Raw genomic sequence first — 461,373 nt, forward strand, 5'->3', positions numbered from 1 at the left:
GTTTTCACTCGATCAATCGAATGTACCCAATCAAAGTGCTCAGCAACTAGGCGCGTTTTATTTGATTGAATTGGGCCAATAAAATGCCATACAAGCAAGTTTTTAGCACTATGGGTTGAAAAGTGATTTACCTTATCAACACCTTCCTGTACATAGTTTTCGCCAAATGCATACTGGCCTGCGGCGATGGCTTCTTCGATCGCCTCGACTGGCTTGGTTTTACTTACCGCCAATAATTGCACGGAATCTGCAGCCCTGCCGCATTTTTCAGTTGCTAAGGTGATCTGATGGATGACCTCTGCAATATTTTGTTTGATACTAGTCATAATTGATTCTTGGGGAAAATTTATGGATATCACCGAACTACTGGATTTTAGTGTAAAGCATAACGCATCGGATCTACATCTTTCTGCAGGTGTTCCTCCCATGATCCGTGTCGATGGCGATGTGAGAAAATTAAGCATGCCAGCGTTAGATCATAGTGAAGTGCATCGCTTAGTGTTTGACATTATGAACGATGCCCAACGTCGTGAGTATGAAGAAAACTTAGAAGTCGATTTTTCATTTGAAATTCCCGACATTGGTCGCTTCAGGGTTAATGCTTTCCACCAATCTCGTGGTTGCTCTGCTGTATTACGTACGATCCCAATCCATATTCCGACATTGGAATCGTTAAATGTGCCTGACGTGTTCTACGACATTGCTCAACTTAAGCGTGGCTTAGTGCTGGTAACGGGGGCAACAGGTTCAGGTAAATCGACCACAATTGCTGCCTTGGTTGATTATATCAATAGCAACTATAACCGTCATATTTTGACTATCGAAGATCCGATCGAATTTGTGCACCAAAGCAAGCGTTGTTTGATCAACCAGCGTGAAGTGCACCGTGATACGTTAGGTTTCCAGAATGCATTACGCTCGGCACTGCGTGAAGATCCAGACGTTATTTTGGTTGGTGAATTACGTGATCAAGAAACCATTAGCTTAGCGCTCACCGCAGCAGAAACTGGTCACTTAGTATTGGGTACGCTACACACCAGCTCGGCGGCGAAAACAGTCGACCGTATTATTGACGTATTCCCAGGTGCAGATAAATCGATGGTGCGCTCAATGTTGTCTGAATCACTGCGTGCGGTAATTTCTCAAAGCCTATTAAAGCGTGTCGAAGGTGGTCGTGTTGCATCTCATGAAATCATGATGGCAACCCCTGCGATCCGAAATTTGATCCGTGAAGATAAGATCGCGCAAATGTACTCGATGATCCAAACCGGTTCAGCAATGGGCATGCAGACGATGGAGCAAAGCGTCAAGATGCTGGTGGCGCAAGGTTTAGTGGAAGCCGAAGAAGGGCGTCGTATTGTTGATAGTAGTCAGCGAGGCTTCTAATTGCGTTAGACAGCTGCAATAGGTAGGAAAAATAATGAATTTAGATTACATCTTAGCGCAGATGGTTGAGCGTAAAGCATCGGATTTATATATCACGGTCGGCTCGCCTTGTTTGCTTAAAGTCGATGGTAACTTACACAACTTAGGTGAGTTATTAGATCGTGAAGCTGTCGATGCCTTGTTTGATGAAGCGATGGATGATGAGCAGCGCAAGGTATTTGTCACCAGTCGTGAGGCAAATTTTGCGATCGTGCGTAACGGTTGTCGTTTTCGTTTAAGTGCATTTTGGCAACGTGAATTACCGGGTGTGGTGATCCGTCGAATTGAAACCAAGATCCCGAATATTCATGATCTTCACCTACCTATTGATATGGAGCGTTTAGCGCTATCTAAACGTGGTTTAGTGCTGGTGGTGGGGGCTACGGGCTCAGGTAAATCGACGTCGATGGCTGCAATGACGGGCTATCGAAACCAAAACCGTAGTCGCTATATTCTAACGGTAGAAGATCCGATTGAATTTATTCACGAACATAACAAATGCATCATTACTCAACGTGAAGTGGGACTTGATACTGAAAGTTATGAAGTCGCACTGAAAAACTCACTGCGCCAAGCACCAGACATGATTTTGATCGGTGAGATCCGTACCCGTGAAACCATGGAATACGCAATGACCTTTGCTGAAACAGGTCACTTGTGTATGGCAACGCTACACGCCAACAATGCTAACCAAGCCCTTGAGCGTATTTTGCATTTAGTACCTAAAGAGCGTCGAGATCAGTTCTTATTTGATCTGTCATTGAATCTCAAATGTATCTTAGCGCAGCAATTGATCCCTGATGCGAATGGTATTGGTCGTCATGGTGTGTATGAGCTATTACTCAATACACCACGTGTTGCTGATTTGATCCGTCGTGGTGAGCTACATGAAATTAAAGATGTCATGGCGAAATCAAACCAAGCGGGCATGGTGACATTTGACCAATCACTTTATGCCTTGTTCCGTGACGGTAAGATCACAGAGCAAGATGCACTGCACCATGCTGACTCACCAAATGATCTGCGTTTGATGATTAAAATGGGCGATCCAAACAATAAAACGGCGAGCTCGTTATCCGGCGTTAAATTAGATTTGTAATAAGCCTATAATGATCACTTTGCTTTAGTCATATGATAGGTCAATAGCTGTATTAAAAACGATCAAGTGTTAACTACTTGAATCATAGCTATTAATACTTTGAATGATGAAAAGTGATCAGCTTGTGGAGCTTTTGAGTTCAAATGGTTCAAAAGCTGTACAAGCTGTACAGGCGAGAAACAATAAGGGATAGCGCGATGATCGAATGCTCTGTAGATGATCTTGCTAACCTTTATGATGATCAATCTAGAAAAAGCTGTACAAGGATTAAACGCATTATCTAAAAAGCGGTAATAAAAAAGACAAGCGCAATGCTTGTCTTTTTCGTTAATAGAAGGGGATATTGCGATTAACCGTATTGGCGCTCAAACCAGCTTTCTAAAATCACAACGGCAGATTGTGAATCAATATTGCCTTTACTGAGTGAGCGATAACCGCCACGCTCAAACAGTTCTGCCCGTGCTTCTACGGTGCTTAAGCGTTCATCGTGTAATTCAACTTGGCAACCAAACCTACCATGCACGCGGTTAGCAAATTTCTTCGCTCGTGGTGTGATGGTTTCTAGCTCTTTACCTTCCAAATCTAAAGGTAAGCCTACAACCACTAAATCCGGTTGCCACTCTTTTAAAAGCTTTTCAATGTTATCCCAGTTGGGTACACCATCATTGGCTTTAATCGCAGCAAGTGGGGTTGCTGTACCTGTAAGTTCTTGTCCGATCGCCACACCAATACTTTTGGTGCCGTAATCAAAGCCTAAAACTGTGCGTGATTGACTCATGCGTGACCTATATCTAAAGAAAGATTTGCTAAGTTAAAGCCTAATTTTTCAATGGCTTTATGCCAGCGTTCACCCACTGGTGTGGAAAAAATAATGTTGTCATCAGCTTCAATAGTAAGCCAATTATTATCAACTAACTCTTGCTCTAATTGACCCGCATCCCAGCCAGCATAACCTAGCGCAACAATAAATTGTTCTGGTGCCAGTGTCGTACCTAGCTCAGATAAAATATCGAGTGAAGTCGTGACGGCCAGTTCACTGTTTACAGGTAGGCTTGAGCTGTATTGCCCTTTGGTGGTGTGGAGTACAAAACCACGATCTTCAGATACTGGGCCGCCATTAAGTACTGGAGACTCTAGGCTGACAGGATCGGCGATCGGGAGTGTTCTATCGACTTCAATTTGCTCCAGCATATTAGCGATGGAGATATCGATAGGGTGATTGATAATGATCCCCATAGCACCTTCATCATTATGCTCACAAAGATAAATAACACTTTGCTTAAATTGAGGATCTTGCATAGTGGGCATGGACACTAAAAAGTGGTTGGTTAGATTCATGTACAACACCAGAATTTAGTACAAACCAGCAAGGGATAATACGTTGCTGATAAGCAAAAAAGCAGCGACATGGCCGCTGCATTCTTGTTTTGAGTATGGCTGATGATTGTCGGTAAAGCGATATTACTTCGCGTTTACTCGGCGCTCGATCGCATCCATTAATTTGCCTGTAATTGAAATATCAAACGCAGCTTCAATTTCACGAATACAGGTAGGGCTGGTTACGTTGATTTCAGTAAGCTTATCGCCAATGACATCAAGGCCAACGAAAATCAGACCTTTTTCTTTTAGTACGGGTGCAACTGTTTCTGCGATCTTACGATCTGTTTCGCTAATAGGGCGAGCTTCACCACGACCACTAGCAGCTAGGTTACCGCGAGTTTCACCTTTGGCAGGAATACGTGCTAAGCAGTAAGGCATTGGTTCGCCATCTACCACTAAAATTCGTTTATCACCATTACTAATATCAGGCACGAAGGTTTGTGCCATACAGTAGTTTTGACCCATGTTAGTTAGGGTTTCGATGATCACTGAAACGTTAGGATCGCCTTTCATTACGCGGAAAATTGAAGAGCCGCCCATGCCATCTAGTGGCTTTAAGATCACATCACCGTGCTCTTGGTGGAACGCTTTTAGTTTCTCTGCGCGACGCGTCACGATAGTGGTTGGCGTTAGCTCTGGGAACCATGCAGTGAATAGTTTTTCATTACAGTCACGTAAGCTTTGTGGCTTATTAACGATCAGCGCACCGTTATCTTCTGCACGCTCAAGGATGTAAGTCGCGTAGATGTACTCAGTATCAAACGGAGGATCTTTACGCATTAGCACAGCATCAAGATCTGATAATTCAATCTCTTGTTCGCTGTGGAAATCAAACCAGTGTTCAGGATCTTGTTGTACTGTTACCACACGAGTACGAGCAATTGCTTTGCCTTGCTCTAACGAAAGATCATTCATTTCCATGTAATGAATTTCCCAACCACGATGTTGAGCTTCTAACATCATGGCAAAGCTTGAATCTTTCTTGATATTGATAGACTCGATAGGGTCCATCACGATACCCAGTTTGATCATTGTGTTCTCCTAATCTAATTAGCCTAAATCACCAAAACGTACTTGTAGTGCGGTGATGGCTGTCATTGCTGTGGTTTCAGTACGAAGTACACGAGGGCCCAGCAAAATTTCATCAAATTTATATTTTTCCGTCATGCCGATTTCTTCAGCTGATAAACCGCCTTCAGGACCAATCAGTAAACGTACATTAGTCACAGGTGTAGGCAGGGTATTAATGGAATATTTAGCGCGAGGATGTAAGTTAAGCTTTAATCCATCATATTCCTCAGCACACCATTGTTCCAGTTTCATCACTGGGCGAATGGTTGGCACAACGTTACGACCACATTGCTCACAGGCAGCAATGGCGATCTTTTGCCATTGGTCGAGTTTCTTTTCAAAACGCTCTGCATTTAATTTAACGCCACAACGTTCAGAAATCAGTGGGGTAATGGTGCTTACACCTAATTCCACTGATTTTTGAATGGTGAATTCCATTTTATCACCACGTGAAATCACCTGACCTAAATGGATATTCAGTGGTGACTCAACGCTATGCTCCACACGAGATTGAATTTCAACTTCAACGCTTTTTTTGCTGGCGTTAGTGATCACAGCAGGAAACTCTGCATCACTGCCATCGAACATCAGAAGTTCTTGACCTGCTTGCATACGCATAACGCGGCCAACGTGGTTAGCAGCATCGTCACTGAGCATTACCTTGCCTTGAGAAGGTAAAGATTCTGGATGATAAATACGTGGAATTCTCATAATGCGGTCATCTATGCAATAAAAAAAGAGTAATGACGAATCTTAACATGGATGCTCTGTTCGCCAATTATTCGAGGTGAAATAAAACGCGTTATTTACACATAACGCGTTTTTGAACGTTAAAGTGCGCTTAAGTAAAAGATGTTGTTATGAACAACGGCTCGCAAGAATAGGGTTAACGTTACCTTGGATTTTTTCAATCTTAGCAGCACGTTGACATTCCCATTTGGTCACTGGGTATTGCTTATCCCAAGCATCCATTAATCGGCGTTGTTGTTTACTCATCTTGTATTTAGGGTAGACCGCTTCAAAGTACATATAAGTACGGGCAATCACACCGCGCGCGCGCTCTGGTGGTTGAGCATCATGATCTTTTTTATCGATGATCATGTCGCAGCTACCGAAAGAACGGTAATTTTTACTGCTGGTACTCGGTAGCATAACGAAGTTGTAGTTCTGACGCGCCGCGTTTACAGCACCGACTGCTGGATATAAGTTGTAAAGATCGGATTGCATAAAGCGATATTCTTTATTCGCTTTTTCGGCACATTTACGACCTTTAAATGCTTTCCCTTTGCTATCGACACAAACGGCTGCACCTTCACGCCATTCACTAAATGCGCGACCAAAGTTTTCCGCAGGCACGACGTGCTCCGCTTCCCAACGTTTAACACGCTTTTTATAGACTTCAGTGCTAAACCCTGAAGGTAACGTTACATATTTTTGATTGTTAAAATCAGCACCACAATAAATGGTCTTCATATCTTGGGGCGCAATATAGATCTCTTTCTGCATAATTTTTTTTGCTTTGCTGAAAGAGTCGTTGCTGTTGTTGCCTAAAGGATTGGCATGATAAGGGGTTGCCTGCGCGACAGCAGGAAATAACAGCGCAATGGCTAAACTGGTAAATACACGCTTCATCAGAGTGCTCAATAGAAAAGTATCGTATCACTAGCTTACTGATATTTTTCTCTTTGAGAAGTGTGTCGCAAATATTTGTAACTATCTTATTATTATTTAGCAGAAGGTTTAGAAATAAATAGCTGCTTTATTGAGGCGAATAAACTAAGACTTCACGACATCGACGACAGTGATAGGTGGCTTGACCACGCAAAATACGGTTATGGCGACGGATGGTTAATGGGTATTCGCTACAGCTACACTTATAAAGATAAGTATCACCAGTAACAGAGCTGACATCAAAGCTATGAGTGGTTCTAGGTGCAACTTGAAACACTTCTCGCATGATCAATTGCCATTCTCTGCCGTGCGGTTTTACTCGTCCAAACAGTTTAAACACAATTAAATGTGCCACTTCATGTGGAACTACCTCATTGAGAAAAGCATCGGTGTTTTCTTTTAATAAAATAGGATTAAAGCGTACTTCCCAGCTTTGTAGTCGTGCACTACCAGCAATTTTTCCACGTTGGGTGAAAGTGACGGTTGGCATTTTTAACCGTTTATTAAGGCGCTGATTCGCGGTTTTAATAGCATGCTCGACACGCTCGATAACTTGTTGTTGCAGTGAATTCATTGTTATTCGTTCTTTACTATATTGAGCTGCACTATACACCGAACAAAAAGGACTGGCGAGAGTCGAAAATTCTGGCGTTTTACCTTAAGAGCGTCAGAACACAGGCAATAAAAAAGGACGCTTGAGCGTCCTTTTTTGTGCAGTATTAAGTGTATTACTTAATGTTTGCGAAATCGCGAAGTGCAGCCACTTTGTCTGTTTTTTCCCAAGGGAATTCTTCACGACCAAAGTGACCGTAAGCTGCTGTCTTCTTATAGATAGGCTGTAGAAGATCTAGCATTTCTTGTAGGCCGTATGGACGTAGGTCGAAGTGCTGACGTACTGCTTCAATGATGATCTCATGTGCTACTTTTTCAGTACCAAATGTTTCCACCATGATAGATGTTGGATCGGCAACACCGATAGCGTAAGAAAGTTGGATTTCACAACGATCAGCCATGCCTGCTGCAACGATGTTTTTCGCTACATAGCGTGCTGCGTATGCTGCAGAGCGGTCAACTTTTGATGGATCTTTACCAGAGAAAGCACCACCACCGTGACGTGCTGCACCGCCGTAGGTATCAACGATGATCTTACGACCTGTTAGACCACAGTCACCCATTGGACCACCGATAACGAAACGACCGGTTGGGTTAATGAAGAATTTTGTCTCTTTGTTTAACCACTCAGCAGGAAGTACCAGCTTGATGATCTCTTCCATTACCGCTTCACGTAGATCTGGCGTTGAGATTGAATCGCTGTGCTGAGTTGAAAGTACAACTGCATCAATACCCACGATCTTACCTTGATCATAAGCGAACGTTACCTGAGATTTTGCATCAGGGCGTAACCAAGGTAGTGTGCCGTTCTTACGAACTTCCGCTTGGCGTTGAACTAAACGGTGAGAGTAAGTGATTGGCGCAGGCATGAATACTTCAGTTTCGTTAGTTGCGTAACCGAACATAATACCTTGGTCACCAGCACCTTGCTCTTTAGGATCTGTTTTATCAACACCTTGGTTGATATCTGGAGACTGTTTACCGATGGTATTCATTACTGCACAAGAGTTAGCATCAAAGCCCATATCTGAATGAACGTAGCCAATTTCACGCACTGTTTCACGCGTTAGCTCTTCAATGTCTACCCAAGCTGACGTTGTGATCTCACCACCAACCATTACCATGCAGGTCTTTACGTAAGTTTCACAAGCTACGCGCGCTTTAGGATCTTGTTCAATAATTGCATCCAATACTGCATCTGAAATCTGATCTGCAATTTTATCTGGATGACCTTCTGATACCGACTCAGAAGTGAATAAATGTTTTGCCATCGGTAGTCTCACTTATCTTTGAATTTAGTCGCACGGTCGCGTTTATAACGCAGTTATATAGCTGTATGTACGTTTACATGTATAGAGCTACTTCCGTCTAGACGTCTATAATACATTTCATACAGATTAAATCAACAATACGGATACTAAGGTTTTCTTTTATCCAAGGTATTTCAAAAAATAGATATAAACTTTGTGTTTTCTTTTTTATTTAACTCATTGAAAAATAATGGTTATAAATAACATTGCCATTTTTAAATGATTAGATTTATATATTGGTGATTCAATAATTGTGACTATATATACCCAAGCGACTTCAATATGCCTGATTCAGAGCGAAGTCACTGAGTTGAATTCAAGGAAGACAACGAAGCGGAATAGCGAGCTCTTTCCAAGTTGTTTGACGCAAGAAGTCGGCTCAGTGACACGCTCCCAAAGGGCGAGCGTCCTTAGCTCTCAGACTTTGTTAACGATTCTCAATGTAGAACCACTATATCTTCGAATCGTTGCCGCGCCTGAGAACTAATGTCGTCTCGCTGAACACGGCATCTTGAGGTTGCTTGGGTATAAAGTTTTTTATAAGAAAATAACGGTAAACAGACACTATATATCTTATGACAAGCAATATGACGATACGAACACTTGTAATACAAAGGCCGTCAAAGCCTTTGTATTACTTAAGGTTATCTTTTCTCTAATAAATTAATGAGATCAACTGTACCTGCTTGAGCACGTGAAACGTAATTTGCCATGATCAAAGAGTGGTTGGGTAATAAGCCAAATCCCATGCCATTTAAAATCATTGGGCTCCATACCGTTTCTTGAGTTGCTTCTAGCTCACGAATGATTTGATTAATCATGACCGTCGCTTTTTCCTCTTCTAGCAATGGCTCAAAGTCATGCTTCATTGCTTTCATTAGCAGTAATATCGCCCAAGTAGAACCTCGTGACTCATAAAAAACATTATCAATCTTAAGCCAGCTCGTTTTCGGTGTGTCGAGTGAAACTTCACCGTTATCTTTATTTGTGTCCATGAGCAATTGTGGTTCACCTACAGATGAGCCTAGATCTTGTGAAATTGTACCTAAACGTTTTTGTACCACTTCTAGCCAAGCTACTAAGTTGTCATCGCGAGCATAGAACTGAGCAGGGTGTTTCGACGACGATAAACGATCTCTATACCGAGTCAGTGACTCTATTGCATTTTGGTACTCAGACTCAGCACTCGGGAAATTCCAGCTGTGACTGTTGATGTTCAATGCTGGTTGCGCTTGTTGTAAATCAGAATCGACATGGCTTTCGTTTTGTGGACGGCTGAGATTGTCTTTTAAAGTGAGAGCCATATCTCTCACTTGATTTAACACACCCATTTCCCAAGCAGGCATGTTATCCATCAGCAAACTTGGCGGCAGTTTGTCATTAGTTAAAAATCCACCTTGCTTATTAATAAGTAATTCAGAAATGTGGATCAGGGTAGTCGTTGTTTCGTAACCTGTGGTCAACGGTTGTTGGCTTTCTTTTGCTTGTTCTGCTGCGTAACTGTCAGGATTAAACGTGTCAGGTTCAAAAGACCAATAGACGGACAGTAAATAGAATGCCGTGACGAGGGCGCATCCACCGACAATGACTTTTACTTTAGACATAGGCACCTCTTATTTATCGTGATTTATATTTCATTTACTCATTAGAAACAGGCGAAGAACTAGGAGCGGATGAATATAAATTGTACAGGTGACCCGTGGTTTGAAATTTATAGAAAAAGACGAGTGATCAGTAAATAGCGACTTTTTCCTTCAAAAAATTGCGTCGAATAGTGTGATAAAAGTAATGTTTTGGGGGACGTAATAGGCTGTAATTGGCGGTTTTTTTGAGTTTATCTAGTTGATTATATTGATTTTAAATGGTGCTTGGTGAGAGAAGTCACAATTATGGTGATTCTCTATCTAGCTTGGTATACACTAATACCGCTTAGTATTTTTGTAGCACGGATATGACACTAAAAGTCGCAATAAATGGATTCGGTCGCATTGGTCGCAGTGTGCTTCGCGCATTGTACGAAAGCGACAAATATCATCACATTAACGTCGTGGCAGTTAACGAGTTAGCTGAGCCAGAAGCAATGGCGCACTTACTTCAGTTCGATTCTAGCCATGGACGTTTCCGCAATCCTGTCAGTCATGACCAGGAGCACCTTTTTATTGCTCACGAAAATGGGCATCAAGATCAAATCCGTATTCTCCATCAACCCGATCTAAAATTACTGCCTTGGCACGACCTTGACGTTGATATTGTTTTAGATTGTACCGGTAAATATGGTTCTCGTGATGACGGTTTGGCGCATATCGCGTCAGGCGCTAAAAAAGTGTTATTTTCCCATCCTGCTAGCAAAGATATCGACTGCACTGTTATTTATGGTGTCAATCACCAGCAATTAACATCCCAACACCGCATTGTCTCCAACGGCTCTTGTACAACTAACTGTATCGTTCCTATTATCAAAGTGCTTGATGACAACTTTGGTATTGAATCTGGAACCATCACGACGATTCATTCCGCGATGAATGATCAACAAGTGATTGACGCCTATCACTCCGATTTACGCCGAACTCGCGCTGCAAGCCAGTCTATTATTCCTGTAGATACCAAACTACATCTTGGAATCGGTCGTATATTTCCGAAGTTTTCTGACAAATTTGAGGCCATTTCTGTGAGGGTGCCCACAATTAATGTCACTGCTATGGATTTGAGTGTCACAGTTAAAACAAATGTGAAAGTTAATGACATAAATCAATCATTAAAAAATGCGTCTCGTTGTACATTAAGTGGTATTGTGGATTACACAGAAGCACCTTTAGTATCAATCGACTTCAATCATGACCCCCATAGTGCGATTGTCGATGGTAGCCAAACAAGGGTAAGCAACCAGCATTTAATTAAGTTGTTGGTGTGGTGTGATAATGAATGGGGCTTTGCTAATCGCATGTTGGATACAGCGTTAGCAATGCATGCAACCGAAAACACGGATGCTGAAAAGTAAAATAGTAAGAATTACTGGGTTTGGCGTTGAACATTGACAACGCCGGGCTGTCAATTTTATGAACTTTTATTTTTAATAATGTTGAGAGGACAAAACATGTCTGTAATCAAGATGACTGATCTGGACCTAGCTGGTAAGCGTGTATTTATTCGTGCTGACCTAAACGTGCCAGTAAAAGATGGTAAAGTAACTTCTGATGCACGTATCATTGCATCTCTTCCTACAATTAAGCGTTGCCTAGAAGCTGGCGCTAAAGTAATGGTTACTTCTCACCTAGGTCGTCCAACGGAAGGCGAATACGCAGAAGAATTCTCTCTACAGCCTGTAGTTAACTACTTAAACGACGCACTAGACTGCGACGTTAAACTAGCGAAAGATTACCTAGACGGTCTTGAGCTAAACGCTGGTGAGCTTGTTGTTCTTGAAAACGTACGTTTCAACAAGGGCGAGAAGAAAAACGAAGACGAACTATCTAAGAAATACGCTGCACTTTGTGACGTATTCGTAATGGATGCATTCGGTACGGCTCACCGTGCACAAGCATCGACTTACGGTGTAGGTATGTTTGCACCAGTAGCATGTGCTGGTCCTCTACTTGCTGGTGAGCTTGAAGCACTAGGCAAAGCAATGGACAACCCAGCTCGCCCAATGGTTGCTATCGTTGGTGGTTCTAAAGTATCTACTAAGCTAACTGTTCTTGAGTCACTATCTAAGATTGCTGACCAAATCGTTGTTGGTGGTGGTATTGCTAACACATTCATCGCTGCTGAAGGTAACGATGTAGGTAAGTCTCTATACGAAGCAGACCTAATCCCAACAGCTAAAGAGCTAATGGCAGGCACTAACATTCCAGTAGCAACTGATGTTGTATGTGCGAAAGAGTTCTCTGAGTCAGCTGAAGCAACAATCAAATCTGCATCAGACATCGCTGCAGACGACATGGTACTAGATATCGGTCCTGATTCAGCTCAAGCACTTGCTGACATCATCATGAACGCAAAAACAATCCTTTGGAACGGCCCTGTAGGCGTTTTCGAAATCGAGCAATTCGGTAAAGGTACTGAAGTTGTTGCGAACGCAATCGCAGAATCTGCAGGCTTCTCTGTAGCTGGTGGTGGTGACACACTAGCGGCTATCGACAAGTACGGCATTAAAGATAAAGTATCTTACATCTCTACTGGCGGCGGTGCGTTCCTTGAGTTCGTTGAAGGCAAGAAACTTCCTGCAGTTGAAATGCTAGAGACGCGCGCTAAAGCATAATTTATTTCGCGTGGAAGTCTGATTTATTCTGAAATATAGCCATTCTTCCACGTTTAAATGTTTGTGATAGCACGATTGTTTAAGTAAAATACGTAGCTATCGCAAACGTTTGCATAAGAATTTTTTTCACAGACAACAAAGTAAATAATAGGACTATTGTTATGTCTAAGATCTTTGATTTTGTAAAACCTGGTGTTATTTCTGGCGACGACGTACAGAAAGTTTTTGCTGTAGCTAAAGAAAACAACTTCGCTCTACCTGCAGTTAACTGTATCGGTACAGACTCTGTTAACGCAGTACTTGAAGCAGCTGCTAAAGTTAAGTCTCCAGTAATCGTTCAGTTCTCTAACGGCGGTGCTGCATTCTTCGCTGGTAAAGGTCTTAAACTAGAAGGTCAAGGTCCACAAATCCTTGGCGCTATCGCTGGTGCTAAATACGTTCACGCTGTAGCTGAGTCTTACGGTGTGCCTGTAATTCTTCACACTGACCACGCTGCTAAGAAGCTACTTCCTTGGATCGACGGTCTACTAGACGCAGGTGAAGAGTTCTTCGCTCAAACTGGTAAGCCTCTATTCTCTTCTCACATGATCGACCTTTCTGAAGAGTCACTAGAAGAGAACATCGAAATCTCAGCTAAGTACCTAGAGCGTATGGCTAAGATGAACATGACACTAGAAATCGAACTAGGTTGTACTGGTGGTGAAGAAGACGGCGTTGATAACTCTCACATGGACGCATCTGAGCTTTACACTTCTCCAGAAGACGTTGCATACGCATACGAGAAACTAAACGCTGTTAGCCCACGTTTCACTATCGCTGCATCTTTCGGTAACGTACACGGTGTTTACAAGCCAGGTAACGTTGTTCTAACTCCAACTATCCTACGTGATTCTCAAGCGTACGTTTCTGAGAAGTTTGGCCTACCAGCTAACTCTCTAAACTTCGTATTCCACGGTGGTTCAGGTTCTACTGAAGCTGAAATCCAAGAGTCAATCGGCTACGGTGTTATCAAAATGAACATCGATACTGATACTCAGTGGGCATGTTGGGATGGTATCCGTCAGTTCGAAGCTGAGAACCACGACTACCTACAAGGTCAAATCGGTAACCCAACTGGTCCTGACGCACCAAACAAGAAATACTACGATCCACGCGTATGGCTACGTGCTGGTCAAGTATCTATGGTTACTCGTCTTGAGAAAGCATTTGCTGACCTTAACGCTATCGACGTTCTTTAATAGAACCGCTTAGCAAAGCAAAAATGTGAAAAAGTCCGCCTCGGCGGGCTTTTTTTTTGTATTTTGTAATTGCTTGTACTTAAATGGTTCTTTAGTGATATTTAAGTTAATTTATGTAAATATCCTCTTTTTTTAGTAGCTATTTAATACCAAAAGCAGGAATAATTAGCATTCAGAATTCTGATACGCGTAAGACAGCCGTTTTACGTGTTTTATAGGAAGTTGATTCAATGGTGTAAGTCGTAGTGCACAGACCTACGACTTGCTCTATGAATGTATATTTTAAGTAAATCATAAGAGAGAGCACTTCAATGACTGAGAGCGTTACTGACAAGGTTGTCGACAAAATTTCAGATAACTCGTTAACTGACAGCGTACTTCACGCTGGTAACTGGTTAAGTGATAATCAAGACCTACTGATCCAATACGCAGTGAATCTTGTATCAGCACTGCTAATCTTATTTATCGGTAATATGATCGTTAAAGCTGTTGCTGGCGCAGTGGCTAAAGTATTACGTAAGAAAGATATGGATAACGCGGTTGTTGAATTTATTCACGGCCTAGTTCGTTACCTACTATTTGTTATCGTATTAATTGCTGCACTAAGCCGTATCGGTGTACAAACTGCATCTGTAGTTGCTGTGATCGGTGCCGCGGGTCTTGCTGTTGGTCTTGCTCTTCAAGGTTCTCTATCTAACTTTGCTGCTGGCGTATTGATCGTTGCTTTCCGTCCATTCAAATCTGGCGATTTCGTAGAAGTGGCGGGCGTATCTGGTGCTGTAGAATCTATCCAGATTTTCTCTACTGAACTACGTACTCCTGACAACAAAACAGTAGTAGTACCAAACTCATCTATCATTGGTAACCCAATTACAAACTACTCTCGTAATGCGACACGTCGTATTGACCTTGTTATTGGTGTTTCTTACAGCGCTGATCTTCAAAAAACAAAAGAAGTACTTAAGCGTGTTGTAAATGCTGATGAGCGTGTTCTTAAAGATCCAGAGCCAACAATTGGTGTTGTTGCGCTAGCTGATTCTTCTGTGAACTTCGTGGTACGTCCATGGGTTAACACGCCTGATTACTGGGCTGTATACTTCGATCTTAACCAAGCAATTAAAGAAGAGCTTGATAAAGAAGGTATCGAAATCCCATTCCCACAAATGGATGTTCACCTAAACAAAGTTGATGCTTAATTTTAGAGCATAACCTGTTTATGAAAATGGAGCCTCAGGGCTCCATTTTTTTATATTTAACGTAAGTGAATATGTGAAAAAATAGCAAAGGAACATTGTTCAAAATTAATTGTCTTTAGAGGGATAGTTTTTAATATTTCACTGTCAAAGAATCATAAGTGATTTGTCTTAGCGCTAAGATAAATAGATGAATATTGTTGTCAGAGAGGATTTCCAATGAAGAAGCACCTATTAGCTATTTTATTAAGTACCAGTGCATTAATCTCGACAGGCGCTGTTGCCGCTGATCTATCATTTCCTCATTTAGAAACAACAGGGCGCGGTGAAGTAGTAGTGAAGCCTGATATGGCAGTATTCTCTGTTGATGTTGTCGCAACCAAGCCAACAGCCTCAGAAGCAAAACAAGCAGCAGATCAGGCGGTGACTAAGTTTATTGAGCGTTTAACCAAAGCGGGTGTTGAGCGTAAGAATATTAACAGTGCGAACATTTCTCTATCTGCACAGTATCGTTATCCTAAAGATCAAGCGCCAGAATTTACTGGCTTTAAAGCAACCCGTAATGTGGTTGTAACGGTATATAAATTAGAGAATCTTAATACTTACCTTGATGGTGCATTAGGTGATGGTATTAATCAGATCAACAACATTACGTTGAAAGTAAAAGATCAGAAGAAATATCAAGAAGAAGCACGTCAAGCTGCGATTGCCAATGCCAAAGAAGTGGCTGCATCTTTAGCGAAAGGCTTTGGTGATAAAGTTGAAGGTGTATGGCAGATTGATTACAACACGGCTTCTCGTCCAATGCCGTATCGAATGGCTAATTATGTTGGCAGTGCGATGCAAGACTCTGCTGCGATTAACCAAAGCTACAGTGAGAACAACATTGTTATCTCTGATAGTGTGAACGTGATTTTCAAGCTAGCTAAGTAATCGCAATTGCTTTTAGTTGGTGGCATAAAAAAGGAGAGCTGATGCTCTCCTTTTTACTATTTATTCACGCTGTAATTAGTGAAGAATACGCGCACGAATGGTGCCTTCGATAGATTTCAGTTTCGCTAATGCTTCTTTCGAACGCTCTGTCTCGACATCAATCACTACATAACCAATTTCAGCACCTGTTTGTAGGAACTGAGCGGCAATGTTAATGCCTTCAGATGCAAAGATAGTGGTGATTTGGTTTAAGATCCCTGGGCGGTTTTCATGAATATGCAGTAGACGAGAACAACCACGGTGCTCAGGTAGAGATACTTCAGGGAAACCCACTGCTGATAAGGTTGAACCGTTATCTGAGTATTTCACCAGTTTACCAGCAACTTCAACACCGATATTTTCTTGGGCTTCTTGAGTTGAACCGCCGATGTGTGGTGTGAGCAATACATTGTCGAAACGCAGTAATGGTGACTCGAATGGGTCGTTATTGGTCTTTGGTTCTACAGGGAATACATCAATTGCAGCACCTGCAATGTGCTTGCTTTCAAGGGCACTACATAGCGCATCAATATCTACCACTGTGCCACGAGCTGCGTTAATGAAAATAGCACCAGGCTTCATACGAGCAAATTCTTCTGCGCCCATCATGTTTTGCGTATCTGGTGTTTCTGGTACGTGAAGTGAAATAACATCCGATTTATTTAATAGCTCACTTAACGATGCGACTTGAGTTGCATTACCCAGTGTGAGTTTATTTTCGATATCGTAGAAACAAACGCGCATACCTAGGTTTTCAGCCAAAATACCTAGCTGAGTACCAATGTGACCATAGCCAATAATACCCAGTGTTTTACCGCGAGCTTCAAACGAGTTATCTGCTGATTTAAACCATTCACCACGGTGCGCTTTGGCGTTCTTTTCTGGAATGCCACGAAGCAGTAACAGTAGTTCACCAAGAACTAATTCAGCCACACTACGCGTATTTGAAAATGGTGCGTTGAAAACGGGGATACCGCGACGCATGGCTTCTTCTAGATCAACTTGGTTGGTACCAATACAGAAACAACCTACCGCAGTCAGTTTTTTCGCAGCTGCAAATACTTCTGGTGTTAATTGAGTGCGTGAACGAATACCAATAAAGTGTGCGTCTTTCACGGCTTCAAGTAACTCTTCGCCAGCGAGTGAGCCCTTGTGGTATTCAATATTGGTGTAACCTGCTTGTTCTAGTACTTCTACTGATGAAGGGTGAAGACCTTCTAACAATAGAATTTTGATCTTATCTTTATTCAGTGAAACTTTTACCATGGTTCTCATCCTTAAAAACGCTGCTAACTGAATGTAAATGAAAGAAATGTCAGGGAGTGAGATATCTTTATTACAGTAACCGTAGCGATATGGTTAAACGTTTGCTAATAGCTGATTAATAAAGTATCAAAAAATAGCCAGTATGGGTAAGAATATTACAAAAAAGATAATAAAAAACGGCATAAGCTAGAATAAGAACCACTAAGCCATGCCGTTTTGAAAGGAAATAACATTTATAACGAGATTAATAGCGTTTTATCATCCCATTAAGTCGCTACCGACTTACATTATTTCTCGAATTTTTTCACGCCATCAGGTGCACCAACAAGCAGTACATCTGCACCACGGTGAGCAAATAGGCCAACGGTAACTACACCTGGTAGTGCGTTGATCTTATCTTCCATCTCTTTCGGGTTAGTGATTTGCATGTTGTAAACATCAAGAATGATATTACCGTTATCGGTGACGACACCTTGACGGTAAACCGGATCACCGCCTAATTTAACTAGCTCACGACCAATGTATGAACGTGCCATAGGGATCACTTCCACAGGTAGTGGGAACTGACCAAGAACATCGACTTGCTTGGTATCATCAACAATACAAACGAACGTTTTTGCAATAGCAGCGACAATCTTTTCACGAGTTAATGCTGCACCGCCACCTTTGATCATGTCGTAATCTGCGTTGATTTCATCAGCACCATCAACATAGATATCAAGAGAAGACACTTCGTTAGCATCAAAGACTTTAATGCCAAGTTGCTCAAGGCGCTCAGTAGAAGCGATAGAGCTTGAAACCGCTCCTTTGATCTCTTCTTTACGAGTCTCTAATGCATCGATGAAGTGATTAACCGTAGAGCCAGTACCCACACCAACAATGGTTCCTTTTTTGACGTACTCTAGCGCTGCCCAACCAGCTGCTTTTTTCATTTCATCTTGTGTCATGTCATTCTCCTCATTATGACTACTACGCCCATTAAGCGTTGGCGCTAATTATAACGAATTGGAAATAGTTCGTCAGTGCGAACATGAGTAAACCTAATGCAAAATAAGAAATAAAAACAGAAGGTTATTAATAACAATTAGTTATGTTGTTTGCTTTTTCTTAAACTTAAGTAAACGTTTGCTTAATTGCTCGTCTTTTGGGTTATTTCAGGTTAGATCACCAATAATGAGTTTTTGATGGGGTAATAATTTGGGGTAGTGGCACGTCCCAATGCTCACTGGGTAGTTGCTCGATCAACTGACAATCATGGGCTAAACCAAGAGGGTAAGGACCTTGCTGATGATGGTGCCATTGGCTAAGGGTACGATCGTAATAACCACCGCCCATACCTAATCGTTGACCAGTGCGATCAAAGGCGACTAATGGCGTACAAATAACATCTAGCTCTCGAACTGGTTTCACAGCGCGAACATCAAGAATGGGTTCTGATATTTGATAGCGATTTTTGCCCATTCGGGTATTGGGTGTGTAGTGAAGAAACAGTAAGTGACCTTTACTGAAAGGATGTAAAACAGGTAGGTAAACAGATTTACCCATTTGCCATAACCAATTGATGATTGGCTGAGTGCTAATTTCACCATCATTGGTTAGGTATAACGCGATATGTTGTGCTTGGAGGATTTTACTGCATTGCTGCACTTGTTGTAGCAATTGCTGGCTGGCTTGTTGCTGTTGTTCTGCGGTGAGTTGTTGCCGACGTTCACGGATGTGTTGGCGAATCGCTTGTCGTGGTGATAATGCTACAGTCATGGCTCAATCCTTGAGTATAGGGATTTAGCTTGATTGTAAGAGGATGATATTCAGAATGAAAGAGATATAAGGAGGAGGTGCCCCAAGGTGCCGTTGTAAATGGTGGCCCTTGAACCAGACGTTCAAGGTGGATCGGCAACATTAACCGTAGGCTTCTCAGTCGGGCTGAGCATGCTCAGTAGCTAATAAAAGCAGATCCTGGGTATTTGCTTATCGGCTCGGGGACGTTCATTCACTGACGCACACCCCAGGGTAAATTCATTATCAACGCTTTGGATAATTTTGCAATGCTTTATCTAGTTTTTCTTCTAGTGCATTGATCTTATTGGACAAATCTCCAGCGTTTCCGTTATGTTCTAGTCGCTCTGCATGTAACTCGTTGCAGATGTTTAGCCCTGTAAATATTAACAGTTGCTCTACATTGGATACTTTAGTGCGCTCTGACATATCTTTCAAGCGTTGGTCGAAATCAGCTGCGGCAGCACGAAGCGCATCTTCTTGACCAGTTGGGCAGTTAACTTTTAAATGTCTGCCAAACACTTGAATTTCTACAGCCTGAGTACTCATAAATCTTCGGTTTGCTCCATGCCTTAATGGGTATTCATTCCGCCTTTGCTTATCGCCAAATCATAGGAAAACAGGTTACAACATGCAAGCGGCTATACTTCACTTTGTGTTCAATAGGCTCTAAGTAAACAGATATTAATCACACCAAATTGGTTGTTGGTTAACTATTGAACGTTATGCTCGGTGTTATCATTTGCCGAACAGAGCTTAAGTGTTAGCATAACACAGGCGGTTACTGACCCATTGTTATTTCTGCTTAAGAATTTGAGTAAAAATGTAATTATTGATGTTCACTTGATTTTTCATATCTATAGCAGTGGAAATCACAATGTGAAAGTAACAATAGCATCCATGTTTATTGTTTGAATGAATATATAGGTAAATAAACCATGAGTGAAATAACCCTACCAACTTACCAAGCGGTGGAATCAGCATTAAAAGAACAGGGACTGGCAAGTGCACCTGCTGAATTACATGGTTTATTAAGTGGCATGATTTGCGGTGGTTTATCGGTTGATGATGATAGCTGGGTAGGTCCTGTTTGTGACTATGCCAATGAAGGCGAGCCATTAACGGATGGCGCAAAAGTCATGGTTCGTACTCTATTTTCAACGACTGCTAATGAACTATTTAGCGGTGGTTTTGAGTTTTCACTATTAATGCCTGATGACGATGAGCCGCTAACGGTACGTGCAGATGCATTAACTGAGTGGGTAAACAGTTTTATTTCAGGTCTTGGCTTAATGGATCTGCAAAAGAACCAATTATCAGAAGCGGTAACAGAAGCACTGGCGGATCTTCAAGATATTGCGCAATTAGGTATTGATGAAGATGACGATATGGAAGAGCAAGCAGCACTTTTTGAACAAGTAGTAGAACACGTTCGTATGTGTGTATTGAGCTGCCACTCGGAATTAGGTCAGCGTCCTGCTGTTGAAGAGCCAGAAGAGAAGCTAACGCTACACTAAGCGTTGTTGAGTGAAGGGATCAAAAGTGAAGCACTATGATGTTGTTATTGCTAGTGGTGCAATGGCAGGAGCGAGCCTTGCTATTGCGTTAGATGTGTTAAGCGGTCAGGCATTGCGTATTGCGGTCGTAGAAGCGGTGATGCCTGAATTTGGCACCCATCCTGGTTACGATTCGAGAAGTATTGCTCTGTCTTATGGTACAACGCGTTTGCTTGATAACATTGGTATGTGGTCAGCATTGAAACAAGTATCGACGTCGATTGAAGATATTCATGTTTCTGATCGTGGACACGCTGGCATGGTGCGTATTTCAGCACAAGAGCAAGCTGTCGATGCTTTAGGCTATGTGATTGAGCTGGCTGATGCGGGAGAGATCTTCCATAAAAAGATCCAGCAAATCGATAATATAGAGATGTATTGTCCTGCTAGTGTTCAGCAAGTTGAGCGTAGCCAAGAAAAAGCAACGATCACGCTTGATAATGGTGAATCACTTTCTACCTCGTTATTGGTCGCCGCTGATGGTGCTATTTCTCACTGCTGTCAATTGGTCAATATTGGTCGCTCTGAATATGATTTTGAGCAAACGGCCATCATTGCCAATATCACGACTGCTGAGCCTCATCAAAACCAAGCTTTTGAGCGTTTCACAGAGCATGGTCCTGTGGCTTTATTACCTATGTCACAAGGGCGTAGTTCACTGGTTTGGTGTGTACCGCCAGAGCAACAACAAGCGATCATGGCGCTGTCTGATAACGAGTTTCTTGCGAAATTACAGCAAGCGTTTGGTTGGCGTTTAGGTGAGTTAACACAAGCTGGTCAACGAGCGTGTTATCCGTTGTTATTACGCCAGTCAAATGCATTAGTGTCACATCGTGTGGCAGTAGTTGGTAATGCAGCCCAAACGTTACATCCGATTGCAGGACAAGGTTTTAACCTAGGTATTCGTGATGTGATGACGTTAGCGGAAGAAATTGTTGCAGGCGCTTTGCAAGGTAAAGATATTGGTTTGCCTGAAGTATTGGGTCGCTATCGTGAACGTCGCACCCCTGATCGTCAAAATACGATCATGATGACAGCAGGGTTAGTAAGTATCTTTGCGAATGATAATTTCTTGTTTACTGCAGGGCGCAATGTCGGTTTAACAGCCATGAGTCTTTCAAAAACATTAAAAGCACCGCTATTGCGTCGTGCTATGGGACAGGTAGAACGATAGTTATGATGCAAAGTGTTGATATCGCCATTATTGGCGGTGGCATGGTGGGGTTAACGTTAGCTGCAGCATTAGCTGATACAGAATTACGTATTGCTGTGATTGAAGGTCATTTACCTGATCCTGAATTACAACCACTGCCTGATGTACGTGTATCTGCGTTAAGCCGTGCTAGTGAACGTATTTTCCGTCGCCTTGGGGTATGGGAAGGCATTGCTAGTCGTCGTATTAGCCCATATTCAAAAATGACGGTGTGGGAGCAAGACAGCTTTGCCAAAATCGACTTTGATGCTGAACGTTTATCACAACCGGATCTCGGCCATATTGTTGAAAACCGTGTTATTCAATTAGCCCTATTAGATCGTGTTAAGCAACAAAGTAATGTCAAGCTATTAGCACCTGAGCGTTGTGAAAATATTGCCTTTGGTGAGTCAGAAGCATGGCTAACATTAGCGTCAGGTAAGCACCTTACGGCGAAGTTAGTGGTAGGTGCTGATGGTGCTAATTCATGGGTACGTCAGCAATTAGATATTCCATTAACTCATTGGGATTATGGTCATAGTGCGATTGTTGCCAATATACGTTGCCAAGAATCTCATGAGCAAACCGCACGTCAAATTTTCCGCCCACAAGGCCCGTTAGCTTTCTTGCCATTATCTGAGCCTAATTTGTGCTCGATTGTGTGGTCAGTACCGCCAGAAGATGCTGAGCAATTATGCGCAATGTCTAATGAAGCGTTTGATCAACATTTAACAACCGCATTTGATAACCAGTTGGGTTTATGCCGTGTTGAAGGCGATCGCCAAGCTTTCCCACTAAAGATGCGTTATGCTCGTGACTTTGTTCGTGAACGTGTCGCTTTAGTGGGCGATGCTGCCCATACTATTCACCCCTTAGCTGGACAGGGTGTTAACCTTGGCTTGCTAGATGCTGCGGCGTTAGCACAAGAGCTAAAATCGTTATGGCTGGCGGATAAAGACATTGGTAAGCAAGCAAACTTACGTCAATACGAGCGTTGGCGTAAAACAGAAGCAGCAAAAATGATCACTGCGATGCAAGGCTTTAAAGAGTTGTTCTCAGGCTCTAATCCAGCGAAAAAATTGCTGCGTGATATCGGCATGCTGGTGGCAGATAAAACGCCAGGGGTAAAAGATGAATTTATGCGTAAAGCATTAGGGTTAAGTGGCGAATTGCCAGAGTTGGCTCGACATTCATCGTAAGCAGCTCATTACTTATTGTTAAAAAGTCATCTTCGGATGACTTTTTTGTTTTTCACGACTAACAAAATGGATTTTTTCACCTACAGTAAATATCAGAAGTAAAAAGACACCGTAGCAATAGTTTGTATTGAATTAACAGATAGTGAAAGTCATTGTGATGGCTGTTTTGATAAGGATATGAAAATGAGTTACGTCCCCTCTGAATTACAATATACCCATAGCCACGAATGGATTCGCTCGGAAGGTAACGGCGTGTATACCGTGGGTATTAGCGATCATGCTCAATCGTTATTAGGCGATATGGTCTATGTTGATCTTCCTGAACTTGATTCAGCAACCGATGTTGGGGAAGAGTGTGCAGTGGCGGAATCTGTCAAAGCCACCTCAGATATTTATGCACCGTTATCTGGGGTAGTGATTGCAGTTAATGAGGAATTGGAATCATCACCAGAGTTGGTAAATAGTGATCCCTATGGTGACGGTTGGTTATTTCAGCTCAGGGTTAATGATGATAATGAGCTTAACGATTTATTAATGGCTGATGATTATCTGACAATTATTGTGGAAGATGATGAATAAAGCGATCAAAAAAGCCCATCGAATAATGGGCTTTAACGGTACCAAGGGCGATTAAGCTTCGTAGGACTCGCGTAAACGCTTCACCTCTAAATTCACCTCATTCACAGTATCGTAATGACGCTTCTGAGCTTTGACAGGAACCAGCAGTAAACCATTTTCAAAATGGTATCCACCGCGTCCGTCAATGTAGAGGCGACCGCTAAATAAGCGACTGATATGCTTGGCGATTAATTTTGGTAAGTAGCGTTTGAACATCCGCATAATACTGCTAACTCCAACCTTCCTGGTTATTGACGGCGGCAAGTATAACAGTTTGTGTATGACACTTCTGTGACATAATTAGCAGCTTCTGTTTCTTAAATGTAACTATCTAATTTATTAATTAACAAAGAACTTAAAAGTTAGATGATTATTCTAATTTTAGTATTTTTTCTCTTTTCGCATAAAATAAATGACCATGTTGTTTAGGTGGTTTTTGTTCGTTTTTAACCGATGTTAGCGGCTTGTTTCTTTCTTATATCTGCATGTTCTTGAATTAATGTTTTTTAGCTAATGGAGCTGATTAGCTTTCTATTTTGATGATTTATAAATTTCACGTTAATCCGTTTTTGATCACTAAATCACGATTATCAGAATCTAGATCAAAGCGTTGTTTTTGGCATATGCCAATAATAAGCGCAGATGAAAGAGAGAAAGGTGAATCATGGCGAGGCCAAAGATTGAACGCCAGATCGGATGTCGACCTGCGTACAGTTGCTTTAAACCTAATGGAGTACCGATGAAACAACTGCCTTCATTGGTATTAGAAAGTGATGAGTTAGAAGCATTACGCCTAGTTGATATGCTTGGTATGCAGCAAATAGAAGCGGCAAAACAGCTTGGGGTTTCTCGTCAAACCTTAGGCAATATAGTGGCATCTGGACGTAATAAAGTGGCACAAGCTTTAGTTCAAGGGTGGGCACTAGAGCTCGATGGCTACCATCATAGATCGTAAATTTTCCATTTTATCTCCGTTATATATCGGGTAATCATTTAATGGTGATTGCTTGTTTCAGTTAGTGAGGAATAGTTATGCCAATGGCAATTGCATTAACGCCACGTGATCAAGTTGCAGGACACTTTGGTAAAGCGGCGGCTTTCGCTGTTTATGATCAGCACGGTCAGTTTGTGATCAAAATTGAGAATGCGGGCAGTCGTGAGCTCGGATGTAAACATAAGAAAGTGATCCAACGTCAGCTGGCTGAATACGGTGTATCTGAAATTGTATTAGGTAACATTGGTCAACGTTCACTGGCTCGATTATTAAATGCGGGCTTTAAGGTTAGCCGTGTTGCACCTCGGACAGCATTGAATGATGTTCTTACAGGCTCGGTAGATAAAGAAGCGTTAACGTCTGCGGAGCAAGGTCGTGATTGTAAGCGTGAAAAAGGCGCGTGTGGCTGCGGGTGTGGCAGTAAGAAAAAAGCACCTGTTGCTAAAGTAGGTATGTCATCACTCGCCCCAATGAGTGGCTTAGCGAAAATTGGGGGCTTTAAACTATGACCACATTTTTATTAACACTAGGGATCTTCTTTATTGTGATCCTAGCAATGGCGATCGGTTGGTTTTTAAAACAACGTACTATCAGTGGTAGCTGTGGTGGTTTAGCCAATGTCGGCGTAGATAAAGAGTGTAATTGCGACGAGCCGTGTGATGAACACAAGCTATACCAAATTCAAGAGCCAAGCGCCGGACATAAATAATCCAATAAGCAGAGTGTTGTCATACTCTGCTTTTTTATTACCACTCACTTTTGTTTTAGCTTCTTAGCTTGCCCTATCACCGTCTTTGCCACTAGTTGGCGTAACCATTCATTACGTGGGTGAGTTGCATTGCGGTGCAGCCATAGCAAGCGAATATCAAAATCAGCAATATCGACCAGGTGCTGGGCATTGAGTTAAATCATCGTGAAACAAATCTAATTGCGCCATTAGCCGAGATACCACACAGAGTAAATCTCTGCCTTTTAACAAGTGACGGATGGTGAGAAAGTTACGTGATCCTACCGCCACTTGGCGCTCCAGCGCATGATGTTTGAGTTGGTTATCTACCTGAGTGATCAACTGTCCATCCGGTGAGACTAAAGCATGCGGGTGCTGGCTATATTGCGCTAATGTGATTGGTGCTTGAAGCCCTGTGGCTTTGCTATCAAATAAGCAAACATGATCTTCGGTATACAGATATTGGCTGCTGATCTCTTTTCCCATATTGGTCATAGAGCCAATCACGACATCTAATTGTTGCTCATTAAAGACGGCTTGATAGTTATGGCGATCGACATTAAAAAAGCTGAGATGACTGTTAGGTGCAAGGCCATGAATAGCATCGAAAATGGTAGGTGCAAACAGTAATTCTGCATAATCCGTTAAGCCGATCTTAAAGGTGCCATTAAAGCATTCAGGTTCAAAACTACTTGGCTGTAATAGCTCGTTGGTAACAAGGTTTAGGATATTCTCGACGGTAACAGAGAGCTCTAATGCCTTTTGAGTCGGGATCATATGATGCCCCTGGCGCTCAAATAAAGGATCGTTTAGCAATTGGCGTAAGCGAGATAAATTATGGCTCATTGCCGATTGACCAATAGCAAGCTTATTGGCAGCTTTTGTTACACTTTGGGTTTCCATTAAGGCAGAAAAGGCAATCAGCAGGTTGAGATCCACGCCGCGCCAGTTGATGTCTTTCTTATGTGAAGATGATGAAGCCATAATGAGGAATACCTAAAATAAAAACGCTGCCCATGGTATGAGAGAAAGCCTTAAAGCAGTGCATCTGTAGCACAAGGAGTGTTGGTTACAACGACTAAATATGAAATCAATTGCAATTGATAAAAAACAGCTTGTGAATCCGCTTTGTTTTATATCGATAATCTGTTTTTTTATCAAGCTGGTGCTACTTTAATCTGTAGAGTGATACACCGACTCAATCAGAAAAAGGGACCATGATGGCTAGAACACGTACGAAGAAAAAACCAAAGGTTTGTCTTGTACTGCAAGGTGGCGGCGCACTCGGTGCATACCATATTGGGGCATATCAAGCATTAGAAGAAGCTGGATATGTACCAGATTGGTTTGCAGGTATTTCTATTGGTGCATTGAACAGCGCCATTCTTGCGGGAAATAAACAAGAAGATCGCTTAGAGAAGCTAACCGAATTTTGGCAACGCATTTCAAGACCAGAAACGGATGTCGATCTACCGTTAGAAATGGCACCGATGTTCAATATGTTTAGTGCATCACAAGCACTAATGATCGGACAGCCTGACTTTTTCACTCCTCGATTGATTAACCCTTGGTTAGCACTGCCTGGTGAAGCCGCGACCAGTTTCTATGACACAAGTCCACTCTTTACAACCCTTAATGAATTGGCTGATTTTTCACTGATCAATCAGCAAAAAGCCCGTCTAACAGTGGGTGCGACGTGTGTTACAGATGGTAATTTAGTGTTCTTTGATAGCCAACGCCAACCACTACAGGCTGCACATGCTGTGGCAAGTGGCTCATTACCTCCGGGTTTTCCCGCGACGAAAATTGGGGAAGATTATTATTGGGATGGCGGTTGTGTCTCGAACTCGCCAATAAATGGCATTTTAGATTTGGCTGAAGAAGATGAAGATTTATTGATCTTCATGGTGGATCTTTGGAATGCCAAAGGTAAGTTACCACAAACCATGAGTGAAGTGTTGTGGCGCGAAAAAGAGATCCAATATGCAAGTCGCTCATGCGAGCATATGGAAGCATTAGTAGCGAAACGTAATCTTGATCATATTATGGGTAAGTCACCAGAAGTGGTCGATAGTGAACAAGTACCGGATGTGACTTCGCTAAAAGTGGGTAAGAAGATCGATATCGTGCATATTACCTTTAATCCGTTGAAAGGGCATATCCCATTGAGTGATGCAGAGTTTTCTCGTCGTTCAATTCGCCTTCGTCGAGAAGCTGGGTATGAAGATATGGTACAGGCGCTCCAAGAGTCACCTTGGACACAACGCAGTGCTCAATTGCCAGCACACTTTCATCGTCGTCACAGTCACGGCAGTTGGATTGAAGAGCAAAAAATCGAGAAAGCAAGTTAAGCTGATAGCTTGCAAATAGATAAACAAAAGCCCCTGTCGATAGGGGCTTTATGATTGAAAGAGAATATGAGCTCAATGGCTCAGTCTCGGCTGATATCACCAAACATAGGATCACATAAGATCACTAAATCATCGGTAGCTAACTCTAGCCCAGCCATACGATCACCGCTGCTAATATTGACCTTAGTATGTTGCTCAATTTGATGATCGAAAATAACAGGCAATGGGCGTTTTAACCCTAATGGCGCCACGGTGCCGATCACTAATCCAGTGATCTTTTCAACATCAGAAGCATCGGCACAGGTCATACGGCGACAGCCAAATAATTCACGTACTTTTTTCGGATCAACTGCATTGGGCCCTGGAACACAAGCCAATACATGAAAGCCAGCCATGTCTTTAAGCAAAATAGACTTCACCATTTGCTTGGGATCAACCCCACGCTCTTGTGCTGCTTCTTCAATGGTTTTTGCCGGTTTGCTATGAGGAAGAAGGCGGTAATCAACCCCTTCCGTATCCAAAAAGCGGGTAACCGCAGTATCGATAGAATTATGCGTCATCATCTAAAGTATAAGGCAGTGATTGTTTTTCCCAAATCGCTTCTGGTTGTGCTTCAAAGCGAAATTGAGTGTCTTCGTCGAGATCATTTGGTAAGACAACTAGCGCCATTGCTTGATTGTCAGTAAATTGGAAGCCTGTGATCACGCTACCGCCTTTACGCCAGTTTTCACCGACGCTACGTTCCAGCGCATCACCAGCTTGCGGGCATTGTGCCGCTTCACCTGTCACGATGTACATTGCACGTTTATTAATGCCACGGTATTTAGCACGTGCGACAGTCTCTTGGCCTGTGTAACAACCTTTTTTGAAGCTAATACCATTGACGGCTTGTAGGTTCATTGCTTGAGGGATGAATTCAAGCTCTGTTGCGCTATCAACACGCGGTAGGGCTGCGTTAATATCGTAGAGATCCCAAAGCGTTGAATCAGAAAGTGTCGCTTCAGCAGCAAAGTGCTGTGCAATGGTTTCTGCGTGCTCTGGCGATGAGATAATAAACCAACGTTGAGCATCTACTTTTACCGCTGTAGCGATGTCATTGTGGCGTACATCGTCACCTTCGGTGAAGTATGCATCAATGGCAGCTTGCGCCTGTTCACCACTTAAACCTAACACGATGTTATCAGATGGCGTGATGTCTGTTTTCGAGAAGACCGCGTACTTTTTCAACTCAGGAATTTGGGTTGCCATTACGCTTTGACGTTGCAGGTAGCCATAGCCATTTTCGATGTGAAAAAGGCGCATAACTGTGCGCATTTTACCTTTAGCATCACAATGGGCTGCCAGTGTTGACTTGCCTGCTTCTAGTGATACAACGTCGCAGGTTAACTGACCTTGTAAATACGCTTTACTGTCAGGGCCAATTAAAGTGACCATACCCCAGTCATCAAGCTTACTTAATGCTAAGGCTGGAAGAGGATCTTGCGATGATAGCGCAAGAGGCGCAAAAGTGAGGTTAGTTGACCAAGTACTCATATCTCTGTCCACAGAATGTTGTCATTATTACGACATGGTATACCAAGTGAATAAAATAATTAACCATCGCACGATTGTGGTGATGTGGGCTACTCTCGATAAAGTAATATTTACTGATCATATGTCTCATCTTTGACGATTGCTTGTTTAAGCTCATGGTCGGTGGGGTATGGCACTGCTACTATAAATAACTGTTTATCTTTGTTTTAAAACTACAGCAGCCTGTAGTTATGGTTATTGAGGTTAAGTATGTTAAGCGCAGAAGATAAAGCACGAGTTAAATGGGCATGTCGTCGTGGAATGCTAGAGCTTGATGTGATTATTATGCCGTTTTTTGAAGAGCGCTTTGATGGTTTATCAGAGCAGCAGCAGCAAGACTTTATTAATCTGCTAACGTGTGACGATCCTGATCTGTTTACGTGGATGATGCAGCATGGTCGCAGTGATAATGAAGCGTATGCAAATATGGTGGATATGATTGTTGCTCACAACAACAGTAAACTACGCTGATTTTTATTTAACACCCTCCAAATTACATATAGCTACACTCTTTTTAGGTTATCTGAGTGTGGCTACTTTCCTTTTTATTATTACGCCTTTTTTCTGGCTTCCTATCGCCTTATTACTGTGTGAATTTCTGTTCGATGAATTGTTACAAAGCGCCGCTTATGCTTATCAATTGCAAGGTTCTGTTAGGATCTCCTCACAAGGTGATGTGTATTATCGTCATCAACACGGCAAGCTTGTTTATCTACGTCCATTAACGCGCTGGTTGATCGTTTTACGGGTACAGGGCTTAGATCACCAATGGTTGTTAGTGTGGCGAGACAGTTGCACCGATGCTAGTTATCGAACGTTAAAAATGTTTACTTATTTACACTTTTCACCACGTTAGCTTTTTTCATGAGTTAATCGCCTCAAAAGTCGATTGTGAGCTGAATTCCGATTTTTTATTCTGCATTGAATTTTTTTTTATTTTTTCATTCCATTTGCCGATACAAATAACTATTGATGAAAATAATAATAATTCTTATGCGAGAACAAGGAATACAGGATGAAAATAAAACATAAGCTAATGGGACTTAGTACAATTTCTGTGATCGCGTTGGTTTCAGTACTGTCGATGAGCAAACTAGCCAATAACCATATGGAGATGATGAGCCATGCGGTACAAGACATCGGTCAGCTTGAAGTCACGTTATTAAATTTAAGGCGTAATGAAAAAGATTTCTTAATGCGTCAAGATTTAAAATATCGTGAAAAATTTCAGCAAAATATCGCACTATTTGATGAGCAGCTAGCACATTTAAATCAAGAGCTTTCAGAACTAGATATGGCATTGCCTGAGCTAGAGCAATTGCCTGTAGCAATGAAGAATTATCAGCAAGAGATGATGGCGTTAATCAATGCTTATGAGGCACTTGGATTAGATATTTCACAAGGGCAATATCATACATTCCTGACGGCTTCAGAGCAGATGACGCAGTTAGTGATTGAAAAAAACGTTAATGCCGCAGCATCGTCTCACCTTATTCAGACAGCCAAATTGTTTGTGCTCACAGGCGATCCTGAATATGCCTCTTTGTATCAACAATCTTTGACGAAAATGGATCCGCAGCTTGCAGCGGATTATGGCACTGAGTTTACAGCGTTTAAACAAGCCACTGATGCAGTATTAACGCAACGAACCATTATTGGTTTGCGTTATAATGAAGGGTTGCAAGGTCAGATCCGTACTCAGTCTCGTCAAGTTGAGCAAGAATTCATTACGATGAGTGAGCAACTTAAACAAAAGATCAGCGAAGAAAAGCAGCAAGTTGTGACTGTAACCAGCGTAGTTGTTATTGCCATTATTGCGCTGTTACTAGGACTGTCTTGGTATATCAGTGCCTCTATTCAGCGTCGTTTAAATGGTTTGAGTTCACTGATGGCTAATATTGCTAAAAGTCATGATTTAAGTTTAAAAGCCGATCAAACGGGTAATGATGAATTTGCTCATATGGCAGAGAACTTTAATTATTTATTAGCCCATCTACGTCAGCTAATTTGCAATGTTAAAGTAGCGGTTGAGCAATTAAGTGATGCGTCAGGCTCACTACAGCAGCGTAGTGTTGAGACTGAAAATGCGATGCAGCAGCAACAGGAAGAAACCAATTCAGTGGCAACGGCAGTGACTGAAATGGGAATGACTATCCGTGAAATTGCGATGAATACAGAAACCGCAGCGTCTAATGCAGAGAGTAGTCATCATATTGCCCAGCAAGGGATCGATGAAGTGAGTGCAACCAAAGAGCGTATTCGTACTCTCGCATCGGGGTTAGAGCACACCAGTAATGAGGTTGCTAACTTATCGAGCTTGTCGGAGAACATTGGCTCGGTGCTAGATGTGATCATAGCAATTGCTGAACAAACAAATTTACTGGCTTTAAATGCGGCGATTGAGGCGGCACGAGCAGGGGAGCAAGGGCGAGGCTTTGCGGTGGTTGCCGATGAAGTGCGCTCTCTTGCATTGCGTACCCGACAATCGACAGAAGAGATCACAACCATTATTAGCTCACTGCAACAGCAAACCGATCAAGTGGTGAACCACATCAGTGATTGTCGTGAGCAAGGTGAAGCGAGTGTCGAGCAGGTCAATAGTGCAGAATTGAAAATCACTGCAATCATGGAAGAAATGCAGCAAATCATGGACATGAGTACTCAAATCGCCACTGCGGTGGAGCAGCAAAGTTTAGTCTCAGATGAGATCACTGTTAATGTCACTTCTATTCGAGATATTACCGCTAGCAATTCAGACGTAGCTGGGCAAAATGCACTGGCTGCGAATGTGGTTGCTGAGCAAGCTGAAGAGTTAGATAAAGCAATAACAGGTTATCGCGTTTAGTGATACTCATCGACTTACTTCTTGAAATAAAAATCCCGACAGCGTGTCGGGATTTTTTATGATCGGGATTGCGAGGTATTAATGATTGTCAGGCGTTAATACTGTTGGCTTCGCATTATTGTCGAGCTCAGGGTAATCCAAGGTGTAATGTAAACCTCGGCTTTCTTTACGCTCAATGGCACAACGGATGATTAACTCGGCAACTAATACAAGGTTTCGTAATTCTAATAAGTTATTGGATACGCGGAAGTTACTGTAATACTCGTTGATTTCATTTTTGAGTAATTCGATACGGTTCATAGCTCGCTCTAAACGTTTCGTTGAGCGCACAATACCGACGTAATCCCACATAAAGAGGCGCAATTCGTGCCAGTTATGCTGGATCACCACCTCTTCATCAGAGTTGCTAACCTTGCTTTCATCCCACGTAGGTAAGGCTGGTGGAATGGCAACACTGTTGATCTTACTTTGAATATCTTTCGCTGCAGACCATGCATAAACCACACACTCTAATAGTGAGTTAGAGGCCATGCGGTTAGCGCCATGTAAGCCTGTATAACTGACTTCACCTATGGCGTATAAACCATCGATATCGGTTTTACCGTTTTTATCGACCATCACACCACCACAGGTATAGTGGGCGGCAGGTACAATAGGGATCGGCTCTTTAGTGATATCAATACCATAGCTTTGCAGTTTTTCATCAATCATTGGAAAATGTTTTTTGACAAAATCTGCTGGTTGATGGCTGATATCAAGGTACATGCAATCAGCACCTAAACGTTTCATTTCATAGTCTATGGCACGAGCAACAATATCACGTGGTGCAAGTTCGGCACGCTCATCAAAGTCTGGCATAAAACGTGTGCCATCAGGGCGACGTAAGTAAGCGCCTTCACCGCGAAGTGCTTCAGTTAATAAGAAGGTTTGGGCTTCAGGGTGGAACAAGCAGGTGGGATGAAATTGGTTAAATTCAAGATTAGCCACACGACAACCAGCACGCCACGCCATGGCAATACCATCACCGGAGGAGACATCAGGGTTAGATGTGTATTGGTAGACTTTGGATGCGCCGCCCGTGGCGAGAATAACGAATTTCGCGGATAGGGTTTCTACTATCTCTTTGTCACGGTTCCAAACATAAGCGCCTAAAACACGATTTGAATCCGCATCAGGATTAAGCTTTTTCTCGGTGATCAGGTCAAGGGCGTTGTGACGCTCTAAAATCGTAATGTTTGGGTGGTTACGTGCTTGCTCTTGTAGCGAGGTCTGCATTGCCATACCCGTTGCATCAGCGGCATGCAAAATTCGACGATGACTATGGCCGCCTTCACGGGTTAAGTGAAAACGTGGATTTTCATCGTTATCGGATTCTTCGCGATCAAAAGGCACACCACCATCAATGAGCCATTGAACACATTCCTTGGCGTTTTCTGCAATAAAACGCACCACATCTTGTTCACATAAGTGTGCGCCAGCAATCAGCGTATCTTCGACATGAGAGTCAATGCTATCGGCTTCATCAAAGACAGCTGCGATACCGCCTTGTGCGTAATAGGTAGCCCCTTCACAAAGTGGACCTTTACATAATACGGTGACATTGGCGGAAGAGGAAAGATGGAGTGCTAATGATAGTCCAGCAGCGCCGCTGCCAATAACCAGTACATCGCAATTATGTTGATGAGTCTGATCCATATATGATCTCATATCCTTTTGTTATCTGCCTGTATCCTATCAAAAAAATGTCGTATTCGCACATTTATTGTATGACAAATAATCGAGTGGTTTGTTAATTGGGTTAATATACCTTATGCACTTTCTTTCCATCTATGACTCTTATCACTGAGTATGGCTAACGTAGAGAGTGAGGGTAAAAAAGTTATATCAAGCAATAATCCCTAAACTTGTCATTAATTTTGCTTTTTTCGTAGCGAAAAGCCCGTTAGTATCATGAATTAGGGTAAGATGCATCTAATGTGGTGTTTTGTACATCAGTCACAGTGATAGAAAAAAGTTAATAATAAGCTGAATTTATTTTGTGGGCGTAGGAACTTTGCCATTATCCTCCGGTCATAAATAGTGCTCATGCTCATAAATATTTCATAACTCAATGATTTATTTAAGGTGACACTTGGCTTATTAGGGCTACCACACCGAATAAATCATGATATAGCATTTTTAGTAGAGCACTTTACACAAGTATTGGTGGCTCTATTTTGCTAATGCAATATTGAGTAAAGACAGATATAGGAGTACACGCTCGAATGAGCGAGCAGCAAACTGATCAGGTATTAATTGAGCGAGTACAGCGGGGAGATAAGCAAGCTTTCAACCTTCTGGTTATTAAATACCAGAATAAAGTTTGTAACCTTGTATCGCGTTATGTCAGCAATTCTGGTGATGTGCCAGATGTGGCGCAGGAAGCGTTTATTAAAGCGTACCGTGCGTTGCCAACATTCCGTGGTGAAAGTGCCTTCTATACTTGGCTCTACCGTATTGCAGTAAATACGGCAAAAAACTATTTAGTCGCTCAGGGACGCCGACCGCCAGCATCTGACGTAGATGCAGAAGAAGCGGAATACTATGAAAGTGGTAGTGCGATGAAAGAAATTTCGAACCCTGAGAACCAAATGTTGTCAGATGAATTGAAGCGAGTTGTTTTTAGCACGATTGAAGCGCTACCTGACGATCTCAAAACCGCAATCTCATTACGTGAACTGGATGGTCTAAGTTATGAGGAAATTGCTGAAGTGATGGGATGTCCTGTAGGGACAGTTCGTTCTCGTATATTCCGTGCACGTGAGGCGGTTGAAAAACGTATCCGTCCTCTCATGCAGCAATAATGTTGCACCCAACGGTGGAAAAAATGGCTGATAAAGAAAAGATCTCCGCACTATTTGATGGCGAAGAGCTAGATCAGAGCATTATTAATGCGCTGACTGTTGACAAAGAAGATGAGCTGACATGGCGCGATTACTCCTTAATTGGTGACGTCATGCGTGGTGATGCTCCGCAATGCAAGGAATGGAATATTGCAGCGAATGTCGCGTTAGCGCTAGACGATGAACCTGCCCATTCTGTTGGTGCAACTGAAACACCTGTTGAAGTGGTTTCTGTATCAACACAGCAAACAATTGAAGAGCAACCGACACCATTTAAAGCCAAGCGCACTTTACCTGCATGGCTGACCCAATTTGATCAAGTGGCCGTTGCGGCTTGCGTCTCTTTAGCTGTTATTGTTGGCGTTCAACAATATGGCGGTGATGATAATGCATCAAGCTCAACGGGTAATGATGTGCCGGTATTACAGACCATTCCGTTTACAGGTAAAGCGGAACCGGTAAGTTTAAATACCAGCATGGTTGCTGATACGAATCGCGCACCAACTGAATCTCAGTTAATGGAGCAGCGTCGTCGTATTAACTCTATGCTGCAAGATTACGAACTGCAATTACGCTTTAATGCACATGATGGCAGTTTGGATCACTCTTTACTTCAACAAAATCATTCTGTGGCGGATTAATGAAAAAAATTCTGGTCGGTGCCGTTGCATTGGTCAGCCTGCTATTGCCACTCCAAGCCTCTGCTGAAGCTGAAAAGCCTTCGGCAGAGGCTTTGTTGCTTCAAATGGAGCAGGCAAGCCAAGCGCTGAGTTACGAAATCTCTTACATCAGAGTAAAAAAGAACAGTATTGATACCTTGCGTTATCGTCATGCATTAGAAGATGGACAAGGGTATAGCCATTTATTGTATTTAAGTGGCCCTCCTCAAGAGGTTATTCAGCGTGGTAACGAAGTGAGTTACTTCGAGCCAGGGCTTGATCCATTTACAGTGATCAGCGGCAAAATGGTCGCGCCTGTTATGCCATTAATGAAAGTCGACATTAAAGACTTAGCTCATTACTACGATTTTATTTCCATGGGACGTGCTCGTGAAGCGGGTGTGACTTGCGATGTAGTACGCATTGCGCCGAAAGATGGTGCTCGTTACTCTTATTTAGTGTGGGTAGACCAATTAAGTCACCTAGTGATGCGCGCTGATTTGTTAGATCGCAATGGTGACTTATTAGAGCAGTTTCGTGCTGTCTCTTATGCGGTGAATCCTAAAGTTGCTGAAATGCTAAGTAAGCTGAAAGCGGTGAAATTACCAGAAGTGGTGAAGTTACCCATTCAGAAAAAAGCTAACCTTGATTGGAAAGTGTCATGGTTACCGGACGGCTTCCAGTTGATTTCAGGGGATCGCCATCGTTTATTAATGACTGAGCGTCCAGTTGAAAGTCGTATGTACAGCGATGGTTTGTTTAGCTTCTCAGTGTATGTATCAGATATTGATAGTTACGCAATAAGTGGGCAGTTAGTTCGTCAAGGTCGTCGTACATTAAGCAATATTGTTAAAGACAATAAAGAAATTACTGTGGTGGGGGATATTCCACCGTCTACTGCACGACAAATTGCAGAAAGTGTGACTTTCGATAACACTAAAGGTACACAAGCAAAGACTGGAGCAGGTAATCAGTAATGATGCGCACGTTAGCAACAGTGACAGCAGTGGACAAAGGGGCGGTAACGGTCAGTTGCCAGCAACAAACCAGCTGCGGTCATTGTGCATCACGGGAGAGTTGCGGTACGGGTATTGTGAGTAAAGCGATACCCGGTCGTGTTCATGATATAAAAATTATGACCAAATCCCCGTTAACTATTGGGCAAGTGGTAGAAATCGGTTTATCCGAGCGAAGTATGTTAAGCTCCGCGCTATTAGTTTATATGCTACCACTGCTATTTTTAGTCTTGGGTAGTGCTCTAGGGCAATGGGTATTTATTGATTTAGCAGGAAGTAATGAGCTAGGTGTTATTGGCTCTGCAGCGATTGCTACCACTGTTGGATTACTTATTGCACGATACTACGCCAAACGTTTAGAGGGTAATTCTGCGTATAAGCCAACCCTTATTCGAGTTCTCGGCGCACCGATTTCATCAGATAAGCTGATAAATGCCGCATCGAAAGATAGCGAGTAGCGTTTAAATTCGGTAGAATCCGACAACTTGATCGTAAGATCCCATTCATTTTAATCACGAGCTAGTCACGCCAATTCATGAAGCACATTCGTAACTTTTCGATTATCGCACATATCGACCATGGTAAGTCGACCTTATCCGACCGTCTAATTCAAGTTTGTGGCGGCCTTTCTGATCGAGAAATGGCTGCGCAGGTTTTGGATTCCATGGATCTTGAACGCGAACGCGGTATTACTATCAAAGCCCAGAGCGTGACGCTCGATTACACGGCTAAAGATGGTGAGACTTATCAATTAAACTTTATCGACACACCAGGACACGTTGACTTCTCATACGAAGTATCACGTTCACTTGCGGCTTGTGAAGGCGCATTGCTGGTGGTTGATGCTGGTCAAGGTGTAGAAGCCCAGACGCTAGCTAACTGTTACACAGCTATCGAAATGGACCTAGAAGTAGTGCCAATCTTAAACAAGATTGACTTACCTGCTGCAGAGCCAGAGCGTGTATCAGAAGAAATTGAAGAAATTGTTGGTATCGATGCTATTGATGCGGTTCGCTGTTCAGCGAAAGCCTACCTAGGCGTTGATGACGTACTGGAAAAAATTGTAGAAGCAATTCCTGCACCTGAAGGTGATCCTGAAGCGCCACTACAAGCACTGATTATTGACTCATGGTTCGATAACTACTTAGGTGTTGTTTCTTTGGTTCGTATCAAGAACGGTAAACTGAAGAAGAATGACAAGATCAAAGTAATGACCACAGGTCAAGTTTGGGGTGTTGACCGTTTAGGTATCTTCACGCCAAAACAAGTGGATAAAACCGAATTAAACACAGGTGAAGTGGGCTGGGTTGTTTGTGGTATTAAAGACATCCTAGGTGCACCTGTAGGTGATACATTAACACTAGCAAAGAATGGCTGTGAAACACCACTACCTGGTTTCCAAAAAGTGAAGCCACAGGTTTACGCTGGTCTATTCCCTGTATCGTCTGACGATTACGAAAACTTCCGTGATGCACTAGGTAAATTGAGCCTAAACGATGCGTCATTGTTCTATGAGCCAGAAAGCTCATCAGCACTGGGTTTTGGTTTCCGTTGTGGTTTCTTGGGTATGCTTCACATGGAGATCATCCAAGAACGTCTAGAGCGTGAATACAACCTAGATCTGATCACCACAGCACCAACTGTAGTGTATGAAGTGAAGAAAACTGACGGTACAACACTGTACGTTGATAGCCCAGCTAAACTGCCAGCAGTTAATGATATTGAAGTGATCGGTGAGCCGATTGCACGTTGTAATATCCTAGTACCAAGTGATTACCTAGGTAACGTGATCACACTGTGTGTGGAAAAACGTGGCTCGCAGGTAGACATGGTTTACCACGGTAACCAAGTTGCACTGACTTACGACATTCCAATGTCAGAAGTGGTACTGGATTTCTTCGACCGTCTAAAGTCGACTTCTCGTGGTTATGCATCACTGGATTACAACTTCCAGCGTTACGAAGAGTCAGACATGGTTCGTGTTGATATTCTATTAAACGGCGATCGTGTTGATGCCCTAGCGATTATCACGCACAAAGATAACTCTCAAGGTCGTGGTCGTGACTTGGTTGAGAAGATGAAAGAATTCATTCCTCGCCAAATGTTCGATATCGCGATTCAGGCAGCTATCGGTAACCACATCATTGCACGTTCAACAGTGAAGCAGTTACGTAAGAACGTAATCGCGAAATGTTACGGTGGTGACGTGAGTCGTAAGAAGAAACTGTTGCAGAAACAGAAAGAAGGTAAGAAACGTATGAAGCAGATCGGTAACGTTGAACTGCCTCAAGAAGCGTTCCTTGCAATTCTTCATGTGGGTAAAGATAAGTAATCATCTTTAGCTAGCAAGAGTTCGAAACGATAAGAAAGTGCTTATTTATTAATTAAATGGCACTTTCTTTTACTCTGATGCTCTAAATGGGGCAGAGCAGGTCAACAAATGCGTTGTTGATCGAAATAACATAAGGAATAACATGGCAAATACATTTTCGTTGATCCTCGTACTAGCCACGCTAGTGACGGGTATCATTTGGGCACTCGACAAGTTTGTATGGGCACCAAAGCGCAAATTAAAAATCGCAGCAGCTGCTGAGCAATCTGGTGGTCAAGTTGATGCAAAAACGCTAGAAAGTGTTGCGCCACAACCTGCATGGGTTGAATCTGCAAGTTCAATGTTCCCTGTGATTGCATTGATCATGGTATTCCGCTCTTTCATTTATGAACCTTTTCAAATTCCATCAGAATCAATGCTTCCAACGCTATACGTAGGTGATTTTATTCTGGTAGAAAAATTTGCTTATGGTCTACGTGATCCTGTTTTCCACGATAAAATCGTAAGTACGGGCGAGCCTAAGCGTGGTGACGTGGTGGTATTTAAATTCCCGCCACAACCAAAGATTGACTACATTAAGCGTGTTGTAGGTCTACCTGGCGATACAGTTCGTTACAGTGAAGACAAGCAATTGTGTATCCAGCCTAAAGGCACATCTGTATGTAAGCCAGTAAAACTGACTGATATGACAGATAGCGAATTTACTCAAGGCATGGCGCGTTTAGTGCAATTTAACGAACAATTAGGTGATGTGAATCATCACATTCTGATCAACCCATTACGTCGTGATCGTCGTATGGCTTATGAGCCTCGTCCAGGCGTAGGTGAGTGGGTTGTGCCAGAAGGAAACTATTTTGTTATGGGTGATAACCGTGACAATAGTGCTGACAGTCGTTACTGGGGCTTTGTGCCAGAAGCGAACTTAGTTGGCAAGGCGGTGGCTATTTGGATCAGTTTTGAATTTGATCGTAAAGCAGATAGTGTACTTCCATCTTGGATCCCTACCGGCGTACGTTTCAATCGTATCGGTAGCATTAAATAATCGAGAGAAAATGACAACTCCAGCGAATAGGCTTCAGCGTAAGCTGGGCTACCAATTTAATAATAGTGAGTTGATGACATTAGCACTGACACATCGCAGTGCTAATGGCAATCACAATGAGCGTTTAGAATTTCTTGGCGATTCTATTTTAAGCTTTGTTGTTGCTGATGACTTATATCACCGTTTTCCTTCAGTGGATGAAGGTGATATGAGCCGAATGCGTGCAACATTGGTTCGTGGCAAAACATTGGCAGAGCTAGGTCGTGAATTCGAACTAGGTGATCACCTGCTACTTGGCCCAGGCGAATTAAAGAGTGGCGGTTTCCGTCGCGATTCAATTCTAGCGGACTGTGTTGAAGCAATCATTGGCGCGATTTACCTAGATAGCGATATCGAAAAAGTACGTGAAATTGTACTGACTTGGTATAAAACACGTCTTGAAACGATTGAGCCTGGTATCAATCAAAAAGACCCTAAGACTCGCTTGCAAGAGTGCTTACAAGGTCGCCGTTTACCGCTACCTGCGTATACTGTAATTAAGGTACAAGGTGAAGCTCATAACCAAGAGTTCACGGTACAATGTGACGTAACAGGTTTGGATAAGCCTGTGATCGGCAAAGGCGGCAGTCGGCGCAAGGCAGAGCAGGCAGCAGCAGAACTTGCACTAAATCAGTTGGAATCATGACAGATAAACAACATTGTGGCTTTATTGCCATTGTTGGTCGACCGAATGTCGGTAAATCAACCTTGTTAAACCGCTTAGTGGGACAGAAGTTATCTATTACTTCTCGTAAACCACAAACTACGCGCCACCGCATTATGGGTGTCGATACTCGTGACGGCTACCAAGCTGTGTACGTTGATACCCCAGGATTACACATCGAAGAAAAACGCACTATCAACCGTTTAATGAACCGTGCTGCAAGCAGCTCATTAACTGATGTTGAATTAGTATTATTCCTTGTCGATGGCACCATGTGGACTGATGACGATGAGATGGTATTAAACAAGCTGGCGAAAAGTCAGTTACCAACAGTGTTATTGGTTAACAAGGTTGATAATGTTAAAGATAAGCATGAGCTATTCCCACACTTGCAAGAGCTTGCAAGCAAGATGGAATTTGTTGATGTGGTTCCTGTGTCAGCAAAGCATGGCACTAACATTGATGCGGTAGAGAAGATCGTACGTGAGCACTTACCTGAATGTGAGTACTACTTCCCTGAAGAATACGTAACCGATCGTTCTCAGCGTTTTATGGCGTCTGAAATTATTCGTGAAAAGCTAATGCGTTTTACGGGTGATGAATTGCCATATTCGGTAACGGTTGAAATCGAGCGATTCGACTACAACCCAGAAACTGATGGTTTTGATATCAACGGTTTGATTCTGGTTGAGCGTAAAGGCCAGAAGAAAATGGTGATTGGTAAAGGCGGCGATAAGATCAAAGTGATCGGTCGTGAAGCTCGTTTAGACATGGAAGACTTGTTTGAACGTAAGGTTTACCTTGAGCTATGGGTTAAAGTGAAATCAGGTTGGGCAGATGACGAACGTGCACTGCGTAGCCTTGGTTACATTGACGACTTATAAGGGTAGTAATGGAAGGGCTACAGCGTTGTTTTGTCCTTCATTCTCGTCCCTATAGTGAGACGAGCCTGATCCTTGATGTATTCAGTGAGGATCATGGCCGTCTTACTCTTCTCTCTAAAGGCGCTCGTCGTAAGCGTTCTAATCTCAAAGGCACACTGCAACCTTTTACTCCCTTGTTTATGAAGTGGAGTGGCAAAGGCGCGATGCCTGTTCTTACTCATGCTGAACCCATTAGTATTGGTTTACCGATGCGTAGCTATATTTTATATTCGGCTATGTACGTGAACGAAATCCTAGTGCGAGTCTTAGGCAATCACACCCCGTATCCTCAGTTGTTTCTGGACTATTTGAATGCGCTGCGGGAATTGGCACAAGCGGATAACCCAGAGCCTGCTTTGCGTCGCTTTGAGCTTTCACTGCTTCATCACCTTGGCTATGGCATTGATTTTCTTCATTGTGCTGGTAGTGGATTAGGTGTTGAAGACGATATGACCTATAACTATCGTGAACAGCAAGGGTTTATTGCTTCGATGAAAATTGGGCAAATGACCTTTAAAGGCAATGAACTTAAAGCCATTGCTGCAAGATGCTTTGAAACTCCAGAGCAATTGCGTGCAGCAAAACGATTTACAAGGATGGCATTAAAACCGTATCTTGGTTCTAAGCCATTAAAAAGCCGGGAATTGTTTATCCCGCGAGGAAGGAGAATCGGAACATGAACAACATACTACTCGGCGTGAATATCGATCATATTGCCACTCTACGTAATGCTCGTGGCACGCGTTACCCTGATCCTGTTCATGCAGCAGAAGTGGCTGAGCGAGCAGGCGCAGATGGTATTACCATTCATTTACGTGAAGATCGTCGACACATTAATGATCGTGACGTTCGCATTCTACGTGAGACGATTCAAACGCGTATGAACCTTGAAATGGCAGTCACGGATGAGATGATTGCTATCGCCTTGGAAGTGAAACCTGAATATGTTTGCTTGGTGCCGGAAAAGCGTGAAGAGCTCACCACTGAAGGTGGCTTGGATGTGGCAGGTCAGCTTGAGAAAGTAAAAGCGGCAACAGAAAAACTAACTACAGCTGGGATCAAAGTGTCTCTGTTTATCGATGCTGATCGCGCGCAAATTGATGCAGCTCACGCATGTGGTGCGCCATTTATTGAGCTTCATACAGGCCAATATGCAGAAGCGACGACTGAAGAAGCACAATTAGATGAGCTGAAGAAAATTTCAGCTGGCGCAAGCTATGCTCATGATTTAGGTATTAAAGTCAATGCTGGTCACGGTTTGACTTATCACAACGTGAAACCGATTGCGGCATTACCTGAGCTTTACGAGCTAAACATTGGTCCACTCTATTATGGGACGTGCAATGTTTGATGGTTTAGAAAAAGCCGTTACTGATATGCGTGACTTAATGCAGGAAGCGCGTCGTTAATGGCTATTTTAGGTTTAGGGACAGACATTGCTGAAATTGAACGGGTAGAGAAAGTCTTAGCACGTTCAGGCGAGGCGTTTGCGCATAAAATTTTGTCTGGCTCTGAGCTTGAACGTTATCAAGAGCTTAAGCTGAAAGGCCGTTTTCTCGCAAAACGTTTTGCAGTTAAAGAAGCAGCATCGAAAGCACTAGGTACTGGTATCGCTTGTGGTGTGTCTTTTCAAGATTTTACTGTCACCAATGATGAGCGTGGTAAACCCTTGCTTACATTATCAGGTAAGGCGCAAGAGCTAGCGCAAATGATGGGTGTGAATCATGTCCATCTAACGATAGCTGATGAACGTCGTTATGCGGTGGCAACGGTGATTCTAGAAAGCTAGTGTTCATGCTCTGATAGGTCATAGCGAGATATAATAAAAGGCGGTAGTTTTGGCTACCGCTTTTTTGATCTTAAAATGAGCACTTGTTAGTGTCGATAATCTTTCGATGCTTTAACGATATTATCCATTTCATCAATCAACTCGAGTAACTCTGGCTCAACATCATCAATGGTCGCATCGGCTTTTAGTGCGGTTTCGATCTCTGAACAGAGGTTCTTCAAGCGAGGAACACCACTGTAAGCACAGCTACCGTGGAGTTTGTGGATCGGTAGTCATAGATCCACATCTTTACCGTCTAATGCTTCATTAACCAGCATTTCCACTTCTGGCATAAAGTCGAGCAGCATTTGTAGCATGTCATGGGCTAAATCTGGCTTACCTGCGGCTTGTTTAAGCGCTAAATCCCAGTCAAAACTGATACTGTTATTAGCTACCACGGGTATTGCTGGTACGTTTTCTATTTGCTCTTCAAGCGTGACAGGTACTCGACTGTTTAAAGCTGTATTAGCTTGTGAGGCTGTTGGTGCAATCCATTTAGCTAAGATCTGTTGCAAAATATGCTCTTCCAGAGGCTTAGTCAGATAATCATCCATACCTGCATTAATTAAACGCTCGCGCTCGCCAGCCATAGCATGAGCTGTCACCGCAATTACTGGGGTATTTTTATTCAGCGCTGTTTCATGGATTTTCTGACATGCTGTAACGCCGTCCATTTCCGGCATTTGAATGTCCATAAAGATCAAATCAAAAGCTTTATTCTGGGCGTACTCAACAGCCTTTTTACCACCAGTTGCGGTAATAACTGTTTCTACTCGCTCACCGAGCAGGGCGGAGATCAGTTTCAAGTTCGCAGGGTTATCATCAACAGCCATCACCGTTAGTGGTTGCAGCGTTTCTGCAGTGGTTGGTAATAATGGAACTTCCAACTCACTGATGAGCTCATCATCATTATCACATAAGGCTTCAAACAATTTACGCTGTGCCAGTGGTTTACCAAGACAAGCATAAACACCGGTTTGGGTTAGTTTTTCTGAGAGTGCAAGCTCTGTTGTCGGTAAGCAAACCAAGACTTTTTCAGCGGTTTGTTCGGCTTTAAATACATCATTGAGTATGACTGGTAGTGGTGGTTGCTCACCTGGTGATAAACACAATAGAGCAAAGTCATGGCGATCCAGATCATCTGGCATCGAAGCGCGGTAAGTGACATGCACACCAGCTAACATGAGACGTTGCTGGATCACGGAGGCCGCTTGCATGTTAGCTTCAACCAGAAGTAATGACTTACCTTCAAGCGAAGTGGTATCAATCGGTTGGGATACAGGCAGATCTGTTTTGTTCATCTTGATAGTGAACCAGAAGGTCGAACCTTGGTGTAAGCGACTGGTTAAGCTCACTTCACCGCCCATTTGACTCACCAGTTTCTGGGTGATCACTAAACCTAGCCCCGTACCGCCGTATCGACGAGAAATACTCGCATCAGCTTGACTAAAGGCTTGGAATAACTGCGCTTGTTGACGTTCAGAAATACCGATACCAGTATCGCGCACCATAAATTGCAGCTCGATGTTGTTATCGATCTCTGATTTCAGTTCAACTGACACATCAATGTTACCGTGTTCAGTAAATTTCACCGCATTACCAATTAAGTTAGTCACCACTTGTTGAATACGCAGTGGATCACCAATCAAACCTGGTGGAATGCGATTATCGATTTTCAGTGTTAGCTCAAGGCCTTTTTCGTGGGCACTTGGCGCTAGTAAGCGCATTACTTCATCGAGGGAGTCTGTAAAGTCGAATGGAATGTTTTCCAGTAACAGCTTACCTGCTTCCAGTTTCGAGAAATCAAGAATGTCATTGATGATGGTCAGCAGGTTATTGGCTGAATTCTCAATAGTTAATAAATAATCTTTCTGGCTGGTGTTGAGTTTGGTTTTTAGCATTTGGCGAGTAAAGCCAATCACACCATTAAGTGGCGTACGTAGTTCGTGGGACATATTGGCTAAAAACTCAGATTTCACACGTGCAGCTTCCTGTGCACGTTTTTTTGCGATATCTAGTTCAACGTTTTGAATCTCAAGCTGCTCAAGAGTTTCACGTAAATCTGATGTGGCTTGGTCGATACTTTGTTGCATTTCAATGTGGTATTCCGACAATGAAATTGCCATGGCGTTAATACCATTTTTCAGCGTATCGAGCTCACCTAATAGACGACCTTCAATTCGGATATCTAAGTGACCACGACGAATTCTATCTACCACACTGATCATATGAGAGATAGGTTGAGTTACGTCTTGCATCAAGCGATATGCAAAGAGCGATGATAAGGTTAAACCAAGCAGTAGTACCATCAGGGCAGTAAATACTTCTTGATATTGTTGCAAACGGAGTGAGCTTAGATCGAGTTCTATTGCAATATAACCCAAGGCTTTACCACGGACATCACTGCCTACATTCGAGCCAAATTGCCCTTCCGTTAGAATAGGCGCACGGAGTATTAAGGTATTGTCGGTCAGTTGCGTATCGAGTAGCCGAGGGATGGGTTTTCCTTCTGGATACATGAAGGATTCAAAATTACGGTGAAAGTTAGACGTCGCGAAAATGTGGTTGTGATTATCAAAAACGGCGATGCTACGAATAATGTCAGAATGTTTTCTATGGGTGTAACCAATGAGCCGACGAATCGCTTCTCGGTTCTTTTCTGTCATGCCGTATTCAGCGGAAATAGCGAGAGGTTCAATGATACTTGCACCTGTCGAAATAAGCTGATGTTCCAGATCCTGATAACGGCTCATGGTAAAAAATGCGCTTAATAATAAGCCGATAATAAGTGTAGGTGCTAATGTCAGAGTGAAGACTCTGGCACGAAGTCCATATCTGGTCATGGTTCTCTTAATTACAAGCAGACAAATCTATGGGAGAATTAGCCCCCATCTGTGGCACTAGGTTAAAGAATCTAGCGCTCTTCGACAAACACTCAATGTCTGAACAGTGAGCAAAATTTTATGGCACGCTTTTTTAAGCCTCAAAAACGTAAAACCGATACCAAGCATAAAGAAATAACAATTAGCCGTTTAGATCACCTCGGCGCTGGCATCGGCCATTTGAACAATAAACCAGTATTTATCGACGGTGCATTACCGGACGAAACTGTAGTCGTTCAATTGACGGAAGACAAAAAGAATTATGCCCGTGCTCGCGTGATCAAACGTTTAAAAGACAGCTCTGCGCGTATTAAACCTCATTGTCCGATCTATGACCAGTGCGGCGGTTGTAACTTGCAGCATTTATCCCACCAAGGTCAAGTTATCGCCAAACAGCAGGCATTAACTGAACTGATGGAAAAGTTTGCCATCACAGAAGAAGGGACGACGCAAGTTGCTCCTATTGTTGGGCAAAGTGAGCATTACCGTCGTTGTGCGCGTTTTAGTGTGCGTATGTTACCTAATGGTCAGATGGTCTTCGGTTTTCGTAAAAAGCAGAGCAAAGACATTGTGGATGTGACCTCATGTCCAGTACTTGCCACTGAGCTAGATAGTTTATTGCCAGCGTTACGCGAACTTTTATCTGGTTTAAAAGGTCGCAAACATTTAGGCCATGTTGAATTAGTGAATGCAGACAATGGTTGCGTATTGCTAATTCGCCATTTGCAGCCTTTTAATGATAAAGATCTTGCAGCAATTAAAGCCTTTGCGACTGAGCATCAGCTAATGCTGTTTTTAGCCCCATCGTCAGATGAGTTAGAGCAAGTGGCGGGTGAACAACCTTATTACGATATTGAAGATGTTCGCTTAACCTTCTCACCAAAAGACTTTATTCAAGTTAACCGTGCTGTGAACCAGAAAATGGTTGAGCAAGCGATAAATTGGCTTGATGTTCAGCCACAAGATAGGGTGTTAGATCTATTCTGTGGTTTAGGTAACTTCAGTTTACCTTTAGCACGTCGCGCTAAAGCGGTGGTGGGTGTTGAAGGTGTAGATGAAATGGTGGCACGCGCAACGGCAAATGCTGTCGCAAATCGTCTAGATAATGCTACATTTTATCAGGCAAATTTAGACGAAGATGTAACGAAATTAGTGTGGGCACAGGAGCAATTTGATAAAATTTTGTTAGACCCTGCACGCGCAGGTGCTGCTGGCGTAATGCAGCATATTGTGAATTTAGCGCCAAGCAAAGTGGTATACGTATCATGTAACCCAGCAACATTAGCGCGTGATAGCCAAATTTTGTTACAACAAGGTTATAAGTTGGCACGTCTCGGTATGATGGATATGTTCCCTCATACAGGGCATTTAGAATCAATGGCGTTGTTTGTTAAGTGTTAATCACAATAAAGAAAAATAGCAATGTGATGTAAGACATTCATCGGTATTCAGAGAGAAAACAGGATAGAAACATGGTCGCAGTACGCGGTGCGCATTTAAAGGAAAATACTACATTTGAGCTTGCCTCGTGGGTAGAAAGCTTACGTCAAGATGCGAAAGTATCGAGCCGTATTGAGGGAACATATCAGCGCTGTATTGAGTTAGCGACTGATCAAGAGAACGGTGCGTTATTATTATGGCGCGGCCGTGAAATGGTTGAAATTCTTGTTACCTTAAGTATGGATGCCGATACGCTGATCGCCGCTATGTTATATCCTCTGGTTGAAGCGGGCTGTTACAGTCACGAGCAAGTTAAAGAAGAATATAACGGTACGATCCTTCACTTAGTTCAAGGTGTTGAACAAATGTGTGCGATCAGCCAGTTAAAATCAACGGCAGAAGAAGCGGCACAAACGGCGCAAGTGGATAACATTCGTCGCATGCTACTTTCCATGGTGGATGATTTCCGCTGCGTCGTTATCAAACTTGCTGAACGTATTTGTAATCTGCGTGAAGTGAAAAATGAGCCAGATGAAGTGCGTCGTGCAGCAGCTCAAGAGTGTGCCAATATCTATGCACCATTAGCAAACCGTCTTGGTATTGGTCAGCTTAAGTGGGAAATTGAAGATTACGCCTTCCGTTATCAGCATCCTGATACTTACAAACAAATCGCAAAGCAGTTATCTGAGCGTCGTATCGACCGTGAAGGCTATATCACTCACTTTGTTGATGATTTATCAGAAGCAATGAAAGCATCAAATATTAAAGCAGAAGTGCAAGGTCGTCCTAAGCACATCTACAGTATTTGGCGCAAAATGCAGAAGAAAAATCTCGCGTTTGATGAATTATTTGATGTGCGTGCAGTACGTATTGTGGCAGATCAACTGCAAGACTGTTACGCCGCATTAGGTGTAGTGCACACCAAATACCGTCACTTACCAAAAGAGTTTGATGACTACGTTGCTAACCCAAAACCTAATGGTTACCAGTCTATCCACACAGTGGTATTGGGCCCTGAAGGTAAAACCATTGAAATTCAGATCCGTACCAAGCAAATGCATGAAGAGTCTGAATTAGGTGTTGCGGCACACTGGAAGTACAAAGAAGGTACCGCATCAGGCGGTGCACAGTCGGCTTATGATGAGAAAATCAATTGGCTACGTAAATTACTGGCATGGCAAGAAGAGATGTCGGATTCTGGCGAAATGCTGGATGAGTTACGTAGTCAGGTATTTGATGATCGTGTTTATGCCTTTACACCAAAAGGTGATGTGGTTGATTTACCATCAAATGCAACACCACTAGATTTTGCTTACCATATTCACTCTGAAGTGGGCCATCGTTGTATTGGCGCTAAAGTAGAAGGGCGTATTGTTCCGTTTACTTACCATCTTCAAATGGGTGATCAAGTTGAAATCATCACGCAAAAAGAGCCAAACCCATCACGTGATTGGTTAAACCCGAACTTGGGCTTTGTAACATCTAGTCGTGCACGTGCCAAGGTGCATGCTTGGTTCCGCAAGCAAGATCGCGATAAGAACATCATCGCAGGTAAAGAGATCTTAGAAGCTGAGTTGGTGAAAATTCATGCGACATTAAAAGATGCGCAAACCTATGCGGCGAAACGTTTTAATGTAAATACACCTGAAGAGTTATACGCAGGGATCGGTAGCGGCGATTTACGTATTAATCAGGTGATTAATCACATTAATGCGTTAGTGAATAAGCCAACTGCGGAAGAAGAAGATCAGCAACTATTAGAGAAACTGGCGGAAGCAAGCAACAAGCAAGCGGCAACGCATAAGAAACCACAACGTGATGCTGTAGTGGTAGAAGGGGTTGATAACCTAATGACCCATCTTGCTCGTTGTTGTCAGCCAATTCCGGGTGATGATATTCAAGGCTTTGTGACTCAAGGTCGTGGTATTTCGGTACACCGCATGGATTGTGAGCAGTTAGATGAACTGCGTCACCATGCACCTGAACGTATCATTGATACGGTTTGGGGCGGTGGTTTTGTTGGTAATTACACTATCACTGTGCGAGTAACCGCATCAGAGCGTAATGGCTTACTAAAAGAGTTAACCAATACACTGATGAATGAAAAAGTGAAAGTGGCGGGGATGAAGAGTCGTGTCGATTATAAAAAACAAATGTCGATCATGGACTTCGAACTTGAGCTTACGGACTTAGAAGTATTAGGCCGTGTCCTGAATCGTATAGAGCAAGTCAAAGACGTTGCTGAAGCGAAACGCTTATATGGCTAATTAAAAATAAAGTATATAAAGGGTGGCAATAAGCTGCCCTTTTTTATTTATACAACATAATGAGTAGTGGCAAATAATGAATATCAATATATGGTTTTATTTTTAATCATTAATGTCATTATTAAATGATCTTAAACAAGTCTAGATGTTGACTCATATATATAAGCTCGATAGTATTTACTTCTCTTAAAAATAAAGACTCAGTATGTACTTTTCAAATTTACATAAAATATTATATGCATTATTTATCGCAATATTACTATTAGGTAGTAGTGTGAATGCTGCATATATGAGTCAAAATACTTCAACTGCTCAGTCAGTAGTATCGTCTTTTAATATAAAAGACGTCTTGCAAAACCAGTACTCAGCCATTCAACAATCAGAACACTGTTGCTTGCAGTGTGATAATGGTTGTAGCGACTGTTCACATTGTCCGTGTTGTCGAGTCTTACCTCGCACTAGCAGCAATGTCTTCAACTTACTTTCATTTCCTCCGTTAGTTATTGCGCGTATCAGTGATCTCTTGCCGATTGAATATCTCCAGGAGTCAGTGGTCGTTGCGGTAATAAAATCTATATATCGACCTCCGATAATAAAATAGTTCACTTATCTCTGAATATTATTCATGTTCGGATTAAGTATTAATTAAGAAATGTTATTCACCCAACTAATATCGGTGAGTGATAGTTGTAAAGAATTAATGATGTGGCTTTATTTATAACGCTGCAGGAGAACTATTATGAAAAAATTACTATTTAAATTATTAACTAAAAATAGCGTTATCAGTATTTTATTACTTGTGGCGATACTTATTATTCCTGATAACAACTTCATGAATATACCGAGTCATGAAATAAAACAGCTACTACTATTTATTCTTTGTGTGCAGGGAATGAAAACGGGGTCAAATACCTTTATGACGGAGCAGGCAAAATAATGGATATGAAAGGATATGTGATGAAATTAAAATTATTAAATCTTATGGCTGACAAGCGACTTGCAAGTACGTTGTTATTGTTTATCTCACTGCTAATGCCACATGCTGTATTAGCACAACCGTCAAACGATGATAACTATGCGTGCTCTCATCATTCTGACTGTCGACATCAAGAGTCACACCATCATCAGGGATGCAGGCATCATCATTCACATCATAGTCGATGCGAACATCACCATGATTGTAATGATAATCACCATGAAAATTGTGATCATCGAAAAGAACATCACAACGATGAACATCACTATTGCCAACATAATGATGACTGATCATTGCTATGAATTGCTAGATTAGTTTTCTAGTATTAACTATCGATGTTAAGGCGCTTGAAGTGAAAGCGACAAGCGCCATTTTTAGAGTGTGAATGGTATGGACAATAAAAAATCATCTCAGATAGAACAATTATTAACGATTATGTCTCAGCTGCGAGACCCAAACCGTGGTTGTCCATGGGATTTGAAACAAAACTTTGATTCAATCGTTCCCTACACCCTTGAAGAAGCCTACGAAGTGGCAGATGCCATTGAGCAGAAAAACTGGAGTGATGTAAAAGAAGAACTGGGTGATTTACTGTTCCAAGTTATCTTTTATAGTCAAATGGCAAAAGAGCAAGGGCTGTTTGAGTTTGATGATGTCGTAGCTGGGATCAATGAAAAGCTGGTTCGTCGCCATCCCCATGTATTTAGTGATGCTGATTTTGCAGATGAAGCCGCAGTTAAACAAAATTGGGAAGCGGAAAAAGCCAAAGAGCGTGCGGAGAAAGAGCAAGATTCAAGTTTGCTGGCGAATATTCCCAATGCGTTACCTGCTTTGATGCGAGCAGATAAAATCCAAAAGCGCTGCGCAAATGTTGGCTTTGATTGGGATGAATTAGCGCCAGTGGTTGATAAAGTAAAAGAAGAACTTGATGAAGTCATGGATGAAGTGATTCAAGCGGTGCCGGAACAACAGAGAATTGAAGAAGAGTTAGGGGATTTGCTTTTTTCGGTGGTGAATTTAAGTCGTCATCTCAATGTAAAACCAGAGCTTGCGTTACAGAAAGCCAATAAAAAGTTTGAAAAGCGTTTTCGCCAAGTTGAAAAAAATGTGCTAGAACAAGGAAAGCTGATCAGTCAGTGTTCATTATCTGAACTTGATGCAGAATGGAATCGGGTAAAAGAGAAACCAGAAGATAAATAAAAATCCCTTTATAGAATATATTTGAGCTTATTTATCGCTATGGATAGTAGGTTGAACGTAAAAAATGATGTTTTTCAAAGCCATACCGCTAACTTGATTTGAGACAAAAAAAATCAAAGTGCAGTGTGATAGTTTTCACGTTGTGGCGATAAATGGTGTCTGGTATACTAATTTCCCGTCCAGATACTTTTTATCCTCTACACCAATCTTCCAGGTTAAACATGACAACGAATTACATTTTTGTTACGGGCGGAGTTGTTTCCTCTCTTGGTAAAGGCATTGCTGCTGCATCACTTGCAGCTATTCTAGAAGCACGTGGTCTAAACGTGACTATGATGAAGCTAGACCCTTACATTAACGTTGATCCAGGCACGATGAGCCCAATTCAACACGGCGAAGTATTCGTTACGGAAGACGGTGCAGAGACTGACCTAGACCTTGGTCACTACGAGCGTTTCATTCGTACCAAAATGACAAAGCGTAATAACTTTACTGCTGGTCGTGTGTACGCAGACGTATTACGCAAAGAGCGTCGTGGTGATTACTTAGGCGCAACGATTCAGGTAATTCCTCACATCACCAATGAAATCAAATCTCGCGTATTAGCGGGTGCTGAAGGTCATGATGTAGCAATTGTTGAAGTAGGCGGTACTGTAGGTGATATCGAATCACTGCCATTTATGGAAGCTATTCGTCAATTAGCAGTAGAGCAAGGTCGTGAAAACACCATGTTCATGCACTTGACTCTTGTTCCTTACCTAGCAGCTGCTGGCGAAGTAAAAACTAAGCCAACTCAGCACTCAGTTAAAGAATTACTATCAATTGGTATTCAGCCAGACGTACTGATCTGTCGTTCAGATCGTATGATCCCTGCGAACGAGCGTGCGAAGATTGCACTGTTCTGTAACGTACAGGAAAAAGCTGTAATCTCAATGAAAGACGTAGATTCAATCTACAAGATCCCACAATTAATTAAGTCTCAAGGTCTTGATGAACTAGTGTGTAAGCGCTTTGGTATCACAGCACCTGAAGCTGATCTTTCTGAGTGGGAACAAGTAATCTACGAAGAAGCAAACCCAACAGCTGAAGTTACTATCGGTATGGTTGGTAAATACATTGAACTGCCAGACGCATATAAATCAGTGAACGAAGCGCTTAAGCACGCGGGTCTGAAAAACCGTCTATCAGTTAAGATCAAATACATCGATTCTCAGGACGTTGAATCTAAAGGTACAGAAGTACTTGCAGGTCTTGACGCTATCCTAGTTCCTGGTGGCTTTGGTAACCGTGGTGTTGAAGGTAAGATCCTTACTGCTCAATATGCACGTGAAAACAAAATTCCTTACCTAGGTATTTGTCTAGGTATGCAGGTTGCACTTATCGAGTTCGCTCGTAATGTAGCCAAAATGGCGGATGCGCATTCAACTGAATTTAATGCTGAAACTAAACACCCAGTTGTTGGTCTTATCACTGAGTGGGTAGATAGCGAAGGTAATGTTGAAGAGCGTACAGAGAAATCTGATCTAGGCGGCACAATGCGTCTTGGTTCTCAGCTATGTCATCTACAAGATGGCTCAAAAGCACGTGCACTATACGCACAACCAACGATTCATGAGCGTCACCGTCACCGTTACGAAGTAAACAACATGCTACTACCTAAGCTTGAAAAAGCAGGTCTTAAAGTATCTGGTTTGTCTGCTGATAAGAAACTTGTTGAAATTATTGAGGTTCCGAATCATCCTTGGTTCGTAGCTGCACAGTTCCACCCTGAGTTCACATCAACACCTCGTGATGGTCATCCATTGTTTGAAGGTTTTGTTAAAGCGGCGGGCGAGTTCCACCGTGGTGAGCTTAACCAGTAAGGATTACTGATAGCTGTAGTGGTTATAGCTACAGCTATTTTTTTAGCTTTTAATTTGAAGATAAAGCAAGAGGAAACACAATGTCTAAGATCGTTAAAGTTCTAGCTCGTGAAATCATCGACTCACGTGGTAACCCAACAATTGAAGCAGAAGTTCACCTAGAAGGTGGTTTCGTAGGTATGGCTGCTGCGCCATCTGGTGCTTCAACTGGTTCTCGTGAAGCTCTTGAGCTTCGTGATGGTGACAAGTCACGTTTCCTAGGTAAAGGCGTTCTTAAAGCTGTTGCTGCAGCAAATGGTCCAATCGCTGAAGCGCTAATCGGCAAAGATGCAAAAGATCAAGCTGAAATCGACCAAATCATGATCGACCTAGACGGTACTGAAAACAAATCAAACTTCGGTGCTAACGCAATCCTAGCTGTATCTCTAGCAAACGCAAAAGCAGCAGCTGCTGCGAAAGGCATGCCTCTATACGAGCACATCGCTGAGCTAAACGGCACTGCTGGTCAATTCTCTATGCCTCTACCAATGATGAACATCATCAACGGTGGTGAGCACGCAGACAACAACGTTGATATCCAAGAATTCATGATTCAACCTGTTGGCGCTAAGACTCTTAAAGAAGCACTACGTATCGGTGCTGAAGTATTCCACAACCTAGCTAAAGTTCTTAAGTCTAAAGGCTACAACACAGCTGTTGGTGACGAAGGTGGTTTCGCTCCAAACCTTAAGTCTAACGCTGAAGCACTAGAAGTAATCGCAGAAGCTGTTGCTGCTGCTGGCTACGAGCTAGGTAAAGACGTAACACTAGCTATGGACTGTGCTGCATCTGAGTTCTACGACGCAGAGAAGAAAGAGTACAACCTAAAAGGCGAAGGTCGTATCTTCACTTCTGAAGAGTTCAACCACTTCCTAGCTGAGCTAGTTGACCAATACCCAATCGTTTCTATCGAAGACGGTCTAGACGAGTCAGATTGGGATGGCTTCAAGCACCAAACTGAACTACTAGGTAACAAGATCCAGCTAGTAGGTGACGATCTATTCGTTACTAACACTAAGATCCTAGCTGAAGGTATTGAGAAAGGTATCACTAACTCAATCCTAATCAAGTTCAACCAAATCGGTTCTCTAACTGAAACTCTAGCTGCTATTAAGATGGCTAAAGACGCTGGTTACACTGCAGTTATCTCTCACCGTTCAGGTGAAACTGAAGATGCAACTATTGCAGATCTAGCTGTTGGTACTGCTGCAGGTCAAATCAAGACTGGTTCTATGAGCCGTTCTGACCGTGTTGCTAAGTACAACCAACTAATCCGTATCGAAGAAGCACTAGGTGAGCGTGCTCCTTTCAACGGTCTTAAAGAAGTTAAAGGCCAAGCTTAATTTTTAATTAAGCATGATTGAGGTAACTCAATTAGGTTAAAAGAAACCGCCTTGCAAGAGGCGGTTTTTTTAGCTTTAAAGAAAATATACTCTCAGAATTAATCGATAAATATTATTAATATAAGCTGGGTTAATCATTATTTTCGATGAATTGAAGCGGCCATGATTGTGTTTATTTTCAACAAAATTAGCTGTTAAGTAATAACCCTGTGAACTCTCACTGCATAATTGTGGTCACAGTTACCCGATTATGGGATTATTACTGCTTGGCAAAATGTATTCCAATTGTGCGGATTTATTCAAAATCTTCGACAATTGGAATGCAGCTTGCTGTTACCAATTATTTCGCAGGGAGAATTATGCGCCTGTTTATTATTGTTTTATTAGGGCTTTTAGCTTGGTTACAATACGACTTCTGGTATGGCAAAAATGGTATGAATGAATATACTGCCGTTGAAGAAAGTGTAGCTCTACAAGAAAAAGCGAATGCAGAGCTTCACCAGCGTAACCAGCAGATGTATGCCGAGATCAAAGATCTGCATGGTGGTAAAGAAGCAGTTGAAGAACGTGCTCGTACCGATCTTGGTTTAGTGAAACCAGGAGAAACATTTGTTCGTGTGGTTGGTGATAATAACTAATTACACTATCTAATTAAGTAATGAGATAACCATCCATGATCGATAAATGTATTGCTGTTGTTCCTGCGGCTGGTGTTGGTAGTCGTATGGCAGCAGATCGCCCTAAACAATATTTGACGATTGCGGGAAAAACGATCCTTGAGCACTCAGTGGAGCGTTTATTAAGTTTGCCTGAAATTCAACACGTGGTTATTGTGGTTAGTAAAACAGATCCGTATTTTCCAACCTTGCCGCTGGCTAATGATCCTCGTATTACCGTGGTTGATGGTGGCGCAGAGCGAGTAGATTCTGTGTTTTCAGGTTTAGCGGCTATCAATGATGATAATGCATGGGTGATGGTGCATGATGCGGCAAGACCTTGCGTACGATTAGACGACCTTCGTCAGTTAATGGTTGCAGCTCAGCAAAGCGAGTGTGGTGCGATTTTAGCAACACCTGTTCGCGATACCATGAAACGTGCAAAAGTGAATGAACAAGACAACGTGATTGATCACACTGTTGATCGTGAACAATTGTGGCATGCACTTACCCCACAAATGTTTCGAGCAGGACAACTGCGTGAAGCATTAACAACCGCATTGGCACAAGATGCTGTGATCACCGATGAGGCATCAGCACTTGAGTTTTGTGGTTATTCTCCAGTGTTAGTTAAAGGTCGCGCTGATAATTTAAAAGTCACGCAGCCAGAAGATTTAGCGTTAGCAGAGTTCTACTTACAACAACTATTAAAGGAATGTTCATAATGCGTATTGGTCATGGTTTTGATGTTCATAAATTTGGTGGTGAAGGTCCGGTTATTATTGGTGGCGTTGCTATCCCTTATGAACAAGGTTTAATTGCTCACTCTGATGGTGATGTAGCACTTCATGCGGTATGTGATGCGCTATTAGGTGCGATTGGTGCTGGTGATATTGGTCGCCATTTCCCTGATACCGATGCCGAGTGGGCAGGGGCTGATAGCCGATTTTTATTACGTGATGTCTACAGTAAAGTTAAGGCGCAAGGCTATAGCTTAGGTAATGTAGACGTTACTATCATGGCACAAGCACCCAAAATGGCACCTCATATTGATGCCATGTGTCAGGCAATAGCGGAAGATTTAGAAACAGATGTCGCTAATGTTAATGTTAAAGCAACGACAACTGAACGTTTGGGTTTTACTGGACGTAAAGAAGGCATTGCTTGTGAAGCCGTTGTTTTAATTAAAAAGGTATCTTGAGCTTATGTCTCACTCTCACACTGCGGAAAATATCATGGATTGTTTTAACTGGTTTCATGCAAAACCAGTTTGTCACGGACGCATTAAAGCTAACCCTGAAGACTTCATCGTAAATGAAGAGCTCGGTTTTGAGTTTAGCGGTACAGGCGAACACCTAATGGTGAAAATTCGCAAGGTCGGTGAAAACACCAAGTATGTAGTGAACGAGTTAGCAAAAGCATGTGGCGTGAAATCACGTGACGTGAGCTGGGCAGGACTTAAAGATCGTCATGCGGTGACTGAGCAGTGGTTAAGTGTTCACTTGCCGGGCAAAGTCGATCCTGATCTTAGTCAGTTTGAAGCTGAACATCCTGGTGTCGAAATTCTTGAAGTGACACGCCACGATAAAAAATTACGCCCAGGTGATTTAGCGGGTAACTGGTTCCAATTACGTCTTACTGATCTAGATAACCTTGATGCATTAACTGAGCGTCTAGAAATAGTCAAAGCACAAGGTGTTGCCAACTATTTTGGTGAGCAGCGTTTTGGTCATGGTGGTAATAACGTGATTAAAGCACGTGCTTGGGGCAACGATGAGTTCCGTGTACGTGATAAGAGCAAGCGTAGTTTTTATCTTTCAGCAGCACGTTCTTGGATGTTTAACCAAGTATTGTCACAGCGTATTGAGCAAGGTTTAGCGGCAACGATTATCGCTGGTGATTGCTTACAAGCTGCAGGTGATGAGCGTACCTTTGTCGCGGATGTGGTTACGGATGCATTACAGCAGCAAGTTGCATCCGGTGAGCTTGCTATTACAGGTCCATTACTCGGTGATAATGCACTACCAACGCAAGGTGATGCACGAGCGTTTGAACTAGCGATTGTAGAACAAGAGCCTGCGCTAGTTAAACTTGTGCGTGATAACCGCATGCGCCACGATCGTCGTCCATTGTTACTTATGCCTAAAAAGATGCAATGGCATTTCGAAGAGAAGGATTTGATTGTTTCATTTGCTCTACCCGCAGGTAGTTTTGCCACCTCGGTAGTGCGTGAGTTGATCATGCCACTTCAAGATGAGGTAGTGAATGATGAGAATTCTGATCAGTAATGACGATGGTATTTTTGCCGAAGGTATTAATACACTCACAAAAGCATTAAGTGAATTAGCGGAAGTAATAGTTGTTGCCCCTGATCGAAATCGATCAGGGGCATCAAATTCGCTAACTCTGGATTACCCGTTACGTATTCGAGAAGAAGGTAAAAATCGTATCTCGGTTCAAGGAACACCAACGGATTGTGTGCACTTTGCTCTAAATGAATGGCTAGATGCACGTCCCGATATTGTGGTTGCTGGCATTAATCACGGTGCCAATTTAGGTGATGATGTGCTGTATTCAGGCACAGTTGCCGCAGCCACTGAAGGTCACTTCCTTGGTGTGCCAGCGATTGCGGTTTCTTTAGTTGGTGATCAGCATTTTGAAACAGCAGCGAAAGTGATTCAACAAGTTGTTAAGCAGCTATCGCAACAGCCATTACCGAGCAACAATATCTTAAATATTAATGTTCCAGATGTGCCTTTTGAACAGTTGAGGCCATGGCAAGTGACACGTCTAGGTGCACGTCATCGGGCTGAAAATATGATCAAAGAGTTAGATCCTCGTGGTAAAACGCTCTACTGGCTAGGCCCTCCTGGTCAATGCCAAGATGCAGGCCCAGGCACTGACTTTTATGCCATAGAACAAGGTGCGGTTTCGATAACCCCACTGCAAGTTGATTTGACCGCGCATGATGCCATGGTTGGGGTTGAAGGCTGGATGCAAAATGTGGAGATCCAGTAACCATGCGGTATCAAAGTCAGCTTGATAGTTTAATCGTATTTTTAAGTAATAAAGGGATCAGCGATCAGCGTGTACTCAATGCGATAGCGACTGTTCCCCGTGAACGCTTCGTTGATGAAGCTTTCTCTTTTCAAGCATACGAGAATAATGCGCTACCGATTGGTAGTGGGCAGACAATTTCTCAACCCTACATTGTTGCAAAAATGACCGAGTTATTGGGCTTAACTTACCAATCTTCAGTGTTAGAAATTGGCACAGGCTCAGGTTATCAAACAGCAGTGTTAGCTCAACTTGTTGAGCATGTTTATTCAGTTGAGCGTATCAAAGCCTTGCAATGGCAAGCGAAAAGACGCTTTAAACAATTAGAGTTACATAACATATCAACAAAGCATGGTGATGGTTGGCAAGGGTGGGCAAATAAAGGGCCTTTCGATGCCATTATCGTGACGGCAGCACCAAGTGAAGTTCCCCAGAGCTTACTTGAGCAACTTGTTGATGGTGGACGATTAATTTTGCCTGTGGGTTGCCAACAGCAAGAATTGAAATTGATTGTCCGAAATGGCGAAGCATTTTGCGAAACCGTGATTGAACCCGTAAGATTTGTGCCTTTAGTGGCTGGAGATTTGGCTTAAACCATGAGTACAGAGTGTATGATGAAAAAAATTATTCAACCTTCTTTGTTAGCAGTAACCAGTATGATTCTGCTATCAGCTTGTAGTAGCCATACACCAGCTCCGGTTGCCAATCTTAACAAAGACTATTCTCAATTAGAGCGTGGTAGCTTTAGAGGGGATTCATACACGGTACGTAAAGGGGATACGCTATATTTTATCTCCTATGTAACAGGTCAAAATGTCAAAGATATTGTTAGCCTAAACAATTTAGCGCCACCATACATTATTTACCCAGGCCAACGATTAGCTATTCCAAGCGGTAGTCGTTCATCATCTTCTTCAGTGAGTACTCCAGCGGTTAAACCGACCCCAGTGAGTAAACCTAAACCTGTTTCAAAACCTGTTGAACAAAAAACAGACAATAAAACGGTTGCACAGGCAAAACCAAAAGAGTACTCTGAAAACTCAAATGTTAACAAACCTGTAACAACTAAGCCGGGCACAACCCCATCAACATCGAAATGGGCTTGGCCTGTAAAAGGTAAAATTATTGCTAGATTCTCAAATTCAGAAAATGGCAATAGAGGTATCGATATTGCAGGTACGCGAGGAGAAGCGATTAAAGCAACCGCAGCAGGTGTTGTTGTATATGCGGGTGATGCGTTACCGGGTTACGGTAATTTAGTCATTATCAAGCATGGTGAAGATTATCTAAGTGCTTATGCACATAACGATAAGATTTTGGTAAAAGAGCAACAAACAGTAAAAGCTGGGCAAAAGATAGCTTCCATGGGAAGCACTGGGGCTAGCAGTGTAAGGCTACATTTTGAAATTCGCTATAAGGGTAAATCAGTGGATCCAATGCGCTACTTACCTAAATAAGAAACGAAAAATCAATGATGCAGCAATTAGAGATGACATGATGAAGTTGTAATGTCTTGCTAACTCGCCATCTGGGAGGCGCTATGAGTAGAAGCAGCACAGCCACAAACCTTGATTCATTCACTTTAGACGAAGACGTGGAAATGAACGTTCCAATGCCGTCTGCTGATGATAGTTCTGATACTGAAGCAATATCGGTTAACGATGATGACGCCGATATTGCTAAATATGAAGCAACTCAAAAAGCATTAGATGCTACCCAACTCTATCTCGGTGAGATAGGCTACTCGCCTCTTCTCACCGCAGAAGAAGAAGTCTTGTATGCACGTCGTGCATTGCGCGGTGATGAGGTCGCACGTAAACGAATGATTGAGAGTAATCTTCGTTTAGTGGTGAAAATCTCACGCCGTTATAGTAACCGAGGGCTTGCACTGCTCGATTTGGTGGAAGAAGGTAATTTAGGCCTGATCCGCGCCGTTGAGAAGTTTGATCCTGAGCGTGGCTTCCGTTTCTCTACCTATGCGACATGGTGGATCCGTCAAACCATTGAGCGGGCGATCATGAACCAAACCCGTACCATCCGATTACCTATTCATGTGGTCAAAGAGCTCAATGTCTATTTACGTACGGCACGTGAATTGGCACAAAAGCTGGATCATGAGCCAACAGCGGAAGATATTGCGCAACAGTTAGAAAAACCTGTTGATGATGTGAATCGTATGCTGCGTTTAAATGAGCGAGTGAGCTCGGTAGATAATCCGATCGGTGGCGATTCAGAAAAAGCGCTGCTTGATATTATTCCTGATGAAAAAGGTGGAAGTCCTGAGTCATCAACCCAAGATGATGATATCAAAAACTCAATTGTTCATTGGTTACAAGAACTTAATCCTAAGCAGCGTGAAGTGTTAGCGCGTCGATTTGGTTTGCTGGGCTATGAAGCATCAACCCTTGAAGATGTTGGTCGTGAGATCGGTTTAACCCGTGAGCGTGTTCGCCAAATTCAAGTTGAAGGCTTGCGCCGCTTACGTGACATGCTAACGCACCAAGGACTTAATATTGAGTCGCTCTTTAATCAAGAGCTTTAATTTACTCGATTCAGTGTAACTTTTTTACCACCTTCTAAATACATTGAAATAGTAACAAGAAAAAAGGACGCAGAAGCGTCCTTTTTTGTGTCTACTGAACGAGTTAAAGATTAAAGCAGTGCTTTTAATCGATATAACTCATCTAATGCTTGGCGTGGGGTTAAATCATCAGGATTCACATTCGCTAATGCTTCTTCCACTTCACTAGGCTCTGGGATCAAACTTAATTGATGCTCTTCTTTTGGTGCTTGTGAAGCTAAAGCGTCAGGTTGTAGCGCTTGCTGATGACCTGATGCTTCTAGTTGTTGCAACTTGATCTTAGCTCGCTTAATTACAGATTTCGGAACACCAGCTAAACTCGCTACCGCCAGGCCGTAAGACTTACTCGCTGCACCTTCTTGGACTGCGTGCATGAAGGCGATTTCATCACCGTGTTCAACAGCATCGAGGTGAACGTTCGCTAATCCGGTTAATAGTGATGGCAGCTCTGTTAGTTCGAAGTAGTGAGTGGCGAATAATGTCATGGCTGAGATCTTATCTGCCAGCCATTCAGCACTTGCCCATGCCAGAGATAGACCATCGTAAGTACTGGTACCACGACCAATTTCATCCATTAACACCAAACTTTGCTGGGTGGCGTTATGAAGAATATTCGCCGTTTCTGTCATTTCAACCATGAAGGTTGAGCGACCAGAGGCTAAGTCATCAGAGGCACCAATACGCGTAAAGATACGATCTAGTGGACCAATTTTTACTGCTTCTGCTGGAACAAAAGAGCCCACATGTGCCATTAATGCAATCAATGCGGTTTGACGCATGTAAGTTGACTTACCACCCATGTTAGGACCAGTAATGATCAACATGCGGCGATCTTGATGCAGCGAAATAGGGTTAGCGATAAACGGCTCACTTAACACATGTTCAACCACAGGGTGACGACCTGCGGTGATCTCAATCCCTGTTTGCTCCATTAATTCAGGACGACAGTAATTGAGGCTATCAGCACGCTCAGCAAGGTTCGTTAGCACATCAAGTTCAGAAAGTGCACTTGCCGCATTTTGTAGTTGCTCAAGATGTGGTAACAGTTGATCAAATAGCTCTTCCCATAGCTTTTTCTCTAAGGCGAGTGCTTTAGATTTTGAGTTAAGCACTTTATCTTCATGCTCTTTAAGCTCAGGGATGATATAACGCTCGGCATTCTTTAGCGTTTGGCGACGCACGTAGTGGCTTGGTACTAAGTGGCTTTGACCACGGCTGACTTGAATGAAGAAACCGTGTACCTGGTTAAAGCCAACTTTTAAGCTATCAATATCATGACGCTCACGTTCGCTAGCTTCTAATTCTTCTAAGAATTTGGTTGCGCCATCAGCGAGATCACGCCATTCATCAAGCTCTGAATTATAGCCCGGTGCTAATACGCCACCATCACGGATGATCACGGGTGGGTTTTCAATGATCGCACGTTCAAGCAGTTCACATAGCTCATCCATTGGAGCTGCATACGTCGCTAAATCACTAATGCGAGCTTGTGGCACTTCAGCTAATAAATCTGCTAATTCTGGCAGATATTGCATAGCGGTACGCATACGAGCTAAGTCACGAGGACGTGCAGAGCGTAGTGCTAAACGTGCCAAAATACGCTCTAAGTCACCCATGTGACGTAGTACACCAGCGACATCAACAAACATACCGCTGCCTTTAAATGCTTCAATAGCATCTAAGCGACCGTTAAGCTGTTTTTGATCTCGAATAGGCTGGTGGAGCCAACGTTTTAGCAGTCGACTACCCATCGGGGTTGCAGTTTGATCGAGTACCGATGCCAGTGTGTTGTCATAGCCGCCAGCTAAGTTTTGCGTAAGCTCTAGGTTACGACGCGTGGCGGCATCTAAGATCACTGCATGATCTTTGGTATCTAAGGTGATCGCACGAATATGTGGTAGCGCAGTACGTTGGGTATCTTTAACGTATTGCATCAAACAGCCTGCCGCACATAAGCCAAGTTCTGCATTTTCAACGCCGAAACCGACCAAGTCACGAGTACCAAATTGCAGGGTTAATTGCTGACGTGCAGTGTCTAATTCAAATTCCCAAATAGGGCGACGACGCTTACCTTTAAACGGTTCAACTAAATGCAGGTAAGTGAAATCTTCTGGATAAAGCAGTTCAGCAGGGCTAGTGCGCTGAAGCTCAGCTTGCATTTCTTCTTCACTAGCAGGCTCTGTGAGCATGAAGCGGCCAGATGTGATATCTAAGGTTGCGTAGCCAAATTTGTTATTTTCGGTGTAAATTGCAGCAATTAAGTTATCACGACGTTCATTAAGTAAGGCTTCATCACTGACAGTACCTGGCGTGACAATACGAACTACTTTACGTTCTACTGGACCTTTGCTTGTTGCAGGATCGCCGATCTGTTCACAAATAGCGACAGAAACGCCTTGCTGTACTAGCTTGGCTAGGTAACCTTCTACTGCGTGGTAAGGCACACCCGCCATAGGGATAGGCTCGCCATTGGTTGAGCCACGCTTTGTTAATGAGATATCAAGCAGTTGAGAGGCGCGTTTTGCATCATCAAAAAACATCTCGTAGAAGTCACCCATTCGATAGAACAGTAAAACGTCAGGGTTCTCAGCTTTGATTTTCAAAAACTGCTGCATCATAGGTGTATGTTTTTCTAAGCCTTTTATCGTCACGATATTGCCTACTCTTGCTTGAACTATGTCATGCTAAATTGACAGCACGACCAATGAATTTTGACCGCTAAGGATACGTGAATCCGCTAATAGGGCAAAGCGGGATAGCGAGTTTTTTTAAGATATTTGCAATGGTAGTTGTTAGGCGTAAAGTCACAAAATTAATTGTATTGAGTATGATGAAGTCATGCTTTTATGCACCATCATTAATCGTATTAGCAAGGAGCAACAAATGAATATTGAACAGCTGGTCACTGATTTAGGACTAGCCTTAAAAGATAAAGGTTGGATTGCGACAACCGCAGAATCATGTACCGGTGGTGGGGTCGCTTATGCCATCACTGAAATTCCTGGTAGCTCAGCATGGTTCAACCGTTCATTTGTCACCTATAGTAATGAAGCAAAGCAAGAGATGCTGAGTGTTTCAGGTGCAACACTGGCAGAGTTTGGTGCAGTCAGTGAAGGCGTTGTATTTGAAATGGCTTGTGGTGCATTGGCGGCATCTCGTGCTGATATTAGTGTAGCGATCAGTGGTATTGCTGGTCCTGACGGAGGCACTGCTGAAAAGCCTGTTGGTACGGTGTGGTTTTGTTGGGCTGATAGTACAGAATGGCGATACACCACTTGTTGTCATTTTGAAGGCGATCGAAAAACAGTCAGATTACAAGCGATTGCTAAAGCCTTGTCTGTCATGCTAGAGCGAGTAAAAAGCGTGAATGAGTAAAAGTGGGCTGACGCATATTTAACAAAAAAAATGTAGTCACCTATAGACACTGTATGAATAGACAGTATACTAGTCTGCATTCAAACAGTTCAGAAATTTCATTTTAGCATCCGTTGGAGAGTCGAATGGACGACAACAAACAAAAGGCTCTTGCCGCAGCGTTAGGCCAGATTGAGAAGCAGTTCGGTAAAGGTTCAATCATGAAGTTGGGCGATAACCGTACTATGGATATCGAAACAATTTCAACAGGTTCCCTATCTTTAGATATTGCACTGGGTGCTGGTGGCTTACCAATGGGTCGTATCGTAGAAATCTACGGTCCTGAATCTTCAGGTAAAACAACTTTAACACTTGAAACGATTGCAGCAGCTCAGCGTAAAGGAAAAACCTGTGCTTTCATCGATGCTGAACACGCACTGGATCCTATTTACGCACAAAAGTTGGGTGTAGATATCGATCAGCTTTTAGTTTCTCAGCCTGATACAGGTGAGCAAGCTCTAGAAATTTGTGATGCATTAGCACGTTCTGGTGCCGTTGATCTTATCGTTGTTGACTCCGTTGCCGCACTAACACCTAAAGCTGAAATTGAAGGTGAAATGGGTGACTCACACATGGGTCTACAAGCACGTATGCTTTCTCAAGCAATGCGTAAGCTAACAGGTAACCTAAAGCAGTCTAACTGTATGTGTATCTTCATCAACCAGATCCGTATGAAGATCGGTGTGATGTTTGGTAACCCAGAAACGACTACTGGTGGTAACGCACTGAAGTTCTACGCATCTGTTCGTCTTGATATCCGTCGTACTGGCGCTATCAAAGAAGGTGACGAAGTTGTTGGTAACGAAACGCGCATTAAAGTAGTTAAGAACAAGATTGCCGCACCATTTAAGCAAGCTGATACACAGATCCTTTACGGTCAAGGCTTTAACCGTAACGGTGAGCTAGTTGATCTAGGTGTTAAGCACAAGCTAGTAGAAAAAGCAGGTGCTTGGTACAGCTACAAGGGCGATAAGATCGGCCAAGGTAAAGCAAATGCGTGTAAGTTCTTAACTGAGAATCCAGAGACAGCAGCAGAGATCGAAGCGAAGTTACGTGAGCTATTACTTAGCCCTGTAACGGAAGGCGAAACATCTGAAGCACAAGACAACATGGATATCGAAGAAGACGAAGCATTCTAAGACGTCTTTAATCGTGAAAACCCAGCCAACAGGTTGGGTTTTTTTATATCTTTTGTTTTTGAAAATAGACATTTAAATCCCTGTCATTAGCTGGTTTTTGATCTAATATACCTGAACATCATTTTTTATTTACTAAACTGTGAATGTAAGTCGTTGATAATACTTTGTAGGTGTGTGTTAGGTGAAAGAAGGTTTTTCATTACTGCGTTGGATTGGACGTACTCTACGCCGTTTTGCGTTGTGGCTTTATAGCATTAGACATATTTTTGTCGCGCTATTTGTCCTTGCCAATAGTGGCCTTATATTCCACACCATTTATGGTTTGCAGGTTGATGTTATTGCTATTTTTAACGTTAAAAATTACGAGCAAATCAACCATACGTTTTTAACTAATGCCCCATATTTTATGTTGGGTGTCTTTATTGCGCTAAGCTCGATAGGATTATTTTTTCGAGCTAGGATCTCATGGATGATCAGCTTTACCTTGATGATCATCGATACTCTCTATACGGCACATATCCACCCAGATCAAATCTATAATATTCATTATGGTTTGATTTCATTGGTTATTTTATTCTTAGTTCGACGTCATTTTTCAAGAAGCAGTGTTGCGGCGGGTAGTATTTTTGCTTTGATCAGTGTGATCACCTTAATGCTCACGTCAACCTATGGTGCGTTGTACTTTGGTGATGGTTTTGAACCTAAGATCACTTCACTGTTGACGGCGTTTTATTATGCGATAGAAACCATGTCGACAGTAGGATACGGTGATATTGTTCCGGTCTCTGAGCCTGCGCGATTATTTACCATTTCTGTGATTGTTTCCGGTATTACCGTATTTGCAACATCGGCAACATCCGTATTAGGCCCGGTTGTTCATAGTGGTTTTGAACGACTCGTTAAAGGTAATAGCAAAAAGATGAATAGAACCAATCATTTTATTATTTGTGGCTTATCAAGCCTTGCAGTGAATACCATTAAACAATTGTCATCACGGAAACAGCCAATCACCGTGATTGTCTCTCCGCGTACTCAGCAAGCAGCGAAAGACTTACTAGAAGATCTTGATGTAGTGGTTGGCGATTACAGCGATGGTGAGATTTTAACGCAAGCTGGCGTGATGAATGCCAAAGCTATCTTGGCATTGAGTGATGATGATGCCGATAACGCGTTTATTGTGCTATCAGCAATAGAGCTTGATAGTAATGCGCGGACTGTTGCGTTGGTTAACGACAGTAAAAATATCAATAAAGTAAAAAGCGTTAATCCTGATATCGTGATTTCACCACAGCAGTTTGCGAGCGATATTTTGGCACGCGTACTTAATGGTGAAAGTATTGATAGCGATTCTATCGTTTCATCATTGCTCAATTCTGTGCAGGGATTATCTGAAAAAGAAATTTCGAAATAGCGACTAACTTGCCACTATCTGCTTTATTCGTTGTAAATCTCATTCAATCGTGAGAATTACACAGACAAATGCATTAAACATTTCGATTATTTAATGCATTTGTCCACATAACATTTCCTGTTATTGCCACCGTTGTTTTACAATAGACCCCAAAAAATTTATCTTAGTTCGATTACTCAACTCAGCCTTTTATCAAAAGTGTGTATTACGCACCAATAAAGGGTGAGTCAGAAGATCACCTAAGTATGATTTTCTGTCTTTCAATAAAAGCATTAATTCAGGATTTGCCAATGTACATGAGCACTGATGAGATCCGCCGTGCGTATCTTGCGTTTTTCGAGAGCAAAGGCCACCAAATCGTGGAAAGCTCCTCTCTTGTACCTGCGAACGACCCAACATTGTTGTTCACAAACGCGGGTATGAACCAATTTAAAGATGTTTTCTTAGGTTTAGAAAAGCGCAGCTACACGCGAGCGACAACGGCACAGCGTTGTGTACGTGCAGGCGGTAAGCATAACGACCTTGAAAATGTAGGCTTTACAGCGCGTCACCACACATTCTTCGAAATGTTAGGTAACTTTAGCTTTGGTGATTACTTCAAGCATGACGCTATCGCATACGCTTGGGAATTCTTAACATCAGTACTTAAGCTTCCTGCGGATCGCCTTGTTGTTACCGTTTATGAAACGGATGATGAAGCATTTGATATCTGGAACAAAGAAGTAGGTATTCCAGCTGATCGTATCGTGCGTATCGGTGATAAGAAAGGCGGTAAGCCTTTTGAATCTGACAACTTCTGGCAGATGGGTGACACAGGTCCTTGTGGTCCATGTACAGAAATTTTCTACGATCACGGTGATCACATTTGGGGTGGCCGTCCAGGCACACCAGAAGAAGATGGCGACCGTTTCATCGAGATCTGGAACAACGTATTTATGCAGTTCAACCGTCAAGCTGACGGCACAATGGAACCGCTACCTAAGCCTTCTGTTGATACAGGCATGGGTATTGAGCGTATTGCTGCAATCATGCAAGGCGTACACTCAAACTACGAAATCGACATTTTCCAAACGCTAATCAAAGAAGCGGCGAAAGTGATCGGTTTTGACGATCTATCTAACCAATCACTACGCGTTGTTGCTGACCACATCCGTTCATGTGCTTACCTGATCTCTGACGGTGTTATGCCATCAAACGAAGGTCGTGGTTATGTACTTCGCCGTATTATCCGTCGCGCAGTACGTCACGGTAACAAGTTAGGTGCACAAGGTGCGTTCTTCTACAAGCTTGTAGGTCCTCTTGCTGAGATCATGGGTACTGCTGGTGAAGAGCTAAAAGCACAGCAAGAGCTAGTAGAAAAAGTTCTTAAGATTGAAGAAGACAACTTTGGTCGTACTCTTGACCGTGGTTTGACAATTCTTAACGAAGCACTAGATAACTTAGACGGTAAAGTGCTTGATGGTGAAACAGTATTTAAACTATACGATACGTACGGTTTCCCTGCTGATTTAACCAACGATGTTGCTCGTGAGCGTGGCTTCTCTATCGATGAAGAAGGTTTTGAAGCGGCAATGGAAGAACAACGTCAACGTGCTCGTGATGCGGGTAACTTTGGTGTTGATTACAACGATGCAATCAAAGTTGATGCTGAAACAGAATTCTGTGGTTACAGCGCAACAGACGGTGAAGGTGAAATTGTTGCCCTATACCGTGATGGCGTTGCTGTTGACAGCGTAAATGCAGGTGAAGATGCGTTAGTTGTACTAACGAACACACCATTCTACGCAGAGTCAGGCGGTCAATGTGGTGATAGCGGTATTCTTACTGCTGAAGGTGTACTGTTCAACGTTGCTGACACGCAAAAGTTCGGTGCAGCTATTGGTCATAAAGGTCAAGTAGCTGAAGGTACGCTAACTGTTGGTCAAAAACTAACAGCGTCTGTAGATTCAGCGCGCCGTGCAGCAATTAGCCTAAACCACTCAGCAACACACCTAATGCACGCAGCACTGCGTAACATTTTAGGTGAGCATGTCGCTCAGAAAGGTTCATTAGTAAAAGCTGATGGTCTACGTTTCGACTTCTCTAACCTAGAAGCAGTTAAACCAGAACAACTACGTGCTGTAGAAATTATGGTTAACGACCAAATCCGTGCTAACCATGCGATTGAAACCAATATCATGGACATCGAAGCGGCGAAAGCGAAAGGTGCAATGGCACTGTTTGGCGAGAAGTACGACGATGAAGTACGTGTACTAAGCATGGGTGAGTTCTCAACTGAGCTTTGTGGTGGTATTCACGCGAATCGTACAGGCGACATTGGTCTGTTTAAGATCCTATCTGAGAGCGGTATCGCTGCAGGTATTCGTCGTATCGAAGCGGTAACAGGTGCTGTTGCAATCGAAGCGATGCACACTGAAGATGCAATGCTTGCTAAGACAGCTCGTCTAGTTAAATCGGATTCAGCATCAGTTGTTAGCAAAGTGGAAGCATTAGTTTCACACAGCAAGCAACTAGAAAAAGAAATTCAACAATTAAAAGATAAGCTAGCGGCTCAAGAAGGCGCAAACCTTATCAACCAAGCGCAAGAGATCAACGGCGTTAAAGTTTTAATCGCAAAACTTAACGGTGCTGATAACAAAGCCCTACGTGGCATGGTTGATGAATTAAAGAATCAGCTAGGTAGTGGTGTAGTTCTACTAGGTAATGTAAGCGACGATAAAGTTGGCTTGATTGCTGGTGTAACAAAAGATCTTGTTGGCAAAGTTAAAGCGGGTGAACTAGTTAACCTAGTTGCTCAACAAGTTGGCGGTAAGGGCGGCGGTCGTCCTGATATGGCGCAAGCAGGCGGTACAGACGCAGCAGCATTACCTGCAGCACTAGAAACCGTTGCACCATGGCTAGCTGACAAACTGTAATCACTGGAGAGGTAATGTGGCACTATTAGTGCAGAAATTTGGTGGAACATCGGTTGGCTCGATTGAGCGAATTGAAGCGGTGGCTGAGCGTGTCATTAAAGCACGCCAGTCTGGCCATCAAGTTGTCGTTGTTCTTTCTGCTATGGCAGGGGAGACCAATCGTTTATTAGGTCTAGCCAAGCAAATTGACGAAGTACCAACACCGCGCGAGCTGGATGTATTGCTTGCTGCGGGCGAGCAGGTGTCAATTGCCTTGTTAGCCATGGCACTGAATAAACGTGGCTACAGTGCGGTATCGTTGACAGCTGATCAAGTTGTTATTCGAACTGATAATGCATTTAATAATGCCACCATTCGTGAAGTAGAAACGCAACGAATGACAGCATTACTTGGCAACGATAACATTGTTATCGTTGCTGGTTTCCAAGGTCGTGATGTTGAAGGTAACATCACTACCTTGGGCCGTGGTGGCTCTGATACCACTGCGGTTGCTATTGCCAGTGCGTTAGATGCCGACGAATGTCAGATCTTTACCGATGTCGATGGTGTTTACTCCACTGATCCAAGAATCGTTCCTACAGCAACACGACTAGATGTGATCCACTTCGACCATATGACGTCAATGGCACGTTTAGGGGCGAAAGTGCTACAATTGCAATCTGTAGAGTACGCCTGTCAGCATCGCGTTCCACTTCGAGTGCTTTCTTCTTTTGATGAAGGCGAAGGAACGCTAGTAAATTTTGATAGTATGGTTTCATCAACTATCATAGGTGTCGCGCTACAAAAGCAGCATGTATTGCTAGAAATAGCGCTACCAAAAGCAGAGCTTAGCAAGCAAATTACATTATTTGGATTAACGCCGTGGATTCTTGATCACGCTAGTGATGAGAATAAATCACAAATAGTTGCTGCAAATGATGATATTGCGCGTTTGAAGCTAGTTTTTGATAGTAAAATGCGCCATATTGGAATGGTCTCAATTTTGTCTCTGGTTGGAGATGGAACGCAACATTGTTTGGATGCCGTCCAAAAAGTGTTAAAAGAGGCTAGCATTAAAGTGCATACTTATCAGGGTGACGCTAAGTGTTTATCTTTGTTGATTGATGATGAAGATCATGTCGCTGCTGTAGATTTAATCCATAAAAAGTTTGTGGTTGATGTCCAAAGTCTGGATAATCAATCATATCTCGCTGTTTCTTGAGCAGTGGCTATTTACGAAAACGTAAATAATATTGGATAATAAACGTTAAATTCTTATAAGATTGAGATGACTCAAGGAGCACATAAATGCTAATTTTGACACGTCGCGTAGGTGAAACTCTAATGATCGGTGACGAAGTTACCGTTACAGTTTTAGGTGTTAAAGGTAACCAAGTACGTATTGGTGTTAATGCACCTAAAGAAGTATCTGTTCACCGCGAAGAGATCTACATGCGAATTCAAGCGGAAAAAGAAACTGACTCTCAGGGTTCTGGCAACTACTAATTTTAAAAAGGTCAGGTATAAAAGCCTGGACTTTTTTGTATCTGCTATATGCGGTTATTTAAAATATTTATTTAATTAGCAAAGGGAATAGCAGCAAATAAGTTAAAAATGAGTGAATATTTTAACGCTTACGTTGTATAAATTATCTCATTGGCTATTAAGTACGCATGCAGTCAGAGATTGTCGTTTTTTATCAATAAAGTGTTTGACTTATTTTTGGCTGACAGTAATATGAGCCCCCGAAAGACGGTGAGGTGGCCGAGAGGCTGAAGGCGCTCCCCTGCTAAGGGAGTATACGGTTTATCCCGTATCGAGGGTTCGAATCCCTCCTTCACCGCCATTTTTCTTGTTTAATATCTTAAATAAGAATGTCTTAAATGACACTCAGTGCGCGCGTAGCTCAGCTGGATAGAGTACCTGGCTACGAACCAGGCGGTCGGAGGTTCGAATCCTCCCGCGCGCACCATTATTTAGAGTGATGAGTTTTAAACTTATTATTCGCACCGATTTGAGTGGTGAGGTGGCCGAGAGGCTGAAGGCGCTCCCCTGCTAAGGGAGTATACGGTTTATCCCGTATCGAGGGTTCGAATCCCTCCTTCACCGCCATTTATTCTTGTTTAATCTTCTTAAATAAGAACGTCTAAAAAGACACTCAGTGCGCGCGTAGCTCAGCTGGATAGAGTACCTGGCTACGAACCAGGCGGTCGGAGGTTCGAATCCTCCCGCGCGCACCATTATTTAGAGTGATAAGTTGTAAACTTATTATTCACACCGATTTGTGTGGTGAGGTGGCCGAGAGGCTGAAGGCGCTCCCCTGCTAAGGGAGTATACGGTTTATCCCGTATCGAGGGTTCGAATCCCTCCTTCACCGCCATTCTTTTGCTGTTGTCAATAATTACCGCGAGGTAAGGTTTGACGACTGCGTTATTCCTTTTTATAGCTAAAAGGAATATCTTTCCTAGAAGAAAGACAGTGCGCGCGTAGCTCAGCTGGATAGAGTACCTGGCTACGAACCAGGCGGTCGGAGGTTCGAATCCTCCCGCGCGCACCATTATTTAAAGTGATGAGCCTCAATGCTTGTTACTGCAACACCGATTTAGTGCGCGCGTAGCTCAGCTGGATAGAGTACCTGGCTACGAACCAGGCGGTCGGAGGTTCGAATCCTCCCGCGCGCACCATTATTTAAAGTGATGAGCCTCAATGCTTGTTACTGCAACACCGATTTAGTGCGCGCGTAGCTCAGCTGGATAGAGTACCTGGCTACGAACCAGGCGGTCGGAGGTTCGAATCCTCCCGCGCGCACCATTATTTAAAGTGATGAGCCTTAATGCTTGTTACTGCAACACCGATTTAGTGCGCGCGTAGCTCAGCTGGATAGAGTACCTGGCTACGAACCAGGCGGTCGGAGGTTCGAATCCTCCCGCGCGCACCATTATTTAAAGTGATGAGCCTCAATGCTTATTACTGCAACACCGATTTAGTGCGCGCGTAGCTCAGCTGGATAGAGTACCTGGCTACGAACCAGGCGGTCGGAGGTTCGAATCCTCCCGCGCGCACCATTATTTAAAGTGATGAGCCTCAATGCTTGTTACTGCAACACCGATTTAGTGCGCGCGTAGCTCAGCTGGATAGAGTACCTGGCTACGAACCAGGCGGTCGGAGGTTCGAATCCTCCCGCGCGCACCATTATTTAAAGTGATGAGCCTTAATGCTTGTTACTGCAACACCGATTTAGTGCGCGCGTAGCTCAGCTGGATAGAGTACCTGGCTACGAACCAGGCGGTCGGAGGTTCGAATCCTCCCGCGCGCACCATTATTTAAAGTGATGAGCCTTAATGCTTGTTACTGCAACACCGATTTAGTGCGCGCGTAGCTCAGCTGGATAGAGTACCTGGCTACGAACCAGGCGGTCGGAGGTTCGAATCCTCCCGCGCGCACCATTGTTTAAAAGCTCAGCCTTTGGCTGGGCTTTTTTCATATCTGTTGCTTTTTCATTTCCATTCATTGTTTGTTTTATTAAAGCTCTATTCTTTGTGAGAATAATAGAACTTGGCTTTTATTTACTTAGAATCAATAAGGGTATCTAACCCATTATTTATCATGGTAATTTCTGTGTTTTAAGCTTATATCTCGCGTTTAAAAATTTATTCTTATTCTCTTCTTTTTATTAAATATCAGTATCTTAAAATCTTATCCTTTAGATATGTGTATCACCATTAATACTGTGGCTGCATGTAAAGAAATTCTGCAATAAAGACTGATAATTATGTTTAATTTGAGCAAAAATCAGACTAATGTTGCAAAATTAATCAATTTTTGTAAATCGGTTTGACTTGTTTTTAATTGTCATGATAATCGTTAACACTACGGTCACAACTAGAAGGGATTTATGATGACTGATCTGGGAGATACGCTGTGGCAAGCAGCGGTAATTATGGCAACAGGAATGGTTGTTGTATTTGTCTTTCTATCAATCCTTATTTTTTTGGTGAAACTGTTGGCAAAACTTGCGCCAGCAGAGCCAATTGAAGCGCCTCAAACTGTCAAATCGGCAGTGACCCCAAATCAAAACGGTATTAAACCTGATGTGATTGCAGCGATCTCAGCCGCTGTGCATCAGTATCGCCAAGCGAAAAGCTCGAGCTGATATTTTCAACTAATAAACAGTTTTGATTTTAGGACACTTATTCTTACAAGGAGTTTTGAACATGTCCAAGCCTCTAGCTATCACCGATGTGGTATTGCGTGATGCACACCAATCTTTATTTGCTACCCGTCTTCGCCTTGAAGATATGTTGCCAATTGCCGCTCAACTTGATGATGTGGGTTATTGGTCGTTAGAAACATGGGGCGGCGCTACTTTTGATTCGTGCATTCGTTATCTTGGTGAAGATCCTTGGGAGCGTCTGCGCGCATTAAAACAAGTGATGCCAAAAACACCTATGCAGATGTTACTTCGTGGACAAAATCTACTTGGCTATCGTCATTATGGTGATGATGTTGTAGAGAAGTTTGTTGAGCGCGCACACGCGAATGGTATGGATGTTTTCCGTATTTTTGATGCCATGAACGATGTACGTAACCTTGAAAAAGCAACTAAATCTGTTGTTGATGTTGGTGCTCATGCGCAAGGTACCATTTCTTACACAACTAGCCCTGTACATACATTAGATACATGGACTGATTTGGCTAAGCGTTTGGAAGATCTAGGCTGTCACTCGATTTGTATTAAAGATATGGCGGGGTTACTCAAGCCTTATGAAGCCGAAGAGCTGATCAAACGTATTAAAGCATCGTGTGATATTCCATTAGCCTTGCACTGTCATGCAACAACAGGACTTTCAACAGCAACTGCCATGAAAGCAGTAGAAGCTGGACTCGATATTCTTGATACGTCTATTTCTTCAATGAGCCAAACTTACGGCCACACACCAACAGAAACGGTAGTCGCAATGCTACAGGGTACTGGTCGTGATACGAACTTAGATCTTGAAAAGTTCGCACCTATTGCCAGCTATTTCCGTGATGTACGCAAAAAATATGCGAAATTTGAAGGCAGCTTAAAAGGTGTTGATGCACGTATTCTACTAGCACAAGTACCTGGTGGCATGCTGACTAACATGGAAAGTCAGTTAAAAGAGCAAGGTGCAGCCGATCGTTTTGATGAAGTATTAGAAGAGATCCCACGTGTACGTGAAGATCTTGGTTTTATTCCATTAGTTACGCCAACATCACAAATTGTCGGTACTCAGGCTGTATTGAATGTACTGACAGGTGAGCGTTATAAGAGCATCAGTAAAGAAACAGCCGGTATTTTAAAAGGCGAATACGGTGCTGCGCCTGCGCCAGTAAATAGCGAGCTTCAAGCAAAAGTGCTTGATGGTGCTGAGCCAATCACTTGTCGTCCTGCTGATTTGATTGCTGATGAACTATCAACGTTAACAGATGAATTAGTGGCGAAAGCGAAAGCTGACGGTATTACACTTGCTGAGCAGCAAGTTGATGATGTATTAACTTACGCATTATTCCCACAAGTTGGGCTTAACTTCCTTAAAAATCGTAACAACCCTGATGCTTTCGAGCCAGCACCTACGGGTGAAGAGCTTGCTGTTGCCGCATCTGCTGTGAAAGCTGCTGCTGAGGTTGAAAGCTATAGCGTACGTGTAAATGGTCAGGTTTATAACGTTGAAGTTGCAGAAGGTGGTGAGCTTTCTTCTGTGGAAGTGGCGCAACAGCCAGCATCAGCGCCTGTCGCTGCGCCTACGCCAAGTGCTGCTGCAGAGGCGGTAGGAGCACCGCTAGCGGGTAATATCTTTAAGATCAACGTTCAGCCAGGTCACCAAGTAACTGAAGGTGATGTGTTAGTGATCTTAGAAGCGATGAAGATGGAAACAGAAGTACGTGCAGCACGTAGTGGTGTCGTTGACCAACTACATGTTAAAGAAGGTGACTCTGTGACTGTTGGCTCGCCAATCATTAGCTTGGCATAAGAGGTAACCATGGAAGGTTTATTAAAACTCTGGGCCGAAACAGGGATTGCGAACTTCGAGTTTGGTCAGATCGTGATGATCATCGTCGGGTGTGGTCTACTGTTTTTGGCTATTCGTAAGGGCTTTGAGCCGTTATTGCTATTGCCGATGGGATTCGGTGCCATTCTTGCCAATATCCCTAATGCTGGGTTCACAGATCCAGGTGGTCTACTGTACTACATCTATTATGTGGGGATTGAAACGGGAATTTTCCCACTGCTGATCTTCATGGGGGTTGGTGCCATGACCGACTTTGGTGCCTTGATTGCTAACCCTAAAACCTTGTTATTAGGTGCGGCAGCGCAGTTTGGTATTTTCTTTACCTTATTCGGTGCAATTGTATTGAATGTTATACCGGGTATGGAATTTACGCTCGCTGATGCGTCATCAATCGCTATCATTGGTGGTGCGGATGGTCCTACAGCTATCTTCCTTGCAAGTCGCTTATCACCGGATCTTTTAGGTGCAATTGCGGTTGCGGCATATAGCTATATGGCGCTGGTGCCGATTATCCAGCCACCGATCATGAAGGCGTTAACAACACCTGAAGAGCGTCAAATTCAGATGCAACAGCTTCGTCACGTAACGAAGATGGAAAAAGTATTGTTCCCATTAGCGGTATTGCTAATGACAATCTTGTTCCTACCATCAGCAACCCCACTGGTTGGTATGTTCTGTTTAGGTAACTTAATGCGTGAATCTGGTGTGGTTGATCGTCTGTCAAATACAGTACAGAACGAGCTTATTAACATTGTGACTATCATGCTTGGTTTAGGTGTAGGTTCAAAACTTGAAGCTGCAACATTCCTTCAGATCGAAACACTGGGTATCTTGGTGCTAGGTGCGGTGGCATTCAGTGTCGGTACTGGCGGCGGTGTGTTAATGGCAAAAGCGTTAAACCGCTTTAGTAAAGAGCCAATTAACCCACTGATCGGTGCGGCGGGGGTATCTGCGGTACCGATGGCGGCACGTGTGGTTAATAAAGTAGGTTTAGATGCAAACCCACAAAACTTCTTATTAATGCACGCAATGGGACCAAACGTGGCAGGGGTATTAGGCTCAGCAGTAGCTGCAGGTATTTTGTTAGCACTGGTTGGTGGCTAATACTTCCATAATTCGTTATTAAAGATAAAGGCAGCATATCGCCTGTCTCTTGATCACAAGTTATTGTGTTCAAGAGACTTAGCTAGCTCATATCCTTCAAGGATGGTTTGTAACCTAAACCATCCTTGCCATAATGTCTTTACAGAAGCGCGACCAGTCCGCTTGGTATCTTTCCAGCCTCCTAATCGTGCAATGCCTCTGTAAGCCCATGATATATTCGGCGCTTCTTTCGGCAACGCTTTCTTCTCCAATTTTAACCACATGAGCTTCCACGACTTACCTTTTAACACCAATTCACAACTGTTATTGGATAACGCTTCAGATTCGTTCATAAACCTTAACTGGAGTAAACGAGTGGCAATAAAAGCCAAAATAACACTGAGCCTTTCTAAGTTATCTTTACTTTGCATTCTCAATTGTTCAACTTGCGTGCCTTCACTTTTCCAAACCTTGTGAAAATCTTCTATCAGCCACCGACGCTCATAATAACTGACGATTTTAAGTGCTTCTTCTTTATTTGTTACTGGCTCTGATGTCAGTAAATGCCATGCGAGTTTATCGTCACTTTTACCTTGCTCTATACATCCGACATAGTAGAGATGAATATTATCGAACTCTTTTTTATTGGCGGGAGACTTAAGTGTCACAGGGGCATATTTGATGTCTAGATGAGCCGTGCGGGATTTACGACCGCCTTTTTGCGGTATTTTTAGCTCTTTGCTTCCTGCTGATAACAACTTGGAAGCGTAGTCATAAAGACGATTATCATGCTCCTCGATACAGCGACTTTGCATTGAGCGAACGATAAATCGTTGTTGTTGCTCGTGCTTGTAAGTGAGGTACTCGAATAAATCGGCTTCTCTATCACATACAGAAATAACCTCTGACATTTTCTCGCCTAGTCGCTCTGCAACATGGCGAGATGCTTGCTCCCATTTATAACTTTCTTTTTCTTTGTACGGTCGAGTTGCGTGCTGGTGCCTCTGCCCTCGCTTTTTAATATCTCGAGTCCAACGTTGTTGTTCAATTAAACCAACAACTGTTTGAGTTTCGGGAGCAAAAAGCAAGGTTGAGTGAACGAACATCGCTCGGTGTCGATTACCTTGATTAGAGTGCCCGAGATCATCTCGTATGCTGCGATGTGAATAACTTAGAGAAGTAGTATCTTCTAATGCAAGAAGTGTTTGTTGCTCTAAAGCTTCTTGTGCTGTGACATAAAATCCGGTTTCTGCAATATCTTCTGCTTTGATTTGCTCATTACGAACAAAACGATAAGCCCCTTCCATATCTGCAGGGGAGATGATGAGTTTTGAGACAGGTATACCAGGTTGCTCAGCCAGTGAGGCGGCTAGAGTGACGAGTCTTTGAGTTCGTCTTGGGTCATTAAGGTCGGCTTGACCGAATTGTTTTTGTGCCCAAAGAGTTGGTTCTATATAGGTCATGATAATCATCCTTGTCATTGCTTTGATGATCAGATCATGAAACGTAAAATTAGTTCAAAAAAATCCCCAAGCTGCAGCTTAGGGATTTGTGTATAAGAGACAGGCATATCGCTGCCTTTTTTTGTTTTTAAGCATAATAAAAACGGTTTAAACGTTTATCGTCCAGTGGCACACTGCGTCATCAATATATTAAGGCGTTAATCAATGACTGAGTTTTTTTCCGGTGATACGGGATTATGGGTGTTATTTGCAACCGGTTTTTTAAGTGCAACTTTGTTACCTGGTGGATCTGAGGCTAACCTTATTGCGGCAGTTAAGCTAGGTGATAACCCGATTTGGCAAATTGTTGCTGTTGTCGCAATAGGTAATACTTTAGGTGGTCTCACTAATTATTGGTTAGGGCTTTTACTTCCCGATAAAACTTCCGAGCAAAAACAGAGTCATAAAGCTTTATTGTGGTTAAAAAAATACGGTTACTGGAGCTTGTTGCTAAGCTGGATGCCTATTATTGGTGATCCCTTATGTTTAGCGGCAGGCTGGCTACGCATGCGTTTTTGGTGGTGTGCTGTAGTTATATTTATTGGAAAAACATTACGTTATATCGCATTAGCCGCAATTGTACTGGGACTTTTCCCATCATTACCGTTTTAAGGAATTCGAGAGTGCAAAAATGGATCCTGAGTGCAGCTGTGCTGTCACTAACGGGCTGTAGTCAATTTGTAGAGCAGTCATCAACGCAAGCGTTACCGAAAGGGGTGACGTTTGTCGAGCAAGTCAAAGCGGTGAAGGGAGAAGCTGTGATCCCTTATAGTAAATACCGTTTAGCCAATGGACTTACTGTTATTTTATCGCCTGATCATTCTGATCCGTTAGTGAATGTGGATGTGACTTACCATGTTGGCTCAGCGCGCGAGCAACAAGGTAAATCAGGATTTGCTCACTTCTTTGAGCATATGATGTTCCAAGGCTCGAAACATGTCGGCGATCAGCAGCATTTCAAATTGATCACTGAAGCTGGCGGTAATTTAAACGGCAGTACTAACCGAGATCGCACTAATTATTTTGAAACGGTACCAGCCAACCAATTAGAAAAAGTCTTGTGGCTTGAGTCCGATCGTATGGGCTTTTTGCTTGATGCGGTATCTCAGCGTAAGTTCGAAATTCAGCGTGATACGGTGAAAAACGAGCGTGCGCAAAATTTTGAAAACCGTCCGTATGGTTTGATTTATGAAAAAATGGCGGAAGCTTTATATCCACGTAGCCATCCATATTCATGGCAAACCATTGGCTATGTAGAAGATTTAGATCGTGTTGATGTTAACGATCTTAAAGCTTTCTTCCTGCGTTGGTACGGGCCAAACAATGCTACCTTAACCATTGGTGGTGATATCAATAAAGCGCAGACATTGGAATGGGTGAATAAATACTTTGGCTCTATTCCACGAGGTCCAGAAGTAAAAAATGCACCGAAGCAGCCTGTGACATTGCCGTCTGATCGTTACATTACACTGCAAGATAATATTAAGCAGCCAATGTTAATGATGGGGTGGCCGACAGCGTATTTAGGCGCAGCAGAACAACCATCATTGGATATGTTAGGCCAAGTGATTGGTAGCGGTACCAATAGCTTGCTCTATCAAAAACTGGTGAAAACAGGTAAAGCAGTTGATGCAGGCGCATTTCAAGATTGTGCAGAGCTCGCTTGTACCATGTATGTGTATGCGATGGCACCAAGTGGCGACAAAGGTCACCTAGATACATTACGTAAAGAAGTGATGTCAGTCGTTAACGGTATTGAGCTACAAGGGATCAAGAAAGCCCAACTGGATGAAATTAAAGGTTCGGTTGAAGCGAGTGCGATTTATGGCTTACAAAGTGTCAGCGGTAAGGTCTCACAACTAGCGGCTTATCAGACATTCTTTGGTAACCCTAACTATATATCAACGGATCTAGCGAACATTGATAAAGTGAATACGCAAAGCGTTATGCGAGCGTACAACCAGTACATTTATCAGCACCCTAGTGTCACGCTAAGTGTTGTTCCACATGGTGAATTACAGCTTCAGGCGGCAAAACCTAACTATACGCCAGCTCCGCGCGTGTTACCGAAAAATACCAAGATTGAAGATAAAGATCTGGCGTATCGCACCGTCAAAGACAACTTTGATCGCTCAGTAATGCCGAAGGCTTCAAAACCTGTTAAAGCGGTAATGCCAACCTTGTACGAGTTTAGCTTAGCGAATGGGATCAAAGTGATTGGTACTCAGTATCAAGAAACCCCAACCATCAGCTTACAGTTAACAGTACCGAGCAGGGCGTCGTTTAGATCCGGCGAGTAAAGAGGGCTTAGCTGAGCTAACCGCAGCCATGATGAATGAAGGCTCAGAGAAGTTTACTGCTGAAGAAATAGCTTCTAAGTTAGATACGCTAGGCAGTAGTATTTCTGTTCATGCAGGGCTTTATGACACAACAATATCGCTAAGCACATTAACCAAAAACTTACCTGAAACCATGGCGCTATTGGAACAACGTTTATTCCATCCTGCGTTTACAGAAAGTGATTTTAACCGCCTTAAAAAGCAGATGATTGAAGGTATTGTTTATGAGCACCAAAGTGTTGATTGGTTAGCAAGCCAAGCAACCCGAGAAGTATTATTTAAAGGGACGGTATTTAGTCGTCCATCTGATGGTACGAAACAAACGTTGAGTCGTATTACGCTGCAAGATGTGAAAGATTTCTATAAGCGTTATTACACGCCAAACAGTGCTGATGCGGTTGTGGTAGGGGATATCACCCAATCTCAATTAACGAAAGCATTAGCGCCTATTGGTCAATGGCAAGGGGCACCAGCACCAAGTATTACGCCACAAGTTCTACCTGTATTAAAGCAGCAAGCAATTTGGTTAGTGAATAAGCCTAATGCTCCACAAACGGTGATCCGTTTAGCGCGTCAAGGGATGCCATTTGATGCAACGGGGGAGCTATTTAAAACCCAGTTAGCTAACTTTAACTTAGCTGGTAACTTTAATAGCCGTATCAACATGAATTTACGTGAAGATAAAGGTTATACCTATGGCGCTGGCGGTTACTTCAGTGGTGGTAAAGAGGTAGGACTCGGCGTGTATTACGCTCAAGTTCGCGCGAATACTACTGTTGCTTCGATTAAAGAATTCTTAGCTGAACTTAAGAAAATGAGTACATCAGGGTTAACCGATAAAGAAGTTAACTTTATGCGCTTAGCGGTAGGTCAGCAAGATGCCCTTAGTTATGAAACACCAAGCCAAAAAGCAGCCTTATTAGGTAATATCTTGGCTTATCATCTACCTAAAGATTTTGTCGCGCAACGTAATCATATTGTCGATAGCATCAGCAAATCCACGATGGATAAACTTGCCGAAAAATGGTTTAACCCTAAAGACTATCAAATCATTGTGGTTGGTGATGCGAAAAGCTTAGAACCACAATTGAAGACATTAGGGCTACCTGTTCATCTTCTCTCCCTAACGAAATAATTGTGCTTTCGGTAACAACCAGTACAGGGTGCTGGTTGTTACCATTCAGTAAAAGTCTTTCGCAAGTTTTGCTGATATAAATGATGGTAATCACACGCAATAATGATTACTCTGTTTTCCTTAAATTAGATTAAAACGAGAATAGCCTTGATGGATTTTTCACAGAGGTTACAGCAGCTTTCTACTCATGCTGATGCATTAACCCAGTTTGGGCGTGGACTTGAACGAGAGTCACTTCGAATTACTGCTGACAGGCATTTATCCCAACAACCTCATCCCGTGGCATTAGGTTCTGCACTAACCAATAAGTGGGTCACAACTGATTTTGCCGAATCATTGTTGGAATTTATTACACCAGTATCAACCGATGTTGATCAGCTGTTATGGCAACTTGAAGATATCCATAAATTTGCTTTAAGCAAAATGGATGGTGAGCGTTTATAGTCAATGTCGATGCCATGTTTTGTTGGCTCGCAAGATGATATTACTTTAGCGCAATACGGTTCATCGAATACTGGACGTATGAAAACGCTTTACCGCGAAGGCTTGAAGCATCGCTATGGTAGCGTGATGCAGATCATCTCTGGTGTTCACTTTAACTTCTCATTCTCTGATAGTTTTTGGGATGGTCTATTTGGTGAGCAAACGCCAGAGCAACGCCAAGAATCAGTATCGGATGCATACTTTGGTTTGATCCGTAATTACTACCGTTTTGGTTGGTTAATTCCTTATTTATTTGGGGCGTCTCCTGCACTTTGTGGCTCTTTTATTAAAGACGACAAAGTGAAGGAATCATTTAGCAAAGTGGGTACAGGTACCTATTACTTAGAGAATGCAACAGCATTACGTTTAAGTGATTTGGGTTACACCAATAATGCGCAAAGCTCGTTGAAAATTGGCTTTAATAGCTTAGATCAGTACCTAGAAGGCTTAAATAAAGCGATTCATACTCCGTCAAAAGAGTTTGCTGACATTGGTGTGATTGTTGATGGTGAACGTCGTCAGCTAAACAGTAATGTGCTACAGATTGAAAATGAGCTTTATGCGCCAATTCGCGCAAAACGTGTTACCAAAAGTGGTGAAAAACCATCAGAAGCACTAAAGCGTGGCGGTGTTGAGTACATCGAAGTACGTTCGTTAGATGTAAACCCATTTAGCCCGATTGGTATCAGTGAAGATCAAGTTCGTTTCCTTGATTTATTCCTAACGTGGGCGGTATTAACACCATCTGCGGATATGGATGACAGCGAGTTAGCTTGCTGGCGTGATAACTGGAACCGTGTTGTGGTTGACGGTCGTAATCCTGAGCTAATGCTTAAGATTGGCTGTGCTGGTGAGCGTTTAAGCTTAAAAGATTGGGGTTCGCGTGTCTTTGCTGAATTGGAGCAAGTAGCGAAAACCATTGATGAGCTAAACGGTAACACTCTTTACCAACAAACATGTGAGCGTTTATTAGGTTGGATTCATCATCCTGAACGTACGCTCTCAGCGCAATTGCTTGAGCAAATTAAAGCGGAGCAAGGCATTGGTAATTTAGGTTACAAGTTAGCGGCACAACATTTAGGTTACCTAAATGAGCAAGGTTTCCGCTTTTATGATGCAAAAACGTTTGAACAAGAAGTACATCACTCAATAGAGAAGCAACAGCAAATCGAACGTGATGACACTGTCTCTTTTGACGAATACCTTGATAACTATTTTGCCGACATTAATATCGGATTATAAATAGCAGCACAGAGAACGTGATAAGCTTCTCGTGTGAATTAAAGCTGGTATCAGGACGGTACCAGCTTATTATTTTTTATATTTTGTGATGCGCACAGATATAACATGGATGATCATACCTTTCTTTCAGTTTCCATTCGCTTTCATCTTGCTATCCTGTCGTACTCAATCCATGCCTTATTTTTAACGTGCGAGTATATATGCAGCTTTCTCTTCGTTTCTTTTTGTTACTCGGTATCACTTTCATTGTGACAGGGTGTGCCAGTGCGCCGCCACGGGATCAGTCGAATATTTGTAATATCTTCCGTCAGTACCCAAGTTGGTATGACGATGCTGTTGATATGCAAAAAGAGTGGGGTACACCGATCAATGTGGCGATGGCAATTATTAAGCAAGAAAGTAGCTTTCGCCATGATGCTCAACCACCAAAAGATTACGTACTAGGTTTTATTCCTTGGGGACGTGTGAGCAGTGCTTATGGTTACGCACAAGCGCAAGATCCAGCATGGGAAGATTTTCAAAAACACACCGGGCATGGTGGATCTCGTACCGACTTTGGTGATTCACTACAGTTTGTTGGCTGGTATACCCATGAAACGCAGCGTCAGCTTGGGATCTCTAAATGGGATGCGTATCGTCAATACCTTGCTTACCATGAAGGGCGAGGTGGCTATAAACGTGGAACGTATTGGAAAAAGCCATGGTTGACCAAGGTTGCGCGTAAAGTAGAGCAGCAATCGAAGAATTATGGTTGGCAGCTAAAACAGTGCCGCAAAGAATTAGAAAGTAATAGAAGCTGGTGGTTTTAATTCATAAGTTGCTAACTTAGGAAAAACACCAATAATTGAATAAGTCAGGATTTACGTGCAAGGAGAAGCAAACAATGCCATTACTCGATAGTTTTACCGTTGATCATACTAAGATGAATGCACCTGCGGTTCGTGTGGCAAAGACCATGCAGACTCCAAAAGGTGACACTATTACTGTGTTTGATCTGCGTTTTTGTCGCCCTAATGTCGATATTTTAAGTGAGCGTGGTATTCATACTTTAGAACACCTTTATGCTGGTTTTATGCGTGCGCATTTAAACTCGCAAGATGTCGAAATTATTGATATTTCCCCAATGGGATGTCGTACAGGTTTTTACATGAGCTTAATTGGTACGCCAACAGAAGCTGTCGTTGCTGCTAGCTGGAAAGCGGCGATGGAAGATGTACTAAAGGTTGAGTCACAAAATCAGATCCCTGAGCTTAATGAATATCAGTGCGGTACTTATGACATGCACTCATTAGATGAAGCGAAGCAAATTGCTCAAACGATCCTAGCGCAAGGGATCTCTGTTAACTTAAATAATGAGTTGGCACTCCCAGATGCGATGTTACAAGAGCTAAAAGTAAAATAAGCTGGTGGTAAAACAACAGATAATAAAAAAGCCGACATCATGTCGGCTTTTTTTGTTCATTATGGGTTGTCTGGTAACACTTTGATTAACTTAATCATATTGTCGGACACTTCCACAATCTCCATCTTATGATCAGCAATCATAATACTGACCTGATTTTCTGGAATGTATTCTAAGTGCTCTAAGATCAAACCATTTAAGGTTCGAGGACCATCAGTTGGCAGTTTCCAATTTAGGCTCTTGTTCAAATCTCGAATGTTGGCACTGCCTTCAATCATTAAACTACCATCACTTTGAGCAGTAATTTCTTCAGCTAACGTTGGTGCAATAGAGGTAGTAAATTCACCGACGATCTCTTCTAAGATATCTTCTACAGTGATCAAGCCTTGAATGTCGCCGTATTCATCAACAATCAAACCAATACGCTCTTTATTGCGTTGGAACTTCAACAGCTGGATATTCAGTGGTGTGCCTTCTGGAATGAAATACACTTCATCGGCAGCACGCAGTAGGTTTTCTTTACTGAAATCGTTTTTGTCCATCATAAGGCGATACGCTTCACGTACACGTAGCATACCCACCACTTCATCAATATTGTCACGGTACAGCACGATACGACCATGAGCAGAATGGCTTAACTGACGAACAATTGATTTCCAATCATCATTTACGTTAATCGCTGCAATTTCACTGCGCGGCACCATCAAATCTTCAACGGTTACATTTTCTAAATCCAGAATTGAAAGCAGCATGTCTTGGTGACGACGTGGGATCAAGCCGCCAGCTTCATTGACGACTGTTCGTAGCTCTTCAGAGCTCAATTTTGAAGAACTGTTGTTGCTACTTTTCAGACCAAGCAAGAATAAGAAAGCACTGGTGATCCCATTAACAAACCATACCAATGGGTAAAGCACTTTCATTAAGATATTTAAAACAATACTGCTGGCGTAAGAAATACGTTCAGGATAAAGCGCAGCAACAGTTTTTGGCGTCACTTCGGCAAAAACGAGAATTAAAATGGTTAGTGCACCAGTTGCAATAGCCACCCCAGCATCACCGTATAAACGCATACCTAAAATAGTAGCGATGGCAGAAGCGAGGATATTTACAAGGTTATTACCGATCAGGATCAAGCCAATTAAGCGGTCAGTACGAGAAAGCAACTTCTCAACACGTTTTGCCCCTTTGTGACCTTGGTTGGCCATGTGACGCAGTTTGTAGCGGTTTAGTGCCATCATGCCTGTTTCTGAACTGGAGAAGTAGGCTGATAGGATGATCATTAAAATGAGTAGAGAGAACAGTACACCCGTGGAGATATCGTCCAAAAGTTGTAATCCTTAATTTTTTATACAAGCTGAAAGCCCAATAGGGCAAAGTTATCAATGTTTTAATTATAGTGAGATTCTATATGAATCAAGATTAGGCTATGTTAATTACATACCAATGATAATTTCTTTTACGAAGCGGCTCCCAAAGTAAGCCAGTGTGAGTAGAAAGGCGCCAATTAAGCTAAACCAAATCACACGACGCCCACGCCAACCTTGTCGGTAGTGACCCCACAATAAGACGCTGTAAACACACCAAGCTAATAATGATAGTATCGCTTTATGGGTTTTACCTTGGGCTATGATATCGTGAATAAACAGATATCCGGTGAATAAAGTGACCGTTAATAACGCATATCCCACCACGATGATCTTGAAAAGTTGACGTTCAACCATCATTAACGGTGGAATGTTAGGATTCGGCGCTAAGCTCTTTTTGTGTTTTAGCTTATGATCAAGCCAAGCCAGTTGAATTGCATATAAAGTAGCAATCATCAGGGTTGAATATGAGAACAACGCAAGAGAAATATGCAGTAATACTTGCGGATGCGCCTCTAAATGGGTAATAAAAGCCCCCGGCAATAATGCTGATGCTGCTAAGTTGATTGCAGCAAAGCTGTAAATAACAGGCAGCAAAAACCAAATCCGCATTTTTAACATTGCAGCCGTGGTCAAGCTTGCCACAATCAAGCTGATCAACGATGCAACGTTAAGGATACTGAGGTTTTGTCCTGAGCAAGCAAAGATAAGATCTTTAAGCAATAGGATATGTAGCACAATCGCAATGCTTGCGGCTGCGAAAACAGGCTGGGCTTTAATGCCGTTATTATTTGCAAGTCCTGGGATCACCAGCAAAAGTGCAATGATGTAAAAGCCAACGGCTGGAATAGCAAGTAACATATCCATAATAAATGAGATAGCTCCGTATTAACTAATGGCTATTTTATAAGGTTTTAGAGTGGCAATTATACCTTGCTCAAACCTTCGCCGCCAACGTAATACCTAAAAGTGACAGCGGATTACATGAAAGCGAGGGGCTTTTTGCGGTATACTTGTGCCAATTTTAGTGATTTTGCAATTTTGATTGAGTTGCGTAACGAGCGAGTAGCACTACATGTTCGAAAATTTAACCGAGCGTTTATCGCGAACGCTTAAAAATGTCAGCGGCCGTGGTCGCCTTACGGATGACAACATCAAGGATACCCTACGTGAAGTACGTATGGCCTTACTCGAAGCCGATGTTGCGCTGCCCGTTGTTCGTGAGTTCGTTAAGCGTGTAAAAGAGCGCGCTGTTGGTACTGAAGTATCAAAAAGCCTGACCCCAGGTCAAGAGTTCATCAAGATCGTTCAAGCTGAACTTGAATTGGTGATGGGCGAAGAAAACGAAGGTCTAGATTTAAGCTGTCAGCCATCGGCTGTGATTTTAATGGCAGGTTTACAAGGTGCAGGTAAAACAACCAGCGTCGGTAAACTAGGTAAGCTATTAAAAGAGCGTGATAGCAAAAAAGTATTAGTGGTTTCTGCCGACGTTTACCGTCCTGCGGCGATCAAACAGCTAGAAACATTAGCAGGTGATATCGGTATCGATTTCTTCCCATCTAATGTTGAGCAAAAACCAGTAGAAATTGCCAAGGCTGCATTAGAGCACGGTAAGCTAAAGTTCTACGACGTGGTTATCGTCGATACTGCTGGTCGTCTTCACGTTGATGAAGAGATGATGGATGAAATTAAAGACGTTCATCAAACCCTAAACCCAGTTGAGACATTGTTCGTGGTTGATGCCATGACAGGTCAAGATGCTGCAAACACGGCAAAAGCCTTTAATGATGCACTACCGCTAACAGGTGTGATCCTGACTAAAGTTGATGGTGATGCGCGTGGCGGTGCGGCATTATCTGTTCGTCATGTTACAGGTAAGCCAATTAAATTCTTGGGTGTGGGTGAAAAGACCGACGCACTAGAGCCGTTCCACCCGAACCGTGTGGCTTCACGTATCTTAGGTATGGGTGACGTTCTTTCTTTAATTGAAGATCTAGAACGTAACGTTGATAAGAAAGAAGCAGAAAAACTGGCGAAGAAATTCAAAGATAAAAAAGGCTTTGATTTAGAAGACTTCCGTAGCCAGTTACAACAGATGAAAAACATGGGCGGTATGATGGGAATGCTTGATAAGCTTCCTGGTATGTCACAACTGCCGTCTGATGTGAAAGATAAAGTGGACGATAAGATTTTCGTTCAAATGGAAGCGATCATTAACTCGATGACCAAAGCTGAGCGTGCACGACCAGAACTTATCAAAGGTTCTCGTAAAAAACGTATTGCAGCGGGTTCTGGTACTCAGGTTCAGGACGTAAACCGTCTATTGAAACAGTTCACTCAAATGCAGAAGATGATGAAAAAGATGCAGAAGGGTGGAATGAAGAACATGATGCGCCAAATGAAAGGCATGATGCCTGGCGGTGGCATGTTCCCTGGTCGCTAATTATATAATTTTAAAAGATTTTAAAGTCGATCGGTTATTTTACTGGCGAAAAAGTAACTAAAGAAGTTGCATTCGTCGTTCTAAAGAGTAAAATTCCGAGGCTTTATTTTGGCACGGGCCCCGTTTTTTAAGCGGGGCCAATTTAATTTACAGTAATGCAAAGAGGACGATATGGTAACCATTCGTTTGGCACGTCACGGCGCTAAGAAGCGTCCATTCTATCAAATCGTTGTTGCTGACTCACGTTGTGCACGTGACGGTCGTAACATCGAGCAAATCGGTTTCTTCAACCCACTAGCTAAGGGTCAAGAAGAGCGTCTACGTCTAGACCTAGACCGCGTAAACCACTGGGTAGGTCAAGGCGCTTCTGTGACTGACCGCGCAGCAAAACTAATCAAAGATGCAGCTAAAGCAGCTTAATTTGATTTTTAAGGTAGAAGAGAAACGATGAGCAATAAAAACCAAGACCACATTATTGTCGGTAAACTGGGTGCCACCTACGGTATCAAGGGTTGGCTCAAAGTTTTTTCCTACACCGAACAATCTGAAAGCATTTTCTCTTACACCCCTTGGCTAATTAAAGTAAAGGGCGAGTGGAAAGAGTTCCATGTTGAATCATGGAAACGCCATGGCCAAGGCCTAGTGGCTAAGCTAGAAGGCATGGACATCCGCGAGGAAGCCCAAGTTTTCACTAACGCTGAAGTCGCTGTATTGGCTGAGCAACTACCCGCATTGTCAGATGAAGAATTCTACTGGCGTGAGTTGTTTGGTATGTCTGTAGTAACAACTGAAGGTTACGACCTAGGTAAAGTTACAGACATCCTGGAAACAGGTTCAAACGACGTGTTAGTTGTTAAGGCGAACTTAAAAGATGCTTTTGGGCAGAAGGAACGCTTAATTCCGTTCCTCGATGAGCAGGTCATCAAGTTGATTGATCGCACTGCTCAGCGGATCGAAGTTGACTGGGATCCTGAGTTTTAACCTCCGGTAATAAGGTGAGTAACATGTGGGTTGGTGTAATCAGCCTTTTTCCTGAAATGTTCTCTTCCATTACCAATTTTGGGGTAACAGGCCAGGCGGTAAAAAAAGGCCTTTTGACTGTCGAAACGTGGAATCCTCGTGATTTTACGCACGACAAACATCGTACGGTGGATGATCGCCCTTACGGTGGTGGACCAGGTATGTTAATGATGGTGCAGCCATTGCGCGATGCCATTCACACTGCTAAACAGTCTGCAAAAGGTAAGGCTAAAGTAATCTACCTTTCCCCTCAGGGCCGTAAGCTGGATCAGGCTGGTGTTGAGGAGTTAGCAACCAATGAGAATCTGATTCTTATTTGTGGTCGCTATGAAGGGGTTGATGAGCGCATTATCCAACAAGAGGTAGACGAAGAATGGTCTATCGGTGATTTTGTGTTAACGGGTGGTGAACTACCAGCCATGACGTTAGTAGACGCTGTTGTTCGGTTTGTACCGGGCGTATTAGGTGACTTTGCGTCAGCAGAAGAAGATTCTTTTGCAAATGGCTTGTTAGATTGTCCTCATTACACAAGACCAGAAGTGTTGGACGGACAGGAAGTACCTTCGGTATTAATGTCTGGCAATCACAAAGATATTAGTCGCTGGCGATTAAAACAATCGTTGGGCCGTACATGGCTGAGAAGACCAGAGCTCCTGGAAAACCTAGCTCTGACTGACGATCAGGAATTCTTGCTAGCGGAATTTATCCGCGAACATAAAGCAAGCATTTAATTAATTTAGTATCAGTTTATTCTAGGGTATATACCAAATGAGTAACATCATCAAAGCTCTTGAGCAAGAGCAAATGAAACAAGACCTACCTGCATTCGCACCAGGTGACACTGTTGTTGTTCAGGTTAAGGTTAAAGAAGGTGACCGTGAGCGTCTACAGGCTTTCGAAGGCGTTGTAATCGCAATCCGTAACCGTGGTCTACATTCTGCATTCACAGTTCGTAAGATTTCGAACGGTGAAGGTGTTGAGCGTGCGTTCCAAACTCACTCTCCAGTAGTTGACAGCATTACTGTTAAACGTCGTGGTGCAGTACGTCGTGCCAAGTTGTACTACCTACGTGAGCGTTCTGGTAAATCAGCGCGTATCCGTGAGAAGCTATCTAAGTAATAGCTTTAAACGCTTGACGTTTAGACGTTTAATTAAAAAGCCCACCGAAAGGTGGGCTTTTTTTGTATTGCATGACATGTATTGAAATCATGCACTATGAAAGCCTATCAACGAGATAGGCTATCGGATTTGTAACGTCGTTTATTTTAAATGAATATTGGCAACGTATTCTTCTTCTGACCAGTAAATACGCTCTGCAACTTGTGCTTCGGGGTTTAATGTTACCCCACGTAATACACGCTCTTTGAATTTGTGGTAGCCAGCTCGGTCAATTAAGTGCCCCATATGAAGGTAAACGGGTGTGCCCTCAAGCATCTCTTTTTCAAATTCAAGTAAGTTACTGATCACTTGATGAATTACATCTTCAGTTACCCAATTTAAAAATGTTTTACCTACACGCGGCGTTTTCTTTGATGTCCGTCCACCAAGCTTAACCATATAAAGCTGTTTTGGATCGCGCTGCCATGCCAATGTTGGGCAAGCTAATACACATTCACCACAGCCAATACATTTACTCTCTTCTTTCACCGCTTTACCATTTTTCAATGATAAACAGTTAACAGCATGGTGCTGACAAGCACGTACACAAGCGCCACAACCAATACAGCGTTCTGGTGTAAAGTTAATTTTAGCGATACCTAAAATACCAAAGTCAGCCATATTCGCTTTTGCACAGTCGTTAGGACAACCAGCTGCGACAATCTTTAAGTGATAAGGCTGTGGATAGATGTGATGCTCTAAGCGTTGAGCAAGCCCTGTAGTATCGGTGTTAGCTTTTTGACAAATACGGCTACCTTGGCAAGCGACAATGTTACGTCCGGCAATGCTTTGGTAACCCGCTTTGGTATCTTCAACTTCAATACCACACATTTCGACAGTAATATCTTGAATAAAGGGCTCAAGCTCTGCATTTACTTTATCAATGTCGCGGTAATGAATACCTGGCATAGCCAGCTTTTGTCGTGTTGTTAGGTGGATGATCCCATTGCCGTATTTCTCTGCGATATGCTGCGCTGTTGATAATAAATAAGCAGGCATAATACCGCCGGGAATACGTACACTGATCATGCACTCACCACGTACTTTCGATAGGCGATAATCACCTTTAGCACGGGTTTTAATAATATCGATATCTAATCCCATAATTTCCTCCTAATCGACCAAATGCTCAGCTTCATCAAAACGAAATACAGGACCATCAATACACACGTATTTTTCCCCCATACGGCAATGCCCACATTTACCAACAGCACAGGCCATACGACGTTCGTAATCCACCCAAATTTGTTGTTTGGTGAGTCCTTCTTTTAACAGTGCTTGTACTGCAAATTTGATCATAATAGGTGGGCCAACCACAATCGCTTGGGTATTGGCAAGATCAGACAGATCCAGTTTGTCGATATGTGCGGTCACTAAACCAAGATGAAATTCTTTATCTTCTTCACCTTCATCTAAGGTGGTGATGAGGTTTTGACGTTCACGCCATAACGGCATTTCATCAAGGTATAAAACGGCCTCTTTATTTTTAAAACCGAGGATCATGTCCATACCGTTCACTTTTTCAGGGTGTTCAGAGAAGTGGCGCATTAGCCCTTTAACTGGAGCAACCCCCGTACCGCCAGCGATAATGACAAGATGGCGATGATGATAGTGCTCTATTGGATAACCATTGCCATGAACGCCACGCATCCAAACATTGTCTCCAACATTGAGCTCAAAGAGACGATTGGTTACTTTACCGACATTTCGGATCAATAAATCAACGTAATCATCACCGCAATCAGAGACTGAAATTGGCGCTTCACCGACCATTGGTAGAGAGACTTCAACAAATTGCCCTAGTTTGGCATCAAAATCTTTAGCAACACGGAAGTTCCACTCAAGCTCTGTGTGTTTAGTGATTGCCAAAATAGGGTAAGCTTTTGGTAATAGGATATTTTTATGATCACCGCAACTACATTGGTGAGCGGTTGATTGACTAGACATCAGCTTTCTCCTTTTGACGATCAATGAGGTGTTGTTCGACAATATCGGTCATACGATTAACGATGGTGGTAAAAGAAATGTACTGTGGGCAGCGATCATCACAACGACCACAACCAACACACATATGGTTAGTACCTTCACGTGCCTTGTAGTCATTGACTTTATGCAATGCACGGTACCGTAAACGCTCACCGGTTTTTTCACGGAATTTATGACCGCCAGCCATGTTGGTAAAGTCACCTGTCATACAACTGGCTTGTTGACGGCGGCGCTCACCTTGAGTTGGATTTTCATCATAAGCGACATCAAATACGCTGTGACAACTGCATGTCGGACAAGAGGTAGTACAACGACCACAACCAATGCAACGGCTATCGTATTGTGCCCAGCTTGGATCGTTTTGCAGGATCTGTCTGATGAGGTTCGGATCATCACACACTTGGTCAGGCGTACGTACTGTTGTTGGGTTAGACTGAACAAACTGTGGTTGATAGTCTGTTTCTGTACCAACGGTTTCAAATAGCGGTTTCAAGCTATTATCGTTGATTTGAATATGAAGGCCGTCATCACTAAATCGAACTGCGGCATCGTAATTATCGGTTTGGTTAGTCCCCATTGAGACACAGAAACAGTTCTCAAAACTTGAGCTACATTCGAGCAGAATGAGTTTGAGTTTTTTACGTTTCATTTCGTAGTAGTAATCCGCATTACCACCATTTTTCAAATACATATGATCAAGACGTTCCAACGCATGAATATCGCAGCTACGAAGGAAAAGTAGGGTCGGTCTTGGATCGATGCGGGACTCTCTTAACTCATCACCATTAAAGTAAAACAGGGTTTCAGTGATAGGCAATACCACTTCTTTAGGTGAAAAATGAGATTTTTTCTTCCACACGATTTGTTCTGCTGATTTCACTTCTTGGTAAAGCAGGTTATCGGTGTGAGCAAAACGGCCGCCAAAGTGTTCATAGGCGGGCGCCATAATTTTGTATTGTGAGCCGAGCTGACGAAAGACGTCATTCAACTCATCCATACTGAGATATTTTTCCATGATCAGTAGCCTTTATAAGTAATATTCGATATCACGAAGCAAGGTGTTGTGGATTTGATGATGATAGGTAACCACATCGCCAACCACGATAAGTGCAGGGCTTGGTAGAGCATGCTTCGCAAGTTGTTCGGGTAGCTGAGCTAAAGAGGTGATGAGCTGACTTTGGTTTGGTGTTGTGCCTTGGCTAATAATGGCGATAGGAGTCGATGCCGCCATACCATGACGCATTAATTGTGCTGCAATTTGCTCGGCTCGATTGAGCCCCATATAAAAAACCAAGCTATGTTGTAATTCGACCAATGCTTGCCAATTAATTTGATGTGTATCTTTTTGACTATGTGCAGTGATAACTGTAAATCCGCGTGATACTTGGCGATGGGTTAATGGAATACCGCTATAACTACAGCATCCCATTGCAGCAGTAATACCAGGGATGATGGCGCACTGAATGTTATGTTGCTCTAGAAAGAGTGCTTCTTCTCCGCCACGCCCAAAAATAAAAGGATCTCCACCTTTTAGCCTGCAAACTTTTTTGCCTAGTTGGGCGTACTGCAATAAAAGTTCATTAATCGTTTGCTGTGAGGTTGATTGCCCATTACAGCGTTTGCCAACAGCAATAGCGTGACTTTGCTTAGGAAATAGAGCAACGATCTCTGGTGAAACAAGAAAGTCATACAAAATAACGTCAGCATCGAGAATACTATTTAAAGCTTTAACGGTGAGTAGCTCAGGATCACCAGGTCCGGCACCGACTAAAGTCACAGAACCGTGCAAATAGTGAGGTAATGTTGATGTTGGCTGTATCGTTACTGAATCCATATAAATTACTCACTAATTTTTGAAGATAGTAATAGGTTAAATAATCCTCATGTTGTATAAAATTCATAATTGTTGAAGTGCATGTTTTGTAATTCTTAACTTATTGGTTTGTTTATGCTTATTTTGATTAACATCAAATGAAGGGTGAATAATCTGAAAAGAAATGCTTTTAAGTTGAATAGAAAAGACGATTTTTACGAAAAATAAGAGGAAAAAAAGATGAAGCTAATCTCTACGCTAGGTGTGATTTCTGTTGTTTTTCTATCTGGCTGTGTCACACAGTCCTCTTTGATCAGCAAAGGAAATTTTGAAAAGCTCGGTTTTTATGACGGTGCTGGTGGTCGAGTTGCGCTAACGACAGAAAAACTAGATAAAATTTCAGATAAATATGACGCGACGGAAACGCCTAATCATCAAGAATATATGCAAGGCTATAATAAAGGTCGTGATAACTACTGCTCGATTGAGCATGTATTGCAGTTAGGTGAGCAAGGGGATTCAAATTGGGGAATCTGTGAATATCGTAGTGAAGTCCCATTATTTAAAGCAAAATGGCAACAAGGTTTTGAGCGTTATATGTCACGCGAGCCAATATTATAATTATACGAAAAAGAATGATGAAATAAGGGCGGGCACAGTCAGTTTGTTCGCTCTTATTTTTTGCATTGAATTAGCGGTGTAAATTTTTTTTTACAAGTGGTATTTTTTATTTACAGTGCTATTGCATTAAACCATCAAGGCTTGTTATGTTTGTTAGCATGATGTTACTAATGGATATAGTGATAACGGAACAAGGATTGTGTTTCGCGCTAACAAATCAACGACAGGGATGCCACTATGCAAAAAGACCAACTCAATAATGTTCATATCGAAGATGAATCTGTTCTTATTACGCCTGCAAAGCTAAAACAAAACCTACCTGTTTCAGAACAAGCATTGTCTTTTGTTGAGCAATCCCGTGAAACTATCGCAGATATTATTCACAAGCGAGATCATCGTTTACTGGTTGTATGTGGACCGTGCTCCATTCATGATGTAGAGCAAGCCAAAGCTTATGGACAGAAGTTAAAGCAGTTAGCAGAAGAGCTTAGTGATCAACTTTACATTGTGATGCGCGTATATTTTGAAAAGCCGCGTACCACAGTCGGTTGGAAAGGATTGATTAACGACCCACATATTGATGGCTCTTTTGCCGTCGAAGAAGGTTTGCATATTGGTCGTCAATTATTAGTCGACTTAGTAGAAGAAGGTATTCCTTTAGCAACTGAAGCCCTGGATCCAATTAGTCCGCAGTACCTAGGTGATTTATTTAGCTGGGCAGCTATTGGCGCACGTACTACCGAATCACAAACACACCGTGAAATGGCAAGCGGTTTATCCATGCCAGTTGGCTTTAAAAATGGTACAGATGGTAGCTTGGCAACTGCGATTAATGCGATGCAGGCGGCAGCATCAGGTCATAAGTTTATGGGTATTAATCCCGAGGGGCAGGTTGCATTACTCAATACCCAAGGTAACCCTGATGGTCACGTTATCTTACGTGGTGGTAAGCAAACCAACTATGATTCTGTTTCAGTAAGAGAATGTGAAAACGAGATGGTTGCATCAGGTCTTTCTCCTGCCTTAATGGTAGACTGTAGCCATGCCAATTCTCGTAAAGACTATCGTCGCCAGCCTCTAGTTGCTGAAGATGTTATTCATCAGATCCGTGAAGGAAATAAGTCTATTATTGGATTGATGATTGAAAGTCATCTGAATGAAGGAAATCAAAGTGCTGATCTTCCTCGTGATGAGATGAAATACGGTGTATCGATAACTGATGCATGTATTAGTTGGGAAACGACAGAACAACTATTGCGTCAGGCACATAAGGAATTAGTGCCGTTTTTACAAGATCGAATTAAATAATTACGGATAGAAAGAAATCATGGTTGCTGAGTTAAGCAAATTAAGAGATCAAATTGACGATGTCGATCGTCAAATGGTTGAGCTATTAGCTCAACGTCTTGCATTAGTCGAGCAAGTGGGCGTGGTAAAAAGCCAGCATGGTTTACCTATTTATGCGCCAGATCGTGAAGCGGCCATGTTGGCTTCTCGTCGTGAAGAAGCAGAACGTAAAGGTGTGCAAGCGGATTTGATTGAAGATGTACTTCGCCGAACGATGCGAGAGTCATATTCCAGTGAAAATGATTCAGGCTTTAAGTGTTTAAACCCTGAATTACGACCTATTGTGATCGTTGGTGGTAATGGGCAATTAGGTAAATTATTTAATCGCTTACTGACGTTATCAGGCTATCAAGTAAAAGTATTAGGCAGCCAAGACTGGGATCGTGCAGATGAGATCTTGCATGATGCGGGTATGGTGATTGTCTCTGTACCTATCCACTTAACAGAGTCTGTGATCGCAAAGCTAGGTAACTTACCAGAAGATTGCTTACTTGCTGATTTAACATCGGTGAAAAGTGGTCCATTACAGGCAATGCTGGAAGTACACAAAGGCCCTGTGGTTGGTCTGCACCCAATGTTTGGTCCTGATATTCCAAGTCTGGCAAAACAGGTGATTGTGTACTGTGATGGTCGTAACCCTGAAAGTTACCAGTGGTTACTGGAGCAATTTCAGATTTGGGGCGCAACGCTAAATCGTATCAGTGCGATTGAACATGATCAGGGCATGACCTTGATCCAGGCGCTACGTCACTTTACGTCTTTTGTTTACGGTGTTCACCTTGCTGAAGAAGATCCTAAGCTAGAACAGTTAATGTCGTTAAGCTCACCTATTTATCGCTTAGAGCTGGCGATGGTAGGGCGTCTGTTTGCTCAGGACGCACAATTGTACGGTGACATTATCATGTCGGCACCACAGAATATTGCGATGATCAAACGTTTCCATCAGCGCTTTGGTGAAGCGATTGAAATGCTAGATGCTCAAGACAAAGAGGCGTTTAAACAAGCCTTTGGTCAGGTATCAGGATGGTTTGGCGATTACGCTGAACATTTTTTAGCAGAGAGCCAGGGACTGCTTAGGCAGGCGAACGATTCAACTCATCGTAAAGCATAGTTAGTGCATGATTAAAAAAGCCCGTAATGATCTGATGATCATTACGGGCTTTTTATTATCTATTGGAAAATATTACTCGATAATATCAACATCCGTTGGTGCAACATTTTCACTTGGATAACAGCCTAATACCTTGATAAAGCGTGTTAGGCGAGTAAGTTCTTCTAATGCTTGCTGCATAGTGGCAGATTTCAAATTCACTTCTACATCTACATAGAACATTTCTTCCCATGGATTACCAATCACAGGGCGAGATTCAAGCTTGCTCATATTGATATTAAGATTACGAAGTACCAGTAAGCACTCAACTAGTGATCCTGCTTTTTGTGCCGTTGACATAATCAATGTGGTTTTTGCAGGGATCAAGGATGTCACATCAACCGCTTTTCGTGCCACTACAATAAAGCGGGTAAAGTTTTCTTGTTGGTTCGCAATGTTAGATTGGATTGCGGTTAAACCATAAAGCTCACCACTGGATGCATTACCAATTGCCGCTACGTTAGGTTGTTTCAGCGCAGCAACTTGCTCCATTGCATCAGCTGTGCTTGAGCAATACTCTTGTTTGATATTGCCCATACTGTGGAGATATTCACTGCACTGCTGGTGGGGTTGTGGGTGAGAATATAAGGTATCAATCTTCTCTATACTGGTTTCTACCGCCGTCAGCAAGCAGTGTTCAATCGGTTGAGTGATCTCTCCAACAATAGAAAGGCTAGTGTGCTGCAATAAGTCGTAAACTTCATTAATTGAGCCAGAGCTGGTGTTTTCAATCGGCAATACACCGTAGTCAGCATTGCTGGTTTCAACGATATTGAAAATATCACGGAATGTTGAGCAGCTGATCTCGACTAAATCCGTTTGCTTACGGCTAAAGTAATTGCGACTAGCGAGATGCGAATACGAGCCTTTTGAGCCAAGGAATGCGACACGTGCTGATGGGTTTGCACTGTCAGGGTTCGCTAGCTTTTGTAAGTAGGCTTGTTGAAATAAAACCGAATCTTCAATAATGGTGTGGAAGATCTGTGTTACGTACTGTGGATCTAACTGATGTTGTTTACCTGTTTCGATAAGCTTTAATAATAGCTCTTGCTCTCTAGTTTGGTCACGAACAGGTTTGGCTGTACTAATTTTACTTTTTGCCACCTCTAAACTAAGCGTACGTCGCTCTGCCAGTAGTTCAAGTAAAGCGTTATCGATACGACTAACATTTTTACGAATGTCGTCGAGAGAGTAGCGAGTATCGGTCATTGGCGTCCCTATCAGATTTCCGAATGTAGCTTATCTAAATAAACACAGTGATACCTATTGGTGTAGGTGCTTTAAGTGTGTTTATTACAAGCTGAGTGGTCACTTTTTATCTTTAGTCACATTATGCAGCGGGGTATTTAATGTCAAGCAGATTAGCGGGAATGACTAAGGATGGAAAAAGAGTGGTGATAAAACATTGAAGTGTTAATGAACGTTAATACGATAAAGCAAATAGCCCCGCAGAGCGGGGCTATTTTAAATCCTTATAATGTAGCGATGATTATGCGTCGTCTAGTTCTACTTCTTCTTCAACTAGTCCAGGTTTTTCACTGTGGCTAGCACGACGTGCATTAGGTTTGTGAGCTTGCTTTTTAAGCTGACGGTCAAGCTTTTGGTAAAGCTCTGTAATTGCACCAAACAGGTCATCATGCTCTGCAGAAGCAACCAACTCTCCTCCTGCGATATTAACTGCAGCTTCAACTTTGAATTGCTTGTTTGGCTCTTTGCTAATCACAACATGCTTTTTGATTAGCGGTACCTGAAGCTTCTCTAACTTATTGAACTTAAATTCAAAACGCTCACGGATAGCCGGGGTGATATCGATGTTTTTGCCAGTGATTTCTAATGTCATAATTATCTTCCTCGTTTGCTACCCTTCGTTGGGTTGAGTTCAGATTACTAAATTTAGAACTTAATAATGTGATTTATATCACATTTCATCTTTTAATAATTCTCAGCAAAAAAATCTGTGATCATCATGGGTTTGTAGCAAAAAAGTTTATAAAAAGTACTTGAGATGCGATCAATATTTAAGGCAGTATGAACAAAGGTGAAACGCTGGTGGCCTGTGCTAACTAGGGATTTTATATAACCATTTTAATTATTTGTGTGTTTTTTGTTCGTGCGGTTAAGTGCTTAATTGTTAAAAAATTAACGCAGAAGGCACAAAATTATTGTGGTAAATAACAACAGATAAAAAAACGGCAGCTAAAAAAGCTGCCGTTTGTTTTTTCATAAAACTAAATTGAGCGAATAATTATTTTGCTGGATTTAATTTCATCATCTTTTCGGTACGTTCCACTTCTTTTTGTAAGTTAAGTTTCTCATACGCAGTTTTTTCTAACTTCAATGACTCACGTGCAGCTTCTGTATCTGGGTACAGACGTTGTACTTGCTGGCAACGGTTAATTGCTGCAATCCATGCTTCACGGCGAACATAGAAGTCAGCCGTTGCTAAATCGTAATTGGCTAAACGGTTTTTCAAAAAGATCATACGTGCTTTAGCATCTGCGCCATATTCACTTTCAGGGTAACGTTCTAACAGGTATTTAAAATCAGTAAATGCTTGGCGTGATGGCGTTGGATCACGGTCAAAACGATTGATATTAAACATGTCATGCATAAAGCTACGGTCTTGTGCCATATGCGTTAAGCCACGCATATACACAACCCAGTCAGCTTGTGGATGATCGGGATTTAAACGTAAGAAACGTTCAATGGTTGCTTCACCTAGCGCAAGATCATCACTTTTGTAGTAAGCGTAAATGAGATCTAGCTGTACTTGATCGGAATAAGCACCAAATGGGTAACGTGAATCAAGCGCTTCTAATTGTTCGATAGCCGATGTCCAGTTACCACTTTGTAGCGCAGTTTGTGCTGTCGCATACAGGTTTGATGGTGGAACATCTGGTATTACTTCTTCTTTACTCGAACAGCCTGAAAGAAGGGCTACGGCAAGAAGAGTCGTGATTGTCAGGCGTTTCATTGCGGCGTTAGTTTCCTTGATAAAAATTTTATTTTGCTCGATCCATTACGGTCTGAGCCGTTAACAGATACAATGACACTATATTAGGTTACATCAAGCATAGTTTTAAGCTTGGTATATTTTACGCAGCGTATGGCAATTAGTCCCACGCTTTTTAAAAAAGTTCGCTATGGCACAGCAAATAGAATTAACAAACACAGTTGGTGAAAGCCAATTAGGCATGCGCCTGGATCAGGTTGTTGCTGAATTATATCCAGATTATTCGCGTTCGCGTATTAAAGACTGGATTTTAAATGGTATGGTTTCAGTGAATGGCAAAGTCGTCAAGAAACCTCGTGAAAAAATGATGGGTGGCGAAGAGTTATTCATCCAAGCTGAAATTGAAGATGAAGTACGTTGGGTTGCGCAAGACATCCCATTAGATATCGTTTATGAAGATGACGATATTCTTGTGATCAACAAACCGCGTGACTTTGTTGTTCACCCAGGTGCGGGCACGCCAGACGGTACAGTATTGAATGCATTATTGCATCATTGTCCGTCATTAGCAGAAGTACCACGTGCTGGTATCGTGCACCGTCTTGATAAAGACACAACGGGCTTGATGGTAGTTGCGAAAACAATTCAAGCGCAAACTCGTTTAGTTCGTGCGTTGCAAAAACGTAAGATCACTCGTGAATATGAAGCATTAGCGATTGGTCAAATGACGGGCGGCGGTACGGTTGAAAAGCCAATTGGTCGTCACTCAACAAAACGTACTTGCATGGCTGTACATGAAATGGGTAAAGATGCGATCACCCATTACCGTGTTGCTGAGCGTTTCCGTGAACATACCCGTATTGTATTACGCCTAGAAACGGGTCGTACACACCAGATCCGTGTTCACATGTCATACCTAAGCCATCCTTTGATTGGTGATGTGACATACGGTGGTCGTCCTCGTCCACCTCGTAATGCGTCTCCTGAATTTATTCAGGCACTACGTGCATTTGATCGCCAAGCTCTTCACGCGCGTATGTTGCGTTTAGATCACCCAATCACTGGTGAGAAGATGGAGTGGCATGCACCATTGCCAAATGACATGGTGGCTATGATTGATATCTTGCGTAAAGACACACTAGAAAACAGCGAAGACGATTATTAATGAAAGCGATTATTCCTAACTGGCCAGCTCCTAAATCGGTAAAAGCAATTAGCACTACGCGCTCTGGTGGCGTAAGTGCTTCGCCTTATCATGAATTAAATTTAGGGTTACATGTTGGGGATAACGAAAGCGATGTTAAGCAAAATCGTGAACGCTTAAAGCAATACTGTGAGTTAGTTGAATCACCTGCGTGGTTAAACCAAATCCATAGTGCTGACGTTATCGAGCTTGATGTTGCACTTTCATCAGTACCAGATGCCGATGGTAGCTTTACTCGCACTCCGGGATTAGCCTGTGCCATCATGACGGCAGATTGTTTACCTGTTTTGTTTTGTAATAAGCAAGGTACTGAAGTTGCTGCCGTACATGCCGGATGGCGAGGGCTTGCTAGTGGTGTTATTGAAAATGCGGTTGATAAATTCGATTGTACACCTGATAACATCATGGCGTGGTTAGGTCCTGCTATTGGTCCTGATGCTTTTGAAGTTGGTGGTGAAGTGCGCGAACAGTTTATGGCGGTTGATGCCAATGCTGAACTTGCATTTAAACCTCATGGTGATAAGTGGCTGGCAGATTTGTATCTACTGGCTAAACAACGTTTGCAGCGTTTAGGTATTACAGAGGTATATGGGGGAGAATATTGCACGTTCAGTGATGAACAGCAGTTTTACTCCTACCGTCGTCAGTCAGTCACAGGGCGTCAGGCATCATTAGTCTGGTTAACTGAAGAGTAAACTTTATACTTTTCTATTTTAAAGCTGAATCTATTATTAAGCGGGTGATCTTCAATAAGATCACCCGCTTTTTTTGCAGCATTATATTGCGATTTGCAGAGTTGAAAAATACACCCTGAGTATCCATATATATAGCATTAGTTTATTAAGAATTTTATTGGGAGAACTTATGCGTCTTGACCGATTCACCAGCAAATTTCAATCGGCAATATCTGATGCGCAATCGCTGGCTCTGGGGCGAGACCATCAGTATATCGAGCCTGCACACCTAATGGTGGCATTGCTTAATCAAGATGGTAGTACCGTACGTCCGTTGCTCACCCTTTTGAACATCGATATTACCCAGTTACGTTCACGTCTTGCTGAACTGTTAGACCGAATGCCAAAAGTAACCGGCATTGGCGGTGAAGTTCAGCTTTCACATGGCATGGGCGTGCTGCTTAATATGTGCGATAAGTTGGCACAAAAGCGAAAAGATAAATTCATTTCATCAGAGCTATTCATTTTAGCGGCTGCTGAAGATAAAGGCCCATTGGGTGAGCTATTTAAAGAGCTCGGTTTAACGGCGAAAAATATTGAGCAAGCGATCGATCAAATTCGCGGTGGTCAAAAAGTCGATGATCCTAATGCAGAAGAAAATCGTCAGGCATTGGAAAAATACACTATCGATTTAACCGAGCGTGCAGAGCAGGGTAAATTAGATCCTGTGATTGGTCGTGACGATGAAATTCGTCGCACCATTCAAGTGCTTCAACGCCGTACTAAAAATAACCCAGTGATCATCGGTGAGCCGGGTGTAGGTAAAACAGCGATTGTTGAAGGTTTAGCACAACGTATTGTTAACGGTGAAGTGCCTGAAGGCTTGCGTGATAAACGTGTGCTTTCTCTTGATATGGGTTCATTGATCGCAGGTGCAAAATTCCGTGGTGAATTTGAAGAGCGACTAAAAGCGGTATTGAATGAATTATCGCAAGAAGATGGTCGTGTGATCTTATTCATTGATGAAATTCATACCATGGTTGGCGCTGGTAAAGGCGAAGGCTCAATGGATGCGGGTAACATGCTAAAACCTGCATTGGCTCGTGGTGAACTTCATTGTGTAGGTGCTACAACATTAGATGAATACCGTCAGTACATTGAAAAAGATGCGGCGCTTGAGCGTCGTTTCCAAAAAGTGCTGGTGGATGAGCCAAGTGTCGAAGATACCATTGCGATTCTTCGTGGTTTGAAAGAGCGTTACGAGCTTCATCACCATGTTGAAATTACCGATCCTGCGATTGTAGCGGCAGCGACATTGTCACACCGTTATATCTCAGATCGTCAGCTACCAGATAAAGCGATTGATCTTATCGATGAGGCGGCATCAAGCATTCGTATGCAGATTGATTCAAAACCTGAGTCTTTGGATCGTTTAGAGCGTCGTATCATTCAGCTTAAGATTGAACAGCAAGCATTAGAGAAAGAAGACGATGATGCAAGTCATAAGCGTTTGAGTGATTTGCTAGAAGAGCTTGACCTTAAAGAGCGCGAATATGCTGAACTAGAAGAAGTGTGGAATGCAGAAAAAGCTGCACTATCTGGCACTCAACATATTAAAACTGAACTTGAGCAAGCACGTACTGATGTAGAAATTGCTCGTCGTGCAGGCGATTTAAACCGCATGTCTGAGTTGCAATACGGTCGTATTCCTGAGCTAGAAAAACAGTTAGATCTAGCCGCGCAAGCTGAAATGCAAGAAATGACCTTGTTGAAAAACAAAGTCACGGATACTGAAATTGCCGATGTGCTATCAAAAGCAACCAGTATTCCAGTATCAAAAATGCTAGAAGGTGAGCGTGATAAATTACTTCGTATGGAAGATGAATTACACCATCGTGTGATTGGTCAAGATGAAGCCGTAGAAGCGGTAGCTAATGCAATCCGTCGTAGCCGTGCAGGTCTTGCCGATCCACAACGTCCAATTGGTTCATTCTTATTCTTAGGTCCAACGGGAGTTGGTAAAACTGAGCTATGTAAATCACTGGCTAACTTTATGTTTGACAGTGAAGAGGCAATGGTTCGTATCGACATGTCTGAGTTTATGGAGAAACACTCTGTGGCTCGTCTAGTGGGTGCGCCTCCAGGTTACGTTGGTTATGAAGAAGGTGGCTACTTAACAGAAGCTGTTCGTCGTCGTCCATATTCAGTGGTATTACTGGATGAAGTAGAAAAAGCACACCCTGATGTGTTCAATATTTTACTTCAAGTGTTAGATGATGGTCGTTTGACTGATGGTCAAGGTCGTACAGTGGACTTCCGCAATACAGTAATCATCATGACGTCGAACTTAGGTTCTGATCGTATTCAAGAGCATTTCGGTAATCTTGATTATGACGGTATCAAAGCATTAGTAATGGAAGTGGTGGGTCAGCATTTCCGTCCTGAGTTCATTAATCGTGTTGATGAAACAGTCGTGTTCCATCCGCTTGGTAAAGAGAACATCAAAAATATTGCTAGCATTCAGATTGAGCGTTTGAAAAAACGTTTGGCTGAAAAAGATTACCGTCTTGATATTGATGATAGTGCGTTAGATTTAATTGCAGAAGCCGGATTTGATCCTGTGTATGGTGCGCGTCCATTGAAACGTGCTATCCAGCAATATATCGAAAACCCGTTAGCGCAAGATTTACTATCAGGTAAATTTGTACCGGGTAAAGTGATAACACTATCTGTAAAAGATGATGAAATTGTTGCTCAGCAAATCTAATTTTCTGATTTGATGACTATGAATGAACGCCCTGCATTTAAGTAGGGCGTTTTTGTATATATTAATAATTCGAGTTCTGGTGTGATTATTGATCATTAATGAGTGATTTGTTTAATACTTGTGCGAACAAAAATAATTGAGCAGAAAAGGGTTGTCAGCGAGAAATCTCTCCCTATAATTCGACCTCACTGACACGGGGCGAGCCACTGGCTAGCGACGGAATCAGTATTGTTCTTTAACAATTTGACCATGCAATCTGTGTGGGCACTCGTTGAATGATTAGTCAAAAAGATTTATCAATGATACTAGTGACCAATACGATAACTTTTATTTATAAGAGAAATCGGCACAGTCAATTCATTCATCATTTATGATGAATTAACAGTATTCATTGAGTAGGTCGAAAGACCAACAAAACTTTAATTGAAGAGTTTGATCATGGCTCAGATTGAACGCTGGCGGCAGGCCTAACACATGCAAGTCGAGCGGCAGCGACTTAACTGAACCTTCGGGGAACGTTAAGGGCGGCGAGCGGCGGACGGGTGAGTAATGCCTGGGAATATGCCCTGATGTGGGGGATAACTATTGGAAACGATAGCTAATACCGCATAATCTCTTCGGAGCAAAGAGGGGGACCTTCGGGCCTCTCGCGTCAGGATTAGCCTAGGTGGGATTAGCTTGTTGGTGAGGTAATGGCTCACCAAGGCAACGATCCCTAGCTGGTCTGAGAGGATGATCAGCCACACTGGAACTGAGACACGGTCCAGACTCCTACGGGAGGCAGCAGTGGGGAATATTGCACAATGGGGAAACCCTGATGCAGCCATGCCGCGTGTATGAAGAAGGCCTTCGGGTTGTAAAGTACTTTCAGTAGGGAGGAAGGCAGTGTCGTTAATAGCGGCATTGTTTGACGTTACCTACAGAAGAAGCACTAGCTAACTCCGTGCCAGCAGCCGCGGTAATACGGAGGGTGCGAGCGTTAATCGGAATTACTGGGCGTAAAGCGCATGCAGGCGGTCTGTTAAGCAAGATGTGAAAGCCCGGGGCTCAACCTCGGAACAGCATTTTGAACTGGCAGACTAGAGTCTTGTAGAGGGGGTAGAATTTCAGGTGTAGCGGTGAAATGCGTAGAGATCTGAAGGAATACCGGTGGCGAAGGCGGCCCCCTGGACAAAGACTGACGCTCAGATGCGAAAGCGTGGGGAGCAAACAGGATTAGATACCCTGGTAGTCCACGCCGTAAACGATGTCTACTTGGAGGTTGTGGCCTTGAGCCGTGGCTTTCGGAGCTAACGCGTTAAGTAGACCGCCTGGGGAGTACGGTCGCAAGATTAAAACTCAAATGAATTGACGGGGGCCCGCACAAGCGGTGGAGCATGTGGTTTAATTCGATGCAACGCGAAGAACCTTACCTACTCTTGACATCCAGAGAACTTAGCAGAGATGCTTTGGTGCCTTCGGGAGCTCTGAGACAGGTGCTGCATGGCTGTCGTCAGCTCGTGTTGTGAAATGTTGGGTTAAGTCCCGCAACGAGCGCAACCCTTATCCTTGTTTGCCAGCACTTCGGGTGGGAACTCCAGGGAGACTGCTGGTGATAAACCGGAGGAAGGTGGGGACGACGTCAAGTCATCATGGCCCTTACGAGTAGGGCTACACACGTGCTACAATGGCGTATACAGAGGGCTGCCAACTCGCGAGAGTGAGCGAATCCCAGAAAGTACGTCGTAGTCCGGATTGAGTCTGCAACTCGACTCCATGAAGTCGGAATCGCTAGTAATCGTGAATCAGAATGTCACGGTGAATACGTTCCCGGGCCTTGTACACACCGCCCGTCACACCATGGGAGTGGGCTGCACCAGAAGTAGATAGCTTAACCTTCGGGAGGGCGTTTACCACGGTGTGGTTCATGACTGGGGTGAAGTCGTAACAAGGTAGCCCTAGGGGAACCTGGGGCTGGATCACCTCCTTACCTAAAGACTTACTGTTAAATGCAGTGTCCACACAGATTGCTTGGTGAAATGGTTTTAGAAAAATAGCGAAAGTGCTAATGAATAACATTTGTTATTGATTAACGCTTTTGCGTTATGCTCTTTAACAATCTGGAAAGCTGACTAGTAAATTCAATCGATAGATTGATTTATAGTTTTCATCGAAAGATGAAAACGAGTTCTCAAAACAATACACATTCAAGTGTCTTGTATCGAGTCCGGCGAAAAACCAACGTCTCGCTTGATCGGAGAGACATAAACCTTGGTTGTTTGAACATACGAAACCTCTTGGGGTTGTATGGTTAAGTGACTAAGCGTACACGGTGGATGCCTTGGCAGTCAGAGGCGATGAAGGACGTATTAACTTGCGATAAGCCCAGAGAAGGTAGTAAAAGCCTGTGACTCTGGGATTTCCGAATGGGGAAACCCACGTGCATAAGCACGTATCGTGTTGTGAATACATAGCAGCACGAGGCGAACCGGGGGAACTGAAACATCTAAGTACCCCGAGGAAGAGAAATCAACCGAGATTCCGGTAGTAGCGGCGAGCGAAACCGGATTAGCCCTTAAGCTAGTTTTGCGTTAGGTGAAAGTTCTGGAAAGTTCTGCGATACAGGGTGATAGCCCCGTAACCGACAACGCATTATCAGTGAAAACGAGTAGGACGGGACACGTGTTATCTTGTCTGAATATGGGGGGACCATCCTCCAAGGCTAAATACTCCTGACTGACCGATAGTGAACCAGTACCGTGAGGGAAAGGCGAAAAGAACCCCTGTGAGGGGAGTGAAATAGAACCTGAAACCGTGTACGTACAAGCAGTAGGAGCATACTTGTTATGTGACTGCGTACCTTTGTATAATGGGTCAGCGACTTAATTTTAGTAGCAAGGTTAACCGTTTAGGGGAGCCGTAGGGAAACCGAGTCTTAACTGGGCGAATGAGTTGCTAGGATTAGACCCGAAACCGAGTGATCTAGCCATGGGCAGGTTGAAGGTGAGGTAACACTTACTGGAGGACCGAACCGACTAATGTTGAAAAATTAGCGGATGACTTGTGGCTAGGGGTGAAAGGCCAATCAAACTCGGAGATAGCTGGTTCTCCCCGAAAGCTATTTAGGTAGCGCCTCGGACGAATACTACTGGGGGTAGAGCACTGTTAAGGCTAGGGGGTCATCCCGACTTACCAACCCTTTGCAAACTCCGAATACCAGTAAGTACTATCCGGGAGACACACGGCGGGTGCTAACGTCCGTCGTGAAGAGGGAAACAACCCAGACCGCCAGCTAAGGTCCCAAAGTTATAGCTAAGTGGGAAACGATGTGGGAAGGCTCAGACAGCCAGGATGTTGGCTTAGAAGCAGCCATCATTTAAAGAAAGCGTAATAGCTCACTGGTCGAGTCGGCCTGCGCGGAAGATTTAACGGGGCTAAGCTATACACCGAAGCTGCGGCAATGAAGTTGCTTCATTGGGTAGGGGAGCGTTCTGTAAGCCGTTGAAGGTGTGCTGTAAGGCATGCTGGAGGTATCAGAAGTGCGAATGCTGACATGAGTAACGATAAAGGGAGTGAAAAACTCCCTCGCCGGAAGATCAAGGGTTCCTGTCCAACGTTAATCGGGGCAGGGTAAGTCGACCCTAAGGCGAGGCCGAAAGGCGTAGTCGATGGGAAACGGGTTAATATTCCCGTACTTCTTATAATTGCGATGGAGGGACGGAGAAGGCTAGGTGAGCCTGGCGACGGTTGTCCAGGTCCAAGTATGTAGGCTGATGGTTTAGGCAAATCCGGACCATCTTAAGGCTGAGATACGATGTCGAGTCACTACGGTGATGAAGTCATTGATGCCATGCTTCCGGGAAAAGCTTCTAAGCTTCAGATTATAAGGAATCGTACCCCAAACCGACACAGGTGATCAGGTAGAGAATACCAAGGCGCTTGAGAGAACTCGGGTGAAGGAACTAGGCAAAATGGTACCGTAACTTCGGGAGAAGGTACGCTCCTAGCGGTGATGAGACTTGCTCTCTAAGCTGCCGGGAGTCGCAGATACCAGGTGGCTGCAACTGTTTATTAAAAACACAGCACTGTGCAAAATCGAAAGATGACGTATACGGTGTGACGCCTGCCCGGTGCCGGAAGGTTAATTGATGGGGTTAGACTTCGGTCGAAGCTCTTGATCGAAGCCCCGGTAAACGGCGGCCGTAACTATAACGGTCCTAAGGTAGCGAAATTCCTTGTCGGGTAAGTTCCGACCTGCACGAATGGCGTAATGATGAGTACGCTGTCTCCACCCGAGACTCAGTGAAATTGAAATCGCAGTGAAGATGCTGCGTCCCCGCGGCTAGACGGAAAGACCCCGTGAACCTTTACTATAGCTTGGCACTGAACATTGACCCTACATGTGTAGGATAGGTGGGAGACTGTGAAATAATCGCGCCAGCGGTTATGGAGTCGTCCTTGAAATACCACCCTTGTATGCTTGATGTTCTAACGTTGGCCCCTTATCGGGGTTACGGACAGTGCCTGGTGGGTAGTTTGACTGGGGCGGTCTCCTCCCAAAGAGTAACGGAGGAGCACGAAGGTGGGCTAATCACGGTCGGACATCGTGAGGTTAGTGCAATGGCATAAGCCCGCTTGACTGCGAGAATGACAATTCGAGCAGGTGCGAAAAGCAGGTCATAGTGATCCGGTGGTTCTGAATGGAAGGGCCATCGCTCAACGGATAAAAGGTACTCCGGGGATAACAGGCTGATACCGCCCAAGAGTTCATATCGACGGCGGTGTTTGGCACCTCGATGTCGGCTCATCACATCCTGGGGCTGAAGTCGGTCCCAAGGGTATGGCTGTTCGCCATTTAAAGTGGTACGCGAGCTGGGTTTAGAACGTCGTGAGACAGTTCGGTCCCTATCTGCCGTGGGCGTTGGATGATTGAGAGGGGCTGCTCCTAGTACGAGAGGACCGGAGTGGACGAACCGCTGGTGTTCGGGTTGTGTCGCCAGACGCATTGCCCGGTAGCTAAGTTCGGAATCGATAACCGCTGAAAGCATCTAAGCGGGAAGCGAGCCTCAAGATGAGTCATCCCTAGACCTTTAAGGTCTCTAAAGGGTTGTTGAAGACTACAACGTTGATAGGTCGGGTGTGTAAGTGCTGTGAGGCATTGAGCTAACCGATACTAATTGCCCGTGAGGCTTAACCATACAACACCCAAGGGGTTTTATACGGACTCCAAGAACACTTGAACGTGTGTTTGAGAATCAGCTTTTCAAGATTACTTTTGCCTTCAGTTTTTTAAAAACTGAAAGTAAATAAAGAATTTGCTTGGCGACCATAGCATTATGGACCCACCTGATCCCATGCCGAACTCAGTAGTGAAACGTAATAGCGCCGATGGTAGTGTGGGGCCTCCCCATGTGAGAGTAGGACATCGCCAGGCTTTAAATTTCACTTTTAGCTTTATGCTGGAAGTTAGAAAATTAGATATCTATTTGAACTATGGATATCGCATGTGGTGTTATCGCTATTAGCCATCCATGGCTTCGCGATATTAGAACATCCATGTTCGTCGGAGCGGTAGTTCAGTTGGTTAGAATACCGGCCTGTCACGCCGGGGGTCGCGGGTTCGAGTCCCGTCCGCTCCGCCACTTCTTAAAGAAACCTCAGCAGAAATGCTGAGGTTTTTTGCTATGTGCGACCCTTAAAAGTGCTTCGAATCTTGGGTCCGGCACTGGCCGTGCGCGTTGAGTCCCATCCGCTCCGCCACTTATTTGAAAAAGCCCTAATCGAAAGATTAGGGCTTTTTTGCGTCTGGAAGAAATAGATTAAGTTTAGTTGGGTGAGCAGAATGTTCAGCTCATTCATTTCTGTTTCTTATACGCAAACAAAAGCCCCACTATGACTAGCAGGGCTTGGAATGCTCTTCGCGTTAGCTTAAAGATTAGATAACAACTTCACCATCTTTAACTGGTAGCGTCTTGCCAGTTGGCTTCTTGTCCATACGAACGGTATCTTCGTCATCACCTAACTTGTAAGTCACATCGTAACCAATGGTTTTTTCTACTTTCGTATTTTCAGTGTGACAACGTTTTTCCATTGTAGTGGTTGTGTTGTTTTCTTGCATTTTACCTTGAACTACATGACCAGCAGCACCGCCAGCTACCGCACCAGCTACGGTTGCTACTTTCTTACCGTTACCACCACCAACTTGATGACCAAGTACACCGCCTGCAACGGCACCGACAACAGTACCTAAGATTTTGTTTTCATCTTTAGGAGCGGCTTTATGGGTTACAGCAACTTGCTCACACACTTGATGCGGCTCTGTTACTGTTTTTGTTACTGCTTCAACAGATAAAATGTGTGCAACTGTTGGCTCACTGGCATGTGAATCTTCATTACAGCCAGTTAGTGATACGCTTGATAACGCAACAAGTGCAATTAACCCTAAAACCATGTTCTTTTTCATAATACTCTCCTAAATGTCTTGGGCTCTATTTTCCTTATAAGTTCCTTTTTTATGACAGAGGTTTGTAAGGTAAATGTAAGTTGATAGTAAAAATATGAATGTATCTGTGGTTATTAATTATCAAAATTAATGGTTTGAGTTGTTCTCTTTTCGTTAAAGCAAAAGAGAATATGAAAAACTTAAATTGATTAACTAAGCGTCAATTGTGTGAAGAGAGAGGCATAAAATAGCATGGCAATTTACACACTATTGGCGTGTTGTCATGAATACTTCAACGGAAACTCCCCTTACTGAGCAAGTAACAGGTGTTATTAAGCAGAACTGGAATATTTTCTTTTTAGCTATTTTAATTGTGAGCATGGGGCAACTCAGTTTAGGACTCATTTTTCCTTTGTTGCCTTGGATACAAAAAGACTTTTCAATTAATCAATCACTTGCTGAAAGCCTCATTGTTAGTTACTTGATTGGATACGGCCCTTCTCAACTATTTTATGGTCCGCTTTCTTATGTTTATGGTAGGCGGCGTGTATTATTAATCGGCTTATTCCTTTCTATTTTAGGTTTAGGCTTGCTGTTGTACTTTCACGATTGCTTTTATCTTTTAATACTCGCTCGCTTTATTCAAGGGATTGGTGGCGGCTGTGAATCTGTGATAGCTAGAGCGATGCTACATGATAGCTATAAGAATAAATTTTTCTTATCTGCTATGACGGGGTTGTCGATAGTCTCCGCTTTTACGCCAATTTTTTCTCCCATTGTTGGTGGTTTGGTTAATCACCATTTTGGCTGGTTAGCGGTTTTCATCGGTTTATTTGTTTATAGCGCTTTAGGGTATTTGGTTTTAGTGTTTTATTTACCGGAAACCTTATCTAAATTACGCGCTTCTATTCCTGTTATCCCGATATTTAATTATTACTATGCGTTATTAAAAGATCGGTATTTTCTTTCTTATACTGTTATCGGTTGGATTAATTGGGCATTGATTATTTTTTCAGGATCACTGGCTCCGTTTGTTTTAGAAGACCAATTACACCTTACTTCAGAAAACTATGCTTATTGGTCAATTGTGCCCGCAATAGCTTTTCTTTTAGCTAGTTGGTTATGTTTTGTTTTAAGGAAGTCTTACGGCACTCACCATATCGTATTTATCGCTCCCGTTATTCAATTAACGGTTGTGGTTATATTTCTATTATTTCCTCTTACGTTATTTACTGTGACATTAGGCTTTATTGGGATAGCCATTGCGCAAGCGTTGATTTACCCATGCTCTCAATCTTTGTTACTTGTTCCTTATAGTAATAAGTTTGGTACGGTGAGTGCGTTATCAGGCGCGGGGCAAATGGTATTTGCTGCGATCTTTATTTTTATTGCTTGGCGAGTGCATTTAGATAATGTGCATGCGTTAGCGATGATTGTTTTTATTACTGCAATATTAGGGTTAGCACTCGCCATTATTGGGAAAAAGAGCGTAGCAAGTGCCTCGCTTGAAAATGAATAGCGTTACTTTAAGAGTAAACAACGAGGGAAGGTGATCTTCTTAATTACAATGTACATGCGCAACGCGATAATAAAGCCAATACTGGTGAGTGTTGCTACGTCTGGATTGATGTGATGCTGGGTTTGTAGAATATATAAATAACAGCCAATAATGACTGGGCTGGCGTAGAATTCCGTATTGTTAAACATGGTTGGACGGTTAGTTAGAATGTCACGCAATACGCCACCAAATACCGCAGTGATCATCCCCATGGTGATCGCAACATAAGGTGCATAATGTTGAGCGGTCAGATCTTTGGTAACTAACACTGAGAACATGGAAATGCCAATGGCATCCAGGAATACAATAAGACGTTCAGCTTTGATCCGACGTAAGTGCGGGGCGAGAAAAAAACCAATAAATGAGCTAATTAATGCTGTCCAAAAATAAGAGGGATCTCGGATCCAAAATACTTGGTTAGTTGAGAGAATAACATCTCGAACGGTACCACCACCAAGTGCGGTTACCCAGCCGATCACCATGATACTGACGATATCTTTGCCTTTATTAGACTCACTGATCACAGCACTTAATGCAAAGGCAATAATGCAGATAATTTCGATAGTGTGAATAAACATAGTGAGCCTATACGATCAATGAGATGGGTATAAATCTAGCACGGAAAAAAGGATAGGCGAGGAGTAAAAATGGGCTTAGTGTTTGCAAAAATAAAAGGCCGGAATTAACCAGCCTTAGATGTTTTTAGGGCGTTAATTAACGACCACTGTGATCAAATGTCTTCACATCATTTTCTTCACATACCGCCTGTGGGTGAGCGTTAAGAAAGTCGATAGAACGTTTAAAGTCAGCGATGAGTAGATTAGCAAGGTCAATAGTTAAGCCTTGTTTAACTAAAATACGCTGCACCACTATCTCTTGTGCATTCGCAGGTAAGCTATAAGCAGGTACTAACCAACCACGGGTACGTAGACGATCAGCTAAGTCATATAAGCTAAATGGTACATCGGCATTTGCTTTTAAACGCCAAGAGATCGCAGGAATACCTTTTTCACGGTTACCATCAAAGATGAACTCGAAGAGATCAAATTTGTTGAGCTCTTTCACTAAGTATTCACAGACGTTGTAGCTGTTATCGTGAATACGTTTGTAGCCTTCATAACCTAAACGTAGGAAGTTGTAGTATTGTGCAATGATCTGTCCCGCTGGACGTGAGAAGTTCAAGGCGAAGGTTGGCATGTCACCACCTAAATAGTTGACATGGAATACTAAACCCTCTGGTAGATCTTCTTTGTTACGCCATACAACCCAACCACAACCCAGTGGTGCTAAACCAAACTTATGACCTGAAGTGCTGATTGATTTCACACGTGGTAAGCGGAAATCCCAAGGTTCAATTTCTGGAGCACAGAACGGTGCTAACATTGCACCACTTGCACCATCGACGTGGATATCAATTGAGTTACCAGTATCATGCTCGTAAGTATCTAGCGCATCAGATAATGGTTTTACTGTTTCGTATAAACCAGTGAAGGTTTGACCGAAGGTTGGAACTACCATGATGGTATTAGCGTCGACAAGCTCTAACATGTCCTCTGGCGTCATGTAGTAATGACCATCCGCCATTTTTGTTTCACGCATCTCAATATCCCAGTAGCGGGCAAATTTTTCCCAACATACTTGGACAGGACCACACACCATATTTGGCTTATCAGTTGGTTGACCGAGTGCACGACGCTTTTCACGCCAACGCCATAGTGCCGCCAAACCACCTAACATACAGGCTTCACTAGAGCCTGTAGTTGAAGTACCGACGGTGGTTGCTGATTCTGGTGAATTCCATAAATCCGCTAAAATATGAACACAACGACCTTCAATTTCAGCAGACTGAGGGTATTCATCTTTATCAATCATGTTTTTATCAATAGAAAGATCCATTAATTTATGCACTTCATCTTCTTCCCAAGTTTGGCAGAAGGTTGCAAGGTTCTGACGCGCATTACCATCAAGGTAAAGTTCATCACGGATCATTTGGTAGATCACGTTAGGTGCTTGTTCGTGCTGTGGTAGCTTAGTAGTTGCCGCAACGTTGTTGATGATATCTGAACCAAAGATTGGGTCATTTTCGTTTTGACGTTTTACTTCATGAAGAGCCATAATTTTCTTCCTACCTTAGTGTTGCTTGCTATTAAACAAGTTCCAACCCATTGTTTGAGCGACATGTTTAATCATTAATTGTCCACGTACGCTATTACCAAATTGGTCTAGACGTGGGGAGAATGCAGCGAGTGCACCCACATTAGGGATGATGGTCAGTAAGCCACCACCGACGCCACTTTTACCCGGCAAACCGACGTCATAAGCCCAGTCGCCAGAGGTGTCGTAAAGCCCTTCCATCATCATTTCCGCAAGAATATGCGCGGCATTTTCAGGGCTAACTAGTTGTTTACCAGAGACAGGGTTTTTGCCCCCGTTGGCAAAAGTTGCACCCACCGTTGCTAGCTCAACAGTATTAAATAGTGTTGAACATTGGCGGGTGTACACATCACACGCTTCAAGCGGATCTGAGTAAATACGGTTAGAGGATTCTAGTAGTAGTGCCATAGCACGGTTATGTGCATTAGTGGTTTGCTCTGATTGGTTAACATCCTCTGACAGCTCAATATCGGCAGCAGCAAGAGCTGATTGAAACGCCAGAATTTTTTGCCAGCGTTGCTCTTTATCCTCTGCTTCAATTAGGCTCACTGTTGCCATTGCTCCTGCATTGACGAGCGGGGTTAATGGTTTGTCGTCATGAAGCTCCAGTGCTATTACAGAGTTAAATGGTAAGCCTGTTGGATCGGCACCAATTTTACTGTGAACAGCATCAGCACCAGATTGTTCAAGCGCTAAGCCTAATGTCATTATTTTGGAAATCGACTCAATGGCATATTTGTAGTCAACATCTTGGATTTTGATAACTTCGCCTGTGACAGAGACGAAAGCCAGCCCACATAAATCTGATGGAACCGATGCTAGGAACGGGATGTAAGAAGCATTAGCGCCATCTTTGTTTCCTTTATGCATATCAAATGCTTGTTGCATAACGGCAGCGACATCTTTTTTACAACACGACATATTCATCTCCTTATTGATTCAATGTGTGAGTAACTTTGTCTGATGGGTTAATTACACCTGGATGCACGTTTTCAATTTCCCAAGTGAATGGCGCAAAGTCTGTAACCGCTGGATCTTTCCAGTGTGGTTTGCGGGCTTTGTAAATAAATAGCGGCACAGAGACAAAGATGATGGTTAGCACAACTAAGATACCTACGTATGCTTCTGGGCTACCAACAGAGATCTGACCCGGTGGAATGAATGAGAATAGGAATGCAGTTAAAGAGCCTACAAAACCTAGGCCACCAATGAACCACATACCACCGTTACCGCCAGGGATCTTAAATGCACGAGGGCGGTTAGGTTGGCTGTAACGTAAGTGAATCGCTGCTGCAAACATCAGTAGGTACATCACAAGATATAGGATCACGGTAAGCTGACTTAAGGTTTGATAAGCCGCTTGCACTGATGGTAGTACTACGAAGACAACAGATAGTGCAGTAACAAGTAGGCCTTGCATCAACATGATGTGTGATGCCATACCGTGTTTATTGGTGTATTGCCAAAAACGAGGTAAGTAACCGCCTTTCGCTACCACAAGTAGACCTGAAGAAGGACCTGCAACCCAGCCTACAACACCTGCTAGTACACCAAGCGCTAAACATGCTGCCATGATTGGTGCAGCCCAGCTAATGCCAGCCCATGCAAACATGTCATCGTAAGTCACAAGTAAGCTTTGGGTTAAGCTGATGTCTTTTTGAGGAATAACAAAGGCAATCGCAAGTGTACCGAGTACGAATACACACACTGTACCAATGGCTGCAATGGCAATCGCAATAGGGTAGTTACGTGGCGCGTCATCAACTTCTTTAACGTGAATAGCGTTCATCTCCATACCGGCATAGAACAAGAAGATGCTGGCAGCGAGAACAACATTATTAAAGTTAGAGAAGTCAGGAATTAACTTATCCCAGCCCAATTGGATTTGTGGAGTATTGCCTGCAAAGAAGTAAGCAAAGCCTAAGACAATTAAGACGATACCAGGGATCACTGTACCGATTAAGCCACCCCATTTAGCGACTTTAGAGAAGGCTTCTGTGCCGTGTAAGGCAATGAAAGTCGCTATCCAGTAAATAGCTAGTACAATCGCAAGCACGAAGAATTTATTTTCTGAAAGGGCTTGGTCAAATGAATGGTTTGGCCCCATAAAAGCAAGGGATACAGAACCGAATGTTAATGCGGTTGGGAACCACACCGTTACTTCAATCCACAGCATGAACATGGCAACTAATGCCAACTTTGGACCAAAAGCTTCACCTACCCAGCGGAAGATACCGCCTTTTTCAGACCAACCCGTTGCGAGCTCTGCTGCAACCAGTGAAACCGGAATAAGGAAAACAATCGCAGCAAAAATATAGTAGAAAATCGAACTTAAACCATATTCCGCTTCAGCGGGAAGACCACGTAAACTGACCACGGCAACAATGTTTAACATTGCCAAGGCGAATACGCCAATTCTCCCTTTTTTTATCGTGTCTGTACTAGCCATATTGACCTACTTATATCATTTCCATATTTAAGATTTTTATTAGGTCTTGATAGGTACATGACGAAATAAAACGCCATATAAACCGAATAAAACCTGATGGAAAAAAAGTAGCACCAAGGTTCTGCTTTTAATATTCCTAAAATGAATACTTGAAGTTGCAAATATTAATGTTGTTTTAATGAATAAATAGTGTAAATGTGAACGTTTTTTGTACTCATTTCTATGAAAAATGAGCAGGCATTGATATTTCTAAATACAAATCTACTTGATAGCGTTTATCGGGATATGAGATTCTAAATTAAGTGAATTAACAGGTGGATGAAACAGTGAAATTCTTTTTTCAACGACGCGAAACGGATAACGAGATTCAGATTGAATTAAAAACTGCGCCCTTTTATTTATTGCTGGCGATGATTGCTGGTTGGCTTGCAGTGAGTTTTATTTTGAAATCAAATGAGGCGGGATCGGTTTTTTTACCGATTTTAATTGGTTTTATTATGCTGCGATTCTTCGCGTTAATTAAAGCGCAAAAAGAAGTGTTAGGGGCGATGAAAGATAAGCGCTTAACAACCAAGGGGAGTAAATTCTCATTCAGTAATCCCTTTATTTATATTATTCAAAAGAAAGCTGAACATGCGGAAACAGAAAAATAAACTGCTATAGCTTATAAAAACTAGGTTTATTTACATAGCATAATAAAAAATCGGCGCACTGTATTGAGTGCGCCGCTTAATTATATGGTCCGCCTCATCCTAAGCCGTTAGGCTTAGGGTAGGCTTTCAAAGAGGTGAACCATATGTCTACTATCCACATCTTAGGTATCGATTTAGGTAAACACTGCTTTCATGCTGTGCACACAATTACGCAGGTAAAGAGGTGCTACGTAAGAAATATAATCGAAGCCAACTTCTAAAGTTTCTCGCAAATTTAGAAACCACCACTATCGCATTTGAAGCATGTGGTGGTGCACATTGGTTAGCCCGTAAATGTGCTGATTTTGGGCATCAAGTTCAACTCATTCCTCCTCAGTATGTAAAACCTTATGTGAAAGGCAATAAAAATGACTTCATTGATGCTGCAGCTATCGCTGAAGCAGCAAGTCGACCTTCCATGCGCTTTGTTGCTGTTAAATCAGAAGAAGCACAAGTCATTGCTGTCATTCATCGTATCCGTGATGGTTTTATTAAGGAGCGAACAGCCTGTATGTCTCGTATCGGAGCGATATTGTTAGAGTTTGGACTGAGCTTGCCTACAGGACATGCGAAAATGAAGATGCTTTTTCAGTGGATAGCAGACCAAAAATATCAAACTCTTCCACAAAGTCTTATGTACGAATTAAGCTTAATTCACGCACATTATTTGTATCTTAATGAGCAGATAAAAATACAAGATACGAAGTTGAAACAGCTAGCTGAGCAACATGAATTGGCTAAGTTATTAAAAACTGTGCCTGGCATCGGTGATTTAACAGCAACCCTGTGTGTGGCAGATGTTAGTGCCGCCAGTAACTTTTCAAATGGAAGGAATATGGCTGCTTGGTTAGGGTTAGTGCCTCGACAATACTCTACGGGAGGTAAAACAAAGTTACTTGGGGTGAGTAAACGAGGAAATAAACATCTCCGGACATTATTCATTCATGGCGCAAGAGCTGTATTATCAAGGTTAGAGACAACGGGTAAAGTCTTCGGACAATGGCTGGTAGATTTAAGAGCCAGTAAGCCATTCAATGTGGTTGTTGTCGCATTGGCTAACAAATTAGCAAGAATAGCTTGGGCGGTGTTATACCACCGCCAAGCGTTTAAGACTGCATCGCAGTCATAACCGAGTTTGCAACGACAATGCAAGTGATGACATTAACGGTAAATCGGCCAGATTAATAACCTGATAATAAAAACAGCAATAAATGCTTTTCGCTTTTTAAGGATAATCTGGCGCGGATATCATCGTGGAGCTAGGACATTAATATGCCTAATTTTGACTCCGAATACATTAGCGCAACTCCGTTATTACTAATATTGTAGTTGCAATAACGGGGCGGACCATACATTTTTATTATCTAGTTAGCAACGAAATTAGTTGTTGCTGTGTAGCTCGCTGTTTAGTTCAATCGCTGTTTTGTTAGTTAAACATTCGATTTGACCCGTCATTGAGTTACGACGGAACAGTAGATCTGGCTTACCAGCAAGATCGCGTGCTTTAACCACTTCTACAGGCTTACCGTTAGCATCAAGCATTTGTACTTTAGAGCCCGCTGTTACGTATAGACCTGATTCGATAGTACAACGATCGCCCATTGGGAAACCAAGACCAGCGTTCGCACCTAGTAGGCTGTTTTCACCGATAGAAACCACTACTTTACCGCCGCCTGAAAGTGTACCCATGATAGATGCACCACCACCGATATCTGAACCATCACCCACAACAACACCTGCAGAGATACGGCCTTCAACCATGCTCACACCCGTTGTACCTGCGTTGAAGTTGATAAAACCTTCGTGCATAACAGTTGTGCCTTCACCAACATGTGCGCCAAGACGAACGCGAGAAGTATCAGCAATACGAACACCTGTTGGTACCACGTAATCCACCATTTTAGGGAACTTGTCTACACAGTCGACAGTGATTGTTTCACCGTTTAGACGCGCATCCATTTGACGCTCAGCAAGCTCTGGAAGATCGATAGGACCTTGGTTAGTCCATGCGATGTTGTGTAGAAGACCGAAGATACCATCAAGAACAACGCCATGAGGCTTAACTAAACGGTGAGAGATAAGTTGTAGCTTTAGGAAACCTTCAGCAACAGACGCTGGTGCGATGTCAGTTTTTAACATCACCATTACAAGTGGCTGTGATGATAGTGTTGCTTTTGCTGCAAATTGTGCGCTGACTTCATCGTTAGCGTCTTCAAATGCAGAAGCGATAGCGGCACATTGCTCAGGTGTTACTTCAATCGCTTGGTTACCACCACGGTAATCAACGATAGCTGCGATGCTTTTTACTAGATCTTCTGATGGATGTAGCGTTGGGGTTGGGAAAAACGCTTCAATGATTTTTCCATCACGGTTTTTAGTGGCTGTACCTAGGGCAAGTGAAAAGCTAGACATGATTACCTGTTCTCCATTACAAAAAATGTGATGTTAAATACACCTTACATTGAGGTGGAACATCAAGATGAGCCCGACAGGTTATTACAAGCGCAATAACTCTCGGTTAATGAAACCATCATAAAGAGAGTTTTAAAGATATAGAAGAGTGGAACGAAGAATCAGAGCAAAATGATGGATTATTCACGGAAATATTGCCTGAATGGAATGATATAGTGCGAATACACGGAGCAATTTGCTGTGAGTAACTCAGTGATAAATAAAATAGAAAGAAATTAAGGTATAAAAAAACCTCCACAACGGAGGTTTTGACAGCGAACGGGATAATTAAAAAATTATGCTGCGTTTTCTTGCGCTTCGCCATCAGCGACTAGCTCAGGCTTCGCTACTTTTTTTTTCGCTGCAGGTTTTGCTTTTTTCGCGCCTAACGCGACTAATACTTCTTCACGCTTTTGCGCTAAGAACATAGATAGTTCTTCTTGTTTGGCTTCATCTTCGAAAAGCTCACTTTCGCTCAGTAAAGTAAACATTTCATCCGCCATATCTAGCATTTTGTCGTATGCGTCGGCTTCGGATTTAGAGGTGAAAGTCATCTTTTCTTCTCCGTTGCGCTCAACTACATATTTGACGATAACAGCCATGGTCATCCTCTCCCAAATTGATTTACTGGCTGTTTATACAGTAGCATAATAGCTTCGTCCAGTGCTAAGCGTGTTAATGTGATGACCAGAGAAAAATTTAACCAGATTTACACTCGTGCAGCAGAAAGAAAGGGCGGTGATATCGCACTAGAGCAGCGATTATCAACCCCATTAAGCTGCACAGAGTTACAACAAATTACCGACGATCGTTGGCTTGCATGTTTAACCCAGAAGATCTTTCAGTGTGGGATCCGTTGGCAAGTTGTACGCAATAAATGGGATGGCTTTGAAAAAGTTTTCTTTGGTTTTGATATCGAGAAAATGGGTTTAATGCCTGAGGAAATGTGGGAGCGTAAAGCCCAAGATCCTGAGATCATTCGTGACTTAAAGAAGGTAATGACAATCCCTGATAATGCCAACATGATCCACCGTGCCGCTATTGAATATGGCTCATTTGCTAATATGGTGGCCGAATGGCCTGAGCAAGATATCGTAGGCTTATGGCTGTATTTAAAGAAACAAGGCAAACGTCTTGGCGGAAAAACTGGTGCTTACAGTTTACGTGCAATGGGCAAAGACAGCTTTTTGTTTACTAAAGATGTAGAAAGTTATTTGCGCCATACGGGCATTGTGGATGGTGGGCGAGACACATTAAAATCATGGCGAAATGCGCAAAATGCATTTAATGATTGGCAACAAGAATCAGGCCGATCCCTTACTGAGATCAGCCAAATTATTGCTTATAGTGTAGGTGATAATCGTGTTTAACCAGCTTTTTAAGGCGTGTTATGGCGATTAATCAAATGTCCATTGTTGGCTAAATTGAATAAAGGATTCTAGCAATGGGCTTTGGTATTTTTCTTTATGGAAAATCAGCCAGTATTGGCGTCGCATATCTAATGGCATTGGTAGTAATACAATGCGTTTTTCTTCAACCGCATGTAATGCCGCACGTTGAGAAATACAGGTGATCCCAAGCCCAGCCGTAACACTATTGATGATTGCTTCTGTGGTATTAAGCTCAAAAGCTGGTGTCCAGTGTTCTAAACGTGGCGCTAAACGATTTAAGAAAAACTCACGTGTACCTGAGCCTGTTTCGCGAAGCACCCATTCGGAATCTTCCAGATCAGATAAACGTAATTCTTCAATTTGTGCCAGTGGATGCTCAGGGTGACAAGCCACTACCATATTATCTTCGAGCCATGGCTGCACAATAAGATCAGGGTGCTGTACTTTACCTTCAACAAAACCGACATCTAATTCAAATTCACTGAGTTTTTGGCAAACATGTGCGGTGTTTGAAATGAACAGTTTTTGGTGTTGGTGCTGGGTATGAGCTCGGAAGTCTCGGATCAAAAATGGGGTGAGTTGGTTGCCCACTGTATCGCTGGATCCAATCTTTAATTCGCCAGCAATAATATCTTCTTGATCAAACAGCTTTTCGATGGTGTTAGAACGCGCTAATAATTCGTCAGCTAACGGTAGGAGTTTCTTACCTTGTTCGTTGATCAGTAGACGGTTGTTGTTGCGATCAAACAGTTTATGATCAAGCTGCTTTTCTAGCTCAGACAATGCCATGCTTACTGCTGGCTTGGATAGGAATAACTTCTCGGCGGCTGCAGTTATAGTACGTTCTTGAGCAACGGTTACGAAAACTTTCAATTGTTTTAGCGCTATATTCATAACTATCCTTTGTTGAAAACTCATTGTGCAAGGTCGTTATTTATCATCAACGACGGTAAAATCTCGCCTCTAAAATTTTGGTTCAGTTTAACTTAACATGCAGTTAAATATATTCAGATATTATAAAACAATCAAGCTGGATATACTTGCTACATCAAAAAGACACAGACAATTCGCTAAGAGCTATCAGATAAAGGCGGAGAGAGAACATGATTAAGACGACGAAAAGAAAAGTAGCTGGTGCACCAACACCAATGGCAGGTTTAGCACTGGGTATTGGTAGTGTTTTATGGTGCTGGGAAAATGGTGCAACACTGCATGGCTACGCTCAAATGACAGGTGCGGTTATTGCGGCATTAATGTTACTTGTTCTAATTACAAAATTTATATTCCATCCAAAATTATTATGGGGTGATTTATCTCACCATGTAGTAGGTAGTGTTGTTCCTACCTTTGCGATGGCATTAATGGTGGTATCAAAAGCGATTGGTTTATATGTATCAGCGCAAGCAGGTGCTTACCTTTGGTTATTTGCGGTAATTTTACACGTTATTTTCTTAACACTATTTATTTACCACCGTGCATGTGACTTCCATCTTCACCATATGGTGCCAAGTTGGTTCGTACCGCCAATCGGTATTATTGTTGCTGATGTGTCGTTCCCTGGTATTGCAGAGTTACACCCATTAGCAAACGTATTGTTAATCTTTGGTATGTTGTCATATGCAGTTATGCTTCCAATGATGATTTACCGCTTTATGTTCCGTGATGAAGTGCCAGATGCTGCAAAACCAACTATTGCGATTATGGCAGCACCAGCAAGTCTATCATTAGCGGGTTACTTAACAGTGACTGCAAATCCATCACCAGTAGTGGTTGCATTACTAGCAGGTATTGCAGTGTTGATGACAGCGGTCATTTACTTAGCTTTCTTCCGTTTATTACGCTTAGAGTTCAGCCCAGGTTACGCAGCCTTTACGTTCCCAATGGCAATTGGTGCAACAGCACTATTTAAAACTGCAGCGTGGATGAAAAATTACGGCTTTGATGCTCACTATGTTGCGCAAGTACACGGTCTAGCAACCATCGAGCTTTATGTTGCAAGTATTATTATTGGCTATGTAGCAATTCGTTATTTAGCATTTTACCGTCCATTCGGTGGACTATTTAAAAGCAGTAAACACTGTCCACAAAATATCTGATAGCGATGGTAGGTAGGCAGGTAAGTTAAGGATATTTGCCTACTCTATTACCGATATTTTGTGTGTTGCCCGATCTAGGAGATCGGGCTTTTTTGTTTTAGGGCTAGGACGATATTTTAATATTTCCGCCTGTATGTATTTACAGTGTTCAATTCATGGTAGACAATTTAGTTATTCATCACCTGCTGTGAGATACCTAAGTGTTTACTGTCTACCATTCAAATCAACTCGACCTGCTAAAATCTTTGCTGGTGGAGCTTATTCGGCTGCAACCGTTAGCCAATCCATTTGAAAAAGAACAAATTCTGGTGCAAAGCCCAGGGATGTCGCAGTGGCTAAAAATGGAGCTGGCGAAATCATTAGGTGTCGCAGCCAATATTGATTTTCCACTGCCAGCGACCTTTATTTGGAAGATGTTTACCCAAGTGTTGGCAGATGTGCCAGAGCGTAGTGCATTTAACAAAGAAGCGATGACGTGGAAGTTAATGCAAGTGTTGCCAGCACAGTTTGACCAACCAGAGTTTGAAGCACTACAGCGCTATTTAGACGGTGATGACGACAACCTAAAGTGTTATCAATTAGCCGAAAAGATTGCCGATATTTTTGACCAATATTTAGTGTATCGCCCTGAGTGGATCCAACAGTGGGAAGCGGGAGAAACGGTTGCTGAATTAGAAGGTGAACACCCTTGGCAGCCTATTTTATGGCAAGCACTGTATGATCAGACTTTGGCATTAGGGCAATCGCCTTATCATCGTGCTAACTTGTACGAACACTTTATTGAAACGCTACAAAACTACAACGCATCACAAGGTAAAGAAGCATTAATTGCAGCAGGTTTACCGCAGCGTTTGTTTGTGTTTGGTATCTCATCATTACCCCCACGTTATTTGGATGCACTTGCCGCTATTGGTGAGCATATTGACGTGCATTTAATGTTTACCAACCCTTGTCGTTATTACTGGGGAGATATTCGCGATCATAAGCATCTTGCGCGATTAGCAGCAAAAAATCGAGTTAAGTTACGAGCTATCGAAAATAGTATTGATGAAGTATTGAGTGACTACAAAGATGATGATTTAACATCTTATGACGAGATGGTTGAAAAATTAAGTGGTAACAGTCTTCTAGCCTCAATGGGAAAACTGGGGCGTGATAATGTTTATTTATTATCCGGTATGAATGTAAATACAAACGATGATGGTTTTGTAGATATTGAGCCAGATAATTTATTGCATGCTATTCAATACGATATTCTTGAATTAATTGATCGTCAAAATGATGAGTTACTTGAATCTAGCGAGCATAAATTCCCCATTGCTGCAGATGATAACTCACTCTCTATTCATGCATGCCATAGCCCAATGCGTGAAGTGGAAGTGCTGCATGACAAACTCTTAGCCATGTTTGAGGCAAATCCTGATCTTAAGCCGCGCGACATTATCGTGATGGTGGCAGATATCAATGCCTACAGCCCTGCGATCCAAGCGGTATTTGGTAATGCGCCGGGTAACCGCTACATCCCATTCTCCATTTCAGACCGAACCGCAGAGCAAGAAAATCCAATCTTGCTGGCTTTTTTACGTCTGTTAACTCTACCTGATAGTCGCTGTCATGCTTCCGAATTGCTGGAACTATTAGAAGTGCCTGCGGTGATGAATAAGTTTGGTTTTGATAGCCAAAGCTTTGAGAAAGTAAAACAGTGGATAGAAGAAGCAGGGGTGCGTTGGGGCTTAGATCAGCACACATCGAGTCAATTTGACCTTCCTGAGCAGATGCAAAATACTTGGCTGTTTGGTATTCAGCGAATGTTACTGGGTTATGCCATGCCACATGATACGGGCTTGTTTGAAGGCATTTCTGCTTACGATCAAGTGCAGGGTATTGATGCAGAATTAGCAGGTCAGTTGGCAGGTTTTATTGATTGCTTAATTAGTTACCGTGAAGTGTTAGCGGAGCCACACACAGTCGCTGGTTGGTCAGACATATTAAATCAACTATTGGATGATTTCTTTGCTGTCGAGCTTGAAGGTGAATTAGTACTGAAATCGATCCGCGATAACGTACACCGCTTACAAGAGCAGCTTTCAGATGCAGGATATCAAACCGACATTACGCCAGCGGTGTTAACCCAATATTTACGAGATAAACTATCGGGCGAGCGAGTTAGCCAGCGTTTCCTTGCTGGGCAAGTAAACTTCTGTACCTTGATGCCAATGCGCTCGATCCCTTTTGATGTAGTGTGTTTGCTTGGCATGAATGACGGTGCTTACCCTCGTAACATTGCGCCTGAAGGGTTTGATTTAATGAATGGTCGTACTAAAGCAGGCGATCGTTCCCGTCGTGATGATGACCGTTACCTATTCTTAGAAGCATTGCTTTCTGCGCAGCAAACCTTATATATCAGCTATGTTGGACGCTCAATTCAAGATAACGCGGAGAAGATAGCTTCAGTCTTGGTTAGTGAGCTGGTGGAATATTGCCAGCAAGGTTACTGCCTTGAAGGTGATGAGCCATTAGCTGTTGATGAATCAGCAGAGAAGATTAAACAAAAACTGATTGAGCACCATCCATTAGTGCCATTTAGCCCAAGTGCGTTTACTGGCGAGAAAGGCAGTTATGCCATTGAATGGTTACCTGCAGCAGCTCGTGAAGGACAAGCGAGTCAGCCATTCCAACTTAGTGAATTACCACCAGAGCCAATTGCAGACGATCAGCAACAAGTGCTAGAGCTTGCCGAGCTACAACGTTTTTGGCGTTTGCCTGTACGTTATTTCTTTAACCGCCGTTTGAAAGTTTACTTTGAGCCACCAATGGGCTTGCTTGAAGATGATGAGCCATTTGTGCTTAATCAGCTAGAAAGCTATCACATCAAAAATGATCTATTAGGTCTATTACTTGATGCCAAAATGACGAACCAAGATCCCGATCAGATCTTTAGTCATTTTGCACAAGAGCAAAAAGCTGCAGGTCGATTACCTGTGGCGGCATTTGGTGAAATTGACTTAGATGCTAGCCGATCTTCAGTTGGGGAGTTGGTCGATAAGATCGAGCCTTTGGTGCATGCGCCATTAGCGGATCAAGAAGTGGGTCTTCGCTTTGACGTTAATGGTCATCCTATTTTGCTACAAGGCTGGTTAAAGCAGCGTTATCAATCAGGTTTAATGCGTTTTCGTAGCGGTAAAGTGCGCTCGGTGGATTTATTGGCGGCTTGGTGTGATCACCTGTGTTTAGCCATTAGCCAACCTCAAGCAATGCAAAAAACACATCTGATTGGCACCGATAAATACCTTATTCTTCATCCAATTGATGCAGAAACTGCAAAGCGTTACCTACAAGAATTAATCGAGCTTTACTATCAAGGTTTAAATCAGCCATTGGCATATTTCCCGAAAACGGCACATGCAGGTATTCAAGCTTGTGTTGATAAACAAGGTAATTGGAAAGATGACGAACTGACGGTTGAAAAAGCTTACGACAAGATGGCGGGTTGTTTTAACGATGGTTATCTTTTTGCTGGTGAAGGTGCTGATGAGTACATCAATCGCGTGTGGACACATTGGGATGATGAGCTTGCGCAAACCAGTTATGTATTGGCATTGAAAGTGTTACAAGCGGCAGTGCTAAACAGTGAAGAAGTGAAGCAGGAATAGAGAGAGTAGTGTGGCCGCCAGCAAATCATTATTAATTGTAGGGTGTTCGCTGTACGGCCACCGATCCAGAGGTGACCAAGTTTCTGGCGCAGATACTAACTAACCGCTGTAAGACAAACCGTGAGTAAGTTCTCACAATATTAGAATAAAACAGGATTTGATCGTTTAATCTTCGCTTATAAGTGTTTGATCACATTAGTGATGTGAGCAAGATCACCTTGAAATAACAATGATCATTTTAGCGTTCAAATTTGATGATATGGGACAAGTAAAATCATGACGGCACAAACGCAGACCAACATTTTGCAGCCAATGGCGTTCCCACTGCATGGCACCCGTTTAATTGAAGCCTCAGCGGGTACGGGTAAAACCTTCACCATTGCCAGTTTATACCTTCGTTTATTGTTAGGTCATGGCTGCGTACAAACACGCCACGCTACAGAGCTTACGGTTGATCAGATCCTTGTGGTGACCTTTACAGAGGCGGCAACGGCTGAGCTGCGTGATCGTATTCGCGCACGTATCCATGATGCTCGACTCGCTTTTAGCCGAGGTGTTAGTCACGATCCTGTCATTGAGCCGTTGTTATCTGAATACCCAGATCATAAAGCGGCCGCGAATATTTTATTGCAGGCTGAGCGCCAAATGGATGAAGCGGCGATTTATACCATTCATGGTTTCTGTCAGCGTATGTTGACTCAAAATGCGTTTGAATCAGGCTGTCGTTTCAACAATGAATTTGTAACCGATGAAAGCCAGCTAAAAAGCTTGGTGGTGGCTGACTATTGGCGAAGCCATTTCTATCAATTACCTTGCTCGCTGGCATCACAAATTCGTGATTTATGGTCATCGCCAGCAGCTTTATTAAAAGATATCGGTAATAGCTTAACCGATGCACCAGTCAAATTATCTGTCTCAGCCATGACGGCGGACTTAGAGCAGTTACACCAACAGAACCTTGAGCGCATTAATGGCTTTAAGACGTTGTGGAAAGAGCACTTTGCTGATTTAGAAGCGTTAATTGCCAACTCTGACGTGAATAAGCGCAGCTATACCAAAAAGAGTTTACCCACTTGGTTAGCACAGGTAAATGAGTGGGCAAATGCAGCCACCGATAGCTATGAGCTACCTGATAAGTTAGATAAGTTTTCACAGCGAGTATTAATCGAGAAAACCCCGAAAGGTGAAGCACCGCAACATAGTGTGTTTGTAGCTATCGATGACTTGATTGATAACCCAGCAACGTTACGGGATCCATTATTAGCTCATGCGATTGAACGCTGTCGCACGCTACTCGCTCAAGCCAAAGCACATAAAGGCTGGTTATCGTTTGACGATCTTCTTACTCAGTTAGGTGCTGCGATCGAGCATGATCAAGATGATCTGCTGGCAAGTAAGATCCGCAGTCAATATCCGGTGGCGATGATCGACGAATTCCAAGATACTGACCCCTTGCAATACGGTATTTTCAGCGCCGTTTATAAAGATCATCCTGAGTGTGGTTTGTTTATGATCGGTGATCCGAAGCAGGCGATTTATGCTTTTCGTGGTGCTGATATTTTTACCTATATTCAAGCTCGTCGACAGGTTCAAGATCATTACACGCTAGGCACAAACTGGCGTTCGACAGCCGATATGATCGCCTCTGTGAATAGTGTGTTTGCCCATCCCAACAGTCCGTTTATTTACGATCAAGACATTACCTTTGAACCTGTTGGTCATAGCCCTAAAGCGCCAGAGCGAAGCTGGTGGCTCAATGGCGAAAAACAGCACGCGTTAACTTTCTGGCTGCAAGATAATGATGAGGGTAAACCTGTTACCAAAGGTGAATATGAATCTACTATGGCGCAGGCAACCGCAGCGCAAATTCAGCATATTCTTGAGCGCTCACAACAAGGGCAAGGCTACTTTTTAGATAAAGAAGGTGGTGAAGCTAAAGCTATGAAAGCGGGTGATATTGCGGTACTGGTGCGCACTGGTCGTGAAGGCAAGTTAGTGCGAGAAGCGCTAGCACGCCAAGGCATTGCCAGTGTGTATTTATCAAATCGTGATAGTGTGTTTTCAACCGCAGAAGCGGCAGATGTTCAACGTTTACTGCAAGCAGTATTAACCCCTGAAGATGATCGCGCGCTACGATCAGCATTAGCGTCTGGTTTATTTGCGTTAACAGCGATTGAGCTTGATACCCTTAATAACGATGAGAACGAATGGGAAATTGCGGTAAATAGCTTTAAACAATATCGTCAGCAATGGCAAAAGCGCGGCGTGATGCCGATGCTGCGCAGCGTCATGGCGAAAAATAATATCGCTGAGCGTTTGTTAGTTGAAGAAGGCGGTGAGCGTCGTTTAACGGATTTACTGCATATTGGCGAATTGCTGCAAGAAGCCAGCCAAACCTTAGACAGTGATTACGCATTGCTACGTTGGTTAGCTGAAAATGTGGCAGAGCCAAACGGTAATTCTGATGAGCAAATTTTACGTTTGGAATCAGAGCGTAACTTGGTGCAAATCGTCACTATCCATAAATCAAAAGGTTTGGAATATGATCTGGTGTTTATGCCGTTCGTGTGTAGCTTCCGTGCCGTTGATAACAAAGGTGAAGTGAAATATCACGATGAAGCCGAGAATGTAACGATTTTAGATATCACCAAGCATGAAGACTCGGTTGTTAAAGCAGATAAAGAGCGCTTAGCTGAAGACTTACGTTTGATTTACGTAGCTCTGACCCGTGCGGTATACGGTTGTTTTGTGGGTATGGCGCTAGGTTCGAAATGGTCGTAGTACCAAAGAGCCAACGGGACTGCATAAATCAGCCATGGGTTATTTAATTCAAAATGGCGAAGAGTGTGGTGTGGCTGCGTTAGAGCTTGCACTGGCGAAGTTATCTGAAACTCAACCAACGATTACCATTGAAGAGCCACCTGTGCTCCCTGAAGATAAATGGGAAGCACTGGATGAGCAAAGCCAAGCATTAACCCGTCGTGAGTTTGAACGTCAGATTGAACGTAACTGGTGGATGACCAGTTATTCCAACTTGGTAAAACAAGGGCATCAAGCACACCATGACAGTAGCTTAGATTTGCCAGACTTTGATATTGATTCAGTCCAAACGGATGCGCTTCAAAATGATGGTTCAGAAAGCCCTGATGCCGAGGTTGAGTTAGAGCCTGAATACTCCATTTATACTTTCCCTCGTGGTGCGCGTCCGGGTACGTTTTTGCATACCGTGTTTGAAGAGATTGAATTTACTCGTCCTGTTGATAGCCCTGAAACAGTCGCCAAATTAACCGAGTTGCTTGAGTTGGAGCATTATGAATTGGCGTGGCTACCTGTATTGCAGCAGCTAATTCAAGATGTGCTCAATTGTGCGCTTGATGGTGAGCAATTGTTGCTGGCAGAAAAAACGCCACAACAACGCTTAACGGAAATGGAGTTTTTACTGCCAATTGAAATGCTGCAATCACCACTACTGAACAAAGTGATCGCGAAACATGATTCCATTTCCGCCAAAGCGGGTGAATTAGGGTTTAGCTCAGTGAGTGGGATGCTAAAAGGCTTTATCGACTTGGTGTTTGAGCATCAAGGCAAATACTACGTACTTGACTGGAAATCGAATTATCTGGGTGATGATCCGCAAGTCTATCGTGGCGAGCAGTTAGTGGAAGCGATGCGTGATCACCGCTACGACTTGCAGTACCAAATTTATGCCTTAGCACTGCAACGTTTCTTACGTAGTCGTATTCCTAATTATGATTACGACACCCATTTTGGTGGCGTGTATTACTTGTTCTTACGTGGTATTCAGGCGGGTAGCGACAGTGGTATTTTCCATGCGAAACCATCGCAAGCACTATTAGATGAACTGGATTTATTAATTGATGGAGCATTACCTCATGCTTAAACGACTACAAGCGTTAACTAAACAAGGTGTGTTACGTCAGCTTGATTACCAGTTCGCCAAATTCGTTGCTTATCACAGCCCTGCTGAACAAGCTGATTTAGCGGCATTGGTGGCAGCAATTGCTAGTAACGAGCTAGGTAAGGGGCATGTGTGTGTGATGTTAGATAAAATCACACCGCAACGATTATTGGGCTTGCCGTCTCGTGTGGCTATTGAGCTTTTAGATGGCATGCCTGAGCCATCGTCATGGGCGGAGTTACTCACTAAGTTTACTGTTGTTTCGACAGTAAAAGCTGGCAATGTTGAAGCTACGCCTTTAGTGATTGAGCATGGCCGTTTGTACTTAAGCCGTTACTGGCAATTTGAACAAACGGTTGCCGCTAAGATTTTATCGATGGCAAAAAATGCAGGTAATCAACAGCAGATATTTAATCCAGAGCAGCTAACCGAGATGCATCAAGCGTTAGATAGTTTGTTCCCTGTTTCTTATGGCTATCTGTTCGAAGCGTTGTCCAACGCTGACACGCCGCAAGCTCGTCAAACACTAGTTTGTGACATGCTTGATATTGTTAAACCTGAATCGCTGGATTGGGTGAGTATCGATACTGTTTTAAGTTCGGCAAAACAACAAACCGATTTAGCGCAGCTTGATGGTTTGATCCCATTCGATGTGTGTTTGAACTGGCAGAAAGTGGCTGCAGCCGTGGCGTTAACCCGTCAATTTGCGGTGATTTCAGGCGGTCCAGGTACCGGTAAAACCACCACGGTCGCAAAACTGTTAGCGGCACTGGTGATGCAAGCAGGTGATGAGCACATCCCTAATATCATGCTGGTTGCACCAACAGGTAAAGCGGCGGCAAGACTGACAGAATCGATCAGTTCAGCGGTTAAATCACTGCCTATCGAAAAGTCGGTAAAAGAGCGTATTCCTACTCAATCGAGCACGATTCACCGTCTATTAGGGGCGATTCCGGGGCGTGTTGAGTTTCGTCATCATAAAGAAAATCCACTGCACCTTGATGTGCTGGTGGTCGATGAAGCCTCAATGGTCGATTTACCTATGATGGCGCGCTTACTAGATGCAATGCCAGCTGGCGCAAAACTGATTTTATTAGGTGATAGAGATCAGCTGGCATCAGTTGAAGCGGGTGCTGTGTTAGGTGATATCTGCTCGTTTGCAAACCAAGGTTATAGTGGCTCACAAGGTCAGGTATTAAGCCAATTAACAGGCTATGACTTACATAGCACTTCGTTAGATTTAAGCTTAGTAGCAGATTGTTTGTGTATGCTACAAAAGAGTTATCGCTTCCATTCCCAATCAGGTATTGGTCAGTTAGCGAAGGCAATCAATAGTGGCCGCCCTGCGCTGGTGGATAAAGTATGGCAGCAAGGCTTTAAAGATATCCATCACTATGCGTTATCAACTGAAAGTTATCAGTCGATGATCAATCAGGTTACGACCTTCTATTTTGATTATCTGGATGCGATTGCCGAGCAACGTGAGCCCAAAGTGGTATTAGATGCGTTTGCCAACGTGCGTTTGCTGTGTGCATTACGTGAAGGTGATTTTGGTGTAGCTGGCTTAAATTACCGAATTGAAAAAGAGTTAACGCATCGCGGTAAGATCAATCCGGGGGATGATACTTGGTATCAAGGTCGTCCGATTATGATCACTCGAAATGATCACGCTGTCGGTTTGTATAACGGTGATATTGGTATCACCATGTTAGAGCCAGAAACAGAAGCGGTTGACGGTATTCGCCGTTTAAAAGTGTATTTTGAAATGCCCGATGGCACGATCCGTGGTTTCTTACCAAGTCGTATTCCTGATCATGAAGTGGTGTTTGCAATGACGATCCACAAATCGCAAGGTTCGGAATTTGCCGATACTGTGATGGTGTTACCACATGACTTTACGCCAATTTTAACTCGAGAGCTGATTTACACCGGTATTACCCGTGCAAAAGCAAGACTGTATTTGTATGCACAACCGGATGTGATTCGTCGAAGTGTGCAAGTGCGTACTGAACGTGCCAGTGGTTTATCTGAGTTATTGGTTTAGTATCGTTTTCCTCAAAGTATTATGAATAAAAAACGCCAGCATAACCGCTGGCGTTTTCTTTGGGCTTATTCGTATTACTTGAACATATCGAGTAACCAGTAGCTAACTGGGTTATCTGGACATTGGTAAGGACCACATTCAAGGAAAGTTGAAACAACGTTGATCAAGACAGCGACGATCGCCAAGATACAAACAAATTTACCAAATTTATTCATTTGGTAGTTTTCGCTTGTCCAGTCCTTATTCCATAGCATCAACAGTAGTGCAACACCCGCAATCGTCATACCGAAGATCACAAATGCCCACGTGTAGTAGTGCATACCTAAAATAGGGCTACCAAAACCAGGCGTACCTGGAATAACGTGTAGTGATACTTGGCGAAGCGCGGTCGCTGCGCCAAATAACGCACCAACGAGTATAACACCGTAGTGGCGTTGCTGTGTGCCGTAAACCACGTTTAGCATGAAGCCGAACATGACCATCACAAAGCCAAGGCGCTGCAATAGACACAATGGGCAAGGCAATTCATTCCAAGCAACTTGTAATACGGAGCCCATGAGCAGTACAAAAGTAATGCCTAGTAGACCAAGTGTGTTGAGCAAGGTTACGTGTTTATTATTCATTCTTTATCGCCCCCGTTATAACAAAATGGATAGGGTGTCGGTTGCGTGGTGATTAAACCAGTACAGACCCAGAACGACAGAGATTGCGAAAAACGCATAACCCATGCTTTTTTTACCAATGAACGCCGTGACCATGGCGATCAAAAGTAATAAGAAAATTAAACTCATCATAAGCTGCTTTACTTACCTTTGCTTTATACTTTCTGTAATAATTATGTGTTGAGCGGTTGTTCTATAAGTTATAGAAGCGGGAAAGTATATTGCCAACAATGACTGGTTTGTTAATTTATTGTCATTTATTTGAGTTTTGTTATCAGGATCTTTGATCTTCTTTGGTAATTGTATAGTGCTTTTTTAGCCATCGGCAGCCTTTCAACATCACACTCAGAGAATCCTTGCTCTCTGAACCAATGTAAACTTCTCGTAGTTAGCACAAATAAATGTTCTAGTTTTTGTTGGCGAGCCTGTTGGCAAAGCTCATTTAATAACAGTACGCCTCGGTTACCATCTCTGTAGTCAGGATGAATGGCAACACAAGCCATTTCTGCCATTTTCTCATCGGGGAAGGGGTAGAGGGCGGCACAACCAATGATTAAGTTATCACGTTCAACGATGGTGAATTGGGTGATCTCTTGCTCTAGTTGTTCTCGTGAACGTCGAACTAAAATGCCATCTTGTTCTAGAGGCTGAATTAAATCAAGAATACCGCCAATGTCGTTAATATTGGCGCGACGTACTTTTTCGGCACTTGCCATCACGATTTGGGTACCAATGCCATCAACAGAAAACAGCTCTTGAATTAATGCGCCATCTTCTTTGTAACTGACTAAATGACTGCGAGGCACACCTGCTCGACATGCGCTAATTGCGCCACGAAGAAAACGCCCCGTGCCACAATCTTGAGCCCGTTCATCAATCAGGTTTTGTAGGATTTCATCGGCTTCATTAGGTAATAGCTCAGAGATCACTTCGCTATTGTCATCGAGAACACCAAGCTCAGAGCAAAAGCCAATCAACTTGTCGGCCTTTAAGCGAATAGCCACTTGGGTCGCAACTTCCTCTGAGGTGAGGTTAAAGCATTCACCTGTTACCGAACTGGCGATCGGGCCAAGTAAAACAATGGAGCCTTGTTCAAGCTGACGCTTAATCGCATCCGTATCAATCCGACGTATTTTTCCGCTGTGGCAATAATCAATCCCGTCATCAATCCCTAGCGGTTGGGCAACAATAAAGTTGCCACTAATGATATTGATTTGTGCGCCAGCCATTGGTGTATTGTGGAGTCCCATTGAAAAACGCGCAGTAATATCTAATTGCAGTTGCCCCGCAGCTTGCTTAGCTATCTCAAGGGAACGTTCGTCAGTAATGCGGATCCCTTTATGATAAGGAGAATAACAATCTTGCTCTGCAAGTAATGCACTAATTTGCGGGCGAGCACCATAGACAATCACGATTTGAATGCCTAGGCTATTAAGTAAGGCGATATCGTTGACGATATTACTGAAGTTGGGATCGGCAAAGGCTTCACCGCCAACCATGATCACCATCGTCTTCCCAACATGGGCATTTAAATAAGGTGCTGACTGTCTAAATCCTTTAACCAGCGGCGTACTACGTCTTTTCACTATCTGACATCCATGTACAAAAAAGTTATATGGATAAAGTAAATTAATTTGTCAATTTGTACAGTCTTAAAGTGATAGTATTTACCAAGATGTTACGTTGGTAATTAGGTATTTACATTGAGACGTCATACTTAATCTAACCATAAGATTATTCTGGAGATGAAGATTGGATAAAGCCCAATTATCACAAGATAATATGACGACTCAGCCAACTAAGCGTTCGCATGTCATTATGCTGCTTTGTTTATTAATCGGTGGGTTAGTGCTAGCTGGGGTGTTTGTCTCTAAACATTCATTATCGAATCTATTTCAGCCTGCGTCATCGGTTGGGATCTATGGTCATTGGCAAGAACATGATGTCGCAAAATATGCCGCTGATAGTTTCGAAATCGGCCCTTTAGGGATTTATCATCAAAACCGCTTAGTGACGACGACGTATGAATGGGACGGTCAAACGCTCAGTTATCGTTTAGGCGGGGAGCTATACAGCTATATTTATGTAAAAAACACCTTTATCCGTCAGCAACCCGCGCACTATATTTCGACTTTTTTACGAACACCTCTATCATTAAATCAGTTTTAGTAGCTCGTGAATGGAACTTTGCTTGAGGGCTATTTGTCTCATGAGTTCAGCCGTCTGTGGGGTGCCACCGAGACAGTGCTGAATAACGTTATTGATTTGTTGTTGAGGAACCCCCTCGCTGGTTAAATTTCGTATCCATTGATATTCAATAGCATTGGGATCTAACAAAGTATCTTTGCCAACTTTAAGTGGTACTTGCATCTCTTTATGTCCTTATGAGTGCGATATTTTTATTATAAATTTGTAAGTTGTGTATTTTTTGTGACGCTTTTATTAAATCTGTTGAGTGTGACAAAAATATGACACTTATTGAATTATAGATAAAATAAATATCCTCCTTATTTACATGGAAATGCAGACACTTCAATGACATTTAGATACAAATATGGTTTAAGATTATGACGTTATATGGCTTGGGCTTTGTTACTATTGCCGTTATAAATGCATATTCATCTTCTTGGCTATATCGCTTTTTTAAATTTTTATAGGCTTATCTATCGTGTTACGTAAAGCAACAATCGCTCTTATTCTATTTGGCTTGGCAGGTTGTGCATCTGATGATGCAGTGAAACTTAATGAACCAGCTGAAATTCAAAAAAATCCACTTGCGCATCAATATCTTGGTAATTACTTCTCACATGTTTTAAATCGTGTCTCAACGATTAAATCAGATAAGCCTCGTGATTACACAACGTTTGCACCGCAAGCTGAAATGGTAGTGACACGCTCACCATCGATGGCGCGTAAATATGGCCCGTTATACAAGCAACTAGAAAAGTGGATCAGTGCTGGTGGTGATCCAAGTAAATTGTCTAGCTACGGTATTGAAGCGGCTCAAATGGGCGGTGGTGATAACCGTGGTAACGTGATGTTCACTGGTTACTATTCACCTGTTATTGAACTTCGTCATACACCTAATGCAGAGTTTCGTTACCCTGTATATGCAATGCCTAAGTGTAATGGTCGTTGCCCATCTCGCGCAGAAATTTATAACGGCGCGTTAAAAGGTAAGGGCTTGGAGTTAGGTTACAGCAAATCTATGCTAGATATTTTCATGATGGAAGTACAAGGCAGTGGTTTTGTGCATTATGAAGATAACGATCAACTAGAGTATTTTGGTTACAACGGCAAAAACGGTCACCGTTATGTAAGTATTGGTCGTGTGCTGATTGATCGTGGTGAAGTGCCTAAAGAAAAAATGTCACTAAAAGCGATTCAAGAATGGGTATCGACGCACAGTGAATCACAAGTACGTGAACTACTAGAGCAAAACCCATCGTTTGTTTTCTTTAAGCCACATAAGAGTTTAGATGTAAAAGGTAGCGCAGGTATTCCATTGCTAGCCAATGCCGCTGTTGCAGCTGATCGTAAGTACATTCCTATGGGCTCTGCGCTACTTGCAGAAGTACCTGAGCTTGATGCACAAGGTCACTGGACTGGTAAACACGTTTTACGCCTGTTACTTGCGCTAGACACAGGTGGTGCTGTGAAGAAAAACCACCTCGATCTTTACCACGGTATGGGTAAGCAAGCAGGTACTGATGCTGGTCACTACAAGCACTTTGGTCGTGTATGGCGTTTAGGCTTAGAAGGGACTGCAACTCAAGACCCTTGGCTTAAGCCATAGTTCGGTACTGTTAGAAAGCATTACCAACAAGCTTGAGTGATGCTAACAACTGGACAATCTTATTAAGAGTGCGTATAAAAACGCACTCTTTCTTTATCCATCCATCATCTCTGTGAAGAAGTACTATGCGCGAACTTGATACTCCAGCATCTGATAGTTACAACCAACGTTTTGGCGGCACACGTCGTTTATACGGCAATAGCGAAGTAGAAATCCTTCGTGCAGCACACGTGTGTGTGATCGGTATTGGTGGTGTAGGTTCATGGGCAGCAGAAGCGTTGGCGCGTTCAGGTATTGGTGAGCTGACGTTGATTGATATGGATGACGTGTGTGTGACTAACATTAACCGTCAGATCCATGCCATGACAGGTACGGTAGGGAAAAGTAAAATCGAAGTGATGGCAGAGCGTATTCAGTTGATCAACCCTGAGTGTAAGGTCAATTTGATTGATGATTTCATCACTCCTGATAACCAAGCAGAATACCTATCAAAAGATTTTGATTACGTGCTGGATGCGATTGATAGCATGAAGCCAAAAGCGGCACTGCTGTCTTACTGTAAAAGTAATAAAATTAAAGTGATCACCACTGGCGGTGCGGGTGGTCAGATGGATCCTACTCAAATTCAAATCGCAGATTTAACCAAAACAATTCAAGATCCATTAGCGAAGAAATTGCGTGATACGCTGCGTCGTCATCATAACTTCCCGAAAAATCCAAAGCGTAAGTTTGGTATTGATTGTGTGTTCTCAACAGAGCAATTGAAGTACCCACAAGCTGATGGTTCGGTATGTGCTGTGAAAGCAACTGCAGAAGGACCGAAGCGTATGGATTGTGCTAGCGGTTTTGGTGCTGCCACGGTAGTCACTGCAACCTTTGGTTTTGTTGCGGTATCGCAGATCTTACGTAAGCTGATTGAGAAACATAAAAAGTAATGCTTTGGCTTAATAGATACTGCATCGAAAAGATTTTCAAATAGCAAAAAGCGGATCCGATGATCCGCTTTTTTGTATTTAGCTTTCTATAATTTGCTTTAGCAATTAAGCAGTTTAGTTAGCTAATTGCTTAATTTGTTCAACAATGGCTTTTAAGCCGTTACCACGAGAAGGGCTTAAATGAGCAATTAAGCCTAGCGAGTCAAAGTAACCATCGATATCAAACTCACGGATCTCAGTGCTTGTTTTACCGTGATAAGCGGCTAGTACGAGGGTAATTAATCCACGCACAATTCGCGCATCGGAATCTGCTTGAAAATAAAAGCGATCATCAACTTGCTGGTGGCGAAGCCACACTTGCGATTCACAACCACTTACTTTCAATTGCTCATCTTTGTCTTCTTCTGCCATTACAGGCAATTTCTTACCTAGTTGGATCACAGCACGGTAGCGATCTTCCCAGCCAGAAGCCGTTTGCATTTGAGCCACGATATCAGCCGTTGTAATGTCGGTGCCGAAAGGGTGAGAAGGAAGCGTAAGTTCAGCCATAATGTTCAATCCAGATAACGCATTAAAGTAAGTCACAAGCTTTGTGTAGTGCTGCAATGAAGCGTTCTACATCTTGCTCGGTATTATAAAGGGCTAATGATACTCGTAATGTCCCTGTTAAGCCTAGCGCATCAAGCATAGGATGAGCACAATGATGCCCAGCACGTAGCGCGATATTTTGCTGATCAAGCAAGGTCGCAATATCTTGATGATGGACGCCATCGACCACAAAAGAGAATAAGCTGGCCTCTGGCTGCAAGCCAACAATACGCAGGTCATCAATGCCTTTAATGCCATCAATCGCTTGTTGGCGAAGCTTGGCGATGTGTTGTTCAGCGCCTTTACGATCAAGATTATTTAACCAGTTTATCGCAGCGGCTAAAGCGAGGCTGCCTGCGACATTAGGTGTACCTGCTTCAAATTTTCCCGGTAGCGCGGCGAAAGTTGTGCCGCCAAAAGAGACTTTTTCCACCATTTTACCGCCACCGTGCCAAGGCGGCATAGCTTCAAGTAAGGCTTGTTTACCATAAAGCACGCCGATACCCGCTGGCGCATAAATTTTATAGCTAGAGAAAACATAGAAATCTGCATCTAGCGATTGCACATCCACATTTTCATGAGCAATCCCTTGAGCACCATCAATCACAGCGATGGCATTGTGCTGATGAGCAGCATTTATAATGTCTTCAATTGGGTTACGTGTGCCAGTGACATTGGTAATGTGCGCGACAGCAACTATCTTGGTGTTATCAGAGAGTAGTGTATAGAACGCATCCATATCTAAAGTGCAGTCTGGATGCATCGGGATTTTCACCACTCGAGCGCCTGTTTCTGCTGCAATCATCTGCCAAGGCACGATATTGGCGTGGTGCTCTAGCTCACTGACAAGGATTTCATCACCAACTTGCAGGTTTGCTCGACCGTATGTTTGGGCAATTAAATTTAATGCTTCAGTAGCACCACGCGTCCAAATAATTTCTTTACTGCTTGCAGCACCAATAAAGTCTTTAACCGTTTCACGGGCTTGCTCAAATCGTAATGTGGCATTCGCCGTTAGGCTATGGCTGCCGCGATGTACATTGGCATTGTAACCACGGTAGTACTCAGTAAGGGTATCGATCACAACCGCTGGCTTTTGTGCGGTAGCTGCACTATCTAAATACACAGGAGGTAGCTCACCGTCAGCATGTTGTAATGCTGGAAATTGAGCCAAAATGGTTGATATATCGAATTGAGTCGTCATGGTCGTTCACATTACTGAAATTTGAACAGCGGATCATGCTAAGAAATGGTCTTCAGAGCAAGTGATGATGGTTTTTAATTGATAAAAAAATAGCACTGCGTTGGGGCGCAGTGCTAACAATAGCTTTGACAGGAAAGTCAAAAATACAGGAAGTAAAGGATGGAAATTCCATCCATCCGGAATGATCCGGACAATATGCAAACACAACATGCAATGTTGATAAGCTGGTTAGCCAGAGGGCAAAAAACAGATGGTTAACTCAACATTGCGGGAGGAATAATAGGGTTTCTCTAGCAGTTGAACAATGGACAATTTATAATGTTCAGGATTAAAAAAACTAATGTATTAAATAGTCGAGAAAAGTATGTCTAGACGTTTACCCCCGCTCAACTCATTAAAGGTATTTGAAGCGGCAGCAAGGCACTTGAGTTTTACTCGTGCGGCAGAAGAATTATTTGTCACACAAGCTGCAGTTAGCCATCAAATTAAAGCGTTAGAGGAATTTTTAGGATTAAAACTATTCCGAAGACGTAACCGTTCTTTGCTATTAACTGAAGAAGGACAGGGGTATTTTCTCGATATTAAAGATATTTTCTCTGCCATTTCAGATGCTACCGATAAGGTGTTAGAGCGAGGCTCAAAAGGTGCACTTACCATTAGTTTACCTCCAAGTTTTGCTATCCAATGGTTAGTGCCGCGTTTAACTGATTTTAATGAACAACATCCAGATATTGACGTGCGTATTAAAGCGGTCGATTTAGATGAAGGTTCACTGACCGATGATGTCGATGTGGCGATTTATTACGGTCGAGGCAATTGGCCGGGACTTCGTGCTGATAAGCTGTATCAAGAATTTATGATGCCAGTGTGTTCACCTATGCTGTTAATGGGAAATAAATCACTACATAGCCTTGATGATTTGAAGTTTCATACTTTATTGCATGATACCTCGCGTAAAGAGTGGAAGAACTATGTTCGCCATTACAACATTTCCGGCGTTAACGTAAACCAAGGTCCGATCTTCAGTCACTCGACCATGGTGTTACAAGCTGCAGCACACGGTCAGGGTATTGCGCTTGGTAATAATGTATTAGCACAACCCGAGCTAGAAGCCGGGCGTTTAGTGTGTCCATTTGATGAAGTGCTGGTGAGTAAGAACGCATTCTATTTTGTCTGCCAAGAGCGCCAAGCAGAGACTGGACGTATTCAAATTTTTAGAGATTGGGTATTAGCCAAAGCCCGTCGTGAGCAGGAGGACATGCCTGATGTCGAACTTAGCCAGTGAATACATGATCAATGAGCCACAATCAGGCACTGCGATAGCGACTTTTTTGTTTGCACATGGCGCAGGAGCAGGTATGGATCATAGCTTTATGACAGCCGTTGCCGAAGGGTTAGCCAAGCACGATATTCGTGTGGTTCGGTTTAATTTTCCTTATATGGTGAAACGGGGTGAAGACGGTAAAAAGCGTCCGCCCGATCGTCAGCCAAAACTGCTACTCGACTTCCAGCGCCATATTGAAAACTTTGCAGATAACGCGTTAGTGATTGGTGGTAAATCCATGGGCGGCAGAATGGCAAGTTTGATGGTAACGGACATTGCCGCTGAAAGCCCTGACGTCGAAAACTGTGCGACAAAAGTTAATGGTGTGGCGTGTTTAGGCTTTCCGTTTCATCCGCCAGGTAAGCCTGAAAACTTTCGCGGTGATCATTTAAAAACCATATCAACGCCAACGCTGATTTTACAGGGTGAGCGCGATACGTTTGGTACTAAAGCAGAAATGGCTGAATGGACGTTTTCACCTCAAGTAGACATTGCTTTCTTGCCTGATGGCGATCATAGCTTTAAACCGCGTAAAGCCTCGGGGTATACCGAAGCGCAAAACATTGAAACAACAGTAGTGCAGCTAGCTCGTTTTATTAAGGAAACCTGTAATGGCTAACGGATTGGAAAACCGCACCCGTTGGATACTGTTTATCGCAGCGATCAGTGGTGCATTAACGGTAGGGCTAGGCGCGTTTGCCGCACATGGTTTAAAGCACCATTTATCACTGTATTTATTGGATGTGTTTAAAACTGGCGTCCAGTATCAGGCTTGGCACACCTTAGCGTTACTCGGTTGTGGAATATTGACACGCTTTTTGTCGTCAAAAGCTGTATTATACGCCGCTCTGTTTTTCGCCATTGGTATAATTTGCTTTAGTGGCAGCTTATATGCGTTGGCATTAACAGGCATTAAGTGGTTTGGTCCCATCACGCCGATGGGCGGAGTATGTTTTATTATTGGCTGGGTAATGCTTGCAATCGCTACCTGGCGTTCAGCTTGAGGGTTCCAACGTGAATCATGTTTTATTGTATTGTCGTCCTGGCTTTGAAAAAGAATGTGCAGGTGAAGTTCAAGACAAAGCAAATGCGCTGGAATTGTTTGGTTTCCCTCGGGTAAAAAACAATTCAGGCTACGTATTGTTTGAATTCTACCAAGCTGGTGATGCGGATAAGTTCATCCAACAACAGCCGTTCTCACAGCTTATTTTCGCACGTCAAATGTTTGCTTCATCGCAAATGCTAACCGATCTTCCAGCAGATGATCGTATCTCACCGATTCTTGAAGCGATTGGTGATGATGTGCCGAAATGTGGCGATCTACGTGTTGAAACGCCAGATACGAACGAAGCAAAAGAGCTATTAAAGTTCTGCCGTAAGTTTACTGTGCCACTACGCCAAGCCATGCGTAAGCGTGAGATCTTATATACGAAAGACAACAGCAAAAAACCAGTGCTACATGTTTGTTTTGTTGCACCGGGTTGTTGTTTCGTCGGTTACTCTTACAGCTCGAATAACTCACAGTTCTTCATGGGTATTCCACGTTTAAAATTCCCAGCTGATGCACCAAGCCGTTCAACGCTAAAATTGGAAGAAGCTTTCCATGTATTTATTCCACGCAATGAGTGGGATGAGCGTTTAGCACCGGGCATGTGGGGTGTGGACTTAGGTGCGTGTCCTGGTGGTTGGACATACCAATTGGTGAAGCGCTCTATGTTCGTTCACGCCATTGATAATGGTTTAATGGCACAAAGCCTTATGGATACAGGCCAAGTTAAACACCACGCGGTTGATGGTTTTAAGTTTGAGCCACCGCGTAAGAACGTAACTTGGATTGTATGTGATATGGTTGAAAAGCCAGCACGTGTTGCGCACTTAATGGGTGAGTGGTTAATTAAAGCATGGGCTAAAGAAGCACTGTTTAACTTAAAACTACCAATGAAAGGCCGTTACGATGAAGTGCTGCAAGATATTGAAAATCTGAAAGTCTTCCTGATCCAAAACGGTGTGAAGTTTAAGCTTCAAGCGAAGCATCTTTACCATGATCGTGAAGAAATCACGGTTCACATTCAGCGTTTAGATACACGCTCTCCACACTAATGCCGTGGATTGAATAGATAGCAAAACGCCACTGGCTAGTGATAGTCAGTGGCGTTTTTTGTATCTATTGTTTTATTTTACGCTTGCGGTACGTGGTAGCGAATATCTTGCAGGTTAAACCCTAATGCTAAATCTGTTTTTAAGCTTGATGCTGCTTTACTGGCAAGCGCTATTTCATGATTACCATCAATTTTCTTTTTCCACTTAGCTGGTAAGTCATCAGCAGCAAGGATCGCCTCTAAATTTGGATAAAGCTGTAATAATTCCACTGCCGCTTTCGGCCCTATACCTGTAATACCTGGAATTTTACTTGAGCTAATACCAGCTAATCCCCAGTAGTCAGTCAGCTTATCGGGAGCGACACCGTATTCTTTTTCGATAAAGGCACTATCTAGCCAACGCTCTTGGAAATAATCCCGAATACGCAATGTAGGTTGCAGCAGTTGGCAGTAACCTTTATCGGTTGAAATGATGGTGACTTGTTCACCACGAGAAGCGACTTTGAGCGCAAGGGTGGCAACGAGATCGTCGGCTTCATCGCCATCAGATAATAGAGAATCAATCCCCATATTCATAAATGCATCTTGAATAATGTCCATGCCCGTCATGAGCTCATCAGGCATTGGCTTTCTGCCTTCTTTATAATGCGGGAGGATTTCTGCACGCCAGCCGCGATCGTCACCATGATGATCGAACACAGCGACGATATGGGTAGGTTGGCTGATCTTGATGATTTTGCTCAATGCTCGACAACAAGTTTCTGCTGTTGCTGGAACATCTGGCTCACCCGGACGAGCGGCATGAACACGACGAATAAGATTAAGAGCATCAATAACAACAAGATGAATAGCCATAAATGATTTCTATGTAAATAAAAAGGAGCACTAAGGCTCCTTATTGTACGCAATTATAATCATTAATGTTGTGATTATTTTGTTGCGGGTTCAGCGGTGATAATTTCATAACACGGTTCGTATTTACTACCCGGTAGTTTCATACGTTGCTGCTCGACGAAATCTTGTAGCAGTTTATCCATGCGATCCATTAGGTATTTATCACCATCGATCTTAAAGCGACCATGTTTTTCAATTTCACGGATGCCTTCTTCTTTTACGTTACCTGCCACAATACCTGAAAAGGCACGACGTAGATTGGCAGCGAGTTTATCAACAGGTTGATCCATGTGAAGATCTAAATTAGCCATAGCTTCATGAGTGGGCGCAAACGGCATTTGGAATTCATCTGGGATCTTCAATGACCAGTTAAAACAATAAGCATCACCATTGGAACGGCGGTGCTCCTTGATGTCTGCCATGGCTGTTTTCATCACTTGCGCCACCTGTGCAGGATCATCGATGATAATTTGATAATGTTTCGTCGCTTCTTCACCTAGGGTATTGAGAATAAAGTCATCGAGAGTGCGGAAATAAGCTTCACTTTCTTTAGGGCCCGTCAATATAACAGGCAGAGGCTGATCGGCATTTTCTGGCTGCATTAAAATACCCAGAATATACAGTAGCTCTTCAGCGGTACCTGCGCCGCCTGGGAAAATCACAATACCGTGACCAACACGCACAAAGGCTTCTAAACGTTTTTCGATATCTGGCAGGATCACCAGCTCATTAACGATTGGGTTAGGCGGCTCGGCGGCAATAATTGATGGTTCCGTTAAACCAATAAAGCGACTGCTACCATAGCGTTGCTTAGCATGACCAATAGCAGCGCCTTTCATTGGCCCTTCCATTGCGCCCGGTCCACAACCAGTACAGACATTTAATTCACGCAAACCAAGTTCATTGCCCACTTCACGGGTGTATTGGTATTCCGTGGCATTGATGGAGTGTCCGCCCCAACAGACAACGATATTGGGATCTTCACCAGCATGAAGCGTACGTGCGTTGCGCAGTAAGCTGAATACGAAATCAGTAATATGTGGTGGACTCTCAAGATCGATATCGTTACGGCGTGCGACGTGCAAATCTACGTAGAGAATATCGCGCAGTACTGAGAACATGTGTTCTTGGATACCTGTAATGATTTTACCGTCAACAAATGCATGCTCAGGTGGGTTCACTAGCTCAAGTTTGATCCCACGCTCACGACGCTTGAGGTTAATATCAAAGTTTTTATTTTTTTCTAATAGTTCTTTTGAGTTATCGGTATGACTACCGGAATTGAGCACTGCCAATGAACAGTTACGATATAGACGGTATAAATCACTGCAAGCGGTCGCTTTTAAGCTATCCACTTCAATTTGAGAAAGTAGGGACATAGCACCTACTGGGCTGATATGTGTGATCATAGTAACCTCCCTGGTAACAATGAAACTTCACCTTGGCTCTGGCTTAATATGGTATCAAGTAGAGTAATAGACTGTTATTAAGGCTATTTCCTTCCTATTGATTAGAGAGTAATGCGGTGAAGGAAATATATTCTGTAGTTGTTTTTATTACCATACACAGAGAGTTAGGCTTTGACTAGTGATGAATATAAAAAGCGAGGGGAGTATCTTACAAACTAATAATTTGATTTATAGGAAGAAACGGTATTTTCAGGGTGAAATACCGTTTATAAGTGAAGATTATGAAATCCAAATTAAGCGGTTAGTTCCGGCATTTTGAGCACTCACTAAGGCTTTTTCTGTACGTTCAATAACGGCGTGATGATCATCATTTCCTTCAAACAATGTAGCGCCAATGGAGACTGAAACCGAAATATTTTTATCTTTAAACCGAAATGGTAAACGGCTTATGGCTTCTCGGATCTTAGTTAGGAGATGTTTTCTACGTTGTTCATCACTATCAGGCATGAGCAGCATAAAGTTATCACCGCTCACTCGCGCTAAACAGTCGGTATCACTTAAACATTGCTGAATAGATTTTGCGATAATTTTAAGTGCCTTATCACAAGCGAGATGACCAAAGTTATCATTAATTGTGGCAAAGTTATCAATATCGATCAGCGCAACCGCTAACGGGTGTTGGTAGCGTAACCAGTTACGGTATTCATGTTCAATGCGATCCATAAATGCACTGCGGTTATACACTTGAGTAAGAGAATCACGCAGCATGCTTTTTTCTTGATCTTGCAAACGTTGGCGATAGTGATGTGTTTGTTCGATAAGTTGCTGAATTTGATTCTCGTTGTGCTGAAGTTGCTCTATTAGTGCTTGTTCACGCTCTTTTAGGGCAATATTACGCTCTACAATGCTATCTAATTCTTGTGCGACAGATGTGAGTTCTGGGCTCGCTTTTTTAAGGCTTTGATTCGTGTTTATCTCGGTTTTAAGTTGTTGTGATACTTGCGATAACTCACTGTCTAACTCTCCTCGGTGCTGGTGGATCACCAAAGATTTACCTGCTGTTTGATTGGTGTTTTTTTGTAGTTCAGCTAAATCACCATTGATATTGTTTAAAAATGTTTGTGATGCTTGGCGCTCGTATAACGTGGCATCCAAAATTAAACGCAGCACTTGGAATTGTAGTGTTGCTAGCTTTTCAGTATCAATATCGTTAGTTAGCTGATTTTTTATCTCTTGCAGTTTGTCGCCATACTCACCATTAAAATCGAGCTCTGTGATCAAATATTGCAGTTCGGAGATTAATTCAAGCTGATGAGTCGATGTTGGCTCAGCTTGGTGTTGTGCCAATTGCGGTACTTTATTGGCAGAGACCAATTTGATCGTACGCTCATAGAGTTCAACAATACGCAAAATACGTAAGTGATTATCGAGTAATAGATCAGAATCATGGGAAAGAACCGCACGAAGATCACGACGTAGTTGTACGGGAAGATCACGATAACGGGATAAGGTTTCACCTGCTTGATGGATTTTCTGATCTAAACGAAGATTTTGCTTATGAATAATATCGGCTTGTTGAGTGACTAAACGCTCAACAATGGCAAGACGTGGAATAAGTTTACTGATGTCTGTTGGTTGTTCGAGTTCATGGCTGATGCTTTGTAAGCGCTCATCAAGCTCTTTATTGATGCCACGACAAGCGATGACCAAACGTGTGATCAGACGTTTTAAGATAACGATTTCACGCCGTGATTTTAAAGAGGCATCACGGTAAGAAAGTTGAGCTTGATCTAAACGTTGCTTCAAACTACTCACTTCAGAAACAACGGCATTAATATCTGTCACAGGTTACACATTCATACAATTACAATTAATATCCCTATCATATCTAAGCTTTTTAATTTTTAATCAATGTCTTAGATTTCTTCTTATCTGGTTTATTATCGACACCGAAAAAAAAGCCTGAACAAATTAACTTACCTTTGTGTCAGTACTGTGATCATTATTCCAGATAATTTCTGCTTTTGATGAACTACGTACTTTAACTAACCCTTTGTCGATACCTTCAATACAAGAGCGACGAATATCCCCGCAGACGAAACTTGCAGCAGGTGCAGCATCAATGGCACATAAATGCACCCAGTGGCTGCCAGGATCTGTGTCATTCATATTCAGGCCTGCATTCACAGCCATTAATAAAATATCAATCAGCTCTTGGTCGTTAATCGCAGTGTATGCTCTTGGCAAGAATGGATACTCAGCCATACCAACCTGAATAGAGTTATTGAGGTTGTTTTTCAAGGTGTAGTTATCGACTAGCTGCTGTAATGAATCAGCCAGCTGTTTTGGATCGCAACTTAAGCGGGCGTTCGGCTCAATGTAGAGGAACATCGCATCAGAGAAGTGATAGATCCTGGCAGGTTCTAATACTTGCTCTTTTAAGTAAGAGCCAAACGCTTTTTCCGCATCAAGCCCTTGCTTATAGCCTTGTTCTAAATAAATACGCTTTAAGAACGTTGCTTCAAAAAGCGCGAAACGTAAGCGGTCACTTAGTGGTTCATTGATGATTTCCCCTAAGTGCCATTGTTCGAAGTTAGCACTACTTTGTTGCAGTGAGTTAGCTAAACGGGCGTTGAGCATACGTAAGTTACGTAAACCACTACGAGGGTGGGTGTAGTAGTCTACTCGTAACTGTGACAGCTGCTCTTTTAGCTGTTTTGATATATGTTGACGACGGAGTAGAAGTAGTAGCATCACTGCAAGTAAGCCAATCAGCACCATAGAGACTTTTTGCTGCTTATACAGTGCTTTCTCGCTCTCAAATTGTTCACGTTCCATCTCTTCGAGTTTCAGTGAACGCTCCATCATTTTTTGCTGCTGCTTAAATACTTCAACATTACTTTTGGCAATACTTTCTTGTTTGCTGGCGTAAAGTTGTTCGTAACGACGCTGGCTTAAAAGGGCATTGTAATAATCGTTCTGCTTTTCAAAAGCTTCCGATAGGATAGATTCACCCATCAGTTGTAGCTTGATAGCACCTATACGGCTTGCGGAAATTAATCCTGCTTGAAGTGATGTAACAGCATTATCGAGCTTATTTTCAGCCAGCTCTAGTTGACCTTGTAAAATCTGGCTTTCAGCAACAATCTTCTCATTACCACTTTGTTGCGCCAAATTACGGGCTTGAACAATATATTGCTCAGCCTTGGTGTAGTTATACAAATGCAGGTAAACACGAGCAATGTTCAAGCGTAACCGTGCTGAACGAACCTCGTGTTGAAGCTGGTTTTCCTGATCTAAAGCATTGAAATAATGCACTAATGCTAGGTTGTAACGCCCTTGTTGCTCATAGATAGAAGCAATTAAAGTCAGGGTTTTTGCTAGCTGTTGGCTACGCTTGTAACGCTCGAAAAACTCACCAGCTTGGGTCGCGTGATCTAACGCTTTGTCATAGACTTTTCGCTCATCAAATAGCTCGGCTAAGTAGTAGTTAGCTTGCGCGATTTGTCCTTGGTCATCGGTTTCAACCGCTAGCCAATAGCCACTGAGTAAGCGATCCAACGCCATATCATAATGATGATGTTTTAAGTAATGCTGACCTAGTTTTAATTGGTAGTTAATCAATTCATCTTGATCATCAAGAGCAACCAAATAGCCTTTCGCTTTGATGTAGAGCTTTTCAGCTTTTTCATCGGCACCAATGTTTGACTCAATATTGGCGCGTAGCATTAATGCGCGGTATTTAAGTACTTGAAGTTGTTTAGTCAGTTTTAGTGATGGGGCTTTACGACTTTCTTTTTCGATGCTGTCGAGCATCTTTAATGCAGTGGCACTATTACGCAGATTTTCCCAATAGAATTCCGCCAGTAATAAACGGCTTTCGTAAAGAGGGTAAATAAGGCCATTATCACTCGCAATTTGTTCAGCTTTTTTGACCACTGAAATAGCTTGCTCAGAGCGATGCAAAATAGATAGCGCTTTTGCTTGAATTTGGAGTGCATTAACCGTGTTCAACGGGGTGCGAATAGTGTGATCGCTCTCTTCATTAATATGAACACGAGCAGGATCTTGAGGTTTACTTAGACGGCGTTGACTGAGGTATTTTTCAGTAAGCGAAAGGGCACGCTCTGGCTGACTTAATAGTAAACCATTGGCCTCGGAAAGCATTGGGACAGTGTAGACTTTTGCTTGTAGGCTGAAAGAAAGTGAGCATAAAACGAGACCAGTACAAAGCAAACGGCGAAAAAACATATCATCCCAAGACTGCAAAAAACGAATAGTGTTGATTTTACTGGCTTAAGGCATCAAGTCCAGCAAAGTAAACTTTTTTGCTGGACTTAATGTTGTTTTCGCTATCGAGGTCGAATTACTGACGAGCTAAGCGGAAGTTATCACTAGGAGATTTACCCATATTTGTGCGATATGGGTTGATATCTAAGCCACCACGGCGAGTATAACGTGCATAAACCGTCAATAATTCTGGTTTACAGTATTTCATGATGTCGCTGAAAATACGTTCTACACATTGCTCGTGGAACTCGTTGTGATTACGGAACGAGATGATATAGCGCAATAGTTTTTCACGATTAATACGCTTGCCTTTGTAAGCAATACGCACGCTACCCCAATCCGGCTGGCTAGTGATCAAGCAGTTAGATTTTAGTAGGTGGCTGTGTAGGATTTCTTCCACTTCTTCATCTTCAACACCGCCTTCAAGTAGTGCTGGGTTGAAGCTGTAATCGTCAATTTCAATATCTTGATCGTCAATACAAGCGCCAAAGAAATTCACAATAGGCTGCTCACTGAAATCTTCAAGTGGTTGAATGGTGACATCAACATTTGCACCTGCACAGCGAGACAAATCGATTTGTAGTGTGTCTGCAATATCTTGCCAGCTTTCAAAACGCGTTTGGTTGAAGCTGTTGAGATACAGTTTAAATGATTTTGACTCGATAAGATTTGGGCTTGATGCAGGTAGACGCACTTCACCAATAGCAACTTGCGGTAACCCTTTACTGTTTAGCCAAGACAATTCGTACAACGTCCAAATATCATAGCCAGTGAATGGGAGTGCATCATCACTGATATTAAGATCGGTACGGTTTAGACTTCTTGGCACTGCTTGTAGTAGCGATGGATCGTACTGATCTTTATACTCAGTGGTTTTACCAAGGGTTAAACCTGCTAATTCTTTAGCGTCTTTATATTTACTCATACTGTCTATGACACTCTTGGATTAGAATTGATAGTCCGTAAAAACGGTTTTCAAACCTAAAGTTTACTGAATCTTTAATGAGGTTGCGAATGAATCATCTAGTTACCCGTGCTTTATCTGATTTTTCTTCTCGTTATTTGCAAGTATGGTGTGATGCAGATCGCGGTTTTCCAGAAAGTCATGATCTTGTTGGCTTAGATTCACCGTGCGTTGTTCATGACTCTGGCGATGCTGTGACATGGAAACCTGAGCTAAGAAATCCAATGGGACGCTTAGACGGGGTTGAAAAAGGCATTGAACTGACATTGCATGACGATATTCATGCGTTTTACTGTTCACAGTTTAGTGGTGATATGCAGGCGAAATTTGGCGAGATTGAATTAGATCTTCTCCAAGCATTTAATGAAGAAGATATTGACCGCCTTCAACAAAATATTTTGGGCCACTTAGTAACGCAGCGTCGTTTAAAGTTAAAACCAACAGTATTTATTGCAGCATTAGAAGCTGAATTTGAAGTGATCTCTATCTGTAATTTAACGGGTAATGTACTGCTTGAAACATTGGGTAAAGATGTACGAAAAGTGCTTGCTGAAAGCGTGGAGCAATTTTTAACGCAATTGCAACCAGTGCTTATCGAGGAATAAAAACGTGTACGTTGTTGAGTTACAGTTTGAGTGTTTTGATAATACGACCTTATCTCGTGTTGATCGTGCGATTAATGGTTTGATGGATGACTTGCGTTACAACGGTCAGGTGTTAGGGCGTGAGTTTCCAATTACGATTGATGACGGGATTTTTCGTGTACGTGCCGTATGCCCTGAAAAAGACAGTCTGCATCCTAAATTTAATAGCCCACAGGTAACCCGTTGTTTTGAGTTGCTCAGTGATGCTTGTTTATTAGCACCGAAAATTAAAGTGCTAGGTGTTGATTTAAATTCAGAATCAGTGGCAGAAACTGCGCGTCCTACATGGCAAGTGTTATACACTACTTATGTCCACACGTGCTCGCCATTACGTAGTGGTGATTCATTATTGCCGATCCCGTTATATCAAACTCAAGCACCGATTGATGGTGATCATAAAGCGTTGGTGAAGTGGCAAACAGAATGGCAAGCGTTTGATGAAATTCAAATGGCGAATAAGAGCAAACCAGCGATTGAAATGGCACTACATGAAATTGGTGACATTGATAGTGAGCTATTTATACGTGGTAATAAGCTGCGCGAGAATTTAGAGCGCCAGACTCAAGTACCAACCTATTACTATTTATATCGTGTAGGTGGTGAAAATCTAGAAAGTGAAGCGAGTCGTACTTGTCCTAGTTGTGGTCAGGATTGGCGAGTAGGAGAGCCATTACACGGCTTATTCCATTTTAAGTGTGATGATTGTCGCTTGGTTTCAAATCTCTCTTGGAACTTCCAATAGCAAAGTACACTAACGGCATTAAAACAAAAGGCTCCGGAGGGCTGTCTCTTATACACAAATCCCTAAGCCAATGCTTGGGGATTTTTTTGAACTAATTTTATGTTTCATGATCTGATCAACTAAGCAATGATAAGGATGATTATGATGACCTATATAGAACCAACGCTTTGGGCTCAAAAACAATTCGGTCAAGCCGATCTTAATGACCCAAGACGTACTCAAAGACTCGTTGCTCTAGCTACCTCTCTGGCTGAACAACCTGGTATCCCTATCTCAAAACTCATCATCTCCCCAGCCGATATGGAAGGGGCTTATCGCTTTATTCGTAATGACCAAATCAAAGCAGAAGATATTGCAGAAGCTGGATTCTATGTCACAGCACAAGAAGCTTTAGAGCAACAAACACTGCTTGCATTGGAAGATACCACTTCTCTAAGTTACTCACATCACAGCATACAAGATACACTCGGGCATTCCAATCAAGGTAATCGACACCGAGCAATGTTCGTTCATTCAACATTGCTTTTTGCTCCCGAAACTCACACTGTAGTTGGTTTAATCGAACAACAACGCTGGACCCGAGATATTGAAAAACGTGGTCAAAGACACCAGCACGCAACTCGACCATACAAAGAAAAAGAAAGTTATAAATGGGAACAAGCATCTCGCCATGTTGCAGAGCGACTAGGCGAGAAAATGTCAGAGGTTATTTCTGTATGTGATAGAGAAGCCGATTTATTCGAGTACCTCACTTACAAGCACGAGCAACAACAACGATTTATCGTTCGCTCAATGCAAAGTCGCTGTATCGAGGAGCATGATAATCGTCTTTATGACTACGCTTCCAAGTTGTTATCAGCATGAAGCAAAGAGCTAAAAATACCGCAAAAAGGCGGTCGTAAGTCTCGCACGGCTCATCTAGACATCAAATATGCTCCCGTGACACTTAAGTCTCCCGCTAATAAAAAAGAGTTCGATAATATCTCTCTCTACTATGTTGGATGTATAGAGCAAGGTGAGAGTGACGACAAGCTCGCATGGCATTTACTGACATCAGAGCCTGTAACGAACAAAGAGGAAGCACTTAACATCGTCAGTTATTATGAGCGTCGTTGGCTGATAGAAGATTTTCACAAGGTTTGGAAAAGTGAAGGCACGCAAGTTGAACAACTGAGAATGCAAAGTAAAGATAACTTAGAAAGGCTCAGTGTTATTTTGGCATTTATTGCTACTCGTTTACTCCAGTTAAGATTTATGAACGAATCTAAAGAGTTATCTAGTAGCTGTTGTGAACGGGTGTTAAAAGGTAAAGCGTGGAAGCTTATGTGGTTAAAATTGGAGAAGAAAAAGCTGCCCAAAGAAGCACCAAATATATCGTGGGCTTACAAAAGTATTGCACGGTTAGGTGGTTGGAAAGATACCAAGCGGACGGGTCGCGCTTCTGTAAAGACATTATGGCAAGGATGGTTTAGGTTACAAACCATCCTTGAAGGATATGAACTAGCTAAGTCTCTTGAACACAATGACTTGTGATCAAGAGACAGCCGGAGGGAGCCTTTTATTATTGTTGTGCTTCTAATCTTGCTAAGCGCTCAGATAGGGCTGTGACTTGTTGCTCCAATTGTGCAATGCGCTCATCTGCGGTTAATGTTTTGGTTTGCTTTTCAATTGTCGGTACTTTTGCGTTTTTCTTCCATGCTTGCAGTGCTTTAATAATCACAGGAATTGGCAGGGGATTAGATAATCGTGCTTTGATCAGTGCAACAGAAGGCTCTTTACCTTCGGTTGTTAATGCTGCAATGACACTTTCTAATTCTTGAGTGATTGTCGACATTCTTTTTGTATCCTACATCTATAACCGCATTTACTTTCTTAGTAATGCATCGAGTTGATCTATTACCTCACACCAATCTGCATCTTGCTCTTGGCACTCTTGAATAAATCGGCGTTGTACCTTTGAGAAAAAAGGTGCCTCAGTTATATGTTGTTGCTGAGACAGCTGATGCTGAGTGATAAACACTTGTATAAATTCATCAGAGTTATTTAGCCCTAATTGACTAAATAGATTGGATAAATTGTGCTGGAATGGCTCCATGAGCAGTTCCTTATCATCATGACTTAGATACTAAGCAAAGTATAGTGCATTCCTATTGTCTTTTTTGACTCTTGGCTTTGTGAGAGATCTCTTACAAAGGTGTAAGATAAATCGATTACATGTTTAGTTGATTTCTTTGTTATTAACGATAAGTTAATGATTTATATTGATTCTAATAGCGTTGGTATTTATAGAATCTCATTATTTTATAAACTATTGGTTTGGGTAGATTGTTTAAAATAACCAATAGCGTAATCTTATTGGTGTCGGAAGGAGCTGACAGAACGGAACAGGAATTGACTACAGGATGTAGTGTCTCAGGATGAGAAGTTGGTGAACTAGGATGGTTTATCAAACAAGGATTGTGAAGGGACACCGTAGGATACGGTAAGGTAAATAGGATATTTACCAGTCAGGATGACAGATGGAACACTTCAGGACGAAGTAAAGGACACCTCCAGGAAGGAGAAGAGAGTCAGAACAGGATGTGATGACGGGTTAGGATAACCAAAGGAACAACTTCAGGACGAAGTATAAGGACAATGCTGAAGGAAACAGCAGTCAAAGGAATGAGGCAGGGAGCACTATAGTAGCGGGAATGCTGCAAGTAAGACCTAAGGGCGCAACGAAAGTTGCGCCCTCTCTTTTTATTTGAAGAAAAATATCTTTATTGATTCCCCCACCTTTATTGTGCTTAAGGTCATTTGTTGTGGCTTTACTGCGCCATTTCCGCAGTGAAAACACCAAATGTAAAAGAATGTGAAAATATAAGAATCACTAATCTCTAGCTTTCTTGTAAGAGATCTCTTACAAAGGCGTGGGAAATATGCATTTTAGGTTTCAAAAATATCTTATATTAAATAATTAACATTATGTTTTTATTGTTATTTTATCAATCTTCTCCTTGTGGTTTATTTTTTCTGAAAAATAAATAAATTTAAGGGTGTAGGTTTTTAATGGTGCATAACGTAATATTAATGGTGTCGGAAGGAACTGACGGAACGGAACAGGAATTGACTACAGGATGTAGTATCTCAGGATGAGAAGTTGGTGAACTAGGATGGTTTATCAAACAAGGATTGTGAAGGGACATCGTAGGATACGGTAAGGTAAATAGGATATTTACCAGTCAGGATGACAGATGGAACACTTCAGGACGAAGTAAAGGACACCTCCAGGAAGGAGAAGAGAGTCAGAACAGGATGTGATGACGGGTTAGGATAACCAAAGGAACAACTTCAGGACGAAGTATAAGGACAATGCTGAAGGAAACGGCAGTCAAAGGAATGAGGCAGGGAGCACTATAGTAGCGGGAATGCTGCAAGTAAGACCTAAGGGCGCGACGAAAGTCGCGCCCGCTCTTTTTTCTGCCTTCGAAAAACTTTCCACACGCTTCACCTCCTTCACTTCTATGCGATCGATTTTTTAACATTATTACTATTTTTGGCCTAGATCTGCCTATTTTATTAGACTTTATGGTCTATTTAGCCATTCATCTTGTAAGAGATCTCTTACAAGCTTGTGGGAGTAATTCTTTTTTTGCATTAGAAAAAGAGTAATAGATTTTCAATATATAAATATAATCAAGCGCTTAACCAAATAATTAACATATTAATAAAATGTTTTATTCTTTCATATTCTATATATATGTTGTTCTCAATGACTAATGCGGTAATATTTATCGTGTCGAAAGGGAACGACATTGGATTTAGAACAGCTAAGGATTAGCTAATCTCAGGATGAGAAATAGATAGCGGAGCTATCTAACAAGGATTGTGCAGGACACTACAGGATGTGGTGCAGTAAATTAGGACATTTACTAGTCTGGATGACACGGACACTTTAGGAACGAAGTTTAGGGATAGCGCTCTAGGATGGAGTAAGTGGAACACTCTAGGATAGAGTAGGGAATACCTTCATTGATGAAGTCAGGAACAACTTTAGGATGAAGTAGGGACACCTCCAGGAACGGGAGAGAGAGTCAGTATCGGATATATTGACGGGTCAAGGAACTACCGAAGAGCAACTCTTGGATGGGGTTTGGAGTTACACTGGGGACTTAAGTATATCAAGGATTGATAGCAGGGAGCACCATAGTAGCGGGAAGTGCTACATGTAAAGCCATAGGGCGCAACAGATGTTGCGCCCGTTCTTTTTGTGGCTAAAAATTAATACTCTTCACCTTCAGGCAACCGATGCGGTGGAATAAAGAAGTGACTTGCTCGTAGGCGCTTCATTTCTAAGTAGCCCTGATAAGCATCATGTCCATCAGCAGAAAATTCAAAGATAAATACTGTCCGCCAACCCCATTCACCATGGTGATCTTTAAGCTTGTGTTTACCTCTAGCAAAACTTAGCAGCTGTAATCCCATATTTTTACAGCGTTGCTCAATAAAATATTGCGCTAGCTCGGTTTGTCGTCGCTGCTGCCAGAATAAAAAAGCAATGATTGCAACGAGCAGTATTCCTAATAAGTTTTCCATCGATTAATTCCCGAGAGTAGGCTAATTACTGCCCACGCGCATGTTGTTGTAATTTTTGAATTGCAGCGATCAATTCAGGCTCCGCTTGACCATGTAATACTTGCAGCATGATGCCACGTAGAGCAGGTAGCATAACAAGATCGGCAAACAGCTGATTAAACAGTGCTTGATCTTCTGTTTGAGCTAGGCGCAATAAGAATTTAGCCGCAATGTCGATGCTTGATAATCCAGCCCAGCAACGACCAGCAATGGCAATTAAAACTTCACGATGACACAGTTCAGGTTTATCGAGAATATTCTTAAGTGATTGATGTAACAGTGAGATGTTACTACCCGATAAGGCACGGATTAATGCTGATACCAGAAAAATGTCAGGATTGTCGCTATTGATTTCAGCGTCAAGGTGTTCATTAATACGCGCACTCAGTGTGTCTGATAATGGACAATGCTCTAAACAGCCTAATAAAGCGTAAAGCGGTGTTATCGGTAAATTCGTAATCGATTTACGGATATAAGTCGCATTATTTTCTTGCTTCATTCGCGCACAGATATCAGCGAGTCCTTGTAAGCCAACACCTTGCCATTGTTCCCAATCCAATTGACCTGATAAGTAATGCTGCGCATGCTCATAATATTGGCTGGCAGGTAAGTCTAACTGTTGACGAAGTTGAGCATGGAAAATAGCCATCTTGTCATCAGTAGGTTTAAAAGTATAAGGATTGGCTGCTAGTTTTTCTTGCTCTTCTTCTGTTGGCTCAGCATTGAGTGTCGCGCCCATAGCCTCAATCACATACTTAATAAAATCACCCACAGCGGCTTGTTTTAATAAACCACGTTCGTCAAGCGGCAAACGTAAAAACCAAATCCATGGCGAGTGGTTTGGCTGCCAAAATGAAATGGCTAAGTGTGCGTGTTGCTGTAATGACCATGGATAAGGCTGGCGATTGTCTTCTACCGCTTTAAATTGTGAAACGTCAATTTCGTTAACACGGCGGCCGAGATCAAAAATATTGTACTGACAGCCTGCATTATCAAGTAGTTGGGTTAGGGTGTGAAATTTATCCATGGACATATCTGTGCTCCTCAATCAGAAATTCAGTATAACTTTTGCAACGGGGCAATCCTACCTATTCACGAAAGGATTTATTTTTATATCAATATATGGGATGAAGTGTTGTGAGAGTGGAATAGGGCACAAATGAACAAATCCTTGGGTGATGTGTTATCCGATGCTATTCTGCGCGGCTTTAGTTCAGGAGGAAAAATGGATAAGTATCATCATAGCCAGCGTCTACTTGATGAGTTAGAAGTGGTTTTACGCCAACATTGTCATTGGCAATTAACGCCTCCTGATCCTCAAGCATTGGCTAGTACAGAGCCTTTTGCAATAGATACACTTGATTGTCATCAATGGCTGCAATGGATTTTTATACCTAAATTTGGTCAGTTAATTGCGCTGCGATTACCTTTGCCTGAAAGGTTTGAAATTAGTCCTTATGTTGAAGAGGCCATGAAAGAGCAAACAGGTGTTGAGGCGATTTTAGCGATCACTTGTCAGCTTGATTTACTATTTAAACAACACTGAGTACATGTAATGGAACTTGAAATTTTATACCGTGACGAATATTTAATTGCGGTAAATAAACCTGCGGGTATGTTAGTGCATCGCTCTTGGTTAGACAGTCATGAGACTGTTTTTGTGATGCAAACATTGCGTGATCAAATCGGCCAACATGTGTTCCCATTACATCGCCTTGATCGCCCGACTTCAGGTGTATTGTTGTTTGGTTTATCAAGTGAAATTGCAGCAGAAATGATGCCAATGTTCGCTGGTCGCGATATGCATAAAACCTATCATGCAGTGGTACGTGGTTGGATAAAAGAAGCGGCGGTGCTTGATTATCCACTCAAGGTTGAGCTTGATAAAATCGCCGATAAAAATGCATCGGAAGAGAAAGAAGCGCAGCCTGCTGTTACGGCGTATGAACCACTAGCTACAGTCGAGACTGACATTGCAGTAGGTCGCTATTCAACCAGTCGATATTGCTTAGTGGAAATGAAACCAGAGACAGGACGTAAGCATCAGTTACGTCGTCATATGCATCATTTAAGTCACCATATCATTGGTGATGTTAATCATGGTGATGGACGTCATAATCGCATGTTCCGTGAACATTATGATTGTCATCGTTTAATGCTACATGCATCAAGGTTGCAGTTTGCTCACCCGATCACAGGTGAGCCGATTGATATTCGTGCTGATATCGATGAAACATGGCAACGTGTAATATCGGCATTTAATTGGTCATCAGATCTATTAGTGCGAGACTAATCGCGCTTTCACAAGTCAAACCTCACTGGCTTGATTTTTAAGCTTATCATTGCCACAGTGGTAATAACACAACAGTGGCAATGGAGGGCACAATGGCTCGGTTAGGTATTTTTATTGGATCTGTTTATGGTGGCGCAGAAGATCTTGCAGAAGCATTAGCTAGCAGCGCGGCATCGGTTGATACTCAAGTGTATTTTGATCCGACACTCGATGATTTTCTTGATTATAAAGATGATACGGTGTTGATCATTTCATCGACAACAGGGCAAGGCGAGATCCCTGAAAATCTACTGCCGCTGTATGTCGCATTACAAGATCAGTTCCCATTGTTACCTGAGCAAGGTTTTGGTGTGATTGCTATGGGTGATTCGAGTTACGGTGAAGATCGTTTCTGTGGCGCTGGACGCCAATTTGATGCATTACTTTCAGAGCTTGGTGCTAAATCATTACAGCCAAGGTTAGATATTGATGCTGGTATACACTTTGAGCCGTTAGAAGTGGCACAAGATTGGTTTGATCAATTTGTTGTCCAACTTTAAAAAGAAAGCCTGCATTACGCAGGCTTTTTTTGTTATCAATTGTGTTCGTTATGAAAATTAAATCAGGCGTGTTTATTAATCATTTTGATCAGTGACGCTTTTAAGATCTCTTGCTGCTCTTCGGTTAGATGGCTACCTTGCTCATTAACTAAAATAAAGAAGTCTTCAGCCCGTTCTCCAATGGTGGTGATTTTTGCGGCCTGTAAGCTAACGTTATGCTCGGCAAACACTGAGCCCACTTTAGCAAGTAAGCCTGGCATATCTAAGGCAACCAGTTCCATCATGGTTTTTTTACCAGTTTTGGTTGGTAGAAAACTGACTTCTGTTGGGACATTGAAATGCAATAGCTTACGAGGTGCTCGGCGGATCTTACGCTCTGATTTCATGACAGTGAGCGCTTTGGTTAATGCTCGACGGATCGTGGTATGGCGGTTTTCATTGATCGCTTTACCATTAGGATCAAGCACCATGAAAGTATCTAGGGTATAACCGTCTTTACTGTTCATGATTTGGGCGTCATGGACACTTAAGTTTTTCTTATCAAGCTCTGACACCACAATAGCAAACAGTTTGGCTTTATCTTTGCTGTAAACGAAGACTTCTGTACCACCGCGCGTGGCTTTTTTGCTCAATAAAATGAGTGGCTTTTCATGATCGTGTTGCAATAGTGCTTCGGCATGCCAAGCCAATTGTTTATGGGTATGACGTAAGAAGTAATCGGCTTTAAAGCGTTGCCATAACACTTCAATTTCACGAGGCTGGAAACCTTTACTACGTAAAATTGCTGACGCTAGTTGTTGATTGTGGCGAATGCGGTCACGTACATCAGGGGTATTTTCCAGCCCTCGACGTAACGCTTTTTGGGTGGAGTAATAAAGTTCAGCAAGCAAGGTGCGTTTCCAGCTGTTCCATAAGTCTTGGTTAGTGGCGCAAATATCGGCAACGGTTAAACAAACAAGGTAATCAAGGCGCTCTTCATCACGAACTTGCTTAGCAAACTCTGCTACTACTTCAGGATCGTAAATATCACGACGTTGTGCTGTGACTGACATTAGTAAGTGCTTTTTCACCAGCCATGACACGATGTTGGCTTCTGGGCGTGAAAGCCCATGTTGAATACAAAACTCATAGGCATCAACCGCTCCAAGCTCTGAGTGATCGCCTTTTCTCCCTTTGGCAATATCATGGAAAATAGCGGCGAGGATCAACAGCTCCTTTTTGACAATACGAGGATAGACTTCACAGCAAATTGGATGACGTTGTTTGTTTTCAGGATCTGCAAACTTATTGAGGTTTTTGATCACTCGAATACTGTGCTCATCCACGGTATAGACATGGAATAAGTCAAATTGCATCTGACCGACAATGTGACTCCATTGCGGTAAGTATGCAGACAAGACGCCATGACGATGCATTAATCGAAAGGCTTTTTGCAACGCATTGGGTTGGCGTACAAGCCCCATGAATTTTTCACGGGCAGCAGGAATATCAATGAGAAAACGATTTAAACGACGACGAGCAGTACGTAATTGACGCAGTGTTGGCGCCGCAATACCTTCAATTTCAGAGTTTTTTGCCACATGTAGAAACATATCTAAAATGGTTTCGGGACGAGCCTGAAATAAAGCGGGTTTGGTCGCTTCAATTAAGTGCCCACGAATTTGAAAGTCTTCATCTAATACAACTGGCGCGACATCTCTTTTATTCGTGATAATTGCTTGATCAAACAGCTGAAGCAACATTTTGTTAAGCTCAGCAACGCGGCGTAGGGTGCGATAGAATTCTTTCATCATCATTTCAACCGCTTGATTCCCTTCACCTTGGTAGCCAAGGTTTGCTGCGACTGATGCTTGATGATCAAAGGTTAAACGGTTGTCATAACGACGCAGTTCAATATGTAAAGCAAAGCGGATCCGCCAGAGTTCATTTTGACACTCGACGAGTTCTCGATATTCAGCATCAGTAAGAAAACCATGACGACTCATTTCAAATAAGCTGGTGGCACCAAAATGACGACGAGCAACCCAACTTAAGGTGTGAATATCACGAAGACCACCGGGGCTCGATTTTATATCGGGCTCAAGATTATAAGTGGTGTCGTGATAGCGAGCATGACGAACTTTCTGCTCTTCAAGTTTAGCTTGATAGAACACATGGCTAGGCCAAAAGTTTTCTGAGTTTAAGACTCCAGTAAGGTGTTCGAAGATGGCTTTGTTACCGCAAAGATAGCGGGCTTCGGTAAGGTTGGTAGCAACAGTTAAATCGTCTTTGCCAATGTTAAAGCAATCAGTTACGGTACGGACACTTTGTCCTACTTCTAAGCGTAGATCCCACAAAAGCGTAACAAATTCGCTGATTTTGGTACCGACAGCCTCCTCAATAGGACTTTCACTTAAAATAAGAATATCAACATCAGATAAGGGGTGGAGCTCACTTCGACCATAACCGCCAACCGCGACTAACGCTAAATCTTCCTGTAGTGAAAAACCATAAAAGTGCCATAAACGTTGGAGTAATAGATCGATATAGCAGCTGCGTTCAGTGACGAGATCAGCAATAGGAACATGTTGGAAAAACCGTTGTTTTTGATGCTCTGCAAATGCTGTTAATGCTTGGCGTAGTTTTTCTTGGGTGATGTCTTGATCTGCGTAGCTATCAAGTTGAAGAGAAAGTGTATCCGTCATTGCTGTCCATGCCATTGTTGAATCTTAGCTTTACTATAACCACAACCACATCGGAACAACATGTATAGATAGAAAAAAACCGACACAAATGGTCGGTTTTTATTATCTTGTTAACTGAGTAACAATTATGCGTTGTGCATTAGACGAGGCAGTGATTCTTCTTTACGTAGTGTTAAGATCTCACAACCTTCTTTTGTTACTAGTAGCGTGTGTTCCCACTGTGCTGATTTCTTACCGTCTACAGTGTAAACAGTCCAGCCGTCTTGATCATCTGATTCACAGCCAAATTTACCAGCGTTGATCATTGGCTCAATCGTAAAACACATGCCCTCTTTTAGTACAGTGCGATCGTTGTTTTTGTAGTGAACCACTTGTGGCTCTTCGTGGAACTCGTTACCAATACCGTGACCACAGTAGTCTTTAACGATAGAGAAACGGCTATTACCAGCTTTAATGAATTTTTGAATAGCAGTACCGATATCGCCAACACGTGCACCAGGTTTTACTTTCTTGATTGCTAGATACAGGCTTTCCTGTGCAACGCGGCAAAGACGCTTGTCTTCAAGTGATACTTCACCCACTTCAAACATCTTAGAGGTATCACCGTGGTAACCATCTTTAATGACAGTTACGTCAATGTTGATGATGTCGCCATCTTTAAGCACTGCAGGCTTGTTGAATTTACCATTAGCTTCAGGTACTTCTTCATCAGCTTTTGCTGGAATACCGTGACAAACAACGTGGTTGATTGAAGTACAGATTGATTTCGGGAAACCGTGGTAGTTTAGTGGTGCAGGGATCGCTTGTTGCTCTTTAGTGATGTAGTCATGACAAATACGATCAAGCTCTTCGGTAGTTACACCAGCTTTAACGTGGGGTTCGATCATTTCTAGCACTTCAGCAGCCAAACGGCCCGCTACGCGCATTTTTTCGATTTCTTCAGCCGTTTTGATCTTAATGCTCATATAATCGTCTCTATTCGTATGTTTTGCTATAACGCTATGTTACCAGTCGCTAGGGGAGAAAGGAAAGATAAGATTAATTCTCATAACCAGATTTGACTGGATTTAGCGACTAAATATGTGGTATAAAGCGCGCCGTGATCAGTGATTTTGTTACTTTCATACTAAGTGTATTTGTGCTTTGCCACTAATATATAGGTACGAAGGTGCGACTTGATTGAGTCATACATACTTAATTTTATTATTCACACATATCGACACATCTGCCGGGGTGCTCGGTTATCTTTTATTAGATAACGATAGCTTATTGCTGTCATCGGGTCGGTTTTAAGATGGGATATGTGGACGCCTAACCCCATAGAGGATTATTCAATGGCAACTGTATCAATGCGCGACATGCTTCAGGCTGGTGTACACTTCGGTCACCAAACTCGTTACTGGAACCCAAAAATGAAGCCATTCATTTTCGGCGCTCGTAACCGTGTACACATCATCAACCTAGAAAAAACTGTACCAATGTTCAACGAAGCACTAGCTGAAATTGAAAAAATTGCAGCTCGTAAAGGTAAAGTTCTTTTCGTTGGTACTAAGCGCGCAGCTAGCGAATCAATCAAAGAAGCAGCAGTAAGCTGTGACCAGTACTACGTAAACAACCGTTGGTTGGGTGGTATGCTGACTAACTGGAAAACTGTTCGTCAGTCAATCAAGCGTCTTAAAGATCTTGAAGCTCAATCTACTGATGGTACTTTCGAGAAGCTAACCAAGAAAGAAGCGCTAATGCGTACTCGTGAAATGGAAAAGCTTGAGAAATCACTAGGTGGTATCAAGAACATGGGCGGTCTACCAGACGCAATGTTCGTAGTTGGTGCTGATTGTGAGCACATCGCAATTAAAGAAGCTAACAACCTAGGTATCCCAGTATTTGCTGTTGTTGATACAAACGCAGATCCAGACGGTGTTGATTTCGTTATCCCAGGTAACGATGACGCAATCCGTGCGATCCAGCTTTACACTGGTGCTGTAGCTCAAACTGTTAAAGAAGCTCGCAACCAAGATATCGCTGTTCAAGCTGAAGAAGACGGTTTCGTAGCTGAAGCTTAATAAGTACTTGGTACTTTACAGAGCCTCTTAAGTTACCTTGTGTAAACTAAGAATGGTTACCAGGGGCCGCTAAAGGCCCCTGATTTTTACTCAAAGAATTCAATCTGAGGATTATGACAATGGCAACAGTTACAGCTGCCCTAGTTAAAGAACTGCGTGAGCGTACTGGCGCAGGCATGATGGAATGTAAAAAAGCGCTAGTAGAAGCTAACGCTGACATCGAGCTAGCAATCGAAAACATGCGTAAGAGCGGTGCTGCAAAAGCTGCTAAAAAAGCGGGTAACGTAGCTGCTGAAGGTACTATCATCATCAAGAACAACGAAACTACTGCAGCACTTGTAGAAGTTAACTGTCAAACTGACTTCGTTGCTAAAGATGGTAACTTCCTAGGTTTCGCTAACGAAGTAGCTGACGCTGCTCTAGCTAGCAAAGCATCTGTTGAAGAGCTTCAAGCACAATTCGAAGAAGCACGTGTTGCTCTAGTTGCTAAGATCGGTGAGAACGTTTCTATCCGTCGTGTTGCTTACATCGAAGGTGAGCAAATCTCAACTTACCGTCACGGTGAGCGTATCGGTGTTGTTGTTGCTGGTAACGGTAGCGAAGAAACTCTTAAGCACGTTGCAATGCACGTTGCAGCATCTAAGCCAGAGTACGTTAACCCATCTGACGTACCAGCAGACGTAGTTGCTAAAGAGCGCGAAGTTCAAGTTGAAATCGCAATGAACGAAGGCAAGCCTAAAGAAATCGCTGAAAAGATGGTTGAAGGCCGCATGAAGAAGTTCACTGGCGAAGTTTCTCTAACTGGTCAAGCTTTCATCATGGAACCTAAGAAAACTGTAGGTGACGTGCTTAAAGAAGCTGGTGTTTCTGTTTCTGGTTTCGTTCGCCTAGAAGTTGGTGAAGGTATCGAGAAGCAAGAAGGCCTAAGCTTCGCTGAAGAAGTAGCATTGGCTCAAAAAGGTTAATCCTTTTTAGCGAATAGCTTATAGAAGACCGTAGCCATGGCTGCGGTCTTTTTACAACTCCATATCTCAAGTTAGCCTGGAAGGTAAAACACATGACCACAAATCCAAAACCAACTTATCAACGAATTTTGCTTAAGCTAAGTGGTGAAGCACTACAAGGCGAAGAAGGTTTCGGCATTGACGCACAAGTTCTTGACCGTATGGCTCAAGAGATCAAAGAACTCGTTGAATTAGGCGTACAAGTGGGCCTAGTTATTGGTGGCGGTAACTTATTCCGTGGTGCAGGCCTTGCAGAAGCAGGTATGAACCGAGTTGTGGGCGACCACATGGGTATGCTAGCAACTGTAATGAACGGCTTAGCAATGCGTGATTCTTTGCACCGTGCCTATGTGAACGCTCGAGTAATGTCAGCTATTCCTCTTAACGGTGTGTGTGATAACTACAACTGGGCTGATGCGATTAGCCAATTACGCCAAGGTCGTGTAGTTATTTTCTCTGCGGGTACGGGTAATCCTTTCTTCACAACTGATTCAGCTGCGTGTCTACGTGGTATCGAAATTGAAGCAGATGTTGTACTGAAAGCAACCAAAGTGGACGGTGTTTACACAGACGATCCAGTTAAAAACCCAGATGCAACTCTTTGTGATAAGCTAAGCTACCAAGACGTGCTTGAAAAAGAATTAAAAGTAATGGACTTAGCGGCATTTACACTTGCTCGTGACCACAAGATGCCTATCCGCGTATTCAACATGAATAAGCCAGGCGCACTACGTCGTGTAGTAATGGGTGAGCAAGAAGGCACGCTAATCACTAGCGCTTAAGCACAGTGGACAACTGATTAACTAAAAAAGTAATAATAGCTTTTTTATTGTGACCGAATAATCAAGGGTATTTATCGTGATTAACGAAATCAAACAAGACGCACAATCGCGCATGGAAAAAAGTGTTGAAGCACTGAAAAACCAACTAGTGAAAATCCGTACAGGTCGTGCACACCCAAGCCTACTTGATACTATTTCTGTTGAGTACTACGGTGCAAACACACCGCTAAACCAAGTTGCTAACGTTGTTGCAGAAGATGCACGTACACTAGCAATCACAGTATTTGACCGTGAACTAGCGCCTAAAGTTGAAAAAGCGATCATGATGTCAGATCTTGGTTTAAACCCAATGTCTGCAGGTACTGTGATCCGTGTTCCACTTCCACCGCTAACAGAAGAGCGTCGTCGCGATCTTGTTAAGATTGTACGTGCAGAAGCTGAGCAAGGCCGTGTTGCTGTACGTAACATTCGTCGTGATGCTAACGCGAACGTTAAAGCGCTACTAAAAGACAAAGAAATTTCTGAAGATGATGATCGTCGTGCACAAGACGAAATTCAGAAACTAACTGATGACGCTATCAAGAACATCGATGCTGTTCTAGAAGTGAAAGAAAAAGAGTTAATGGAAGTTTAAAACGTAATTAGTTTTAAATGATTAGGAGCGCTGTGCGTGCAGCACGGCGCTTTTTTTTGAGGGATAGAGATGGCAGAGCATTCAATCGAGGCTGGGCTTTCGGCAGATTGTCTTCCAAACCACATCGCAGTGATTATGGATGGTAATGGTCGTTGGGCAAAAGCCAAAGGCAAAGCTCGGGTGTTTGACCACAAGGCTGGCGTAGAAGCCGTGCGAAAGACAGTCTCTACTGCAAATCGTCTTGGTATTAAAGCATTAACGCTCTTTGCTTTCAGTAGTGAAAACTGGCGTCGTCCAGAAGCTGAAGTATCGCTACTGATGGAGCTTTTCATGACCGTATTAAGTCGTGAAGTAAAAAGGCTACATAAAAATAATATTCGATTACGTATCATCGGTGATACCACGCGTTTTAGTGGACGCTTACAAGAAAAAATTGCCACAGCAGAAGCATTAACTGCTGATAATACTGGTATGGTGCTCAATGTTGCAGCCAATTATGGTGGTCAATGGGACATTCTTGAAGCAGCTAAACAGCTAGCACAGCGCGCCGTTGATAATGGTCTTGATATCAGCGAACTCACAGAGCAGGATTTAGAATCTGGTCTTTCAACCTATGGGCTTCCTGATGTTGATCTGTTGATCCGTACCAGTGGCGAGTGCCGAATCAGCAATTTTATGCTGTGGCAAACCGCTTATGCAGAGCTGTATTTTACTGAACAACACTGGCCTGATTTTGATGAAACGAGCTTGATGAACGCAGTAGCGTGGTTTGTGACTCGTGAACGCCGTTTTGGTTGTACAGGCGAACAGATACAAGCATTGTTAAAATAAAAGTTATTATTTTTCGCCAATGCTCAGTGATGTGCGTTGGCGTTATTATTTACAACGACTAGGGCTTTGAGCCTATACAATAATTATATAGAGGACGCAGTTTGCTAAAGCAACGAATAATTACCGCATTAATCCTCGCACCACTTGTCATTGCGGGTATTTTCTTCTTACCGTTTCCAGCCTTTGTTGCTGCGATTGCAGCTGTAACCCTTGTTGGTTTTTGGGAATGGACTCAATTTGTTAATGCATCATCTCGTATTAGTGCGATGGTTCTACCTGTGATTGCATTGGGTGCAAGCCTAGTGTTATTACCAGTAGATGCAACATCACTATCAGCATTAAGTGGTGGTCTACATAGCGTATTACTGATCGGTGGCATTTGGTGGTTAATTGCTTCTTTCTTAGCGATAACGTATCCCAAAACCGATAAGTTATGGGCATCTAATTCTTTTGTAAAACAACTTTTCGGCCTACTAACATTACTTCCATTTTTTTGGAGTATTTTAATGTTACGTGCAGTGGATTACAGCAATGATCCTTATCATGGTGCTAAGCTAGTTTTACTGGTGTGTTTCCTTGTTTGGTCAGCAGATACTGGCGCTTATTTCTCTGGTAAACGCTTTGGTAAACATAAAATGGCACCTGCAGTTAGCCCTAATAAAACGATCGAAGGCTTAATTGGTGGTGTGGTACTAGCGGTTATCATTACTTGGATTGGCGCGAATTTACTGGCTATTCCATTTGTATCGATTTCAAGCCTGTTATTGATTGCTATTATTACTGTAGTGATTTCAGTGCTAGGTGATTTGGTCGAAAGTATGTTTAAACGTGCTTCTGGCGTGAAAGACAGTGGTAATATTTTACCGGGTCACGGTGGTATTTTAGATCGTATTGATAGCCTAACCGCAGCAATACCTGTTTTTGCATTACTCTATCTCTGGTTAATGTAAGCCATCTCTTTTTTAAGGCAGCCATTACGCTGCCTTTTTTGTAAATGTAAGTGAATTTATGCGTAAGTTAACGATCCTTGGGGCTACAGGCTCGATTGGTAGTAGCACTTTAAATGTTGTTGCAAATAACCCCGAATTGTTTGAGGTAACGGCATTAGCTGCAGGTTCAAATGTCGATAAGATGTTTGAACTTTGTCAGTTATGGAAACCACAATATGCAGCAATGTTTGATGTTGGTGCCGCAAAATTACTAGAACAAAAGCTACAACAGCACGGACTAGAGATAACAGTTCTGTCTGGTGAGCAAGGTGTCTGTGATGTTGCTGCATTAGAGTGCGTTGATACTGTGATGGCGGCTATTGTTGGCGCGGCTGGTTTATTACCAACGATGGCTGCAGTGAAAAAAGGTAAGCGTATTTTGCTTGCTAATAAAGAAGCGCTGGTGATGACCGGGCAAATGTTCATTGATGCGTGTGAAAAATACGGCGCTGAACTGTTACCTGTTGATAGCGAGCATAATGCTATTTTTCAATCACTACCCGCTGATATCCAACAGCGAATGGGGCGTTGTGATTTATCCGCATCTGGTGTGAGTAAAATGCTGCTTACGGGCTCTGGTGGTCCGTTCAGATATACCGATATTAGTGAGCTGGATGATGTGACGCCGGCAATGGCGATAGCGCATCCTAACTGGTCAATGGGGCCTAAAATCTCTGTGGATTCAGCCACAATGATGAATAAAGGTCTAGAGTATATTGAGGCGCGCTGGTTATTTAATGCTAGCCGTGAGCAAATGGATGTAATTATTCATCCTCAATCAGTGATCCATTCAATGGTACAGTATAAAGATGGCTCAGTGATCGCTCAGATGGGATTGCCTGATATGTGCACACCTATTGCTTGTGCCATGGCTTATCCTGAGCGTGTAGAGGCAGGTGTTGCGCCGCTAGATTTTAGCCAAGTTGGTGAATTTACATTTTTAAAGCCTGATTTTGACCGTTACCCGTGTTTGAAGCTAGCTATTGATGCGTGCTATCAAGGTCAAGCGGCAACAACAATACTGAATGCTGCGAATGAAATTGCTGTTGCTGCGTTTCTATCCGGTCAAATTCGCTTTACTGATATTGCTAAAGTGAACAAAAAAGTGCTAGAAATATCCGAGCTTGTTGAACCTCAAGATATTGATGAGGTAATGGATATTGATAAACAGGCTCGTCAACTGGCTTCCGATATCATCATCAAGGAATTTGCATGATCGAATTTATCCGCAATTTAAGTGCTTTTTTAGTTGCTTTAGGGATTCTAATCGCTGTCCATGAATTTGGTCATTTTTGGGTAGCACGTCGCTGTGGTGTGTATGTTGAACGCTTCTCTATTGGCTTTGGTAAGTCGTTGTGGCGCCGAGTTGGCAAAGATGGCACTGAATATACTCTAGCAATGATTCCTTTAGGCGGATACGTAAAAATGCTGGATGAGCGGGTAGAAGAAGTACCTGCTGAAAAACGTCATATGGCGTTTAATAATAAGAAGTTATGGCAACGAAGTGCGATTGTTGCAGCAGGTCCATTAGCTAACTTCTTGTTTGCGATTTTTGCTTATTGGGTTGTTTATCTTATTGGGGTTCCTGCACTTAAACCTGTTATTGGTGAAGTCGTACCACAATCGATCGCGGCGCAAGCAGGAATTACACCTGGAATGGAACTTAAATCAGTTTCAGGAATCGAAACTTCTGATTGGGAATCTGCCAATATGGCAATGGTTTCTCATATCGGTGATAAAACGATGCAAATCACCGCAACAGAGCCGAATAGTGATGTTGTTGTTAGTCGCACTTTAGATTTATCACATTGGTCTTATGATCCTGAATCACAGCAAGTACTAAATACCTTAGGTATAATGCCTTATCGACCTGCAATTACGTTAAATGTCGCGCAATTGGTGGATAATAGTGCTGCAGTAGATGCAGGATTTAAATTAAATGATAAGATTGTAGCAATTGATAAAAAACCTGTAACTGAGTGGCAGCAGTTTGTTGATGCTGTGCGTACGCACCCTGATCAGCAATTATCTGTTAAAGTCTTACGAGACGGGCAACCTGTGATGTTATCACTTGTCCCTCACAGTAAGGTTGAACCTGACGGTAGTAAAATTGGTTATGTCGGTTTAGCGCCATCTATTGAACCATGGCCTGAGTCATACAAAATTAATTTACAGTTTGGTCCACTTGAAGCAGTAGTGAAGGCTACTGAAAAGACAAAACAACTAGTGACCTTAACATTCGATATGGTAACTAAGTTGTTTACAGGTGATGTTGCAATAAAAAACCTAAGTGGGCCTATTTCAATTGCGAAAGGGGCGGGGATGACTGCCGATTTCGGTTTAGTGTATTTTCTCGGCTTTTTGGCATTGATTAGTGTCAATTTAGGTATAGTTAATTTGTTACCGCTGCCAGTGTTAGATGGAGGGCATTTAATGTTCTTCGCTATCGAAGCGGTGACTCGTCGTCCTGTCTCAGAACGAATTCAGGATATTGGCTATAGAGTGGGATCAGCCATTTTGGTTGCGTTAATGGCCGTTGCGCTATTCAATGATTTTACCCGTCTTTAATAATGCGTTTTTAGCAAGGAATAATCAGAACAGTAATGGCGATTAAAAAACTGTTGGTCGCATCGCTGCTTTTAACCAGTAGCGTTGCGCATAGTGCGGAAGATAATTTTGTAGTTGATAACATTCGTTTTGAAGGGCTTCAGCGTGTCACGTTAGGTGCTGCATTGTTAAAGATGCCAGTTCGCGTTGGAGATACTGTTAATCAACAGGATATTTCAGAACTAATTAAATCACTTTATGCTTCTGGCAACTTCGAAGATATTAAAGTTTACCGCGACGGTAATACACTTCAGATAGATGTGACTGAGCGTCCTACTATTGCCAATATCACTTTCGCTGGTAACAAAGCGATCAAAGCTGAACAGCTAAAAGAAAACTTGGAAGCGTCAGGCTTACGAGTAGGCGAAGCTTTGGATCGTACAACGCTACGAAAGATTGAAAAAGGGCTTGAGGATTTCTACTACAGCGTAGGTAAATACAACGCGACAGTAGAAGCTGTTGTAACACCTCTTCCTCGTAATCGTGCTGATGTTAAATTTGTTTTCACTGAAGGTGTGTCTGCAAAAATTAAGCAGATTAACATTTTAGGTAACCATGTTTTCAGTGATGATGAATTACGCAGTAAGTTCATACTCAAGGACGATGTGCCTTGGTGGAACTTTATGGCGAATGAAAAGTACCAAAAGCAGGTGTTACAAGGCGATTTAGAAGCGCTACGTTCTCAATACCTAAATAATGGTTATTTGAAGTATCGTTTAGATGAAACGCAAGTATCGATCTCGCCAGATAAAAAAGGCGTGTACATCACCTTAAAAATCCATGAAGGCCATCAGTACAAAGTTAAAAATGTACAGTTCCGTGGTGATGTAGAAGGTCGTGTCGCAGAATTTGATAAGCTAGTAACGTTTAAGCCTAATTCGGTTTATAACGGTGCAGAAGTAACTGCATTAGAAGAAGCGATTAAGCGTAAGCTGGGTGAAGCGGGTTATGCTTACCCTCAAGTAACGACTTATCCTGAGTTTGACGATAAGAACAATGAAGTATCATTGATTGTTAACGTTGAGCAAGGCAAACGTATTTATGTACGTAACATTGAATTCCGTGGTAATACCAATACTAAAGATGAAGTATTACGTCGTGAAATGCGTCAGATGGAAGGCACTTGGTTAAACGCAAAAGCGATTGAAACAGGTAAAACACGTCTGAATCGTACTGGTTTCTTTGAAAATGTTGATGTACAAACTGTACGAGTACCTGGTTCTGATGATCAGGTCGATATCAAATACAACGTCAAAGAAGCAAACTCAGGCAGTGTTAACTTTGGTGTTGGTTACGGTACTGAATCAGGTATTAGTTTCCAAGCTGGCCTTACTCAAGATAACTTCTTAGGTACTGGTAACCGTTTTGGTATCAATGCACAAACGAATGACTACTCTAAGAACATTAGCCTAGAGTACAACGACCCATACTTCACGATTAACAATGTGAGCTTGGGGGGTCGTGTTTACTACAACGAGTTTGAAGCATCTGATGCCAATATCTCGGATTACACCAACCAAAGTTACGGTACGAGCTTAACCTGGGGCTTCCCATACAATGAGCTAAATTACTTCAACTTTAGCTTAGGTTACGATCATAACAAGATCTCGAATGTTTCTGATTATTATCAAGTTAACCAATTTAAAAAAGCTCATGGCTTTAACTTAAATAGCGATAGCGCTATTAAACTAGATGACTTTAGTTGGACGATTGGTTGGACACGTAACAACTTAAACCGAGGTTACTTCCCTACATCGGGTAACCGTCAGGATTTCTCGTTTAAGATGACAATCCCAGGTTCGGATTCGCAGTACTTTAAAGCGAACTACAACGTACGCCAGTACATTCCGTTAACGGAAAAACAAGATTACTCGCTATTACTTCGTGGTCGTCTTGGTTACGGTAATGGTTATGGTAAGACGGATAACGGTAGTGATCAGTTAATGCCATTCTACGAAAACTTCTATGCTGGTGGCTTTAGTACGATTCGTGGTTTCCGTTCAAATACCGTAGGTCCAAAAGCGATTTATCCGTCTGGTAGTCAAGGCAATAACCCAAGTTGGGTGAATAGTGATGATGCAGCTGGTGGTAATGCTATTGCACTTGCAAGTATGGAGTTAATTGTTCCAACACCATTTGCATCGGATGAATTAAAAAATCAGATCCGTACCAGCTTCTTTGTGGATGCAAGCTCTGTTTGGGATACTGAGTATCACCCTGCAGGAAATACTAAAAATATCCCGGATTACTCTGATCCAGGTATGATCCGCGCCTCTGCAGGTGCAGCTTTACAGTGGATGTCGCCAATGGGTCCACTTGTATTCTCGATTGCGAAACCAATCAAGAAATATGAAGGGGATGATGAGGAATTCTTCACATTCACAATTGGTCAGACATTCTAATTTTTGAGGAGAGAACTTTTGAAACAATGGATTAAAGCAGCAAGTCTTGGCTTGGTAATTCTATCTTCGTCAATGTACGCTAATGCAGCTGAAGCTGCACAAAAAATTGGTTACGTATCTACAGGTCAGGCAATGTCTGAGTTAGCTCAGCGTTACAAGGTTCAAGATAAGTTGAAGAAAGAGTTTAGTGGTCGTGTAGCGGCACTACGTTCAATCGAAACAAAGATGAAGAGCAAAATCGACAAGATGAAGCGTGATGGTGAGCTAATGAGTTCAGAACAACGTCAAAAGCTTCAACGTGAACTTGCTCAACTTGACTCTGATTACAAGCTAAAAGCACAAGCATTAGCAGAAGATCAACGTCGTCGTGGTATGGAAGAAGAGCAAAAGCTTGTTAAGAAAATCCGTACAGCAATCGACTCTGTAGCGAAGAAAAATGGCTACGATGTTGTACTTGATGCACAAGCAGTTTTATTCGCAAATAAGAAAGATGATCTTTCTTCTAAAGTGATTGCTGCGGTAAAATAATCAGTAACACAAAGCAATAATGACCGATATATTGGCATTTAACCCAATATATCGGTAGTTATGGTATCAAACAGCCACTTTTGTGGCTGTTGTTACAATAGGTATAAGGTAAATATGGCTGCAATCACTCTTGCTAAACTAGCTGAAAAATTAGGTGCGGAACTTCGTGGTGATGGTTCTGTGGAAATTCATTCTATTGCTGGAATGGGCAAGGCAGCGGAAGGTCAAATAACGTTCCTTTCTGATAGCAAATACCGTAAGCAACTTGCTGATTGCAAAGCTGATGCAGTAATGCTACGAGAAGCGGATGTAGAGTTCTTCCAAGGTAATGCATTAGTAGTTAAGGACCCTTACTTAAGCTATGCATTAGTTGCACAGTTACTCGATACAACACAGGCTGCAGCAACGGAGATTGCAGTATCAGCATTTGTAGATCCAACTGCACAGCTAGGTGACAATGTGGCTATTAGCTATAATGCGGTGATTGAAGCGGGTGTTACATTAGGTAATAACGTACAAGTTGGTGCGAGTTGCTTTATTGGCAAAAACGCAGTGATTGGTGATAACACTAAGCTTTGGGCGAATGTAACTATCTACCATAACGTTGAGCTAGGTAGTGATTGTTTAGTGCAGTCAAGCACTGTTATTGGCGCTGATGGTTTTGGTTATGCCAACGATAAAGGTGAGTGGGTTAAAATTCCTCAGCTTGGTACTGTGCGTATTGGTAATCGCGTTGAAATCGGCTCATGTACGACGATTGACCGTGGTGCGTTAGATGACACTATTATCGAAGATAACGTGATCATTGATAACCAAATGCAAATCGCTCATAACGTGCAGATCGGATATGGTACAGCGATGGCGGGTGGTACAATTGTCGCAGGTAGTACCAAAATTGGTAAATACTGCATCATTGGCGGTGCGTCGGTATTAAATGGTCATATTGAAATTGCTGATGGTGTGACCATCACTGGTATGGGCATGGTAATGCGTAGTATCGAAGAAAAAGGTATGTATTCTTCTGGTATTCCATTACAAACCAACCGCGAATGGCGTAAGACTGCAACGCGTGTTCATCGTATTGACGATATGAACAAGCGTTTGAAAGCTGTTGAGAAAGAACTCGCAGCAAAAGATAAGTAAGATTTTACCTAATAAGTTAACGCGCCTACCTTTGTGTAGGCCGTTTTGCATTGATATTGAATATTATTTTATTCTCATTAAGACAGGAATTTAGTTTTGACCAGCGAAAATAAGACGCTAAACATCACAGAAATTCAGGAACTGCTTCCTCACCGTTACCCATTCCTAATGATTGATCGTGTGATCAACTATGATGAAGGTAAGACGTTAACAGCAATTAAAAATGTTTCTGTCAATGAGCCTCAATTTACTGGTCATTTCCCTAATATGCCGGTATTCCCAGGCGTAATGATCCTAGAAGCAATGGCACAGGCAACAGGTTTGTTAGCATTTAAAACCTTTGGTGCGCCAGCTGAGAATGAACTGTACTACTTTGCAAGTATCGATAAAGCGAAATTCCGTAAGCCTGTAGGTCCTGGTGATCAACTAGTGCTAGAAGTTGAGTTTCTAAAAGAGCGTCGTGGTATTGCTATGTTTAACGGCGTAGCGAAAGTTGACGGCGAAGTAGTGTGTTCTGCTGAACTTAAATGTGCACGACGAGTATTCTCATGATCCATGAAACCGCACAAATTCACCCGTCAGCAGTCATTGAAGACGGGGTAAAGATTGGCGCTAACGTGAAAATTGGCCCATTCACTTATATTGCCACTGATGTTGAAATCGGTGAAGGCACTGAAGTGATGTCACATGTTGTGATCAAAGGTCCAACAGTGATCGGTAAAGATAACCGTATCTTCCCATTCGCTGTTATCGGCGAAGAGTGCCAAGATAAAAAATACCAAGGTGAAGCGACTCGCCTTGTGATTGGCGATCGCAACGTGATCCGTGAAAGCGTACAGATGCACCGTGGAACGGTACAAGATAAAGGTGTGACTATTGTCGGTAGTGATAACCTTTTCTGTGTTAACGTCCATATTGCTCACGACTGTGTTGTTGGCGATAACATTATCATGGGTAACAACGCGACATTAGCAGGTCACGTTACCGTTGAAGATTACGCGATTATTTCAGCACTGTCGCCAGTACACCAATTCTGTACGGTAGGCGCACATAGCTTTATTGGTGGTGGTTCTATCGTTGTTCAAGACGTACCACCATTTGTAATGGCACAAGGTAACCACGCAAAACCATTTGGTATTAATATCGAAGGCTTAAAGCGTCGTGGTTTTGAAAAGCCTGAACTACATGCTATCCGTCGTGCTTACAAAGAAATTTACCGTTCTGGTAAAACACTAGCAGAAGTAAAACCAGTACTAGAGGAAATGAGCCAAGATTTCCCATCAATTGGTTTATTCTTAAAGCTATTTGAAAACTCGACTCGCGGTATTATTCGCTAATGACGAAGCCACTTCGAATAGGAATTGTCGCCGGGGAAATCTCCGGCGATATTTTAGGTGCAGGTTTTATTAAAGCTGTTAAAGCGCAATACCCAGACGCAGAATTTGTTGGTGTTGCGGGGCCTCGTATGCAAGCTGAAGGTTGTGAAGCCTTGTTTGATATGGAAGAGCTTGCCGTTATGGGTATTGTTGAAGTATTAGGTCGCTTACCTCGATTATTTAAGGTCAAAGCAGAGCTAGTTAAATACTTTAGCGATAATCCGCCAGATGTGTTTGTTGGTATTGATGCGCCTGATTTTAACTTACGCCTAGAAAAAGACTTAAAAGATCGCGGTATTAAAACCGTGCACTATGTCAGTCCATCTGTATGGGCATGGCGTCAAAAGCGTATCTTTAAAATTGAAGCTGCAACCAACCTTGTGCTTGCATTCTTACCGTTTGAAAAAGCGTTTTACGATAAGTTTAATGTCCCTTGTGAGTTTGTCGGTCACACCATGGCTGATGCAATCCCATTGCAAACCGATCAAGCGGCAGCACAAGCATTATTGGGGTTAGATCCTGATAAACGCTGGCTGGCGGTATTACCGGGTAGTCGTGGCAGTGAAATGGACATGCTCGCACCGCCATTTATCGAAACCTGTAAACAGCTTAAGGCTAAACATCCTGATTTAGGCTTTGTCGTCGCATTAGTCAATCAAAAACGCCGTGCACAGTTTGAGCAAGCATGGCAGCAGACAGCACCTGAGCTTGATTTTGTATTGGTTGATGATACGGCTCGTAATGTGATGATTGCCTCTGATGCAGTATTGCTTGCATCGGGAACAGTTGCGCTCGAGTGCATGCTTGTTAAACGTCCGATGGTGGTGGGCTATAAAGTAAAACCATTAACGGCGTGGCTAGCTAAAAAAATGCTTAAAACTAAGTATGTATCGTTGCCGAATATCTTAGCAGACGAAGAGCTAGTGACAGAACTGCTGCAAGAAGATTGCACGCCAGAGAAGCTTTATCACGAAGTCGATAAGATCCTCTATGGTGATACATCAGCGTTGATGGTGAAATTTGAACAAATGCATAAAACCATTCGCTGTAATGCTGATGAGCAAGCAGCGAATGCAGTATTAGCTTTAATTGATAGAGCGTAATATGGCTGAGAAAAAAGAATTTGAACCGTTTGTTTACCCACAAGCTAATTGTATTGCAGGGGTAGATGAAGTCGGTCGTGGTCCGTTAGTGGGTGCTGTTGTAACAGCAGCAGTGATTTTAGATCCGAATAACCCTATCGAAGGCTTAACGGATTCAAAAAAACTGACTGAGAAAAAACGCAATCTGCTGTTTGATGAAATCAAAGAAAAAGCTTTGTCGTGGTCATTAGGTCGTTGTGAAGCTGATGAAATTGACGAGCTGAATATCCTACAAGCAACCATGGTGGCAATGCAGCGTGCGGTGGCGGGTTTACACATACAGCCTGATTTCGTCTTGATTGATGGTAACAAAGTCCCTGAATTACCAATGGCTGCCCAAGCTGTGGTGAAAGGGGATTTACGTGTTGCTGAGATCAGTGCTGCATCCATTATTGCCAAAGTAACGCGTGATCGTGAGATGGAAGCATTAGATACCGAATATCCTCAATACGGTTTTGCGAAACATAAAGGCTATCCAACCAAAGCGCATTTTGAAGCGCTAGAGCAACATGGTGCGATCGAACAGCATCGTAAAAGCTTCAAGCCTGTTAAGCGCATTCTTGGTTTAGATTAAGTCTGCTCGCCTGAACAACAATATCGATGGCATAGCATCCAGCTGTGCCATTTTTTTATCGCCTCAATACCTCTCATATCCGGTTTCGGGTATAATTTTCTTAATTCAGTAACGTAACAAATTAGGTTGTCATGGTAGAACCACGTTTTATCCACCTTCGTGTGCATAGTGATTTTTCGATGATTGATGGTTTGGCGAAAGTAAAGCCAATCGTCAAAAAGGCATCGGATCTCGGTATGCCAGCACTCGCTATTACAGACTTTACCAACCTGTGTGGTTTGGTGAAGTTTTACTTTGCTGCCCATGATGCTGGAATGAAGCCAATTATTGGCGCTGATTTCAAAGTTCAGTCGGCGGAAATGGGGGATGAGTTATTTGAACTCACCATCTTAGCGGCGAACAATGAAGGTTATAAAAATCTAACTTTATTGATTTCAGAAGCCTATCAGCGTGGACATGTACAACACCTGCCAGTTATTGACAAAGAATGGCTGATTAATCACCGTGAAGGTTTAATTGTCCTTTCTGGTGGCAAAAATGGTGATGTGGGTAAAGCCTTACTTAAAGGCAACCAGAAGATGGTTGATAGTTTTATCAGCTTCTATAAAACCCATTTCCCTGACAGCTACTATTTAGAGTTGGTGCGCACAGGTCGTGCCGATGAAGAGGCTTATTTACATTTTGCGGTCGAACTGGCTGAAAAAGAAGATTTGCCCGTTGTTGCCACCAATGATGTGCGCTTACTGACGGCAGATCAATTTGATGCGCACGAAATTCGTGTTGCCATCCATGATGGTTATACGCTTGTCGATCCTAACCGACCAAAGCTCTACAGTGCGCAACAATATCTTCGTAGTGAAGAAGAAATGTGCGAGCTGTTTGCTGATATTCCAGAAGCGCTGCAAAACTCGGTAGAAATTGCTAAACGCTGTAATGTTACTGTGCGTTTAGGGGAGTACTTCCTGCCAAACTTCCCAACCAGTGATATGAGTATCGAAGACTTCTTGGTCATGAAATCCAAAGAAGGCCTTGAAGAGCGTTTAGAGTTCCTTTTCCCCGATCCTGAAGTGCGTGCAGCGCGTCGTCCTGAATACGATGAACGCTTGGATGTGGAGCTTCAAGTTGTTAACCAGATGGGGTTCCCAGGTTATTTCTTGATCGTAATGGAGTTCATCCAGTGGTCGAAAGATAACGATGTACCAGTAGGCCCTGGTCGTGGTTCAGGTGCGGGCTCATTAGTGGCTTATGCTTTGAAAATTACCGATTTGGATCCATTGGAATTTGACTTACTTTTCGAACGTTTCTTGAACCCTGAACGTGTCTCCATGCCCGATTTCGATATCGACTTCTGTATGGATAAGCGTGACTTGGTTATTGATCACGTTGCGGAAATGTATGGCCGTGATGCGGTATCGCAGATCATTACGTTTGGTACTATGGCGGCAAAAGCGGTGATCCGTGATGTCGGCCGTGTACTGGGGCATCCGTATGGTTTCGTCGATCGTATCTCTAAGTTAGTGCCAGCCGAGCCGGGCATGACACTGGCCAAAGCGTTTGATGCCGAACCTCAGCTAGGTCAATCTTATGATGCGGATGAAGAGGTCCGTGATCTGATTGATATGTGTCGCATCCTTGAAGGGGTAACACGTAACGCTGGTAAACACGCCGATGGTGTTGTGATCTCACCAACCACGATCACTGACTTTGCGCCGTTGTACTGTGATGCGGAAGGTCATAACCCGGTTACCCAGTTTGATAAGAATGACGTTGAAACCGCAGGTTTGGTTAAGTTTGACTTCTTGGGACTTCGTACATTAACCATCATCGACTGGGCGTTGGGGCTGATCAACCCTCGCTTAATTGAGCAAGGTAAAGAGCTAGTCAATATCGCTGCTATTGCGATGGATGATCCGAAATCTTTTGCCATGCTGCAACGCTCAGAATCTACCGCAGTATTCCAGCTTGAATCCCGTGGTATGAAAGATCTGATCAAACGTCTTCAGCCTGACTGTTTCGAAGATATGATCGCATTGGTGGCACTGTTCCGCCCAGGACCTTTGCAATCAGGCATGGTAGATAACTTCATTGACCGTAAGCACGGTCGAGAAGCGGTGTCTTACCCTGATGAAAAATGGCAACACGAGTCACTAAAAGACATTCTTGATCCGACTTACGGCATCATCCTGTATCAGGAACAGGTAATGCAGATCGCACAGGTACTGGCTGGTTACACCCTTGGTGGTGCGGACATGCTACGTCGTGCGATGGGTAAGAAAAAACCGGAAGAGATGGCAAAACAGCGTGCTGTCTTTGAAGAAGGGGCGATCAAGAACGGGGTTGATGGCGAACTAGCAATGAAAATCTTTGACTTGGTGGAGAAATTCGCCGGTTACGGATTTAACAAATCGCACTCCGCCGCCTATGCCTTGGTGTCTTACCAAACGTTATGGTTAAAAGCCCACTATCCAGCCGAGTTTATGGCAGCGGTAATGACCGCAGATATGGATAACACCGACAAGATCATTAGCTTGGTTGACGAATGTCACCGTATGAATCTGAAACTGCTGCCACCTGATGTCAACAAAGGCTTGTACCGCTTTAACGTTGATGACGAAGGTGCTGTGGTTTACGGTATCGGTGCGGTAAAAGGTGTGGGTGAAGGCCCGATCGAGAATATTATTAGTGCCCGTGATAAAGGCGGCCACTTTAAAGATTTATTCGATTTCTGTGCTCGTATCGATACCAAAAAAGTGAACAAGCGTGTACTTGAAAAGCTGATCAAATCAGGGGCAATGGATCGCTTAGGACCTAACCGTGCAGCTATGTTAGCAACACTTGATGATGCAATTAAAGCGGCAAGTCAGCATCACCAAGCAGAAGCTTTTGGGCAAACTGACATGTTTGGTGTTCTTACGGCAGCGCCTGAAGAAGTAGAGCACAAATACGCTAACATTCCAGAGTCACCAGATAAAGTCTGGCTGGAAGGTGAACGTGAAACCCTAGGTTTGTATTTAACAGGTCACCCGATCAATGCTTATATTCCTGAATTAAAGCATTACACGACTTGGCGCTTGAAAGACGCGCAGCAAACTGGGCGTGATAAAGTAGCCACGGTTGCAGGTTTAGTAATTGCAGCCCGAGTGATGACAACCAAACGTGGCACCAGAATTGGTTTGATGACATTAGATGATCGTTCAGGTCGAATGGAAGTCATGCTATTCTCTGATGCCTTAGATCGTTACATTGATCTGCTTGAAAAAGATAAAATAGTGGTGGTATCAGGACAGGTCAGCTTTGATGATTTCAATGGTGGCCTTAGAATGTCAGCGCGTGAAGTGCTCGATATATCAGAAGCGAGAGAAAAACATCTCCGTGGTCTTGCGATTTCAGTCACCGAACAGCAGATCGATGAGCAGTTTTTCGCCCGTTTCAGCCAAGTGCTGGAACCACACCGAGCAGGTACAGTGCCTGTAAACGTGTACTATCAGCGCTCGAATGCCCGTGCCAAACTCACATTAGGAACAGAATGGCGAATTACGCCAGCGGATCAGTTAATTTCTGATCTTAAGACACTCCTAGGTGATAAGCAGGTCGAGCTTGAGTTTAATTAAGTTAGCTTAATGGTTTATGATAGGGTAATAAGAACCCTATCATCATCATAAGCAAAAGGATTTTAAGTGGTATGAGCCTGAACTTCCTCGAGTTTGAACAACCGATTGCAGAACTAGAAGCAAAAATTGAAGCATTACGTGATGTATCTCGTCGTGATGAATCTAACTCGGTTGATCTAGAAAAAGAAATTGAGCAACTAGAAAAGAAAAGCCTAGAGCTAACCAAGAAAATCTTTGGTGATCTTGGTGCATGGCAGGTTGCGCAACTCGCACGCCATCCTCAGCGCCCATATACTTTTGATTACATCGAGCACATGTTCGAAGAGTTTGATGAATTAGCGAGTGATCGCGCTTTTGCTGATGATAAAGCATTGGTGGGTGGTATTGCGCGTATTGATGGTCGCCCAGTGATGGTGATCGGTCATCAAAAAGGTCGTGGTACGACTGAAAAAGTAAAACGTAACTTTGGTATGCCAAAGCCTGAAGGTTACCGTAAAGCGCTACGTTTAATGAAAATGGCAGAGCGTTTCAATATGCCTGTGATCACTTTCATTGATACAGCAGGTGCTTACCCGGGGGTGGGTGCTGAAGAGCGCGGCCAATCAGAAGCAATTGCAATGAACCTTAAAGTGATGGCTGGTCTAAAAGTTCCAGTGATCTGTAACGTTGTAGGTGAAGGTGGCTCTGGTGGTGCACTAGCGATTGGTGTGGGTGATTGCGTTAATATGCTGCAATACTCAACTTACTCTGTTATTTCTCCAGAAGGTTGTGCATCAATCTTATGGCGTGATTCAGATAAAGCACCACAAGCGGCAGAAGCGATGGGTATGACAGCACCTCGTCTTAAAGAGCTTGAGCTAATTGATAACATTATCGAAGAGCCACTAGGTGGTGCGCACCGTAACGTGCCATTAATGGCTAACACGCTAAAAGCTCAGCTGAAAGCAACGCTTGAAGAGTTAGACACAATGGACACTGAAACGTTACTAGAACGTCGTTACCAGCGTCTAATGAGCTACGGCTACTGTTAAATAACTGCATGTTATTAAATGAAGAGGTCAGCATGATGCTGGCCTTTTTTGTATTTCTCGTTTAGTGCGGCCTATTGCTGCGTTAAACTGGTGTTTTATCGTTATGTTGAAAGAAGCCATGTTATATCCCTCTTTTTCTCGCCAACTACTCACAACCCACAATGCCGGCAGTAAAAGTTTTGTTCTTGCTTTTAGTGGTGGGTTAGATTCGCGAGTGTTACTGGATTTAATGGCTCGATTTATTGCTCAATACCCGACTTATTCTTGCCATGCCGTTTATGTACATCATGGCTTGAGTAACAATGCCGATGTGTGGGCTGAGAAATGTTTAGCGTGGGCAAAGCAAAGTGGGATCAGCTGCGATGTTGAACGAGTGATGGTTGAGACGGGAAACCGTATCAGTCTTGAACAAGCAGCGCGAGAGGCTCGCTACAAGGCATTAGCTAAACATGTTCAACAGGGAGATACCTTATTAACGGCACAACACAGTGATGATCAGATAGAGACTTTTTTGTTGGCGCTTAAACGCGGTAGTGGTCCTGCTGGATTAGCATCAATGCCCGTTATTTTACCTTTTGCTAAAGGTACACATTTAAGACCGTTATTGAATGTGACTCGTGCTGAGATTGAACAATACGGCAAGGCTCACCAACTTGAATGGGTGGAAGATGAGAGTAACCAAGATGAGCGTTACGATCGTAATTTTATCCGTCATCAGATCACCCCTCGTCTGGTAGAACGTTGGTCGGGCATCCATAAAGCGGTTGCACGAAGTAGTGCATTGTGTGGTGAACAAGAAGCGTTATTAGAAGAGCTATTATCGACGCAGTTGGCTCAAGCAACGCAGCAAGATGGGAGTTTATTGCTGGCTAAAAATACTACTCAGCGTGTTGGAATGGCATTGATTAGACAATGGTTAAAACGACAAAAAGTGGTGATGCCGTCTTTAGCTCAACTTGAGCAGATTTGGTTTAACGTTGTATTAGCGAAACAAGATGCCAACCCTAAGTTATGTTGGTCAAATGTCGAAGTTCGTCGCAGCCAAGGGAAATTGTATTTACTGCAGCAATGGAGTGATATCAGTCAATGGCAAGCATCACTTGAACTTAATGCTGCATGTCAACTACCACAGGATTTAGGCGCGTTAGTATTATCGGAAAGCGGTTGTGATAAAGCGCTTCGATACCCACAAAAAGATGAGCAAGTTACGGTGCGCTTTTGTTATCAAGGCGATCCCATCAAACCATTAGGACGCAGTGGTAGTCGTAAACTCAAGAAACTGTTTCAAGAGTATCAAGTCCCGAGTTGGTTACGCAGTCGAACGCCTTTTATTTTTTATGGCGACAAACTTGTAGCCGTTGTTGGCTATTTTGTTGTTGCCGATTTTTCAGGCGATGATATTGCTATTAATCACCGAATTTAACCAATCAATTTTATAAATCTTCAATAAAGGTCACATAACTTATATTCAATTAGTTTCTTTGCTATTTACTAGTTAGTTAATCGTTAAATTTATTGTATTTTTGGCGCTTTATTCTTTCAGTAAGGAATGTAAATGAGGGTTGGTGTTCTATGTGGCGGCAGATCGAGTGAGCGAGAAGTATCACTAAAGTCTGGGGCGCAAATTGTATCTGCAGTTAAAGCCTTAGGGCATGACGTAATACAGCTAGATCCATGTAGCATTGATCTCTCAATGCTGAATCTTTATAAGCTGGATAAAGTATTTATTGCTTTACATGGTGGCTTAGGCGAAAGCGGACATATCCAAGCATTACTTGATATTTTACAGATCCCATACGTTGGAAGTGGCGTCTTAGCATCAGCGATCTCACTGAATAAACTGAAAACGAAAGAAGTGTGGTCGGCAAATGGTTTATTGACCGCACCTTGGGTATTGGTACGTAAATCGACATCTCAATCTGATATTTTAAAGGTCTGTGGTGAAATCACATTTCCTGTTGTGATCAAGCCTTTAAATCAAGGTTGTAGTATTGGGGTTGCTAAAGCCGATAATGAAGAACAATTATGGCAAGCACTGCTAGCTGCATTTGAATATGATGATGAAGTGTTAGTAGAGCAATTTATTGTTGGACGTGAATATACCTGTGCAGTATTGAATGATGAAGCGCTGCCTATAGTACAAATTTGTTCAGATACGTTTTTTGATTGGAGTGCTAAGTTCGGAACACAAAGTGCCACTTATCACTGTCCATCAGATTTGAGTGAGCAAGAAGAAAAGAGCATGCAGCAAGTTGTAAAGGCTGCATATAAAGCGTTAGGTTGTCGAGGTTGGGGGCGCGTAGATGTGCTGTTAACTGAAAATAACGATGTGTATTTAATTGAAATGAATACCATTCCAGGGATGACAGAGCGTAGTGTCTATCCAATGGCTGCAGCCCAAGCGGGTTTAACTTATGAAGCGTTAATTGCTAAGTTACTCGATAAAGCACAATTTGATACGATTTAATTCAAGTTTAAAAACACCGTAATAGTTATCCTATTGCGGTGTTTTTTTATGCTTGAAAGTTGGGGGAAATCTAGACGTATATGCAGATGATTACTTTAATGTTGTTTTTTTATCTATTTGGTAACTTTTTATTGCGAGATAATATAAAAAATATTAATGTACTAGTTCACTGATACGTTAGCTGTAAGGAATAGATATGAGCAAACCATCCACACTTGGCGGTGCATGCATTATTGCAAGCGTTTGTGTTGGCGCAGGCATGTTAGGTTTACCGAGTGCGGGGGCGGGTGCATGGACATTTTGGAGTGTTATTGCGATCTCATTGACCATGGTCATGATGACCTTATCCGGTTGGTTACTGTTAGAAGCACTAAAGCATTACAACTTTAAGGTGTCTTTTAATACCATCACCAAAGATGTACTAAATCGTAAAATCAACGTGATCAACAATCTGTCACTGTACTTTGTTGGTTGTATTTTGCTTTATGCTTACATTTCATCATCAGGCATGATTTTCAGTAACTTGCTCGGCATTAATGAAAAGTTAGCGTCAGTGTTATTTGTAGCGGTATGCTCTGCGTTTGTTCTACATTCAACTCGCGCTGTTGATCGTATTTCAATTCTACTGATTGTCTTTATGCTGGTGAGTTTTTTAATCGGTATCTCTGGTTTAGCGGTTAATATTCAGATACCAGTGCTGCTTGATACGACACATTTACATGCTAGTTACTCACCGTATGCGTTAGCCTTGTTACCGATTGCATTGACCTCGTTTGGTTACCATCACTCAGTTAGTACGATGCGTGATTACTACCGAGATGAATACCGTGCGAAAAATGCGATTTTAGGCGGTACCTTTATTGCGTTAGGTTTCTACTTGGTATGGGTATTATGTATTTTTGGTAATTTGCCGCGTGATGCGTTTGGCCCTGTAGTTTCTGCTGGTGGTGGTATTGATGCACTCACTCATGCTCTTGATAGCGTAATTGATTCTAATAGTGTGAAGCAGGCTATCCGTATTTTCTCAATCGCTGCTGTTGTGTCGTCATTTATTGGTGTCGGCTTAGGCGTCTTTGATTACCTTGCAGATTTTTTTGGCTTTGAAGACAGCAAACAAGGCCGCATGAAAACTTGGGCGATCACCTTTATTCCACCGCTATTATTCTCATTAGTGTCACCGTTTGGTTTTCTTACTGCGATTGGACTTGCAGGTGCAGCGGCGACTATCTGGGCGTGTATTATTCCGGCATTGTTAGCGAAGAAAACCCGTCAATGTAAAGCGTCGAAAGAAGGGTTTGTGGTACCGGGCGGTAATGTGACGGTGTATGTCGTGATTGGTTTTGGTGTAGTCACTGCCGTGTTCCATATTATGGCAATGGCAAATTTACTGCCGATTTTTAAAGGCTAATAAGAGTTTTATCCAGAAATAAAAACGGAAGCTTTTAGCTTCCGTTTTTTGTTTAGCGAAACTGTTTGGCTTCAGGCTGGTATTCAAATCCAGCACTTGCCAGTTTATCGATCAGCTTTTGACGATCGATATCGTAGTATTTAACAAGCTCATCGAGATTTTGGAATTCATCACGGATTTTCATGTTAACGATACTCATCAACATAATAGGATCCATGGATTCAAATTTAGCTAAGTCCATTATTTGTCCTCATGATCACTAATTAATAAATTAGCCGCAGCAAAAGCTGCACGTTCACGCACTTCTAGCGGTAGGCTGGTGTTTTCTGCAATATCGTTGAAAGTTTTGATTGCGCAGGCAATAGCTGCAGGAATGTATCCTTGATCGCCACTTCCAATTTGTGCATAGGTCGCACGAATAAGCTCACCACATTGATAAACTTGCATAATTAGCCCTCTTTAGAAAATATTCAAAGAGATAACAATATCTATTTGAATACTCTCAAATGTTATATACCCAAGTAACTTCAAGATGCAGTGTTCAGCGAGACGACCTTAGTTCTCAGGCGCAGCAACGATTCGTAGATATAGTGGTTCTACATTGAGAATTGTTAACAAAGTCTGAGAGCTAAGGACGCTCGCCCTTTGGAAGCGTGTCACTGAGCCGACTTCTTGCGTCAGACAACTTGGAAAGAGCTCGCTATTCCGCTTCGTTGCCTTCCTTGAATTCAACTCAGTGACCTCGCTCTGAATCAGGCATATTGAAGTCGCTTGGGTATAAATATCATAGCGTTAAACAATGTAAAAACGTAGTAGTTATGGTGTTTAGAACAACGGAATGATTATTTATTGCGCTTGTGTTGGTAGAGTTTACGATCGGCGCGTTCAATTAGAGATACCATCGAATCACCTTGAGTAAAGGTTGCTGTACCATAAGAAAAGCCAATATTGAGAGTACTAAGAATAGGGCTTTGATTGATGTAGTCGCTGATCCTTGCGGCGACTTTGATTTCAGAACGTGGGCTTGCAGGTTGCAGTAAAATAATAAATTCATCGCCACCAATGCGGTAACAACGATCAGAATTTCTGATCGCATGTTTTAAGGCTTGAGAAAATGCCTTAATCACTTTGTCACCATCGAGATGACCAAAGTTGTCATTGATCTGTTTGAAGTTGTCTAAATCACAGATAAACAGTACTAACTCCACACTGCGCTTTTCACTCATAGCAATGGCATGATGAATATCTTGCTCAAAGCACATTCGATTACATAAGCCAGACAATTGATCCATTAATGCCATATTTTTTACTTTACGGTATTCAATAGCGTTAAATAATGGACCTGCTAATAGACGATGATAAGTATGTAGCAAGCTGATTTCGTCATCATCCAGTGGGTATAAGGTTGAATATTGCAGAGTACCTAAACAGGTATCACTAAAGCGAAGAGCAAAACTTTTTTGATGAGGACTTGCTTGTCCTTGACGGATCAAGGTGGTGGTTTTATCTAAGCGCCAAACGAGGCGACAAATATCAATTTGTTTATCGAGCTCGCGGCATAGGATCTCAAATAGTAAGCGGATCTCTAACTTCCCTTGTAGCTTTTGCAGGATCAACAGGCGTTGATCTGCGGCTAAAGGTTTTTGCTTTAGCTTAGGGGAAGGAGATGAGGTTACGTGTTTAAATAAAGCCTGTTCCATCGCTACAAGATCGTTAACTATTTAGTTTGTCACTATAGGGGATCTTAAGCGCAGATCAATCGTAACAATCGGTTATGCAACGACTTTAACGTGTTACATCAAAAATTGGGGGAGACTCTGAGGTTTTTATTAATAAAAAAAGCTGCCATATTCGGCAGCTTTTTCAGTATGTTATGAGTATTTCAATTAAGCTAGTTTTTGCTTAAGGAACTCAACAACATCGTTTACAGCAACGGCTTCTTTAGTGCCAGCGCGACGGTTCTTATATTCCATCTCGCCATTTTCTAGGCTGCGGTTACCAATTACGATAGTGTGTGGGATACCGATCAATTCATGATCCGCAAACATTACACCTGGGCGCTCTTTACGATCATCAAATAGCACGTCGATACCAGCAGCAGTTAGTTCAGCGTACAGCTTTTCTGCCGCTTCTTTCACTTCTTCAGATTTCGCCATGTTCATTGGAACGATAGACACTTGGAAAGGTGCGATTGCGTCAGGCCAGATAATACCGTTTTCATCGTTGTTTTGCTCAATAGCAGAAGCAACAACACGAGAAACACCGATACCGTAACAACCCATTTCTAGGATTACGTTCTTACCGTTTGAATCTAGTACGCCACAGTTCATCTTCTCTGAGTACGTAGTACCTAGTTGGAAGATATGGCCTACTTCGATACCACGCTTAAGCATTAGCGTACCTTGACCGCATGGGCTTGGGTCGCCTTCAACTACGTTACGTAGATCTTCAACACGACCTAGTTCAACGTCACGGCCCCAGTTGATGCCAACATGGTGTTTACCATCGATGTTTGCACCTGCAGCAAAATCGCTCATTACAGCAACTGTGCGGTCAACGATGAATGGTAGCTCAAGACCAACAGGACCTAGTGAGCCTGGACCTGCGTTAACGAACTGGCGAATTTCTTCTTCTGTTGCCATTTCCAGTGGAGAAGCAACACAATCTAGGTTTTCTGCTTTAATTTCGTTCAATTCGTGATCACCACGAATTAATAGCGCTACGATAGGCGCATCGATCTCATCAGAAGCTTTAACAAATAGCGTCTTGATTGTTTTTTCGATAGCGATACCGTGTTGCTCAACTAACTCATCGATAGTTTTCGCATTTGGTGTATTGATAACAGAAAGCTCAACCGTTGGCGCTGCACGATCGTGAGCAGGGGCTAGTGCTTCTGCTTTTTCGATATTTGCTGCGTAGTCAGATTCAGTTGAGAATGCAATTAAGTCTTCGCCGCTTTCTGCTAATACGTGGAACTCTTGAGAGCCATTACCACCGATTGCGCCAGAGTCAGCCCATACTGGACGGTACTCAAGACCCATGCGATCGAACGCTTTACAGTAAGCGTCGTGCATTGCATCGTAAGACTTTTGTAGACCTTCTTTGTCAATGTCAAAGCTGTAAGCATCCATCATGCAGAATTCACGTGCACGCATTACACCGAAACGTGGACGACGCTCGTCACGGAATTTAGTTTGGATTTGGTACAGGTTCAACGGAAGTTGCTTGTAAGAGCTAACTTCGTTGCGTACTAGGCTTGTGATCACTTCTTCTGCTGTTGGACTAAGCACAAACGGACGAGTATGGCGGTCAGTAAAGCGAAGTAGTTCAGGGCCCATTTTCTCAGAGCGGCCTGTTTCTTCCCATAGTTCAAACGGCTGAACAACGGGCATCAAGGTTTCGATTGCGCCTGCATTGTCGATCTCTTGGCGAACGATGTTTTCGACCTTACGCAGTACACGCAGACCTGTAGGTAGCCAGGTGTATAGACCTGAAGCCAGCTTACGGATCATACCTGCACGTAGCATTAGCTGGTGGCTAATAACTTCTGCGTCGTTTGGAGTCTCCTTCAGAGTAGAAAGAAGATAATTACTGGTACGCATTGATGGTATCCGTTGATTAATTAAATTAAAAAAGAAGGGATAAATCCCGCCCGTCAGCGATCTGACGATAGCCGAATATCTTACCAGCCTACACGCTATTCGCCAAAGAGAACTGTATAAGATCTACTATTGATTAACTTTCTCGATCTGATTAACGGTTATTTGTTGTTCAGTCACCGAAAAGTGCACATTAAAATCAAACAAGTGGACAGCGTATTGCTTAGGATCTGGCTTGCCTTTCTTATAAGCCGGACGAGGATCTTGGGTTAATACTTCACTGATCACGGTTTGATAATAGGCTTTATTTTTTGCTGGTAGTTGATTGAGTGCGGCTTCGCTAAAACACACTGGCATTAGATCTGGCGTGCTTGATGCAAAGCCACCTTGTGCTTGTGGCAAGCTGTCTGAATAAGGAATATAAGGTTTTATATCAACAATAGGCGTGCCATCAACCAGATCGACCCCACCTAATTCGATGATCACATTGCCGTTTTCATGGCGAATCCCTTTTAATTCGACCGCTGACATACCAATGCCATTTGGACGAAATGTGGCACGGCTAGCAAACACGCCAATACGTTCATTGCCACCTAAACGAGGGGGACGAACAGTTGGGCGCCATCCTGCTTCTAAATTCTGATCAAATAAAAATAACAGCCATAAATGGCTAAATTGTTCGATGCCTCTTACCGCTTCTAATGAATTTGCTGCACCTTGCAATATAATTTCAGAACGTGCACTCGGTACTAACCCTGGCTGTCTAGGAACCGCAAATTTTTCTTTATAAGGGGAGAGGATAATACCGATAGGATCAATGCTATAAGACATGAAATGAAGCCAGCTAAGAAGTCAAAAGAGCTGAGAATATAACATAAAAAAGGGTAGGTGCTGAGACCTACCCGATAAGTGTATGATGATCAAATGCTGAGATTACCAGCCTTTAACCACACCACCATTGAAGATGTTTTTCGCTGAGTTATAGACATCTTCAGATTGGTATGCTTGAACAAATTTCTTCACGTTTTCCGCATCTACATTGTTTGCACGAGAGACAATCAGGTTCACGTATGGCGATTCTTTATCTTCTACAAACACACCATCACGTTCAGGTGTTAGGTTAATGCTGCTTGCGTAAGTGGTGTTGATGATCGCCAGTGCTACATCATTAAGTGAACGTGGAAGTTGTGCCGCTTCTAGCTCAATAATCTTCAGGTTTTTCGGGTTTTCAACAATATCTAATACAGTTGCTGTTAAACCTGAACCGTCTTTTAGCTTAATAAGGCCTTGTTGTTGAAGTAGCAATAATGAACGACCAAGGTTAGTTGGATCGTTTGGTACAGCTACTTTATCGCCTTCTTTTAGCTCATCAACAGATTTAATTGAGTTTGAGTAACCTGCGATTGGGTAAACGAATGTATTACCTGCGACAGCAAATTTGTAACCACGATCTTTAATTTGCTGATCAAGGTATGGCTTGTGTTGGAATGCATTGGCATCAATTGAGCCTTCTTCTAGTGCCGCATTTGGTGATACGTAATCAGTAAAGGTCACAAGCTCAACATCAAGACCATATTTCTCTTTCGCTTGCTTTGCTGCAACTTCAGCAACTTGCTCTTCGGCTCCTGCCATGACGCCAATTTTTACCTTGCTGTTATCAACCACGGCTTCTTTTTCACCACAGCCTGTTAATGATAGGGCTGCTGCAACACCTGCAAGAGCAAAAACATGTTTTAGATTAAACGCCATACAACTTCTCCTTAAAATGGGGTTTTCCTTAAAGTGTTTTGATTATCGATGATCAACACGTTTTACGAGGTAATCACCGACAGATTGAATAATTTGTACCAGTACGATCAGAATGACGACAGTGATAGCCATAACAGTGCCATCAAAACGTTGGTAGCCATAACGAATACCCACATCACCTAGACCGCCGCCACCAACGGTCCCCGCCATCGCTGAATAGCTCACTAAAGTAACTAAGGTGATCGTCACCGCATTTATGATGCCCGGTAACGCTTCTGGCAATAGTACTTTCTTAATGATCTGTAGCGGTGTTGCTCCCATAGATTGGGCTGCTTCCACGAGGCCAGATGGAATTTCTAACAATGCCCCCTCTACTAAGCGAGCAATAAAAGGAATAGCCCCTACCGCTAAAGGTACAATTGCTGCTGCAGTACCAATTGAGCTACCGACTACAAAGCGGGTAAAAGGAATGATTGCAACCAGCAAGATAATAAAAGGAATAGAGCGACCGATATTGACGATAATGCCAAGGATGTTATTTACAACGGTATTTTCTAATAAGCCATTTTTCTTGGTTAAGTGAAGGGTAACACCCAGCGGAATACCAATAACAAAACCAATTAGCCCTGATACAAACACCATGGTTAATGTCTGTCCCAGTGCTTCAATAAGTAAATCAATCAGGCGGGTATTTTGTTGCCACCATAGGGTTAAATCATTAAGCGACATAGCCAAGTACCTCAACATTCACTTTATTTTGACGAAGAAAATCAACCGCATTATCAACGGCGGTGTGATCGCCGAAAAATTCTGCCAGCATCAATCCAAACTTCACACCGCCTGCGTAATCCATATCAGAGCTAAGAATGCTGATATCTAAGTTAAACTTACGGGTTACTTGGCTGATCAATGGGGCGTCTACAGAAGCACCAGTGAACTCTAAACGTATAAGAGGGAATGAGTTTTCAACTTGAGTTGGTGTCATGCGAGCTTGGTAGTCTGCTGGAATCGACAAATCCAACGTTGAACGAATAAAGTCTTTAGCTAATTCAGTTTTAGGATGCGAGAAAATATCACCAACGGCTCCTTGTTCAACTAATTTGCCGCTACCAATAATGGCGACTTCACTACAGATACGCTTAACCACATCCATTTCATGGGTGATCAGCAAAATAGTCAAATTTAGTTTACGGTTGATTTCTTGTAGTAGTTCAAGAATTGAGTGCGTAGTTGCCGGATCTAATGCGCTGGTGGCTTCATCACACAGTAGTACTTTTGGATCAGAAGCTAACGCACGTGCTATCGCAACACGCTGTTTTTGACCGCCACTTAAATTTGATGGGTAACTTAAGTGTTTATCTTCAAGCCCCACTAAAGCCAATAATTCAGTTACCTTTGCTTTAATCGTCGCTTTATCTGTATTGGCAAGTTCTAGTGATAATGCAACATTATCAAAAACAGTGCGAGATGAAAGAAGGTTAAAATGTTGGAAAATCATGCCGATTTTGCGACGAGCCAGTGTCAGCTTTTGATTAGATAGGGCCGTAAGATCGACACCATCAACAATCACTTTACCATTAGAAGGGCGCTCTAACAAATTAACACAACGGATCAGGGTACTTTTACCTGCGCCCGATGAGCCAATAACCCCGAAGATAGTTCCTTGCTGAATCGTAAGGTTGATATCGCTTAATGCGTTAATAGCCTTATCGCCTTGATAGAAGACTTTATTGAGTTGTTTTATTTCTATCATTGAACGTCCTGCTCCTAGATAAAACTATTGGATGATATTAAATATCTATTGTATAAATTTACGGTCGATTGTTTTAATGGTGTTAAATAAGCAATCATCCTGTAATTGTGATGCTATGTTCTATCACAAAACCTGTCAATAGCTATTTTTACGTCTAGACGTCTAAATGAGTTCCTACCAACGAGTTAGTGAATAACGAGTACTTTTCACTATTAACTCGTGCCATAATCTAAGAAATTGTGATTTATGAGGGCTAACCTTTGACCAAACCTGCAGTCTTTATTGACCGTGATGGCGTAATTAACGTTGATCATGGCTATGTACATACCGTTGATGATTTCGAATACGTCGATGGTGTGTTTGAAGCATGTAAAAAATTAAAAGAGATGGGCTACCTATTAGTATTGGTAACGAACCAATCAGGTATTGCTCGTAGTATGTTCACTGAAGACGAATTTCTATCTTTGACAGAATGGATGGATTGGAACTTTGTTGATAATGGTGTTGAGTTTGACGGTATCTATTACTGCCCACATCATGCGACAAAAGGTCAAGGTGATTACCTACAAGATTGTGACTGTCGTAAGCCAAAGCCTGGTATGTTTATCTCTGCTCGTGATTTCCTCAAGATTGACATGTCAAAGTCAGTCATGATTGGTGATAAAGCAGATGATATGAAAGCAGCAACTGCTGCCGATGTTGCCGTGAAGGTATTAGTGCGCACAGGCAAGCCAATCACCGAAGAAGGTGAAGTATTAGCAAACGTCGTATTAGACAGCATTGCAGATGTTCCAGCTTGGTTAGCACAGTAATAATCTCCACCTAATATTGCTAAAGATAATTGATGGATTGAGAAAAGCAGCGTTTTGACGCTGCTTTTCTTTTTTAGATCTTAAAACGTCTTCGTTAGTGAAAAAATACCCTATTTTGTGATTGTTGTTTGAAAATTGGACAAACGATTGCGATTAAAGAAAAAACCTTAAAAAAACTATTGTCAGCGAAAAAAATATTCCTATAATGCGACCTCACTGACACGGAGCGAGCCACTGGCAAGCGTTGATGTCAGTATTGTTCTTTAACAATTTGACCATGCAATCTGTGTGGGCACTCGTTGAATGATTAGTCAAAAAGATTTATCAATGATACTAGTGACCAATTTGATACTTCGGTATCAGCACAGTCAATTCATTCATCATTTATGATGAATTAACAGTATTCATTGAGTCGGTCGAAAGACCAACAAAACTTTAATTGAAGAGTTTGATCATGGCTCAGATTGAACGCTGGCGGCAGGCCTAACACATGCAAGTCGAGCGGCAGCGACTTAACTGAACCTTCGGGGAACGTTAAGGGCGGCGAGCGGCGGACGGGTGAGTAATGCCTGGGAATATGCCCTGATGTGGGGGATAACTATTGGAAACGATAGCTAATACCGCATAATCTCTTCGGAGCAAAGAGGGGGACCTTCGGGCCTCTCGCGTCAGGATTAGCCCAGGTGGGATTAGCTTGTTGGTGAGGTAATGGCTCACCAAGGCAACGATCCCTAGCTGGTCTGAGAGGATGATCAGCCACACTGGAACTGAGACACGGTCCAGACTCCTACGGGAGGCAGCAGTGGGGAATATTGCACAATGGGGAAACCCTGATGCAGCCATGCCGCGTGTATGAAGAAGGCCTTCGGGTTGTAAAGTACTTTCAGTAGGGAGGAAGGCAGTGTCGTTAATAGCGGCATTGTTTGACGTTACCTACAGAAGAAGCACTAGCTAACTCCGTGCCAGCAGCCGCGGTAATACGGAGGGTGCGAGCGTTAATCGGAATTACTGGGCGTAAAGCGCATGCAGGCGGTCTGTTAAGCAAGATGTGAAAGCCCGGGGCTCAACCTCGGAACAGCATTTTGAACTGGCAGACTAGAGTCTTGTAGAGGGGGGTAGAATTTCAGGTGTAGCGGTGAAATGCGTAGAGATCTGAAGGAATACCGGGGGCGAAGGCGGCCCCCTGGACAAAGACTGACGCTCAGATGCGAAAGCGTGGGGAGCAAACAGGATTAGATACCCTGGTAGTCCACGCCGTAAACGATGTCTACTTGGAGGTTGTGGCCTTGAGCCGTGGCTTTCGGAGCTAACGCGTTAAGTAGACCGCCTGGGGAGTACGGTCGCAAGATTAAAACTCAAATGAATTGACGGGGGCCCGCACAAGCGGTGGAGCATGTGGTTTAATTCGATGCAACGCGAAGAACCTTACCTACTCTTGACATCCAGAGAACTTAGCAGAGATGCTTTGGTGCCTTCGGGAACTCTGAGACAGGTGCTGCATGGCTGTCGTCAGCTCGTGTTGTGAAATGTTGGGTTAAGTCCCGCAACGAGCGCAACCCTTATCCTTGTTTGCCAGCACTTCGGGTGGGAACTCCAGGGAGACTGCTAGTGATAAACCGGAGGAAGGTGGGGACGACGTCAAGTCATCATGGCCCTTACGAGTAGGGCTACACACGTGCTACAATGGCGTATACAGAGGGCTGCCAACTCGCGAGAGTGAGCGAATCCCAGAAAGTACGTCGTAGTCCGGATTGAGTCTGCAACTCGACTCCATGAAGTCGGAATCGCTAGTAATCGTGAATCAGAATGTCACGGTGAATACGTTCCCGGGCCTTGTACACACCGCCCGTCACACCATGGGAGTGGGCTGCACCAGAAGTAGATAGCTTAACCTTCGGGAGGGCGTTTACCACGGTGTGGTTCATGACTGGGGTGAAGTCGTAACAAGGTAGCCCTAGGGGAACCTGGGGCTGGATCACCTCCTTACCTAAAGACTTGCTGTTGAATGCAGTGTCCACACAGATTGCTTGGTTAATAGCAAAGAACGCAAAAAGACTTGGGTCTGTAGCTCAGGTGGTTAGAGCGCACCCCTGATAAGGGTGAGGTCGGTGGTTCAAGTCCACTCAGACCCACCACTTTCTCTCAGATGAAAGTGGCGGTTTTAAGTCTTTTATATCGTTGGGGTTATAGCTCAGCTGGGAGAGCGCCTGCCTTGCACGCAGGAGGTCTGCGGTTCGATCCCGCATAGCTCCACCACTCTTTAAATGCATTCACTTGAGTGTTTTTAAACAGTGGTTATCTAACGATAAACACAATGCTCTTTAACAATCTGGAAAGCTGACTAGTAAATTCAATCAATAGATTGATTTATAGTTTTCATCGAAAGATGAAAACGAGTTCTCAAAACAAACACATTCAAGTGTCTTGTATCGAGTCCGGCGAAAAACCAACGTCTTGCTCTTTTTGATCGAAGAGGAGAGACACAAACCTTGGTTGTTTGACCAACTTATTTCACTTTTTAAGTGAAGACTAAGAGTGAAACCTCTTGGGGTTGTATGGTTAAGTGACTAAGCGTACACGGTGGATGCCTTGGCAGTCAGAGGCGATGAAGGACGTATTAACTTGCGATAAGCCCAGAGAAGGTAGTAAAAACCAGTGACTCTGGGATTTCCGAATGGGGAAACCCACTTACATAAGTAAGTATCGTGTTGTGAATACATAGCAGCACGAGGCGAACCGGGGGAACTGAAACATCTAAGTACCCCGAGGAAGAGAAATCAACCGAGATTCCGGTAGTAGCGGCGAGCGAAACCGGATTAGCCCTTAAGCTAGTTTTGCGTTAGGTGAAAGTTCTGGAAAGTTCTGCGATACAGGGTGATAGCCCCGTAACCGACAACGCATTATCAGTGAAAACGAGTAGGACGGGACACGTGTTATCTTGTCTGAATATGGGGGGACCATCCTCCAAGGCTAAATACTCCTGACTGACCGATAGTGAACCAGTACCGTGAGGGAAAGGCGAAAAGAACCCCTGTGAGGGGAGTGAAATAGAACCTGAAACCGTGTACGTACAAGCAGTAGGAGCCCACTTGTTGGGTGACTGCGTACCTTTTGTATAATGGGTCAGCGACTTAATTTTAGTAGCAAGGTTAACCGTTTAGGGGAGCCGTAGGGAAACCGAGTCTTAACTGGGCGAATGAGTTGCTAGGATTAGACCCGAAACCGAGTGATCTAGCCATGGGCAGGTTGAAGGTGAGGTAACACTTACTGGAGGACCGAACCGACTAATGTTGAAAAATTAGCGGATGACTTGTGGCTAGGGGTGAAAGGCCAATCAAACTCGGAGATAGCTGGTTCTCCCCGAAAGCTATTTAGGTAGCGCCTCGGACGAATACTACTGGGGGTAGAGCACTGTTAAGGCTAGGGGGTCATCCCGACTTACCAACCCTTTGCAAACTCCGAATACCAGTAAGTACTATCCGGGAGACACACGGCGGGTGCTAACGTCCGTCGTGAAGAGGGAAACAACCCAGACCGCCAGCTAAGGTCCCAAAGTTATAGCTAAGTGGGAAACGATGTGGGAAGGCTCAGACAGCCAGGATGTTGGCTTAGAAGCAGCCATCATTTAAAGAAAGCGTAATAGCTCACTGGTCGAGTCGGCCTGCGCGGAAGATTTAACGGGGCTAAGCTATACACCGAAGCTGCGGCAATGTGCTTTTGCACATTGGGTAGGGGAGCGTTCTGTAAGCCGTTGAAGGTGTGCTGTAAGGCATGCTGGAGGTATCAGAAGTGCGAATGCTGACATGAGTAACGATAAAGGGAGTGAAAAACTCCCTCGCCGGAAGATCAAGGGTTCCTGTCCAACGTTAATCGGGGCAGGGTAAGTCGACCCCTAAGGCGAGGCCGAAAGGCGTAGTCGATGGGAAACGGGTTAATATTCCCGTACTTCTTATAATTGCGATGGAGGGACGGAGAAGGCTAGGTGAGCCTGGCGACGGTTGTCCAGGTCCAAGTATGTAGGCTGATGGTTTAGGCAAATCCGGACCATCTTAAGGCTGAGATACGATGTCGAGTCACTACGGTGATGAAGTCATTGATGCCATGCTTCCGGGAAAAGCTTCTAAGCTTCAGATTATAAGGAATCGTACCCCAAACCGACACAGGTGATCAGGTAGAGAATACCAAGGCGCTTGAGAGAACTCGGGTGAAGGAACTAGGCAAAATGGTACCGTAACTTCGGGAGAAGGTACGCTCCTAGCGGTGATGAGACTTGCTCTCTAAGCTGCCGGGAGTCGCAGATACCAGGTGGCTGCAACTGTTTATTAAAAACACAGCACTGTGCAAAATCGAAAGATGACGTATACGGTGTGACGCCTGCCCGGTGCCGGAAGGTTAATTGATGGGGTTAGACTTCGGTCGAAGCTCTTGATCGAAGCCCCGGTAAACGGCGGCCGTAACTATAACGGTCCTAAGGTAGCGAAATTCCTTGTCGGGTAAGTTCCGACCTGCACGAATGGCGTAATGATGACTACGCTGTCTCCACCCGAGACTCAGTGAAATTGAAATCGCAGTGAAGATGCTGCGTCCCCGCGGCTAGACGGAAAGACCCCGTGAACCTTTACTATAGCTTGGCACTGAACATTGACCCTACATGTGTAGGATAGGTGGGAGACTGTGAAATAATCGCGCTAGCGGTTATGGAGTCGTCCTTGAAATACCACCCTTGTATGCTTGATGTTCTAACGTGGGCCCCTTATCGGGGTTACGGACAGTGCCTGGTGGGTAGTTTGACTGGGGCGGTCTCCTCCCAAAGAGTAACGGAGGAGCACGAAGGTGGGCTAATCACGGTCGGACATCGTGAGGTTAGTGCAATGGCATAAGCCCGCTTGACTGCGAGAATGACAATTCGAGCAGGTGCGAAAGCAGGTCATAGTGATCCGGTGGTTCTGAATGGAAGGGCCATCGCTCAACGGATAAAAGGTACTCCGGGGATAACAGGCTGATACCGCCCAAGAGTTCATATCGACGGCGGTGTTTGGCACCTCGATGTCGGCTCATCACATCCTGGGGCTGAAGTCGGTCCCAAGGGTATGGCTGTTCGCCATTTAAAGTGGTACGCGAGCTGGGTTTAGAACGTCGTGAGACAGTTCGGTCCCTATCTGCCGTGGGCGTTGGATGATTGAGAGGGGCTGCTCCTAGTACGAGAGGACCGGAGTGGACGAACCGCTGGTGTTCGGGTTGTGTCGCCAGACGCATTGCCCGGTAGCTAAGTTCGGAATCGATAACCGCTGAAAGCATCTAAGCGGGAAGCGAGCCTCAAGATGAGTCATCCCTAGACCTTTAAGGTCTCTAAAGGGTTGTTGAAGACTACAACGTTGATAGGTCGGGTGTGTAAGTGCTGTGAGGCATTGAGCTAACCGATACTAATTGCCCGTGAGGCTTAACCATACAACACCCAAGGGGTTTTATACGGACTCCAAGAACACTTGAACGTGTGTTTGAGAATCAGCTTTCTAAGATTACTTTTGCCTTCAGTTTTTTAAAAACTGAAAGTAAATAAAGAATTTGCTTGGCGACCATAGCGTTATGGACCCACCTGATCCCATGCCGAACTCAGTAGTGAAACGTAATAGCGCCGATGGTAGTGTGGGGTCTCCCCATGTGAGAGTAGGACATCGCCAGGCTTTACTTTCTGTCTTCAGATTTTTAAGAAAAATCTGAAAGCAAAAAAGATAAGATACTTGTTCTGAACGACAGGTGTCGGATAAAACGAAAGTTTTATCTCCGTGTGGAGCGGTAGTTCAGTTGGTTAGAATACCGGCCTGTCACGCCGGGGGTCGCGGGTTCGAGTCCCGTCCGCTCCGCCACTTTATTTGAGCGTCGTCTCGTTAAACACGAACTACAGGGGTGTAGCTCCAATTGGCAGAGCAGCGGATTCCAAATCCGCGTGTTGGGAGTTCGAATCTCTCCACCCCTGCCATATTCGAAAGCCTCGTCAGAAATGACGAGGCTTTTTTACATTTGTATTTCAGTAATAACTAGCTGATTTTGCTGTATTTAGTGCTATCGCATGTTGGGAGCTGGATCGCCAGCCCGGTCGAATCTCTCTACCTCTGCCATATTCGAAAGCCTCGTCAGAGATGACGAGGCTTTTTTGCATTTGTATTTCAGTAATAACTAGCTGATTTTGCTGTATTTAATGCCATCGCATGTTGGGAGCTGGATCACCAGCCCGGCCGAATCCCCGGAGTGCCTACCCAGTCCCCCTTGCTATATTCAAAAGCCACGTCAGAAATACCGATGTTTTTTGTATTTTTATTTAAGAAAAAGAACAGGGTTGTTATCCACCTATCGAGTTTGCATAGTTATTTTTCTTCTCTGTTATGGTGATGAAAAACTAAAGGTATATGATCATGGATGATGAGATTGACGGAGTACTAACAATTAACTGTCGAGCTTAGGCTATGTTAAGTGGTAATCTAGTTCAGCTAACTTTAACTCATTAAGGATACTTTATGCCTCATCTTCGTTTTCGTGCTGTTGAATTTGATACGGTAAAAGCACTATCAACGGAATTAGTTGATGATTTACAGCCGTTAATGTCATGTCCTCGAGAAGATTTTACACTAGAGCACATTCCAGCTTCATTTATCTTCGATGGCGAAGTATCAGATGCTTACCCGTTTGTTGAAGTATTATGGTTTGATCGTGGGCAAGAGACGCAAGATAAAGTCGCTGCTGTAATTACGGCTGCTGTTCGTAAAGCGGTAGATAATGCAGATCAAGATGTGGCCGTGATTTTCACCGCGTTAACAGCAACTGCTTATTACGATAATGGACAGCATTACTGATCCTTTTCTCCTCAAACAGGCAATGTCACGTTTTTAATTCTTCACTTTCTTATTTGGTCAGCTCATTTCTGATGAGCTGACTTGCTCTGTTTAAGGGTTAATATGGCACGTTACACAAAAACAAAACTGGTTGCTGGTGTCGGAGTTGTTGCTGGTGCTTTAGGCTTAGGTGCGTTTAACGCATCATTTGATATATCCACTCAGCCAGATGTCACCAATGAGGTTTTTGCTCCTCATTTTTCATACCGTTGTATGGAAAGCGTCATAGCACCACCATTAGATATTGATGGTGAGTTAACAGTGGCAGTTTGGAATATTTATAAGCAACAGCGCAGTAATTGGCGTAGCGCATTAGAGCAGTATGCGCACGGAACGGATTTAGTCTTATTGCAAGAAGCGAGCTTAAATACGGATTTAAAATCTTATTTAGATGCTAATAGCTGGACGGTGAGAATGGCCAATGCGTTTCGCTTTCTTGATACGCCAGCAGGTGTAATGAATTTATCGCGTGTTGATGCAAAGCAAACCTGTGCTTATTTAGCGATGGAGCCTTGGCTTCGTTTGCCAAAATCAGCATTGCTGTCTGAATTTTCATTATCTAATGGGCAAACATTGGCTGTGGTGAATTTACACGGGGTGAATTTTGCGTTGGGATTGGATGAATATAAAGCGCAGCTTAATAGCTTAAAGTCAGTATTATCAAAACATACTGGACCAATTATTTTGGCGGGGGATTTTAATACTTGGCGTCAAGGCAGGATCAAAGTATTGAAGTCATTTGCCCATTCATTAGGCTTAAAAGAAGTCAGTTTTGCAGAAGATCAACGTATTCGAGTATTAGGTAAGCCGTTGGATCACTTGTATTATCGTGATTTAAGGCTAGTGACATCAGAAGCACCACGAACGGATGCTTCTGATCATAATCCACTATTAGCAACGTTTAGATTAAATCACTCATCACATTAGCTTGTTGTGTTAGGCCACAAGGATCAAAAGTGACTAAACAATCAGTGTTAAAATCCAAGGCAGTACAGCAATAATGATGGCTTGAGAGCGATCAAAGTCTGTCCAAGCACCTACAGCGGCATAAGTTAATGCGATATACCATGGTGCAAGTAGCGGAATGGTGGTTGCAAACGGCGCCCAAGGATTATTTAACGGCAGCTTTAATAACCCATTAATACTGTTTAAATCAGCGGCATTCGGCAGAATATTGGCATGATTAAAGAGAACGTTAATGTAACTCGCAATATCGCCAATAAATGCAGGTAGCATGATAAAACAAGATGCAGCTAACCATTTACCATAGCTATGCTGATATTGGCTGCCCTTCGTTGCCATTTTTAGCCATAACGCTAATAGAAAAATGACTGCCGTTCTACCAATAAAATCACTAAAGACTTCACCTGCTAATAGCACTTCCTTTGTTAGCCATGCTTGTTTAACTTCTTCGTTAACAGTACCTAATTGGCTTTGCATCGCTTGTTGTAACCAAGCGAGATCTACGTGATTAAAATACCCACCCCAAAAGATAAATGAGCCAAGAATAATGATCAGATAGGGTAAGAACGCCCATTTAGGACGTTCATAAACCGCTGCAAAACAATCAATCGGTGAGCGGAAAAGATCAACGAGAGCAATTAATGGATTTTTCGAGGGTGTCATGCTTTAACCTTGCTGGTATCTATGATCAATTTGAGTGTTTGGCCTTGTTTTAGATACTTTTTATTATCGAGATTATTCCATTTTACTATTTGTTTTACTGTAACTTTGTGGCGTTGAGCAATAACACTTAAGCTGTCACCTCTTTTCACTTTATAGCTAATCGTTTTTGATTTATTCGTCGGCTTGATATTACTTTTTGCCGAAGAAATCGTACTGACTTTTAGCTTTTGACCTAAGCGTAATGTAGCTTTCGTTGATAGCTTGTTCGCTTTTGCAAGCGAGCTAACTGAAGTATTGTACTGACGAGCAATTGCCCACAAAGTATCACCCGGGCCCACGATATGATGGGTCTGTTTTATTGCCGTACGGTGCTGAACGTTAACCAGAGAGGTTGACGACGATGGCACTTTTAATTTTTGACCAATACGGATATGACTGCTCTTTAGGTGGTTTACTTGTTTAAGCGCAGCCACACTGGTGTTATGACGTTCTGCAATCACACCTAAGCTATCACCTGACTTAACAGTATAGGTCGTTGTCAGTGTGCTTAATGATTTACGTTTGTTATTGGCAAATGCACGATTAAATTCATTAACGTGATTAATCGGTAGCAGTAAGTGATTTAAACCGTTAGGAGCGGTAACACCACGACGATAAGCAGGGTTTAGATTTTTAATTTCAGCGGTACTGATACCTGCAAATTTAGCCGCAATATCTAAATCCATTTGAGTCTTGGGTTTGACGAGCGCAACAGCAGGTTTATTACTGATTGCTGGCAAGTGCAAGTCATACTTGTTTTGGTGTTTGATGATGTCTGCAACAGCATACAGTTTTGGTACATAGCTGCTGGTTTCTTGGGGTAAATCTAGCGACCAGTAATCCGTTGGTTTGCCGAGAGCTTTATTTTTCTTAATCGCACTAAATACACGACCTTCACCAGTATTGTAGGCAGCTAAAGCATATTGCCAATTACCATCGAACTTCTTGTTTAAGTAAGTTAGTAGGTCTAATGCAGCCTCTGTAGATTTAATAATATCGCGGCGACCGTCGTACCAGCTATTTTGTTTTAAGCCAAAACGGCGACCTGTATCAGGAATGATTTGCCAAAGACCAGCAGCGGCACTGCTTGAGTAGGCATTAGTATCAAATGAGCTTTCTACAATAGGAAGAAGGGCGATTTCTAAAGGCAAGCCACGTTTCTCAACCTGCTCTGTGATGTAGTACAGAAACGGTTGGGCGCGTTCGGCAATGATTTCTAAGTTACGAGGGTGTTTTAAGTACCAGTTGCGGTAGTAACGGATACGTTTGTTATTAGGGATAGGGGTATCGATTTGCATAGCAATGCGATCCCAGACATCTTTTTGCTGCTGAGGTGTGATTTTTTTAACCTCAGTGACCTCCTCGCTTGGCTGAGTTTCAAATAAAGGAGGAAGTGTTACTGTTGCAGGCTTTTCAACGACAGTACTCGTATCGTTAGTATCGGCTTTTTGGGTAGGAGGCTGTGTAGTTTCACAGCCTACAAGCAAAAGCACGCTTGCTAATAGAATTCGTGATTTCATGACAGTCGTCTTTTTATAAAGTGGCTGGAGATAATACTTGTCCAACCACCTTAGTGACAAGACTTCGTCAATTAAAACTTATCCTTCCAACGTCGAAGTGCTGCGAATGTCTCAAGATCAGAGTCGTCATACGCTTTGTCTGCGACAGAACGTTTGATGCTTGGCTGATCACAACGAAGAAATGGATTGATCAGTTTTTCTAAGCTTAATGTTGATGGCAGCGTGCTTTCACCGTTTGCGCGAAGACGGATAACGTTATCGCGATATTTCTGCAAATGTGGGTTGTCTTGCTCGGCTACAAGGGCAAAAGAAAGGTTGCTTGCGGTGTATTCATGGGCACAAAAAACTTCTGTTTCGTCAGGAAGAGCTGCAATTTTTTGTAGTGAGTCGAACATTTGGGCAGGTGTGCCTTCAAATAAGCGACCACAGCCTGCTGAGAAAAGTGTGTCACCACAAAATAGTTTCTCATCTCCCACGTATACAACGTGTCCTAGTGTATGACCTGGTACGCTCATGACCATAAAGCGCTCACCGAAAATGTCGACTTGGTCGCCATCTTCGACAGGTTGGGTGATACCTGGAATTGGCTCGCTCGCAGGACCGACTACTTTGATAGTTGGGAAACGACGTTTTAGCTCGCTGATCCCACCGATGTGATCAGAGTGATGGTGGGTGATAAGAATGGCGTCCAGCGTAAGATTATTTTTTTCTAGTGCTTCAAAAACCGATGTTGCATCGCCCGGATCGACGACAACACAATGATTTTCTTTGTTTTGAATGAGCCAGATGTAATTGTCATTAAATGCGGGTATGCTTTTAACTGTTAGCATGAATTTCTTCTCCAGCCTTATTCAGGTGTTGAGCAGTACTATTATGAAGCCAGCGCGTACAGTAACACATATCGAAGTGCCTTATTCATGGTCTGATGTGACCAATGGAGAATGGGTGGCACAGTTATTACAAGCTCGAATCGATGAGTGGTGTCCGAAGCTGTTTGGTTACCATATGTTAAAGCTTGGTGGCTTAAGTGCAGAGCTGACCAGTGGTCATTGTAATATCCAGCATCAAATTAGTGTAGATAAATTCAGTACTTATCGTAACGTAGAAGCTGAATCTTTTGAATTACCTTTTATTGAGAAGTCATTTGATGCCTGTTTGCTTATTCATCAGCTTGATTATTCATCCGATCCCCATCGCTTGTTACGTGAAATAGATAGAGTAATGGTTGATGATGGCTATTTATTGCTAAGTGGTAATAATCCATTGAGTATTAATGGTATTTGCGGACTGTTACCGTGGAATCGTAACAAAGCACCTTGGAATGGTCGGATGTATTTATCGTCACGGGTAATGGATTGGTTAGGGCTGCTTAATTACGAAGTTATTTATCACGAAACATTTGCTGTTCTGCCTGCAACCCGCCATTTAGCTTGTTCTGCTTGGTTAGAAAACATCCTATCAGAGCCATTATCTGCAATTGGCAGCATGTATTTTATTGTTGCTAGAAAGCGCACATTCCCATTAAAGCCAATAAAACCGAAATGGAAAGTGAGGCGTCAGTTGGCTCCGTTACAAGTGAATTGTCGTACCGAAGCCAGAAGTGAAGCAGCAAAGCAAAAGTAGTTGCTAAATCAGCTTGCTTGATAGCCTTCGTCAGTGTGATTGGGAGATTCCGCAGCAGCTCTTGCAAGATCATCACAACGTTCATTTTCAGGGTGTCCAGCATGCCCTTTAACCCAATGCCATTGTACTTGGTGGCGTTGGGTCTCTGTATCTAACCGTTGCCATAAATCCGCATTCTTAACTGGTTTCTTATCTGCCGTTTGCCAACCACGTTTTTTCCAATTATGGATCCATTGGGTAATTCCTTGGCGTACATATTGGCTATCAGTGGTAAGATCAACGCGACAAGATTCTTTTAGGCTTGCAAGCCCTTCAATGGCAGCAAGTAGCTCCATACGATTATTTGTTGTCATGAAAAAGCCGTCGCTGAGCTCTTTTTCATGTTGTTTGTATCTCAGTACCGCGCCATAGCCACCAGGGCCTGGATTTCCTAAACAAGAACCATCTGTGAAAATTTCTACCTGCTTCATCATATTTGGTAGTATTGCCCTAGATAAAAACTTAAGTCTGACACATAAGCCACTATGAAAGCCACTAACCAACGCATTATTGTATTCGATACAGAAACCACAGGTATGAATATGAGCGGCCCGCATTACGAAGGCCATCGTATTATTGAAATTGGTGCGGTTGAAATCATCAACCGTAAATTGACCGATAACACTTTCCACGTTTACATCAAACCAGATCGTCCTATCGATCCTGAGGCAATTGATGTTCACGGTATTACTGATGAATTCTTAGTCGGTAAACCGAGTTACGCTGAGATCCACCAAGAGTTTATTGATTTCATCGATGGCGCAGAGCTTGTCGCTCACAACGCGTCGTTCGATATCGGTTTTATGGATTATGAATTCCATTTAATGGGCTCTGATCTTAAGAAGACCGAAGATATCTGTAAGGTGACCGATACCTTGGAAATGGCAAAACGCTTGTTCCCTGGTAAACGCAATAACCTTGATATTTTATGTTCTCGTTATGGCATAGATAACTCTCACCGAACGCTGCACGGCGCTTTGCTTGATGCCGAGATCCTGGCTGACGTTTACTTAATGATGACTGGTGGTCAAACATCATTAAAGTTAAGTAGCGACAGTGAAGGTGATAGCGATACCGAATTTGCAATTAAGCGTTTAACGGGGGATCGAAAAGGATTAAAGGTTATCCTTGCTGCTGCCGATGAACTAACTGCACATGAAGAAAGGCTTGATTTGATCGGTAAAAAAGCTGACGTTCTTTGGCGTCTGTAGGAGAGTTATGCTAAAGCGGTTATGGATATGTTCGGCTGTTTGGCCGTTGTTTGCTTGGGCGCAAGGCAATGATCAAATGACGTGGCTTGATAACCGCTTTCGTGTTGATCCTACTATTAAACAAGTCTCGTTCATGGTTAAACGTGAAGAGCCAAGTCGTCCTGTTATTTTAGTTGCCCCTGATGGCTCGAAATATTATTCAAGCCGCCATCCGAAAAATGTGTCTTGGTACTCTGAAGACGATCTCGATATTATTTCTATTGATTCACCAATGGCTGGACCTTGGCAAGCTATTGGGCGGGTATCGCAAGATAATCGTATTACTTTGCTGTCGAATCTTCGCTTAACGGCTGATACGTTACCGCAAAATTTATATCAATCCGAAGTTCTGAAATTCTCAGCTCAGTTATTACAAAACGAACAACCGTTAACGGTTCGTGACTTTTTGGAACGAGTGAAATTGCGGATTTTGTTTTATCCGTTCATTGCTGATGAGCAGGTGTTGCCTAACAATATGCAGCCAGAGCCGACAGTGATTGGTGATTTTGCAGATGACGGACAAGATCGCGATGAAAAAGCTGGAGACGGTATTTTTACTCTATCACTACCTGTTGATGTTGAGCCGGGTAAATACCGTGTTGTGATCAAATCGATGAATGGGGTGTTCTCACGGGCGTTAGAGCAGGAAGTGTTGGTTTATCCTAAGCCTTTTTCTGCAACCTTAATTAAAAGTCATAATGCACAAGATCCTCATCAGCTGGTGGTGTTACCTCAAGATGATGCGCTAGTGGTTGGCTCTTTGGCTTCTTACATCCAATATTCATCACCTAAGAATAAACAACAGATCATTCAACAACGCGCATTACCGACTGAAAATGAGCTATCTATTGCATTACCTAATGATGATATGACAGGGAAATATGCATGGAGTGGCTGGGTGTATGGGACAGACAGATTGCATCAACGAGAGCTGATTTTCCCATTAGTAAAAAGCCATTTTGCCGCTGTAAAGAATATTCGAGCTGAAAATCATGTCGTTGATCAGGCTGCAATAGAAGCGGAAAAACAACGCCAGCAAATTTTGCATGATATTGAGCAGCAGAAGCAATCTCGCGAGAAAACCATACGTATTATGATCATGGGGAATATTGCGATTATTTTCTTTATTGTTGGCAGTATTTTGGGATGGAGAATGTTCAAAAAACGCCGCAAAGAAAAACAGGATGAGCTAGTGTTGCCATCGTAATGGGGTAACTGTATTTCGTTAAATAGTAAAATGAACATAAAAAGGGAGGCAATGAGCCTCCCTTTGTTTTAGTTACTGTAAGGTTCAATATCTATGCGGCGTTATTAATGGATCGCTTTGGGTTAGTATTTGACTTTGCTGCAAGCTCTTCAGGCTCAAAGTCATCAACATTGATGGTGCGCAGACGACCACGTTCGGCTCGGCGTAGTAGTTCAGCTTCAGCGTGTTCAAGTACATCTAGCTCCAATCCTTTGTCTGCCACTTTTCCTAATTGCATAAATGGCAGTTTTTCATTGGCAGCTTTACAAACACGATCATAAAGAGGCTCTGCCGCTAAGATATCTTTAAGAGCGGTTTCCATCATACCGACAGGGTTATGCTCTGTTGCTTCAAGGTATTGACCACGACCTAAACGTTCGCGTGTTGCTGATGGTGTTTGTGCTAAACGTGCTACCGTATGATCTAAATTATCATTAGGTTTAATTCGACGCTGTCCAAGCGGGAATAAGACAACACGTAGTGCGCCCGCAATGAATTTATTTGGGAAGTTTTTCAAGAACCCATCTAATGCCTTCTCTGTTTGGTAGAGTGAGTCTTGTAATCCCCAATGCACTAGCGGCAAGTCTTGTGTTTGATAGCCTTCATCTGCATAGCGTTTAAGCGTAGCTGATGACAAATAGAGTTGGCTTAACACGTCACCAAGGCGGGCGGATAAACGCTCTTTACGTTTGAGTGAGCCACCAAGTACTGCCATCGAAATATCAGCAAGCAGAGCAAGGTTAGCACTGTAACGGTTAAGTTGTTGGTAGTAACGAGCAGTTTTATCTTTACGTGGTGCTGTCGAGCCGTAGCCATCGGTAATGCCTAGCCAGAAAGAACGTACCATGTTACTGATAACAAAACCGATATGGGCAAAGACGGCTTTATTAAAGCTATCTAATGCTTGTTGTGGATCATCGTTATAAGCGGCATTCATTTCTTCTAATACATAAGGGTGACAGCGGATCGCCCCTTGTCCAAAGATGATCATTGAACGAGTGAGAATATTCGCTCCCTCAACAGTAACGGCAATAGGCGCACCTTGATAGCCACGGGCTAAAAAGTTACTTGGCCCCATACAGATCCCTTTACCACCAGCAATATCCATTGCATCAATCACACCGCGTTGGCTTCGATGAGTACAGTGGTATTTCACGATGGCAGAAATCACTGAGGGTTTTTCACCTAAATCAATACCTGCCACCGTTAACGTGCTTGCAGCATCAAGCACATAAGCATTACCAACAATACGAGCAAGTGGCTCTTCAATACCTTCCATTTTACCGATTGGCATTTTAAATTGACGACGAATACGAGCATAAGCACCAGTAGCTATGGCTGCGGTTTTTAAGCCGCCCGTCGCGTTAGATGGTAGGGTAATACCACGACCAACCGATAGACATTCAACCAACATACGCCAGCCTTGTCCTGCCATCTCTTGACCACCAATGATGAAGTCGATAGGTACAAAGATCTTATTACCTTTAGTCGGTCCATTTTGGAATGGCACATTAAGAGGGAAGTGACGACGGCCAATTTCCACGCCTTTAAGATCAGTTGGGATCAACGCACAAGTAATACCAAGATCTTCTTGATCACCGAGTAGGTGTTCAGGATCAGAGAGTTTAAAAGCAAGGCCAAGTACTGTCGCAACAGGGGCTAGGGTGATGTAACGCTTATTCCACGTTAACTCCATACCAAGTACTTCTTCACCTTGCCAGATGCCTTTTTTGACAATACCAAAATCAGGGATTGAGCCAGCATCTGAGCCTGCTTCTGGACTGGTTAGGGCAAAACACGGGATCTCTTTACCTTCAGCTAAACGAGGTAGGTAGTAGTCTTTTTGCTCTTCAGTACCATAGTGTTGCAGTAATTCACCTGGACCTAATGAATTAGGCACACCAACGGTTGATGATAGTACACCTGACACACTTGGTTAGTTTTTGAAGCACTAGCGATTGTGCATAAGCTGAAAACTCTAAACCGCCATATTGCTTTTTGATGATCATGGCGAAGAACTTATTGTCTTTTAGATACTGCCAGACTTCAGGGGGCAGATCGGCAAGCTCATGGGTAACTTGAAAGTCATTAACCATACGGCAGACTTCATTAACAGGACCATCTAAGAAGGCTTGCTCTTCTGCTGATAATGTAGGGGCTGGAATGTTGTGGAGTTTTTTCCAATCAGGATCACCGCTAAATAAATCGGCTTCCCACCACACAGTACAAGCATCAATGGCTTCTTTCTCTGTGCTCGACATTTCTGGCATGACACCTTTGAATGCCTTGAGTGCAGGCTTACTGAGGTATTTTTTTCGAATAAAAGGAGTATTAAGAGGGATCGCAATCGCTGCAAAAACTATCCAGCTAAATATACTGGTTATCGATAATGCACTACCAACAGCTAAAGCTGCGGCAATTATTACGGTAAATGTTTTAAGCGATGCGCGATTATACGCCAAGATGCAGATAGCACCGATCAAGCCAATGACATACGCAAGCGTAACCATAATGATTCTCCTTAATCTGTGTAGCAATACTGTTTACACATAATCAGGAATAGTTAAGCGATACCTGACTTCATTATGGGGAGTTCAGTACTTTGCTACGCATTCTCTTATATTATTGTAGGGTAATTATTATTTAAGGTAAGAGGTCTTACCACTTAATTTTGATTGTAATGTATTTTTTAACAAAATGTAAATTAAATTCTCTCTATGAAAGTAAACTGTTACGTATACAAAATGCGGTAGAGTCAGGTTTTTATTGGGATTGATCGAGATCATCGTGATTATTTTTTTCACTTGCAGATTTTTAGCAGAGCGTTAACATATGCCGTATTGTGATGCTGTTCACGTTATTACAGGTGGTTACACTTTAATCATCGCAGCGGAATAGTATTTCCTTTTGTTGCCTTTCCCGATTCCGACTGACACATGCCCGCCGGACCCCCTACATCGGGTTGACATCAATTCCTGTTTATCAAATGTACGCAAAGTGCAAGAGGTTTTGTTGTGTTGTTATTTCATGCTTTATCACAGGCGTGGAAGGATGGTTATTCCTTCTCTAAATTTCGTGCCGATATTGTATCGGGTATTACTGTAGGTATTGTGGCTATTCCTTTGGGAATGGCATTGGCAATTGCTGTCGGTGTACCACCACAACATGGATTGTATACGGTGATTGTGGCGGGCTTTTTAGCTGCATTATTAGGTGGTTCACGATTTAATATCACAGGTCCAACAGCGGCCTTTGTAGTTATCCTTTTACCGATTACCCAAAAATACGGCTTATCAGGCTTGATGTTGGCGACCATGATGTCGGGGATCATCTTGCTATTAATGGGCGTATTTCGCCTAGGTCAGCTGGTGGCATATGTGCCATATCCAGTAACGACAGGTTTCACGGCGGGTATCGGCTTTGTTATTGCTTTTTTACAGCTTAAAGATTTATTAGGTCTACATATTCAAGGTAGTCCAATCCATTTTCCTGAAAAAGTAATGGCATACGCACACGCAATGCCAACCGCAAACTATGCTGACGCCATAGTGGGTATCGTGACGATTTTTGTCTTTATTGGTTGGGCAAAATTAAAAACACGTATTCCACCACACCTTGTGTCACTGCTTGTCGGTACGATTTTAGCGTTAGCATTAAATAAATTTGGTCCTGAGCATGTTACTTTGCTTGGTGAGAAATTTAGCTACACCATTGGTGATATTGTGGGCCACGGTATTCCACAAGAAGCGCCACAATTTATGGCGTTATGGAAGTCAGATACTTTCAATTGGGCAACCGTGATCGAGTTAATGCCGTCTGCATTAACCATTGCCATGCTTGGTTGTATTGAATCATTACTGTGTGCTGTTGTGGCTGACGGTATGACAAGCAAGAAACATAATCCAAACGCTGAGCTAGTTGGTCAGGGTATTGCGAATATGGTGGTGCCTTTCTTCGGCGGTATTCCAGCAACGGCGGCGATTGCACGTACAGCAACAAATATCCGTTCAGGTGCATTTTCACCGATTTCAGGTATCACTCATGCGCTATTTGTATTAGCAGCGATGATTGTATTAGCACCTGTACTTTCTTATGTTCCAATGAGTGCATTAGCTGGCTTGCTTATCATGGTGGCTTGGAATATGTCTGAAGCACCTCACTTCGTGCATACGTTAAAAGTGGCACCTCGTCGTGATGTCGCTGTATTAATGACTTGTTTCATTCTAACGGTTGCTTTCGATATGGTTGTGGCAGTGATCGTTGGTCTATTATTGGCTGGTGTGCTGTTTATTCAGCGTATTGCAACGTTAACAACGGTGACAATTACCCATGATGAACATCCGCATTTAAACTTTGGTGATGATGTGGTGGTTTATGATATCAATGGTCCGCTGTTCTTTGCTGCGAGCGAGAAAGCGTTTTCTGTGATTGAGCACGCAACCACTGAAACACGTGCAGTAGTGCTTGATTTCAGTGATGTATCAACCATTGATATTACAGCGATTCATGCCTTTGAAACGGCACTCGATCGTTTATCAGAGCTACCAGTATATTTAGTGGGTGTACAATCGCATGTTGAACGTAAGCTCTATCATGCGGGTGTTTTTGACGCTGAGAATGTGCATTTATCGCACTCAGTTGGTCAATTACAGCAAGTTTTAATGATTAATTCTCACAATGGCTCGGTTAAGGAGTCGACACTGTAAGTTATTTGTATGTAAACTGCGAATAACGGTGTATTTAAAACATCAAGCGGGTATTTACCCGCTTGATTTGTATCTAAAGAATAATAGAGAGAATGGCTTATGTATCAGGATTTGATCCGTGCTGAACTAACTGAAGCGGCTGACGTACTAAATCGCTTTTTAAGTGATGATAAAAATATGGCTGATATTGAAGCTGCAGCTAAGCTATTGGCAGATTCTTTCAAGCAGGGCGGTAAAGTGCTGTCTTGTGGTAATGGTGGCTCTCATTGTGATGCAATGCACTTTGCTGAAGAGCTAACAGGTCGTTACCGTGAAAACCGTCCAGGTTACCCTGGTATTGCTATTTCAGATCCAAGCCACTTATCGTGTGTAAGTAACGACTTCGGCTATGATTACGTATTTTCACGCTACTTAGAAGCGGTTGGCGCAAAAGGTGATGTTCTATTTGGTCTGTCTACATCAGGTAACTCGGGCAACATTTTAAAAGCGATTGAAGCGGCAAAAGCGAAAGGCATGAAGACCATCGCTTTAACGGGTAAAGATGGCGGTCAAATGGCGGGTCTAGCAGATGTGGAAATTCGTGTCCCTCATTTTGGTTACGCTGATCGCATTCAAGAAATTCATATTAAAATTATCCATATTTTAATTATGCTAGTTGAAAAAGAAATGGCGGCAGAATAAGCCAAGCTTAACACTGACCGTTGAGAAGTATCGTTAATGAATAACAAAAGGGCATAAAGGAATATGTGTGAATTGCTAGGCATGAGCGCAAATGTGCCAACCGATATTTGTTTTAGTTTTACCGGTTTAATGCAGCGTGGGGGAAATACTAGCCCTCATCGTGATGGTTGGGGTATTACCTTTTATGAAGGTAAAGGCTTTCGTACATTTAAAGATCCAAACCCAAGCTGTCAATCGCGTATTGCTGAACTTGTCCAAGAATACCCAATAAAGAGTCGTGCAGTGGTGAGTCATATTCGCCAAGCCAACCGAGGGGCGGTGAATTTAGAAAACACCCATCCATTTACTCGCGAGTTATGGGGCAATTATTGGACTTTTGCGCATAATGGTCAGTTGACGGGTTATGAGAGCTTAAAGACGGGGCGACACCAAGCGGTAGGTGATACTGACAGTGAGATCGCTTTTTGTTGGTTATTGAATCAATTTGAAACGAAATTTCCAGTACTGCCAGATGATTTGAATCCTGTTTTTAGCTATTTTGCAGAGTGTTGTGATCAGTTACGTCAGCTCGGTGTTTACAATATGTTATTAAGTAATGGTGAGTACGTACTTACCTATTGTACCAATAACTTACATTGGATCACTCGTCGAGCGCCGTTTGGTAAAGCATCTCTTATTGATGAAGATGTCACGATTGATTTTCAGCAAGAAACGACACCTAAAGACGTGGTGACTGTGATTGCTACTCAGCCTTTAACCAATGATGAAAATTGGCACAAAATGGCAACAGGAGAATTTATTGTTTTCCATTTTGGTGAGCCAGTATTTAATCAGCTGGTGGTTGAAGACAAATAGCTGAGTCATTCAGTAATCGATATGACTGAAATGCGATAAGCAGAAAGAGAAAAGGCGATCATCAGATCGCCTTTTGTTTTTATTGGGCAGCGTAGCCTTGTGGGGGAAGGATTTCACCATCAAATACCGCTTTGCCATCGATCATAGTTAAGCGTTTTTCAGCTAACCACTGAGTCACAAGCGGATAAATTGCATGTTCTTGCTTTTGTACCCGAGCCGTCACTTCTTCAACGGTATCATTAGCAAAAATAGGGACTTTTGCTTGAAGAATAACAGGTCCACCATCGAGCTCTTCTGTAACAAAGTGCACGCTAGTACCATGTTCTGTATCGCCTGCATCTATCGCACGTTGATGGGTATTTAATCCTGGGTATTTTGGCAATAAAGAGGGGTGAATGTTTAACATTTTCCCTTTAAAGCGACGGACAAAATCACCGCTTAAAATACGCATAAAACCAGCAAGGATCACCACATCAGGGTTGAATTGCTCAATACGTTCAGCCAAAGCATCATCGTATTGTTCACGGTTGCCATATTGTTTAGGCGCGATATGTATCGCTTCAATATTGGCAGCACGTGCACGCTCTAATCCGTACGCATTCTCTTTATTTGAGATCACAGCAGTAATTTGACTGTTTTTAATTACGCCATTGCTGCATGCGTCAATAATCGCTTGAAGATTACTGCCGCTACCTGAAATAAGGACGACGATATTATTCATGGTATTACTTGATCTCAACTTGCTCTTCGCTCTCTGCAGCATTGGCAATTTCACCTAATAGCCATGCATTTTCGCCTTCAGCATTTAGGATATCAATAGCTTGTTGTGCTTGCGCTTGTGGTAGGGCAATCACTAAGCCTACACCACAGTTGAACGTGCGGTACATTTCGTAAGTTTCTACGTTACCTGCCGTTTGTAGCCAGTTGAAGATAGCAGGCCATTGCCAGCTATCACCATTAACAACAGCTTTTGTGCCTTTTGGTAGCACACGTGGGATATTTTCCCAGAAACCACCGCCAGTTATATGAGAAATCGCGTGAACATCACAGCTTTCCATCATTTTCAGCGTTGATTTTACGTAAATTTTGGTTGGTGTTAACAGGTGATCAGAAAGTGTTTTACCTTCTAATTCTTCGTTTAAGTCAGCGTTTGAAACTTCAATGATCTTACGGATAAGTGAGTAACCGTTTGAGTGAGGACCACTTGAACCAACAGCGATAAGAGCATCACCAGCTGTTACTTTTGAACCATCAATGATATCGGCTTTTTCAACCACACCGACACAGAAACCAGCAACATCGTAATCTTCACCGTGGTACATACCTGGCATCTCAGCCGTTTCACCACCGATCAATGCACAACCTGATTGAATACAGCCTTCACCAATGCCAGTAACAACACTTGCTGCTGTATCGACATCCAGCTTACCTGTCGCGTAGTAATCAAGGAAGAACAAAGGCTCTGCACCTTGAACAATAAGATCGTTAACACACATAGCAACAAGATCGATACCGATAGAATCGTGCTTATTTAAATCCATAGCTAAGCGAAGTTTAGTACCTACGCCATCAGTACCTGATACTAAAACAGGCTCTTTATATTTGGTTGGTAGTGAACAAAGTGCACCAAAACCACCAATTCCCCCCATCACTTCTGGGCGATGCGTACGTTTTACCACCCCTTTAATACGGTCTACTAATGCATTACCAGCATCGATATCAACACCAGCATCTTTGTAACTAAGAGAAGAGTTTTTGTTGCTCACAGATGATCCCTCAACGTATTAAAGTAAAAAAGCTGGGGTATGATAACAGCAGTCACAGCCTAAAGGAAAACGTTTGCGTCATTTTTTTTGACTGGGTATTAAGTAAACAGTTAAACGTTTACTACTATCAGCAATCGTTTGGCTTAGTATATAATAATGCGATTTTATTTTTTATTTGCTCGGGAGTCAGAAGATGAAGGTTGTTGAGGTAAAGCACCCACTGGTTAAACATAAGATTGGTCTTATGCGCGAAGGTGACATCAGCACTAAGCGTTTCCGTGAGTTAGCAACTGAGGTTGGTAGCCTACTGACATATGAAGCGACTTCAGACTTTGAGACAGAAAAAGTGACCATTGATGGTTGGAACGGTCCAGTTGAGATCGACCAAATCAAAGGTAAAAAAGTGACGGTAGTACCTATTCTTCGTGCTGGTCTTGGCATGATGGACGGTGTACTTGAACATATGCCAAGTGCACGTATCAGTGTTGTTGGTATCTACCGTGATGAAGAAACACTTGAGCCTGTACCATACTTCAACAAGCTAGCATCAAACATCGATGAGCGTATTGCGCTGGTTGTTGATCCAATGCTGGCAACTGGTGGTTCTATGATTGCGACACTAGATCTTTTAAAAGAGCACGGTTGTACGCAATTTAAAGTTCTAGTACTAGTGGCTGCACCTGAAGGTATTGCAGCATTAGAAAAAGCACACCCAGATGTTGAGCTATACACTGCAGCTATCGATGAGAAGCTAAATGACAAAGGCTACATCGTTCCTGGTCTTGGTGATGCAGGCGATAAGATCTTCGGTACTAAGTAATTAGTAAACAAGATTTAAATAAAAACCGGACGCCATGTCCGGTTTTTTATATTCAGAGCTTATAAAGTGATAAGTTCAGTATAAGCTAACGTTAAATAACGTTAACTTAATTCATCGCGACTTATAGATGTTCAGTACCTTCAATTTGCGCATTATCAACGATATGATTTTCGCCTAAATCTTGTGGCAAGATCAGGTTAAGAACAATCGCGACAATACCGCATAAGCTCACACCTTGCAGGCTGAACTCACCAATACCAAATGCCATCCCACCAATACCAAATACCAGTGTTACCGCAACAATTACAAGGTTACGGGCTTTGTGTAAATCGACTTGGTTTTTGATCAGTGTATTTAGACCAACGGTTGCTATAGAGCCGAATAGCAAGATCATGATCCCGCCCATTACAGGCACAGGGATGGTTTGTAGCATTGCGCCTAATTTACCTACGAACGCTAATACTAATGCAGTAATTGCCGCCCATGTCATGATCACAGGATTAAATGCTTTCGTTAGCATTACCGCACCCGTTACTTCAGAGTAAGTAGTATTAGGCGGTGCGCCCACCATAGAGGCTGCAATCGTCGCAATACCGTCACCAGCCATTGTACGGTGCAGGCCTGGCTTTTTCAGGTAGTCTTTACCTGTTACGTTGGAAATCGCTAGCATGTCGCCCACGTGCTCAACTGCAGGTGCAATGGCAACAGGGATCATGAAAAGGACAGCGTTAATATTAAACTCAGGGAAAGTGAAGTTAGGAAGTGCTAACCAACTTGCATTATGCACCGGGGTAAAGTCCACCACACCGAATGCTAAACTTGCTAAATATCCTGAAGTAATACCACCTACAATCGGTACTAATTTTAAGATGCCTTTGGCAAACACACTTAAGCCAATGGTCACGATTAATGAAATGGCTGAAATCCATAGCGCAGTGTCATGTGCGATAAGCTGAACACCACCGTCACCTGTTTTACCTACAGCCATATTCACAGCTGCTGGCGCTAAACCTAAACCGATGACCATGATCACCGGGCCAACAACTACAGGTGGTAGCAGTTTATGAATAAAGCCAACACCGCGAATTTTAATCACAGCACCCATCAAAACATAAACAATACCCGCCATCATCAAGCCACCCATGGTGCTTGCAACACCCCAAGCTTGGATACCGTACATAATTGGAGCAATAAACGCGAAAGATGAGGCTAGGAAGATAGGAACAGAACGTTTGGTAACAAGCTGAAAAAGGAGGGTTCCTACACCAGCACCAAAAAGTGCCACATTGGGATCAAGCCCAGTAAGTAACGGAACAAGAACGAGAGCACCAAATGCGACGAATAACATTTGGGCACCTTGTAATACCTGCATCATACTCAAAATCACCTTGTCATAAAAAAAATCGCGCAATGCTATCACAAAAAGCAAACGATTACCTAGCGTACTAAGAGAAAAAAACTGCTAATTATTTAATGACTGATATTTGTGACTAGAGAAGTTTTTTAAAGCATGTGGTTTGTTTCTTGCAAGCTGTATTGTTTTGGTTCAGGAAAAAGTACATATTGTAGGATAAATTGATGGTAAGCCGTGTTTCTATACAAGACGTCAATCGGTTTAGGAACTCGCTGATGTTCAATTTCTTTTTGCCAACTTACTTTAGTAAATAATGAGTGCTTTATGTTGCGATTTGCGTTGTTGTTTTTAGCGTTACTGGCTTTACCGATTAAAGCTGCGACGGTTAGTAATTTATATCAGGCTCAAGTAGTCATGCCTGCTGATGGACAGAATGCTGATCAAACAGCACGAGAGCAGGGCTTTAAACAAGTGCTGATCAAAGTGACGGGTGATCAAAATATTGCTAAGAATAATGTGATAGCCCAAGCGCTGAAAAACAGTTCGGGTTATGTTAGCCAGTTTAGTTATGGTCAAGACAATGGTCAGCAGACGCTAAATTTAAGCTTTGATAAGGTGCAAATTAAACAATTATTAACGCAAGCAAAAGCAAATTACTGGAGTGAACAACGCCCTGATATTTTAGTTTGGATGGCTGATGATAACGGTAATAGTCGTGATATTTTGTGGGATCAATCAACCAATGCTTTAGTGGCTGACACCAAACAAGCTGCGAATATTCGTGGCGTGCCTGTTACTTTCCCTATTGGTGATTTTAATGATGTAACCGCACTGCATGTATCTGACTTATGGGGCAGTTTTGTCGATCCTATTTCAAGTGCGAGTAAGCGCTACAACGCTGGTGGATTGCTATTAGTAAAAGCGATTCAGCAAGGTGATGACAAGGTTGAATTATCATGGCAATTATATACGCAAAAGCCGAGCACTATTGCGACAGACACTCAACCCATCACTGGTAAAGCAAGTGGTACATTAGCACAAGCAAGCACTGATATGATGAATCAAGTTGCTAATCAACTGGCGCAAAAATATGCCTTAGCATTGGGTAGTAGTGCTGCTGGTGAAGTGAATATTGAAGTTGATAATGTTAACTCTACAGAAGATTTCTTTACGTTAGAGCGCATGCTTAATCATATGACGACAGTAAGTAGTGCGAATGCTGTAAATATTAAAGGTGACAAAGTTATTTTTCGCATGAACTTGTCAGCGTCGACAGCAGAATTTAAACGTGAGTTGAGCCATGACAGCCGCATTAGTGCTGATGATTATGCTGTAACGAATAATAATTCAGCGGTAACAGCAGCACCTGCAACCGATGTGAGTACCTCATCGAATGCTGTTGATGTTAGTGCTACTCAAGTACAGCCTTCTTTACAACAAAGCGAGAACTATGTAGCACCAGATAATATTTATACATGGCATAACTAAATTTCGTTTAGCGTTAAAGTAAGAAAGCCCTCAGTTTGAGGGCTTTTTAGTCTCTGTTTTATTCTTTTGGTGGCTCAAAACGTTCACGCTCTTCTCGTTCAACTTGCGATAAGCGTTGTAATTTTATTCCTAATTCCTTGGCTCGAAGACGGGCAAAAAGAATATTACTGAGAAACGCAACAGAGACGATGACAAACTCAATGGCTGCTAACCAGCGTTCCCCTTCATCAATGGTCAAAATGGTTAATGCATGCAAGAAATAGAACATTAAAATAAAGTTCGACCATGCATGGGTATAAGGTTTCGCTGCTAGCATACCACGTAAAGGTAATAGCATTGGTAATATCCAAAGCGCAGCCATTACCCAATTATTCAAATGTGGATGGGGAGAAATCACGATCTGCCACAGGGCGACCCATAGCATCAAACTTAAATTGGCACAGAGTGCAAATCGGTGGACAAATAAAGTGCGAGGTTGCATTGGAGGCATCGAATCATCCTTTTCGTAAGCCATTAATATCAGGAGTGATGAAGTAGCATTGCTGTGTGTGCTAAGCGTTTTCCTAATGCTTGTGCTAACTCAATTTCATCTTTATGTAATTGCTTATTGGTTCCTGTATTAAGGTGAGAAGCACCATAAGGTGTTCCGCCATGCTGCGTGGTATGCAGGGTTGGTTCGGAATAAGGAATCCCCACGATTAACATGCCATGATGTAATAAGGGCAAAAGCATCGATTGCAGTGTGGTTTCTTGCCCGCCATGCATAGATGAAGATGAAGTAAATACACAAGCTGGTTTATCTATCAATGTGCCTGATAACCATTGTTGGCTGGTGCTATCGATAAAGTGTTTCAGTGGTGCGGCCATATTACCGAAACGTACAGGGCTTCCCATCGCAAGCCCAATACAGTCTTTTAGATCTTGATGGGAGACTAAAGGATCAGTATAAGGTTGCTGATGATCATTTGGATCAATATCAGCAACCGTTCTTAGTACCGCTTCACAGCCAGAGATTTGTTCAATACCGCGACCAATATGACGGGCTAATTGGCGGGTATTACCGTGTTTGCTGTAATAAAGGACTAAGATTTTTTGCATCATAAAATATCCAGTACTTGCACTGGTGGACGACCTAATGCAGCTTTATCACCATTGACGACAATCGGGCGTTCGATCAGTTTTGGATGACTTGCCATTGCTGTAAATAATGCGCTGTCAGTAACATCATCGCTACCCAAGCCTAACTCTTTGTATTCTGCTTCTTTAGTTCGCATCATTTTACGCACAGAGTCTAAACCGAGCTGACGGTATAGCGTTTCTAACTCTGCCACACTTGGTGTTTGCTCAAGGTATTTCACAACTGTTGGTGTAATGCCTTTTTCTTCTAATAGCGCTAACGTTTCACGGCTTTTTGAACAACGAGGGTTGTGATAAATAGTAACTGACATGACATCTCCTAATTCTATGCGTGAGCTATTTTTTACTTAATTGTTATGTAGTTATTGTAATCGTATTAAATACGCTGGCTACTAAAATTTATTTCTGTAGCGCTTTAAATCGTTGACGTTCAAAGCGTAGTTGATCAATACGTGCGTCATAGCGAGCTTGATCCATTGAGCCTAACTTTGCGATTTGCGCTGCTTGAGTATAGTTATTAATGGCTTTATCCCATTGAGCGCGAAGTGCCAGTAGTTCTCCTAATGCTGCGAGTTCACCACTACGATTACCGAGCTTGGCATAGTTCTTCGCGAGTAATGTCCAGCCGTTGGTATCTTTGGGGTGATCGTAAGTATAACGATTTAGAATTTGGATACTTTGCTGATATTTTCCTGATTCTAAATAGACGTTAGCTAAATTTAAGCGCAATACATTACTGTTAGGATTGCCTTTTAGCGCTGTCGTTAAACGTGAAATGGCACGGTCATATTGCTTTTGGTACAGATCAAGATCGGTTGCCGCATCAATAAAGAACAGGTTATTGGGTTCACTTGCCAGTAATGGATCCAGTAATTGATGTGCTTGTTTATATTTACCATTATCAAGATAGACCAATGCCTTGCCGTAATTAAGTTCTTTACGACGATTTGGCGCGGCTTTTTTCAACTCTCTATTTAGCCAGTTTAGTGATGACGCTTCACTAAAGTTAGCATTACGCGCCACAATACGAGAGCGTGCTAATAAGTAACGCTCAGAAGGCGGCAGTATCACGGTTGGGTAATTACGTGCACGCATACGACTATCGGTGACACGAGACTCTGGCAATGGGTGAGTGAGCAACATTGCAAGCAGTTTAGAGGTATAGCGATATTGATCCGCTAAACGACCAAAAAAGCGCGGCATTGCATGTGCATCAAAGCCTGCTTTTGCCAATGTTTTTATCCCAATGCGATCAGCTTCTTTTTCATTACTGCGAGTAAAGTTAATGTGCCCTTGTATATTTGCAGCTGTCGTTGCGTGAATCGCTGCAATCCCAGCCTCTGGAGCAGCAATAGTTAACAATAAAGAGCCAATTAATGCAGCGGTACTCAATGGTGTTTTTTTAGCGTCGGCTTCCATTTTTCGCGCTAAGTGACGTTGGGTAACGTGAGCGATTTCGTGGGCCATTACAGAGGCGAGCTCGCTTTCGGTTTTGGCATGCAAAAACAGCCCAGAGTGGATAGCAACGTAACCACCAAAGAAAGCAAACGCATTAATTTCTGGGTTTTGAATTAAAAAGAAATGAAAAGGGGTTCGAACATCGTCAGCACTGGCAACCAGCTTATGACCTAATGATTGAACATAGTCGGACAATAACGGATCATTAATGACTGGCTGGCTAGCACTTAATATCCGCATATAAGCGTCGCCATATTCAAGTTCTTTATCGATAGTTAACGTTGAGGCGGCAGTCGTACCCATTTCAGGTAAGCGATTAGCATCACTAGCAGTAGCTGGAAGACTGCTACTAAGCAGAGCAGAAAGCAAAAGATAGGTTGGTGCTTTGGTAAATCGAAACATGGGAAAGATACTACCACCTTGTAAGTTATCTTTAATATCTAAAGAGTTAGGACAACGAATGACTCCATAGGTTCGTTATTGTGAATCATGTCCTTTATCTATCTCGCATCTTGGTTGTGCTTGAGGTTACAATACGGCAATAGCAAATCTCTGTCACTTAAAGCAATGGAAATTTTATCGCTTGATTTAACGACACAACGCTGCCCACTGGCACTGTTGCTAGCAAAACGCGCGTGCGCAAAACTTCTTTCTGAACAACAGCTTGAACTGCGTATTTCTGACAGCGGTGCAAGAAGCGACATTCCTCGTTACTTGCTTAACCATGGATACATTATTGACACTGTAGTTAACGATAACACTCAGCTTGTCATGTTAGTGAAAAAAGGACACGCCTCTACATGTTGAACATGTTAAATCGCTGGTATCAGCGTCGATTCTCAGATCCCCATGCCGTCAGCTTAGTCGCCATTTTGCTCGGTGGTTTTCTAACGATTTATTTCTTTGGTAGCTTAATTACGCCACTGTTAGTTGCGATTGTATTGGCGTATTTACTAGAGTGGCCCGTTGCAAGGTTGACCAAACTTGGGCTGCCGAGAACCTTCTCTGTGATGCTAGTTTTATTGCTCTTTGCTGGATTAATGAGCTTAGCATTATTTGGCTTAGTACCGACTATTTGGCATCAGGTGGTGAACTTAACGGCAGACGTACCAAAGATGTTTAATGACTTACAAGTGTATGTATCAAGCCTACCTGAGCGTTATCCAGACTTTGTCCAGCCAGCGCAAGTTGTCGATTTGATGAATAACTTACGTGAAAAAGTGTTGGGTATGGGGGAAAGCGTTGTAAAAGGCTCTCTTGCATCGTTAGTGAGTATTGCAACCTTAGGTGTGTATTTGATTCTGGTGCCATTGCTGATCTTCTTCTTACTAAAAGATAAAGATGAAATGATGCAGACTTTGCTAAAAGTGCTACCTAAAAATCGCCGTTTAGCGAGTAAAGTAGGCAGTGAAATGAATGAGCAGATCTCGAATTATATTCGCGGTAAAGTCATTGAAATCTTAATTGTTGGCATCGCCAGTTATGTCACTTTTGCAGTGATGGACTTACGTTATGCCGTGTTACTTGGCGTGCTGGTTGGACTATCTGTATTGATCCCATACATCGGTGCGGCTGCTGTAACTGTGCCTGTTGCAATGGTGGGATTATTCCAATGGGGATGGACACCGGATTTCTGGTGGCTGCTGTTAGCTTACGGCATTATTCAAGCCTTGGATGGCAATGTATTAGTTCCGATTTTATTTTCTGAAGCGGTGAATTTACACCCAGTAGCGATTATTGTCGCAGTCTTAGTGTTTGGCGGTTTGTGGGGATTCTGGGGCGTATTCTTCGCAATCCCATTAGCAACATTAGTAAAAGCCGTATGGGGCGCATTGCTTTCTGCTGAAGATGAACTTGATGATGTAGAGCAAGTATAACCAATGAAAAAGGCCGCAAGATGCGGCCTTTTCTATATCTATCAATGAGCATACTTAAGTGATGATTATTGATTTAAATAATCTAATACCACTTGATGGTGATCTTTGGTTTTAAACTTATTGAATACGTGTTCAATAGTGCCATTTTCATCAATTAAGAAGCTGATACGGTGTAAACCATTGTACTCTCGGCCCATGACACTCTTCAAGCCCCACACCCCGAACTGCTCTGCAACGGCATGATCTTCATCGGATAATAGGGTGAAATTGAGGTTATCACGCTCAATAAATTTAGGTAGGCGTTTTACAGGATCAATGCTGATACCAAGTACAACCACATTTTTCTCGTCAAGCTCTGCTTTGCTGTCACGTAGACCACATGCCTGAACCGTACAGCCTGGCGTCATGGCTTTTGGATAGAAATAAGCCAATACTTTCTTACCTTTAAAATCACTTAGGCTAACAGGCTCGTTATCTTGATTCATTAAAGTAAATGCTTGTGCTGGTGTCCCAGCTGTGAGCGTATTCATAGAAATATCCTTTTAGTTATTGTGATTCAATACACCGAGGTGTCTGAATAAATTAAGGCTGACAATGAAGTTTAGGTACGTTTTAGTTAGTTTTTATGACCAATAAAATTCACTGAACCAGAAGCTGAAACTGATTTGCACAAGGTTTCAAATTCTTCTTGTAGCGTCATTAAATTACAGTTTTCAGGCAAGTTAGTATTAATTTGAAGCACCAGTTGATTCATTACGCCTTCAGATTGACTCTCAAGTGTATTGGCACTTAATGCAGATATATCAATATGACGACTTGCCATGAAATGAGTAAATTGTTTGATAAGACCCGGGCTGTCATTAGCTTCAACATGGAAATCTGCTGTATAAGGGAAGAAGCGCTGCTTATGCTTGTTTGTACGCTTCATTACCGTGATCAGATCGTGCTCTTGGCCTTTTAGCGGTAACGTTGATTCAATACGAGAAATCGCATTGTTGTTACCAGATAGCAGCATGATCAGGGTAAACTCAGAACCAAAAAGGGCAATACGGCTATCGACAATATTACAGCCACATTGGGTAACGAGATGGGTGATCTCATCAGAGATACCTGGGCGATCAGTACCTACAGCAGTTATTACAAGGTAATGTTCCATGTTGGTCTTCATTGTTAAATAATTATCTAAGCATGTTAGCACAGAGTCATGCTGAAACGATGGCAAATTTCGTTAGAAAAAAGCGAAGATTTTGCGCAGTTTTTGGCGGCTTTTTGAACAAAAAAGTACCTGTATTATTCTGTTGTTCAATATTTGACTTTCAAAGTCGAAAAATGTGATGAAAGCAGGAGATAAAGTAGGTTAGTTCACTGTTTTCGCTCAGCCTTTACTTGAGTTTACAGCCACTCAAAAGTACCATGACAAAGTTATACCCTAACCGCTTTAGCATAGATCCCCACAAGGTGATGGTGAGAGAGCCGTTTGGATATATAAGAAGAGGGGAGATGGACATGTTTACAGGAAGCATGGTTGCGCTATTAACGCCACTAGACGCTACAGGCGAAGTAGATTATGTCGGCCTGCAAAAGCTGGTGGACCACCATATTGATGCTGGTACAGATGCGATCATTGCCGTAGGTACTACGGGTGAATCAGCAACATTGACAGTGGATGAGCATATTAAAGTGGTATTAAAAACACTGGAATATGTTGATGGACGCGTGCCAGTTATCGCAGGTACGGGTGCCAATGCTACACATGAAGCCATCACAATTACTAAGCTTTTCTCTGGTACGGGTGTTGCGGCATGTTTAAGTGTGACGCCTTACTATAATAAACCGACCCAAGAAGGTTTATACCAACATTATAAAGCGATTGCTGAAGCAACAGATATTCCGCAAATTCTTTACAATGTACCGGGACGAACTGCGGTAGACTTACTACCAGAAACTGTTGCGCGTTTAGCGAAGATCGAAAATATCATCGGTATTAAAGATGCGACAGCAGATTTATCTCGTGTGAAAAAAACGCGGGAACTTTGTGGTGAAGATTTCATCCAACTAAGCGGTGATGATGCTACAGCTGTAGATTTTGTCGCTGAAGGTGGTCATGGTGTTATCTCTGTTACAGCAAACATTGCTGCAGCAGATATGGCAACAATGTTTAAATTAGCATTAAGTGGTCAAATTGACGCTGCACAAGAAATTAATCAGCGTTTAATGCCGTTACATAACAACTTATTTGTTGAAGCTAATCCAATTCCTGTGAAGTGGGCAGCACATCAACTAGGTTTAATTGAAAACGGTGATTTACGACTTCCGCTAACTGTTTTAAGCGAGTCACAGCAACCGATTGTTAAGCAGGCTCTTTTGGATGCTAGTGTGCTTTAAGTTGCACAAGCGTAGGAGCGCAGGAGCATAAATGAATTATAAATATCGGCTAGCATTAGCTGCATTCATGGTAACGAGTTTGTCAGCCTGTTCTAGCGGGTCAGAAGCTCGCCGTCAGGCAAATCAGGATTTTAACTATCTTGAAACTCAACCTTTAGAATCATGGACTTTGCCAGCAGGAGCCGCCCCTTTTAGTAGTGCAGCTTACGCTATACCTAGCCAGAATTTTAAAGGCGAAGTTGGCGCTAGCGTTGATATTCGACCACCGCAGCAGGTTTTAAATCTCATTCCTGGTATGCGCTCAAGCGTGGATCAAGATGGTGTGACTGTACAATTGCCTCGCAGCTCTGATCTTTCTAAGCTATGGCAAGTGACTCAGAGCTTGATCAGTAAAAACAATATTGGCATAGCTAAGCAAAGTGCTGATCAAATTGATACTGATTGGGTGAGTTGGACCAATAAAGATGAAGATAGCGAAATTGGTAGTCGCTACAGCATTGAAAAGTCACCATCAACCAATAGCTACCGTATTATCTTAACGGATTGGCGTGAAGACGGTAAAACAATGCCAGTAACAGCTGATAATAAGCGTCGTTACAGCATTTTGATGACTAACTTAGTCATGTCTAAGTATGATGAAGATATCCGTGAACAAGCGCGTTTAGCAGCGGCTCAACAGCTTAAGCATGTTCCAATTTCATTAGGCGTGGATCGCAGTGGCTTACCAGTACTGATTGCACGTGCCTCTTACAATGACATGTGGGAGCGTCTGCCAACAGTATTATCAAAGCTTGGCTTTACGGTTGAAGATCGTAACCGTTCACAAGGTTTAATTGATGTTAAGTACCGTGAACCAGATGACGAATTCTGGCAAGAGTTGGGTACTAAACCAATGAAACTGACGGATGATAAATACCGCATTCTAGTCGGTGATTTAGGTAACCGTACTTCTATCAATATTACCGATAGTGAAGGTAAGCCTGTAACCGATGATATTTTAGAATCAGCAGCGCCTGCATTTGCAGCTGGCTTTCAAAAGTAAGCATTAGCTTGATAAAAAAAACCGCTTTATTTAAAGCGGTTTTTTTGTATCTGTATTTTTGGTTAGCTGTAATTAAGTGCTATTGATTACTTAATTTCTACACCTTGGGCTTGAAGATCGGCATGGTACGACGAACGTACAAATGGACCACAAGCAGCATGAGTAAAGCCAAGATCAAGTGCGATTTGTTTTAGCTCATCAAATTCTTCAGGCGGCACATAACGCTCAACCGGTAAGTGGTGGCGGCTTGGTGCTAAGTATTGACCCAGTGTTAGCATGGTTACACCATGAGCACGTAGATCTTTTAATACTTCAATGATCTCTTCTTTGGTTTCGCCTAAACCCATCATCAAACCTGACTTAGTAGGAACATTTGGGTGAAGCTCTTTAAATTTCTTCAGCAGATCTAAAGACCATTGGTAGTTAGCACCCGGACGCGCTTTACGGTATAAGCGTGGCGCTGTTTCAAGGTTGTGGTTGAACACGTTAGGTGCCGTATCACGGAAGATATCTAATGCACGATCCATACGACCACGGAAATCAGGTACTAATGTTTCAATATGAATTTCTGGGCTTTTTGCGCGGATTTCATTAATACAATCAACAAAGTGTTGCGCACCACCGTCACGTAAGTCATCACGGTCAACAGATGTCACGACTACGTAGCGTAGTTTCATGTCAGCAATAGTTTGTGCAAGGTGCGCTGGCTCTTCAGCATTAGGTGGTAGTGGACGACCATGGGCAACATCACAGAATGGACAACGACGCGTACAGATAGCACCTAGGATCATAAAGGTTGCTGTACCGTGGTTAAAACATTCTGCTAAATTTGGGCAAGAGGCTTCTTCACACACAGAGTGAAGTTTGTTTTTACGCAGTGCAGATTTAATTTCCTGAATACGTTGGCTGTCAGACGGTAATTTAATCTTCATCCATTCAGGTTTACGTAACACTTCTTTTGGCGTTTCTTCATCCGCAACATTACGAACAGGGATCAAAGCCATTTTGTCGGCATCGCGATATTTGACGCCTTGTTCAATTTTAATTGGTTTACTCATGGTTGATTGCTTTCCGTCATCCACTCGACTTTCGGATAATCGAGTAATTTAGTTAATTCTTCAACGAGTACAGGCTGAACTTCCGTCAGTTCAGTTGGGCCATTGAGTAACGCCGTTTGCGTCATCTCCATTCCTGCATAACCGCATGGGTTAATGCGAAGGAAAGGCGCCAAGTCCATATTTATATTGAGTGCCAGACCGTGAAAAGAGCACCCACGTCTGATCCGTAGGCCAAGTGAGCATATTTTTTGATTATTAACATACACACCAGGGGCATCAGGGCGAGCGTTAGAGCGAATCCCAAAGTGGGATAAGGTATTGATTACCGTATTTTCAATGTGTGTGACTAAATCACGCACACCGATTTTTTTACGGCGTAAGTCGATCAAGATATAAGCCACTTGTTGACCTGGACCATGGTAAGTCACTTGACCGCCACGATCGCTCTGAACAACTGGGATATCTCCTGTGTTGAGCAGGTGCTCGACTTTGCCTGCCTGTCCTTGGGTAAATACAGGTGAATGTTCAACTAGCCAAATTTCATCTGCTGTGTCTTCAGTACGGTTATTGGTGAAGTCATGCATGGCATCGAACGTCGTTTGGTAATCACGACGACCAAGGTTTTTAATAATAAGTGCTTTGTGCAATTTACTACCCAGATATTAATGAAGATGCCAATCATAAAGAAGGCTAGGTCTGAGCATTATACCTAAACTTGGTGCAGATGTATTGTTAACGAGTGATGAAGGAGTTATGGATAATAAGTGGGAATTATAAGAAGCGTGATGAAGGGAAATAACAGGCGACGTCATGCGCCGCCTGATGCCGTTGCTTATAGTACAACGCGAACGATATCGATATCGCCTAACTCTTTGTATAACGTTTCAACCTGCTCAATGCTTGTCGCTGTGATATTGATTGAAACGGCGCTGTAAGTCCCTTTGCTACTTGGGGTAACTTTAGGGGTGTAATCGCCAGGCGCATGGCGTTGGACTACTTCTACAACACGATCTGCAAGTTCAGGTTTGTTTTCACCCATTACCTTGTAGGTAAAGCTACAAGGGAATTCAAGTAGATCTTTTAGTTTTGGTTGCTCTTGTTCTTGCATATAGAACTCCAAGGTTCGCTTTCAATGTTGTCTTTCAACACCGCTATATAAGTGTAAGGCAGGCATCTTAATGTGTCATTCGGTGTAAAACAAGTAGTGGATGCTGTCTGTAGGGCTTTGGAAAAGCAATGTTTGTATTTGGTAATGAAAACAAAAGGGAAGCCGAAGCTTCCCTTTACGATTTGGGGGTAATTAGTTACGTTTTACTTGAACCAGTTTTGCACTAGCATCATTACGTAATCAACCATACGGCTAAATAGGCTACCTTCTTTTACATCGTTTAGCGCAACAAGTGGGTATTGTGCTACCTCTTTATCACCTAAGCTGTAAGTTAAAGTACCTACTTCTTCACCTTTGATGATAGGCGCTTTTAGCTCTTTCGTTAGCACGAAGCTTGCTTTTAAATCTTTTGCTTGGCTACGTGGTAGCGTTACGTAAGTATTTTCAGCCACACCTAAGTTTACTGTGTCAGTATCACCCATCCATACTTTTTCAGTTTCGATGGTTTGATCTTTCTTATTTGGTGACAGTGTTTCGTAGAAGCGGAAACCGAAGTTTAATAGCTTCTTGCTTTCAGCTAGGCGAGCATTCTTGCTTGCAGTACCCATTACAACCGCAACAAGGCGCATGTTGCCTTCAGTAGCAGTACTTACAAGACTGTAACCTGCGTTATCTGTGTGGCCTGTTTTTAGACCATCAACGTGCATGCTCTTATCCCAAAGTAGACCGTTACGGTTGTATTGAGTGATGCCGTTGTATGTGAATGATTTCTCACTGTAGATCTTAAATTCATTCGGTAAATCACTGATCAGGTGACGAGCCAGAATAGATAGATCGTATGGTGTTGTGTATAGGTCTGGGCGGTCTAAACCGTGAACGTTAGCAAAGTGTGTAGACTTCATGCCAAGATTCTTCGCCCAACCATTCATGAGATCAACGAATGATTCTTGAGAGCCCGCAATGTGCTCAGCCATCGCAACACACGCATCGTTACCAGAATCAACAATGATACCGCGGTTTAGATCGCTAACTTTGACTGTTTTACCCACTTCAAGGAACATTTTTGATGAGCCAGGGAAGTTTTTCGCCCATGCATTCTTGCTCACAACAACCGTGTCGTCTGGTGAGATGTTGCCATTTTTGATTTCTTGACCGATAACATAACTGGTCATCATTTTAGTCAAACTAGCAGGCGCTAGCTTTTCATACTCATTATGACCTGCAAGGATTTTGCCTGAGTTATAGTCTACAAGGATATAGCCTTTTGCCGCGATTTGTGGAGCTTCAGGTACGACTGCTGGTGATGCAGCAACAGTAGCTGAAGCCAGCAAAGTGGCAGAAATGGCTACAGAACGGAAAAGCGCAGCTGTTTTCTTCATGGTTATTATAACTTTAGTTTATCTAAGACAAGAAATGGCGCTCACTATAGCAGATAACACCCTAGCTATCAGTGGAATGAAGGAAGATCCTCATTTATTGACATTAAGCGGACGTAATCCGTGCAAATGCGGGTGTTTAACTCGTTGTAGTGAACAAAAATCAGCTTGTATGTTCTGGCTTTTTAATCCTGAACATACAAGCGTAGTTATGATTCCTAAATTAAAATTAGGTTCATATTATCTGTTAGCTGTGATGATAAAGGCTTTTGGATAGTGGTGTGCTTTCGCTTTACTTAGTTGTCTTTCTGCATCGTTATGATCCATGAAAGGACCTAAACGTACACGGTAGACTGTGCGATTATCCACTTGCTCAATATCTACATTTGTATTGTATTGACGCTTAAGCGCTTTACGCATGTCTTCGGCTTTCGCCAAACTATTTACTGCCGCTAACTGAACGAAGTAGTGATGAGGAATGGGTGAATTCTTCATCGCTTCTTTGCTCGAAGGCTTAGGTACATTAATCACTTCAATTTTTACTGGTGCCGTTCCAAGGCTAATTACCCCGATTTTTGCCGCTGCAGCCATACTTAAATCGATGATACGACCATCATGGAATGGACCTCGATCGTTAACACGTACGATGGTTGATTTACCATTACGGGTATTGGTTACACGTACAAAACTCGGTAACGGCAACGTCTTGTGTGCTGCTGTCATGGCGAACATATTGTATGTTTCACCGTTAGAGGTTTTATGACCGTGGAATTTCTCACCGTACCAAGAGGCATAACCAGTTTCAGTGTAACCTTTGGTGTTTTTTATAATGTGGTAGCGCTTACCACGTAGAGTGTAATCTTTGTTACCGCCTCGGCTGTATGGTTCATAGTGCGGCACTACAGGTGGTACTTTTGAAAAATCAGGTACTACAGTCGGTGCTCGGTCATCTTTTAATGAATAACGTCCAGCATTGGGATCATCATTCGTTGGAGTATTCGGTTTAAATAATAAGCCTGGAGTGGCGTGTTCTGTTTTTGTCTCTGGCTGTTGAGGTTTATCAGGCGAGGAGCTACATCCTGCAAGTAGAACAAAAAACAATAAAAAAAGTGAACGCATTTAGGTCGCCTTAGACAACATTTTTCTGTGAGTGTGGATAGACATCAAAATACCGAAGCCTGCTAAGAGGGTCATCATGGATGTACCGCCATAGCTCACTAGAGGTAATGGAACGCCCACAACAGGCAGAATGCCACTTACCATACCGATATTTACAAATACATAAACAAAGAAACTTAATACAATACTGCCAGCCATCATGCGCCCGAATGCAGTTTGAGCGCGGCTTGCTAACAATAATCCTCGACCTAAGATAAAGAGATAAATTGTTAATAAACCAATCACACCGGTTAAGCCCCATTCTTCTGCAATCACCGCAAAAATGAAGTCCGTATGTCGCTCAGGAACGAATTCAAGCTGAGATTGAGTACCGTGAAGCCAACCTTTACCACTAATGCCACCAGAGCCAATAGCGATTTTTGATTGAATAATATGGTATCCCGCACCCAGTGGATCAGACTCTGGATTAAACAAAGTCATGACGCGCGTACGCTGGTAGTCGTGCATGAGGAAGAACCATAACACAGGAATAAAGGCTCCGAGTAATACTAAAGCGCCGATAATCAGTCTCCAGCTAATTCCTGACAGAAACAGAACAAAAATGCCGGATGCTGCTACCAAAATTGAGGTACCTAAGTCCGGTTGTTTGGCGATTAATATCGTCGGTGTGAATATCAACACTAATGCGACGATGATATTTCGCATTGATGGCGGTAGTGGACGATTACCAATGAATCTTGCCACCATCAAAGGTACAGCGAGTTTCAATAGTTCTGATGGCTGAAAGCGAACAAAACCTAAATTTAGCCAACGTTGAGCACCTTTTGATACCTCTCCAAACGCTAATACACTGAATAATAACAGTAAGCCAACACCAAAGAGGTAAGGAGCCCAAGTTTCGTAATGGCGTGGGGCGATTTGTGCCAGCAGTACCATGATGCCAAGTGACATCAACATGCGCATGGCTTGACGTTCCATCATGGCAACGTTTTGACCACTTGCGCTCCACATGATGATCAGGGCAAACCCCATCAGGGTTAAGATCCCTAGTAATAGTGGCACATCGATATGTAAGCGTTCACTTAGTGTTCGCTTGTTACCGATTGCCGCCATAATACTCATTGTTGTACCTCTGTTGTTTCTGTTGCAGTAAGTGCTGAGTTGGACTCAGATTTACTCTCAGGGTTCGGTTTGATAAGCATATGGTCGAAAATTTTTCGTGCAATTGGACCACCATTACTCGAACCACCACAAGCATTTTCTAACACCATAGAGACCACCACTTCAGGTTTATCAAATGGTGCAAATGCGGTAAATAAAGCGTGGTCACGTAGGCGTTCTTCTAGCTCATCCGCATTATATTTTTGGTTTTCAGCAAGGCCAAATACCTGTGCTGAACCTGATTTACCATCGGCTTCATAAGGCGTATTGTAAAACGCTTTACGTGCAGTACCACGGGTACCATATAGTACTCGGTGCATGCCTTCACGAGCGATTTCCCATGTCTCTGGTGAGACTTCCGAAATAGGTGGAAAGTCTTTAAATTCAGCAGGTTTTTCTACTTCTTCATCAACAATATCTTTTAATAGGTGTGGACGATGGACGACACCGTTATTAACCAGTACAGATGTCGCTTTGGCTATTTGTAGTGGTGTGGCTGTCCAATAACCTTGTCCGATACCCACAGGAATCGTATCGCCTTGATACCAAGGACGTTTATGACGAGCTTGTTTCCAATCACGAGTCGGCATATTGGCTTTACTTTCTTCGTGAATATCGATACCTGTGTATTCGCCGTAGCCAAAACGGTTCATCCAAGTTGATAGACGATCGATGCCCATGTCATAGGCGACTTGATAAAAGTAAGTATCCACTGACTCTTCAATCGCTTTGTATATATTCACTGGGCCGTGTCCCCAACGAAGCCAATCACGGAATTTACGACTGGTTGAATTAGGAATTTGCCACCAACCAGGATCGTTACGAGTCGTTTTTGGCGTTACCACACCTTCAGTTAACGCGGCGACAGCAATCATTGGTTTAACTGTTGATGCTGGCGGGTAAATACCCAGTGTGACACGGTTAACCAATGGACGATCTGGGTTATTTAGTAACTCACGGTAATTTTTGCCTGAGATCCCTCTTACGAATAAGTTTGGATCGTAACTTGGGCTCGATACCATGGCTAAAATCGCATCGTCTTTTGGATCGAGAACAACGACAGAGCCACGTTTGTGTTTAATGATTTCTTCGCCCGTTTCTGGATCTAACTTACGTTCAGTTAATAGCTCTTTCACATAGAGCTGCAGCCCGAGATCGATATTCAGTTTGATATCTTTACCCGGAATTGGCGGTACGTATTTTAAGGTGCGAATAATGCGACCACGGCTATTCACTTCCACTTCTTGATAGCCAGAAGTACCGTGTAATAGATCTTCGTAGTAGCGCTCAATACCCAGCTTGCCGATATCACGAGTGGCTTTATAGTTACTAAGCTTTCCATCTTGATCGAGCTTTTTAAGATCACGATCGTTAATTTTAGCGACATAACCCAGCACATGAGTAAGAGAGTCGCCATATGGGTAGTAGCGTTTAAGGTAAGCTTTTACTTCAACCCCAGGGAAACGATGCTGATTAACAGCAAATAATGCCACTTGCTGTTCATTTAAGCCTTCAAGGATCGGCACAGATTTAAAACGACGGGTACGACGACGTTCTTTTTTGAATCGTTCGATGTCTTCATCGGTTAATCCCAACACAGATTTTAGTGCTGTGTAGGTTTGCTCCATATCGGGCACTTTTTCGATGGTGACTTCGAGATTATAAATAGGGCGGTTTTCAGCTAGCAGTATGCCGTTACGATCATAGATAAGACCGCGGTTTGGGGATACTGGGACAATTTTGATCCGGTTATCATTGGAACGGGTTTTATAGTCTTGGTGTTGTTCAACCTGAATGTTGAATAGGTTGAACAATAAAACGCTGACCAAGACAATAATTCCAATGAATGAGACAAGAGCTCGACGGAAAAATAGCGCCGACTCAGCGCGATGGTCGCGGATCTGGGTTCGCTTTTGTCTCATCTATGGTTATTCCCTGTGGTACGGATGGTTAGCCGTGATGCTCCATGCACGGTATAAACTCTCAGCCATCACAACGCGCACTAACGGGTGCGGTAGTGTTAATGGTGATAGTGACCAGCTTTGTTCTGCGGCTGCTTTACAAGCCGGTGCAAGACCTTCAGGTCCGCCAATTAGAATTGACACATCGCGACCATCCAGTTTCCAAGCTTCTAGTTGACCTGCTAGTTGCTCGGTATCCCAGCGTTTACCTGGAATATCTAAAGTAACGATACGGTTACCCTTAGCAACGGCTGCTAACATTGCTTCACCTTCTTTTTGAAGAATACGTGCAATATCAGCGTTCTTACCGCGCTTACCCGCTGGAATTTCAATCAGTTCCAACGGCATATCTTTAGGGAAGCGACGGCTATATTCTTTATAACCTTCCTCAACCCATTTTGGCATTTTAGTGCCGACTGCGATTAATTGAAGCTTCATGACTCTCTTAGCTCCAAAGCTTCTCCAGTTGGTACATTTGGCGTGCGTCTTCTTGCATGATGTGTAGCATCACGTTGCCCATGTCAACGATAACCCACTCACCATCGTCTTCGCCGCTGATACCAAAAGGAGGGAAGTCAATTAACTTTGATTCTTTGTTAACGTGATCAGCGATAGAGCAAACGTGACGGTTTGAAGTACCAGTACAGATCACCATTACATCAGTGATGCTTGATTTACCTTGTACATCAATAGTTACGATGTCTTGTGCTTTAAGATCGTCAATTTTATCAACAATGAAATCGTGTAGTTCTTGAACTTGCAAAGGGATTCCCTCAATAAGCGTTAAAAATGTGTAGTCGTTACGTTCTATTTTACTACTGGATTAGAGGTGTAAAAAGTTTTCCGACCGCAATAAGGTCGGCAGTATACCATGCTCTTATCTGACAGCGATAAAAGGACAAGGTTCAGACGATGATTTTTCGACCGCTTAAGGGGAGATTTAGGAAAAAACGGTCAACAATGACTGATGACCGTTGAGATGCGAGGGTTATGCGTAGTGTAAGTGGGTATCGAAACCACAGATTTCAGCACATAGCGCACTTAACGCAGGCCATGGATTGGTGTCGTAGTCGGTTTTCACTTGTAGCTCTAATTGGGTGAGCTGGCGAATAATGCCGACAAGTCGTGTCAGTGGTAGACGATGCAGCGCACCGATATACATTTCACGGCGGTTTTGCCACACCCGAAATTGCTCGAAAATAATATTAAGCGGGGTCCCTTTTTTACCCATTTCCTGCATTTTGTAGAGTTGGGTTAGTTCACGTTGCAAGGTGCGTAACAAGATTGTCGCCTCAACTCCTTCTCCTTGTAGCTGACGCAATACCCGCTGGCTACGTTTGGCTTGGCCTGCCAATACGGCATCGACAAGCTGAAATGGGGTGTAGTGATTGTGGCGACTGAGTGCTTCTTGCAAGCGAACAATATTCAGCTCACCATCAGGGTAGAGCAAAACCAACTTATGTAAGCTTTGTGCTAACGCTAACAAATTACCTTCGTGCCATTGTGCCAGCATTTGTACCGATTCATGATCAGGTTTTAATCCTAATAATCGACAGCGGGCTTGAATAAAGCGCGGCATTTGTTTGGCATCAGGCGTATTACATGGCACATATAACCCAATGGCATCAAGCGCTTTAAACCATTTGGTTGCTTCTTGTTTCTTATTTAAATAAGGCCCAGTAAGCACTAATAAAATATCAGGGTTTAAATGTTCAATAACCTCTAACAAGGCTTTAGCTTGATTGGCATTTAAGCCAGTGTCAGGCACGTCTAGCTCAATGATTTGCTGGGCTGAAAATAGGCTCATGGCTTGGCAGCAGTCGAGCACAAGGTTCCAATCTAGCTGGTTATCAATGGTGAAGTGGTGGCGTTCAAGAAAACCTTGCTGTTGGGCAAGTTGTTTGATGCTATCGCCACACTCTTGTTTGAGTAGTGGTTCATTACCAAATAATAGGTAGGCCTGACGCAGCCCTTTATCAAGTTGCTGCGTCAGTTGTTCTGGGTAAACTCTCATTGTGCGTTATGGCTGCTGTGCTGAGTTTCTGATGCATTAGTCGGCAAAGTTGTGATTGTTGTTTTGCCTGTGTCATCTGAAGATTCTTGTTTATCTTCTTCGTTTAGGATCTCTTTAAGTTGAGAGTCGAGCTTATCTTCTTCAATTTTCTTAAATACAGCAGTTAGACGTGCAAGCTTACGCATGATTTGTTGTGCAGCTTGCTCACGCATCACGTTTACTAACTCATCTTGTTCTACAGATTTCGCTAGCGCCGTTAATGGGTTATCAAGGAAAGTACGGGTGACTTTAGTAGTGTAAGTCTGTTGACCTTGATTTGGGATAGTCACCGAGTAGTTAACCGTTAGGGTTAAATCGTATTCCGCTTTACCATTATTTTGATAAATCGATAAAGTACGCTCACCTTGAGACTCACTATTAATGTTTAGATTCGGTACGTCTTTTGCCGGTGCAACTTCGCTAATGCCATGCAATTTAAATTGGTATCGCACCATACGCGTCATTTGGCCGTATGGGTCAAAGCTGGTTAATGACAGTTTAGCAATGCCGTCTGGCAGCATGTAATTACCACGAAGGTGGAAGCCACAAGAAGCTGTTGTAAGCGCGAGAAGAGTGATGATAAGTAGTCGAGTAAGGCGGTTTGCCGAGAAAAAACTTTTCACGAAAGTCAGCTCCTTGAAGTAAAAAGCAGTGCGCAAAGCGCAACAAGTAAAAGTATGACTGTAATTATAAAGATCCCCGCAGAAGCGGGGATCTTGAGCTTATTGCTATGTTAGACGAGCTAACAAAGAAAAGTAACCTTGATTAGTTCGCTACGATGTTTAGTAGCTTACCAGGAACGTAGATCACTTTACGAATCGTTAAGCCATCAGTGAACTTAGTCACGTTCTCATCATTTAAGCCTAGCTCTTCTACTTGCTCTTTGGTTGCGTCAGCTGCAACAGTCAGTTTTGCACGTAGTTTACCGTTAACTTGAACGATGATCAGTTTCTCATCTTCCACTAATGCTTTTTCGTCAGCTTGTGGAAATTGTGCATTATCAATGTCTGTTTCGCCCAGTGCAGTCCACATTTCAAAACAGATATGTGGAGTGATTGGGTAAAGCATTGCAACAATCGCTTTTAGCGCTTCATCAAGAATTGCACGATCTTGTACAGACTCTTGAGGTGCCTTAGCAAGCTTGTTCATTAGCTCCATGATAGCAGCAATCGCAGTGTTAAATGTCTGACGACGACCGATATCATCACTTACTTTTGCAATAGTTTTGTGAATATCACGACGAAGTGCTTTTTGATCTGCAGTTAGTGCTGCTGCATCAACTGCTTCTGCTGCGCCTTTCTCAGTGTGTTCACGGACTAGTTTCCAAACACGCTTAAGGAAACGGTTAGCACCTTCAACGCCAGACTCTTGCCATTCAAGTGTCATGTCAGCAGGTGATGCAAACATCATGAATAGACGTACTGTGTCAGCACCGTACTTGTCTACCATCTCTTGAGGGTCGATACCGTTGTTCTTAGACTTAGACATTTTGATCATGCCTGAGTGTTCAACGTTACGGCCATCAGTATCAACAGCTGAAGTGATGCGACCTTTACCGTCACGTTCAACAGTTACGTCAGTTGGTGCAACCCATTCTTTACCACCTTTATCAGTGGCGTAGAAGAATGCGTCAGCAAGAACCATACCTTGACATAGTAGTTGCTTGAACGGCTCGTCAGATGTTACGTAGCCAGCATCACGTAGTAGTTTATGGAAGAAGCGAGAGTACAGTAGGTGCATACATGCGTGCTCAATACCACCAATGTATTGGTCTACAGGTAGCCAGTAGTTCGCTTTTTCTGGATCTAGGATGTCGTCAGCTTGTGGTGAACAGTAACGTGCGTAGTACCAAGAAGATTCCATGAAGGTATCAAACGTGTCTGTTTCACGTAGTGCTGGCTCGCCGTTAAAGGTAGTTTTCGCCCACTCTTTATCAGCTTTGATTGGGCTAGTCACGCCATCCATTACCACGTCTTCTGGCAGAATCACTGGTAGTTGATCTGCTGGTACTGGGTGAACTTCACCATCTTCAGTGGTTACCATTGGGATTGGTGCGCCCCAGTAACGTTGACGAGATACACCCCAGTCACGTAGACGGAAGTTAACTGTCTTCTTACCTTTACCTTCAGCTTCAAGTTTTGCTGCAATGGCATCAAATGCTTGTTGGAAGTTTAGTCCATCGAACTCACCTGAATTAAACAGGACACCTTTTTCAGTGTATGCCGCTTCAGCGATATCTAGCTCGCTACCATCTTCTGGCTTGATAACTGCCATGATGTCGATGTTGTACTTAGTCGCAAACTCGAAGTCACGTTGATCGTGCGCAGGTACTGCCATTACTGCACCTGTGCCGTAATCCATCAGTACGAAGTTTGCTACGTATACAGGTACTTCACGACCATCTAGTGGATGGATAGCGGTTAGGCCAGTATCCATGCCTTTCTTTTCCATGGTTGCAAGATCAGCTTCTGCAACCTTGTTGTTACGGCATTCGTGAATGAAATCTGCAAGTGCTGGATTATTCTCAGCTGCTTTTGCTGCAAGAGGGTGACCTGCTGCGATGCTTACGAATGTCACACCCATTAGTGTGTCAGGGCGTGTTGTGTAAACTTCTAGATCGTCGTTGTCTTTAACTTTGAATGTTAGTTCAACACCTTCAGAGCGACCAATCCAGTTGCGCTGCATGGTTTTTACCATTTCAGGCCAACCGTCTAGTTGATCAAGATCGTCAAGTAGCTCTTGTGCGTACTCAGTGATCTTAATGAACCATTGTGGGATCTCTTTTTGCTCAACTGGTGTGTCACAACGCCAACAGCAACCATCTTCAACCTGCTCGTTAGCAAGTACAGTTTGGTCGTTTGGACACCAGTTAACAGATGAAGTCTTCTTGTAAACAAGACCTTTGTTGTAAAGCTTAGTGAAGAACTCTTGCTCCCAACGGTAGTATTCTGGCGTACATGTTGCGAACTCACGGTTCCAATCGTAACCAAAGCCTAATAGCTTAAGTTGGTTCTTCATGTACTCGATGTTTTCGTAAGTCCATGGCGCAGGTGCCGTCTTATTTTTCACTGCCGCATTTTCAGTCGGTAAACCAAATGCATCCCAGCCGATTGGCTGCATTACATTTTTACCTTGTAAGCGCTGGTAGCGAGAGATAACATCACCGATAGTGTAGTTACGCACGTGACCCATGTGCAGTCGACCACTTGGGTACGGGAACATGGAGAGACAGTAGAATTTTTCTTTATTAGGGTCTTCACTAACAACAAAGGTTTTTTTGTTGTCCCAATGTTCTTGAACTTTCTGTTCAATGTCCTGTGGACGATATTGTTCTTGCATCGATGGCATCCGGAATAGTGTGAGTTTGATATAAACACATTCAAATGAATCGGCATAGAATAACCAAAGGTAAAGGTGTCAACAATAGCTGAAGGCAATTCGATACCTTTAATCTTGTATTTGGCGGTATTTCAGCACGCTTTTAGTCAATATAGGCTAAGGAGAAACATCATGACTCAACAAAAAGCACATTACGAAGCGCTATTAGAAAAAGTCACCGAGACATTAAAAAATAGCCCACAAGAGCTTAAGAAGTTTATTGAGACGACTGAACTGTATGGTAAAGCCGCCAGCGATATGACCAAAGATGAGCTTGCATTAATTGAAGCGTATTTAAAAAGTGATCTAAAAACCTTCAGTGAAGAAGCGAAAAACAGCCCAGAGCCTTTCAAAGAAAGCCCATTCTATAAGTTAGTAAGTGAAACCATTTGGCAGCACCTTGCTGAAATCACGGATAAGACACAATTAGAGTGGCTAGAAGTAATGGATGATATTAAACACAAAGGGGTGTATCACTCAGGCGAGTTAGTAGGGCTTGGACATTTAGTTTGTGAGAAATGCGGTCATCAACAGACCATTACACATGTGACTCGTATTGAGCCATGTATTAAATGTGGCTGTAAAGAATTTAGCCGTCAGCCGCTTGAGCCGTAAACAGTTCGTTTTAGTCGATAAGAAAAACGCAGCCCGAGAGCTGCGTTTTTTATATATAGCGTTTAGGTTTGATTAGATGTCGTCAGGACGCTCTAAAGTTTCAACAACCACTGCATTTTCTTCTGCTGGCGTTTTAATGGTTTCAGCTGGCTTTACAGTTTTTGCTTCTTGAGCAGGTTTCTGTAGCCCTTGAGGTACCATCTTGTCGTAGCCTTTCACATTACGTGTCGCTTCTGTCATTGGCTCGAAAGTGAACTTTTGACCAGCTAGTGATGCTTCAATCATGGCACCACCTTTGGCTTTAGTGAAGATAGCAACGCCATTAATGTAGCTGCGTGTTGCGTATTCACCGTTAGAGCCTGCACCTGCGCCAGCTGTACCTGCTTTTGCCGAGGCGCCTTCATCTAAGGCGACAGCTGATGCTTGAGCATCTAGCTCGAAGCTACCGCTAACAAAATTGTCATACGCGCGCTTGTCTTGGAAGAACAAGATCTCACTGTAAGCCTGTCCACCAAATTGTAAGCCAATAGATACTTGGAATAGTTTAGCAAAGCCAGTTGCTTGGTTCGCTTTAAAGACAACACCATTGCCGTAAGCACCACCGACCCAAAAACCGCCTTTACCAACTGAAGGGAAAACGACATAACCATAAGCGCTTTTAAAGAATGGCTGAGTTTGTGGTGACTGATAGAACAAGTCGAGTGCTTTTTGTGTATCACTATCTTGTGCTAGTGCTGACGTCGAGCTCAGCATCATGATACAGGTACATAAGGTAATAAATAGTTTATGTATCGTTTTCATTAATCCGATCCTTGCAGGTTACGTAAGGCTTTGGGGGAGAGCCTTGCGAATCATAGGTTCTTTGTATGTGGTGTTTATAAGTATTTGGTTATTTATTCAACCAACATACCATGTGATTAAAAAAAAGGTGAAGCTTAAATCTTCACCTTTTTATTCACTTTACTCGGTTTCTAATTCTCGAGTGTCACGGAAATGTCCGCGTTGTCGACGGATCAGAATCCACGATAAGGCAAATGCCCATAAGCTATAGAAGTACAGTGGTAAACTACCAAGGGTGGTGTATGGCGTCATCCCAATTGTTGGGATCACTGTTGCTTTTAGAACACCAGTTACAAACTGCGGTAACTTTTTGGTGATATGACCTTCGTGATTAACAACAGCGGTAATCCCTGTGTTGGTTGCACGCAATAGTGGTTTTCCAAGCTCTAGGGCGCGCATCTGAGCGATTTCCATATGCTGGAAAGGACCAATAGAGCGACCAAACCACGCATCATTCGATAAAGTCAGTAACATTTCTGTGTGATTAGTGATGTTTTCACGCATTTGCTCACTAAATGCCACTTCATAACAAAGTGCTGGTGCAATAGAGTAACCATGTGCTTGAATGTTTGGCTGTACGTACGCACCACGGCTAAATGACGACATTGGTAAGTTAAACAATGGTGCAATAGGGCGAAGTAAATCACCAAATGGCACGAACTCACCAAAAGGTAGCAGGTGATGCTTACTGTATCGTGTCGCTGTGTCGTAGTTATACGGGCCGTCAGCATCTACACCTAAGGTTAAGATGTTATTGAAGAACTGACCATCTGGTTTCTGATCAAGAATACTGAGTGATCACTGTGCTGTTATTAGCGCGGGCTGCATCATCTAATCCTTGTAAGAACACAGGAATGTGGGCTTCTAAAGCAGGAATTGCCGCTTCTGGTAAGATGATCAGATCAGAACCCCAGTTTTCACGGGTCAGATCCATGTATTTCATCAAGGTCGGCCAGCGCTCATTCGGATCCCATTTCTTTTCTTGCGGGATGTTGCCCTGAATTAATGCCACCGTAACACTGTTTTTCGGATCAGGTTTCACCCACTGTGCTTTACCAGCCCAGAATGATAGACCAATGATCACAACAGGGATTAATAATGGTTTCCAATTACGGTAACTAATTGCAGCAACAATGGCACCAGAGTTCAGCACTAATGCAAGCGTAATACCTTCGACACCAAAGATAGGTGCAATAGACGCAAGAGGGCTATCAATTTGGCTATAACCCATCCATAGCCAAGGAAAGCCAGTAAATAACCAGCCACGGATCCAATCTAGGATTAACCAGATCACAGGACCTGTAAGTAGTAGCTGGTGGAAAGGACGATGACGGTTAATACGATTGTATAGGTAACCGAAAAGCGCGGGATAAAGTGCAAGATAGCCAATTAATAGGCTCATCAAGAATACGCTAGCGATCTTTGGCATACCACCAAAGTTATCAATACTAACGTGTACCCAGCTAATACCAGTACCAAACATGCCTAAACCGTAAAGGAAACCGATCAGAGCAGAGCGTTTAGCCGTTTTATGCTGGAGTAAGAAGAAAAAGGCAATGAGAGATAATGGCGCAAGTAGCCAATAGTTATAAGGTGCAAAAGAAAGGGTAGCAATGGCACCCGCTGGGACCGCTGCGAGCAGCTGTCCCAACGTTAGTAATGATTTTTTTGTCATTATTTAAGAAGTAATAGTCGGTTGAAATGCTTCGTCAGGAACCGTTACTTGTAACTGGATAACACGACGGTTATCGGCAGAAGTCACTTTAAACGAGTAACCATCAACTTCAACAACTTCACCTCGGGTTGGTAGGTGACCAAAACTCATCATCACAAGTCCGCCAACGGTATCGACTTCTTCGTCGCAGAATGAGGTTTGGAAGAGTTCATTGAAATCTTCAATGGTTGTCAGTGCTTTTACCGCATAAGTGTGTTTACTTAACTGACGGATATCTTGCTCTTCTTCGTCGTCGAATTCATCTTCGATTTCACCAACGATTTGTTCAAGGATATCTTCAATGGTGATAACACCGGAAACACCACCAAACTCATCAACCACAATCGCCATGTGGTAGCGCTCTTCGCGGAATTCTTTTAATAGACGGTCAACGCGCTTACTTTCCGGCACAACAACGGCAGGGCGTAGCACTTTGTCCATATCAAAAGGTTCGCTATCAGGAAGCAGATAACGGAGAAGATCTTTGGCTAGCAAAATGCCTTCAACGTGGTCTTTGTCATCACTGATCACTGGGTAACGAGAGTGTTGGGCTTCAACAATTAAATCAATCAGATCTTCTAACTTCTGAGAACGCTCAATCGTGATCATTTGTGAACGTGGGATCATAATATCACGTACACGCATTTCAGAAATTTCCATTACACCTTCGAGCATGTCGCGAGTGTCGTGGTCGATCAGATCGTTTTCTTCTGAATCTCGAAAAACTTCAACCAAGTCTTCACGGTTTTGTGGTTCACCTTGAAACAGTTGGTCAATACGTTCAAAGAAGGACTTTCTACTCGGACCTTCAGATGTTTGGGGGTTATCTTCGTTCATTATTTACTTTCAGCAAATAGCTTGTCAGCTAAGTGGACGATGCCACGGAAATGCGATCCATCACATGATGAATCGCGGTATTAAATATTATTGCTTTTCAGAGATGTAAGGATCAACAAAGCCCATGTTTTGCATGATTTCTGTTTCTAAACCTTCCATTTGTTCAGCTTCATCATCTTCAATATGATCATAACCTAGCAGATGAAGACTGCCATGTACAACCATATGTGCCCAATGTGCTGTTAGCGGCTTATTCTGCTCAAGTGCTTCTTTTTCTACCACTTGTCGGCAAATAATTAAGTCGCCTAACAGTTCCAATTCAATGCCCGGAGGCGCTTCAAATGGAAAAGATAACACGTTGGTTGGACGATCTTTACCACGGTATTCAAGGTTAAGCTCATGGCTGTCAGCTTCATCCACTAAGCGGATAGTGACTTCAGCATCAGCTTGAAAAGGGGTAACGGCTGCATCTAACCACTGTTGGAATTCTGCTTCAGTTGGCAGTCCATCTTGGCTTTCAGTGGCGTATTGTAAATCAAGGTAAATAGCCATTAGTTACTCTTTTCTGATTCTACTTTTGCCGCTGCTGCAACAGCAACTAACGCGGCTTCTTTCGCATCTTGCTCAGCGCGACGGCGTTGTTCTGCAAGTTTGCGTTGCTTCTGATCTTCGCTTTCCCATGTTTCGTACGCTTGCACAATACGAGCAACAACGGGATGGCGAACAACGTCATCGGCTTGGAAGAAGTTAAAGCTGATTTCATCAACATCAGATAATACTTCAATCGCATGGCGTAGACCTGAACGAGCCCCACGTGGTAAGTCGATCTGGGTAACGTCATAGGTGATCACTGCACATGAGTTAAAACCAATACGGGTTAGGAACATTTTCATCTGTTCAACCGTGGTGTTTTGGCTCTCATCTAGGATGATAAATGCATCATTAAGGGTACGTCCACGCATATATGCTAATGGGGCAACTTCAATCACATTTCGTTCAATTAATTTTTCTACTCGCTCGAAGCCTAACATTTCAAATAGTGCATCGTAGAGTGGTCGAAGGTAAGGATCGACCTTCTGGCTTAAATCGCCTGGTAGAAAACCTAATTTCTCACCAGCTTCAACCGCTGGACGCGTTAATAGAATACGTCGGATCTCTTGACGCTCTAATGCATCGACCGCCGCAGCAACGGCAAGGTAGGTTTTACCCGTACAAGCAGGACCAATACCAAAGGTAATATCATGCGTCACCATGTTAGCAATGTATTGTGCTTGGTTTGGTGTACGTGGCTTAATCACACCTTTTTTAGTTTTGATGTGAATTTCTTTACCGTATGGGATAGAAGATTCTGTTGTTTGCTCTAATACGCCAGATTCTTTGATCGCAAGGTGGATTTGATCCGGTTCGATATCAGGAATGTTATTACGCACAGGGGCGGTATCAACGTAGAGATCTTTAATGATATTGGTAGCAGCTTCGGCAGTATGTGGTTTACCCACAACGCTAAAGTTATTGCTACGGTGATTGATCTCAACACCCAAACGGCGTTCTAATTGTTTGATATTGTCGTCGAAAGGGCCACAGAGGCTGGAAAGGCGCTGGTTATCGGCAGGTTCCAGGGTAAATTCTACAGTAATTATTTTGCTCAAGGTTTGCCTCTCATTTAGGCCGCCGAGTGGCGGCCATATACATAGGGCAGAAGACGTACTCTAGTAATACGTAATGCTTCAATAAAGCGATTACGATTTACTATGGAGTATAAACGCCTACACCCAATTCATCTTCTTTACGAGTCTTCGCCATCATTTCTGCTGGAGTCATCGCAACACGAAGATTCATTTCAGCTTCTGTACGTACTAGCTCACCGCGTAGTGAGTTAGTAAATACGTCAGTGATCTTCACGTCTACGAATTGACCAATTAAATCAGCAGAACCTTCGAAGTTAACAACTCGGTTGTTCTCAGTACGACCACGAAGTTCCATTACGTTCTTCTTCGATGGACCTTCTACAAGGATACGTTGTTCAGTACCTAGCATTTGGCGTGAGTAACGCATAGCTTGAGTATTGATCTGTTGTTGTAGTTCGTACAAGCGTTCTTTTTTCACTTCTTCTGTAAGATCACATGGGTAATCCGCTGCTGGCGTACCAGGGCGCGCAGAGAAAATGAAGCTAAAGCTCATGTCAAAATCAACGTCACGGATCAGCTTCATTGTATCTTGGAAGTCCTGATCGGTTTCGCCAGGGAATGCCACGATAAAGTCAGAGCTGATAGTAATATCAGGACGTGCTTGACGTAGTTTACGGATTTTAGATTTGTACTCGATAGCCGTGTGTGGACGCTTCATCATAGTTAGGATGCGATCCGAACCACTTTGTACAGGTAAGTGTAAGAAGCTTACAAGCTCTGGCGTATCTTTGTACACTTCGATGATGTCATCAGTGAACTCGATAGGGTGGCTTGTTGTGTAACGAATACGGTCAATACCATCGATAGCAGCAACAAGACGTAGCAGTTCAGCAAATGATGCGATTTCACCATCGTGCATTGCGCCACGGTATGCGTTTACGTTTTGACCTAGTAGGTTAACTTCACGTACACCTTGCTCTGCAAGTTGGGCAATTTCAAATAGTACGTCATCAAGTGGACGGCTAACTTCTTCACCACGTGTGTATGGAACTACACAGTAAGTACAGTATTTAGAACAACCTTCCATGATAGAAACGAACGCTGTTGCGCCTTCTGCACGTGGTTCTGGTAGGCTGTCAAATTTCTCAATTTCAGGGAATGAGATATCCATAACAGGCGCATCGTCAGATTGCGACTGTTTAATCATTTCTGGTAGGCGGTGTAGAGTCTGTGGACCAAAAATCACATCAACGTAAGGTGCACGTTGACGAATAGAATCGCCTTCTTGGGTTGCTACACAACCACCGACACCGATCACAAGATCCGGCTTCTTATCTTTTAATGTTTTCCAACGACCTAATTGGTGGAAAACTTTCTCTTGTGCCTTTTCACGGATCGAGCAGGTGTTAAGTAGCAGAACATCTGCTTCTTCTGGGATTTCCGTTAACTCAAAGCCATTAGCTGCATTAAGAAGATCTGCCATTTTAGATGAATCGTATTCGTTCATCTGGCAGCCCCAGGTTTTGATCAGCAGTTTCTTCGCCATCTCTAACTCTTCGCTCGTAGTGTTGATTTCATTACATTCAGATTACGGGCTGACAGGGGACATAGATTGTCATCACCTGTAGCAAGCCGCGTATTGTACTGCTTTAAACTCGCTCTGACCAGATCATCACCACCCCGAATAAATTGTGGGTTTATTCTTTACTAAGGATAAATGTGGAATGATTTAAAAAGTGACTGTTCATTATAGACTTTATCAAGCGTTACCATACCCAGTTGACGCATCTGACGACGGATCCATAGAGTACGTTGGTAAACATAATTGCTCATTGGTGATGCTTTTATCTTATAAGGGTTCGGTAACACCGCTGCCAATTGTGCTGCTTGTTGTGCGCTTAAACGACTCGCTGGGATGTGGAAGAAATGCTCACTCGCAGCTTCCACACCATAGATCCCTGGGCCAAACTCAATAATATTTAAGTACACTTCTAAAATACGTTCCTTACCCCAAACGATTTCCATTAATAATGAAAAGTACAGTTCTACACCTTTACGAATAAATGAGTGAACAGGGAATAAAAACATATTCTTAGCAGCTTGCTGGCTAATCGTACTTGCGCCGCGATCGGGGCCATTTTTGCCTGCGTATTTTAATACTGCTAGGGTTGCTTGCACATCAATACCATGGTGCTCAGGAAAGGTTTGATCTTCTGAGGCAATGACAGCTAACTGCATATTCTTAGATATTTTATCTAAATTGACCCACTCATGTTGAATATGTTCAGGATAACCTTGAGGTGGGAACAGGGTACGACTAATCTCCCAGCCCCAAAATGGTGGGTTTACAAATTTGAAAATTACAACTAGGACAATAGGGAACAACAGAGCAAATAAAAAGAGTTTCAAGAAAAAGCGTTTAAGCATGATGAATATTGTTCCCTTAGATAAAAATAGCAGCACAAAAGAGAGAATGTTAAGCGTGGTTACATTCCCTGTTTATTGAATTTTCTTATACAATTCGAGTCAATATGATGGTTTATTGGATTATAACCAAATAACAAGCCTGAACGTAATAGGTAGGTAAATAATGGAACAATACGATGTCATCGTTGCTGGTGGCGGCATGGTTGGCGCAGCAACAGCACTTGGCTTAGCAAAATTAGGGATTGAGGTCGCAGTCTTAGAAGGTTTTGCTCCTCAGCCGTATACAGACTCACAGCCAATGGACTTGCGTGTTTCCGCAATATCACCTAACTCGGTTGCCTTACTAGAGCGTTTAGGCGCTTGGGATGCTGTAAAACAGATGCGCTTATGCCCATTTAAGCGTCTGGAAACGTGGGAAAGCCCTGAGTGCCGAACACGTTTTAATGCAGATGAAATGAACTTAGCGCAACTAGGCTACATCGTTGAAAACCGTGTATTACAGCTAGCGTTGTGGCAACAGTTCGAAAGCGCCGATAACTTAACCTTGTTGTGTCCTGCAAAAATGGTATCAGCAATGCATACTGAAGGTGGCTATATTGTTGAGCTTGAAGATAAGCAAACATTACAGTGTCGATTATTAGTCGGCACAGACGGTGCTAATTCTCAAGTGCGCCAACAAGCCGGTATTGGTATTACAGCATGGGATTATCGCCAGCACTGTATGTTAATCAATGTAGAAACCGCCTTGCCGCAGCAAGACATTACTTGGCAGCAATTTACGCCAGTAGGTCCTCGTTCATTCTTACCTTTGCCAGGACACCAAGGCTCACTGGTTTGGTATGACAGCCCAGAACGTATCAGACGCTTATCGCATATGACAGCCACTCAGCTTCATACTGAAATCTCAGCGGTTTTTCCTGATGAATTAGGTGAGTTTAAGGTGATTAATCACGGTAGCTTCCCATTAACACGTCGCCATGCTCAAACTTACTATAAACCCAATGTGGTTTTGCTAGGAGATGCTGCTCACACCATTAATCCATTAGCGGGACAAGGTGTGAATTTGGGCTTTAAAGATGTAGATGTACTACTGCAGGAAATAGAGGCTGCGGGAGAATTGTGGGCTGAAACTAAAGTGCTACACAAGTACGAGCAACGTCGTCGCCCTGACAATCTTGTAATGCAAACGGGAATGGATTTTTTCTACGTTGCTTTTAGTAATAATTTAGCGCCAATGAAGTTTTTACGAAATGCAGGATTACGTATTGCCGATCATGCTGGTGTGATGAAAAAACAAGTGTTGAAGTATGCCATGGGTATTTAGATAACAATTATTGATAATTGAGATAGCAAAAAGCCGAGAGACATTGTCACTCGGCTTTTTATTTATCTGGATATTATTCATTGTGAAATAATATTTAGCAGATAAAAGAAAACCCACTCAAAGAGTGGGTCTCTAAATAATGGTGCGGAAGGAGAGACTTGAACTCTCACACCTTGCGGCGCCAGAACCTAAATCTGGTGCGTCTACCAATTCCGCCACTTCCGCATAATTGACTGCGATAGCAATCAATTTAAATAATGGCAGGTCTACCTGGATTCGAACCAGGGAATGGCGGCATCAAAAGCCGCTGCCTTACCGCTTGGCGATAGACCTACAGCGCTTGTTTATCACAAGACTTTTAAAACTAGAGAGAATGGTGCGGAAGGAGAGACTTGAACTCTCACACCTTGCGGCGCCAGAACCTAAATCTGGTGCGTCTACCAATTCCGCCACTTCCGCATATTGTCAGTTACAAGTAACTGTTGTTTCTCTAGTTGTATTAATCAAAACAGTAATTGGTAAAACTGAGTTGAAGAATAATGGTGCGGAAGGAGAGACTTGAACTCTCACACCTTACGGCGCCAGAACCTAAATCTGGTGCGTCTACCAATTCCGCCACTTCCGCATAATTGACTGCGATAGCAATCAATTTAAATAATGGCAGGTCTACCTGGATTCGAACCAGGGAATGGCGGCATCAAAAGCCGCTGCCTTACCGCTTGGCGATAGACCTACAGCGCTTGTTTATCACAAGACTTTTAAAACTAGAGAGAATGGTGCGGAAGGAGAGACTTGAACTCTCACACCTTGCGGCGCCAGAACCTAAATCTGGTGCGTCTACCAATTCCGCCACTTCCGCATATTGTCAGTTACAAGTAACTGTTGTCTCTAGTTGTATTATCAAAACAGTAATTGGTAAAAGCTGAGTTGAAGAATAAATGGTGGCTACGACGGGATTCGAACCTGTGACCCCATCATTATGAGTGATGTGCTCTAACCAGCTGAGCTACGTAGCCAACACAGAATACTGACGTTTATCAATACTCTTTAAATAATGGCAGGTCTACCTGGATTCGAACCAGGGAATGGCGGCATCAAAAGCCGCTGCCTTACCGCTTGGCGATAGACCTACAGCGCTTGTTTATCACAAGACTTTTAAAACTAGAGAGAATGGTGCGGAAGGAGAGACTTGAACTCTCACACCTTGCGGCGCCAGAACCTAAATCTGGTGCGTCTACCAATTCCGCCACTTCCGCATATTGTCAGTTACAAGTAACTGTTGTTTCTCTAGTTGTATTAATCAAAACAGTAATTGGTAAAAGCTGAGTTGAAGAATAATGGTGCGGAAGGAGAGACTTGAACTCTCACACCTTGCGGCGCCAGAACCTAAATCTGGTGCGTCTACCAATTCCGCCACTTCCGCATAATTGACTGCGATAGCAATCAATTTAAATAATGGCAGGTCTACCTGGATTCGAACCAGGGAATGGCGGCATCAAAAGCCGCTGCCTTACCGCTTGGCGATAGACCTACAGCGCTTGTTTATCACAAGACTTTTAAAACTAGAGAGAATGGTGCGGAAGGAGAGACTTGAACTCTCACACCTTGCGGCGCCAGAACCTAAATCTGGTGCGTCTACCAATTCCGCCACTTCCGCATATTGTCAGTTACAAGTAACTGTTGTCTCTAGTTGTATTATCAAAACAGTAATTGGTAAAATCTGAGTTGAAGAATAAATGGTGGCTACGACGGGATTCGAACCTGTGACCCCATCATTATGAGTGATGTGCTCTAACCAGCTGAGCTACGAAGCCAACACAGAATACTGACGTTTATCAATACTCTTTAAATAATGGCAGGTCTACCTGGATTCGAACCAGGGAATGGCGGCATCAAAAGCCGCTGCCTTACCGCTTGGCGATAGACCTACAGCGCTTGTTTATCACAAGACTTTTAAAACTAGAGAGAATGGTGCGGAAGGAGAGACTTGAACTCTCACACCTTGCGGCGCCAGAACCTAAATCTGGTGCGTCTACCAATTCCGCCACTTCCGCATATTGTCAGTTACAAGTAACTGTTGTTTCTCTAGTTGTATTAATCAAAACAGTAATTGGTAAAACTGAGTTGAAGAATAATGGTGCGGAAGGAGAGACTTGAACTCTCACACCTTGCGGCGCCAGAACCTAAATCTGGTGCGTCTACCAATTCCGCCACTTCCGCATAATTGACTGCGATAGCAATCAATTTAAATAATGGCAGGTCTACCTGGATTCGAACCAGGGAATGGCGGCATCAAAAGCCGCTGCCTTACCGCTTGGCGATAGACCTACAGCGCTTGTTTATTCACAAGACTTTTAAAACTAGAGAGAATGGTGCGGAAGGAGAGACTTGAACTCTCACACCTTGCGGCGCCAGAACCTAAATCTGGTGCGTCTACCAATTCCGCCACTTCCGCATATTGTCAGCTACGAATAACTGTTGTCTCTAGTTGTATTTTCAAATCAGTAATTGGTAAAAGCTGATCTGAAGAATAAATGGTGGCTACGACGGGATTCGAACCTGTGACCCCATCATTATGAGTGATGTGCTCTAACCAGCTGAGCTACGTAGCCAACACAGAATACTGACGTTTATCAATACTCTTTAAATAATGGCAGGTCTACCTGGATTCGAACCAGGGAATGGCGGCATCAAAAGCCGCTGCCTTACCGCTTGGCGATAGACCTACAGCGCTAAAATAGCGATTCTCAACTCTATTGAGAATGGTGCGGAAGGAGAGACTTGAACTCTCACACCTTACGGCGCCAGAACCTAAATCTGGTGCGTCTACCAATTCCGCCACTTCCGCATAATTGACTGCGATAGCAATCAATTTAAATAATGGCAGGTCTACCTGGATTCGAACCAGGGAATGGCGGCATCAAAAGCCGCTGCCTTACCGCTTGGCGATAGACCTACAGCGCTTGTTTATCACAAGACTTTTAAAACTAGAGAGAATGGTGCGGAAGGAGAGACTTGAACTCTCACACCTTGCGGCGCCAGAACCTAAATCTGGTGCGTCTACCAATTCCGCCACTTCCGCATATTATCAGTTATGAATAACTGTTGTCTCTAGTTGTATTAATCAAAACAGTAATTGGTAAAAGCTGAGTTGAAGAATAAATGGTGGCTACGACGGGATTCGAACCTGTGACCCCATCATTATGAGTGATGTGCTCTAACCAGCTGAGCTACGTAGCCAACACAGAATACTGACGTTTATCAATACTCTTTAAATAATGGCAGGTCTACCTGGATTCGAACCAGGGAATGGCGGCATCAAAAGCCGCTGCCTTACCGCTTGGCGATAGACCTACAGCGCTAAAATAGCGATTCTCAACTCTATTGAGAATGGTGCGGAAGGAGAGACTTGAACTCTCACACCTTGCGGCGCCAGAACCTAAATCTGGTGCGTCTACCAATTCCGCCACTTCCGCATATTATCAGTATAATAAACTGATATTCAATTTTACGTTGAAAATTGAATGGTGGCTACGACGGGATTCGAACCTGTGACCCCATCATTATGAGTGATGTGCTCTAACCAACTGAGCTACGTAGCCATTTTCCTATTTATCACCGTGGCTCTTAGTGAGTCACTGTGTCGGGAACGGGGCGCATTATGCTCATACCAGCGAAAACCGTCAACAGTTTTTTTGAAAATATCGGGAAAATCCGTTTGTTCGTCGGATATTTGGACGATGTGTGCGAATGACAAACTGAAATCGACTTTGTCAGCCTAAAATATTGATAAATGTGAGGTGCATCAATTAATTCTAGTGACGGTAGAATTACGAAGCGTTGGTTGTTAAATACAAAATAAGCCAGCTAAAGAGCCTGTCTCTTGATCACAAGTCATTGTGTTCAAGAGACTTAGCTAGTTCATATCCTTCAAGGATGGTTTGTAACCTAAACCATCCTTGCCATAATGTCTTTACAGAAGCGCGACCCGTCCGCTTGGTATCTTTCCAACCACCTAACCGTGCAATACTTTTGTAAGCCCACGATATATTTGGTGCTTCTTTGGGCAGCTTTTTCTTCTCCAATTTTAACCACATAAGCTTCCACGCTTTACCTTTTAACACCCGTTCACAACAGCTACTAGATAACTCTTTAGATTCGTTCATAAATCTTAACTGGAGTAAACGAGTAGCAATAAATGCCAAAATAACACTGAGCCTTTCTAAGTTATCTTTACTTTGCATTCTCAGTTGTTCAACTTGCGTGCCTTCACTTTTCCAAACCTTGTGAAAATCTTCTATCAGCCAACGACGCTCATAATAACTGACGATGTTAAGTGCTTCCTCTTTGTTCGTTACAGGCTCTGATGTCAGTAAATGCCATGCGAGCTTGTCGTCACTCTCACCTTGCTCTATACATCCAACATAGTAGAGAGAGATATTATCGAACTCTTTTTTATTAGCGGGAGACTTAAGTGTCACGGGAGCATATTTGATGTCTAGATGAGCCGTGCGGGACTTACGACCGCCTTTTTGCGGTATTTTTAGCTCTTTGCTTCCTGCTGATAACAACTTGGAAGCGTAGTCATAAAGACGATTATCATGCTCCTCGATACAGCGACTTTGCATTGAGCGAACGATAAATCGTTGTTGTTGCTCGTGCTTGTAAGTGAGGTACTCGAATAAATCGGCTTCTCTATCACATACAGAAATAACCTCTGACATTTTCTCGCCTAGTCGCTCTGCAACATGGCGAGATGCTTGTTCCCATTTATAACTTTCTTTTTCTTTGTATGGTCGAGTTGCATGCTGGTGTCTTTGACCACGTTTTTCAATATCTCGGGTCCAGCGTTGTTGTTCGATTAAACCAACTACAGTGTGAGTTTCGGGAGCAAAAAGCAACGTTGAATGAACGAACATTGCTCGGTGTCGATTACCTTGATTGGAATGCCCGAGTGTATCTTGTATGCTGTGATGTGAGTAACTTAGAGAAGTGGTATCTTCCAATGCAAGCAGTGTTTGTTGTTCAAAAGCTTCTTGTGCTGTGACATAGAATCCAGCTTCTGCAATATCTTCTGCTTTGATTTGGTCATTACGAATAAAGCGATAAGCCCCTTCCATATCGGCTGGGGAGATGATGAGTTTTGAGATAGGGATACCAGGTTGTTCAGCCAGAGAGGTAGCTAGAGCAACGAGTCTTTGAGTGCGTCTTGGGTCATTAAGATCGGCTTGACCGAATTGTTTTTGAGCCCAAAGAGTTGGTTCTATATAGGTCATCATAATCATCCTTATCATTGCTTAGATGATCAGATCATGAAACATAAAATTAGTTCAAAAAAATCCCCAAGCATTGGCTTAGGGATTTGTGTATAAGAGACAGGCTAAAGAGCTGGCTTATGAATGTTTATATGCTTTTTACAGGTGAAAAATTACACGTTGAAGCGGAAGTGAACAACGTCACCATCTTTAACGATGTATTCTTTACCTTCTAGACGCCATTTGCCTGCTTCTTTAGCACCAGCTTCACCACCACAGTTGATGTAGTCGTCGTAACCGATAACTTCAGCACGGATGAAACCTTTTTCGAAGTCTGTGTGGATCACACCAGCCGCTTTTGGTGCTGTTGCACCTACAGGGATAGTCCATGCACGAACTTCTTTCACACCAGCAGTGAAGTAAGTTTGCAGTGAAAGTAGCTCGTAGCCAGAACGGATCACGCGGTTTAGACCCGGCTCTTCGATACCAAGATCAGCTAGGAACTCTTCACGATCAGCATCATCAAGCTCTGCAATTTCAGACTCGATTGCCGCACATACAGGAACAACAACGGCATTTTCTTGTGCCGCACGTTCCATTACTGCGTCTAGGAATGGGTTATTTTCAAAACCATCTTCGTTTACGTTAGCAATGTACATGGTTGGCTTAAGCGTTAGGAAGTGCAGGTAATCAATTGCTACTTTTTCTTCTTTAGTTAGCTCAAGCGCACGTAGCATGCCACCCTCAGTTAGGTGAGGTAGCATTTTCTCTAGTACTTTGATTTCGAATTTAGCATCGTTGTCACCACCTTTAGCACGCTTAGCTAAACGCTGAATAGCACGCTCACAAGTGTCTAAGTCAGCCATTGCTAGCTCAAGGTTGATGATATCCATGTCTTCTAGCGGATCGATACGACCAGCAACGTGTACGATATTGTCGTTTTCGAAACAACGAACAACGTGACCAATTGCATCTGTTTCACGGATGTTAGCTAGGAATTTGTTACCTAGACCTTCACCTTTAGATGCACCAGCAACTAGGCCCGCGATATCAACAAATTCCATTGTCGTTGGCAGAATACGTTCTGGTTTAACGAAAACTGCTAGAGCATCCATACGAGGATCTGGAACAGGTACTACACCTGTGTTTGGTTCAATAGTACAGAACGGGAAGTTTGCTGCTTCAATGCCCGCTTTAGTTAAGGCGTTGAATAGAGTTGACTTACCAACGTTTGGTAGACCTACGATACCGCATTTAAAACCCATGGTTTAAAACCCTTTTGGTGATTATTCTGTGTAACAACTCAACTATAGTACGAATGACTGCACTATAGCGGCAAAATAGAAGTCGATTGGCTTGGCTATTCTGCTTTAAATGAATGTAGGCGGTTTTGCGCCTTTGTTAAGCCGTCTTTGAGCAATAAATCAATACAGCGAACAGATTCATCTACTGCTGCATCAATCAGTTCTTGCTCTTTAGCTGGTGCTTTACCAAGTACGTAGCCAGCGACTTTGTTTTTATCGCCCGGGTGACCGATAGCGATCCTCAAGCGATAGAAATCTTTATTGTTGCCCATTTTGCTGATGATATCGCGAAGGCCATTATGACTACCGTGACCACCACCTTTTTTGAATTTCGCAACACCAGGTGGTAGGTCGAGTTCATCGTGAGCAACAAGAATTTCTTCTGGTTTAAATTGGAAGAAATTTGCTAACGCAGCCACAGACTTACCTGACAGGTTCATGAAAGTGGTTGGGATCAATAAGCGAAGATCCTGCCCGTTGGTTGTAATTCGACCCGTTAAGCCAAAGTATTTTGGATCGGGGCGAAGCGTTACATTGTGAACGCGTGCTAGCTCTTCTACTACCCATGCACCTGCATTATGGCGAGTTCTAGCATACTCTTGACCCGGATTTGCTAGGCCAACAAGTAAACGAATATTATTACTCACGTTTATCTCTCTTGTTATATACGCCAGTAACTATGCTGGTTGTACTTGTGTTGAAAGTAGTGATGAGTTACTGGGAGTCGGGCTCAAAACGCGCCATATATTATATCAAATTAACTAAAATTGATACGACTGTGCTTTAGCGGTTATTTTTGACTGCTTGATAAAAGAAAACGCCCCGCAAAAGCGAGGCGTTAAATAATAGCGACGTTAATATTTAACTTTTAACGTATTAGTGCTCAAACATTGCTGAGATTGACTCTTCGTTGCTAATACGACGAATAGCTTCAGCTAGCATGCCTGATAGTGTTAATACAGAAACTTTACCTGTCGCTTCGATCTCTTTCGTCAGCGTAATTGAGTCAGTTACGATGATTTCATCAATCACAGACTCACGAATGTTCTCTAGTGCACTACCTGAGAATACTGGGTGAGTAGCGTATGCAAATACACGTTTCGCACCACGCTCTTTTAGCGCTTCTGCTGCTTTACATAGGGTACCGCCAGTATCGATCATGTCATCAACGATGATACAGTCACGACCTTCAACGTCACCGATTAGGTGCATTACTTGAGATACGTTAGCACGTGGACGACGCTTATCGATGATAGCGATATCTGTGTCATCAAGTAGTTTTGCAATAGCACGAGCACGTACAACACCACCGATGTCTGGTGATACCACAACTGGATCTTGAAGATCTTTTGCTAGCATGTCTTCTAAAAGAACTGGGCTACCAAATACGTTATCTACAGGAACATCGAAGAAGCCTTGGATTTGCTCAGCGTGTAGGTCAACAGTAAGAACACGGTCAACACCCACATTAGAAAGGAAATCAGCAACTACTTTTGCAGTGATTGGCACACGAGCAGAGCGAACGCGGCGGTCTTGGCGAGCATAACCAAAGTATGGAATTACTGCTGTAATACGGCCAGCTGAAGCGCGGCGTAGTGCATCGATCATAACAACCAGTTCCATTAGGTTGTCGTTCGTTGGTGCACAAGTTGATTGGATAATGAATACGTCGCTACCACGTACGTTTTCATTAATTTGTACACATACTTCACCATCGGAGAAACGGTTAACCGTTGCATCTCCCAATGAAATATAAAGACGATCAGCGATGCGTTGGGCTAGTTCTGGTGTTGCGTTACCAGCAAACAGCTTCATATCAGGCACGGTGTAAACCTCAGGTTGCGTCCAAGTTGTAATTACTGACAATCCGTAGAATGTGCGGCTAAGGCTGTCATAAGAGGAGACGTGTTGACACCTTTTGCGACAAATCCGTGGAGCCAGTCAGGTAAAATTTTCAAAATTGCGTTGGCTTCTTCCTGCGTATTAAACTCCGAAAATACACAAGCGCCAGTGCAGGTCAATCTTGATGGCGCGTATTCTAACAGCCACGAAAGCGCCTGATCAACCTCGGGATTAAGACTTCTTACAATTTTCTCGCAATCGTTTTCGTAAACTCCGCGTAACAGGGCATCTAGACTGCGTTTTTCTGTATTTCTTGGAAGATCTGGATGGGTGAAAATATCAACAGTTGCGATGCTAATATCGGGTTTGGCTACTAAAAACCATTTTTCTTCTGGCTCTGCTGGCTGTAATTTTTCACCAACACCTTCAGCAAATGCACTGGTACCACGTACAAAAACGGGCACATCGGCACCTAATTTCAAACCAATTTCAGCCAGTTCATCAACAGAAAGGTTGGTTTGCCATAAATGGTTAAGGGCTACGAGTGTGGTTGCTGCATTAGAAGAGCCGCCACCAAGACCACCACCCATAGGTAGAATTTTATCTATATGGATGTCCGCCCCTAAATCACAGTTAGCGGCTTGACGAAGTGCTTCAGCTGCTCGGTAGATCAAATTATCTTCTGTTTTAACACCTTTAATCGCAGGTGTTAGAAGGATCTGGTTATCACGGCGTGGTGTGATAGTGAGGGTATCGCCATAATCGACAAACTGGAAAAGGGTTTGTAGATCGTGGTAGCCATTTGGGCGTTGACCTGTGATGTATAAAAATAGATTGAGTTTAGCGGGTGCTGGGCATTGGCTAGCAACATCAAAAGGGATGTTTTGACTCATGCAATGCTCGTGTGTTTGAGGGTTACGGTAAAATTTTACGCTAATTTAGTTAGCTAACCATTGTGATATTTTTATTCTAACTTGCAGTTCACCTTGGCTCAGAATCATCTGTGTTGGTAATGCAGGGGTGTGGTCATTATACGTGTTGTAATGCATTTCCCATACTTGACCATTAATGTCTTTAGCTAAATAAGCAACTTGATCGTTGTTGTTCAATTGGTAAGTATCAGCACGAGTTGGTAAGCCAATGAGCCAATCTCGCATTTGTGATAGAGGCAATTGAAGTCCCGTTATCTCTTTAACCAGTTGGGTTGCATCTGTGCCGTGATAGGTTTTCCCATCAGGATCAACCAAGGTCACATTGTTAGGCTTCGAGTTTAAATTTAATACGGTTTTGAACATTTTGATAAGGATTAATTGGTATTCATCGTTGTGATTTTTCCAATTAAATGTCAGCTGAATACGTTGCTCAGGACTGTAAAAGCCAAACACACCTTTCGCTTGATAATCGGTGAGGCTTTTTAGCTGGGTTTGATGGGTTTTCCAATCTACTTTTTGGGTGTTTTTCGGCGTTTGTGCACAGCCTGATAATAAGGCAAACGTGATAGCTATAAAGGCTATATTACGTAATTTCATGATGACAGCTCGTAATAAGAATGAGCCAAAACAATAGCGATTATTTTAATTAAAGCCAAATAATAACCAAAAATAACGAGGAAATTAGGCGCTTAAGGCAAGAAAAATGCCATCATTATTGATTGATTTCGTCAGCTACCTTTTATTACGTCAGGGCATCAAGTAAAATCCCTCTCTCTTAGATTTTTTTCACAAGCGAAGTGGGTACACCGTCTCCATGACCTTGCTTGCATTAGGAATCAACCACAAAACAGCTTCTGTTGATTTACGTGAAAAAGTGGCATTTTCTCCAGAAAAGCTCACTTTGGCGTTGCAGCAGCTGAAAAACCACCCTGAAGTATTAAGTGGGGTTATAGTTTCTACTTGTAACCGTACTGAAGTTTACTGTGAAATTTCACAGTCAGGGCCGGGTGTGATCATTGACTGGTTGACCAAATTTCATCAGATCACAGCCGAAGAACTGATGCCAAGCCTGTACTTTCATGAAGAGCAAGCAGCAGCACGTCATTTAATGCGTGTTGCTTGTGGCCTAGATTCGTTAGTATTGGGCGAGCCGCAAATCCTAGGACAGGTGAAGCAGTCTTATTCGGAATCAAAAGACATTGAAGCAGTAGGTGGCACCTTAGAAAAGCTGTTTCAAAAAACCTTTACAGTAGCGAAACGCGTACGTACGGAAACAGATATTGGTGGTAATGCCGTATCTGTGGCTTATGCTGCGTGTTCTTTAGCGCGCCAAATTTTTGAGTCTTTATCCGGTGTTACTATTTTACTGGTAGGTGCGGGTGAAACGATTGAATTAGTTTCTCGTCATGTTGTTGAACAGGGCTGTAACAGTTTAATTGTGGCTAACCGTACTCGTGAGCGTGCTGAAGGTATTGCGCGTGAATTCGGTGCTGAGGTGATCAGCTTAGAAGAAATTCCTGAGCATCTTCACCGAGCAGATATTGTGATCAGCTCAACGGCGAGTCCATTACCGATTGTTGGTAAAGGCATGGTTGAAGCGGCACTGAAGCAACGTCGTCACCAGCCTATGCTGTTGGTCGATATTGCTGTTCCACGTGATATTGAACAACAAGTTGGCGAATTGAACGATGCTTACTTATATTCTGTTGATGATCTTCACTCGATTGTAGAGAAGAACCGTGAGCAGCGTAAGGTTGCAGCCATTCAGGCTGAAGCCATTGTAAGTGAAGAAAGTGCAGCGTTTATGCAATGGCTACGCTCACTAGAAGCCGTTGATAGTATTCGTGATTATCGTCAATTTGCCGACCAAATTAAACAGGAGTTGCTACAACGTAGCCTCCAAGCCATTGCTAATGGTACCGATCCTGAGAAGGCCTTAGCAGAGCTCAGTAACAAACTGACCAATAAGCTTATCCATGCTCCAACCAAAGCTATGCAGCAGGTCGCTAAAAATGGCGAATCTGACAAATTAGTGGTGATCCGTGAAGCTCTCGGTCTGGATTCCTATAACGATTAGTAGTTGATCGCCTTTGGCTTTCGCTAAGCACGATTAGAAGATTATGAAGCAATCAATTTTAGTTAAATTAGAAACTCTTGTTGAACGTTATGAAGAAGTTCAACATCTCCTTGGTGATCCTGATGTACTTGCGGATCAAAACCGTTTTCGTGCGTTATCAAAAGAATACTCACAGTTAGAAGAAGTAACCAAGTGTTTCCAAGCTTACCAACAAGCGAAAGAAGACTTAGTTGCCGCTGAAGAGATGGCACAAGAAGACGACGCAGAAATGCGTGAAATGGCACAAGAAGAGATCAAAGAAGCGAAAGCTGAAATTGAGCGTCTAGCAGATGAACTTCAAGTGCTATTGCTGCCTAAAGATCCAAACGATGATCGCAACTGTTTCGTGGAAATTCGTGCTGGTGCTGGCGGTGATGAAGCAGGTATTTTCGTCAGTGATCTATTCCGTATGTACAGCAAGTACGCAGAGCGTCGTGGCTGGCGTGTAGAAGTGATCAGCGAAAACCGTGCAGAGCAAGGTGGTTACAAAGAAATGATCGCAAAAGTGAACGGCGACGGTGCTTACGGTATCTTGAAGTTTGAGTCAGGCGGTCACCGTGTACAACGTGTTCCTGCAACGGAGTCTCAAGGTCGTGTTCACACATCAGCATGTACTGTTGCTGTGCTACCTGAAGTGCCAGAAGCTGAAATTCCAGAGATTAACACGGGCGATCTGAAAATCGATACCTTCCGTTCATCAGGTGCAGGTGGTCAGCACGTTAACACCACCGACTCTGCTATTCGTATTACTCACTTACCAACAGGTATTGTGGTTGAATGTCAGGATGAGCGTTCACAGCATAAGAACAAAGCAAAAGCGATGTCTGTACTTGCTGCGCGTATCATTAAAGCGGAAGAAGAAAAGCGTCACGCTGAAGAGGCAAGCACTCGTCGTAACCTACTAGGTTCAGGTGATCGTTCTGACCGTATTCGTACTTACAACTACCCACAAGGTCGTGTTTCAGATCACCGTATTACGCTAACACTTTACCGTTTAAATGAAGTGATGGAAGGCGATCTAGACGCACTAATTCAACCTGTTCTACAAGAGCACCAAGCGGATCAGCTTGCTGCAATGGCTGAGCAAAACTAATGCCTCGTAGCATTGAACAGGTTTTAAAACAAACAACAGCACAATTATCAACGGCGGGCTCAGATAGCCCGCAGTTAGATAGTGCTGTTTTGCTATGTCATGTTCTCGATAAACCGCGTAGCTATTTACTGACATGGTAAGAAAAACAGCTTGATGATGCCCAATATGAGGCATTTCAAGCGTTACTCACCCGTCGTATTAATGGTGAGCCTGTAGCTTACATTATTGGCGAACGTGAGTTTTGGTCACTGTCATTAAAGGTTTCACCATCAACATTGATTCCACGTCCTGATACTGAACGTTTAGTTGAGCTGGCATTAGAAAAAATTTCAGCTTCAGCTACTAAAGTATTGGATTTAGGTACAGGTACAGGTGCTATTGCTTTAGCGATTGCATCTGAATGTCCAATGTTGCAAGTAACAGGCATCGATTTACGTCAAGAAGCGGCTGATTTAGCGCTAGAAAATAGCCAACGTTTATCAATTTCAAATACTCGCTTTTTAGCGGGCAGTTGGTATTCACCGTTACAACAAAATGAAACGTTTGATGTGATTGTGAGTAATCCACCTTATATTGATGAAGCTGATCCGCACCTTGTTCAAGGCGATGTTCGTTTTGAACCAAAGAGTGCGCTAGTCGCTGACGATAACGGTTTAGCTGATATTCGCATTATCAGCGATCAAGGACGACAACATTTGGCTATCGGTGGTTGGTTATTGATGGAGCATGGCTTTGAGCAGGGCTCTGCAGTACGTGAGATTTTAGCGCAGCTTGGATACCAACAAGTTTCTACCAGTCAAGATTATGCAGGACTCGATCGAGTAACGATGGGTTGCTGGCAAGGAGAAAAATAGATGATGATGTATATGGCGATGAAACACATTCACTTAGTGGCAATTGCACTGAGTGTGCTGTTATTCGTAACCCGCTATATCATGATGATGGCAAACTCATCACTGTTGAATAAAAAGTTTTTTAAAGTCACTCCCCATATTGTTGATACGATTTTATTAGCATCAGGTGTGGCACTTATCTTTATTACTGGTTTTATGCCGTTTACCGCAGCAAATGGCTGGCTAACAGAAAAACTAACGTGTGTGCTGGCTTACATTGCCCTTGGTTATGTCACGCTGCACATGGGTAAGAACAAAGTCTTTAAGACGTTTGCCTTTTTAGGTGCGTTGGGTTGGGTATTTTTAGCTGCACAATTGGCGGTCACTAAGACGTCGATTTTCGGTTAAGTTAGGTTAGATCATGATGCAGTTTAATGAAGATGAACTCAATTCTCGCCCATTAGTGGACGGAGCTATTGAGATGATGGCGGAAATTGATCCTGAATTTCCAGCCCATTGGGTGCAATTAAAGTTATCTCAATTAGCTCAAGAAGCCGAACACGCGTTAATGGAAGAGCTCGATCCTCGCCTTCGTTTAGAAGGGCTATTACGCTTATTTTATCGTGAGTGGGGTTTTCAAGGCGATCATCAGCAATACTTTTCATCAGATAATGTATTTTTAGATAAGGTATTGGAGCGCCGTAAAGGGATCCCTGTTAGCTTAGGTGCACTGTTTGTTTATCTAGCACAGCATCTTGATCTCCCTGTAGAAAGTGTAGGCTTCCCGACGCAATTTTTATTAAAGGCGACATGGACAGAAGGTGATGTGCAATACATCAACCCGTTTGATGGTGAGTTTGTAAGCACTCATATTTTACGTAGTTGGTTGATTGGTCATCGAGGCCCGTTTACTGAATTAAAGCCGGAATATTTAGAAACACAGCAGAATCACGAAATTCTTGTTCGTTGGTTAACTGTGATGAAAAGTGCGCTGCTTCGAGAAGAGCATTTCACTGACGCTTTACGTTGTAGTGATTTAGCGCTGTTATTTAGCCCTGGCGATCCTCATGAGATCCGCGACCGTGGCTATATTTATCAGCAACTCGACTGTAGTCATGCCGCTGCAATGGATTATTCATACTTTATTGAACAATGCCCTGAAGATCCGGCTGCCGATTTACTCAAAACGCAAGTAGAGACGCTCTTTGATGAGCCTTTGACTCTGCACTAAAAGAGAATAACGAATATGATGGAACAAAAAACTGTTCGCATTGGCGACATTGATGTAGCGAATGATAAGCCATTTGTCCTATTTGGCGGTATGAACGTGCTTGAGTCTCGCGATTTAGCGATGCAAATCTGTGAGCACTATGTAAAGGTTACTGAAAAGTTAGGTATTCCTTACGTATTTAAAGCGTCTTTTGATAAAGCTAACCGTTCATCTGTGCATTCATACCGTGGTCCAGGTATGGAAGAAGGTCTGAAGATTTTCCAAGAGATCAAAGATACTTTTGGTGTGAAAATCATCACTGATATTCACGAGCGTGAGCAAGCACAACCTGTTGCTGATGTGGTTGATGTGATTCAGCTTCCTGCATTCCTTGCGCGTCAAACTGATCTTGTTGAAGCGATGGCGAAAACAGGTGCAGTGATCAACGTGAAAAAACCACAGTTCATGAGCCCAGGTCAAGTGGGTAACATCGTTGAGAAGTTCGCGGAATGTGACAACCACAATGTGATCTTATGTGAGCGTGGTGTACTGCACGGTTACGATAACCTAGTGGTTGATATGCTTGGTTTTGATGTAATGAAAAAAGCATCAAAAGGCAGCCCAATTATCTTTGACGTAACGCATGCGCTACAGTGTCGTGATCCACTAGGTGCGGCTTCTGGTGGTCGTCGTGAGCAAACCGTTGATCTAGCTCGCTCTGGTATTGCAACGGGTATTGCAGGCTTGTTTATGGAAGCTCACCCAACACCTGATCAGGCACTATGTGATGGTCCATCTGCGTTCCCACTAGATAAGCTTGAGCCATTCCTTGCTCAAATTAAGCAACTTGATGATCTTATTAAGAGCTTCGCTCCTATTGAAGTAAACTAAGTTTATCAGCTTCTCTTTAAAGCCCAGTGATGATGAATCACTGGGCTTTTTTGTGCCAATAGCATGATAAAACGTTTGTTTTGTATGATAAGTATTCGATTTATTAAAATTCAAAAAACATAAAAATACGATATTTTATTCTATCTTTGACTTGTTTTTTTGAAGTTAAATTTCACTAATTTAAATAAATACAGTTGGTATGCTTTTGAGGTATCTGTTTTTATGGTGTGATGTTTGTCTCACTGTTTTTGAAACTTGTCGGCTGTGGTTTCATACTTGCCGCAGCATTTTATTCGAGCAGAGAGTTTCCCGTGTCACTAACAACCACTCAAGAGCACTCCGGACAAGAAGTAACAACACGTTTATCTAAATGGACTCAGCATGACACCCGTTGGATGTTGAGTTTATTTGGTACATCTGTTGGTGCCGGTATTTTATTTTTACCGATTAATATTGGCTCTGGTGGTTTTTGGTCTTTGATCGTCATGGCGTTATTGGCAGGGCCAATGACATTCTGGGCGCACCGAGGATTAGCACGTTTTGTGCTTTCATCATCTTCATCTGATGCCGACTTTACTGATGTGGTAGAAGAGCATTTTGGCACAGGTTATGGTCGCTTAATTTCCCTGTTGTACTTTCTGTCGATTTTCCCAATTCTGCTTATTTATGGTGTGGGTTTAACCAATACCGTTGATAGCTTTATTGTTCACCAATTGGGTTTAGAAGCGCCATCACGTGTGCTGCTATCTGGTGGTTTAGTCTTTGTGATGATCACTGTAATGTTAGCGGGTGAAAAAGCGATGCTAAAAGCGTTTGAAGTGATTGTTTACCCGTTAGCATTTATCTTGGCGGGGATCTCAATTTACTTGATCCCAAGCTGGCACATGCCAAACCTTAATTTCAACCAAAGCTTTGTTGAGTTCAGTTCATCGCTATGGTTAGCCATTCCTGTGGTGGTATTTGCGTTTAGTTATACGCCTGTGGTTTCTGGTTTTGTTAATGCTCAGCGCCGTCAGTATGCCGATGGGGCTAAGCAAAAATCAGAATCAATTTTAAAGCGTACGTCAGTGATGCTGATTGCATTTGTCCTGTTCTTTGTTTTCTCATGCGTGTTGAGTTTAACTCCTGAGCAACTACAGCAAGCTAAAGCGGATAATGTCTCTGTGCTGTCTTACCTTGCAAACGTAAAAGACAGTCACTTTATTATGTTGCTAGGCCCACTGATTGCTTTTATTGCGATCACCTCGTCATTCTTAGGTCACTTCATGGGTGCACGTGAAAGTTTTAATGGCATTGTGGCTAAACAAACTAAATTGCCACTGAAAACCATCGATAAGATCGGTGTGGTGATCATGTTCTTCTCTATTTGGTTTGCAGCGGTAATGAACCCGAGCATTCTCGGTATGATGGAGGCGTTATCAGGCCCTGTGATTGCGATGATCTTGTTTATCATGCCGATGCTGGCGGTATACCGTATCGAGAGTTTGAAAATGTATCGTGGCAAGATCAGCACTTGGTTCATTTTACTAATGGGTACATTGGCTGTAGCTGCGATTCTTTTTAGTTTGATTTAATCGCGAATAAATTTGAGATAAAAAGAAGGCTTGCGTTATTAATAGCGCAAGCCTTTTTGTTATGTGTCGAGCATTAATGACTAGAGCTTAAAGCGACGAATTTCTTGTTGTAACTCGTTAGATAATTGAGATAACTCTGCCGCCTGTTGTGCGGCCTCATTGGCTTCAATTGCAAGCTCATTTGATACATCGCGAATCCCCTCTGTATTACGGGTGATCTCGGATGTCACTGATGATTGCTCTTCTGCCGCAGAGGCAATTTGTGTTGCCATATCATTGATGTTGTTCACTGCAGACGTAATTTGCGCCAAGCTTGCAGAGGCTGAACTTGCATCATCAACACTGGTTTCAGATAAATGGCGGCTATCTTCCATGATCCCAACGGCTTGAGCTGTAGTTTGCTGCAGGGTTTCAATCATTTGTTGGATTTCTTGGGTAGATGCATGAGTACGTTGACTTAACACTCGTACTTCATCAGCAACAACCGCAAAACCTCGACCTTGCTCGCCAGCACGAGCTGCTTCAATCGCTGCGTTTAATGCCAGTAGATTCGTTTGCTCGGCAATACCTTGGATGGTTGAGAGGATCGTAGTGATGCTTTGGGCATGATTATTTAGCTCACTGATCACTGTTGTTGCAGTATCCACTTCTTGCGCCAAACTAGAAATAGATTGCTGACTTTGATTGACCTGAGTTGCACCGTGATCTGATGCTGCAACCGTTTCTTCAGCGGTACGTGCGGTATTTTCTGCGTTGTAAGCGATCTCTTTCGTTGCGGCTGACATTTCATTAATCGCTGTCGCAACCATATTGATCTCATCTTGCTGGTGCAAAATACGTGAGCTGCGTTCTTGAGCTTGGGCCGCAGTCACTTTTGATTGTTGACCCAATGAATCAGATACACGGCTTAAACGCATCACCATTGCGTGCATATTGCTAACAAATTGGTTGAAGTTCTTAGCAAGCTGTCCCACTTCATCATTGCTCTTTGGCTCAATACGTTGCGTCAGATCGCCTTCACCACTCGCAATTTCTGCTAGTGCTTTTGATACGCGATCTAAATCGCGGAATAGGAAATTCACTAACCATGCCACACTACAAATAACCAATAGCGCAATAACAGCCGCGGCTAGTATTAGCTTGAAAAGTAGTGCCTTATGAGCAGCTTGTTCTGTTTTGGTATCTAAGCTAATAGCGAGCAGCCACTGAGTATTTGGAATACTCGCGAAGTAAAGCTGTTTAGCTTGACCGTTAATGGTTAGGTTTGCAAAGTCATGGCTCTGCATTTGTTGTTCAATAGAATTGATTGATAAGTCATTGCTATAGCGAGCAATTGGCTGTAGCAGTAATTGTTTATCAGGGTGTGCGAGGAAAGTGCCATCTTGCTTGTTGATCAACATGGCGAAGGCATTTTCACCAACGTTTAAATTAATGACATCATTAATCAATTGGGTAATTAGGATGTCAGCACCCAACACACCGGAAAAAGTCCCATTGTGATACACAGGTTTCGCTATGGTGATCATCTGTGCTTTGGTTAAGGTATCGAGGTAAGCGGGAGAAATAATTGTATTATTGGCTTGCTGAGCTTGTTGATACCAAGGACGAGTACGAGGATCGACAGATGATAGATCGCGTTCAGTATAAGAGCTGGTGGCTGTACCGACTTTACTTCCGAAATATAAATCTTCAAATTGACCCGCTAGTCGCGCTTGTTTTAAAAAGGGGACGATTTCAGCATTAGAAGTGTTTTCTTCAACAGAATTGATGATATCACTACGAATGGCAACCCAATCGCCAATACTTTCACTTACAGCTTGAGTGAGATTTTCTGCTCGTTCATAGAGTTCATGCTCGGCTTGTGAAGCTATTTGACTGGCAGAAAGCCAAGTAAGCGCAGTCGCCATCACTATGACGGCGGATAAACTGGCGACGATGAGTTTTTGTTTTAATGTTAACTGCATTATATATCCCTAAAATCCAGTATAATGTTAACGAATTCTAGTGATTGTTAAGCTTAAGCGCATTATTTAATGACATGTTTATCATTAAAGTTATTTGTATTGGTGATAATGCTCGCATTTTTATCTTAAGATGCTTAAGAGTTTTTGTTTGCGACAAGCCTAAATATCATTACGATGATGACTGTTTATGTAATTTAGTTACATATCTTTTGGATGTTTAGACGTCTAGATGTTGACTCTGTGATCGCATCCATTTAGTCTAACTGTCAATTTACAAATAGATGTTAAGTAGTCGTCATGCCAAGCACAGCCAAAAAAGATCAAAATATTCCACCATCCGCACTTGCCTTATTACCGTTAGGTATTTTCTTAGCCTTATTTATTGGGGTAGGTACTTATCTAACGATGCAAGGTGTTGATTTCGCTTTTTACCAATTACCAGCGCCAGTTGCAGCATTACCTGCTGTGGTTGTGGCAATCTTACTCAGTAAAGAAAAACTAAATAAAGCGATTGAGCAGTTTATCCGTGGCGTAGGTCACAGCGATATTATTGCGATGTGTATGATCTATTTATTGGCAGGTGCGTTTGCTTCTGTGGCGAAAGCGTCAGGTGGGGTAGATGCTACGGTTAATCTAGGGTTAGCCTTAATTCCTGCGAGCATGATCTTACCGGGTCTATTTGTGATCTCTGCTTTTATTGCAACTGCAATGGGCACATCAATGGGTACCATTGCCGCAGTTGCTCCCGTTGCACTAGGTATTGCTCAAGCATCAGGCATGGATGTGGCATTAACTGCTGGTGTTGTCCTCAGTGGCGCAATGTTTGGTGATAACTTATCTATTATCTCTGATACCACAATTGCAGCGACTCGCTCGCAAGGCTGTCAGATGAAAGATAAATTCCGTGAGAACGTGAAAATTGCTATTCCAGCAGCGATAGCAGCGATTGTGTTATTTACTTTCAATAGCTCTGTGACGCAATTGCCAGAAACATCACCAATTGAATGGCTAAAAGTGATGCCATATATCACGATCTTGGTACTGGCTGTATCAGGTGTAAATGTGTTTGTTGTGCTATCTGTAGGTATTTTATTAGCTGGTGGTGTTGGCCTAACATCAGTTGCAGATTATAGCTTAACGAATTTTGGTAAAGACATTTACGGCGGCTTTGGCAACATGCAGGAAATCTTCCTGTTATCTATGCTAATTGGTGGTATCAGTGAGCTAATGCGTCAGCAAGGTGGTTTGGCTTTCTTAACGCAAAGCATTAGCCGAGTTATCAATGTATTTAGTTCAAAACATAAAGCGTCTGAAAACCTGCGTGCGAGTGAATTTGGTATTGCGGGCTTAGTGAGCTTAACTAACTTTTGTACCGCAAATAACACGGTAGCAATCATTGTTTCTGGTGGTGTTGCTCGTGAACTGGCTGATGAAAACGGGGTAACGCCGCGCCGCTCTGCAAGTTTGCTTGATATCTTCTCATGTGTGATCCAAGGGGTTTTACCTTATGGTGCACAAGCATTGTTATTAGGTTCAGTATTTGAGTTATCACCATTGGATGTGGTGGCACATTCTTACTATTGTTTCTTCTTGGCGATTGCCGCGATTATCGCGATTGTCATGAAGCATCCAAGTCGAAAACTGGCTAATGCATAATGTGATTTTATTCACTATAAAACAGAGTTGACGATAACTATTTTCGATAAGCCCAGTATTAACTGGGCTTTTTTGTGCCTTGATGTGACATAAACAATAGTTTTGAAATCTACGAAGTGATCCCGTTAACAAAAATTTAAAATAGAAAAGTCATACGTTTTTATTTATATAAACTGACGATTCTGGTCACATTGTTTTACTTCTAAGTACATGCTTTTGTGGTGAAAATGTGACCATATAAATTGTTCCGGTTTAGCGAAAATACAATTACGCTTGAAATCGCCATTAGAGAATATTTTAAGGTGGATACCATGAAGCAACGCCTATTTGCTAAAACAGCATTAAGCGCCGCTCTACTTGCTCTTCTTTCTGGTTGTGCAACAACAGCGGAAAACGCCTCTCCAGCATGGGATGCTGATACTACTTATCGAATCACTATCCTTCATACTAACGATAACCATGGTCGTTTCTGGCAAAACCAGAACGGTGAATATGGTATGGCTGCGCGTAAGACGTTAGTTGATCAGATCCGTGCCGAAGTAGAAGCACAAGGTGGTACTAGCTTATTGCTCTCTGGTGGTGATGTGAACACAGGTGTTCCAGAATCCGATCTGCAAGATGCAGAGCCTGATTTCAAAGGTATGAACTTGATCGGTTACGATGCAATGGCATTAGGTAACCATGAATTTGATAACCCACTTGAAGTATTACGTAAGCAAGAAGAATGGGCGAACTTCCCAATGCTTTCTGCCAATATCTACGACAAGAACACGGGTAAGCGTTTATTCCAGCCGTACCAAATTTTTGAGCAGCAAGGCATTAAAATCGCTGTGATTGGTTTAACCACAGAAGATACAGCAAAGATTGGTAACCCAGAATACATCGGTGGTGTTGAGTTCCGTGATCCAAAAGCAGAAGCGAAGAAAGTGATCGCAGAGCTTGAGAAAACAGAAAAGCCGGATGTGATCATTGCAGCAACGCACATGGGCCACTATGAAAACGGTCAGCGCGGTATTAATGCACCAGGTGATGTGGCACTAGCACGTTACCTTAATGAAGGTGATTTAGACATGATTGTGGGTGGACACTCACAAGAGCCTGTTTGTATGGAAGGCCTGAATGTTGCTAATAAAGACTTCCAACCAGGTGATAAGTGTGTACCGGATCAGCAAAATGGTACGTGGATTGTGCAAGCGCACGAATGGGGTAAATACGTAGGTCGTGCTGACTTTGAATTTAAGAACGGTGAATTATCACTGGTGAGCTATGATTTAGTGCCAGTTAACTTGAAGAAGAAAATCAAGTTAGATGACGGTTCTAGCAAACGTGTGTTCATCCAAGATGAAATCGCACAAAACCCAGAAGTGTACAACTTCCTAAAACCTTTCCAAGAGCAAGGCCAAGAGAAGCTAAATGTTAAGATTGCAGCATCTAACGGTAAGTTAGAAGGCGATCGTAACGTGGTTCGTTTTAAGCAAACTAACCTAGGTCGCTTAATTGGTGCATCACATATGGAGCGTGCGAAAGCTGATTTTGCTGTAATGAACTCTGGTGGTGTGCGTGATTCGATTGAAGGCGGCGACATTACTTATAAAGATGTGCTGATCGTACAACCATTTGGCAACATCGTGACTTACACAGATATGACGGGTAAGGAAGTATTGGATTACCTAAATGTTGTCGCGACTAAGCCTGTTGATTCTGGTTCTTACGCACAGTTCTACGGTATTTCAATGACGGTTGAAAACGGTCAAGTAAGTAACGTGAAAATTGGTGGTAAGCCATTAGATATGAATAAGACGTACCGTTTCACCGTACCTAGCTACAACGCCGCGGGTGGTGATGGTTATCCGAAAATCAATAACCACGATGGTCACGTAAATACAGGCTTTGTGGATGCAGAAGTACTGAAACAATACTTAGAAACGCATTCACCAATTGATGTAAACAAGTTCGCACCAAAAGGTGAGATTGTTTATAAGTAAGCCGTAATCGTAGTTTGATAAAGCGCACCTTGAACTGTTCAGGTGCGCTTTTTTGTTATACGAATTTGCTGTGCTATAGCTCAGTTGTATGAACTAGCGATATAATCAGGATTGGTAAACAGATGTTCTTAATTTCTTTGATAGCGCTTTTGGCTATATGGGGGAATTAACCACAGCTGTTTGAGTGAAACAGAGAGCGAAATCATCATGACTCCAGCGATTAAATTAGCGAAAAAACAAAAAATATCTTACCAAGTGCATCAGTATGATCACGATCCTGCAAACACCAATTTTGGTCATGAAGCTGCGGAAGTTCTGGGTATCGATCCTAACCGTGTATTTAAGACATTATTGTTTTCGCTAAATGGCGATCCTAAAAATCTTGCGGTGGCAGTTGTGCCAGTCTCTGGAATGTTAGATTTGAAAGCTGCTGCAAAAGCCGCTGGTGGTAAAAAAGCTGAAATGGCAGATCCCAAATTAGCTGAGAAAGTAACAGGCTACATCGTGGGTGGCATTAGCCCATTAGGTCAGAAAAAGCGTTTACCGACTTTAGTTGATAGCGGGGCAGAAAATTTTGACTCTATCTTTGTCAGTGCGGGTCGTCGAGGTTTAGATATTGAACTTGCAGCGAAAGATCTTGTTGCCTTAACGGGCGGTAAATTTGCCGACATCGGTAAAGCCGAGTAATACATCGAGCTCGCTCAATACGGATAGAGAGTGAAAAATTGTGTCAGTGCCGAATTTAAATTTATTACGAACCTTACATGTGTTGTTGGATGAATGCCATGTAACCCGTACCGCTGAGCGTTTACACATCACGCAGTCGGCGGTGAGTCGGCAACTGACACAATTGCGTGAAATCTTTTCTGATCCTCTATTAGTACGAGAGGGAAATCGTTTATTACCCACACCTCGTGCCTTATCGCTTCAACAAAAAATCACTGAATTACTTGCCGATTGTGATGCTGTTTTTGAGCCAGAGCAATTCACCCCGCAAGACTGGCGTGGCAAGGTGGTTTTATCATCGTCTGATTATGTTGCCCAATATATTTTCCCAGATATTGTTGAGCTATTAACTACCCAAGCACCACAGGTTGATGTACGTTATCAGTTATGGTCTCCAAGTTATACAGAGCAATTGGGCGATCTTGATATTCAGCTTGTTTCCACTATGGCACCTGCTATTCCTGATGGCTTATCAGGTGTGCAAATCGGTACTGATCAAGCGGTATGTGTAATGAGTCAACATCATGTGTTAGCAAAGCAATCGTCATTAACTCTTGTTGAGTTCACCGCTTATAAACATGTTTCAGTTAACGGTGGTGGTGATAAAGATAGTTTTGTCGATACCCAGTTACGTTCGCTGGGTTGTGAGCGTCACATTCACACCTTAGTACCTTTTTTCGGATCGGCCCTCAATACGATTTGTCGTACAGATATGTTACTGGTGATCCCTGAGCATATTGCTGCCAACATGCAACGTTTTTACGATGTGGTGTATAAGCCGTTGCCATTTCCGAGTGTACATAATCACTATTGGCTACTGTGGCATCCTAAATATGACAATGAGTTGTCTCATCAATGGTTACGGGAGCGTGTGCTAACGTTAATGAAGACATCCATGTATTCCATGACTCAGTAACTGTATTATTTCACGGCAAGGCTATGATTTTAGATCATGGCTTTGATGATATCTTTTGATTTCTACTTATGTCTCTCGCTTGGTAAGTTGATACCAACGAGGAGAAATATTATGACAATCATGGTTTGGCTTTCTTTATTATTAATTTGTCTACTAGGGGCTATGTCACCAGGGCCCAGTTTAGCGGTAGTGGCGAAACATAGTTTATCTGGCGGTCGTCAGCATGGTTTGGTAACCGCTTGGTCTCATGCCTGTGGCGTTGGGTTATATGCTTTGTTAACTCTGTTGGGGTTAGCTGTGGTCTTAAAGCAATCACCTACGTTATTTAATGTGATTAGCTATGCTGGTGCTGGTTACTTAGCGTATTTAGGGGTTAATGCATTACGTTCAAAAGGGGGCGTGGCTGAAAAATTAGCTGCAGGTAAGCCATCATCATTGTTTGAAGCAGGCCGTGATGGTTTGATGATTTCGTTATTAAATCCTAAATTAGCCCTTTATTTTCTCGCTTTGTTTAGCCAGTTTGTTGCATTAGGCAATGAGCTAAGTAGTCAAATAGTGATTGTAACGACACCATTACTGGTTGATGGGCTATGGTATACCCTTGTTGCTTGTGTACTTTCTTATCCTAAAGTGTTGCAAGCATTACGGAGCCGAGCGCAATTGATTGATCGGTTATCTGGCGTGGTGTTGATTGCGTTGGCGTGTCGGGTACTTTGGTCGGTTTGAGTGTCTGAAGATATAAAAAGAGCGGTGTTTAACCGCTCTTTTTGTTTATTGGATCTGTTATGAGCTGCAACGATTTAAGTGACGCTCACGTGTTTCCAATTTCTTTTCAGGGCTTTTTTTAAGCATCACATACAGCGCACCTGTACCACCATGTTGGCGTTGGGCTGAATGGAAACAAAGCACATCGGAAATTTGCTCTAACCATGTAGTGACATAGCTTTTCATCAATGCTGGTGGGTTTGAACGCTCACCTTTTCCGTGAACAATGATCACTGTGCGAATATCTAAACGCTGGGATTGTTTCAGAAAAGTAAGGATCTCATCACGGGCCTGTTGAAGTGACTTCTTATGAAGATCCAATCGCCCCTGAATATCGTATTTACCTTGGCGCATTTTACGGAACACGGCTTCTTGTACCCCGTCTCGCTTAAACTCGATCATATCATCAGGTTTCACCATAGTAGCGTTATCTAATGATAGGTACTCAGAGTCACTTTCTGCCAAGCTTTGAGCGGCAATACGGCGCGCTAATTGCGATTCAGACACTGTGTATTTTTGCGAAATGGTCACCGTGTCTTGTTTGATTGGCGCAACATCGGCCATCATCTCTTTAAAAAGATCGAATTCATTATTATCTGACATAGGACTTTCACTTTAGGAACCGATGACTTTGATTATACAAGTGCAACCAGATCTTGCCTAGCTGAAGGAAAGGGATAAAAAAGAAGAAAAAGACCAGGGCCAAAGAGAGAAAGCCCTGGATGCAATATGCGTATTGCTAAATGTTGCTAGTGAGGAGGATTTGCTGTCGATGCTTTGTAAATGAAGTAGCCGCCAAAAAATAACATGAGTCCGAGGGCACCAAAAATCACAAGCATAGAAGCTAATCCAATACTGTTTCCAAATAAAAGATCTAACCAGAAGTCCATGTGTATCCTTAGTGTGTCGAAGTGATGGTTGTTATTTAAACAATGTGACGTTTGTGTTTTCATGATCTAGAACAAGAGTAAAAAGGCTGTTTCATTGTTGTATGCAGTAATGCGCTTTGGATCACTTAAGTTACCGAAAAATCGCAATTTTGCTCGCTTGGTGAGCAAAAGAATTCGTTACAAAAAAAAATACCGTATAGGGGTTGATAAAAACAATTTCGGGAGTATTATAAGCGACCTCAACGGCGCAGAGCGTTGTTGGTTTCGTCGGTGAATAGCGCAGTTTGGTAGCGCATCTGGTTTGGGACCAGAGGGTCGGGGGTTCGAATCCCTCTTCACCGACCACTATTTCAAGTAGTGGTATAAAAATACCGTTACTTACAAAGTCGGTGAATAGCGCAGTTTGGTAGCGCATCTGGTTTGGGACCAGAGGGTCGGGGGTTCGAATCCCTCTTCACCGACCACTATTTCAAGTAGTGGTATGAAAATATCGTTACTTACAAGTCGGTGAATAGCGCAGTTTGGTAGCGCATCTGGTTTGGGACCAGAGGGTCGGGGGTTCGAATCCCTCTTCACCGACCACTATTTCAAGTAGTGGTATAAAAATACCGTTACTTACAAGTCGGTGAATAGCGCAGTTTGGTAGCGCATCTGGTTTGGGACCAGAGGGTCGGGGGTTCGAATCCCTCTTCACCGACCACTATTTCAAGTGGTGGTATGAAAATATCGTTACTTACAAGTCGGTGAATAGCGCAGTTTGGTAGCGCATCTGGTTTGGGACCAGAGGGTCGGGGGTTCGAATCCCTCTTCACCGACCACTATTTCAAGTAGTGGTATGAAAATACTGTTACTTACAAAGTCGGTGAATAGCGCAGTTTGGTAGCGCATCTGGTTTGGGACCAGAGGGGCGGGGATTCTTGAACTATTAAAAACCAGCTCTTCACCGACCACTTATTAAGAAGCCTCGTCAAAGGACGGGGCTTTTTTACATTTGATGTCTTTCATTATCTTGGTGAATAATCATGGCTATGATTGACGGATTGTTTCCCAGTCTTCACATTGTGCAGTTGTACCTTTCGTGATCCGCTCTACTGTAAAGCCCGCTTGCTTCATTAATGCTGGTAGCCCTTGCTCACCAATTAAATGAAATGCACCAACAACAACCATAAAGCGTCCTGATTGGTAGTCAGGTGATTGGGTTAAGGTTTCAGCCCAGTGGCGATTGCGAGCAAAGATCAATGCTTCGTTTGTTTCTGGATCATATTGGGTGTCATTGAATAAGGTGGTGAATTTTTCACTATCCCCTTGTTTCCATACATCCACAAGACACTGTAAAGAGGCTTTAGTTTGTTGCCAGTGGTCAATTGTTTCAAGCAACATGCCATTACCGTTGTGTGGTAGGTTTTGTAGTAAGTTTAATTGATACTCTACACTTTCTAATGATTTGATAGGAATATGCTGTTCTTCTGCTCGCTTTAATAAAACGTAATCAATACCTTGATCTGTTGATAGATTTAGCTGTTTAGCGAGTGTTAATTGAAGGTAAGTCGCTGTTAGCCAAGGAGGCTGACTTGTGAGCAGTTTATAAGGTAGCGAGAGAGATTCTGCGATAGTTTTAAGCTTTTCTAACTGTTCATTATTTAGCGTTTCTTGAGTATAGGGCGGTTTTTTATTCTGAGTTGCAGGTGCGCTATGCTGCAAAATATTCGCTTCAACAACGAGTGCATCGGCCTTTTTCCATTGGGATAAAAAAGCTTGAGGTAAGGGAAACATCTCTTTTTCGCCCGCATGAATGGAACCCAATACATAAAATTGGCGATGGTTATCATAGATTTTCCAAACAATGGGCTCTGCCAGTGCGTGGTGAGAAATAAAAGGAATTAGTAGTAAGGCTTTTGAAAGCAAAGACTTAATCATTATTTATCTTGTTCCTAAAAAGAAATGCTTTCTTAGTTATAACAAAATATTTGAGTTGCGTAACAAAAAGGCTACCGAAGTAACCTTTTTATTTGTGGGTTCTTGTTAGTTCGATTGGTGAATACTTGGATGAAGCCAGAACCACCAAACAATAAATGCGATAGCTGCAATACCGAGTAATAAAAACATATTATTTATCCTCTGTTACTTGAGGCTGATAACTTGGTTTAAATAAACGTAAGCGATTGGCATTGGTTACTACGGTAATGGATGATAACGCCATTGCAGCACCAGCAATCACTGGGCTTAATAATGCCCCTGTGAGAGGGTAGAGCACACCAGCTGCGACTGGAATACCTAAGCTATTGTAAATAAAAGCACCAAATAGGTTTTCTTTCATATTACGTAAGGTTGCTTTTGATAGTTCTAGCGCATCAGCGACACCATGAAGAGAGTGACGCATTAAGGTAAACTGGGCACTTTCAATCGCCACATCTGTACCGCTACCCATCGCAATCCCTACTTCAGCTAAGGCCAATGCAGGGGCGTCATTAATGCCATCACCTACCATTGCAACACGTTTACCTTGTTGCTGAAGTTGCTTGATTTGTGCCGCTTTTCCATCAGGTAATACGTCAGCAACAACGTCGTTAATACCCAGCTTATTAGCAATAACCTGCGCAGTTTTATAGCTATCGCCAGTTAGCATTACAACCGTTAAGCCCATGTCTTGCATACGTTTTACGGCACTTAATGAGTCGCTACGTAGCGGATCGCTAATACCAATAATGCCAATTAACTGATTGTTTTGCGCTAAATAAACCGATGTTGCACCTTGTGCAGCAATACGATCAAAGTCATCTTGTACCTGACTGATTTCGATATTGTGTTTAGCCATGAGTTTTTCGTTACCCAGCATAACAGATTGCGTATTGACGATACCTGAGACACCCATACCCGCTGTTGCTGCAAAATCACTGACTGGTGAGAGTGTTAATCCTTTTTGTTTTGCTGATTGAATAATGGCATTGGCTAAAGGATGCTCTGAGCCTTGCTCTAAACTTGCTGTTAGTTGTAGCAGCTGATCTTCGTTTAAGTTGTTATAGCTTTGAATGCTCACAACTTGTGGTTTACCTTCAGTAAGCGTGCCTGTTTTATCTAATACAACAGTATCGATATTCGCAGCTTGCTGCATTGCCTCTGCATCACGAATTAAGATCCCGAGCTCAGCGGCACGACCAACCCCGACAGTGACAGACATTGGCGTTGCAAGGCCAAGTGCACAAGGACAAGCGATGATCAGAACGGTAGTTGCGGCAACTAACATATACGCCGACGATGGTGCAGGACCAAAGTAATACCAAACCATTGCGGTAATTATGGCAATGATCATCACGCTTGGTACAAAGATGCTTGAAATAGTATCGGCTAAACGTGCAAGAGCGGGTTTACTGCTTTGTGCTTGGCGAACTAGCTGGATAATACGTGCCAACATGGTATCGCTACCAATATGCTCGGCTTTAAAGAGTAATGAGCCTTGTTGGTTTATCGTACCTGCCCGAACGTTATCCCCAGTTTGCTTATGTACAGCCAATGGCTCACCAGTCAGCATGGATTCATCAATATAGGTATTGCCTTCAATCACAACACCATCAACAGCCACTTTCGTACCAGGACGGAGACGTAAGATCATATTGCTTTTAACATCACTTAGTGGGCGCTCTGATTCGATGCCGTTTTCAACCACGATAGCGGTTTGAGGTTGTAGATCGATAAGACGCTCTAAAGCCTTGGATGTTTGGCTACGAGCACGTGCTTCAAGTGCATGACCTAAGGTGATTAAACCTATAATCATGGCTGTGGCTTCGAAGTACACATGGCGAGCAGCGGTTGGAAACATATCAGGCTTAAGCACAACTAACATTGAAAATAGCCAAGCAGCACCTGTTCCTAGCGCGACTAACGTATCCATAGTGGCGCGGTGGTGTTTAAATGCTTTCCAACTATTGATATAGAAATCTTTACCAACAGTTACGAGCAATAATAGGGTTATTAACCCAACAAATCCCCATGCTAATTGGCTGGTGGTTGAGTCGATCATCATACTGCCGCCAAAGATCCCCCAAGCCATCATGGGTACGCCTAAACTTAATGCAATACATGCATTTCTTAGGTGCGTTTTGAAGGTTTGGGTATTTTGCTCTTGTTGACGTTGGCGACGAGTTTGCTCATCTTCGCTCACTTCTGCGCCATAGCCTGCATCTTTAACCGCTTGGATCACTTGCTCAATATTCGGACTACCAGCTATTAAAGCAGTACGTTCAGCTAAGTTAACGTTAACACTTTCTACGCCTGCAATCGGTTTTATCGCTTTCTCAACAGATGCGACACAGCTTGCGCAAGTCATGCCAGATAGTAGTAACTGTTGTACGTTATTCGTTGTTGGTTTTACTGCTTCAGATTGTGAATGTTCTACTGTTAATGTTGGCTCCGTTCCTTCATTCTCCTCAAGTACTTTCGATACCACCGTGTTTGGGTCATTGAATGTGAGGAGTTGCTCAGCGTGATAGCCTGCATCGGTAATGATCGCAATCACATCAGAAGCGGAGTGCGTTGTGAGTAGTTTTGCATGGGTTTTATCTAGCTCAATGATTTCGATATTACCCGCTTCATTGAATTTATCTGTCAGCTTGGCTACGCATCGACCGCAAGAAAGCCCTGATAGAGAAAACGTTAATGTATGTGCAGTAGGTTCAGATACAACCTGATAGCCCAAGGATGAAATGAGATCTGTAAGTGTTTGCTCACTTAATGCTCCCGTTACATCTGCTTGTTGTTTGGTAACGGCATAGTTGAAGATATCATCGCGTTGACTGAAGGCATTTTCAACTTTTGCTACGCAGCGACCACAAGATAAACCTGATAGTGGTAATTGGTAATTAAAGCCAACTTGATAGCCTAAGCTTTTGATTTTTTTGTAAATAGCTTTAAGTGGACTATCGCTACTTAGCGTGATTTGTTTGGTATTAATATCGATGATCTGGCAGTCAGGCAATTGTGCTAATGCAGAACGAATTTTCCCTACACAATTCATGCAGTGGACGTTAGCAAGTGGGAGAGTAATGGTATTCATTGCGAGCCCTTACGCCTTAAAGTAATAAAGAATAGACTAAGGATAAACCTTCTAGTTACTGTAGGGTCAAGGGCTGTTTTCGTTATTTATAATAATAAAAGAAAGATAAGGGGATAATGATGATTAATATTAGTGAAGTGGCTGAAAAAACAGGCTTAACAGCGAAAACAATTCGTTTTTATGAGGCCAAGGGTGTTATCTCTCCAGCTCCTCGAGGAGCAAATGGTTATCGCTATTACAACCAAAGCCATATTGCAGAGCTATTACTTATTAAGCGTTCACGCATGATTGGTTTTTCATTGGATGAATGCCGAGAGTTATTAGCGTTATCAACTGATACAGGACGTCAAAGCCGTGATGTGAAAGAAAAAGCACAGCAGAAACTAAAAGAGATTGATAATAAAATTAATGAATTGCTGCAAATGAAGAAGACGCTAGAAGCGCTAACAGCGAAGTGCCCTGGTGATAAAACCGCAAAATGCCCGATATTGGAAGGACTAACACAACAAGAATAAGCAGGCGCTACGAAATAGCGCCTATGCTAGGGTGATTTATGAACCACTGTCAGTCATCGCAAGTGTGCCGTCATAAGGGATCACTTGTAATTTAGGTTTCGGTTTTGCGCTATACATGACGAATTGATCTTTATTCAATCGTTTGATGGATAGTTGATACCAGAAACGTTTATTGACCATATTTAAGCTTTCAATGGCAGAATCTGTGATTTTCTTTGTGTGATCTTCATTACTTGTAACTAAAACCGCCGCATTACCAAAGGCATAAAAGTAAAGACCTTTTAATACGGTATAGCCGTTATCTTGCTTCGGATCAGGATAATCAATCAGTGTGTATTGACCAAACTTACAGCTGCCAAATTGCTCATGTCCTGGAGAAACCAGCTTGTAGTTAAAATCACACCCCATGCCGTTAATAATAGGAAATAGCATTAGCGCGATTAATGCCATGATCAGGTATTTAATTTTTTTCATGTAGTTTACCTGTTGAATCTATGTATACCGTGCCTTTAGTCGGCATATCTTTTGGCAACTCATTTAAGTTAAGGAGCTCAATGTTACCACAGATTTGCTGATTATTAACGGATACGCAGGGCGGTGATTGCCAACTGCTTGTCCATAAGCCAATCCACGCGAGTACTGCGATAATACAAGCACCGTAACCAATTTTGGCGAAATGAGATAATGGTGTGCTATCAACCACAACATCATCATTGTTATCTAGCGTACTTACCATTGTTTCATCTTTAGCTGTATTTGATGTTAGTGATGACACTTCCTCTGTAACAGACTCATCTTCAACGATGACTTCAGGCTGAATTTGCTGCTGTATAAAGGTGTTCTTAGCAATAGTGAATCCAGCACCTTTAATCGTAATGATAATTTCATTTTTTGTTTTAAAGGCTTTACGTAGGTTCGCAATAGCAACGTTTAATGAGTTAGGTACAACAACCTTGTCTGACCAGCCAATCTCTAACAGTTTATCTCGGCTAATAATTTCACCGCTGTTATCGATTAAATATTGCAGTATCTTTGTTTCGCTCGCACTCAGTTTAGTTGTGGTCTCAGGCGTAGAATAAGCGCTTTTTTGGGGCTCAAAGCAATCTTTACCCTGCTTATATATGATCATCGAGTTACCTATTTCACTATCAAGAAAAGACATGACGGTTTAGGTCGTGTCTTTTGTCATCTTTATCATTGTTATTATTTATAGTGCTAAATGCACTTATCTATGTACTTATATTTCACGACATCGATAAGGTGGGGTCTTTTAGCGATTAGCAAGTATTCATGAAGCATTCATCAGGATGTTTTGCGCTTCAGAAAAAACAAAAAACATTGTTTTTCTTTATTACTAGCGCTGATGCTAACAAAAAAATTTATTTATGGAAGGGATAATAAAACGAACAAGAAGGGATTGGTGTGGATAAATTTACATTGAATTGTTTTTTAGCTAAGTAGGGAATACTTAATTTGAACCTTTTTAGGTAAATAAAAAGAACAGAGTAATTATTGTTAAGTTTTTGTTTTTATTGTAATTATATTTTTTTATGTTTGTTTTTTATCTTTTTTTACCTTGGTTTTATGACATAAAATCGATTCTATTTTTCTTTATCCAATTTTTTTTCTGAAAGCGGAACTTTTCAGAAGTCATTTTTTTGACGTCAGTGAAAAAACCCCAAATAATTGTGAACATCATTTTTTATTACTTGCCAAGATGTCGTCTTCGTCACAAAATGCATTCCGTTCCTGACAATAACTGCTTTGCGATACACATTAAAAAAATAGTACGCACTAAGAAAAGCAGATTTATAAAAAGCAAAACTTAAAAAAGTTTAAGCATTACTCAATGGAGTTAAACATGAAATTGAAATCTCTATCTCTATCTGTACTAGCAGCTTTATCTCTAGGTGTTGCTACATCTGCAATGGCAGCTGATGCAACTACTAGCACTACAGTTACAGCACCTGCACAAACAGCACCTTCTTACGATCAATCTGGTTTCTGGGTTGGTGGTGCACTAGGTATGGGTTACGTATCTAACAGCGATATTTCTAAGTTCCCTGGTTCTGCAAACGGTGAAGCACCAAGTGTTAAACTAGACGCTGGTTACGACTTCAACAAGTACTTCGGTATTTACGGTAGCTACGACTACATGCACGATCTAGGTAACGCTGACATGCACCTAGCTACTTTAGGTCTAAAAGGTAACCTACCTCTAACTCAAAAACTATCTGCGTTCGGTAAAGTTGGTGCAACTTACATCTACGCTGATAACAAGAACTTTGCAGACAACGCGCTACACATGAAGTCTGACAGCTTCTCACCAACAGCTGGTCTAGGTCTGTCTTACCAAATCACTCACGCACTATCTACTCAAATCGGTGCTGATTACTACCAAGACCTACGTACTTCACACGGTCACGCTGATCTAACTCAAGCGTACTGGGGTATGACTTACAAGTTCGGTCAACCTGCAACTCCAATGGTTGTTACTAACAACGTTGAAGTTGTTAAAGAAGTAGCTGTTGAGTCTCAAGTACCAACTCGTTCTTCTTACGTTCTACCATACCAAAATGGTCAAACTAAGCTAAACGACTACGGCCGTTACAACCTAGGTGAAGTTATTGCAACTATGCAAGCTAACCCAGAAGTTAACGCTCAAATCATCGGTCGTGCAGACAAAGTTGGTTCTGCTGCAATCAACGAAAAAGTATCTGCAGAGCGTGCTGCAAACGTTGCTAACTACCTAGAAGCTAACGGTATCGACGCATCTCGTCTAACTGTTTCTTCTGTAAGCTACAACGATCCAATCAAAACTGACGCTGCTACTAAGACTAACTACGTACAACGTTCAGTACAGATCATCCTTAAGTAATTAAGACTGGTCACACCTATCTAGCGTTTTCTCGCTAAGATAAATTCAATGCTAGTGAGCTCTCACAAGCATTATTTTTCAAATCACATTCTCATTAGCTCACTTTTATTTAGTCGCTCTATGCGGAGGACGCTCTACGATTATTCGTTAGCGATTTAATGAGACTGAAATTAAAAAACATTTAGAGGTCATAATGAAAAAAGCAACACTATGCTTATTAGCATTAATCACTATTTCATTAACCAGTTGTTTTTCTAATCAGCAATTAGATAAATCAGCACAAATGGTTGGTGGCTGGAAATTAAAGGGAGGCATTGAAATCCCTGGTATCACTAAGCGTCGCCCATCATTAAATATTGAACCTAATATGGAAGTTACAGGTTTCACTGGTTGTAATTTATTTAAAGGTAAAGTTGAGCCTGATGGTGATTTTTCACTACCTGCAGTGACTCATAAGATGTGTCTACCTGAGCTCGTTAAGCAAGAGAACGAAATGCTTAATGTATTACGTAGTGCAACAAGTATTGAAGTGATTAACAGTAGCTTAATCGTTGATGCTGGTGACAAGTTCCTTGTATTTGAAAAAACCAATGCAAGTTAATCAGTGAATATGATTTAATTTTATATAGAGAGCCCAGCCATCGTGCTGGGCTTTTTCATAGTCAAAAAGGATTGAAAATGTCAGTGATCACGCCAACCCAAGTTGTATTTACTCAAAACCAGTGGCAGATAGAAAGCCAAGTATTAATGATGATCCCAAATAATGGGCAGTATTATGTTGTGACTCAATGTACGCCTTTTCATCCTGTCAGCCATATTTGACCAGATCATCCAGCTGATAAAGGTCAAATTAGTTTTAACGGTCAGATCGTTGAGGTGATGGATTGCGTTGTTGGTGCCGTAGAATTATCAACCCAAACCCTTTTTGTTGCTCAAGATATTCCGGTTAAACGTGATACTGAAGGTTGGGTGTTTGTTGTTGTTCACGTGATGTCAGGGGCTGTAACTTTTACAGTAGGAGACATCATTACATTAACGGTAAACGAAGCCTATCAGCAAAGTTTGAGCCGTGGGCATAGTGCTGGTCATTTATCTTCATTGGCATTGAATAAAGTGCTTCATCATGCGTTTTGGCGTAAAGAGCCAAGTCGTAAAGATGAACTGGGTTATTACGATTTTCATAGTTATGCCCAAGAAAAAAGTCAAGTAACCCCAGATCTAAGCACTGATACTTACCGTTTAGGTAAAACATTACGTAAGCGTGGTTTAAACAGTGCCGAATTATTAACGGCGTTAGATGAGGTCGCCGTGAGTATGAATCAGCAGCTTTCGCAGTGGTTAACGTTAAAAACGCCAGTTGTAATGCGAAGAGAAGGCGATTACTTAACAGATTCGCGTTATTGGCAATGCGATCTTGCTCAAGAGGGTTGTATTGAAATCCCGTGTGGTGGGACACATGTTTCTTCTTTAGCAGAATATTCTGCTATAACGGTGAGTTTTGAGGTGATTTCAGAGCAAGAAATCGTGATGAGAACAAAATGTATTAAAGCTTAGGTGCCAGTTTTTCATCAAGCTATTTGCGATATTGAGTAAAATAATCAGTAAGATCTTGATTTGTAATATACTAGATCTATGCATAAATAACCCAATAATAAAGATTAATATATCGTATAAAATCCAAATGCAGCACATGTAACTTATGCTTTCGGGAAGTGTAATTATAAATATTCTTTTGATACCAGATCGCTGATCATCTTTGTTTTATGCGATGATCACCACTTAGCTTGTTGATCATCACGAAGATCCTATTCGGTTTGTTTAGCAAAGAAAAAGCGAGTGATTATTTATGGTATTTTGTGAGCAAGATGAAATTCTGCGATGGATGGAATTGTATTTTCTTACAAGGGGCTCAATAATCAGGCGGTAACATTATTGATGTACTGAGGTCATAAGGCATGACAGATAAGGCAGATAATATTTGTCCGCAATGCAATAGCATTTTAAGTTGGAAAAATCAGGGTTACTTTTGTGACTTTTGCCAGCAAGAAGTAAAAAAAACAGTATTTTGCCCTGACTGTAATGAGCAATTAGAGAAGCTACAAGCTTGTGGTTCTGCGAGTTATTTTTGTAATCACTGCAATGAGTTAAAATCTAAATCTCGGGTAAAAGTACAGTTTAGAATGAACTCTCAAGCTTAAATTAAACAAGTATGATAGTAAAAAATGGCGCTTATAGAGCGCCATTTTTATTTATTGAAGAGAGTAATTTATTTGATCACGCTTGAGTGAATTTCACCATCCGTTACTGTTGTGATCAAGGTATCGCCAGCTTTTACTTGTGATGCTTTTCTGAGCACATCACCTTGCTCATTTCGAGTAATAGAGTAACCACGAGCCAGAGTTGCTAGTGGGCTAACTGTTTCCAATTTTTCTGCTGCAACCGCTAATTTGTGGCGAGCATTAAGCAGCTTTCTATCTAATGCATCATAAAGGCGCTGCTCGCTACGTTCTAAATTCCGTTGTGCGTTTCTCACTAATGATGCTGGAGAATAGAGTGAAAGCTTATAGTTGTTATGTTCAACATGTTGTTGATGCTTTTGAAGTTTTTTCGCCATTACTTGGGTTAAGCGCTGACTTATTTCATCGAGATGTTGTTGTTGTAAATTAAGACGAAGCTGCGGATGCTGACGTTCTAAACGATGTTGCAACTGGGTTGTTTGACGTAGCGACTGCGATAAATAAGCAGTAATAGCATGACGCAATTGTTGCCTTTTACGATCAAGCAGTTGTGTTTGATGCGTCATATCACGACTGATTAATTCAGCTGCAGCAGAGGGGGTTGGTGCGCGAACATCGGCAACAAAATCTGCGATTGTCACATCGACTTCGTGACCAACGGCACTCACAATCGGAATTTGGCTTGCTGCAATTGTACGTGCGACGATCTCTTCATTAAATGCCCAAAGATCTTCTAATGAACCACCACCTCGACCAACAATCAACACATCACATTCTTGTCTCGCATTGGCGCGACCAATCGCTTGTGCAATAGATATCGCAGCACCTTCACCTTGTACCATGGTTGGATAAATCACAATGGGTAGGCTCGGATCTCGGCGCTGTAATACATGCAAAATATCGTGTAGTGCTGCACCTGTTTTTGAGGTAATGATACCTACGCGTTTAGGTTGATCTGGCAGTGCTTTTTTCAACGATTGAGCAAATAAACCTTCAGCTGCAAGTGACATTTTTAGCTGTTCAAATTGCTGTTGAAGACGACCATCACCTTCAGGTTGCATGCTTTCAATGATCAGTTGGTAATCACCACGAGGTTCATACAATGATAAGCGTGCTTTGACTAAAACCTGATTACCGTTACCGGGTTTAAAAGTGACATGGCGGTTACTGCCTTTGAACATTGCACACTTTACTTGAGCGCGAGAATCTTTAAGCGTGAAATACCAATGGCCAGAAACAGGCATAGAGAAATTAGACAATTCACCAATTAGCCACACCACGCCCATTTCATTTTCAAGGATAAGACGAACCTGAGCATTAAGGCTAGAAACGGTGTAAATACGGCTATTAGTTTGGCTTTGCGGAGAGAAAGTGGTCACTGGGAATGGTACCTGCTATCGAAGAAAGTAGAAGGCAGGCGGTCAAAATAAAACCGATTAAGTCATAAAACACACAGGCAGATCTATAGACAGATCTTGGCCGTATTTCCTTGACCGCATCACCGGATAGTTAACCGAAATATATTACTTATCAATCAAAAAGTGTCAAGAAAAAAAATTAAAAAAAATCTAGCCAAACGTTTGCTTCGTACGTATAATTCGACCGCAATATTTTATCCTTCTTTTAAAACCTATTCGGTGTGAGATATTGCAATGTTACGAATTAAACAAGAAGCTTTAACCTTCGATGATGTTTTGCTGGTTCCAGCCCATTCAACCGTTCTACCTAACACTGCCGATCTGCGCACTCAACTGACCAAAGATATTGCTCTAAATATCCCAATGGTGTCAGCGTCAATGGATACTGTGACTGAAGGTCGCCTAGCAATTGCACTTGCTCAAGAGGGTGGTATTGGTTTCATTCACAAGAACATGTCTATTGAACAGCAAGCGAATCAAGTTCGCATGGTGAAGAAGTTCGAAGCGGGTGTGGTTTCAGAGCCTGTAACCGTTAAGCCAACAGCAACGATTGCTGATGTTAAACGCCTAACAGCAGAAAATGGTTTCGCAGGTTACCCTGTAGTGACTGATAACAATGAACTGGTTGGTATTATCACTGGTCGTGATGTTCGCTTTGTTACAGACCTTTCAATGAAAGTTGAAGATGTAATGACATCTAAAACAAAACTTGCTTCTGCAAAAGAAGGCGCATCACGTGAAGAAGTTGAAGCTATCATGCAACAACACCGCGTTGAAAAAGTGCTACTTGTTGATGATGAGTTCCGTCTAAAAGGCATGATCACAGCAAAAGATTTCCAAAAAGCGGAACGTAAACCAAACGCATGTAAAGATGAGCGTGGTCGTCTACGTGTTGGTGCTGCAGTTGGTGCTGGTGCGGGTAACGAAGAGCGTGTAGCAGCACTGGTTGAAGCGGGTGTTGACGTACTGCTTATCGATTCTTCACACGGTCACTCTGAAGGCGTTCTGCAACGTATTCGTGAAACGCGTGCAGCATTCCCTAATCTTCCAATTGTTGGCGGTAACGTAGCAACAGCTGAAGGTGCACGTGCACTGATTGAGGCTGGCGTAAGTGCAGTGAAAGTGGGTATTGGCCCAGGTTCAATTTGTACCACACGTATCGTGACAGGTGTTGGTGTTCCACAAATTACAGCTATTTCAGAAGCAGCATCTGTTGCTGATCAATACGGTATTCCTGTTATCGCTGATGGCGGTATCCGTTTCTCTGGTGATATGTGTAAAGCGATTGCTGCTGGTGCATCATGTGTAATGGTTGGCTCAATGTTCGCGGGTACTGAAGAAGCACCGGGTGAAGTTGAGTTATACCAAGGCCGTGCATACAAATCTTACCGTGGCATGGGCTCACTAGGTGCGATGTCTAAAGGTTCTTCTGACCGTTACTTCCAAACAGATAATGCAGCAGACAAATTAGTACCAGAAGGTATTGAAGGTCGTGTGGCATACAAAGGTCACATGAAAGAGATCGTACACCAACAAATGGGTGGTTTACGTTCAAGCATGGGCTTAACAGGCTCTGCAACTATTGAAGATCTTCGTACTAAAGCTGAATTTGTACGCATCACAGGTGCTGGTATGAAAGAGTCACACGTACATGATGTGACAATCACTAAAGAAGCACCAAACTACCGTATGGGTTAATCGTTAATACTGCTATCCAGAATTAACGAAAGTAATACATAGCATCGGGAGCAGAATATCTGCTCCCAATCGATAAAAATTATTTGAGAACACTCACTAATGACCACGACCACTAATATTCATGATCAACGCATCCTTATTTTGGACTTTGGCTCTCAATACACACAGTTAATCGCACGTCGTATCCGTGAGATAGGTGTTTACTGTGAACTTTGGAGCTGGGATGTTGATGAAGCCGATATCCGTGAATTTGCGCCAAACGGTATTATTCTTTCTGGTGGTCCTGAAAGTGTAACGGAAGCCGGTTCTCCACGTGCACCACAATATGTATTTGAAGCAGGCGTACCTGTATTTGGTGTGTGCTACGGCATGCAAACCATGGCTGAGCAATTAGGCGGTAAAGTTGCAGGTTCATCTGAGCGTGAATTTGGTTACGCTCAAGTTAAGATTGTTGAGCCAACGCATTTCTTAGAAGGCATTCAAGACGCAGTAGCAGAAGACGGTACTGCATTAATGGATGTATGGATGAGCCACGGTGATAAAGTGGTAGAAATCCCATCTGATTTCGTAAAAGTAGCAGAAACTGAAACCTGTCCATTTGCTGCAATGGCAAATGAAGAGAAGCGTTTCTACGGTGTTCAGTTCCACCCAGAAGTAACGCACACACGTCAAGGTATGAAGTTAATTGAAAACTTCGTAATGAACATTTGTGGTTGTGAAAAGTTATGGACGTCAGCAAACATTATTGAAGATGCTGTTGCACGTATCAAAGAGCAAGTGGGTGACGATGAAGTTATCCTTGGTCTTTCAGGTGGTGTGGATTCATCTGTAGTTGCGATGCTTATTCACCGTGCAATTGGCGACAAACTAACGTGTGTATTTGTTGATAACGGTCTACTTCGTTTGAATGAAGGTCAGCAAGTAATGGACATGTTTGGCGACAAGTTCGGCTTAAACATTGTTCATGTACAAGCAGAAGAGCGTTTCTTATCTGCACTTGCAGGTATTGATGATCCTGAAGCGAAGCGTAAGAAAATTGGTCACGTATTCGTTGATGTATTTGATGAAGAATCTAAAAAGCTATCAAATGCGAAATGGCTAGCTCAAGGCACAATCTACCCAGATGTTATTGAGTCTGCTGCATCGAAAACAGGTAAAGCGCACGTTATTAAATCTCACCATAACGTAGGTGGTCTACCTGATGATATGGAAATGGGTCTTGTTGAGCCATTAAAAGAGCTATTTAAAGATGAAGTACGTAAGATTGGTCTAGAGCTTGGCTTACCTTACAACATGCTTTACCGCCACCCATTCCCAGGTCCTGGTCTAGGTGTGCGTGTACTAGGTGAAGTGAAGAAAGAGTACTGTGACTTACTACGTCGTGCAGATGCCATCTTCATTGAAGAGCTTCATAAAGCGGATCTTTACAACAAAGTATCGCAAGCATTTACTGTATTCCTACCAGTTCGTTCTGTTGGCGTAATGGGTGACGGTCGTAAATATGATTGGGTTGTATCGCTACGTGCAGTAGAAACAATCGACTTTATGACAGCACACTGGGCACACCTGCCTTACGATTTCCTAGGTAAAGTATCGAACCGTATTATCAACGAAGTCGATGGTATTTCTCGCGTAGTTTACGATATTTCAGGTAAGCCACCTGCAACGATTGAGTGGGAATAATATTCTCCTGTAACTAAACGCTAGTTAACATTCTTGAAACCCTAATAAGTCATTTATTAGGGTTTTTTTATTGCTGTATTTGATATCGATATTCAATCACTTCCTCCTTAAACTCCCACTATTTATGCTTAATTTGTTATCTAACTAATCAGGAAATCATCATTAGGTATAGTTATCAATCAACACCGTGTTTCTGTTTAGATGATAAAATGTTTTGATATATAAATCATTGTGTTGCATTTGTGTTTACAGTTAATACTTGTTTACAAAGTATTGTTATAACCTTTAGTTATTCGTTAGATGATGTCGCTTTTTTTAACTTTTATTTCGCTACAATCGTTCAGCCTAAATTCAGCAATATAATGCTGGAAGGAAAACAATGAGATTTACTTAAAAGTAGATCCACTATGCAGACACAATCAATATAGGGGCACGGAGTTGCCATGAACGAAAAAACATTGAGTCAAGCGCCTAAGTCATCCAGCGCTATGGATAAATTTTTAAATGGTATCGAGCGAGTAGGTAATAAGATCCCTGATCCTGCTTTGCTATTCTTTTGGGGTTTAGTTGCAGTTTGGGTTTTATCTGCAATTTTATCTCAATTTGATTTTGGTTTAGTTCACCCAGTGACCCAACAAGTTGTACAAGTAAATAACCTATTAACGGGTGATGCATTAGCAAGCTTCCTTGCTAACATGGTGAAGAATTTCACAGGCTTTGCACCGCTAGGTATTGTACTTGTAGCAATGCTAGGTGTTGGTGTGGCTGAAGCATCAGGCTTTATTAATACAGGCCTTAAGAAAATGCTTAACGTCACACCCGTTAAGCTACTTACACCAATGCTTATTCTTGTTGCTATTGTGTCTCACACAGCGGCGGATGCTGGTTATGTTCTGGTTATTCCACTAGGCGGTATTATTTTCCACGCTGCGGGTCGTCACCCATTAGCAGGGATTGCGGCAGCATTTGCTGGTGTATCAGGTGGTTTCTCAGCAAACTTTATTCCATCAGGTATCGACCCATTACTAGCAGGCTTTACTCAAGAAGCTGCGCGTATCATGGATCCTGATTACATTGTGAACCCATTAGCGAACCTAATGTTCACTGGTTTATCATCATTCGTTATCGTGGGTATCGGTTGGTACATTACAGATAAAGTGATTGAGCCTCGTTTAAGTAAAACGGCTATCGATGAGGATGCGGAAGAAGCACCAGATATGGGCTCTTTCACAGAGCTTGAAAGTAAGGCATTTTCTTACGCAGGTTGGGCAATGGTGGCAGGTATTGCTTTACTTGTTGCGGCGGTATGGCCTGAATCATCACCTCTGCGTTCACCAACAGGCGAAATTGCGGCGTTCAATGCGCCAGTAATGCAGTCTATCGTTCCGCTAATCTTTATTCTGTTTGTGATCCCTGGGATCATCTACGGAAAAGTGGCTGGTACCTTTAAGCAAAGCAGTGATGTTATTAAAGCGATGTCTACCACTATGGCGGGTATGGCAGGCTTCATGGTAATGGTATTCTTCATTGCTCAGTTCTTAGTGGCGTTTACGCAATCTAACCTAGGTACATTACTAGCATTGTCTGGTGCACAGTTACTACAAGAGATGAATTTACCGGGTCAGGTAACTATCGTAGGTATGATCTTACTAACAGCAAGTGTGAACTTACTGGTCGGTTCGGCTTCTGCGAAATGGGCATTGATTGGTCCTATTATGGTACCAATGCTAATGGCGGTAGGTATTTCTCCTGAGCTAACGCAAGCGGCATACCGTGTAGGTGACTCTGTATCTAACATCATTTCACCTATGATGGTGTTCTTCCCACTGGTTGTTGTTTACATGCAACGTTATGTGAAGAGCTCTGGTATCGGTACGCTAGCGTCAATGATGATGCCATACTCAATTGCAATGCTAGTGGGTTGGACCATCTTCCTACTTGCTTACTGGGCGTTAGGCATTCCACTAGGTGTTCAAGCACCATACACTTACAGCCTATAATTTAAGTTACTGATAATTTAAATTTCAGCAGATAAAAGAAAAGCCTCGCTAAATATAGTGAGGCTTTTTTCTATTTAGTGTTTGAAGATATTACGAAACTATTTCTTTAAACACTGATTCTAATTACTTGTTGAAGTGCTCTACGTGGAAGCGTAGGTGATCTTCAATAAATGTCGCCATGAAGTAGTAGCTGTGGTCGTAACCATCTTGCATGCGAATTTCTACTGGGTAGTTATTCGCTTTAGCCGCTGCAGCTAGGCTCTCTGTACGTAATTGACCTTCAGTGTAGAAGTTATCGTGAGTACCTTGATCAACTAGCATAGGTAGTTTTTGCTCAGCTTTACGCATTAGCTCACTTGAATCGTACTGTTTCCAGTTTTCAGTGTTGCTACCTAGGTAACCTGTAAATGCTTTTTGACCCCAAGGACAGTTCATTGGGTTAGCAATTGGGCTAAATGCAGATGCAGAGGTGAAACGCTCTGGGTTACGCATTGCAATCATTAATGCGCCGTGACCACCCATTGAGTGACCGCTGATCGCACGTTGCTCTGATACAGGGAAGTGTGCTTCAACAAGTGCTGGTAGTTCATTAACAATGTAATCGTACATGTTGTAATGACGATTCCAAGGCGCTTCTGTTGCGTTTACGTAGAAGCCCGCACCAAGACCAAAGTCGTAGCTACCTGCTGGATCATCTTCAACACCTTCACCGCGAGGGCTAGTGTCTGGTGCTACAATCGCTACACCTAATTCTGCTGCGATACGTTGTGCTCCAGCCTTTTGCATGAAGTTTTCATCGGTACAAGTTAAACCTGATAACCAATAAACTACAGGCACTTTTTGACCAGCAGCTGTTTGCGGTGGTAGGAAAATCGCAAAACGCATATCACAGTTAAGTACTTCTGAACGGTGCGTATATTGTTTATGCCAACCGCCAGCAGTTTTGTTACAGCTAATGTTTTCTAAAGGCATGGATATGTTCTCTTAGTCAGATTAGGCGCAGAGATAGGGTACAGGAGATGACCTCTGCGCACATTTATTTATTATTATGTAATTATATTATTTGTCGAAGTGGATAATAGTACGGATACTCTTACCTTCGTGAAGCAAATCGAATGCTTCGTTGATCTTGTCTAGACCCATGTTGAATGAGATGAAGTCATCTAACTGGAACTCACCCGCCATGTAACGATCTACGATACCTGGAAGCTCTGAACGGCCTTTAACACCACCGAATGCAGAACCACGCCATACGCGACCAGTTACTAGTTGGAATGGACGAGTAGAGATCTCTTGACCTGCACCTGCAACACCGATGATTACAGACTCACCCCAGCCTTTGTGACAACATTCAAGTGCAGAACGCATTACGTTTACGTTACCGATACATTCGAATGAGTAGTCAACACCACCGTCAGTCATCTCAACGATCACTTCTTGGATTGGTTTGTCGAATTTCATTGGGTTGATGCAATCAGTCGCACCAAGCTTACGTGCTAATTCGAATTTCTCTTCGTTGATATCAACAGCAATGATGCGGCTTGCTTTAGCCATTGTTGCACCAATGATAGCTGCTAGACCGATACCACCTAGACCAAATACAGCAACAGTGCTACCTTCTTCAACTTTAGCAGTGTTAAGTACCGCGCCCATACCTGTTGTTACACCACAACCTAGTAGACATACTTCTTCTAGAGGTGCTTCTTTGCTGATTTTCGCTAGTGAAATTTCAGGTAAAACAGTGTACTCAGAGAATGTTGAACAACCCATGTAGTGGAAGATAGGCTGACCATCTTTGTAGAAACGCGTTGTGCCGTCAGGCATTAGGCCTTTACCTTGTGTCTCACGTACCGCTTGACATAGGTTTGTTTTACCAGACTTACAGTATTTACACTCACCACATTCTGCTGTGTAAAGTGGGATAACGTGGTCACCAACTTCTAGACCAGTTACACCTTCACCAACCATTTCAACAATACCGCCACCTTCGTGGCCTAGGATTGCTGGGAAGATACCTTCTGGATCGTCGCCTGATAGAGTGAATGCGTCAGTGTGACAAACGCCAGTAGCAATGATGCGAACTAACACTTCACCTTTACGAGGAAGCATTACATCAACTTCTTCGATTGATAGTGGTTGGTTTGGACCCCATGCAACAGCTGCTTTTGATTTAATAAATTTGTCAGTCATTATTTTTCTCTTCTAATTTTTGCTACGTCGTCTTATATCTGCGTAGTGATTAATTCGGTGGAATCGAAAATTTCTCTCTCTCGATTCGATGGAGACTATTGTATTTATTTCTGGATAAATGATAATTGGGTTAAGTTGCAAATAACTTTTACCTAACGGTAATAATGTTTGTTGGTATCAAAGTGTAGGTAAGTAAGATGTTCCAATGGGAAGGCGTGACTGAGTTTGTTGCGGTAGCTGAGACAGAAAGCTTTACAGCAGCATCGAAACGATTAGGTATTTCAACGGCGCAAGTGAGTCGACAAGTCAGTGCGTTAGAAAATCGATTGAATACAAAACTGTTCTACCGTACGACTAGAAAGGTATCGTTGACGGAAGAAGGCAGTGTGTATTACCAACATTGTCGTCAGGTATTAGATGGTTTAGAAGAAGCAGAGCGTGCCCTGAGTAACTTACGTGGTACGCCTCAAGGCTTAATAAAGTTAACGGCACCTGTGACGTACGGCGAAAAATACATCATGCCGTTGGTGAACGACTTCATGCTGCAATACCCAGAGCTTGAAGTGAATATTGATTTAACCAACCGCCAGGTCGATCTCGTTGAAGGCAGCTTTGACTTGGCGATCCGCCTTGGTCGTTTAACCAGTTCATCTATGATGGCTAAGCGCTTAACCACACGTACTATGTATGTGTGTGCTTCGCCTGCGTACTTAGCCAAATTTGGTGTACCGCATTCGCTATCTGAATTACGTCATCATAACTGTTTGATTGGTAACCTTGACCATTGGCGTTTCCAAGAATCAGGTAAAGAAAAGAGTGTACGTGTTACGGGTAATTTAAATTGTAATAGTGGTTATGGCTTACGTGATGCTGTTCTTAAAGGGATCGGTATTGCTCAATTACCTGACTACTATATAGATAAAGATTTAGATTCAGGTGAAATTGTGCCGATCTTGACGAATTACCAAGAGCCAGAAGAAGGTATCTGGGCGTTATATCCACATAACCGCCATTTATCACCGAAGGTACGTATGCTGGTGGACTTCTTAGCTGAAGAGTTACCTAAAATTAGCCATTATGATGTGTAAGCTGAACAGTAAACGTAATCGAAAGTATAAATAATGACGATTCAAGTAGAGCACAATGACGAGTTCTTTATGCGTCGTGCAATGGAACTTGCTGCTAAAGCAGAAGGTGAAGGTGAAGTACCTGTTGGTGCGGTAGTTGTGCACAATGGTCAGGTTATCGGTGAAGGCTGGAACCGATCGATTGGACAACATGATGCAACTGCCCACGCTGAGATCATGGCATTACGCCAAGCAGGTAAAGTGCTAGAAAACTATCGCTTATTAGATACTACCGTATATGTCACTTTAGAGCCTTGCCCTATGTGTGCAGGTGCCATAGTACATAGCCGAGTAGGTAAAGTGGTCTATGGTGCAGACGATCTAAAAACAGGTGCGGCAGGAAGCACTATGAACTTACTCAGCTATGAAGGTGTGAATCACCATGTTGGGTTAGTGTCAGGCGTCTTAGCTGATGAATGTCGAGCACAACTGCAAGCGTTCTTCAAACGTCGTCGAGCAGAGAAAAAGGCGGCTAAGCAGTTAGCTAAACAGCAAGCTGAAAATAATGACTCAATTGAGTAAGCCGCTCTAATCTAGATAAAGAAAAGCTCAGATTTAATCTGAGCTTTTTTGTGTCTTTATTTTGAGGTTGTGGCAGCAACAGCACCGGAGGTTGTCGATTCGGCATTTGAGACTTGCTTCGATGTCTGTGCCGCTGCTGATGGTTTAGATTGTTGAGTAATAGGTGCGGTGATGGTTTGTAAGCCATCTACAATCTCTACATCATCACTATCATGGGCATTACTGTGGGTTTGTTCAAAACCAATGATGCTTTGATAGTAACGACGAATACCTTCGACATAGTTCACCGCTTCCGTACCACGAGCATAACCGTAACGGGTTTGCGTGTAATACTTACGCTGCTGTAATAATGGTAAGCGCTGTTTAACATCAGCCCATGTATCAGGGTTGCCATTTTGCGCTTTAGTTAAGCGACGGGCATCCATCATGTGTCCAAAGCCAATATTGTAAGAGGCGAGGGCAAACCATACTTTCTCATGGCTATCGATGCTATCTGGTACTCGAGCGATCATCTTACGTAGATACTCTGTACCACCTCGAATACTTTGCTCTGGATCTAAACGATCAGTCACGCCAACAGATTTCGCCGTTGGGTTAGTGAGCATCATCATTCCACGAACCCCTGTTGGAGATACCGCTTGTGGGTTCCAGTGAGATTCCTGATACGCCAGTGCTGCGATTAAACGCCAGTCAAACTCATTGGCATACTTCTTAAATAGCCCTTGCCACTTAGGCAGTTTGTCATCTAATGCGCGCAAGAAGGCACGGGTATCAACGTAGTCAAATTGTTCAACATGACCAAAGTATTTTTCTTCCAACTGCGCTAACTCACCGGTTTGCTTTAAATGACCAAAAAATTCGATCAATAACGCATACAGGCTATCGTTATTGCTGTCTTTAACAAACCAGCTAATCGGCTCATCTTCTGTAAGCTCAAGTGCAATGGCAATTTCTGGGTGAGTACGCTGCAATAGTGCAACATCGACAGAATCCGCAACAGTGTAATCAAGTTCACCATTAGCTACTTTACGGAGTAGATCGTCAATATCGGTTTCTTTGATTGATTGCCAAGTCAGATTGGGGTATTTCTTTTTCAGCTCTTCTAATTGACGTTCATGGCTAGAGCTTGCGACGACCGCTAAAGTACGGTGAGTGTTAGCGAGCTCTTCTAGATCACGAGGACGACGTTTGCCTTTCTTATACACCACCACTTGGCTAGCGTAATAATAAGCAGGCGCTGGGTGGAAGCCATCAAGACGTTGGGGCGTTACAGTTAGGCCCGCAGCCACAATATCGACATCACCGTTTTTAAGTGCAGGGAATAAACCTGATAGGGTAAACATGGTTTGCATTTCCAGTTTTACACCTAATTCTTTGGCAAAACGCTGTGCTAGCTCGTAATCAAGCCCGGTTGGACCATCTGCACCAATATAATAGGACAGTTGATTGTTTAATGTCCCTACACGTAATACACCGCTCTCGCGAATGCGCTCTAAAGCATCTTGTGGTTTATCTTGCCACTGGCAACCACTTAACAGCAGAGTGAACATTAGCGATATAACTAAACGGTACATCTTGGTAAGAGAGTGGATATATATCAACAACACAGACCTATTCTAAAAATGAGCTGCCATTTATATCAAAGAGGAAGAAACCGGAAAAGCCGAACCGGAAAGTTGAGTGTGATAATTCATGGATTGATACAAAAAAACGAACATCAATTGATTTATCGGTTACTTTTTACTCAAAAAATCATGTTAATGTCAAAATTACTGATAATTTACGGATGATTGAAAAAAAAACACGCAAACGGTTGCGTCAGGTGTTACGTCACAAAAAAAAATCCCTTATACTGCGCAGGTGCTAAAGCTTTAACTCGGTTAATGAGTTAAAAAACAGGGATGAGTAAGAGGTGACATTGACGTAATTCAGCCAACGTTTGTTGGGGATTAGGCCAATATCACTTTTCTTTAACTGCTAATCGAGAGACGTTTGCACATGGAAATTTTGCGTGGTTCACCCGCTCTGTCTGAGTTTCGCGTTAATAAGCTACTAGAGCGTTGTCGTGAATTCGATCTGCCTGTGTCAGGTATTTATGCTGAGTTTATGCACTTTGCCGATGTATCTGCTGCCCTTACTGCTGATGAGCATAGCAAACTAGCGAGTCTTCTTACTTACGGTCCAACGATTGCAGAGCATGAGCCATGCGGTACGTTGTTACTGGTTACACCTCGTCCGGGAACTATTTCTCCTTGGTCTTCAAAATCGACTGATATTGCACGTAACTGTGGCTTACAAAGCATTAAACGTCTTGAGCGTGGTACGGCATATTACATCCAATCAAGTAGTGCACTTTCTGCTGCACAATTAGAGCAAGTTAAAGCCTTAATTCATGACCGAATGATGGAAGTGGTCATGGAACAATTTGAATCTGCCGTTGCTCTATTTAAGCAAGCAGAGCCAGCACCAGTGAAAAGCGTTGATATTCTTGCTGGTGGCCGCAAAGCCCTTGAAGATGCCAATATCACTCTTGGTTTAGCATTAGCAGAAGATGAAATTGACTACTTAGTGGAAAACTTCACTAAGCTTGGTCGTAACCCAAATGACATTGAATTAATGATGTTTGCCCAAGCGAACTCTGAGCACTGTCGTCATAAAATCTTTAATGCAGATTGGACGATTGACGGTGTTGACCAAGAAAAATCATTATTCAAGATGATCAAAAACACCTACGAGAAAAACCATGACTACGTATTGTCAGCATACAAAGACAATGCAGCAGTAATGGAAGGCTCGAAAGTAGGGCGTTTCTTCCCAGATCCTGACTCTCGCCAATACAACTACCACCATGAAGATACCCATATCTTAATGAAGGTGGAAACTCACAACCACCCAACTGCCATTTCGCCATGGCCGGGTGCATCAACAGGCTCTGGTGGTGAAATCCGTGATGAAGGTGCAACGGGTATTGGTGGTAAACCAAAAGCAGGTCTGGTTGGTTTTACTGTATCTAACCTAAAAGTACCGGGTTTTGAGCAACCTTGGGAAACTGATTTTGGTAAGCCTGATCGTATTGTGACAGCACTCGATATCATGCTTGAAGGTCCACTTGGTGGCGCGGCATTTAACAATGAATTTGGTCGTCCAAACCTATTAGGCTACTTCCGTACTTACGAAGAAAAAGTGACTTCTCACGCAGGTGAAGAGATCCGTGGTTACCATAAGCCGATCATGATCGCAGGTGGTATGGGTAATATCCGTGCTGAACACGTACAGAAAAAAGAAATTCCAGTTGGTGCGAAGATAATCGTGCTAGGCGGCCCTGCAATGAATATCGGTCTTGGTGGTGGTGCTGCATCATCAATGGCATCGGGTCAATCGGCAGAAGATTTAGATTTTGCCTCTGTACAGCGTGAAAACCCAGAAATGGAGCGTCGCTGTCAGGAAGTGATCGACCGTTGTTGGCAAATGGGGGACGCTAACCCAATCGCCTTTATTCACGATGTCGGTGCGGGTGGTATTTCAAATGCACTACCTGAGCTTGTTGATGATGGTGAGCGTGGCGGCAAATTCCAATTACGTGATGTGCCGAATGATGAACCAGGTATGAGCCCACTAGAGATTTGGTGTAACGAATCACAAGAGCGCTATGTACTTGCTGTAGCCACTGAGAACATGGCGGCGTTTGATGCAATTTGTAAGCGTGAGCGTGCACCGTATGCGGTTGTAGGTGAAGCAACAGAAGAGCGTCACTTAACCCTAGAAGATAGTCACTTCGACAATACACCAATTGATATGCCTATGGATATCTTATTGGGTAAAGCACCGAAGATGCACCGTGATGTGAAATCACAGAAAGTTGAAGGTCAGGCTATTGATCGCAGCGGTATTGATGTAGCAGAAGCAACTCAACGTATTCTACGTTTGCTTGCTGTTGCTGAGAAAACCTTCCTTATTACTATTGGTGATCGCACGGTAACAGGTTTAGTTGCACGTGATCAGATGGTCGGCCCTTGGCAGGTACCTGTTGCTAACTGTGCGGTAACGGCAGCAAGTTATGACAGCTACCACGGTGAAGCAATGGCAATGGGTGAGCGTACACCTGTAGCACTGCTTGATTTTGGTGCTTCGGCTCGTCTAGCGGTAGGTGAGGCGGTAACGAATATTGCTTGTAGTGATATTGGTGATATGAAGCGTATTAACCTATCAGCTAACTGGATGTCACCAGCAGGTCATCCAGGTGAAGATGCAGGTTTATATGAAGCCGTGAAAGCTGTCGGTGAAGAGCTATGTCCTGCGCTAGGTCTGACAATTCCAGTTGGTAAAGACTCAATGTCAATGAAAACCAAGTGGCAACAAGACGGTGAAGAAAAAGAAGTGACGTCTCCATTGTCGCTGATCATCACTGCATTTGGTCGTGTTGAAGATGTTCGTAAAACTGTGACACCTCAGCTGCGTACTGACAAGGGTGATACTAGCCTGTTATTAGTCGATTTAGGTTGTGGTAAAAACCGCCTAGGTGCAACGGCACTGGCGCAAGTTTACAAACAACTTGGTGATAAGCCAGCAGATGTGGATAGCCCTGAATTACTAAAAGGCTTCTTCTATGCAATGCAATCGTTAGTACGTGATGAAAAACTATTGGCTTACCACGACCGTGGGGATGGTGGTTTATACGTAACACTGGCTGAAATGGCATTTGCAGGCCACACGGGTGTTGAAGTTGATATTAATACAAGCGGTGAAGATGCCATTGATGATGTGCTAGCAAGCCTATTTAATGAAGAGTTAGGTGCCGTTATTCAAGTACGTACTGATGATCTTGATTTGGTTCAGTCGGTACTGGCAGCGAACGGTCTTGAAGCATGTAGTCATGTGATTGGTACTGTGGTTGAAGAAGATGTAGTGCGTATCTGGAATGGTAACGATTTAGTGCTAGAGCAAAACCGTACCGATCTTCGTGCTGTATGGGCTGAAACTACTTACCAAATGCAAGCGATGCGTGATAACCCAGCGGGTGCATTACAAGAGTTTGAAGCGAAGAAAGATACGCAAGATCCTGGTCTAAATGTGAAGCTGACGTTTGATATTAATGAAGATGTAGCGGCTCCATTTATTGCTCCTGCTATTAACCTTGGTGCGAAGCCACAAATGGCGATTTTACGTGAACAAGGGGTTAACTCTCACGTTGAAATGGCGGCAGCATTTGATCGCGCAGGCTTTGATGCGAAAGATGTTCACATGAGTGACATTCTAGCGGGTAACGTGAAACTTGATGGTTTCAACGGTTTAGTTGCATGTGGTGGTTTCTCATACGGTGATGTATTAGGTGCAGGTGAAGGTTGGGCGAAATCAATCCTGTTTAACAACATGGCACGTGATCAGTTTGAAGCTTTCTTTAATCGTAACGATACCTTAGCGTTAGGTGTGTGTAACGGTTGTCAGATGATGTCTAACCTACGTGACTTGATTCCTGGTGCTGATTTATGGCCTCGTTTCGTACGCAATGAATCTGAGCGTTTTGAAGCGCGCTTTAGCTTAGTGGAAGTACAACAAAGCCCATCATTATTCTTTAATGAAATGGTTGGATCTCACATGCCAATTGCTGTATCTCACGGTGAAGGTCGTGTTGAAGTACGTAATGCCGAGCACTTAGCAGCGCTAGAGCAAGCAGATACAGTCGCACTTCGTTACATCGATAACTACGGCAAACTAACAGAGCAATACCCGGCGAACCCGAATGGTTCACCAAATGGTATTACAGGTGTAACCACCACCGATGGTCGTGTAACGATTATGATGCCACACCCTGAGCGTGTATTTAGAACCGTTGCGAACTCATGGCATCCAGATGACTGGAGTGAAAACAGCCCATGGATGCGTATGTTCCGAAATGCGCGTGTTAACATTGGTTAATAATCACCAATGAATAATGATAAAACCGCTCTGTTATGGGCGGTTTTTTATTCTACATGAATAAATATTGGGTGATTAATCTCGTAATTGATAAGAATCACATTAAGAAATGAAAAGAGACGGTTATAATTGCGGGAATAGAATGTAATAGAAATACTATTACCCAAAAGGAATGAGTTATGGGGCAGGATATTCCCACACCAACGCGTTTACGTGTTGCATCGAAAGTGCTTTCACTGCTTGTCGCATTGAGCCTTTTCCGTCAGGCTGATTTATTTAAGCATCTCTTTAGCGACTCACTAATCGCTATCGTCCCTGATATTATCCTTCTTCTTGTTTTCATCTCTGGTGTACTGGCTTGTATTGGATTATTCAAAGAAGCGAAATGGGGTTTTATCCCGCTGTATTTTTACATTCCAGCGACCACAATGTTTATGAAATTAAGCCTGATTCCATATTTGCCTGATTTGATCTCTATTGCTTATCGTGGACACATGATCTTAGCAATAAATAGCTTAGTGTTAATTTATTCTGTTTTTCTATTATTACGAAGAATGGATAGAAACCTGATATACGAAGTTTAAAGAGACTTAAATTTAGAGATGGGATCTGTAATAATGAGTTTAATTAAATCAGTTGGTTGAAAGTAATTTTATGACTTCAGCTATGTAAAGGATGATGATGATGAAAAAGATTGAAGCCATTATTAAGCCATTTAAGCTTGATGACGTGCGTGAAGCACTAGCAGAAGTGGGTATTACTGGCATGACTGTTTCTGAAGTGAAAGGATTTGGACGTCAGAAAGGGCATACCGAGCTATACCGTGGTGCTGAATACATGGTTGATTTTCTACCTAAAGTAAAAATTGAAATTGTTGTGTGCGACGAAGTGGCAGAGCAGTGTATTGATACTATCGTAGAAACAGCGCAAACGGGTAAGATTGGTGATGGTAAGATCTTCATGTTTGATATTGAGCGCGTAGTACGTATCCGTACGGGTGAAGAAGACGAAGACGCAATCTAATACCATTTACAAGATTTTAAAAAGAGGCATTACATTTATGTAATGCCTCTTTTTATTTGTTCGTATATTGCCTGCAGTGTTAGTTCACATCAGGCATAACAGGGTTATAACGTCCTGGTTTGTAATTCATCGCAAGCACAAGGTTTAGCATTACAGCACCGAGAATAGATAACAGTAAAATAGTTGGACTGACAAAGAAGAAAGACGCCACTAAGATACTAATATCAATCGACATTTGGATTTTACCCGCTGAAATACCAAATTTATCTTGAATAAACAGTACCAGTACATTGAACCCGCCCAAACTGGTGTGATGACGAAATAAGATCAGCATACCTAGTCCCATCAATAAGCCACCAATGACAGCGCAATAAATCGGATTTAGCCAGCTGATTGTGAGCACATAATGCATGTTATCAACCATCAGCGAGACAAGCGCACCAGAGAGAATGCTGGTGATAGCAAAGCTTCGTCCCATTCTAAACCATGCCATTAGGTAAAATGGACAGTTCATCAAAAAGTACAGCTTACCAAAAGAGATATCGACAAAATGGGTAAGTAACAACGCAAGGCCCGTGGTGCCTCCCGTTAAAAGCTGACTTTGCTGAAGGAAAAAGATGCCCTGCGCGACAATGAATGTCCCTGTTAAAATCGCCATGAGATTTTCATGCAGAGGATGTTTACTACTACTCAATCCGGATACTCCTTGTAAATAATGGCGCAATAGTAAAAGTTAACGGGAATTTATAAAAGTAATGGGCTGAAATCTATAATTACCTGTTGTAAGTTATCGTTTACATTTTTGTAAATGACTTTGTTTTAAAAAAGCTTGCCTTATTGATAAATTAAAAATCGATTTGTTCAGGTTTTTTGGCATGAAAAAAATTCATGGCGGAATGAAAATAAACTGACATATTCATGAAGAAAAAAATCAATTAGGGCTACCTGATTTAGATCAATTTCTGTAAGATAGACGATAATTCTTAAGCAAGACGAAAACGTTTGCGTCCGCGTGGCGCCTAGCATTGCGATTTTTCAGTTTTTGCTCAAAATGGTATTTAAATTAGCTGAATCAGGAGATACACATGCTAAAGCGCGATATGAATATTGCTGATTATGATGCGGAACTATTTGCGGCGATTCAAGAAGAGACAGCTCGTCAGGAAGAACACATCGAGTTAATCGCTTCTGAAAACTACACCAGCCCGCGCGTGATGGAAGCTCAGGGTTCTCAGCTAACAAACAAGTATGCTGAAGGTTACCCAGGTAAGCGTTACTACGGCGGTTGTGAATTTGTTGATAAAGCAGAGCAACTTGCAATTGATCGTGCTTGCCAACTGTTTGGCGCAGAATATGCGAACGTTCAGCCACACTCTGGTTCACAAGCAAACAATGCTGTTTACATGGCTCTACTGAATGCTGGCGATACCGTATTAGGCATGAGCCTTGCACACGGTGGTCACCTAACACACGGTTCACCAGTAAACTTCTCAGGTAAGTTATACAACGTTATTCCTTACGGTATCGATGAAAACGGTCAAATCGATTACGCAGAAGTTGAAGCTTTAGCGCTTGAGCACAAACCAAAGATGATCATCGGTGGTTTCTCAGCTTACTCTCAAGTTGTTGACTGGAAACGCATGCGTGAAATCGCAGACAAAGTAGGCGCGTACTTCTTCGTTGATATGGCACACGTAGCCGGTCTTATTGCTGCAGGTGTTTACCCGAACCCAGTACCACATGCACACGTTGTGACAACAACAACGCACAAAACACTAGCAGGTCCTCGTGGTGGTTTGATCCTTTCTAACGAAGGTGAAGATCTTTACAAGAAACTGAACTCTGCTGTATTCCCTGGTGGTCAAGGTGGTCCTCTAATGCACGTTATCGCTGCAAAAGCGGTAGCATTTAAAGAAGCAATGGAGCCAGAGTTTAAAGAATACCAAGCACGTGTTGTTGAAAACGCGAAAGTAATGGTTGGTGAATTCCTAGAACGCGGTTACAAGATTGTATCTGGTAGCACAGAAAACCACCTATTCCTTGTTGATTTGATCGACAAAGGCATTACAGGTAAAGAAGCTGATGCTGCACTAGGTGCCGCTAACATCACTGTTAACAAAAACAGCGTACCAAACGATCCACGTAGCCCATTCGTAACATCGGGTATCCGTGTTGGTACACCGTCAATCACTCGTCGTGGTTTCACAGCAGAAGATGCTCGTCAGCTAGCGGGTTGGATGTGTGATGTATTAGATAACATCGATAACGAAACTGTTATTGCTGAAACCAAAGCAAAGGTACTTGATATTTGTAAGCGTCTACCTGTATACGCGTAATACAAATTGAGAATCTAATGGCATAACCTCTGTGTTATGACGATAAAGGCTTACTCTTAGGGTAAGCCTTTTTTAATATTTGTAGATTTTAAGTTACGCACAATAAACCAACTATTAATTGCTTTTTAAGCAGAATTCGTAGAAAAAAAGGGCGAATATTCTCGTTAACGGTTTGAAATAGGTTACACTGAACCGATTGAATGTAGGAGGCTAAATGCATTGTCCTTTTTGCGGTGCGAATGACACCAAAGTAATCGATTCTCGATTGGTTGCAGATGGACACCAAGTGCGCCGACGCCGCCAATGTTTAGCTTGTAATGAACGTTATACTACGTTTGAAACTGCCGAATTAGTGATGCCACGAGTGGTGAAAACTAACGGTAATCGCGATCCTTTCAATGAAGAAAAACTTCGCGGCGGTATTCAACGAGCTTTAGAAAAGCGTCCTGTAAGTACAGATGACATCGAGCGTGCAATCAACAATATTAAATCGTGTTTGCGTGCGACAGGTGAACGTGAAGTTCCCTCTGAGATGATCGGTAATTTGGTGATGGAAGCATTAAAAGAGCTAGATAAAGTAGCTTATATTCGTTTTGCTTCTGTTTATCGCAGTTTTGAAGATATTCGAGAGTTTGGTGAAGAAATTGCCAAACTAGAGCGCTAAGTTTAATTCTAATGTTTACTCACCTAAATACACGGTTGATGCTGCGCGCTATTCAATTAGCTAAGCGTGGCAGATTTACCACAGCCCCTAATCCCAATGTTGGCTGTGTGATTGCCCGTGGTGAAGAAATTGTCGGTGAAGGGTTTCACTACCGTGCTGGTGAGCCTCATGCTGAAGTGTTTGCGCTAAAACAAGCAGGTACGCTTGCTAAAGGCGCAACAGCTTACGTTACGCTTGAGCCTTGCTCTCATTACGGTCGCACTCCACCTTGTGCTGAAGCTTTGATTAAATCCGGGATCAGTAAAGTGATTTGCGCCATGGTTGATCCGAATCCTATGGTTGCTGGTCGCGGTGTGGAGATGCTGCAAAAGGCAGGCATTGATGTTCAAGTTGGATTGCTTGAAGAAGAAGCCCGAGCGCTAAACCTTGGTTTTATTAAATCAATGACCAAGAAGATGCCCTTTGTTGAGCTGAAATTGGCATCGAGCCTTGATGGTAAAACCGCGCTAGCCAATGGTGAAAGCAAATGGATCACAGGTTCTTGTGCCCGTGCGGATGTACAACGCCACCGAGCACAAGCTGGTGCGATTTTATCTACCAGTGCCACTGTAATTGCTGATGATCCTTCGCTTAATGTGCGTTGGTCTGAGTTGGGTGAGCAAGTACAAGCACAGTACGCTCAAGAAGATGTTCGTCAGCCTATTCGTGTGATCATCGATAGCCAAAATCGTTTAACACCGGCATATCAGTTATTTCATCTTCCGGGGAAAACGATTTTAGCTCGTACTGAAAAAGGCGATGAAGATTGGCCTGAATCAGTATCACAATGGGTTGTACCTACACGCCAGAATAGTCAGCAGATTGATTTGACCGAATTGATGCGACAGTTAGCAGAAGCGGGCATTAACCATATTTGGGTTGAAGCAGGTGCTGGGCTTGCTGGTGGTTTACTTGATGCGCAATTAGTTGATTCTCTGATTTTATATCAAGCGCCTAAGCTAATGGGTGCTGATAGCCGAAGTTTAATGAATTTACCAACATTGACGGCGATGGATCAGGTTATCGATCTTAATATTACTGATGTACGTATGGTTGATTGTGATTTGAAAATTACTGCAGCCATTAAACGTAGTTAATTTATAGAACAAATATTCAAGGATTTACCATGTTCACCGGGATTATTGAAGCAACTGGAACTATTACGGCGTTAACACCAAAAGGTGCCGATATCTCTGTTACGGTAGATTCTGGCAAGCTTGATCTAGCAGATGTAAAGCTAGGTGATAGTATCGCAACGAATGGCGTGTGCTTAACGGTTGTAGCGCTGACAGGCAAAGGTTATGTCGCAGATCTCTCGCTTGAAACGATTAAGCGTACCGCGTTTGCTGATTACAAAGCGGGGCAAGTGGTGAATTTAGAAAAAGCTATGCTTCCAACCACACGTTTTGGTGGCTACATGGTGTCAGGTCACGTTGATGCGGTAGCGGAAATTATCGAGCGTCACCAAACAGGTCGTGCGATTGAGTTTTGGGTAAAAGCACCTGCACATCTTGCGAAATACATTTCAGAAAAAGGTTCAGTTGCTGTTGATGGTATTAGCTTAACTGTGAATGAAATTAACGGTGATGAGTTTAAGTTGACCATTGTTCCGCATACGGCATTAGAAACCACCATGGATGCCTTCAAGCCTGGTCGTAAAATTAACCTCGAAGTGGATGTGATAGCACGTTACCTAGAGCGCTTAATGTTGGGTGATAAGGCTGCTGACAAAAAATCACAAGTTACTATGGATTTATTAGCAAGAACGGGCTTTCTTGGCTAAATACGATTGTTAGCTAATTAGCTAAGGTACATAAGAATTAAGGGTAGTGTTATGGCTTTAAGCAGCGCAAAAGAAATAATTGATGATATTCGTCAGGGCAAAATGGTTATTCTGATGGATGATGAAGATCGTGAGAATGAAGGCGATCTGATCATTGCATCTGAAAAAATCACCCCTGAGGCGATCAACTTTATGGCGACATACGGTCGTGGTTTAATTTGTTTAACATTAAGCAAAGCGCGTTGCCAAAAATTGAATCTACCTTTAATGGTTCAAGATAACACTGAGCAGTTTGGTACACCTTTCACCATCTCCATTGAAGCGGCTGAAGGAGTAACAACCGGTATTTCTGCAGCGGATCGTTCTCGTACAGTACAAGCAGCGGTTGCACCAAACGCAACGGCGGCTGACATTGTAATGCCGGGTCATATCTTTCCTCTAATGGCACAAGAAGGTGGTGTATTAACTCGTGCAGGTCACACTGAAGCGGGTTGTGATGTGGCACGTTTAGCTGGTCTTGAGCCATCAAGTGTGATTGTTGAGATCCTAAATGAAGATGGCACCATGGCGCGTCGTCCTCAGCTTGAAGTATTCGCAGAAAAGCATGGTTTGAAATTAGGTACCATTGCTGATCTGATTGAATACCGTAATAACCATGAAACTACGATTGAGCGTGTAGCTGAATGCCGTTTACCAACGGAGTTCGGTGAGTTTGAGATGATCACTTACCGTGACAAGATTGATAACGAAGTACACTACGCGCTGCGTAAAGGTGATATTAAAGCAGGTGAAGAAACATTAGTCCGTGTTCACCTACAAGACACTTTCAAAGATATTCTGCAATCAGGTGCGACCCAGTGGACGCTACCGACTGCGATGAAACGTATCAGTGAAGAAAACGGTGTGTTGGTTGTGCTAAGTAAGCAAGAATCAACCGAATCGATTATTCACAAAGTGAAAAATATTGCTGCTGAAGAAGCGGGTCAACCTAAGGTGAAGGTGACGCAGAAAGATCCTTCTCGCCAAGTGGGTGTAGGCTCTCAAATTCTATCAGATTTGGGCGTGAGCAAAATGCGCTTATTATCATCAAGCACGCAACGTTATCACTCACTTTCAGGCTTCGGTCTAGAAGTTGTTGAATACATTTGCGATTAAACTTGCTGAAAGCGAGTGCTAAAATAAGTTCCATTCGCGGTAGTTACTCAATTGATTCTGATAATTACCGCATTTCAAATGCTGTTTATTGGTCGAATCAAGGACAGATAAGCAATAAATATTAACAAATAGGTTGAAACCGACGGTTGTCCGTAGCAGAGATATTGCAAAGTGTGATAGACTCCCGCGGTTTCTCAAACCGGAAAGACATAGTCACAGGAAGGCCCATGAAGGTAATTGAAGGCGCCATCGCGGCACCAAACGCAAAAGTTGCTATCGTAATTGCACGCTTCAACAGCTTTATTAACGAAAGCTTACTTTCAGGTGCACTAGATGCGCTGAAACGTCAAGGACAAGTTAGCGAAGACAACATCACTGTTGTTCGTTGCCCTGGCGCTTACGAGCTACCACTAGTTGCTCAACAGATCGCGAAAAGCGATCGTTACGATGCTATCGTTGCTCTAGGCTCAGTTATTCGTGGTGGTACACCACACTTCGATTATGTTGCGAGTGAGTGTAATAAAGGTCTAGCACAAGTTGCACTTGAGTATAATACTCCAGTTGCATTTGGTGTTCTGACTGTAGATTCTATTGAACAAGCCATTGAGCGTGCCAGTACCAAGGCTGGTAATAAAGGGGCAGAGGCTGCACTAAGCGCGCTCGAAATGGTTAATGTCCTGTCCCAAATCGAATCCTAATAATGGGGGTTACTGTGAAACCAGCCGCACGTCGTAATGCACGTCAGTTTGCTGTACAAGCTATTTACTCTTGGCAACTTACTAAAGGTAATGTTGCTGATATCGAACAACATTTTCTTTCTGGCGACAAGTTTGAAGAAGAAGAACATCAAGCTGATGCGCCAGTACTAGCTGCACCACATACTGATGTTAGCTACTTCCGTGATCTGTTCACAGGCGTAGTAGTAAGCCACCAGGAACTTGATAGCAAGATGCGTCCATACTTGTCTCGTCCTCTACAGGATCTAGACCAAATGGAACTAGCGCTACTTCGTCTTGCAATGTACGAAATGGTTAAACGTGAAGACGTACCATTTAAAGTTGTTATCAACGAAGCAATCGAACTAGCTAAGCTGTTCGGCGCTGAAGATAGCCACAAGTTCGTAAACGGTGTACTTGATAAAGCTGCACCAACACTTCGTAAAGAAAAGTAATTTTCTGAAGTACGAGAGTAGATAAAAGAAGTCAGCTTTGCTGGCTTTTTTTTTATCTGTTGTGTTGATATGAGGCAACGGAAAAGATAAGGGCACTATAATAGTGGCTGAAAATGGATGAGTTGAACGATAATGGCAACAGGTGAATTTGATTTAATTGGGCGCTATTTTGAGCATCAGAAGATAAACCGTTCAGATGTTGATCTTGCGATTGGTGATGATTGTGCGCTGCTGCGTGTCCCCGAAGGATATCATTTAGCGATCAGTACCGATTCGCTGGTGGCAGGTACCCATTTTCTCGCAGATGCCGATCCAAAGCAGGTGGCACATAAAGCCTTAGCTTCGAATTTAAGTGATTTAGCCGCCATGGGCGCAACCCCGGCTTGGGTATCTTTGGCGTTAACCTTACCGTCGTTTGATGAACAATGGCTCAGTGCGTTTTGTGAAGGCTTTTTCCAATTAGCAGAGCAATATAATGTGCAGTTAATTGGCGGTGATACCACTAAAGGTCCGCTAAGTATTACATTAACCGTGCAAGGTTTTGTACCTGTGGGGCAAGCATTAACTCGCAGTGGTGCAAGTTCAACAGATGCAATATATGTTATCGGTCAATTAGGTGATAGTGCTGCTGGTTTAGCGTTATTATTAAAAGATAAACAGTGTGATAATACAGCATTGTCACAAGCATTAATGACGCGTCATTTTATGACTATGCCGCAAGTTGAAGCGGGTACATTACTGCGCGGTAAAGCATCGGCAGCATTAGATATATCCGATGGTCTCATCGCCGATCTTGGTCATATTTTAAAACGCTCGAATGTTGGTGCTGAAATTTATACAGAAGCACTACCAATATCAGCTGAGCTGGCTGCGTTTTGTGAAACACCAGAGCAAGCACAACAGATGGCGCTGAGCAGTGGTGAAGAGTATCAATTGTGCTTTACTGTGCCAGTTGAACAGTGTGATGACGTTGAAGCATTAATGGCGAAACAAGGTATTCAGATCTCTCGAATTGGTCAATTAACCGAGAATAAAGGCATAGTGCTGCTCAATAATGGTGAACCAGTTAATTGGCAATTATCCGGTTGGGATCATTTCGAGAGCGAAAGTAAATAAGGTATAGAACGTGTCAACCAATCCTAAAGATTTATTAAAAATGAGTAACCCGTGGCATCTATTAGCGACAGGGTTTGGTAGTGGTTTAGCGAAATATGTGCCGGGCACAATGGGGACATTAGCCGCGATCCCGTTCTATCTGTTATTAGCCCAATTGCCTTTTGGTTGGTACTTAGTTGCCGTGCTTGTTGCAGCATTAATTGGCGTGAAAATTTGTACCATTACTTCTGGTGACATGAAGGTACACGATCACGGCAGTATCGTATGGGATGAGTTTGTTGGCTTTTGGATCACCATGGCAATAGCCCCAACGGTAAGCTGGCAATGGGTATTAACTGGTTTTATTCTATTTCGTTTCTTCGACATGGTAAAACCTTGGCCTATCAGTTGGTTAGATAAGCATGTAAAAGGCGGCTTTGGGATCATGGTCGATGATATCCTCGCGGGTTTCATGGCAATGATTGCTTTATGGGTCGTAGGCTATTGGCTTGGTTTTTAATAATTAAGTTCGATTTAGATATTGAAAAGCTGCACATGATGCAGCTTTTTTTGTGTGTAAAATTCACTAAACAATGTCGTATAAATAATAAAAAAGGCATTTATTACAAAAGAGAAAATGAAGTTGTCTAGTCTCAAATAAATAAGCAGTGAAAAGTTTGTTTAATGAGCAGCTATCTTCGATATTTGAGCTTGGGCTTATTACTTTCTACCGCCAGGTTTCCTGTTACTGTTAACGCCAATGAGCAGATCATTTTTATGCCGCTTATCCGTTTGAAAATATCGTCATTGATAGTAATCAGCATCCTGAATTACTGATCACGAGAGTAAAGGGTGATGGTGATATTGGTGGTTTAGAAAAAGCAGATGTGCATTGGATCCCAACAATGATCCTCATGGAGATGTAAAGGCTATAAAAGGTTTTCACGAAGAGAATAATCTCAAGTGAAAACCTTCTTGTTACTTGTACTGATGCTAAATAATGGTGTTAGCTAACCGATTTGATTGCTAGGTTATTTCGCAAGGTAAGCGCGAATTTGTTTCTCGATACCTTTACCATTAATTTCTAGCATTTCGTGTAGTTCAGCTTGTGTGCCTTGTTCAATGAAACGATCAGGTAAGCCAATGTTTAGTACTGGTTTAATGCATTTTTCTTTCATTAATAACTCAACCACACCGCTACCAGCACCGCCAGCAATGGCGTTTTCTTCCACTGTTACGATAATATCGTGAGTCTTAGCTAGCTCTAGTACTAACTCTTCATCTAGTGGTTTGACAAAGCGCATATCAGCAACCGTTGCATTCAGATTGTCAGCAGCTTCTAATGCGTAACCTAGCATGCTACCAAAGTTAAGAATGGCAACTTTTTCACCGTGACGGCGGATTAAGCCTTTACCAATCTCAAGTTCAGTCATGGTTTGCTCAATCTCAACACCCATACCAGTACCACGAGGGTAACGAACTGCACTTGGACCTTGATGTTTATGGCGAGTGTAAAGCATTTGGCGACATTCGTTTTCGTCACTTGGGGCCATGATCACCATGTTAGGAATACAGCGCATAAAGCTAATATCAAACGCACCTTGGTGAGTTTGACCATCTGCACCTACTAAGCCTGCACGATCAATGGCAAACATCACAGGAAGATCCATGATCGCCACATCATGAATAAGTTGATCGTAGCCTCGTTGTAAGAAGGTTGAGTAAATTGCCACAATAGGGTGGTAACCACCAATCGCCATACCTGTTGCTAATGTCACTGCGTGTTGTTCGGCAATTGCCACATCAAAGTATTGATCTGGGTACTCTTTTGAGAAGCGTACCATGCCAGAGCCTTCACGCATTGCTGGTGTGATCGCCATAAGCTTGTCATCAACGGCTGCCATATCACATAGCCAATCACCGAAGATTTTAGAGAAAGTAGGGCTTGCACTTTTCGATTTCGGCAGTGGGTTTTGACTTAAATCGAATTTTGGTACTGCATGGTAATTGATTGGATCAGCTTCAGCTGGTGCATAGCCTTTACCTTTCTTCGTCATAATGTGAAGAAATTGCGGGCCTTTAAGATTACGCATGTTTTTCAGCGTTTTAACTAGCTCATGAACATCGTGACCGTCAATTGGGCCAATGTAGTTAAAACCAAGCTCTTCAAACATGGTGCTTGGAACAACCATGCCTTTGATGTGCTCTTCTGCACGCTTAACCATTTCTTTAATTGGTGGCGCACCAGATAACACTTTTTTACCGCCTTCACGGATCGAAGTGTAGAAATTACCTGAAAGCAAATGGGCTAAATGATTATTTAATGCGCCAACGTTTTCAGAAATCGACATTTCGTTATCATTTAGGATCACAAGCATGTCACTGTGTACATCACCTGCGTGGTTCATGGCTTCAAATGCCATACCCGCTGTGATTGCGCCATCACCAATAATGCTGACAACTTTACGACCTTGGCCTTCTTTTTCTGCTGCGATCGCCATACCTAAACCAGCACTGATGGAGGTAGATGAGTGACCAACAGAAAGCGTATCGTACTCACTTTCACCACGCCATGGGAATGGATGCAAACCGTCTTTTTGACGAATGGTTGCCATGTCATCACGACGACCAGTTAAGATCTTATGTGGGTAAGCTTGATGACCAACATCCCAGATTACCTGATCAAAAGGGGTGTTGTAGACATAGTGCAAGGCAACCGTGAGCTCGACAGTGCCAAGCCCTGATGCAAAGTGGCCGCTGGTCTGACTAACAGATTTCAACAAGTAAGTACGAAGTTCATCGCATACTTGTGGAAGGCTTTCAGCTGGCAATAATCGTAATTCATCAGGCGTGTTAGCAAGTGCCAGATGAGGGTATTTTGAGATATCCAAGGTCATAACAGTTTCGGCGCTTATACGGATTTAGCTCTTGCGTTCGATAATATATCGGGCAAAAACTTCTAATTGGGATGTATTGTAGGGTATAGCCGCTAATGCTTGTAGTGCTTCTTGATAAAGTAGCTGCGCTTTTTCTTGCGCACCCTCAAGGCCAAGCAGTGCTGGGTATGTGCTCTTATCAAGTTCAAGATCTGAGCCTTGTGGCTTACCGAGTGTTTCGGTATCGCTGATCACATCTAAAATGTCATCTTGGACTTGGAAGGCAAGGCCTATCGCTTCGGCATACTTATCAAGTTGCGGCAAAATCGCAATACCTTTCTCGCCAGCAGCTAAAGCTCCTAAACGAACAGCACAGCGGATCAATGCCCCTGTTTTATGTCTGTGGATTAATTCTAGTTGTTCTAATCCAACATGTTTGCCTTCAGCCTCAAGATCTAAAGTTTGTCCTAGACACATGCCAGCAGCACCTGAGGCTTTAGCAAGTTCACTTACCATAGCAATACGTTGGGTATTGCCATCTTGGCTCAATTGACCGTTAGCTAAAATCTCAAATGCCAAGGTTTGTAGTGCGTCACCTGCAAGAATCGCAGTCGCTTCATCAAACGCAATATGACAGGTCGGTTGACCACGACGCAGTGCATCGTCATCCATTGCAGGTAAATCATCATGGATCAATGAATAAGCATGAATACATTCAACGGCTGCTGCTGGTGTATCAAGATCATCTTGAGTGACGCCTAGCATTTCCCCTGTTACATAGGTCAGAAATGGACGCGCTCGTTTACCACCCAGTAATGTTCCATACTGCATGGCTTTAATTAAGGCTTTATCAGCAAAAGGTTGCGTCGCTAGCCAGTGGGCTAATACATCGTTGCTGCGTTGTTGATAGCACTTAAGGGATAGTGATAAAGGAGAACTATTCGTCATGGCTAGGTTCAAAGTCAGTCAGTGGTGCTTCATCATCTGCCTGAAGCAAAATTTCTACGCGTTGCTCTGCTTGAGTCAGTTTTTGCTGGCTGCTGCGAGCTAAGGCAATGCCTCGTTCGAATTTTTTTAGCGCATCTTCGAGTGGAATATCGCCAGATTCTAGTTCATTGACAATGGCATCTAGCTCATCAAGGGCGGCTTCGAATGCCATATTTTCTGGTTTTTTTGCTGCCATATCATTTTCACTCTTATCTAAGTGCAGGAAAAATAACGTAGAGAATTACTGGGGTCAAATTATGTCACAGTAATCTGTGTCGCAGACAGTAATTTTCATAAATAGTCAGCATTTATTGGTTAAGAAAAAGCTAAATGAAAAACTGTTGTGGTCGATAAAGAGTTACTTTGCTGAAGAAATTCATCACTTGCTGCCAAATTTTAGCAAACTAAATCATGAATATGGTGGCGGCTTTAAAGTTTTGATTCACTTTAAATCGTATTATCTCAGTGAAGGATTTCTATGTGTTAATTGAGTGTCAATAAACGCAAGCCAGTTATATTTACCTAGCAAAAAGAGGAACATGCTTTGGATTTGGCAACGCTTATAGGATTGCTTGGTGCATTCGCATTTATTGTCATGGCGATGCTGCTTGGCGGCGATCTCGTGATGTTTTTTGATACCTCATCATTATTGATTGTGTTGGGCGGAAGTACGTTCGTCGTACTAATGAAATACAACATTGGGCAATTCTTTGGTGCTGCAAAAATTGCTGTGAAAGCCTTCATATTTAAAACGGACAATCCTGAAGAGTTAATTGCAAAAATTGTAGAAATGGCAGATGCCGCGCGTAAAGGGGGGTTTTTAGCCCTAGAGGAAATGGACATTGCCAATCCATTTATGCGTAAAGGCATTGATATGCTGGTGGATGGGCATGATGCTGAAGTGGTACGAGGCACTTTGCAAAAAGATATTTCTTTAACCAATGAGCGCCATGAGCAAGGGGTGGGTATTTTCTCATCCTTTGGTGATGTAGCCCCTGCTATGGGAATGATCGGTACCTTGATTGGCTTGGTTGCCATGCTTTCAAACATGGATGATCCTAAATCTATCGGTCCTGCCATGGCGGTCGCTTTGTTAACAACGTTATACGGTTCAATGTTAGCCAATATGGTCGCCATTCCTATTGCTGACAAATTAACCCTACGTAAAGAGCAAGAGCGCCTAAATAAGCGTCTTATTCTTGATGGTGTTTTAGCGATCCAAGATGGACAAAACCCACGGGTGATTGATGGTTACCTGAAAAATTATCTTCATGAGAAGAAACGTAGCAGCATCATTGACGAGTAAGAGACGGTCGAATGGAAGAACAAGCATGCAAATGTAAAAAAGGAGCGCCACCGTGGATGGCGACTTTTGCCGATCTTGCGACCTTGCTGATGTGTTTCTTTGTGTTGTTGTTGTCGTTTTCTGAAATGGATGTGTTGAAGTTCAAGCAAATTGCAGGTTCGATGAAATATGCTTTCGGGGTGCAAAATATGTTGGAAGTCAATGACATTCCTAAAGGCACCAGTGTGATCGCACAGGAATTTCGTCCTGGTCGTCCAGAGCCAACACCGATTGAAGTGATCATGCAGCAGACCATTGATATGACGCAGCGAACGTTGGATTTTCATGAAGGCGATTCAGATCGTGCTGGTGGCACACAACGTGACGCGAGTAATTTAACCGTTGGTCAAAGTAAGAAAACCGCGACAGAGAATAATGAGAACGAGCAAGAAGAGCTCGATAAAATGCAAAATCAGCTAAAAGAAGTGCTCACCAAAGCCTTAGAGCGTGAAATTAGCGATAAAGTGATTGAAATCGAGAATCTTGGTCAACAATTGGTGATCCGTATTCGTGAAAAAGGCGCATTTCCTGAAGGTTCGGCTTTTTTGCAGCCCAAATTCAAACCATTGGTTCGCCAGATTGCGTTATTAGTGAAAGACGTACCGGGTATTATTCGGGTTTCGGGCCATACCGCTAACGATCAGATGGACTCAGAGCTATATCGTTCTAATTGGGATCTATCAGCGCAGCGTGCAGTATCGGTAGCGCAAGAAATGGAAAAAGTGAAAGGGTTTGATCACACCAAAATGCGTGTAGTGGGATTAGCTGACACTATGCCGATTGCTGATAACAAGACTAAGGAAGGACGAGCGAAAAACCGTCGTGTCGAAATTTCTATCATGCAAGGTAAACCGCACGAGACTGATGAAATTAGCAGTGATTTTACCTCTCAATAATACGTGCTAGTGAGTGGTTTAAAACGGTATAACGGCAGTGGAAACACTGCCGTTATCTTTTATCCCCAAGCGACTTCAAGATGCCTGATTCAGAGCGAGGTCACTGAAATGATAGTTGCCGCTTTAGATGATCGTGACTAAGGTAAATATAATTGAAAGCTAATGACGCGCAGCAGTGATGGCTGAAGATAACTTAGTGAGTTTTCATATCTTTGTTTCAGTGGTCGATAGCTTGCTGTATAATTCGCGCCTTTAATTCCGTTTGGTACTCTCTATCAATTTACGCGATATGATCTGCAATATCATCCGTGAAGAATTGGTTCTATTCTGTACTGTTAGCCCAGTGAAGCGAAGCGTGTTATGAAATTTATTGTTAAACCACATCCAGAGATTTTTGTTAAAAGTGATTCAGTGCGTAAGCGTTTTATCAAAATTCTTGAGTCTAATTTACGCATTATCCTAAAGCGTCAGTCTGAATCTGTTAGTGTCTATAACCGTCGTTTTTCACTGGAAATTAATGAGCCGGATGAATCGAAGCGCGACATGGTTCTAGCAGTATTGACGCAAACGCCGGGTATTCACCACACGCTTGAAGTACAGCAAACGGAATTTACTGATCTTCATAATGTCTTTGAGCAAACCCTAGCACTTGTTGCTCCTGAGCTTGAAGGCAAAACATTCTGCGTACGTGCAAAACGCGTGGGTAAGCACGATTTCACATCAATCGAAGCTGAACGTTACGTGGGCGGTGGTCTTAACCAAGCGATTGAAACGGCAAAAGTACGTCTGAAAAAGCCTGACGTTACCGTTAATATCGAAATCGAACATAACTTACTTAACTTAGTACTTTGTCGTCATGAAGGCCTAGGTGGTTTCCCTCTAGGTACACAAGAAGACGTACTAAGCTTGATCTCTGGTGGTTTCGACTCTGGTGTATCAAGTTACTTACACATCAAACGTGGTAGTAAAGTTCATTACTGTTTCTTTAACCTAGGTGGTCCTGCACACGAGATCGGTGTGAAGCAAGTCGCTCACTACCTATGGAATAAATACGGCTCTTCAGCGAAAGTTAAATTCATTGCTATTGATTTCGAACCTGTTGTGGGTGAGATCTTAGAGAAAGTGGATGATGGTAAAATGGGCGTGATCCTAAAACGTATGTTCATGCGTGCTGCGGGTAAAGTTGCCGATAAATTTGGTATCGAAGCGCTTGTTACTGGTGAAGCATTAGGTCAGGTATCAAGCCAGACCCTAACTAACCTTCGTCACATTGATGGCGTGACAGATAGCTTGATCTTACGTCCACTTATTAATTGGGATAAAGAAGATATCATCAACCTAGCGCGTGAAATTGGTACTGAAGATTTTGCCAAGACGATGCCAGAGTTCTGTGGTGTGATCTCTAAGAGTCCAACAGTGAAAGCCGTTAAAGCGAAGCTAGAAGCGGAAGAAGAGAAGTTTGATTTCTCTATTCTTGATCGTGTTGTTGACGAGGCTCGTGTGATGGATATTCGTGACATCGAAAAACAAAGCCAAGAGCAAGCACCTGAAGTTGAGCTAGTTGATCAAGTGGCTGGCGATGCTATCGTACTTGATATTCGTAGCCCTGACGAAGAAGACGAAAGCCCACTAGAGCTTGAAGGTATTGAAGTGAAGCACTTACCTTTCTATAAGCTAGCGACACAGTTTGGTGACTTACCACAAGATAAGACTTACCTACTGTACTGTGATCGTGGCGTGATGAGCCGTCTACAAGCGCTTTACTTAAAAGAAAATGGTTTTGAGAACGTAAAAGTTTACCGTCCTCTATAATCTGAATGCTTGTATTTAAAAGCTAAAACAAAGCCTCGCAAATGTTGCGAGGCTTTTTGTTTTCTAACTGTTTAAGCTATCAGTATTAAGTGCGAGGCAACACGTCATAATGCATGTTTGGCCATACCACCATAGGATCGGCAACTTCAGCAGCTTTAGCTTTATTTTCTAATTGAGTCACGATCTCTAATGCAAACTCTTGTGCTGTGCCCGGGCCTTGGCTGGTCAGTAAACGATGATTTTTATCATAAACCACACGCTTTACACGCAATTGCTTTTCTGGAATTTGACTTTGGAAAGCTGGGTGACATGTCATTAACGATTGAGAAAATAACTCATTAGGAATAAACATGACCGGCAGTGTGGCACAAATAGCCGCGATCAGTTTGCCGTCGTAGTGATGCTGTTTTACAAACTCAATGACAAGTGGACTATCTCGAAAATGCTCAGCACCTTTTAATCCCCCCGGTAGTACCACACAGTCAAATTGCTCATCAGCTATAGCAATTAATGGGGTATCAGCAACGAGCTTGATCCCACGTGAGCCATCTAAAATCAGTGCGCCATCTTCAGCGCTACTTGCAACGATGACCTCAAAACCTGCGCGTTTTAGAATCGCAATGGTATTGATAGCTTCCATTTCTTCACTGCCAGGGGCAAGGCATACAGCCACACGAGGAAGCACTTTTGTTTGCTCATGCATGATATGAGGACTCCATAGATTTGATCCGTTGCCATAACTGCTGATTGGCAGGTACAGCAATATCGTATTGTTTCGCTCGGCGAATAAGATAGCCCGTAATATAGTCTATTTCGGTTTGACGCTGATAAAAAACATCACGATTCATTGAAGAATAGTTGTTAGCTGTTGCGTGAGTAACCATTAATACTTGCTTGTAAAGCGCTTGCGCCGTGGTTTGATAACCTTCAGCCGTCATTACCAGTGCCACTTCATTACAAATTTGCTTTAACTGGCTTTGATATTGCGCTTGTGCCAATTCACCATTAGAACATTGGTTGATTGCTGTTAATGGATTGATAGCACAGTTAATCGCTAGCTTTTGCCACAATGGCTGCATGATGTCGGTGTGCCATTTGCAAGGTGTTAATGCTTGATCTAGCAATTCAGCAATGCTTGAAAAATCGCGAGGTGTATTTGTTTGCATCGCACCGATAAAGGTTTGTCCATTACCAGTATGCCTTAACAGTCCCTCTGATTTGAGAGCAGCTTGTGAGGTTGTCGCGTACAAAGTATCGTGGGTAGGTAACTGCTGCTTAATGATTTCTTGGCTACCAATGCCATTGTGCATGATCACGATAATACAAGAAGCTGGGATATGGTTAATGATTGGTGCTAATGCCATTTCCACTTGAAATGATTTAACGGTAACAAGCAGTAAGTCACTTTGAGATAGGTGTTCAATGTTATTAGCAGTAAAGAGAAAGGGTTGTGGATTATCATTTAGGGCTTGGTAATTAACCGAATAATCAGGGTTAGAAGAGCGCGTCCAAACTTGGACATCATGTTGTTGCTGCTTTAATGCAACAGCCCAAAGAGAGCCAATGGCTCCGGCACCTAATACTGTGATTTTCACGTTTATATCCATTCTTCGCTATCTTGCGTAAGATACTAACATTATTGGTAAATCACAGGATCAAAAAAGGCGCTATGAAAGCGCCTTTTAAGCCATTTACAAGAAATATTAGAACTTGTAAGAAAGGCTGAAGTATTGAGCAACACCAGATGATTTAAATGCATCTGAATCTTTGATGCCATATACATTATGGTAAGCTTTCAGGCCGTAACCAACAGCAAATCGCTCTGAGTGCCAGTAAAGACCGTTGAACATAGCACCGCCATTACTTGCTGATGTATATTTATCTTTCATACCAAACTGGTAATCAATGTAACCTTGGTAAGATAGGAAGCTACCATTTGCGAATGTGTAGAAAGGCTTAAACCAGTTAGTCGATACTTGATAACCGTTCCAGTCTTTTTTATTCATATCGTATAAAGAGTAAACATTGAAGCCTACTTTGCCAAGCCAAGGAACATTAACATCTGAACCTAGACCAACGAAGTAGTTATTTACACCGCCATTGTCGCCGCCCCAGTTCATTAAAGTAGCGACATAAACTTCTTGTATAGGACCAAACGAAAGATCTTTGCCCGTTAGAGCATCTAGAGAGATACGCGGAGCAAATTTCATGAACATTTTGTCTTTTGAACCAGATTTATCTTGGCTATCAGAGTTAGTTAAGTTGAATACATCAACATAGCCATATAAATCAAAAATGCCTGAACGACCACCAAATTCCATTTCAAGATAGTCATGACCTGTGTGCGCATCATTTGAGCGAGGTAGTTCTTTGTAAGCATACATCAGATTGAATTGCATCCACTTGTAATCATTCTTGTGGATGTCATCAGAGTAGTCAGCTGCATTTGCTAACGAAGGTAAAGCTGTTGCTGCTAAAACGCTAAGTGCTACTAATGATTTGCGCATGTTTTTATCTCGCTATGGTGGTCTATAGTTCGGGATTTTGGCCGCCCCGTTTTTGTACTGCTAATTCTATTGCTTAATCTCTCACTTGGGAATGTAACGTTTGCGCAAACCTTTGCTTTTTGTGATCTAGATCGTCTGAAATCTATTACATTTACAAAATAAGCGTGATCTTTGTTCGTTTTTTTTACGCATTTAGTGAACTTTTTATGAGGTTGATGTTCTTAGGCGATTTTTTTGGTAGCAAAAATATGCAATTTGCATAAAGAATGTAGAGGTAAGATCCCTGCTTTCAACAGAAATCTTACCTAAAGTGCGAGAGGATTATTGTTCTTCGATTGCGGTAGGAGATTCAGCAGATGTTAGTGCTGAATTTTTCGCAACTAGACGGATTAAAATCAGTACAGGAATACCGATCAGTGCTGTAGTTAAGAAAAAGATGTTGTAGCCAAAATGATCAACATACATGCCAGAGAAGCCTGCAATGAATTTTGGGAATAGCAACATGATCGAACTGAATAACGCATACTGGGTTGCAGAGAATGCCACATTGGTTAAGCTCGACATAAAGGTAATGAAGGCGGCTGTTGCAATACTAGCACCTAAATTGTCAGCTGAAATGACTAAAGTTAGCATTTCGATATTGTTACCAACGTAGGTAAAGATCATAAACAATAGGTTAGTGATCGCTGATAATAATGCACCTAGTGCAAGAATGCGCAATGTACCAAATTTATTCACCAAGATACCGCCTAAGCCAGCACCTACTAACGTCATGATCACACCAAACACTTTTGATATTGATGCAACTTCACTTTTGGTAAAGCCCATATCAACATAGAATGCATTCGACATCACGCCCATGACAACATCAGAAATACGGTAACAGCTGATCAGCAATAAGATCAGCAGAGCATTCTTGCCATAGCGTTGGAAAAAGTCTTGGAATGGCATGATCACAGCAGTATAGAACCATGCACCTAACTTAGCCTGACGCTTGCCTAAGCCTTTCTGTTGCAGTTTTTGCTGGTATTCATCTTCGATCTTTTCAATAGATGAACTATCAATATTAGGCTCTTTAACTAACAGTGTAGTTATCACACCAATTAGCATCATACCAGCCATGATAAAGTAAGCAGCTTTCCAACCGGATGGATCATAGCCACTGTCTGAGCCAAACCATGCTGCAAAAGCCAGTGCGCCTGCACCAGCCATAATCATTGCAAGGCGATAACCAGCCATATAAGTGGCAGAAAGTGCTGCCTGTAAACGCACAGTGGCTAATTCAATACGAAATGCATCAATAACAATATCTTGGGTTGCAGAAGCAAACGCAACCACGATAGCAAAAAGGGCGAATTGTACGAGATCCGTTTGTGGGTTACTGGTTGCCATTCCGCATAGTGACAAGATGATGATCAGCTGTGAAAACAACATCCAGCCTCGGCGGCGACCAAAAAGTTTGGAAAAAATAGGTAGTGGAAAACGGTCTACTAATGGTGACCATGCCCACTTAAAACCATAAGCCAGTGCCACCCAGCTAAAAAAGCCAATACTGGTACGGCTAACATCAGCTTCACGTAACCAAAAAGAAAGTGTTCCAAACACCAGTAGAATAGGTAAACCGGATGAGAACCCGAGCGCAAACATGATCAGAGCTTTGGGATTTAAATACACACGCCAGTAGGTGGTATTATCCTGTTGTATGGCTTTATCCATATTTTCCTCATAGCACAAGCATCCATTGCGGTACTTGCCAAAAATGAAACTGTAATTTTATCTTTATAAACCAGATCTTAGCAGCATTAAACTAAGTTCGCATTGGGTCATTGTTAATTCGACAACAAGATATGTGGTTAATTCAGCAGTGCTTGCCGAGAAGTTACTTGGGTATATATGGATAGACCAAGATTTCAGGATAGGAAATTTTTTGTGGAAACGAGCAGTGCGGAAACGCCACCTATGAATGAGGGCATAGGTGGCATCATTTATTATTTAACGACTTTCATCGATTCAATAATGATTGGCTTTTGTGGTACGTCTTGCATGCCTGTAGCAGGGCTCGAGCCTGTTGGAATTTTTGCCATGTCTTCTACAACATTAAAACCGTTGATCACTTTACCGAAAACAGCGTAACCAGGATTGTTACCAGCAGCATTTAAGAAGCTGTTATCTTTGTAATTAATAAAGAATTGGTTCGTTGCTGAGTTAGGATCTTGCGTACGTGCCATGGCAACGGTCGCTGTATCATTTTTCAAGCCGTTGGTTGCTTCATTTTTGATTGGTGCATGAGTCGGACGTCTGTTCATGTCTTTGTCAAAGCCACCACCTTGTGCCATAAAGCCAGGGATCACACGATGGAAGATCGTACCGTTGTAACTGCCTTCTTCTACATAACGTAAGAAGTTCTTGCTAGTAATTGGTGCCTTTTCATCATTTAACTGAATAGTGAAATCACCTAAGTTTGTTGTTACTAAAACTTTAGTAGCAGCACTAACAGGTAAAGCAATCAGTAAACATAGTGCGAGTAAAAAACGTGGCATTAAAGATTCTCCGTTAAATATTGACGTAATTCGCCATCATTGGCGATTTCATTGAGCACTGAATTCATCATTTTTTCTAAGCTTTGCGCAATGTCTTCACGTTTCACTTTTAATGGCTCTTGTTTAGTAGAACGTGCTGAATATTGCTTACTAAATGTGCCTTTTGGTGTGGTTACCACAAGCGCAATTTGTAGTTCGCTATTCATGTCGTACTTAACAAGGCCTTGTTTTACGTTAACTAGCGCTTTTTCAATATTAATAGCAATGTTTGATGACGCAGAAGGTGTTACTTTGATCCCTTCACTTGCCAATTGCTTTGTTAAGGCATTCTGAAATGTTGCTGCAATATTTTCAGCAGGTTGGAATACCTCAACATTTTTCGCACCGCTATCGACAACACCAATATATTGCTGGCTTCGTGAGTCTTTACTCGACATCTGCACGCTTAGGTGATTAGCTGTTTGTGATGCAATCACAGGTGTGAGTGTTAGAGCTAATGGTGGCTGTACAGGGTTGCTTGCACATGCACTCATTAATAAAGCAGTTGCAATAACGATGTATTTTTTCATGCTCTCCATTTCCTTTGCGCTAGTTGTATAAATATAAACGAAAAAATCGAATGTTATTAAACATCACAAGCAATTAATTCGCGTCATAACGACGTTAGATTATTTTGTTGATTGTAATACTACAAACTTATTGTTTTGACCTATCAGTTTCACATTGCTAAATACGCGTTTTAACTTCTCATGGTAGCCTAATTGGCGATTACCAATCACAATCATCTCACCACCTTTACGCAAGGTACGCTGTGCATCGCAAAACATTTGCCATGCAATATGATCTGTTACGGTATTTTGCTGGTGGAACGGGGGATTACAAAGTACTAAATCTGCACTGTCAGGTTCAAAGTTATCTAAACAGTTAGCGTTAACTACGGTCAACTGTTCTGGATTTTCTAGGTTAATATTGGCATTTTCTCGACATGATGCCGCAGCCATAAAGCTCTCATCAACACAGGTGACTTTAGCTTGTGGATTTAATTGCGCCGCTTTAATACCAATCACTCCATTACCACAGCCAAGATCGATAATGTCTTGGTATTTTTTATCTTGTGGAATGAAATCTAACAGTAAACGACCGCCAATATCTAAACTGTCACTAGAAAATACATTGGCATGGTTAGTGATTGTTAACTTATGCTCAGGCACATCCCATTGTGTTGGGCGGGGGAGGGGCTTGGCTAAGCTTGGATTGGCTTTACAAAATATTAAACGTGCTTTTTTTACCGCGAGCGATGTTTTTGTTTCACCTAAGAATTTTTCAAATAGCTTCAATGTTGAAGTATGAATTTCTTTCACTTTACCTGCGGCGATCACCATGCAGTCAGCTGGAAGTAAATGGCAAAGTTGTTGCAATTGCCAGCTTAATAAGCGGTTATTTTTAGGTTGTTTAAGTAAAACCAATTGTGGGTTTTGCGGTAATTTTGCAAGGCAATCAATAATAGAGATTGGTGGTAATTGATTGCGTTCTAAATTCTCTTGGCATGCTTGTTTAGCAATAAAGGAATCTGTCACGCTAGTGACTGGTGCTTGATTAGTAAACCAACAACCTAGCGCGCCAAAGCTATCGTTCATGATCAGAATTGGGCGTTCAGGGTCGAGTTCCATTTCTTGACAGTGATTGATCAGGTACTCATCTGCGGCGTCCCATGCTTGCAGAGTTTCATTTTTCCTTACTGGAAAGCGTTTTAGCGTTAAGGTGCGTTGATGTAAGGTTAGCTCTGGTTTCATTGCGGATAACTTTCAGGTATGTTTACGAAATAGTCGGCTATTTTCGCAGAACACCACGCGAGTGCAAAGGAAATACGACACTAAAACAAGAATAAAAGAGAGAAAGATTTGGCAATAGCGCGATATTGTCGACGGAGGTTTACCATGATCCAACAACGTATTGAGCATAAGCTTAATGAAGCATTTTCACCTAAGCACTTAGAGGTGTTAAATGAAAGCTATATGCATAATGTTCCACCGGGCTCAGAGAGTCACTTCAAAGTGGTTGTTGTGAGTGAGCAATTTAATGATCAACGTTTGATTGAGAGACATCGTTCTATCAATAGCGTACTTGCTGATGAACTAGCAAACCATATTCATGCATTAGCTATTCATACTTATACAGAAGCTGAGTGGGCTGAATCAATGACTGCGCCAACATCGCCGTCTTGTCGAGGTGGTTCACAAATTGGCTAATTAGCTCATAATTTTCTTAAATAAAAGGTCGTTGTTATAACGGCCTTTTTTATTTTCTGCGGTAACGATAGCACCCAGTATTTTATTTTGAATTTGTCATAAATTGTGAAAAATTAGCTATAGATTTAATGGTTTAAAAATTCAATCAATATTCACATAATGAATACAGGGTTGTTATTATTTTGTTTGCTGTTGGTTAATTTGAACGTGATTTAATGGCGGTTTTGTTAAAAAATGCATCGAAAATAAATGCAATGCTAAATTGTGTTATTTTTAAGAAATGTGCGCTTGGTCAAATTTATTAAGTTATGAAACTATTGCGCTTCATTTGTTGCTTGGTTTTCAGTCGGAATCGCGCGTATTAGCATAGAAAAAACGACTCGATTAATGGTAGAATCGCCGCCTTGAAAAATTACTCATCGCATAGGTTGTGGTGCAGTGGTTAACTAGATGTTGCGGTATTGGTGCTTTACAGGTGAGGTCTTACCTGTAGACCGATTTCGAATCATGGAAAGTCGTGTCTTAATTGCGCAATAGAAAATTCTTTTTCCCTTTAATGTAGTGCAAGTGCGTATGATTACAATAAAAAAGGGTCTGGATATCCCAATTTCAGGGACTCCTACCCAGGCGATACATGATGGCAATGCCATCTCTAAAGTCGCCTTGCTTGGCGAAGAATATGTTGGTATGCGTCCTACAATGCATACTCGCGTAGGGGATGTAGTGAAAAAAGGTCAGGTTCTTTTTGAAGATAAGAAGAATCCAGGCGTAAAATTCACTGCTCCAGCTAGCGGCAAGGTAGCGGAAATCAACCGTGGTGCTAAGCGCGTTCTTCAATCTGTAGTGATTGATGTTGAAGGCGACGAGCAAATCACATTTAATAAGTATGAGTCAGCTCAACTTGCTCAACTTGATCGCGCTGTAGTAGTTGATCAATTGGTTGAATCTGGTCTATGGACTGCGCTTCGCACTCGTCCATTTAGCAAGGTTCCTGCAGTAGGTTCTGAGTCTCAAGCTATTTTTGTGACTGCAATGGATACAAATCCATTGGCTGCGAATCCAGAAGTTATCATCAATGAGCAAAGCGACGCTTTCATTGCTGGTTTGACGATCCTATCTCGTCTAACAAGCGGTAAAGTTTACGTTTGTAAATCTGGTGCTAGCCTTCCTCGTTCATCTGAAGCAAATGTTGAAGAGCACGTATTTAACGGTCCGCACCCAGCGGGTCTTGCAGGTACGCACATTCACATGCTTTACGGTGCAGATGCAAACCACATTGCTTGGAGCATCAACTACCAAGACGTTATTGCGTTCGGTAAGTTGTTCCTAACTGGTGAGCTATTTACCGATCGCGTTGTTTCTCTTGCAGGTCCAGTTGTCAACAAGCCCCGTCTAGTGCGTACTCGCCTAGGTGCTTCTGTTGAGCAACTAACTGATTCAGAAATGATGCCTGGTCAACTACGTGTACTTTCAGGTTCAGTGCTTAACGGCGTGAAAGCTGATGGTCCACATGCTTACCTAGGTCGCTACCACCTACAAGTATCAGCACTGCGTGAAGGCTATGAAAAAGAATTCATGGGCTGGATTGCACCTGGTAAGAACAAGTTTTCTGTAACTCGTACATTCTTAAGCCAGTTCTTCCCTGGTCAGTTGTTCAATATGACAACAACAACGAATGGCTCTGAGCGTTCAATGGTGCCAATCGGTAATTACGAAAAAGTAATGCCACTAGACATCGAACCTACATTGCTACTTCGTGATCTATGTGCTGGTGATTCAGACAGCGCGCAACAACTTGGTGCATTAGAACTAGATGAAGAAGATCTAGCACTATGTACATTTGTTTGCCCTGGTAAGTATGAGTTTGGTCCACTGCTACGTGAGTGCTTGGACAAAATTGAGAAGGAAGGGTAATTCATGGGTCTCAAGAATTTCCTCGAAGATATCGAACACCACTTTGAACCAGGTGGTAAGCATGAGCGTTGGTTTGCACTATACGAAGCATTCGCAACAATCATGTACACACCAGGTCAAGTAACGCGTACTTCTGCGCACGTTCGTGACAGTATCGACCTTAAGCGCCTAATGATCATGGTATGGCTTGCGGTCTTCCCAGCAATGTTCTGGGGTATGTACAACGTGGGTGACCAAGCTATTGCTGGTCTTAACCACCTTTACACTGCTGACAAACTAGCGGGTGTTATTGCTGCTGATTGGCATTACTGGTTTACCCAAATGCTAGGCGGTACCCTATCAGTTGACGCTGGTTGGGGCAGTAAGATGCTGCTTGGTGCAACGTATTTCCTACCTATCTACGCAGTTGTATTTGCTGTGGGTGGTTTCTGGGAAGTGTTGTTCTGTATGGTGCGTAAGCACGAAGTTAACGAAGGTTTCTTTGTAACTTCTATTCTTTTCGCATTGATCGTTCCACCTACACTACCACTTTGGCAAGCGGCACTAGGTATTACCTTTGGTGTTGTAGTCGCAAAAGAAATTTTTGGTGGTACAGGTCGTAACTTCCTTAACCCTGCACTTGCAGGTCGTGCGTTCCTATTCTTCGCATATCCAGCTCAGATCTCTGGTGATCTAGTATGGACTGCGGCGGATGGTTTCTCTGGTGCGACTCCGCTAAGTCAGTGGGCTCAAGGTGGTCAAGCAGGCGTTGTTAACACTATCACTGGTCAAAACATCACTTGGATGGACGCATTCATCGGCCACATCCCAGGTTCTATCGGTGAAGTTTCTACTCTAGCTATCCTTATCGGTGGTGCATTCATCGTTATTATGGGTATTGCTTCATGGCGTATCATTGCAGGTACTATGATCGGTATGATTGCAGCAGCAACACTATTTAACATCATCGGTTCTGATACTAACCCAATGTTCAGTATGCCTTGGCAGTGGCACCTAGTTCTAGGTGGTTTTGCATTCGGTATGATGTTCATGGCAACAGACCCAGTATCTGCAGCGTTTACCAACAAAGCAAAATGGTGGTATGGCGCATTGATTGGTGCGATGGCTGTAATGGTGCGTGTAGTTAACCCTGCATACCCAGAAGGCATGATGCTAGCGATCCTATTCGCTAACTTATTTGCACCTCTATTTGACAACCTAGTTGTTCAAGGCAACATCAAGCGGAGACTGGCTCGCCATGGCAAGTAATAAAGATAGCATTAAAAGAACGCTGCTTTTTGTTGTTGTATTGAGCTTAGTGTGTTCAGTAATCGTATCTGTGGCGGCTGTTTCACTACGTTCTAAGCAGCAAGAAAATGCGGTACTAGACGTACAGCGCAACATTCTTTCTGTTGCAGGACTACTAACACCAACAACAAATGTTAAAGAAACATACGGTCAATTCATCGAGCCTAAGCTTGTTGATATTAAGACTGGTACTTATGTTTCTGAAGTTGACGGTCAAACAGCTGCACAATACAACCAACGTGCAGCAGCGAAAGATCCTAAAGAATCGACTAAGCTTCCAGCTAGCGAAGATTTAGCGAAGATCATTCGTCGTGCGAACGTGGCAACTGTATACCTTGTTAAAGATGCAGCTGGTCAAACAACGAAAGTGATCCTACCTATCCACGGTAACGGTCTATGGTCAATGATGTATGCTTTCGTAGCTGTTGGCATGGACGGTAATACTGTTGACGGTATCACTTACTACGATCAAGCAGAAACTCCGGGATTGGGTGGTGAAGTTGAAAACCCAACATGGCGTGAGCAGTTCGTTGGTAAGAAGTTGTACGACATGAACTTCAAGCCTATGATCAAGATTGTTAAAGGTGGCGCGCCAGCTGGTAGCGAACACGGTGTTGACGGTCTTTCAGGTGCGACACTAACAAGTAACGGTGTACAGCACACCTTCGATTTCTGGTTTGGTGCTCAAGGCTTCGGTCCTTACCTTGCTAAGCTACGTGCAGGAGATCTGAATAATGGCTGATGCTAAAGAAATGAAAAAGATCCTATTTGGACCTTTTATCAGTAATAACCCAATCGCCCTTCAGATCCTTGGTGTATGTTCGGCGCTAGCGGTAACAACAAAATTAGAAACAGCGTTTGTTATGACAATCGCAGTAACTGCGGTAACTGCATTCTCTAACTTATTTGTTTCGCTTGTACGTAATCAAATCCCGAACAGCGTGCGTATCATTGCTCAAATGGCAATCATCGCATCACTAGTAATCGTGGTAGACCAGGTACTAAAAGCGTACCTATACGATATCTCTAAGCAGCTATCTGTATTCGTTGGTCTTATCATTACTAACTGTATCGTAATGGGTCGTGCAGAAGCATACGCAATGAAGTCCGCGCCACTACCATCATTCATTGACGGTCTTGGTAACGGTCTTGGGTATGGTTTCGTACTGATCACAGTAGCTTTCTTCCGTGAACTATTAGGTTCTGGCAAGCTATTCGGTATGCAGGTTCTACCACTAGTTTCTGACGGTGGTTGGTACCAGCCTAACGGTCTAATGCTGTTAGCGCCGTCTGCTTTCTTCCTAATCGGTTTCATGATCTGGATTATTCGTACTTTCCGTCCAGAACAAGTAGAAGCGAAGGAGTAAGGGGAACATGGAACATTATCTTAGCCTATTAGTTCGTTCGATTTTTATCGAGAACATGGCGTTATCTTTCTTCTTAGGTATGTGTACATTCCTTGCGGTATCTAAGAAAGTTAAGACCTCTTTTGGTCTTGGTGTTGCGGTAATCGTAGTACTTACGATCGCAGTACCTGTAAACAACCTTGTTTACACATACTTATTGAAAGATGGTGCACTAGTTCAAGGTGTTGACCTTAGCTTCCTGAACTTCATTACTTTCATCGGTGTTATCGCGGCTTTAGTACAGATCCTAGAAATGATTCTGGATCGCTTCTTCCCGCCTCTATATAACGCACTAGGTATTTTCCTACCGTTGATCACAGTTAACTGTGCAATCTTCGGTGGTGTATCGTTCATGGTACAACGTGACTACAACTTTGTTGAATCAATCGTATATGGCTTCGGCTCTGGTACAGGTTGGATGTTAGCAATCGTTGCACTTGCGGGTATCCGTGAAAAGATGAAATATTCAGATGTACCTGCAGGTCTACGTGGTCTAGGTATTACCTTCATCACAGTTGGTCTGATGGCGTTAGGCTTCATGTCTTTCTCTGGCGTACAGCTGTAATCAGGATAAGTAAGGAATATCAATGGATATTATTCTTCTTGGCGTAGTCATGTTCACCTTGATTATCCTGGCTCTAGTTTTAGTAATTCTATTTGCTAAATCTAAGCTAGTACCAACAGGTGACATCACTATCTCAGTAAACGGCGATCCAGAAAAAGCGATCAAAACTGGTGCAGGCGGCAAGCTACTAGGTGCTCTAGCGGGTAACGGTATCTTCGTATCATCTGCATGTGGTGGCGGTGGCTCTTGTGGTCAGTGTCGTGTAAAAGTTAAATCTGGCGGCGGCGATATTCTGCCAACAGAATTAGATCACATCACTAAAGGTGAAGCACGTGAAGGCGAGCGTCTTGCGTGTCAGGTTAACGTTAAGTCTGATATGGACATCGAACTACCTGAAGAAATCTTTGGTGTGAAGAAGTGGGAATGTACTGTTATCTCTAATGATAACAAAGCAACCTTCATCAAAGAGCTTAAGCTACAAATTCCAGATGGCGAATCAGTACCTTTCCGTGCTGGTGGTTACATCCAGATTGAAGCACCTGCTCACCACATTAAGTACTCTGACTTTGATGTTCCAGAAGAGTACCGTGAAGACTGGGATAAGTTTAACCTATTCCGTTACGAGTCTAAGGTTGATGAAGATATCATCCGTGCTTACTCAATGGCTAACTACCCTGAAGAGTTCGGTATTATTATGCTAAACGTGCGTATCGCTACGCCGCCGCCTAATAATCCAGACGTACCACCAGGTCAAATGTCATCATTCATCTGGTCACTGAAAGAAGGTGACAAGTGTACTATCTCTGGTCCATTCGGTGAGTTCTTCGCGAAAGACACTGATGCAGAAATGGTATTCGTAGGTGGTGGTGCAGGTATGGCGCCAATGCGTTCTCATATCTTCGACCAACTTAAGCGTCTGCACTCTAAGCGTAAGATGTCTTACTGGTACGGTGCACGTTCTAAGCGTGAAATGTTCTACGTTGAAGATTTCGATATGCTTGCTGCTGAAAACGATAACTTCGTATGGCACTGTGCACTGTCTGATCCACAACCTGAAGACAATTGGGATGGTTACACTGGCTTCATCCATAACGTGCTTTACGAAAACTACTTACGTGATCACGAAGCACCTGAAGACTGTGAATACTACATGTGTGGTCCACCAATGATGAACGCCGCTGTTATCAGCATGCTGAAAGATCTTGGTGTAGAAGACGAAAACATCCTACTAGATGATTTCGGTGGCTAATACATAGCCCTTCGATCACAATAAAATTGGCTGACCAGTGAATGGTCAGCCTTTTTTCTTACTAACCCTTTTAAAACCTGTTTTTTATTGTGGTTACTTGTCAGTAATTCGATTGATGAGTGCTCAGACTAAAGAACAACATGAACGATGGAGTATGAAGTGAAACGTTTCCTGCTGTGCGGTGCGTTGATGTTATCAACGATAATGCTGTTGACGGGCTGTGGTGACAGTCGTCAGCAGATTGATATTAATGGGCAAACAATGGGGACTTACTATTCAGTAAAACTCATTAAGCAAGATGGGTTGCCAAGCCCTGAAGCGATCAAAAAAGAAATTGATAAGCGTTTAGAGCTTGTTAATGATCAAATGTCGACTTATCGTCCTGATTCAGAATTAAGCCAATTTAACCAGCTACAATCTACACAACCTTTTGAGGTTTCTGCGGCAACAGCAAAAGTGATCAGTGAAGCACTACGTATTTCTAAGCTAAGTAATGGCGCTTATGATGTAACAGTAGGTCCATTAGTGAACTTATGGAGTTTTGGTCCAGAAGCTCGCCCTGAATCAACGCCAACAGATCAAGAGATCACAACGCGTAAAGCTGAGATTGGCTATCAACACCTCAGTGTTACTGATGGTAATAAGTTAGTAAAAGATCTGCCAGATTTGTATGTGGATCTTTCTTCTATTGCTAAAGGCTATGGTGTCGATGTGGTAGCAGATTACTTAAAAGATGATCTGCATGTGAAAGACTTCATGGTGGATGTGGGCGGTGAAGTTCGTCTACAAGGTAAGAACCGTTCAGATGTGCCTTGGCGTATCGCGATTGAAAAACCGATTGCTAATGAACGCGCAGTACAGGATATTATCCAAGCGGGTGATATGGCGATTGCGACATCGGGTGATTACCGCAATTATTTTGAAGAAGATGGGGTGCGTTATTCTCACCTGATCAACCCACAAACAGGCAAACCGATTGCAAACCATGTGGTGTCTGTTACTGTGATCGCGCCGTCTTGCATGACGGCAGATGCTTACGCAACAACGTTCTCCGTTATGGGAGAAGAAGAGTCGTTAGCATTAGCGAATAAAGAAAAGTTACCTGTAATGTTGATTGTAAAGACCAAAGATGGCTTTGTTGAATTTAAGTCAGATACGTTTGAGCAATACGTCGTTAAAAAATAAATGAGGTGATCATGGTTGTTTACTTAACAACATTTGCTGTATTTCTTTTAGTCATTGTTGCAATGGCTGTTGGTTATATCTTTCAACGTAAAACTGTAAGCGGTAGCTGTGGTGGTTTAGACGGTATTGGTATCGCGAAAGAGTGTGATTGCCCTGAGCCTTGTGATGCACGTAAAAAGCGTGAAGCACGTGCTGCTCGTCAAGCTGAGTGGAAGAAAAATCAAATCATCTAATCGCTGTTATTAGTCGATGAGTAAATAAAGAAAAGCCTGAGTAATACTCAGGCTTTTTGCTATTTAACTAGTTGGTTACGACCATTTTGTTTGGCGCTATAAAGATTATCATCAGCGATTTTGAGTAATTCATCGATATCTTCCAATCCGGTGGTTGCGCCTATACTAATCGTGACTTCAATATTCTGCTCAAGATATGGAACAGTGATAGACTCAATACGTTGACGTACTAGTTCTAACGTAGCAATAAATGTTTGGTAATTGCCACAATGCTTTATGCAAAACTCTTCACCACCAAAGCGCGCCACAATTGCTTCAGGAAAGTGCGCATCAATGATTTTACTCAAGGTAATGAGTACCGCATCACCGCCATCATAGCTATAGGTATCATTCACTTTTTTAAAGAAGTCGATATCTATCATGGCAATATTGCGTTGCTGTGATTCTGATTGGCAGCAGCTATGAGTGAAGAAATAACGACGATTCCAAAGCCCGGTTAACGCATCTTGATTAGCCATGCGATAGAGTTTATCTGAGGTGTCTTTCATATTAAGAATATGATGGATTCGACAGTTAAATTCTTCTTGATTGAAAGGTTTGTATAGAAAGTCATTGGCACAAACTTTCAAAAATTGCGCCGTCATGGTGCTATCGTTACTACCAGATAAACCCAATACCGCCATCTTATTTCGACTGTGTTCACGACGAATTTCACGGGTCATGGTAATGCCATCTTTTTCCGGCATATCGTTATCGGTGATCACTAAGCTGATATCAGGGTTATCTTCAATGATCTGCAGTGCTTCATTACCATCAGAAGCTTCATATACAGTGAGGTTTTGTTTCTCTAATAAGTTACTGACGTGGTTGCGCACCATATCAGAGTCATCAACAACCAGTGCTTTATGATCCAGATTAGACTTTAAGCGAAGTAGCAAAGGGACTAAATAAGCAACGGATGCTGCACTGTCTTTTAACAGATAATCTAAGACGCCTTTAGCAAGCACTTTTTCTCGGATTTCATCATTGAATTGTGCCGTAAGCACGATCGATTTGATCTTATGTTTCAACACAAGATCGATGATCTCACCATCTTGAGCGTCCGGAAGACAGTAATCGAGTACTGCACAAAGATAAGATTCAGGATCGCTTAACAGGCTTTTTGCTTGCGCTAAATTTTCGGCAAACACCGCTTTAAAGCCTGCCTGTTGTAATTGGTCATCAAGATAATGACGAAATGCACGGCTATCTTCAACAACAAGTACTTGATGTTGCAAAATAAACTCCTTTTACCAAATGCTTACAATGTTATAGCACTATATTGTTATCTATAACATTATAAACATTGAGTTTATTATCAATAATTTGTAGTTCTTATTATTTTGTGATCTTGCTTGAAAAATATTTCATCTCATTTGTATTTTTAATAATGAGCAATTTTTCATTTTCCAACGATTGTAATTCACCGTTATAATAGCTGTATGTATGAACAGTGTGTTGAGTGTGAATGTGGCAGAAGTTGCAGAGCAAAAAGCGGTACAGCGAAAGATCATCCACGTAGACATGGATTGTTTCTATGCCGCCGTCGAAATGCGTGACAATCCAGCTTTGCGCGATGTCCCTATCGCGATCAGTGGTCGCTCTGCCCGTGGGGTTGTAAGTACTTGTAATTACCTGGCGCGTAAATACGGTATTCATTCAGCCATGCCAACCGCTCATGCACTAAAGTTGTGTCCACATTTAACCTTAGTACCGGGAAGAATGCAGGTATATCGTGAGGTTTCTCAGCAAATACGCGCCATCTTCGAACGCTATACCGATAAAATTGAACCGCTTTCTCTTGATGAAGCCTATTTAGATGTGTCTGATTGTGAAATGCTTCATGGCTCTGCGACCTTAATTGCCCAAGATATTCGTCGTGCAATTGAAGATGAATTACAGCTCACTGCTTCTGCGGGTGTCGCACCGGTGAAGTTTATTGCTAAAGTCGCCTCCGATCTCAATAAACCGAATGGGCAATATGTCGTCACTCCTGAAGATGTTGATAGTTTTGTTGCTGATCTAAAGCTGGAAAAAATTCCAGGAGTAGGGAAGGTGACGATCCAAAAACTGCATGAAAAAGGCTTGTACGTTGGGCGTGATGTGCAAAATTATGACCGCCATTTGTTGTTACAGCAGTTTGGGAAGTTTGGGCAATCGCTGTGGTCACGCGCTCATGGGATTGATGAGCGAGAGGTGATTGTTGAACGACAAAGAAAATCCGTCGGTGTTGAGCGTACCTTTAGTCAAAACATTTCCAGCTTTGAGCAATGTTGGCAAGTGGTAGAGCAGTTATATCCTGAGCTAGAGCAGCGATTACGTAAAGTCCGTCCAGAGCTTGATATTGCAAAGCAAGGGGTAAAGTTAAAATTTGCCGATTTTCAGCAAACAACCGTTGAGCATATATACCCTAAATTAGATAAAACGCAGTTTGTGGATTTATTAAAAGAGGCGATGACACGACAAAATGATCGTGAAATTCGTTTAATCGGCTTAAGTGTTGGGTTGGAAGTAGGATTAAAAGCGCAGCAGCTTTCTTTTGGCTTTTAACATCAGCCTGAATCAATGACATAAAAAACGGGCTTAACGTCTTTTAGCGTTAAGCCCGTTGTTGTTACTGGGTTACATTACTTTTTAACAGGAATGTTCTTCAGTACAGCGATCATTTGATCCCAGAACATTTGTACGGTATCAATCTTCACTTTCTCATCAGGTGAATGTGGGAACTTGATAGTTGGGCCGAATGATAGCATGTCCATTTCTGGGTATGGTTCTTTGAATAGACCACACTCAAGACCTGCGTGGATCACCATGATGTTTGGTTTGTTACCGTACATCTCTTGGTACATGTCACGGAATACATGCATGATTTCAGAATCTGCATCTGGCTTCCAACCTGGGTATGTTCCAGAGAACGCACATTCTGCGCCAGCTAATGTTGCTAGCGATTGCAGCATGCTTTCTACATAGCTACGACCAGAGTCAGTTAAAGAACGAACTAAACAAAGTACGATAACTTTGTCGTTTTCAGTTGTGATAACACCCATGTTTAGTGATGTTTCAACAACACCTGCAATGTCATCGCTCATACGGATCACACCGTTAGGGCATACGTTTAGTACATTGATTAAACGCACTTGATCTGCCATTACCATCACATCTTCTGGTAGTTCAGCTGATTCAGTAAATAGGTTGATGTCTGTTTCAACATGACCAAGCTCAGCACTTAGTAGCGCTTGGAAATGTGCGAACAAGTTATTCAGTTGATCAACATTAGCTGCTGGCAGAGTAACCATTACAGATGCTTCACGTGGGATAGCATTACGTAGGCTACCACCTGTGAAGTTGTTAATACGTAAGCCAAGCTCGTCTGCGTGACCTGCTAAAAAGCGTGCAAGTAGCTTGTTAGCGTTGCCACGACCAGTGTGAATGTCACAACCTGAGTGACCGCCTTTTAAGCCTTTTAATACAAGCTTCACTGCTTGGTGATCTGCTGGTGTCGCTTCACGCTTAATATCAAGTGTAATTGCGCCATCTACACCGCCAGCACAACCCATGTACACTTCACCTTCTTGCTCAGAGTCAGTGTTTAGTAGGATATCACCTTCTAACCAACCTTCTTTTAGGCCGAAAGCACCCGTCATGCCTGCTTCTTCATCAATCGTTAGCAGTACTTCTAATGGACCATGTTCAATGTCTTTTGCTGCAAGTACAGCTAGGCAGCTTGCCATACCCATACCGTTATCAGCACCCAGTGTTGTGCCTTTTGCCGTTACCCATTCACCGTCGATGTACGGTTGGATAGGATCTTTTGTGAAGTCGTGTACGGTTTCTTCATTTTTCTGTGGAACCATATCGATGTGTGCTTGAAGTACCACACCTTTACGGTTTTCCATGCCAGCTGTTGCAGGTTTCTTAATGATCACGTTACCTGTTTCATCACGACGTACATCTAAGCCTTCTTTTTTAGCAAACTCAACGATGAATTGTGCTAATTGTTCTTCATGCTTAGATGGGTGAGGAATAGAACAGATTTGATCGAAAAATTGCCATACGGCTTTAGGTGATAGTTGACTGATTTCAGACACGGAAGCCTACCTTTATACAATATTGGGCTAGTGACACTTGTCAGGCTATTAGCCGCCAAATGACATAAATATGTAGCGATAAAACCTATCGCATTTTTTTTAGCATATCATTCTGACTAATGCGGAGGTAGAGAAAAAAGTAAAATCTTAAACCGCAAATACGATAATGCATAAGTATGAATCATGTTTAATGGTTATCAATTAGATAACCATCACTCACAATTATTTTAGATATTTATTTGTTTTATTTTGACTATGAAACTATGGTTTATTTTCTAAAATGAAAATAAGTTACATCAAAAATGGTTTAACAACGTTTTTTTACGAAAAGTGTGACGAACTTAAAAAAACGCTTGAAAGTAAATTACGAAATGGTTATGATTTCTACAATCTCATAGAGGTTATGAGAAACGACTGTACACGTTCAGGATGAGCCCGAGATATCGCCTCCAAGGAACCGAGATAAGTGCGGCCAAGATGGTCTAAATGATCCAAGGATTAAGTAAATATAGTTATGTACTTAATTTGGATTACTTATTTATAAGGTGATTTAAAAATGAAACTATTTGATTCTATTGCACACTTTTGGAATAACCGTTCAGTTTACACAGGTAACTTTACTTACCCTGGCTACTTCGGTTACTAAAGAATTTTGTTATCTAGTTGCTGACTAGCTAACTGAACTGTTTGTTCACCCCCTAACTTGAGAATACTAAATAATCGCTTTCGGTTATTTGCAACATTCGCCGCCACTTCGTTTTGAAGTGGCGTTTTTTTTACCTTTAAATCGTCATGATGAGTTTGTCACATATCGCGACCTAAGCTTTAGAAACGTTTTATTGCTGTAGATCTCATAAATATAAAATAGATGAAATATATTAATTTGGCATATTTGTGCTAATGCCTTGATTTTATATTGCTTATTATCTGTTCTTAAACGTCAAAAAAACAAAATTAAATTTATTAGTCTTAGTTTTGTGCATTTACTCGATATTCTCTGGAAATTGATAGATCTGATGTTTATAATCGCGCTCGAATTGAGAACGCAAACGTTTTCTATTTTTGCTTAATACCTAACGTGTCTATCTCCAAGGAACTGAGAAACATGCTTGAGAAGTTATTTAAACTGAAGGAACACGGCACTGACGTGCGTACCGAGTTACTTGCTGGCTTAACGACATTCCTAACTATGGCTTACATCATTTTTGTAAACCCTACTATGCTAGCCAATACAGGAATGGATAAAGGTGCAGTATTTGTTGCGACGTGTCTGGCGGCAATGATTGGCTGTTTTGTTATGGGCTTTTTTGCAAACTATCCTGTGGCTCAAGCGCCGGGGATGGGGCTAAATGCCTTCTTTACTTATACCGTTGTGCTAGGTATGGGTTACACATGGCAAGTTGCATTAGCGGCAGTTTTCTTATCAGGCCTATGTTTTATCGCCCTGAGTTTATTAAAGGTGCGAGAGTGGATCATCAACTCGATCCCCTTGGCGCTAAGAACAGGGATCTCGGCAGGTATTGGCTTATTCCTTGCGTTTATCGCGTTACAAACTTCAGGCATCGTTGTTGATAACCCAGCAACGTTAGTGCAAGTAGGCGATTTAACCAGCTTTCCCGTGCTCATGGCAGCGCTTGGTTTCTTCTTGACTATAGCGTTAGTGCATCGTGGTTTTAAAGCGGCAGTATTAATTGCGATTTTAGTCGTGACTGTTATTAGCGTGTTAGTTGGTGAAGTGACCTACGGCGGCATTATGTCGATGCCACCAAGTATTGCACCAACCTTCATGCAATTAGATTTTGCAGGTGCAATGGAAGTTGGTTTGATTTCAATTGTATTTGCTTTCTTGTTTGTCGATTTATTTGATACAGCAGGTACGTTAGTTGGCGTAGCAACCAAAGCTAATTTAATTGGCGAAGATGGTAAGCTGCCGCGTTTGAACCGTGCACTACTTGCAGACAGTACTGCAACATCAGTTGGTGCATTATTGGGTACATCGAACACCACTTCTTATGTCGAGAGTGTGTCCGGTGTCGCAGTCGGAGGACGAACTGGTCTTACCGCGGTAACGGTTGGTGTACTATTCCTGCTTGCTCTATTTTTTGCACCGCTTGCGGGCATGGTTCCAGCTTACGCAACGGCAGGTGCATTGTTCTACGTAGCTATTCTTATGATGTCAGGCCTTGTGGCGATTGATTGGCGTGATCTAACAGAAGCAGCACCAGTTGTTGTGGTTTGTTTATTGATGCCATTAACTTACTCAATTGCTGAAGGTATTGGCCTTGGTTTCATCACTTACGCTGCAGTTAAAGCGATGAGTGGTAAGGGACGTGACGTGAATATCAGTGTTTGGGTAATTTCCGCACTGTTCCTTTTGAAAATTATTTTTCTTTAAGTTTTAGATTAATAAAGCTTTACTAATTTATGGCGATTTTCGAATCGTTGATCCAGAGGTTCTTTGTTTATGAGTAATAAATTCATCATCACTTGGGATAACATGCAAACTTACACCCGTCAGCTAGCTGAAAAGCTACTTCCAGCTGATCAGTGGACAGGTATTATTGCTGTTAGTCGTGGCGGTTTGGTTCCTGCTGCTATTTTGGCGCGTGAGCTAGGTATTCGTCACGTAGATACGGTATGTATCTCAAGCTACGATCATGATCACCAACGTGATATGCGTGTGATCAAGAAAGCAGAAGGTGATGGTGAAGGCTTTATCATCGTTGATGATTTAGTTGATACTGGCGGTACTGCTGAAAAAATTCGTGAAATGTACCCACGTGGCAAGTTTGTAACCGTATGTGCGAAACCTGCTGGTAAACACCTTGTTGATGATTACGTTGTTGATATTCCGCAAGAAACGTGGATTGAACAACCATGGGATATGGCAGTAACGTTTGTCGATCCAATCGCTAAGCGATAAGCATTTTTCCTTTATCAAGGTTTATTGCTTTGCTGCTGTAAACTAAGATTGATTAATAAGACGCCGATAAGGCGTCTTTTTTTGTTTTAAATCGACATACGTAAGTGATTTTGGGTATATCATCACTACACATCATCAAGACCACGTGGAGAGTGCCGTGTCTGAGCCATCCCCTGAAAATTTGTCCGAAAAGTTATTTGCCCCAAGACCAACCTCTAAAGAAACATCGAGTTTGGTTAAAATTGCTCATGTGCGTAGTGGGCGAGTGAACAATGCGCTGGATGGTGAGAGTAAGGCTGGCTGGTACCGTGTTTTACGTCGTCCACAATGGATTTGGCAAGGTGTTGATCCCATTCAACTTGAAGCGGTATTAGCACGTATTGCGAGTTCAACGGCGCAGCGTACTGATGAAAACTTATTAGATACCGTGATTGGTTATAAGCCGGGCAACTGGAGTTATGAATGGTCACAGCTGGGCGCGATTTACCAAAAACAAGCACGCTTGCTATTAAATGATGGCGAGAAATTAAAAGCCTCAGAGCTATTATTAAAAGCCAGTACTCATTACAGCATTGCAGCATATCCTTATATTAAAGGGGATCAATTGGCCGATCAGGCAGAGCTGCAAGCCAATCAAAGTTATCGTGAAGCCATTGAATTACGTCCGCATGATATGCGTACTATCAATGTCAAATATGAAGGCAAAACCTTTGAAGCTTTCATTCATTTACCACGTACCGATAAATTATTACCAACCGTCATTGTAAGCGGTGGCCTAGATACACTGCAGTGCGATTTATGGCGCTTATACGAAGATTATTTAGGCCCAGCAGGTTATGCCATGGTCACACTCGACATGCCATCAGTAGGGCATTGTGATCGTTGGAACTTAACGGAAGATACTAGCCGACTACACCAAGCACTATTACAACAAATTCGTGATGTACCTTGGGTCGATCATCATAAAGTAGCTATGTTGGGTATTCGCATGGGCGGTAATGCAGCCATTCGTTTAGGCTTTATGGAGCCAACACGTTTAAAAACATGCATTAGTTTAGGTGGTGCGATTAATAGTGTGTTGACTCAGCCAAAGCTGATTGAGCAAATTCCGCGTATGTTCTTAGATGTTTTAGCATCACGCATGGGCAAAAATGGTCAATCTGAAGCGAGTATTATTTCACACTTACCTGCTTGGTCATTAAAACATCAGGGGATTTTAGGCCGACGCCGTATTGATATGCCGATGTTAGGGATCAGTTTGAAAAACGATCCGGTTTGTCCTGAGATGGATAATCAGTTGATTGCGTTATCAAGCTATGGCGGTAAAGCACTGACCTTACCTGAAAAGCCACTACATGATGGTTATCACCGCTCAATGACTGAAGTCGTGAAATGGCTAGACGAGAAACTCGCCTAATTGTTGGTAAATAAATAATAGAGCCAAAAATATGACGGAATAATGCATTAAGTATTGTTCCGTTTTTTTATACTGCTTTGATATTGTTAAAAAATACGTATACCTACATTGGCATTTTACCAAACATCAACCATAATATAACAAATAATGATAATGATCTCGTTGCACATCATGATGATGAAGTAATGAGATCGTTGATCTGTACTTCTTTCGTTGAGTATGCGCTTACTCATAACTGCAGTTGACTATGGATGGATTAGTAATGACGACGACAACTCTGTTTCCGCCTCACGGGCGTTTAATGACAAAATTAACTGCACTAGGACCTTACTTACGAGAAAAAAAATCCCAAGAAGGTTATTTCTTTTTTGATTGTTTAGCGAGCTGTGTGAATGCAGAAAAGGAGCCTGAAGAGCGTGAATTTTGGGGTTGGTGGTTAGTATTAACCGCAACTGATAACGGCTTTGAATACAGCTATGACTTTGGGCGTTATGATCTTAGTGGTGAATGGAACGAAGGGAAATTACCAGCCAAGCACAAAGATGCAGTGATGAAAACCTTGGTCGATTTCCACGAAAAGCTAACTCCTTTTATTGTTGATGAATGCCAATTAACGCTTTCAGCATCTTCTAATTTAACGCAAACCCAATTAACTGAATTAGCATAAATAAAGTTAGATATTTTATAAAACCCATAAGATAGCTTATGGGTTTTTTTGTGTCTTTTTTTTACAAATTGTTGTTTGAGACGACGGAATTTACTGGTGTTAATGGCAATTTGTGTAATTTATGGGCGTTTCAGCGTGTTAATTAAATATTTGCCTATTTATATTCATTTCGTAACGGTTTTTCTCTTGTGCTTTGTCAGCGGTATTGATAAAACAAAGTACTTTTTATTTCTTTTTATTTTGTTTGATCCCCATGGCAGATACCAAAAATACCAATGCTCGAGAGCAAGACCTTGCAGCATCTGCTGCATCACAAACAATTGTTGTTAAGTTGGGCACCAGCGTTCTAACTGGCGGTACGCTAAAGTTAGATCGTGCTCATATGGTTGAGCTTGTCCGTCAATGTGCGATGCTTCGTCGCCAAGGACATAAAGTGATTATCGTGACATCTGGCGCAATTGCGGCAGGCCGCGAGCATTTAGGTTACCCCGAACTGCCCAAAACAATGGCAAGTAAGCAATTGCTTGCCGCTGTTGGTCAAGGTCGCTTGATCCAAGAATGGGAAACCTTGTTTGGTATCTATGGGATCAATATCGGTCAAATGTTGTTAACTCGTGCTGATTTGAATGACCGTGAGCGTTACTTGAATGCTCGTGACATGATCGTTGCACTATTAGATAACGGCATTGTTCCTGTTGTGAATGAAAACGATGCGGTTGCGACAACTGAAATCAAAGTGGGTGATAACGATAACTTATCAGCACTTGTAGGTATTTTAGGTGGCGCAGATAAACTGTTATTAATGACAGATCAACCGGGTTTATTCACCGCAGATCCTCGTAGCAATCCTGATGCAGAGTTGATCCGTGAAGTTCACACGATTGATGAGACATTACGTAAATTAGCTGGTGGTAGTGTAGGCGGTTTAGGTACTGGCGGTATGGCAACCAAGCTGCAAGCAGCAGATGTGGCGCGCCGTGCAGGTATTGAAGTAATTATTGCTGCTGGTCGTCGTCCTGATGTGATCATTGAACTAGCAGAAGGTAAATCTGTAGGTACACGTTTCTTACCACTAGAATCACCACTTGAAAGCCGTAAGCGTTGGATTTTGGCAGGTCCTCCTCCAGCAGGTGATATCGTGATTGATGACGGTGCTGTCACTGCTGTGCAACAACGAGGTAGTAGTTTACTTGCGAAAGGGATCACCATGGTAAAAGGTGATTTTGAACGTGGTGAAGTTGTGCGTATCTTTGACAAAGATAATAACCTATTAGCGCGTGGTATTTGCCGTTACTCAAGTGTAGATATGGCAAAAATAGCAGGAAAGCACAGCCAAGAAATCCATCAAGTATTAGGCTATGAATATGGTCACGTGGCGATCCATCGTGATGATATGGTAGTGATTTAAAACGACATGTATCTATAAATACAGATAAGCATTGGCTACACGACAGGGATTAGAACGAGGAATTATTGTGAATCTTGAATTAATGGGACAAGCAGCACAGCAAGCTGCTTTCGAGTTAGCAACGACCGCTACAGCAATTAAAAACAAAGCACTAGCTATTATTGCGGATGAATTAGAAAGTAATAAAGACATTATTTTAGCGGCAAACAAGCAAGATATTGATGCGGCTGTTGAGTCTGGCATGTCTGAAGCGCTGGTTGATCGTCTATTGCTAAATGAATCACGTTTAGCGGGTATCGCCAATGATGTGCGTAACGTGATTAACCTAAACGATCCCGTCGGTGCTGAGCTTGATAGCCGTGTACTAGAAAACGGTATGCGCTTAAGCCGCCGTCGTGTGCCACTTGGTGTGGTAGGCGTTATTTACGAAGCGCGTCCAAACGTGACGATTGATATTGCCGCGCTATGTTTGAAAACAGGTAACGCTAGTATTTTGCGTGGTGGTCGTGAAACCTTCCACTCAAACATGGCACTGGTAAAAGTGATCCAAGTGGCATTAGAAAAAGCAGGTCTACCAGCATCTTCTGTGCAATACATTGAGCAGCCAGATCGTGATCTAGTATCACAGCTACTTAAGTTGGATCAATACGTGGACATGATCATTCCTCGTGGTGGTGCGGGTTTACATAAAATGTGTAAAGAAAACAGCACCATTCCTGTGATCATTGGTGGCTTTGGTATCAGCCATATTTATGTTGACGATAGTGCAGATTTAACACGCTCTTTAGATGTGGTTGAGAATGCAAAAGTACAGCGTCCATCAGCATGTAATGCGTTAGATACACTATTAGTTCATGAGAAAGTAGCTGAAGCGTTCTTATCTCGTTTAGTTGAGCGTATGAATAAGGCAAAGGTAACGCTTGTTGCCGATGACACTGCTTATAATTTACTTGAAGGTAAGGCATCTTCACTGCGTAAAGTGGCGGAAGGTGACTTTGATACTGAATGGTTAAGCTACACGCTAGGCATTAAAGTTGTTAATAATGTGGATGAGGCTATTTTCCACATGCGTAAACATAATGCGAGCCACTCAGATTCGATCCTAACTAACAACTTACAAGCGGCTGAGCGTTTCGTAAATGCGGCAGGCTCTGCGGCAGTTTATGTGAATGCGTCAACACGCTTTACGGACGGCGCGCAATTTGGTTTAGGTGCGGAAGTTGCGGTATCAACCCAAAAGCTACATGCTCGTGGTCCAATGGGCTTAGAAGAGTTAACAAGTTATAAGTGGGTGGGTGTGGCTGATTACTTAAGCCGTGATTAATGACTAAATGAAATGTAAAAAGCTGCCATTGGGCAGCTTTTTTTATGTCTGTGATACGCTTATGCTTTGTCGTCTTTATCTTGAGGTATAGAGTCTTCTTTTTTACTAAGAGGATGCTTATCGTCAAATAACTTGTGCTTTTTCTGCATCCCAATTTTCATATAAGCGGTATATTTGAGCGCGGCAATATTACTGGCAATGACAGCAACAATAATAAAAGAAATTACCCACGGATTAAAAAGCCATTCCATATTAGCCTCACTGATTGAGTGATAAAGAGTATTTTCAGCATATCACTGTTCTTGAGCACTTGGCTTAATATTCGTCATAAAAGCGATAATAAAAAGCAGCCAGTTATTTAGCTCATGAAGAAAATAACTGGCTGCTTATGTATTTCATTGTGATGTGATTACAGCGCTTTTTCTAACACTTTTTGGTACATGTCAGTAAGCTTTTCAAGATCTGCGACTTTTACACATTCATTTACTTTATGGATTGTCGCATTAACAGGACCAAGCTCGACAACTTGTGCACCCGTTCGAGCAATGAAACGACCATCAGAAGTACCACCTGTGGTTAATAGCTCAGGTTGCTGGTGGTTTACTTCTTCAATTGCAGCAACTACAGCTTCAACCAATGTGCCTTTGTCAGTTAAAAATGGGTGACCGCTTAATGTCCACTTTAGATCGTAATCTAGACCGTGGGCATCTAATACTGAATGTACGCGACGCTTAATTTCAGTATCGGTTAACTCGGTGCTGAAACGGAAGTTAAACTGCACCTGAAACTCACCTGGGATCACGTTGGATGCGCCTGTACCTGCAGCAATATTCGGGATCTGGAAACTGGTAGGTGGGAAGTACTCGTTACCGTTATCCCATGTGGTTGCAGCAAGCTCTGCTAATGCAGGAAGTGCTTTGTGAACAGGGTTATTGGCAAGGTGAGGGTAAGCAACATGACCTTGAATACCTTTCACCGTCAAATCGCCTGTGATTGAACCACGGCGACCATTTTTCACCACATCACCCACATTCAGCGTACTTGATGGCTCACCAACAATACACATGTCGATTTTTTCATTACGTGCTTCAAGGGTATCAACCACACGAGTCGTACCATTGATGAAAGGGCCTTCTTCATCTGAGGTGATCAAAAGCGCAATAGAACCGTTGTGATCAGGGTTTTCAGCAATAAAGCGCTCAATTGCCACAATCATACACGCCAGTGAACCTTTCATATCAGCCGCACCATGACCGTGTAGGTAGCCATCGATAATTGTTGGTTCAAAAGGTGGTGTATGCCATTGCTCTACTGGGCCTGAAGGGACAACGTCAGTATGGCCTGCGAACACAAACAGTGGAGCTTGTGTACCACGGCGTGCCCATAGGTTAGTCGTATCTTCAAATACCATGGTTTCAATAGTGAAACCGAGTTGCTCTAAGCGAGCGATCATTACATCTTGGCAGCCTGCATCTTCAGGGGTTACCGAAGGGCGGCTCATTAAATCTTTAGCAAGTGCAATAACTGGGCTATCAGACATCCTTGTATCCTTGTTATTGTTGAAAAATTTCTTGGTATTGAGCGGGTTTAAAACCTAGGTAGTACGCATCATTGTGTACTAATAGTGGACGTTTGATCATCGCTGGTTGTTCTAACATCAGCGTTAATGCATTGTCGCGGTTTAAACTGTTTTTTTGCTCATCAGTTAGTTGACGGTAAGTGGTACCGCGTTTGTTCAGCATGGCTTCCCAGCCAAGGGCTGCTTCAAAAGTTTCGAGTTGAGCACGATCCAAGCCATCAACACGGTAATCATGGAAAGTGTATTCAATGTTTTCTGCTTCAAACCACTTTTTCATTTTCTTAATGGTGTCGCAATTTTTGATGCCGTAGGCGGTAGTACTCATAGAAGGCTCTGACTTGTTATTGTTGTGATCAATGGTCTTTTATAACGAGATTACACAATGACCGCAAGCATTGATACTTTGCTAAAAAGGGAGAATGGATTGAAACGTTAAATTTAGAAATAAATTTACGGAATATTGTTACTTCTTTTTACGCTTGAGAAAGTAAAGATTGAGCTGGTTTGATCGAACTCAACATAAAATTTTCTTAGCAGTTAATAATAAGTAAAGTATTTTATGGAGGCCTCAATGGAACTGAATCCGGTTTTTGCCCGTCGACTTTACCTAGCATTATTAGTGGAATATACCGAGCGACCTAATGTCCCTCGCTTAATTGAACAAACAGGTTGGCCTCGTCGCACCATTCAAGATGTCTTAAAAGCTTTACCTAGCATTGGTATCGAGCTGAGTTTTATTCAGGATGGGCGTCGTCATAATGATGGTTACTACACCTTGAGTGATTGGGGACCGTTTGACTTAGAGTGGATTAAGGCAAGAGAGCCTGATTTATTGGCTGCATTAGCATCCTAAACAAAAAACCGCATTCGCTATTAGTAGCAATGCGGTTTTTTGTTAGTGAAAGTAGGTTGGTTGAACTACTTGAGTTTATTGGCCTTGCGATTCTAAATACAAGATGGTTGCAGCTGTGCGAGACTTAACTTGTAGTTTTTTGAGCAAGCTTTTCATATGCACTTTCACAGTTGCTTCTGAAATAAATAATTGCTCAGCAATCTGACGATTTCGTTGACCTTTGGCGACTTCTTGGAGAATCTGTAGCTCACGTTCGGTAAGTTGACTAAGCATATCATCAGTTGAATGCTGCTCTGCCAAACATTCTTTCACTACGGTACTGTAAGCTTTGCCACCACACAGTGCAGATTTTAATAGTTCAATGAGTTCATCTGGCTCGGTATCTTTGAGCAAGTAACCATCAGCACCAGCATTGAGTAGGGTTTTAATATCACTACGACTATCAGAAACGGTTAACACCACAATACAGGCTAAAATACCTTCATTACGCATAGCATTTAACGTATCTAAGCCTGACATGCCTTTCATGTTTAAATCGAGCAAAATCAAATCTGGTGATTGTTCATGGGCAAGAGCAATTGCATCATTACCGTTACTGGCTTCACCGACTAATTGAAAGTCTGATTCCATGCTGAGCAACTGACCGATCCCTCGACGCATCAGAGGGTGATCGTCGACAATCATGACTTTCCAACATGTCATATTGTTATCCTTTCTGTAGTGGAAATATCAGGCTGATAGTACTGCCTTGATGGGGATGTGAATCTATTTGTAATTCACCATTAAGCCGAGATGTACGCTCTTGCATAATGCTTAAACCATAATGATCCCGTTTGCTTGCTGTTGGGTCAAATCCTTTACCATCATCACCGATCGCCACATGAACATTCTGTGCAGTTTGATAACAAGTGACGGTGATTTCATCAGCATCTGCGTGTTTAATTGCGTTAAGTACTGCTTCACGAATGATTTGTAGTAAATGCACTTGGTTATGGGCATCTAACGCCATGGATGGTAAGTGGTTATCAATCACTAACAGTGCATCGGTTTGCTCTTCCAGTGGTTCAAGCATTTGGTTTAATGCTTCACCAAAATTAGCATCTTTAATGGTGAGACGGAATGTACTAAGCAGCTCACGTAATTGAGTATAGGCACTACTTAGCCCTTGCTCGATATCTTGCACTGTATGGTTGATATTGTCACCGTGCTCAATCTGATTTAACTCTCTTTTTAAGATGGTTAATTGGATTTTTAAATAAGACAGTGATTGCGCCAGCGAATCATGCAGTTCTCGGGCGATAGTGGCACGCTCTTCCATCAACAATAAGTGCTCGGCTTGTTTTTGAGCGCGGTTGTAATAAATACCACGGGCGAGAATTTGTGAAATATTATCGATCAATGCCTGATCTGGACATGGCAAAGTATATTGCCACCATAGTTTCCCCATTAATTCGCCATCAATATAGAGATCATTACTGTGCCAGTTTTTATCAAGGCGATTACCCACATGGATCTCAGTTGTGCTACCTGTTGTTTCTTCGATGATAAGCCGAGCACCTGTTAACCCATCAATCGCAATCATGGTTTCTAACATGTTAGTAAATTGCTCAGTGGTCAGGCGGCTAACTGATAGCTGTTGTGAGCAGTTGTAAAGCACTTGCAGTGATTCATTAGCATGACGTAAACGGCGGGTTTTCTCTGTAACGCTACGTTCTAACCCATCATAAAGTTGCTCTAATTCACAGGACATTTTGCTAAATGTCTGCGCTAAGATCCCCAATTCATTTTTACTGTCATTACAAACACGGAACTGAAAGTTTTTACGTTTTACTTGCTTACAGGCATTCACTAAATCATTGAGTGGCGCGACGATTTGTAAACGTGTGTAGCGAATGGTGTAGAACACAATCAGTAATATTGTGGTCAGCCCCATGGCACCGATAGTTGCTAATCGTTGAAGTTTAATTTCAGAAGATTCTTGTAGCTCAGCGACAAATTTATCAACCCGATGAACAAAAGGGGCGACATGCTGAATGAAAGATTTGTTGTCTTCTGTTTCTAAGATGGGGTGTAGCTCGTCCCAGCGTAGTACTAACTGGTTGTATTGTTGTTGGATATCGTTAGGGACAAACCAATGATTGAGCTCTTTCATAGAAGATGAATGTAACGACTGTTCAAATTGCTCAATGTGCTCAGACAGTAATGGCGAATGTGTCTCAACATCAAAAGCTAAGCGATAACTTTGCATACGCATTGAACCTGCGATGTTGATGGCTTCGGCATCATTTAAACTAGACGTCAGTGTCATCAATGCGAGTGAGGTTGTCGAAATAGAGATGAATAAAATCAGTACCATTGAACGAGCGATGGTGCTTGTTACCGAATTTGTTTTTTTCTTTGCCACATGAATCCTTTCTAACAATCGTTATTCACAATTTTTCATAAACCATATGAATGCAATGCGTGAAATCATCGAATAATGTGAGTTTTATCCTGTCTGTTTATTGATCTAGAACAAATAACACTATCAATTACCCCTAAGGGGGTATTTAAGCAATTATTTCATTATTTAAAATTGATATGTAAAAAAATGAACAAGATATTAGTATTTGTGATTCCAATGAATTAAATAAATATATCTTAATACTGCGATTTTTTATGTTTTTTAATCATTTATATTCCAAAGCGAGAGGTGAAGATGGTGGATCGTTCTCGACGACAATTATTTACTCGTCGAAGTCAGCCTAGCCTACCACGTTTGCCTTGGCTGAAGAATGAAGCTGAATTTACGGATATTTGTTCTCGCTGTGAACGTTGTATCAAAGCATGCGAAACAAACATTCTTGTTAAAGGCGATGGTGGTTTTCCACAAGTGGATTTTAGCCAAGGCGAAGGGGAGTGCACATTTTGTTATCAGTGTGCCGATGTTTGCCCTGAACCATTGTTTTTAGCCCAAACAGAACAACCGTGGGCAACCACCGCAACTATCAATGAGGGTTGTATGGCATCGAATAATATCGAATGTCGCAGTTGCGGTGATATGTGTGAACCACAAGCGATCCAATTTCAACTTCAAGTTGGAAAAGTCGCAATGCCTACGGTGTCTAGTGATGATTGCAACGGATGTGGTGCTTGTGTTTCAGGTTGTCCTGTTTCAGCCATCACCATGACACGTGTGGATGCAAGCACCCAGTAATACGTTTTAAAAGAGAGTCTGTATGTCTTTACAAGAAGTTCATATTTCCAGCCTTGTGGTGCATGTAAAACCTGCATATTTACAAGAGATAAAGCAACAGATCTTAGCGATGCCGAATACTGAAATACCAGGCGACAGTGAAGAAGGGAAGATCATTGTAGTACTTGAGACAGAGAACCAAGGCTACGTGACCGACACCATAGATAAAATTAATAACTTAGAAAATGTGTTAACGACTTTTTTGGTGTATCACCAAATTGAGCACTTTGAGACGCAACCTGAGGGCAACTCATGAAGATGACAAGACGTGCATTTGTTAAAGCAAATGCTGCCGCATCAGCCGCCGCTGTTGCAGGTATTACCTTACCCGCGTCAGCAACTAACTTAATTGTTAGTTCTGATGAAACAAAAATTAAATGGGATAAAGCGCCTTGTCGTTTTTGTGGTACTGGCTGTTCTGTTTTGGTGGGTACCCAAAATGGTCGAGTTGTTGCTACTCAAGGTGATCCTAAAGCGCCAGTAAATAAAGGTCTTAACTGTATTAAAGGTTATTTCCTTTCAAAAATCATGTACGGCAAAGATCGTCTACAAACGCCAATGCTTCGTATGAAGAACGGTCAGTACGATAAAGAAGGTGAGTTCACTTCAGTATCGTGGGATACCGCATTTGATGTAATGGCTGATAAGTGGAAGGCGGCACTGAAGAAGCAAGGTCCATCGGGCGTGGGCATGTTTGGTTCAGGTCAATGGACGGTGATGGAAGGTTACGCCGCATCAAAAATGATGAAGGCTGGTTTCCGTTCTAACAATATCGATCCCAATGCTCGTCACTGTATGGCATCTGCGGTAGTGGGTTTCATGCGTACTTTTGGTATTGATGAGCCGATGGGGTGTTATGACGATCTAGAGAATGCTGATGTGTTCGTCCTATGGGGTTCTAACATGGCAGAAATGCACCCTGTATTATGGACGCGTATGACGGATCGCCGTTTAAGTCACCCTCACGTTAAAGTGAATGTCCTTTCAACCTATCAGCACCGTTCATTTGAATTAGCTGATAACGGCATGATCTTTAAACCGCAAACCGATTTAGCCATTGCCAATTTTATTGCGAATTACATTATCCAAAACGATGCGGTGAACTGGGACTTTGTTAACAAGCACACCCATTTCAAACGCGCGCAAACAGATATCGGTTATGGTCTACGTGACGATAACCCACTACAACAAAAAGCAGCAAATCCAAACTCGGGTGATATGTTCCCAATGACATTCGAGGAATACAAAGCTTCTGTTGCGGAATACACAGTAGAAAAAGCGTCAGAAATGTCAGGTGTTGCGCCTGAAAAACTGATTCAGCTTGCGAAATACTATGCCGATCCAAAACTAAAAGTGATGTCACTTTGGACGATGGGTATGAACCAACATACCCGTGGTGTTTGGATGCAAAGCTTGGTTTATAACCTGCACCTACTAACTGGTAAAATTGCAACGCCGGGTAATAGTCCGTTCTCACTAACAGGTCAACCATCAGCATGTGGTACTGCTCGTGAAGTGGGTACGTTTGCTCATCGTCTTCCTGCAGATATGGTAGTTGCTAATCCGAAACACCGTGAAATCGCAGAAAAGATTTGGAAACTGCCTGAAGGTACTATTCCGCCAAAGCCTGGTTATCACGCAGTCTTACAAGATCGCATGTTAAAAGATGGCAAGTTAAATGCGTATTGGGTGATGTGTAATAACAATATGCAAGCTGGGCCAAATATTAACGAAGAGCGTTTACCGGGTTACCGTAATCCAGAAAACTTCATTGTTTGTTCTGATCCGTACCCAACGGTGACAGCGCAAGCTGCCGATCTGATTTTACCAACAGCAATGTGGGTAGAAAAAGAAGGGGCTTACGGCAATGCTGAGCGTCGTACACAAGCTTGGTATCAACAAGTTGAAGCACCAGGTGAAGCAAAATCAGATTTATGGCAAATCATGGAATTCTCTAAACGCTTCAAAGTAGAAGAAGTGTGGGGAGAAGAGCTGATCAATAAAATGCCTCAGTATCGTGGTAAAACCATGTATGACATTTTATTCCGTAATGGTCAGGTTGATAAATTCCCATTAAGTGAAACACAAGAACTAAATGATGATGCCAAAGCACAAGGCTTTTATGTCCAAAAAGGCTTGTTTGAAGAATATGCGTCATTTGGTCGTGGTCATGGGCATGATTTAGCACCGTATGATACTTACCACCAAGTACGTGGTTTACGTTGGCCTGTAGTTGATGGCAAAGAAACCTTGTGGCGCTTTAAAGAAGGTTCTGATCCTTATGCTAAAAAAGGCACTGACTGGGACTTCTACGGCAAACCTGATGGTAAAGCGTGGATCATTTCAGCGCCTTACGAAGCACCACCGGAAGTGCCAGATAACGAATACGATATGTGGCTATGTACAGGTCGTGTACTTGAGCATTGGCACACAGGTACCATGACCCGCCGTGTACCTGAGCTGTATAAAGCAGTTCCTGATGCACTGTGTTATTTACATCCAGAAGATGCGAAAAAACGTGGTTTACGCCGTGGTGATGAAGTGAATGTGGCTTCTCGTCGTGGCGAGATCCGCTGCCGTGTTGAAACCCGTGGTCGTAATCGTCCACCTGTTGGACTGGCATTTGTCCCATTCTTTGATGCACGTATTTTGGTCAATAAACTGATTCTTGATGCGACTGATCCGCTATCGAAGCAGACCGATTTTAAAAAGTGCCCAATTAAAATCAGCAAGGTTTAACCCTGCCTATGGCGAGTGAATCAACCACTCGCCTCATTTCAGAATTAGCCTGTTGGCGGAGAACATCATGAAAAGAATCTTATTGGCTGTATTAGCGGTGAGTGCATTAATGGCTGGGGTTGTGCAAAGCGAAGAATCAACACCGGCGAAACCTGTATCAGAAGCAGTAGCGAAAACAGAAATATTAAATCCGGGCGGTATTGGTGGCCTTGAATCATTACGTGGTTCAGCGGAATTAGAAGATACACGCCCTGCTGATCCAATGAAGCATTATCCGAAAGATCAAGGTGTGATTGATAACGATTATGTGTATCAGCCACCGTTGATCCCACATACGATCCGTCATTACGAAGTGTCACTAAACGCAAACAAATGCCTTGCTTGTCATAGCTGGAAAAATGCCAAAGAAATGGGCGCAACCAAGATCAGTATAACGCACTATGTGTCACCGCAAGAAGGACAGGTGCTATCCGATGTATCACCAAGTCGTTACTTCTGTCAGCAGTGTCACGTTCCACAAGCGGATGCTAAGCCATTAGTAGAGAATGACTTCAAACGTGTTAGTGCATTGCAGTAACCAAAGTAAGGAATGATATATGAAGTTATTAAAAACGTTTTGGTTACGCTTAAAAACACCGAGTAAAGTGGCTGTGGGTTTAGTGCTATTCATGGGTTTTATTGGCGGCTTATTGTTCTGGGGCGCATTTAATACTGCGATGGAAAAGACCAATACCGAAGAGTTCTGTGCTGGTTGTCACGCACCAATCGTTGAAGAAATTCAAGAAACGATCCACTTTTCTAATCGTTCTGGTGTTCGTGCTATTTGTTCGGATTGTCACGTTCCTCACAATTGGACAGACAAAATCGTTCGTAAAGTACAGGCATCGAAAGAAATTGTGGCTCACTTGATGGGAACGATTGATACCCCAGAAAAATTTGCTGAGCGCCGGGGGCATTTAGCAGAACGAGAATGGAAGCGAATGAAGGACAATAACTCACAAGAGTGCCGTAATTGTCATGAGTTCAATTATATGGATTTCTCAGAGCAAGCGCCTCGTAGTGCTAAACTACACTCAACAGCGTTAGCATCGGGGGATAAAACCTGTGTAGATTGTCATAAAGGCATCGCACATAAACTTCCTGATATGAAAAATATTGAAGGCTGGCAATAAACCTAAGGAGAGACGATGAGTACACTTGAGTCGGTGATCTGGCATGTACTGGGTTACGCAGCGATGCTGGTGATTATTTTATCTGGGTTTGTTGCAGTTGCAGCTATTTGTATTTGGCTGTTATCGCTCGGTAAAGATAAAAACATGACTAAGTAATGTAATAGCATTCATGATCACCAGAACAAGCCACCTTTAGCTGATACCTAAAGGTGGCTTTTTTCTTTTTTGTGGCTGCCATTGTTGGTAACTGATAGCCAGCATAGCACCCCAAACAAGATAAAGAGGTAGCCACTCAAACATAAGATGGGTTAACGCTAACGATTGTTTTAAGTTAGTCGCAAGCTCAACTATGTGTAATACGAGGGTAATGGTTACACCAAGCAGACTGAATAATTGCAAACTGTTTCTGTTCATAGTGGGTAATTCTCAAAAGAGCTTTTACCTTAGTATAAATCTAAATGATAATCATTATCAAATAATTATTTGTTTACGATTAAACCATTCTGAATGAGTCGTTCCCGCAACATTTCAGCGCGCTTTCTATTTACCCCAAAATCATAATAACCAATACGTGAAGCTGAACGGACATCGAGATGATCGCCAGTTTGTACTATCTCCAGATCATCAACAAAACGGAAGACTTTGCTGGTGGCTTCAATATGTAAATAGTGGGTCGCTTGATCTGCTAATTGAGCTCCAGGCAATGTTAACGCTGCTTGTTTTATTGCTTCCCAATCGTCCATGCCTTTAGGTGTAAGCACAAATGGCGAGAGTGTAAAGTCTTCACGCTTATCAAGGGTCGACACACAATTGGGTTTATCGCCACAAGGGAGTGCAATTTGGCTCATCCAAACATCTGCACTCCGCTCACTACAACCAGTAAGCAAAAGCGATAAGAAAATAAGTGAAGCGCGAAAGTGAGCCATTAGCAATACCTTCTTATTTGAATGTTGGCAGTAGTAAATAAGCAATAAAGCCGATCCATGATGCAACCAGCAATCCCCACGCTAACTTACTTTGCTGGTAAATCGTTTCTGTGACGACTTCAGGTGCATTATCCGCATCATTTGAGGCTTTGGTACGCGCAATCTTCTTTTTCAGCTTGTCGTGTTCACGGGCTTTAGCTTTTTGTTGTTTTTTATATTGCTCGATCCCTTTTTGAATCCCGAGGGCAATAAGTCGTGTTTGTTCCTTTGTTTGCCCTTCTTTTTGTGTACCTTTAGCAATACGCATCGCTTCAGCTTGTGTTTCAGGAGAAGGTGTTGATTGCTTTCTGTTTGCCATAGTAGCGTCCCTGATAAATAGAATGTATTCGATGATTATATCCTAGAAATGCTGAGGGTGATGTTGTAGTAACTCAATGGCAAGAAAGATAAGGCTTTTATCTTACTGATTACGTAGGAAAATTTCAGAAATGGGTAAATGGATTGTTAACGGTGTTTTATATGTGTAACGTTATGTTTTTAAAGAATTTAGTTATACCTTTTACTGTCTGTGATCTGTGTATAAAAAACGCTGTTTTTGTTTCTTTTAGATCAAAAACTGTGATGTTTACGGCATTATAAAAAACTGAAAAGTGCGTTTCAGCACAAAACGCCGTCCTTATTATTCAAAAATCGAAAGAATAGATTAGAGTCGTTTGTGAACTACAGAGATGTTTATTAAGCTCTGATCTAAATTTCATTGGATAGTACTTTGAGGGAAGTGACTTGTTATATCCGATAGATGCTTATGATCAGCATGGACAATTAAAAATTAATACGATGCTGTGGTTCGTGTTGCTCTTTAACGCCAAAGCTTGGTTAGTGTTTGTAATGGCGGGTGTAAGCAGAACGCAAGGGGGAGAACTTCTTGAGCTGATTTACCCAATACGCGAAACCTTATACCTAGGCATGGTAATTGGTAGCCCTGCAATTTTATTAATGTGGTTATCAGGGCAACGAAATAAAAATAACAAATTAATAAATTTTCTGTGGCGGCAGGGAAAGAGAACATTACTCGCGGCCTACAGTATTGATATTTTAATGCAAATACATCACTTAGTTATCAGCCATGGTGCCTTTAACTGGATTGGAGCCATAACCTTGTTGTTAACCACGTGGCTTGGACTTTACCTTCTACGAAGCTCACGGGTGAGGGATTTATTTGCAGATTAGCCTGTGAAGGGGAAGTGTAATGAATGATTTCGGTCGAGGACAATTGCTACTAAGTACGTTGCTAAGCCCGCTAGCGATGGCGGATTGGCTACTTGATGTTAGCTTTGAGCTGAGTAGTTGCTGTAAATCAAAACAGACAGTGAACACCTCACTATCATTATTACCGGGTGAAGAAACCGTATTCTTTAATGGCTTAAGTCAAAGTCAGCATCACTTATGTCGTGAAGTGGTAGGTAGTGCGCAATTACTTGATGTTTCTCCTGATGAAGTGAAGATTGCTTTTCAAATTCAAGAGCGTCTTGATGATGGGGGGTGGCGTACTATTTTAGCGAAAACCTTATCGACAGGGCTAAATATGCCAATCCGATTTGAAAGTGAAGACAGTGAACTTGGAGAGCGTGTTAAGCTACAAGTTGAAGTGATGACGGCGTAATTTCCGTACATTTATTACACTCCTATTTAAACAACGCCTTCTTTAATAAGAGGGCGTTGTTGTCTCTATTGACCAATAATATGGTAAAAATGCGTAAAAACTGGAAGTGATGCATCAGGATCAAATGATTTACGTAATTATATAGTTATAATTACTTTTCATTATTGATTAGAAATCCTGTTAGGAGAAGACACCTATGAGTATTGCCCAACCAGCAATTGTTCCAGATCGTGGCGCCTTTGCCCTTTATGTTGTAATGAATGTTGTTGGTAATAAGCAAAATGTTATTGCTCAATGCCAGTCTATTCATCAATTACTTGCTGATTTGAATGCAGAGCAGCAAGACGCCAAACTACACGCCAGCGTTGCTTTCGGTAAAGGATTTTGGGAGTCTTTGGGTCAGCAAAGCCCTGCTGAATTAACAGAGTTTCGTCAGTTAGGTAAGGGTGATACCGTTGCTCCTGCAACCAGTGGTGATGTGCTATTACATATCCACTCTAATCGTCATGATCTTAACTTCTACGCATTCCGTGTATTCTTCGAAAAAATGGCACAGGATGTAGAAGTATTAGATGAAACATACGGTTTCCAATACTTAGATCACCGTGACATGACAGATTTCATCGATGGTACTGAGAACCCACAAACAGCGGAAGATCGTGCTAACGTGGGTGTGATTGCAGAAGGTGAGTTTGCAGGTGGTAGCTATGTAATGGTACAGCGCTATGTTCATAACCTACCAGCATGGCATCGTTTGAATGTTCAAGCTCAAGAGAAAGTGATTGGTCGTACCAAAACAGATTCTGTAGAGCTAGAAGATGTTCCAGCTGCATCACACGTAGGTCGTGTTGATATTAAAGAAAATGGTAAAGGTTTAAAGATCTTACGTCACAGCTTGCCATATGGCTCTGTAACCGCTGATCACGGATTGTTATTCATTGCTTACTGTCAGCGTCAGCATCACTTTGATGCGCAGCTTGAAAGCATGTTTGGTGAAACTGATGGCAAGACAGATCAGATGCTACGTTTCTCAAAACCTGTCACTGGCGCATACTTCTTTGCACCATCAATGGCAATGTTAAATAGCCTATAATGATCTGCTGATTATTTGAATAAAAGCACGCTATAAACCTTGTTTGTAGCGTGCTTTTTTATTGGTTCAGATAAACAAAAAGCGCTACCGAAATAGCGCTTTTTATCAGCTATAAAACTGAGCTTATTTCTTAACGCGTAGAACTGGTGTTTCACCAACGTTTACTGCGCCAGAAAGCTTAGTTAGCTCTTTGATCTCGTCCATGTTAGAGATAACAACTGGAGTCAGAGTTGACTTAGCTTTCTCTTCTAGTAGTGCAAGATCGAACTCGATGATAGTGTCGCCAACTTTAACAGTTTGGCCTTCTTCAGCGATGCGAGTGAAACCTTCGCCTTTAAGTTCAACAGTATCAATACCGAAGTGAACGAAAAGTTCGATGCCATCGTCAGACTCAATAGAGAAAGCGTGGTTAGTTTCAAAGATCTTACCGATAGTACCGTTTACTGGTGCAACCATTTTGTTGCCAGCTGGTTTGATAGCAATACCGTCACCAACGATTTTTTCAGCAAATACTACATCTGGCACATCTTCGATGTTAACGATTTCGCCAGAAAGAGGTGCGATGATTTCAATTGCACCAGCTTCATTGCTGTCGTCAGAAACCAGTTTCTTCAATTTGTCAAACAGACCCATATCGATGCTCCTAAGCGTTGTTATATTATCTGCAGCTATTAATTAGCAGATGGTCTTTTCTGCGATGAATTTTTCTACGTGCTCTTCGATTTCAGCAGCAGTAGGTAGAGACAATGCGTGCTCTGCCATTGCTTTAACATCAGCGAAGTTAGCGTTACGGATAACTTTCTTGATGCGAGGGATAGAAATCGCACTCATACTGAATTCGTCAAGACCCATACCTAAAAGCAGTAGAGTTGCACGTTCGTCGCCAGCAAGCTCACCACACATACCTGTCCACTTACCTTCAGCGTGAGAAGCATCAATTACTTGCTTGATCACTGTAAGTACAGCAGGAGATAGCGGGTTGTAAAGATGAGAAATCAGCTCATTACCGCGGTCAACTGCTAGAGTATACTGGGTTAAGTCGTTGGTACCAATACTAAAGAAAGAAACTTCTTTCGCTAGATGGTGTGCAATAGCTGCAGCTGCTGGTGTTTCAACCATAACACCGATTTCGATGTTAGCGTCAAAAGCCAAGCCTTCAGCAGTTAATTCTGCTTTAAACTCTTCAATAGCAGCTTTAAGTGTGCGAACTTCTTCAACCGAGATAATCATCGGGAACATGATGCGGATCTTACCGTGTGCAGATGCACGAAGAATAGCACGGAATTGATCACGTAGGATTTCACGACGGTCAAGGCTGATACGAATCGCACGCCAACCCAAGAATGGGTTCATTTCTTTTGGTAGATCTAGGTATGGAAGATCTTTATCACCACCGATATCCATAGTACGGATAATCACTGGCTCACCGTGCATTGCTTCTGCTACTTCTTTGTACGCTTGGTATTGCTCTTCTTCTGTAGGTAGAGCATCGCGATCCATGAACAGGAACTCAGTACGGTATAGACCAACGCCTTCACCACCATTACGGTTTACGCCGTCACAGTCTTTAACTGTACCGATGTTACCGCAAACTTCTACTTGCTTGCCATCAAGCGTGATTGCAGGAAGATCTTTTAGCTTAGCTAGTTCTTCTTGCTCAGCTTTGTGTGCATCGCTAATAGCTTTGAATTTGTTTAATTCATCATCAGTTGGATTGATAACAACCTGGTTGTTGATTGCATCAAGTACTAGCATGTCGCCAGATTTAACTTTTGATGTGATATCGTTTGTACCCACAATCGCTGGGATCTCAAGAGAGCGTGCCATGATTGAAGTGTGTGAAGTACGACCACCGATATCTGTGATAAAGCCACGAACGTAATCAAGGTTGATTTGTGCAGTTTCAGAAGGCGTTAAGTCGTTAGCAACTAGGATAACTTCTTCGTTGATTGCACTTAGGTTGATTACATTGATGCCTAATGCGTTTTTAATGAAACGGCTACCGATATCACGGATATCTGCAGCACGTTCTTTAAGGTACTCGTCATCTAAAGACTCAAGCGTTTGTGCTTGCTCTTCGATCACAGAGTAAATCGCATAGTCAGCCGATGTTTTGTCTTTAATAAGGGCTATGATTTCTTCTTCTAGCTCCTCATCTTCAAGCAACATGATGTGACCTTCAAAGATCGCTTCTTTCTCTTCACCAAACGTGACTCGTGCTTTTTCTTTGATTACTTCTAGTTGCTCAGACGATTTCTTTCGAGCGTCGAAGAAACGTTGAATTTCGTTATCGATTTGGTCAGCAGAGATTGGTGTTTTGTTTAGAACAATCTCTTCTTCTTGCAATAGTAGTGCTTTAGCAAAAGCAATACCTGGAGATGCCAAGATACCTGAAATCATAGCTTTACCTTTAATTAACTAAAAACTGAAAACCCGTTTGTATATAAACGTAGCTTAGATTTCGCGGAACATTGCAACTGGAGAACCGTCGTGATCTTCTTTTAGCTGAATTAGAGCGTCAACAGCTTCTTGAGCTTGAGCACCTTCACCAGAGATAGTGATTTGTGCGCCTTTGATTAGGCCAAGAGTTTGAAGCTTGAATAGGCTTTTCGCGCTTGCGCTTTTACCGTTAGCAGTTACAGTCACATCTGCATCGAATGATTTAGCTTCTTTAACGAACTGAGCCGCTGGACGAGTGTGTAAACCATTTGGTGCTGTGATTTCAACTTGCTTCTGATACATAATTCACCCCGATAGATATAGTATTTTATTTAATAATTACTTTATTTATGACAAGCATAAGTTTATATCTTTGCTTGTTCCGCTACATTATAAACTACCTAATAGCATCATGTCTTAGCTTTAATCCAAGTCAAAGTTTTTTGAGAAACTTGCTTGTAATCGACAAATGCGCGGTTTTTGCTCCTTTATTTCGGAGCTAAAAATAAAGCGTGCGAGTTTTATATTAAAGCTCAGTTCAAAATGCAACAAAAAAGCCCTCTATGGGGCTTTTTTCATGGTTTTATGCCTGTTTGGTATTACAAAGTGTGATCACTGTTGTGTTTCTTTTTCTGTGAAAATGCCCGCAAATAACGCTGTTGATAGGTAACGTTCACCAGAACTTGGTAGCACAACAACAATATTTTTATCAGCAAACTCAGGGCGAGCTGCAATATTATTAGCAGCGACAACAGCGGCACCTGATGAGATACCAGCAAGGATCCCTTCTTCTTCCATTAGACGACGTGCCATTTCAATTGCATCATCAGAGCTTACTTTTTGAACTTCATCAATCAGTTCTAGATCTAGGTTGCCAGGGATGAAGCCTGCACCAATACCTTGGATCTTATGCGGAGCGGGTTGAACTGTATCACCATTTAGTGTCTGAGTGATCACTGGAGATTCTAGTGGCTCAACAGCAACAGTGGTAATCGCTTTACCTTTTTGTTGTTTAATAAAACGACTTACACCCGTTAATGTGCCGCCAGTACCAACACCTGACACGAATACGTCAATCTCACCATCAGTCGCATCCCAAATTTCAGGACCTGTTGTCTTTTCGTGAATTTCTGGGTTTGCCGGGTTATTAAATTGCTGTAGCAGAAGGTACTTGCTTGGATCTGAATTTACGATTTCTTCTGCTTTATCAATCGCGCCTTTCATACCTTTAGGTGCTTCGGTTAGCACAAGGTTAGCACCAAGTGCTTTTAGTAGTTTACGACGCTCAAGACTCATGCTTTCAGGCATTGTCAGCGTTAGCTTGTAACCACGAGCAGCAGCGACGAAAGCCAGAGCGACACCTGTATTACCACTGGTTGGCTCAACGAGTTCAACGCCTTCCTTTAATAGACCTTTTTTCTCTGCATCCCAAATCATATTGGCGCCAATACGACATTTAACGCTAAAGCTTGGGTTACGAGCTTCAACTTTTGCGAAAACTTTGCCATTACTGACACGGTTTAGACGTACTAGTGGAGTATTACCGATGGTTAGCGAATTATCTTCGTAAATCTTGCTCATGCTTCGTTCCTTCGTGACACGTTAAAAGTAATATGAATTAAGCATATACTGGATAAGTGATTTGAAAAGTAATAAATGGTTATATCTTATTGTTATCAATATGTGAATTGTATTGAACTTAAGATATATAGCGGGAGTAAAAGCGTCAAGTGCCTAATTTACAAATATCTTTTACTTAAAAAAGGATAATAAAGAGGAATTTATTGGTTGCTATCAAAAATAAAAAAGAGCACAAAAAAGTGCTCTTTGAATTAAGTGAGTAAATAATGCTTGTTTAGTAGCGTTTAAATTGCTCGCGATAATGATCGACCCACATAGCTGTTGCACCACAAACTGCAAACGGCATGACAAGCAAATTAATGATTGGTGTCATGGTAAAAAACATGACGATAGCTCCGAAACTCAGTGCACGACCTCGATTCTCTTTTAGTGCATCTCTCATATCAATGAACGGCACTTTATGGTTATCAAAAGGATAGTCAACGTACTGGATCGTCATCATCCAAGCACTAAATAAAAACCAAAGTACAGGAGCTACGGTTTGACCAATTGCAGGGATCCACATCAAGATCAATAAGCCGATTGCTTTTGGTAAATAGTACTTTAATTTTGTCCATTCTCGTCCCATGGTGCGAGGCAAATCTTTTATCAAAGCTTTAAAGCCATCGTCAGGTGCTTCTTTGCCTGTTAATTTAGCTTCTAAATATTCAGCTAATAGTCCATTAAAGGGAGCTGCTATCCAGTTGGCAATGGTGCTAAAGAAATAGGAAAAGGTCACTAAGGCTGCTATAGCTATAAGTGACTATAGTACATAAGACAACCATTCTAGCCAGCTTGGTAAATAGCTAAGCCAACCATCAATCCAACCACTTAAATGCGTCAACAAGGTTGCAAATGCACCTCCTAATAAAAGGATGTTGATAATGAGTGGAATGATAACAAAACGACGGATCCCTGGTTGGGTCACTAGTTTTAACCCTTGAAAAAAGTAGCCAGCACCGCTGGTTGTTGATTTGATGACATGCTGTTGTGACATTCATTTCTCCTTAACGGCTTTTCCTTGACTATTCTATTGTCGAAATAAGGAAGAGGATATAGGCTGCATGTTAACGGGCGAGATAGGATGGAATCAAATTTGAATATGGTTGTCACAGTTTTGACACGCCACTAAATCCTTTCATTCATAATGAAAAGTGGTGTAAAAGTGTGCAAAACTCACGTTGTAAAGACTATCTTGACTGAATAGCGATATTCAACTTCTCATTCTCATTTGAGTTTTGGTACAGTAAGTCATCGGCGAGAAATTCTAACTAGAGATTTTGTCTGCCTAGTAGATTTTTTTCTATTATTAACCCCGTCTAGGGATAACGAGTTAATTTCAGAGTATTCGTATGCAGGAATTGCGTCTGGTTCTTATTATTGTTGGTGCGCTTGCTATTACAGCGCTTCTTTTCCATGGTCTATGGACAAGTAGAAAAGAGAAACCAGCAAAGTTTGGTGAAAAGCCATTAGGTAAAATCGAAGAAGCGCCGCTTGAGATTCAAGATGACGCAGAAGAAAGTGTTAGCGAAGCGCGTGTCGTGAGTACACCAAAGGAAGTGGTAGAAAAAACGAAACCGACAAAGCGTAAAGAGCCAGGCTTCAGTTTTGGTGAACGTCCACAACACGATCCATTACTTGGTGATATTGAGCTGGATGATGGTGATGACGATTTACCAAAAATGTCAGCAAAAGACAGTGATGATATACCTGCAAAAGCGGCACCTCAACCTGTGCAAGCTCAAGTTGTAAAACCACAAGTTCAACCTCAATCGGTAGTGACTCCAACTGCGCCTGTTGAACCTGCTCAGCAGTCTGTGCAACAACCTCAGCCACAAGTTGCTCCTACTATGGTTGCAGAACCTGTTGTTGAAGCATCAGCTCCAATTGTTGAAACTGTTGCCCAACCAGCACCTGTTCAAGCATCGCAGCAACCTGAAGTTGCACCAGCGCAAGCGCCTATTCAGCAGCCTGTAATTACAGAGCCAGTTGTACAGCAAGAGCAACCTGTTGTGGCTGAAACGCCAGTAGCGATTGAACCTGAAGTAGTAGAGCAACCTATTGAAAAATCAGTTGTAGAGCCTCAACCTCAATTTGTTCCGGCAGAAGAGCCTGCTAAAGTTGAAGATGTAGCTCCTGTTGTCGAAGAAGTCGCTACAGTTGCAGTGTCTGAACCAGAAGTTGTGGAACCTGTTAAAACAAAACAAGAACCAAGCTTTACGTTCATGCCAGAGCCAGAGCCAGAGCCAGAGCCAGAGCCAGAGCCAGAGCCAGAGCCAGAGCCAGAGCCAGAGCCAGAGCCGTTACCACCAAGTTACATCTCACTTTGCGTACATGCACGAAGCGGTAAGATCTTACGTGGTCCGTCATTGTTTGCATGCCTAGAGCGCCATGGTTTGATCTTCGGTGAAAACTCAGTATTCCATCGCCACGCAGATTTAGCAGGTACTGAACCTGTTATCTTCTCTGTGACGAACTTATTGAATCCGGGCTCTTTCCCTGAAACAAATTATCAGCACTTTGAAACACCAGGTATTGGCTTCTTCTTAATGTTGCCTTGTCATGGTAAAGCATCAAGTAACTTCAATTTGATGTTACAAACAGCGCAGCAAATTGCAGATGAATTAAATGCAGATGTACTTGATCAAGACCGTGTCATGATCACGCCAAACCGTATTGCACAATATCGTGATAAGTCTGTGAAATACAATAATGCTTAATCCTTAATATAAGGATAAGAAATTAATAATCAGGCTCCTTTAAGGAGCCTGTTTTTTTATTTATATTTAGGTGCAATTAACACGTATCGTGTAACTAATATTATGATTGCGCACTAAAACAATCATCAAGATTTTGTTAGGTAGAAGAGAATGAGTATCGACCTTCAGCAAGAATTATTCACATTAAGAGAGCAATTGGATTATCACGGACATCGTTATTACGTGGAAGATAATCCAGAGATCCCAGATGCTGAATATGACCGAATGATGCAGCAATTACTTAAAATTGAAGCTGATCACCCAGAGTGGGTAACGGTAGATTCTCCTAGTCAACGAGTTGGTGGTACCGCATTAGAAGGCTTTACCCAAGTTAAGCACGAAATAGCAATGCTATCGTTAGATAATGCATTTAATGATGATGATCTACGTGCATTCCAAAAGCGTTTACAAGACAGACTTCGTTCAGGATCTGAGCTGAGTTACTGTTGTGAACCAAAGCTTGACGGCCTTGCTGTTAGTCTGATGTATGAAAATGGTGTTTTGGTTCAAGCTGCAACACGTGGTGATGGCGCAACAGGTGAGAATATCACTCATAATGTGCGTACGATTCGCGCTATTCCATTGAAGCTACAAGGTACGGATTGGCCTGCACGTTTAGAAGTGCGTGGTGAAGTCTTCATGCCGAAAAAGGGCTTTGAAGCACTGAACGAAAAAGCGCTGAAAAAAGGTGAGAAAACATTTGCTAACCCGCGTAATGCTGCTGCAGGTAGCTTACGTCAGCTTGATCCTAAAATTACCGCAACACGTCCATTAAGTTTTTATGCCTATGCCGTCGGCGTAGTAGAAGGCCGCGAGCTTGCTGAAACGCAATATGAACGCCTGTGTCAGCTAAAAGCATGGGGTTTACCTATGTGTCCTGAGATCCGAAAAGTCGATAGCATCGAAGATGTGATTGCTTATCATCAGAGTATTGGTGAAAAACGTCAGTCATTAGGCTATGAAATTGATGGTGTGGTCATCAAAGTTGATGACATTGATACTCAACAACAGCTTGGTTTCGTTGCTCGAGCACCTCGTTGGGCTATTGCTTATAAATTCCCAGCACAAGAAGAGATGACAGTTCTCAACAATGTGGAGTTTCAGGTGGGGCGTACTGGTGCTATTACGCCTGTCGCTAAACTAGAACCTGTATTTGTTGGCGGTGTAACAGTAAGTAATGCAACACTACATAATGCAGATGAAGTCGAGCGTTTAGGTGTAATGATTGGTGATACGGTGATTATTCGCCGTGCTGGTGATGTGATCCCACAAATAGCCTCAGTCGTTGAGTCTCGTCGCCCTGAAAGTGCTCAAGCGATTGTATTTCCAAGCGAATGTCCTGTCTGTCAGTCTAAAATCGAACGTATAGAGGGTGAAGCTGTAGCGCGTTGTACTGGTGGACTGTTCTGTCAAGCCCAGCGAAAAGAAGCCTTAAAGCACTTCGTATCACGTAAAGCATTAGATGTTGATGGCTGTGGTGAAAAGGTGATCGAACAACTTGTTGATCGTGAAATGGTAGCGACACCTGCCGATTTGTTTAAGTTTAGCGCTGGTGAAGTGACAGTACTTGAGCGTATGGGGCCGAAATCAGCTCAGAAACTGGTTGATGCGCTGAAGGCTTCAAAACTTACAACGTTGCCTCGTTTTATTTATTCATTAGGTATTCGTGAAGTTGGTGAAGCAACAGCTGCAAATTTAGCGAATTACTTTGAAACATTAGAAGCAATTAGCCAAGCGACGAAAGAGCAGTTAATTGAAGTGCCTGATGTGGGTGATGTTGTAGCGGCACATATCTTTAATTTCTTCCGCGAAGAGCACAACATGGCTGTTGTGAAAGATCTTCAAGAAGTCGGTATTCATTGGCCTGAAATCGAAAAGCCAGAAGAGGGCATAGAATTACCATTAGAAGGTAAAACGGTGGTATTAACAGGCTCGCTTTCTCAATTAACGCGCTCTGATGCTAAAGCTGCACTACAAAAATTAGGTGCGAAAGTAACAGGTAGTGTATCGAAGAAAACTGATTTATTAGTGGCAGGTGAAGCGGCAGGTTCTAAATTAGCAAAAGCGCAAGAGCTCGATATTGAGATCTGGGATGAGCAAAAACTTGTCGATTTGATGTCGAAATAACAGCGTAAAAGTCGAGAACATACTTAGTTACAAAAAACGCCCACCGTTTGGACGGGCGTTTTTTTATGAATAAAATGAAACAGTGTATAAAACTATGTGATCAATATGTTCGGTTCAATCAGAGTAAGCAAAATATAAATAAAAATGTTAATAAAATGTTTGTTATTTTTGTGGCGTTTTTTTATTGAAATTCAAAATACGATCAGCATCACACTAAGTGTCTTTTTGTTTTTAAGATATTGATTTTAAATGGTTTCAATGTTGCTTTTTGACGGAGTTAAAACATTTGAACTTGATCACTATAGGAGAGAAACTTTGCACTGAATCAAATTTTTAACACAAGAAATTAAGTTCTTATTGATGTTTTGCGCTGCGAAAGTAGTCTTAATAACGAAGTTAAACAAAGTTCAATTTTGAACGAAAAAAATATGAATTGGTCGAAATGATTCGGCTAACATATGGGAGATTTACTTGTAGCCTTCGGCGGCCAACCTTTCAGGTTACAGGTAAACAGCTTATATCTTTTAGGAGTTATTCCATGGAATCAAAGTTTTTTAAAGTTTCTGCTTTAACAGCAGCAATGTTAGGTGCAGTAGCAATGCCTGCTACAGCAGAAGAAATGGACGTTTCTTCTCCAGTAATTCAAGAAGAAATCGCATTTTTCAACGATTCAACTATTAGTGGTAATGTGAACTTTTGGTTCCGTGACCGTGAGCGTGGTAATGTAGACGCTGATGGTAATAACACTCCAAAAGAAACGAACCTAAATCACGGTTCTGTATTCATGAATCTAGGTTTTAACTCAGGTTATGTTGCAGACGTGGTTGGTTTAGATCTTGTTGTTTACTCAACGTGGGATCTGTTCAATGATGGCGGTACTTACCATGAGATGAACTTCCTACCATGGGATCGTACATGGGATACTGCTGACTGGTCTAAGAAAGAAAAAGGTGGCATCTCTGTTTCAACAGCAGCTCTTAAATTCAAGCTTGGTGCTAATGCAAACGCTAAGTTAGGTTACTTCCAACCTTCTGTACCTAGTGCTCTAGGTGTTAACTGGTCATTCGCTCCTGGTACATACTTAGGTGGTGAAATCGGTGCAAACTTTGGTGATCTAGCTCTTGGTTTAGTTGTTGCTGACCAATATAAAGCACCATGGTACAAGTACACTGATGAAATGCGTTCATACGCTGATGGTGAAGGTTCAACGCTTTACTCTGTAGGTCTACGTTACGGCTTTGGTAATGGCATGAGCATTGATACTGCTTACGCTAATCTTGATGAGCGTTCAATCGCACACTTCAAGTTTAAAGCAACAACTGAAGGCGGCTTCTACTACTCTCCACAGCTTTACGTAGTTAAAGATGACAAGCAATACGAAGATGATTACGGCTACCAGTTAGCGATGTTAACATCTTGGGCTGCAGGCCCTTACTCAATGCGTCTTGAAGCAACATACACTGACGCTGGTGAAGATGGTAACTGGTTCGCATACCGTCCAACTCAAGGTTACGGCCAATCAAATGGTGCTTACGAGATTTGGTGGAACAACCGTTCTGACTTCAACCACGATGGCGAATTTGCAGGTTTCGCATCTGTATCTCGTGACTTCTCTGACATCGGTGCTACTGGTCTAAACGCTGGTATTAGTGGCGCATTCGGTTTAGGTGCTGAAGTTGCTGATTACAAAGAGCTTAAAGAATACGCTGCAAGTGTATTTGCAAGCTACGCAATCCAGGGTGGTGCGCTTAAGGGTGCTAACCTAGGTATGCACTACACCAAATACTACAATGATTCAGATGCTCCTAACTGGACTGGTTACACTAACGCATTCCAAGACGAGTCAGATATTAAAGTTACTCTAACGATTCCTTTCTCTGTAAAGTAATTCGTAACTAAAATTAGTTAAATTAGAAGCTAGCACCTAAAGGTGCTAGCTTTTCTTTTTTTTAAGAATAAAGAAAAATTGTCACTTTAGAAGACGATAAGACATTTTCCCATTTCTATAATTAATGTGATTTAACTCACGTATGGGGAAAATAATGAAAATATTTGTAATTATTTCGTTTTTTACTTTATCAGTTTTCTCGTCGTTAGCTCATGCTAGTGGAGGCGGCAGTGCTGGTGCAAATGGTGGTAATGGTGCACAAAGTGTTCCGATTTATCGTTGTGTTTATACCGATCGCAATGTTACCAACAGCAAGATGTATTTGTACCGCAATACTTCTGTGATAGTAATGGTGGAAAAACTATCCTGTAGATTTAGCTATGGCATAAGTCGTGAGTGAGTTATGCCATTTTTATTTGAATATTGTAGATTTACCCCACAGTGCTAAAATACCTCCCATTAGATAGAACACAGTAGTCCTTACTGTGTAGCTCTTCATTCATAAGGTAATTTCAATGACGGTTAAAACTCGTTTTGCACCAAGCCCAACTGGCTTTTTGCATGTAGGTGGTGCTCGTACTGCACTGTACTCATGGCTGTACGCTAAACACATGGGCGGTGAGTTTGTACTACGTATCGAAGATACGGATTTAGAGCGTTCAACTCAGGAAGCTATTGATGCCATTATGGAAGGTATGGAATGGCTAGAGTTAAACTGGGATGAAGGTCCTTACTACCAAACAAAACGTTTTGATCGTTACAATGAAGTAGTTGATCAACTACTAGCAGAAGATAAAGCGTATAAGTGTTACTGCCCTAAAGAGCTACTTGACGAGATCCGTGAAGAGCAAATGGCGGCAGGTGTTAAACCTCGTTATGATGCAAACCACCCGAAAGTAGTTGCGGCCAACGCTGCGGCTACAGAAGATTCTCCGTTCTGTATTCGTTTCCGTAACCCGAAAGAAGGTACGGTTGTATTTGACGATAAAATCCGTGGTCGTATCGAAATTGCTAACAGTGAGCTTGATGATCTGATCATCCGCCGCACTGATGGTAGCCCAACATACAACTTCTGTGTTGTTATCGATGACTGGGATATGGGTATTACTCAAGTTGTTCGTGGTGAAGATCACATCAACAACACACCTCGCCAGATCAATATTTATGAAGCATTAGGTGCGCCAGTTCCTGAGTTTGCACACTGTGCAATGATCCTTGGTGATGACGGTGCTAAATTATCTAAGCGTCATGGTGCTGTAAGCGTAATGCAATACCGTGATGAAGGTTACCTACCTCAAGCGCTACTAAACTACTTAGTTCGTTTAGGTTGGTCTCACGGTGACCAAGAGATCTTTTCACTACAAGAGATGATCGATCTATTTAGCCTAGAGTCAGTAAGTAAGTCTGCATCAGCATTCAATACTGACAAGCTATTATGGTTAAACAACCATTATATTAAAACAGCAGAGCCTGAGTACGTTGCAAAATACCTGCAATGGCACCTAGATCAAAAAGAAATTTCACTTGAAAATGGCCCTGCGATTGCAGAAGTTATTAAGCTTGTAGGTGAGCGTTGTAATACGCTGATCGAACTTGCTGAGCAATCTCGTTATTTCTACCAAGACTTCAACGAGTTTGAAGCTGGTGCTGCGAAGAAACACCTACGCCCTGTAGCAAAAGAAGCGCTAGAGCTTGCACTAGCTAAAGTTGAAGCTCTTGATGAGTGGACAACTGAAAATCTACACGGTGTGATTGAACAAGTTTGTGAAGAGCTTGAGCTAGGTATGGGTAAGGTGGGTATGCCACTACGTGTTGCTGTAACAGGTCAAGGTCAATCACCTTCGGTTGATGCAGTAATGCAGCTTATTGGTAAAGAGCGCGTTGTAGCTCGCATCAAGATGGCACTTGCATACATTGCAGAGCGTGAAGCAAACGCATAAGTTTGTTGTGCTTAAACGAAAAACGGAGCATTGATGCTCCGTTTTTTATATCTAGTATTTAGAATCTTGCATTCACAATAGGGAAAACAGGAAGATCTTTGCTGACGAAAGTACCGGAACGGTCGTAGTTAATTAAACCTATTTGAATACCTTTATTAATATGAACGGTAGCATTCATAAAGCCAAATTGAAGACCATTCAAGCTTCCTGCATAGTTAAACAGCCCAAATTGACCACCAGTGAAATTATTTGCGGTGTAGTTTATCAAACCAAAATCAGCCCCTTTTGCTGTACCCTCATTAAGGTTAGCAAGACCAAATTCAACCCCTTTCATGCTATTACGCGTTCGGTTTGCACCATAAAACATACCAAGGTTAAGACCTGTAAAGTTATCAATATCAGATAGCCCTAATAGTGAGATGTTTAAACCTTTTACGTTGTGGCTTCGACCATAAAGAGCACTTAAACGAACCCCAGATACATCACCAGCTGGTAAATTCAGACCAGGAACTGACACTTGAACTGGCGTTGCTGCATATGCAGAAGACGCGCAAACAATAGTGGTGAGGAGAAGAGAGGTTAGTGGGAACTTCATGTAAATAATCCTTAATGTTAGTGCTTCTATTAAGGTTATTTAACCGTACATGCTTATTATTGGTGTCAATGATAGGTGAATAAATAATATTTAATATTAATATATGAAGCTTGTGATACGGCAATTATGTTGAGCTAATTCACAAAGCGAGTAATAACTAATTTGAGATATTGACACTAATAGGACGAGATTTTATTGTAACTGCGTTTGGGGCTATAGCTCAGCTGGGAGAGCGCTTCGCTGGCAGCGAAGAGGTCAGCGGTTCGATCCCGCTTAGCTCCACCAAATTCTTAAACCTTGCGTAAGCGAGGTTTTTTTATACCTGTTATTTGATAAAGAAAAGCCTCGCATTACGTTTCTTTTATGCTGAAAGAAATTGGTGCGAGGCTTCTTTGTTTACGCGAGTGAATTAGAATCGTGCGTTAACAATAGGGAATACAGGTAAGCTCTTGCTTACGAAAGTACCAGATTTGTCGTAGTTAATTAGACCAATCTGAATACCTTTATTGATATGATCGGTTGCGTTTACTAAACCAAACTGAAGGCCATTTAGTGAGCCTGCGTAGTTAAACGTACCAAATTGTGCGCCAGTGAAGTTACCAGCAGTGTAGTTTACAGCACCAAAGTCAGCACCTTTCGCATTACCATCGTTCCAGTTAGCTAGACCGAATTCAAGACCTGTCATCATTGAGCGAGTACGGTTTACACCGAATGCAAGACCAAAGTTTAAACCCTTAAACGTATCGATATCAGAAAGACCTAATAGAGAAAAGTTCACACCTGTTACAGAACTAGTGTGACCGTATAAAACGTTTAAACGAGCGCCAGTGACGTTACCTGAAGGTAAATTAACGCCAGGTACAGAAAGCTGAACTGGAGTATTAGCCATTGCTGCAGCAGGGGCAAGAAGAGCAGCAGAAACAATAATCGATGCTAATTTCATTTTCATAAAAAAGTCCTAAGCAAATACACAACATGAGAGTTATGAAGTGATTGCAGTATATACACAAAACAATAAAAAACAATGTTCAAATGTTGTAAGTTAATGTTTCAAAAAGAGCTTGTCAGATTTATATTACTCTGATTTAAAACAGGAAAATATCGAGTTCTGTAAGAAGTAAGTGAGTTTTTGTAATGGCAATAAATGTAATTAACAGCAGCTATTGATAGTGTGAATATGGCGTTAATCTAGAGAATGAAATATTCAAAGGATGATAAATAAGAAGCAGAAATAGTGACTTTAGAAATGAAAAAAGCCAACCTTTCGGCCTGTCTCTTGATCACAAGTCATTGTGTTCAAGAGACTTAGCTAGTTCATATCCTTCAAGGATGGTTTGTAACCTAAACCATCCTTGCCATAATGTCTTTACAGAAGCGCGACCCGTCCGCTTGGTATCTTTCCAACCACCTAACCGTGCAATACTTTTGTAAGCCCACGATATATTTGGTGCTTCTTTGGGCAGCTTTTTCTTCTCCAATTTTAACCACATAAGCTTCCACGCTTTACCTTTTAACACCCGTTCACAACAGCTACTAGATAACTCTTTAGATTCGTTCATAAATCTTAACTGGAGTAAACGAGTAGCAATAAATGCCAAAATAACACTGAGCCTTTCTAAGTTATCTTTACTTTGCATTCTCAGTTGTTCAACTTGCGTGCCTTCACTTTTCCAAACCTTGTGAAAATCTTCTATCAGCCAACGACGCTCATAATAACTGACGATGTTAAGTGCTTCCTCTTTGTTCGTTACAGGCTCTGATGTCAGTAAATGCCATGCGAGCTTGTCGTCACTCTCACCTTGCTCTATACATCCAACATAGTAGAGAGAGATATTATCGAACTCTTTTTTATTAGCGGGAGACTTAAGTGTCACGGGAGCATATTTGATGTCTAGATGAGCCGTGCGGGACTTACGACCGCCTTTTTGCGGTATTTTTAGCTCTTTGCTTCCTGCTGATAACAACTTGGAAGCGTAGTCATAAAGACGATTATCATGCTCCTCGATACAGCGACTTTGCATTGAGCGAACGATAAATCGTTGTTGTTGCTCGTGCTTGTAAGTGAGGTACTCGAATAAATCGGCTTCTCTATCACATACAGAAATAACCTCTGACATTTTCTCGCCTAGTCGCTCTGCAACATGGCGAGATGCTTGTTCCCATTTATAACTTTCTTTTTCTTTGTATGGTCGAGTTGCATGCTGGTGTCTTTGACCACGTTTTTCAATATCTCGGGTCCAGCGTTGTTGTTCGATTAAACCAACTACAGTGTGAGTTTCGGGAGCAAAAAGCAACGTTGAATGAACGAACATTGCTCGGTGTCGATTACCTTGATTGGAATGCCCGAGTGTATCTTGTATGCTGTGATGTGAGTAACTTAGAGAAGTGGTATCTTCCAATGCAAGCAGTGTTTGTTGTTCAAAAGCTTCTTGTGCTGTGACATAGAATCCAGCTTCTGCAATATCTTCTGCTTTGATTTGGTCATTACGAATAAAGCGATAAGCCCCTTCCATATCGGCTGGGGAGATGATGAGTTTTGAGATAGGGATACCAGGTTGTTCAGCCAGAGAGGTAGCTAGAGCAACGAGTCTTTGAGTGCGTCTTGGGTCATTAAGATCGGCTTGACCGAATTGTTTTTGAGCCCAAAGAGTTGGTTCTATATAGGTCATCATAATCATCCTTATCATTGCTTAGATGATCAGATCATGAAACATAAAATTAGTTCAAAAAAATCCCCAAGCATTGGCTTAGGGATTTGTGTATAAGAGACAGACCTTTCGGCTGGCTTTTCATAATATGGCGCTCCCTACTGGAGTCGAACCAGTGGCCTTCCCCTTAGGAGTCGAATTAAAGCGATATTTCATTTCATTTTATTTAATTTCAATCTGTTTAATAGTCATTAAAAATCATAATCTTACGTTGATAATCGTGTTTTATAGTATTACTTTGTTTTGCATACTATTACACGCTAACTACACCTATTACGTCACTAACTGCACAGGTTACTGCACCTAGTTATACGAAGTTAGCGTTATATTTTATGTGAGGTTGTAATGCTGACTGCTACAAAAATTAAAGGGTTTAAAACAAACAAGTCTTTTGACTACCTGTGGGATAAGACAAATCAACGTGGATGTGGTCGTTTAGGCGTTCGTTGTTATTCGTCTGGTTCAAAAGTGTTTGTTTTCCGTTTTTTCGTAAATGGTCAACGTTACTTCATCCAACTGGGCGCATTTCCACAAATGGCATTAGATACAGCCCGTACGCTAGCTCAAAGCTATGGTGGGATGTTGAAAGAAGGACTCAATCCAAAGGAAGAGTTAGAAAAAGAACGTGAAGCAAAAGAGCAAGCAGAGAAAGAAGTTGAGCGATTAAAGAATTTAGAAAATAAGCTTGGTAGTTTAGAGCAGTTAGTTGATAGCTATACTAAACAAATGGTGTTAGACGGCAAACGAACAAGTGAGCGGGTAAAAAAGGCTATTCAAACAGATGTTTATCCAGTAATTCCACCAGCAACCAAAGCTAAAGATATTACACCTCATGATATCAAATTGGTTTTAGCTAAAATGATACAGCGTGGTGCAAGCTCTCAAAGTAACAAGGTTCGTTCGTACTTACATGCCGCATTTAATCATGCATTAAAGCATGATAATGATCCTGCCAATATGTGCATCGAAACATTATTTAATGTGACATTTAATCCAGTAACTCCCGTTCCTAAACAATCACATGCTGATAGAGTTGGTGAGCATTGGCTTAAATGGGATGAATTACGTTTATTATTGAGTTCTGAATCAGCACAGTATTTTGATGAGGACATTCACATTCTTATCAAGCTTTGTGTGTATTTAGGCGGTCAACGTCCTTATGAAGTGATGGCTACTCGTTGGAATTGCGTTGATTTTGATAATGCATCATTTGAAATTGCGAGTGACGTGTCTAAAAACTATAAAGCCAACTTAATACCATTAACGGATACAGCTTATTCACTGTTACGTCGATTGAAAGAGATCAGCGGTGATAGTGTTTATCTTTTCCCTAGAGATAGTGCTTCAGGACATTTAGACCCAAATTATCTTTCCAGAAAAATCCGTAAGTTTTGTATGGACACTGAGTTTAATAAGTTTGTGCCAAGGGATTTACGTCGCACTGTGAAGACACTAGCAGGGGAGCTTGGCATATCAAAAGAGATAAGAGATCGCATTCAAAACCACTCAATGAATGATGTTAGCTCTAAACACTATGACCGTTATGATTACTTTAAAGAGAAGCGTGTTGCTCTTGAGCGTTGGGAAGCGAAATTAAATGAGAATGAGGTCAGTAACGTTATTTCTCTGTTTGGTTGATTGTTACTTAGGTCACTTTTGTTGATGTAAATAAAAAGCCAGACGATAAGTCATAAAGACAAATGGTCTGGCTTTACCCACCCCTATCCCATATTACTAAGGATTGTTTCGGTTACTTGGCTCACCGTTTTCACCTAGCCAGTGGCAAATCACTTAGTACCAGAAATGCCATAACACGACCAAGTACCATTTAGGTGACTTGGTGGTGCAGCTCATGCTTTAGCATTTAAGTAAAGTTGCGTATCCAACTTTGTGTAGGAGATAAGTTCTCCTCGAACTGTTTGAATTCTTGATTATCACCCAATTAATTCAAAGGTCAATAATATCGTTAGAGCAATAACCACGTTTAAGTAATAGCTGTCTGACAATGAACTTTAATGGAATGGTATCGTGATGTACTAATTTATCGATGTACTCTTCCGAATTGCGGTATGTAGATTCGATTGAATCGATCTTATCAATCAGTTGTTGTGGCTCTAAATTTTTAATCGTTTCGACTAACAGCCAGTTCGCTTCTTGAACACTATGCGAATTTTTCTTATTTAATAAATCACGAAAATTTGAACCATCATTATTGAGACCAACTTTCTTTTGTTTTATAAGATGAAATTTATTACCTGAGTTGACAATTATAATTCTAAATAAGCCTGTTTTTTGCATTGGCTGTGGATTGTATCTTCTGTAATTTAGTGTGTGAGTTAAGACAATTTCACCTTCTATTTTGTGATACGTAAATTCATGCTGATTTTCACTTTCACTATAAAAAAGATGTTCCATTTTACGTTTAAGTAAATGCTCAAATTCATTAATGAAAAACTGTACTTGCCGTTCTGTTGCCAGTGCTTTTCCATTACGCCACTTAGAAACTTGCCCCTCAGATGAGAATCCTGCCTTTTCTGCTATATCTTTATTTGTATAACCATTTTCGATAGCCAGTCTGATTAATTGCTTTGTGTAGCGGTACTTTTTTTGGGGCTTTTCTTTTTGTTCTGTCATTGTCTTACTAATCATTGAAAATGGCTGGTGGATTGATGCCACCAGCAAAGTGCTTAATCACCTAAATAATCATCATTGTTTGGGTTATGAGCGTCAGCCCAATCATCCATATCAGCATCATTATTTGGGTTGTTGATATCTGACCAAAGATCCAATTCATCTTGTGACATATCAGAAGAATCTAGCATACCGTACTCCTTATTTTTTGCCTTGGAAACGTGAATTATTGGGATTTAGCTGATTGCTACGGTTATCTAATACTTTTTGATATGAGCTGTTCGTTCCTGATGTGCCTTTGTTGCTGTTACTTTGATTTGCTTTGTGATTATTATTTGCCATGGTTTGTTACCTAATTGATTTCTTGGCGGTAACTTTATGACTTTCAAAGATAAATGTTCAGTGATGATGTGGTGATAAATCAGTGATATTTAGTGATTATCAGTGATACGTAATCAACTAGCTGAAAAATGAACAATAAAAAAGGCTATAGGTAAGTGCCTATAGCCTCAAATATTATGATGTTCGGGTTTATTACTACCCCTTCAACATATCAAACACGACACGGGCAAAGCCTTTCGCCAGTTCTGGGTTTGATAGGTACTGCATCATCATTTCTTGTTGTGCTTCATTGCTATCCATTACCGCATCATCAATTGCTTGAGGGAAGTCACCAAGCATGGCTTGTTCACGGGTATTGTTAGCAATCTGCGTCATCACAGCTTCGTTTTCAGATAACTTATCACGCACCGTAAAGGCATAGTTGATCATATCCTTATCGGTGAGGTTATCAGTAACGAAAAGCTCGTTTAAACGCTCTAGGATGCGAGATAAGAAGTCTTCTTTCTTATCCTTAGGCTTAGCTGTACCTACATCAGTTGTTGGCTCTAGCTTGTAATCCTCGGCATCTTCTTTGAGTTTGATGTCTTGTTCACGGATCTTTGATAAGCGGTAGTGGCTCATTTCCACGTTGCTTAAATCAATCTCATCTTCTTGCACGTTTTGCTCATGCAGTAGGGGACGTAGATAACGGGCGAACAGGCTCAGTTTCTCTAGCTCTTTATCTTCATAATCAACAATCTGTGACATGAACTCAAAGAAGCGTACAAAGCTACCCAAGTCTTTCTTGAAGATCTCTAGGCGGTCTTTTTCCTGCTTACACTCTTTGAAGGCATTCTCAGCGTTAGCAATCAGTACTGCATCTTTGGTTTTCTTGGTGCGCTCGAACATCTCTTTAGATTGAATGTATGCTTCAATCGCTGATTTATAACGATGCTGCCAACGTTCAACGGCTGGTTTACAGATGTTACTGACTGCTGCATTAGATTTTTTCTTGGTCAGGAAGGCAACACAGAATTGCTCGACTTCATTCCATAAGAAAATACCGCTTGAGCGTAGCTTCTCAAACAAATCAAACACAAGATTAGGGTTGGTAACATCCACCAGCTCAGCGGTTTGATAGTAAGGCTGGAACGCATTTAAGATGTCGTCAGGCTCATTGAAGAAATCTAAAACGAATGTGCCGCATTCGGCTTTACCTGCATAGGTACGGTTCAAACGAGATAAGGTCTGAACACATTCCACACCACCTAACGGTTTATCGACGTACATGGCACAAAGTTTTGGTTGGTCAAAGCCCGTTTGGAACTTGTTCGCCACCAGCATCACTTGGTAATCATCACTATCAAACGCTTTACGCATATCCCGTTTTTTTAAGTTCGGGTTCATGTTGTTCTCAGTGAATTTCTGATTGAGTAATGCAACGCTGTCTGGATCGTTTTCGTTAAATTCCACTTCACCAGAGAATGCCACCATTGCTGCAATACGCTGATAACCATGCTCGGTAATGTATTTATCAAATGCCAGTTTATAGCGTACCGCTTCTTTACGAGAGCTCGTCACCACCATGGCTTTTGCCTGACCACCTAATAAGTGCATCACATGGTTTTTGTAATGCTCAACAATCACTTTTACTTTCTGTGAAATGTTGTAATCGTGCAAGCGTACCCACTGGTTAAGCTTGGTTTTGGCTTTCTTGCTGTCTACCTCTTTATCTGCGGCTTCCATCTTCTGAACCAGCTTATATGCCACTTGATAGCTGGTGTAGTTCTTGAGTACGTCTAAGATAAAGCCTTCTTCGATTGCCTGACGCATAGAATACACATGGTAGGCGTGTGGCTTGTTGGTTTTCGACGCTGGTTCATCAGGATTTGGCAAGCGACCAAACAACTCTAAGGTTTTCGCTTTAGGTGTTGCAGTGAACGCATAGTAATTAAGATTATTACTGTTCTTACGTGCCGCCATAGTTGCATCAAGAATATCTTCTGACGATAACATCACATCATCATCGGCTTCTTCGGTCATCAACACTTCTTTAAGCTGACGAGCGGTAGAGCCGCTTTGTGATGAGTGGGCTTCATCGGCAATCACCGCATACTTACGCTGCTTTAAGCTCACGCTGTTTTCAATCGCACGCAGTACATACGGGAAGGTTTGAATCGTCACAATGATAATAGGTTGTGAGTTCTCTAGCGCAGCCGCCAGCTTTTCAGATTTAGAGCCGTCACCTTCTTTGTTGTTGATGCGTCCTACCACACCATCAGCATGTTCAAACTGATAGATAGTATCTTGAAGCTGATCATCTAATACTGTGCGGTCTGTTACCACAATTACTGAATGGAACTGCTTTTCACCTTGATCATCATAAAGGGTAGAGAGTTGGTGGGCTGTCCATGCAATGGAGTTTGATTTCCCCGAACCCGCACTGTGCTGAATGAGGTATTTATTACCTGTACCTTCAGCAATGGCTGCACCGATAAGTTTACGCACCACATCCCACTGATGGTAACGAGGGAAGATCAGGGTTTCTTTCTTGTACTTGCGTCCTTCCCAATCTTCTTTTTCTTCAATTTGCAAGTGAATGAAACTACCTAAGATTTTTAGTAAGTTCTCAGGCAGTAATACTTCATTCCACAGGTAATCAGTAGCGTAGCGGTTTTCATCTTCAGGTACATCGTTACCTTTACCACCTTCTTTTGTACCTTTGTTAAACGGCAGGAAGAAGGTGTCATCACCAGCGAGCTTGGTTGCCATGAAGACTTCGTATTGGCTGACAGCAAAGTGTACCAATGCACCACGTTTGAAGGTCAGTAATGGCTCTGGCTTTTTGGTTTCAGGATCTTTAGGTAAACGAGTTTGCTTGTATTGCTTAATGGCGTTGTGTACCGCTTGTTTGAACTCAGATTTCAGCTCAAGGGTTGAGACAGGTAAGCCATTGACAAACAGCACCAAATCAATGCGCCACGCTTTAGCTTTTTTGCCCGTTAGGGCTAGGTGATCGGCAGTAGCATAAGGGCTATAAACTAACTCTGGCACAATACGGCAGATGTTTTGCTCATAACGAGCCAGTGTTTCAGGGTTGAGGTTGTGCTCTGGCTTAAACTGACACAGTGAGAAACGGGCATTACGAATCTTCAAGCCATGACGAAGCACGCCTAATGTGCCGTAAGTGCGAGAAACTGCATCGGTGGCGTTGTTATCGGCTTTTTTCAGTTGTGCCACCAGCGCATCAAGGAAGTGACGCTCGGTGTCATTGGGGTACACTTTGGCAAACTTTTCCCATTCTTTGGGTTGGGTGGTTTGCACAAAGTGAAGTGTATCTTCGCAATATAATGCACGCTCACGATCATAACGGTCAGGTTTACCAAGTTTCCAACCGTTAGCGACCATTTGAGCTATCATCTCATCCTGAAAAATACGTTCTTGAGTGGTGTCATTAGTCATTTAATTTCCAAACCTGACAGAGTTTTTCTAATAATATTTGTTGTCGAGTCTCGATAATATCGGGAGTCCATGTTTCATAGCTCAATACTTGATTGGTGAGAACGAAAGGCGTTGATGAACCATGCTGTAAAAAGTAAGCATTTTTCTTTTTCTCAAAATCGTAATTACTGGCTGCTGAATTTTTGTTGCGAGATAACAGTACAAGATTACCTAAACGGTGAACCCATTGCTGGTGGGTTTCATTCATTGGACACCATGAGCGCCATTCTGATTGATCTGCAATTTTTTGCGGCATAACGTGCTCTACACTGATTTTTGGTAGGTCATAACTGGCTGTACCATCCGATAGTTCAGCGTCTAAGCGCAGTAATACCATCGAGCGAATACGAGACGACAGGTATAAATCACCGTCTAATTGTTTTCGAGCATCGGATTTATCTTTGTCTGTAAGTTGTAATGCGGATTGTTCAAACTCTGAGCCTAAATCAATGGCATCAAGGATCGCTTTATAACGAATTAAGCGATGGTTGACAGCAATACGGTTAATCATTTGTACCGAAGCAACGCATTCTAATTGTTTTAAGAACTCAGCTAATCGTTTTCCGTCTTGACGGTATTTCGCAATGTAATAAATGGCAACGGGCATCCAGTCATTATTGTCAATGCTACTAAGCCATTTTAGGGAATGGTTAATTTGCTGGCTGTATTCGGGATGTGAAAAACTGCGAGATAAAATATCACTAAAAGCATCACTGTAAGGCGTGAGTTTTTCATCAATAAATTGTTCTGGTTTCTCGTTGGGTTTGATATGAGTTTTAAAATCAGCAACTAAATTAGAACGGGATTTTGTGCGCATTTCAATCATACGAATATGAGCAAACAGAGCATTAAAGGCATTGCGTCCTAAGTCTTCTTCTATGTCTTCCCACTTTTTGGTGTAGATTTCTTGTTTGTCATTCGTTGGCGTGATCTCACTGGTAATCAGTGACTTTAAAATGTCAGTAGCACTGAGATCTAACCCTCTATCATTCATAACCGAAAAAATACGATATGCAGAGTCCACATCCAATGTTTTCACGACAACTAAAAAACATTTAACTAATAATAACTGACAAAGGCGTTTTAACGTCTCTGGTGATTCGTTCTCAAGACGCTGTTTGATAGCTAATGCGTTTCTTCGCATGTTCTTTTGACTGTCGTTAAGTATCTCTTGATAGGCTTGTAGATCATTTAATTGGTCTGCTTGCTGAATGTATTGATTAAAGAAAGCTTGATCACGAGAGCGTGTTTTTAAACGAGGCTTATCTTCAGTCATTAATATAGGATCACCCTTTTGAAAAATGGCATTTTCAAGCGCACTTTTTAATTCTGGTGATACTAAAGAACGTAAGACTGAAAATACAATGGTGAGTGTTGTGATACGTTGTTGACCATCAACAATTTGTGACAGTACGCCATTGGGTTTAATTAATACAATACTGCCGAGAAAATAGGGATTAGCGTGCTGTATCTCTTGTGGTTGTTCTTCTAAGAATTGCAGTAAGTCGTCCACCAGCGTAACGGCTTGTTCTACTTCCCATGAGTAAGGGCGTTGGTATCGTGGTATTTCAAAAGAATAGCTATCGCAAAATATTTCTTTGAGTGGGTATTCGTTTGCTTCTAGCGTTTTTGTGGTCATGTGATTTCCCTTTGTCTGCTGCTCAGTTGATTGGGCTTCAATCAGTCGAACTGCCAATCCTATTGTTTAATTCTTAATCATATTACATTGCCCTTTACAGTGACTGTGAAGGGCAATCTGTACTAGAGGTTTCTTAGACGCTGACTTCCTGCTGTACCTCTGTGGTGTTACTGCTGGTGGTTGGTGCTACCCAGTGGCGAACGTCAATCTTGCCTGTTACAGCTGCTGAAATAAGAGCGGTGCGGCGTTCTTGCATTAGTTGGATAGCTTGTTGTGCTTGTTCTTCTAATGTATTGAACGTAACTGTAATTGACTTGATATGCTCTATGATCGAGTTAATTTCATTTAGTGGTGGTAAGGTAAATTTAAGTTTTGCAATCTGCTCAAAATTCAACCCCTCTCTGTTTCCACCTGTTTGAAACGCATCTATTTGTTCTTTAATTGAATTTGATTTCATAACGAATGAGATAAATTCACGAATAGATGTAGGTAATCGCAAAATACACACGTGTTGGTTAACGTTAGCGTCAGGGAAATTAGTAGGAACTAGACAACTTCTGCCTATAGAACCTCCCGTTATATTCAATAGTACATCACCATCTTGGACACTTGTTCCAGCCATTTCATGGTGAATTGATTCATTAATATAAACGGACTCTGACTTTGCTATTCGTAGTCCATCATCGTAGACATTCTGACTTCTAAGAAATAGAACCCCAGAGTCTTGATAAATTTCAGCTCCACCTTTTGGTGTTTTACCACTACCAATTTTTGTCGCATGGAAACCTAAACGAGATACACCCCAATGCTCAGGCACTTCACCCAACCACTCAACACCCGAATCTTTCATTGGTGCGTCAGGGTTTAGCCCTTTTGTGACCGCATTGCTAATCACCGCTTGGCGTTTTTCTTTAAGCAGTTCGATAAGTTGCTGCTGCTTTTCGATAAGCGTGTCGATTTTAGCTGTTTCGTGATCGAGAAAGGCTGCAATAGAAATACTTTCTTGTATACGAGGCAAAGGACATTGAATGCTTCCCAAATGTTCTAAATTAAGCCCATCTCGTAAGTCACCACCAGCCATATTACGAATATTTTGATAATTTGACTTGAGCCACCAAAATAAATAACGAGCGTACTCCAACTGATTCGGAACAATAGCAGCCATAGATTGGTTACAAGTAGAATCTATGCCTAGTTGGGCTACCATTCCTTTAGTCTTCCCCTGTCCTGCAAGGGCGACTACTAGTGAATCTTTTGGTATCCACTTAGCACTGCTATTTTTATAGGCTTGATCTGTAATGTATGTGGATGGTTTTATAATTAATCTTTGATTAACAGAGCCAGAGTTAAGCCAAGGTACAGTACCATTTTCCCAAAAGCTTAAATTGGTTTTAGATGGAGTACCACCAGCATAGATAGTTGAAATCCAGCGAAGACTAACTGATTCCCAATGAGTTGGTAAAACGTCACTCCATTCGATAGATGACTCTTTATAAGTTTCATATGAATGATATGTATTCATTACGAACGTACCTCTTGCAGTAGGCTCATAATCTCATCGCTGACCAGTGCCAAATCTTCATCAATCGCTTCGAGCGCACGAGGTGGTTGATACACGTAAAAATGGCGGTTAAACGGAATTTCATAACCCACAATGCCAATATCACCATCTTTTTCATCACGCTTATCGGCGTTGATCCACGCATCGCTAACGTGTGGCAATACTTCACGCTTCACGTAGCTCTCAATCAACTCTGTGGTGGTGACGTTTGAGTCTAACTGCACGTTTTCGTTATCACGTAGGTCGCCATCTTGTTGGAACTCAACCACTTTACCGTTGTAGTTAAATGATCCGTATAGTGGCTGTGCCGTTTCTTTTAGTACTTTCTTAACTACAGGCTCGGCGTCTGGATTCTTGAACGTTACGGCATCAAAGAATTGCTTCTTCTCTTTGGCATCAAATTTAATACCCGTCGCTTTGAATGCGCCTTTCATGGTGATGTCGAATTGGTTGAAATCGTTGCTTACTACATCTCGACCACCAGCCATCTTTTCACCAACAGACATAGCAGATACTGCGGTTTGTAGTTGTTGAGCTTTATCCATTAGCGAGCGTTGGAATAACCATAACTTGCTGTCTAACAGGTCTTTGATTTGTTTTTCTTTCAGTTCGCTAAACTCAGCTTTGATAAGAGCACGTACTTCAGTTTCAACTTCCGCAAGGTAGCCATAATTGTCTTCGTTCCACGCTGTGCCAAACTCGTTATATAAACGCTCCATCGGCGCATTGAGTGGCTTTGGTGCAAAGCGTAGGCTTTCAATCGCTGCATCGGTGATTTGTGCCGATAGACGCAATGGACGTTCAATGGTTAAGCGGCGGTAACCAAAGTCAGTGCTGTTGAAAATCTTACTGGCGAATGTCTTTGGTGCTTCTGTTTTGCTGATGGACGATTGACGACCACGGTTGGATTTTTGCTCAGCAGGCTTATCAAGCTCACGGGCATCAACCACTTCAAAGTTACCAAAAGTACGGGTGATGAGTTTGATGTCGTCTTCGCTCATTAGGTTACGTTTAGAGCCTAACGATTTACGCATCTTGCCACACAGGTTAGAGCCATCAATCAGTTGAACTTTGTCTTTTCGCTCAGACGTTTTCTTGTTGGACAGTACCCACACATAGGTCGCAATGCCCGTGTTGTAAAACATATCGGTCGGTAGGGCGATGATGCCTTCTAATAAATCGGCTTCAAGGATGTAACGACGGATCTCACTTTCACCGCTACCTGCACCGCCTGTAAACAGTGGAGAGCCATTTAGGATTATACCGATACGACCGCCATCATTTACGCTGCCATCAACGTTATGAGTGTCACGCATCTTGCTGATAAGGTGCATCAAGAACAGTAATGAGCCATCAGATACACGGGGTAAACCTGCACCAAAGCGACCATCAAAACCTTTTAGAGTATGTTCGTCTTTGATTTCACCTTCGATTTTCTTCCAATCGACACCAAACGGTGGGTTAGACAGCATGTAATCGAATTGATCGGCAGGCAGTTGGTCGTTCGATAGGGTGTTACCTAGCTTGATACGGCTAACGTCTTGCCCTTTGATGAGCATATCGGCTTTACAGATAGCGTAAGACTCTGGGTTTAACTCCTGACCAAAGGCACGCATCACCGCTTTAGGGTTTAATTCGTGAACGTATTCCATACCTGATGATAAGAAACCGCCTGTACCTGCTGTTGGATCGTAGATAGTACGAATGATGCCGTCTTGGGTAAGGGCTTCATCGTCTTCCATGAATACCAGCGATGTGGTTAAGCGAACGATGTCACGAGGGGTAAAGTGCTCACCTGCGGTTTCATTTGAGCTCTCTGCAAAGCGACGGATTAATTCTTCAAACACTAAGCCCATTTCATGATTAGATACTTTGCTTGGGCTAAGGTCTGTTGTTGCGAATTTCTTCACCACTTTAAACAGTAAGTTTGCATCATCCAATAAACCAACAAATTCATCAAACTTGAAGTGTTCAAAGATTTCACGGGCATCGGTAGAGAAACACTGAATGTAGTTTTCTAGGTTATCTTTAATGTCACTTTGACCCATCTTGCCTAGGTTCATCGGTGAGGTATTGAAGAACGACAAGCCATTGGTCGCACGTAGGATCATTTTTTCCTGTGCTTCTTCTGGTAGGTTCATTGCTTTCACTTTGTCAGCTTGAGCAACAACAGCATCTTTGCTTTCTTCCAGTACACACTCAAGGCGACGTAACAGGGTGAATGGCAGAATTACACGACCGTATTGGGATTGTTTGAAATCACCGCGAAGTAGGTCTGCTACAGACCAAATGAAGGCAGCGGTTTGGGTAAAATTAGAATTAGGCATGAGAAAATCTTCATCAAAGTGACAAGAATAGAATTGTGCGCATTGTAGCAGAAGGTTACATGGTGAACATCCACCAGCATCTCGAATTGGACGGTTGGCTGGTGGACGAATAATTATTGGTTGGTATCGAAGAATGTGCCTTTTAATGGGTTATGTTTGTTAAGCCAATTATCAAGGTATTCTCGTTGAGGTTTACTTAACTCACTGCTGTAGCTATTGGGTGTTAGCTGTGGCAGATAAACAGTAAAGCTAAGGTGTACGCTGTGTTGTTCTTGGTAATAACGGTCTAGGGCGACTTGTAGCATCAATAACTCATTGGCTGATGTTAATTCCATGATTTGATACTTGAGCATTTCAAGCGGTATACGGTCTATATCAATTAAATGAAATACCTGTTGCCAGTTGATAGGCTGGGTTGTCATTAGTGTGTATAGCCGTTCAAAGCATCTGTACGCTCGCTGTTGGTAGTGCATGGGGATAGACTCACCAAAGTACCAACTAGGGAACTGTTTTAACGCATTAAGGCGAGATGCCATCTTTCCTTGTTCTGTTTTCGCACCTGTTGAATTACCGCCATGCAGTTTGCATCTTCCATTACGTTTATTGCCTCTACGCTTACAAGGCTCACCACTACGGGTTTTCGCACCACACAAAGGTAATGATTCAAGGTTAAACCGTGTGTTCATTGTTAGCTCCTATAAGTGCGAATGATGCTGGTGGGCTAATTGCGCACTTATCGGTTCGGTTCATGGGGTTTGTTTTGTAGGATTACTTTGGGGCAAGGGCGTATTATTTATGATGCCTAGTATGAAACCTCTTTGTTTTAGGTTCTCTTAATGTTTTTGAATAGCGTTTGGCATAGTAGCTAAGGCGTAAAATAACGGTTTGTATTGATACGTGATCTTTGCGGTACATCGAATACAGTCCATTTTTTACATAATGTATTGTTCCAATCTTTTGTATGTTTTGGCATAAATCTATAGCAAGATTTACAGCATACCAACTATTTAAACACATCCTCGCACTAATAAATAATGCGATATGATAATGTTGTTTATCTGATTTAGCTTGCTCTCTTACCCATATATATCCAATGTGCGTCTTATATTTGCGTTCTAATCTATTTATATAGCTTCTCATGAATCTAGATATGATTTTATTATCATCACTATAACAATTTACATGCATGTGAAATAATATTGTTCTTATTCTACAATATCTATTAATCATATAACTTACTTCACGACATATTGCATTTTGTATTTTATCAATTATTCCAGCGTACTGATTAAACACAAGCCAAACAGTTTCATCATATAAATAATAAGAAACAGATGGATACTTTTCATGAACAGATAATAGTGACATTGTCTAATAGTTTAAGGTACATATTATAATATACCCCCCTTAATATTGATGGGTTATGAGGTTTAAGTTGTTGTTTTAACAGTGATAAGATAGGGATTTGGGGTGTTTTTCTATCTACCAAATGATGTTAAATTACAAAAGTTGAAATCTGTTTAAGTCATTGTTTTTAAATGGTTTGTTGTTTTTGAACCATTCTTCGAGGCAGTCTTCCATCCAACCTACAATACGTTCATTTCGTCTCATTGGTTCGGGTAATTCTGATGATTTAATCTTATTATCAACTGTTCCTACACACACATTAAATCTTTTTGCTAATGCACTTTTTCTAATTAGTTTCTTCGAGCCCGTTTCCCATGAAACATGACGAGAAAAATCAAATGTTTTATCTTTCATTTTTTATTTTCCTTAAGTTGTTATTTAAAAATAGATACTAATTAGTGTTATTTGTTTTTTGATGAGTAAAGACTTTTAAACCATTTATTAATAGTTTCGTTATCCCAACCGAGTACTACACCATTAATCCGCATAGGTTCAGGAAGTATGCCTTCTTTTATCCATCGCCATATTGTTATACGACCTTTACCTGTTAGTTCACATAAATCATCTTGAGTAATAAGAATCTTATTCATTATTAAATGGCCTTCAAATTTGGTATCTCATTTAAGGTGCGGTGAAATCATATAAAATAGTTTGAAAGCTTGTAAATAGCCTGATGTAAGGCCTGATATGTATGCGCTTAAACATATCAGTATTTACTGGTTTCGGATTGCTGGTTGAAATAGTTAGTTAGCATTTTTATTTTTATGATTTGTTTACCGAAAAAAATTTAATTTTTTTTCATGATGTTTAAAAACAATACGGAAGGGTGTATGAAAATTATGCAGGTAGAGTGTCATTTTGAAGTGAAAAGGGGAGCAAATGGAAAAATGACGAAGCCGTTTAATCTTCATTCATTCTTGAGTGAACGGAAATTTGCGCCCTAATTGACACAAATAAAAAAGAGATGAAAAAATTCTGCTTCTAGCCGTAAGGTGTTATTTGTTATCTATGGATATTGCTAACTACACCTATAACTACACATGATTTCGCTGAAACGAAAAAGGCTTAGCAATAGAAAATCGCTAAGCCTTTGAAAAATATGGCGCTCCCTACTGGAGTCGAACCAGTGGCCTTCCCCTTAGGAGGGGGACGCTCTATCCATCTGAGCTAAGGGAGCATGTGAGTATTATACGGTATATTCTTAAAAAATTAAGGAAATACTCCTAAGGCCTTGTTTGCTTGGTTAGTAAATCACCAGGTTGAATGCTTGCCGCTAATTGTGGTTGATTAACGATAAGTTCTGATGATTTTTCATAAACTCTATCAACAGTTAAACTGATATCCGTTTCTACCATACGATTTCTTGGTATCCCTTTTTGATCGATAAAGCCAGCACTGTGCCAAAGTTTTAATCTGTCACCTTGCCTTACGCCATGGACACGACCTACGTTCATTTGAGCGATGTTGTTATGAATGTTGATCACTTCAGGTAGACTAGCGCGGCAAGATAATGCACTTTCAATATCTAACATCATGTTTTGGCTTATACGTTGAATGCTTTGACCGTAAGGAGAAACCCAAAAGCGCGCTGATTGTGTATCAACATGGCTCGAACGTGAAAACGGCCATAAGCCAATTTCTCGGTAATTGTTTTGATAGATTATCTCACCCGTTTTGCCATCCATGATTTCGAGGTTAACGGCAAACTGACGGTTTACTTGTTCTTTTTTTAATTTTCCATCAGTGGTGGCTGTTAAATCAGTAATTTCGCCACCAATGAGATATTGTGCATCGTGATCTTCAGCAAGCATGGTCATTGCAGAAGCATCAGTTGCGCTAAAAGGTACAGTCGTCGTGCCTGTTACAATAAAGCTTTGTGAACGTTTTTGTATTTGTTTACCTAGAATAGCTGCAAAGTCTTTCCCTATTTTATAGACACTACCCATTGCTGCTTGCTGTGGCTCGGCGATCGAGAAGCTCCCTAGCAAGATCCCCTTTTTATATTGGGTCTTGTGGCAACTTTTTGCCGATGGATAAATATCAATACGGCTAGTGATGTACATCTTGCCGCCAGCTTTCTTTTGTTCAAGGATAGTAATATTACGAACTTCGTTACCGCTGAATCGGTATTGCTGGCGAGATTCTGACAAATAAGGCTTTAGTGACGATAGGCTCGCGATCTCACCGCCTGCATGTTTCATTGCTTGGAACACCGCATCTTCCAGCGCATTCACCCGTGCAGTTTCTTCACTTTCTAAAATGACGGCTTCACCAGTGACTTCTACCCATTGAGCTGAACTGTAACTGGAAAATAGCAGGCAAAATACGCCTAAGTAACGAGAAAATTTTTTATTCATAGCAGTCCGTTTAGGTATGTTTTTTGCTTTTTATTAATGCGATGAAAATAAGAATGCAAAGAGTGTTCCCAATTAGGCACTCACATTAAAGAATTTGAGTTTTGAAACGATATAAAAGAAAACATTATTTGAAGGCGGGTTTATAAATGAAGAAATGGATCGTAATTGTGTTGTCGTTAGCGCTGACAGCCTGTACCACGCCTCCGGTTTATAATGGTAAAGAGCGATATTCTTCAGGGACGTACTCTTTAACTGATACCCCTCGCCATACGGTTGATTACTTTGTTGAAGGGCTAGCCAATCAGCTTGTCACTTCTAATCAATATCTCACTGCAAGTACACCATTAGCCGTGACGTCTTTTGTTGATCTGCAAGATATGACAGAAACTAACTGGTTAGGTAACGTGGTGAGTGAAAACTTCATGTACCAGATGCAGCAACGTGGTTTCACTGTTGTGGATTATAAATCGACAGGGGTGATCAAAGTGACCAGTGATGGTGATTTTAGTATTAGCCGCAATTGGAGAGAGTTAGCCTCACAGCAGCCTGTTGATTATGTGCTAACTGGCACCATGTTGCGTCAAAGTGGTGGTGTACTGGTGAATGCTCGCATTATTGGTATGCGATCGAATGTTGTGATTGCGACAGCACAAGGCTTTTTACCAGCTGAACGTATTGGTCGCGATTTAGATTTTATGAATAAGATCCAACTGCGAAATGGTGTGATCATGCGCTCTGATGTGCGTAATCGACCTGATAATAATGTGATTTTAAAGCCTTAGGGAGTAAGGAATGAAACTGTATGTAGCCGTTGCTGCCGCTATCTTGTTATTGTCTGGTTGTAGTAATACTTCCTCTGGTGGAACAAAGCCGCCAGGCCCAGATTTAACGCAAAGTAAAGATGTGATTCAAGCTGTGGGTTACGCATCTATCAGTGAGCAAAAAGGCAGAACCAAGGAAGAGAAAAGTATTCGAGCGATGCGAGCATCAAAACTTGATGCTTATCGTGAACTGTCTGAGCAAATTTATGGTCTTCGTATTAGTGCGACTACATCTCTTGATGATCAGCAATTAGGTTATGAGAATACCGACGGTGCGGTTGATGGGGTGATCCGTGGAGCAAAAGTGATCCGTAGCTACCCTGTCGGCGATAGCTATGTGACAGAAATGGAGCTCAATATCGGTTTAATGGAACGTATGAAGCAACACGGAGAAGTATTCCATATGCCGAATAAACAAGAAGTGATGTTCTAGTAATTATGCTTTGAGATTGGTGCCTAATGACCGAACATTTTGTGCGATACCTTCGCTGTTATAGGTCATTTGGTGCCGTCCACGGCTTTGTTGGAATAGGTTATTGAGTTTATGAAAACTCAAGTGGGCACGCTGTAAAACCTCACCGTTAATATCATTATATTGCTGACATTCTTGTACGAGATTTTGGATTGCAGCAACCTGTGATTGGTATTCTTCAATCTGCGTTAATTGTTCACGTTCTTCATGGGAAGAAAGCAAGTAATCGTGCTGTTGGATTTTGTAGATCAGATCAAGCTTCTCTTTGGCAATTTGTTCGATTTCTAATGCCTTGCGGCGAGTAATTGCCACTCTTTCTTGTTTAAGAAGATCGATTAAAGACAATAAGGTTGTTTGTTGTACTTCAAGCAGTTGCCCAAGTGTCTGTTTCATTGCACTGATCTCAGTCGTAATATGCAGGTACTATATTAAAGCCCGTTAAGCTCGTCTTCGAACTTTAACATGTTTGCTGCAAGTTTATCGGCATCAATAGTATATGAGCCATTGGCAATCGCTTGTTTGATCTCTGCCACTTTTCCAGCATCAAAGCTTGGCTCAGTTGCTAATTGTTGATGGATCTGACCTACCGCTTTACCTTGCGAGCTAAGTGATACCTCATCATGTTGCTCTTTGGCAACGCTAGCTGCTGCAGATGTTTGGTTATCTGATGATGTTTTTTGTTGGCTAATACGTGTGGTGTTAAGCGGTTGCCCACCACGCAATTGATCTATATTTGCCATAATAATTACCTTGAATAATTAACTGTGATACCTAACTATCGGCAAAGTAGGTTAAGACTTTAGCGATTATTATGCAGATAAAATGATTTATTTTCAGCAATAAGAAAAGCTAGTATTTGACTGTTACTTCACCAACCGCAGTAATAATAGCATCAATCATACGTCGAGACTTTGTGTTCTGTACCCGGATCTCATCACCAATAGCACCATCAGATAATGCTTTGCCTTTCGTGACAATATTTAGTCCGCCTGTTCCTGCACGAATAATGACACTGTCATTGCGGCACACTAAGCAAATATCACGCGCTTGTACCATTTCACCAGCTTTGACGGAGCGCTTTACTTTAGAACCGATAATTTCTCTCGGGTCATCAAAACTGCTACCTCGTTGGAAGCGACTTTCAATCATTTGCACAGAAAGCTTATCAGGAGTGAGCACCATTCCTCGCCCTAAAGCAACAGCAGCCACAACCTTTGGCAAGGTCAGTTGTACATTCACAGGGACATATAATTGCCAATTTTCTGTCGGGCACTGAACTAATACGGTGACATTACCACTTAACGTTTGTTTTCCCGGAAGAGAAGCTGCAAGTGGGCTAGAGCAAGAAGAAAAACGCAGGCGGTTATCAAGCTTGGCTGCTTCAATTTTTAATTTCCCTTTTTCTGGTAAGGAAATTTGCTGTTTTATCAGCTCTTCAGCGGCATTCTGCACCGAATCTAGCACACTATCATTTGATGCGAAGATATTTGTGCTAAAGAAAAACAGTAAGAAGCCGATAACTGTCGGCAAGAGTTTTTGATCTCTGTGGCTTGTCACGGTAAATGCTCTTTGGTCATGATTAGAATTACTATAACATCCGCTATGATAGGTAGATATTCTAATAACTTGATTATTTATCAGATGTGATCGTGAGTGGAGAACTTGTGTTCGCGGGCGGACTTAAATACGACAGGGAGTTAATCCAATGACAGGTATTTTGGATTCAGTGAATCAGCGGACACAGTTAGTCGGTCAAAACCGATTAGAACTGCTGACATTTCGATTAAACCGACGTCAGCGTTACGGTATTAACGTTTTTAAAGTGAAAGAAGTGCTGCAGTGTCCACAGTTAACTGCAATGCCAAACTTACATCCTCTTATTAAAGGTGTGGCTCATATCCGTGGGCAAACTATTTCCGTTATTGATATGAGCTTGGCAACAGGTGGGCGTCCAATTACGGATTTGACGAACTGCTTTATTATTATTTCTGAATTTAACCGCTCAGTGCAGGGGTTTCTGGTTTCATCTGTCGAGCGCATTATTAATATGAACTGGGAATCGATTTTGCCACCACCACAAGGTGCAGGGCGCAGTAATTACCTTACTGCTGTAACAGAAATCGATGGTGAATTGGTTGAGATTTTAGATGTAGAGAAAATCCTTGATGAGATCTCATAGGTTAATACCAATATCTCAGGTACGGTATTAGAAGATTTAGTTGAAAATGGCCCTGCAGTTCGCCGCGTACTGGTTGCTGATGATTCAACCGTTGCACGTAAGCAGGTTCAACGTGCGATTGAAGCGATCGGTTGCGAGTGTGTATTGGTAAAAGATGGTAAAGAAGCCATCATGAAATTGCGTGAAATGGCAGAGCAAGGTTCGATTTATGAGCAGTTGTCATTGATTATTTCTGATATTGAAATGCCAGAAATGGACGGTTACACCTTAACGGCTGAAATTCGAAACGATCCAAAATTAAAAGATCTGCATGTGATTTTGCATACATCTCTCAGCGGTGTTTTCAACCAAGCCATGGTTGAGCGCGTTGGGGCTAATGCTTTTATTCCTAAATTTAACCCTGATGAGTTAGGCCGCGCTGTTAAAGGTGCGATGCCAGATGTGCCAGCAACATCAGCGTAATTACCCAAAATTATTATAAATTATTGAGCATTTAATGCCGAAACGTACTGACAAAGAAGAGTTGTAAATGACAGCAGTAACTGTAAATGATCAAGAATATCGTGAGTTTTGCCGATTTCTTGAAACTCAATGTGGCATCGTGTTAGGCGATAGCAAGCAATACTTAGTGCGTAGTCGTTTAAGTCCGTTAGTGAATCGTTTTTCTTTATCATCGCTTTCCGAATTACTACAAAATGTGATCGCTGGACGTAATCGTGAATTACGTATTGCGGCTGTAGATGCGATGACAACCAATGAAACGTTGTGGTTCCGTGATGGTTATCCATTTACTGTGTTAGCAGAGAAAATTTTACCTGAATTAGCGGCAAACAAGCGCCCAATTAAAATTTGGTCCGCTGCGAGCTCTTCAGGACAAGAGCCGTATTCGATGGCAATGACGGTATTAGAAACACAAGCTAAGCGTCCAGGGTTCTTACCTTCCATTCAGATCACGGCAACAGATATTTCTCAGACCATGTTAGAAACTTGTCGTGTAGGCGTGTATGACAACTTAGCGTTAAGCCGAGGGTTATCCCCAGAGCGTCGTCGGATGTTTTTTGAAGACAACGGTGATGGTAAAATGAAGGTGAATGCAAAAGTTAAGCAAATGGTTAACTTTAGGCCGCAAAACTTAAAAGACAGCTATGCACTGCTGGGTAAGTTTGACGTTATTTTTTGTCGTAATGTACTGATTTATTTCTCACCTGAAATGAAAGCCAAAGTGTTAAATCAATTGGCGGCAAGTTTAAACCCAGGCGGATACTTATTCCTTGGGGCATCGGAGTCGTTAACGGGATTAACCGAACAATTTGAGATGATCCGCTGTAATCCAGGTATCATCTACAAACTGAAGTAATTAAAAGAGCGCTACACCAGCTATTTCTAGTTAAAAACGTATAAGAGTCTGGATGGTGAGTGAATTTAATAATCCTTACATGGACTTATCAGATTCACTTTTTTTTATATGTGTATAAAAAAAGCATATAAAAAATAGAACTACCAAAAGGTAATAAAAACTAATCCATATGAGTTAGCCGAATAGCTAACTCAGTTTTGGACAGAAGTGTTTTAGTGCTAATAGCGATTCAGAATATAAAATCGGTTATGACTGCATTTAAGAAAGGCATTAATGAAAGTATTGAAGTAAATTGAAGCGATAAAAAACCCCTATCACCTTTGAATACGATGAAAGGGGTTTCAATGTACAACCTAGACCTAACTATTATAGCTACCACTTACCATTAATCAATAAACATCAAACCTTTTGATTTCGATATTGGTTAACTTAAAAGACTGGTTATGACACGAAAATTTGTGTTCTAGGACATTTATGGACAAAAACGTGTTATATAGATATTCTCTGCCACTGGAATTCAGAGCCATTCAGCATTGCTCCATAGATGATTTTTATGCTGACCTGAATTTCTTTTAATAGATACCAATATGCCCCATTTTGGTTCATGAACCTTTGTCTTAGTGAAGCAAGAGTGTCGTCTAATTTACCTTGATAAAACACTGGTCGAATCAGATCATGATATTTTTCATATGGTAAATTTTTAGAAACAATCTCACCATTTTCAAGATACTTTACTTTTATTGATTCCGAATGCACACCGTTTAAGTGACTGTGTACCCATTGGTTTCTAATGTTTTGAATGAATATCTGTTCTTCTTTTGAGTATTGCTGCAACAAAGCCTTTACAGCATCACAAAAAACATTTGCTTGAGCCAAGTACCTAGGTATGTGAATTAGTCCAAGTTCATTTGCTTCCTGTTCGTATTTTTTTATTAACCTACTTTGAGCTACAACAGTATCAAATAGAGAAGCTAACCATATGATACTTAGTTTGTTTTTTAGTTCTTGTTCACGTTCTAACTCATCACTGAAAATGTAAAAGCCCCAAGCTTCAATGCATCGGAGGTTATCTTGAAACAAAGAGTGCACTTTATTTATCAATTTCAATTCTTTACCTTGATACTTCGTTTCCACTAACACCTCTCTATATGACAGTATATTAATAAGTATTCTTACTTTTATGAAAAAATATACTTATAAAATACCGATATTACACTCGATATAATCTATTAATATTATAAGGTTAATGGCACTTTCTTACACCTGCCGATTTGAAAAAGAGTGTGAAAAGTAAGAAATGAATTTAATCAGTCTTATTAAAAACAGAACTCATGCGATAAATCACTGCGGATCATTAATCTGTTTATATATAAAGTAACTAAAACTCATCCCAAATCATATTTATAATATATGAATGAGTAAAAGGTCTAACGCACAATGGGGCAGTTATGAGTTAGGAAGCTAGGCATTAAGCTTCCTACATCAACCTCTATACCTGAGCCAAAACTTTCTGAATAGCCAACACGAACCCATTCTTAAACAGAGGACGACCATCTTCGTCTTTGACCGCTCCATATTTGGATACTGTCCAACCTCGCTGTGCCATTTTGTCTTCGTCGATGGCATCTTCTAAAGCCTCAATGTCACCTTGCAGTAGAACACCATCTAACGACGGTAACACTTCAACGTCTTGATGAACCTGTTCAGCATGGATGACTTTATTGGGGCGCATATCGACAACGACTTCCGCATTTTGTTTAAGGATACGGTTTTCAGCTTTTAGCTTATTTTTTTCAGCAATGATTTGACCAAAGACAGCTCTCATAGCAGGGTCATCTAATCGCTTTAACAAGTCCATATCAGACGGTGTATCGAGCTTTCTGGACTGAGGTAAAGGCGGCTTTTTCATTGTGGTATTGGCTTTGGTCGCCCATGCATCAATCAATAAACGAAAATGCTCACCCGTTTTGTTACGGATGCTAACTGTACCAACACCACCTTGGGCTTTTGATACTCGACCAATCGTGGCAATTGAGTAATCTTTTTCACCTGCATTAAATCGAGTTTCTAATATAGCATTTAGCTTATCTAAAGATTCTTGTGTACGGCTGGTTTTACCCGTTTTAAGGTCATTTAAAATAACGTTAATATCAACCTGCACTTGGGAAGTCTCCTTTAACCACATTGGAAGTCAACGATTTAATTGAAATGCCATCTACAGGTGTATTGATGCTGTTTTCTAAAGCATGAATACCTGTTTCGAGTAGCTTGCTGTCTGCCATAAATTGCCCTAGCTCTAGGTAATTAGCGACTTGTTTATATCCATCCAATTTATCTGTTGGATTGGCTTGTAGAGCCATTTGGCGCATCATGGCGTTGGCAGCAATAAGTTGCTGGTCTTTATCAAGCATGAGTAGTTGTGGCATATAGCCCTTACGCATCATAAAGCGGCTTAGGCTCTGCGTTCTACGTTCGATAGTCGGTGTTTTCTTAACATCATCGAGCATGTCAGGGTAAAACTCGGCATCCTCACAGAGTAAAGCAAGTTGCAATAGTTCTGATTCGGTTTCCATGAAGCCCACTTTAATGTCGCTTTCTGAGCCAACCGCAACGAGTTTATTGGCGGTATCGCTCTCAGTGCGACCTTGCTCGATTTCGATAATGCGACGAATCAAACCAAAGGTCGCAATCCAATCTTTCGTGTATTCATCAGCTTCAACCAATTGCTTCTCATATCGACGTTGAAGTGCTTGTAATTCATTATGTTGAGTAAACGGCTTGCCCTCAGATTCCGCTTCGTATTTGAGTTCATCCATTTTCTCAATTTCGCCCTCTAACTTGACCGCTAAATTAGCCGCTTCGTGAGATTTATAACTCATAAAGTTCAGGTGAGCATTGAGTTCAGGAAGATAGCGCGCATCGGTAATGAACCAACGACAACGCACACAGTTTTCAAAACCGTGAGGGACTGAGCCATAAACTCGTTTTGCTACATTGCTTGAGTCTATTAATAACTCACCGCCATTCCAACAGCCTGCAACTGTTCTAGTTTCATCAGAGCGAACTGTATTACCACCCGCTAAACACATACCAATATGACGTTTTTCCCACCCCATCGGGTTTCGATTAACGAGTGCTGCTTCAACGGATTGACCATCGTTATACGCCATCTTGCATTTAATTTGACGCATTTCCGCATCTTTTAAGAATGCGCGAACACTCTTTTTTGATTTATCCTCACATCGCTTATCCGCTTCGGTCATTTTCTCTTTCATCACCGCAGGGGTAATCTTGTTGTAATAGACGGTCATAATCATGCGTGAGTGACCCGCTAATAACTTTGATACCACAGGCAAGGGTAAATTCGCGTCCATAATGTAACAGGTAATCAGAGAGACTCGGAGGCTGTGTAAGGGAAACTCTGTTTTTGTCTTATTTCCACTTTTACTATAATCTTCACCATAGTCATGGACTAACCGCAGTGCTGTCCCGTCAGATAAGATATCACCAGATGCAAAAAGATGTTGCTCAAGTTGATGGAGTAGTTTGTACCACAATTTACCAATTACAATGTCTTGAACAGGCTTACTTCTATCGTCTTGTTTTTTTGCTGGGGCATCACGAAACAGAAAACAACTGTGACCCATTGCGCTTAAATAGGCTTTCGACTTCATGTCTTTAGTGTGCTTTACCTCTAACGTAGTCCAGTCCGTCGGTTTGCTGATGGGGTTGTATTTTTCTTGCCAATTACGCAGTTTTTCGAGCCAATACAGCACATCTTCATTCTGCCAAGGGATTTCATAACCCCGCTCAAATTCATCCTTGTTTTGGTCTGCGGTTTTGTTTGTGCTGATGTACAAGCCCGTTGATTCAAGCCCTGTCGCATTGTCTTTAAATTGGCGGAATACGCCTTTGCTGTAATGATTTAAGGCAAAGCCATGCGGGTTTTTAATCCAGTTTCCCTTTTCATAGCGAAGTGTATCGGCTTCGCCACTATCGAGCATTCGCACCTGATAGGTACGCAGTGGTAGATGCAGCTTAATGAGCAGTACCATACTGACGACAGGCGACCAGATTTGATGGATAACCGTGGAAACAGCAGATTTCCCCCCTTTAGGTGTACGTAAAACTTCTTTGCTGCGCCACACACAATCAGGGTCGGCTTTATCAATCAGGCTTTCATCCACCTCACACCAATCGCCATGTCTAGCACCTTGCCCTGTCTGCTTTTGCGCCCACGTCCAATCCGAAAAATGTCCTCTTGGCTTGGGGCATAAGATATGGCGCAAATCACAAATATAACGGTACGGCAGTGGGTTATAAACAGTTTCAGTGTTTTTAAGTTTGTGTTTTACTTGCTCAAAAGGATTGTTGTACAAGGGGATAGCTATGCCGTTATCGTCTATCTCGCTGAAATGAGCCTTTACTACCCAGTCGATGAATTCTTTGCAGTAATTTAGCAACACTGATGTAGACTTGTTATCACTTCGGTTAGTCTTTTCCAGCAGAACACGCTTCAATTCATCGGTTGATGCTTGCCAGCCATTTTTACCCTCAAATAGACTCTTAACGTCTGATGTAAAAGGCACTGTGTCTACAAGATAAAGCTCGAAAAACACACACAAAGCATCAAGTTTTAAATTCGTTCCTGAATCTTGAGCCTTAATCCATTCCTCAGCCAGTTGTCGCCATGTTTCCCATTTTTGACCATGATTATTTACCAACCACTGTAAGGTTAAATCACTAGAGCGACCATCATTCTTTTTCTTTGTTTGTGTTACTTTAGTAGCCATTGCGTTTTCCTAATTTTGGGGTTTTACCTGTGAACAATCCATCGGGGTCAATATCGTTAAAACCATGCTCGGTTAACACTTCCCAACTCGGTGTGCCGACTTGCTCAACGGGTTCTGTTGGGTTTAGGAGTTGTTGCGTTGCTGCATTTAAGCAACTTGTTACTTCTTTTGCTGTTGGTGTGGTATACACAGCTTGCGACTCTAAAGAGGCATGGTGTAAACATTTCTTAATCACAATTTCTGATACGCCAGCTTTACGTAGCCGTCTGCCGTAGCTGTGTCGGTGTGAGTGAGGGGATAAGCCATCGGCTTTACACGGCTTTAGCCCAATACGCTTTAAGCCATTACGGTAGCTATCGTGGAACGCATTAAGCGTATAGGGATTGCCTGTATGTTCACGGTGGAAGCTCACAAAGGCATAAGGATGATTGCGCTCAACACCCGTCAGAAATCGAGTGTAGTCTTGCCAAAGTTTGGCAAAGACTTCACCAAAGACAGTCGGAAACCAGTGAACGTCCAGATATTCATCTTTGCTGTCGGTGACTCGACTTTTCCAGCCCACACGTTTCTTACCCATGAGATCATTGCGGGGACTTAGTGCGTATTTCTCTTTAAGATAAGCAGCACGAGTTGTTTTACCTGAGCGTCCACGCCAGTTATTTGGGGCTTTACCGTCCTCTGGATGATAGATACGAACCATTACGCTATCAGGGTTAGACGGGTCGATTAAGACATCTTCAAGCCACAGGTGTAAAGCCTCTGACTCTCGCAAACCACCGCCATGCATGAGCAGTAAAATTAATTGGTCACGTAATGCAACCCTACGGTCTACTGCACCGCCTAAACCATCGAAGTAAAACGCTTCAAAATAACGCTCAGGAAACTCTATCGCATCTTGTGACTGCTTACCCAACGGACGTTTTCCTTGAACGCTACGAGCATAACGAACGGTTGAATTGATGTGCTTATCTTTGATATGACCGAGGAAGTTATGTTGATTTTTACGAAACCAAGCAGCGTAGTTAAGGCGTTGTGTCAAACTGTCAGCCTTAACCAGTGGATTCATGGAGATCGCACCGTGTTTCTCAGCTAACCAGTCAGTCACTTTACTTAGGGCATTAATGTGTAATCGGGCAACTTGCTTGCTGCAAGGCAACCAATACAACCCCGACGGATCTAAACCATCATCACCAATCGTGCCTGTGTATAACCGACTACTGAAATTCTCAAATAAGGATTGTGGAGAGTCAAAACCACTAGTGTTAGCAGCCATGTACTCAAGTAGAAGTTGCGTTGCCTTAACGTAATTACTAATGGTTGATTGACTCATACCATCACGTTTCAACTTCAAAACAAATTCAACCAATGGTTTTACTGGTTCTTTATTCTTATCAAGCAATACAGGTATCTCAGTAAACACCCCTGAATCATCCTGAACTACCTTTGCATTAACCTTTACAACCTCCACTACACTCACTCTCTCTACCTTAATAACCTATATTAATTATAGTAAAGCAACTAGATTTAACAGTTAATAATAAACAAAAAAAAGACCTAAACTAATAGATCTTTTATAAGTCTTATATACTAATAGTCACTAGTAATAACTGAGGTAGCGTTTTTTGTTTTTATCGCGTTTTCATCTCATCGTATTCTCATTTCTTAAAATTGGCACTGTCTTTGCTTTGTTACTGCTAAGTAATTGTGGAGGCAAGATATGTCCATTTCGTTTGATAAAGCATTAGGGGTTCACCAGCATACGGTTGGCGTACGTGCAAAGCGTGCAGAAACCCTTGCGAGTAATATCGCCAATGCCAATACCCCAGGTTATAAAGCTAAAGATATAGACTTTCAGCGTGCGCTTAATGCGGCAACATCTGGGGCAAATATTGGCCTAAGTCGAACGAATGGGCGGCATATTAATGCCACAACCCAAGTCACAGGTGAGCAAAAGTTCCGTGTGCCAACCCAACCTGATACTGGTGATGGCAATACCGTAGATGCACAACTTGAGCAAAACATGTTTATGCAAAACAGTATTGAATACCAAGCATCATTAGACTTTCTAGGTTCGAAGTTTAAGAACCTGAGCAAGGCACTGAAAGGGGAATAATAAATGAGTTTATTTAATGTATTTAATGTAACGGGATCGGCAATGAGTGCGGAATCTGTTCGTTTGAATACCACATCAAGTAACCTTGCTAACGCCAACAGTGTCAGTAGCTCAGCAGAAGAAACTTATAAAGCACGTCATCCTATCTTTGCTGCCGCATTAGAATCGGCGTCTTATAACCGTGAAGACAGTGTTGCAGTACAAGTAAAAGGTATTGTGGAAAGTGAACGTCCGTTAACAGCGGAATACAATCCTGATCATCCAATGGCGAATGCGCAAGGCTTTATCTATAAGCCAAATGTGAATGTGATGGAAGAGATGGCGAACATGATCTCAGCTTCTCGTTCATACCAGAATAATGTTCAAGTAGCCGATGCCAGTAAGCAAATGCTAATGAAAACCTTGCAGATGGGTAAATAAGGTAAGGAGTTGACACAATGAGCACGATCAATGGTGCTGGCAACAGCAATCTTTCTTACCTTGACCAGCTAAAAAGCATGCAAGACAAGAAAGTAGAACAAGAGAAAGATGTCACTGGTAAAAACCAGCTTAAACAAGATGATTTCTTGTCTTTATTAACAAAGCAGTTAGCGCAGCAAGACCCATTCAAGCCCGTTGGTAACGATCAAATGATCGCGCAGATGGCATCATTTGCCACCGTTGACGGCATTAACAAAATGAATGAGCAGTTCGGTTCACTAAACAGTGCGATGACATCAAACCAAGCGCTACAAGCCTCATCTTTGGTTGGTCAAGACGTGTTAATACCAAACGCTACAGCAATGCGTAGTAGTGAAGGTGAAATGTCCGGTATGGCACGTCTGAGTAACAGCGTTGATAACGCGATTTTACGTGTGGAAACCGCGCAAGGTGAGTTAGTAAAAACGGTAAGCCTTGGTGCAAAACCTGCTGGTGAACATGCCTTTACTTGGGATGGTAAAGATGATGACGGCAATGTTATGCCGGAAGGTATGTACAAGTTTTCTGTTTCTGGCAACGTGAAAGGCGAGAGCCAAAACTTTGAAGTGCTAACACACGCTAACGTAAACAGCGTGCTGCTAGGTAATAATAATAGTCAGGTGATGTTGAATCTCGCTGGCTTCGATAAGCCAGTTCAATTGGCTGATGTTCTACAAATTGGTAAAGCGACACAAAAAGGATAATCGAATATGAGTATGAACATTGCGTTGAGTGGACTAGGCGCTGCTCAAAAAGATCTTAATACCACCAGTAATAACATTGCCAACGCTAACACCTTTGGTTTTAAAGAATCGCGCGCTGAGTTTGGCGATGTGTATTCAAGTTCGATTTTCTCTAATGCCAAAACCACCACGGGTGGCGGTGTACAAACATCAACGGTTGCTCAGCAGTTCCACGAAGGCTCAAGTATTTATACCAATAATCCATTGGATTTACGTGTATCTGGTTCTGGTTTTTTTGCCGTTTCTGATAATAAAAATGAACCAGCAAACAATAACTTAACGCGTAATGGTGCATTTCATTTAAATAATGAAAATGAGCTAGTTAACTCTGAAGGTAAGTTTTTATTGGGCTACCCAGTAAACAAAGAGTCAAATACAGTGGCTTCTTATGAAGCAAAATCAATGAAGATCGATGATATTTTTGGTCAGCCAACTAAATCGAACAACATCAAGGTATCGTTGAATCTACCTAATAAAGAAACGGCCCCTAAAAATAGCCCATTTGATTTTAACGATCCTGATTCTTTTAGTCGTTCGACGTCATCAACCATTTATGACTCACTGGGTAAGCCGTATAAAATGACGACTTACTACGTGGCAAAATATGATCCAAATGCGACTCCAACTAACGCTAATACGTGGGAAGTACACCAAACTATTACGAATAATAGTGGCGAAGAAAGATTATTAAAGCCAGATCCTGCAAGTGTTCCTGCGGCTTACCAAGTTATTGATAATACCGATCCTACTGCCCCTGTTGTAACGGGCTATCGCATGCGATTTGATCAAAATGGTCAGCCATATCCTGGAGATGCCGGCGATCCAACTGCCACACCTCCGGTACCAGCAACGCCACCTACACCATTAAATATTCAGATGGAAACATTTGCCTCGGCAGGTATTGATGTTGGTGGTGCAGATCCTACGCAAACATTAAACATGAATTACGATGATCCCACTCAGTACGCATCAGCATTTGAAGTGCGTAAATTTGAAGATGTGGATGGCGCAACAACGGGTTACCTATCAAAGGTAGATATTGATCCTGAAGGTAATATTTTAGCGTCTTACTCTAATGGTAAAGATGTTGTTGTTGGTCGTGTGGCATTGGCCCGTGTTTCTAATGAACAAGGTTTAGCGCAGCTTGGTGGAACACTTTGGAATACTACCCAAGAATCAGGGCAAGCTATTTGGGGCGATGCATCACAAGGCTCATTTGGTGCGATTAAGAGTGGTACGCTTGAGCAGTCAAACATTGATATGACTCAAGAGCTGGTGGATTTGATCACCGCACAGCGTAACTTCCAAGCAAGTTCTCGTGCGCTTGATGTGAATAACCAGCTACAACAAAATATTCTACAAATCCGTTAAGGTTAAATTGTTTCTATCCTATTGCCGCTTCAGGGTATGAATGAAGCGGCAAATTTTTTCCTTTCCTCTGTTATCTCTTCTCTATCTGCGATTAATCCTCTGTAAATAAAAGAAAAATATAATTGGCTTAGTTCTTGCTTTATTGATGCTGTTAGGAAATAGGAGTGTCAAAAAAATGGATCGTGCTCTGTATCTAGCCATGAGTGGCGCAAAACAAGACATGTACGGTATGCAAGTTCATGCCAATAATTTGGCGAACGTTAATACCACAGGCTTTCGTGCCGACTTACAACAAGCGCGTAGTATGCAAGCTTATGGTGAAGGTATGCCAAGCCGTGTGTTTTCAATGGCTGAACGTCCGGGCAACGACTTTGCTCAAGGTTCAGTGATTAATACCGGACGTGATTTAGATGTGGCGATCCAAGGTGACGGTTGGTTAGCGGTGATGGATGCCAAAGGGCAAGAAGCTTATACCCGCGCTGGTCACTTAAAAATTGATCAAACAGGCATGTTACAAAACAGCAATGGTCAATTGCTATTAGGTCAAAACGACAGTCCTATTTTTATTCCTCTACCTATTAGCAAGATTGAAATCGGCAAAGACGGTACGGTTTCAGTATTACCACAGGGCGCGCCACCGGATGCGCTGGCAGTTGTTGATCGCATTAAGTTAGTGAGCGTCGATAACCAAGCCCTATTTAAAGACACTGATGGCTTATTTAAATTAACAGGCGATCGTATTCCAATGGATGCGGACGCGAATGTCACACTTGCAAAAGGCATGTTAGAAGGCAGTAACGTCAATGCGGTATCTGAAATGACCAGTATGATCGATCTTCAACGCCACTTTGAAATGCAAGTAAAACTGATGAAAACCGCAGAAGAAATGGATAAGTCTTCTTCTTCTCTTATGCGTATTGGCTAATTAAAAGGACAGAACAATGCATCCAGCTCTATGGGTAAGTAAAACCGGTCTTGACGCGCAGCAGACGAATATCTCGACCATTTCAAATAACTTGGCGAACGCCTCAACGGTTGGCTTTAAAAAAGGCCGTGCGGTTTTCGAAGATCTGTTTTATCAAAATATTAATCAGCCGGGTGGTCAATCAACTCAAGATACTACGTTACCAACAGGATTAATGTTGGGTGCGGGTTCTAAAGTCGTCGCAACGCAAAAGGTATTTACCCAAGGTAATACTCAGACGACGAACAACGCTATGGATATGATGATTGAAGGTGATGGCTTTTTCCAAGTGCTATTGCCTGATGGCAACATCGGTTATACCCGTAACGGTCAATTTACCATTAACGCTGATGGTCAATTAGTAACAAGTGGTAGTGGTTACCCTGTTCAACCTGAAATTGTCGTGCCTGAAGATGCGGTGGGCATCACAGTAGGTACTGATGGTGAAGTTTCTGCTCGTATTCGTGGTGAGCAAGAAAACCAAGTGCTAGGTCAAATTACCACTGTCGATTTCATTAATCCAGGCGGTATGGAGCCTATTGGTCAGAACTTGTTTTTACCAACAGGTGCCAGTGGCGATCCGCAAGAAGGGACACCGGGCTTAGAAGGTTACGGCTCTATTCGTCAATCGATGCTAGAAACCTCTAACGTAAATGTGACTGAAGAGCTAGTAAACATGATTGAAGCGCAACGTGTTTACGAGATGAATTCAAAAGTTATTTCAACAGTCGATCAGATGTTGAGCTACGTTAACCAGCAGCTGTAATAAGTTGAAATAGATAAATCACGGTCAGGTGAACAGAATGAATCGTCAATGGATGAAAGGATCATTAGTGGTATTGAGCTTGGTACTGACGGGGTGTATGTCAACACCACCCGATGTTGCGGGCAGTGATATCGAAAAAGCCACGACGAATGTTGATGCGGTAGAAGGCAAAGAGAAAGAGTCGAAAGGGCTGATTGATATGATCCGCAAACGTGAGGATCCTGAAGCTGGCGATCCTGCATGGAACCCTGTTCGTCCACAAGATAAGCCGGAACATTACGCCACAGCAACTGGCTCTTTGTTTAATCAAGCACAAGTTCAAGATCTCTACGATGATACTAAGCCACGCGGTATTGGTGATATCGTGACGATTCTATTGGAAGAGAAAACGGCAGCGAAAAAGAGTGCAAGCTCTGATCTCGATAAATCAACAGACTTGAACATGAAGCCGATTGAATTAGGTGGCAAGCCTGTGACTATCCGTGATTACAATCTGTCTTACGGTATGTCCAATAACAACACTTTCGCAGGTTCTACGTCAGCAGATCAAAGCAACAGCATTAAAGGTTCAATCTCAGTTGAAGTGGTGGAAGTGCTGAATAACGGTAATTTGGTGATTCGTGGTGAAAAGTGGTTAACGCTAAACACAGGTGATGAATACATTCGTGTTAGTGGGCATATTCGCCCTGATGATATTAGCCAAGATAACACCATTGCTTCGACCCGTATTTCTAATGCTCGTATTCAATATTCAGGCACAGGTGATCGCCAAGATGTGCAAGATCAGAACTGGCTATCACGCTTCTTTAATGTTGCTTTCTAATCACTTGCTTTTATAAAAACATCACGCCTCATGGACGGGAGAGTAAATTGAATTTCCGCACAATTATCCTTCTAGGATTCGTTTTATTATCTAGTTCGGCGAATGCTGCTCGCATCAAAGATGTGTCATCCGTTGCTGGCGTGAGAAGTAACCAATTGGTGGGTTATGGTTTAGTGGTTGGCTTACCGGGCACTGGCGAAACAACGCCGTTTACCGATCAGAGCTTTAATGCCATGCTACAAAACTTCGGCATTCAATTGCTGGTGGGTACTAAGCCTAAGATCAAAAACGTTGCTGCCGTTGCGGTAAATGCGACTTTGCCACCGTTTACTAAACAAGGTCAAACCATTGATATAACTGTGTCTTCCATTGGTTCTGCCAAAAGTTTACGTGGCGGCACATTATTGCAAACCTTCCTTAAAGGTTTAGATGGCAAGGTTTATGCAATAGCTCAAGGAACACTGGTTGTGGGTGGCTTTAGTGCTGAAGGTGCGGATGGCTCAAAAGTAATAGGCAATACCCCAACCGTAGGTCGAATTTCTAATGGTGCAATGGTTGAACAAGAAGTCCCGAATCCATTTGGGCGTGGTGATTACTTAACCTTTAACTTGCACGATTCAGATTTTACCACGGCTCAGCGTATGGCTGATTCTATCAATCAGTTCTTAGGGCCAAACATGGCATCAGCGGTCGATGCGACGTCGATTAAAGTGCGTGCACCTCGTGATGTGAGCCAGCGTGTTGCGTTTCTCTCAACTGTTGAGAACATTGAGTTCGACCCAGCGGAAGGTTCGGCAAAAATAATTGTTAATTCTCGTACCGGTACTATTGTTATTGGTCAGCACGTGAAGTTAAAACCTGCAGCAATTACCCATGGTGGTATGACGGTTTCGATTAAAGAGAACCCGAAGGTGAGTCAGCCAAATGCGTTTGCTGGTGGTGAAACTACAGTGGTTCAGAACAGTAATATTACGGTTGAAGAATCCGATTCTCGCATGTTTAAGTTTGAACCTGGTGTCACGCTGGATGAGTTAGTACGAGCAGTAAACCAAGTGGGGGCTGCACCATCTGACTTAATGGCAATTTTACAGGCATTGAAACAAGCGGGTGCCATTGAAGGGCAATTGATCATCATCTAATTGCGATGTGACAAACATAAGGATAGCGACATGAAGCAAGTTGATCCCGGTTTTATTCATGATATTAGTAATCTTGATCGATTACGTGCTGGTATTGGTGAAGACTCCGAGGGATCATTGCGTCAGGCTGCTAACCAGTTTGAAGCGATTTTTACCCAAATGCTGTTCAAATCTATGCGGGATGCCAACACCGCTTTTGAATCTGATTTAATGAGCAGTAATAACAGTAAGTTTTATCAGCAAATGCATGATGAGCAAATGTCATCTCAGTTAAGTACGCAAGGGAGCTTAGGCTTGGCTGATATGATTGTAAAACAACTTGGTGGTGAAGAGGGCGAGAAAAAGCCACATACTCCAACCACCGATTTGTTCCCGAAAAAAGAAAATACCGATCCTATGTTTATGCGCCCGATTGATGCTAAGCCAAAGCCTTTGCACATGCCGCAACAAGAAGAGCAAAATTCGCTGGCAGCCAAGCAAGTATTAGAACAATACAAGCAACGTTTAAAAACAGCTGATGTTCAGCCGCCACTTCGTCAGCAACCTGAACCTGATAGCTTTGAAACACCGAAAGCCTTTGTTGAACACATGGCTCCTTATGCTACTAAAGCGGCACGTGCGTTAGGTACTGATCCTGCCATGCTGATCGCTCAAGCAGCATTGGAAACGGGCTGGGGTAAAAAAGTGATCAAAAATGCGGCAGGAACAAGTAACAACTTATTTAATATCAAAGCCGATCCCCGTTGGAGTGGGCAAAAGGTTGCCACACGAACATTGGAATACCATAACGGTGTTGCAGTGCAAGAAAATGCCGCTTTTCGCTCTTATGGATCATATCAAGATAGCTTTCAGGATTTCGTGAAGTTCTTACAGCAGAATCCTCGTTACTCAACGGCACTTAAACACAGTGGCGAGCCGAACCAGTTTATTCGAGAAATTCATAAAGCAGGATATGCCACTGATCCTAATTACAGCACCAAAGTATTAGCAGTAATGAAAAAGGTGAAAAAATTAATGTGATAAAAGATGGACAATAAAAAAGGGAGTGAAATAAAGGAAGAATAAAAATAAAGACTATTAAATAAACAGTAAATATTCTATCAAATAAAATTTGATGGAAGTTTTCTTATATCTTTAATATAGAGTTACACCACGATATCAATAATATTTGATACCATCTTTATCAGATCGTTACTTTCAAAAAGTGCATTTTCCACTTCTTTTTCAGGAACTTGTTTTTCTTCTGTCTTGTTGTCATCAAAGGTTTCTTTTACTAGCGGGACAACGACTTCCTTTAATGCGTAACCAATTAATCCTGATACTAGTAGGTTCATATTTATCTTCCTTTATATTTTGATTTTAATTTAGGTTGAGCTCTTAAATTATAAATAAACAGTAATTTATTACCATCATTAAATTGAATTAAATATCACCTTAAATAAAGAATATATTTATTAATTAAGTTGGTTCGATTTTTGCAAGGTAGGCAGTGAATAAATCACTTTGTTGATAAGTTAGGGAATCAGTATGGCGTCGGATTTAATGCAGCTTGGTATCAGTGGCTTGCGAACATCGCAAAAGCAACTGGATGTTACCAGCCATAATATTAGTAATGTTCACACCCCGGGTTACAGCCGTCAGGTCGTTGATCAAAAAGCCGCAGATGCGCAATGGAGTGGTGGTAACTATTACGGTAGCGGTGCCTATATTGATAGTGTGAATCGTGCTTATGATCAGTTTGCTGCCCGTGAACTGACGCTTTCTACTACCCAACTTGAAGAATCTAATGTACGTCAGCAGCACATGATGATGTTAGATGATTTCACGTCAAAAAGTGCGGTTAATACCGTTAACAGCATGAACGATTTTTATAACTCGGTACGTTCATTGTCAGATCACCCTAACGATCTTGGCTCTCGACAAACTGTGTTAGAAAGCGCCAATCAAGCAGCAAACAGTTTTAATAATTCTTATGAAACGCTGACTAACATACGTCGAGATGTGAATGAACAACTGGATGTAACACTTGAACGTGTGAATGCATTAGGGCAAGAACTTGCCGCTATTAATACCAGCTTGCAAGAATTACCTGATGGCGATAAAAACCACGATTTATTAGATAAACAACGTGGCTTAATCAATGAATTAGCGAAATATACTAAAGTCACCGTCCTCGCTGATAAAGGTAGCCTTGCGGATAAAGTGATTATTGGCAGTGGTGATACTTTAGTCTCTGGCGTTGAATCTTCACAATTAAAAATGGTGAGTGGCGATCCTGATTTAGAAGATAAACAAATTGCCATTGTTAATGGTAATCAAGCTAAAGCCATTAAAAGTGACCACATAGGCGGCGGATTAGGTGCCATGTTGTCGATACGTGATGATGTGATTGATAAAAGCCTCGATGAAATGGGGCGAATGGCGATTGGCTTTTCAAAACAAATAAACGATTTGCAGCAATCGGGTACGGACTTAACTGGTGCGATTGGTAGCGCCTTATTTACTGATGTAAATAGCCCAACATTACTTAAAGAGCGAGTGTTAAAGCCATTAGGTAGTCAAACCGATATCGACGTCAAAATTGATGATGTTAACGCATTAAAAGCAGGTGACTATAAATTGACCACCTCATTTGATGGCACCGATTACAGCTTTAGATTGTTCGATCCTGCTGGTAATGAAATGAAACAAGCCGATGGTAGTGCATATATTGCTGCAACGGATACCTTACCATTAGAAGTCAATGTTGATGGTTTAACCCTAACTATGAATACCGTGATGGGAACGCCGCCTGCTACTGGGCAAAGTGAAACAGTGATCATTCAACCGATGCGTCGAGGTGCTGCTAACATCGGGGTTGAAATGAATGATCCCCGTGGGCTTGCAGGGCATCGTCAAACTAACATTGTTGAAGCAAATCCAAACAATACGGGTACAGCACAACTTAGCCAAACATCACAGCAGACACCAGATGCCTTAGCTGGCACTTATCAAATTGACATTATTAACAGTGCAGATTTAGTAGCGGCAAATAATGCAGCAAATTCAGGAACGGCAACGTTTGAAGCTATTTCAGGAGCCGCTGCGGAGAATGCGGTAGGCAACTACACCATTACAGTTAATGCTACGAATAAACTATCTATGAACGATGGTTCAGGTAATGCGGTTAAACTGATTGATGATACAGGCGCAGAAGTGACAGAGCTTGATTACCCACTTACCACAACAGGTAACACTTTAACTATGGTTGCTAATGATGGTAGCCAAGTGAGTGTTGCAACGCTAAGTAATGGTGCTGTTGATGGTGATGAGTTCTCTTTAGCTATTACCACATCAGATAAATTGACAGTAAGAAACACCCAAACTAATACCCTAATGGATTTAAAAGATGATGCGGGTAATACCGTTCAGGCTTTGGCTTATCCATTAACGAATGCCAATAAAGAAATTACTTTTGCAGGTCAAACGACCTCGACATTGTCACTGAGTGATAATGCTAATGTCGGTGATAACTTCTCTGTGACCTTAGGGCGCAGCAGTGCGGTAGGTGGCAACACTAACTTTTTAGCAATGCAGCAAATTCAGCATGGCAAAACCATGAACGAGGGCAAATCGAGTGTGATTGATTTGTTTGAAGGGTTAGCAACAGACATTGGTATGTTAAAGAATAATGCGGATAAAACCGCAGAAGTCAATCAATTGGATTTTGATGCCGCGTCCGAGCGAGTATCGAACTTATCGGGTGTTAATCTTGATGAAGAAGCCGCTAATCTTATGAAGTTTCAGCAATCTTACATGGCATCATCTCGGATCATGTCAGTGGCTAAAGAAACCTTTGATACCTTAATGCGTACCGTGTAGTAGGAGTAAATCATGATTAACCGAGTTTCTACTGCTAGCCAGTATCAAAGTTTAACCTCGAATTTAATGCGCAAGCAGGGTGAACTAAATACCAGTAATGAACATTTAGCGACGGGTCGACGCGTATTAACCGCGGGTGATGATCCTGTTTCATCAGTAATGATTCAGAATTATCGTCAAGAGCAGACACTCATCACGCAATATCAAGATGCGATAACATTAGCGACCAACCGCATGAATGTGACGGAATCAACGTTAACGGGTGTAGAGAATAATCTTGATGTGACGAAACAAAAAGTCATTCGCATGATCAACGGTGCTATGGCAGCGGAAGATCGCAGTGCATTTAAAGATGAATTGCAGAGCCTTTATGATGAGTTATTAGGGTTAGCGAACACTCAAGATGAATCTGGTAACTATATTTTTGCAGGTACACAATCTGCCACCAAACCTTTTATGCAAAATGGGCAAACGCCGCCAACCATTGTTTACCAAGGGGATGATCAAGCGCGTCATAGCCAAATAGATAAAAACTTAGAGGTGAAGACCAGCTTAACGGGTAATGATGTCTTCATGGCGATACCCAACCCTTATGGTGATTACCGCCCTGATTTTTCTAACTTACAACCAGACTCGCAACTACATGTTTTAACGGCAACAAATAGCAATCCTAACGACAGCAATAATTACAGTGTAAAGTTTGTCGATAATGCTGGTGTAATGGAATATCAACTTTATCAAGGGGATCCAACAACAGGTGTATTATTGGAACAAAATACTTATGAGCCTGAAGTGGGGATAAGCTTTGATCTCGCAGCTGCTGGTGGTGCGGGAACGTTAGACTTTCAATTTGATGGTGAAATAAAACTTGGTGATAGTGTCGCGTTAAACCCAAGTAAAACCTTTAACGTTTTAGACTCTCTTCAAGATGCGATTAACAACGCAGAACAGCCAACGTCATCAGCAGAAGGTAATGCCAATTTACAACGTGTTATTGATGATTTAAATGGCGCATTCATTCACATGAACCAGCAGCGCTCGCAGGTTGGTAGTGTGTTACAAACCCTTGATAGACAGGGCGAACAACACAAAGATTTTGAATTAACGTTGAATAAAGCACAAAGTGGTTTAGAAGATCTCGACTACAGCAAAGCGATCATTGATATGAATGAACAATCGATGGCACTGCAAGCATCACAGGCAGCGTTTAATAAGACAAAAGAACTCACATTATTTAATTATTTATAGCTATCTGACACAGAATTAAGCGGCAATAAGTTGCCGCTTTTTTTTGTTTAACTAACTGTAAAAAAAAGTTAACCCTTGATAAGAAAAAAAATAAAAAAAACATTAAAGCATTTTCTGACTGTGCCGTTAAAGAAATCACAACAGGAAAAACTTAGTTAGCCCGGGAATCGCTGGGTATCAAATCAAGGAGCTACAATTATGGCTGTTACAGTTAATACTAACGTCTCTGCAATGACCGCCCAGCGTTACCTAAACGGTGCAAGCAACGGCGTTGCTAATAGCATGGAAAAACTTTCTTCTGGTCTTCGCATTAACTCTGCAAAAGATGATGCTGCAGGTCTTCAAATCTCAAACCGTTTAACAAGCCAAACAAACGGTCTAAATGTAGCTATGCGTAATGCCAACGATGGTATCTCTATGGCGCAAACGGCTGAAGGCGCGATGTCAGAAACAACAAACATGCTACAACGTATGCGTGATTTGTCTCTTCAAGCAGCGAATGGCTCAAACTCAACAGAAGACCGTGAAGCACTTCAAAAAGAAGTTGATGCGCTACAAACAGAAATGACCCGTATCGCAGAAACAACCACGTTCGGTGGTCAACAATTACTGGATGGTACATTCGGTACGAAATCTTTCCAAGTTGGCTCAAATGCTAATGAAACCATTGCTGTCACATTGGGTGATGTGTCTTCAAATGCTATCGGCAGCCAAACTGCAGGTGGTGCTGGTACAGTATTCGGTGCAGCTACTCCAGCAACTACAGAGGGTGAAGATTATGCGGACGGTCTTACACCTGGTGATATAACGATTCATGGCGGTAACGGTAGTAAAACTGTTTCTCTTACAGGTACTGATAAAGTGACTGATGTAGCTGATAAGATCAATAAAGCTGGAAGTGGGGTTACGGCATCAACTTCTGTAACGACAAAAATTGATAACTTAGTTGCTGGTGAGACTGGTACGTTAGAGATTGGTGATGATTCATTTAACCTAGCGAAATACAATGGTTCAATGGAAGATTTAGCATCTGATCTTGGTAAAGCAGGTTACGATGCAACTATTGATGATGCTGGTGCGCTAACGGTTACAGCAAAAGATGTTAATGGTATTAAAGTGACAGATGCACTTGATACTGGGATTACTCTTGATGGTGTTGCGGCAGGTGCTGCCGATGAAGAAATTGTTAAAAATGCGGAATTAAAATTATCTTCATCTGATTCGTTCTCTGTGACTGGTGCAAATGTCGGTGAAATTATAAATGATACTACATCATCGTTAAATTCAGTTAAAGATGTTGACGTAACATCGGCAGCAGGTGCGCAAGATGCATTAGATGTTATTGATGCAGCAATTGCTGGTATTGATGCGCAACGTGCAGATTTAGGTGCGGTACAAAACCGTTTCAACCACACGTTAAATAACCTTGCGAACATCAATGAAAATGTGAATGCATCAAACAGCCGTATTAAAGATGTCGATTTCGCAGCTGAAACCACTAACATGACGAAGAACCAAATTCTGCAACAAGCAAGTACTTCTATTCTTGCACAAGCTAAGCAGATCCCTCAGGCGGCACTTAGCCTACTGGGTTAATCATTAAAATGAAGCCCTGTATTTCAATACAGGGCTTTTTTACTTACAGCGATATCGCTAAGGACTGGCTATGGCGATCAATCCAATAAATATATCTTCATCGTCTTTAATCTCTAATCTGGATATGGAAGGCGATAAGAAAGTTCGTCACACTTCCCCTCAAGACGTAGAGCAACAAACTGTTAGCTCTGAATCTTCCCTATCATCGATAAAGGCTGTTAATCCTATTGATTCCAGTGACATTGACGATCCCCTTAATTCATCTTTGCTAGAGCAAAAGTCTGAACAAGAGAGAATTAAGCAGATTGAAATGGCATTACAATCTGCTAATCGCTCGTTACGCTTTCATCAAGATGATGAATCAGGTAAACAAATTGCCACCATAGTTGATAACAAAACGGGTGAAGTGATTCGACAAGTTCCGGCACAAGAATTGCTAGATTTAAACAAAAATTTGACCAAGTACGGTTTAAGCTCGTTAAGTCATAAAGTGTAAAAGGAAAACTCATGGGGTTAAGTGCAGGTGGTTTAGCTTCTGGTTTAGACGTTGCGGGTATGACGCAACAATTAGTTGCAGCGGAACGTGCGCCGAAAGAGCAGCGCATTAAAGAGCAACAACAAAAATTGGAAGTACAGTTAAGTGGCTACGGGCAAATTAAATCCGCGGTATCTGGTTTAGAAGATATGGTGAAGAAATTTTCTGAAGATAAGGTATTTGCAGGTCAATCAGCTAAATCATCTGAAAGTGGGTTTGTTTCTGTTGAAGCATCAGATAAAGCGAGAAATGGTAGCTATACCGTTGAAGTGTTAGAAATTGCTAAATCTCATAAAGTGGTCACCAACAATGCCTTTGATGCAGATCCTAAAGCAAAACTGGGATCGGGCGATTTGGAAATTACGGTTGATGGTAAAACCATGTCTGTCACCATTGAACCAGATAAAAGCAGTTTAAAAGATGTACTGAATGCAATTAACAATTCTGCGGATAACCCTGGTGTAACGGCAACGGTTATTAATGATGCAAATGGTTCGAAAATTGTTTTTTCAAGCACTGATACCGATGTTGCCAATGAAATATCGATAGATGCATCAGGGATGACGGGTGAGCTAGCCAAATTAAGCTTTGATCCTGCCAATCCAACAGCCAATGCCGATATGGTCGAGATGCAAAACGGTGTTGATGCCAAAATTAAAATTGATAACTTCACCGAGATCACTAGTAGTAGTAATAAAATCGAAGATGCCATTGAAGGTGTAACACTCGATATTAAAAAACTCACAAATACTGACGATGTTAAGTTTGCAACGATAGATATTACTAACGATACTTCAACGGCAAAGTCTTCTATTGAATCCTTCGTTGAAAAGTACAATGAGTTTATTGATACCGCAGATAGTTTAAGTAAATACGATACAGAGTCTAAATCTAGTGGCCCATTAAACGGTGATAGTTTAACCCGCTCAATCATCAGTCAAATGCGAAATATGATGAATGCGGGGATCGAAGTTGATGGCAGAACATATAGTTTAAGTGATTTTGGTATTACCACTGACCGTTACGGAAAAATCGAGATTGATGACGATAAGTTAGATGATGCATTAAAAGATAACTTTAATGCGTTTAACGCTTTTTTCCATACCGATGAAAAGGGTTTTCTTGATAAAGCCGAAGCCATTTTTAAAGGTTACACCAGTTCAACGGACGGCTCCCTAACCAATAAAGAGAAAAGTTTAAAAGAGCAGCAAGACAGATTAAATGATGATATGGATGATTTGAATGAGCGAATGAAAGCGTTTGAAGAGCGAACCTATCAACAGTTTACCGCGATGGATGCAGCTATTGGAAAAATGAATAATCAGCTGAATACCATGATGAGCCTAATGACATTTTAAAGTGAATGAAAATGGAAAAATTAACTCAACTCGAACAGCAGATTGAACAGCTTTTACAGCAGCAAGATTATCCTGATGATTTTCCTCAACAATTAGAAAATTTAGTTGCTCTGCGTCATCAAGAAGTAGAAAACATCTTAGGCCAACCTGATTTAACGCGCGTGGTGTTTGATGATGTGGTTGCACGCACCAAAGCATTAAAAAGCTTAATTCAAAAGCATAAAGATATTATTGGTGAGCTTTTAGTGCGTTCGAAAAAGAGCAAACAATCGTTATCACTGTACAGCAATATTCAACAAAACGGTTCTTAGTCTTCTTGGTTTTGTTGATTTTGATTTCACTTATTAAATAAGGGATTACATCATGCGTGGCTCTCTTCAGGCATATAAAAAAGTTTCAGTAAACGCACAATTATCCAGTGCTTCTCCTCACCGTGTTATTCAAATGCTGTATGCAGGGGCGATTGAGCGTTTAATTCAAGGAAAAGCGGCAATGGAGCAAGGCAATGTTGCGGTTAAATGTGAGCGTTTAAGCAAAGCATTAGATATCGTATTAAGCCTACGTGACTGCTTATCAATGGAAGACGGCGGTGATATTGCTAAGAACCTTGATTCACTTTATGAGTTTATGGCAAGCGAAATTACCCGCGCAAACGCTGAAAATCAAACTAAGCCTATCGATGATGTAATTGGTATGCTACGTGAAATTAAATCGGCATGGGATCAAATTCCTGCGGAATATCATCACCTAAGTGAAGCAAGTTAAATTAATAAATGCGTGTTTTGATGCATATTGGTGACGAAACGCTGCAAAATATTACTAATTTATGACAGATATAGGATGAATCGCTGTAAACGGGCAATATTCATCCTATTATTTTATATATCCTTGTATTGGTATCACACCTTTCTGCTATCAAATATTGCCTTATCGTGTTGTTTAATTACAATAGACCTTAATAATATTGGCTGTGGTTCTCATTTTTATGAGTAAGCCAGTAATTACATCATTTCTATGAAGGCAGGCTATATCCATTCTATGCAAGGTTTAGCAAAGACACTCGTTATTGAGGACGATCAACAGCAACGTCATGATCTTAGTGTAATTCTAAGTTTTGTGGGCGAGCAGTATGAAGCTGTTTCATCACAAGATATTGAAGCCGAATTATGGCAACAGCCGTGGGGTGCGTGCTTACTGGGTAATATTGAAGCAGGCAAAACACTCACTCATATTATCGATACACTGAAAGTGCAGGCGCACATTCCGGTTGTTTCATTAGGTAACCATCGTAGTCATCTTTCTGGTTTAGCGAACTATGTTGGCGATCTTGAATTACCTCTACACTATAATCAGCTAGTTGATGCTTTCCGTCACTGCCAAGAATTCTCTGGTAAGCGTGCTTACCAAGTCCCTCAGTTAGGCCGTAAAAATACCTTATTCCGTAGTATGGTTGGTAGCAGCTCTGCTATTAGTCAAATTCGTCATTTGATGGAACAAGTAGCAGCTTGTGATGCTAGCGTTCTGATCTTAGGTGAATCTGGAACGGGTAAAGAAGTGGTAGCGCGTAATGTTCACTATCATTCGTCCCGTGGTAAAGGTCCTTTTGTTCCTGTGAACTGTGGTGCGATTCCACCGGATCTTTTAGAAAGTGAATTATTTGGTCATGAGAAAGGGGCATTTACGGGAGCAATTTCTGCACGTAAAGGCCGTTTTGAATTAGCCGAAGGCGGTACGTTATTCCTTGATGAAATCGGTGATATGCCGATGTCAATGCAAGTGAAATTATTACGTGTACTGCAGGAGCGTTGCTTTGAACGTGTCGGTGGTAGCGAAACAATCAAAACTAACGTACGTATTATTGCGGCAACACACCGTGATTTAGATAAGATGATCCACGAAAATCTATTCCGTGAAGATCTGTATTATCGCTTAAATGTGTTCCCAATCGATATGCCAGCAATGCGTGATCGTATTGAAGATTTACCATTATTGTTGCAAGAATTATTAACTCGTATGGAAGCTGAGGGTGCGAAGCGTATTCACTTTACCCCACGTGCGATTAATTCATTAATGGAGCACAGCTGGCCGGGCAACGTACGTGAATTAGCTAATCTTGTTGAGCGTCTATGTATTCTTTACCCAGGTGAAATGGTTGATATTAACCACTTACCAATAAAGTATCGTTATGGTCAGCTTCCAGATTTTACTCCTGAAAATGCAGTACCAAGTGTGGAAGAGTTAGAGCAAGAAGCGTTAGCGAGTATGTTCTCCTCTTATGAAGAAGAACAAAATGTCGCTAATAGTGAGCTTCCACCTGAAGGCTTGAACCTAAAAGAAATGTTGGCTGATCTTGAAGTTGATATGATCAAGCAAGCATTAGATGCTCAAGCTGGCGTGGTCGCAAGAGCGGCTGATATGCTAGGTATGCGTCGTACTACACTGGTTGAAAAAATGCGTAAATATGGCTTAAGCAAAGAAGGTTAATATTACGCTATTACTGAATATAGAGCCGATGTCATTAATTTGACATCGGCTTTTTATTTTTAATCACATACAAAAGTTGTGTATATAATTAAGCTGAAGTTTCTGTCTATTTTTATAGCGATATAAGCTAGGCATTCTTGTCTTCGATCTATTTTCTCGCTCAATATCCCAAATTCCTTTCATCAATCTGTGTCTTTTTCGTTATTGACCTAATACTTATATCGATTGTCATTTTTTTGACATCGTAATTTAATCTTATTTACTTTTAATTTGCTGATTTATAAGAATTATATTTGGCATGTAATTTGCTTTTTTATAAATTATATTGAATTTTTTGTTATTAGGTTTCGTGCATGGATGATCAAGCGACGGCATTAGGACAATTAGAACAACAAGTCGAGCGTTATCAGCAAGTGCTTGAAGTGATGCCTGTTGGGGTGATTTTGTTAGATCCTAAAGGCATTGTCAGTGAAACCAATAATGAAGCGTTACGTTTGCTAGGTGAGCCATTAGAGGGCGAGCGTTGGGTTGATATTATTCAACGTTGTTTTAACCCTCAAGAAGATGATGGTCATGAGATTTCGCTGCGATCTGGTCGAAAGGTGAAGCTTGCGATTTCAGCATCCGCTGCTGGTCAATTAATTGTTATTACTGATATGACAGAAACACGCCAGTTACAGTCACGATTAAGTGAAATGCAGCGTTTATCCTCATTAGGAAAAATGGTGGCGTCGCTGGCACATCAAGTTAGAACCCCGCTATCTAGTGCCATGCTTTATGCTGCTAATTTATCTGTGCCTAATTTGCCTAGGTGAATACCCGTGAACGTTTTCAAACTAAGCTTGTTGATCGTCTACAAGATCTTGAAAAGCAAGTGAACGATATGCTGTTGTTTGCTAAAGGTGGCGATAATAAAGTTGTGAACTGCTTCAGCTTAGAGGCTTTGTTAAATAGCATGGAAAACATGGTTGAAGCCTTAGTGATGAGTCAAAACGTCGATTTCAGTATCGACTGTGATGATGAATCATTAGTGATTTTAGGTAATGAAAATGCGCTTGCTAGTGCGATCAGCAACCTTATAACGAATGCTATTCAAATGTCAGGAAAAGGTTGTTCCGTGGCAGTGTCTTGTCATGTGATGGGTGACGATATTTTACTATCGGTGACCGACAACGGTCCGGGCATTGAGCCCGCTATCCAAGCCAAAGTATTAGAGCCGTTTTTCACCACTCGCCAGCAAGGCACAGGCTTAGGTTTAGCTGTGGTACAAATGGTTGCCCTTGCTCATCACGGCAAGCTTTCTTTGCAGTCAGAATTAGGAAAAGGCACGTGCTTTACGTTAACCATTCCAATGGCTTCACAAGAAAACATTCAGCGTCAGTTAGCAGCATCGTAAGCATACCTGTGATACGAACTCATGGAGAGAAAATATGAACCAAACGAGAGTCTTAGTTGTTGAGGATGACGAAGGATTACGTGAAGCACTTGTCGATACGTTAGCGCTGGCTGGTTATCAATGGATTGAAGCTGAAAGTGCGGAAGATGCGTTAGTGATCATGAAGTCTCAAGCGGTTGATATTGTTGTCTCTGATGTACAAATGGCAGGAATGGACGGGTTAGGCTTGCTGCGAAGTATTAAGCTTAATTGGCCGAAAGTGCAGGTGCTGTTGATGACCGCTTACGCCAATATTGAAGATGCTGTTGCTGCAATGCGTGAAGGTGCTATTGATTACATGGCAAAACCGTTTGCACCGGAAGTGCTGCTTAATATGGTTGGACGTTATGCGCCGATTAAAAAGCAAAGCAGTAAAACGGTCGTTGCAGATCCGAAAAGTATTAAATTGTTGGCACTGGCTGACAAAGTTGCTAAAACCGATGCCAGTGTGATGGTATTAGGGCCAAGTGGTTCAGGTAAAGAAGTGTTATCTCGCCATATTCACGATAACTCTGAACGTCGAGATGGTCCCTTTATTGCTATTAACTGTGCTGCTATTCCTGAGAACATGTTGGAAGCGACCTTATTTGGTTATGAGAAAGGCGCATTTACTGGCGCTGTGCAAGCATGCCCTGGTAAATTTGAGCAGGCACAAGGCGGTACACTGCTGTTAGATGAAATCAGTGAAATGGATTTGAATCTACAGGCGAAATTATTACGTGTATTACAAGAGCGAGAAGTGGAACGTCTAGGTGGTCGCAAAAGCATTAAGCTAGATGTGCGTATTCTTGCAACCAGTAACCGAGATCTTAAGACTTATGTTGCTGAAGGGCATTTTCGTGAAGATTTGTATTACCGTTTGAATGTTTTCCCAATTGCATGGCCCGCATTAGGGGATCGTAAGGGAGATATTCTACCCTTAGCTTCATTATTTGCTGAACGGCACAGTATCCAACAAGGAAATGTGGTACCTACTATAAGCCAAGCAGCACAAGATAAATTGCTGCAATATCCGTGGCCTGGCAATGTGCGTGAATTAGATAATGTGATTCAACGGGCATTGATTTTATGTGAAAACAATCAGATCCAGCAGCAAGATATTTTATTAGAACATTTTGATTGGCTTGATACAGAAAGCCCCGAAGTAGTAACAACATCTGAGCCAAGCGTGATTGCTGTTCGCCCGAAAGTGCCGACAACAGGAGAAGGGTTAGGCAGTGAGTTACGTGAACAAGAATTTAGCATTATTTTAGAAACGCTGGTGGCCTGTGATGGCAGCCGTAAAGATGTGGCAGAACAGCTTGGGATAAGCCCACGAACCTTACGTTATAAACTCGCAAAAATGCGTGATGCTGGCATTGAAATCCCTGCGTAGTGTGCAGGAAGCAGAACGACAAAAAATAAACGAATAGAGAGAATCACGGAATGAAAGTAAACGGACTACAAGCAGAAATGCAAGCAATGAGGCTGGATGCCCAAAACTCCTCATCCCCAGCCACAGCACAACAAGTGAGTGCTGATTTTGGCAACCTTCTTAGTGATGCGCTGAAAACAGTGAATCATCTTCAAGGACAATCTAGCGAATTAGCAACACGTTTCGATCAAGGTGACCGCAGTGTGTCTTTATCTGATGTGATGATCGCAAGAAACAAGTCCAGCGTTGCGTTTGAAGCAACGGTTCAAGTTCGCAATAAAATGGTACAAGCGTACAAAGAATTAATGAATATGCAGGTATAAACCTGACTTTTTAAAGTATGGATAGTAAAGCCGTTATTCTTGCAGTTTATGGGTAAAAAGTCGTGGCAGAAGAAAACATTAATCAACCATTAGCCGTATCAGGGAATGGGTCAGCACCTGCTTTGCATGATGATGCAGGTCTTGATCAAGGGGCTGATATTTCAGAGAAGAAAGCTTCTTCGACAGATAGCATTTTGGGCAATTTAGATCTCTTACGCCAAGTGATCTTAGTGTTGTCTGTGGCTATCTGTGTAGCGCTAATTGTGTTGGTCACAATGTGGATCAAAGAGCCTGAAATGCGCCCATTAGGCACTTATGAAACAGAAGAGCTTATTCCGATCCTTGATCACTTCGATCAAAAGAAAATCGAATACCAATTAGATGGTAATACCATCCGTGTTCCTGCTGAAGAATACAGCGCGATTAAGCTTGACCTTACACGTTCAGGGTTAAATACACGTACGGTTGAAGGTGACGATATTCTGTTACAGGACATGGGCTTTGGTGTTTCTCAGCGTCTTGAAAGCGAACGTTTAAAGCTAAGCCGTGAACGTCAGCTTGCTCGTGCTATTGAGCAAATTAGCCAAGTACGTAAAGCGCAGGTTTTATTGGCGACACCAAAACAAAGTGTCTTTGTTCGTCATAATCAAGAAGCAACAGCAACGGTATTTTTAACCCTTTCTTCTGGTGGTTCGCTTGGTCAACAAGAGGTGGATTCAATTGTTGATATGGTGGCAACTGCAGTACCTGGCTTACGCCCGACTCGTGTGACGGTGACCGATCAACATGGTCGTTTATTGAGTTCTGGTACTGAAGATCCAAGTGCGACTGCAAAGCGAAAAGAGTACGAATTAGAACGTAAGCAAGAGCAATCACTGCGTGAGAAAATTGATGCGATTTTAATGCCGGTTTTAGGGCTTGGTAATTACACATCTCAAGTTGATGTTGCGATGGATTTCTCGGCTTTAGAAGAAACTCGTAAGCGTTATGATCCGGCAACTGCAGCGACACGCAGTGAATTTACGTTAGAAGATATCAATGGTGGTAATACAGTTTCAGGCATTCCAGGCGCACTAAGTAATCAGCCGCCAGTCGATTCTGCAATCCCACAGAATGTTAAAGATATGCAATCAGGTAGTGGTGGTGCTGATGGCTCTGTGCATCGAGAATCAACCCGCAACTATGAATTAGATACCACTATTAGCCATAAACGCGCGCAGACTGGCACCATTGCACGTCAAACCGTGTCTGTGGCAGTGGATTATAAAACCATTACCGATCCTGCAACGGGCGATGTGACACGTGTACCTGTATCTGAAGCTGAAATTGCGAAGATCCGCCGTTTATTAATGGGTGGTATTGGTTTTTCTGAAGCCCGTGGTGATTTACTTGAAGTGCTATCTGTGCCATTCGCATTACCTGAATCACAAGTAGCAGCAGATCTGCCTATTTGGGAAAACCCGAACTTTAATAATTGGGTTCGTTGGGTAGCTGCAGCACTGGTGATCATCGTGGTGATCATGGTGCTCGTACGTCCAGCAATGCGCAAATTACTTTATCCAAACCAAGCCCCAGATGGTACGCCATTGGATGAAAATGGTATGCCGATATTGGCGAATACAACTGATAGTGTTGGCTTAATAGGTGCTGAATTAGATGGTGGTGAAGGATTTGAATTAAGCTCAAGTAGCTTAGATTTACCAAATTTACATAGAGATGAAGACTTACTCAAAGCCGTCCGAGCATTGGTGGATAATGAACCCGATCTCGCAGCGCAAGTGGTTAAAAGTTGGGTGAATGAAGATGGCTAATGAAGTTTCAGTAAGTGAAAATAAATTCGATATCAACACGCTAAGTGGTACGGAAAAAGCCGCGATTCTTTTGCTTAGCCTCAGTGAGCAAGATGCAGCGAGTATTATTCGTCATTTAGAGCCGAAACAAGTACAGCGTGTCGGTGGTGCGATGGCGAGTATGACGGATTTAAACCAAGAAAAAGTGTCAGGTGTTCACCGTCAGTTTCTTGAAGATATTCAGAAATACACCAGCATTGGTATGGGTAGTGAAGATTTTGTCCGTAATGCACTAGTCGCTGCGTTAGGTGAAGATAAAGCTAATAACTTGGTCGATCAGATCCTGATGGGCAGTGGCTCACGTGGTCTGGATTCTTTGAAGTGGATGGATCCTCGTCAGGTGGCAAGTATTATCTTGAACGAACACCCACAGATCCAAACCATTGTTTTATCGTACTTAGAGCCTGAGCAATCGGCAGAAATTTTATCGCAATTTCCTGAGCGAGTACGTTTAGATCTGATGATGCGTATTGCTAACTTGGAAGAAGTACAGCCTGCAGCACTACATGAATTAAACGATATCATGGAGAAACAGTTTGCTAGTCAAGCAGGTGCACAAGCAGCGAAAATTGGTGGCCTGAAAGCTGCGGCTGAAATCATGAACTATCTCGACAATAACGTTGAAGGTTTGTTGATGGATCAGATCCGTGAAACAGATGAAGACACAGCAACACAAATCCAAGACTTGATGTTTGTGTTTGATAACTTAACCGAAGTTGATGATCGTGGTATTCAGACCTTACTTCGTGATGTACCACAAGATCTACTGCAGAAAGCCCTGAAAGGTGCTGACGATATGCTGCGTGATAAGTTCTTTATGAATATGTCGAAACGTGCCTCAGAAATGCTACGTGAAGAGCTAGAAGCGATGGGACCAATTCGTGTCGCAGATGTAGAAGCTGCGCAAAAAGAAATTCTTACCATTGCCCGCCGCTTATCTGATGCTAGGTGAGATTATGCTGGGTGGTGGCGGTAGTGCTGATGAATACCTCTAATCAAATACCGCTGATGTCAGGAGGTTGTGATGAGTGATGAACGTCGTCGTGGCTTTTTTCGTGCATCGGATCACCAAGCGCAAGAGCTAGAACGTTGGGCATACCCTGATTACTCAGAAGATCGCCCAGAATACACTGAAAACGCATTCAATTATCAACCTCAGCCGATCATTGAAGAGTTTGAGCCAGAAGAAGAGCCGGGTCCACCACCGCTAACCGCTGCCGATTTAGAAGCAATGCAACAATCAGCCTATGAAGAAGGCTTGGAGCAAGGTAAGCAAGCCGGTCACGCTGATGGTTTTAAAGCCGGACATGCTGAAGGGCTTGCTGCTGGTAATGCCGAAGGGCTAGAACAGGGTTTACAGCAAGGCTTAGTACAAGCGCAACAACAGATCACCGAACAAGTGAATCACTTAGCAACAGTTGCAGAAAAGCTGCTGACTCCTATCAATCAAGTGGATCGAGAAGTTGAAGATCAAGTCATGCAATTAGCACTGGGATTAGCGAAAGAGTTGATCCGAGTCGAAGTGAAAACCAATCCTCAAGTAATTTTAAATACCATTCGTGAAGTGGTGGCAACGTTACCGGTTGCGAATCGTGAAATTACCATGCACCTGCATCCTGAAGATATTGCTTTGGTTAAACAGAATTTCACAGATGAAGACTTACATGAGCGTAAATGGAAGCTGATTTCAGAGCCGGGATTAAACCGCGGTGACTTACAGGTAAATAGCCAAGATACCTCAGTTGATTATTTTATTGATGAGCGTATTCGCCATTCGCTGACTACCTTCGAAGCGATGAATAGCAGTGTGCGAGAGCAAAGCGAATGACTGCCACTTTAGCTGAACGTTTAAGCCGTTTTAAAACCGAAGGGACGGGTTGTAAGCCTGTTGCATCGGGACGGCTAGTACGTGTGGTTGGACTGACATTAGAAGCGGTTGGCTGCCGAGCACCTGTTGGTAGCCTATGTAAAGTTGAAACCCTAAATGGAGACTTAGAAGCAGAAGTCGTCGGATTTTCTGGTGAAACATTGTTTTTGATGCCAAGTGAGCAGTTGCAAGGGGTGATGCCAGGGGCGAAAGTCACACCTATTCTTCATAACAGTGGTCTGCCTGTGGGACCTGAGTTATTAGGGCGTGTTATTGACGGTGTTGGTAATCCACTTGATGGTTTAGGACCAATTTTCACCGAGCAACGTGCTTCATTTAATGCGATTCCCATTAATCCGTTATCTCGAAAACCCATTAAAGAGCCACTTGATGTTGGGATTAAAGCGATCAATGGCTGTTTAACCGTTGGTAAAGGTCAGCGTATCGGTTTGTTTGCTGGCTCTGGTGTAGGTAAGTCGGTGACGCTTGGCATGATGACCGGAGGGACCAGCGCACAAATCGTGGTCGTGGGTTTGATTGGTGAGCGTGGTCGAGAAGTAAAAGAGTTTATTGATGAGATCTTAGGCCCTGAAGGACGAGCGCGATCAGTTGTGGTAGCTGCGCCTGCTGATGCGTCACCTTTAATGCGTTTAAAAGGCTGTCAGACTTCGTTAACCATTGCGGAATACTTTCGTGATCAAGGCTTTGATGTTTTGCTGTTAATGGATTCATTGACTCGTTTTGCTCAAGCGCAACGTGAAATTGCCTTATCTGTCGGTGAGCCGCCTGCAACTAAAGGTTATCCGCCATCAGTGTTTGCCAAGCTGCCAGCCTTGGTTGAGCGAGCGGGTAACGGTAATGAAAACCAAGGTTCAATTACTGCTTTTTTCACCGTATTAAGTGAAGGTGATGATTTGCAAGATCCTATTGCCGATGCATCTCGTGCAATCTTGGATGGTCACATAGTGTTATCCCGTGAAATGGCTGATGCCGGACATTATCCTGCTATTGATGTTGAACGTTCCGTGAGTCGTGTTATGCCTGCGATTGTCAGTGAAGAGCACATGTTAATGTCAAAAGCGGTGCGTCAGATCTTATCGATTTGCCGTAAAAATCAGGATTTGGTTTCCATTGGCGCTTATAAGCCGGGAACAGATAACACCATTGATCAGGCTTTTAGCTTTAAACCTAAATTGGACGCTTATCTGCAACAAACAATGAAAGAATCGGTGCCGTATGAAATGTGCATCAATATGTTGCGTTCAACCCTTGGTGGCTAAGACTGAGTATCAAAAGGATGTGGAGCATAGAATATGTCTAATGCATTAGCATTGATCATTGAACAAGCGAAAGAGCAAGAGCATCAAGCCAGTCTTGCTTTAAACCAAGCCCGTATCGATCAAGAAAATTATCGACAGCAGTTAGCACAAATTGAGCAATACCGTTTGGATTACCTCAATCAACTTTCTACGCGTGGTCAGCAAGGGCTAACAGCAAGTCAATATAGCCATTTACAGAAGTTCTTAACGCAGCTGGATAATACCTTAGAGAAACAAAAGCAAGCGGGTGGTTACTTTGAAGAGCAAATCCAAAAATGCGCTCAACATTGGCAAGAGATGCAACAGAAACGTCGCTCAGTGGAATGGTTAGTTGAAAAGCGTAAACGTGAGCATCAAAAGTGGCTGGATAAGCAAGAGCAAAAGATGATGGATGAGTTCGTCACCCTGCAATTTGCGCGACGATTACAACAGTAATTCTATTGATAGAGTTATTGGTTTGGTTTTTGCATTAATACTGGTTATCTCTTTATTGCCAGTTGAAAATAAAATTGTGATGTTGTTGTTTTCGCAAGGCTCAGTATTAGGTTTGGATCGGTTATGAATCTATTAAATCCATTATCAACCCAGCATTCAAAAGTTGCTTCCGCTGGTGCATCTAACGCCAAGTCTGTTGATCAAACAGAAGGTGAGCAAGAAGGCTTATTTGGGCAGCAATTACAACAAGCCTCTTCTGAGCAAGCGTCTGTAACCGATTTAAAATCAAAAGAAAAAAACGTTGATGCTGGTGACAGTGAAGCGTCTGATGACATTGTAAAGACGGATGTTGAACCGCTACTTGAAACTGAAAATTCTGAGTTATCAGAAAATAAAACGGATGAAAGTGTTGTTACTGATGAGGTCGAATTTACAGGTGCTATAGCGACTGAAAGTACAACCCAAGCTGATGAAGTTAAAGATGAAAGCGTTGACAAAGCCATGCTTGAAGGTGCTGATTTCCTTCAGCGATTAAATCAGTCTAATCAGCAGTTTAGCAATCAATCAGCTGAAGGTGGCAAAGCTTTGCCGCTAAACGATGATGGTGCTAAGGATATTGAGGTGAGCGAAGAGGGTGAGATCGCAGAGCTAAAACAAGCAGGATTACTTGATAGCTTGAAATCCTTTGCTGCTAAACAGCCAACCGAGCTGACTGATAAAGAAAAAACATTACTGGCTGATGCTAAAAGTAATGAGCAAAAACAGGCAATTAATACTGTTGGTGGCAAGAACATTACAGCTGAAACCGATGAAGAGGCAGCTCAGCAAGTTATCGATCCCGAGTTGAAGAAAACTTTAACAGGCATTAGTGCGGATCAAAGCCTTAATAAAACAGTTTTAACGAGCGGTAAGACCGCAGAAGTACTAGCAGCCGCTGGGGCAATGGAAACCATCAAACGTAGTTTAGGTGAGGTATCAGAAAAAGACAGTAGCTTAGCTCAACCATTATCTGCACAGATGGGCTCCCAGCAAGCAACTGCCATGAAGATGGAGCCTCAGATAGCGGCAGCACAAGTACAAACGCCTTTGCTACTGACTAAAGAGCAAGCAGGAGAGCAAATCTCTGAGCGCATCAATATGATGATGGCGAAGAATTTAAAACAGGTAGATATCCGTTTAGATCCGCCAGAGCTGGGTAAAATTCAGATCAAATTAACTTTGAACCAAGATCAAGCATCGGTGCAATTTACCGTTAATAACAGCCAAACAAGAGATATGGTTGAACATGCAATGCCAAGATTGCGAGAAATGATGCACCAACAGGGATTACAGTTAGCACAAGGTTCAGTCAGCCAAGATAATTCGAGCCAATTTGCACAGCAGCAGTTCACACAACAACAGCAATCAGAGCAGCAAAGTCGGTTCCTCTAGTGAAGGTGTATTAACCAGTTCGCAAGAGCCAGAATCAGATAAACATCTTGATGCAATTGAGATGTTCGTTACAAATAAGAAAGATCGGGTTGATTACTATGCGTAATTAACAATTGTTAATACTTTAGATAATGAAAATAAAGATAAAAAGGAATAAAAATGGCGATGGGCAAGAAAAAGCTGATGATAATAAGCGCAGCAGTAGTGGTTTTATTGTTGGCTGGTGGCATTGGTTTTTGGTTGCTCAGTGGTGATGATGCCGCAGAGCCTCAACAAGCAGCGGAAGTTGCTCAGCAGGATGCTGTTAAAGCGCCCGTTATGTCTGCGTACTATGTCGTATTACCTCAGCCATTTACCTTTAATGTGACAGGAGATTCCCGCGATCGCGTGGTTCAAATTAAAGTGCAATTAATGGTAAGAGGGGATAAGAATGAAGCCCTCGCTAAGCAACATACGCCTTTAATTGAAAGCACCTTGCTTCAAGCTTTTGGTGTAGCAACGGTTGAACAATTACGTAACCCTAATGGTCGTGATCAATTACGTCAGCAAGCGTTGGAAGCCGTGAAAGCGACAATGGTAAAAGTGGCTGGAACACCAGCGGTTGAGCGGGTTCTTTTTACCGGTTTTGTAATGCAGTAGGTTTATAGTGAGCGATTTATTAACCCAAGATGAAATTGATGCGCTACTTCATGGTGTAGATGAACCAGAAGATGATCTTCATGACGATGAAGCGAGTAGTGATGTTGCGACGTTTGATTTCTCTTCCCAAGACCGTATTGTCCGCGGTCGTATGCCAACGCTTGAGTTGATCAACGAGCGTTTTGCTCGCCATATGCGGATCAGCTTATTTAACATGCTGCGCAAAACGGCTGAAGTCTCTATTAACGGCGTGCAGATGATTAAATTTGGTGAATATCAAAACACGCTGTACGTCCCTACTAGTTTGAACATGGTGCGTTTTCGTCCGCTAAAAGGGACGGCTTTGATCACTATGGAAGCACGTTTGGTATTCATCTTAGTAGAAAACTTTTTTGGTGGTGATGGACGTTTCCACGCCAAAATTGAAGGTCGTGAATTTACCCCAACAGAGCGTCGTATCGTTCAAATGCTATTGAAATTGGTGTTTGAAGATTATCGTGAGGCTTGGTCGCCTGTGATGGGCGTTGAGTTTGAATATTTAGACTCAGAAGTCAACCCGACGATGGCAAACATTGTCAGCCCAACTGAAGTGATTGTAGTGAGTTCATTTCATATCGAAGTGGATGGTGGTGGTGGTGATTTTCACGTTGTGATGCCGTATTCCATGGTTGAGCCAATCCGTGAATTGCTCGATGCGAGTGTGCAAAGTGACAAAATGGATACTGATGTCCGTTGGAGTAAGGCGCTGCGTGATGAAATCATGGATGTGCCCGTTAATCTTCGAGCCAAACTGCTTGATGTCGATTTATCGCTTCGTGATTTGATGGAATTACAAGTCGGAGACGTGATCCCAATTGATATGCCTGAGCAGGCAACGATTTTTATCGAAGACTTGCCAACCTACCACGCCAAAATGGGACGTTCAGGTGACAATGTTGCTTTAAAAATCAGTGAGAAATTGAAACGTCCAGATATGGTGAAAACAGATTTGGCTTTTTTAGATCGTGATGAGCTAGGCACGGCATTACTTAATATCAATAGCGATAGTAACGAATAAGATAAAGGACGGAACAATGTCAGATAATAATGATCAACAAATGGCAGATGATTGGGCAGCGGCATTAGCTGAGCAAGCTAACGATGTGCAGCCAGCACCTTTAGAAGAGCTAACCGACGACAGTACACCGATCACTGATGATGAGCGTCGTAAACTTGATACCATTATGGATATTCCTGTCACGATTTCAATGGAAGTTGGGCGTACTCAGATCAGTATTCGTAACTTGTTGCAATTAAACCAAGGTTCAGTGGTTGAGCTTGATCGTATTGCTGGTGAATCATTGGATGTGATGGTCAATGGAACCTTGATTGCGCACGGTGAAGTCGTTGTGGTCAACGATAAGTTTGGTATCCGTTTGACTGATGTGATCAGCCAAACTGAGCGTATTAAAAAGCTGCGTTAAGGCAAGTTATGAAAGGGAAAATAGCGCAGGCATTACTGGCTTTATCCTTATTATTTGGGGGGGGAGCTAGTTGGGCGCAAACGGAAGTTGCAGAAAAAACAGCACCTCAGTTAGGTCGTGCGCCTGAACTAAATATCGCCACTACGCTTGCTTCGTTATTGCTGGTACTTGTGATCATCGTGTTTCTTGCTTGGCTACTAAAGCGTATGCGAGTAGCCGGAATTAGCGGCAATGACTCAGGGCTAAAAGTGGTAAAGCAGTTAGCTGTCGGTCAACGAGAAAGAGTGGTTTTGCTACAAGTGGGTGAAGAGCAAATGTTAGTGGGGATCACCCAACATAACATTTCTTTACTGAGTAAATTGGATAAGCCTTTAACCATGGACGAATCGCCAAGTGGGGATTTTGCATCTCAGCTTAGCAAGTTAATGAAAAATAATGTTAAAAAATAGAACACTAGCCGTCATTTGGACGGCTTTTATTGCTGTAGTGCTGTTTTTCTGTCTGTCGCTTAATATAGCGCATGCGGTTGAGGCCAGTGCTGCTAATAGCACAACGGCTGCAGCAATGAGTGCTGAAACAACCGCAGGGCATCTACAAGCAAATCGTGGTGGCGGTGGTATTCCTGCTTTGTCTGTCACGGTTAACCCTGATGGTAGTGAAGACTATTCGGTAACACTGCAAATCTTAGCCTTGATGACTGCGCTAGGCTTTTTGCCTGCGATGGTGATCTTGATGACCTCATTTACCCGCATTGTGGTCGTGATGTCGATTCTGCGTCAGGCGATGGGTTTACAGCAAACGCCATCTAACCAAGTGATCATCGGTATTGCCTTGTTCCTTACCTTTTTTGTGATGTCTCCTGTCATTGATAAGATCAATACAGAAGCTGTCCAGCCCTATATCAATGAACAAATAACGGCAAAACAAGCATTGGAAAAAGCCGAAGATCCGATGCGTCAATTTATGTTGAAACAAACCAGAGTCAAAGACTTAGAAACTTTTGTGAATATGTCAGGTTCAACCGCTGACGATCCGCAAAATGTCCCATTAACCGTTTTGATCCCCGCTTTTATTACCTCTGAGTTAAAAACCGCATTCCAAATTGGTTTTATGCTGTTTTTACCTTTTTTGATCATTGACTTAGTGGTGGCTTCCATCTTAATGGCGATGGGTATGATGATGCTATCACCTATGATTGTATCGTTACCTTTTAAACTGATGCTGTTTGTTTTGGTCGATGGTTGGAATTTGATTTTATCAACACTGGCAGGAAGCTTTGGTACCTAAGGTATCAGACGCCGAATTAAGAGGATGTTTTTATGACGCCAGAAGCTTTTGTTGAGATATTTCAAGAAGCCCTATACATGGTGCTGATTATGGTTTGTGCCATTGTTATTCCAGGTTTGTTAATTGGTTTAGTTGTCGCTGTGTTTCAGGCGGCAACATCGATAAATGAACAAACCCTAAGTTTCTTGCCTCGTTTAGTGGTGACGCTGTTAGCATTAATGCTGTTTGGTCACATGATGACGCAAATGCTGATGGATTATTTCTATCGCATCATAGATCAGATCCCACAATTGCTTTACTAGCAAGGGATACGGCAGTCGATTATGCATTACACTTCCGCCATTTTGCTTGATTGGTTAGCAAATTATTTTTGGCCCTTTACTCGCATATCATCAATGATGATGGCGATGACTTTTTTTGGGGCACGTTTTGTGTCACCCAAAATTAGGCTGTATTTAGCTTTAGCCATTACTTTTGCTGTTATGCCGTTTTTACCCAAGGTTCCACAAGATATTGAGTTGCTATCGCTGGCAGGTTTTATCATCACAGGGCAACAAATCATTATTGGTGTAGCGATGGGGCTAGTGACCCAATTTGTCACCCAAACTTTTGTGTTACTGGGGCAAATATTGGGTATGCAATCGAGCTTAGGTTTTGCTTCTATGGTCGATCCTGCTAACGGACAAAACACCCCAGTATTGGGTCAGTTCTACATGTTTCTTGCCATCTTGTTGTTTCTGGCAACCGATGGACATTTAGAAATGTTAAATGCAGTGGTGCTGAGCTTTAAAACTCTGCCCGTTGGAACCGCGATGTTGGGTCAACAAGATTATTATGAGTTGGCAGGTTGGTTTGGTCACATGTTTAAAGCAGGGCTGAACATGGCATTAGCAGGGATCATTGCGCTGCTAACTGTAAATTTATCTTTTGGTGTCATGACCCGAGCCGCGCCTCAGTTAAATATTTTCTCGCTAGGTTTCTCTTTTGCTTTGCTATTAGGCTTAGCCATTAGCTGGTTTATTGTATTGGGTATTGTGCCGCAGTATGAAGCGTTGTGGCAGGTTGGGTTCGGTCAGGTATGTAGCTTGATCCGCATTGATTGTTAACGACTGGGAGTAGATCAGAATGTCTGATTCAGATGGTCAAGAACGTACCGAAGACGCCACGCCCAGACGGCTTGAGCAGGCAAGAGAAAAAGGCCAAGTTCCACGCTCAAGAGAATTAGCTTCCGTTGCGGTATTGGTGTCTGGCGCTGTAGGTTTAATGTGGTTTGGTGATGGGCTAAGTAAAGCACTCGGTCAGATCATGATAGCTATGTTTAGCTTAACCCGTGAAGATATTTTCGATCTTGATCGGTTATTCGTCATTATTTTTGATGCGATTGTTCATATCCTATTGCCGTTAGCGTTAGTGCTCATTTTCTTATTCTTTGCCGCTTTTATCGGTGCTGCGGGCGTTGGTGGCGTTCGATTCTCTACGCAAGCAGCAATGCCGAAGTTTTCCAAAATGAATCCTATTAGCGGCATAAAACGTATGTTTGGGATGCAAAGTTGGGTTGAACTTATTAAGTCGATATTAAAAGTCGGCCTAGTAGGTAGTGTTGCTTGTTATTTAATCTATTCAAGCTTAGAAGACTTTTTCCAATTAAGCATAGAGGTCTTTCCTGCTAATTATTTTCATGCACTCGATATCTTATTAAATTTCGTATTGCTTATTTGTTGTTCATTATTGATTGTGGTAGCGATTGATGTGCCATTTCAGATATGGAATTTCAATCAACAATTAAAAATGACTAAGCAAGAAATTAAAGATGAATATAAAGATTCGGAAGGTAAGCCTGAAGTAAAAGGGCGTATTCGAATGTTGCAGCGTGAAATGGCACAGCGTCGAATGATGGCTGATGTTCCGCAGGCTGACGTAGTTATTACTAACCCCGAACACTTTTCAGTCGCGCTACGCTATGATCCTAAATTAGATTCAGCGCCAGTGGTTATTGCCAAAGGGGGCGATCATCTTGCTCTTAAAATACGAGAGGTTGCGAATAAACATAATATTGATATTGTGCCAGCCGCACCGCTTGCGCGTGCTATTTACTATACAACTGAATTAGAACAACAAATTCCTGATGGACTCTTTGTAGCGGTAGCACAAGTACTGGCGTATGTATTCCAATTAAAAGAGTACCGGAAGGGTAAAGGCAAGAAACCAACCTTATCGAAAGCGGCAACCGACATTCCAGAAGAACTTCGTCATTAATATTTATGTTAATAGTCTGAAGGCAATTATTCACTGAATGCTTGTTCATATTAAAGATTTCAATATTCCATGATGGAATAATTTCATTTAGTAAAGTTGATAGTGAGTTTAATTTAGAGATTAGACACAAGCTCACAAATTAAAGTCATATTTAGAGATCGCCAGAAAATATTTGATAGACTTTTTTTGTGTCAAAAAAATGACTTATTTGTAAGGCATGATTATTGCTTTACCTTATATTATGCATTCATGGTTCTTCGTCTTTATTAAATAATGGATTATTTAATGATCTTCTCTGTTAATAAAACGAACTCGAATACCAATAATAGAAGAATAGATCACTAGACAGAATGAAGCTCTCAATTCCTTTTGCAGACAAACTGCCATTAGCCAACTTAAAGTCGATGCCATCCATTGGCGCACCTGTCATGGTATTGGCAACCTTGGCAATGGTGGTATTGCCAATGCCACCATTGTTATTGGATATGACGTTTACCTTTAATATCGCCCTTTCTCTGGTGGTGCTGTTGGTAACTGTGTATACCCGTCGTCCGTTGGACTTTGCTGCATTCCCGACTGTTTTGCTTATCGCTACATTGTTACGTTTAGCACTTAACGTGGCCTCAACACGTGTTGTTTTACTTCATGGTCATGAAGGGCCAGATGCTGCTGGACAGGTAATTGATGCATTTGGCTCGGTGGTGATTGGTGGTAACTATGCGGTTGGTTTAGTGGTCTTCCTGATTTTGATGATCATTAACTTTATGGTTGTTACCAAAGGTGCGGGACGTATTTCAGAAGTTAGTGCTCGCTTTACTCTTGATGCCTTACCGGGTAAGCAAATGGCAATTGATGCTGATTTAAACGCAGGTTTAATCGATCAAGAGCAAGCGCGTACTCGTCGATTTGAAGTGACCAAAGAAGCGGACTTCTACGGTTCAATGGACGGTGCTTCTAAGTTCGTTAAAGGTGATGCCATTGCAGGTATTTTGATCCTATTTATCAACATCATTGGTGGTTTGATCATTGGTATGAGCCAACATGGTTTAACCTTTGGCTCTGCAATAGAAATCTATAGCCTGTTAACTATAGGTGATGGCTTGGTCGCACAGATCCCATCGCTACTACTTTCTATTGCTGCTGCGATGATGGTGACTCGTCAAAATACTGACGAGGACATGGGCCAACAGATGTATTTCCAAATGTTTAATAACCCGCAAGCACTTATTATTACTGGGGTTATTTTATTTGTAATGGGTATCGTCCCGGGCATGCCTCATATTCCATTTCTTTTATTAGCAGCCATGATAGGTGCTGCTGCGTATTGGCGAGTGAAGAAAGATAAAGAAGCTGCATTGGTGGAGAAAGAGCCTGCAGCTACTGAGTTAGCACCTACTCAGCCGTTAAAAGAGCTGTCATGGGACGATGTTCAGCCTGTCGATACAATTGGCTTAGAAGTGGGCTATCGCCTTATTTCCATGGTCGATAAAGATCAAGGTGGTGAGCTTCTTGAGCGTGTGAAAGGGGTACGTAAGAAATTATCGCAAGATTTTGGCTTCCTGATCCCTCCTGTACATATTCGAGATAACTTGGAGTTACCACCTAATAGTTACCGTATTAGTTTAATGGGGGTTGCCTGTGGTGAGGCTAATATTCACCCTAAAATGGATTTAGCCATTAACCCGGGGCAAGTGTTTGGCTCCATTGATGGTGAAATGACTACCGATCCAGCGTTTGGACTAGAAGCTGTTTGGGTACAAGACTCACAGCGTGAACATGCGCAGGCCTTAGGCTATACCGTTGTTGATTCTGCCACTGTACTAGCGACTCACTTAAGCCAGTTATTAACGAATAACGCATCACAACTATTAGGCCATGAAGAAGTACAAAACCTATTAGAAATGTTAGGTCAAAGTGCGCCGAAATTGGTCGATGGTTTTGTACCCGATCAACTCCCATTGGGTGTGGTCGTGAAAGTGATGCAGAATTTGTTAAATGAAGCTATTCCACTGCGTGATATTCGAACCATCGTTCAAACCTTGTCGGAGTATTCAAGCAAGAGTCAAGATCCTGACATTCTAACAGCGGCAGTACGTATAGGTTTGAAACGATTAATTTGCCAAGAAATCAATGGTATAGAGGTTGAGTTACCAGTGATAACTTTAGTTCCTGAGTTGGAACAAATATTGCATCAAACCATGCAATCTGCTGGTGGTGAATCTTCAGGTATTGAACCTGGCCTCGCTGAGCGTTTGCAGCGTTCATTAACTGAAGCCACACAGCAACAAGAATTGAAAGGTGAGCCTGCCGTATTACTTACTTCAGGTGTATTGCGTTCGACATTAGCTAAATTTGTTAAAAATACAATTCCAAGCCTACGGGTTTTGTCGTATCAGGAAGTCCCTGATGAAAAACAAATTCGCATTGTGAATGCAGTGGGTAATTGATGTTAGTGGTTGTTGATGCGGCCTAAGCACTTTCTGACATAGGACGATATTTTGAAGATTAAACGATTTTTTGCCAAGGACATGAGGACGGCACTTAGCGAAGTCAAAGAAGAGCTTGGGCCTGATGCTGTCATTATGTCGAATAAGAAAGTCTCGGGTGGTGTTGAGATTGTTGCTGCTGTTGATGTAGATACAACCCCACAACCATCGAGTACTCATCACCGCTCTCGTGAAGAAGCGTCACAAGGTTTAAGTCAAGCAAGACGAAAACTGGCAGATGATAAGGTGCAGTTGAATCAATCAACAGCGCAAAAGTTTGCTAGCGTGCTGCAAAACTATGCCTCATCACAAGAGCAAAAAGACCAACCAAGCGAAGTTGACTCATTAAGTGCATTGCTTGATCGCCAGTCTAAACTGCGTGAGCAAGGTGATAGCCATAGTTTGTATGGTGAATCTCACGGCTATCGTGAAGAAGAGGAAAACATGTCGCGTCATTACCAACGCGATATGCTGCAGCCCCAAAAAGCAAGTGGCTATTCACGTTACGCTGATACCTTTTATCCCGAAAACCAACCGCGTGATAAGCGCTCATCAATGAATGGGAATGGCTCCTCATTTAAGCGTTATCAGCCAGAAACAAATAAACATAGCTTAGATATTGGAGATTACCGTCGCCCATCATCAAAGCAATATGAACGAGATTTATCAGTCGGTCGTGGTTTATTTGATAACCATGACAATGGGGTAAATGGACGCGATAAAGCATCACATAAGCCTCGCTTAGATCCAACACGTTACGAATCGAAAGCTCAGCCAAGTCAAGATGAGCTAGATCAAGTGCGATCTGAAATGATCTCGATACGTCGTTTACTTGAACATCAACTATCAGGCTTGATGTGGCAAGAAGTCGAACGTCGTGAGCCAATGCGCGCCATGATGATCAAGCGCCTTGAGAAAATGGGCTTATCAGAACAATTAGCCGATCAATTGGCTTGCTACATCCCTGAAGATATTCAGCCTAACGAAGCATGGCAAGCATTACTCGATTTATTATCAGATCAAATCATCACAACCGATGATTGTATTTTAGAAAGTGGTGGCGTTGTTGCCCTACTTGGCCCGACAGGGGTTGGTAAAACCACCACTATTGCAAAATTAGCCGCACGTGCCGCAATGGAGTATGGCCCAGAGCAAATCGCCTTGGTAACGACAGATACTTATCGTATCGGTGCTCATGAGCAGTTAGCAACTTATGGTCGAATTATGGGCTGTCCGGTAAGAGTTGCTAAAGATGCTGAAGAGCTTGCCGATATACTTCATCAGTTGCGCCATCGTCGCCTTGTATTGCTTGATACAGCAGGGATGGGACAACGTGATATCCGGCTATCTGAACAGCTAGATACTTTAATGAAAAACAGCGGAGCACATATTCGGAGCTACCTAGTGATGCCTGCAACATCACAGCGTCGAGTATTACAGGAAACCATTGAGCATTTCCGTCGTATTCCGTTATCTGGTTGTGTACTGACCAAGCTAGATGAATCACTCAGTTTAGGTGAAATCATTTGTGTCGCAGTGCAAAACGCATTACCGATCGCTTATTTAGCTGATGGTCAGCGTGTCCCAGAAGATATAAAGATTGCGTCGGGGAATTACTTAGTTTCACGAGCAAACGAATTATTGGAGTTAGAGATAAGCCAGCAATCACATTTCTGGTCTAGTGATAGTTCAGATAATAAGGCGGCAGATTATTATGATTGAGAGCAGAATGTACGATCAAGCAAGCGGTTTACGTCGAATGACTCAGCTAACATCAACAAAAGTGATCACAGTCACTGGCGGTAAAGGCGGAGTAGGTAAAACCAATGTGACACTGAATATGGCAATGTCGATGGCGCGTCAAGGTAAGCGTGTCATGGTGCTCGATGCCGATTTAGGTCTTGCGAATGTTGATGTGATGCTAGGTTTACGTGCTGGACGTAACTTATCTCACGTTCTTGCTGGTATATGTGAGCTTGAAGATATCATTATCGAAGGTCCATACGGCTTAAAAATTATTCCTGCCGCATCAGGTACCCAAAACATGGCTGAGTTAACGCCTGCACAGCACGCAGGGTTAATTCGTGCTTTTGGTAACTTGCAAGACGATCTGGATTTCTTATTGGTTGATACTGCTGCTGGTATTTCAGATATGGTGCTGAGCTTTGCTCGCGCAGCGCAAGATGTATTAGTGGTTGTTTGTGATGAACCGACTTCGATCACTGACGCTTACGCGCTGATCAAAATTTTAAGCCGTGAATACGATGTTCAGCGTTTTAAAATTGTGGCAAACATGGTGCGCAGTTACCGTGAAGGGCGTGAACTGTTTACTAAGCTGACGCGAGTTACTGAACGTTTCTTAGATGCAAATCTTGAATTAGTTGCTTGTATTCCCCTTGATGATAGCGTGCGCCAAGCAGTGAAACGTCAGAAAATTGTGGTTGAAGCTTTCCCACGAAGCCCTGCGGCATTGGCGTTAAATTCACTATCAACTAAAGCAATGACATGATCAATTCCACACAACCCAGGTGGACATTTGGAGTTCTTTGTTGAGCGTTTACTTGTAAAACGTCCACAAGCCATGGAGGTGCCATATAGTGAATAAAGCGATGGCTTATGCCCAATATCAGCAAAGCCCACAAGCATTTATCGAACGTTACTCATCATTAGTTAAACGTATTGCGCATCATTTAATGGTGCGCTTACCACCTAGTGTGTTGGTAGAAGATTTAATTCAAGCTGGCATGATTGGCTTGCTTGAAGCCCAGCAAAATTATGATCCAACCAAAGGCGCAAGTTTTGAAACTTTCGCTGGTATTCGTATTCGTGGTGCGATGTTGGATGATATTCGTCGTGGTGACTGGGTTCCTCGCTCGGTATACAAAAATAGCCGAAAGATAAGTGAAGCTATTTCTCACCTTGAAAATGAATTAGGACGAGATCCAAACGACCAAGAAATTGCGCAATATCTCGATATGCCGTTAGAACAGTACCATCAAGCATTAAATGATGTTAATTGTGGACGATTAGTGGGTATTAGCGATCTTGGTGTAGCTGAAGATTCAGTAGCGAATGAAGAAAGTATTGAAGAAAATGCACCTTTTCAAGATGTTGCTGATGATAGCTTTCGTGCATCGTTAGCAGAAGCTATCAAAACGCTACCTGAGCGTGAAGCTTTGGTGCTCTCACTTTATTACGACGAAGAGCTGAATTTAAAAGAAATTGGCGCAGTAATTGGTGTCAGTGAATCACGAATTTGTCAGATACACAGCCAAGCCATGCAACGATTACGTGCCAAATTAACAGCATGGACTGCTTAAGATTAATTATTTATAGAACTAGAAGAACGCTGGCTCTCAGTGGAGGCAAACTTGAATAAAAATATGAAAATCCTCATTGTTGATGACTTCTCAACAATGCGCCGTATTGTTAAAAATCTGCTTCGTGATTTAGGTTTTAACAACACGTTAGAAGCGGATGATGGATTAACGGCATTGCCAATGCTTAAGAAAGGCGATTTTGATTTTGTTGTAACAGATTGGAATATGCCGGGTATGCAAGGTATCGATCTTCTTCGTCACATTCGTTCTGATGATCAACTAAAACACCTTCCTGTACTTATGATCACAGCAGAAGCTAAGCGTGAGCAGATCATTGAAGCTGCACAAGCAGGTGTTAATGGTTACATTGTTAAGCCATTTACTGCTGCAACGTTAAAAGAAAAATTGGATAAAATTTTCGAGCGCTTACAGTAACCATCAGCTGCAAATAAGGATTATAACGAAGCATGATTTCACTGGAACAGGCAAAAGAGCTTGTCAGCTTGCTAGAAAATGGACAACAAGCTGAAGCAAATTCGCTTGTACAAACATTAGTTGCAGAAAGCCACGAACCAATGTTTGCTGAGGTGGGGAAAATCACTCGTCAGTTACATGATTCTTTGATTAATTTTCGTCTTGATCCTAGGATCAATGACTTAGCACGAAATGATATTCCTGATGCTCGTGATCGATTGCTTTATGTGATTGATAAAACGGAAGAAGCAGCCAATAAAACCATGGATGCAGTTGAAAGTACTTTACCCATTGCTGATCAATTGCATAACACCTTATTGCAAGTGCATCCGCAGTGGCAACGCTTAATGGCTGGTAAGATCGGCCTAAGTGAGTTTAAAGCGTTATGCCACGATATTGATTTACTGCTTGTTCAAGTGGAAGGTGATAGCAGCACGTTGCGCAATCACCTTACCGATATTCTGATGGCTCAGGACTATCAAGATCTTACCGGACAAATTATTCGACGCGTGATTGAATTAGTACACGAAGTTGAAGATCGGTTAGTTGAAATTCTTAAAGCGTTTGGCATGGAGCAAGACTCGAAAACTGTGGTTGATGATAAAGCAGCAGCCTTAAAGCCTGAGGGGCCAATTATCAATCCAGAGCAGCGTAATGATGTGGTTGAATCACAAGATGACGTTGATGATTTACTTTCGAGTCTTGGATTTTAGGGGAAATTTATGAGCTTTGATTTAGACGAAGATATCCTGCAGGACTTTTTGATTGAAGCAGGTGAAATTCTTGAGTTGCTTTCAGAACAATTAGTAGAGCTTGAACGAAGCCCTGATGATTCCGAGTTACTAAATGCGATTTTCCGTGGCTTCCATACGGTAAAAGGCGGTGCTGGTTTTCTTTCACTCACTGAGTTAGTGGATGCCTGTCACGGTGCGGAGAACGTGTTTGACTTGCTTCGTACTGGAAAACGTAGCGTCACTTCCGATTTGATGGACGTTATTTTAGAAGCGTTAGACTGTATTAACGTGATGTTCGAACAGGTGAAAGCCCATGAACCGCTTGATCGTGCTGAGCAACGCTTACTTGATGCGCTTCATTTCTATAGCCAGCCACCTACAGCTGGCGAATCTGTAGCGCCTATAGCCAGCGAGCCGACGTTCTCTGAAGAAGTTCAAGAGCAGCCTATTATCAACAATGTTGAGCCTGAACCTGTTGTATCAGCGACTGAAGACAGCGTAACAGCAGGTGATAGCGTTGATGATATGACGCAAGATGAGTTCGATCGATTACTGGATGAATTACATGGCTCAGGTCAAGGTCCATCATCCGGTGTTTCTCCTGAATCAACAGCACAAGCTAATGTCACTGCACAAATTGAATTTGATAGCGGTGACATTACCGACGATGAATTTGAACGTTTATTAGATGAATTACACGGTTCAGGTAAAGGGCCGGGTAATAGTCAGTATGCGTCAGCATCTGCAACGTCATCAGCGGCACCTAGTGCTTCTGATAATACATCAACATCCTCTGTACCTGATGATACTGGTGCTGGGGATAGTGATGATCTCATGACCGATGATGAATTTGAACGTTTGTTGGATGAGCTTCACGGGGTGGGTAAAGGCCCATCGCCTGAAGAGCAAGCGTTAGCGGCACAATCTGCAGCAAATAGCTTAACTGAGGTTGAAACACCAAAACCTGAACCTGTTGTGAGAGCAGAGCCTACTCAACAGCCAGTAACTACACCAACCTCAGCATCGGCGGCGCATCAACCGCCAGCAGAAATAGCAGCTAAACCGATTGCGGTAAAAGAAAAAGCCAAGCCGCAAGCCGAAGCGACAGTGCGTGTCGATACTTCTACCTTAGATACCATCATGAATATGGTGGGTGAATTGGTATTAGTGCGTAACCGTTTAGTTAGCCTTGGTTTAAATACCAACGATGAAGAAATGTCGAAGGCAGTCTCTAACCTTGATGTCGTTACCGCTGATCTGCAAGGTGCGGTAATGAAAACCCGCATGCAGCCAATTAAGAAAGTCTTTGGTCGTTTCCCTCGCGTTGTACGTGATTTAGCGCGTAGTTTAAATAAAGACATCGTCCTTGAAATGCGTGGTGAAGAGACTGACTTAGATAAGAACTTAGTGGAGGCGTTAGCCGATCCATTGGTTCACTTAGTGCGTAACTCGGTTGATCACGGCATTGAAATGCCAGATGTGCGTGAACAGAAGGGTAAGCCTCGTACCGGTACGGTTTTACTTTCTGCTTCTCAAGAAGGTGATCACATCTTGCTGACCATTGAAGATGATGGTGGCGGTATGGATGCTGAAAAGTTACGTAATATCGCTGTAGAGCGTGGTGTGATGGATGCTGATTCAGCATCTCGTTTAACGGATAGTGAGGCCTATAATCTCATTTTTGCACCAGGTTTCTCGACCAAAAAAGAAATCTCTGATATTTCTGGTCGTGGTGTTGGTATGGACGTCGTGAAAACCGGTATTAACCAGTTAAATGGTTCAATTCATATTGATTCTGTACTCGGTAAAGGTACAAGAATTGATATTAAAGTACCGCTGACGTTAGCAATATTACCGACTCTAATGGTAGGCGTAGGTGAGCAACCATTTGCTCTACCATTGGCTAGCGTGAATGAGATCTTCCACCTTGATCTAAATAAAACCAACACCGTTGATGGTCAGCTTACGATTATCGTACGTGAGAAAGCGATCCCGTTATTCTATCTACAGGATTGGTTATCTGGCGTAACGGCTGGTGCGAAGAAAGATCGTGGTCATGGTCATGTGGTGATTGTTCAAATAGGTCATCAACGTATCGGCTTTGTGGTTGATACACTAATTGGTCAAGAAGAAGTGGTGATCAAGCCGCTAGATAGCTTATTACAAGGTACGCCGGGTATGGCAGGTGCAACCATTACCAGTGATGGTCATATCGCCTTGATCCTTGATGTACCAAGCCTGTTAAAACATTACGCAGGTCATTAATTTAAATAATAAAAAGGGGGCAATGACCCCCTTTAAGAGTTTCAACGGGATGAAGTGACATGGCAGTTAAAGTATTAGTAGTTGATGACTCAAGTTTTTTCCGTCGACGTGTGAGTGAAATCATTAATGCTGACAGTCGATTAGAAGTCGTTGGTAATGCAGTAAATGGCAAAGAAGCGGTTGAATTAGCCCAAAAGCTACAACCTGACGTGATCACCATGGATATTGAAATGCCTGTAATGGATGGTATAACGGCAGTCCGTGAGATCATGAAAGTTTCGCCAACTCCGATTTTAATGTTTTCATCACTGACGCATGATGGTGCAAAAGCAACGTTAGATGCGCTTGATGCGGGCGCGCTTGATTTCTTACCTAAGAAATTTGAAGACATTGCTCGCAATCGTGATGAAGCGGTAGAGCTATTACAAAAACGTGTCGCAGAATTAGCACGTAAGCGTATTTTTATGCGAAGAAGTGCGGTTACTCGACCTTCAACGCCAGCAAGTTCATCGTTAACGAGTAGTGTCTCTAAACCTTCTTCTTTGACTTCTCGTTTAAATACAGAGCCAACGTCGTCGCTTGCATCGAACAGAACAACACCTACAGCTCGTTCATCTGCAATAAAACCAGCATTACGCTTTAAAGCATCAGGGAAGAAATATCAGATAGTTGCAATTGGTACTTCAACGGGAGGGCCTGTTGCGCTGCAGAAAATTTTAACTAAATTACCAGCAAACTTCCCATATCCTATTGTGCTAATTCAACACATGCCAGCGACGTTTACTGCGGCATTTGCTGCGCGTTTAGATCACCTTTGTAAGATCCGTGTGAAAGAAGCAGAAAATGGCGATGTACTAAAACCGGGTACTGCATATCTAGCCCCAGGTGGTAAGCAAATGATGCTTGATGGTCGACCAGGTGCTGCACGTTTACGTATCATCGATAGTGGTGAGCGTATGAATTATAAGCCTTGCGTTGATGTAACGTTTGGCTCTGCAGCTAAGGTTTACCAAGATAAAGTGCTATCCATGGTGTTAACTGGTATGGGCGCTGATGGTCGTGATGGCGCAAGAATGTTAAAAAATAGTGGCTCAACGATTTGGGCACAAGATGAAGAAAGTTGTGTTGTATACGGAATGCCGCAAGCTGTTGCAAAAGCGGGGATTTCAAGTCATGACTTACCTTTAGATCGCATCGCTGAATGTATTTTAATTGAGCTAGGTTTACAGTGAGGATTCAAGGTTGATCGTTTGGAGTATTGCTAATCAAAAAGGTGGTGTTGGTAAAACAACAACAACCATTACATTAGCAGGCTTGCTGAGTGAGCAGAATAAGCGTGTCTTATTAGTCGATACCGACCCACACGCTTCTTTAACAACGTATTTAAATTTCGACTCAGAGCAAGTCCCCGATAGCTTATTTGATTTATTCCAACTACCAGAAGTCAATAAAGCCAGTGTGAAGCCTCTGATCTTAAATACAGAATTTAGTAATATCGACATTATTCCGGCTCATATGTCACTCGCCACCCTTGATCGTGTTATGGGTAATCGAAGTGGTATGGGGCTGGTGCTGAAAAAAGCATTGCACAGTTTGGCAGATGAATACGATTATGTACTTATTGATTGTCCGCCAATTTTAGGTGTGATGATGGTTAATGCATTAGCTGCAAGTAACCGTATTTTAATTCCAGTACAGACAGAATTTCTGGCGATGAAAGGATTAGAGCGAATGATGCGAACTTTGCAGATCATGCAGCGTTCAAAACCGTCGGGCTTTAATGTCACCATAGTGCCAACGATGTACGACAAACGGACGCGTGCGTCATTACAGACATTGAAAGAGTTAAAACATCGCTTTCCAGAGCAAGTGTGGGCATCAGCCATTCCGATCGATACTAAGTTTCGTGATGCCAGCATTAAGCATATGCCGCCGTCATTGTACGCGCGCAGTTGTCGTGGTGTTTTTGCGTATAAAACTTTATTGAAGTATGTGGAACGGTTAGAAAATCATGCATAGTAAGCCACTATCGAGTGATCAGGCATTAGATGATTATTTCTTTGATTTGTTAGAAGAATCGAATGACGCTGCTGTGTCCACAGAAGTACAAGACTCTGCTTTACACATTGATCAGCCCGATATTGAACAGGTTGAAGTTACAACACCTGCTATTTTGCCGAAAATGAAGTCTGTACAACCCAATATACAGCTTGAAACTGAGTATGTTGAACCAACAAAGTTTCAAGATATCGAACGCTTATTAAGTCGAGTGGATGAAATTGATATTGGTGATATTCAACAAAATGTCGAGCCAATTGCAAATCAGCCACAAATAAAGCAGGAACAGCCCCAGATTGTCGCTGAAGAACTAACTTCAATTAAAGAGCTTAACGAACCAGAAATCGCTCAAGTAGAAGTGGTGGTTGAGACCCCAATTGAAACCCCGACAGTGGAAACTGAATTAGCACCATCTGCTAGTTTGATCCCACCAGAGCAATGGACACATCATGGTACAGAGCAAGCCTTTCAAGCCTTGTTCTTTGAAGTTAACGGCGTGATGTTTGCGGTCGCATTAACAGAGCTAGGTGGGATACATCAATTAGCTGAGTTAAACCGTTTGTTAGGGCGTCCTAGTTGGTATCTTGGTTTGCAATCAAGCCGTGATCAAAAATTAGATGTTGTTGATACGGCGCGCTGGGTTATGCCTGAGAAGTTGGTCGATGATGAGCATCGTGAAAACTATCGTTATATTGTTATGCTAGGTGAAAGCCATTGGGGGCTTGCAAGCGATAAGTTACATGGCACCAAAGTATTAGATGTTGATGATATTCGCTGGCGTGAAAAGGCAGGTAAACGTCCTTGGCTTGCGGGTATGGTAAAAGATAAAATGTGTGCGCTAATTCATGTGAATGCATTGATAGCAATGCTAAATAATGGATTAGACGTAAATAGTATTGAGTAATTCAGGACCTTAAGAGGGAATAGCATGTCACAGGTAAATATCGCTGAGATCCAAAAAGACGGAGCGAATGATCAGGTTCTGCAATGGGTGACATTTCAGCTAGAAGATGAAACTTACGGCATTAATGTAATGCAAGTTCGTGAGGTTTTACGCTATTCAGAAATCGCACCAGTACCAGGCGCGCCAGATTATGTGCTTGGTATCATTAATTTACGTGGCAACGTGGTTACTGTTATCGATACTCGTTCACGCTTTGGTTTAATGCCGGGTGAAATTTCTGACAATACAAGAATTGTGATTATTGAAGCAGAGAAGCAAGTTATTGGTATTCTTGTTGATAGTGTTGCTGAAGTCGTGTATCTACGTAGCTCAGAAATTGATAGCACGCCAAGTGTCGGTACAGAAGAGAGTGCGAAGTTTATTCAGGGTGTAAGTAACCGTGAAGGACAATTGCTGATTCTGGTTGATCTTAACAAGCTGCTATCTGACGAAGAGTGGGATGAGATGGCGTACTTGTAATGAATACAATTGTATTGCAGTGGTTACCGACGGTTATTTCCGTTTTAGCCGTGGTGATTTTTACCGTGTTATTGCTCCGAGAGCGAAAAGCACGACGCAGTTTAGAAACGAAATTTACAGCGATTGAAACAGTATTGAAAAACGCTCGTTTACAAAATGAGCGTTTAACGAAAGAGTTTAATGAACTGCGTGCAGGCACCATGGGTATGAGCCATAAATTGGCTGATATGTCGCATCAATTAGAAGTGGTGGAAGATCGTCAGACGGAAATTATGATGAATGATCCGGAAGGCCGCTTGTATAGCCGTGCCAGCAAAATGGTCGAGCTCGGTGCTGATGTTCATGAACTAATGAATGAATGCGATTTACCGAAAGCCGAAGCCGAATTACTACTGCGTTTGCAGCAAACCATGCCAAAACATCGTCGACGTTAATATTCAAACTACAACGTCAATATCTTCAAGCCCCTCCCAACCCGGAGGGGTTTTGCCGTTTAGGTACCACGAGAAAGCAATCAATTCAGCAATGATCAAATAGAGCTCTTGTGGGATCTCATCACCGACATCAAAACTATTGAGGTATTGTGCCAACACCGGATCTTGATGAATCAGGCCGCCTTGCTGTTTGACTTGCTCTATAATGTGTTCAGCCAATTGCTGGTGGCCTTTAGCGGTAATATAGGGTGTTTTCTCGCCATCGTATTTCAAGGCAATGGCGCTAGTTTTATTTTTTTCCATCGTTATACCTTGATATGCAGTCCTGTATGGGAAATGTTTTCAGCTTCAACATCTGTGTTTGGCTGATGTTGAAAGCTTGGTGCTTCGCATGTAATACCTAATTGTTTCATTCGAGCCAATAATTGGGGAGTTACTTTTTCTACCCGAGCCAGTAAAGCGGCATTGGTGGTTGAAAATGCAGTATTTAAGGCGCTGTTTTTCCATTGCGCCGTAACATTCAAAATATCGATTGCACCAATAGGTAATGTCAATTTGACCGTCCAGCAGGAGTTGATATTCTTATCAGTGTTTGAGTTTGAATTATCACTCTCATTTTTCACTTTAATATCAATAAATTGCTCGTTACTTACTGGGTATTGCAGGTGAATGGTATTGCTTTCCTGTGATCGTTGCGTTTCAGGCCCACGTTGTTCCCCAGCAAGACGCAGTAAGGCAGTTACATCTTGTTGCTGGTCAAGGCTTAATGTTTTTATCCATTGATTTAATGGACTCTGTGGTTGCGATAGTTGTTGTAACAATTGTGCTAGAGGTTTTCTTTCGCCGCCTTGTTGTAACCAAGCAATTAAACTTGCTTGGTTATTGGGGGCGAAAAGTTGCTGAAAAATAGTATTTAGGTTGTTTGGCAATGGCGTGGTTAATTTAGCTGTACCAGAGTTTAACGGGTTGAATAAAAATGTAACTAAACGTTGCAAGCTGTTTATGGATAACAATAATTGCGGCAGTTGAGAAACAGGGGTTGATGCTTTTGTTTGTAAACTCGCCAATAATGGCGTTTTATGATCGATACCGCTTGTTTGCGGTTTATCCGATGGCGCAGCTTGAGCTGCATTTGCTGTGTGAGATGGTGTTGAATTAATGCGCATTTATTTCACATTTACTTACGTTCGTTAACCATGAATACGTCCGCAATTTACCTAATTTAATAGCCACTGTGGTATTATGCGGGCTGATTTGTAATACCTAGGATACATCATTTATATGTTGTCTGTAGCAGACTTAAGCTGCGTTCGTGATGAACGTTTATTGTTTGATGAACTTAGTTTCACAATCTCCAGTGGTGAGTTGGTTCAAATAGAAGGCCACAATGGTGCGGGCAAGACAACATTGCTACGTATTATTGCCGGATTAGGCCGTGCAGATAGCGGGCAAGTGCTCTGGAACCAAGAAGATATTCATACTGCGCGAGAAGACTTTCATCAAGAACTTCTTTTTCTTGGCCATCAAACTGGCGTTAAACGTGAACTTACAGCCTTTGAGAACTTAGCTTTCTTTCAAGCGATGCATAAATGCAATGAAGGCTCAGATCTCAAGGGTTCGCCAAAAGTCACGGGTGATGACGCGTTATGGCAAGCGTTAGCCCATGTGGGGTTAGCAGGACGTGAAGATGTGCCAGCAGGACAGCTATCTGTAGGTCAACAGCGTCGCGTAGCATTAGCGCGTCTATGGTTGAGTAATCATAAGTTATGGGTGCTTGATGAGCCTTTAACAGCGATTGACAAGCAAGGGGTAAAGGTACTTGAAAACTTGTTTCTATCCCATGTCGAGCGTGGTGGCATGGTGTTATTAACCACCCACCAAGATATGTTTACCGACAGTAATCACCTAAGAAAAATTAAGTTAGGGCAGTGATCACTATGCTCAATTCTATTATTCAAATTATTCGTCGTGAGCTGTTAATTGCCTTTCGTCGTCGTGCGGATGTAATGAACCCGTTGTGGTTCTTTATTATTGTGATCACCTTGTTTCCATTAGGTATTGGTCCTGAGCCAAAACTGTTAGCGCGTATCGCACCGGGGATCATCTGGGTTGCAGCATTACTTGCGGCATTGTTGTCGATGGAGCGCTTGTTTCGTGATGATTATGCCGATGGCTCACTTGAGCAAATGTTATTGATGCCAACGCCATTGGCGGTATCGGCTTTTGCCAAGATGGTTGCACATTGGTTATTGACTGGATTACCTCTGATTATTATTAGCCCATTACTGGCGATTTTATTATCACTAAATTGGGATACTTGGGTAGCGGTTGTATTAACTCTGCTGGTTGGTACGCCAACATTGAGCTTTTTAGGCGCAATTGGTGTCGCTTTAACGGTTGGATTACGAAAAGGTGGCGTTTTGTTGAGCTTGCTCATATTACCGTTATATATACCTGTGCTTATATTCGCGACCTCAGCGATAGAAGCGGCAGGCTTAGGGATGGCATATAACGGTCAATTAGCATTAATGGCAGCTATGTTGGTGGCATCAGTCACACTGGCACCGTTTGCTGTGGCTGCATCGCTGCGTATTAGCGTTAACTGATAAATTAAGTGGGAGTCGTATCACTCTCACTTTTGTATTTTCCCATTAGGGCAAAATTGATTGTGTCTAATGGCAGTCATACTTGACTCGCAATTGTGACTGTTTTTGACATTCAAGACGTATTTATAACTATACAAAGAGTAGAGAGCATTATGTGGAAGTGGTTACATCCCTACGCTAAAGCCGAGAATACCTATCGCCTGTGCGGTAAGTTACTACCTTGGTTTTCCATCATTAGCTTAATTTCCATTATTGTTGGATCGATTTGGGGCTTGATGTTTGCGCCAACCGATTATCAACAAGGAGATAGCTTTAGAATAATTTACCTGCACGTTCCTGCGGCAATTTGGTCTATGGGTGCATATGTATCGATGGCAATTGCAGCTTTTATTGGTCTAGTGTGGCAAATCCGTCTGTCTGACATGGCAGCGGCTGCAATGGCACCGATTGGCGCTGTGTTTACTTTTATTGCACTTATCACTGGTGCAATTTGGGGTAAACCAATGTGGGGTACATGGTGGGTATGGGATGCACGCCTTACTTCTGAATTGATCTTGCTATTTTTATACCTTGGTGTGATGGCGCTATACAACGCGTTTGATGATCACAAAACCGCAGCAAAAGCGGCGGGTATTTTGGCGATTGTCGGGGTGATTAATATTCCAATTATTCACTTCTCAGTGGAATGGTGGAACACTCTGCACCAAGGCGCAACCATTACTAAATTTGCTAAACCTTCAATGTCTACAGACATGCTATGGCCGCTACTGATTAATATTATTGGTTTTGCGTGTTTCTTTGGTGCTGTCACCATGATCCGTTTACGCAATGAAATTCTTATCCGCGAAAGTCACCGCCCTTGGGTGCGTGAATTAGTGAACAAGTGAGGTCGGTATGCATTTTGATTCTATGAGCGATTTTTTTGCCATGGGTGGCTACGCAGTATATGTGTGGAGCTCATTCGGTATTTCATTTATCGCAATGCTATGGATCCTTTTTTCAAGTATGGCAACACAGCGTCGTTTATTAGGTGATATTAAAAATAAAATGGCGCGTGAAGAACGTATTAAAGAAGCGAAGAAGTTGGAGAACACGCTATGACCCCAAGACGTAAAAAGCGTCTAGCCTTAGTGTTAGCGTTAGTGCTAGGCCTTGGTGCAACTGTTGGCTTAGTGCTGTATGCGTTAAACCAAAATATGGATCTCTTTTATACTCCTACAGAGCTGGTAAATGGTAAGCCTGATGGTACTAAACCTGAAGTTGGGCAACGTTTACGTATCGGTGGTATGGTGGTGAAAGGGTCGGTAAAGCGTGATCCAGAATCGCTTCGCGTAAGCTTCCAAGTGGCTGACACTGGCCCTGCAGTAACAGTGACTTACGATGGTATCCTGCCAGATCTTTTCCGTGAAGGTCAGGGTATTGTGGCGCAAGGTGTATTGGTTAACCCTACAACAGTGAAAGCGCACGAAGTGTTGGCGAAGCATGATGAAAACTACATGCCGCCTGAAGTTGCTGAAGCAATGAAGAAAAATCACTCAAAACTTCAATATACTGAAGAACAACTACAAGGTAGTGCTCAATGATCCCTGAAATAGGCCATTTTGCCCTTATTGCTGCCCTTGCCTTATCGGTCTTGGTCAGTATTTATCCGCTATATGGTGCTGCAGTTGGTAACCAAGCAATGATGCGTATGGCCCGTCCATTGTCATACGGTGTTTTTGCTTTCTTATCACTGTCTTTTGTTATCTTATGTTGGTCATTCTATAGTAATGACTTCACCGTTGCGTATGTTGCAAGTAACTCAACGAGCTTATTGCCATGGTATTACCGCATTACGGCGGTATGGGGTGCGCACGAAGGCTCGCTACTGTTATGGGTGCTGATCCAAGCAGGTTGGGCGACAGCCGTTGCACGCTTTAGTCGCGGTATGCCTCTTGAGTCGGTTGCGCGTGTACTTTCTGTTATGGGTATGATTGCAGTGGGTTTCCTACTGTTCATCATCATTACTTCTAACCCATTTTTACGTACGCTTCCGGTATTCCCTGTTGAAGGCCGTGACTTAAACCCACTATTGCAAGATCCGGGTCTGATCATTCACCCACCAATGCTATACATGGGTTACGTAGGTTTCTCGGTTGCATTCTCTTTTGCGATTGCATCATTGATGACAGGCCGTCTAGATACTGCATGGGCTCGTTGGTCTCGTCCTTGGACAATCGCTGCATGGGCATTCCTAACTGTTGGTATCGCACTAGGTTCTTGGTGGGCTTACTACGAACTAGGTTGGGGGGGCTGGTGGTTCTGGGATCCAGTAGAAAACGCCTCATTTATGCCTTGGCTGGCAGGTACAGCGCTAATGCACTCGCTATCAGTAACTGAGAAACGCGGTACATTTAAAGCGTGGACTGTACTACTTGCGATCTCTGCATTCTCATTAAGCTTGCTAGGTACTTTCCTTGTACGTTCTGGCGTACTGGTATCGGTTCACGCTTTTGCCTCAGATCCAGCACGCGGTATGTTTATCCTTGGTTTCCTTGTGGTAGTTATCGGTGGTTCGTTACTACTATACGCACTACGTGGTGGTCAAATTCGCTCGCGTGGTAATTACAGCCTGTTCTCTCGTGAGAACTTATTGCTAGCTAACAACATCTTATTGGTTGCAGGTTTAGTGGTTGTACTTATCGGTACACTATTACCATTAGTTCACAAGCAAATTGGTTTAGGCTCGGTTTCTATCGGTGTGCCTTTCTTCAATACGCTATTTACATGGCTAATGGTGCCATTTGCGTTCATTCTTGGTATCGGTCCTCTAGTTCGCTGGAAGCGTGATAACTTGGCAAATGTTCGCAAGCCAATGATTATTTCTGCATTGATCACTGTACCATTATCATTCTTACTGATTTACTTCACTGCAAGTGTGGTAGAGCCGCTAGCGGTACTGGGTATGATGATGGCAATTTGGATCATCGTAATGCACGGCTTTGAGCTATACCAACGTGCAACACACCGCCACACACTATTTGAAGGTCTAGGTAAACTAGGTCGTAGTCACTGGGCAATGGTGTTAGGTCACCTAGGTTTAGCAATTTCAATTATCGGTATTACATTAGTATCAAACTACGATATCGAGCGTGATTTACGTCTCGCTCCGGGTCAGTCTGTAAATGTGAAAGGCTATGACTTCCACTTTGCTGGTCTGCGTGATGCGGATGGTCCAAACTACGATGGCTACATTGCTGATTTCAATATCAGTCGCCGTGGCATCAATGTAACCACGCTACATGCTGAAAAACGTTTCTACAGCGTTGCTGGCTCAATGATGACGGAAGCGGCAATCGACAGTGGTATTACTCGCGACCTTTATGTTGCAATGGGTGAGAAGCTAGGCGATGGCGCATGGGCGGTACGTATTTACTACAAACCATTTGTTAACTGGATGTGGGCGGGTGCGTTGTTAATGGCACTGGGTGGTGCATTAGCGATCAGTGATAAGCGTTACCGTTTCCGTAAACCTGCAACCAAGCACGATAAATCAGCAGAGGCAAAATTAACGCATGAATAAGAAATTACTCTTTATTCCATTAGTTCTGTTTATTGCATTGGTGATCATGTTCATGGTGCAGTTAACACGTAATGCTGATGGTGATGATCCAACAAAACTAGAATCGGTATTGGTGGGTAAACCTGTACCGACCTTTAAATTAGAAGATCTATTCCAACCTGGAAAAGAGTATCAGCAAACGATTTTCAAAGGCGAGCCTTTACTATTAAACGTATGGGCGACTTGGTGTCCGACATGTTATGCCGAGCACCAATACCTAAATACGCTCTCTAAACAAGGTGTGAAAATCATTGGTCTTAACTACAAAGATCAGCGTGAGAAAGCGATTGGTTGGTTAACTGAGTTGGGTAATCCATACCTTCATACTTTGTTTGATGGTAATGGCATGCTTGGTATGGATTTAGGTGTGTACGGCGCGCCAGAAACATTCCTAATTGATGCTAACGGCATTATTCGTTACCGCCATGTAGGTGATGTGAATCCTGATAACTGGAAAGACACACTAGAGCCGTTGTACAACAAACTAAAAGCGGAGGCAAAAAGCTAATGAAACGTTTATTTGCCATGGTTATCGCGGCAACCATCGCGTTAACAGCTGCATTGCAAGCATTTGCATCAATTGATGTTTATGACTTTAAAAATGCAGAGCAAGAAAAGCAGTTTCAAGAGTTAACTGCCACGCTACGTTGTCCTAAATGTCAAGACAATAATATTGCGGATTCTAATGCAACACTGGCGCAAGACATGCGCC

At 42.4% G+C, this 461,373-nt stretch carries 401 protein-coding genes, 53 tRNA genes, 6 rRNA genes, 1 other RNA gene and 17 pseudogenes (2 of these 478 only partly in view); 284 read left to right on the forward strand and 194 right to left on the reverse strand.

What is annotated here, in order from left to right; translation table 11 throughout:
• Positions 1-326 carry the beginning of a YggS family pyridoxal phosphate-dependent enzyme gene (locus tag Q7674_RS09125; protein ID WP_305423590.1) on the reverse strand. It extends 385 nt beyond the left edge of the window, so only the first 326 of its 711 coding nucleotides appear in the window; it begins with the start codon at positions 324-326; its stop codon lies beyond the left edge, outside the window.
• A 22-nt stretch (positions 327-348) separates the two neighbouring features.
• On the opposite strand from Q7674_RS09125, the gene Q7674_RS09130 reads away from it, so the two are divergent.
• Both Q7674_RS09130 and Q7674_RS09135 read left to right on the forward strand, forming a co-directional pair.
• Positions 349-1,386: a type IV pilus twitching motility protein PilT gene (locus Q7674_RS09130; protein WP_008987964.1), complete on the forward strand. Its 1,038-nt coding sequence runs from the start codon at positions 349-351 to the stop codon at positions 1,384-1,386.
• A 34-nt stretch (positions 1,387-1,420) separates the two neighbouring features.
• The gene (locus Q7674_RS09135; protein WP_305423592.1) at positions 1,421-2,524 is read left to right on the forward strand and encodes a PilT/PilU family type 4a pilus ATPase; all 1,104 of its coding nucleotides are present in this window, start codon (positions 1,421-1,423) and stop codon (positions 2,522-2,524) included.
• A 349-nt stretch (positions 2,525-2,873) separates the two neighbouring features.
• On the opposite strand, the gene ruvX is transcribed toward Q7674_RS09135, so the two are convergent.
• The 8 genes from ruvX to Q7674_RS09175 form a co-directional block, all read right to left on the reverse strand.
• On the reverse strand, positions 2,874-3,302 hold the full coding sequence (gene ruvX / locus Q7674_RS09140) for a Holliday junction resolvase RuvX (protein WP_023933568.1): 429 nt from the start codon (positions 3,300-3,302) through the stop codon (positions 2,874-2,876).
• Complete coding sequence (locus Q7674_RS09145) at positions 3,299-3,862, reverse strand: YqgE/AlgH family protein (protein ID WP_305423594.1); 564 nt, start codon at positions 3,860-3,862, stop codon at positions 3,299-3,301. The genes ruvX and Q7674_RS09145 overlap by 4 nt, the downstream gene beginning before the upstream one ends.
• Positions 3,863-3,985: 123 nt before the next feature.
• The gene (gene gshB, locus Q7674_RS09150; RefSeq protein WP_305423596.1) at positions 3,986-4,936 is read right to left on the reverse strand and encodes a glutathione synthase; all 951 of its coding nucleotides are present in this window, start codon (positions 4,934-4,936) and stop codon (positions 3,986-3,988) included.
• A gap of 18 nt (positions 4,937-4,954) precedes the next feature.
• Complete coding sequence (gene rsmE, locus Q7674_RS09155; protein ID WP_045064323.1) at positions 4,955-5,686, reverse strand: 16S rRNA (uracil(1498)-N(3))-methyltransferase; 732 nt, start codon at positions 5,684-5,686, stop codon at positions 4,955-4,957.
• Between the two features lie 147 nt (positions 5,687-5,833).
• Positions 5,834-6,607, reverse strand: a complete 774-nt coding sequence (locus tag Q7674_RS09160; protein ID WP_008987969.1) for an endonuclease — start codon at positions 6,605-6,607, stop codon at positions 5,834-5,836.
• A gap of 127 nt (positions 6,608-6,734) precedes the next feature.
• Positions 6,735-7,220 (reverse strand): SprT family zinc-dependent metalloprotease, encoded by a 486-nt coding sequence (locus Q7674_RS09165; RefSeq protein ID WP_045064326.1) that lies wholly within the window; start codon positions 7,218-7,220, stop codon positions 6,735-6,737.
• A gap of 154 nt (positions 7,221-7,374) precedes the next feature.
• Positions 7,375-8,529: a methionine adenosyltransferase gene (gene metK, locus Q7674_RS09170; RefSeq protein ID WP_305423598.1), complete on the reverse strand. Its 1,155-nt coding sequence runs from the start codon at positions 8,527-8,529 to the stop codon at positions 7,375-7,377.
• A gap of 683 nt (positions 8,530-9,212) precedes the next feature.
• Positions 9,213-10,172, reverse strand: coding sequence for a DUF2333 family protein (locus Q7674_RS09175; RefSeq protein ID WP_045064327.1), 960 nt, complete (start codon positions 10,170-10,172; stop codon positions 9,213-9,215).
• A gap of 347 nt (positions 10,173-10,519) precedes the next feature.
• Here Q7674_RS09175 and epd point away from each other — a divergent pair, with 347 nt between their 5' ends.
• The 5 genes from epd to Q7674_RS09200 all read left to right on the forward strand — a co-directional run bounded on the left by epd (position 10,520) and on the right by Q7674_RS09200 (position 16,190).
• On the forward strand, positions 10,520-11,566 hold the full coding sequence (epd, locus tag Q7674_RS09180) for an erythrose-4-phosphate dehydrogenase (protein WP_045064329.1): 1,047 nt from the start codon (positions 10,520-10,522) through the stop codon (positions 11,564-11,566).
• A 96-nt stretch (positions 11,567-11,662) separates the two neighbouring features.
• Positions 11,663-12,826 (forward strand): phosphoglycerate kinase, encoded by a 1,164-nt coding sequence (locus Q7674_RS09185; RefSeq protein WP_045064331.1) that lies wholly within the window; start codon positions 11,663-11,665, stop codon positions 12,824-12,826.
• 161 nt (positions 12,827-12,987) lie between these two features.
• Complete coding sequence (gene fbaA / locus Q7674_RS09190) at positions 12,988-14,064, forward strand: class II fructose-bisphosphate aldolase (protein ID WP_008987975.1); 1,077 nt, start codon at positions 12,988-12,990, stop codon at positions 14,062-14,064.
• Between the two features lie 311 nt (positions 14,065-14,375).
• Positions 14,376-15,260 carry a small-conductance mechanosensitive channel MscS gene (gene mscS, locus Q7674_RS09195; RefSeq protein WP_008987976.1) on the forward strand — a complete coding sequence of 295 codons (885 nt, stop codon included), beginning with the start codon at positions 14,376-14,378 and terminating at the stop codon, positions 15,258-15,260.
• A gap of 216 nt (positions 15,261-15,476) precedes the next feature.
• Positions 15,477-16,190 (forward strand): oxidative stress defense protein, encoded by a 714-nt coding sequence (locus Q7674_RS09200; protein ID WP_008987977.1) that lies wholly within the window; start codon positions 15,477-15,479, stop codon positions 16,188-16,190.
• A 75-nt stretch (positions 16,191-16,265) separates the two neighbouring features.
• Here Q7674_RS09200 and serA read toward each other — a convergent pair whose 3' ends face one another.
• From serA to zapA, 5 genes are all read right to left on the reverse strand, one after another.
• A complete protein-coding gene (gene serA, locus Q7674_RS09205) occupies positions 16,266-17,495 on the reverse strand; it encodes a phosphoglycerate dehydrogenase (RefSeq protein ID WP_305423601.1) in 1,230 nt (409 codons plus the stop codon).
• A 287-nt stretch (positions 17,496-17,782) separates the two neighbouring features.
• Positions 17,783-18,442, reverse strand: coding sequence for a ribose-5-phosphate isomerase RpiA (gene rpiA / locus Q7674_RS09210; protein WP_023933552.1), 660 nt, complete (start codon positions 18,440-18,442; stop codon positions 17,783-17,785).
• Between the two features lie 217 nt (positions 18,443-18,659).
• Entirely contained in the window at positions 18,660-19,253 is a 594-nt protein-coding gene (locus Q7674_RS09215; protein ID WP_045064336.1) for a 5-formyltetrahydrofolate cyclo-ligase, read from the reverse strand.
• Positions 19,254-19,328: 75 nt separating this feature from the next.
• A non-coding RNA gene (ssrS, locus tag Q7674_RS09220) (6S RNA) lies at positions 19,329-19,510 on the reverse strand.
• Positions 19,511-19,517: 7 nt separating this feature from the next.
• Positions 19,518-19,820: a cell division protein ZapA gene (gene zapA, locus Q7674_RS09225; RefSeq protein ID WP_008987981.1), complete on the reverse strand. Its 303-nt coding sequence runs from the start codon at positions 19,818-19,820 to the stop codon at positions 19,518-19,520.
• Positions 19,821-20,209: 389 nt separating this feature from the next.
• Between zapA and Q7674_RS09230 the strand changes: the two genes are divergently transcribed.
• The 4 genes from Q7674_RS09230 (at position 20,210) to gcvH (ending at position 23,797) form a co-directional block, all read left to right on the forward strand.
• Positions 20,210-20,788: a YecA/YgfB family protein gene (locus tag Q7674_RS09230; RefSeq protein ID WP_045064337.1), complete on the forward strand. Its 579-nt coding sequence runs from the start codon at positions 20,210-20,212 to the stop codon at positions 20,786-20,788.
• A gap of 25 nt (positions 20,789-20,813) precedes the next feature.
• The gene (gene ubiH, locus Q7674_RS09235) at positions 20,814-22,001 is read left to right on the forward strand and encodes a 2-octaprenyl-6-methoxyphenyl hydroxylase (RefSeq protein ID WP_305423606.1); all 1,188 of its coding nucleotides are present in this window, start codon (positions 20,814-20,816) and stop codon (positions 21,999-22,001) included.
• Between the two features lie 2 nt (positions 22,002-22,003).
• Positions 22,004-23,218, forward strand: a complete 1,215-nt coding sequence (locus Q7674_RS09240) for an FAD-dependent 2-octaprenylphenol hydroxylase (protein WP_045064339.1) — start codon at positions 22,004-22,006, stop codon at positions 23,216-23,218.
• A 183-nt stretch (positions 23,219-23,401) separates the two neighbouring features.
• On the forward strand, positions 23,402-23,797 hold the full coding sequence (gcvH, locus tag Q7674_RS09245; RefSeq protein WP_045064340.1) for a glycine cleavage system protein GcvH: 396 nt from the start codon (positions 23,402-23,404) through the stop codon (positions 23,795-23,797).
• Between the two features lie 51 nt (positions 23,798-23,848).
• On the opposite strand, the gene Q7674_RS09250 is transcribed toward gcvH, so the two are convergent.
• The gene (locus tag Q7674_RS09250) at positions 23,849-24,058 is read right to left on the reverse strand and encodes a DUF1107 domain-containing protein (protein WP_023933543.1); all 210 of its coding nucleotides are present in this window, start codon (positions 24,056-24,058) and stop codon (positions 23,849-23,851) included.
• Positions 24,059-24,500: 442 nt separating this feature from the next.
• On the opposite strand from Q7674_RS09250, the gene Q7674_RS09255 reads away from it, so the two are divergent.
• From Q7674_RS09255 to nqrM (Q7674_RS09265), 3 genes are all read left to right on the forward strand, one after another.
• On the forward strand, positions 24,501-24,791 hold the full coding sequence (locus Q7674_RS09255) for a DUF134 domain-containing protein (protein WP_045069258.1): 291 nt from the start codon (positions 24,501-24,503) through the stop codon (positions 24,789-24,791).
• Positions 24,792-24,868: 77 nt separating this feature from the next.
• On the forward strand, positions 24,869-25,339 hold the full coding sequence (locus Q7674_RS09260; RefSeq protein ID WP_045064344.1) for a NifB/NifX family molybdenum-iron cluster-binding protein: 471 nt from the start codon (positions 24,869-24,871) through the stop codon (positions 25,337-25,339).
• Positions 25,336-25,539: a (Na+)-NQR maturation NqrM gene (gene nqrM, locus Q7674_RS09265; protein WP_008987989.1), complete on the forward strand. Its 204-nt coding sequence runs from the start codon at positions 25,336-25,338 to the stop codon at positions 25,537-25,539. The genes Q7674_RS09260 and nqrM (Q7674_RS09265) overlap by 4 nt, the downstream gene beginning before the upstream one ends.
• 44 nt (positions 25,540-25,583) lie before the next feature.
• Here the strand turns inward: nqrM (Q7674_RS09265) and Q7674_RS09270 are convergent.
• A pseudogene (locus Q7674_RS09270) lies at positions 25,584-26,541 on the reverse strand (LysR family transcriptional regulator).
• A 236-nt stretch (positions 26,542-26,777) separates the two neighbouring features.
• Between Q7674_RS09270 and Q7674_RS09275 the strand changes: the two are divergent.
• The gene (locus Q7674_RS09275; protein ID WP_045064347.1) at positions 26,778-27,908 is read left to right on the forward strand and encodes a patatin-like phospholipase family protein; all 1,131 of its coding nucleotides are present in this window, start codon (positions 26,778-26,780) and stop codon (positions 27,906-27,908) included.
• A gap of 80 nt (positions 27,909-27,988) precedes the next feature.
• Here the strand turns inward: Q7674_RS09275 and Q7674_RS09280 are convergent, their stop codons facing one another.
• Together Q7674_RS09280 and ygfZ are read right to left on the reverse strand one after the other, a co-directional pair.
• The gene (locus tag Q7674_RS09280) at positions 27,989-28,468 is read right to left on the reverse strand and encodes an aminoacyl-tRNA deacylase (RefSeq protein WP_023933536.1); all 480 of its coding nucleotides are present in this window, start codon (positions 28,466-28,468) and stop codon (positions 27,989-27,991) included.
• On the reverse strand, positions 28,458-29,441 hold the full coding sequence (gene ygfZ / locus Q7674_RS09285; protein ID WP_045064349.1) for a tRNA-modifying protein YgfZ: 984 nt from the start codon (positions 29,439-29,441) through the stop codon (positions 28,458-28,460). The genes Q7674_RS09280 and ygfZ overlap by 11 nt, the downstream gene beginning before the upstream one ends.
• A gap of 249 nt (positions 29,442-29,690) precedes the next feature.
• Between ygfZ and Q7674_RS09290 the strand changes: the two genes are divergently transcribed.
• The 3 genes from Q7674_RS09290 to Q7674_RS09300 all read left to right on the forward strand — a co-directional run bounded on the left by Q7674_RS09290 (position 29,691) and on the right by Q7674_RS09300 (position 32,325).
• A complete protein-coding gene (locus Q7674_RS09290) occupies positions 29,691-29,951 on the forward strand; it encodes an FAD assembly factor SdhE (protein ID WP_008987994.1) in 261 nt (86 codons plus the stop codon).
• 58 nt (positions 29,952-30,009) lie between these two features.
• Positions 30,010-30,336, forward strand: coding sequence for a protein YgfX (locus Q7674_RS09295; RefSeq protein ID WP_045064350.1), 327 nt, complete (start codon positions 30,010-30,012; stop codon positions 30,334-30,336).
• A 159-nt stretch (positions 30,337-30,495) separates the two neighbouring features.
• Positions 30,496-32,325 (forward strand): methyl-accepting chemotaxis protein, encoded by a 1,830-nt coding sequence (locus Q7674_RS09300; RefSeq protein ID WP_045064351.1) that lies wholly within the window; start codon positions 30,496-30,498, stop codon positions 32,323-32,325.
• Between the two features lie 78 nt (positions 32,326-32,403).
• On the opposite strand, the gene nadB is transcribed toward Q7674_RS09300, so the two are convergent.
• The gene (gene nadB / locus Q7674_RS09305; protein ID WP_045064352.1) at positions 32,404-34,020 is read right to left on the reverse strand and encodes an L-aspartate oxidase; all 1,617 of its coding nucleotides are present in this window, start codon (positions 34,018-34,020) and stop codon (positions 32,404-32,406) included.
• 569 nt (positions 34,021-34,589) lie between these two features.
• Between nadB and rpoE the strand changes: the two genes are divergently transcribed.
• The 11 genes and pseudogenes from rpoE to acpS all read left to right on the forward strand — a co-directional run bounded on the left by rpoE (position 34,590) and on the right by acpS (position 43,671).
• Positions 34,590-35,168 carry an RNA polymerase sigma factor RpoE gene (gene rpoE / locus Q7674_RS09310; RefSeq protein WP_008987998.1) on the forward strand — a complete coding sequence of 193 codons (579 nt, stop codon included), beginning with the start codon at positions 34,590-34,592 and terminating at the stop codon, positions 35,166-35,168.
• Between the two features lie 23 nt (positions 35,169-35,191).
• Positions 35,192-35,848 carry a sigma-E factor negative regulatory protein gene (locus Q7674_RS09315; RefSeq protein WP_305423609.1) on the forward strand — a complete coding sequence of 219 codons (657 nt, stop codon included), beginning with the start codon at positions 35,192-35,194 and terminating at the stop codon, positions 35,846-35,848.
• Complete coding sequence (gene rseB, locus Q7674_RS09320; RefSeq protein WP_008988000.1) at positions 35,848-36,843, forward strand: sigma-E factor regulatory protein RseB; 996 nt, start codon at positions 35,848-35,850, stop codon at positions 36,841-36,843. The genes Q7674_RS09315 and rseB overlap by 1 nt, the downstream gene beginning before the upstream one ends.
• Positions 36,843-37,340: a SoxR reducing system RseC family protein gene (locus tag Q7674_RS09325; RefSeq protein ID WP_008988001.1), complete on the forward strand. Its 498-nt coding sequence runs from the start codon at positions 36,843-36,845 to the stop codon at positions 37,338-37,340. Before rseB ends, Q7674_RS09325 begins: the two co-directional genes overlap by 1 nt.
• Before the next feature lie 77 nt (positions 37,341-37,417).
• Positions 37,418-39,214 carry a translation elongation factor 4 gene (gene lepA, locus Q7674_RS09330; protein WP_305423610.1) on the forward strand — a complete coding sequence of 599 codons (1,797 nt, stop codon included), beginning with the start codon at positions 37,418-37,420 and terminating at the stop codon, positions 39,212-39,214.
• A gap of 142 nt (positions 39,215-39,356) precedes the next feature.
• Complete coding sequence (gene lepB / locus Q7674_RS09335) at positions 39,357-40,256, forward strand: signal peptidase I (RefSeq protein WP_045064353.1); 900 nt, start codon at positions 39,357-39,359, stop codon at positions 40,254-40,256.
• Positions 40,257-40,266: 10 nt separating this feature from the next.
• Positions 40,267-40,941 (forward strand): ribonuclease III, encoded by a 675-nt coding sequence (rnc, locus tag Q7674_RS09340; protein ID WP_008988004.1) that lies wholly within the window; start codon positions 40,267-40,269, stop codon positions 40,939-40,941.
• Entirely contained in the window at positions 40,938-41,843 is a 906-nt protein-coding gene (gene era / locus Q7674_RS09345; protein ID WP_008988005.1) for a GTPase Era, read from the forward strand. Before rnc ends, era begins: the two co-directional genes overlap by 4 nt.
• Positions 41,844-41,851: 8 nt before the next feature.
• Positions 41,852-42,562 carry a DNA repair protein RecO gene (gene recO, locus Q7674_RS09350; RefSeq protein ID WP_045064354.1) on the forward strand — a complete coding sequence of 237 codons (711 nt, stop codon included), beginning with the start codon at positions 41,852-41,854 and terminating at the stop codon, positions 42,560-42,562.
• Positions 42,559-43,291, forward strand: a pseudogene (gene pdxJ / locus Q7674_RS09355) (pyridoxine 5'-phosphate synthase). Before recO ends, pdxJ begins: the two are co-directional and overlap by 4 nt.
• Entirely contained in the window at positions 43,291-43,671 is a 381-nt protein-coding gene (gene acpS / locus Q7674_RS09360) for a holo-ACP synthase (protein WP_008988008.1), read from the forward strand. Before pdxJ ends, acpS begins: the two are co-directional and overlap by 1 nt.
• Before the next feature lie 86 nt (positions 43,672-43,757).
• Here acpS and barA read toward each other — a convergent pair.
• A pseudogene (gene barA, locus Q7674_RS09365) lies at positions 43,758-46,553 on the reverse strand (two-component sensor histidine kinase BarA).
• 120 nt (positions 46,554-46,673) lie between these two features.
• Between barA and rlmD the strand changes: the two are divergent.
• From rlmD to Q7674_RS09380, 3 genes are all read left to right on the forward strand, one after another.
• Positions 46,674-47,993, forward strand: a complete 1,320-nt coding sequence (rlmD, locus tag Q7674_RS09370; protein WP_045064358.1) for a 23S rRNA (uracil(1939)-C(5))-methyltransferase RlmD — start codon at positions 46,674-46,676, stop codon at positions 47,991-47,993.
• Between the two features lie 71 nt (positions 47,994-48,064).
• Positions 48,065-50,299 carry a GTP diphosphokinase gene (relA, locus tag Q7674_RS09375; RefSeq protein ID WP_008988011.1) on the forward strand — a complete coding sequence of 745 codons (2,235 nt, stop codon included), beginning with the start codon at positions 48,065-48,067 and terminating at the stop codon, positions 50,297-50,299.
• 739 nt (positions 50,300-51,038) lie between these two features.
• On the forward strand, positions 51,039-51,236 hold the full coding sequence (locus tag Q7674_RS09380) for a hypothetical protein (protein ID WP_045064360.1): 198 nt from the start codon (positions 51,039-51,041) through the stop codon (positions 51,234-51,236).
• A gap of 81 nt (positions 51,237-51,317) precedes the next feature.
• On the opposite strand, the gene Q7674_RS09385 is transcribed toward Q7674_RS09380, so the two are convergent.
• On the reverse strand, positions 51,318-51,569 hold the full coding sequence (locus Q7674_RS09385; protein WP_045064362.1) for a hypothetical protein: 252 nt from the start codon (positions 51,567-51,569) through the stop codon (positions 51,318-51,320).
• Between the two features lie 96 nt (positions 51,570-51,665).
• On the opposite strand from Q7674_RS09385, the gene mazG reads away from it, so the two are divergent.
• From mazG to rpoS, 11 genes are all read left to right on the forward strand, one after another.
• Positions 51,666-52,475, forward strand: coding sequence for a nucleoside triphosphate pyrophosphohydrolase (mazG, locus tag Q7674_RS09390; protein WP_045064363.1), 810 nt, complete (start codon positions 51,666-51,668; stop codon positions 52,473-52,475).
• 221 nt (positions 52,476-52,696) lie between these two features.
• Positions 52,697-54,337, forward strand: a complete 1,641-nt coding sequence (gene pyrG, locus Q7674_RS09395; protein WP_008988015.1) for a CTP synthase — start codon at positions 52,697-52,699, stop codon at positions 54,335-54,337.
• Positions 54,338-54,417: 80 nt separating this feature from the next.
• A complete protein-coding gene (gene eno / locus Q7674_RS09400; protein WP_008988016.1) occupies positions 54,418-55,719 on the forward strand; it encodes a phosphopyruvate hydratase in 1,302 nt (433 codons plus the stop codon).
• A 359-nt stretch (positions 55,720-56,078) separates the two neighbouring features.
• Entirely contained in the window at positions 56,079-56,357 is a 279-nt protein-coding gene (gene ftsB / locus Q7674_RS09405; protein ID WP_008988017.1) for a cell division protein FtsB, read from the forward strand.
• Positions 56,358-56,392: 35 nt separating this feature from the next.
• Positions 56,393-57,100 (forward strand): 2-C-methyl-D-erythritol 4-phosphate cytidylyltransferase, encoded by a 708-nt coding sequence (gene ispD / locus Q7674_RS09410; RefSeq protein ID WP_045064365.1) that lies wholly within the window; start codon positions 56,393-56,395, stop codon positions 57,098-57,100.
• Complete coding sequence (gene ispF / locus Q7674_RS09415; RefSeq protein ID WP_023933507.1) at positions 57,100-57,576, forward strand: 2-C-methyl-D-erythritol 2,4-cyclodiphosphate synthase; 477 nt, start codon at positions 57,100-57,102, stop codon at positions 57,574-57,576. Before ispD ends, ispF begins: the two co-directional genes overlap by 1 nt.
• 34 nt (positions 57,577-57,610) lie before the next feature.
• Complete coding sequence (gene truD / locus Q7674_RS09420) at positions 57,611-58,663, forward strand: tRNA pseudouridine(13) synthase TruD (RefSeq protein ID WP_045064367.1); 1,053 nt, start codon at positions 57,611-57,613, stop codon at positions 58,661-58,663.
• A complete protein-coding gene (gene surE / locus Q7674_RS09425) occupies positions 58,644-59,393 on the forward strand; it encodes a 5'/3'-nucleotidase SurE (protein WP_045064370.1) in 750 nt (249 codons plus the stop codon). The genes truD and surE overlap by 20 nt, the downstream gene beginning before the upstream one ends.
• Before the next feature lie 2 nt (positions 59,394-59,395).
• On the forward strand, positions 59,396-60,025 hold the full coding sequence (locus tag Q7674_RS09430) for a protein-L-isoaspartate(D-aspartate) O-methyltransferase (protein WP_045064372.1): 630 nt from the start codon (positions 59,396-59,398) through the stop codon (positions 60,023-60,025).
• Between the two features lie 21 nt (positions 60,026-60,046).
• Positions 60,047-60,889, forward strand: a complete 843-nt coding sequence (locus Q7674_RS09435; protein ID WP_045064374.1) for a peptidoglycan DD-metalloendopeptidase family protein — start codon at positions 60,047-60,049, stop codon at positions 60,887-60,889.
• A gap of 83 nt (positions 60,890-60,972) precedes the next feature.
• Entirely contained in the window at positions 60,973-61,974 is a 1,002-nt protein-coding gene (gene rpoS, locus Q7674_RS09440) for an RNA polymerase sigma factor RpoS (RefSeq protein ID WP_008988024.1), read from the forward strand.
• 110 nt (positions 61,975-62,084) lie between these two features.
• Here rpoS and mutS read toward each other — a convergent pair whose 3' ends face one another.
• Complete coding sequence (mutS, locus tag Q7674_RS09445) at positions 62,085-64,664, reverse strand: DNA mismatch repair protein MutS (RefSeq protein WP_045064376.1); 2,580 nt, start codon at positions 64,662-64,664, stop codon at positions 62,085-62,087.
• A gap of 232 nt (positions 64,665-64,896) precedes the next feature.
• On the opposite strand from mutS, the gene pncC reads away from it, so the two are divergent.
• From pncC to Q7674_RS09555, 22 genes are all read left to right on the forward strand, one after another.
• Complete coding sequence (gene pncC / locus Q7674_RS09450; RefSeq protein WP_305423616.1) at positions 64,897-65,388, forward strand: nicotinamide-nucleotide amidase; 492 nt, start codon at positions 64,897-64,899, stop codon at positions 65,386-65,388.
• A gap of 125 nt (positions 65,389-65,513) precedes the next feature.
• Positions 65,514-66,566, forward strand: coding sequence for a recombinase RecA (recA, locus tag Q7674_RS09455; protein ID WP_008988027.1), 1,053 nt, complete (start codon positions 65,514-65,516; stop codon positions 66,564-66,566).
• Between the two features lie 181 nt (positions 66,567-66,747).
• Positions 66,748-67,977, forward strand: a complete 1,230-nt coding sequence (kch, locus tag Q7674_RS09460) for a voltage-gated potassium channel protein (protein ID WP_305423618.1) — start codon at positions 66,748-66,750, stop codon at positions 67,975-67,977.
• 290 nt (positions 67,978-68,267) lie between these two features.
• On the forward strand, positions 68,268-70,892 hold the full coding sequence (gene alaS / locus Q7674_RS09465) for an alanine--tRNA ligase (protein ID WP_045064379.1): 2,625 nt from the start codon (positions 68,268-68,270) through the stop codon (positions 70,890-70,892).
• A 16-nt stretch (positions 70,893-70,908) separates the two neighbouring features.
• Positions 70,909-72,093, forward strand: coding sequence for an aspartate kinase (locus Q7674_RS09470; RefSeq protein ID WP_023933497.1), 1,185 nt, complete (start codon positions 70,909-70,911; stop codon positions 72,091-72,093).
• A gap of 86 nt (positions 72,094-72,179) precedes the next feature.
• Complete coding sequence (gene csrA / locus Q7674_RS09475) at positions 72,180-72,377, forward strand: carbon storage regulator CsrA (RefSeq protein WP_005371488.1); 198 nt, start codon at positions 72,180-72,182, stop codon at positions 72,375-72,377.
• 248 nt (positions 72,378-72,625) lie between these two features.
• Positions 72,626-72,717: transfer RNA gene (locus Q7674_RS09480), tRNA-Ser, on the forward strand.
• 49 nt (positions 72,718-72,766) lie between these two features.
• Positions 72,767-72,843, forward strand: a tRNA-Arg gene (locus tag Q7674_RS09485).
• A 48-nt stretch (positions 72,844-72,891) separates the two neighbouring features.
• Positions 72,892-72,983, forward strand: a tRNA-Ser gene (locus Q7674_RS09490).
• Between the two features lie 51 nt (positions 72,984-73,034).
• Positions 73,035-73,111: transfer RNA gene (locus tag Q7674_RS09495), tRNA-Arg, on the forward strand.
• A gap of 48 nt (positions 73,112-73,159) precedes the next feature.
• Positions 73,160-73,251 (forward strand) — tRNA-Ser (locus Q7674_RS09500).
• Positions 73,252-73,351: 100 nt separating this feature from the next.
• Positions 73,352-73,428, forward strand: a tRNA-Arg gene (locus tag Q7674_RS09505).
• A 50-nt stretch (positions 73,429-73,478) separates the two neighbouring features.
• Positions 73,479-73,555 (forward strand) — tRNA-Arg (locus Q7674_RS09510).
• 50 nt (positions 73,556-73,605) lie between these two features.
• Positions 73,606-73,682, forward strand: a tRNA-Arg gene (locus tag Q7674_RS09515).
• A gap of 50 nt (positions 73,683-73,732) precedes the next feature.
• Positions 73,733-73,809 (forward strand) — tRNA-Arg (locus Q7674_RS09520).
• Between the two features lie 50 nt (positions 73,810-73,859).
• Positions 73,860-73,936: transfer RNA gene (locus tag Q7674_RS09525), tRNA-Arg, on the forward strand.
• 50 nt (positions 73,937-73,986) lie between these two features.
• A tRNA-Arg gene (locus Q7674_RS09530) sits at positions 73,987-74,063 on the forward strand.
• 50 nt (positions 74,064-74,113) lie between these two features.
• Positions 74,114-74,190: transfer RNA gene (locus Q7674_RS09535), tRNA-Arg, on the forward strand.
• A gap of 50 nt (positions 74,191-74,240) precedes the next feature.
• Positions 74,241-74,317, forward strand: a tRNA-Arg gene (locus Q7674_RS09540).
• A gap of 452 nt (positions 74,318-74,769) precedes the next feature.
• The gene (locus Q7674_RS09545; RefSeq protein ID WP_023933496.1) at positions 74,770-75,024 is read left to right on the forward strand and encodes an oxaloacetate decarboxylase subunit gamma; all 255 of its coding nucleotides are present in this window, start codon (positions 74,770-74,772) and stop codon (positions 75,022-75,024) included.
• A 61-nt stretch (positions 75,025-75,085) separates the two neighbouring features.
• Positions 75,086-76,867: a sodium-extruding oxaloacetate decarboxylase subunit alpha gene (gene oadA, locus Q7674_RS09550; protein WP_045064381.1), complete on the forward strand. Its 1,782-nt coding sequence runs from the start codon at positions 75,086-75,088 to the stop codon at positions 76,865-76,867.
• Positions 76,868-76,876: 9 nt separating this feature from the next.
• Positions 76,877-78,010 (forward strand): sodium ion-translocating decarboxylase subunit beta, encoded by a 1,134-nt coding sequence (locus Q7674_RS09555; RefSeq protein WP_008988034.1) that lies wholly within the window; start codon positions 76,877-76,879, stop codon positions 78,008-78,010.
• A 53-nt stretch (positions 78,011-78,063) separates the two neighbouring features.
• Here Q7674_RS09555 and Q7674_RS09560 read toward each other — a convergent pair whose 3' ends face one another.
• The gene (locus tag Q7674_RS09560) at positions 78,064-79,452 is read right to left on the reverse strand and encodes an IS4 family transposase (RefSeq protein ID WP_305423620.1); all 1,389 of its coding nucleotides are present in this window, start codon (positions 79,450-79,452) and stop codon (positions 78,064-78,066) included.
• A gap of 204 nt (positions 79,453-79,656) precedes the next feature.
• Between Q7674_RS09560 and Q7674_RS09565 the strand changes: the two genes are divergently transcribed.
• From Q7674_RS09565 to luxS, 5 genes and pseudogenes are all read left to right on the forward strand, one after another.
• Entirely contained in the window at positions 79,657-80,103 is a 447-nt protein-coding gene (locus Q7674_RS09565; RefSeq protein ID WP_045066484.1) for a YqaA family protein, read from the forward strand.
• 11 nt (positions 80,104-80,114) lie between these two features.
• Positions 80,115-82,965, forward strand: a pseudogene (locus tag Q7674_RS09570) (M16 family metallopeptidase).
• A gap of 147 nt (positions 82,966-83,112) precedes the next feature.
• Positions 83,113-84,690 (forward strand): annotated as a pseudogene (gshA, locus tag Q7674_RS09575) (glutamate--cysteine ligase).
• Between the two features lie 200 nt (positions 84,691-84,890).
• Positions 84,891-85,499: a transglycosylase SLT domain-containing protein gene (locus Q7674_RS09580; RefSeq protein ID WP_008988038.1), complete on the forward strand. Its 609-nt coding sequence runs from the start codon at positions 84,891-84,893 to the stop codon at positions 85,497-85,499.
• 74 nt (positions 85,500-85,573) lie between these two features.
• Positions 85,574-86,092: an S-ribosylhomocysteine lyase gene (gene luxS, locus Q7674_RS09585; RefSeq protein ID WP_008988039.1), complete on the forward strand. Its 519-nt coding sequence runs from the start codon at positions 85,574-85,576 to the stop codon at positions 86,090-86,092.
• A gap of 59 nt (positions 86,093-86,151) precedes the next feature.
• On the opposite strand, the gene Q7674_RS09590 is transcribed toward luxS, so the two are convergent.
• A complete protein-coding gene (locus Q7674_RS09590) occupies positions 86,152-87,417 on the reverse strand; it encodes an HlyC/CorC family transporter (RefSeq protein WP_023933472.1) in 1,266 nt (421 codons plus the stop codon).
• A 108-nt stretch (positions 87,418-87,525) separates the two neighbouring features.
• Positions 87,526-88,323: a cytochrome C assembly family protein gene (locus Q7674_RS09595; RefSeq protein ID WP_305423621.1), complete on the reverse strand. Its 798-nt coding sequence runs from the start codon at positions 88,321-88,323 to the stop codon at positions 87,526-87,528.
• Between the two features lie 208 nt (positions 88,324-88,531).
• Between Q7674_RS09595 and ffh the strand changes: the two genes are divergently transcribed.
• From ffh to rplS, 5 genes are all read left to right on the forward strand, one after another.
• Complete coding sequence (gene ffh, locus Q7674_RS09600; protein WP_305423622.1) at positions 88,532-89,899, forward strand: signal recognition particle protein; 1,368 nt, start codon at positions 88,532-88,534, stop codon at positions 89,897-89,899.
• Between the two features lie 171 nt (positions 89,900-90,070).
• The gene (gene rpsP / locus Q7674_RS09605) at positions 90,071-90,319 is read left to right on the forward strand and encodes a 30S ribosomal protein S16 (protein ID WP_008988043.1); all 249 of its coding nucleotides are present in this window, start codon (positions 90,071-90,073) and stop codon (positions 90,317-90,319) included.
• A 27-nt stretch (positions 90,320-90,346) separates the two neighbouring features.
• Positions 90,347-90,880: a ribosome maturation factor RimM gene (rimM, locus tag Q7674_RS09610; protein ID WP_008988044.1), complete on the forward strand. Its 534-nt coding sequence runs from the start codon at positions 90,347-90,349 to the stop codon at positions 90,878-90,880.
• Positions 90,881-90,903: 23 nt separating this feature from the next.
• Positions 90,904-91,650, forward strand: a complete 747-nt coding sequence (gene trmD / locus Q7674_RS09615; protein WP_023933478.1) for a tRNA (guanosine(37)-N1)-methyltransferase TrmD — start codon at positions 90,904-90,906, stop codon at positions 91,648-91,650.
• Positions 91,651-91,687: 37 nt separating this feature from the next.
• On the forward strand, positions 91,688-92,038 hold the full coding sequence (rplS, locus tag Q7674_RS09620; RefSeq protein WP_008988046.1) for a 50S ribosomal protein L19: 351 nt from the start codon (positions 91,688-91,690) through the stop codon (positions 92,036-92,038).
• Between the two features lie 141 nt (positions 92,039-92,179).
• Here the strand turns inward: rplS and asrC are convergent, their stop codons facing one another.
• The 4 genes from asrC to cobA are packed head-to-tail and all read right to left on the reverse strand — an operon-like array spanning position 92,180 to position 95,897.
• Complete coding sequence (gene asrC / locus Q7674_RS09625) at positions 92,180-93,181, reverse strand: sulfite reductase subunit C (protein ID WP_008988047.1); 1,002 nt, start codon at positions 93,179-93,181, stop codon at positions 92,180-92,182.
• 9 nt (positions 93,182-93,190) lie between these two features.
• A complete protein-coding gene (gene asrB, locus Q7674_RS09630) occupies positions 93,191-94,024 on the reverse strand; it encodes an anaerobic sulfite reductase subunit AsrB (protein WP_045066031.1) in 834 nt (277 codons plus the stop codon).
• Positions 94,017-95,078: an anaerobic sulfite reductase subunit AsrA gene (gene asrA, locus Q7674_RS09635; protein WP_023933480.1), complete on the reverse strand. Its 1,062-nt coding sequence runs from the start codon at positions 95,076-95,078 to the stop codon at positions 94,017-94,019. Before asrA ends, asrB begins: the two co-directional genes overlap by 8 nt.
• Before the next feature lie 12 nt (positions 95,079-95,090).
• A complete protein-coding gene (gene cobA, locus Q7674_RS09640; protein ID WP_008988050.1) occupies positions 95,091-95,897 on the reverse strand; it encodes a uroporphyrinogen-III C-methyltransferase in 807 nt (268 codons plus the stop codon).
• Between the two features lie 219 nt (positions 95,898-96,116).
• Here cobA and Q7674_RS09645 point away from each other — a divergent pair, with 219 nt between their 5' ends.
• The 3 genes from Q7674_RS09645 to tyrA all read left to right on the forward strand — a co-directional run bounded on the left by Q7674_RS09645 (position 96,117) and on the right by tyrA (position 98,955).
• Positions 96,117-96,497, forward strand: coding sequence for a DUF2799 domain-containing protein (locus Q7674_RS09645; protein ID WP_045066029.1), 381 nt, complete (start codon positions 96,117-96,119; stop codon positions 96,495-96,497).
• A gap of 237 nt (positions 96,498-96,734) precedes the next feature.
• Complete coding sequence (locus Q7674_RS09650) at positions 96,735-97,805, forward strand: 3-deoxy-7-phosphoheptulonate synthase (RefSeq protein WP_008988052.1); 1,071 nt, start codon at positions 96,735-96,737, stop codon at positions 97,803-97,805.
• Between the two features lie 19 nt (positions 97,806-97,824).
• Positions 97,825-98,955, forward strand: coding sequence for a bifunctional chorismate mutase/prephenate dehydrogenase (gene tyrA / locus Q7674_RS09655; protein WP_305423625.1), 1,131 nt, complete (start codon positions 97,825-97,827; stop codon positions 98,953-98,955).
• Positions 98,956-99,027: 72 nt separating this feature from the next.
• On the opposite strand, the gene pheA is transcribed toward tyrA, so the two are convergent.
• From pheA to bamD, 3 genes are all read right to left on the reverse strand, one after another.
• Entirely contained in the window at positions 99,028-100,203 is a 1,176-nt protein-coding gene (gene pheA, locus Q7674_RS09660) for a prephenate dehydratase (protein WP_305423626.1), read from the reverse strand.
• 280 nt (positions 100,204-100,483) lie between these two features.
• Entirely contained in the window at positions 100,484-100,834 is a 351-nt protein-coding gene (gene hpf / locus Q7674_RS09665) for a ribosome hibernation-promoting factor, HPF/YfiA family (protein ID WP_008988055.1), read from the reverse strand.
• Between the two features lie 405 nt (positions 100,835-101,239).
• Entirely contained in the window at positions 101,240-101,968 is a 729-nt protein-coding gene (gene bamD, locus Q7674_RS09670; protein WP_008988056.1) for an outer membrane protein assembly factor BamD, read from the reverse strand.
• Between the two features lie 169 nt (positions 101,969-102,137).
• On the opposite strand from bamD, the gene rluD reads away from it, so the two are divergent.
• The 7 genes from rluD to Q7674_RS09705 all read left to right on the forward strand — a co-directional run bounded on the left by rluD (position 102,138) and on the right by Q7674_RS09705 (position 112,213).
• A complete protein-coding gene (gene rluD / locus Q7674_RS09675) occupies positions 102,138-103,112 on the forward strand; it encodes a 23S rRNA pseudouridine(1911/1915/1917) synthase RluD (RefSeq protein ID WP_008988057.1) in 975 nt (324 codons plus the stop codon).
• On the forward strand, positions 103,112-103,846 hold the full coding sequence (gene pgeF, locus Q7674_RS09680; protein WP_045066019.1) for a peptidoglycan editing factor PgeF: 735 nt from the start codon (positions 103,112-103,114) through the stop codon (positions 103,844-103,846). The genes rluD and pgeF overlap by 1 nt, the downstream gene beginning before the upstream one ends.
• A gap of 169 nt (positions 103,847-104,015) precedes the next feature.
• Positions 104,016-106,592: an ATP-dependent chaperone ClpB gene (gene clpB / locus Q7674_RS09685; protein WP_305423628.1), complete on the forward strand. Its 2,577-nt coding sequence runs from the start codon at positions 104,016-104,018 to the stop codon at positions 106,590-106,592.
• Between the two features lie 420 nt (positions 106,593-107,012).
• Positions 107,013-108,561, forward strand: a 16S ribosomal RNA gene (locus tag Q7674_RS09690).
• Positions 108,562-108,880: 319 nt separating this feature from the next.
• Positions 108,881-111,769 (forward strand): 23S ribosomal RNA (locus Q7674_RS09695).
• Between the two features lie 120 nt (positions 111,770-111,889).
• Positions 111,890-112,005: ribosomal RNA gene (gene rrf, locus Q7674_RS09700) — 5S ribosomal RNA — on the forward strand.
• The 16S, 23S and 5S rRNA genes sit together here with 1 tRNA gene alongside, the layout of an rRNA operon.
• A 131-nt stretch (positions 112,006-112,136) precedes the next feature.
• Positions 112,137-112,213, forward strand: a tRNA-Asp gene (locus Q7674_RS09705).
• Positions 112,214-112,506: 293 nt separating this feature from the next.
• Here the strand turns inward: Q7674_RS09705 and Q7674_RS09710 are convergent.
• The gene (locus tag Q7674_RS09710; protein WP_045066419.1) at positions 112,507-113,034 is read right to left on the reverse strand and encodes a glycine zipper 2TM domain-containing protein; all 528 of its coding nucleotides are present in this window, start codon (positions 113,032-113,034) and stop codon (positions 112,507-112,509) included.
• A 262-nt stretch (positions 113,035-113,296) separates the two neighbouring features.
• Between Q7674_RS09710 and Q7674_RS09715 the strand changes: the two genes are divergently transcribed.
• Positions 113,297-114,532 (forward strand): MFS transporter, encoded by a 1,236-nt coding sequence (locus tag Q7674_RS09715; protein WP_045066421.1) that lies wholly within the window; start codon positions 113,297-113,299, stop codon positions 114,530-114,532.
• Between the two features lie 2 nt (positions 114,533-114,534).
• Here the strand turns inward: Q7674_RS09715 and Q7674_RS09720 are convergent, their stop codons facing one another.
• The 4 genes from Q7674_RS09720 to gadC form a co-directional block, all read right to left on the reverse strand.
• Positions 114,535-115,149, reverse strand: coding sequence for a trimeric intracellular cation channel family protein (locus Q7674_RS09720; RefSeq protein WP_008986186.1), 615 nt, complete (start codon positions 115,147-115,149; stop codon positions 114,535-114,537).
• Positions 115,150-115,285: 136 nt separating this feature from the next.
• The gene (gene gad, locus Q7674_RS09725; RefSeq protein WP_045066423.1) at positions 115,286-116,686 is read right to left on the reverse strand and encodes a glutamate decarboxylase; all 1,401 of its coding nucleotides are present in this window, start codon (positions 116,684-116,686) and stop codon (positions 115,286-115,288) included.
• A 15-nt stretch (positions 116,687-116,701) separates the two neighbouring features.
• Positions 116,702-117,646 carry a glutaminase A gene (glsA, locus tag Q7674_RS09730; protein ID WP_045066424.1) on the reverse strand — a complete coding sequence of 315 codons (945 nt, stop codon included), beginning with the start codon at positions 117,644-117,646 and terminating at the stop codon, positions 116,702-116,704.
• Positions 117,647-117,656: 10 nt separating this feature from the next.
• Positions 117,657-119,174: a glutamine/gamma-aminobutyrate antiporter GadC gene (gene gadC / locus Q7674_RS09735; RefSeq protein ID WP_080892264.1), complete on the reverse strand. Its 1,518-nt coding sequence runs from the start codon at positions 119,172-119,174 to the stop codon at positions 117,657-117,659.
• A 314-nt stretch (positions 119,175-119,488) separates the two neighbouring features.
• Here gadC and Q7674_RS09740 point away from each other — a divergent pair, with 314 nt between their 5' ends.
• Together Q7674_RS09740 and Q7674_RS09745 are read left to right on the forward strand one after the other, a co-directional pair.
• Positions 119,489-119,827, forward strand: a complete 339-nt coding sequence (locus tag Q7674_RS09740) for a hypothetical protein (RefSeq protein WP_052679922.1) — start codon at positions 119,489-119,491, stop codon at positions 119,825-119,827.
• A 143-nt stretch (positions 119,828-119,970) separates the two neighbouring features.
• Positions 119,971-120,995: pseudogene (locus Q7674_RS09745) on the forward strand (IS110 family RNA-guided transposase).
• 251 nt (positions 120,996-121,246) lie between these two features.
• On the opposite strand, the gene dapD reads toward Q7674_RS09745, so the two are convergent.
• Together dapD and Q7674_RS09755 are read right to left on the reverse strand one after the other, a co-directional pair.
• Positions 121,247-122,278 carry a 2,3,4,5-tetrahydropyridine-2,6-dicarboxylate N-succinyltransferase gene (dapD, locus tag Q7674_RS09750; RefSeq protein WP_045065880.1) on the reverse strand — a complete coding sequence of 344 codons (1,032 nt, stop codon included), beginning with the start codon at positions 122,276-122,278 and terminating at the stop codon, positions 121,247-121,249.
• 335 nt (positions 122,279-122,613) lie between these two features.
• Complete coding sequence (locus Q7674_RS09755) at positions 122,614-122,919, reverse strand: YebG family protein (RefSeq protein WP_107229714.1); 306 nt, start codon at positions 122,917-122,919, stop codon at positions 122,614-122,616.
• A gap of 81 nt (positions 122,920-123,000) precedes the next feature.
• Between Q7674_RS09755 and Q7674_RS09760 the strand changes: the two genes are divergently transcribed.
• A complete protein-coding gene (locus Q7674_RS09760; RefSeq protein WP_045065878.1) occupies positions 123,001-123,687 on the forward strand; it encodes a DNA-3-methyladenine glycosylase I in 687 nt (228 codons plus the stop codon).
• Between the two features lie 27 nt (positions 123,688-123,714).
• Here Q7674_RS09760 and Q7674_RS09765 read toward each other — a convergent pair whose 3' ends face one another.
• Complete coding sequence (locus Q7674_RS09765) at positions 123,715-124,602, reverse strand: LysR substrate-binding domain-containing protein (RefSeq protein WP_008986194.1); 888 nt, start codon at positions 124,600-124,602, stop codon at positions 123,715-123,717.
• Between the two features lie 209 nt (positions 124,603-124,811).
• Between Q7674_RS09765 and Q7674_RS09770 the strand changes: the two genes are divergently transcribed.
• The 4 genes and pseudogenes from Q7674_RS09770 to recD all read left to right on the forward strand — a co-directional run bounded on the left by Q7674_RS09770 (position 124,812) and on the right by recD (position 135,420).
• Positions 124,812-125,804 (forward strand): TDT family transporter, encoded by a 993-nt coding sequence (locus Q7674_RS09770; protein ID WP_045065876.1) that lies wholly within the window; start codon positions 124,812-124,814, stop codon positions 125,802-125,804.
• A 200-nt stretch (positions 125,805-126,004) separates the two neighbouring features.
• Positions 126,005-129,457, forward strand: coding sequence for an exodeoxyribonuclease V subunit gamma (recC, locus tag Q7674_RS09775; protein ID WP_305423634.1), 3,453 nt, complete (start codon positions 126,005-126,007; stop codon positions 129,455-129,457).
• 276 nt (positions 129,458-129,733) lie between these two features.
• Positions 129,734-133,358 (forward strand): annotated as a pseudogene (gene recB, locus Q7674_RS09780) (exodeoxyribonuclease V subunit beta).
• Entirely contained in the window at positions 133,351-135,420 is a 2,070-nt protein-coding gene (recD, locus tag Q7674_RS09785; RefSeq protein ID WP_045065874.1) for an exodeoxyribonuclease V subunit alpha, read from the forward strand. Before recB ends, recD begins: the two are co-directional and overlap by 8 nt.
• 74 nt (positions 135,421-135,494) lie before the next feature.
• Here recD and Q7674_RS09790 read toward each other — a convergent pair whose 3' ends face one another.
• The 3 genes from Q7674_RS09790 to argA form a co-directional block, all read right to left on the reverse strand.
• Complete coding sequence (locus tag Q7674_RS09790) at positions 135,495-136,043, reverse strand: disulfide bond formation protein B (protein ID WP_008986199.1); 549 nt, start codon at positions 136,041-136,043, stop codon at positions 135,495-135,497.
• A 15-nt stretch (positions 136,044-136,058) separates the two neighbouring features.
• On the reverse strand, positions 136,059-136,214 hold the full coding sequence (locus tag Q7674_RS09795) for a DUF5993 family protein (RefSeq protein ID WP_045065873.1): 156 nt from the start codon (positions 136,212-136,214) through the stop codon (positions 136,059-136,061).
• Positions 136,215-136,339: 125 nt separating this feature from the next.
• Positions 136,340-137,668, reverse strand: coding sequence for an amino-acid N-acetyltransferase (gene argA / locus Q7674_RS09800; RefSeq protein ID WP_045065872.1), 1,329 nt, complete (start codon positions 137,666-137,668; stop codon positions 136,340-136,342).
• A 166-nt stretch (positions 137,669-137,834) separates the two neighbouring features.
• On the opposite strand from argA, the gene Q7674_RS09805 reads away from it, so the two are divergent.
• Complete coding sequence (locus Q7674_RS09805; RefSeq protein WP_045065870.1) at positions 137,835-138,251, forward strand: DUF2850 domain-containing protein; 417 nt, start codon at positions 137,835-137,837, stop codon at positions 138,249-138,251.
• On the opposite strand, the gene Q7674_RS09810 is transcribed toward Q7674_RS09805, so the two are convergent.
• On the reverse strand, positions 138,237-138,452 hold the full coding sequence (locus Q7674_RS09810) for a hypothetical protein (protein ID WP_008986203.1): 216 nt from the start codon (positions 138,450-138,452) through the stop codon (positions 138,237-138,239). The genes Q7674_RS09805 and Q7674_RS09810 overlap by 15 nt on opposite strands.
• Before the next feature lie 337 nt (positions 138,453-138,789).
• Between Q7674_RS09810 and mltA the strand changes: the two genes are divergently transcribed.
• Positions 138,790-139,878, forward strand: a complete 1,089-nt coding sequence (gene mltA, locus Q7674_RS09815; RefSeq protein ID WP_439788129.1) for a murein transglycosylase A — start codon at positions 138,790-138,792, stop codon at positions 139,876-139,878.
• Positions 139,879-140,003: 125 nt separating this feature from the next.
• Entirely contained in the window at positions 140,004-140,813 is an 810-nt protein-coding gene (tcdA, locus tag Q7674_RS09820) for a tRNA cyclic N6-threonylcarbamoyladenosine(37) synthase TcdA (RefSeq protein ID WP_023933432.1), read from the forward strand.
• A 114-nt stretch (positions 140,814-140,927) separates the two neighbouring features.
• Here the strand turns inward: tcdA and csdE are convergent, their stop codons facing one another.
• Together csdE and Q7674_RS09830 are read right to left on the reverse strand one after the other, a co-directional pair.
• Positions 140,928-141,362 carry a cysteine desulfurase sulfur acceptor subunit CsdE gene (csdE, locus tag Q7674_RS09825; protein WP_045065866.1) on the reverse strand — a complete coding sequence of 145 codons (435 nt, stop codon included), beginning with the start codon at positions 141,360-141,362 and terminating at the stop codon, positions 140,928-140,930.
• 22 nt (positions 141,363-141,384) lie between these two features.
• Positions 141,385-142,605: an aminotransferase class V-fold PLP-dependent enzyme gene (locus tag Q7674_RS09830; protein ID WP_305423637.1), complete on the reverse strand. Its 1,221-nt coding sequence runs from the start codon at positions 142,603-142,605 to the stop codon at positions 141,385-141,387.
• Positions 142,606-142,969: 364 nt separating this feature from the next.
• Between Q7674_RS09830 and Q7674_RS09835 the strand changes: the two genes are divergently transcribed.
• The 4 genes from Q7674_RS09835 to rlmM are packed head-to-tail and all read left to right on the forward strand — an operon-like array spanning position 142,970 to position 146,029.
• Entirely contained in the window at positions 142,970-143,890 is a 921-nt protein-coding gene (locus tag Q7674_RS09835; protein WP_045065863.1) for a transcriptional regulator GcvA, read from the forward strand.
• On the forward strand, positions 143,871-144,548 hold the full coding sequence (locus Q7674_RS09840) for an alpha/beta family hydrolase (protein WP_045065862.1): 678 nt from the start codon (positions 143,871-143,873) through the stop codon (positions 144,546-144,548). The genes Q7674_RS09835 and Q7674_RS09840 overlap by 20 nt, the downstream gene beginning before the upstream one ends.
• Positions 144,541-144,933 (forward strand): DUF423 domain-containing protein, encoded by a 393-nt coding sequence (locus tag Q7674_RS09845; protein ID WP_045065860.1) that lies wholly within the window; start codon positions 144,541-144,543, stop codon positions 144,931-144,933. Before Q7674_RS09840 ends, Q7674_RS09845 begins: the two co-directional genes overlap by 8 nt.
• 10 nt (positions 144,934-144,943) lie before the next feature.
• A complete protein-coding gene (rlmM, locus tag Q7674_RS09850; protein ID WP_008986211.1) occupies positions 144,944-146,029 on the forward strand; it encodes a 23S rRNA (cytidine(2498)-2'-O)-methyltransferase RlmM in 1,086 nt (361 codons plus the stop codon).
• Between the two features lie 77 nt (positions 146,030-146,106).
• Here rlmM and xni read toward each other — a convergent pair whose 3' ends face one another.
• The 5 genes from xni to queF all read right to left on the reverse strand — a co-directional run bounded on the left by xni (position 146,107) and on the right by queF (position 153,546).
• The gene (xni, locus tag Q7674_RS09855) at positions 146,107-146,883 is read right to left on the reverse strand and encodes a flap endonuclease Xni (RefSeq protein WP_023933424.1); all 777 of its coding nucleotides are present in this window, start codon (positions 146,881-146,883) and stop codon (positions 146,107-146,109) included.
• A gap of 74 nt (positions 146,884-146,957) precedes the next feature.
• Positions 146,958-148,331, reverse strand: coding sequence for a nucleotide 5'-monophosphate nucleosidase PpnN (gene ppnN, locus Q7674_RS09860; RefSeq protein WP_045065859.1), 1,374 nt, complete (start codon positions 148,329-148,331; stop codon positions 146,958-146,960).
• Positions 148,332-148,610: 279 nt separating this feature from the next.
• Entirely contained in the window at positions 148,611-150,176 is a 1,566-nt protein-coding gene (locus tag Q7674_RS09865) for a GGDEF domain-containing protein (protein ID WP_305423640.1), read from the reverse strand.
• 126 nt (positions 150,177-150,302) lie between these two features.
• Positions 150,303-152,582 carry a tetratricopeptide repeat protein gene (locus Q7674_RS09870; RefSeq protein WP_107229712.1) on the reverse strand — a complete coding sequence of 760 codons (2,280 nt, stop codon included), beginning with the start codon at positions 152,580-152,582 and terminating at the stop codon, positions 150,303-150,305.
• Between the two features lie 115 nt (positions 152,583-152,697).
• Positions 152,698-153,546 carry an NADPH-dependent 7-cyano-7-deazaguanine reductase QueF gene (queF, locus tag Q7674_RS09875; protein ID WP_045065857.1) on the reverse strand — a complete coding sequence of 283 codons (849 nt, stop codon included), beginning with the start codon at positions 153,544-153,546 and terminating at the stop codon, positions 152,698-152,700.
• An 89-nt stretch (positions 153,547-153,635) separates the two neighbouring features.
• Between queF and syd the strand changes: the two genes are divergently transcribed.
• The 3 genes and pseudogenes from syd (at position 153,636) to Q7674_RS09890 (ending at position 156,504) form a co-directional block, all read left to right on the forward strand.
• Positions 153,636-154,190 carry a SecY-interacting protein gene (syd, locus tag Q7674_RS09880; protein WP_045065855.1) on the forward strand — a complete coding sequence of 185 codons (555 nt, stop codon included), beginning with the start codon at positions 153,636-153,638 and terminating at the stop codon, positions 154,188-154,190.
• Between the two features lie 4 nt (positions 154,191-154,194).
• A complete protein-coding gene (locus Q7674_RS09885; protein WP_045065854.1) occupies positions 154,195-154,971 on the forward strand; it encodes a Zn-ribbon-containing protein in 777 nt (258 codons plus the stop codon).
• A 144-nt stretch (positions 154,972-155,115) separates the two neighbouring features.
• Positions 155,116-156,504, forward strand: a pseudogene (locus tag Q7674_RS09890) (IS4 family transposase).
• Between the two features lie 28 nt (positions 156,505-156,532).
• On the opposite strand, the gene Q7674_RS09895 reads toward Q7674_RS09890, so the two are convergent.
• From Q7674_RS09895 to Q7674_RS09910, 4 genes are all read right to left on the reverse strand, one after another.
• Positions 156,533-156,805, reverse strand: coding sequence for a hypothetical protein (locus tag Q7674_RS09895; RefSeq protein WP_008986219.1), 273 nt, complete (start codon positions 156,803-156,805; stop codon positions 156,533-156,535).
• Positions 156,806-156,835: 30 nt separating this feature from the next.
• Positions 156,836-157,066, reverse strand: a complete 231-nt coding sequence (locus Q7674_RS09900; protein ID WP_008986220.1) for a DUF2789 family protein — start codon at positions 157,064-157,066, stop codon at positions 156,836-156,838.
• 2,168 nt (positions 157,067-159,234) lie between these two features.
• Positions 159,235-159,549: a DUF3301 domain-containing protein gene (locus Q7674_RS09905; RefSeq protein WP_008986221.1), complete on the reverse strand. Its 315-nt coding sequence runs from the start codon at positions 159,547-159,549 to the stop codon at positions 159,235-159,237.
• Positions 159,550-159,574: 25 nt separating this feature from the next.
• Positions 159,575-160,615, reverse strand: coding sequence for a DUF3549 family protein (locus Q7674_RS09910; protein WP_045065474.1), 1,041 nt, complete (start codon positions 160,613-160,615; stop codon positions 159,575-159,577).
• A gap of 198 nt (positions 160,616-160,813) precedes the next feature.
• On the opposite strand from Q7674_RS09910, the gene Q7674_RS09915 reads away from it, so the two are divergent.
• The 3 genes from Q7674_RS09915 (at position 160,814) to Q7674_RS09925 (ending at position 162,420) form a co-directional block, all read left to right on the forward strand.
• Complete coding sequence (locus Q7674_RS09915) at positions 160,814-161,134, forward strand: YqcC family protein (protein WP_008986223.1); 321 nt, start codon at positions 160,814-160,816, stop codon at positions 161,132-161,134.
• A gap of 9 nt (positions 161,135-161,143) precedes the next feature.
• Positions 161,144-161,881 carry a tRNA pseudouridine(65) synthase TruC gene (truC, locus tag Q7674_RS09920; protein ID WP_045065469.1) on the forward strand — a complete coding sequence of 246 codons (738 nt, stop codon included), beginning with the start codon at positions 161,144-161,146 and terminating at the stop codon, positions 161,879-161,881.
• A 92-nt stretch (positions 161,882-161,973) separates the two neighbouring features.
• Positions 161,974-162,420 (forward strand): flavodoxin, encoded by a 447-nt coding sequence (locus tag Q7674_RS09925; protein WP_045065468.1) that lies wholly within the window; start codon positions 161,974-161,976, stop codon positions 162,418-162,420.
• Positions 162,421-162,482: 62 nt separating this feature from the next.
• Here Q7674_RS09925 and glnD read toward each other — a convergent pair whose 3' ends face one another.
• Positions 162,483-165,104: a bifunctional uridylyltransferase/uridylyl-removing protein GlnD gene (gene glnD, locus Q7674_RS09930; RefSeq protein WP_045065473.1), complete on the reverse strand. Its 2,622-nt coding sequence runs from the start codon at positions 165,102-165,104 to the stop codon at positions 162,483-162,485.
• Positions 165,105-165,229: 125 nt separating this feature from the next.
• Positions 165,230-166,069: a type I methionyl aminopeptidase gene (gene map, locus Q7674_RS09935; RefSeq protein WP_045071026.1), complete on the reverse strand. Its 840-nt coding sequence runs from the start codon at positions 166,067-166,069 to the stop codon at positions 165,230-165,232.
• A gap of 369 nt (positions 166,070-166,438) precedes the next feature.
• Between map and rpsB the strand changes: the two genes are divergently transcribed.
• The 20 genes from rpsB to Q7674_RS10035 all read left to right on the forward strand — a co-directional run bounded on the left by rpsB (position 166,439) and on the right by Q7674_RS10035 (position 189,696).
• Entirely contained in the window at positions 166,439-167,167 is a 729-nt protein-coding gene (gene rpsB, locus Q7674_RS09940) for a 30S ribosomal protein S2 (protein ID WP_008986228.1), read from the forward strand.
• A gap of 119 nt (positions 167,168-167,286) precedes the next feature.
• A complete protein-coding gene (gene tsf, locus Q7674_RS09945; RefSeq protein ID WP_023933403.1) occupies positions 167,287-168,132 on the forward strand; it encodes a translation elongation factor Ts in 846 nt (281 codons plus the stop codon).
• A 92-nt stretch (positions 168,133-168,224) separates the two neighbouring features.
• Positions 168,225-168,953: a UMP kinase gene (pyrH, locus tag Q7674_RS09950; protein WP_008986230.1), complete on the forward strand. Its 729-nt coding sequence runs from the start codon at positions 168,225-168,227 to the stop codon at positions 168,951-168,953.
• A gap of 76 nt (positions 168,954-169,029) precedes the next feature.
• Positions 169,030-169,587, forward strand: a complete 558-nt coding sequence (gene frr, locus Q7674_RS09955) for a ribosome recycling factor (protein WP_008986231.1) — start codon at positions 169,030-169,032, stop codon at positions 169,585-169,587.
• Between the two features lie 69 nt (positions 169,588-169,656).
• Positions 169,657-170,418, forward strand: a complete 762-nt coding sequence (gene uppS, locus Q7674_RS09960) for an undecaprenyl pyrophosphate synthase (RefSeq protein ID WP_305423647.1) — start codon at positions 169,657-169,659, stop codon at positions 170,416-170,418.
• Between the two features lie 101 nt (positions 170,419-170,519).
• Complete coding sequence (locus Q7674_RS09965) at positions 170,520-171,368, forward strand: phosphatidate cytidylyltransferase (protein WP_045065461.1); 849 nt, start codon at positions 170,520-170,522, stop codon at positions 171,366-171,368.
• 58 nt (positions 171,369-171,426) lie between these two features.
• Positions 171,427-172,623: a 1-deoxy-D-xylulose-5-phosphate reductoisomerase gene (ispC, locus tag Q7674_RS09970; protein WP_107229706.1), complete on the forward strand. Its 1,197-nt coding sequence runs from the start codon at positions 171,427-171,429 to the stop codon at positions 172,621-172,623.
• Positions 172,620-173,975 carry a sigma E protease regulator RseP gene (gene rseP, locus Q7674_RS09975; protein ID WP_023933397.1) on the forward strand — a complete coding sequence of 452 codons (1,356 nt, stop codon included), beginning with the start codon at positions 172,620-172,622 and terminating at the stop codon, positions 173,973-173,975. Before ispC ends, rseP begins: the two co-directional genes overlap by 4 nt.
• A 35-nt stretch (positions 173,976-174,010) precedes the next feature.
• Positions 174,011-176,416 (forward strand): outer membrane protein assembly factor BamA, encoded by a 2,406-nt coding sequence (bamA, locus tag Q7674_RS09980; RefSeq protein ID WP_305423650.1) that lies wholly within the window; start codon positions 174,011-174,013, stop codon positions 176,414-176,416.
• A gap of 18 nt (positions 176,417-176,434) precedes the next feature.
• On the forward strand, positions 176,435-176,944 hold the full coding sequence (locus Q7674_RS09985; protein WP_023933395.1) for an OmpH/Skp family outer membrane protein: 510 nt from the start codon (positions 176,435-176,437) through the stop codon (positions 176,942-176,944).
• A 114-nt stretch (positions 176,945-177,058) separates the two neighbouring features.
• A complete protein-coding gene (gene lpxD, locus Q7674_RS09990) occupies positions 177,059-178,087 on the forward strand; it encodes a UDP-3-O-(3-hydroxymyristoyl)glucosamine N-acyltransferase (protein ID WP_305423653.1) in 1,029 nt (342 codons plus the stop codon).
• A gap of 96 nt (positions 178,088-178,183) precedes the next feature.
• Positions 178,184-178,639 (forward strand): 3-hydroxyacyl-ACP dehydratase FabZ, encoded by a 456-nt coding sequence (fabZ, locus tag Q7674_RS09995; RefSeq protein ID WP_008986239.1) that lies wholly within the window; start codon positions 178,184-178,186, stop codon positions 178,637-178,639.
• The gene (gene lpxA, locus Q7674_RS10000; protein ID WP_045065455.1) at positions 178,636-179,424 is read left to right on the forward strand and encodes an acyl-ACP--UDP-N-acetylglucosamine O-acyltransferase; all 789 of its coding nucleotides are present in this window, start codon (positions 178,636-178,638) and stop codon (positions 179,422-179,424) included. The genes fabZ and lpxA overlap by 4 nt, the downstream gene beginning before the upstream one ends.
• Entirely contained in the window at positions 179,424-180,566 is a 1,143-nt protein-coding gene (gene lpxB / locus Q7674_RS10005; RefSeq protein WP_045065453.1) for a lipid-A-disaccharide synthase, read from the forward strand. Before lpxA ends, lpxB begins: the two co-directional genes overlap by 1 nt.
• A gap of 1 nt (position 180,567) precedes the next feature.
• Entirely contained in the window at positions 180,568-181,179 is a 612-nt protein-coding gene (rnhB, locus tag Q7674_RS10010) for a ribonuclease HII (RefSeq protein ID WP_045065452.1), read from the forward strand.
• 131 nt (positions 181,180-181,310) lie between these two features.
• Positions 181,311-184,790, forward strand: a complete 3,480-nt coding sequence (gene dnaE / locus Q7674_RS10015) for a DNA polymerase III subunit alpha (protein ID WP_305423656.1) — start codon at positions 181,311-181,313, stop codon at positions 184,788-184,790.
• Between the two features lie 71 nt (positions 184,791-184,861).
• Entirely contained in the window at positions 184,862-185,821 is a 960-nt protein-coding gene (gene accA / locus Q7674_RS10020) for an acetyl-CoA carboxylase carboxyl transferase subunit alpha (RefSeq protein WP_305423657.1), read from the forward strand.
• A 118-nt stretch (positions 185,822-185,939) separates the two neighbouring features.
• Positions 185,940-187,244, forward strand: coding sequence for a tRNA lysidine(34) synthetase TilS (gene tilS / locus Q7674_RS10025; protein WP_045065471.1), 1,305 nt, complete (start codon positions 185,940-185,942; stop codon positions 187,242-187,244).
• Positions 187,245-187,376: 132 nt separating this feature from the next.
• The gene (locus tag Q7674_RS10030; protein ID WP_023933384.1) at positions 187,377-188,288 is read left to right on the forward strand and encodes a D-alanine--D-alanine ligase family protein; all 912 of its coding nucleotides are present in this window, start codon (positions 187,377-187,379) and stop codon (positions 188,286-188,288) included.
• Between the two features lie 196 nt (positions 188,289-188,484).
• Positions 188,485-189,696, forward strand: a complete 1,212-nt coding sequence (locus tag Q7674_RS10035) for an aromatic amino acid transport family protein (protein WP_045065449.1) — start codon at positions 188,485-188,487, stop codon at positions 189,694-189,696.
• 52 nt (positions 189,697-189,748) lie between these two features.
• Here Q7674_RS10035 and Q7674_RS10040 read toward each other — a convergent pair whose 3' ends face one another.
• The 8 genes from Q7674_RS10040 to metN all read right to left on the reverse strand — a co-directional run bounded on the left by Q7674_RS10040 (position 189,749) and on the right by metN (position 196,797).
• Positions 189,749-189,937 carry a DUF4250 domain-containing protein gene (locus tag Q7674_RS10040; RefSeq protein ID WP_045065447.1) on the reverse strand — a complete coding sequence of 63 codons (189 nt, stop codon included), beginning with the start codon at positions 189,935-189,937 and terminating at the stop codon, positions 189,749-189,751.
• The gene (locus Q7674_RS10045) at positions 189,937-190,143 is read right to left on the reverse strand and encodes a YaeP family protein (RefSeq protein ID WP_008986249.1); all 207 of its coding nucleotides are present in this window, start codon (positions 190,141-190,143) and stop codon (positions 189,937-189,939) included. The genes Q7674_RS10040 and Q7674_RS10045 overlap by 1 nt, the downstream gene beginning before the upstream one ends.
• A gap of 395 nt (positions 190,144-190,538) precedes the next feature.
• Entirely contained in the window at positions 190,539-191,396 is an 858-nt protein-coding gene (locus tag Q7674_RS10050; protein ID WP_045065445.1) for a GGDEF domain-containing protein, read from the reverse strand.
• A 186-nt stretch (positions 191,397-191,582) separates the two neighbouring features.
• Positions 191,583-193,298 (reverse strand): proline--tRNA ligase, encoded by a 1,716-nt coding sequence (locus tag Q7674_RS10055; protein WP_045065444.1) that lies wholly within the window; start codon positions 193,296-193,298, stop codon positions 191,583-191,585.
• A 126-nt stretch (positions 193,299-193,424) separates the two neighbouring features.
• The gene (gene tsaA / locus Q7674_RS10060) at positions 193,425-194,126 is read right to left on the reverse strand and encodes a tRNA (N6-threonylcarbamoyladenosine(37)-N6)-methyltransferase TrmO (RefSeq protein WP_045065442.1); all 702 of its coding nucleotides are present in this window, start codon (positions 194,124-194,126) and stop codon (positions 193,425-193,427) included.
• Positions 194,127-194,228: 102 nt separating this feature from the next.
• Positions 194,229-195,044 carry a MetQ/NlpA family lipoprotein gene (locus tag Q7674_RS10065; protein ID WP_045065440.1) on the reverse strand — a complete coding sequence of 272 codons (816 nt, stop codon included), beginning with the start codon at positions 195,042-195,044 and terminating at the stop codon, positions 194,229-194,231.
• Between the two features lie 42 nt (positions 195,045-195,086).
• Positions 195,087-195,773 carry a methionine ABC transporter permease gene (locus tag Q7674_RS10070; protein WP_008986254.1) on the reverse strand — a complete coding sequence of 229 codons (687 nt, stop codon included), beginning with the start codon at positions 195,771-195,773 and terminating at the stop codon, positions 195,087-195,089.
• Positions 195,763-196,797 carry a methionine ABC transporter ATP-binding protein MetN gene (metN, locus tag Q7674_RS10075; protein ID WP_305423661.1) on the reverse strand — a complete coding sequence of 345 codons (1,035 nt, stop codon included), beginning with the start codon at positions 196,795-196,797 and terminating at the stop codon, positions 195,763-195,765. Before metN ends, Q7674_RS10070 begins: the two co-directional genes overlap by 11 nt.
• 260 nt (positions 196,798-197,057) lie before the next feature.
• On the opposite strand from metN, the gene gmhB reads away from it, so the two are divergent.
• The 10 genes from gmhB (at position 197,058) to Q7674_RS10125 (ending at position 205,426) form a co-directional block, all read left to right on the forward strand.
• Positions 197,058-197,609: a D-glycero-beta-D-manno-heptose 1,7-bisphosphate 7-phosphatase gene (gene gmhB, locus Q7674_RS10080; protein ID WP_305423663.1), complete on the forward strand. Its 552-nt coding sequence runs from the start codon at positions 197,058-197,060 to the stop codon at positions 197,607-197,609.
• Between the two features lie 436 nt (positions 197,610-198,045).
• A 16S ribosomal RNA gene (locus tag Q7674_RS10085) occupies positions 198,046-199,595 on the forward strand.
• Between the two features lie 72 nt (positions 199,596-199,667).
• A tRNA-Ile gene (locus Q7674_RS10090) sits at positions 199,668-199,744 on the forward strand.
• A gap of 45 nt (positions 199,745-199,789) precedes the next feature.
• Positions 199,790-199,865 (forward strand) — tRNA-Ala (locus tag Q7674_RS10095).
• Between the two features lie 301 nt (positions 199,866-200,166).
• Positions 200,167-203,057 (forward strand): 23S ribosomal RNA (locus tag Q7674_RS10100).
• 120 nt (positions 203,058-203,177) lie between these two features.
• Positions 203,178-203,293, forward strand: a 5S ribosomal RNA gene (gene rrf / locus Q7674_RS10105).
• Positions 203,294-203,399: 106 nt separating this feature from the next.
• Positions 203,400-203,476 (forward strand) — tRNA-Asp (locus tag Q7674_RS10110).
• 36 nt (positions 203,477-203,512) lie between these two features.
• Positions 203,513-203,589 (forward strand) — tRNA-Trp (locus Q7674_RS10115).
• A 535-nt stretch (positions 203,590-204,124) separates the two neighbouring features.
• Positions 204,125-204,460, forward strand: coding sequence for a DUF1904 domain-containing protein (locus tag Q7674_RS10120; protein WP_008986258.1), 336 nt, complete (start codon positions 204,125-204,127; stop codon positions 204,458-204,460).
• Positions 204,461-204,562: 102 nt separating this feature from the next.
• Entirely contained in the window at positions 204,563-205,426 is an 864-nt protein-coding gene (locus tag Q7674_RS10125; RefSeq protein ID WP_008986259.1) for an endonuclease/exonuclease/phosphatase family protein, read from the forward strand.
• 33 nt (positions 205,427-205,459) lie between these two features.
• Here the strand turns inward: Q7674_RS10125 and Q7674_RS10130 are convergent, their stop codons facing one another.
• From Q7674_RS10130 to gloB, 3 genes are all read right to left on the reverse strand, one after another.
• Positions 205,460-206,125, reverse strand: coding sequence for a YIP1 family protein (locus Q7674_RS10130; RefSeq protein WP_305423665.1), 666 nt, complete (start codon positions 206,123-206,125; stop codon positions 205,460-205,462).
• On the reverse strand, positions 206,122-207,684 hold the full coding sequence (locus Q7674_RS10135; protein ID WP_045064994.1) for a LysM peptidoglycan-binding domain-containing protein: 1,563 nt from the start codon (positions 207,682-207,684) through the stop codon (positions 206,122-206,124). The genes Q7674_RS10130 and Q7674_RS10135 overlap by 4 nt, the downstream gene beginning before the upstream one ends.
• 71 nt (positions 207,685-207,755) lie before the next feature.
• Entirely contained in the window at positions 207,756-208,514 is a 759-nt protein-coding gene (gloB, locus tag Q7674_RS10140; RefSeq protein ID WP_305423668.1) for a hydroxyacylglutathione hydrolase, read from the reverse strand.
• A gap of 43 nt (positions 208,515-208,557) precedes the next feature.
• Between gloB and Q7674_RS10145 the strand changes: the two genes are divergently transcribed.
• On the forward strand, positions 208,558-209,307 hold the full coding sequence (locus tag Q7674_RS10145) for a methyltransferase domain-containing protein (RefSeq protein ID WP_008986263.1): 750 nt from the start codon (positions 208,558-208,560) through the stop codon (positions 209,305-209,307).
• 8 nt (positions 209,308-209,315) lie between these two features.
• Here Q7674_RS10145 and rnhA read toward each other — a convergent pair whose 3' ends face one another.
• Complete coding sequence (rnhA, locus tag Q7674_RS10150) at positions 209,316-209,780, reverse strand: ribonuclease HI (RefSeq protein WP_008986264.1); 465 nt, start codon at positions 209,778-209,780, stop codon at positions 209,316-209,318.
• 51 nt (positions 209,781-209,831) lie between these two features.
• Between rnhA and dnaQ the strand changes: the two genes are divergently transcribed.
• Positions 209,832-210,557, forward strand: a complete 726-nt coding sequence (gene dnaQ, locus Q7674_RS10155) for a DNA polymerase III subunit epsilon (protein WP_305423670.1) — start codon at positions 209,832-209,834, stop codon at positions 210,555-210,557.
• A 7-nt stretch (positions 210,558-210,564) separates the two neighbouring features.
• Positions 210,565-211,803 carry a TIGR03503 family protein gene (locus Q7674_RS10160; RefSeq protein ID WP_045064998.1) on the forward strand — a complete coding sequence of 413 codons (1,239 nt, stop codon included), beginning with the start codon at positions 210,565-210,567 and terminating at the stop codon, positions 211,801-211,803.
• 91 nt (positions 211,804-211,894) lie between these two features.
• Here Q7674_RS10160 and fadE read toward each other — a convergent pair.
• Positions 211,895-214,352, reverse strand: a pseudogene (gene fadE, locus Q7674_RS10165) (acyl-CoA dehydrogenase FadE).
• Positions 214,353-214,856: 504 nt separating this feature from the next.
• Between fadE and dauA the strand changes: the two are divergent.
• The 3 genes from dauA (at position 214,857) to Q7674_RS10180 (ending at position 218,084) form a co-directional block, all read left to right on the forward strand.
• Positions 214,857-216,548 (forward strand): C4-dicarboxylic acid transporter DauA, encoded by a 1,692-nt coding sequence (gene dauA / locus Q7674_RS10170; protein ID WP_045065001.1) that lies wholly within the window; start codon positions 214,857-214,859, stop codon positions 216,546-216,548.
• Between the two features lie 99 nt (positions 216,549-216,647).
• A complete protein-coding gene (lpcA, locus tag Q7674_RS10175) occupies positions 216,648-217,229 on the forward strand; it encodes a D-sedoheptulose 7-phosphate isomerase (protein ID WP_023933349.1) in 582 nt (193 codons plus the stop codon).
• 63 nt (positions 217,230-217,292) lie between these two features.
• Complete coding sequence (locus Q7674_RS10180) at positions 217,293-218,084, forward strand: class II glutamine amidotransferase (RefSeq protein WP_305423674.1); 792 nt, start codon at positions 217,293-217,295, stop codon at positions 218,082-218,084.
• Positions 218,085-218,163: 79 nt separating this feature from the next.
• Here the strand turns inward: Q7674_RS10180 and purN are convergent, their stop codons facing one another.
• Both purN and purM read right to left on the reverse strand, forming a co-directional pair.
• A complete protein-coding gene (gene purN, locus Q7674_RS10185; protein WP_023933347.1) occupies positions 218,164-218,805 on the reverse strand; it encodes a phosphoribosylglycinamide formyltransferase in 642 nt (213 codons plus the stop codon).
• A 4-nt stretch (positions 218,806-218,809) separates the two neighbouring features.
• A complete protein-coding gene (gene purM, locus Q7674_RS10190) occupies positions 218,810-219,850 on the reverse strand; it encodes a phosphoribosylformylglycinamidine cyclo-ligase (protein ID WP_023933346.1) in 1,041 nt (346 codons plus the stop codon).
• Positions 219,851-220,043: 193 nt separating this feature from the next.
• On the opposite strand from purM, the gene upp reads away from it, so the two are divergent.
• The gene (gene upp / locus Q7674_RS10195; protein ID WP_008986273.1) at positions 220,044-220,670 is read left to right on the forward strand and encodes a uracil phosphoribosyltransferase; all 627 of its coding nucleotides are present in this window, start codon (positions 220,044-220,046) and stop codon (positions 220,668-220,670) included.
• 121 nt (positions 220,671-220,791) lie between these two features.
• Here the strand turns inward: upp and Q7674_RS10200 are convergent, their stop codons facing one another.
• Positions 220,792-222,045: a uracil-xanthine permease family protein gene (locus Q7674_RS10200; RefSeq protein ID WP_045065004.1), complete on the reverse strand. Its 1,254-nt coding sequence runs from the start codon at positions 222,043-222,045 to the stop codon at positions 220,792-220,794.
• 303 nt (positions 222,046-222,348) lie between these two features.
• Here Q7674_RS10200 and Q7674_RS10205 point away from each other — a divergent pair, with 303 nt between their 5' ends.
• Positions 222,349-223,512 (forward strand): DUF2066 domain-containing protein, encoded by a 1,164-nt coding sequence (locus Q7674_RS10205; protein ID WP_045065006.1) that lies wholly within the window; start codon positions 222,349-222,351, stop codon positions 223,510-223,512.
• Between the two features lie 58 nt (positions 223,513-223,570).
• Here Q7674_RS10205 and Q7674_RS10210 read toward each other — a convergent pair whose 3' ends face one another.
• The 4 genes from Q7674_RS10210 to bepA all read right to left on the reverse strand — a co-directional run bounded on the left by Q7674_RS10210 (position 223,571) and on the right by bepA (position 226,509).
• Positions 223,571-224,002, reverse strand: coding sequence for a DUF2069 domain-containing protein (locus tag Q7674_RS10210; protein WP_008986276.1), 432 nt, complete (start codon positions 224,000-224,002; stop codon positions 223,571-223,573).
• A gap of 29 nt (positions 224,003-224,031) precedes the next feature.
• Positions 224,032-224,613, reverse strand: a complete 582-nt coding sequence (wrbA, locus tag Q7674_RS10215) for an NAD(P)H:quinone oxidoreductase (protein WP_190274778.1) — start codon at positions 224,611-224,613, stop codon at positions 224,032-224,034.
• Positions 224,610-224,960, reverse strand: coding sequence for an arsenate reductase (glutaredoxin) (gene arsC, locus Q7674_RS10220; RefSeq protein ID WP_023933339.1), 351 nt, complete (start codon positions 224,958-224,960; stop codon positions 224,610-224,612). The genes wrbA and arsC overlap by 4 nt, the downstream gene beginning before the upstream one ends.
• Before the next feature lie 88 nt (positions 224,961-225,048).
• Positions 225,049-226,509, reverse strand: a complete 1,461-nt coding sequence (gene bepA / locus Q7674_RS10225; RefSeq protein WP_305423681.1) for a beta-barrel assembly-enhancing protease — start codon at positions 226,507-226,509, stop codon at positions 225,049-225,051.
• 87 nt (positions 226,510-226,596) lie between these two features.
• On the opposite strand from bepA, the gene Q7674_RS10230 reads away from it, so the two are divergent.
• Positions 226,597-226,914 (forward strand): sulfurtransferase TusA family protein, encoded by a 318-nt coding sequence (locus tag Q7674_RS10230; RefSeq protein ID WP_223295642.1) that lies wholly within the window; start codon positions 226,597-226,599, stop codon positions 226,912-226,914.
• Complete coding sequence (locus Q7674_RS10235) at positions 226,908-227,984, forward strand: AI-2E family transporter (protein WP_008986281.1); 1,077 nt, start codon at positions 226,908-226,910, stop codon at positions 227,982-227,984. Before Q7674_RS10230 ends, Q7674_RS10235 begins: the two co-directional genes overlap by 7 nt.
• Positions 227,985-228,049: 65 nt before the next feature.
• Here the strand turns inward: Q7674_RS10235 and bcp are convergent, their stop codons facing one another.
• Both bcp and Q7674_RS10245 read right to left on the reverse strand, forming a co-directional pair.
• Positions 228,050-228,514, reverse strand: coding sequence for a thioredoxin-dependent thiol peroxidase (gene bcp, locus Q7674_RS10240; RefSeq protein ID WP_305423684.1), 465 nt, complete (start codon positions 228,512-228,514; stop codon positions 228,050-228,052).
• 86 nt (positions 228,515-228,600) lie between these two features.
• A complete protein-coding gene (locus tag Q7674_RS10245; RefSeq protein ID WP_008986283.1) occupies positions 228,601-229,140 on the reverse strand; it encodes an ACT domain-containing protein in 540 nt (179 codons plus the stop codon).
• 350 nt (positions 229,141-229,490) lie between these two features.
• Between Q7674_RS10245 and dapA the strand changes: the two genes are divergently transcribed.
• Both dapA and bamC read left to right on the forward strand, forming a co-directional pair.
• Positions 229,491-230,369, forward strand: a complete 879-nt coding sequence (gene dapA, locus Q7674_RS10250) for a 4-hydroxy-tetrahydrodipicolinate synthase (RefSeq protein ID WP_305424124.1) — start codon at positions 229,491-229,493, stop codon at positions 230,367-230,369.
• 31 nt (positions 230,370-230,400) lie between these two features.
• Entirely contained in the window at positions 230,401-231,411 is a 1,011-nt protein-coding gene (gene bamC, locus Q7674_RS10255) for an outer membrane protein assembly factor BamC (protein WP_008986285.1), read from the forward strand.
• An 86-nt stretch (positions 231,412-231,497) separates the two neighbouring features.
• Here bamC and lipA read toward each other — a convergent pair whose 3' ends face one another.
• The 12 genes from lipA to leuS all read right to left on the reverse strand — a co-directional run bounded on the left by lipA (position 231,498) and on the right by leuS (position 244,586).
• The gene (lipA, locus tag Q7674_RS10260) at positions 231,498-232,469 is read right to left on the reverse strand and encodes a lipoyl synthase (RefSeq protein ID WP_008986286.1); all 972 of its coding nucleotides are present in this window, start codon (positions 232,467-232,469) and stop codon (positions 231,498-231,500) included.
• Entirely contained in the window at positions 232,466-233,116 is a 651-nt protein-coding gene (gene lipB / locus Q7674_RS10265) for a lipoyl(octanoyl) transferase LipB (RefSeq protein ID WP_008986287.1), read from the reverse strand. The genes lipA and lipB overlap by 4 nt, the downstream gene beginning before the upstream one ends.
• Positions 233,117-233,301: 185 nt before the next feature.
• Positions 233,302-233,577 (reverse strand): DUF493 family protein YbeD, encoded by a 276-nt coding sequence (gene ybeD / locus Q7674_RS10270; protein WP_008986288.1) that lies wholly within the window; start codon positions 233,575-233,577, stop codon positions 233,302-233,304.
• Positions 233,578-233,780: 203 nt separating this feature from the next.
• Positions 233,781-234,956 carry a serine hydrolase gene (locus Q7674_RS10275; RefSeq protein ID WP_045065009.1) on the reverse strand — a complete coding sequence of 392 codons (1,176 nt, stop codon included), beginning with the start codon at positions 234,954-234,956 and terminating at the stop codon, positions 233,781-233,783.
• Positions 234,957-235,193: 237 nt separating this feature from the next.
• Positions 235,194-236,072, reverse strand: coding sequence for a septal ring lytic transglycosylase RlpA family protein (locus Q7674_RS10280; protein WP_045065013.1), 879 nt, complete (start codon positions 236,070-236,072; stop codon positions 235,194-235,196).
• On the reverse strand, positions 236,073-237,194 hold the full coding sequence (mrdB, locus tag Q7674_RS10285; protein ID WP_305423687.1) for a peptidoglycan glycosyltransferase MrdB: 1,122 nt from the start codon (positions 237,192-237,194) through the stop codon (positions 236,073-236,075). It lies immediately after the preceding gene.
• Positions 237,191-239,155 (reverse strand): penicillin-binding protein 2, encoded by a 1,965-nt coding sequence (gene mrdA, locus Q7674_RS10290; RefSeq protein ID WP_305423689.1) that lies wholly within the window; start codon positions 239,153-239,155, stop codon positions 237,191-237,193. The genes mrdB and mrdA overlap by 4 nt, the downstream gene beginning before the upstream one ends.
• A gap of 6 nt (positions 239,156-239,161) precedes the next feature.
• Positions 239,162-239,632: a 23S rRNA (pseudouridine(1915)-N(3))-methyltransferase RlmH gene (gene rlmH / locus Q7674_RS10295; protein ID WP_008986293.1), complete on the reverse strand. Its 471-nt coding sequence runs from the start codon at positions 239,630-239,632 to the stop codon at positions 239,162-239,164.
• Positions 239,633-239,639: 7 nt separating this feature from the next.
• Positions 239,640-239,957, reverse strand: coding sequence for a ribosome silencing factor (gene rsfS / locus Q7674_RS10300; protein ID WP_023933315.1), 318 nt, complete (start codon positions 239,955-239,957; stop codon positions 239,640-239,642).
• A gap of 225 nt (positions 239,958-240,182) precedes the next feature.
• Positions 240,183-241,208: a DNA polymerase III subunit delta gene (gene holA, locus Q7674_RS10305; protein WP_023933314.1), complete on the reverse strand. Its 1,026-nt coding sequence runs from the start codon at positions 241,206-241,208 to the stop codon at positions 240,183-240,185.
• Positions 241,205-241,870, reverse strand: coding sequence for an LPS-assembly lipoprotein LptE (locus Q7674_RS10310; RefSeq protein WP_045065018.1), 666 nt, complete (start codon positions 241,868-241,870; stop codon positions 241,205-241,207). Before Q7674_RS10310 ends, holA begins: the two co-directional genes overlap by 4 nt.
• Positions 241,871-242,012: 142 nt before the next feature.
• The gene (gene leuS, locus Q7674_RS10315) at positions 242,013-244,586 is read right to left on the reverse strand and encodes a leucine--tRNA ligase (protein WP_305423690.1); all 2,574 of its coding nucleotides are present in this window, start codon (positions 244,584-244,586) and stop codon (positions 242,013-242,015) included.
• A 171-nt stretch (positions 244,587-244,757) separates the two neighbouring features.
• Here leuS and Q7674_RS10320 point away from each other — a divergent pair, with 171 nt between their 5' ends.
• Entirely contained in the window at positions 244,758-245,240 is a 483-nt protein-coding gene (locus tag Q7674_RS10320; protein WP_008986298.1) for a zinc ribbon-containing protein, read from the forward strand.
• Positions 245,241-245,312: 72 nt separating this feature from the next.
• Here Q7674_RS10320 and Q7674_RS10325 read toward each other — a convergent pair whose 3' ends face one another.
• From Q7674_RS10325 to mtgA, 7 genes and pseudogenes are all read right to left on the reverse strand, one after another.
• Positions 245,313-246,041 carry a lipid-binding SYLF domain-containing protein gene (locus Q7674_RS10325; RefSeq protein ID WP_045065022.1) on the reverse strand — a complete coding sequence of 243 codons (729 nt, stop codon included), beginning with the start codon at positions 246,039-246,041 and terminating at the stop codon, positions 245,313-245,315.
• Positions 246,042-246,200: 159 nt separating this feature from the next.
• Positions 246,201-247,755 (reverse strand): annotated as a pseudogene (gene lnt / locus Q7674_RS10330) (apolipoprotein N-acyltransferase).
• 3 nt (positions 247,756-247,758) lie between these two features.
• Complete coding sequence (gene corC / locus Q7674_RS10335; RefSeq protein WP_305423691.1) at positions 247,759-248,631, reverse strand: CNNM family magnesium/cobalt transport protein CorC; 873 nt, start codon at positions 248,629-248,631, stop codon at positions 247,759-247,761.
• Positions 248,632-248,718: 87 nt separating this feature from the next.
• Positions 248,719-249,183, reverse strand: a complete 465-nt coding sequence (gene ybeY / locus Q7674_RS10340; RefSeq protein WP_045065025.1) for an rRNA maturation RNase YbeY — start codon at positions 249,181-249,183, stop codon at positions 248,719-248,721.
• The gene (locus Q7674_RS10345) at positions 249,183-250,280 is read right to left on the reverse strand and encodes a PhoH family protein (RefSeq protein WP_305423692.1); all 1,098 of its coding nucleotides are present in this window, start codon (positions 250,278-250,280) and stop codon (positions 249,183-249,185) included. Before Q7674_RS10345 ends, ybeY begins: the two co-directional genes overlap by 1 nt.
• A gap of 100 nt (positions 250,281-250,380) precedes the next feature.
• Entirely contained in the window at positions 250,381-251,805 is a 1,425-nt protein-coding gene (gene miaB, locus Q7674_RS10350) for a tRNA (N6-isopentenyl adenosine(37)-C2)-methylthiotransferase MiaB (protein WP_045065028.1), read from the reverse strand.
• A gap of 161 nt (positions 251,806-251,966) precedes the next feature.
• A complete protein-coding gene (gene mtgA, locus Q7674_RS10355) occupies positions 251,967-252,686 on the reverse strand; it encodes a monofunctional biosynthetic peptidoglycan transglycosylase (protein WP_080892234.1) in 720 nt (239 codons plus the stop codon).
• 163 nt (positions 252,687-252,849) lie between these two features.
• Here mtgA and Q7674_RS10360 point away from each other — a divergent pair, with 163 nt between their 5' ends.
• Positions 252,850-254,010, forward strand: coding sequence for a 2-octaprenyl-3-methyl-6-methoxy-1,4-benzoquinol hydroxylase (locus Q7674_RS10360; protein WP_045065030.1), 1,161 nt, complete (start codon positions 252,850-252,852; stop codon positions 254,008-254,010).
• A 140-nt stretch (positions 254,011-254,150) separates the two neighbouring features.
• Here the strand turns inward: Q7674_RS10360 and Q7674_RS10365 are convergent.
• The 33 genes from Q7674_RS10365 to lolB all read right to left on the reverse strand — a co-directional run bounded on the left by Q7674_RS10365 (position 254,151) and on the right by lolB (position 263,940).
• Positions 254,151-254,235, reverse strand: a tRNA-Leu gene (locus Q7674_RS10365).
• A 33-nt stretch (positions 254,236-254,268) separates the two neighbouring features.
• Positions 254,269-254,343: transfer RNA gene (locus Q7674_RS10370), tRNA-Gln, on the reverse strand.
• A gap of 41 nt (positions 254,344-254,384) precedes the next feature.
• Positions 254,385-254,469 (reverse strand) — tRNA-Leu (locus Q7674_RS10375).
• An 81-nt stretch (positions 254,470-254,550) separates the two neighbouring features.
• Positions 254,551-254,635 (reverse strand) — tRNA-Leu (locus Q7674_RS10380).
• Positions 254,636-254,668: 33 nt separating this feature from the next.
• Positions 254,669-254,743 (reverse strand) — tRNA-Gln (locus Q7674_RS10385).
• Between the two features lie 41 nt (positions 254,744-254,784).
• A tRNA-Leu gene (locus tag Q7674_RS10390) sits at positions 254,785-254,869 on the reverse strand.
• Positions 254,870-254,949: 80 nt separating this feature from the next.
• Positions 254,950-255,026: transfer RNA gene (locus Q7674_RS10395), tRNA-Met, on the reverse strand.
• Positions 255,027-255,065: 39 nt separating this feature from the next.
• Positions 255,066-255,140: transfer RNA gene (locus Q7674_RS10400), tRNA-Gln, on the reverse strand.
• Positions 255,141-255,181: 41 nt separating this feature from the next.
• Positions 255,182-255,266 (reverse strand) — tRNA-Leu (locus tag Q7674_RS10405).
• A gap of 82 nt (positions 255,267-255,348) precedes the next feature.
• A tRNA-Leu gene (locus Q7674_RS10410) sits at positions 255,349-255,433 on the reverse strand.
• 33 nt (positions 255,434-255,466) lie between these two features.
• A tRNA-Gln gene (locus Q7674_RS10415) sits at positions 255,467-255,541 on the reverse strand.
• A gap of 41 nt (positions 255,542-255,582) precedes the next feature.
• Positions 255,583-255,667, reverse strand: a tRNA-Leu gene (locus Q7674_RS10420).
• Positions 255,668-255,747: 80 nt separating this feature from the next.
• Positions 255,748-255,824: transfer RNA gene (locus Q7674_RS10425), tRNA-Met, on the reverse strand.
• Positions 255,825-255,863: 39 nt separating this feature from the next.
• Positions 255,864-255,938: transfer RNA gene (locus tag Q7674_RS10430), tRNA-Gln, on the reverse strand.
• Positions 255,939-255,979: 41 nt separating this feature from the next.
• Positions 255,980-256,064: transfer RNA gene (locus Q7674_RS10435), tRNA-Leu, on the reverse strand.
• 81 nt (positions 256,065-256,145) lie between these two features.
• Positions 256,146-256,230 (reverse strand) — tRNA-Leu (locus Q7674_RS10440).
• Between the two features lie 33 nt (positions 256,231-256,263).
• Positions 256,264-256,338: transfer RNA gene (locus Q7674_RS10445), tRNA-Gln, on the reverse strand.
• A 42-nt stretch (positions 256,339-256,380) separates the two neighbouring features.
• Positions 256,381-256,465 (reverse strand) — tRNA-Leu (locus tag Q7674_RS10450).
• 80 nt (positions 256,466-256,545) lie between these two features.
• Positions 256,546-256,622 (reverse strand) — tRNA-Met (locus tag Q7674_RS10455).
• 39 nt (positions 256,623-256,661) lie between these two features.
• Positions 256,662-256,736 (reverse strand) — tRNA-Gln (locus Q7674_RS10460).
• 37 nt (positions 256,737-256,773) lie between these two features.
• Positions 256,774-256,858: transfer RNA gene (locus tag Q7674_RS10465), tRNA-Leu, on the reverse strand.
• 33 nt (positions 256,859-256,891) lie between these two features.
• Positions 256,892-256,966: transfer RNA gene (locus tag Q7674_RS10470), tRNA-Gln, on the reverse strand.
• Between the two features lie 41 nt (positions 256,967-257,007).
• Positions 257,008-257,092: transfer RNA gene (locus Q7674_RS10475), tRNA-Leu, on the reverse strand.
• An 81-nt stretch (positions 257,093-257,173) separates the two neighbouring features.
• Positions 257,174-257,250: transfer RNA gene (locus Q7674_RS10480), tRNA-Met, on the reverse strand.
• A gap of 39 nt (positions 257,251-257,289) precedes the next feature.
• Positions 257,290-257,364 (reverse strand) — tRNA-Gln (locus Q7674_RS10485).
• Between the two features lie 37 nt (positions 257,365-257,401).
• A tRNA-Leu gene (locus tag Q7674_RS10490) sits at positions 257,402-257,486 on the reverse strand.
• 49 nt (positions 257,487-257,535) lie between these two features.
• Positions 257,536-257,612 (reverse strand) — tRNA-Met (locus tag Q7674_RS10495).
• 285 nt (positions 257,613-257,897) lie between these two features.
• Positions 257,898-259,286, reverse strand: coding sequence for an IS4 family transposase (locus Q7674_RS10500; protein WP_305422587.1), 1,389 nt, complete (start codon positions 259,284-259,286; stop codon positions 257,898-257,900).
• Between the two features lie 152 nt (positions 259,287-259,438).
• Complete coding sequence (gene ychF, locus Q7674_RS10505) at positions 259,439-260,530, reverse strand: redox-regulated ATPase YchF (RefSeq protein WP_045065600.1); 1,092 nt, start codon at positions 260,528-260,530, stop codon at positions 259,439-259,441.
• A gap of 95 nt (positions 260,531-260,625) precedes the next feature.
• Positions 260,626-261,216, reverse strand: coding sequence for an aminoacyl-tRNA hydrolase (gene pth / locus Q7674_RS10510; RefSeq protein ID WP_305423695.1), 591 nt, complete (start codon positions 261,214-261,216; stop codon positions 260,626-260,628).
• Positions 261,217-261,445: 229 nt separating this feature from the next.
• Entirely contained in the window at positions 261,446-262,393 is a 948-nt protein-coding gene (locus Q7674_RS10515) for a ribose-phosphate pyrophosphokinase (protein WP_005370023.1), read from the reverse strand.
• A gap of 32 nt (positions 262,394-262,425) precedes the next feature.
• Positions 262,426-263,304 carry a 4-(cytidine 5'-diphospho)-2-C-methyl-D-erythritol kinase gene (gene ispE, locus Q7674_RS10520; protein WP_305423697.1) on the reverse strand — a complete coding sequence of 293 codons (879 nt, stop codon included), beginning with the start codon at positions 263,302-263,304 and terminating at the stop codon, positions 262,426-262,428.
• A gap of 45 nt (positions 263,305-263,349) precedes the next feature.
• Positions 263,350-263,940, reverse strand: coding sequence for a lipoprotein insertase outer membrane protein LolB (gene lolB / locus Q7674_RS10525; RefSeq protein WP_305423699.1), 591 nt, complete (start codon positions 263,938-263,940; stop codon positions 263,350-263,352).
• A gap of 217 nt (positions 263,941-264,157) precedes the next feature.
• Between lolB and hemA the strand changes: the two genes are divergently transcribed.
• The 7 genes and pseudogenes from hemA (at position 264,158) to Q7674_RS10560 (ending at position 271,060) form a co-directional block, all read left to right on the forward strand.
• The gene (hemA, locus tag Q7674_RS10530; protein WP_008986311.1) at positions 264,158-265,420 is read left to right on the forward strand and encodes a glutamyl-tRNA reductase; all 1,263 of its coding nucleotides are present in this window, start codon (positions 264,158-264,160) and stop codon (positions 265,418-265,420) included.
• Between the two features lie 43 nt (positions 265,421-265,463).
• A complete protein-coding gene (prfA, locus tag Q7674_RS10535; protein WP_305423701.1) occupies positions 265,464-266,552 on the forward strand; it encodes a peptide chain release factor 1 in 1,089 nt (362 codons plus the stop codon).
• Positions 266,552-267,406 (forward strand): annotated as a pseudogene (prmC, locus tag Q7674_RS10540) (peptide chain release factor N(5)-glutamine methyltransferase). The gene prfA and the pseudogene prmC overlap by 1 nt, the downstream one beginning before the upstream one ends.
• A gap of 6 nt (positions 267,407-267,412) precedes the next feature.
• Complete coding sequence (locus Q7674_RS10545; protein WP_008986314.1) at positions 267,413-267,793, forward strand: SirB2 family protein; 381 nt, start codon at positions 267,413-267,415, stop codon at positions 267,791-267,793.
• Positions 267,794-267,806: 13 nt separating this feature from the next.
• Positions 267,807-268,616 carry a SirB1 family protein gene (locus Q7674_RS10550; RefSeq protein WP_305423703.1) on the forward strand — a complete coding sequence of 270 codons (810 nt, stop codon included), beginning with the start codon at positions 267,807-267,809 and terminating at the stop codon, positions 268,614-268,616.
• 15 nt (positions 268,617-268,631) lie between these two features.
• Positions 268,632-269,486, forward strand: a complete 855-nt coding sequence (gene kdsA, locus Q7674_RS10555) for a 3-deoxy-8-phosphooctulonate synthase (protein ID WP_179946556.1) — start codon at positions 268,632-268,634, stop codon at positions 269,484-269,486.
• 311 nt (positions 269,487-269,797) lie between these two features.
• On the forward strand, positions 269,798-271,060 hold the full coding sequence (locus Q7674_RS10560) for an SLC5/6 family protein (protein ID WP_045065607.1): 1,263 nt from the start codon (positions 269,798-269,800) through the stop codon (positions 271,058-271,060).
• An 80-nt stretch (positions 271,061-271,140) separates the two neighbouring features.
• On the opposite strand, the gene Q7674_RS10565 is transcribed toward Q7674_RS10560, so the two are convergent.
• Entirely contained in the window at positions 271,141-273,024 is a 1,884-nt protein-coding gene (locus tag Q7674_RS10565; RefSeq protein ID WP_045065609.1) for a methyl-accepting chemotaxis protein, read from the reverse strand.
• Between the two features lie 297 nt (positions 273,025-273,321).
• Between Q7674_RS10565 and Q7674_RS10570 the strand changes: the two genes are divergently transcribed.
• From Q7674_RS10570 to Q7674_RS10590, 5 genes are all read left to right on the forward strand, one after another.
• Positions 273,322-274,680 carry a Na+/H+ antiporter NhaC family protein gene (locus Q7674_RS10570; protein ID WP_008986319.1) on the forward strand — a complete coding sequence of 453 codons (1,359 nt, stop codon included), beginning with the start codon at positions 273,322-273,324 and terminating at the stop codon, positions 274,678-274,680.
• A 311-nt stretch (positions 274,681-274,991) separates the two neighbouring features.
• The gene (gene ushA / locus Q7674_RS10575; protein WP_045065611.1) at positions 274,992-276,665 is read left to right on the forward strand and encodes a bifunctional UDP-sugar hydrolase/5'-nucleotidase UshA; all 1,674 of its coding nucleotides are present in this window, start codon (positions 274,992-274,994) and stop codon (positions 276,663-276,665) included.
• A gap of 207 nt (positions 276,666-276,872) precedes the next feature.
• A complete protein-coding gene (ybaK, locus tag Q7674_RS10580; protein WP_008986321.1) occupies positions 276,873-277,352 on the forward strand; it encodes a Cys-tRNA(Pro) deacylase in 480 nt (159 codons plus the stop codon).
• Positions 277,353-277,392: 40 nt separating this feature from the next.
• A complete protein-coding gene (locus tag Q7674_RS10585; RefSeq protein ID WP_045065613.1) occupies positions 277,393-278,307 on the forward strand; it encodes a LysR family transcriptional regulator in 915 nt (304 codons plus the stop codon).
• Positions 278,308-278,418: 111 nt separating this feature from the next.
• A complete protein-coding gene (locus tag Q7674_RS10590; protein WP_045065615.1) occupies positions 278,419-279,033 on the forward strand; it encodes a LysE family translocator in 615 nt (204 codons plus the stop codon).
• A gap of 57 nt (positions 279,034-279,090) precedes the next feature.
• On the opposite strand, the gene smrA is transcribed toward Q7674_RS10590, so the two are convergent.
• Complete coding sequence (smrA, locus tag Q7674_RS10595; RefSeq protein ID WP_045065617.1) at positions 279,091-279,675, reverse strand: DNA endonuclease SmrA; 585 nt, start codon at positions 279,673-279,675, stop codon at positions 279,091-279,093.
• A 146-nt stretch (positions 279,676-279,821) separates the two neighbouring features.
• Positions 279,822-279,962 carry a DUF3149 domain-containing protein gene (locus tag Q7674_RS10600; RefSeq protein WP_023933279.1) on the reverse strand — a complete coding sequence of 47 codons (141 nt, stop codon included), beginning with the start codon at positions 279,960-279,962 and terminating at the stop codon, positions 279,822-279,824.
• 268 nt (positions 279,963-280,230) lie between these two features.
• On the opposite strand from Q7674_RS10600, the gene Q7674_RS10605 reads away from it, so the two are divergent.
• The 6 genes from Q7674_RS10605 to Q7674_RS10630 all read left to right on the forward strand — a co-directional run bounded on the left by Q7674_RS10605 (position 280,231) and on the right by Q7674_RS10630 (position 280,912).
• Positions 280,231-280,307 (forward strand) — tRNA-Pro (locus Q7674_RS10605).
• A 42-nt stretch (positions 280,308-280,349) separates the two neighbouring features.
• Positions 280,350-280,426: transfer RNA gene (locus Q7674_RS10610), tRNA-Pro, on the forward strand.
• 41 nt (positions 280,427-280,467) lie between these two features.
• Positions 280,468-280,544 (forward strand) — tRNA-Pro (locus Q7674_RS10615).
• A gap of 41 nt (positions 280,545-280,585) precedes the next feature.
• Positions 280,586-280,662: transfer RNA gene (locus tag Q7674_RS10620), tRNA-Pro, on the forward strand.
• Positions 280,663-280,703: 41 nt separating this feature from the next.
• Positions 280,704-280,780, forward strand: a tRNA-Pro gene (locus Q7674_RS10625).
• Positions 280,781-280,822: 42 nt separating this feature from the next.
• A tRNA-Pro gene (locus Q7674_RS10630) sits at positions 280,823-280,912 on the forward strand.
• A 76-nt stretch (positions 280,913-280,988) separates the two neighbouring features.
• Here Q7674_RS10630 and Q7674_RS10635 read toward each other — a convergent pair.
• Entirely contained in the window at positions 280,989-281,879 is an 891-nt protein-coding gene (locus tag Q7674_RS10635; RefSeq protein ID WP_045065619.1) for a TraB/GumN family protein, read from the reverse strand.
• Between the two features lie 190 nt (positions 281,880-282,069).
• Positions 282,070-285,012: a cation transporter gene (locus Q7674_RS10640; RefSeq protein ID WP_439788123.1), complete on the reverse strand. Its 2,943-nt coding sequence runs from the start codon at positions 285,010-285,012 to the stop codon at positions 282,070-282,072.
• Positions 285,013-285,131: 119 nt separating this feature from the next.
• Here Q7674_RS10640 and cueR point away from each other — a divergent pair, with 119 nt between their 5' ends.
• Positions 285,132-285,527, forward strand: coding sequence for a Cu(I)-responsive transcriptional regulator (gene cueR, locus Q7674_RS10645; RefSeq protein WP_023933276.1), 396 nt, complete (start codon positions 285,132-285,134; stop codon positions 285,525-285,527).
• Between the two features lie 36 nt (positions 285,528-285,563).
• On the opposite strand, the gene Q7674_RS10650 is transcribed toward cueR, so the two are convergent.
• Together Q7674_RS10650 and Q7674_RS10655 are read right to left on the reverse strand one after the other, a co-directional pair.
• The gene (locus Q7674_RS10650; RefSeq protein WP_045065623.1) at positions 285,564-286,001 is read right to left on the reverse strand and encodes a hypothetical protein; all 438 of its coding nucleotides are present in this window, start codon (positions 285,999-286,001) and stop codon (positions 285,564-285,566) included.
• On the reverse strand, positions 285,988-286,656 hold the full coding sequence (locus tag Q7674_RS10655) for a winged helix-turn-helix domain-containing protein (RefSeq protein ID WP_305423708.1): 669 nt from the start codon (positions 286,654-286,656) through the stop codon (positions 285,988-285,990). The genes Q7674_RS10650 and Q7674_RS10655 overlap by 14 nt, the downstream gene beginning before the upstream one ends.
• A gap of 732 nt (positions 286,657-287,388) precedes the next feature.
• On the opposite strand from Q7674_RS10655, the gene Q7674_RS10660 reads away from it, so the two are divergent.
• From Q7674_RS10660 to Q7674_RS10675, 4 genes and pseudogenes are all read left to right on the forward strand, one after another.
• Complete coding sequence (locus tag Q7674_RS10660; protein ID WP_045065628.1) at positions 287,389-288,405, forward strand: OmpA family protein; 1,017 nt, start codon at positions 287,389-287,391, stop codon at positions 288,403-288,405.
• 193 nt (positions 288,406-288,598) lie between these two features.
• The gene (locus Q7674_RS10665; RefSeq protein ID WP_305423710.1) at positions 288,599-289,006 is read left to right on the forward strand and encodes an META domain-containing protein; all 408 of its coding nucleotides are present in this window, start codon (positions 288,599-288,601) and stop codon (positions 289,004-289,006) included.
• Positions 289,007-289,083: 77 nt separating this feature from the next.
• A pseudogene (locus tag Q7674_RS10670) lies at positions 289,084-289,959 on the forward strand (alanyl-tRNA editing protein).
• A gap of 401 nt (positions 289,960-290,360) precedes the next feature.
• Positions 290,361-290,603 (forward strand): zinc ribbon domain-containing protein, encoded by a 243-nt coding sequence (locus tag Q7674_RS10675; RefSeq protein WP_008986333.1) that lies wholly within the window; start codon positions 290,361-290,363, stop codon positions 290,601-290,603.
• Between the two features lie 68 nt (positions 290,604-290,671).
• On the opposite strand, the gene xseA is transcribed toward Q7674_RS10675, so the two are convergent.
• The gene (gene xseA / locus Q7674_RS10680; RefSeq protein ID WP_045065632.1) at positions 290,672-292,021 is read right to left on the reverse strand and encodes an exodeoxyribonuclease VII large subunit; all 1,350 of its coding nucleotides are present in this window, start codon (positions 292,019-292,021) and stop codon (positions 290,672-290,674) included.
• Positions 292,022-292,294: 273 nt separating this feature from the next.
• On the opposite strand from xseA, the gene guaB reads away from it, so the two are divergent.
• From guaB to Q7674_RS10695, 3 genes are all read left to right on the forward strand, one after another.
• Positions 292,295-293,758: an IMP dehydrogenase gene (gene guaB / locus Q7674_RS10685; protein ID WP_045065634.1), complete on the forward strand. Its 1,464-nt coding sequence runs from the start codon at positions 292,295-292,297 to the stop codon at positions 293,756-293,758.
• Positions 293,759-293,857: 99 nt separating this feature from the next.
• On the forward strand, positions 293,858-295,441 hold the full coding sequence (gene guaA, locus Q7674_RS10690; protein WP_008986336.1) for a glutamine-hydrolyzing GMP synthase: 1,584 nt from the start codon (positions 293,858-293,860) through the stop codon (positions 295,439-295,441).
• Positions 295,442-295,884: 443 nt separating this feature from the next.
• Complete coding sequence (locus tag Q7674_RS10695) at positions 295,885-297,441, forward strand: AbgT family transporter (protein ID WP_045065636.1); 1,557 nt, start codon at positions 295,885-295,887, stop codon at positions 297,439-297,441.
• A gap of 123 nt (positions 297,442-297,564) precedes the next feature.
• On the opposite strand, the gene fghA is transcribed toward Q7674_RS10695, so the two are convergent.
• Both fghA and Q7674_RS10705 read right to left on the reverse strand, forming a co-directional pair.
• Complete coding sequence (gene fghA / locus Q7674_RS10700; protein WP_045065638.1) at positions 297,565-298,413, reverse strand: S-formylglutathione hydrolase; 849 nt, start codon at positions 298,411-298,413, stop codon at positions 297,565-297,567.
• 87 nt (positions 298,414-298,500) lie between these two features.
• Positions 298,501-299,631, reverse strand: coding sequence for an S-(hydroxymethyl)glutathione dehydrogenase/class III alcohol dehydrogenase (locus tag Q7674_RS10705; RefSeq protein WP_008986339.1), 1,131 nt, complete (start codon positions 299,629-299,631; stop codon positions 298,501-298,503).
• A gap of 197 nt (positions 299,632-299,828) precedes the next feature.
• Between Q7674_RS10705 and Q7674_RS10710 the strand changes: the two genes are divergently transcribed.
• Both Q7674_RS10710 and tadA read left to right on the forward strand, forming a co-directional pair.
• Positions 299,829-300,719 (forward strand): LysR substrate-binding domain-containing protein, encoded by an 891-nt coding sequence (locus tag Q7674_RS10710; RefSeq protein ID WP_008986340.1) that lies wholly within the window; start codon positions 299,829-299,831, stop codon positions 300,717-300,719.
• Between the two features lie 33 nt (positions 300,720-300,752).
• Positions 300,753-301,280 carry a tRNA adenosine(34) deaminase TadA gene (gene tadA, locus Q7674_RS10715; RefSeq protein ID WP_045064457.1) on the forward strand — a complete coding sequence of 176 codons (528 nt, stop codon included), beginning with the start codon at positions 300,753-300,755 and terminating at the stop codon, positions 301,278-301,280.
• A gap of 56 nt (positions 301,281-301,336) precedes the next feature.
• Here tadA and mltF read toward each other — a convergent pair whose 3' ends face one another.
• Positions 301,337-302,830 (reverse strand): membrane-bound lytic murein transglycosylase MltF, encoded by a 1,494-nt coding sequence (mltF, locus tag Q7674_RS10720; RefSeq protein ID WP_045064455.1) that lies wholly within the window; start codon positions 302,828-302,830, stop codon positions 301,337-301,339.
• A 448-nt stretch (positions 302,831-303,278) separates the two neighbouring features.
• Here mltF and purL point away from each other — a divergent pair, with 448 nt between their 5' ends.
• From purL to glnB, 3 genes are all read left to right on the forward strand, one after another.
• Positions 303,279-307,196 (forward strand): phosphoribosylformylglycinamidine synthase, encoded by a 3,918-nt coding sequence (gene purL / locus Q7674_RS10725; RefSeq protein WP_305423715.1) that lies wholly within the window; start codon positions 303,279-303,281, stop codon positions 307,194-307,196.
• 179 nt (positions 307,197-307,375) lie between these two features.
• Positions 307,376-307,780, forward strand: coding sequence for a hypothetical protein (locus Q7674_RS10730; protein ID WP_008986344.1), 405 nt, complete (start codon positions 307,376-307,378; stop codon positions 307,778-307,780).
• Positions 307,781-307,880: 100 nt separating this feature from the next.
• Complete coding sequence (glnB, locus tag Q7674_RS10735) at positions 307,881-308,219, forward strand: nitrogen regulatory protein P-II (protein WP_008986345.1); 339 nt, start codon at positions 307,881-307,883, stop codon at positions 308,217-308,219.
• A 79-nt stretch (positions 308,220-308,298) separates the two neighbouring features.
• Here the strand turns inward: glnB and Q7674_RS10740 are convergent, their stop codons facing one another.
• Entirely contained in the window at positions 308,299-308,913 is a 615-nt protein-coding gene (locus Q7674_RS10740) for a YitT family protein (protein ID WP_080892221.1), read from the reverse strand.
• A gap of 391 nt (positions 308,914-309,304) precedes the next feature.
• Between Q7674_RS10740 and glyA the strand changes: the two genes are divergently transcribed.
• The 9 genes from glyA to pgpA all read left to right on the forward strand — a co-directional run bounded on the left by glyA (position 309,305) and on the right by pgpA (position 316,982).
• A complete protein-coding gene (gene glyA, locus Q7674_RS10745) occupies positions 309,305-310,555 on the forward strand; it encodes a serine hydroxymethyltransferase (protein ID WP_008986347.1) in 1,251 nt (416 codons plus the stop codon).
• 214 nt (positions 310,556-310,769) lie between these two features.
• Positions 310,770-311,219, forward strand: a complete 450-nt coding sequence (gene nrdR, locus Q7674_RS10750; RefSeq protein WP_008986348.1) for a transcriptional regulator NrdR — start codon at positions 310,770-310,772, stop codon at positions 311,217-311,219.
• 11 nt (positions 311,220-311,230) lie between these two features.
• The gene (gene ribD / locus Q7674_RS10755; RefSeq protein WP_045064450.1) at positions 311,231-312,355 is read left to right on the forward strand and encodes a bifunctional diaminohydroxyphosphoribosylaminopyrimidine deaminase/5-amino-6-(5-phosphoribosylamino)uracil reductase RibD; all 1,125 of its coding nucleotides are present in this window, start codon (positions 311,231-311,233) and stop codon (positions 312,353-312,355) included.
• A gap of 29 nt (positions 312,356-312,384) precedes the next feature.
• A complete protein-coding gene (locus Q7674_RS10760; RefSeq protein ID WP_305423717.1) occupies positions 312,385-313,041 on the forward strand; it encodes a riboflavin synthase in 657 nt (218 codons plus the stop codon).
• Between the two features lie 51 nt (positions 313,042-313,092).
• On the forward strand, positions 313,093-314,196 hold the full coding sequence (ribBA, locus tag Q7674_RS10765) for a bifunctional 3,4-dihydroxy-2-butanone-4-phosphate synthase/GTP cyclohydrolase II (RefSeq protein WP_305423718.1): 1,104 nt from the start codon (positions 313,093-313,095) through the stop codon (positions 314,194-314,196).
• Positions 314,197-314,423: 227 nt separating this feature from the next.
• On the forward strand, positions 314,424-314,894 hold the full coding sequence (gene ribH, locus Q7674_RS10770) for a 6,7-dimethyl-8-ribityllumazine synthase (protein WP_305423719.1): 471 nt from the start codon (positions 314,424-314,426) through the stop codon (positions 314,892-314,894).
• Between the two features lie 2 nt (positions 314,895-314,896).
• Entirely contained in the window at positions 314,897-315,367 is a 471-nt protein-coding gene (nusB, locus tag Q7674_RS10775) for a transcription antitermination factor NusB (protein ID WP_045064447.1), read from the forward strand.
• Between the two features lie 132 nt (positions 315,368-315,499).
• Complete coding sequence (thiL, locus tag Q7674_RS10780; RefSeq protein ID WP_305423720.1) at positions 315,500-316,483, forward strand: thiamine-phosphate kinase; 984 nt, start codon at positions 315,500-315,502, stop codon at positions 316,481-316,483.
• Between the two features lie 40 nt (positions 316,484-316,523).
• Positions 316,524-316,982, forward strand: coding sequence for a phosphatidylglycerophosphatase A (gene pgpA, locus Q7674_RS10785; RefSeq protein ID WP_042117078.1), 459 nt, complete (start codon positions 316,524-316,526; stop codon positions 316,980-316,982).
• 511 nt (positions 316,983-317,493) lie between these two features.
• Here the strand turns inward: pgpA and dxs are convergent.
• From dxs to xseB, 3 genes are read right to left on the reverse strand one after another with little or no spacing between them, the layout of a single operon-like run.
• On the reverse strand, positions 317,494-319,359 hold the full coding sequence (gene dxs, locus Q7674_RS10790; protein WP_305423721.1) for a 1-deoxy-D-xylulose-5-phosphate synthase: 1,866 nt from the start codon (positions 319,357-319,359) through the stop codon (positions 317,494-317,496).
• A 24-nt stretch (positions 319,360-319,383) separates the two neighbouring features.
• A complete protein-coding gene (ispA, locus tag Q7674_RS10795) occupies positions 319,384-320,286 on the reverse strand; it encodes a (2E,6E)-farnesyl diphosphate synthase (protein WP_045064440.1) in 903 nt (300 codons plus the stop codon).
• Positions 320,276-320,521 (reverse strand): exodeoxyribonuclease VII small subunit, encoded by a 246-nt coding sequence (gene xseB / locus Q7674_RS10800; RefSeq protein WP_008986358.1) that lies wholly within the window; start codon positions 320,519-320,521, stop codon positions 320,276-320,278. The genes ispA and xseB overlap by 11 nt, the downstream gene beginning before the upstream one ends.
• A gap of 348 nt (positions 320,522-320,869) precedes the next feature.
• Between xseB and pomA the strand changes: the two genes are divergently transcribed.
• From pomA to thiI, 3 genes are all read left to right on the forward strand, one after another.
• A complete protein-coding gene (pomA, locus tag Q7674_RS10805; protein WP_023933239.1) occupies positions 320,870-321,631 on the forward strand; it encodes a flagellar motor protein PomA in 762 nt (253 codons plus the stop codon).
• An 11-nt stretch (positions 321,632-321,642) separates the two neighbouring features.
• Positions 321,643-322,566, forward strand: a complete 924-nt coding sequence (locus Q7674_RS10810; RefSeq protein ID WP_305423723.1) for a flagellar motor protein MotB — start codon at positions 321,643-321,645, stop codon at positions 322,564-322,566.
• 360 nt (positions 322,567-322,926) lie between these two features.
• Positions 322,927-324,378 (forward strand): tRNA uracil 4-sulfurtransferase ThiI, encoded by a 1,452-nt coding sequence (thiI, locus tag Q7674_RS10815; protein ID WP_305423725.1) that lies wholly within the window; start codon positions 322,927-322,929, stop codon positions 324,376-324,378.
• An 85-nt stretch (positions 324,379-324,463) separates the two neighbouring features.
• Here the strand turns inward: thiI and Q7674_RS10820 are convergent, their stop codons facing one another.
• From Q7674_RS10820 to Q7674_RS10850, 7 genes are all read right to left on the reverse strand, one after another.
• Positions 324,464-325,081: a DJ-1 family glyoxalase III gene (locus Q7674_RS10820; protein ID WP_305423727.1), complete on the reverse strand. Its 618-nt coding sequence runs from the start codon at positions 325,079-325,081 to the stop codon at positions 324,464-324,466.
• Positions 325,074-325,973, reverse strand: coding sequence for a 2-dehydropantoate 2-reductase (gene panE / locus Q7674_RS10825; RefSeq protein ID WP_237156762.1), 900 nt, complete (start codon positions 325,971-325,973; stop codon positions 325,074-325,076). Before panE ends, Q7674_RS10820 begins: the two co-directional genes overlap by 8 nt.
• 108 nt (positions 325,974-326,081) lie before the next feature.
• Complete coding sequence (locus Q7674_RS10830; protein WP_023933235.1) at positions 326,082-326,885, reverse strand: nucleoside-specific channel-forming Tsx family protein; 804 nt, start codon at positions 326,883-326,885, stop codon at positions 326,082-326,084.
• A gap of 321 nt (positions 326,886-327,206) precedes the next feature.
• Entirely contained in the window at positions 327,207-328,601 is a 1,395-nt protein-coding gene (locus tag Q7674_RS10835) for an AmpG family muropeptide MFS transporter (protein WP_305423729.1), read from the reverse strand.
• Positions 328,602-328,873: 272 nt separating this feature from the next.
• Positions 328,874-329,425 (reverse strand): peptidylprolyl isomerase, encoded by a 552-nt coding sequence (locus Q7674_RS10840; RefSeq protein ID WP_045064429.1) that lies wholly within the window; start codon positions 329,423-329,425, stop codon positions 328,874-328,876.
• Positions 329,425-329,994: a YajG family lipoprotein gene (locus tag Q7674_RS10845; protein ID WP_008986368.1), complete on the reverse strand. Its 570-nt coding sequence runs from the start codon at positions 329,992-329,994 to the stop codon at positions 329,425-329,427. The genes Q7674_RS10840 and Q7674_RS10845 overlap by 1 nt, the downstream gene beginning before the upstream one ends.
• 99 nt (positions 329,995-330,093) lie before the next feature.
• On the reverse strand, positions 330,094-331,218 hold the full coding sequence (locus tag Q7674_RS10850; protein ID WP_045064428.1) for a methyltransferase: 1,125 nt from the start codon (positions 331,216-331,218) through the stop codon (positions 330,094-330,096).
• 144 nt (positions 331,219-331,362) lie between these two features.
• Between Q7674_RS10850 and bolA the strand changes: the two genes are divergently transcribed.
• The 9 genes from bolA to nqrM (Q7674_RS10895) all read left to right on the forward strand — a co-directional run bounded on the left by bolA (position 331,363) and on the right by nqrM (Q7674_RS10895) (position 339,513).
• Positions 331,363-331,674 (forward strand): transcriptional regulator BolA, encoded by a 312-nt coding sequence (gene bolA / locus Q7674_RS10855; protein WP_023933230.1) that lies wholly within the window; start codon positions 331,363-331,365, stop codon positions 331,672-331,674.
• Positions 331,675-332,247: 573 nt separating this feature from the next.
• Positions 332,248-333,588, forward strand: a complete 1,341-nt coding sequence (locus Q7674_RS10860) for a Na(+)-translocating NADH-quinone reductase subunit A (protein WP_023933228.1) — start codon at positions 332,248-332,250, stop codon at positions 333,586-333,588.
• A 3-nt stretch (positions 333,589-333,591) separates the two neighbouring features.
• Positions 333,592-334,836 (forward strand): NADH:ubiquinone reductase (Na(+)-transporting) subunit B, encoded by a 1,245-nt coding sequence (locus Q7674_RS10865; protein ID WP_008986372.1) that lies wholly within the window; start codon positions 333,592-333,594, stop codon positions 334,834-334,836.
• Complete coding sequence (locus tag Q7674_RS10870) at positions 334,826-335,617, forward strand: Na(+)-translocating NADH-quinone reductase subunit C (protein WP_305423734.1); 792 nt, start codon at positions 334,826-334,828, stop codon at positions 335,615-335,617. The genes Q7674_RS10865 and Q7674_RS10870 overlap by 11 nt, the downstream gene beginning before the upstream one ends.
• Complete coding sequence (locus Q7674_RS10875; protein WP_023933224.1) at positions 335,610-336,242, forward strand: NADH:ubiquinone reductase (Na(+)-transporting) subunit D; 633 nt, start codon at positions 335,610-335,612, stop codon at positions 336,240-336,242. Before Q7674_RS10870 ends, Q7674_RS10875 begins: the two co-directional genes overlap by 8 nt.
• Positions 336,243-336,249: 7 nt before the next feature.
• Positions 336,250-336,846 carry an NADH:ubiquinone reductase (Na(+)-transporting) subunit E gene (gene nqrE, locus Q7674_RS10880; RefSeq protein ID WP_005370126.1) on the forward strand — a complete coding sequence of 199 codons (597 nt, stop codon included), beginning with the start codon at positions 336,250-336,252 and terminating at the stop codon, positions 336,844-336,846.
• 22 nt (positions 336,847-336,868) lie between these two features.
• Positions 336,869-338,095 carry an NADH:ubiquinone reductase (Na(+)-transporting) subunit F gene (nqrF, locus tag Q7674_RS10885; protein WP_008986375.1) on the forward strand — a complete coding sequence of 409 codons (1,227 nt, stop codon included), beginning with the start codon at positions 336,869-336,871 and terminating at the stop codon, positions 338,093-338,095.
• A gap of 159 nt (positions 338,096-338,254) precedes the next feature.
• A complete protein-coding gene (locus tag Q7674_RS10890) occupies positions 338,255-339,280 on the forward strand; it encodes an FAD:protein FMN transferase (RefSeq protein ID WP_181319056.1) in 1,026 nt (341 codons plus the stop codon).
• A gap of 11 nt (positions 339,281-339,291) precedes the next feature.
• Positions 339,292-339,513, forward strand: a complete 222-nt coding sequence (nqrM, locus tag Q7674_RS10895; RefSeq protein WP_008986377.1) for a (Na+)-NQR maturation NqrM — start codon at positions 339,292-339,294, stop codon at positions 339,511-339,513.
• 59 nt (positions 339,514-339,572) lie between these two features.
• Here nqrM (Q7674_RS10895) and Q7674_RS10900 read toward each other — a convergent pair whose 3' ends face one another.
• Positions 339,573-340,790: a GGDEF domain-containing response regulator gene (locus Q7674_RS10900; protein ID WP_305423737.1), complete on the reverse strand. Its 1,218-nt coding sequence runs from the start codon at positions 340,788-340,790 to the stop codon at positions 339,573-339,575.
• Positions 340,791-340,998: 208 nt separating this feature from the next.
• On the opposite strand from Q7674_RS10900, the gene dinB reads away from it, so the two are divergent.
• Positions 340,999-342,102, forward strand: coding sequence for a DNA polymerase IV (dinB, locus tag Q7674_RS10905; protein ID WP_043128992.1), 1,104 nt, complete (start codon positions 340,999-341,001; stop codon positions 342,100-342,102).
• Positions 342,103-342,179: 77 nt separating this feature from the next.
• Here dinB and Q7674_RS10910 read toward each other — a convergent pair whose 3' ends face one another.
• Positions 342,180-343,640: an aminoacyl-histidine dipeptidase gene (locus tag Q7674_RS10910; protein ID WP_023933215.1), complete on the reverse strand. Its 1,461-nt coding sequence runs from the start codon at positions 343,638-343,640 to the stop codon at positions 342,180-342,182.
• A gap of 1,105 nt (positions 343,641-344,745) precedes the next feature.
• On the opposite strand from Q7674_RS10910, the gene Q7674_RS10915 reads away from it, so the two are divergent.
• From Q7674_RS10915 to Q7674_RS10940, 6 genes are all read left to right on the forward strand, one after another.
• Entirely contained in the window at positions 344,746-346,035 is a 1,290-nt protein-coding gene (locus tag Q7674_RS10915; protein ID WP_008986381.1) for an NCS2 family permease, read from the forward strand.
• A gap of 69 nt (positions 346,036-346,104) precedes the next feature.
• Positions 346,105-346,563, forward strand: a complete 459-nt coding sequence (gene gpt / locus Q7674_RS10920; protein WP_008986382.1) for a xanthine phosphoribosyltransferase — start codon at positions 346,105-346,107, stop codon at positions 346,561-346,563.
• Positions 346,564-346,720: 157 nt separating this feature from the next.
• The gene (frsA, locus tag Q7674_RS10925) at positions 346,721-347,980 is read left to right on the forward strand and encodes an esterase FrsA (protein WP_045064421.1); all 1,260 of its coding nucleotides are present in this window, start codon (positions 346,721-346,723) and stop codon (positions 347,978-347,980) included.
• 262 nt (positions 347,981-348,242) lie between these two features.
• Positions 348,243-348,647 (forward strand): sigma factor-binding protein Crl, encoded by a 405-nt coding sequence (crl, locus tag Q7674_RS10930; RefSeq protein WP_008986384.1) that lies wholly within the window; start codon positions 348,243-348,245, stop codon positions 348,645-348,647.
• A gap of 253 nt (positions 348,648-348,900) precedes the next feature.
• On the forward strand, positions 348,901-350,055 hold the full coding sequence (proB, locus tag Q7674_RS10935) for a glutamate 5-kinase (protein WP_023933208.1): 1,155 nt from the start codon (positions 348,901-348,903) through the stop codon (positions 350,053-350,055).
• An 82-nt stretch (positions 350,056-350,137) separates the two neighbouring features.
• Complete coding sequence (locus Q7674_RS10940; protein ID WP_045064463.1) at positions 350,138-351,379, forward strand: glutamate-5-semialdehyde dehydrogenase; 1,242 nt, start codon at positions 350,138-350,140, stop codon at positions 351,377-351,379.
• A 59-nt stretch (positions 351,380-351,438) separates the two neighbouring features.
• Here Q7674_RS10940 and Q7674_RS10945 read toward each other — a convergent pair whose 3' ends face one another.
• The 3 genes from Q7674_RS10945 to Q7674_RS10955 form a co-directional block, all read right to left on the reverse strand.
• Positions 351,439-351,630 (reverse strand): DUF2897 family protein, encoded by a 192-nt coding sequence (locus Q7674_RS10945; protein ID WP_045064419.1) that lies wholly within the window; start codon positions 351,628-351,630, stop codon positions 351,439-351,441.
• 158 nt (positions 351,631-351,788) lie between these two features.
• The gene (gene dapE, locus Q7674_RS10950; protein ID WP_305423740.1) at positions 351,789-352,919 is read right to left on the reverse strand and encodes a succinyl-diaminopimelate desuccinylase; all 1,131 of its coding nucleotides are present in this window, start codon (positions 352,917-352,919) and stop codon (positions 351,789-351,791) included.
• A 13-nt stretch (positions 352,920-352,932) separates the two neighbouring features.
• Positions 352,933-353,283: an ArsC family reductase gene (locus Q7674_RS10955; RefSeq protein ID WP_008986389.1), complete on the reverse strand. Its 351-nt coding sequence runs from the start codon at positions 353,281-353,283 to the stop codon at positions 352,933-352,935.
• A gap of 246 nt (positions 353,284-353,529) precedes the next feature.
• On the opposite strand from Q7674_RS10955, the gene Q7674_RS10960 reads away from it, so the two are divergent.
• The gene (locus tag Q7674_RS10960) at positions 353,530-353,811 is read left to right on the forward strand and encodes a winged helix-turn-helix domain-containing protein (protein WP_023933204.1); all 282 of its coding nucleotides are present in this window, start codon (positions 353,530-353,532) and stop codon (positions 353,809-353,811) included.
• A 75-nt stretch (positions 353,812-353,886) separates the two neighbouring features.
• Here Q7674_RS10960 and Q7674_RS10965 read toward each other — a convergent pair whose 3' ends face one another.
• Together Q7674_RS10965 and narQ are read right to left on the reverse strand one after the other, a co-directional pair.
• Positions 353,887-354,513 (reverse strand): response regulator, encoded by a 627-nt coding sequence (locus tag Q7674_RS10965; protein ID WP_023933202.1) that lies wholly within the window; start codon positions 354,511-354,513, stop codon positions 353,887-353,889.
• 4 nt (positions 354,514-354,517) lie between these two features.
• Positions 354,518-356,215 (reverse strand): nitrate/nitrite two-component system sensor histidine kinase NarQ, encoded by a 1,698-nt coding sequence (narQ, locus tag Q7674_RS10970; protein WP_023933200.1) that lies wholly within the window; start codon positions 356,213-356,215, stop codon positions 354,518-354,520.
• Between the two features lie 294 nt (positions 356,216-356,509).
• On the opposite strand from narQ, the gene napF reads away from it, so the two are divergent.
• The 6 genes from napF to Q7674_RS11000 all read left to right on the forward strand — a co-directional run bounded on the left by napF (position 356,510) and on the right by Q7674_RS11000 (position 361,113).
• Positions 356,510-357,007 (forward strand): ferredoxin-type protein NapF, encoded by a 498-nt coding sequence (gene napF, locus Q7674_RS10975; protein WP_045064416.1) that lies wholly within the window; start codon positions 356,510-356,512, stop codon positions 357,005-357,007.
• 22 nt (positions 357,008-357,029) lie between these two features.
• Positions 357,030-357,302, forward strand: a complete 273-nt coding sequence (locus Q7674_RS10980) for a chaperone NapD (protein ID WP_008986394.1) — start codon at positions 357,030-357,032, stop codon at positions 357,300-357,302.
• On the forward strand, positions 357,299-359,785 hold the full coding sequence (gene napA / locus Q7674_RS10985; RefSeq protein WP_045064414.1) for a periplasmic nitrate reductase subunit alpha: 2,487 nt from the start codon (positions 357,299-357,301) through the stop codon (positions 359,783-359,785). The genes Q7674_RS10980 and napA overlap by 4 nt, the downstream gene beginning before the upstream one ends.
• Positions 359,786-359,852: 67 nt before the next feature.
• Entirely contained in the window at positions 359,853-360,362 is a 510-nt protein-coding gene (locus tag Q7674_RS10990; RefSeq protein ID WP_045064412.1) for a nitrate reductase cytochrome c-type subunit, read from the forward strand.
• Positions 360,363-360,381: 19 nt separating this feature from the next.
• Positions 360,382-360,957, forward strand: coding sequence for a NapC/NirT family cytochrome c (locus Q7674_RS10995; RefSeq protein ID WP_008986397.1), 576 nt, complete (start codon positions 360,382-360,384; stop codon positions 360,955-360,957).
• A 15-nt stretch (positions 360,958-360,972) separates the two neighbouring features.
• Positions 360,973-361,113: a TIGR02808 family protein gene (locus tag Q7674_RS11000; RefSeq protein ID WP_305423743.1), complete on the forward strand. Its 141-nt coding sequence runs from the start codon at positions 360,973-360,975 to the stop codon at positions 361,111-361,113.
• Positions 361,114-361,149: 36 nt separating this feature from the next.
• Here the strand turns inward: Q7674_RS11000 and Q7674_RS11005 are convergent, their stop codons facing one another.
• From Q7674_RS11005 to Q7674_RS11015, 3 genes are all read right to left on the reverse strand, one after another.
• Positions 361,150-361,371, reverse strand: coding sequence for a hypothetical protein (locus Q7674_RS11005; protein ID WP_008986399.1), 222 nt, complete (start codon positions 361,369-361,371; stop codon positions 361,150-361,152).
• Positions 361,372-361,436: 65 nt separating this feature from the next.
• On the reverse strand, positions 361,437-361,883 hold the full coding sequence (locus Q7674_RS11010) for a DUF1499 domain-containing protein (protein ID WP_045064410.1): 447 nt from the start codon (positions 361,881-361,883) through the stop codon (positions 361,437-361,439).
• Positions 361,884-361,896: 13 nt separating this feature from the next.
• Positions 361,897-362,241, reverse strand: a complete 345-nt coding sequence (locus Q7674_RS11015) for a DUF2956 domain-containing protein (protein WP_023933193.1) — start codon at positions 362,239-362,241, stop codon at positions 361,897-361,899.
• A gap of 425 nt (positions 362,242-362,666) precedes the next feature.
• Between Q7674_RS11015 and Q7674_RS11020 the strand changes: the two genes are divergently transcribed.
• The 3 genes from Q7674_RS11020 (at position 362,667) to Q7674_RS11030 (ending at position 364,639) form a co-directional block, all read left to right on the forward strand.
• A complete protein-coding gene (locus Q7674_RS11020) occupies positions 362,667-363,113 on the forward strand; it encodes a DUF2919 domain-containing protein (protein ID WP_008986402.1) in 447 nt (148 codons plus the stop codon).
• Positions 363,114-363,132: 19 nt separating this feature from the next.
• Positions 363,133-363,546 carry a hypothetical protein gene (locus Q7674_RS11025; RefSeq protein ID WP_023933189.1) on the forward strand — a complete coding sequence of 138 codons (414 nt, stop codon included), beginning with the start codon at positions 363,133-363,135 and terminating at the stop codon, positions 363,544-363,546.
• Between the two features lie 196 nt (positions 363,547-363,742).
• Complete coding sequence (locus Q7674_RS11030; protein WP_305423745.1) at positions 363,743-364,639, forward strand: Dyp-type peroxidase; 897 nt, start codon at positions 363,743-363,745, stop codon at positions 364,637-364,639.
• 123 nt (positions 364,640-364,762) lie between these two features.
• Here the strand turns inward: Q7674_RS11030 and crr are convergent, their stop codons facing one another.
• From crr to cysZ, 5 genes and pseudogenes are all read right to left on the reverse strand, one after another.
• Positions 364,763-365,272 carry a PTS glucose transporter subunit IIA gene (gene crr / locus Q7674_RS11035; RefSeq protein WP_008986405.1) on the reverse strand — a complete coding sequence of 170 codons (510 nt, stop codon included), beginning with the start codon at positions 365,270-365,272 and terminating at the stop codon, positions 364,763-364,765.
• A 42-nt stretch (positions 365,273-365,314) separates the two neighbouring features.
• Positions 365,315-367,039 (reverse strand): phosphoenolpyruvate-protein phosphotransferase PtsI, encoded by a 1,725-nt coding sequence (ptsI, locus tag Q7674_RS11040; RefSeq protein WP_008986406.1) that lies wholly within the window; start codon positions 367,037-367,039, stop codon positions 365,315-365,317.
• A gap of 54 nt (positions 367,040-367,093) precedes the next feature.
• A complete protein-coding gene (locus Q7674_RS11045) occupies positions 367,094-367,381 on the reverse strand; it encodes an HPr family phosphocarrier protein (RefSeq protein WP_008986407.1) in 288 nt (95 codons plus the stop codon).
• A gap of 309 nt (positions 367,382-367,690) precedes the next feature.
• Positions 367,691-368,659, reverse strand: coding sequence for a cysteine synthase A (gene cysK, locus Q7674_RS11050; RefSeq protein WP_045064405.1), 969 nt, complete (start codon positions 368,657-368,659; stop codon positions 367,691-367,693).
• Positions 368,660-368,933: 274 nt separating this feature from the next.
• Positions 368,934-369,695, reverse strand: a pseudogene (cysZ, locus tag Q7674_RS11055) (sulfate transporter CysZ).
• A 355-nt stretch (positions 369,696-370,050) separates the two neighbouring features.
• Between cysZ and zipA the strand changes: the two are divergent.
• From zipA to gltX, 5 genes are all read left to right on the forward strand, one after another.
• Positions 370,051-371,418, forward strand: coding sequence for a cell division protein ZipA (gene zipA, locus Q7674_RS11060; protein WP_107229636.1), 1,368 nt, complete (start codon positions 370,051-370,053; stop codon positions 371,416-371,418).
• A 150-nt stretch (positions 371,419-371,568) separates the two neighbouring features.
• Positions 371,569-373,584: an NAD-dependent DNA ligase LigA gene (gene ligA / locus Q7674_RS11065; protein ID WP_045064398.1), complete on the forward strand. Its 2,016-nt coding sequence runs from the start codon at positions 371,569-371,571 to the stop codon at positions 373,582-373,584.
• A 538-nt stretch (positions 373,585-374,122) separates the two neighbouring features.
• Positions 374,123-375,472, forward strand: a complete 1,350-nt coding sequence (locus Q7674_RS11070; protein ID WP_305423750.1) for an OprD family porin — start codon at positions 374,123-374,125, stop codon at positions 375,470-375,472.
• Positions 375,473-375,626: 154 nt separating this feature from the next.
• Positions 375,627-375,872, forward strand: coding sequence for a hypothetical protein (locus tag Q7674_RS11075; protein ID WP_305423752.1), 246 nt, complete (start codon positions 375,627-375,629; stop codon positions 375,870-375,872).
• Positions 375,873-375,987: 115 nt separating this feature from the next.
• Positions 375,988-377,412 (forward strand): glutamate--tRNA ligase, encoded by a 1,425-nt coding sequence (gltX, locus tag Q7674_RS11080; protein ID WP_045064392.1) that lies wholly within the window; start codon positions 375,988-375,990, stop codon positions 377,410-377,412.
• A 58-nt stretch (positions 377,413-377,470) separates the two neighbouring features.
• Here the strand turns inward: gltX and Q7674_RS11085 are convergent, their stop codons facing one another.
• Positions 377,471-378,007 (reverse strand): LA_2272 family surface repeat-containing protein, encoded by a 537-nt coding sequence (locus Q7674_RS11085; RefSeq protein WP_045064390.1) that lies wholly within the window; start codon positions 378,005-378,007, stop codon positions 377,471-377,473.
• 209 nt (positions 378,008-378,216) lie between these two features.
• Here Q7674_RS11085 and Q7674_RS11090 point away from each other — a divergent pair.
• Positions 378,217-378,292, forward strand: a tRNA-Ala gene (locus Q7674_RS11090).
• 124 nt (positions 378,293-378,416) lie between these two features.
• Here Q7674_RS11090 and Q7674_RS11095 read toward each other — a convergent pair.
• Together Q7674_RS11095 and Q7674_RS11100 are read right to left on the reverse strand one after the other, a co-directional pair.
• Positions 378,417-378,956, reverse strand: a complete 540-nt coding sequence (locus tag Q7674_RS11095; RefSeq protein ID WP_008986416.1) for an LA_2272 family surface repeat-containing protein — start codon at positions 378,954-378,956, stop codon at positions 378,417-378,419.
• A 331-nt stretch (positions 378,957-379,287) separates the two neighbouring features.
• Positions 379,288-380,676 (reverse strand): IS4 family transposase, encoded by a 1,389-nt coding sequence (locus tag Q7674_RS11100; protein WP_305422587.1) that lies wholly within the window; start codon positions 380,674-380,676, stop codon positions 379,288-379,290.
• Between the two features lie 384 nt (positions 380,677-381,060).
• Here Q7674_RS11100 and Q7674_RS11105 point away from each other — a divergent pair, with 384 nt between their 5' ends.
• Entirely contained in the window at positions 381,061-382,353 is a 1,293-nt protein-coding gene (locus Q7674_RS11105; protein ID WP_045063907.1) for a tyrosine-type recombinase/integrase, read from the forward strand.
• 309 nt (positions 382,354-382,662) lie between these two features.
• Here the strand turns inward: Q7674_RS11105 and Q7674_RS11110 are convergent, their stop codons facing one another.
• The 13 genes from Q7674_RS11110 to Q7674_RS11165 all read right to left on the reverse strand — a co-directional run bounded on the left by Q7674_RS11110 (position 382,663) and on the right by Q7674_RS11165 (position 396,459).
• Positions 382,663-383,349: a hypothetical protein gene (locus Q7674_RS11110; protein ID WP_146146577.1), complete on the reverse strand. Its 687-nt coding sequence runs from the start codon at positions 383,347-383,349 to the stop codon at positions 382,663-382,665.
• Positions 383,350-383,402: 53 nt separating this feature from the next.
• On the reverse strand, positions 383,403-383,537 hold the full coding sequence (locus Q7674_RS11115; RefSeq protein WP_272898480.1) for a hypothetical protein: 135 nt from the start codon (positions 383,535-383,537) through the stop codon (positions 383,403-383,405).
• A gap of 10 nt (positions 383,538-383,547) precedes the next feature.
• The gene (locus tag Q7674_RS11120) at positions 383,548-383,688 is read right to left on the reverse strand and encodes a hypothetical protein (protein WP_045063904.1); all 141 of its coding nucleotides are present in this window, start codon (positions 383,686-383,688) and stop codon (positions 383,548-383,550) included.
• A 195-nt stretch (positions 383,689-383,883) separates the two neighbouring features.
• On the reverse strand, positions 383,884-387,129 hold the full coding sequence (locus tag Q7674_RS11125; RefSeq protein ID WP_045063903.1) for a type I restriction endonuclease subunit R: 3,246 nt from the start codon (positions 387,127-387,129) through the stop codon (positions 383,884-383,886).
• A complete protein-coding gene (locus Q7674_RS11130) occupies positions 387,122-388,807 on the reverse strand; it encodes a DUF262 domain-containing protein (protein WP_045063901.1) in 1,686 nt (561 codons plus the stop codon). The genes Q7674_RS11125 and Q7674_RS11130 overlap by 8 nt, the downstream gene beginning before the upstream one ends.
• Positions 388,808-388,940: 133 nt before the next feature.
• On the reverse strand, positions 388,941-390,329 hold the full coding sequence (locus tag Q7674_RS11135; protein ID WP_045063900.1) for a restriction endonuclease subunit S: 1,389 nt from the start codon (positions 390,327-390,329) through the stop codon (positions 388,941-388,943).
• On the reverse strand, positions 390,329-392,695 hold the full coding sequence (locus Q7674_RS11140) for a type I restriction-modification system subunit M (RefSeq protein WP_045063898.1): 2,367 nt from the start codon (positions 392,693-392,695) through the stop codon (positions 390,329-390,331). Before Q7674_RS11140 ends, Q7674_RS11135 begins: the two co-directional genes overlap by 1 nt.
• A 113-nt stretch (positions 392,696-392,808) precedes the next feature.
• Complete coding sequence (locus Q7674_RS11145; protein WP_045063897.1) at positions 392,809-393,381, reverse strand: HGGxSTG domain-containing protein; 573 nt, start codon at positions 393,379-393,381, stop codon at positions 392,809-392,811.
• Positions 393,382-393,484: 103 nt separating this feature from the next.
• Complete coding sequence (locus Q7674_RS21875) at positions 393,485-394,063, reverse strand: YagK/YfjJ domain-containing protein (RefSeq protein ID WP_080892205.1); 579 nt, start codon at positions 394,061-394,063, stop codon at positions 393,485-393,487.
• A 132-nt stretch (positions 394,064-394,195) separates the two neighbouring features.
• Positions 394,196-394,456 carry a helix-turn-helix transcriptional regulator gene (locus Q7674_RS11150; RefSeq protein WP_045063895.1) on the reverse strand — a complete coding sequence of 87 codons (261 nt, stop codon included), beginning with the start codon at positions 394,454-394,456 and terminating at the stop codon, positions 394,196-394,198.
• 47 nt (positions 394,457-394,503) lie between these two features.
• The gene (locus Q7674_RS11155) at positions 394,504-394,692 is read right to left on the reverse strand and encodes a helix-turn-helix transcriptional regulator (protein ID WP_045063894.1); all 189 of its coding nucleotides are present in this window, start codon (positions 394,690-394,692) and stop codon (positions 394,504-394,506) included.
• A 510-nt stretch (positions 394,693-395,202) separates the two neighbouring features.
• Positions 395,203-395,279, reverse strand: a tRNA-Arg gene (locus tag Q7674_RS11160).
• A 46-nt stretch (positions 395,280-395,325) separates the two neighbouring features.
• Entirely contained in the window at positions 395,326-396,459 is a 1,134-nt protein-coding gene (locus tag Q7674_RS11165) for a flagella assembly protein FlgT (protein ID WP_045063892.1), read from the reverse strand.
• 146 nt (positions 396,460-396,605) lie between these two features.
• On the opposite strand from Q7674_RS11165, the gene Q7674_RS11170 reads away from it, so the two are divergent.
• On the forward strand, positions 396,606-397,241 hold the full coding sequence (locus Q7674_RS11170) for a FlgO family outer membrane protein (protein WP_045063890.1): 636 nt from the start codon (positions 396,606-396,608) through the stop codon (positions 397,239-397,241).
• 10 nt (positions 397,242-397,251) lie between these two features.
• Positions 397,252-397,713 (forward strand): LPP20 family lipoprotein, encoded by a 462-nt coding sequence (locus Q7674_RS11175; RefSeq protein ID WP_045063889.1) that lies wholly within the window; start codon positions 397,252-397,254, stop codon positions 397,711-397,713.
• Positions 397,714-397,716: 3 nt separating this feature from the next.
• Here the strand turns inward: Q7674_RS11175 and Q7674_RS11180 are convergent, their stop codons facing one another.
• From Q7674_RS11180 to flgA, 3 genes are all read right to left on the reverse strand, one after another.
• Entirely contained in the window at positions 397,717-398,145 is a 429-nt protein-coding gene (locus Q7674_RS11180) for a flagella synthesis protein FlgN (RefSeq protein WP_008986420.1), read from the reverse strand.
• A gap of 35 nt (positions 398,146-398,180) precedes the next feature.
• Positions 398,181-398,492, reverse strand: a complete 312-nt coding sequence (gene flgM, locus Q7674_RS11185; RefSeq protein ID WP_023933166.1) for a flagellar biosynthesis anti-sigma factor FlgM — start codon at positions 398,490-398,492, stop codon at positions 398,181-398,183.
• Positions 398,493-398,601: 109 nt separating this feature from the next.
• Positions 398,602-399,309, reverse strand: a complete 708-nt coding sequence (flgA, locus tag Q7674_RS11190; RefSeq protein ID WP_045063887.1) for a flagellar basal body P-ring formation chaperone FlgA — start codon at positions 399,307-399,309, stop codon at positions 398,602-398,604.
• 148 nt (positions 399,310-399,457) lie between these two features.
• Here flgA and Q7674_RS11195 point away from each other — a divergent pair.
• Positions 399,458-400,393 (forward strand): annotated as a pseudogene (locus Q7674_RS11195) (chemotaxis protein CheV).
• A gap of 67 nt (positions 400,394-400,460) precedes the next feature.
• On the forward strand, positions 400,461-401,288 hold the full coding sequence (locus Q7674_RS11200; RefSeq protein WP_305423761.1) for a CheR family methyltransferase: 828 nt from the start codon (positions 400,461-400,463) through the stop codon (positions 401,286-401,288).
• Between the two features lie 489 nt (positions 401,289-401,777).
• Here Q7674_RS11200 and Q7674_RS11205 read toward each other — a convergent pair whose 3' ends face one another.
• The 4 genes from Q7674_RS11205 to gmtY form a co-directional block, all read right to left on the reverse strand.
• Positions 401,778-402,422: a hypothetical protein gene (locus Q7674_RS11205; RefSeq protein ID WP_045063883.1), complete on the reverse strand. Its 645-nt coding sequence runs from the start codon at positions 402,420-402,422 to the stop codon at positions 401,778-401,780.
• 355 nt (positions 402,423-402,777) lie between these two features.
• A complete protein-coding gene (gene gmtX, locus Q7674_RS11210) occupies positions 402,778-403,449 on the reverse strand; it encodes a gamma-mobile-trio protein GmtX (protein WP_045063882.1) in 672 nt (223 codons plus the stop codon).
• Positions 403,439-406,081: a gamma-mobile-trio integrase GmtZ gene (gene gmtZ, locus Q7674_RS11215; RefSeq protein WP_045063880.1), complete on the reverse strand. Its 2,643-nt coding sequence runs from the start codon at positions 406,079-406,081 to the stop codon at positions 403,439-403,441. The genes gmtX and gmtZ overlap by 11 nt, the downstream gene beginning before the upstream one ends.
• Positions 406,071-407,558 carry a gamma-mobile-trio recombinase GmtY gene (gmtY, locus tag Q7674_RS11220; protein ID WP_237156774.1) on the reverse strand — a complete coding sequence of 496 codons (1,488 nt, stop codon included), beginning with the start codon at positions 407,556-407,558 and terminating at the stop codon, positions 406,071-406,073. Before gmtY ends, gmtZ begins: the two co-directional genes overlap by 11 nt.
• Before the next feature lie 240 nt (positions 407,559-407,798).
• On the opposite strand from gmtY, the gene flgB reads away from it, so the two are divergent.
• From flgB to flgJ, 9 genes are all read left to right on the forward strand, one after another.
• On the forward strand, positions 407,799-408,194 hold the full coding sequence (gene flgB / locus Q7674_RS11225; RefSeq protein WP_008986425.1) for a flagellar basal body rod protein FlgB: 396 nt from the start codon (positions 407,799-407,801) through the stop codon (positions 408,192-408,194).
• A gap of 3 nt (positions 408,195-408,197) precedes the next feature.
• A complete protein-coding gene (flgC, locus tag Q7674_RS11230) occupies positions 408,198-408,614 on the forward strand; it encodes a flagellar basal body rod protein FlgC (RefSeq protein WP_305423764.1) in 417 nt (138 codons plus the stop codon).
• Between the two features lie 17 nt (positions 408,615-408,631).
• Entirely contained in the window at positions 408,632-409,357 is a 726-nt protein-coding gene (gene flgD, locus Q7674_RS11235; RefSeq protein WP_045063878.1) for a flagellar hook assembly protein FlgD, read from the forward strand.
• Positions 409,358-409,363: 6 nt separating this feature from the next.
• Positions 409,364-410,767, forward strand: a complete 1,404-nt coding sequence (gene flgE, locus Q7674_RS11240) for a flagellar hook protein FlgE (RefSeq protein WP_045063876.1) — start codon at positions 409,364-409,366, stop codon at positions 410,765-410,767.
• Positions 410,768-410,942: 175 nt separating this feature from the next.
• Positions 410,943-411,692: a flagellar basal-body rod protein FlgF gene (gene flgF, locus Q7674_RS11245; protein ID WP_045063875.1), complete on the forward strand. Its 750-nt coding sequence runs from the start codon at positions 410,943-410,945 to the stop codon at positions 411,690-411,692.
• Positions 411,693-411,708: 16 nt separating this feature from the next.
• Positions 411,709-412,497, forward strand: coding sequence for a flagellar basal-body rod protein FlgG (flgG, locus tag Q7674_RS11250; protein ID WP_008986430.1), 789 nt, complete (start codon positions 411,709-411,711; stop codon positions 412,495-412,497).
• Positions 412,498-412,549: 52 nt separating this feature from the next.
• Complete coding sequence (gene flgH, locus Q7674_RS11255; protein ID WP_045063912.1) at positions 412,550-413,320, forward strand: flagellar basal body L-ring protein FlgH; 771 nt, start codon at positions 412,550-412,552, stop codon at positions 413,318-413,320.
• Positions 413,321-413,367: 47 nt separating this feature from the next.
• Complete coding sequence (locus tag Q7674_RS11260) at positions 413,368-414,459, forward strand: flagellar basal body P-ring protein FlgI (protein WP_305423765.1); 1,092 nt, start codon at positions 413,368-413,370, stop codon at positions 414,457-414,459.
• 30 nt (positions 414,460-414,489) lie between these two features.
• On the forward strand, positions 414,490-415,479 hold the full coding sequence (gene flgJ, locus Q7674_RS11265) for a flagellar assembly peptidoglycan hydrolase FlgJ (protein WP_045063874.1): 990 nt from the start codon (positions 414,490-414,492) through the stop codon (positions 415,477-415,479).
• 125 nt (positions 415,480-415,604) lie between these two features.
• Here flgJ and Q7674_RS11270 read toward each other — a convergent pair whose 3' ends face one another.
• Positions 415,605-415,793 (reverse strand): hypothetical protein, encoded by a 189-nt coding sequence (locus Q7674_RS11270; protein WP_008986434.1) that lies wholly within the window; start codon positions 415,791-415,793, stop codon positions 415,605-415,607.
• A gap of 193 nt (positions 415,794-415,986) precedes the next feature.
• Between Q7674_RS11270 and flgK the strand changes: the two genes are divergently transcribed.
• The 37 genes and pseudogenes from flgK (at position 415,987) to Q7674_RS11455 (ending at position 454,454) form a co-directional block, all read left to right on the forward strand.
• Positions 415,987-418,320, forward strand: coding sequence for a flagellar hook-associated protein FlgK (gene flgK / locus Q7674_RS11275; RefSeq protein WP_045063873.1), 2,334 nt, complete (start codon positions 415,987-415,989; stop codon positions 418,318-418,320).
• 12 nt (positions 418,321-418,332) lie between these two features.
• A complete protein-coding gene (gene flgL / locus Q7674_RS11280; protein ID WP_045063871.1) occupies positions 418,333-419,568 on the forward strand; it encodes a flagellar hook-associated protein FlgL in 1,236 nt (411 codons plus the stop codon).
• 198 nt (positions 419,569-419,766) lie between these two features.
• The gene (locus Q7674_RS11285; RefSeq protein WP_045063870.1) at positions 419,767-421,164 is read left to right on the forward strand and encodes a flagellin; all 1,398 of its coding nucleotides are present in this window, start codon (positions 419,767-419,769) and stop codon (positions 421,162-421,164) included.
• 70 nt (positions 421,165-421,234) lie between these two features.
• Positions 421,235-421,660 (forward strand): flagellar protein FlaG, encoded by a 426-nt coding sequence (locus Q7674_RS11290; protein WP_305423769.1) that lies wholly within the window; start codon positions 421,235-421,237, stop codon positions 421,658-421,660.
• 11 nt (positions 421,661-421,671) lie between these two features.
• Entirely contained in the window at positions 421,672-423,057 is a 1,386-nt protein-coding gene (gene fliD / locus Q7674_RS11295; RefSeq protein ID WP_305423771.1) for a flagellar filament capping protein FliD, read from the forward strand.
• Between the two features lie 11 nt (positions 423,058-423,068).
• Positions 423,069-423,368 (forward strand): hypothetical protein, encoded by a 300-nt coding sequence (locus Q7674_RS11300; RefSeq protein WP_045063865.1) that lies wholly within the window; start codon positions 423,069-423,071, stop codon positions 423,366-423,368.
• A 52-nt stretch (positions 423,369-423,420) separates the two neighbouring features.
• Positions 423,421-423,822, forward strand: coding sequence for a flagellar export chaperone FliS (fliS, locus tag Q7674_RS11305; RefSeq protein ID WP_045063863.1), 402 nt, complete (start codon positions 423,421-423,423; stop codon positions 423,820-423,822).
• A 273-nt stretch (positions 423,823-424,095) separates the two neighbouring features.
• A complete protein-coding gene (locus Q7674_RS11310; protein ID WP_023933143.1) occupies positions 424,096-425,541 on the forward strand; it encodes a sigma-54 dependent transcriptional regulator in 1,446 nt (481 codons plus the stop codon).
• A 353-nt stretch (positions 425,542-425,894) separates the two neighbouring features.
• A pseudogene (locus Q7674_RS11315) lies at positions 425,895-426,937 on the forward strand (sensor histidine kinase).
• A gap of 34 nt (positions 426,938-426,971) precedes the next feature.
• The gene (locus Q7674_RS11320) at positions 426,972-428,351 is read left to right on the forward strand and encodes a sigma-54-dependent transcriptional regulator (protein ID WP_305423775.1); all 1,380 of its coding nucleotides are present in this window, start codon (positions 426,972-426,974) and stop codon (positions 428,349-428,351) included.
• Between the two features lie 50 nt (positions 428,352-428,401).
• A complete protein-coding gene (gene fliE, locus Q7674_RS11325; RefSeq protein ID WP_305423777.1) occupies positions 428,402-428,713 on the forward strand; it encodes a flagellar hook-basal body complex protein FliE in 312 nt (103 codons plus the stop codon).
• A gap of 62 nt (positions 428,714-428,775) precedes the next feature.
• Entirely contained in the window at positions 428,776-430,524 is a 1,749-nt protein-coding gene (fliF, locus tag Q7674_RS11330; protein ID WP_008986446.1) for a flagellar basal-body MS-ring/collar protein FliF, read from the forward strand.
• Positions 430,517-431,558: pseudogene (fliG, locus tag Q7674_RS11335) on the forward strand (flagellar motor switch protein FliG). The gene fliF and the pseudogene fliG overlap by 8 nt, the downstream one beginning before the upstream one ends.
• Before the next feature lie 29 nt (positions 431,559-431,587).
• Positions 431,588-432,391: a flagellar assembly protein FliH gene (gene fliH, locus Q7674_RS11340; protein WP_045063856.1), complete on the forward strand. Its 804-nt coding sequence runs from the start codon at positions 431,588-431,590 to the stop codon at positions 432,389-432,391.
• Positions 432,388-433,710 carry a flagellar protein export ATPase FliI gene (gene fliI, locus Q7674_RS11345; RefSeq protein WP_107229653.1) on the forward strand — a complete coding sequence of 441 codons (1,323 nt, stop codon included), beginning with the start codon at positions 432,388-432,390 and terminating at the stop codon, positions 433,708-433,710. Before fliH ends, fliI begins: the two co-directional genes overlap by 4 nt.
• A 33-nt stretch (positions 433,711-433,743) precedes the next feature.
• A complete protein-coding gene (gene fliJ / locus Q7674_RS11350; protein ID WP_045063855.1) occupies positions 433,744-434,184 on the forward strand; it encodes a flagellar export protein FliJ in 441 nt (146 codons plus the stop codon).
• A 123-nt stretch (positions 434,185-434,307) separates the two neighbouring features.
• Positions 434,308-435,615, forward strand: a complete 1,308-nt coding sequence (locus Q7674_RS11355; RefSeq protein WP_305423780.1) for a flagellar hook-length control protein FliK — start codon at positions 434,308-434,310, stop codon at positions 435,613-435,615.
• A 159-nt stretch (positions 435,616-435,774) separates the two neighbouring features.
• Entirely contained in the window at positions 435,775-436,254 is a 480-nt protein-coding gene (gene fliL, locus Q7674_RS11360; RefSeq protein WP_045063853.1) for a flagellar basal body-associated protein FliL, read from the forward strand.
• 7 nt (positions 436,255-436,261) lie between these two features.
• Positions 436,262-437,311 carry a flagellar motor switch protein FliM gene (gene fliM, locus Q7674_RS11365; protein WP_305423781.1) on the forward strand — a complete coding sequence of 350 codons (1,050 nt, stop codon included), beginning with the start codon at positions 436,262-436,264 and terminating at the stop codon, positions 437,309-437,311.
• 16 nt (positions 437,312-437,327) lie between these two features.
• Entirely contained in the window at positions 437,328-437,717 is a 390-nt protein-coding gene (fliN, locus tag Q7674_RS11370) for a flagellar motor switch protein FliN (protein ID WP_045063851.1), read from the forward strand.
• 8 nt (positions 437,718-437,725) lie between these two features.
• Positions 437,726-438,166, forward strand: coding sequence for a flagellar biosynthetic protein FliO (gene fliO, locus Q7674_RS11375; protein ID WP_107229654.1), 441 nt, complete (start codon positions 437,726-437,728; stop codon positions 438,164-438,166).
• A complete protein-coding gene (fliP, locus tag Q7674_RS11380) occupies positions 438,153-439,004 on the forward strand; it encodes a flagellar type III secretion system pore protein FliP (protein WP_045063848.1) in 852 nt (283 codons plus the stop codon). The genes fliO and fliP overlap by 14 nt, the downstream gene beginning before the upstream one ends.
• Before the next feature lie 32 nt (positions 439,005-439,036).
• Entirely contained in the window at positions 439,037-439,306 is a 270-nt protein-coding gene (gene fliQ / locus Q7674_RS11385) for a flagellar biosynthesis protein FliQ (RefSeq protein ID WP_023933127.1), read from the forward strand.
• A gap of 21 nt (positions 439,307-439,327) precedes the next feature.
• Complete coding sequence (gene fliR / locus Q7674_RS11390; RefSeq protein ID WP_008986458.1) at positions 439,328-440,110, forward strand: flagellar biosynthetic protein FliR; 783 nt, start codon at positions 439,328-439,330, stop codon at positions 440,108-440,110.
• Positions 440,111-440,129: 19 nt separating this feature from the next.
• Positions 440,130-441,260 carry a flagellar biosynthesis protein FlhB gene (gene flhB / locus Q7674_RS11395; protein WP_045063846.1) on the forward strand — a complete coding sequence of 377 codons (1,131 nt, stop codon included), beginning with the start codon at positions 440,130-440,132 and terminating at the stop codon, positions 441,258-441,260.
• Positions 441,261-441,610: 350 nt separating this feature from the next.
• Positions 441,611-443,707 (forward strand): flagellar biosynthesis protein FlhA, encoded by a 2,097-nt coding sequence (gene flhA, locus Q7674_RS11400; RefSeq protein WP_042116779.1) that lies wholly within the window; start codon positions 441,611-441,613, stop codon positions 443,705-443,707.
• A gap of 51 nt (positions 443,708-443,758) precedes the next feature.
• Positions 443,759-445,468, forward strand: a complete 1,710-nt coding sequence (gene flhF / locus Q7674_RS11405) for a flagellar biosynthesis GTPase FlhF (protein ID WP_305423784.1) — start codon at positions 443,759-443,761, stop codon at positions 445,466-445,468.
• Positions 445,461-446,351 (forward strand): annotated as a pseudogene (locus Q7674_RS11410) (MinD/ParA family protein). Before flhF ends, Q7674_RS11410 begins: the two are co-directional and overlap by 8 nt.
• Positions 446,344-447,066, forward strand: a complete 723-nt coding sequence (locus Q7674_RS11415; protein ID WP_045063843.1) for an RNA polymerase sigma factor FliA — start codon at positions 446,344-446,346, stop codon at positions 447,064-447,066. Before Q7674_RS11410 ends, Q7674_RS11415 begins: the two are co-directional and overlap by 8 nt.
• Positions 447,067-447,129: 63 nt before the next feature.
• Entirely contained in the window at positions 447,130-447,501 is a 372-nt protein-coding gene (gene cheY, locus Q7674_RS11420) for a chemotaxis response regulator CheY (protein WP_005370326.1), read from the forward strand.
• A 32-nt stretch (positions 447,502-447,533) separates the two neighbouring features.
• Entirely contained in the window at positions 447,534-448,253 is a 720-nt protein-coding gene (locus Q7674_RS11425; RefSeq protein WP_008986464.1) for a protein phosphatase CheZ, read from the forward strand.
• A gap of 9 nt (positions 448,254-448,262) precedes the next feature.
• Positions 448,263-450,539, forward strand: coding sequence for a chemotaxis protein CheA (locus Q7674_RS11430; protein WP_305423786.1), 2,277 nt, complete (start codon positions 448,263-448,265; stop codon positions 450,537-450,539).
• 59 nt (positions 450,540-450,598) lie between these two features.
• Positions 450,599-451,771 (forward strand): protein-glutamate methylesterase/protein-glutamine glutaminase, encoded by a 1,173-nt coding sequence (locus Q7674_RS11435; protein WP_045063841.1) that lies wholly within the window; start codon positions 450,599-450,601, stop codon positions 451,769-451,771.
• 10 nt (positions 451,772-451,781) lie between these two features.
• The gene (locus Q7674_RS11440) at positions 451,782-452,558 is read left to right on the forward strand and encodes a ParA family protein (protein ID WP_045063840.1); all 777 of its coding nucleotides are present in this window, start codon (positions 451,782-451,784) and stop codon (positions 452,556-452,558) included.
• Positions 452,551-453,501 carry a chemotaxis protein CheW gene (locus Q7674_RS11445; RefSeq protein WP_045063839.1) on the forward strand — a complete coding sequence of 317 codons (951 nt, stop codon included), beginning with the start codon at positions 452,551-452,553 and terminating at the stop codon, positions 453,499-453,501. The genes Q7674_RS11440 and Q7674_RS11445 overlap by 8 nt, the downstream gene beginning before the upstream one ends.
• A 24-nt stretch (positions 453,502-453,525) precedes the next feature.
• Positions 453,526-454,020 (forward strand): chemotaxis protein CheW, encoded by a 495-nt coding sequence (locus Q7674_RS11450; RefSeq protein ID WP_008986469.1) that lies wholly within the window; start codon positions 453,526-453,528, stop codon positions 454,018-454,020.
• Entirely contained in the window at positions 454,020-454,454 is a 435-nt protein-coding gene (locus Q7674_RS11455; RefSeq protein ID WP_008986470.1) for a DUF2802 domain-containing protein, read from the forward strand. The genes Q7674_RS11450 and Q7674_RS11455 overlap by 1 nt, the downstream gene beginning before the upstream one ends.
• Before the next feature lie 3 nt (positions 454,455-454,457).
• Here the strand turns inward: Q7674_RS11455 and Q7674_RS11460 are convergent, their stop codons facing one another.
• A complete protein-coding gene (locus tag Q7674_RS11460) occupies positions 454,458-454,757 on the reverse strand; it encodes an EscU/YscU/HrcU family type III secretion system export apparatus switch protein (RefSeq protein ID WP_008986471.1) in 300 nt (99 codons plus the stop codon).
• A gap of 2 nt (positions 454,758-454,759) precedes the next feature.
• Entirely contained in the window at positions 454,760-455,620 is an 861-nt protein-coding gene (locus Q7674_RS11465; protein ID WP_045063837.1) for a hypothetical protein, read from the reverse strand.
• Between the two features lie 115 nt (positions 455,621-455,735).
• Here Q7674_RS11465 and ccmA point away from each other — a divergent pair, with 115 nt between their 5' ends.
• The 8 genes from ccmA to Q7674_RS11505 all read left to right on the forward strand — a co-directional run.
• On the forward strand, positions 455,736-456,386 hold the full coding sequence (ccmA, locus tag Q7674_RS11470; protein ID WP_305423790.1) for a cytochrome c biogenesis heme-transporting ATPase CcmA: 651 nt from the start codon (positions 455,736-455,738) through the stop codon (positions 456,384-456,386).
• A gap of 5 nt (positions 456,387-456,391) precedes the next feature.
• Complete coding sequence (ccmB, locus tag Q7674_RS11475) at positions 456,392-457,060, forward strand: heme exporter protein CcmB (RefSeq protein ID WP_008986474.1); 669 nt, start codon at positions 456,392-456,394, stop codon at positions 457,058-457,060.
• A 152-nt stretch (positions 457,061-457,212) separates the two neighbouring features.
• Positions 457,213-457,947, forward strand: a complete 735-nt coding sequence (locus Q7674_RS11480) for a heme ABC transporter permease (RefSeq protein WP_008986475.1) — start codon at positions 457,213-457,215, stop codon at positions 457,945-457,947.
• Positions 457,948-457,954: 7 nt separating this feature from the next.
• Positions 457,955-458,161, forward strand: a complete 207-nt coding sequence (gene ccmD, locus Q7674_RS11485) for a heme exporter protein CcmD (RefSeq protein ID WP_023933105.1) — start codon at positions 457,955-457,957, stop codon at positions 458,159-458,161.
• A complete protein-coding gene (gene ccmE / locus Q7674_RS11490; RefSeq protein ID WP_023933104.1) occupies positions 458,158-458,643 on the forward strand; it encodes a cytochrome c maturation protein CcmE in 486 nt (161 codons plus the stop codon). The genes ccmD and ccmE overlap by 4 nt, the downstream gene beginning before the upstream one ends.
• The gene (locus Q7674_RS11495; protein WP_008986478.1) at positions 458,640-460,622 is read left to right on the forward strand and encodes a heme lyase CcmF/NrfE family subunit; all 1,983 of its coding nucleotides are present in this window, start codon (positions 458,640-458,642) and stop codon (positions 460,620-460,622) included. The genes ccmE and Q7674_RS11495 overlap by 4 nt, the downstream gene beginning before the upstream one ends.
• Entirely contained in the window at positions 460,615-461,169 is a 555-nt protein-coding gene (locus Q7674_RS11500) for a DsbE family thiol:disulfide interchange protein (RefSeq protein WP_045063834.1), read from the forward strand. Before Q7674_RS11495 ends, Q7674_RS11500 begins: the two co-directional genes overlap by 8 nt.
• Positions 461,169-461,373, forward strand: the 5' end (the start) of a protein-coding gene (locus Q7674_RS11505) for a cytochrome c-type biogenesis protein (RefSeq protein ID WP_305423794.1). It continues 311 nt past the right edge of the window; only the first 205 of its 516 coding nucleotides appear in the window; the start codon lies at positions 461,169-461,171; the stop codon falls past the right edge of the window. Before Q7674_RS11500 ends, Q7674_RS11505 begins: the two co-directional genes overlap by 1 nt.

The sequence above is a fragment of the Photobacterium leiognathi genome (assembly GCF_030685535.1).
GTDB lineage: Bacteria > Pseudomonadota > Gammaproteobacteria > Enterobacterales > Vibrionaceae > Photobacterium > Photobacterium leiognathi.

Bases quoted from the DNA above. Each gene is read 5' to 3' on its own strand.
- Q7674_RS09130 (WP_008987964.1), top strand. From the start codon at position 349: ATGGATATCACCGAACTACTGGATTTTAGTGTAAAGCATAACGCATCG.
- Q7674_RS09135 (WP_305423592.1), top strand. From the start codon at position 1,421: ATGAATTTAGATTACATCTTAGCGCAGATGGTTGAGCGTAAAGCATCG.
- ruvX (WP_023933568.1), bottom strand. From the start codon at position 3,302: ATGAGTCAATCACGCACAGTTTTAGGCTTTGATTACGGCACCAAAAGT.
- Q7674_RS09145 (WP_305423594.1), bottom strand. From the start codon at position 3,862: ATGAATCTAACCAACCACTTTTTAGTGTCCATGCCCACTATGCAAGAT.
- gshB (WP_305423596.1), bottom strand. From the start codon at position 4,936: ATGATCAAACTGGGTATCGTGATGGACCCTATCGAGTCTATCAATATC.
- rsmE (WP_045064323.1), bottom strand. From the start codon at position 5,686: ATGAGAATTCCACGTATTTATCATCCAGAATCTTTACCTTCTCAAGGC.
- Q7674_RS09160 (WP_008987969.1), bottom strand. From the start codon at position 6,607: ATGAAGCGTGTATTTACCAGTTTAGCCATTGCGCTGTTATTTCCTGCT.
- Q7674_RS09165 (WP_045064326.1), bottom strand. From the start codon at position 7,220: ATGAATTCACTGCAACAACAAGTTATCGAGCGTGTCGAGCATGCTATT.
- metK (WP_305423598.1), bottom strand. From the start codon at position 8,529: ATGGCAAAACATTTATTCACTTCTGAGTCGGTATCAGAAGGTCATCCA.
- Q7674_RS09175 (WP_045064327.1), bottom strand. From the start codon at position 10,172: ATGTCTAAAGTAAAAGTCATTGTCGGTGGATGCGCCCTCGTCACGGCA.
- epd (WP_045064329.1), top strand. From the start codon at position 10,520: ATGACACTAAAAGTCGCAATAAATGGATTCGGTCGCATTGGTCGCAGT.
- Q7674_RS09185 (WP_045064331.1), top strand. From the start codon at position 11,663: ATGTCTGTAATCAAGATGACTGATCTGGACCTAGCTGGTAAGCGTGTA.
- fbaA (WP_008987975.1), top strand. From the start codon at position 12,988: ATGTCTAAGATCTTTGATTTTGTAAAACCTGGTGTTATTTCTGGCGAC.
- mscS (WP_008987976.1), top strand. From the start codon at position 14,376: ATGACTGAGAGCGTTACTGACAAGGTTGTCGACAAAATTTCAGATAAC.
- Q7674_RS09200 (WP_008987977.1), top strand. From the start codon at position 15,477: ATGAAGAAGCACCTATTAGCTATTTTATTAAGTACCAGTGCATTAATC.
- serA (WP_305423601.1), bottom strand. From the start codon at position 17,495: ATGGTAAAAGTTTCACTGAATAAAGATAAGATCAAAATTCTATTGTTA.
- rpiA (WP_023933552.1), bottom strand. From the start codon at position 18,442: ATGACACAAGATGAAATGAAAAAAGCAGCTGGTTGGGCAGCGCTAGAG.
- Q7674_RS09215 (WP_045064336.1), bottom strand. From the start codon at position 19,253: ATGACTGTAGCATTATCACCACGACAAGCGATTCGCCAACACATCCGT.
- zapA (WP_008987981.1), bottom strand. From the start codon at position 19,820: ATGAGTACTCAGGCTGTAGAAATTCAAGTGTTTGGCAGACATTTAAAA.
- Q7674_RS09230 (WP_045064337.1), top strand. From the start codon at position 20,210: ATGAGTGAAATAACCCTACCAACTTACCAAGCGGTGGAATCAGCATTA.
- Q7674_RS09240 (WP_045064339.1), top strand. From the start codon at position 22,004: ATGATGCAAAGTGTTGATATCGCCATTATTGGCGGTGGCATGGTGGGG.
- gcvH (WP_045064340.1), top strand. From the start codon at position 23,402: ATGAGTTACGTCCCCTCTGAATTACAATATACCCATAGCCACGAATGG.
- Q7674_RS09250 (WP_023933543.1), bottom strand. From the start codon at position 24,058: ATGCGGATGTTCAAACGCTACTTACCAAAATTAATCGCCAAGCATATC.
- Q7674_RS09255 (WP_045069258.1), top strand. From the start codon at position 24,501: ATGGCGAGGCCAAAGATTGAACGCCAGATCGGATGTCGACCTGCGTAC.
- Q7674_RS09260 (WP_045064344.1), top strand. From the start codon at position 24,869: ATGCCAATGGCAATTGCATTAACGCCACGTGATCAAGTTGCAGGACAC.
- nqrM (WP_008987989.1), top strand. From the start codon at position 25,336: ATGACCACATTTTTATTAACACTAGGGATCTTCTTTATTGTGATCCTA.
- Q7674_RS09275 (WP_045064347.1), top strand. From the start codon at position 26,778: ATGGCTAGAACACGTACGAAGAAAAAACCAAAGGTTTGTCTTGTACTG.
- Q7674_RS09280 (WP_023933536.1), bottom strand. From the start codon at position 28,468: ATGACGCATAATTCTATCGATACTGCGGTTACCCGCTTTTTGGATACG.
- ygfZ (WP_045064349.1), bottom strand. From the start codon at position 29,441: ATGAGTACTTGGTCAACTAACCTCACTTTTGCGCCTCTTGCGCTATCA.
- Q7674_RS09290 (WP_008987994.1), top strand. From the start codon at position 29,691: ATGTTAAGCGCAGAAGATAAAGCACGAGTTAAATGGGCATGTCGTCGT.
- Q7674_RS09300 (WP_045064351.1), top strand. From the start codon at position 30,496: ATGAAAATAAAACATAAGCTAATGGGACTTAGTACAATTTCTGTGATC.
- nadB (WP_045064352.1), bottom strand. From the start codon at position 34,020: ATGGATCAGACTCATCAACATAATTGCGATGTACTGGTTATTGGCAGC.
- rpoE (WP_008987998.1), top strand. From the start codon at position 34,590: ATGAGCGAGCAGCAAACTGATCAGGTATTAATTGAGCGAGTACAGCGG.
- Q7674_RS09315 (WP_305423609.1), top strand. From the start codon at position 35,192: ATGGCTGATAAAGAAAAGATCTCCGCACTATTTGATGGCGAAGAGCTA.
- rseB (WP_008988000.1), top strand. From the start codon at position 35,848: ATGAAAAAAATTCTGGTCGGTGCCGTTGCATTGGTCAGCCTGCTATTG.
- Q7674_RS09325 (WP_008988001.1), top strand. From the start codon at position 36,843: ATGATGCGCACGTTAGCAACAGTGACAGCAGTGGACAAAGGGGCGGTA.
- lepA (WP_305423610.1), top strand. From the start codon at position 37,418: ATGAAGCACATTCGTAACTTTTCGATTATCGCACATATCGACCATGGT.
- lepB (WP_045064353.1), top strand. From the start codon at position 39,357: ATGGCAAATACATTTTCGTTGATCCTCGTACTAGCCACGCTAGTGACG.
- rnc (WP_008988004.1), top strand. From the start codon at position 40,267: ATGACAACTCCAGCGAATAGGCTTCAGCGTAAGCTGGGCTACCAATTT.
- era (WP_008988005.1), top strand. From the start codon at position 40,938: ATGACAGATAAACAACATTGTGGCTTTATTGCCATTGTTGGTCGACCG.
- recO (WP_045064354.1), top strand. From the start codon at position 41,852: ATGGAAGGGCTACAGCGTTGTTTTGTCCTTCATTCTCGTCCCTATAGT.
- acpS (WP_008988008.1), top strand. From the start codon at position 43,291: ATGGCTATTTTAGGTTTAGGGACAGACATTGCTGAAATTGAACGGGTA.
- rlmD (WP_045064358.1), top strand. From the start codon at position 46,674: ATGGCACGCTTTTTTAAGCCTCAAAAACGTAAAACCGATACCAAGCAT.
- relA (WP_008988011.1), top strand. From the start codon at position 48,065: ATGGTCGCAGTACGCGGTGCGCATTTAAAGGAAAATACTACATTTGAG.
- Q7674_RS09380 (WP_045064360.1), top strand. From the start codon at position 51,039: ATGAAAAAATTACTATTTAAATTATTAACTAAAAATAGCGTTATCAGT.
- Q7674_RS09385 (WP_045064362.1), bottom strand. From the start codon at position 51,569: ATGATCAGTCATCATTATGTTGGCAATAGTGATGTTCATCGTTGTGAT.
- mazG (WP_045064363.1), top strand. From the start codon at position 51,666: ATGGACAATAAAAAATCATCTCAGATAGAACAATTATTAACGATTATG.
- pyrG (WP_008988015.1), top strand. From the start codon at position 52,697: ATGACAACGAATTACATTTTTGTTACGGGCGGAGTTGTTTCCTCTCTT.
- eno (WP_008988016.1), top strand. From the start codon at position 54,418: ATGTCTAAGATCGTTAAAGTTCTAGCTCGTGAAATCATCGACTCACGT.
- ftsB (WP_008988017.1), top strand. From the start codon at position 56,079: ATGCGCCTGTTTATTATTGTTTTATTAGGGCTTTTAGCTTGGTTACAA.
- ispD (WP_045064365.1), top strand. From the start codon at position 56,393: ATGATCGATAAATGTATTGCTGTTGTTCCTGCGGCTGGTGTTGGTAGT.
- ispF (WP_023933507.1), top strand. From the start codon at position 57,100: ATGCGTATTGGTCATGGTTTTGATGTTCATAAATTTGGTGGTGAAGGT.
- truD (WP_045064367.1), top strand. From the start codon at position 57,611: ATGGATTGTTTTAACTGGTTTCATGCAAAACCAGTTTGTCACGGACGC.
- surE (WP_045064370.1), top strand. From the start codon at position 58,644: ATGAGAATTCTGATCAGTAATGACGATGGTATTTTTGCCGAAGGTATT.
- Q7674_RS09430 (WP_045064372.1), top strand. From the start codon at position 59,396: ATGCGGTATCAAAGTCAGCTTGATAGTTTAATCGTATTTTTAAGTAAT.
- Q7674_RS09435 (WP_045064374.1), top strand. From the start codon at position 60,047: ATGAAAAAAATTATTCAACCTTCTTTGTTAGCAGTAACCAGTATGATT.
- rpoS (WP_008988024.1), top strand. From the start codon at position 60,973: ATGAGTAGAAGCAGCACAGCCACAAACCTTGATTCATTCACTTTAGAC.
- pncC (WP_305423616.1), top strand. From the start codon at position 64,897: ATGAATATTGAACAGCTGGTCACTGATTTAGGACTAGCCTTAAAAGAT.
- recA (WP_008988027.1), top strand. From the start codon at position 65,514: ATGGACGACAACAAACAAAAGGCTCTTGCCGCAGCGTTAGGCCAGATT.
- alaS (WP_045064379.1), top strand. From the start codon at position 68,268: ATGTACATGAGCACTGATGAGATCCGCCGTGCGTATCTTGCGTTTTTC.
- csrA (WP_005371488.1), top strand. From the start codon at position 72,180: ATGCTAATTTTGACACGTCGCGTAGGTGAAACTCTAATGATCGGTGAC.
- Q7674_RS09545 (WP_023933496.1), top strand. From the start codon at position 74,770: ATGACTGATCTGGGAGATACGCTGTGGCAAGCAGCGGTAATTATGGCA.
- oadA (WP_045064381.1), top strand. From the start codon at position 75,086: ATGTCCAAGCCTCTAGCTATCACCGATGTGGTATTGCGTGATGCACAC.
- Q7674_RS09555 (WP_008988034.1), top strand. From the start codon at position 76,877: ATGGAAGGTTTATTAAAACTCTGGGCCGAAACAGGGATTGCGAACTTC.
- Q7674_RS09560 (WP_305423620.1), bottom strand. From the start codon at position 79,452: ATGACCTATATAGAACCAACTCTTTGGGCACAAAAACAATTCGGTCAA.
- Q7674_RS09565 (WP_045066484.1), top strand. From the start codon at position 79,657: ATGACTGAGTTTTTTTCCGGTGATACGGGATTATGGGTGTTATTTGCA.
- Q7674_RS09580 (WP_008988038.1), top strand. From the start codon at position 84,891: ATGCAGCTTTCTCTTCGTTTCTTTTTGTTACTCGGTATCACTTTCATT.
- luxS (WP_008988039.1), top strand. From the start codon at position 85,574: ATGCCATTACTCGATAGTTTTACCGTTGATCATACTAAGATGAATGCA.
- Q7674_RS09595 (WP_305423621.1), bottom strand. From the start codon at position 88,323: ATGGATATGTTACTTGCTATTCCAGCCGTTGGCTTTTACATCATTGCA.
- ffh (WP_305423622.1), top strand. From the start codon at position 88,532: ATGTTCGAAAATTTAACCGAGCGTTTATCGCGAACGCTTAAAAATGTC.
- rpsP (WP_008988043.1), top strand. From the start codon at position 90,071: ATGGTAACCATTCGTTTGGCACGTCACGGCGCTAAGAAGCGTCCATTC.
- rimM (WP_008988044.1), top strand. From the start codon at position 90,347: ATGAGCAATAAAAACCAAGACCACATTATTGTCGGTAAACTGGGTGCC.
- trmD (WP_023933478.1), top strand. From the start codon at position 90,904: ATGTGGGTTGGTGTAATCAGCCTTTTTCCTGAAATGTTCTCTTCCATT.
- rplS (WP_008988046.1), top strand. From the start codon at position 91,688: ATGAGTAACATCATCAAAGCTCTTGAGCAAGAGCAAATGAAACAAGAC.
- asrC (WP_008988047.1), bottom strand. From the start codon at position 93,181: ATGGGATTAGATATCGATATTATTAAAACCCGTGCTAAAGGTGATTAT.
- asrB (WP_045066031.1), bottom strand. From the start codon at position 94,024: ATGTCTAGTCAATCAACCGCTCACCAATGTAGTTGCGGTGATCATAAA.
- asrA (WP_023933480.1), bottom strand. From the start codon at position 95,078: ATGGAAAAATATCTCAGTATGGATGAGTTGAATGACGTCTTTCGTCAG.
- cobA (WP_008988050.1), bottom strand. From the start codon at position 95,897: ATGGATTCAGTAACGATACAGCCAACATCAACATTACCTCACTATTTG.
- Q7674_RS09645 (WP_045066029.1), top strand. From the start codon at position 96,117: ATGAAGCTAATCTCTACGCTAGGTGTGATTTCTGTTGTTTTTCTATCT.
- Q7674_RS09650 (WP_008988052.1), top strand. From the start codon at position 96,735: ATGCAAAAAGACCAACTCAATAATGTTCATATCGAAGATGAATCTGTT.
- tyrA (WP_305423625.1), top strand. From the start codon at position 97,825: ATGGTTGCTGAGTTAAGCAAATTAAGAGATCAAATTGACGATGTCGAT.
- pheA (WP_305423626.1), bottom strand. From the start codon at position 100,203: ATGACCGATACTCGCTACTCTCTCGACGACATTCGTAAAAATGTTAGT.
- hpf (WP_008988055.1), bottom strand. From the start codon at position 100,834: ATGACATTAGAAATCACTGGCAAAAACATCGATATCACCCCGGCTATC.
- bamD (WP_008988056.1), bottom strand. From the start codon at position 101,968: ATGAAACGCCTGACAATCACGACTCTTCTTGCCGTAGCCCTTCTTTCA.
- rluD (WP_008988057.1), top strand. From the start codon at position 102,138: ATGGCACAGCAAATAGAATTAACAAACACAGTTGGTGAAAGCCAATTA.
- pgeF (WP_045066019.1), top strand. From the start codon at position 103,112: ATGAAAGCGATTATTCCTAACTGGCCAGCTCCTAAATCGGTAAAAGCA.
- clpB (WP_305423628.1), top strand. From the start codon at position 104,016: ATGCGTCTTGACCGATTCACCAGCAAATTTCAATCGGCAATATCTGAT.
- Q7674_RS09710 (WP_045066419.1), bottom strand. From the start codon at position 113,034: ATGAAAAAGAACATGGTTTTAGGGTTAATTGCACTTGTTGCGTTATCA.
- Q7674_RS09715 (WP_045066421.1), top strand. From the start codon at position 113,297: ATGAATACTTCAACGGAAACTCCCCTTACTGAGCAAGTAACAGGTGTT.
- Q7674_RS09720 (WP_008986186.1), bottom strand. From the start codon at position 115,149: ATGTTTATTCACACTATCGAAATTATCTGCATTATTGCCTTTGCATTA.
- gad (WP_045066423.1), bottom strand. From the start codon at position 116,686: ATGGCTCTTCATGAAGTAAAACGTCAAAACGAAAATGACCCAATCTTT.
- glsA (WP_045066424.1), bottom strand. From the start codon at position 117,646: ATGTCGTGTTGTAAAAAAGATGTCGCTGCCGTTATGCAACAAGCATTT.
- gadC (WP_080892264.1), bottom strand. From the start codon at position 119,174: ATGGCTAGTACAGACACGATAAAAAAAGGGAGAATTGGCGTATTCGCC.
- dapD (WP_045065880.1), bottom strand. From the start codon at position 122,278: ATGTCTAGCTTTTCACTTGCCCTAGGTACAGCCACTAAAAACCGTGAT.
- Q7674_RS09755 (WP_107229714.1), bottom strand. From the start codon at position 122,919: ATGGCTGTTATCGTCAAATATGTAGTTGAGCGCAACGGAGAAGAAAAG.
- Q7674_RS09760 (WP_045065878.1), top strand. From the start codon at position 123,001: ATGACCAGAGAAAAATTTAACCAGATTTACACTCGTGCAGCAGAAAGA.
- Q7674_RS09765 (WP_008986194.1), bottom strand. From the start codon at position 124,602: ATGAATATAGCGCTAAAACAATTGAAAGTTTTCGTAACCGTTGCTCAA.
- Q7674_RS09770 (WP_045065876.1), top strand. From the start codon at position 124,812: ATGATTAAGACGACGAAAAGAAAAGTAGCTGGTGCACCAACACCAATG.
- recD (WP_045065874.1), top strand. From the start codon at position 133,351: ATGCTTAAACGACTACAAGCGTTAACTAAACAAGGTGTGTTACGTCAG.
- Q7674_RS09790 (WP_008986199.1), bottom strand. From the start codon at position 136,043: ATGAATAATAAACACGTAACCTTGCTCAACACACTTGGTCTACTAGGC.
- Q7674_RS09795 (WP_045065873.1), bottom strand. From the start codon at position 136,214: ATGATGAGTTTAATTTTCTTATTACTTTTGATCGCCATGGTCACGGCG.
- Q7674_RS09810 (WP_008986203.1), bottom strand. From the start codon at position 138,452: ATGCAAGTACCACTTAAAGTTGGCAAAGATACTTTGTTAGATCCCAAT.
- tcdA (WP_023933432.1), top strand. From the start codon at position 140,004: ATGCGCGAACTTGATACTCCAGCATCTGATAGTTACAACCAACGTTTT.
- csdE (WP_045065866.1), bottom strand. From the start codon at position 141,362: ATGGCTGAACTTACGCTTCCTTCTCACCCTTTCGGCACCGACATTACA.
- Q7674_RS09830 (WP_305423637.1), bottom strand. From the start codon at position 142,605: ATGACGACTCAATTCGATATATCAACCATTTTGGCTCAATTTCCAGCA.
- Q7674_RS09835 (WP_045065863.1), top strand. From the start codon at position 142,970: ATGTCTAGACGTTTACCCCCGCTCAACTCATTAAAGGTATTTGAAGCG.
- Q7674_RS09840 (WP_045065862.1), top strand. From the start codon at position 143,871: ATGTCGAACTTAGCCAGTGAATACATGATCAATGAGCCACAATCAGGC.
- Q7674_RS09845 (WP_045065860.1), top strand. From the start codon at position 144,541: ATGGCTAACGGATTGGAAAACCGCACCCGTTGGATACTGTTTATCGCA.
- xni (WP_023933424.1), bottom strand. From the start codon at position 146,883: ATGGCTATTCATCTTGTTGTTATTGATGCTCTTAATCTTATTCGTCGT.
- ppnN (WP_045065859.1), bottom strand. From the start codon at position 148,331: ATGATCACACATATCAGCCCAGTAGGTGCTATGTCCCTACTTTCTCAA.
- Q7674_RS09870 (WP_107229712.1), bottom strand. From the start codon at position 152,582: ATGTTTTTTCGCCGTTTGCTTTGTACTGGTCTCGTTTTATGCTCACTT.
- queF (WP_045065857.1), bottom strand. From the start codon at position 153,546: ATGAGTAAATATAAAGACGCTAAAGAATTAGCAGGTTTAACCCTTGGT.
- syd (WP_045065855.1), top strand. From the start codon at position 153,636: ATGAATCATCTAGTTACCCGTGCTTTATCTGATTTTTCTTCTCGTTAT.
- Q7674_RS09895 (WP_008986219.1), bottom strand. From the start codon at position 156,805: ATGTCGACAATCACTCAAGAATTAGAAAGTGTCATTGCAGCATTAACA.
- Q7674_RS09900 (WP_008986220.1), bottom strand. From the start codon at position 157,066: ATGGAGCCATTCCAGCACAATTTATCCAATCTATTTAGTCAATTAGGG.
- Q7674_RS09905 (WP_008986221.1), bottom strand. From the start codon at position 159,549: ATGGAAAACTTATTAGGAATACTGCTCGTTGCAATCATTGCTTTTTTA.
- Q7674_RS09910 (WP_045065474.1), bottom strand. From the start codon at position 160,615: ATGGATAAATTTCACACCCTAACCCAACTACTTGATAATGCAGGCTGT.
- Q7674_RS09915 (WP_008986223.1), top strand. From the start codon at position 160,814: ATGGATAAGTATCATCATAGCCAGCGTCTACTTGATGAGTTAGAAGTG.
- truC (WP_045065469.1), top strand. From the start codon at position 161,144: ATGGAACTTGAAATTTTATACCGTGACGAATATTTAATTGCGGTAAAT.
- Q7674_RS09925 (WP_045065468.1), top strand. From the start codon at position 161,974: ATGGCTCGGTTAGGTATTTTTATTGGATCTGTTTATGGTGGCGCAGAA.
- glnD (WP_045065473.1), bottom strand. From the start codon at position 165,104: ATGACGGATACACTTTCTCTTCAACTTGATAGCTACGCAGATCAAGAC.
- map (WP_045071026.1), bottom strand. From the start codon at position 166,069: ATGAGCATTAAGATCAAAACGGCTGAAGAAATCGAAAAAATGCGCGTA.
- rpsB (WP_008986228.1), top strand. From the start codon at position 166,439: ATGGCAACTGTATCAATGCGCGACATGCTTCAGGCTGGTGTACACTTC.
- tsf (WP_023933403.1), top strand. From the start codon at position 167,287: ATGGCAACAGTTACAGCTGCCCTAGTTAAAGAACTGCGTGAGCGTACT.
- pyrH (WP_008986230.1), top strand. From the start codon at position 168,225: ATGACCACAAATCCAAAACCAACTTATCAACGAATTTTGCTTAAGCTA.
- uppS (WP_305423647.1), top strand. From the start codon at position 169,657: ATGGCAGAGCATTCAATCGAGGCTGGGCTTTCGGCAGATTGTCTTCCA.
- ispC (WP_107229706.1), top strand. From the start codon at position 171,427: ATGCGTAAGTTAACGATCCTTGGGGCTACAGGCTCGATTGGTAGTAGC.
- rseP (WP_023933397.1), top strand. From the start codon at position 172,620: ATGATCGAATTTATCCGCAATTTAAGTGCTTTTTTAGTTGCTTTAGGG.
- bamA (WP_305423650.1), top strand. From the start codon at position 174,011: ATGGCGATTAAAAAACTGTTGGTCGCATCGCTGCTTTTAACCAGTAGC.
- lpxD (WP_305423653.1), top strand. From the start codon at position 177,059: ATGGCTGCAATCACTCTTGCTAAACTAGCTGAAAAATTAGGTGCGGAA.
- lpxA (WP_045065455.1), top strand. From the start codon at position 178,636: ATGATCCATGAAACCGCACAAATTCACCCGTCAGCAGTCATTGAAGAC.
- lpxB (WP_045065453.1), top strand. From the start codon at position 179,424: ATGACGAAGCCACTTCGAATAGGAATTGTCGCCGGGGAAATCTCCGGC.
- rnhB (WP_045065452.1), top strand. From the start codon at position 180,568: ATGGCTGAGAAAAAAGAATTTGAACCGTTTGTTTACCCACAAGCTAAT.
- dnaE (WP_305423656.1), top strand. From the start codon at position 181,311: ATGGTAGAACCACGTTTTATCCACCTTCGTGTGCATAGTGATTTTTCG.
- accA (WP_305423657.1), top strand. From the start codon at position 184,862: ATGAGCCTGAACTTCCTCGAGTTTGAACAACCGATTGCAGAACTAGAA.
- tilS (WP_045065471.1), top strand. From the start codon at position 185,940: ATGTTATATCCCTCTTTTTCTCGCCAACTACTCACAACCCACAATGCC.
- Q7674_RS10030 (WP_023933384.1), top strand. From the start codon at position 187,377: ATGAGGGTTGGTGTTCTATGTGGCGGCAGATCGAGTGAGCGAGAAGTA.
- Q7674_RS10035 (WP_045065449.1), top strand. From the start codon at position 188,485: ATGAGCAAACCATCCACACTTGGCGGTGCATGCATTATTGCAAGCGTT.
- Q7674_RS10040 (WP_045065447.1), bottom strand. From the start codon at position 189,937: ATGGACTTAGCTAAATTTGAATCCATGGATCCTATTATGTTGATGAGT.
- Q7674_RS10045 (WP_008986249.1), bottom strand. From the start codon at position 190,143: ATGCAAGTTTATCAATGTGGTGAGCTTATTCGTGCGACCTATGCACAA.
- Q7674_RS10050 (WP_045065445.1), bottom strand. From the start codon at position 191,396: ATGGAACAGGCTTTATTTAAACACGTAACCTCATCTCCTTCCCCTAAG.
- Q7674_RS10055 (WP_045065444.1), bottom strand. From the start codon at position 193,298: ATGCGTACCAGTAATTATCTTCTTTCTACTCTGAAGGAGACTCCAAAC.
- tsaA (WP_045065442.1), bottom strand. From the start codon at position 194,126: ATGTCTTATAGCATTGATCCTATCGGTATTATCCTCTCCCCTTATAAA.
- Q7674_RS10065 (WP_045065440.1), bottom strand. From the start codon at position 195,044: ATGGCGTTTAATCTAAAACATGTTTTTGCTCTTGCAGGTGTTGCAGCA.
- Q7674_RS10070 (WP_008986254.1), bottom strand. From the start codon at position 195,773: ATGTCGCTTAATGATTTAACCCTATGGTGGCAACAAAATACCCGCCTG.
- metN (WP_305423661.1), bottom strand. From the start codon at position 196,797: ATGATAGAAATAAAACAACTCAATAAAGTCTTCTATCAAGGCGATAAG.
- Q7674_RS10120 (WP_008986258.1), top strand. From the start codon at position 204,125: ATGCCTCATCTTCGTTTTCGTGCTGTTGAATTTGATACGGTAAAAGCA.
- Q7674_RS10125 (WP_008986259.1), top strand. From the start codon at position 204,563: ATGGCACGTTACACAAAAACAAAACTGGTTGCTGGTGTCGGAGTTGTT.
- Q7674_RS10130 (WP_305423665.1), bottom strand. From the start codon at position 206,125: ATGACACCCTCGAAAAATCCATTAATTGCTCTCGTTGATCTTTTCCGC.
- Q7674_RS10135 (WP_045064994.1), bottom strand. From the start codon at position 207,684: ATGAAATCACGAATTCTATTAGCAAGCGTGCTTTTGCTTGTAGGCTGT.
- gloB (WP_305423668.1), bottom strand. From the start codon at position 208,514: ATGCTAACAGTTAAAAGCATACCCGCATTTAATGACAATTACATCTGG.
- Q7674_RS10145 (WP_008986263.1), top strand. From the start codon at position 208,558: ATGAAGCCAGCGCGTACAGTAACACATATCGAAGTGCCTTATTCATGG.
- rnhA (WP_008986264.1), bottom strand. From the start codon at position 209,780: ATGATGAAGCAGGTAGAAATTTTCACAGATGGTTCTTGTTTAGGAAAT.
- dnaQ (WP_305423670.1), top strand. From the start codon at position 209,832: ATGAAAGCCACTAACCAACGCATTATTGTATTCGATACAGAAACCACA.
- Q7674_RS10160 (WP_045064998.1), top strand. From the start codon at position 210,565: ATGCTAAAGCGGTTATGGATATGTTCGGCTGTTTGGCCGTTGTTTGCT.
- lpcA (WP_023933349.1), top strand. From the start codon at position 216,648: ATGTATCAGGATTTGATCCGTGCTGAACTAACTGAAGCGGCTGACGTA.
- Q7674_RS10180 (WP_305423674.1), top strand. From the start codon at position 217,293: ATGTGTGAATTGCTAGGCATGAGCGCAAATGTGCCAACCGATATTTGT.
- purN (WP_023933347.1), bottom strand. From the start codon at position 218,805: ATGAATAATATCGTCGTCCTTATTTCAGGTAGCGGCAGTAATCTTCAA.
- upp (WP_008986273.1), top strand. From the start codon at position 220,044: ATGAAGGTTGTTGAGGTAAAGCACCCACTGGTTAAACATAAGATTGGT.
- Q7674_RS10200 (WP_045065004.1), bottom strand. From the start codon at position 222,045: ATGATGCAGGTATTACAAGGTGCCCAAATGTTATTCGTCGCATTTGGT.
- Q7674_RS10205 (WP_045065006.1), top strand. From the start codon at position 222,349: ATGTTGCGATTTGCGTTGTTGTTTTTAGCGTTACTGGCTTTACCGATT.
- Q7674_RS10210 (WP_008986276.1), bottom strand. From the start codon at position 224,002: ATGCCTCCAATGCAACCTCGCACTTTATTTGTCCACCGATTTGCACTC.
- wrbA (WP_190274778.1), bottom strand. From the start codon at position 224,613: ATGATGCAAAAAATCTTAGTCCTTTATTACAGCAAACACGGTAATACC.
- arsC (WP_023933339.1), bottom strand. From the start codon at position 224,960: ATGTCAGTTACTATTTATCACAACCCTCGTTGTTCAAAAAGCCGTGAA.
- bepA (WP_305423681.1), bottom strand. From the start codon at position 226,509: ATGTTTCGATTTACCAAAGCACCAACCTATCTTTTGCTTTCTGCTCTG.
- Q7674_RS10230 (WP_223295642.1), top strand. From the start codon at position 226,597: ATGTCCTTTATCTATCTCGCATCTTGGTTGTGCTTGAGGTTACAATAC.
- Q7674_RS10235 (WP_008986281.1), top strand. From the start codon at position 226,908: ATGTTGAACATGTTAAATCGCTGGTATCAGCGTCGATTCTCAGATCCC.
- bcp (WP_305423684.1), bottom strand. From the start codon at position 228,514: ATGAATACGCTCACAGCTGGGACACCAGCACAAGCATTTACTTTAATG.
- Q7674_RS10245 (WP_008986283.1), bottom strand. From the start codon at position 229,140: ATGGAACATTACCTTGTAATAACTGCTGTAGGTACTGATCGCCCAGGT.
- dapA (WP_305424124.1), top strand. From the start codon at position 229,491: ATGTTTACAGGAAGCATGGTTGCGCTATTAACGCCACTAGACGCTACA.
- bamC (WP_008986285.1), top strand. From the start codon at position 230,401: ATGAATTATAAATATCGGCTAGCATTAGCTGCATTCATGGTAACGAGT.
- lipA (WP_008986286.1), bottom strand. From the start codon at position 232,469: ATGAGTAAACCAATTAAAATTGAACAAGGCGTCAAATATCGCGATGCC.
- ybeD (WP_008986288.1), bottom strand. From the start codon at position 233,577: ATGCAAGAACAAGAGCAACCAAAACTAAAAGATCTACTTGAATTCCCT.
- Q7674_RS10275 (WP_045065009.1), bottom strand. From the start codon at position 234,956: ATGAAGAAAACAGCTGCGCTTTTCCGTTCTGTAGCCATTTCTGCCACT.
- Q7674_RS10280 (WP_045065013.1), bottom strand. From the start codon at position 236,072: ATGCGTTCACTTTTTTTATTGTTTTTTGTTCTACTTGCAGGATGTAGC.
- mrdB (WP_305423687.1), bottom strand. From the start codon at position 237,194: ATGAGTATTATGGCGGCAATCGGTAACAAGCGAACACTAAGTGAACGC.
- mrdA (WP_305423689.1), bottom strand. From the start codon at position 239,155: ATGAGACAAAAGCGAACCCAGATCCGCGACCATCGCGCTGAGTCGGCG.
- rlmH (WP_008986293.1), bottom strand. From the start codon at position 239,632: ATGAAGCTTCAATTAATCGCAGTCGGCACTAAAATGCCAAAATGGGTT.
- holA (WP_023933314.1), bottom strand. From the start codon at position 241,208: ATGAGAGTTTACCCAGAACAACTGACGCAGCAACTTGATAAAGGGCTG.
- leuS (WP_305423690.1), bottom strand. From the start codon at position 244,586: ATGCAAGAACAATATCGTCCACAGGACATTGAACAGAAAGTTCAAGAA.
- Q7674_RS10320 (WP_008986298.1), top strand. From the start codon at position 244,758: ATGACTCAACAAAAAGCACATTACGAAGCGCTATTAGAAAAAGTCACC.
- Q7674_RS10325 (WP_045065022.1), bottom strand. From the start codon at position 246,041: ATGAAAACGATACATAAACTATTTATTACCTTATGTACCTGTATCATG.
- corC (WP_305423691.1), bottom strand. From the start codon at position 248,631: ATGAACGAAGATAACCCCCAAACATCTGAAGGTCCGAGTAGAAAGTCC.
- ybeY (WP_045065025.1), bottom strand. From the start codon at position 249,183: ATGGCTATTTACCTTGATTTACAATACGCCACTGAAAGCCAAGATGGA.
- miaB (WP_045065028.1), bottom strand. From the start codon at position 251,805: ATGGCGAAGAAACTGCTGATCAAAACCTGGGGCTGCCAGATGAACGAA.
- mtgA (WP_080892234.1), bottom strand. From the start codon at position 252,686: ATGCTTAAACGCTTTTTCTTGAAACTCTTTTTATTTGCTCTGTTGTTC.
- Q7674_RS10360 (WP_045065030.1), top strand. From the start codon at position 252,850: ATGGAACAATACGATGTCATCGTTGCTGGTGGCGGCATGGTTGGCGCA.
- Q7674_RS10500 (WP_305422587.1), bottom strand. From the start codon at position 259,286: ATGACCTATATAGAACCAACTCTTTGGGCTCAAAAACAATTCGGTCAA.
- ychF (WP_045065600.1), bottom strand. From the start codon at position 260,530: ATGGGTTTTAAATGCGGTATCGTAGGTCTACCAAACGTTGGTAAGTCA.
- ispE (WP_305423697.1), bottom strand. From the start codon at position 263,304: ATGAGTCAAAACATCCCTTTTGATGTTGCTAGCCAATGCCCAGCACCC.
- lolB (WP_305423699.1), bottom strand. From the start codon at position 263,940: ATGAAATTACGTAATATAGCCTTTATAGCTATCACGTTTGCCTTATTA.
- hemA (WP_008986311.1), top strand. From the start codon at position 264,158: ATGACCTTGCTTGCATTAGGAATCAACCACAAAACAGCTTCTGTTGAT.
- prfA (WP_305423701.1), top strand. From the start codon at position 265,464: ATGAAGCAATCAATTTTAGTTAAATTAGAAACTCTTGTTGAACGTTAT.
- Q7674_RS10545 (WP_008986314.1), top strand. From the start codon at position 267,413: ATGTATATGGCGATGAAACACATTCACTTAGTGGCAATTGCACTGAGT.
- Q7674_RS10550 (WP_305423703.1), top strand. From the start codon at position 267,807: ATGATGCAGTTTAATGAAGATGAACTCAATTCTCGCCCATTAGTGGAC.
- kdsA (WP_179946556.1), top strand. From the start codon at position 268,632: ATGATGGAACAAAAAACTGTTCGCATTGGCGACATTGATGTAGCGAAT.
- Q7674_RS10565 (WP_045065609.1), bottom strand. From the start codon at position 273,024: ATGCAGTTAACATTAAAACAAAAACTCATCGTCGCCAGTTTATCCGCC.
- Q7674_RS10570 (WP_008986319.1), top strand. From the start codon at position 273,322: ATGCCAAGCACAGCCAAAAAAGATCAAAATATTCCACCATCCGCACTT.
- ushA (WP_045065611.1), top strand. From the start codon at position 274,992: ATGAAGCAACGCCTATTTGCTAAAACAGCATTAAGCGCCGCTCTACTT.
- ybaK (WP_008986321.1), top strand. From the start codon at position 276,873: ATGACTCCAGCGATTAAATTAGCGAAAAAACAAAAAATATCTTACCAA.
- Q7674_RS10590 (WP_045065615.1), top strand. From the start codon at position 278,419: ATGACAATCATGGTTTGGCTTTCTTTATTATTAATTTGTCTACTAGGG.
- smrA (WP_045065617.1), bottom strand. From the start codon at position 279,675: ATGTCAGATAATAATGAATTCGATCTTTTTAAAGAGATGATGGCCGAT.
- Q7674_RS10600 (WP_023933279.1), bottom strand. From the start codon at position 279,962: ATGGACTTCTGGTTAGATCTTTTATTTGGAAACAGTATTGGATTAGCT.
- Q7674_RS10635 (WP_045065619.1), bottom strand. From the start codon at position 281,879: ATGATTAAGTCTTTGCTTTCAAAAGCCTTACTACTAATTCCTTTTATT.
- Q7674_RS10640 (WP_439788123.1), bottom strand. From the start codon at position 285,012: ATGAATACCATTACTCTCCCACTTGCTAACGTCCACTGCATGAATTGT.
- cueR (WP_023933276.1), top strand. From the start codon at position 285,132: ATGATTAATATTAGTGAAGTGGCTGAAAAAACAGGCTTAACAGCGAAA.
- Q7674_RS10650 (WP_045065623.1), bottom strand. From the start codon at position 286,001: ATGAAAAAAATTAAATACCTGATCATGGCATTAATCGCGCTAATGCTA.
- Q7674_RS10655 (WP_305423708.1), bottom strand. From the start codon at position 286,656: ATGATCATATATAAGCAGGGTAAAGATTGCTTTGAGCCCCAAAAAAGC.
- Q7674_RS10660 (WP_045065628.1), top strand. From the start codon at position 287,389: ATGAAATTGAAATCTCTATCTCTATCTGTACTAGCAGCTTTATCTCTA.
- Q7674_RS10665 (WP_305423710.1), top strand. From the start codon at position 288,599: ATGAAAAAAGCAACACTATGCTTATTAGCATTAATCACTATTTCATTA.
- Q7674_RS10675 (WP_008986333.1), top strand. From the start codon at position 290,361: ATGACAGATAAGGCAGATAATATTTGTCCGCAATGCAATAGCATTTTA.
- guaB (WP_045065634.1), top strand. From the start codon at position 292,295: ATGTTACGAATTAAACAAGAAGCTTTAACCTTCGATGATGTTTTGCTG.
- guaA (WP_008986336.1), top strand. From the start codon at position 293,858: ATGACCACGACCACTAATATTCATGATCAACGCATCCTTATTTTGGAC.
- Q7674_RS10695 (WP_045065636.1), top strand. From the start codon at position 295,885: ATGAACGAAAAAACATTGAGTCAAGCGCCTAAGTCATCCAGCGCTATG.
- fghA (WP_045065638.1), bottom strand. From the start codon at position 298,413: ATGCCTTTAGAAAACATTAGCTGTAACAAAACTGCTGGCGGTTGGCAT.
- Q7674_RS10705 (WP_008986339.1), bottom strand. From the start codon at position 299,631: ATGACTGACAAATTTATTAAATCAAAAGCAGCTGTTGCATGGGGTCCA.
- Q7674_RS10710 (WP_008986340.1), top strand. From the start codon at position 299,829: ATGTTCCAATGGGAAGGCGTGACTGAGTTTGTTGCGGTAGCTGAGACA.
- tadA (WP_045064457.1), top strand. From the start codon at position 300,753: ATGACGATTCAAGTAGAGCACAATGACGAGTTCTTTATGCGTCGTGCA.
- mltF (WP_045064455.1), bottom strand. From the start codon at position 302,830: ATGTTCACTCTGCTGTTAAGTGGTTGCCAGTGGCAAGATAAACCACAA.
- purL (WP_305423715.1), top strand. From the start codon at position 303,279: ATGGAAATTTTGCGTGGTTCACCCGCTCTGTCTGAGTTTCGCGTTAAT.
- Q7674_RS10730 (WP_008986344.1), top strand. From the start codon at position 307,376: ATGGGGCAGGATATTCCCACACCAACGCGTTTACGTGTTGCATCGAAA.
- glnB (WP_008986345.1), top strand. From the start codon at position 307,881: ATGAAAAAGATTGAAGCCATTATTAAGCCATTTAAGCTTGATGACGTG.
- glyA (WP_008986347.1), top strand. From the start codon at position 309,305: ATGCTAAAGCGCGATATGAATATTGCTGATTATGATGCGGAACTATTT.
- nrdR (WP_008986348.1), top strand. From the start codon at position 310,770: ATGCATTGTCCTTTTTGCGGTGCGAATGACACCAAAGTAATCGATTCT.
- ribD (WP_045064450.1), top strand. From the start codon at position 311,231: ATGTTTACTCACCTAAATACACGGTTGATGCTGCGCGCTATTCAATTA.
- Q7674_RS10760 (WP_305423717.1), top strand. From the start codon at position 312,385: ATGTTCACCGGGATTATTGAAGCAACTGGAACTATTACGGCGTTAACA.
- ribBA (WP_305423718.1), top strand. From the start codon at position 313,093: ATGGCTTTAAGCAGCGCAAAAGAAATAATTGATGATATTCGTCAGGGC.
- ribH (WP_305423719.1), top strand. From the start codon at position 314,424: ATGAAGGTAATTGAAGGCGCCATCGCGGCACCAAACGCAAAAGTTGCT.
- nusB (WP_045064447.1), top strand. From the start codon at position 314,897: ATGGGGGTTACTGTGAAACCAGCCGCACGTCGTAATGCACGTCAGTTT.
- thiL (WP_305423720.1), top strand. From the start codon at position 315,500: ATGGCAACAGGTGAATTTGATTTAATTGGGCGCTATTTTGAGCATCAG.
- pgpA (WP_042117078.1), top strand. From the start codon at position 316,524: ATGAGTAACCCGTGGCATCTATTAGCGACAGGGTTTGGTAGTGGTTTA.
- dxs (WP_305423721.1), bottom strand. From the start codon at position 319,359: ATGACCTTGGATATCTCAAAATACCCTCATCTGGCACTTGCTAACACG.
- ispA (WP_045064440.1), bottom strand. From the start codon at position 320,286: ATGACGAATAGTTCTCCTTTATCACTATCCCTTAAGTGCTATCAACAA.
- xseB (WP_008986358.1), bottom strand. From the start codon at position 320,521: ATGGCAGCAAAAAAACCAGAAAATATGGCATTCGAAGCCGCCCTTGAT.
- Q7674_RS10810 (WP_305423723.1), top strand. From the start codon at position 321,643: ATGGAAGAACAAGCATGCAAATGTAAAAAAGGAGCGCCACCGTGGATG.
- thiI (WP_305423725.1), top strand. From the start codon at position 322,927: ATGAAATTTATTGTTAAACCACATCCAGAGATTTTTGTTAAAAGTGAT.
- Q7674_RS10820 (WP_305423727.1), bottom strand. From the start codon at position 325,081: ATGCATGAGCAAACAAAAGTGCTTCCTCGTGTGGCTGTATGCCTTGCC.
- Q7674_RS10830 (WP_023933235.1), bottom strand. From the start codon at position 326,885: ATGCGCAAATCATTAGTAGCACTTAGCGTTTTAGCAGCAACAGCTTTA.
- Q7674_RS10835 (WP_305423729.1), bottom strand. From the start codon at position 328,601: ATGGATAAAGCCATACAACAGGATAATACCACCTACTGGCGTGTGTAT.
- Q7674_RS10840 (WP_045064429.1), bottom strand. From the start codon at position 329,425: ATGCCACGTTTTTTACTCGCACTATGTTTACTGATTGCTTTACCTGTT.
- Q7674_RS10845 (WP_008986368.1), bottom strand. From the start codon at position 329,994: ATGAAAAAATACATCGTTATTGCAACTGCTTTATTAATGAGTGCATGT.
- Q7674_RS10850 (WP_045064428.1), bottom strand. From the start codon at position 331,218: ATGAAACCAGAGCTAACCTTACATCAACGCACCTTAACGCTAAAACGC.
- bolA (WP_023933230.1), top strand. From the start codon at position 331,363: ATGATCCAACAACGTATTGAGCATAAGCTTAATGAAGCATTTTCACCT.
- Q7674_RS10860 (WP_023933228.1), top strand. From the start codon at position 332,248: ATGATTACAATAAAAAAGGGTCTGGATATCCCAATTTCAGGGACTCCT.
- Q7674_RS10865 (WP_008986372.1), top strand. From the start codon at position 333,592: ATGGGTCTCAAGAATTTCCTCGAAGATATCGAACACCACTTTGAACCA.
- Q7674_RS10870 (WP_305423734.1), top strand. From the start codon at position 334,826: ATGGCAAGTAATAAAGATAGCATTAAAAGAACGCTGCTTTTTGTTGTT.
- Q7674_RS10875 (WP_023933224.1), top strand. From the start codon at position 335,610: ATGGCTGATGCTAAAGAAATGAAAAAGATCCTATTTGGACCTTTTATC.
- nqrE (WP_005370126.1), top strand. From the start codon at position 336,250: ATGGAACATTATCTTAGCCTATTAGTTCGTTCGATTTTTATCGAGAAC.
- nqrF (WP_008986375.1), top strand. From the start codon at position 336,869: ATGGATATTATTCTTCTTGGCGTAGTCATGTTCACCTTGATTATCCTG.
- nqrM (WP_008986377.1), top strand. From the start codon at position 339,292: ATGGTTGTTTACTTAACAACATTTGCTGTATTTCTTTTAGTCATTGTT.
- dinB (WP_043128992.1), top strand. From the start codon at position 340,999: ATGAACAGTGTGTTGAGTGTGAATGTGGCAGAAGTTGCAGAGCAAAAA.
- Q7674_RS10915 (WP_008986381.1), top strand. From the start codon at position 344,746: ATGCTTGAGAAGTTATTTAAACTGAAGGAACACGGCACTGACGTGCGT.
- gpt (WP_008986382.1), top strand. From the start codon at position 346,105: ATGAGTAATAAATTCATCATCACTTGGGATAACATGCAAACTTACACC.
- crl (WP_008986384.1), top strand. From the start codon at position 348,243: ATGACGACGACAACTCTGTTTCCGCCTCACGGGCGTTTAATGACAAAA.
- proB (WP_023933208.1), top strand. From the start codon at position 348,901: ATGGCAGATACCAAAAATACCAATGCTCGAGAGCAAGACCTTGCAGCA.
- Q7674_RS10940 (WP_045064463.1), top strand. From the start codon at position 350,138: ATGGGACAAGCAGCACAGCAAGCTGCTTTCGAGTTAGCAACGACCGCT.
- Q7674_RS10945 (WP_045064419.1), bottom strand. From the start codon at position 351,630: ATGGAATGGCTTTTTAATCCGTGGGTAATTTCTTTTATTATTGTTGCT.
- dapE (WP_305423740.1), bottom strand. From the start codon at position 352,919: ATGTCTGATAGCCCAGTTATTGCACTTGCTAAAGATTTAATGAGCCGC.
- Q7674_RS10955 (WP_008986389.1), bottom strand. From the start codon at position 353,283: ATGAGTACTACCGCCTACGGCATCAAAAATTGCGACACCATTAAGAAA.
- Q7674_RS10960 (WP_023933204.1), top strand. From the start codon at position 353,530: ATGGAACTGAATCCGGTTTTTGCCCGTCGACTTTACCTAGCATTATTA.
- Q7674_RS10965 (WP_023933202.1), bottom strand. From the start codon at position 354,513: ATGACATGTTGGAAAGTCATGATTGTCGACGATCACCCTCTGATGCGT.
- napF (WP_045064416.1), top strand. From the start codon at position 356,510: ATGGTGGATCGTTCTCGACGACAATTATTTACTCGTCGAAGTCAGCCT.
- Q7674_RS10980 (WP_008986394.1), top strand. From the start codon at position 357,030: ATGTCTTTACAAGAAGTTCATATTTCCAGCCTTGTGGTGCATGTAAAA.
- napA (WP_045064414.1), top strand. From the start codon at position 357,299: ATGAAGATGACAAGACGTGCATTTGTTAAAGCAAATGCTGCCGCATCA.
- Q7674_RS10990 (WP_045064412.1), top strand. From the start codon at position 359,853: ATGAAAAGAATCTTATTGGCTGTATTAGCGGTGAGTGCATTAATGGCT.
- Q7674_RS10995 (WP_008986397.1), top strand. From the start codon at position 360,382: ATGAAGTTATTAAAAACGTTTTGGTTACGCTTAAAAACACCGAGTAAA.
- Q7674_RS11000 (WP_305423743.1), top strand. From the start codon at position 360,973: ATGAGTACACTTGAGTCGGTGATCTGGCATGTACTGGGTTACGCAGCG.
- Q7674_RS11005 (WP_008986399.1), bottom strand. From the start codon at position 361,371: ATGAACAGAAACAGTTTGCAATTATTCAGTCTGCTTGGTGTAACCATT.
- Q7674_RS11010 (WP_045064410.1), bottom strand. From the start codon at position 361,883: ATGGCTCACTTTCGCGCTTCACTTATTTTCTTATCGCTTTTGCTTACT.
- Q7674_RS11015 (WP_023933193.1), bottom strand. From the start codon at position 362,241: ATGGCAAACAGAAAGCAATCAACACCTTCTCCTGAAACACAAGCTGAA.
- Q7674_RS11025 (WP_023933189.1), top strand. From the start codon at position 363,133: ATGAATGATTTCGGTCGAGGACAATTGCTACTAAGTACGTTGCTAAGC.
- Q7674_RS11030 (WP_305423745.1), top strand. From the start codon at position 363,743: ATGAGTATTGCCCAACCAGCAATTGTTCCAGATCGTGGCGCCTTTGCC.
- crr (WP_008986405.1), bottom strand. From the start codon at position 365,272: ATGGGTCTGTTTGACAAATTGAAGAAACTGGTTTCTGACGACAGCAAT.
- ptsI (WP_008986406.1), bottom strand. From the start codon at position 367,039: ATGATTTCAGGTATCTTGGCATCTCCAGGTATTGCTTTTGCTAAAGCA.
- Q7674_RS11045 (WP_008986407.1), bottom strand. From the start codon at position 367,381: ATGTATCAGAAGCAAGTTGAAATCACAGCACCAAATGGTTTACACACT.
- cysK (WP_045064405.1), bottom strand. From the start codon at position 368,659: ATGAGCAAGATTTACGAAGATAATTCGCTAACCATCGGTAATACTCCA.
- zipA (WP_107229636.1), top strand. From the start codon at position 370,051: ATGCAGGAATTGCGTCTGGTTCTTATTATTGTTGGTGCGCTTGCTATT.
- ligA (WP_045064398.1), top strand. From the start codon at position 371,569: ATGAGTATCGACCTTCAGCAAGAATTATTCACATTAAGAGAGCAATTG.
- Q7674_RS11070 (WP_305423750.1), top strand. From the start codon at position 374,123: ATGGAATCAAAGTTTTTTAAAGTTTCTGCTTTAACAGCAGCAATGTTA.
- Q7674_RS11075 (WP_305423752.1), top strand. From the start codon at position 375,627: ATGAAAATATTTGTAATTATTTCGTTTTTTACTTTATCAGTTTTCTCG.
- gltX (WP_045064392.1), top strand. From the start codon at position 375,988: ATGACGGTTAAAACTCGTTTTGCACCAAGCCCAACTGGCTTTTTGCAT.
- Q7674_RS11085 (WP_045064390.1), bottom strand. From the start codon at position 378,007: ATGAAGTTCCCACTAACCTCTCTTCTCCTCACCACTATTGTTTGCGCG.
- Q7674_RS11095 (WP_008986416.1), bottom strand. From the start codon at position 378,956: ATGAAAATGAAATTAGCATCGATTATTGTTTCTGCTGCTCTTCTTGCC.
- Q7674_RS11100 (WP_305422587.1), bottom strand. From the start codon at position 380,676: ATGACCTATATAGAACCAACTCTTTGGGCTCAAAAACAATTCGGTCAA.
- Q7674_RS11105 (WP_045063907.1), top strand. From the start codon at position 381,061: ATGCTGACTGCTACAAAAATTAAAGGGTTTAAAACAAACAAGTCTTTT.
- Q7674_RS11110 (WP_146146577.1), bottom strand. From the start codon at position 383,349: ATGACAGAACAAAAAGAAAAGCCCCAAAAAAAGTACCGCTACACAAAG.
- Q7674_RS11115 (WP_272898480.1), bottom strand. From the start codon at position 383,537: ATGCTAGATTCTTCTGATATGTCACAAGATGAATTGGATCTTTGGTCA.
- Q7674_RS11120 (WP_045063904.1), bottom strand. From the start codon at position 383,688: ATGGCAAATAATAATCACAAAGCAAATCAAAGTAACAGCAACAAAGGC.
- Q7674_RS11125 (WP_045063903.1), bottom strand. From the start codon at position 387,129: ATGACTAATGACACCACTCAAGAACGTATTTTTCAGGATGAGATGATA.
- Q7674_RS11130 (WP_045063901.1), bottom strand. From the start codon at position 388,807: ATGACCACAAAAACGCTAGAAGCAAACGAATACCCACTCAAAGAAATA.
- Q7674_RS11135 (WP_045063900.1), bottom strand. From the start codon at position 390,329: ATGAATACATATCATTCATATGAAACTTATAAAGAGTCATCTATCGAA.
- Q7674_RS11140 (WP_045063898.1), bottom strand. From the start codon at position 392,695: ATGCCTAATTCTAATTTTACCCAAACCGCTGCCTTCATTTGGTCTGTA.
- Q7674_RS11145 (WP_045063897.1), bottom strand. From the start codon at position 393,381: ATGAACACACGGTTTAACCTTGAATCATTACCTTTGTGTGGTGCGAAA.
- Q7674_RS21875 (WP_080892205.1), bottom strand. From the start codon at position 394,063: ATGTCACTATTATCTGTTCATGAAAAGTATCCATCTGTTTCTTATTAT.
- Q7674_RS11150 (WP_045063895.1), bottom strand. From the start codon at position 394,456: ATGAAAGATAAAACATTTGATTTTTCTCGTCATGTTTCATGGGAAACG.
- Q7674_RS11155 (WP_045063894.1), bottom strand. From the start codon at position 394,692: ATGAATAAGATTCTTATTACTCAAGATGATTTATGTGAACTAACAGGT.
- Q7674_RS11165 (WP_045063892.1), bottom strand. From the start codon at position 396,459: ATGAATAAAAAATTTTCTCGTTACTTAGGCGTATTTTGCCTGCTATTT.
- Q7674_RS11170 (WP_045063890.1), top strand. From the start codon at position 396,606: ATGAAGAAATGGATCGTAATTGTGTTGTCGTTAGCGCTGACAGCCTGT.
- Q7674_RS11175 (WP_045063889.1), top strand. From the start codon at position 397,252: ATGAAACTGTATGTAGCCGTTGCTGCCGCTATCTTGTTATTGTCTGGT.
- Q7674_RS11180 (WP_008986420.1), bottom strand. From the start codon at position 398,145: ATGAAACAGACACTTGGGCAACTGCTTGAAGTACAACAAACAACCTTA.
- flgM (WP_023933166.1), bottom strand. From the start codon at position 398,492: ATGGCAAATATAGATCAATTGCGTGGTGGGCAACCGCTTAACACCACA.
- Q7674_RS11200 (WP_305423761.1), top strand. From the start codon at position 400,461: ATGACAGCAGTAACTGTAAATGATCAAGAATATCGTGAGTTTTGCCGA.
- gmtZ (WP_045063880.1), bottom strand. From the start codon at position 406,081: ATGGCTACTAAAGTAACACAAACAAAGAAAAAGAATGATGGTCGCTCT.
- flgB (WP_008986425.1), top strand. From the start codon at position 407,799: ATGTCCATTTCGTTTGATAAAGCATTAGGGGTTCACCAGCATACGGTT.
- flgC (WP_305423764.1), top strand. From the start codon at position 408,198: ATGAGTTTATTTAATGTATTTAATGTAACGGGATCGGCAATGAGTGCG.
- flgD (WP_045063878.1), top strand. From the start codon at position 408,632: ATGAGCACGATCAATGGTGCTGGCAACAGCAATCTTTCTTACCTTGAC.
- flgE (WP_045063876.1), top strand. From the start codon at position 409,364: ATGAGTATGAACATTGCGTTGAGTGGACTAGGCGCTGCTCAAAAAGAT.
- flgF (WP_045063875.1), top strand. From the start codon at position 410,943: ATGGATCGTGCTCTGTATCTAGCCATGAGTGGCGCAAAACAAGACATG.
- flgG (WP_008986430.1), top strand. From the start codon at position 411,709: ATGCATCCAGCTCTATGGGTAAGTAAAACCGGTCTTGACGCGCAGCAG.
- flgH (WP_045063912.1), top strand. From the start codon at position 412,550: ATGAAAGGATCATTAGTGGTATTGAGCTTGGTACTGACGGGGTGTATG.
- flgJ (WP_045063874.1), top strand. From the start codon at position 414,490: ATGAAGCAAGTTGATCCCGGTTTTATTCATGATATTAGTAATCTTGAT.
- Q7674_RS11270 (WP_008986434.1), bottom strand. From the start codon at position 415,793: ATGAACCTACTAGTATCAGGATTAATTGGTTACGCATTAAAGGAAGTC.
- flgK (WP_045063873.1), top strand. From the start codon at position 415,987: ATGGCGTCGGATTTAATGCAGCTTGGTATCAGTGGCTTGCGAACATCG.
- flgL (WP_045063871.1), top strand. From the start codon at position 418,333: ATGATTAACCGAGTTTCTACTGCTAGCCAGTATCAAAGTTTAACCTCG.
- Q7674_RS11285 (WP_045063870.1), top strand. From the start codon at position 419,767: ATGGCTGTTACAGTTAATACTAACGTCTCTGCAATGACCGCCCAGCGT.
- Q7674_RS11290 (WP_305423769.1), top strand. From the start codon at position 421,235: ATGGCGATCAATCCAATAAATATATCTTCATCGTCTTTAATCTCTAAT.
- fliD (WP_305423771.1), top strand. From the start codon at position 421,672: ATGGGGTTAAGTGCAGGTGGTTTAGCTTCTGGTTTAGACGTTGCGGGT.
- Q7674_RS11300 (WP_045063865.1), top strand. From the start codon at position 423,069: ATGGAAAAATTAACTCAACTCGAACAGCAGATTGAACAGCTTTTACAG.
- fliS (WP_045063863.1), top strand. From the start codon at position 423,421: ATGCGTGGCTCTCTTCAGGCATATAAAAAAGTTTCAGTAAACGCACAA.
- Q7674_RS11310 (WP_023933143.1), top strand. From the start codon at position 424,096: ATGCAAGGTTTAGCAAAGACACTCGTTATTGAGGACGATCAACAGCAA.
- Q7674_RS11320 (WP_305423775.1), top strand. From the start codon at position 426,972: ATGAACCAAACGAGAGTCTTAGTTGTTGAGGATGACGAAGGATTACGT.
- fliE (WP_305423777.1), top strand. From the start codon at position 428,402: ATGAAAGTAAACGGACTACAAGCAGAAATGCAAGCAATGAGGCTGGAT.
- fliH (WP_045063856.1), top strand. From the start codon at position 431,588: ATGAGTGATGAACGTCGTCGTGGCTTTTTTCGTGCATCGGATCACCAA.
- fliI (WP_107229653.1), top strand. From the start codon at position 432,388: ATGACTGCCACTTTAGCTGAACGTTTAAGCCGTTTTAAAACCGAAGGG.
- fliJ (WP_045063855.1), top strand. From the start codon at position 433,744: ATGTCTAATGCATTAGCATTGATCATTGAACAAGCGAAAGAGCAAGAG.
- Q7674_RS11355 (WP_305423780.1), top strand. From the start codon at position 434,308: ATGAATCTATTAAATCCATTATCAACCCAGCATTCAAAAGTTGCTTCC.
- fliL (WP_045063853.1), top strand. From the start codon at position 435,775: ATGGCGATGGGCAAGAAAAAGCTGATGATAATAAGCGCAGCAGTAGTG.
- fliN (WP_045063851.1), top strand. From the start codon at position 437,328: ATGTCAGATAATAATGATCAACAAATGGCAGATGATTGGGCAGCGGCA.
- fliO (WP_107229654.1), top strand. From the start codon at position 437,726: ATGAAAGGGAAAATAGCGCAGGCATTACTGGCTTTATCCTTATTATTT.
- fliP (WP_045063848.1), top strand. From the start codon at position 438,153: ATGTTAAAAAATAGAACACTAGCCGTCATTTGGACGGCTTTTATTGCT.
- fliQ (WP_023933127.1), top strand. From the start codon at position 439,037: ATGACGCCAGAAGCTTTTGTTGAGATATTTCAAGAAGCCCTATACATG.
- fliR (WP_008986458.1), top strand. From the start codon at position 439,328: ATGCATTACACTTCCGCCATTTTGCTTGATTGGTTAGCAAATTATTTT.
- flhB (WP_045063846.1), top strand. From the start codon at position 440,130: ATGTCTGATTCAGATGGTCAAGAACGTACCGAAGACGCCACGCCCAGA.
- flhA (WP_042116779.1), top strand. From the start codon at position 441,611: ATGAAGCTCTCAATTCCTTTTGCAGACAAACTGCCATTAGCCAACTTA.
- cheY (WP_005370326.1), top strand. From the start codon at position 447,130: ATGAAAATCCTCATTGTTGATGACTTCTCAACAATGCGCCGTATTGTT.
- Q7674_RS11425 (WP_008986464.1), top strand. From the start codon at position 447,534: ATGATTTCACTGGAACAGGCAAAAGAGCTTGTCAGCTTGCTAGAAAAT.
- Q7674_RS11430 (WP_305423786.1), top strand. From the start codon at position 448,263: ATGAGCTTTGATTTAGACGAAGATATCCTGCAGGACTTTTTGATTGAA.
- Q7674_RS11435 (WP_045063841.1), top strand. From the start codon at position 450,599: ATGGCAGTTAAAGTATTAGTAGTTGATGACTCAAGTTTTTTCCGTCGA.
- Q7674_RS11445 (WP_045063839.1), top strand. From the start codon at position 452,551: ATGCATAGTAAGCCACTATCGAGTGATCAGGCATTAGATGATTATTTC.
- Q7674_RS11450 (WP_008986469.1), top strand. From the start codon at position 453,526: ATGTCACAGGTAAATATCGCTGAGATCCAAAAAGACGGAGCGAATGAT.
- Q7674_RS11455 (WP_008986470.1), top strand. From the start codon at position 454,020: ATGAATACAATTGTATTGCAGTGGTTACCGACGGTTATTTCCGTTTTA.
- Q7674_RS11460 (WP_008986471.1), bottom strand. From the start codon at position 454,757: ATGGAAAAAAATAAAACTAGCGCCATTGCCTTGAAATACGATGGCGAG.
- Q7674_RS11465 (WP_045063837.1), bottom strand. From the start codon at position 455,620: ATGCGCATTAATTCAACACCATCTCACACAGCAAATGCAGCTCAAGCT.
- ccmA (WP_305423790.1), top strand. From the start codon at position 455,736: ATGTTGTCTGTAGCAGACTTAAGCTGCGTTCGTGATGAACGTTTATTG.
- ccmB (WP_008986474.1), top strand. From the start codon at position 456,392: ATGCTCAATTCTATTATTCAAATTATTCGTCGTGAGCTGTTAATTGCC.
- Q7674_RS11480 (WP_008986475.1), top strand. From the start codon at position 457,213: ATGTGGAAGTGGTTACATCCCTACGCTAAAGCCGAGAATACCTATCGC.
- ccmD (WP_023933105.1), top strand. From the start codon at position 457,955: ATGCATTTTGATTCTATGAGCGATTTTTTTGCCATGGGTGGCTACGCA.
- ccmE (WP_023933104.1), top strand. From the start codon at position 458,158: ATGACCCCAAGACGTAAAAAGCGTCTAGCCTTAGTGTTAGCGTTAGTG.
- Q7674_RS11495 (WP_008986478.1), top strand. From the start codon at position 458,640: ATGATCCCTGAAATAGGCCATTTTGCCCTTATTGCTGCCCTTGCCTTA.
- Q7674_RS11500 (WP_045063834.1), top strand. From the start codon at position 460,615: ATGAATAAGAAATTACTCTTTATTCCATTAGTTCTGTTTATTGCATTG.